At 62.5% G+C, this 442,959-nt stretch carries 444 protein-coding genes, 3 tRNA genes, 2 pseudogenes and 2 riboswitches (1 of these 451 only partly in view); of the genes and pseudogenes, 256 read left to right on the plus strand and 193 right to left on the minus strand.

Annotation, left to right across the window (positions count from 1 at the left end):
- Positions 1-87, minus strand: partial view of an argininosuccinate synthase gene (locus ACR0DA_RS10880; protein ID WP_093963907.1) — the 5' portion only. It extends 1,140 nt beyond the left edge of the window; the window shows 87 of its 1,227 coding nt (coding positions 1-87); it begins with the start codon at positions 85-87; its stop codon lies beyond the left edge, outside the window.
- A gap of 134 nt (positions 88-221) precedes the next feature.
- On the opposite strand from ACR0DA_RS10880, the gene ACR0DA_RS10885 reads away from it, so the two are divergent.
- On the plus strand, positions 222-989 hold the full coding sequence (locus ACR0DA_RS10885; protein ID WP_170433564.1) for a hypothetical protein: 768 nt from the start codon (positions 222-224) through the stop codon (positions 987-989).
- A gap of 59 nt (positions 990-1,048) precedes the next feature.
- Positions 1,049-2,275 carry a threonine ammonia-lyase IlvA gene (gene ilvA, locus ACR0DA_RS10890; protein ID WP_480753981.1) on the plus strand — a complete coding sequence of 409 codons (1,227 nt, stop codon included), beginning with the start codon at positions 1,049-1,051 and terminating at the stop codon, positions 2,273-2,275.
- Positions 2,276-2,279: 4 nt separating this feature from the next.
- On the opposite strand, the gene ACR0DA_RS10895 is transcribed toward ilvA, so the two are convergent.
- Positions 2,280-2,606 (minus strand): Hpt domain-containing protein, encoded by a 327-nt coding sequence (locus ACR0DA_RS10895; RefSeq protein ID WP_170361128.1) that lies wholly within the window; start codon positions 2,604-2,606, stop codon positions 2,280-2,282.
- 157 nt (positions 2,607-2,763) lie between these two features.
- Between ACR0DA_RS10895 and ACR0DA_RS10900 the strand changes: the two genes are divergently transcribed.
- Positions 2,764-4,029, plus strand: a complete 1,266-nt coding sequence (locus ACR0DA_RS10900) for a PP2C family protein-serine/threonine phosphatase (protein WP_480753983.1) — start codon at positions 2,764-2,766, stop codon at positions 4,027-4,029.
- Here the strand turns inward: ACR0DA_RS10900 and ACR0DA_RS10905 are convergent.
- Positions 4,026-4,469, minus strand: coding sequence for an NUDIX hydrolase (locus tag ACR0DA_RS10905; RefSeq protein ID WP_170340705.1), 444 nt, complete (start codon positions 4,467-4,469; stop codon positions 4,026-4,028). The two genes, ACR0DA_RS10900 and ACR0DA_RS10905, sit on opposite strands and share 4 nt — an antisense overlap.
- 76 nt (positions 4,470-4,545) lie before the next feature.
- Between ACR0DA_RS10905 and hslO the strand changes: the two genes are divergently transcribed.
- The 8 genes from hslO (at position 4,546) to ACR0DA_RS10945 (ending at position 13,793) form a co-directional block, all read left to right on the plus strand.
- The gene (gene hslO / locus ACR0DA_RS10910; RefSeq protein WP_170373157.1) at positions 4,546-5,532 is read left to right on the plus strand and encodes an Hsp33 family molecular chaperone HslO; all 987 of its coding nucleotides are present in this window, start codon (positions 4,546-4,548) and stop codon (positions 5,530-5,532) included.
- Positions 5,522-6,121, plus strand: coding sequence for a CoA pyrophosphatase (locus ACR0DA_RS10915; protein ID WP_170510634.1), 600 nt, complete (start codon positions 5,522-5,524; stop codon positions 6,119-6,121). Before hslO ends, ACR0DA_RS10915 begins: the two co-directional genes overlap by 11 nt.
- Entirely contained in the window at positions 6,118-7,272 is a 1,155-nt protein-coding gene (locus tag ACR0DA_RS10920; RefSeq protein ID WP_170510630.1) for a CCA tRNA nucleotidyltransferase, read from the plus strand. The genes ACR0DA_RS10915 and ACR0DA_RS10920 overlap by 4 nt, the downstream gene beginning before the upstream one ends.
- A 191-nt stretch (positions 7,273-7,463) precedes the next feature.
- On the plus strand, positions 7,464-9,314 hold the full coding sequence (locus ACR0DA_RS10925) for an ABC transporter ATP-binding protein (RefSeq protein ID WP_480753985.1): 1,851 nt from the start codon (positions 7,464-7,466) through the stop codon (positions 9,312-9,314).
- Positions 9,311-11,143 carry an ABC transporter ATP-binding protein gene (locus ACR0DA_RS10930; RefSeq protein ID WP_480753987.1) on the plus strand — a complete coding sequence of 611 codons (1,833 nt, stop codon included), beginning with the start codon at positions 9,311-9,313 and terminating at the stop codon, positions 11,141-11,143. Before ACR0DA_RS10925 ends, ACR0DA_RS10930 begins: the two co-directional genes overlap by 4 nt.
- 39 nt (positions 11,144-11,182) lie before the next feature.
- Positions 11,183-12,412 (plus strand): class I SAM-dependent RNA methyltransferase, encoded by a 1,230-nt coding sequence (locus ACR0DA_RS10935; RefSeq protein WP_480753988.1) that lies wholly within the window; start codon positions 11,183-11,185, stop codon positions 12,410-12,412.
- A gap of 20 nt (positions 12,413-12,432) precedes the next feature.
- Positions 12,433-13,218, plus strand: coding sequence for an ion transporter (locus ACR0DA_RS10940; RefSeq protein WP_170364389.1), 786 nt, complete (start codon positions 12,433-12,435; stop codon positions 13,216-13,218).
- A 56-nt stretch (positions 13,219-13,274) separates the two neighbouring features.
- The gene (locus ACR0DA_RS10945) at positions 13,275-13,793 is read left to right on the plus strand and encodes a L,D-transpeptidase family protein (protein ID WP_480753990.1); all 519 of its coding nucleotides are present in this window, start codon (positions 13,275-13,277) and stop codon (positions 13,791-13,793) included.
- On the opposite strand, the gene ACR0DA_RS10950 is transcribed toward ACR0DA_RS10945, so the two are convergent.
- From ACR0DA_RS10950 to cysQ, 7 genes are all read right to left on the minus strand, one after another.
- Positions 13,777-15,213 carry a nodulation protein NodH gene (locus ACR0DA_RS10950; protein WP_480753992.1) on the minus strand — a complete coding sequence of 479 codons (1,437 nt, stop codon included), beginning with the start codon at positions 15,211-15,213 and terminating at the stop codon, positions 13,777-13,779. The two genes, ACR0DA_RS10945 and ACR0DA_RS10950, sit on opposite strands and share 17 nt — an antisense overlap.
- 6 nt (positions 15,214-15,219) lie before the next feature.
- Complete coding sequence (locus tag ACR0DA_RS10955) at positions 15,220-16,923, minus strand: DUF5927 domain-containing protein (RefSeq protein ID WP_170600807.1); 1,704 nt, start codon at positions 16,921-16,923, stop codon at positions 15,220-15,222.
- On the minus strand, positions 16,920-17,906 hold the full coding sequence (locus ACR0DA_RS10960) for a glycosyltransferase family 2 protein (RefSeq protein ID WP_093963921.1): 987 nt from the start codon (positions 17,904-17,906) through the stop codon (positions 16,920-16,922). Before ACR0DA_RS10960 ends, ACR0DA_RS10955 begins: the two co-directional genes overlap by 4 nt.
- 185 nt (positions 17,907-18,091) lie before the next feature.
- Positions 18,092-19,135 (minus strand): glycosyltransferase family 2 protein, encoded by a 1,044-nt coding sequence (locus tag ACR0DA_RS10965; protein WP_480753994.1) that lies wholly within the window; start codon positions 19,133-19,135, stop codon positions 18,092-18,094.
- 7 nt (positions 19,136-19,142) lie between these two features.
- The gene (gene galE, locus ACR0DA_RS10970; protein ID WP_480753996.1) at positions 19,143-20,126 is read right to left on the minus strand and encodes a UDP-glucose 4-epimerase GalE; all 984 of its coding nucleotides are present in this window, start codon (positions 20,124-20,126) and stop codon (positions 19,143-19,145) included.
- 73 nt (positions 20,127-20,199) lie between these two features.
- Positions 20,200-21,000, minus strand: a complete 801-nt coding sequence (locus ACR0DA_RS10975; protein WP_480753998.1) for a 3-deoxy-manno-octulosonate cytidylyltransferase family protein — start codon at positions 20,998-21,000, stop codon at positions 20,200-20,202.
- Positions 21,000-21,797, minus strand: a complete 798-nt coding sequence (cysQ, locus tag ACR0DA_RS10980) for a 3'(2'),5'-bisphosphate nucleotidase CysQ (protein WP_170361150.1) — start codon at positions 21,795-21,797, stop codon at positions 21,000-21,002. Before cysQ ends, ACR0DA_RS10975 begins: the two co-directional genes overlap by 1 nt.
- Before the next feature lie 122 nt (positions 21,798-21,919).
- On the opposite strand from cysQ, the gene ACR0DA_RS10985 reads away from it, so the two are divergent.
- Positions 21,920-22,741 carry an ABC transporter permease gene (locus ACR0DA_RS10985; protein WP_480754000.1) on the plus strand — a complete coding sequence of 274 codons (822 nt, stop codon included), beginning with the start codon at positions 21,920-21,922 and terminating at the stop codon, positions 22,739-22,741.
- On the opposite strand, the gene ACR0DA_RS10990 is transcribed toward ACR0DA_RS10985, so the two are convergent.
- Complete coding sequence (locus ACR0DA_RS10990) at positions 22,738-23,340, minus strand: alpha-ketoglutarate-dependent dioxygenase AlkB family protein (protein WP_480754002.1); 603 nt, start codon at positions 23,338-23,340, stop codon at positions 22,738-22,740. The two genes, ACR0DA_RS10985 and ACR0DA_RS10990, sit on opposite strands and share 4 nt — an antisense overlap.
- Before the next feature lie 213 nt (positions 23,341-23,553).
- Between ACR0DA_RS10990 and dnaK the strand changes: the two genes are divergently transcribed.
- The 13 genes from dnaK to radC all read left to right on the plus strand — a co-directional run bounded on the left by dnaK (position 23,554) and on the right by radC (position 35,109).
- Positions 23,554-25,461, plus strand: a complete 1,908-nt coding sequence (dnaK, locus tag ACR0DA_RS10995) for a molecular chaperone DnaK (RefSeq protein ID WP_170342692.1) — start codon at positions 23,554-23,556, stop codon at positions 25,459-25,461.
- Positions 25,462-25,535: 74 nt separating this feature from the next.
- Positions 25,536-26,678, plus strand: a complete 1,143-nt coding sequence (gene dnaJ / locus ACR0DA_RS11000; protein WP_170361153.1) for a molecular chaperone DnaJ — start codon at positions 25,536-25,538, stop codon at positions 26,676-26,678.
- Positions 26,679-26,804: 126 nt separating this feature from the next.
- A riboswitch (TPP riboswitch) is annotated at positions 26,805-26,907 on the plus strand.
- A gap of 46 nt (positions 26,908-26,953) precedes the next feature.
- Positions 26,954-27,757, plus strand: a complete 804-nt coding sequence (thiD, locus tag ACR0DA_RS11005) for a bifunctional hydroxymethylpyrimidine kinase/phosphomethylpyrimidine kinase (RefSeq protein WP_480754004.1) — start codon at positions 26,954-26,956, stop codon at positions 27,755-27,757.
- Complete coding sequence (locus ACR0DA_RS11010; protein WP_480754006.1) at positions 27,754-28,731, plus strand: FAD-dependent oxidoreductase; 978 nt, start codon at positions 27,754-27,756, stop codon at positions 28,729-28,731. The genes thiD and ACR0DA_RS11010 overlap by 4 nt, the downstream gene beginning before the upstream one ends.
- Positions 28,715-28,909: a sulfur carrier protein ThiS gene (gene thiS, locus ACR0DA_RS11015; protein WP_480754008.1), complete on the plus strand. Its 195-nt coding sequence runs from the start codon at positions 28,715-28,717 to the stop codon at positions 28,907-28,909. The genes ACR0DA_RS11010 and thiS overlap by 17 nt, the downstream gene beginning before the upstream one ends.
- Before the next feature lie 2 nt (positions 28,910-28,911).
- Positions 28,912-29,682 (plus strand): thiazole synthase, encoded by a 771-nt coding sequence (locus tag ACR0DA_RS11020; protein ID WP_480754010.1) that lies wholly within the window; start codon positions 28,912-28,914, stop codon positions 29,680-29,682.
- Positions 29,679-30,275, plus strand: coding sequence for a thiamine phosphate synthase (locus ACR0DA_RS11025; RefSeq protein WP_170457044.1), 597 nt, complete (start codon positions 29,679-29,681; stop codon positions 30,273-30,275). Before ACR0DA_RS11020 ends, ACR0DA_RS11025 begins: the two co-directional genes overlap by 4 nt.
- Positions 30,272-31,234: a HesA/MoeB/ThiF family protein gene (locus ACR0DA_RS11030; protein ID WP_480754012.1), complete on the plus strand. Its 963-nt coding sequence runs from the start codon at positions 30,272-30,274 to the stop codon at positions 31,232-31,234. The genes ACR0DA_RS11025 and ACR0DA_RS11030 overlap by 4 nt, the downstream gene beginning before the upstream one ends.
- 20 nt (positions 31,235-31,254) lie before the next feature.
- The gene (locus tag ACR0DA_RS11035) at positions 31,255-32,190 is read left to right on the plus strand and encodes an ABC transporter substrate-binding protein (protein WP_480754014.1); all 936 of its coding nucleotides are present in this window, start codon (positions 31,255-31,257) and stop codon (positions 32,188-32,190) included.
- Positions 32,187-32,861 carry a thiaminase II gene (gene tenA, locus ACR0DA_RS11040; protein ID WP_480754015.1) on the plus strand — a complete coding sequence of 225 codons (675 nt, stop codon included), beginning with the start codon at positions 32,187-32,189 and terminating at the stop codon, positions 32,859-32,861. Before ACR0DA_RS11035 ends, tenA begins: the two co-directional genes overlap by 4 nt.
- The gene (locus ACR0DA_RS11045; protein ID WP_480754017.1) at positions 32,858-33,586 is read left to right on the plus strand and encodes an ABC transporter ATP-binding protein; all 729 of its coding nucleotides are present in this window, start codon (positions 32,858-32,860) and stop codon (positions 33,584-33,586) included. The genes tenA and ACR0DA_RS11045 overlap by 4 nt, the downstream gene beginning before the upstream one ends.
- Positions 33,583-34,317 (plus strand): ABC transporter permease, encoded by a 735-nt coding sequence (locus ACR0DA_RS11050; RefSeq protein WP_170363994.1) that lies wholly within the window; start codon positions 33,583-33,585, stop codon positions 34,315-34,317. Before ACR0DA_RS11045 ends, ACR0DA_RS11050 begins: the two co-directional genes overlap by 4 nt.
- Positions 34,318-34,353: 36 nt before the next feature.
- Complete coding sequence (radC, locus tag ACR0DA_RS11055) at positions 34,354-35,109, plus strand: RadC family protein (RefSeq protein ID WP_170405652.1); 756 nt, start codon at positions 34,354-34,356, stop codon at positions 35,107-35,109.
- A gap of 3 nt (positions 35,110-35,112) precedes the next feature.
- On the opposite strand, the gene ACR0DA_RS11060 is transcribed toward radC, so the two are convergent.
- The 3 genes from ACR0DA_RS11060 to secA all read right to left on the minus strand — a co-directional run bounded on the left by ACR0DA_RS11060 (position 35,113) and on the right by secA (position 40,417).
- Positions 35,113-36,669, minus strand: a complete 1,557-nt coding sequence (locus tag ACR0DA_RS11060; protein ID WP_480754019.1) for a phosphate ABC transporter substrate-binding/OmpA family protein — start codon at positions 36,667-36,669, stop codon at positions 35,113-35,115.
- A 24-nt stretch (positions 36,670-36,693) separates the two neighbouring features.
- Positions 36,694-37,611 carry a hypothetical protein gene (locus ACR0DA_RS11065; protein WP_480754021.1) on the minus strand — a complete coding sequence of 306 codons (918 nt, stop codon included), beginning with the start codon at positions 37,609-37,611 and terminating at the stop codon, positions 36,694-36,696.
- 100 nt (positions 37,612-37,711) lie between these two features.
- Positions 37,712-40,417 (minus strand): preprotein translocase subunit SecA, encoded by a 2,706-nt coding sequence (secA, locus tag ACR0DA_RS11070; RefSeq protein ID WP_480754022.1) that lies wholly within the window; start codon positions 40,415-40,417, stop codon positions 37,712-37,714.
- 176 nt (positions 40,418-40,593) lie between these two features.
- Between secA and ACR0DA_RS11075 the strand changes: the two genes are divergently transcribed.
- The 3 genes from ACR0DA_RS11075 to mutT are packed head-to-tail and all read left to right on the plus strand — an operon-like array spanning position 40,594 to position 43,129.
- The gene (locus ACR0DA_RS11075; RefSeq protein ID WP_170447277.1) at positions 40,594-41,442 is read left to right on the plus strand and encodes a peptidylprolyl isomerase; all 849 of its coding nucleotides are present in this window, start codon (positions 40,594-40,596) and stop codon (positions 41,440-41,442) included.
- Between the two features lie 6 nt (positions 41,443-41,448).
- Complete coding sequence (argJ, locus tag ACR0DA_RS11080; protein WP_480754024.1) at positions 41,449-42,675, plus strand: bifunctional glutamate N-acetyltransferase/amino-acid acetyltransferase ArgJ; 1,227 nt, start codon at positions 41,449-41,451, stop codon at positions 42,673-42,675.
- A gap of 55 nt (positions 42,676-42,730) precedes the next feature.
- On the plus strand, positions 42,731-43,129 hold the full coding sequence (mutT, locus tag ACR0DA_RS11085; protein ID WP_005979926.1) for an 8-oxo-dGTP diphosphatase MutT: 399 nt from the start codon (positions 42,731-42,733) through the stop codon (positions 43,127-43,129).
- 150 nt (positions 43,130-43,279) lie between these two features.
- On the opposite strand, the gene ACR0DA_RS11090 is transcribed toward mutT, so the two are convergent.
- Positions 43,280-44,098, minus strand: coding sequence for a bestrophin-like domain (locus ACR0DA_RS11090; RefSeq protein ID WP_170342728.1), 819 nt, complete (start codon positions 44,096-44,098; stop codon positions 43,280-43,282).
- A gap of 409 nt (positions 44,099-44,507) precedes the next feature.
- On the opposite strand from ACR0DA_RS11090, the gene ACR0DA_RS11095 reads away from it, so the two are divergent.
- The 10 genes from ACR0DA_RS11095 to ACR0DA_RS11140 all read left to right on the plus strand — a co-directional run bounded on the left by ACR0DA_RS11095 (position 44,508) and on the right by ACR0DA_RS11140 (position 55,422).
- Positions 44,508-46,451, plus strand: a complete 1,944-nt coding sequence (locus tag ACR0DA_RS11095) for an AMP-binding protein (RefSeq protein WP_480754401.1) — start codon at positions 44,508-44,510, stop codon at positions 46,449-46,451.
- Positions 46,452-46,528: 77 nt separating this feature from the next.
- Positions 46,529-47,350, plus strand: coding sequence for an ABC transporter ATP-binding protein (locus ACR0DA_RS11100; protein WP_093963943.1), 822 nt, complete (start codon positions 46,529-46,531; stop codon positions 47,348-47,350).
- Positions 47,351-47,379: 29 nt separating this feature from the next.
- The gene (locus tag ACR0DA_RS11105) at positions 47,380-48,366 is read left to right on the plus strand and encodes a branched-chain amino acid ABC transporter permease (protein WP_170340766.1); all 987 of its coding nucleotides are present in this window, start codon (positions 47,380-47,382) and stop codon (positions 48,364-48,366) included.
- A 3-nt stretch (positions 48,367-48,369) separates the two neighbouring features.
- Positions 48,370-48,627, plus strand: a complete 258-nt coding sequence (locus ACR0DA_RS11110; protein WP_170340767.1) for a hypothetical protein — start codon at positions 48,370-48,372, stop codon at positions 48,625-48,627.
- Between the two features lie 3 nt (positions 48,628-48,630).
- Complete coding sequence (locus ACR0DA_RS11115; RefSeq protein ID WP_170342734.1) at positions 48,631-49,707, plus strand: branched-chain amino acid ABC transporter permease; 1,077 nt, start codon at positions 48,631-48,633, stop codon at positions 49,705-49,707.
- Between the two features lie 71 nt (positions 49,708-49,778).
- Positions 49,779-51,062 carry an ABC transporter substrate-binding protein gene (locus ACR0DA_RS11120; RefSeq protein WP_170361184.1) on the plus strand — a complete coding sequence of 428 codons (1,284 nt, stop codon included), beginning with the start codon at positions 49,779-49,781 and terminating at the stop codon, positions 51,060-51,062.
- 83 nt (positions 51,063-51,145) lie between these two features.
- Positions 51,146-51,979 carry an ABC transporter ATP-binding protein gene (locus ACR0DA_RS11125; protein ID WP_170342738.1) on the plus strand — a complete coding sequence of 278 codons (834 nt, stop codon included), beginning with the start codon at positions 51,146-51,148 and terminating at the stop codon, positions 51,977-51,979.
- 19 nt (positions 51,980-51,998) lie between these two features.
- Entirely contained in the window at positions 51,999-53,216 is a 1,218-nt protein-coding gene (locus ACR0DA_RS11130; RefSeq protein WP_170361186.1) for a phenylacetate--CoA ligase family protein, read from the plus strand.
- Positions 53,217-53,330: 114 nt separating this feature from the next.
- Entirely contained in the window at positions 53,331-54,998 is a 1,668-nt protein-coding gene (locus tag ACR0DA_RS11135) for an ABC transporter permease (RefSeq protein ID WP_170361188.1), read from the plus strand.
- Positions 54,999-55,071: 73 nt separating this feature from the next.
- Positions 55,072-55,422 carry a DUF2794 domain-containing protein gene (locus ACR0DA_RS11140; RefSeq protein ID WP_170342743.1) on the plus strand — a complete coding sequence of 117 codons (351 nt, stop codon included), beginning with the start codon at positions 55,072-55,074 and terminating at the stop codon, positions 55,420-55,422.
- Here ACR0DA_RS11140 and ACR0DA_RS11145 read toward each other — a convergent pair.
- From ACR0DA_RS11145 to ACR0DA_RS11155, 3 genes are all read right to left on the minus strand, one after another.
- Positions 55,419-56,156 (minus strand): C40 family peptidase, encoded by a 738-nt coding sequence (locus ACR0DA_RS11145; protein ID WP_480754027.1) that lies wholly within the window; start codon positions 56,154-56,156, stop codon positions 55,419-55,421. The genes ACR0DA_RS11140 and ACR0DA_RS11145 overlap by 4 nt on opposite strands.
- Complete coding sequence (locus ACR0DA_RS11150; protein WP_480754028.1) at positions 56,153-57,535, minus strand: leucyl aminopeptidase family protein; 1,383 nt, start codon at positions 57,533-57,535, stop codon at positions 56,153-56,155. Before ACR0DA_RS11150 ends, ACR0DA_RS11145 begins: the two co-directional genes overlap by 4 nt.
- A 61-nt stretch (positions 57,536-57,596) precedes the next feature.
- Positions 57,597-57,986, minus strand: a complete 390-nt coding sequence (locus ACR0DA_RS11155; RefSeq protein WP_170340773.1) for a hypothetical protein — start codon at positions 57,984-57,986, stop codon at positions 57,597-57,599.
- 142 nt (positions 57,987-58,128) lie between these two features.
- Here ACR0DA_RS11155 and ACR0DA_RS11160 point away from each other — a divergent pair, with 142 nt between their 5' ends.
- The 5 genes from ACR0DA_RS11160 (at position 58,129) to ACR0DA_RS11180 (ending at position 64,463) form a co-directional block, all read left to right on the plus strand.
- Positions 58,129-58,779, plus strand: coding sequence for a carbonic anhydrase (locus ACR0DA_RS11160; protein WP_093963954.1), 651 nt, complete (start codon positions 58,129-58,131; stop codon positions 58,777-58,779).
- 61 nt (positions 58,780-58,840) lie between these two features.
- Positions 58,841-59,818, plus strand: coding sequence for a sodium-dependent bicarbonate transport family permease (locus ACR0DA_RS11165; protein ID WP_480754030.1), 978 nt, complete (start codon positions 58,841-58,843; stop codon positions 59,816-59,818).
- 4 nt (positions 59,819-59,822) lie between these two features.
- On the plus strand, positions 59,823-60,134 hold the full coding sequence (locus ACR0DA_RS11170; protein WP_093963956.1) for a P-II family nitrogen regulator: 312 nt from the start codon (positions 59,823-59,825) through the stop codon (positions 60,132-60,134).
- Between the two features lie 198 nt (positions 60,135-60,332).
- A complete protein-coding gene (locus ACR0DA_RS11175) occupies positions 60,333-62,381 on the plus strand; it encodes an acyltransferase family protein (protein WP_480754032.1) in 2,049 nt (682 codons plus the stop codon).
- A gap of 162 nt (positions 62,382-62,543) precedes the next feature.
- Complete coding sequence (locus ACR0DA_RS11180; protein ID WP_170593207.1) at positions 62,544-64,463, plus strand: DUF3604 domain-containing protein; 1,920 nt, start codon at positions 62,544-62,546, stop codon at positions 64,461-64,463.
- A 52-nt stretch (positions 64,464-64,515) separates the two neighbouring features.
- Here ACR0DA_RS11180 and ACR0DA_RS11185 read toward each other — a convergent pair whose 3' ends face one another.
- From ACR0DA_RS11185 to ACR0DA_RS11200, 4 genes are all read right to left on the minus strand, one after another.
- Entirely contained in the window at positions 64,516-64,938 is a 423-nt protein-coding gene (locus ACR0DA_RS11185; protein WP_170600849.1) for a hypothetical protein, read from the minus strand.
- A gap of 487 nt (positions 64,939-65,425) precedes the next feature.
- Positions 65,426-66,448 carry an aspartate-semialdehyde dehydrogenase gene (locus ACR0DA_RS11190; RefSeq protein ID WP_170340798.1) on the minus strand — a complete coding sequence of 341 codons (1,023 nt, stop codon included), beginning with the start codon at positions 66,446-66,448 and terminating at the stop codon, positions 65,426-65,428.
- A gap of 103 nt (positions 66,449-66,551) precedes the next feature.
- On the minus strand, positions 66,552-67,583 hold the full coding sequence (locus ACR0DA_RS11195) for a glycosyltransferase family 4 protein (protein WP_222457777.1): 1,032 nt from the start codon (positions 67,581-67,583) through the stop codon (positions 66,552-66,554).
- Between the two features lie 20 nt (positions 67,584-67,603).
- Complete coding sequence (locus ACR0DA_RS11200; protein WP_480754403.1) at positions 67,604-68,776, minus strand: MFS transporter; 1,173 nt, start codon at positions 68,774-68,776, stop codon at positions 67,604-67,606.
- Positions 68,777-68,912: 136 nt separating this feature from the next.
- On the opposite strand from ACR0DA_RS11200, the gene ACR0DA_RS11205 reads away from it, so the two are divergent.
- Entirely contained in the window at positions 68,913-70,055 is a 1,143-nt protein-coding gene (locus tag ACR0DA_RS11205) for a DUF3095 domain-containing protein (protein ID WP_480754034.1), read from the plus strand.
- Between the two features lie 7 nt (positions 70,056-70,062).
- Here the strand turns inward: ACR0DA_RS11205 and ACR0DA_RS11210 are convergent, their stop codons facing one another.
- Positions 70,063-70,830, minus strand: coding sequence for an HpcH/HpaI aldolase family protein (locus ACR0DA_RS11210; protein ID WP_170529542.1), 768 nt, complete (start codon positions 70,828-70,830; stop codon positions 70,063-70,065).
- Positions 70,830-72,263 carry a pyridoxal phosphate-dependent decarboxylase family protein gene (locus ACR0DA_RS11215; protein WP_480754036.1) on the minus strand — a complete coding sequence of 478 codons (1,434 nt, stop codon included), beginning with the start codon at positions 72,261-72,263 and terminating at the stop codon, positions 70,830-70,832. Before ACR0DA_RS11215 ends, ACR0DA_RS11210 begins: the two co-directional genes overlap by 1 nt.
- Positions 72,264-73,039: 776 nt before the next feature.
- Between ACR0DA_RS11215 and ACR0DA_RS11220 the strand changes: the two genes are divergently transcribed.
- Positions 73,040-73,738, plus strand: coding sequence for a fumarylacetoacetate hydrolase family protein (locus ACR0DA_RS11220; protein ID WP_480754038.1), 699 nt, complete (start codon positions 73,040-73,042; stop codon positions 73,736-73,738).
- Positions 73,739-73,764: 26 nt separating this feature from the next.
- Here the strand turns inward: ACR0DA_RS11220 and ACR0DA_RS11225 are convergent, their stop codons facing one another.
- Together ACR0DA_RS11225 and ACR0DA_RS11230 are read right to left on the minus strand one after the other, a co-directional pair.
- Entirely contained in the window at positions 73,765-75,009 is a 1,245-nt protein-coding gene (locus tag ACR0DA_RS11225) for a winged helix-turn-helix domain-containing protein (RefSeq protein WP_480754040.1), read from the minus strand.
- Positions 74,984-76,009, minus strand: coding sequence for a LacI family DNA-binding transcriptional regulator (locus ACR0DA_RS11230; RefSeq protein WP_170342776.1), 1,026 nt, complete (start codon positions 76,007-76,009; stop codon positions 74,984-74,986). The genes ACR0DA_RS11225 and ACR0DA_RS11230 overlap by 26 nt, the downstream gene beginning before the upstream one ends.
- A 114-nt stretch (positions 76,010-76,123) precedes the next feature.
- Here ACR0DA_RS11230 and ACR0DA_RS11235 point away from each other — a divergent pair.
- Positions 76,124-76,200, plus strand: a tRNA-Arg gene (locus ACR0DA_RS11235).
- 586 nt (positions 76,201-76,786) lie between these two features.
- Here the strand turns inward: ACR0DA_RS11235 and ACR0DA_RS11240 are convergent.
- A complete protein-coding gene (locus ACR0DA_RS11240; protein WP_480754043.1) occupies positions 76,787-78,172 on the minus strand; it encodes a peptidase M16 family protein in 1,386 nt (461 codons plus the stop codon).
- 1 nt (position 78,173) lies between these two features.
- Complete coding sequence (locus ACR0DA_RS11245) at positions 78,174-79,463, minus strand: M16 family metallopeptidase (protein ID WP_480754044.1); 1,290 nt, start codon at positions 79,461-79,463, stop codon at positions 78,174-78,176.
- Between the two features lie 317 nt (positions 79,464-79,780).
- Between ACR0DA_RS11245 and ACR0DA_RS11250 the strand changes: the two genes are divergently transcribed.
- Together ACR0DA_RS11250 and ACR0DA_RS11255 are read left to right on the plus strand one after the other, a co-directional pair.
- A complete protein-coding gene (locus tag ACR0DA_RS11250; RefSeq protein ID WP_480754045.1) occupies positions 79,781-81,106 on the plus strand; it encodes a sensor histidine kinase in 1,326 nt (441 codons plus the stop codon).
- Complete coding sequence (locus tag ACR0DA_RS11255; RefSeq protein WP_093963999.1) at positions 81,103-81,759, plus strand: response regulator; 657 nt, start codon at positions 81,103-81,105, stop codon at positions 81,757-81,759. Before ACR0DA_RS11250 ends, ACR0DA_RS11255 begins: the two co-directional genes overlap by 4 nt.
- A gap of 61 nt (positions 81,760-81,820) precedes the next feature.
- Here the strand turns inward: ACR0DA_RS11255 and ACR0DA_RS11260 are convergent, their stop codons facing one another.
- From ACR0DA_RS11260 to ACR0DA_RS11270, 3 genes are all read right to left on the minus strand, one after another.
- Positions 81,821-82,549 carry a hypothetical protein gene (locus ACR0DA_RS11260; protein WP_480754047.1) on the minus strand — a complete coding sequence of 243 codons (729 nt, stop codon included), beginning with the start codon at positions 82,547-82,549 and terminating at the stop codon, positions 81,821-81,823.
- A gap of 201 nt (positions 82,550-82,750) precedes the next feature.
- Positions 82,751-83,659 carry a c-type cytochrome gene (locus ACR0DA_RS11265; RefSeq protein WP_480754049.1) on the minus strand — a complete coding sequence of 303 codons (909 nt, stop codon included), beginning with the start codon at positions 83,657-83,659 and terminating at the stop codon, positions 82,751-82,753.
- 13 nt (positions 83,660-83,672) lie between these two features.
- Positions 83,673-84,140, minus strand: a complete 468-nt coding sequence (locus tag ACR0DA_RS11270) for a c-type cytochrome (protein WP_480754050.1) — start codon at positions 84,138-84,140, stop codon at positions 83,673-83,675.
- Positions 84,141-84,226: 86 nt separating this feature from the next.
- Between ACR0DA_RS11270 and ACR0DA_RS11275 the strand changes: the two genes are divergently transcribed.
- Positions 84,227-85,072: a LysR family transcriptional regulator gene (locus ACR0DA_RS11275; protein ID WP_480696061.1), complete on the plus strand. Its 846-nt coding sequence runs from the start codon at positions 84,227-84,229 to the stop codon at positions 85,070-85,072.
- Positions 85,073-85,074: 2 nt separating this feature from the next.
- Here ACR0DA_RS11275 and urtE read toward each other — a convergent pair whose 3' ends face one another.
- The 6 genes from urtE to ACR0DA_RS11305 all read right to left on the minus strand — a co-directional run bounded on the left by urtE (position 85,075) and on the right by ACR0DA_RS11305 (position 91,666).
- Positions 85,075-85,782, minus strand: coding sequence for an urea ABC transporter ATP-binding subunit UrtE (gene urtE, locus ACR0DA_RS11280; RefSeq protein WP_170340825.1), 708 nt, complete (start codon positions 85,780-85,782; stop codon positions 85,075-85,077).
- Complete coding sequence (urtD, locus tag ACR0DA_RS11285; RefSeq protein ID WP_480696063.1) at positions 85,772-86,512, minus strand: urea ABC transporter ATP-binding protein UrtD; 741 nt, start codon at positions 86,510-86,512, stop codon at positions 85,772-85,774. Before urtD ends, urtE begins: the two co-directional genes overlap by 11 nt.
- Entirely contained in the window at positions 86,509-87,762 is a 1,254-nt protein-coding gene (gene urtC, locus ACR0DA_RS11290) for an urea ABC transporter permease subunit UrtC (RefSeq protein WP_480754405.1), read from the minus strand. The genes urtD and urtC overlap by 4 nt, the downstream gene beginning before the upstream one ends.
- Positions 87,763-87,772: 10 nt before the next feature.
- Positions 87,773-89,728: an urea ABC transporter permease subunit UrtB gene (gene urtB, locus ACR0DA_RS11295; protein WP_170596708.1), complete on the minus strand. Its 1,956-nt coding sequence runs from the start codon at positions 89,726-89,728 to the stop codon at positions 87,773-87,775.
- Between the two features lie 67 nt (positions 89,729-89,795).
- Entirely contained in the window at positions 89,796-91,070 is a 1,275-nt protein-coding gene (gene urtA, locus ACR0DA_RS11300; protein ID WP_170342811.1) for an urea ABC transporter substrate-binding protein, read from the minus strand.
- Between the two features lie 287 nt (positions 91,071-91,357).
- Complete coding sequence (locus ACR0DA_RS11305; RefSeq protein ID WP_170340832.1) at positions 91,358-91,666, minus strand: hypothetical protein; 309 nt, start codon at positions 91,664-91,666, stop codon at positions 91,358-91,360.
- 289 nt (positions 91,667-91,955) lie between these two features.
- Between ACR0DA_RS11305 and ACR0DA_RS11310 the strand changes: the two genes are divergently transcribed.
- The gene (locus ACR0DA_RS11310) at positions 91,956-93,467 is read left to right on the plus strand and encodes an FAD-binding domain-containing protein (RefSeq protein WP_480754053.1); all 1,512 of its coding nucleotides are present in this window, start codon (positions 91,956-91,958) and stop codon (positions 93,465-93,467) included.
- Positions 93,468-93,473: 6 nt separating this feature from the next.
- Positions 93,474-93,626, plus strand: a complete 153-nt coding sequence (locus tag ACR0DA_RS11315; RefSeq protein ID WP_217353607.1) for a DUF2256 domain-containing protein — start codon at positions 93,474-93,476, stop codon at positions 93,624-93,626.
- Here the strand turns inward: ACR0DA_RS11315 and ACR0DA_RS11320 are convergent.
- The 8 genes from ACR0DA_RS11320 to ACR0DA_RS11355 form a co-directional block, all read right to left on the minus strand.
- The gene (locus ACR0DA_RS11320; protein WP_480754054.1) at positions 93,623-95,167 is read right to left on the minus strand and encodes a cryptochrome/photolyase family protein; all 1,545 of its coding nucleotides are present in this window, start codon (positions 95,165-95,167) and stop codon (positions 93,623-93,625) included. The two genes, ACR0DA_RS11315 and ACR0DA_RS11320, sit on opposite strands and share 4 nt — an antisense overlap.
- Positions 95,168-95,302: 135 nt before the next feature.
- Positions 95,303-95,378, minus strand: a tRNA-Thr gene (locus ACR0DA_RS11325).
- Between the two features lie 196 nt (positions 95,379-95,574).
- Positions 95,575-97,503: a 1-deoxy-D-xylulose-5-phosphate synthase gene (gene dxs, locus ACR0DA_RS11330; protein WP_480754056.1), complete on the minus strand. Its 1,929-nt coding sequence runs from the start codon at positions 97,501-97,503 to the stop codon at positions 95,575-95,577.
- A 15-nt stretch (positions 97,504-97,518) separates the two neighbouring features.
- Positions 97,519-98,385 carry a polyprenyl synthetase family protein gene (locus ACR0DA_RS11335; RefSeq protein ID WP_480754058.1) on the minus strand — a complete coding sequence of 289 codons (867 nt, stop codon included), beginning with the start codon at positions 98,383-98,385 and terminating at the stop codon, positions 97,519-97,521.
- On the minus strand, positions 98,385-98,627 hold the full coding sequence (locus ACR0DA_RS11340) for an exodeoxyribonuclease VII small subunit (protein ID WP_170342825.1): 243 nt from the start codon (positions 98,625-98,627) through the stop codon (positions 98,385-98,387). The genes ACR0DA_RS11335 and ACR0DA_RS11340 overlap by 1 nt, the downstream gene beginning before the upstream one ends.
- Positions 98,624-99,550, minus strand: a complete 927-nt coding sequence (locus ACR0DA_RS11345; protein WP_170370334.1) for a histone deacetylase family protein — start codon at positions 99,548-99,550, stop codon at positions 98,624-98,626. The genes ACR0DA_RS11340 and ACR0DA_RS11345 overlap by 4 nt, the downstream gene beginning before the upstream one ends.
- A gap of 71 nt (positions 99,551-99,621) precedes the next feature.
- Complete coding sequence (locus ACR0DA_RS11350) at positions 99,622-100,323, minus strand: response regulator (RefSeq protein WP_093964013.1); 702 nt, start codon at positions 100,321-100,323, stop codon at positions 99,622-99,624.
- Complete coding sequence (locus tag ACR0DA_RS11355; protein WP_170342830.1) at positions 100,320-100,832, minus strand: MarR family winged helix-turn-helix transcriptional regulator; 513 nt, start codon at positions 100,830-100,832, stop codon at positions 100,320-100,322. The genes ACR0DA_RS11350 and ACR0DA_RS11355 overlap by 4 nt, the downstream gene beginning before the upstream one ends.
- Before the next feature lie 158 nt (positions 100,833-100,990).
- Here ACR0DA_RS11355 and ACR0DA_RS11360 point away from each other — a divergent pair, with 158 nt between their 5' ends.
- From ACR0DA_RS11360 to ACR0DA_RS11375, 4 genes are all read left to right on the plus strand, one after another.
- Complete coding sequence (locus tag ACR0DA_RS11360) at positions 100,991-101,857, plus strand: branched-chain amino acid aminotransferase (protein WP_093964015.1); 867 nt, start codon at positions 100,991-100,993, stop codon at positions 101,855-101,857.
- A 108-nt stretch (positions 101,858-101,965) separates the two neighbouring features.
- Entirely contained in the window at positions 101,966-102,916 is a 951-nt protein-coding gene (locus ACR0DA_RS11365; protein WP_170364029.1) for an AraC family transcriptional regulator, read from the plus strand.
- Positions 102,917-103,025: 109 nt separating this feature from the next.
- Positions 103,026-103,391 (plus strand): hypothetical protein, encoded by a 366-nt coding sequence (locus tag ACR0DA_RS11370; protein WP_480754061.1) that lies wholly within the window; start codon positions 103,026-103,028, stop codon positions 103,389-103,391.
- Positions 103,392-103,577: 186 nt separating this feature from the next.
- Positions 103,578-103,784 carry a hypothetical protein gene (locus ACR0DA_RS11375; RefSeq protein WP_170342839.1) on the plus strand — a complete coding sequence of 69 codons (207 nt, stop codon included), beginning with the start codon at positions 103,578-103,580 and terminating at the stop codon, positions 103,782-103,784.
- Between the two features lie 4 nt (positions 103,785-103,788).
- Here ACR0DA_RS11375 and cobO read toward each other — a convergent pair whose 3' ends face one another.
- From cobO to ACR0DA_RS11400, 5 genes are all read right to left on the minus strand, one after another.
- Positions 103,789-104,388: a cob(I)yrinic acid a,c-diamide adenosyltransferase gene (cobO, locus tag ACR0DA_RS11380; protein WP_170510530.1), complete on the minus strand. Its 600-nt coding sequence runs from the start codon at positions 104,386-104,388 to the stop codon at positions 103,789-103,791.
- Between the two features lie 56 nt (positions 104,389-104,444).
- Positions 104,445-105,380, minus strand: a complete 936-nt coding sequence (locus ACR0DA_RS11385) for a DMT family transporter (RefSeq protein ID WP_149774168.1) — start codon at positions 105,378-105,380, stop codon at positions 104,445-104,447.
- Between the two features lie 32 nt (positions 105,381-105,412).
- Positions 105,413-106,087: an HD domain-containing protein gene (locus ACR0DA_RS11390; RefSeq protein ID WP_149774169.1), complete on the minus strand. Its 675-nt coding sequence runs from the start codon at positions 106,085-106,087 to the stop codon at positions 105,413-105,415.
- Positions 106,071-107,171: a chorismate synthase gene (gene aroC / locus ACR0DA_RS11395; protein WP_480754063.1), complete on the minus strand. Its 1,101-nt coding sequence runs from the start codon at positions 107,169-107,171 to the stop codon at positions 106,071-106,073. The genes ACR0DA_RS11390 and aroC overlap by 17 nt, the downstream gene beginning before the upstream one ends.
- A gap of 94 nt (positions 107,172-107,265) precedes the next feature.
- Positions 107,266-107,706 (minus strand): 6,7-dimethyl-8-ribityllumazine synthase, encoded by a 441-nt coding sequence (locus ACR0DA_RS11400; RefSeq protein WP_480754065.1) that lies wholly within the window; start codon positions 107,704-107,706, stop codon positions 107,266-107,268.
- A 117-nt stretch (positions 107,707-107,823) separates the two neighbouring features.
- Positions 107,824-107,978: riboswitch (FMN riboswitch) on the minus strand.
- A gap of 54 nt (positions 107,979-108,032) precedes the next feature.
- On the opposite strand from ACR0DA_RS11400, the gene ACR0DA_RS11405 reads away from it, so the two are divergent.
- Positions 108,033-108,647, plus strand: coding sequence for an FMN-binding negative transcriptional regulator (locus ACR0DA_RS11405; protein WP_170391320.1), 615 nt, complete (start codon positions 108,033-108,035; stop codon positions 108,645-108,647).
- A 17-nt stretch (positions 108,648-108,664) separates the two neighbouring features.
- Here the strand turns inward: ACR0DA_RS11405 and ACR0DA_RS11410 are convergent, their stop codons facing one another.
- Positions 108,665-109,108 carry a c-type cytochrome gene (locus ACR0DA_RS11410; protein WP_170364034.1) on the minus strand — a complete coding sequence of 148 codons (444 nt, stop codon included), beginning with the start codon at positions 109,106-109,108 and terminating at the stop codon, positions 108,665-108,667.
- 473 nt (positions 109,109-109,581) lie between these two features.
- On the opposite strand from ACR0DA_RS11410, the gene petA reads away from it, so the two are divergent.
- The 6 genes from petA (at position 109,582) to ACR0DA_RS11440 (ending at position 113,849) form a co-directional block, all read left to right on the plus strand.
- Entirely contained in the window at positions 109,582-110,142 is a 561-nt protein-coding gene (gene petA, locus ACR0DA_RS11415; protein WP_093964025.1) for a ubiquinol-cytochrome c reductase iron-sulfur subunit, read from the plus strand.
- Positions 110,143-110,154: 12 nt separating this feature from the next.
- Positions 110,155-111,486: a cytochrome b gene (gene petB / locus ACR0DA_RS11420; protein ID WP_093964026.1), complete on the plus strand. Its 1,332-nt coding sequence runs from the start codon at positions 110,155-110,157 to the stop codon at positions 111,484-111,486.
- An 18-nt stretch (positions 111,487-111,504) separates the two neighbouring features.
- Positions 111,505-112,290, plus strand: a complete 786-nt coding sequence (locus tag ACR0DA_RS11425) for a cytochrome c1 (protein ID WP_170459606.1) — start codon at positions 111,505-111,507, stop codon at positions 112,288-112,290.
- A gap of 207 nt (positions 112,291-112,497) precedes the next feature.
- The gene (locus ACR0DA_RS11430; RefSeq protein WP_170364537.1) at positions 112,498-112,749 is read left to right on the plus strand and encodes a PepSY domain-containing protein; all 252 of its coding nucleotides are present in this window, start codon (positions 112,498-112,500) and stop codon (positions 112,747-112,749) included.
- 6 nt (positions 112,750-112,755) lie between these two features.
- The gene (locus tag ACR0DA_RS11435; RefSeq protein WP_480754068.1) at positions 112,756-113,331 is read left to right on the plus strand and encodes a cytochrome b/b6 domain-containing protein; all 576 of its coding nucleotides are present in this window, start codon (positions 112,756-112,758) and stop codon (positions 113,329-113,331) included.
- The gene (locus ACR0DA_RS11440; RefSeq protein ID WP_480754070.1) at positions 113,328-113,849 is read left to right on the plus strand and encodes a helix-turn-helix transcriptional regulator; all 522 of its coding nucleotides are present in this window, start codon (positions 113,328-113,330) and stop codon (positions 113,847-113,849) included. Before ACR0DA_RS11435 ends, ACR0DA_RS11440 begins: the two co-directional genes overlap by 4 nt.
- Positions 113,850-113,855: 6 nt before the next feature.
- Here the strand turns inward: ACR0DA_RS11440 and mtaB are convergent, their stop codons facing one another.
- Positions 113,856-115,112: a tRNA (N(6)-L-threonylcarbamoyladenosine(37)-C(2))-methylthiotransferase MtaB gene (gene mtaB, locus ACR0DA_RS11445; RefSeq protein WP_170600896.1), complete on the minus strand. Its 1,257-nt coding sequence runs from the start codon at positions 115,110-115,112 to the stop codon at positions 113,856-113,858.
- Complete coding sequence (dapF, locus tag ACR0DA_RS11450) at positions 115,109-115,951, minus strand: diaminopimelate epimerase (protein WP_480754071.1); 843 nt, start codon at positions 115,949-115,951, stop codon at positions 115,109-115,111. The genes mtaB and dapF overlap by 4 nt, the downstream gene beginning before the upstream one ends.
- A gap of 211 nt (positions 115,952-116,162) precedes the next feature.
- Here dapF and ACR0DA_RS11455 point away from each other — a divergent pair.
- From ACR0DA_RS11455 to ACR0DA_RS11495, 9 genes are all read left to right on the plus strand, one after another.
- Positions 116,163-116,238: transfer RNA gene (locus ACR0DA_RS11455), tRNA-Lys, on the plus strand.
- Between the two features lie 342 nt (positions 116,239-116,580).
- Positions 116,581-117,810 carry a tyrosine-type recombinase/integrase gene (locus ACR0DA_RS11460; RefSeq protein ID WP_217359940.1) on the plus strand — a complete coding sequence of 410 codons (1,230 nt, stop codon included), beginning with the start codon at positions 116,581-116,583 and terminating at the stop codon, positions 117,808-117,810.
- On the plus strand, positions 117,807-118,241 hold the full coding sequence (locus ACR0DA_RS11465; RefSeq protein ID WP_170600901.1) for a hypothetical protein: 435 nt from the start codon (positions 117,807-117,809) through the stop codon (positions 118,239-118,241). The genes ACR0DA_RS11460 and ACR0DA_RS11465 overlap by 4 nt, the downstream gene beginning before the upstream one ends.
- 130 nt (positions 118,242-118,371) lie before the next feature.
- Entirely contained in the window at positions 118,372-118,575 is a 204-nt protein-coding gene (locus ACR0DA_RS11470; RefSeq protein WP_170600903.1) for a helix-turn-helix domain-containing protein, read from the plus strand.
- Positions 118,572-119,192, plus strand: a complete 621-nt coding sequence (locus ACR0DA_RS11475; protein ID WP_170600905.1) for a hypothetical protein — start codon at positions 118,572-118,574, stop codon at positions 119,190-119,192. Before ACR0DA_RS11470 ends, ACR0DA_RS11475 begins: the two co-directional genes overlap by 4 nt.
- Entirely contained in the window at positions 119,189-119,761 is a 573-nt protein-coding gene (locus ACR0DA_RS11480) for a hypothetical protein (RefSeq protein WP_480754073.1), read from the plus strand. The genes ACR0DA_RS11475 and ACR0DA_RS11480 overlap by 4 nt, the downstream gene beginning before the upstream one ends.
- The gene (locus ACR0DA_RS11485; protein ID WP_480754075.1) at positions 119,758-120,129 is read left to right on the plus strand and encodes a hypothetical protein; all 372 of its coding nucleotides are present in this window, start codon (positions 119,758-119,760) and stop codon (positions 120,127-120,129) included. Before ACR0DA_RS11480 ends, ACR0DA_RS11485 begins: the two co-directional genes overlap by 4 nt.
- A 108-nt stretch (positions 120,130-120,237) precedes the next feature.
- A complete protein-coding gene (locus ACR0DA_RS11490; RefSeq protein ID WP_480754076.1) occupies positions 120,238-121,173 on the plus strand; it encodes a bifunctional DNA primase/polymerase in 936 nt (311 codons plus the stop codon).
- A gap of 301 nt (positions 121,174-121,474) precedes the next feature.
- Entirely contained in the window at positions 121,475-122,602 is a 1,128-nt protein-coding gene (locus tag ACR0DA_RS11495; RefSeq protein WP_480754078.1) for a DUF5906 domain-containing protein, read from the plus strand.
- Between the two features lie 1,333 nt (positions 122,603-123,935).
- On the opposite strand, the gene ACR0DA_RS11500 is transcribed toward ACR0DA_RS11495, so the two are convergent.
- From ACR0DA_RS11500 to ACR0DA_RS11510, 3 genes are all read right to left on the minus strand, one after another.
- Positions 123,936-124,472 carry a hypothetical protein gene (locus ACR0DA_RS11500; protein WP_170600915.1) on the minus strand — a complete coding sequence of 179 codons (537 nt, stop codon included), beginning with the start codon at positions 124,470-124,472 and terminating at the stop codon, positions 123,936-123,938.
- The gene (locus ACR0DA_RS11505) at positions 124,456-125,226 is read right to left on the minus strand and encodes a hypothetical protein (RefSeq protein ID WP_480754080.1); all 771 of its coding nucleotides are present in this window, start codon (positions 125,224-125,226) and stop codon (positions 124,456-124,458) included. The genes ACR0DA_RS11500 and ACR0DA_RS11505 overlap by 17 nt, the downstream gene beginning before the upstream one ends.
- Before the next feature lie 73 nt (positions 125,227-125,299).
- On the minus strand, positions 125,300-125,815 hold the full coding sequence (locus ACR0DA_RS11510) for a DUF805 domain-containing protein (RefSeq protein WP_170357387.1): 516 nt from the start codon (positions 125,813-125,815) through the stop codon (positions 125,300-125,302).
- Between the two features lie 381 nt (positions 125,816-126,196).
- Between ACR0DA_RS11510 and ACR0DA_RS11515 the strand changes: the two genes are divergently transcribed.
- From ACR0DA_RS11515 to ACR0DA_RS11535, 5 genes are all read left to right on the plus strand, one after another.
- Positions 126,197-126,496 carry a hypothetical protein gene (locus ACR0DA_RS11515; RefSeq protein ID WP_170343556.1) on the plus strand — a complete coding sequence of 100 codons (300 nt, stop codon included), beginning with the start codon at positions 126,197-126,199 and terminating at the stop codon, positions 126,494-126,496.
- A 124-nt stretch (positions 126,497-126,620) separates the two neighbouring features.
- Positions 126,621-128,159, plus strand: a complete 1,539-nt coding sequence (locus ACR0DA_RS11520) for a ShlB/FhaC/HecB family hemolysin secretion/activation protein (protein ID WP_480754082.1) — start codon at positions 126,621-126,623, stop codon at positions 128,157-128,159.
- Between the two features lie 1,465 nt (positions 128,160-129,624).
- Positions 129,625-129,999: a DUF4345 domain-containing protein gene (locus ACR0DA_RS11525; RefSeq protein WP_170600920.1), complete on the plus strand. Its 375-nt coding sequence runs from the start codon at positions 129,625-129,627 to the stop codon at positions 129,997-129,999.
- A gap of 16 nt (positions 130,000-130,015) precedes the next feature.
- Positions 130,016-130,873 carry a DUF302 domain-containing protein gene (locus ACR0DA_RS11530; protein ID WP_480754083.1) on the plus strand — a complete coding sequence of 286 codons (858 nt, stop codon included), beginning with the start codon at positions 130,016-130,018 and terminating at the stop codon, positions 130,871-130,873.
- A 280-nt stretch (positions 130,874-131,153) separates the two neighbouring features.
- Positions 131,154-132,701, plus strand: a complete 1,548-nt coding sequence (locus tag ACR0DA_RS11535; protein WP_480754085.1) for an amidohydrolase family protein — start codon at positions 131,154-131,156, stop codon at positions 132,699-132,701.
- A 331-nt stretch (positions 132,702-133,032) separates the two neighbouring features.
- Here ACR0DA_RS11535 and ACR0DA_RS11540 read toward each other — a convergent pair whose 3' ends face one another.
- Genes ACR0DA_RS11540 through ACR0DA_RS11560 form a run of 5 tightly spaced genes read right to left on the minus strand, consistent with a single transcriptional unit; the run spans position 133,033 to position 137,221 of the window.
- Complete coding sequence (locus ACR0DA_RS11540; protein WP_170364402.1) at positions 133,033-133,554, minus strand: DUF3833 family protein; 522 nt, start codon at positions 133,552-133,554, stop codon at positions 133,033-133,035.
- Positions 133,555-133,562: 8 nt separating this feature from the next.
- Positions 133,563-134,180 (minus strand): DUF3833 domain-containing protein, encoded by a 618-nt coding sequence (locus tag ACR0DA_RS11545; protein WP_170360381.1) that lies wholly within the window; start codon positions 134,178-134,180, stop codon positions 133,563-133,565.
- A complete protein-coding gene (locus ACR0DA_RS11550) occupies positions 134,177-135,400 on the minus strand; it encodes an MFS transporter (protein WP_480754087.1) in 1,224 nt (407 codons plus the stop codon). Before ACR0DA_RS11550 ends, ACR0DA_RS11545 begins: the two co-directional genes overlap by 4 nt.
- Complete coding sequence (locus ACR0DA_RS11555) at positions 135,400-135,936, minus strand: hypothetical protein (protein ID WP_170440030.1); 537 nt, start codon at positions 135,934-135,936, stop codon at positions 135,400-135,402. The genes ACR0DA_RS11550 and ACR0DA_RS11555 overlap by 1 nt, the downstream gene beginning before the upstream one ends.
- The gene (locus ACR0DA_RS11560; protein WP_480754089.1) at positions 135,887-137,221 is read right to left on the minus strand and encodes an NAD(P)/FAD-dependent oxidoreductase; all 1,335 of its coding nucleotides are present in this window, start codon (positions 137,219-137,221) and stop codon (positions 135,887-135,889) included. Before ACR0DA_RS11560 ends, ACR0DA_RS11555 begins: the two co-directional genes overlap by 50 nt.
- Positions 137,222-137,459: 238 nt before the next feature.
- Between ACR0DA_RS11560 and ACR0DA_RS11565 the strand changes: the two genes are divergently transcribed.
- Positions 137,460-138,185: an SDR family NAD(P)-dependent oxidoreductase gene (locus ACR0DA_RS11565; protein WP_480754091.1), complete on the plus strand. Its 726-nt coding sequence runs from the start codon at positions 137,460-137,462 to the stop codon at positions 138,183-138,185.
- A 3-nt stretch (positions 138,186-138,188) separates the two neighbouring features.
- Here the strand turns inward: ACR0DA_RS11565 and ACR0DA_RS11570 are convergent, their stop codons facing one another.
- A complete protein-coding gene (locus ACR0DA_RS11570; protein WP_480754093.1) occupies positions 138,189-139,841 on the minus strand; it encodes a Y-family DNA polymerase in 1,653 nt (550 codons plus the stop codon).
- A gap of 66 nt (positions 139,842-139,907) precedes the next feature.
- On the minus strand, positions 139,908-140,195 hold the full coding sequence (locus tag ACR0DA_RS11575) for an I78 family peptidase inhibitor (protein ID WP_170341819.1): 288 nt from the start codon (positions 140,193-140,195) through the stop codon (positions 139,908-139,910).
- A 130-nt stretch (positions 140,196-140,325) separates the two neighbouring features.
- On the opposite strand from ACR0DA_RS11575, the gene ACR0DA_RS11580 reads away from it, so the two are divergent.
- Together ACR0DA_RS11580 and ACR0DA_RS11585 are read left to right on the plus strand one after the other, a co-directional pair.
- Entirely contained in the window at positions 140,326-141,438 is a 1,113-nt protein-coding gene (locus ACR0DA_RS11580; protein WP_170364051.1) for an S-(hydroxymethyl)glutathione dehydrogenase/class III alcohol dehydrogenase, read from the plus strand.
- Positions 141,439-141,527: 89 nt separating this feature from the next.
- Complete coding sequence (locus ACR0DA_RS11585) at positions 141,528-142,256, plus strand: NYN domain-containing protein (RefSeq protein WP_480754095.1); 729 nt, start codon at positions 141,528-141,530, stop codon at positions 142,254-142,256.
- Between the two features lie 22 nt (positions 142,257-142,278).
- Here ACR0DA_RS11585 and ACR0DA_RS11590 read toward each other — a convergent pair whose 3' ends face one another.
- From ACR0DA_RS11590 to ACR0DA_RS11600, 3 genes are all read right to left on the minus strand, one after another.
- A complete protein-coding gene (locus ACR0DA_RS11590; protein WP_170340936.1) occupies positions 142,279-143,217 on the minus strand; it encodes a DMT family transporter in 939 nt (312 codons plus the stop codon).
- A gap of 115 nt (positions 143,218-143,332) precedes the next feature.
- A complete protein-coding gene (locus ACR0DA_RS11595) occupies positions 143,333-143,734 on the minus strand; it encodes a group III truncated hemoglobin (RefSeq protein WP_480754097.1) in 402 nt (133 codons plus the stop codon).
- Between the two features lie 28 nt (positions 143,735-143,762).
- Positions 143,763-146,717: an error-prone DNA polymerase gene (locus tag ACR0DA_RS11600; protein WP_480754098.1), complete on the minus strand. Its 2,955-nt coding sequence runs from the start codon at positions 146,715-146,717 to the stop codon at positions 143,763-143,765.
- A 122-nt stretch (positions 146,718-146,839) separates the two neighbouring features.
- On the opposite strand from ACR0DA_RS11600, the gene ACR0DA_RS11605 reads away from it, so the two are divergent.
- Entirely contained in the window at positions 146,840-147,310 is a 471-nt protein-coding gene (locus ACR0DA_RS11605) for a DUF1203 domain-containing protein (protein ID WP_480754100.1), read from the plus strand.
- On the opposite strand, the gene ACR0DA_RS11610 is transcribed toward ACR0DA_RS11605, so the two are convergent.
- Complete coding sequence (locus ACR0DA_RS11610; protein WP_170440023.1) at positions 147,300-148,292, minus strand: ABC transporter ATP-binding protein; 993 nt, start codon at positions 148,290-148,292, stop codon at positions 147,300-147,302. The genes ACR0DA_RS11605 and ACR0DA_RS11610 overlap by 11 nt on opposite strands.
- Before the next feature lie 89 nt (positions 148,293-148,381).
- On the opposite strand from ACR0DA_RS11610, the gene ACR0DA_RS11615 reads away from it, so the two are divergent.
- The 3 genes from ACR0DA_RS11615 to polA all read left to right on the plus strand — a co-directional run bounded on the left by ACR0DA_RS11615 (position 148,382) and on the right by polA (position 151,979).
- Complete coding sequence (locus ACR0DA_RS11615) at positions 148,382-148,558, plus strand: zinc-finger domain-containing protein (RefSeq protein WP_170440022.1); 177 nt, start codon at positions 148,382-148,384, stop codon at positions 148,556-148,558.
- Positions 148,559-148,639: 81 nt separating this feature from the next.
- Positions 148,640-149,110: a hypothetical protein gene (locus ACR0DA_RS11620; protein WP_170341830.1), complete on the plus strand. Its 471-nt coding sequence runs from the start codon at positions 148,640-148,642 to the stop codon at positions 149,108-149,110.
- A gap of 70 nt (positions 149,111-149,180) precedes the next feature.
- Positions 149,181-151,979 (plus strand): DNA polymerase I, encoded by a 2,799-nt coding sequence (gene polA, locus ACR0DA_RS11625; RefSeq protein WP_480754102.1) that lies wholly within the window; start codon positions 149,181-149,183, stop codon positions 151,977-151,979.
- 49 nt (positions 151,980-152,028) lie between these two features.
- Here the strand turns inward: polA and ACR0DA_RS11630 are convergent, their stop codons facing one another.
- Together ACR0DA_RS11630 and ACR0DA_RS11635 are read right to left on the minus strand one after the other, a co-directional pair.
- A complete protein-coding gene (locus ACR0DA_RS11630; RefSeq protein ID WP_170340948.1) occupies positions 152,029-152,259 on the minus strand; it encodes a DUF2798 domain-containing protein in 231 nt (76 codons plus the stop codon).
- A 76-nt stretch (positions 152,260-152,335) separates the two neighbouring features.
- Entirely contained in the window at positions 152,336-153,088 is a 753-nt protein-coding gene (locus ACR0DA_RS11635) for a hydroxypyruvate isomerase family protein (RefSeq protein ID WP_480754104.1), read from the minus strand.
- A 174-nt stretch (positions 153,089-153,262) separates the two neighbouring features.
- Here ACR0DA_RS11635 and ACR0DA_RS11640 point away from each other — a divergent pair, with 174 nt between their 5' ends.
- Positions 153,263-154,207, plus strand: coding sequence for a DMT family transporter (locus ACR0DA_RS11640; protein ID WP_170341836.1), 945 nt, complete (start codon positions 153,263-153,265; stop codon positions 154,205-154,207).
- Here ACR0DA_RS11640 and ACR0DA_RS11645 read toward each other — a convergent pair.
- Positions 154,204-154,779: a DUF1285 domain-containing protein gene (locus tag ACR0DA_RS11645; RefSeq protein WP_480754106.1), complete on the minus strand. Its 576-nt coding sequence runs from the start codon at positions 154,777-154,779 to the stop codon at positions 154,204-154,206. The two genes, ACR0DA_RS11640 and ACR0DA_RS11645, sit on opposite strands and share 4 nt — an antisense overlap.
- Positions 154,780-154,844: 65 nt before the next feature.
- Between ACR0DA_RS11645 and ACR0DA_RS11650 the strand changes: the two genes are divergently transcribed.
- The 6 genes from ACR0DA_RS11650 to ACR0DA_RS11675 all read left to right on the plus strand — a co-directional run bounded on the left by ACR0DA_RS11650 (position 154,845) and on the right by ACR0DA_RS11675 (position 164,279).
- On the plus strand, positions 154,845-155,852 hold the full coding sequence (locus ACR0DA_RS11650) for an AAA family ATPase (protein WP_170341840.1): 1,008 nt from the start codon (positions 154,845-154,847) through the stop codon (positions 155,850-155,852).
- The gene (locus ACR0DA_RS11655; protein ID WP_480754108.1) at positions 155,849-156,724 is read left to right on the plus strand and encodes a DUF58 domain-containing protein; all 876 of its coding nucleotides are present in this window, start codon (positions 155,849-155,851) and stop codon (positions 156,722-156,724) included. Before ACR0DA_RS11650 ends, ACR0DA_RS11655 begins: the two co-directional genes overlap by 4 nt.
- Entirely contained in the window at positions 156,721-159,483 is a 2,763-nt protein-coding gene (locus ACR0DA_RS11660; RefSeq protein ID WP_480754109.1) for a DUF4159 domain-containing protein, read from the plus strand. Before ACR0DA_RS11655 ends, ACR0DA_RS11660 begins: the two co-directional genes overlap by 4 nt.
- The gene (locus tag ACR0DA_RS11665) at positions 159,480-161,522 is read left to right on the plus strand and encodes a hypothetical protein (protein ID WP_480754110.1); all 2,043 of its coding nucleotides are present in this window, start codon (positions 159,480-159,482) and stop codon (positions 161,520-161,522) included. Before ACR0DA_RS11660 ends, ACR0DA_RS11665 begins: the two co-directional genes overlap by 4 nt.
- 72 nt (positions 161,523-161,594) lie before the next feature.
- Positions 161,595-163,808 (plus strand): response regulator, encoded by a 2,214-nt coding sequence (locus ACR0DA_RS11670; RefSeq protein WP_480754111.1) that lies wholly within the window; start codon positions 161,595-161,597, stop codon positions 163,806-163,808.
- A gap of 9 nt (positions 163,809-163,817) precedes the next feature.
- Positions 163,818-164,279 (plus strand): VOC family protein, encoded by a 462-nt coding sequence (locus ACR0DA_RS11675; RefSeq protein ID WP_480754113.1) that lies wholly within the window; start codon positions 163,818-163,820, stop codon positions 164,277-164,279.
- Here ACR0DA_RS11675 and yaaA read toward each other — a convergent pair.
- From yaaA to ACR0DA_RS11690, 3 genes are all read right to left on the minus strand, one after another.
- Positions 164,270-165,040 carry a peroxide stress protein YaaA gene (yaaA, locus tag ACR0DA_RS11680; protein WP_480754114.1) on the minus strand — a complete coding sequence of 257 codons (771 nt, stop codon included), beginning with the start codon at positions 165,038-165,040 and terminating at the stop codon, positions 164,270-164,272. The two genes, ACR0DA_RS11675 and yaaA, sit on opposite strands and share 10 nt — an antisense overlap.
- A gap of 34 nt (positions 165,041-165,074) precedes the next feature.
- Positions 165,075-167,114 carry a DNA helicase RecQ gene (gene recQ / locus ACR0DA_RS11685; protein ID WP_480754116.1) on the minus strand — a complete coding sequence of 680 codons (2,040 nt, stop codon included), beginning with the start codon at positions 167,112-167,114 and terminating at the stop codon, positions 165,075-165,077.
- A 76-nt stretch (positions 167,115-167,190) separates the two neighbouring features.
- Positions 167,191-167,478, minus strand: coding sequence for a YggT family protein (locus tag ACR0DA_RS11690; protein ID WP_005980077.1), 288 nt, complete (start codon positions 167,476-167,478; stop codon positions 167,191-167,193).
- A gap of 131 nt (positions 167,479-167,609) precedes the next feature.
- Here ACR0DA_RS11690 and ACR0DA_RS11695 point away from each other — a divergent pair, with 131 nt between their 5' ends.
- The 10 genes from ACR0DA_RS11695 (at position 167,610) to smpB (ending at position 175,807) form a co-directional block, all read left to right on the plus strand.
- Positions 167,610-168,977 carry an MFS transporter gene (locus ACR0DA_RS11695; RefSeq protein WP_480754118.1) on the plus strand — a complete coding sequence of 456 codons (1,368 nt, stop codon included), beginning with the start codon at positions 167,610-167,612 and terminating at the stop codon, positions 168,975-168,977.
- A complete protein-coding gene (mepA, locus tag ACR0DA_RS11700; protein ID WP_170439045.1) occupies positions 168,974-169,837 on the plus strand; it encodes a penicillin-insensitive murein endopeptidase in 864 nt (287 codons plus the stop codon). The genes ACR0DA_RS11695 and mepA overlap by 4 nt, the downstream gene beginning before the upstream one ends.
- Positions 169,810-170,694, plus strand: a complete 885-nt coding sequence (locus tag ACR0DA_RS11705) for an esterase-like activity of phytase family protein (protein ID WP_480754120.1) — start codon at positions 169,810-169,812, stop codon at positions 170,692-170,694. The genes mepA and ACR0DA_RS11705 overlap by 28 nt, the downstream gene beginning before the upstream one ends.
- 91 nt (positions 170,695-170,785) lie before the next feature.
- Entirely contained in the window at positions 170,786-171,433 is a 648-nt protein-coding gene (locus tag ACR0DA_RS11710) for a queuosine precursor transporter (protein WP_480754121.1), read from the plus strand.
- A 264-nt stretch (positions 171,434-171,697) separates the two neighbouring features.
- Entirely contained in the window at positions 171,698-172,117 is a 420-nt protein-coding gene (gene arfB / locus ACR0DA_RS11715; RefSeq protein ID WP_005980088.1) for an alternative ribosome rescue aminoacyl-tRNA hydrolase ArfB, read from the plus strand.
- 60 nt (positions 172,118-172,177) lie between these two features.
- A complete protein-coding gene (locus tag ACR0DA_RS11720; protein WP_480754123.1) occupies positions 172,178-172,924 on the plus strand; it encodes an SDR family oxidoreductase in 747 nt (248 codons plus the stop codon).
- 82 nt (positions 172,925-173,006) lie between these two features.
- Positions 173,007-174,020, plus strand: a complete 1,014-nt coding sequence (locus ACR0DA_RS11725; protein WP_480754124.1) for a P1 family peptidase — start codon at positions 173,007-173,009, stop codon at positions 174,018-174,020.
- Positions 174,021-174,132: 112 nt separating this feature from the next.
- Positions 174,133-174,546 carry a c-type cytochrome gene (locus tag ACR0DA_RS11730; RefSeq protein ID WP_480754126.1) on the plus strand — a complete coding sequence of 138 codons (414 nt, stop codon included), beginning with the start codon at positions 174,133-174,135 and terminating at the stop codon, positions 174,544-174,546.
- A 188-nt stretch (positions 174,547-174,734) separates the two neighbouring features.
- Positions 174,735-175,277 carry an isopentenyl-diphosphate Delta-isomerase gene (idi, locus tag ACR0DA_RS11735; RefSeq protein WP_170600346.1) on the plus strand — a complete coding sequence of 181 codons (543 nt, stop codon included), beginning with the start codon at positions 174,735-174,737 and terminating at the stop codon, positions 175,275-175,277.
- Between the two features lie 47 nt (positions 175,278-175,324).
- Complete coding sequence (smpB, locus tag ACR0DA_RS11740) at positions 175,325-175,807, plus strand: SsrA-binding protein SmpB (protein ID WP_170600344.1); 483 nt, start codon at positions 175,325-175,327, stop codon at positions 175,805-175,807.
- Between the two features lie 28 nt (positions 175,808-175,835).
- Here the strand turns inward: smpB and glpK are convergent, their stop codons facing one another.
- From glpK to panB, 3 genes are all read right to left on the minus strand, one after another.
- The gene (gene glpK / locus ACR0DA_RS11745; RefSeq protein WP_170600342.1) at positions 175,836-177,314 is read right to left on the minus strand and encodes a glycerol kinase GlpK; all 1,479 of its coding nucleotides are present in this window, start codon (positions 177,312-177,314) and stop codon (positions 175,836-175,838) included.
- Positions 177,315-177,387: 73 nt separating this feature from the next.
- Entirely contained in the window at positions 177,388-178,239 is an 852-nt protein-coding gene (panC, locus tag ACR0DA_RS11750; RefSeq protein WP_480754128.1) for a pantoate--beta-alanine ligase, read from the minus strand.
- Positions 178,236-179,075 carry a 3-methyl-2-oxobutanoate hydroxymethyltransferase gene (panB, locus tag ACR0DA_RS11755; protein WP_480754130.1) on the minus strand — a complete coding sequence of 280 codons (840 nt, stop codon included), beginning with the start codon at positions 179,073-179,075 and terminating at the stop codon, positions 178,236-178,238. Before panB ends, panC begins: the two co-directional genes overlap by 4 nt.
- Positions 179,076-179,246: 171 nt before the next feature.
- Here panB and ACR0DA_RS11760 point away from each other — a divergent pair, with 171 nt between their 5' ends.
- Genes ACR0DA_RS11760 through ACR0DA_RS11785 form a run of 6 tightly spaced genes read left to right on the plus strand, consistent with a single transcriptional unit; the run spans position 179,247 to position 186,734 of the window.
- Positions 179,247-180,734 (plus strand): ABC transporter substrate-binding protein, encoded by a 1,488-nt coding sequence (locus tag ACR0DA_RS11760; protein WP_480754132.1) that lies wholly within the window; start codon positions 179,247-179,249, stop codon positions 180,732-180,734.
- A gap of 53 nt (positions 180,735-180,787) precedes the next feature.
- Positions 180,788-181,849, plus strand: a complete 1,062-nt coding sequence (locus tag ACR0DA_RS11765) for a ligand-gated ion channel (protein WP_170444018.1) — start codon at positions 180,788-180,790, stop codon at positions 181,847-181,849.
- Positions 181,850-181,898: 49 nt separating this feature from the next.
- Entirely contained in the window at positions 181,899-182,846 is a 948-nt protein-coding gene (locus ACR0DA_RS11770) for an ABC transporter permease (protein ID WP_170341882.1), read from the plus strand.
- Positions 182,843-183,658 carry an ABC transporter permease gene (locus ACR0DA_RS11775; RefSeq protein WP_480754134.1) on the plus strand — a complete coding sequence of 272 codons (816 nt, stop codon included), beginning with the start codon at positions 182,843-182,845 and terminating at the stop codon, positions 183,656-183,658. The genes ACR0DA_RS11770 and ACR0DA_RS11775 overlap by 4 nt, the downstream gene beginning before the upstream one ends.
- Positions 183,655-185,253, plus strand: coding sequence for an ABC transporter ATP-binding protein (locus ACR0DA_RS11780; RefSeq protein WP_480754136.1), 1,599 nt, complete (start codon positions 183,655-183,657; stop codon positions 185,251-185,253). Before ACR0DA_RS11775 ends, ACR0DA_RS11780 begins: the two co-directional genes overlap by 4 nt.
- 35 nt (positions 185,254-185,288) lie before the next feature.
- Positions 185,289-186,734: an aldehyde dehydrogenase family protein gene (locus ACR0DA_RS11785; RefSeq protein ID WP_480754138.1), complete on the plus strand. Its 1,446-nt coding sequence runs from the start codon at positions 185,289-185,291 to the stop codon at positions 186,732-186,734.
- Positions 186,735-186,740: 6 nt separating this feature from the next.
- Here ACR0DA_RS11785 and pncB read toward each other — a convergent pair whose 3' ends face one another.
- Positions 186,741-188,033 carry a nicotinate phosphoribosyltransferase gene (gene pncB, locus ACR0DA_RS11790; protein WP_480754140.1) on the minus strand — a complete coding sequence of 431 codons (1,293 nt, stop codon included), beginning with the start codon at positions 188,031-188,033 and terminating at the stop codon, positions 186,741-186,743.
- Between the two features lie 166 nt (positions 188,034-188,199).
- On the opposite strand from pncB, the gene ACR0DA_RS11795 reads away from it, so the two are divergent.
- Entirely contained in the window at positions 188,200-188,733 is a 534-nt protein-coding gene (locus ACR0DA_RS11795) for a hypothetical protein (RefSeq protein WP_480754141.1), read from the plus strand.
- A gap of 4 nt (positions 188,734-188,737) precedes the next feature.
- On the opposite strand, the gene pncA is transcribed toward ACR0DA_RS11795, so the two are convergent.
- Complete coding sequence (pncA, locus tag ACR0DA_RS11800; RefSeq protein WP_480754142.1) at positions 188,738-189,331, minus strand: bifunctional nicotinamidase/pyrazinamidase; 594 nt, start codon at positions 189,329-189,331, stop codon at positions 188,738-188,740.
- 96 nt (positions 189,332-189,427) lie between these two features.
- Here pncA and trhO point away from each other — a divergent pair, with 96 nt between their 5' ends.
- Complete coding sequence (trhO, locus tag ACR0DA_RS11805) at positions 189,428-190,333, plus strand: oxygen-dependent tRNA uridine(34) hydroxylase TrhO (protein ID WP_480754144.1); 906 nt, start codon at positions 189,428-189,430, stop codon at positions 190,331-190,333.
- A gap of 79 nt (positions 190,334-190,412) precedes the next feature.
- Entirely contained in the window at positions 190,413-190,931 is a 519-nt protein-coding gene (locus ACR0DA_RS11810) for a potassium channel family protein (RefSeq protein ID WP_170360476.1), read from the plus strand.
- 19 nt (positions 190,932-190,950) lie between these two features.
- On the opposite strand, the gene ACR0DA_RS11815 is transcribed toward ACR0DA_RS11810, so the two are convergent.
- Entirely contained in the window at positions 190,951-191,280 is a 330-nt protein-coding gene (locus ACR0DA_RS11815; RefSeq protein WP_170360478.1) for a hypothetical protein, read from the minus strand.
- Between the two features lie 187 nt (positions 191,281-191,467).
- Here ACR0DA_RS11815 and betB point away from each other — a divergent pair, with 187 nt between their 5' ends.
- From betB to ACR0DA_RS11830, 3 genes are all read left to right on the plus strand, one after another.
- Positions 191,468-192,922 carry a betaine-aldehyde dehydrogenase gene (betB, locus tag ACR0DA_RS11820; RefSeq protein ID WP_480754146.1) on the plus strand — a complete coding sequence of 485 codons (1,455 nt, stop codon included), beginning with the start codon at positions 191,468-191,470 and terminating at the stop codon, positions 192,920-192,922.
- A gap of 141 nt (positions 192,923-193,063) precedes the next feature.
- Positions 193,064-195,508: a GcvT family protein gene (locus tag ACR0DA_RS11825; RefSeq protein ID WP_480754148.1), complete on the plus strand. Its 2,445-nt coding sequence runs from the start codon at positions 193,064-193,066 to the stop codon at positions 195,506-195,508.
- Positions 195,505-196,863, plus strand: coding sequence for an MmgE/PrpD family protein (locus ACR0DA_RS11830; RefSeq protein WP_480754150.1), 1,359 nt, complete (start codon positions 195,505-195,507; stop codon positions 196,861-196,863). Before ACR0DA_RS11825 ends, ACR0DA_RS11830 begins: the two co-directional genes overlap by 4 nt.
- On the opposite strand, the gene thpR is transcribed toward ACR0DA_RS11830, so the two are convergent.
- The 6 genes from thpR to ACR0DA_RS11860 all read right to left on the minus strand — a co-directional run bounded on the left by thpR (position 196,836) and on the right by ACR0DA_RS11860 (position 202,222).
- Positions 196,836-197,399 (minus strand): RNA 2',3'-cyclic phosphodiesterase, encoded by a 564-nt coding sequence (gene thpR / locus ACR0DA_RS11835; RefSeq protein ID WP_480754151.1) that lies wholly within the window; start codon positions 197,397-197,399, stop codon positions 196,836-196,838. The two genes, ACR0DA_RS11830 and thpR, sit on opposite strands and share 28 nt — an antisense overlap.
- Before the next feature lie 123 nt (positions 197,400-197,522).
- Positions 197,523-199,667, minus strand: coding sequence for a hypothetical protein (locus ACR0DA_RS11840; RefSeq protein WP_480754152.1), 2,145 nt, complete (start codon positions 199,665-199,667; stop codon positions 197,523-197,525).
- A complete protein-coding gene (motA, locus tag ACR0DA_RS11845) occupies positions 199,664-200,533 on the minus strand; it encodes a flagellar motor stator protein MotA (RefSeq protein WP_480728155.1) in 870 nt (289 codons plus the stop codon). The genes ACR0DA_RS11840 and motA overlap by 4 nt, the downstream gene beginning before the upstream one ends.
- Positions 200,534-200,579: 46 nt before the next feature.
- Positions 200,580-201,161, minus strand: a complete 582-nt coding sequence (locus tag ACR0DA_RS11850; RefSeq protein ID WP_480754154.1) for a MotE family protein — start codon at positions 201,159-201,161, stop codon at positions 200,580-200,582.
- On the minus strand, positions 201,161-201,715 hold the full coding sequence (locus ACR0DA_RS11855; RefSeq protein WP_480754156.1) for a hypothetical protein: 555 nt from the start codon (positions 201,713-201,715) through the stop codon (positions 201,161-201,163). The genes ACR0DA_RS11850 and ACR0DA_RS11855 overlap by 1 nt, the downstream gene beginning before the upstream one ends.
- A gap of 9 nt (positions 201,716-201,724) precedes the next feature.
- Complete coding sequence (locus ACR0DA_RS11860) at positions 201,725-202,222, minus strand: flagellar basal body-associated FliL family protein (RefSeq protein WP_480754158.1); 498 nt, start codon at positions 202,220-202,222, stop codon at positions 201,725-201,727.
- A 119-nt stretch (positions 202,223-202,341) separates the two neighbouring features.
- Here ACR0DA_RS11860 and fliF point away from each other — a divergent pair, with 119 nt between their 5' ends.
- The 4 genes from fliF to fliP are packed head-to-tail and all read left to right on the plus strand — an operon-like array spanning position 202,342 to position 205,541.
- Positions 202,342-203,937, plus strand: a complete 1,596-nt coding sequence (gene fliF, locus ACR0DA_RS11865; RefSeq protein WP_480754159.1) for a flagellar basal-body MS-ring/collar protein FliF — start codon at positions 202,342-202,344, stop codon at positions 203,935-203,937.
- Positions 203,937-204,533, plus strand: a complete 597-nt coding sequence (locus ACR0DA_RS11870) for a FliH/SctL family protein (protein WP_170510048.1) — start codon at positions 203,937-203,939, stop codon at positions 204,531-204,533. The genes fliF and ACR0DA_RS11870 overlap by 1 nt, the downstream gene beginning before the upstream one ends.
- Positions 204,526-204,813: a FliM/FliN family flagellar motor switch protein gene (locus tag ACR0DA_RS11875; RefSeq protein WP_480754161.1), complete on the plus strand. Its 288-nt coding sequence runs from the start codon at positions 204,526-204,528 to the stop codon at positions 204,811-204,813. The genes ACR0DA_RS11870 and ACR0DA_RS11875 overlap by 8 nt, the downstream gene beginning before the upstream one ends.
- On the plus strand, positions 204,813-205,541 hold the full coding sequence (fliP, locus tag ACR0DA_RS11880; protein WP_437342671.1) for a flagellar type III secretion system pore protein FliP: 729 nt from the start codon (positions 204,813-204,815) through the stop codon (positions 205,539-205,541). Before ACR0DA_RS11875 ends, fliP begins: the two co-directional genes overlap by 1 nt.
- Positions 205,542-205,558: 17 nt before the next feature.
- On the opposite strand, the gene ACR0DA_RS11885 is transcribed toward fliP, so the two are convergent.
- Positions 205,559-206,998: a sensor histidine kinase gene (locus ACR0DA_RS11885; protein ID WP_170600307.1), complete on the minus strand. Its 1,440-nt coding sequence runs from the start codon at positions 206,996-206,998 to the stop codon at positions 205,559-205,561.
- A complete protein-coding gene (locus ACR0DA_RS11890; RefSeq protein ID WP_170360520.1) occupies positions 206,995-207,732 on the minus strand; it encodes a response regulator transcription factor in 738 nt (245 codons plus the stop codon). Before ACR0DA_RS11890 ends, ACR0DA_RS11885 begins: the two co-directional genes overlap by 4 nt.
- Before the next feature lie 218 nt (positions 207,733-207,950).
- On the opposite strand from ACR0DA_RS11890, the gene ACR0DA_RS11895 reads away from it, so the two are divergent.
- Genes ACR0DA_RS11895 through ACR0DA_RS11910 form a run of 4 tightly spaced genes read left to right on the plus strand, consistent with a single transcriptional unit; the run spans position 207,951 to position 212,118 of the window.
- A complete protein-coding gene (locus ACR0DA_RS11895) occupies positions 207,951-209,195 on the plus strand; it encodes an ABC transporter substrate-binding protein (RefSeq protein ID WP_480754163.1) in 1,245 nt (414 codons plus the stop codon).
- Between the two features lie 57 nt (positions 209,196-209,252).
- The gene (locus ACR0DA_RS11900) at positions 209,253-210,125 is read left to right on the plus strand and encodes a carbohydrate ABC transporter permease (protein WP_170600304.1); all 873 of its coding nucleotides are present in this window, start codon (positions 209,253-209,255) and stop codon (positions 210,123-210,125) included.
- A complete protein-coding gene (locus tag ACR0DA_RS11905) occupies positions 210,118-211,017 on the plus strand; it encodes a carbohydrate ABC transporter permease (RefSeq protein WP_093964103.1) in 900 nt (299 codons plus the stop codon). Before ACR0DA_RS11900 ends, ACR0DA_RS11905 begins: the two co-directional genes overlap by 8 nt.
- 3 nt (positions 211,018-211,020) lie before the next feature.
- Positions 211,021-212,118, plus strand: coding sequence for an ABC transporter ATP-binding protein (locus ACR0DA_RS11910; protein WP_170600303.1), 1,098 nt, complete (start codon positions 211,021-211,023; stop codon positions 212,116-212,118).
- Between the two features lie 60 nt (positions 212,119-212,178).
- On the opposite strand, the gene ACR0DA_RS11915 is transcribed toward ACR0DA_RS11910, so the two are convergent.
- Positions 212,179-212,787 carry an MlaC/ttg2D family ABC transporter substrate-binding protein gene (locus ACR0DA_RS11915; RefSeq protein WP_170433778.1) on the minus strand — a complete coding sequence of 203 codons (609 nt, stop codon included), beginning with the start codon at positions 212,785-212,787 and terminating at the stop codon, positions 212,179-212,181.
- Positions 212,777-213,604 (minus strand): MlaA family lipoprotein, encoded by an 828-nt coding sequence (locus ACR0DA_RS11920; RefSeq protein ID WP_170341043.1) that lies wholly within the window; start codon positions 213,602-213,604, stop codon positions 212,777-212,779. Before ACR0DA_RS11920 ends, ACR0DA_RS11915 begins: the two co-directional genes overlap by 11 nt.
- A 296-nt stretch (positions 213,605-213,900) precedes the next feature.
- On the opposite strand from ACR0DA_RS11920, the gene ACR0DA_RS11925 reads away from it, so the two are divergent.
- From ACR0DA_RS11925 to ACR0DA_RS11940, 4 genes are read left to right on the plus strand one after another with little or no spacing between them, the layout of a single operon-like run.
- On the plus strand, positions 213,901-214,356 hold the full coding sequence (locus ACR0DA_RS11925; protein WP_005980179.1) for a RidA family protein: 456 nt from the start codon (positions 213,901-213,903) through the stop codon (positions 214,354-214,356).
- Positions 214,353-215,120 (plus strand): glycerophosphodiester phosphodiesterase family protein, encoded by a 768-nt coding sequence (locus tag ACR0DA_RS11930; RefSeq protein ID WP_170341937.1) that lies wholly within the window; start codon positions 214,353-214,355, stop codon positions 215,118-215,120. Before ACR0DA_RS11925 ends, ACR0DA_RS11930 begins: the two co-directional genes overlap by 4 nt.
- A 47-nt stretch (positions 215,121-215,167) precedes the next feature.
- On the plus strand, positions 215,168-216,355 hold the full coding sequence (locus ACR0DA_RS11935; RefSeq protein WP_480754165.1) for a GNAT family N-acetyltransferase: 1,188 nt from the start codon (positions 215,168-215,170) through the stop codon (positions 216,353-216,355).
- Positions 216,352-216,645, plus strand: a complete 294-nt coding sequence (locus tag ACR0DA_RS11940; RefSeq protein ID WP_170341049.1) for a 4a-hydroxytetrahydrobiopterin dehydratase — start codon at positions 216,352-216,354, stop codon at positions 216,643-216,645. Before ACR0DA_RS11935 ends, ACR0DA_RS11940 begins: the two co-directional genes overlap by 4 nt.
- On the opposite strand, the gene ACR0DA_RS11945 is transcribed toward ACR0DA_RS11940, so the two are convergent.
- The 4 genes from ACR0DA_RS11945 to ACR0DA_RS11960 form a co-directional block, all read right to left on the minus strand.
- The gene (locus tag ACR0DA_RS11945) at positions 216,642-216,953 is read right to left on the minus strand and encodes a hypothetical protein (RefSeq protein ID WP_170360533.1); all 312 of its coding nucleotides are present in this window, start codon (positions 216,951-216,953) and stop codon (positions 216,642-216,644) included. The genes ACR0DA_RS11940 and ACR0DA_RS11945 overlap by 4 nt on opposite strands.
- Before the next feature lie 49 nt (positions 216,954-217,002).
- On the minus strand, positions 217,003-217,350 hold the full coding sequence (locus ACR0DA_RS11950) for an EF-hand domain-containing protein (RefSeq protein WP_170360535.1): 348 nt from the start codon (positions 217,348-217,350) through the stop codon (positions 217,003-217,005).
- Between the two features lie 11 nt (positions 217,351-217,361).
- Complete coding sequence (locus tag ACR0DA_RS11955; RefSeq protein ID WP_093964393.1) at positions 217,362-217,607, minus strand: glycine zipper 2TM domain-containing protein; 246 nt, start codon at positions 217,605-217,607, stop codon at positions 217,362-217,364.
- A 121-nt stretch (positions 217,608-217,728) separates the two neighbouring features.
- Positions 217,729-218,214, minus strand: coding sequence for a peroxiredoxin (locus tag ACR0DA_RS11960; RefSeq protein WP_170360950.1), 486 nt, complete (start codon positions 218,212-218,214; stop codon positions 217,729-217,731).
- A gap of 99 nt (positions 218,215-218,313) precedes the next feature.
- Between ACR0DA_RS11960 and ACR0DA_RS11965 the strand changes: the two genes are divergently transcribed.
- From ACR0DA_RS11965 to ACR0DA_RS11980, 4 genes are read left to right on the plus strand one after another with little or no spacing between them, the layout of a single operon-like run.
- Complete coding sequence (locus ACR0DA_RS11965; RefSeq protein ID WP_480754167.1) at positions 218,314-219,525, plus strand: NAD(P)/FAD-dependent oxidoreductase; 1,212 nt, start codon at positions 218,314-218,316, stop codon at positions 219,523-219,525.
- On the plus strand, positions 219,522-220,085 hold the full coding sequence (rsmD, locus tag ACR0DA_RS11970; protein WP_480754169.1) for a 16S rRNA (guanine(966)-N(2))-methyltransferase RsmD: 564 nt from the start codon (positions 219,522-219,524) through the stop codon (positions 220,083-220,085). The genes ACR0DA_RS11965 and rsmD overlap by 4 nt, the downstream gene beginning before the upstream one ends.
- Positions 220,078-220,713, plus strand: a complete 636-nt coding sequence (locus ACR0DA_RS11975; RefSeq protein ID WP_170600296.1) for an HAD family hydrolase — start codon at positions 220,078-220,080, stop codon at positions 220,711-220,713. Before rsmD ends, ACR0DA_RS11975 begins: the two co-directional genes overlap by 8 nt.
- 23 nt (positions 220,714-220,736) lie before the next feature.
- On the plus strand, positions 220,737-220,916 hold the full coding sequence (locus ACR0DA_RS11980) for a hypothetical protein (protein ID WP_170360546.1): 180 nt from the start codon (positions 220,737-220,739) through the stop codon (positions 220,914-220,916).
- Here the strand turns inward: ACR0DA_RS11980 and map are convergent.
- On the minus strand, positions 220,904-221,716 hold the full coding sequence (gene map / locus ACR0DA_RS11985; protein ID WP_480754170.1) for a type I methionyl aminopeptidase: 813 nt from the start codon (positions 221,714-221,716) through the stop codon (positions 220,904-220,906). The two genes, ACR0DA_RS11980 and map, sit on opposite strands and share 13 nt — an antisense overlap.
- 251 nt (positions 221,717-221,967) lie before the next feature.
- Here map and ACR0DA_RS11990 point away from each other — a divergent pair, with 251 nt between their 5' ends.
- Positions 221,968-222,363, plus strand: a complete 396-nt coding sequence (locus ACR0DA_RS11990; RefSeq protein ID WP_170364684.1) for a RidA family protein — start codon at positions 221,968-221,970, stop codon at positions 222,361-222,363.
- Positions 222,364-222,392: 29 nt separating this feature from the next.
- Here the strand turns inward: ACR0DA_RS11990 and sfsA are convergent, their stop codons facing one another.
- Positions 222,393-223,100: a DNA/RNA nuclease SfsA gene (gene sfsA / locus ACR0DA_RS11995; protein WP_170447477.1), complete on the minus strand. Its 708-nt coding sequence runs from the start codon at positions 223,098-223,100 to the stop codon at positions 222,393-222,395.
- 50 nt (positions 223,101-223,150) lie between these two features.
- Here sfsA and ACR0DA_RS12000 point away from each other — a divergent pair, with 50 nt between their 5' ends.
- Genes ACR0DA_RS12000 through ACR0DA_RS12015 form a run of 4 tightly spaced genes read left to right on the plus strand, consistent with a single transcriptional unit; the run spans position 223,151 to position 226,061 of the window.
- Positions 223,151-223,873: a competence/damage-inducible protein A gene (locus ACR0DA_RS12000; RefSeq protein WP_170372881.1), complete on the plus strand. Its 723-nt coding sequence runs from the start codon at positions 223,151-223,153 to the stop codon at positions 223,871-223,873.
- Positions 223,870-224,580 (plus strand): GNAT family N-acetyltransferase, encoded by a 711-nt coding sequence (locus ACR0DA_RS12005; RefSeq protein WP_170600295.1) that lies wholly within the window; start codon positions 223,870-223,872, stop codon positions 224,578-224,580. The genes ACR0DA_RS12000 and ACR0DA_RS12005 overlap by 4 nt, the downstream gene beginning before the upstream one ends.
- 12 nt (positions 224,581-224,592) lie before the next feature.
- Positions 224,593-225,165 carry a peroxidase-related enzyme gene (locus tag ACR0DA_RS12010; protein WP_170360556.1) on the plus strand — a complete coding sequence of 191 codons (573 nt, stop codon included), beginning with the start codon at positions 224,593-224,595 and terminating at the stop codon, positions 225,163-225,165.
- Entirely contained in the window at positions 225,162-226,061 is a 900-nt protein-coding gene (locus ACR0DA_RS12015) for an OmpA family protein (RefSeq protein ID WP_170600293.1), read from the plus strand. The genes ACR0DA_RS12010 and ACR0DA_RS12015 overlap by 4 nt, the downstream gene beginning before the upstream one ends.
- Before the next feature lie 56 nt (positions 226,062-226,117).
- Here ACR0DA_RS12015 and ACR0DA_RS12020 read toward each other — a convergent pair whose 3' ends face one another.
- Positions 226,118-227,023: a LysR family transcriptional regulator gene (locus ACR0DA_RS12020; RefSeq protein ID WP_093964122.1), complete on the minus strand. Its 906-nt coding sequence runs from the start codon at positions 227,021-227,023 to the stop codon at positions 226,118-226,120.
- A 229-nt stretch (positions 227,024-227,252) separates the two neighbouring features.
- Between ACR0DA_RS12020 and ACR0DA_RS12025 the strand changes: the two genes are divergently transcribed.
- Positions 227,253-227,690 (plus strand): DUF4399 domain-containing protein, encoded by a 438-nt coding sequence (locus tag ACR0DA_RS12025; protein ID WP_170600291.1) that lies wholly within the window; start codon positions 227,253-227,255, stop codon positions 227,688-227,690.
- A gap of 125 nt (positions 227,691-227,815) precedes the next feature.
- Positions 227,816-228,748 carry a glycosyltransferase family 8 protein gene (locus ACR0DA_RS12030; protein ID WP_170600290.1) on the plus strand — a complete coding sequence of 311 codons (933 nt, stop codon included), beginning with the start codon at positions 227,816-227,818 and terminating at the stop codon, positions 228,746-228,748.
- A 107-nt stretch (positions 228,749-228,855) separates the two neighbouring features.
- On the opposite strand, the gene ACR0DA_RS12035 is transcribed toward ACR0DA_RS12030, so the two are convergent.
- A complete protein-coding gene (locus ACR0DA_RS12035) occupies positions 228,856-230,883 on the minus strand; it encodes an FAD-dependent oxidoreductase (RefSeq protein WP_480754174.1) in 2,028 nt (675 codons plus the stop codon).
- 135 nt (positions 230,884-231,018) lie between these two features.
- Here ACR0DA_RS12035 and ACR0DA_RS12040 point away from each other — a divergent pair, with 135 nt between their 5' ends.
- On the plus strand, positions 231,019-231,504 hold the full coding sequence (locus ACR0DA_RS12040; RefSeq protein WP_480754175.1) for an RNA pyrophosphohydrolase: 486 nt from the start codon (positions 231,019-231,021) through the stop codon (positions 231,502-231,504).
- Positions 231,505-231,539: 35 nt separating this feature from the next.
- Here ACR0DA_RS12040 and ACR0DA_RS12045 read toward each other — a convergent pair whose 3' ends face one another.
- The gene (locus tag ACR0DA_RS12045; protein ID WP_480754177.1) at positions 231,540-232,238 is read right to left on the minus strand and encodes a glutathione S-transferase family protein; all 699 of its coding nucleotides are present in this window, start codon (positions 232,236-232,238) and stop codon (positions 231,540-231,542) included.
- A 247-nt stretch (positions 232,239-232,485) separates the two neighbouring features.
- Between ACR0DA_RS12045 and ACR0DA_RS12050 the strand changes: the two genes are divergently transcribed.
- Positions 232,486-233,751 carry a SulP family inorganic anion transporter gene (locus ACR0DA_RS12050; RefSeq protein ID WP_480754179.1) on the plus strand — a complete coding sequence of 422 codons (1,266 nt, stop codon included), beginning with the start codon at positions 232,486-232,488 and terminating at the stop codon, positions 233,749-233,751.
- A 224-nt stretch (positions 233,752-233,975) separates the two neighbouring features.
- On the opposite strand, the gene ACR0DA_RS12055 is transcribed toward ACR0DA_RS12050, so the two are convergent.
- Both ACR0DA_RS12055 and nth read right to left on the minus strand, forming a co-directional pair.
- A complete protein-coding gene (locus ACR0DA_RS12055; protein ID WP_480754181.1) occupies positions 233,976-234,965 on the minus strand; it encodes an adenosine kinase in 990 nt (329 codons plus the stop codon).
- A complete protein-coding gene (nth, locus tag ACR0DA_RS12060) occupies positions 234,962-235,606 on the minus strand; it encodes an endonuclease III (protein WP_040633580.1) in 645 nt (214 codons plus the stop codon). Before nth ends, ACR0DA_RS12055 begins: the two co-directional genes overlap by 4 nt.
- Positions 235,607-235,738: 132 nt before the next feature.
- Between nth and ACR0DA_RS12065 the strand changes: the two genes are divergently transcribed.
- Entirely contained in the window at positions 235,739-236,590 is an 852-nt protein-coding gene (locus ACR0DA_RS12065) for a bifunctional helix-turn-helix domain-containing protein/methylated-DNA--[protein]-cysteine S-methyltransferase (protein ID WP_170459761.1), read from the plus strand.
- 177 nt (positions 236,591-236,767) lie between these two features.
- Complete coding sequence (locus ACR0DA_RS12070; protein WP_170341087.1) at positions 236,768-237,202, plus strand: glyoxalase superfamily protein; 435 nt, start codon at positions 236,768-236,770, stop codon at positions 237,200-237,202.
- 63 nt (positions 237,203-237,265) lie between these two features.
- On the opposite strand, the gene ACR0DA_RS12075 is transcribed toward ACR0DA_RS12070, so the two are convergent.
- Positions 237,266-238,705: an aldehyde dehydrogenase family protein gene (locus tag ACR0DA_RS12075; RefSeq protein ID WP_480754183.1), complete on the minus strand. Its 1,440-nt coding sequence runs from the start codon at positions 238,703-238,705 to the stop codon at positions 237,266-237,268.
- A gap of 217 nt (positions 238,706-238,922) precedes the next feature.
- On the opposite strand from ACR0DA_RS12075, the gene ACR0DA_RS12080 reads away from it, so the two are divergent.
- Positions 238,923-239,573, plus strand: a complete 651-nt coding sequence (locus tag ACR0DA_RS12080) for a peroxiredoxin (RefSeq protein ID WP_093964131.1) — start codon at positions 238,923-238,925, stop codon at positions 239,571-239,573.
- Positions 239,574-239,626: 53 nt separating this feature from the next.
- On the opposite strand, the gene ACR0DA_RS12085 is transcribed toward ACR0DA_RS12080, so the two are convergent.
- A complete protein-coding gene (locus tag ACR0DA_RS12085; protein ID WP_170439133.1) occupies positions 239,627-240,322 on the minus strand; it encodes a type 1 glutamine amidotransferase domain-containing protein in 696 nt (231 codons plus the stop codon).
- Positions 240,323-240,454: 132 nt separating this feature from the next.
- Here ACR0DA_RS12085 and ACR0DA_RS12090 point away from each other — a divergent pair, with 132 nt between their 5' ends.
- The gene (locus tag ACR0DA_RS12090; RefSeq protein WP_170433823.1) at positions 240,455-241,342 is read left to right on the plus strand and encodes a LysR family transcriptional regulator; all 888 of its coding nucleotides are present in this window, start codon (positions 240,455-240,457) and stop codon (positions 241,340-241,342) included.
- Here the strand turns inward: ACR0DA_RS12090 and ACR0DA_RS12095 are convergent.
- Complete coding sequence (locus ACR0DA_RS12095) at positions 241,339-242,070, minus strand: glycosyltransferase family 25 protein (protein ID WP_254437585.1); 732 nt, start codon at positions 242,068-242,070, stop codon at positions 241,339-241,341. The genes ACR0DA_RS12090 and ACR0DA_RS12095 overlap by 4 nt on opposite strands.
- Before the next feature lie 92 nt (positions 242,071-242,162).
- Complete coding sequence (gene pnp / locus ACR0DA_RS12100) at positions 242,163-244,313, minus strand: polyribonucleotide nucleotidyltransferase (RefSeq protein WP_480754185.1); 2,151 nt, start codon at positions 244,311-244,313, stop codon at positions 242,163-242,165.
- Positions 244,314-244,924: 611 nt separating this feature from the next.
- On the opposite strand from pnp, the gene ACR0DA_RS12105 reads away from it, so the two are divergent.
- A complete protein-coding gene (locus ACR0DA_RS12105) occupies positions 244,925-246,526 on the plus strand; it encodes a BCCT family transporter (protein WP_170341096.1) in 1,602 nt (533 codons plus the stop codon).
- 103 nt (positions 246,527-246,629) lie between these two features.
- On the opposite strand, the gene ACR0DA_RS12110 is transcribed toward ACR0DA_RS12105, so the two are convergent.
- The gene (locus tag ACR0DA_RS12110) at positions 246,630-246,953 is read right to left on the minus strand and encodes a potassium channel family protein (protein WP_170341097.1); all 324 of its coding nucleotides are present in this window, start codon (positions 246,951-246,953) and stop codon (positions 246,630-246,632) included.
- A 117-nt stretch (positions 246,954-247,070) separates the two neighbouring features.
- Between ACR0DA_RS12110 and ACR0DA_RS12115 the strand changes: the two genes are divergently transcribed.
- Positions 247,071-248,393, plus strand: a complete 1,323-nt coding sequence (locus ACR0DA_RS12115; RefSeq protein WP_480633708.1) for a metal-dependent hydrolase family protein — start codon at positions 247,071-247,073, stop codon at positions 248,391-248,393.
- A gap of 74 nt (positions 248,394-248,467) precedes the next feature.
- Here the strand turns inward: ACR0DA_RS12115 and rpsO are convergent, their stop codons facing one another.
- The 8 genes and pseudogenes from rpsO to rbfA all read right to left on the minus strand — a co-directional run bounded on the left by rpsO (position 248,468) and on the right by rbfA (position 252,624).
- Positions 248,468-248,737, minus strand: coding sequence for a 30S ribosomal protein S15 (gene rpsO / locus ACR0DA_RS12120; protein ID WP_005980247.1), 270 nt, complete (start codon positions 248,735-248,737; stop codon positions 248,468-248,470).
- 144 nt (positions 248,738-248,881) lie between these two features.
- Positions 248,882-249,262 carry a hypothetical protein gene (locus ACR0DA_RS12125; protein WP_480754407.1) on the minus strand — a complete coding sequence of 127 codons (381 nt, stop codon included), beginning with the start codon at positions 249,260-249,262 and terminating at the stop codon, positions 248,882-248,884.
- A pseudogene (locus tag ACR0DA_RS12130) lies at positions 249,248-249,370 on the minus strand (calcium-binding protein); the annotation flags it as partial. The gene ACR0DA_RS12125 and the pseudogene ACR0DA_RS12130, both read right to left, overlap by 15 nt.
- Before the next feature lie 12 nt (positions 249,371-249,382).
- Entirely contained in the window at positions 249,383-249,901 is a 519-nt protein-coding gene (locus ACR0DA_RS12135) for a calcium-binding protein (protein ID WP_480754187.1), read from the minus strand.
- Between the two features lie 95 nt (positions 249,902-249,996).
- Complete coding sequence (locus ACR0DA_RS12140) at positions 249,997-250,506, minus strand: DUF1643 domain-containing protein (protein WP_480754189.1); 510 nt, start codon at positions 250,504-250,506, stop codon at positions 249,997-249,999.
- Between the two features lie 22 nt (positions 250,507-250,528).
- Positions 250,529-251,434: a tRNA pseudouridine(55) synthase TruB gene (gene truB, locus ACR0DA_RS12145; protein ID WP_480754191.1), complete on the minus strand. Its 906-nt coding sequence runs from the start codon at positions 251,432-251,434 to the stop codon at positions 250,529-250,531.
- 54 nt (positions 251,435-251,488) lie between these two features.
- Complete coding sequence (locus ACR0DA_RS12150) at positions 251,489-252,232, minus strand: phosphodiester glycosidase family protein (protein WP_480754193.1); 744 nt, start codon at positions 252,230-252,232, stop codon at positions 251,489-251,491.
- Complete coding sequence (gene rbfA / locus ACR0DA_RS12155; protein WP_480754194.1) at positions 252,229-252,624, minus strand: 30S ribosome-binding factor RbfA; 396 nt, start codon at positions 252,622-252,624, stop codon at positions 252,229-252,231. The genes ACR0DA_RS12150 and rbfA overlap by 4 nt, the downstream gene beginning before the upstream one ends.
- A gap of 92 nt (positions 252,625-252,716) precedes the next feature.
- Between rbfA and dapB the strand changes: the two genes are divergently transcribed.
- Positions 252,717-253,526 carry a 4-hydroxy-tetrahydrodipicolinate reductase gene (gene dapB / locus ACR0DA_RS12160; RefSeq protein ID WP_170391249.1) on the plus strand — a complete coding sequence of 270 codons (810 nt, stop codon included), beginning with the start codon at positions 252,717-252,719 and terminating at the stop codon, positions 253,524-253,526.
- Here the strand turns inward: dapB and tmpB are convergent.
- Positions 253,523-254,113 (minus strand): (R)-1-hydroxy-2-trimethylaminoethylphosphonate oxygenase, encoded by a 591-nt coding sequence (gene tmpB / locus ACR0DA_RS12165; protein WP_480754196.1) that lies wholly within the window; start codon positions 254,111-254,113, stop codon positions 253,523-253,525. The genes dapB and tmpB overlap by 4 nt on opposite strands.
- Positions 254,110-255,246: a 2-trimethylaminoethylphosphonate dioxygenase gene (gene tmpA, locus ACR0DA_RS12170; protein ID WP_480754198.1), complete on the minus strand. Its 1,137-nt coding sequence runs from the start codon at positions 255,244-255,246 to the stop codon at positions 254,110-254,112. Before tmpA ends, tmpB begins: the two co-directional genes overlap by 4 nt.
- A 98-nt stretch (positions 255,247-255,344) precedes the next feature.
- Here tmpA and ACR0DA_RS12175 point away from each other — a divergent pair, with 98 nt between their 5' ends.
- On the plus strand, positions 255,345-256,205 hold the full coding sequence (locus ACR0DA_RS12175) for a LysR family transcriptional regulator (protein WP_170457301.1): 861 nt from the start codon (positions 255,345-255,347) through the stop codon (positions 256,203-256,205).
- A gap of 4 nt (positions 256,206-256,209) precedes the next feature.
- Here the strand turns inward: ACR0DA_RS12175 and ACR0DA_RS12180 are convergent, their stop codons facing one another.
- Positions 256,210-256,392 (minus strand): DUF1674 domain-containing protein, encoded by a 183-nt coding sequence (locus ACR0DA_RS12180; protein ID WP_170364414.1) that lies wholly within the window; start codon positions 256,390-256,392, stop codon positions 256,210-256,212.
- A gap of 88 nt (positions 256,393-256,480) precedes the next feature.
- Here ACR0DA_RS12180 and ACR0DA_RS12185 point away from each other — a divergent pair, with 88 nt between their 5' ends.
- The 9 genes and pseudogenes from ACR0DA_RS12185 to ACR0DA_RS12225 all read left to right on the plus strand — a co-directional run bounded on the left by ACR0DA_RS12185 (position 256,481) and on the right by ACR0DA_RS12225 (position 265,666).
- The gene (locus ACR0DA_RS12185; protein ID WP_480754200.1) at positions 256,481-257,740 is read left to right on the plus strand and encodes an RsmB/NOP family class I SAM-dependent RNA methyltransferase; all 1,260 of its coding nucleotides are present in this window, start codon (positions 256,481-256,483) and stop codon (positions 257,738-257,740) included.
- Positions 257,741-257,828: 88 nt separating this feature from the next.
- Positions 257,829-259,568 (plus strand): heparinase II/III family protein, encoded by a 1,740-nt coding sequence (locus ACR0DA_RS12190; RefSeq protein WP_480754202.1) that lies wholly within the window; start codon positions 257,829-257,831, stop codon positions 259,566-259,568.
- A 21-nt stretch (positions 259,569-259,589) separates the two neighbouring features.
- Positions 259,590-261,179, plus strand: a complete 1,590-nt coding sequence (gene purH, locus ACR0DA_RS12195; protein WP_480754204.1) for a bifunctional phosphoribosylaminoimidazolecarboxamide formyltransferase/IMP cyclohydrolase — start codon at positions 259,590-259,592, stop codon at positions 261,177-261,179.
- Complete coding sequence (gene lspA, locus ACR0DA_RS12200) at positions 261,179-261,655, plus strand: signal peptidase II (protein WP_480754206.1); 477 nt, start codon at positions 261,179-261,181, stop codon at positions 261,653-261,655. The genes purH and lspA overlap by 1 nt, the downstream gene beginning before the upstream one ends.
- A gap of 50 nt (positions 261,656-261,705) precedes the next feature.
- Positions 261,706-262,221, plus strand: a complete 516-nt coding sequence (locus tag ACR0DA_RS12205; protein ID WP_480754208.1) for a DUF3035 domain-containing protein — start codon at positions 261,706-261,708, stop codon at positions 262,219-262,221.
- A gap of 80 nt (positions 262,222-262,301) precedes the next feature.
- Positions 262,302-263,642, plus strand: a complete 1,341-nt coding sequence (locus tag ACR0DA_RS12210; RefSeq protein ID WP_480754209.1) for a M16 family metallopeptidase — start codon at positions 262,302-262,304, stop codon at positions 263,640-263,642.
- Entirely contained in the window at positions 263,639-264,949 is a 1,311-nt protein-coding gene (locus ACR0DA_RS12215; protein ID WP_480754211.1) for a M16 family metallopeptidase, read from the plus strand. Before ACR0DA_RS12210 ends, ACR0DA_RS12215 begins: the two co-directional genes overlap by 4 nt.
- A 252-nt stretch (positions 264,950-265,201) precedes the next feature.
- Positions 265,202-265,516 (plus strand): annotated as a pseudogene (locus ACR0DA_RS12220) (cupin domain-containing protein); the annotation flags it as partial.
- Positions 265,517-265,522: 6 nt separating this feature from the next.
- Positions 265,523-265,666: a hypothetical protein gene (locus ACR0DA_RS12225; RefSeq protein ID WP_244952302.1), complete on the plus strand. Its 144-nt coding sequence runs from the start codon at positions 265,523-265,525 to the stop codon at positions 265,664-265,666.
- A 42-nt stretch (positions 265,667-265,708) separates the two neighbouring features.
- Here ACR0DA_RS12225 and ACR0DA_RS12230 read toward each other — a convergent pair whose 3' ends face one another.
- The 4 genes from ACR0DA_RS12230 to ACR0DA_RS12245 all read right to left on the minus strand — a co-directional run bounded on the left by ACR0DA_RS12230 (position 265,709) and on the right by ACR0DA_RS12245 (position 269,288).
- On the minus strand, positions 265,709-266,725 hold the full coding sequence (locus tag ACR0DA_RS12230) for a DUF2955 domain-containing protein (protein WP_170391239.1): 1,017 nt from the start codon (positions 266,723-266,725) through the stop codon (positions 265,709-265,711).
- Positions 266,715-267,779 carry an HlyD family secretion protein gene (locus tag ACR0DA_RS12235; RefSeq protein WP_170364749.1) on the minus strand — a complete coding sequence of 355 codons (1,065 nt, stop codon included), beginning with the start codon at positions 267,777-267,779 and terminating at the stop codon, positions 266,715-266,717. Before ACR0DA_RS12235 ends, ACR0DA_RS12230 begins: the two co-directional genes overlap by 11 nt.
- Positions 267,776-268,855 (minus strand): AI-2E family transporter, encoded by a 1,080-nt coding sequence (locus ACR0DA_RS12240; protein WP_170341131.1) that lies wholly within the window; start codon positions 268,853-268,855, stop codon positions 267,776-267,778. Before ACR0DA_RS12240 ends, ACR0DA_RS12235 begins: the two co-directional genes overlap by 4 nt.
- A gap of 163 nt (positions 268,856-269,018) precedes the next feature.
- Entirely contained in the window at positions 269,019-269,288 is a 270-nt protein-coding gene (locus ACR0DA_RS12245) for a potassium channel family protein (protein WP_315901678.1), read from the minus strand.
- Positions 269,289-269,533: 245 nt separating this feature from the next.
- Here ACR0DA_RS12245 and ACR0DA_RS12250 point away from each other — a divergent pair, with 245 nt between their 5' ends.
- On the plus strand, positions 269,534-272,182 hold the full coding sequence (locus ACR0DA_RS12250) for an AsmA family protein (protein ID WP_480754214.1): 2,649 nt from the start codon (positions 269,534-269,536) through the stop codon (positions 272,180-272,182).
- A gap of 69 nt (positions 272,183-272,251) precedes the next feature.
- On the opposite strand, the gene ACR0DA_RS12255 is transcribed toward ACR0DA_RS12250, so the two are convergent.
- Genes ACR0DA_RS12255 through deoC form a run of 3 tightly spaced genes read right to left on the minus strand, consistent with a single transcriptional unit; the run spans position 272,252 to position 276,432 of the window.
- On the minus strand, positions 272,252-273,061 hold the full coding sequence (locus ACR0DA_RS12255) for an SDR family oxidoreductase (protein ID WP_480754216.1): 810 nt from the start codon (positions 273,059-273,061) through the stop codon (positions 272,252-272,254).
- 27 nt (positions 273,062-273,088) lie between these two features.
- A complete protein-coding gene (locus ACR0DA_RS12260) occupies positions 273,089-275,422 on the minus strand; it encodes an aldehyde dehydrogenase family protein (RefSeq protein ID WP_480754217.1) in 2,334 nt (777 codons plus the stop codon).
- Between the two features lie 11 nt (positions 275,423-275,433).
- Positions 275,434-276,432 carry a deoxyribose-phosphate aldolase gene (gene deoC, locus ACR0DA_RS12265; RefSeq protein WP_480754218.1) on the minus strand — a complete coding sequence of 333 codons (999 nt, stop codon included), beginning with the start codon at positions 276,430-276,432 and terminating at the stop codon, positions 275,434-275,436.
- A gap of 197 nt (positions 276,433-276,629) precedes the next feature.
- On the opposite strand from deoC, the gene ACR0DA_RS12270 reads away from it, so the two are divergent.
- The 6 genes from ACR0DA_RS12270 to ACR0DA_RS12295 all read left to right on the plus strand — a co-directional run bounded on the left by ACR0DA_RS12270 (position 276,630) and on the right by ACR0DA_RS12295 (position 283,959).
- Positions 276,630-277,583, plus strand: coding sequence for a metal ABC transporter solute-binding protein, Zn/Mn family (locus tag ACR0DA_RS12270; RefSeq protein ID WP_480754220.1), 954 nt, complete (start codon positions 276,630-276,632; stop codon positions 277,581-277,583).
- A 2-nt stretch (positions 277,584-277,585) separates the two neighbouring features.
- Complete coding sequence (locus ACR0DA_RS12275) at positions 277,586-278,389, plus strand: metal ABC transporter ATP-binding protein (RefSeq protein WP_170364156.1); 804 nt, start codon at positions 277,586-277,588, stop codon at positions 278,387-278,389.
- Between the two features lie 3 nt (positions 278,390-278,392).
- Positions 278,393-279,598, plus strand: coding sequence for a metal ABC transporter permease (locus ACR0DA_RS12280; protein ID WP_480754222.1), 1,206 nt, complete (start codon positions 278,393-278,395; stop codon positions 279,596-279,598).
- A complete protein-coding gene (locus ACR0DA_RS12285; RefSeq protein ID WP_170342049.1) occupies positions 279,595-280,524 on the plus strand; it encodes a metal ABC transporter permease in 930 nt (309 codons plus the stop codon). The genes ACR0DA_RS12280 and ACR0DA_RS12285 overlap by 4 nt, the downstream gene beginning before the upstream one ends.
- Before the next feature lie 282 nt (positions 280,525-280,806).
- Positions 280,807-282,663 carry a DNA mismatch repair endonuclease MutL gene (gene mutL, locus ACR0DA_RS12290; protein WP_480754224.1) on the plus strand — a complete coding sequence of 619 codons (1,857 nt, stop codon included), beginning with the start codon at positions 280,807-280,809 and terminating at the stop codon, positions 282,661-282,663.
- A 57-nt stretch (positions 282,664-282,720) separates the two neighbouring features.
- Entirely contained in the window at positions 282,721-283,959 is a 1,239-nt protein-coding gene (locus tag ACR0DA_RS12295; RefSeq protein ID WP_480754226.1) for a DNA recombination protein RmuC, read from the plus strand.
- Between the two features lie 3 nt (positions 283,960-283,962).
- On the opposite strand, the gene ACR0DA_RS12300 is transcribed toward ACR0DA_RS12295, so the two are convergent.
- From ACR0DA_RS12300 to ACR0DA_RS12310, 3 genes are read right to left on the minus strand one after another with little or no spacing between them, the layout of a single operon-like run.
- Positions 283,963-284,367: a hypothetical protein gene (locus ACR0DA_RS12300; RefSeq protein ID WP_480754228.1), complete on the minus strand. Its 405-nt coding sequence runs from the start codon at positions 284,365-284,367 to the stop codon at positions 283,963-283,965.
- 56 nt (positions 284,368-284,423) lie between these two features.
- Positions 284,424-285,074, minus strand: coding sequence for a ChrR family anti-sigma-E factor (locus ACR0DA_RS12305; protein WP_480754230.1), 651 nt, complete (start codon positions 285,072-285,074; stop codon positions 284,424-284,426).
- A gap of 10 nt (positions 285,075-285,084) precedes the next feature.
- Positions 285,085-285,741, minus strand: coding sequence for a sigma-70 family RNA polymerase sigma factor (locus tag ACR0DA_RS12310; protein ID WP_170439402.1), 657 nt, complete (start codon positions 285,739-285,741; stop codon positions 285,085-285,087).
- Positions 285,742-285,891: 150 nt separating this feature from the next.
- Here ACR0DA_RS12310 and ACR0DA_RS12315 point away from each other — a divergent pair, with 150 nt between their 5' ends.
- The 5 genes from ACR0DA_RS12315 to ACR0DA_RS12335 all read left to right on the plus strand — a co-directional run bounded on the left by ACR0DA_RS12315 (position 285,892) and on the right by ACR0DA_RS12335 (position 288,835).
- Positions 285,892-286,662 (plus strand): DUF1365 domain-containing protein, encoded by a 771-nt coding sequence (locus ACR0DA_RS12315; RefSeq protein WP_480754231.1) that lies wholly within the window; start codon positions 285,892-285,894, stop codon positions 286,660-286,662.
- A gap of 87 nt (positions 286,663-286,749) precedes the next feature.
- Entirely contained in the window at positions 286,750-287,067 is a 318-nt protein-coding gene (locus ACR0DA_RS12320; RefSeq protein WP_093964170.1) for a DUF3775 domain-containing protein, read from the plus strand.
- 91 nt (positions 287,068-287,158) lie between these two features.
- Complete coding sequence (locus tag ACR0DA_RS12325; RefSeq protein ID WP_480754233.1) at positions 287,159-288,232, plus strand: hypothetical protein; 1,074 nt, start codon at positions 287,159-287,161, stop codon at positions 288,230-288,232.
- Between the two features lie 121 nt (positions 288,233-288,353).
- Positions 288,354-288,581: a DUF1127 domain-containing protein gene (locus ACR0DA_RS12330; RefSeq protein WP_480754235.1), complete on the plus strand. Its 228-nt coding sequence runs from the start codon at positions 288,354-288,356 to the stop codon at positions 288,579-288,581.
- Positions 288,582-288,631: 50 nt separating this feature from the next.
- Entirely contained in the window at positions 288,632-288,835 is a 204-nt protein-coding gene (locus ACR0DA_RS12335) for a DUF1127 domain-containing protein (RefSeq protein ID WP_093964173.1), read from the plus strand.
- 81 nt (positions 288,836-288,916) lie between these two features.
- Here ACR0DA_RS12335 and ACR0DA_RS12340 read toward each other — a convergent pair whose 3' ends face one another.
- From ACR0DA_RS12340 to ACR0DA_RS12355, 4 genes are read right to left on the minus strand one after another with little or no spacing between them, the layout of a single operon-like run.
- Positions 288,917-290,059, minus strand: a complete 1,143-nt coding sequence (locus ACR0DA_RS12340) for a saccharopine dehydrogenase family protein (protein WP_480754237.1) — start codon at positions 290,057-290,059, stop codon at positions 288,917-288,919.
- Positions 290,060-290,062: 3 nt separating this feature from the next.
- Positions 290,063-291,118 carry a saccharopine dehydrogenase gene (locus ACR0DA_RS12345; RefSeq protein ID WP_480754239.1) on the minus strand — a complete coding sequence of 352 codons (1,056 nt, stop codon included), beginning with the start codon at positions 291,116-291,118 and terminating at the stop codon, positions 290,063-290,065.
- A 14-nt stretch (positions 291,119-291,132) separates the two neighbouring features.
- The gene (locus tag ACR0DA_RS12350) at positions 291,133-291,747 is read right to left on the minus strand and encodes a glutathione S-transferase family protein (protein ID WP_480754241.1); all 615 of its coding nucleotides are present in this window, start codon (positions 291,745-291,747) and stop codon (positions 291,133-291,135) included.
- Positions 291,748-291,765: 18 nt separating this feature from the next.
- The gene (locus ACR0DA_RS12355; RefSeq protein WP_170342072.1) at positions 291,766-292,416 is read right to left on the minus strand and encodes a histidine phosphatase family protein; all 651 of its coding nucleotides are present in this window, start codon (positions 292,414-292,416) and stop codon (positions 291,766-291,768) included.
- A 158-nt stretch (positions 292,417-292,574) separates the two neighbouring features.
- Here ACR0DA_RS12355 and ACR0DA_RS12360 point away from each other — a divergent pair, with 158 nt between their 5' ends.
- The 4 genes from ACR0DA_RS12360 (at position 292,575) to gcvP (ending at position 298,579) form a co-directional block, all read left to right on the plus strand.
- Positions 292,575-293,756, plus strand: a complete 1,182-nt coding sequence (locus ACR0DA_RS12360; protein WP_480754243.1) for a hydantoinase/carbamoylase family amidase — start codon at positions 292,575-292,577, stop codon at positions 293,754-293,756.
- A 316-nt stretch (positions 293,757-294,072) separates the two neighbouring features.
- On the plus strand, positions 294,073-295,167 hold the full coding sequence (gene gcvT, locus ACR0DA_RS12365; protein WP_480754245.1) for a glycine cleavage system aminomethyltransferase GcvT: 1,095 nt from the start codon (positions 294,073-294,075) through the stop codon (positions 295,165-295,167).
- Between the two features lie 18 nt (positions 295,168-295,185).
- A complete protein-coding gene (gene gcvH, locus ACR0DA_RS12370) occupies positions 295,186-295,551 on the plus strand; it encodes a glycine cleavage system protein GcvH (protein ID WP_170360662.1) in 366 nt (121 codons plus the stop codon).
- 172 nt (positions 295,552-295,723) lie between these two features.
- Positions 295,724-298,579: an aminomethyl-transferring glycine dehydrogenase gene (gene gcvP, locus ACR0DA_RS12375; protein ID WP_480754247.1), complete on the plus strand. Its 2,856-nt coding sequence runs from the start codon at positions 295,724-295,726 to the stop codon at positions 298,577-298,579.
- 39 nt (positions 298,580-298,618) lie between these two features.
- Here gcvP and ACR0DA_RS12380 read toward each other — a convergent pair whose 3' ends face one another.
- Positions 298,619-299,860, minus strand: coding sequence for a cytochrome-c peroxidase (locus ACR0DA_RS12380; RefSeq protein ID WP_480754408.1), 1,242 nt, complete (start codon positions 299,858-299,860; stop codon positions 298,619-298,621).
- Between the two features lie 45 nt (positions 299,861-299,905).
- Between ACR0DA_RS12380 and ACR0DA_RS12385 the strand changes: the two genes are divergently transcribed.
- Positions 299,906-300,376 (plus strand): tetratricopeptide repeat protein, encoded by a 471-nt coding sequence (locus ACR0DA_RS12385; protein ID WP_005980315.1) that lies wholly within the window; start codon positions 299,906-299,908, stop codon positions 300,374-300,376.
- A 40-nt stretch (positions 300,377-300,416) separates the two neighbouring features.
- On the opposite strand, the gene ACR0DA_RS12390 is transcribed toward ACR0DA_RS12385, so the two are convergent.
- Genes ACR0DA_RS12390 through ACR0DA_RS12415 form a run of 6 tightly spaced genes read right to left on the minus strand, consistent with a single transcriptional unit; the run spans position 300,417 to position 305,993 of the window.
- Positions 300,417-301,478, minus strand: coding sequence for a TRAP transporter substrate-binding protein (locus ACR0DA_RS12390; RefSeq protein WP_170341179.1), 1,062 nt, complete (start codon positions 301,476-301,478; stop codon positions 300,417-300,419).
- A 25-nt stretch (positions 301,479-301,503) separates the two neighbouring features.
- The gene (locus ACR0DA_RS12395) at positions 301,504-302,793 is read right to left on the minus strand and encodes a TRAP transporter large permease (RefSeq protein WP_480754248.1); all 1,290 of its coding nucleotides are present in this window, start codon (positions 302,791-302,793) and stop codon (positions 301,504-301,506) included.
- On the minus strand, positions 302,794-303,381 hold the full coding sequence (locus tag ACR0DA_RS12400) for a TRAP transporter small permease (RefSeq protein WP_480754250.1): 588 nt from the start codon (positions 303,379-303,381) through the stop codon (positions 302,794-302,796). It abuts the gene before it with no gap.
- 52 nt (positions 303,382-303,433) lie between these two features.
- Entirely contained in the window at positions 303,434-303,952 is a 519-nt protein-coding gene (locus tag ACR0DA_RS12405; RefSeq protein ID WP_480754252.1) for a flavin reductase family protein, read from the minus strand.
- Positions 303,949-304,839 carry an aldo/keto reductase gene (locus tag ACR0DA_RS12410; protein ID WP_480754253.1) on the minus strand — a complete coding sequence of 297 codons (891 nt, stop codon included), beginning with the start codon at positions 304,837-304,839 and terminating at the stop codon, positions 303,949-303,951. Before ACR0DA_RS12410 ends, ACR0DA_RS12405 begins: the two co-directional genes overlap by 4 nt.
- Entirely contained in the window at positions 304,839-305,993 is a 1,155-nt protein-coding gene (locus ACR0DA_RS12415; protein WP_480754255.1) for an LLM class flavin-dependent oxidoreductase, read from the minus strand. Before ACR0DA_RS12415 ends, ACR0DA_RS12410 begins: the two co-directional genes overlap by 1 nt.
- Positions 305,994-306,097: 104 nt before the next feature.
- Here ACR0DA_RS12415 and ACR0DA_RS12420 point away from each other — a divergent pair, with 104 nt between their 5' ends.
- The 5 genes from ACR0DA_RS12420 (at position 306,098) to ACR0DA_RS12440 (ending at position 311,759) form a co-directional block, all read left to right on the plus strand.
- Positions 306,098-306,808, plus strand: coding sequence for a GntR family transcriptional regulator (locus ACR0DA_RS12420; protein ID WP_170600223.1), 711 nt, complete (start codon positions 306,098-306,100; stop codon positions 306,806-306,808).
- A gap of 13 nt (positions 306,809-306,821) precedes the next feature.
- On the plus strand, positions 306,822-307,922 hold the full coding sequence (locus ACR0DA_RS12425; RefSeq protein WP_170370179.1) for a Gfo/Idh/MocA family protein: 1,101 nt from the start codon (positions 306,822-306,824) through the stop codon (positions 307,920-307,922).
- 182 nt (positions 307,923-308,104) lie between these two features.
- The gene (locus ACR0DA_RS12430; RefSeq protein ID WP_480754257.1) at positions 308,105-309,259 is read left to right on the plus strand and encodes a phosphoserine transaminase; all 1,155 of its coding nucleotides are present in this window, start codon (positions 308,105-308,107) and stop codon (positions 309,257-309,259) included.
- A gap of 68 nt (positions 309,260-309,327) precedes the next feature.
- The gene (serA, locus tag ACR0DA_RS12435; RefSeq protein ID WP_170600219.1) at positions 309,328-310,923 is read left to right on the plus strand and encodes a phosphoglycerate dehydrogenase; all 1,596 of its coding nucleotides are present in this window, start codon (positions 309,328-309,330) and stop codon (positions 310,921-310,923) included.
- A gap of 107 nt (positions 310,924-311,030) precedes the next feature.
- Positions 311,031-311,759 carry a metallophosphoesterase gene (locus tag ACR0DA_RS12440; protein ID WP_480754259.1) on the plus strand — a complete coding sequence of 243 codons (729 nt, stop codon included), beginning with the start codon at positions 311,031-311,033 and terminating at the stop codon, positions 311,757-311,759.
- On the opposite strand, the gene ACR0DA_RS12445 is transcribed toward ACR0DA_RS12440, so the two are convergent.
- The 3 genes from ACR0DA_RS12445 to ACR0DA_RS12455 form a co-directional block, all read right to left on the minus strand.
- The gene (locus tag ACR0DA_RS12445; RefSeq protein ID WP_480754261.1) at positions 311,760-313,277 is read right to left on the minus strand and encodes a malonate--CoA ligase; all 1,518 of its coding nucleotides are present in this window, start codon (positions 313,275-313,277) and stop codon (positions 311,760-311,762) included.
- 77 nt (positions 313,278-313,354) lie between these two features.
- On the minus strand, positions 313,355-314,059 hold the full coding sequence (locus tag ACR0DA_RS12450; RefSeq protein ID WP_480754262.1) for a GntR family transcriptional regulator: 705 nt from the start codon (positions 314,057-314,059) through the stop codon (positions 313,355-313,357).
- 28 nt (positions 314,060-314,087) lie between these two features.
- Entirely contained in the window at positions 314,088-315,449 is a 1,362-nt protein-coding gene (locus tag ACR0DA_RS12455; RefSeq protein WP_480754264.1) for a formimidoylglutamate deiminase, read from the minus strand.
- Positions 315,450-315,530: 81 nt separating this feature from the next.
- On the opposite strand from ACR0DA_RS12455, the gene hutI reads away from it, so the two are divergent.
- The 8 genes from hutI (at position 315,531) to ACR0DA_RS12495 (ending at position 322,861) form a co-directional block, all read left to right on the plus strand.
- Positions 315,531-316,739 carry an imidazolonepropionase gene (gene hutI / locus ACR0DA_RS12460; protein WP_480754266.1) on the plus strand — a complete coding sequence of 403 codons (1,209 nt, stop codon included), beginning with the start codon at positions 315,531-315,533 and terminating at the stop codon, positions 316,737-316,739.
- Positions 316,736-318,274, plus strand: a complete 1,539-nt coding sequence (hutH, locus tag ACR0DA_RS12465) for a histidine ammonia-lyase (protein WP_480754268.1) — start codon at positions 316,736-316,738, stop codon at positions 318,272-318,274. Before hutI ends, hutH begins: the two co-directional genes overlap by 4 nt.
- Positions 318,271-319,068, plus strand: a complete 798-nt coding sequence (hutG, locus tag ACR0DA_RS12470; protein WP_480754270.1) for an N-formylglutamate deformylase — start codon at positions 318,271-318,273, stop codon at positions 319,066-319,068. Before hutH ends, hutG begins: the two co-directional genes overlap by 4 nt.
- A 14-nt stretch (positions 319,069-319,082) precedes the next feature.
- Complete coding sequence (hutU, locus tag ACR0DA_RS12475; protein WP_480754272.1) at positions 319,083-320,765, plus strand: urocanate hydratase; 1,683 nt, start codon at positions 319,083-319,085, stop codon at positions 320,763-320,765.
- Between the two features lie 72 nt (positions 320,766-320,837).
- A complete protein-coding gene (gene serB, locus ACR0DA_RS12480; RefSeq protein WP_170370156.1) occupies positions 320,838-321,716 on the plus strand; it encodes a phosphoserine phosphatase SerB in 879 nt (292 codons plus the stop codon).
- 50 nt (positions 321,717-321,766) lie between these two features.
- Positions 321,767-322,096, plus strand: a complete 330-nt coding sequence (locus ACR0DA_RS12485; RefSeq protein ID WP_170342435.1) for an ArsR/SmtB family transcription factor — start codon at positions 321,767-321,769, stop codon at positions 322,094-322,096.
- Positions 322,084-322,521, plus strand: a complete 438-nt coding sequence (locus ACR0DA_RS12490; RefSeq protein WP_480754274.1) for an SRPBCC family protein — start codon at positions 322,084-322,086, stop codon at positions 322,519-322,521. The genes ACR0DA_RS12485 and ACR0DA_RS12490 overlap by 13 nt, the downstream gene beginning before the upstream one ends.
- A gap of 19 nt (positions 322,522-322,540) precedes the next feature.
- Positions 322,541-322,861: a YciI family protein gene (locus tag ACR0DA_RS12495; RefSeq protein ID WP_480754275.1), complete on the plus strand. Its 321-nt coding sequence runs from the start codon at positions 322,541-322,543 to the stop codon at positions 322,859-322,861.
- A 3-nt stretch (positions 322,862-322,864) separates the two neighbouring features.
- On the opposite strand, the gene ACR0DA_RS12500 is transcribed toward ACR0DA_RS12495, so the two are convergent.
- Positions 322,865-323,863 carry an asparaginase gene (locus ACR0DA_RS12500; protein ID WP_480754277.1) on the minus strand — a complete coding sequence of 333 codons (999 nt, stop codon included), beginning with the start codon at positions 323,861-323,863 and terminating at the stop codon, positions 322,865-322,867.
- 179 nt (positions 323,864-324,042) lie between these two features.
- On the opposite strand from ACR0DA_RS12500, the gene ACR0DA_RS12505 reads away from it, so the two are divergent.
- From ACR0DA_RS12505 to ACR0DA_RS12525, 5 genes are all read left to right on the plus strand, one after another.
- Positions 324,043-324,576, plus strand: coding sequence for an invasion associated locus B family protein (locus ACR0DA_RS12505; RefSeq protein ID WP_170342134.1), 534 nt, complete (start codon positions 324,043-324,045; stop codon positions 324,574-324,576).
- Between the two features lie 161 nt (positions 324,577-324,737).
- A complete protein-coding gene (locus tag ACR0DA_RS12510) occupies positions 324,738-324,905 on the plus strand; it encodes a hypothetical protein (protein ID WP_170342136.1) in 168 nt (55 codons plus the stop codon).
- Between the two features lie 87 nt (positions 324,906-324,992).
- Positions 324,993-325,370 carry a lysozyme inhibitor LprI family protein gene (locus ACR0DA_RS12515; protein WP_170360710.1) on the plus strand — a complete coding sequence of 126 codons (378 nt, stop codon included), beginning with the start codon at positions 324,993-324,995 and terminating at the stop codon, positions 325,368-325,370.
- A gap of 89 nt (positions 325,371-325,459) precedes the next feature.
- Positions 325,460-326,647, plus strand: coding sequence for a dual-specificity RNA methyltransferase RlmN (gene rlmN, locus ACR0DA_RS12520; RefSeq protein ID WP_170439228.1), 1,188 nt, complete (start codon positions 325,460-325,462; stop codon positions 326,645-326,647).
- A gap of 216 nt (positions 326,648-326,863) precedes the next feature.
- Positions 326,864-327,484: a cytochrome P460 family protein gene (locus ACR0DA_RS12525; protein ID WP_480754279.1), complete on the plus strand. Its 621-nt coding sequence runs from the start codon at positions 326,864-326,866 to the stop codon at positions 327,482-327,484.
- On the opposite strand, the gene ACR0DA_RS12530 is transcribed toward ACR0DA_RS12525, so the two are convergent.
- The 3 genes from ACR0DA_RS12530 to ACR0DA_RS12540 form a co-directional block, all read right to left on the minus strand.
- Positions 327,466-329,145 (minus strand): U32 family peptidase, encoded by a 1,680-nt coding sequence (locus ACR0DA_RS12530; RefSeq protein WP_480754281.1) that lies wholly within the window; start codon positions 329,143-329,145, stop codon positions 327,466-327,468. The two genes, ACR0DA_RS12525 and ACR0DA_RS12530, sit on opposite strands and share 19 nt — an antisense overlap.
- Before the next feature lie 84 nt (positions 329,146-329,229).
- Positions 329,230-329,574: a hypothetical protein gene (locus ACR0DA_RS12535; RefSeq protein ID WP_093964205.1), complete on the minus strand. Its 345-nt coding sequence runs from the start codon at positions 329,572-329,574 to the stop codon at positions 329,230-329,232.
- Positions 329,571-330,500, minus strand: coding sequence for a DnaJ C-terminal domain-containing protein (locus ACR0DA_RS12540; protein WP_480754282.1), 930 nt, complete (start codon positions 330,498-330,500; stop codon positions 329,571-329,573). Before ACR0DA_RS12540 ends, ACR0DA_RS12535 begins: the two co-directional genes overlap by 4 nt.
- A gap of 179 nt (positions 330,501-330,679) precedes the next feature.
- Here ACR0DA_RS12540 and ACR0DA_RS12545 point away from each other — a divergent pair, with 179 nt between their 5' ends.
- Positions 330,680-331,063 (plus strand): hypothetical protein, encoded by a 384-nt coding sequence (locus ACR0DA_RS12545; protein WP_170600194.1) that lies wholly within the window; start codon positions 330,680-330,682, stop codon positions 331,061-331,063.
- 3 nt (positions 331,064-331,066) lie between these two features.
- Here ACR0DA_RS12545 and ACR0DA_RS12550 read toward each other — a convergent pair whose 3' ends face one another.
- Together ACR0DA_RS12550 and ACR0DA_RS12555 are read right to left on the minus strand one after the other, a co-directional pair.
- Complete coding sequence (locus ACR0DA_RS12550; RefSeq protein WP_480754284.1) at positions 331,067-332,173, minus strand: cystathionine gamma-lyase; 1,107 nt, start codon at positions 332,171-332,173, stop codon at positions 331,067-331,069.
- Positions 332,174-332,176: 3 nt separating this feature from the next.
- Complete coding sequence (locus ACR0DA_RS12555) at positions 332,177-333,019, minus strand: LOG family protein (RefSeq protein WP_093964208.1); 843 nt, start codon at positions 333,017-333,019, stop codon at positions 332,177-332,179.
- Between the two features lie 79 nt (positions 333,020-333,098).
- Here ACR0DA_RS12555 and ACR0DA_RS12560 point away from each other — a divergent pair, with 79 nt between their 5' ends.
- From ACR0DA_RS12560 to dapD, 3 genes are all read left to right on the plus strand, one after another.
- Positions 333,099-334,016, plus strand: coding sequence for a threonine/serine dehydratase (locus ACR0DA_RS12560; RefSeq protein WP_480754286.1), 918 nt, complete (start codon positions 333,099-333,101; stop codon positions 334,014-334,016).
- A gap of 45 nt (positions 334,017-334,061) precedes the next feature.
- Positions 334,062-334,661, plus strand: coding sequence for a GntR family transcriptional regulator (locus ACR0DA_RS12565; RefSeq protein WP_093964210.1), 600 nt, complete (start codon positions 334,062-334,064; stop codon positions 334,659-334,661).
- A gap of 119 nt (positions 334,662-334,780) precedes the next feature.
- On the plus strand, positions 334,781-335,608 hold the full coding sequence (dapD, locus tag ACR0DA_RS12570; protein WP_149775516.1) for a 2,3,4,5-tetrahydropyridine-2,6-dicarboxylate N-succinyltransferase: 828 nt from the start codon (positions 334,781-334,783) through the stop codon (positions 335,606-335,608).
- A 72-nt stretch (positions 335,609-335,680) separates the two neighbouring features.
- Here dapD and ACR0DA_RS12575 read toward each other — a convergent pair whose 3' ends face one another.
- A complete protein-coding gene (locus ACR0DA_RS12575) occupies positions 335,681-336,112 on the minus strand; it encodes a GFA family protein (RefSeq protein ID WP_480754288.1) in 432 nt (143 codons plus the stop codon).
- Between the two features lie 136 nt (positions 336,113-336,248).
- Between ACR0DA_RS12575 and ACR0DA_RS12580 the strand changes: the two genes are divergently transcribed.
- Complete coding sequence (locus ACR0DA_RS12580) at positions 336,249-336,596, plus strand: hypothetical protein (protein WP_170370135.1); 348 nt, start codon at positions 336,249-336,251, stop codon at positions 336,594-336,596.
- Here the strand turns inward: ACR0DA_RS12580 and ACR0DA_RS12585 are convergent.
- Positions 336,593-337,651: a transporter substrate-binding domain-containing protein gene (locus ACR0DA_RS12585; protein ID WP_170370133.1), complete on the minus strand. Its 1,059-nt coding sequence runs from the start codon at positions 337,649-337,651 to the stop codon at positions 336,593-336,595. The two genes, ACR0DA_RS12580 and ACR0DA_RS12585, sit on opposite strands and share 4 nt — an antisense overlap.
- A 200-nt stretch (positions 337,652-337,851) precedes the next feature.
- Between ACR0DA_RS12585 and dapE the strand changes: the two genes are divergently transcribed.
- Both dapE and rnr read left to right on the plus strand, forming a co-directional pair.
- Positions 337,852-338,991, plus strand: a complete 1,140-nt coding sequence (gene dapE, locus ACR0DA_RS12590) for a succinyl-diaminopimelate desuccinylase (protein ID WP_170600186.1) — start codon at positions 337,852-337,854, stop codon at positions 338,989-338,991.
- Positions 338,992-339,056: 65 nt separating this feature from the next.
- Positions 339,057-341,321, plus strand: a complete 2,265-nt coding sequence (gene rnr, locus ACR0DA_RS12595) for a ribonuclease R (protein ID WP_480754290.1) — start codon at positions 339,057-339,059, stop codon at positions 341,319-341,321.
- Here the strand turns inward: rnr and ACR0DA_RS12600 are convergent.
- Together ACR0DA_RS12600 and ACR0DA_RS12605 are read right to left on the minus strand one after the other, a co-directional pair.
- Positions 341,312-341,698, minus strand: a complete 387-nt coding sequence (locus ACR0DA_RS12600; RefSeq protein ID WP_170372949.1) for a DUF1801 domain-containing protein — start codon at positions 341,696-341,698, stop codon at positions 341,312-341,314. The genes rnr and ACR0DA_RS12600 overlap by 10 nt on opposite strands.
- The gene (locus ACR0DA_RS12605; RefSeq protein WP_093964218.1) at positions 341,695-342,393 is read right to left on the minus strand and encodes a glutathione S-transferase family protein; all 699 of its coding nucleotides are present in this window, start codon (positions 342,391-342,393) and stop codon (positions 341,695-341,697) included. Before ACR0DA_RS12605 ends, ACR0DA_RS12600 begins: the two co-directional genes overlap by 4 nt.
- Positions 342,394-342,475: 82 nt before the next feature.
- Between ACR0DA_RS12605 and ACR0DA_RS12610 the strand changes: the two genes are divergently transcribed.
- Both ACR0DA_RS12610 and ACR0DA_RS12615 read left to right on the plus strand, forming a co-directional pair.
- Positions 342,476-343,189: a helix-turn-helix transcriptional regulator gene (locus tag ACR0DA_RS12610; RefSeq protein ID WP_170600180.1), complete on the plus strand. Its 714-nt coding sequence runs from the start codon at positions 342,476-342,478 to the stop codon at positions 343,187-343,189.
- A gap of 65 nt (positions 343,190-343,254) precedes the next feature.
- Positions 343,255-344,568 carry a lytic murein transglycosylase gene (locus ACR0DA_RS12615; protein WP_480754292.1) on the plus strand — a complete coding sequence of 438 codons (1,314 nt, stop codon included), beginning with the start codon at positions 343,255-343,257 and terminating at the stop codon, positions 344,566-344,568.
- Between the two features lie 51 nt (positions 344,569-344,619).
- Here the strand turns inward: ACR0DA_RS12615 and ACR0DA_RS12620 are convergent, their stop codons facing one another.
- The gene (locus ACR0DA_RS12620; RefSeq protein ID WP_170364214.1) at positions 344,620-346,017 is read right to left on the minus strand and encodes an aspartate aminotransferase family protein; all 1,398 of its coding nucleotides are present in this window, start codon (positions 346,015-346,017) and stop codon (positions 344,620-344,622) included.
- A 75-nt stretch (positions 346,018-346,092) separates the two neighbouring features.
- Positions 346,093-346,776 carry a GntR family transcriptional regulator gene (locus tag ACR0DA_RS12625; RefSeq protein ID WP_093964408.1) on the minus strand — a complete coding sequence of 228 codons (684 nt, stop codon included), beginning with the start codon at positions 346,774-346,776 and terminating at the stop codon, positions 346,093-346,095.
- A gap of 140 nt (positions 346,777-346,916) precedes the next feature.
- Here ACR0DA_RS12625 and ACR0DA_RS12630 point away from each other — a divergent pair, with 140 nt between their 5' ends.
- The 5 genes from ACR0DA_RS12630 (at position 346,917) to ACR0DA_RS12650 (ending at position 352,207) form a co-directional block, all read left to right on the plus strand.
- The gene (locus ACR0DA_RS12630; protein WP_170341249.1) at positions 346,917-348,002 is read left to right on the plus strand and encodes a polyamine ABC transporter substrate-binding protein; all 1,086 of its coding nucleotides are present in this window, start codon (positions 346,917-346,919) and stop codon (positions 348,000-348,002) included.
- Positions 348,003-348,076: 74 nt separating this feature from the next.
- A complete protein-coding gene (locus ACR0DA_RS12635) occupies positions 348,077-349,204 on the plus strand; it encodes an ABC transporter ATP-binding protein (RefSeq protein ID WP_480754293.1) in 1,128 nt (375 codons plus the stop codon).
- Positions 349,204-350,094, plus strand: coding sequence for an ABC transporter permease subunit (locus tag ACR0DA_RS12640; protein WP_170364861.1), 891 nt, complete (start codon positions 349,204-349,206; stop codon positions 350,092-350,094). Before ACR0DA_RS12635 ends, ACR0DA_RS12640 begins: the two co-directional genes overlap by 1 nt.
- The gene (locus tag ACR0DA_RS12645; RefSeq protein WP_170360749.1) at positions 350,091-350,909 is read left to right on the plus strand and encodes an ABC transporter permease; all 819 of its coding nucleotides are present in this window, start codon (positions 350,091-350,093) and stop codon (positions 350,907-350,909) included. The genes ACR0DA_RS12640 and ACR0DA_RS12645 overlap by 4 nt, the downstream gene beginning before the upstream one ends.
- Positions 350,906-352,207 (plus strand): NAD(P)/FAD-dependent oxidoreductase, encoded by a 1,302-nt coding sequence (locus ACR0DA_RS12650; RefSeq protein ID WP_480754294.1) that lies wholly within the window; start codon positions 350,906-350,908, stop codon positions 352,205-352,207. The genes ACR0DA_RS12645 and ACR0DA_RS12650 overlap by 4 nt, the downstream gene beginning before the upstream one ends.
- Before the next feature lie 12 nt (positions 352,208-352,219).
- On the opposite strand, the gene ACR0DA_RS12655 is transcribed toward ACR0DA_RS12650, so the two are convergent.
- The 3 genes from ACR0DA_RS12655 to ACR0DA_RS12665 are packed head-to-tail and all read right to left on the minus strand — an operon-like array spanning position 352,220 to position 355,049.
- A complete protein-coding gene (locus tag ACR0DA_RS12655) occupies positions 352,220-353,113 on the minus strand; it encodes an aminoglycoside phosphotransferase family protein (protein WP_254441815.1) in 894 nt (297 codons plus the stop codon).
- Positions 353,114-353,138: 25 nt separating this feature from the next.
- Positions 353,139-353,804, minus strand: a complete 666-nt coding sequence (locus tag ACR0DA_RS12660; protein ID WP_170364865.1) for a flagellar hook capping FlgD N-terminal domain-containing protein — start codon at positions 353,802-353,804, stop codon at positions 353,139-353,141.
- Between the two features lie 3 nt (positions 353,805-353,807).
- Positions 353,808-355,049, minus strand: a complete 1,242-nt coding sequence (locus tag ACR0DA_RS12665) for a flagellar hook-length control protein FliK (RefSeq protein WP_480754296.1) — start codon at positions 355,047-355,049, stop codon at positions 353,808-353,810.
- A gap of 111 nt (positions 355,050-355,160) precedes the next feature.
- On the opposite strand from ACR0DA_RS12665, the gene ACR0DA_RS12670 reads away from it, so the two are divergent.
- From ACR0DA_RS12670 to ACR0DA_RS12695, 6 genes are all read left to right on the plus strand, one after another.
- Positions 355,161-355,436, plus strand: coding sequence for a rod-binding protein (locus tag ACR0DA_RS12670; protein WP_480754298.1), 276 nt, complete (start codon positions 355,161-355,163; stop codon positions 355,434-355,436).
- Complete coding sequence (locus tag ACR0DA_RS12675; protein ID WP_170360758.1) at positions 355,426-355,785, plus strand: flagellar biosynthesis protein FlgN; 360 nt, start codon at positions 355,426-355,428, stop codon at positions 355,783-355,785. Before ACR0DA_RS12670 ends, ACR0DA_RS12675 begins: the two co-directional genes overlap by 11 nt.
- A gap of 208 nt (positions 355,786-355,993) precedes the next feature.
- Positions 355,994-357,241 carry a flagellin gene (locus ACR0DA_RS12680; protein ID WP_170364222.1) on the plus strand — a complete coding sequence of 416 codons (1,248 nt, stop codon included), beginning with the start codon at positions 355,994-355,996 and terminating at the stop codon, positions 357,239-357,241.
- Between the two features lie 78 nt (positions 357,242-357,319).
- The gene (gene flaF / locus ACR0DA_RS12685; protein WP_480754300.1) at positions 357,320-357,694 is read left to right on the plus strand and encodes a flagellar biosynthesis regulator FlaF; all 375 of its coding nucleotides are present in this window, start codon (positions 357,320-357,322) and stop codon (positions 357,692-357,694) included.
- Positions 357,694-358,095, plus strand: a complete 402-nt coding sequence (gene flbT, locus ACR0DA_RS12690) for a flagellar biosynthesis repressor FlbT (RefSeq protein WP_480754302.1) — start codon at positions 357,694-357,696, stop codon at positions 358,093-358,095. Before flaF ends, flbT begins: the two co-directional genes overlap by 1 nt.
- Positions 358,096-358,127: 32 nt before the next feature.
- On the plus strand, positions 358,128-358,889 hold the full coding sequence (locus ACR0DA_RS12695; RefSeq protein ID WP_480754304.1) for a DUF1217 domain-containing protein: 762 nt from the start codon (positions 358,128-358,130) through the stop codon (positions 358,887-358,889).
- Between the two features lie 109 nt (positions 358,890-358,998).
- On the opposite strand, the gene ACR0DA_RS12700 is transcribed toward ACR0DA_RS12695, so the two are convergent.
- From ACR0DA_RS12700 to ACR0DA_RS12710, 3 genes are all read right to left on the minus strand, one after another.
- Positions 358,999-360,570, minus strand: a complete 1,572-nt coding sequence (locus ACR0DA_RS12700; protein ID WP_170360768.1) for a DUF427 domain-containing protein — start codon at positions 360,568-360,570, stop codon at positions 358,999-359,001.
- 103 nt (positions 360,571-360,673) lie between these two features.
- A complete protein-coding gene (locus ACR0DA_RS12705; protein ID WP_093964234.1) occupies positions 360,674-361,375 on the minus strand; it encodes a winged helix-turn-helix domain-containing protein in 702 nt (233 codons plus the stop codon).
- On the minus strand, positions 361,347-361,634 hold the full coding sequence (locus ACR0DA_RS12710; RefSeq protein ID WP_093964235.1) for a hypothetical protein: 288 nt from the start codon (positions 361,632-361,634) through the stop codon (positions 361,347-361,349). Before ACR0DA_RS12710 ends, ACR0DA_RS12705 begins: the two co-directional genes overlap by 29 nt.
- A 176-nt stretch (positions 361,635-361,810) precedes the next feature.
- Between ACR0DA_RS12710 and ACR0DA_RS12715 the strand changes: the two genes are divergently transcribed.
- The 4 genes from ACR0DA_RS12715 (at position 361,811) to ACR0DA_RS12730 (ending at position 365,745) form a co-directional block, all read left to right on the plus strand.
- The gene (locus ACR0DA_RS12715; RefSeq protein WP_093964236.1) at positions 361,811-362,275 is read left to right on the plus strand and encodes a hypothetical protein; all 465 of its coding nucleotides are present in this window, start codon (positions 361,811-361,813) and stop codon (positions 362,273-362,275) included.
- Between the two features lie 111 nt (positions 362,276-362,386).
- Positions 362,387-363,004, plus strand: a complete 618-nt coding sequence (locus ACR0DA_RS12720) for a ribonuclease HII (protein ID WP_170360772.1) — start codon at positions 362,387-362,389, stop codon at positions 363,002-363,004.
- 106 nt (positions 363,005-363,110) lie between these two features.
- On the plus strand, positions 363,111-364,214 hold the full coding sequence (locus ACR0DA_RS12725; protein WP_480754306.1) for a DNA methyltransferase: 1,104 nt from the start codon (positions 363,111-363,113) through the stop codon (positions 364,212-364,214).
- Between the two features lie 145 nt (positions 364,215-364,359).
- Positions 364,360-365,745: an adenylate/guanylate cyclase domain-containing protein gene (locus ACR0DA_RS12730; protein WP_170341274.1), complete on the plus strand. Its 1,386-nt coding sequence runs from the start codon at positions 364,360-364,362 to the stop codon at positions 365,743-365,745.
- Between the two features lie 6 nt (positions 365,746-365,751).
- Here ACR0DA_RS12730 and ACR0DA_RS12735 read toward each other — a convergent pair whose 3' ends face one another.
- Positions 365,752-366,888, minus strand: a complete 1,137-nt coding sequence (locus ACR0DA_RS12735; protein WP_480754308.1) for an alkane 1-monooxygenase — start codon at positions 366,886-366,888, stop codon at positions 365,752-365,754.
- Between the two features lie 23 nt (positions 366,889-366,911).
- Complete coding sequence (gene mutY, locus ACR0DA_RS12740) at positions 366,912-368,003, minus strand: A/G-specific adenine glycosylase (protein ID WP_480754309.1); 1,092 nt, start codon at positions 368,001-368,003, stop codon at positions 366,912-366,914.
- An 81-nt stretch (positions 368,004-368,084) separates the two neighbouring features.
- Between mutY and ACR0DA_RS12745 the strand changes: the two genes are divergently transcribed.
- The 3 genes from ACR0DA_RS12745 to ACR0DA_RS12755 are packed head-to-tail and all read left to right on the plus strand — an operon-like array spanning position 368,085 to position 370,383.
- Positions 368,085-368,603, plus strand: a complete 519-nt coding sequence (locus tag ACR0DA_RS12745; protein WP_480754311.1) for a DUF721 domain-containing protein — start codon at positions 368,085-368,087, stop codon at positions 368,601-368,603.
- Positions 368,604-368,605: 2 nt separating this feature from the next.
- Positions 368,606-369,271 carry a DsbA family protein gene (locus tag ACR0DA_RS12750; RefSeq protein WP_475145139.1) on the plus strand — a complete coding sequence of 222 codons (666 nt, stop codon included), beginning with the start codon at positions 368,606-368,608 and terminating at the stop codon, positions 369,269-369,271.
- Complete coding sequence (locus ACR0DA_RS12755) at positions 369,271-370,383, plus strand: CaiB/BaiF CoA transferase family protein (RefSeq protein ID WP_480754313.1); 1,113 nt, start codon at positions 369,271-369,273, stop codon at positions 370,381-370,383. The genes ACR0DA_RS12750 and ACR0DA_RS12755 overlap by 1 nt, the downstream gene beginning before the upstream one ends.
- On the opposite strand, the gene lpxK is transcribed toward ACR0DA_RS12755, so the two are convergent.
- From lpxK to ACR0DA_RS12775, 4 genes are read right to left on the minus strand one after another with little or no spacing between them, the layout of a single operon-like run.
- On the minus strand, positions 370,380-371,378 hold the full coding sequence (gene lpxK / locus ACR0DA_RS12760; protein WP_480754315.1) for a tetraacyldisaccharide 4'-kinase: 999 nt from the start codon (positions 371,376-371,378) through the stop codon (positions 370,380-370,382). The genes ACR0DA_RS12755 and lpxK overlap by 4 nt on opposite strands.
- Entirely contained in the window at positions 371,365-372,600 is a 1,236-nt protein-coding gene (locus ACR0DA_RS12765) for a 3-deoxy-D-manno-octulosonic acid transferase (protein ID WP_480754316.1), read from the minus strand. Before ACR0DA_RS12765 ends, lpxK begins: the two co-directional genes overlap by 14 nt.
- Positions 372,597-373,397 carry a 3'(2'),5'-bisphosphate nucleotidase CysQ gene (locus tag ACR0DA_RS12770; RefSeq protein ID WP_480754317.1) on the minus strand — a complete coding sequence of 267 codons (801 nt, stop codon included), beginning with the start codon at positions 373,395-373,397 and terminating at the stop codon, positions 372,597-372,599. Before ACR0DA_RS12770 ends, ACR0DA_RS12765 begins: the two co-directional genes overlap by 4 nt.
- Entirely contained in the window at positions 373,384-374,730 is a 1,347-nt protein-coding gene (locus tag ACR0DA_RS12775; protein WP_170364236.1) for a TldD/PmbA family protein, read from the minus strand. The genes ACR0DA_RS12770 and ACR0DA_RS12775 overlap by 14 nt, the downstream gene beginning before the upstream one ends.
- A 303-nt stretch (positions 374,731-375,033) precedes the next feature.
- Here ACR0DA_RS12775 and ACR0DA_RS12780 point away from each other — a divergent pair, with 303 nt between their 5' ends.
- Positions 375,034-375,867 carry a hypothetical protein gene (locus tag ACR0DA_RS12780; protein ID WP_480754319.1) on the plus strand — a complete coding sequence of 278 codons (834 nt, stop codon included), beginning with the start codon at positions 375,034-375,036 and terminating at the stop codon, positions 375,865-375,867.
- A 78-nt stretch (positions 375,868-375,945) separates the two neighbouring features.
- Here the strand turns inward: ACR0DA_RS12780 and ACR0DA_RS12785 are convergent, their stop codons facing one another.
- Entirely contained in the window at positions 375,946-377,469 is a 1,524-nt protein-coding gene (locus ACR0DA_RS12785; protein ID WP_480754321.1) for a DUF2125 domain-containing protein, read from the minus strand.
- A gap of 133 nt (positions 377,470-377,602) precedes the next feature.
- Here ACR0DA_RS12785 and ACR0DA_RS12790 point away from each other — a divergent pair, with 133 nt between their 5' ends.
- From ACR0DA_RS12790 to ACR0DA_RS12800, 3 genes are read left to right on the plus strand one after another with little or no spacing between them, the layout of a single operon-like run.
- Positions 377,603-378,352 (plus strand): SDR family oxidoreductase, encoded by a 750-nt coding sequence (locus ACR0DA_RS12790; protein WP_170588603.1) that lies wholly within the window; start codon positions 377,603-377,605, stop codon positions 378,350-378,352.
- Entirely contained in the window at positions 378,349-378,957 is a 609-nt protein-coding gene (locus tag ACR0DA_RS12795) for an enoyl-CoA hydratase/isomerase family protein (protein ID WP_480754322.1), read from the plus strand. The genes ACR0DA_RS12790 and ACR0DA_RS12795 overlap by 4 nt, the downstream gene beginning before the upstream one ends.
- Complete coding sequence (locus ACR0DA_RS12800; RefSeq protein ID WP_480754324.1) at positions 378,954-379,688, plus strand: VOC family protein; 735 nt, start codon at positions 378,954-378,956, stop codon at positions 379,686-379,688. The genes ACR0DA_RS12795 and ACR0DA_RS12800 overlap by 4 nt, the downstream gene beginning before the upstream one ends.
- Here ACR0DA_RS12800 and ACR0DA_RS12805 read toward each other — a convergent pair whose 3' ends face one another.
- Positions 379,689-379,985, minus strand: coding sequence for an HNH endonuclease (locus ACR0DA_RS12805; protein ID WP_170342229.1), 297 nt, complete (start codon positions 379,983-379,985; stop codon positions 379,689-379,691). It abuts the gene before it with no gap.
- A gap of 48 nt (positions 379,986-380,033) precedes the next feature.
- On the opposite strand from ACR0DA_RS12805, the gene ACR0DA_RS12810 reads away from it, so the two are divergent.
- Positions 380,034-381,224, plus strand: a complete 1,191-nt coding sequence (locus ACR0DA_RS12810; RefSeq protein WP_480754325.1) for a TIGR03862 family flavoprotein — start codon at positions 380,034-380,036, stop codon at positions 381,222-381,224.
- Here the strand turns inward: ACR0DA_RS12810 and ACR0DA_RS12815 are convergent.
- The 5 genes from ACR0DA_RS12815 to ACR0DA_RS12835 form a co-directional block, all read right to left on the minus strand.
- Positions 381,221-381,817 carry a glutathione S-transferase family protein gene (locus ACR0DA_RS12815; RefSeq protein WP_170459915.1) on the minus strand — a complete coding sequence of 199 codons (597 nt, stop codon included), beginning with the start codon at positions 381,815-381,817 and terminating at the stop codon, positions 381,221-381,223. The genes ACR0DA_RS12810 and ACR0DA_RS12815 overlap by 4 nt on opposite strands.
- A gap of 81 nt (positions 381,818-381,898) precedes the next feature.
- Entirely contained in the window at positions 381,899-382,927 is a 1,029-nt protein-coding gene (gene holA / locus ACR0DA_RS12820) for a DNA polymerase III subunit delta (protein WP_170364912.1), read from the minus strand.
- Positions 382,924-383,424 carry an LPS assembly lipoprotein LptE gene (gene lptE / locus ACR0DA_RS12825; protein ID WP_170342238.1) on the minus strand — a complete coding sequence of 167 codons (501 nt, stop codon included), beginning with the start codon at positions 383,422-383,424 and terminating at the stop codon, positions 382,924-382,926. Before lptE ends, holA begins: the two co-directional genes overlap by 4 nt.
- Positions 383,411-385,948 carry a leucine--tRNA ligase gene (gene leuS, locus ACR0DA_RS12830; protein WP_480754328.1) on the minus strand — a complete coding sequence of 846 codons (2,538 nt, stop codon included), beginning with the start codon at positions 385,946-385,948 and terminating at the stop codon, positions 383,411-383,413. Before leuS ends, lptE begins: the two co-directional genes overlap by 14 nt.
- 72 nt (positions 385,949-386,020) lie before the next feature.
- Positions 386,021-386,509 carry a DUF3576 domain-containing protein gene (locus ACR0DA_RS12835; protein WP_170341302.1) on the minus strand — a complete coding sequence of 163 codons (489 nt, stop codon included), beginning with the start codon at positions 386,507-386,509 and terminating at the stop codon, positions 386,021-386,023.
- A gap of 280 nt (positions 386,510-386,789) precedes the next feature.
- Here ACR0DA_RS12835 and ACR0DA_RS12840 point away from each other — a divergent pair, with 280 nt between their 5' ends.
- Positions 386,790-387,869 carry a porin gene (locus ACR0DA_RS12840; protein WP_480754410.1) on the plus strand — a complete coding sequence of 360 codons (1,080 nt, stop codon included), beginning with the start codon at positions 386,790-386,792 and terminating at the stop codon, positions 387,867-387,869.
- Between the two features lie 103 nt (positions 387,870-387,972).
- Positions 387,973-388,632 carry a YggS family pyridoxal phosphate-dependent enzyme gene (locus ACR0DA_RS12845; protein WP_480754330.1) on the plus strand — a complete coding sequence of 220 codons (660 nt, stop codon included), beginning with the start codon at positions 387,973-387,975 and terminating at the stop codon, positions 388,630-388,632.
- Here the strand turns inward: ACR0DA_RS12845 and ACR0DA_RS12850 are convergent.
- A complete protein-coding gene (locus tag ACR0DA_RS12850) occupies positions 388,616-389,116 on the minus strand; it encodes a L,D-transpeptidase family protein (RefSeq protein WP_480754332.1) in 501 nt (166 codons plus the stop codon). The two genes, ACR0DA_RS12845 and ACR0DA_RS12850, sit on opposite strands and share 17 nt — an antisense overlap.
- On the minus strand, positions 389,113-390,207 hold the full coding sequence (gene ribA / locus ACR0DA_RS12855; RefSeq protein ID WP_480754333.1) for a GTP cyclohydrolase II: 1,095 nt from the start codon (positions 390,205-390,207) through the stop codon (positions 389,113-389,115). The genes ACR0DA_RS12850 and ribA overlap by 4 nt, the downstream gene beginning before the upstream one ends.
- 162 nt (positions 390,208-390,369) lie before the next feature.
- Here ribA and ACR0DA_RS12860 point away from each other — a divergent pair, with 162 nt between their 5' ends.
- The 5 genes from ACR0DA_RS12860 to ACR0DA_RS12880 all read left to right on the plus strand — a co-directional run bounded on the left by ACR0DA_RS12860 (position 390,370) and on the right by ACR0DA_RS12880 (position 393,894).
- Positions 390,370-391,056, plus strand: coding sequence for a response regulator transcription factor (locus tag ACR0DA_RS12860; protein WP_093964262.1), 687 nt, complete (start codon positions 390,370-390,372; stop codon positions 391,054-391,056).
- Positions 391,057-391,248: 192 nt separating this feature from the next.
- Positions 391,249-392,037, plus strand: coding sequence for an exodeoxyribonuclease III (locus ACR0DA_RS12865; protein WP_170600136.1), 789 nt, complete (start codon positions 391,249-391,251; stop codon positions 392,035-392,037).
- A gap of 88 nt (positions 392,038-392,125) precedes the next feature.
- Positions 392,126-393,043, plus strand: a complete 918-nt coding sequence (locus ACR0DA_RS12870; RefSeq protein WP_170360825.1) for a thioredoxin family protein — start codon at positions 392,126-392,128, stop codon at positions 393,041-393,043.
- A 27-nt stretch (positions 393,044-393,070) separates the two neighbouring features.
- Entirely contained in the window at positions 393,071-393,712 is a 642-nt protein-coding gene (locus tag ACR0DA_RS12875) for an LON peptidase substrate-binding domain-containing protein (RefSeq protein ID WP_093964265.1), read from the plus strand.
- Entirely contained in the window at positions 393,709-393,894 is a 186-nt protein-coding gene (locus ACR0DA_RS12880; protein WP_093964266.1) for a Trm112 family protein, read from the plus strand. The genes ACR0DA_RS12875 and ACR0DA_RS12880 overlap by 4 nt, the downstream gene beginning before the upstream one ends.
- Here the strand turns inward: ACR0DA_RS12880 and ACR0DA_RS12885 are convergent.
- Complete coding sequence (locus tag ACR0DA_RS12885) at positions 393,891-395,153, minus strand: FAD-dependent monooxygenase (RefSeq protein WP_480754335.1); 1,263 nt, start codon at positions 395,151-395,153, stop codon at positions 393,891-393,893. The genes ACR0DA_RS12880 and ACR0DA_RS12885 overlap by 4 nt on opposite strands.
- Positions 395,154-395,210: 57 nt before the next feature.
- Between ACR0DA_RS12885 and ACR0DA_RS12890 the strand changes: the two genes are divergently transcribed.
- From ACR0DA_RS12890 to ACR0DA_RS12905, 4 genes are all read left to right on the plus strand, one after another.
- On the plus strand, positions 395,211-396,539 hold the full coding sequence (locus ACR0DA_RS12890; protein ID WP_480754337.1) for an amidase: 1,329 nt from the start codon (positions 395,211-395,213) through the stop codon (positions 396,537-396,539).
- A 109-nt stretch (positions 396,540-396,648) separates the two neighbouring features.
- Complete coding sequence (locus ACR0DA_RS12895; protein WP_480754339.1) at positions 396,649-397,830, plus strand: aminotransferase class I/II-fold pyridoxal phosphate-dependent enzyme; 1,182 nt, start codon at positions 396,649-396,651, stop codon at positions 397,828-397,830.
- A 13-nt stretch (positions 397,831-397,843) separates the two neighbouring features.
- Positions 397,844-400,747, plus strand: a complete 2,904-nt coding sequence (locus ACR0DA_RS12900) for a DNA translocase FtsK (protein WP_480754340.1) — start codon at positions 397,844-397,846, stop codon at positions 400,745-400,747.
- Positions 400,748-400,786: 39 nt separating this feature from the next.
- Complete coding sequence (locus ACR0DA_RS12905; protein ID WP_170342281.1) at positions 400,787-401,383, plus strand: LolA family protein; 597 nt, start codon at positions 400,787-400,789, stop codon at positions 401,381-401,383.
- A 12-nt stretch (positions 401,384-401,395) separates the two neighbouring features.
- On the opposite strand, the gene ACR0DA_RS12910 is transcribed toward ACR0DA_RS12905, so the two are convergent.
- Positions 401,396-401,977, minus strand: coding sequence for a transglycosylase SLT domain-containing protein (locus ACR0DA_RS12910; protein WP_093964271.1), 582 nt, complete (start codon positions 401,975-401,977; stop codon positions 401,396-401,398).
- A 187-nt stretch (positions 401,978-402,164) separates the two neighbouring features.
- Here ACR0DA_RS12910 and hspQ point away from each other — a divergent pair, with 187 nt between their 5' ends.
- Complete coding sequence (hspQ, locus tag ACR0DA_RS12915) at positions 402,165-402,491, plus strand: heat shock protein HspQ (protein ID WP_170341320.1); 327 nt, start codon at positions 402,165-402,167, stop codon at positions 402,489-402,491.
- Positions 402,492-402,515: 24 nt separating this feature from the next.
- Here the strand turns inward: hspQ and ACR0DA_RS12920 are convergent, their stop codons facing one another.
- The 3 genes from ACR0DA_RS12920 to ACR0DA_RS12930 form a co-directional block, all read right to left on the minus strand.
- Positions 402,516-404,093 carry a gamma-glutamyltransferase family protein gene (locus ACR0DA_RS12920; protein ID WP_480754341.1) on the minus strand — a complete coding sequence of 526 codons (1,578 nt, stop codon included), beginning with the start codon at positions 404,091-404,093 and terminating at the stop codon, positions 402,516-402,518.
- Between the two features lie 188 nt (positions 404,094-404,281).
- Positions 404,282-404,743, minus strand: coding sequence for an ATP-binding protein (locus ACR0DA_RS12925; RefSeq protein WP_170342288.1), 462 nt, complete (start codon positions 404,741-404,743; stop codon positions 404,282-404,284).
- A 20-nt stretch (positions 404,744-404,763) separates the two neighbouring features.
- Positions 404,764-405,102, minus strand: coding sequence for an STAS domain-containing protein (locus ACR0DA_RS12930; protein ID WP_170342291.1), 339 nt, complete (start codon positions 405,100-405,102; stop codon positions 404,764-404,766).
- Between the two features lie 100 nt (positions 405,103-405,202).
- Between ACR0DA_RS12930 and ACR0DA_RS12935 the strand changes: the two genes are divergently transcribed.
- Together ACR0DA_RS12935 and ACR0DA_RS12940 are read left to right on the plus strand one after the other, a co-directional pair.
- Entirely contained in the window at positions 405,203-406,375 is a 1,173-nt protein-coding gene (locus tag ACR0DA_RS12935; protein ID WP_480754343.1) for an acetyl-CoA C-acyltransferase, read from the plus strand.
- A 73-nt stretch (positions 406,376-406,448) separates the two neighbouring features.
- Positions 406,449-406,904 (plus strand): GAF domain-containing protein, encoded by a 456-nt coding sequence (locus tag ACR0DA_RS12940; protein WP_170447725.1) that lies wholly within the window; start codon positions 406,449-406,451, stop codon positions 406,902-406,904.
- A gap of 5 nt (positions 406,905-406,909) precedes the next feature.
- On the opposite strand, the gene ACR0DA_RS12945 is transcribed toward ACR0DA_RS12940, so the two are convergent.
- Positions 406,910-407,806, minus strand: coding sequence for a cation diffusion facilitator family transporter (locus tag ACR0DA_RS12945; RefSeq protein WP_170341329.1), 897 nt, complete (start codon positions 407,804-407,806; stop codon positions 406,910-406,912).
- 38 nt (positions 407,807-407,844) lie between these two features.
- Complete coding sequence (locus tag ACR0DA_RS12950) at positions 407,845-408,177, minus strand: DUF1294 domain-containing protein (protein ID WP_367647887.1); 333 nt, start codon at positions 408,175-408,177, stop codon at positions 407,845-407,847.
- Positions 408,178-408,231: 54 nt separating this feature from the next.
- Between ACR0DA_RS12950 and ACR0DA_RS12955 the strand changes: the two genes are divergently transcribed.
- The 10 genes from ACR0DA_RS12955 to rarD all read left to right on the plus strand — a co-directional run bounded on the left by ACR0DA_RS12955 (position 408,232) and on the right by rarD (position 419,419).
- Positions 408,232-408,801, plus strand: a complete 570-nt coding sequence (locus tag ACR0DA_RS12955; RefSeq protein ID WP_170451367.1) for a helix-turn-helix domain-containing protein — start codon at positions 408,232-408,234, stop codon at positions 408,799-408,801.
- Positions 408,801-409,424 (plus strand): LysE family translocator, encoded by a 624-nt coding sequence (locus ACR0DA_RS12960; protein WP_480754346.1) that lies wholly within the window; start codon positions 408,801-408,803, stop codon positions 409,422-409,424. Before ACR0DA_RS12955 ends, ACR0DA_RS12960 begins: the two co-directional genes overlap by 1 nt.
- Before the next feature lie 4 nt (positions 409,425-409,428).
- Positions 409,429-409,809, plus strand: a complete 381-nt coding sequence (locus ACR0DA_RS12965) for a GFA family protein (protein WP_170342302.1) — start codon at positions 409,429-409,431, stop codon at positions 409,807-409,809.
- Between the two features lie 15 nt (positions 409,810-409,824).
- Positions 409,825-412,272, plus strand: a complete 2,448-nt coding sequence (locus ACR0DA_RS12970; RefSeq protein ID WP_170372984.1) for a GcvT family protein — start codon at positions 409,825-409,827, stop codon at positions 412,270-412,272.
- Between the two features lie 15 nt (positions 412,273-412,287).
- Positions 412,288-412,764: a cupin domain-containing protein gene (locus ACR0DA_RS12975; protein ID WP_093964282.1), complete on the plus strand. Its 477-nt coding sequence runs from the start codon at positions 412,288-412,290 to the stop codon at positions 412,762-412,764.
- Between the two features lie 12 nt (positions 412,765-412,776).
- Complete coding sequence (locus ACR0DA_RS12980) at positions 412,777-413,829, plus strand: alcohol dehydrogenase family protein (protein ID WP_170510221.1); 1,053 nt, start codon at positions 412,777-412,779, stop codon at positions 413,827-413,829.
- A gap of 12 nt (positions 413,830-413,841) precedes the next feature.
- Positions 413,842-414,735 carry a homocysteine S-methyltransferase family protein gene (locus ACR0DA_RS12985; protein ID WP_480754348.1) on the plus strand — a complete coding sequence of 298 codons (894 nt, stop codon included), beginning with the start codon at positions 413,842-413,844 and terminating at the stop codon, positions 414,733-414,735.
- Positions 414,736-414,744: 9 nt separating this feature from the next.
- Entirely contained in the window at positions 414,745-415,728 is a 984-nt protein-coding gene (locus tag ACR0DA_RS12990) for a GlxA family transcriptional regulator (RefSeq protein WP_480754350.1), read from the plus strand.
- Positions 415,729-415,815: 87 nt separating this feature from the next.
- The gene (locus ACR0DA_RS12995) at positions 415,816-418,269 is read left to right on the plus strand and encodes a GcvT family protein (protein WP_480754351.1); all 2,454 of its coding nucleotides are present in this window, start codon (positions 415,816-415,818) and stop codon (positions 418,267-418,269) included.
- A gap of 244 nt (positions 418,270-418,513) precedes the next feature.
- Positions 418,514-419,419: an EamA family transporter RarD gene (gene rarD / locus ACR0DA_RS13000; RefSeq protein ID WP_170360854.1), complete on the plus strand. Its 906-nt coding sequence runs from the start codon at positions 418,514-418,516 to the stop codon at positions 419,417-419,419.
- Here rarD and ACR0DA_RS13005 read toward each other — a convergent pair.
- Complete coding sequence (locus ACR0DA_RS13005; protein WP_480754353.1) at positions 419,410-420,117, minus strand: SGNH/GDSL hydrolase family protein; 708 nt, start codon at positions 420,115-420,117, stop codon at positions 419,410-419,412. The genes rarD and ACR0DA_RS13005 overlap by 10 nt on opposite strands.
- 7 nt (positions 420,118-420,124) lie before the next feature.
- Entirely contained in the window at positions 420,125-420,535 is a 411-nt protein-coding gene (locus tag ACR0DA_RS13010; protein WP_480754354.1) for a nuclear transport factor 2 family protein, read from the minus strand.
- 94 nt (positions 420,536-420,629) lie between these two features.
- Here ACR0DA_RS13010 and ACR0DA_RS13015 point away from each other — a divergent pair, with 94 nt between their 5' ends.
- From ACR0DA_RS13015 to ACR0DA_RS13030, 4 genes are all read left to right on the plus strand, one after another.
- Positions 420,630-421,277: an RluA family pseudouridine synthase gene (locus ACR0DA_RS13015; RefSeq protein ID WP_170529722.1), complete on the plus strand. Its 648-nt coding sequence runs from the start codon at positions 420,630-420,632 to the stop codon at positions 421,275-421,277.
- Positions 421,278-421,406: 129 nt separating this feature from the next.
- Positions 421,407-422,078, plus strand: a complete 672-nt coding sequence (locus ACR0DA_RS13020) for a YiaD family glycine zipper/OmpA-like lipoprotein (RefSeq protein ID WP_093964290.1) — start codon at positions 421,407-421,409, stop codon at positions 422,076-422,078.
- Between the two features lie 137 nt (positions 422,079-422,215).
- Complete coding sequence (locus tag ACR0DA_RS13025) at positions 422,216-422,758, plus strand: NADPH-dependent FMN reductase (RefSeq protein ID WP_093964291.1); 543 nt, start codon at positions 422,216-422,218, stop codon at positions 422,756-422,758.
- A 38-nt stretch (positions 422,759-422,796) separates the two neighbouring features.
- Positions 422,797-423,609 (plus strand): HTD2 family dehydratase, encoded by an 813-nt coding sequence (locus ACR0DA_RS13030; protein ID WP_480754356.1) that lies wholly within the window; start codon positions 422,797-422,799, stop codon positions 423,607-423,609.
- Here ACR0DA_RS13030 and ACR0DA_RS13035 read toward each other — a convergent pair.
- Positions 423,601-424,635, minus strand: coding sequence for an NAD(P)/FAD-dependent oxidoreductase (locus ACR0DA_RS13035; protein ID WP_480754357.1), 1,035 nt, complete (start codon positions 424,633-424,635; stop codon positions 423,601-423,603). The genes ACR0DA_RS13030 and ACR0DA_RS13035 overlap by 9 nt on opposite strands.
- Positions 424,636-424,690: 55 nt before the next feature.
- Between ACR0DA_RS13035 and mnmC2 the strand changes: the two genes are divergently transcribed.
- Together mnmC2 and ACR0DA_RS13045 are read left to right on the plus strand one after the other, a co-directional pair.
- Complete coding sequence (gene mnmC2, locus ACR0DA_RS13040; RefSeq protein WP_170360866.1) at positions 424,691-425,356, plus strand: tRNA (5-methylaminomethyl-2-thiouridine)(34)-methyltransferase MnmC2; 666 nt, start codon at positions 424,691-424,693, stop codon at positions 425,354-425,356.
- Positions 425,353-426,222 (plus strand): DMT family transporter, encoded by an 870-nt coding sequence (locus tag ACR0DA_RS13045; RefSeq protein ID WP_170596568.1) that lies wholly within the window; start codon positions 425,353-425,355, stop codon positions 426,220-426,222. Before mnmC2 ends, ACR0DA_RS13045 begins: the two co-directional genes overlap by 4 nt.
- Here ACR0DA_RS13045 and ACR0DA_RS13050 read toward each other — a convergent pair.
- Complete coding sequence (locus ACR0DA_RS13050) at positions 426,196-428,169, minus strand: lytic transglycosylase domain-containing protein (protein ID WP_480754359.1); 1,974 nt, start codon at positions 428,167-428,169, stop codon at positions 426,196-426,198. The genes ACR0DA_RS13045 and ACR0DA_RS13050 overlap by 27 nt on opposite strands.
- A 133-nt stretch (positions 428,170-428,302) precedes the next feature.
- Here ACR0DA_RS13050 and dapA point away from each other — a divergent pair, with 133 nt between their 5' ends.
- The gene (gene dapA, locus ACR0DA_RS13055) at positions 428,303-429,175 is read left to right on the plus strand and encodes a 4-hydroxy-tetrahydrodipicolinate synthase (RefSeq protein WP_170360872.1); all 873 of its coding nucleotides are present in this window, start codon (positions 428,303-428,305) and stop codon (positions 429,173-429,175) included.
- A 74-nt stretch (positions 429,176-429,249) separates the two neighbouring features.
- Here the strand turns inward: dapA and ACR0DA_RS13060 are convergent, their stop codons facing one another.
- The 6 genes from ACR0DA_RS13060 to pdxR form a co-directional block, all read right to left on the minus strand.
- A complete protein-coding gene (locus tag ACR0DA_RS13060; RefSeq protein ID WP_170372994.1) occupies positions 429,250-430,122 on the minus strand; it encodes a dimethyl sulfoxide reductase anchor subunit family protein in 873 nt (290 codons plus the stop codon).
- Between the two features lies 1 nt (position 430,123).
- Positions 430,124-430,873, minus strand: coding sequence for a 4Fe-4S dicluster domain-containing protein (locus tag ACR0DA_RS13065; protein WP_480754362.1), 750 nt, complete (start codon positions 430,871-430,873; stop codon positions 430,124-430,126).
- 112 nt (positions 430,874-430,985) lie between these two features.
- Complete coding sequence (locus ACR0DA_RS13070) at positions 430,986-433,805, minus strand: molybdopterin oxidoreductase family protein (RefSeq protein WP_480754363.1); 2,820 nt, start codon at positions 433,803-433,805, stop codon at positions 430,986-430,988.
- Between the two features lie 90 nt (positions 433,806-433,895).
- Positions 433,896-434,903, minus strand: a complete 1,008-nt coding sequence (gene pta, locus ACR0DA_RS13075) for a phosphate acetyltransferase (RefSeq protein ID WP_480754365.1) — start codon at positions 434,901-434,903, stop codon at positions 433,896-433,898.
- Positions 434,904-434,924: 21 nt separating this feature from the next.
- A complete protein-coding gene (xsc, locus tag ACR0DA_RS13080; RefSeq protein ID WP_093964302.1) occupies positions 434,925-436,700 on the minus strand; it encodes a sulfoacetaldehyde acetyltransferase in 1,776 nt (591 codons plus the stop codon).
- Positions 436,701-436,825: 125 nt separating this feature from the next.
- Positions 436,826-438,286: a MocR-like pyridoxine biosynthesis transcription factor PdxR gene (gene pdxR / locus ACR0DA_RS13085; RefSeq protein WP_170439354.1), complete on the minus strand. Its 1,461-nt coding sequence runs from the start codon at positions 438,284-438,286 to the stop codon at positions 436,826-436,828.
- 134 nt (positions 438,287-438,420) lie between these two features.
- Between pdxR and ACR0DA_RS13090 the strand changes: the two genes are divergently transcribed.
- Together ACR0DA_RS13090 and ACR0DA_RS13095 are read left to right on the plus strand one after the other, a co-directional pair.
- Positions 438,421-438,729, plus strand: a complete 309-nt coding sequence (locus ACR0DA_RS13090) for an ArsR/SmtB family transcription factor (RefSeq protein WP_093964304.1) — start codon at positions 438,421-438,423, stop codon at positions 438,727-438,729.
- On the plus strand, positions 438,722-439,750 hold the full coding sequence (locus ACR0DA_RS13095; RefSeq protein ID WP_480754367.1) for a permease: 1,029 nt from the start codon (positions 438,722-438,724) through the stop codon (positions 439,748-439,750). The genes ACR0DA_RS13090 and ACR0DA_RS13095 overlap by 8 nt, the downstream gene beginning before the upstream one ends.
- A gap of 41 nt (positions 439,751-439,791) precedes the next feature.
- Here the strand turns inward: ACR0DA_RS13095 and ACR0DA_RS13100 are convergent, their stop codons facing one another.
- Positions 439,792-440,181: a hypothetical protein gene (locus ACR0DA_RS13100; RefSeq protein WP_170341377.1), complete on the minus strand. Its 390-nt coding sequence runs from the start codon at positions 440,179-440,181 to the stop codon at positions 439,792-439,794.
- Between the two features lie 50 nt (positions 440,182-440,231).
- Positions 440,232-440,993, minus strand: a complete 762-nt coding sequence (locus tag ACR0DA_RS13105; RefSeq protein WP_170342353.1) for a DUF1013 domain-containing protein — start codon at positions 440,991-440,993, stop codon at positions 440,232-440,234.
- Between the two features lie 130 nt (positions 440,994-441,123).
- Here ACR0DA_RS13105 and ACR0DA_RS13110 point away from each other — a divergent pair, with 130 nt between their 5' ends.
- Positions 441,124-441,765: a ribonuclease T2 family protein gene (locus ACR0DA_RS13110; RefSeq protein WP_170600098.1), complete on the plus strand. Its 642-nt coding sequence runs from the start codon at positions 441,124-441,126 to the stop codon at positions 441,763-441,765.
- On the opposite strand, the gene ACR0DA_RS13115 is transcribed toward ACR0DA_RS13110, so the two are convergent.
- Positions 441,762-442,250 (minus strand): hypothetical protein, encoded by a 489-nt coding sequence (locus tag ACR0DA_RS13115; RefSeq protein WP_170341383.1) that lies wholly within the window; start codon positions 442,248-442,250, stop codon positions 441,762-441,764. The genes ACR0DA_RS13110 and ACR0DA_RS13115 overlap by 4 nt on opposite strands.
- 196 nt (positions 442,251-442,446) lie before the next feature.
- Between ACR0DA_RS13115 and ACR0DA_RS13120 the strand changes: the two genes are divergently transcribed.
- Positions 442,447-442,944 (plus strand): lactoylglutathione lyase family protein, encoded by a 498-nt coding sequence (locus ACR0DA_RS13120; protein ID WP_093964418.1) that lies wholly within the window; start codon positions 442,447-442,449, stop codon positions 442,942-442,944.
- The last annotated feature ends 15 nt before the right edge of the window (positions 442,945-442,959 follow it).

Genomic DNA, 442,959 nt, shown 5'->3' on the forward strand with positions numbered 1-442,959 from the left:
GCCATACTCGGTCTGCAGCCATTTCAGGATGATCGAGGTATCAAGGCCACCGGAATAGGCCAGAACAACTTTCTTGGGCGCGGACATCTGACTTCCCCTTATGCGTAAGACGATTGGCCCCTAGCGGGTTTTCGACGTGGGGGCAAGAAGCTGTGGATTGACCGGGCGGCGGAATTGCAGTCAAACGGTATCAACCATGGATTGATTAAGGAAATTTCGGAATGCTCGGATGGAATATTTTTGCCCACTCGCTTCGGATGGTTTTTGGCAATCTCAAGCAGGTGGCGCAAATCGTTATCGGTCCGGCCGTAATTGGAACGGTTGCGATCATCGGCCTGTTCATGGTGTCCGGAATTCCACTCGAGGCATTCGATGACAATCCGAACGGGCTACCGCCGGGGGTGAATCCGGGGGCCCTTATTCTGTTCGCGTTTCTCCTATTCGTCGTGATGGTCCTCATCATGGGCTGGATCGCGGTGGCCTGGCACAGATACATTCTTCTGGAAGAGTATCCTTCCGGCGTGCTGCCCACCTTTCGGTTCGATCGCATTCTGGCCTATTTCGGACGCGGGCTGATGCTCGGGATCCTGATGGCAATTGCATTCCTGCCGATGGGGATCCTGACAGGCATGCTGGGCGAAGGACTGATCGCTGTTTCGATCATCCTGACGATCGGCTACCTGGTTTTCCTGGCTATTTGCTTCTATCGGCTGTCCATCATCCTGCCGGCTGCGGCAATCGGCCAGCCGATCACGTTGGCCGAGGCTTGGAACAACACTCTGGGTACCGGAGGTACAATCGTCGTTCTTATCGTCGTTTCGTTCCTGTTTCAGTTTCTGGTTCAGCTGGCGATCGGAGTTTTGTCGATCATTCCGGTACTGGGTGTATTGATCGCCCTGTTTTTCGGGATTCTGATCCTGCCGATGATCAACGTCAGCATCCTGACCACGATGTACGGCGTGTTCATCGAAAAGCGCGAACTGGGCTGATCGCCCGTACACCGATGTATTCCTTGCCCTTGTCGGCCTGATGGGGCAGGGAATGCGGCATGAGTGATTTCATGACCCGCGCCCGCGCCGCCGAACAGGCGATGCGCACCGTGTTTCCTGCAACGCCGTTGCAGCGCAATGCCCATCTGTCCGAGAAATACGATGCCGACATCTGGCTGAAACGCGAAGACCTCAGCCCGGTGCGGTCCTACAAGATCCGCGGCGCGTTCAACGCCATGCGCAAGCAGCAGGGACAGGACCTGTTCGTCTGCGCCAGCGCTGGCAACCACGCGCAGGGCGTGGCCTTTATGTGCAAGCACATGGGGGTCAAAGGCGTGATCTTCATGCCGGTGACGACACCTCAGCAAAAGATCCAGAAGACCCGAATCTTTGGTGGCGACAACGTCGAGATCCACCTGACTGGCGACTATTTCGACCACACGCTTGCCGCGGCTCAGGACTGGTGCGCGCAGCAGGGCGGGTATTTCCTGTCGCCCTTCGACGATGACGACGTGATCGAGGGGCAGGCCTCATTGGCCGTCGAAATCGAGGAACAGCTGGGCCGCCTTCCCGATCACGTGGTGCTGCCGGTGGGTGGTGGCGGCATGTCCTCGGGTGTGGCGACATGGTTCGGCGACCGCACCCATTGCCTGTTCGTCGAGCCCGCGGGCGGGGCCTGTCTGCGCGCGGCGCTGGCGGCGGGCCATCCGGTGGCGCTGGACAAGGTGGACAATTTCGTCGACGGCGCGGCGGTGGGCCGGATCGGGGACAAGCCGTTCCAGCTGTTGCGCGACCGGCACCTGTCGGACGTGATCGTTCTGTCCGAGGACCGCATCTGCACCACCATGATCGAGATGCTGAACGTGGAAGGCATCGTGCTAGAACCCGCCGGCGCCCTGGCGATCGAGGCGGTGAGCGACGTCCAAAGCTTTGTGCGCGGCAAGACGGTCGTCTGCGTCACCTCGGGCGGGAATTTCGATTTCGAGCGTCTTCCCGAGGTCAAAGAGCGGGCGCAGCGCTACTCGGGCGTCAAGAAGTACTTCATCCTGCGCCTGCCGCAGCGTCCCGGAGCACTGAAGGAATTTCTGAACATCCTCGGCCCTGAAGATGACATCGCCCGGTTTGAATACATGAAGAAATCAGCGCGCAATTTCGGTTCAGTCCTGATCGGGATCGAGACCAGCAAGCCGGACAATTTCCTGCGCCTGTTTGCGCATCTCGACGATGCCGGGTTCGTCTATACCGACATCACCGAGGACGAGACGCTGGCGCAGTTTGTGATCTGACCGATTACAGGTTGTCCTTTAAGCCGGACATGAATTCCGCGCGCGAGCGGTCGAAAGCCGCGATGACCGCGTCCAGATCGACTTCCGCCCCATGGCCCGCAGCGGCGCGCCGTTCGCCATCCTGACAGAGTTTGGACAGGCTCTCAAAACCAAGGCTCAATGCACTGCCCTTGAGGAAATGCAGGTTCTGCTCAAGCGCGGATCGGTCGGTGTCCGATGTCAAGCGGCCCATGACCTCACCGACTTCATCCAGAAAAATCCGGACGACCTCGTCGAACTCCTCGGACCCGACTTCATCACGCAGCTGGCGCACCCTTGGCCAGTGTATCATCACCGTCCTCCACCTTGACCGAAACCGTCTCTGAATACCGGTCCGGGGTAAAATCCGGGTTAAGCCACTGCGGTGAACAGCTTTCATCGGTTGTTAAGCCGAGCGCCGTAGCTTTGCCCCACCCCAGTTGGAAAATACGCAGAGGTTTCGCGTGCGAGTGTCCAGCCAAATTGAGGCCAAGGCTGACCTGGATTTTGGAGCCATCCGGACTGTGCTGGTGGTCGATGACAGCCGCCTGCAACGCCGTATTCTGGTGGCGTCGCTGAAGAAATGGGGATTCACGGTTGTCGAGGCCGACAGCGGTGAAGAAGCGATCGAGATCTGCAAACAGGACCTGCCCGATCTGGTGCTCAGTGACTGGGTGATGCCGGGCATGGGCGGGCTGGAATTCTGCCGCGCGTTTCGCGCGTTGGAGAACGACCAGTACACCTATTTCATCCTTCTGACCTCAAAAAGTGAAAAGCAGGAAGTCGCGCGCGGTCTGGATGCCGGTGCGGATGATTTCCTGATCAAACCGCTAGAAGCAGACGAGTTGCGGGCCCGCATTTCGGCAGGAGGCCGCATTCTCGATATGCAGCGCGAGCTTTCGGACAAGAACCGGTTGATCGAAACCGCTTTGGCCGAACTGCGCCTTGCGCATGACGCCATCGACAAGGATCTGATTCAGGCGCGCAAGATACAGGAATCACTGGTGCCGGAACTCTATCGGGAATTTGGCAGGTCCCGGGTCAGCCTGATGCTCAAACCCTGCGGCCACATCGGGGGTGACCTGGTGGGGATGTTTTCGCCGGGCGCGAACCGGATCGGGTTCTACAGCATCGATGTCTCCGGCCACGGTATCACGTCAGCAATGATGACGGCGCGGTTGGGCGGGTATCTGACCAGCCAGCATTTCGATCAGAACGTCGCAATGGAGAAGCGGTTCAACAAGTTCTACGCCTTGCTGCCACCCGAGCAGGTAGCCGCTATCCTGAATGCCCGCCTGATGGCCGACACGGGGATCGAGGAATATTTCACCATGGTCTACGCCATCGTGGATCTGCGCAACGGCCACCTGAGGATGGTTCAGGCTGGGCACCCCCATCCACTGCTGTTGCGCCGGACCGGCCGGGCAGAGTTCCTTGGGGATGGCGGCCTTCCCATCGGATTGCTGCCCGATGTGGCGTTCCAGCAGACCGAAACCTATCTGCAGCGCGGTGACAAGCTGCTGTTGTACTCGGACGGCTTCACCGAATGCCGTGTCAAACACGGTGATCTTCTGGATGAGGACGGGCTGCAACGGATGGCGCTGGAATGCCTAGGAGCGAACAGCGGGCCGGAGTTTCTGGACGACATGTTCTGGAGATTGACTCAGGGCATGCCGCCGGGTGCCGGGATGGAGGATGACGTTTCAGCCGTGTTTTTCGAGTACAACGGAAACTAAAGCCCGGATAGATGCAGCCGCGCGAAGTGCCGGTCGCCTGCATTGCCCAACATGTGAACCGCATCGCCGGTGTTCATCCAAACCGCCTCATGAAAGGGTTCGGTCGGTGGTCCTTTGCGTTGAACCGGGCGAGCCCGGTAGATCAGGCAGACTTTCTCGGCCCACAAATCATATTCGGGCATGTAGGTGAAACGCCGGAACGCACCAACCCGCCGCGGATCCGCGATCGACCAACCGGTTTCTTCGAACACCTCGCGATGCAGGGCGACTATTGGCGACTCGCCCGGGTCGATCCCGCCTCCGGGCAGCTGCAAGTCGGGTCCGGGTTCAGTCTGGCAGGTCAGCAGCAGGCTGGCCCCGCGCGGCAGCAGCGCATAGACGCCGACCCGGCGCGTGTATTTCCGTCCCGGTTCCGGGGTTTCGCCGAACCGTCTGATCATGTAAGGACCCTTTCAACCCCGAATGTACGACCTATATGGTGGCGATATGCCAACTTGCGGCGCTTAAGGAAACCCCATGTCTCTTGGAACGAAAATCGCGTGGGACGATACCGTCCTGCCCTTTCAACTTGATGTATCGGATATGCGTGGCCGCGTGGCCCGGCTGGACGGGGTGCTGGACGGCATCCTGAAGCAGCACAACTACCCCGCGCAGGTCGAGGCGCTGGTGGCCGAGATGGCCTTGCTGACCGCGCTGATCGGCCAGACCGTCGCGCTGCGCTGGAAGCTGTCGTTGCAGGTTCAGTCCAAGGGGCCGGTGCGGATGATCGCCACCGACTATTACGCCCCGCGCGAAGAGGGCCAGCCCGCGCAGATCAGGGCCTATGCCAGCTTTGACCGCGACCGTCTGACCGAAGGTGCTCCCTTTGATCAGGTGGGCGAGGGATACTTTGCGATCCTGATCGACCAGGGCAAGGGGACGCAACCCTATCAGGGGATCACGCCGCTGGCCGGAGGATCGCTCAGCGCCTGTGCCGAGGCGTATTTCGCGCAGTCCGAACAGCTGCCGACCCGCTTCTCGCTCAGCTTTGGCCGGTCGACCGAGCCGGGTGTGGGCGAACGCTGGCGCGCCGGCGGCATCATGCTGCAGCACATGCCAAAGGCGTCTCCGTTTGTCGCCAGCGGCGAGGGTACGGGCGAAGTTCTGACAGCCGCCGATCTGGTCGATGGTCAGGAAGAAGAGAATTGGGGCCGGGTCAACATCCTGCTGGACACGGTCGAGGATCTGGAAATGATCGGGCCGTCCGTGGCGCCGACCGACCTGCTGGTGCGCCTGTTCCACGAGGAACAGCCCCGCGTGTACGAGGCCCAGTCGGTGCAGTTCGGCTGCACCTGCTCCGAGGACCGCGTGCGTCAAAGCCTGTCGATCTACTCGGCCCAAGACATCGAGAAGATGACCACGGATGAAGGCACCGTCACCGCCGACTGCCAGTTCTGCGGCGCGCATTATGTGCTGGATCCGAAATCGGTCGGGTTCGAGGCCGAAGATCCGGATGGCGCCTGACCTGATCCCGCGTCTGAGCGCGGCGTTGACCCGTCCGGGCGATCGGTCCAGCGACTTCGACCTCAATCCCGACACGGTTCTGCCTGCGGGGCGCAAGCTGCGCCCGGCAGGTGTTCTGGTCGCCGTGGACCTGGCCCGCGGCGATCCGCGCCTGATCCTGACCAAGCGGTCCTCGGCCCTGAAACACCATCCGGGGCAGATCGCCTTTCCGGGCGGCAAGCAGGACGACACCGATGCGGATGTGACCGCCACCGCCCTGCGCGAGGCGCAGGAAGAGATCGGCCTGCCGCCGGACCTGCCAACCATTCTGGGTACGTTGCCGGTGCATGAAACGGTCACGTCATTCGCCGTGACACCGGTGGTTGCGGTTCTGGAGAGCGGCTTTGACCCGGTGGCCGAACCGGGCGAGGTGGACGAGGTGTTTTCGGTTCCGCTTGCGCATGTGCTGAACCCTGCGAATTATGTGGTTGAATCGCGCATCTGGCGCGGAACACGGCGGTATTACTTCGCGGTGCCCTATGGCCCCTACTACATCTGGGGCGCCACGGCCCGCATGTTGCGCGGGTTGGCGGCACGGATGAACGAATGATGCGGATCACCGAAGACTGGATCACGAACCCGGCTACGCAGAACGTGTGTGCGGCGCTGACCGAGGGCGGCGCGCAGGCGCTGTTCGTGGGGGGCTGCGTACGCAATGCGCTGCTGGGGGCATCGGTCTTGGATCTCGACATCGCCACCGACGCCCGCCCGCAACAGGTGATGGACCTGGCCGAACGGGCCGGGCTGAAGGCAATTCCGACGGGGATTGATCATGGTACTGTGACCGTGGTCAGCGACGGCATACCGCATGAAATCACGACATTTCGCCGCGACGTCGAAACCGATGGGCGACGCGCGGTCGTGGCCTTTTCCGACCAAGTGGAAGAGGACGCCGCCCGTCGCGATTTTACGATGAACGCGCTTTATGCCCGCCCCGACGGCACCATTCTGGACCCGCTGGGCGGCCTGCCTGACCTGCAGGCGCGGCGCGTGCGGTTCATCGGCACGGCCGGGGATCGCATCCGCGAGGACTATCTGCGCTCGTTGCGGTATTTCCGGTTCCACGCCTGGTATGGCAACGCGCAGGCCGGAATGGACCCGGATGCGCTGGCGGCGATTGCGGCGGATCTGGACGGGCTCGACCGGCTGTCGCGCGAACGGGTCGGGGCCGAGATGCTGAAACTTCTGGCCGCGCCCGATCCGGCCCCATCAGTGGCCGCCATGCGCAGCATCGGCGTTCTGGCGCATCTGCTGCCCGGCGCCGACGATCGGGCGCTGCCGATCCTGATCCATCTTGAATCGCAGGCCGGGCTTGCCCCCGACGCGCTGCGCCGTCTGGCAGCCATCGCGGGGCCCGAGGTTGCCGGGACTCTGCGCCTCAGCAAGGCGCAACTGGCCCGCCTGACCCGGATTCGGGACGGCGCGCAGGGCGGTTCCGGGGCGGCCGAATTGGGTTATCGGCTGGGTCGGCCAGACGGACAGGACGCGGCGCTGCTGCGCTGCGCCTTTCTGGAACAGCCTTGGACGGCTGAGACGGGCGCGGCCGTTGAAAAAGGGGCCGCGGTGTCATTCCCGGTCAAGGCCGCCGATCTGCTCGGGCGCTACTCCGGCCCTGCGCTGGGCGCGAAACTGGCCGAACTGGAAAGCCGCTGGATCGCCTCGGATTTCACGCTGGACCGGGACGCGCTGCTGCAAGTTTGACGGGAAGTCTCAAAAGGGGATGACAAGCCTGCAGGTGTTCGGCTAGGGTGCGCCTGTCACATGGATGGAGGACTGCGAATGTATTACGGGATCTGGTTCGGCTAAAGCCAGAACACCTGACCCGTACGGGTGGTGTTTTGGCGCCATCTGCTTTCGCATTTTCAATTTTCCTGCTCAATCGGAGCACCTCCATGTTTCGCTTTTTCGAAAACCTTGTAGACCCTTTTGTTGCCTATGAAGAGGTAAACAAGCCGCCGACGCGGCTGTGGCCCTTCATGCTGGATTATTCCCGCCCTTTTCGGCGCGTCTTCTTCTGGGCCGCGCTGATGTCGATCATCGTGGCCGCGGTCGAGATCGGGCTGATCTATTATATGGGCCGGGTCGTCGACCTGCTGGGCGGATCGCCGTCCGAGGTCTGGCAGGCCCAGGGGACCGAGCTGGTTCTGGTGGCGCTGTTCATCCTGTTCCTGCGCCCGATCCTGCATGTGCTGGACGTGCTGTTGCTGAACAATGCGATCCTGCCCAATTTCGGAACGCTGATCCGCTGGCGGGCGCACAAGCACGTTCTGCGCCAGTCGGTCGGTTGGTTCGAGAATGATTTTGCCGGGCGCATCGCCAACCGCATCATGCAGACCCCGCCCGCCGCGGGCGAGGTGGTGTTCCAGGTGTTCGATGCGATTTCGTTCTCGCTGGCCTATCTGATCGGCGCGGCGATCCTGCTGATGGCAGCCGATCCGCGCCTGCTGCTGCCGCTGCTGATCTGGTTCGCGCTCTATGCGCTGCTGGTGCGCTGGACGGTACAGAGGGTCGGGCCGGCGTCGCAGGCCGCGTCCGATGCGCGGTCCACGGTGACGGGCCGAGTGGTCGACAGCTATACCAACATCCACTCGGTGAAGATGTTCGCCCATGCCCAGCAGGAGCTCGACTATGCGCGCGAAGCAATCGAAGAGACCCGGCGCACCTTCCAGACCGAAATGCGCATCTTCACCATCATGGATGCCGTTCTGGTCGCGCTGAACGGCGTGCTGATCGTCGGAGTGGTCGGTTGGGCCATTTACCTGTGGATGCAGGGCAGCGCCTCGGTCGGGGTGGTGGCGGCGGCCACCGCGCTGACGCTGCGGCTGAACGCCATGACCGGCTGGATCATGTGGGCGCTGACCAGCTTCTTCCGCCAGCTGGGCGTCGTGGCCGAGGGGATGGAGACCATCGCCCAGCCCGTCGACCTGCTGGATGCGCCGGGCGCCAAGCCGCTGCAGCTCACCAAGGGCCGGATCGAGATCCGCGACCTGTCGCATCATTATGGCCGCGAGACCGGCGGGCTTGATCACGTCAATCTGACCATCCAGCCGGGCGAAAAGGTCGGGCTGATCGGGCGGTCCGGGGCCGGGAAATCGACCCTCGTCAAGCTGCTTCTGCGGTTCTACGACGTGGAAAGCGGTGCGATTCTGATCGACGGTCAGGACATCCGCACCGTCACCCAGGACAGCCTGCGCCGCAATATCGGCATGGTTCAGCAGGACAGCGCGCTGCTGCACCGATCGGTGCGCGACAACATCCTGTATGGCCGCCCCGATGCCACCGAAGAGCAGATGATCGCCGCCGCCAAACAGGCCGAGGCGCATGACTTCATCCTCGACCTTCGGGACCCGCAGGGCCGCACCGGCTATGACGCCCATGTGGGCGAGCGCGGCGTCAAGCTAAGCGGCGGGCAGCGGCAGCGGGTGACGCTGGCGCGGGTGATCCTGAAGGACGCGCCGATCTTGTTGTTGGACGAGGCAACATCCGCCCTAGATTCCGAGGTCGAAGCCGCTATTCAGGAGACGCTGTACGGCATGATGCAGGGCAAGACCGTGATCGCCATCGCGCACCGGCTCAGCACCATCGCCCAGATGGACCGCATCCTGGTGATGGACGGAGGCCGGATCGTCGAGGAAGGCACCCATGCCGATCTTCTGGAGCAGGGCGGTCTTTACGCCCAGTTCTGGGCGCGCCAATCTGGCGGCTTCATGAACCCCGAGGCCGCGGACGAGGCAGCAGAATGACGGTCGCAGACCTGATCAAACCGTTTGAACCCACCCAGACGCCCCCGCCGCAAAGGCTGGGGGCGTTCATTCGCTGGTGCCTGACAGGGGCCTGGCCCATGTTGTTCGCCGCTGCGCTGTTTTCGGCCCTTGCAGGCGCGATGGAGGCCGGAACCGCCTGGATTCTGGGCTGGGTGATCGACATGGCGACCGCCAGCGGCCCCGAGAACTTTCTGACCCCGCGAAACCTGTGGATGATCTTGGGCGCCGTGGCGTTCTTCATGCTGATCCGGCCGCTGCTGTTCGGGCTGTCCTCGGTGTCGAACAATTATATCGTCATGCCCAACATCCCGCCGCTGGTTCTGGCCAAGCTGAACCGCTGGACGCTGGGCCAGTCGGTCACCTATTTCGACGACGATTTTGCCGGCCGCATCGCCCAGAAACAGATGCAGACGGCCAATGCCCTGACCTCGGTCGTATCGGAAACCATCAGCGCCATCGTCTTTGCCTTGGCCTCGCTTGTGGGCTCTTTGCTTTTGTTGGGGTCTATTCATCCCCTCGTCATGCTGCCCTTCGTGGCTTGGCTGGCGGTGTATTTCCTGCTGGTGCGCTGGTACCTGCCGCGCATCCGCACACGCTCGGCCGCGCGCGCCGGAGCGCGGGCGATGGTGTCGGGACAGGTGGTGGACACGATCACCAACATCAAGACGGTCAAGCTGTTTGCCCATTCCGAGTTCGAGGATCAGGCCGCCCGCGACTCGATGGTTGCGCTGCGCGACAAGTCGCTGGCCTTTGGCAAACTGTCGGCCAGTTTCCGGTTCATTTTGATGACACTGGCGGGGCTTCTGCCGGTTCTGCTGTTGGGCGCGACGCTGTGGCTGTGGCAGGCCGGGTCGGCGACCACCGGGGATATCGTGGCGGCGGGCGCCATTTCGATCCGTATCGCTCAGATGACGGGCTGGGTCAGCTTCACCCTGATGGGGATCTACGCCCATGTGGGCGAGATCGAGAACGGCATGAAAACCCTGGCGCGGCCCGACCGCGTCGAGGATGCGCCGGACGCCTCCGAGCTGACGGTGCCCGAAGGCCGGATCGAGTTCCGCGATGTCAGCTTTGCCTATGGTCGCGACGTGGGCGGGGTCTCGGACCTGACGCTGACGGTGCAGCCGGGCGAAAAACTGGGGATCGTCGGTGCCTCGGGGGCGGGGAAATCCACCTTGGTTTCGCTTCTTCTCAGGCTCTATGACAGGGAAAATGGGCAAATTCTGATCGACGGGCAGGACATCGCCGGTGTCACGCAGGACAGCCTGCGCCGCCAGATCGGCATGGTCACGCAGGAAACCGCGATGTTCAACCGCTCGGCCCGCGACAACATCCTGTACGGCCGGCCCGATGCCAGCGAAGACCAGATGATCGCCGCCGCCAAAAAAGCCGAGGCGCATGATTTCATCCTCGATCTGCAGGACGGGCAGGGGCGCAAGGGCTATGACGCGCATCTGGGCGAGCGCGGCGTCAAGCTGAGCGGCGGCCAGCGTCAGCGCATTGCTTTGGCCCGCGCGATCCTGAAGGACGCGCCGATCCTCGTGCTGGACGAGGCGACCTCGGCGCTGGATTCCGAGGTCGAGGCCGCGATCCAGACCGCGCTGCACCGGGTGATGGAAGGCAAGACCGTTCTGGCCATCGCCCACCGCCTGTCCACCCTCAGCGAGATGGACAGGATCATCGTTCTGGATCACGGGCGCATCGTGGAAAGCGGGCCGCATGACACTCTGCTCGCGCAGGGCGGGTTGTATGCGCGGTTCTGGCACCGCCAGTCGGGCGGGTTCATCCAGACCGAGGCCGCCGAATAAGGGTTTTGTTGGCGCATCAGCCCGGCTATCAGGCAGGCCATGACGCAGGAATACACCATTCTCCGCCTCGGGCATCAGGGCGACGGCATCGCCGAGGGCCCGGTCTATGCCCCCCGAACGCTGCCCGGAGAGCGGGTCAGCGGCGCGTTGGACGGCTCGGTGCTGACCGATATCAAGGTGCTTACGCCGTCGGACGATCGGGTCAAGCCGCCCTGCCGCCACTACAAAAGCTGCGGCGGCTGCCAGTTGCAGCATGCCTCGGACGCCTTCGTGGCCGATTGGAAGGTCGAGGTGGTGCGTACCGCCTTGGCCGCTCAGGGGCTGCAGGCCGAGATGCGCCCGATCCTGACGTCGCCACCGCAGTCGCGTCGCCGCGCCACCATGGCTGTGCGCCGCACCAAGAAGGGCGCGCTGGCGGGGTTCCACGGGCGCGCCTCGGACGTGATCAACGAGATTCCTGATTGCCAGCTGCTGGACCCGGCTCTGACTGCCGCCATCCCCGTGGCCAAGACGCTGGCCGAACTGGGCGGCAGCCGCAAGGGAGTGTTGTCGGTCACCCTGACCCTGTCCGAAGCCGGACTGGACGTGGCGGTGCAGGGCGGCAAGCCGCTGGATGGCCCGCTGGAACTGGCGCTTGCGCAGGCGACTGAGCAGCACGGGCTGGCGCGGCTGGCCTGGGATGGCGAGGTGATCGCCATGCGCAACCCACCAAAACAGCGGTTCGGACCGGCCACAGTGGTCCCGCCGCCGGGGGCCTTCCTGCAGGCCACGAAAGATGGAGAACAGGCTCTGACACAGGCTGTTTTCGAGATTGTCGGCCCAGCCAAGCGGGTGGTTGATCTGTTCGCGGGCTGCGGCACGTTCTCGTTGCCGCTGGCGCAACGGGCCGAGGTTCATGCCGTTGAAGGCGCGGCCGACATGACCCGCGCGCTGGATAAGGGCTGGCGCAAGTCCACGGGATTGAAACAGGTCACGACCGAGGCGCGCGACCTGTTCCGCCGCCCCTTGATGCCGGACGAGCTGCGCCGCTTCGACGCCGTGGTTCTGGACCCTCCGCGCGCCGGCGCCGAGGCCCAGGTGGCCGAGCTGGCTCAGGCCCGCCGTCCGGTCATCGCCTATGTGTCCTGCAACCCTGTGACCTTCGCGCGTGATGCAAAAATTCTGGTTCAGGCGGGCTATGCCCTTGAATGGGTCCAAGTGGTTGACCAATTTCGATGGTCATCCCACAGCGAACTGGTGGGCAGCTTCAAACTGGCAGAGACCCCATGACCCGACAGGAGACCCTCCGCATGACGATCCGGCAGCGCCTGCAGGCCTTTGTCGAAAACCCACGGTTTTCGCAATTCATCACCGGCGTCATCTTGGTGAACGCGGTTCTGCTGGGCATGGAAACCTCGGACGGCCTGATGGCGAAATTCGGGCCGGTGATCGTGCTGCTCGACACCATCTGCCTGACCATCTTCGTGGCCGAGATCGCAATGAAACTGGTGGCCAACGGGCGCCGTTTCTTCCTCAATGGCTGGAACATCTTCGATTTCGTGATCGTCGGCATCGCCTTGGTGCCCGGCGGTGCGGGTCTTTCGGTGTTGCGTGCGCTGCGGATCCTGCGGGTGCTGCGGGTGATATCGGTTGCGCCACGTCTGCGCCGGGTGGTCGAGGGCTTCATTTCGGCCTTGCCGGGCATGGCAAGCGTGTTCCTGTTGATGGCGATCCTGTTCTATATTGGCGCGGTGATCTCGACCAAACTGTTCTCGGACAGCTTTCCGGAGTGGTTCGGTGATCTGGGTCTGTCGGCCTATACCCTGTTCCAGATCATGACGCTGGAAAGCTGGTCGATGGGCATCGTCCGCCCGGTGATGGAGGTGTATCCCTACGCCTGGCTGTTCTTCGTGCCCTTCATCATGGTCACGACCTTCGCGGTCGTGAACCTGCTGGTCGGTCTGATCGTGAATTCGATGCAGGATGCCCACCACGCCGAGGATGAAGTCAAGACGGATGCCTATCGGGACGAGGTGCTGGACCGGCTGGAGTCGATCGAACGCCGCCTGACCGAGCATATGAACAGCAAAAAGTGATTTCCGTTTCTGCCGGATTTTGGCATTATACGAAAAAACGAGCAGGCAGTGAAATCATGGATCGTCGAGCATTTGGATTGGGTGCACTGGCAACACTGAGCCTTTCGGCTTGTGGAAGTGCGGGCCCCCGGTTTCTGACCTACAACGGACCCGAGGTGACATCCATCGTGGTGAACAAGGGCGCGCGAAAGATGTACCTGCTGCATCACGAGCAGATCTTGCGCGAATATGATGTCGAGCTTGGGTTCGCTCCAAGCGGCACAAAGGTCAAGCGCGGAGACGGTCGCACACCCGAAGGCACCTACCTGATCGACCGCCGCAATCCTCGCAGCCGATATCACCTGTCGCTGGGGATCTCCTATCCCAACAGCCAGGATATCGCCAAGGCAAAGGCGATGGGCTTCGACCCGGGTGGAGACATTTTCATTCACGGCCAACCGAACCTGCGCAAGGAACTCAAGCGCGCGAAGAAGACGCCGGATTGGACCGCTGGCTGCATCGCCGTCAAGAACGAAGAGATCGAAGAGATCTATGCGATGGTGAACGAAGGTACGTTGATCACCGTGCGTCCCTGATAGGCCGCCATTTCCCGAATCCGAACTGCAGATAATCGCGCTGATAGGTTTCCTCGGCCAGCGCTTCGAGCTTGTCATCGTAGATCTGATCCAACGAATAGGGCTGGTCCGGCGCGGGCACGCCGGGCTTCGGCGGGGCATTGTGCCCCAGGCCGCAGGCCAGATCCGGTAGCGCGGTGGCCATCTCTTCCTCGCGCAGTATGAGGTCGGGCAAGGCAAAGCCCGCAATCCCCTCCAGCATGCGGGCCTGCGTGCACCACAGCCCGTCGACCCGGATTGGGGTCTGGCCAGAAAGATTCAGCTGCAGAAACTCAAGAAACGCCGAAAACGCCTGATAGTGCTGCTCGAGCGAATAGTTTCCATCGCGCACCTGTCCCGGGATCGGCAACTTGAACCCGTTGCGCAGCCGGTTGCGGATTCCGGCATATGCGCCGGGCCCGGTGCCCAGGATCCGTTCGCAAAACACCGAATGTGCCCGCGCCAACGGGTGTCGCAGGACCGTGAATTTCCGGTGACCCGGATGCGCCTTCATCCAGCGGCGCACCTGTTTCTGGTTTCGGTCGGTGATCAGCTCGCCGCCATCCAGTTCGGACATCCATTGAACCACGATCTGTTCCGGTCCACCACGGATCGGCAGATACATCAGCGGCGTTTCCGCGGCCGCGATATGACGCGAAACGGCAGGCCCCCGTCGTGGTTCGAAGTTCGGCGTTCGGTGCAGGTTGAACCGGTCCAGCGCCGCTAGGGCCGCATCCATGGCTTCGGGATTGGTCACCTTTGACAAAGCCGGTTCCGGGTTCTGAGGTTTGAGAGCCGGGGCCAGTTGATCCAGACGCGCCTCAACCCCCAGCCATGCCGCCAGTCCGTTCAGAACATCCAGTTGGGTCAGATCCTCGTAACCGATGTAAAATGCGGTCTGGCCCGTTTTTTGCAGCTGATTGACCAAACTCAGTTGAAACGCCTGCTGCTCCTCCACGTAGTCCCGAAACTCGTCCGCATCAAACGCAACCTTGGTGGCGCGCCTGCGTTTGACGTTGGTCAGCATCCACTGCTGGGTCTCCCGCGCAATCTTGAGCGAGATGTAGCTGTCCAACGGGTTGCGGTTGAGAATGATCTTTGCGCAGCGCGGATCGTTCAGCGCCATCGTCAGGGCCCGCGGGTCGTGCGAGTGAAAAAACCGGAACCCGTGCAGACCCTCCGGCGCGGAACGCATCGCTTCGATCAGTCGGTCCGGCGCAGCATCCCTGTCTTCCAGTGAATATCCCAGCACTTCGGTTGCTTTCGGGTATCCGATGAAGTGCGGATTGAACGCCTCGCCATGACACTGCACGCCGTCCAACGCATTCAGGTTTGCCTCCAGCAGGTTCGACCCGGTGCGCATTTCGGCAAGAATGATGAAATAGTCAAAGTCGGTCGGCATGCGGGGTCATTGCACCAGGTAGGGCTTGCGATACGGACGGGTCTGATTGCCGAATACATCGTCGGCAGGAAAGTCGCCCATCAGGTGAGGGTGCATTCCCTGGTTCTTGAGGTTTTGCAGGAACTTTCCAAACCCGGCCAGATCAACCATCGTCGGCGCCTCGATCAGATGGCTGGGCTGCGTCGCGCCCATCTCTTCAAGAACGGTTTGCAGGTGTTCCATCGGAGATTCGACGAATTCGGCCATTGACCAAACATGCACGCGCGCTTTGGTCCACACGGAATCCAGCACCTCAAGCTGTTCGGTCTCGATCTTTTGCAGGCGGGCCGCTTCGGCGCGGATGTCGGCGAAATTCATGTTCGACCGAAACAGCGGAACAGCCCAGGCACCGGTGACTACGCAGACCTGTGCGTTCTTGTCTCGCGCCAGAAACCAATTGATCTTCTGGGTGTCGGCGGGGCCGAATTGAAAACACTGGCGTTCGCCCCGGGTGTTCCAGATCAGGTTCGACAGAAAAGCCGTCGGATTGTAGTCGCGCAAAACGGCGTTGTCGCTGAGGGACCCGTTCAGGATGGTCTCTCCTTCGGCGAATTCGGCGCGCTTGGGGTTGAACAGATGCCCATGGACGCGGGCGCCTGACGCATTGCCCAGCCAGCTGTCAAAGCCCTCAAACAACTCGGAAAAACCCTGAAACACGGAGTAAGGAAACGCGGTCAGGCCATTTTCGCTGCCATGGCGGGGAAAACGGCTTTGCATGTACAGGCCGTCGCGGCCGCGGGTACGACGCTCGACCGCTTTGGAAAAAACGCGGTCAATCTTGCCGGGATTGGGCTCGGCGGGTTTTCCGGCGAGGGACTGATCGTTCAGAAACGCCTGATACAGCCGGTCGGCGCGCGGCCAGATCTTGCGGGCGACGAAACAATCGGATCGGCGCAGCAACTGCAGGTGATCGTCATAGAAGATGTGCGGGCGGCCCTGATAGTCGAACTTCGACAGGGTCAGCGATCGGCTTTCGATCTGGGTGGAATAGAGCCGCGCCAGCGTCTGGAAATAGCTTTCGTCGGGGATCCAGACATGCCGGAAATATCGATCATAGACCTCTCGCTTGGGATCCTGGAGGATCGCGGTCAGGGTCTGCCGGGTCAGGCACCACCACTGGCTGCCCATATGCGGGATCAGCCCGTTGGGGATTGTCCGTCGATATCCGACCGCGCGCTGAAGCTTGACGAAGCGGTCAAACAGCTTGCGGTGTTTGCGCCACGAGAAGGGAAACCTCAGGGTAAAGCGTTCAAGGTCCAGCCCGCCCACGGTCCAGCTGACATCGGCGGTGGTGGCACTTTCAATGAAATCCACGCGGGGCCGTTCGCTCAGGTAATCGATCAGATCCTGAACCGGGCGCAATGGCAGGCAAGAGCCGGATGACAGAAAGACATGGCGTATGTCGGGAAAGCGCTCCAGCATCAGCGTCGCGGCCGATTGCGAAGCGGCAACGATACCCCAGCCGCCCCACTCGCAGACCTGGCGGTCGCAGAACAGGATCAGCGGATCATCCCCGCAGGCCGCGACAAAGTCTTTGAGCACAGCCGGGTCGACCTTGCGGTCGACGTGGATGACCACCGGACAACCTGCCGCGGTCCAGTGCCGGGCAACCTGCTCAGCCCGGTCCAGCGCAGTGTGGACCAGCATCACGATGCCCAGAGTCCCGCTCATGCCCAGTTCCCTTTGGACATCAGACCCAGGATCTCAAGTTGGCGCCAGTTGATGTATTTCTCGGACCATTTGCACCAGAAAACCGGCTTGCTCTCCAACTGGTCGACATAGGCCCTGTATTCGCCGGACGCGCGGTAGTGCTCACCGCGCTGCAGTTCTTCGCGGGCTTTGTCACCCAGCGTGTTGATCAGCTTGGCATGCAGCAATGCGCCGCTGGTTTTCTCGCCGCCCCACTCGTCGTAGACTTGGTTCAGGCCGCGTGGCAGCAGCGCATGGGTCGAGCTGACATAGACATAGCGCCGATCCCATTTGACCAAAGGGATCTTGTTCAGCGCGGGCGCTTTCGCGGGCTTGTCCTGAAAGAAAACCCTTGCCCGTGGCCCCCCCTGAATCCACAGGTTTCCATAAGCCGGGTTCTTGGTGATCATGTAGTTGCCCGAGTCGAACCATGCGGCAATCTCGAACGGGTCCTGCCCCTCGTGATAGGTGGCGTCCTGAATCGGCCCCTCGGGATACATATCCAGCAGCATCGTCCCGAAACTGCGCACCCCGGTGCCGTCCAGCCAGTCGGTCAGCGCGTCGATGGGACGTGTGTCGCAGAACGGATAGATCAGGAACTCGTCCGGATCTACGGTCAGGACCCAGTGTCCATGGGCGTATTTCCGCAGCAAGTAGTTGGACCAGTCGATCCCGAATGTAGAACGGCGATAGCTGGCATTCGTATACCAGACCGAGACATCGGGCTGCGCCTTGAGATAGTCCAGCGTGCCATCCGTGCTGTCATTGTCGACGAACAGGAAATGCCGGACGCCCAGCTTGCGGTAATAGTCCAGAAAATAGGGCAGGCGGATCTTTTCGTTGCGCACGACGCTCATCAGCAGAACATCACCGGACCGGATCTGCCGGGTGTTGTTGCGGACGGTGCGCAGATCGCGTCTTCGGCGGATGCAGCGCACAAGACGGCGCTTGCGCCGCAGTCTCATCCGGTAAGAATCCAAAAGGCTCACGCGCTGCCCAACCTTCTTGTAATACGCGAGCATGTCCGGGGTCCGCATTTGGCCAGACGGGAGCCGGACACTAACGTTTTATGACATTTTCGCACCTTGCGAAGCAATGTATTTAAAAGCCGTTAGCCAAGCACGGGTTTTTGGGGCACAGGATTCCCCGTTCACGTCCACCCGCCCGCTGACAGCAGTCCAAGGCTCTGCAGATGCGCCCAGCCTGAATACCGTTCTGATTGTGGAGTCCAAAGGTCGGGCCCGGCAATGATGCCATCATAGTATGGCCCGAATTGGTCGGGATCATGAAAATGCTGGCGCCTTTGTTTTTCGATGCGCGACTTCTCAACGACTTGCGGCAGGAATTTCGTGTGCAACAGGACGCCCGAGGGGGTTTGCCCGGAAGGCCCGCCATAGGCAAAATTCAGGTGTCGGGGCAGGGCTGAATGACAGGAGTTCACGAAGGCATATCGGCGGTCCCACTTCACCAACGGAATCTTGTTCAGGGTCGGAGACCGGTCCGGGCAATCGGCAAAGAAGGCGCGTTCGCGAACGCCGCCTTGCACCCACAGGTTTCCCAGCGGCTCTTGCCGGCGCGCCCTGTAAGGGCCGGGATCGAACCAGTTCAAAGTTTCGGTCGGGTCGGTCTCGGGGTCACAGGGCGCCGTGCCCAACGGGCCTTTCAGGTATAGATCAAGCATCAACGCGCCAAAGGCCGGCTGTCCGGTTTGGTCCAGCCATCGGGTCAGGTCATGCAGGGTGCGGCTGTCATGATGGGCATAGATCAGCAGTTCGTCGGCATCCACCATCAGGGTCCAGTGGCCATGGCCATAGCGCATCTGCAACCAGGTCAGCCAGTCCAGCCCGAACCGCGCCTCGCGATAGCTGGCCTGCGTCTGCCACAGCGACACGTCCGGCTGGTTCAGCAGATAGGTGGTCGAACCGTCATCGCTGCCGTTGTCGACCATCAAGAAATGATCAACCCCCAGCCGGCGATAGTGGCGCAAGAACCAGGGCAGGCGCTCGATCTCGTTGCGCAGGGTGGTAAAGGCCAGAATGTTGGTGCGCGCGATCAGACGGGTCTTGTCCGAAACCGGCGTCAGCGCGTGGCGGCTGCGGAAGGACCGCCACAACAGGCGCTTGCGTTTCAGGCGCAGGCGGTATCTGCGCACCCAGCCCGGTGCGTTTTCGTCATGGTGGTGTGCGGCGGCCATGGCACGATCACTTTTCGTAGTGGCCATTCTGATGCCAGCGCCAGGCATCGGCGATCATCACTTCCAGCCGCGACCGTTTGGGCCGCCAACCCAGTTCGGCCTCGGCCCGGGTCGAGCCTGAAACCAGCTTGGTGCAGTCTCCCGCCCGGCGCGGGCCGACATTGAAGGGCACCTCGCGGTTGGTCACGCTGTGCGACTGCGCGATCACCTCTTTTACTGAAAACCCGGTGCCGGTGCCCAGGTTGAACACCCGGCTGCCCTTGCCCTGCTCCAGCCAGCGCAGGCCCAGCACATGCGCATCCACCAGGTCGCAGACATGGACATAGTCGCGGATGCAGGTGCCGTCGGGCGTGTCGTAGTCGGTGCCATAGACGGTCAGCGCGTCGCGCTTGCCGTCGATCGCGTCCAACAGCAGCGGAACCAAATGTGTCTCGGGGCGGTGAAACTCGCCCACGTCGCCGTTAGGGTCGGCGCCGGCCACGTTGAAATAGCGAAAGATCACGTGGTTTAGCCCGTGCGCCTGTTCGAAATCGCGCAGGATGTCCTCGATCGCGCGTTTCGAAGCGCCATAGGCGTTCAGCGGGTGTTGCGGCGTGGTTTCGTCCAGCACCACGTTGTCGTGGTCGCCATAGGTCGCGCAGGTGGACGAAAACACGAAATCCATGCAACCGGCGGCCACGGCCGCCTCGATCAGGTTCAGCGATCCGGTGACGTTGTTGCGCCAGTACCGGCCCGGCTCGCTCATGGCTTCGCCGACCTGGCTGAGCGCGGCAAAATGCATCACTGCCGCCGGTTGGTACTTGGCAAAGACCTGATCCAGCCGCGCGCGGTCCAGCAGATCGCCCTGTTCGAAGGGGCCGAATTTCACCGCATCCTGCCAGCCGGTGACAAGGTTGTCATAAGTCACGGGCACATAGCCCGCCTGCGCCAGCGCCTTGCAGGCATGAGATCCGATATATCCGGCGCCGCCGGTCACAAGTATGTTGGTCATCCGTGGTCCTGCCGAATGTCTGCCCGTCATGAGTTAGCTGCCAGGCTGCCCGCGCGGAACGGGGAATTTGCGCCTATTCCAACCCCATCGCAGCCATCATGCTTTCGATCTTGGCCACGTCCTGCGGATTGTTCAACTCCCAGAACTGACGGCCTTTGGCCTCGACCTCGACACACAGAACCTTGCGCCCGTTTTCCATGAACCGCAGTTGTTCCAGCCCCTCGAGCCGTTCCAGCGGTCCGACCGGCCAGCCGGGATAGGCGGCCAGCGCGTCGGGGCGGTAGGCGTAGACGCCCACATGGTGGAACACCGGCGTCGGATCCAACCCGGCATAGGTTTCGGCGGTGAAGGGGATCACTTCCTTCGAGAAATAGAGCGCGCTGTGATCGGACGCGAAGACGGCGGTGGTGCCGCCGACCCGGCCATGCCTGCGGTCGTTCAAAAGCCCGTTCAGCGCCTCGCCGTCGCACCGCAGCACCGGCGTGGCCACGCCGGCCTCGGGCGCGGCGCGCAGGCCATTGACCAGATCCTCGATGAACCAATGCGGGGTCAGGGGGGCGTCGCCCTGCAGGTTGACCACGATCTCGTAGCCGCCGCCCAGCCTGTCATGCGCCTCGGCGCAGCGTTCCGTGCCGTTGGCGCAGCTTTCCGAGGTCATCACCACCTCGGCGCCAAAGCCCTCGGCCGCGGCGCGGATGCGGTCGTCATCGGTGGCCACCACCACCCGGTCGACGTCTGAGACCGACATGGCCGCGCGCCAGGACCTTTCGATCAGGGTCATGGGCTTTCCCGTTGCGCCGGTCAGCGGCACCAGCGGTTTGCCCGGATAGCGGGTCGAGGCATAGCGGGCGGGGATCGCGATCAGAACCGACATCAGGCCTCCTTGAGTTCGACGCCGGGGGCATAGGCGATGAAGAACGGGTTGGCATAGCCCTCCTTGCCGTAGGTCAGCGGCGTGTGGTCGTCGAAACGCACCACATGGCCCCCGGCACCGGCCAGAACCGCGTGGCCTGCGGCAGTGTCCCACTCCATCGTGCGGCCGACACGCGGGTAGAGGTCGGCCTCGCCCGTGGCCACAAGGCAGAATTTCAGCGAGGAGCCCGCCGACTTGCTGTCTTTGACCTGGTATTTGTTGATGTAGTCATCCGTAGCCTGGTCGCGATGCGATTTCGAAGCCACCACCAAAAGCGCCGAATTGTCAGGATCAGAGACTGAAATCGGGGTCACTTCGCCCGGTTTGTCCTTGTCCAGGGCGCCAGTTTCCTCGGCCGAGCGGCCATCGGCCAGGGTATAGAACATGCGCCCGCGGGCCGGGGCATAGACCACGCCGCGGGTGGGCACGCCGTTTTCGACCAGCGCGATGTTCACGGTGAAATCGCCACGTCGGTTGATGAATTCCTTGGTGCCGTCCAGCGGATCGACGATCAGAAAGGTGTCGCCCTGCTTGCTGTGCGATGCGGCCTGTTCCTCGGTCACCAGCAGGATGTCGGGGAAGGCGGCGCGCAGCCCGGCTGAGATCAGCGCATCGGCGGCTTCGTCGGCTTCGGTCACGGGACTGGAATCGGATTTGACCTTAACGTCAAAATCATCGGCATCGTAGATCTCCATGATCTTGTCGCCCGCTTCCAGGGCCAGGCGTCTGATCACGGGGATGAGGTCGTCATAGGTCACAAAAATGCTCCGTTTCCATGGTTTGTTGATCCGAAAACCTGACGAACTTATGCTGTGCCGGATACGGAACGGCAAGGAATTCGTGCCACGCTGGCGGAACAAAACCGGGAAAGAGCGTTCGAGTGTTCTATTACAAGCGAAGCAGCAGCCTTGTGGGTGGGGCATTCAACCTTGCGGAACTGGTGTTTCATGCCGTGGTCCGCAACATCCGCTCGCAGCATTCCAACGCCGTAATCGCCATCATGATGAACATCGTCCAGGTCGTTTTGATGGCGACCGTGTTCTATTTCATCATGTCGTTTCTGGGCGGACGGGTTGCCAAGATACGGGGTGAGTTCATCCTGTACATCCTGTCCGGCATCTTTCTGTTCATGACGCACATCAAGTCCGTCGGTGCGATCGCGGGGCTTGGAGGCACCAACAACCCCATGATGCTGCATTCGCCGATGAACATGATTGTTCTGCTTTTGGCCGCCGCCTTCGGGACCTTGTACACGCAGGTCGTTTCAATCCTGGTGATCCTGTTCGTCTACAGTGTCGCGGTCAATCCGATCGAGATGCAGGACCCGGGCGGCGCGTTCGCGATGCTGATCCTTGCGTGGTACACCGGCTGCGCGGTCGGTCTGGTCTTCATGGCGCTCAAGCCGTGGATGCCGCAGACCTCCACCATTCTCAGCAATGTCTATCGCCGGATGAACATGATCTTCTCGGGCAAGATGTTCGTGGGCAATGCGCTGGGCGGGTGGATGCTGGCCATGTTCGCCTGGAACCCGTTGTTTCACGTGATCGATCAGTGCCGCGGTTTCGTGTTTCGCAACTATTTTCCGCGCAATTCCAGCTGGGAATATGCGCTTTGGGTCGGTATCGCCCTGATGATGATCGGGTTGCTGGGAGAGTTCTTTACCCGCAAGCACATCTCGAAAAGCTGGGATGCGCGCCGTTAGGTTGCCACGCGCAGCGTCAGGTTGATCCGGCCCCCTTTGGGCAGCAGGCGCGAAGAGCCGAAGCGGATCCGGTCGATACCGTGATAGGCCAACCGGGCGGGACCGCCCATGACGACCACGTCGCCGGAACTCAGCCAGACGGACTCGGTTTTGCCGCCGCGGGTCGTGTTGCCGATCCGGAACAAGGCGTCATCGCCCAACGAAACCGACAGGACCGGCCACGAGAAATCGGCCTCGTCCTTGTCCTGGTGCATTCCCATCTTTGCGCCTTCGCCGTAGTAGTTGATCAGACAGCAATCGGGATCTCGAGCGGTTCCGGCAAGGTCGCGCCAGATCGACAGGATTGGGTCCGGAATGGCAGGCCACGCCATGCCCTTGGGGTGCGCGTCCTGGTACCGGTATCCGGCCCCGTCCGACACCCAGCCCAACGTTCCGGCAGACGTCATGCGAACCGACATTTTGCGCCCTGAAGCGGTGCTGGGATGAAACAGCGGAGCGGCTTTCAGAATCGGCCGCAAAAGCTCGATGATCTGCTGCTGAGCAGCGCCGTCCAGATGGCCTTTTCGGATGTCGAACCCCCGTAAATTCATGCGCGTCATGACAGAAACCTCATTCCTTTCGAAATCCTTGCCAAAAAAGGCCCAAGATTCCCGAAAACCTGCATTTCACAACGCTTGCAGGCCTCAGGCCTCGCCCTTATATACGCCGGGACGCGCGATGGTGTAGACCTGTCGCGCCCAGCAGATCGGGGCAGGGATGCCGTAACGGGTTCCGGCCTCGGGACATCGCCTTGAAAAGAAAGGGATCGAAAAATGGGAAAAGTAATCGGGATTGACCTCGGGACCACCAACTCGTGCGTAGCCATCATGGACGGCGCACAGCCGAAGGTCATCGAAAACGCGGAAGGGGCGCGGACCACGCCCTCGATCGTCGCCTTCACCGAAGACGAGCGACTGGTCGGGCAGCCGGCGAAACGCCAGGCGGTCACCAACCCCGACAACACGATTTTTGGCGTCAAGCGCCTGATCGGGCGTCGTGTGGATGACGCAGAAGTCCAGAAGGACAAGAAAATGGTGCCCTACGCCATCGTCGATGGCGGCAACGGCGACGCTTGGGTCGAGGCCCGCGGGCAGAAATACTCCCCAAGCCAGATCTCGGCCTTCATCCTCGGCAAGATGAAAGAAACCGCCGAAAGCTATCTGGGTGAAGAAGTCACGCAGGCCGTGATCACCGTTCCGGCCTATTTCAACGACGCTCAGCGTCAGGCCACCAAGGACGCCGGCAAGATCGCCGGTCTGGAAGTGCTGCGGATCATCAACGAACCGACTGCCGCAGCGCTGGCCTATGGCCTGGACAAGCAGGACAGCCAGACCATCGCGGTCTATGACCTTGGCGGTGGTACCTTCGACGTGACCATCCTGGAAATCGACGACGGCCTGTTCGAGGTCAAATCGACCAATGGTGACACCTTCCTGGGTGGTGAAGACTTTGACATGCGCATCGTCAACTACCTGGCCGACGAGTTCAAAAAAGAACACGGCGTCGACCTGAGCCAGGACAAGATGGCGCTGCAGCGTCTGAAGGAAGCCGCAGAGAAGGCCAAGATCGAGCTCAGCTCGACCACCCAGACCGAGATCAACCAGCCGTTCATCTCGATGGGCGCGAACGGTCAGCCGCTGCACATGGTCATGAAGCTGACCCGTGCCAAGCTGGAATCGCTGGTCGGCGACCTGATCAAGAAGTCGCTGAAGCCCTGCCAGGCCGCTTTGAAAGACGCCGGCATCTCGGCCAGCGACGTGGATGAGGTTGTTCTGGTCGGTGGTATGACCCGGATGCCGAAAGTCATCGAAGAGGTGACCAAGTTCTTTGGCAAGGAGCCGCACAAAGGTGTGAACCCGGACGAAGTCGTGGCCATGGGTGCTGCGATCCAGGCCGGTGTTCTGCAAGGCGACGTCAAGGACGTGGTTCTGCTGGACGTGACCCCGCTGTCACTGGGCATCGAAACTCTGGGCGGCGTGTTCACCCGCCTGATCGACCGCAACACCACGATCCCGACCAAGAAGTCCCAGGTCTTCTCGACCGCCGAGGACAACCAGAACGCCGTGACCATCCGGGTGTTCCAGGGTGAACGTGAAATGGCTGCGGACAACAAGATCCTGGGCCAGTTCAACCTTGAAGACATCCCGCCGGCCCCGCGCGGCATGCCTCAGATCGAGGTGACCTTCGACATCGACGCCAACGGCATTGTCTCGGTTTCGGCCAAGGACAAAGGCACCGGCAAGGAACAGAAGATCACCATCCAGGCCTCGGGCGGTCTGTCGGAAGAAGACATCGAGAAGATGGTCAAGGACGCCGAGGAAAACGCCGAAGCCGACCGCAAACGCAAGGAGCTGGTCGAAGCCAAGAACCAGGCCGAAAGCCTGATCCACGCGACCGAGAAATCGATCGAGGAGCATGGCGACAAGGTCGATCCGTCGACCATCGAGGCCATCGAACTGGCGCTGGCGGCCCTCAAGGACGAGGTCGAGTCGGACAATGCCGACAAGATCAAGGCTGGCATCCAGAACGTGACCGAAGCGGCCATGAAACTGGGTGAGGCGATCTACAAGGCGCAGTCCGAAGAGGCCAGCGACGAACCGGCAGCCGCGGATGCGGGTCCCGGCGATGACGACATCGTCGATGCCGAGTTCGAAGACTTGGACGATGACAAGCGCAACTAACGGGTAACCGGGCCGATTCGGGCCGGTCCGGATGCCGGGCCGGCCCGTTTACGTTGAGGCAGAAGGAAATACCGATGTCAAAACGCGACTATTACGAAGTGCTCGGCGTGTCCAAGGGTGCTTCGGCGGATGAGATCAAGAAAGCTTTTCGCCGGAAGGCGAAAGAGCTGCACCCCGATCGCAATAAAGACAACCCGGACGCCGAGGCCCTGTTCAAAGAGGCCAACGAGGCCTATGACGTTCTGCGCGACGCTGACAAAAAGGCCGCGTATGACCGGTTCGGCCATGCTGCGTTCGAGAATGGCATGGGCGGCGGCCAGCGTGGTGGCGGCTTTGGATCGGGCGATTTCTCCAGCGCGTTTTCCGATGTGTTCGATGACCTGTTCGGCGATTTCATGGGTGGACAGCGTGGCGGCGGCGGACGCCGGGCTGCTCGCGGTTCGGACCTTCGCTACAACCTGAGGGTTTCGCTGGAAGAGGCCTATTCCGGCCTGCAGAAAACCATCAACGTCCCGACAGCCGTGGCCTGTTCGTCCTGCGAGGGCACCGGCGCCGAGGGCGGAGTTGAACCAACCACCTGCCCGACCTGTTCCGGCATGGGCAAGGTACGCGCACAACAGGGCTTTTTCACTGTCGAGCGCAGCTGCCCGACCTGTGCGGGCCTGGGGCAAATCATCAAAAACCCCTGCAAATCCTGCCACGGCTCGGGCCGGGTCGAGAAGGAACGCGCGCTGTCGGTCAACATTCCGGCAGGCGTCGAAACCGGCACCCGCATCCGTTTGGCGGGCGAAGGCGAGGCCGGGATGCGCGGCGGTCCTCCGGGCGATCTCTACATCTTTGTCGAGGTGACTCCGCACAAACTGTTCGAGCGGGATGGCCCGAACCTGTATTGCCGCGTGCCTGTCAGCATGGCGAAGGCGGCGCTGGGCGGTTCGATCGAGGTGCCCACCATCGACGGTGGCCGCGGCCGGGTGCAGATTCCGGCCGGCAGCCAGTCGGGCCGGCAGATGCGCCTGCGCGGCAAAGGTATGCCTGCGCTGCGGGGCGGCGGTATCGGTGACATGTTCATCGAGCTTGCGGTCGAGACTCCGGTCAACCTGACCGCGCGGCAAAAAGAGCTGCTGCAGGAGTTCGACGATTTGGGAGAGGACAACCACCCGGAATCGAAAAGCTTTTTCTCATCCGTCAAATCCTTCTGGGAGAGAATGCAAAGCTGATCCCAGCGTTCCAGAGACCGAAAGGCCGGCGTATCATCGCCGGCTTTTTTGTTTCCTAAGTCCAGTTTGGACCGAAACTGCGCGGAATTGGCCCTTGATTCTCGGCCTCAGCCTTGAGAATGTCCGCGCCAACCGTTGGGGTGCCCCGGAGCCGGGGCTGAGAGGCGCGAGCCAACCCATCGAACCTGATCCGGGCAATACCGGCGGAGGGAACGGTCTAAAACACTCAGACGTTTTCCATGCCCGCGTTGCCCCACATGTAAGAAGGGAGCGACATGGCGCATATCGCTTTGACCATCGCAGGATCCGACAGCGGCGGAGGGGCCGGTATTCAGGCCGATCTCAAAGCGATGTCGGCGCTGGGTGTGTTCGGTGCCAGTGTCATCACCGCGGTCACCGCCCAGAACACGCAGGCGGTCACCGCTGTGCATGGTATCCCGCTGGACGTGATTGCCGCGCAGATCGACGCGGTTCTGTCCGATCTGGACGTGCGCGCGGTCAAGATCGGCATGTTGGCCACGCCCGAGATCATCCAAACCGTCGCCGACGGCCTGTCCGGCTTTGCCGGGCCCATCGTGCTGGACCCGGTGATGATCGCCAAATCGGGCGATGCCCTGCTGGCGCGCGAGGCGGTGCAAACGTTGCGCGAGGTGCTGCTGCCCCGCGCCACCGTCCTGACCCCGAACCTGCCCGAGGCCGCCTGTCTGCTGGACCGGCTGGTCGCCGAAACGCCCGAGGAGATGGTCGCGCAGGGCCATGACCTGTGCACCCTGGGGGCTGGGGCCGTCCTGATGAAAGGCGGACACGGCAAGGGCGATACCTGCCATGATCTGCTGATCGATCAGAACGGCGTCATCGGTGAATTTACCGCGCCCCGTCAGGACACGCGCAACACCCACGGCACCGGATGCACCCTGTCCTCGGCCGTCGCGGCCGTTCTGGCCAAGGGGCTGCCTCTGGTCGATGCGGTGGCGCAGGCGCATGACTACCTGCAAGGCGCGATCACCCGCGCGGATGAGTTGCAGGTCGGCTCGGGCCACGGGCCGGTACATCACTTCCACCGTGTATGGCCGGCGTGACGGTCTGGTCGGTCATAGGTGCAGGCGTCGCCGGCTTGGCAGTGGCCTCGGAACTGGTGGCGCGGGGCGCGCGGGTGCAGGTGTTCGATCCGGGCGGGCCGCCCGGTCCGCATGGGTGTTCCTGGTGGGCCGGCGGCATGCTGGCGCCGTGGTGCGAATATGAAAATGCCGAGGAACCGGTGCTGAGGCTGGGGCAGCAGGCGATCGACTGGTGGGCGGCCCGCACCCGGGTCGCGCGGCAGGGAACGCTGGTCGTGGCCAACACGCGCGACCTGCCCGACCTGCGCCGCTTTGCCCGCCGGACCGAGGGGTTCACGCAGGTCGATCAAGCGAAAATCGCTGAATTAGAGCCTGATCTGCACGGGTTTTCCCAAGGCCTGTTCTTCGCCGACGAGGCCCATCTGGACCCTCGCCGCGCCCTGCAAGACCTTTATCGCGGTTTGCAGGACAAGGGCGTCGAATTCCTCCGCAAGCTGGCCCCGTCGCGGCTGGAAAACGCCATCGACTGCCGGGGCCTGCACGCGCGCGACATCCTGCACGACCTGCGCGGCGTGAAGGGTGAAATGCTGGTGATCCGCTGCCCCGACGTGACGCTGACCCGGCCCGTGCGGCTGTTGCATCCCCGGATGCCGCTCTATGTCGTACCGCGGGGCGAGGGCATCTACATGCTGGGCGCAACGATGATCGAAACCGAGGACAGCAGCCGCATCACCGCGCGCTCGATGCTGGAGCTGCTCAGTGCGGCCTATGCGCTGAACCCGGCCTTTGGCGAGGCCGAAGTGCTGGAGATCGGCGTCGATCTGCGCCCGGCCTTTCCCGACAACCTGCCGCGCATCCGCCGGCTGGGGCGGACGATCTATGCCAACGGGTTGTATCGCCACGGCTACCTGCTGGCCCCGGCGCTGGCCCGGGGCGTGGCCGATCTGGCGCTGGAAAACACACATTCGGAGATGGTCGATGAAGATTGTGCTTAATGGCGCGCCGCGCGAGGTCCGCGCCGAAACCCTTGGCGACTTGCTGGCGGAATGCGGCTTTTCCGGCCGAGTTGCCACCGCGGTGAACGAGGAATTCGTGCCTTCCAGCCTGCGCATCGCGCACAAACTGGCCGAGGGCGACCGGGTCGAGGTCGTCGCACCGATGCAGGGGGGCTGAAGATGAAGACGTTTTACGGCACCGAACTGCCCAACCCGCTGATGCTCGGCACCGCGCAATATCCCAGCCCGGCGATCCTGGAACAGGCCTTCCGGGGCAGCGGCGCGGGTGTCGCCACCGTCTCGCTGCGGCGCGAGGGCGCGGGCGGAGCCGGTCAGGCCTTCTGGTCGATGATCCGCGATCTGGGTGTGCTGATCCTGCCCAATACCGCCGGCTGTCACACCGTCAAAGAGGCCGTCACCACCGCCCACATGGCGCGCGAGGTGTTCGACACGCCGTGGATCAAGCTGGAACTGATCGGCCACACCGACAGCCTGCAACCCGACGTGTTCCAACTGGTCGAGGCCGCGCGCATTCTGACCGACGAGGGGTTCCAGGTGTTCCCTTACACCACCGAAGACCTGATCGTGGCCGAGCGCCTGCTGGCCGCCGGGTGTCAGGTGCTGATGCCCTGGGGCGCGCCGATCGGGTCGGGGCGGGGTTTGAACAACGAATACGCCCTCCGTGCGATGCGGGCTGAGTTTCCCGACGTGCCGCTGGTGGTGGATGCTGGCATCGGCCTGCCCAGCCACGCCGCCCACGCGATGGAGCTGGGCTATGACGCGGTTCTGCTGAACACCGCCGTCGCCCGTGCGGGCGATCCGGTGGCGATGGCGCAGGCCATGGCGCAGGCGGTGCAGGCCGGGCAATTGGCGCATCAGGCCGACCCGATCGAGCCGCGCGACATGGCCGAACCCTCGACCCCCGTGATCGGAAAGGCCTTTCTGTCATGACGCTCGACCGCTTCTACCCGATCTTCGATCATACCGATTGGCTTCGGCGGATGCTGCCCTTGGGCGTGAAGCTGGTGCAGCTGCGCATCAAGGATCAGCCCGACGAGGTGGTGCGCGCGGAAATCGCCACCGCGCAGGCCCTGTGCCGCGATCACGGCGCGGTGCTGGTGGTGAACGACTATTGGCAGGCCGCCATCGACGTGGGTTGTGACTGGATTCATCTGGGGCAGGAGGATCTGGACGGTGCTGATCTGCCCGCCATCCGCAAGGCCGGGCTGAAACTGGGCGTGTCCACCCATGACGATGACGAGCTTGAACGTGTGCTGTCGATGGACCCGGACTATGTGGCCTTGGGGCCGGTCTATCCGACCATCCTGAAAAAGATGAAATGGCACCAACAGGGCCTGCCGCGCGTGACCGAGTGGAAACGGCGCGTGGGCGACATCCCCCTGGTCGGCATCGGCGGCATGAGCGTCGAGCGTGCGCCGGGCGTGTTTCAGGCCGGGGCCGACATCGTCTCGGTCGTCACCGACATCACCCTGAACCCTGACCCCGAAGCGCGGGTGCGCCAGTGGATCGAGGTCACGCGATGAGCCGTTACGCCCGCCAGATGATCCTGCCCGAGGTCGGGGCCGAGGGGCAGAACCGCCTTGCCCGCGCGCGGGTTCTGGTGGTGGGCGCCGGGGGGCTGGCCGTGCCCGTGCTGCCGCTGTTGGCCGGGGCCGGGGTGGGGCATCTTACCATCGTCGATCCCGATACGGTGGACCTGTCGAACCTGCACCGCCAGACGCTGTTCACCGAATCCGATTGCGCCCGCCCCAAGGCCGAAGCCGCAGCCGAACGCTGCCGGGCGCTGAACAGTGAGATCACCGTTGAGGCCAACAAACAGGCTCTAACACCGGCAAATGCCGCCGATCTGGTGGGCGAGGCCGATTTGGTTCTGGACTGCGCCGACAGCTACGCGGCCAGCTATACGCTGTCGGATACCTGCCTGGCGCAGGGCACGCCGCTGATCAGCGCCTCGGTTCTGGGCCTGTCGGGGTATGTCGGCGGGTTCTGCGGCGGCGCGCCGTCTCTGCGCGCGGTGTTTCCCGACGCGCCCGACAGCGGCGCCAGCTGCGCCACCGCAGGCGTTCTGGGCCCGGTCGTGAGCATGGTCGGCGCGATGCAGGTGCAGATGGCGCTGGGCGTGATCCTGGGCCTCGATCCCTCGCCCCTGGGCCAGATAGTGCAGGTGGATGGCCGTACCTGCTCCAGCAGCGGATTCCGCTTTGACACCGCGCCGGAGCCCGACAGCCATTTCCCCTTTGTCGCGCCCGCGCAGCTGACCCCGGACGACCTGATCGTCGATCTGCGCAGCGTCGAGGAGGCGCCCAGGCCGATCCATCCTAACGCCCGCCGCCTGACGGTAGAGGCGCTGAAAACCGACCCTAACAAGGGCAAAACGCTGGCTCTCTGCTGTACCACCGGGCTGCGCGCCTGGCGCGCAGCCGAGGAACTCCACCCCCATTGGCCCGGCCGGATCGTTCTGGTCGCCGCCGCAACGTCGTGAAGCAAAAGGAAACGCAGACCATGAAGAAACTGATCACCGCCCTTGCCCTGCTGGCCGCCGCGCCCGCCTGGGCGCAGGACAAGATGACCGTCCTGCTGGACTGGTTCGTGAATCCCGACCACGGGCCGATCATCGTGGCGCAGGAAAACGGCTATTTCGCCGAACAGGGGCTTGAGGTCGAAATCGTCCCGCCCGCCGATCCGTCGGCCCCGCCGCGCCTTGTGGCCGCCGGTCAGGCCGATCTGGCCGTGTCGTACCAGCCGCAGCTGCACCTGCAGATCCACGAGGGCCTGCCGCTGAAACGGGTCGGGACGCTGGTCGCCACGCCCCTGAACTGCCTGCTGGTTCTCGAGGACGGCCCGATCAAATCGCTGGCCGACCTCAAGGGCAAGAAGATCGGTTTTTCGGTTGCCGGTGTCGAAGAGGCGATCCTGACCGCGATGCTGAATGCGCATGGCGTGTCGCTGGACGATATCGAGATGATCAACGTCAACTTCTCGCTGTCGCCGTCGCTGATGACGGGGCAGGTGGATGCCGTGATCGGCGCCTTCCGAAATTTCGAGCTGAACCAGATGGACATCGAAGGCGTTCCGGGCCGCTGCTTCTACATCGAGGAAGAAGGCGTGCCTCCCTATGACGAGCTGATCTATGTGGCCAACCCCGAAACGATGGACAAGGACATGATTGCCCGCTTCCTGGCCGCAACCGAGAAGGCCACGCAGTATATCGTGAACAACCCGGAAAAAAGCTGGGAGATCTTCGCCGCCACCTCGCCCGAGCTGCAGGACGAGCTGAACGCCCGCGCCTGGGTCGACACGCTGCCGCGTTTCGCGCTGCGCCCGGCGGGCTTTGATGCCGGCCGCTATGCCCGGTTCGAGGCCTTTCTGAAAGACTCCGGCATGATCGACAGCATCAACCCGGTCAGCGACATCACCATCGACGTGACCGTGCAATGAGCGACTATGGCAAAGCCTTCGCACTGATGCGCGATGCGGCGCAGGGGCCGTGGCGGGACTATACCCGCCACGCCTTTGTCGAGGGGCTGAAGGACGGCACCCTGCCGCGCGAGGCGTTTCTGCATTATTTGCGGCAGGATTACGTGTTCCTGATCCATTTCTCGCGCGCCTGGGCGCTGGCGGTGGTGAAATCGGAAACGCATGCCGAGATGCTGGCCGCGTCGCGCACGGTGAACGGTCTGATCAGCGAAGAGATGAAGTTGCATATCGGCATTTGCGAGGCCGAGGGCATCAGCCAGGACGAGCTGTTCGCCACGCCCGAACGCCCCGAGAACCTGGCCTATACACGCTATGTACTCGAGGCCGGCTACAGCGGTGATCTGCTGGATCTGCTGGCGGCGCTGGCGCCCTGCGTGATGGGATACGGGGAAATCGGCACACGGCTGGCGGCCGAGGCCGCCTCGGACACCTATCGCGACTGGATCAACGCTTATTCCAGCAGTGAATATCAGGAAGCCTGTCAGGCTGTGGGTGAACTGCTGGATTCGGCTCTATCAAGGCGACTTGGGGCGGATTTCCGTACCACACCGCGTTGGGATCGCCTGTGCCAGACCTTCCGCACCGCGACCGAGCTCGAGGTGAACTTCTGGCAGATGGGTCTGACCCCATGACCCCGCCCCCTGATCTGACCATCAGCGGACAGGCTAGTATCGACAGCGCGCCCTTGTTTGCGCCGCTGACCCTGTCGCTGAAGACCGGGCAGTGGACCTGCCTGCTGGGCGGATCGGGGGTCGGCAAGACCACGGTTCTGCGCCTGATCGCCGGGTTGGCGACCGGGGCCGAGTTCACCGGCGAGATCCGCGCCAGCGACAGGCTGCCGGTGGCCGAGCGCGTAGCCTACATGGCGCAGGACGATCTGCTGCTGCCCTGGGCCACGGTGGCGCAGAACGTGGCGCTGGGCGCCCGGCTGCGCGGCGAGCGGGTCGATCAGGACCGCCGCGCCCGGCTGATCGAACGGATGCGGCTGCAGGACCACATGACCAAGAAGCCCTCGGAACTTTCGGGCGGGCAGCGTCAGCGGGTGGCATTGGCCCGGACCCTGATGGAAGACAAGCCGATCATCCTGCTGGACGAGCCGTTCTCTGCGCTGGATGCGCGCACCCGTGCAGACATGCAGGATCTGGCTGCCGAGGCTTTGCAGGGACGGACCGTCCTGCTGGTTACCCATGACCCGGCCGAGGCCGCGCGTCTGGGCCAGTCGATCATGGTGATGACGCGACACGGCCTGACCCCATGCCAACCGCCTCACGCGCCGGTGCCGCGGAAGGTGGACGATCTGGAAACGCTGGAGACGCAGGGCGCGCTGCTGAAACTGCTGCGCGAGGAGGTGGCATGAAGACGCTCTCGGCCCTTGCCGCGACGCTGTTTGCGCTGGTCCTCTGGCAAGCGATCGTCACCCTGACCGGCCTGCCGAAATTCATCCTGCCCGGCCCGGCATTGGTGGCCGAGACCTGGTGGCAGAACCGCTGGCTGATCGCCGAACACACCTGGATCACCGCCATCGAGGTGCTGATCGGTTTGGCCTGCGGCACCGTGCTGGGCGTCGTCACCGCGCTGCAGCTAGCCAATTCCCGCGCTGCGCGAGTGCTGGTGCAGCCGATGCTGGTGTTCACCCAGGCGCTGCCGGTCTTTGCGTTGGCACCGTTGCTGACCCTGTGGCTGGGCTATGGGCTGTGGTCCAAGGTCGCGATGGCGGTGCTGATCATCTATTTCCCCATCACCTCGTCGTTTTTCGACGGGCTGATGCGCACGCCGTCCGGCTATCTGGACTTGGCCCGCACCATGCAGGCCAGCCCGCGCAGCGTGTTGTGGCATATCCGCATCCCGGCGGCGCTACCCTCGCTGGCTTCGGGGATGCGGCTGGCGGCGGTCTATGCCCCGATCGGGGCGGTGATCGGCGAATGGGTCGGCTCGTCGCAGGGGCTGGGATACCTGATGCTGCTGGCCAATGGTCGCGCCAAGACCGACCTGATGTTCGCTGCGATGCTGACGCTGGGGGTGTTCTCGATCCTGCTGCATCTGGCCGTGCGCCGCGCCACGGCCCGCATGGCCGGTGAGGCGCGTTAACCATTCGGAAACCGATTCTGGGGCAATCATGGGCGCATGACCAAGGACGCTTTTGCCGAAGCCCCATCGCTGTTCGAAACTGACGAAGCGCCGGTGACGCCGCTGCCCACGGGTCGGCTGCCCTCGTATATCAAGGACCACCGCAAGCGCCTGCGTGAACGGTTCATGTCGGGCGGCGCCGGGGCGATGCCGGATTACGAGTTGCTGGAACTGGTCCTGTTCCGCTCGATCCCCCGGCAGGACGTGAAACCGCTGGCGCGGCTGCTGCTGGATACATTCGGCGATTTCAACCGGGTGCTGACCGCCCCTGTGGAACGCCTGCGTCAGATCAAGGGCGTGGGCGATACGGTCATCACCGACCTCAAGATCCTCGAGGCTTGCGCCCATCGCATGGCCCGCGCCCGGGTGATGCAGCGGCACGTGATTTCCAGCTGGGACGCGTTGCTGGATTATTGCCACACCACCATGGCGCATCGCGAGATCGAGCAGTTCCGCGTGTTCTTCCTGGACCGCAAGAACGTGCTCATCGCGGATGAGGAGCAGGCCAAGGGCACCGTCGATCACGTACCCGTCTACCCGCGCGAGGTCGCCAAACGCGCGCTGGAACTAAACGCCTCGGCGCTGATCCTGGTGCACAATCATCCGTCGGGTGATCCAACCCCGTCGCAGTCGGATATCGACATGACCAACCGCATCAACGATGCCTGCGCCGCACTGGGGCTGACCTTGCACGACCACCTGATCATCGGCAAATCGACCGAGCTGAGCTTCCGCTCGGAAGGTTATCTCTGACCGCTAGCGCACCCAGACTTCGACACGACGGTTGGCCTTGCGGCCCCATTCCGTGTCGTCGCAGGCCATGGGCATGGCTTCACCGAAACCTTCGACGGCGATCTCGACGGTTTCGGGGACGGCGGTTTCGATCGCGGCAAGGATCGCGTTCCGCACTGTCTGTGCGCGCCGCAAGGCGATGCGGGCATTGGTTTCCGCAGCACCGTCTCCGTCACTGAATCCGACGAAGACCAGTTTGCGCCCGTCATACTGGCCCGATTCAAGCGCCTGCGCCATTTGCAGGATGTTCGATCGCGACTGCGCGTCTGGCCGCGACGATCCCGGCTCGAACCGGAAAGACACCGACAGGCGCGACAGCGGGCGCAGAGTTTCGATCATCCGTTGCAGTTCTTCCAGACCCACCTCGGACCCACCCGAGGTGATGGCGTTGGCCAACCGGTCGCCCTGAAGCCCAAGACGTACCAGTTCGTGGGACTGGTCGACGAAACCGGCTTGCCGGATGACCATCTGTGCCTCGGGGCTTTGGACATACGCCAGAAACTGGCGGGCGATCTTCGGGAGGCGCCGCTGTGGAAGATACAGGAACATCGGCAGGGTCAGCGGATAGTCCTCGGTCTTGATGGCGGCGCGCGTGGCGCGCAATGCGTGACCGCATCCGCCGGCCAGCGGCAGACTGCGCACGTTTTGCGGGTCAGCGTGGCTGACGATACCGAGTGCGAACGGATCGCGCGCAACCGCTGCTGCCAGTTCCGCGCTGCGGGTGTGGCGGATCACGTCCTCATGCGCCTGCACACCGGCTGGCTGCATCACCTGGTCTTGCACGGCCTGACCAACACCGGTTGTCACATCCGGCAGATGAATGGCGATGGGGGCATCCGGGCCACCGAGCTGTGCCCAGTTGGCGACCTCGCCATTTATGACCCGCGCCAGGTCCGAAACCGAGATCTGCTGGATCGGATTGTCCAATGAGACCACCGGCACCAGCGCGCCAAGAGCCACCACCCGCGACCGGCGCGGTCGGGACAGGTCGCCCAGACCGTTTTCCTGCGCCGCCGCGGCCTCCTGCGGGCGGATTTCGCGCATCGCCAAAGCGATGTCTGCCTGATCGGCGGTCAGATCGGCAAAACCGCGGTCGGTGTCCGAAACGCGCAGGAAAAACCGCGCCAAAGGGGCGGTTCGATCCGGCTGACTCAGGGCAAAGACAAGCTGCGCAGGGTCTGTGCCTTCGCTTAGCACGTTCAGGTTTTCTCGTTGCGCAAAGCCTTCGATCAACGCCGGAAGTAGGGATTCGGCCATCACCGATGCGCCTGAGAAGTGCACTTCGGCCACAAAGTCGATCAGGTTGGGGCAAGCCGGACCGTCGCAGGTAACGCCGGATCCATCCACCGTCAGCTCGCCGAACTGGGTGTCCACACGGTAGAACTCACCATCAAACCCCAACAGGTTCCCGGTGATCTCGACCTTGCCGTCATGCGAGGTCAGCGTGATGTCCTGAGCGAGGGCGCCTGAAGCGCCAGCCATCAACGACAACATCGTCATCGTCGCGCGAAGATACTTCATAAAGACCTGTTGACCTGCCTGCCGTTACTTTGCGGCGATTGTCAGGTCTTGGAACAGATTATTCAACACCAGAAAGTCCTGTCCGCTGTCGCAGGCCGGGAGGGTGATCGACAGCTCTCGCGACCGCAGCCCCTGATCGTCCAGCAACTCGAGCACTTGCAGATCCAGGTCCTGTCCACAATTCCGGGGAGTCACTTCGGCCTCGACGCTCAGGGCGACGGTGCCATTTGCGTCGGCCGCGTTGCGGGGGATCGAATAGATCTCGACACTGCGCGCGCCGGCAATGCCGAAGTGGACAACCTGCCCGGTGCCGGAACTGCTGGTGTTCGACCAGACATGCCCGGCTTCGCCATAGGATGCACCGAACTCCAACGCGTGCAGCTGCAATTCGGTGTCCCCCGTCCATTGCAGCGCAACGCGGTCATAATCTGAAAAATCAGGAATGTGAGTGGTGGCGACAGTGCCGCGCTGGTTTTGGAACGAGATCAGGAAAATGGCGTATTCCGACAGGGCGGGAATGGACAGGTCCAGACGACCGTCCTTGTCGGTTCGGGCGCTGAACGTCATGCCGCTGTGGTGCAGCTCGACGGTTTCATCGGGGTTGCAGGGGGCCTTCAGGGTCAAACGTGCTGTCGCATTGGGGGCCGCCATTGCGCGGGCCCGGAGATCGCAGTTGACCTGCGCCTGAGGAACGGCAGGCTCAGCCCGGGGCGGAACCTTGGCCGAGGGTTCGGGGGCCGTGGACGCGGTCGGCGTTGCCGAGGTCAGCACGATTCCTTCCAACCCGGCAATCACGGTGCCTTCACCAGACGGCTGGATCATCGCCTGACGTGTTTCCTGCACGTCCGGCTGCGAGGCCGGTCCGTTCTGCATCAGGTAGCCGATGGCCAAGGCGCATGCGACCGTGCCACCTGTGGTCACGTAGTTCCGAATTACAAACAAGACACCCTCCCCAGTTGAAGGAGCGAGTCGGAGAGTGCTTAACAATCGCGGCCAATATGTGGCCGCGACGCGGACTCATTATGTCGGGAATCTGACCGGATCAGGCAAGCCGACCATGGCAGTGCTTGAACTTCTTGCCGGACCCGCAGGGGCAGGGATCGTTGCGCGACGGATTACCCCAGGTTGACGGGTCGTCCTCGACAAAGCCGGGCCGCGCATCGCCCGAGGCCTGCGCCTCGGCCACCGCTTCGGCCTGTTCGGCGGCTTTCTTGATCTGGGCCTGCTGCGCCTGCATCTGTGCCAGCATCTCGCGCTGCTCTTCTTCGGTCAGCGGGCGGACGCGGGCCAGTTGCTGGGTAACCGTTTCGCGCAGGCTGTCGAGCATGTTCTCGAACAGCTGGAAGCTTTCGGTCTTGTATTCGTTCAGCGGATCGCGCTGGGCGTAGCCGCGGAAGCCCACGACCGAGCGCAGATGTTCCAGGGTCAGCAAGTGCTCGCGCCACTTGCTGTCGATGGTCTGCAGCAGCACCTGCTTTTCGATGTTGCGCATGTTCTCGGGGCCGAAGGCGGCGGCCTTCTGGGCCATCATCTCGTCGGTGGCCTTGATCAGGCGCTCGCGAACCACGTCGTCATCGACCCCATCCTCGGCTGCCCACTCCTGCACCGGAACATCAATGTTCAGCTTTTCCTTGAGGGCCGCGTGCAGCCCGTCGGTGTCCCACTGGTCGGCGTAGGTTTTGGGCGGCATGTACTGGTCGATCAGATCGTCGATGACCTGTTCGCGCATGTCCGAAACGATTTCGGACAGATCGTCGGTCGACATGATTTCGCGTCGCTGGTTGAAGATCACCTTGCGCTGATCGTTCATCACGTCGTCGAACTTGAGAACGTTCTTGCGCATGTCGAAGTTGCGGCCTTCGACCTTGGCCTGCGCGCGCTCCAGCGATTTGTTCACCCAAGGGTGGACGATCGCTTCGCCTTCTTTCATGCCCAGGGTGGTCAGAACCTTGTCCAGCCGTTCCGAGCCGAAGATGCGCATCAGGTCGTCTTCCAGGCTGAGGAAGAACACGGTGCGGCCCGGGTCGCCCTGACGGCCCGAGCGGCCGCGCAGCTGGTTGTCGATGCGGCGGCTTTCGTGGCGTTCCGAGGCCAGAACGAACAGACCGCCGGCCTCCAGCACCTTTTGCTTTTCTTCGGCATGACGCGCCTCTTCCCGGGCGCGCAGTTCGGCTGGGTCGGCCTCGGGGTTCTCGGCCAGCGCCTGCATGACGCTCATTTCAACGTTGCCGCCCAGCTGGATGTCGGTGCCGCGGCCGGCCATGTTGGTGGCGATGGTTACCGCGCCCAGACGTCCGGCCTCGGCCACAATCTGGGCCTCCTGCTCGTGCTGGCGGGCGTTCAGGACATTGTGCTTGATGCCTTCCTGGGTCAGCATCTCGCTGAGCATCTCGGACTTCTCGATCGAGGTCGTGCCCACCAGAACCGGCTGGCCCTTGGCGTTGGCCTTCTTGATCTCTTCGATCATGGCCGCGTATTTCTCGGCCGCGGTGCGATAGACCTGATCATCCTCGTCGACACGGGCGATCGGCTTGTTGGTCGGCACTTCAACCACGCCCAGGCCATAGATTTCGGCGAATTCCTCGGCCTCGGTCAGGGCGGTACCGGTCATGCCGGCCAGCTTGTCATAGAGGCGGAAATAGTTCTGGAAAGTCACGCTGGCCAAAGTCACGTTTTCGGGCTGGATGGGCGCGCCTTCCTTGGCTTCGATCGCTTGGTGCAGGCCTTCGGACAGACGGCGGCCCGGCATCATCCGGCCCGTGAACTCGTCAATCAAAACCACGTTGCCGTCGCGCACGATGTAGTCCTTGTCCCGCTGGAACAGTTTGTGCGCGCGCAGGCCCTGGTTGACGTGGTGCACCACCGTGGTGCTTTCAGGGTCGTACAGCGACTGGCCCTCGGGCAGCAGGCCACTGGCGTGCAGCTGCTCTTCAAGGAACTCGTTGCCTTCATCGGTGAAGGTCACGCTGCGGGACTTCTCGTCGATCGTATAGTGATCGTCCTGCAGGGACGGGATCAGACCGTCAATGGCCGTGTACAGATCGGACCGGTCCTGGGATGGACCCGAGATGATCAGCGGCGTGCGCGCCTCGTCGATCAGAATCGAGTCGACCTCGTCCACGATCGCGAAATTGTGGTGCTTCTGGTAGACCTCGTTCAGATCCGCCTTCATGTTGTCGCGCAGATAGTCGAAGCCCAGCTCGTTGTTGGTGGCATAGGTGATGTCACATGCATAGGCCGCTTTTTTCTCGGCATCGGGCTGGCCCGACCAGATCACGCCGGTGGTCATACCCAACGCGCCGAATACGTTGCTCATCCATTCGGCGTCACGCTTTGCCAGATATTCGTTGACCGTGACGACATGCACGCCCTTTCCGGTCAGTGCGTTCAGATAGGCGGGAAAGGTGGCGACCAGGGTCTTGCCTTCGCCGGTTTTCATCTCGGCGATATTGCCCTGATGCAGGAAGATGCCGCCCATGAGCTGCACGTCAAAGGCCCGCAGACCCAGCGCGCGCTTGGCGCCCTCACGAACGTTGGCGAAAGCCTCGGGCAGCAGGTCATCTAGGCTCTCGCCCTCGTTGGCCCGCTTGCGCAGCTCTTCGGTCTTGGCTTTCAGATCGTCATCCGAGAGTTTTTCGAACTCCGGCTCCAGCGCGTTGATCTTTTCGACCAGCGGGCGGGTTGCCTTGATCTTGCGGTCGTTCGGTGTTCCGAACACCTTTTTGGCAAGCGTACCGAGTCCCAGCATGTTCACTCCAGCGGATCTTTTCTTGTCTTGGTTGCGACAGGCTTGCCCACCTTGCGCGCAACCCATAGATAGCTGGGAGGAAAAGATGGTCCTGTCAAAGGCTGCAAGCGATGTAAGCGGCAGGTTCCAGAGTGTCAACGCCACGCCCTGTCGCGGCCAGAATATAGGATGAATTCATGCCCAAAGGTCTCACTTTTCTGCCATCGCTGGCTCTTGCGGCCATGATGGCCCTGCCTGTCGCCGCTGAAACCGAACCCTCTGCCGATACGGTTGTGGCGCGCGTCAACGGCGACGAGATCACTTTGGGTCACGTGATTGCCACCGCGGCTGGCCTGCCGCCGCAATATCAGCAGTTGGAAGACGAGGTCCTGTACCAGTTCATCGTCGAGCAGCTGATCCAGCAACAATTGCTCAGCCAGGAGCAGGACGAGCTGACCCGCCTGAACGCTCTGATGCTGACCAACGAAGAGCGCTCGCTGAAGGCGGTGCAGACGGTGAACCAGATCACCGATGCCCAGGTGACCGACGACGCGATCCAGGCCGCCTATGACGCGCAGTTCGCGGACTTCCAAGGCGAGGACGAGTTCAACGCCAGCCACATCCTTGTTGCGACCGAGGACGAGGCCAAAGAGATCAAGGCGCAACTGGATGACGGGGCCGATTTTGCCGAGCTGGCCAAGGAGAAATCCACCGGCCCGTCCGGTCCCAATGGCGGCGCGCTGGGCTGGTTCGGCAAGGGGCAGATGGTGCCCGAATTCGAACAGGCCGTGATCGGGCTGGAAAAAGGTCAGGTCTCGGACCCGGTGCAGACCCAGTTCGGGTGGCATGTCGTGGTCCTGAACGACAAACGCAAATCCGAAGCGCCCGAGTTTGCGGCGGTGCGGGATGAACTGGCCCAGTCCGTTCGTCAGGAGGCCATTCAGGCCAAGATCGACGAACTGACCCAAGCCGGCAACGTCGAGCGCCCCGAGGTCGAGGGCCTGACCCCGGACGTGGTCCGCAAGCTGGACCTGGTTCAGGAGTAACCCGGCGTGGCCAAGATCACCAAGGTGTCTCCGCTGGCCCCCGCGGCCTTTCCTGATCTGCCGGTCATCGACGGTGTGCGGTTCGCCACCGTCGCCGCCGGGGTGCGGTATCAGGGCCGCACCGACGTGATGCTGGCGGTGCTCGATCCGGGTACCGCGGTGGCTGGTGTGTTCACCCGCTCGGCTACCCGTGCGGCGCCGGTGCTGGATTGCCAAGACAAGATCGGTGGGCCCAGCGACGGGCCGGCGGCGATCCTGGTGAACTCGGGCAACGCCAATGCCTTTACAGGGCAGTACGGGCAGGCATCGGTCGAGCAGATCACCGCAGCCGTGGCGCAGGCGACCGGTGTGGCGGAGAACCGCGTGTTCACCTCGTCCACCGGGGTGATCGGCGAGCCGCTGCCGCATGACCGGATCGTGGCCCGGCTGGACGAACTGACCGCCGGCCTGCGCGCCGACGCGTTGGAACAGGCCGCGCGGGCAATCATGACCACCGACACCTTCCCCAAAGGCGCCAGTGCGCAGGTCGAGATTGACGGAAAAACAGTCTCTATTGCGGGGATTGTCAAAGGGTCGGGTATGATCGCACCCGACATGGCGACGATGCTGGTCTATATCTTCACCGATGCGAAGATCGACCAATCGGCGTTGCAACGGATGCTGTCCGAGCAGACCGACCGGACTTTCAACTGCATCACCGTGGACAGCGACACCTCGACCTCGGACAGCCTGCTGCTGTGCGCGACCGGCGCGTCGGGCGTGGAGGCCACCGGCAGTGCCGAGTTCGCGCGGGCGTTGGAATCGGTGATGCTGGATCTGGCGCATCAGGTGGTGAAGGACGGCGAAGGCGCCACCAAATTCGTCGAGATCCGCGTGACCGGCGCCGCCTCGGACGCCGATGCCAAGGTGCACGGCATGGCCATCGCCAATTCACCGCTAGTCAAGACCGCCATCGCGGGCGAGGACCCGAACTGGGGCCGCGTCGTCATGGCGATCGGCAAATCCGGCGCGGCAGCTGACCGCGACACGCTCAGCATTTCCTTCGGCGATATTCTCGTGGCCGAAAATGGCTGGGTCAGCCCGACCTACCGCGAGGAAGACGCCGCCGCCTACATGAAGGGCCAGGAACTGGTGATCGCCGTCGATCTGGGGCTGGGCGAGGGTAAGGCCACCGTCTGGACCTGCGATCTGACCCACGGGTATATCGAGATCAACGCGGATTACCGGTCGTGAAATCTGAGCAATTCCAGCAAAAGTGGAGCCCGGTTTTGCGTCCGGGATTGAGACCATGAAAACGGTTCTCGTCTCTGCCGTCGCCTTGATCGACGTGGATGGGCGGGTGTTGCTGGCGCAGCGCCCGGAGGGCAAGGCCATGGCTGGGCTGTGGGAATTTCCCGGCGGCAAGATCGAGCCGGGCGAAACCCCCGAGGCCGCCCTGATCCGCGAATTGCACGAGGAACTTGGCATCGACACCTGGGCCTCGTGCCTGGCGCCGCTGACCTTTGCCAGCCACAGCTATGACGATTTCCATCTGCTGATGCCGCTGTTTGCCTGTCGCAAATGGCAGGGCATTCCGCAGTCGAAAGAAGGTCAGGCGCTGAAATGGGTGCGCGCGAACGATCTGCGCAACTATCCGATGCCGGCGGCAGATGTTCCACTGATCCCGATTTTGCGGGATTGGTTGTAGGGCGCAAAGCCAAGGACGTTCGAGTTGATAGGTCTGGATGTCTTGTATGCGGGACGAACTCGACATTCGCGGCAAGCGGCTTGAGCCGCCCAAAAACAACAAACGAAACCGCCCTACGCGGTTATCTAAGCTGTGTGTTCAGGCTAACCCTCAAAATGATCTTTCGATCACCTTTTCAAGTGAAACTGGTGTGACTTTAACAATCCGCTCGAATGGATTCCCCATAACGACGATTCCAAAAAGCACTGCTCCGTTCAATGCCGCAAACATCGCCATCACCGCCGTAGAAGCACTACTCAAGGGGTATGCTAGCAAACAAATCGCAGTAAAAACAAAACCGACTGAAGCGATCGTCCAGAATAGCCGGGTTGGGCCAGACAGGACATTCAAACTGAGAGTGGCACGGGTCTCTTGCACAACCAGATGACTGGTAAGAAGGTCTTCTGCAATCGGTTCGTTTGCGTTTGACCGCAGATGTATCAAGCCAGTACCGATCTCACGCATTAGCGCGTCTGCTGCCAACGAAAGCTCGCCTTTCCTGAGAAGGGGCCATTCCTCATTGACTAAGACGTTTGCCAGTTCCGCCACTTTGGCTCTTATGATCGCAGCTTCCGGGTCGCTCGACCAACCCAAGCCTTTATAAATTCGCTCTATTTCTATGGCCTGCTGGTTGGCAACAGATCTCAATTCGGTGAAGTCGTCTCGAGTTACGCTAAAGCCAAGTGTCAGCAACAGCGAGTGTATCACTGATATTCTGAATGCGCCCCAATCAAGAATCTTGATGTGTTCGTCGGCAATTCGGTTGTGTATCACGGCGTACATCAGGCGGTACAGCAAAGTTGTGACGAGGGTGAAGCATGCGACACACAGCAAGAATACGGGTATCAGATCATTAGAAAAGGCCAAGGTCCGTACCTTTCGATCACTTTTTCGCCGCTCAACACCCACTTTTGAATGAGCATCCAGCAACTTTATATTGGAAACGTACGATCGCAAACACTGCTACTTTGGGTCGCCGAGGACAAACGTCAGCTTCGAGCTCGAAGCTGCCATTTATCACGCTCTGCATATACGACCGTTATCATATTCTCTTTAGCGTTTCGGCGTAGAAGCAGAATGCAAACCCACGCCGCTCTTTTTTGAAGCGTGATGTTCCGATTTGTACAAGACGTACAAATCGGAACATCACCCCGGCATCCCTGTTACAATTCGTAAGAATTGAGAAAACATCACGAAAAAGTTGACGCTGATCGTCCTCCTTGTCCTTAATCGGGGCAGCGGCGCGCGGGTCTGACCCGGCGACGTCGTTCCGGCCCAACCCGGGGCCGGATGGGGAGGAGAGATAGAATTGGCTCAGACGCAGTCGGGCGCCGAGGGGATGCACTCCCTTCCGGCGCTGCTACACCGCAATACGACGCAGTTCGGGGATGCCCCGGCCTACCGCGAAAAGGAATTCGGGATCTGGCAGTGCTGGACCTGGGCGGAAACGGCCGCCGAGATCCGCGCGCTGGCGCTGGGGTTCCTGGAGCTTGGCGTTGAAAAGGGCGACCATATCGCCGTGATCGGGCGCAACCGTCCGGCGCATTACTGGTCGATGGTCGCGGCCCAGATGGTGGGCGCGGTGCCGGTGCCGCTGTATCAGGACTCGGTCGCAGAAGAGATGGCCTATGTGCTGGAACACTGCGGCGCGAAATACGTGGTCTGCGGCGACCAGGAGCAGGTCGACAAGGTTATCGAGATCCAGCAGGACATGCACCAGGTCAAGCACATCCTGTACACCGACAAGCGCGGCATGCGGAAATACGACCACAGCCAGATGAACGCGCTGAGCGACATCATGGCCGAGGGGCGCGCCGGGCATCACCGGTTCGATGCCGAGCTGGACCGCCGCATCGCCGAGATCACCTATGACGACACCTGCGTGATGCTCTATACCTCGGGCACAACGGGCAAGCCCAAGGGCGTGGTTCTGTCGAACCGCAACGTGATCGAAAGCGCAAAGAACTCGGCCGAGTTCGACCACCTGACCCGCAGCGAGGATATCCTGTCCTATCTGCCGATGGCCTGGGTGGGCGATTTCATCTTTTCGGTCGGTCAGGCCTATTGGTGCGGGTTCTGCGTGAACTGTCCCGAAAGCGCCGACACGATGATGACCGACCTGCGCGAGATCGGCCCGACCTACTTCTTCGCGCCGCCGCGCGTGTTTGAGACCCAGCTGACCAACGTGATGATCCGGATGGAGGATGCCAGCCCGATGAAGCAGCGGATGTTCCGCTATTTCATGGATCACGCCAAAAAGGTCGGCGGGCGCATCCTGGACGGCCACCCGGTCGGTTTCATGGATCGCCTGAAATACGCGATCGGAAATGTGCTGGTTTACGGACCGCTCAAAGACACGCTGGGCTATGGCCGTTTCCGTGTCGGATACACCGCGGGCGAGGCGATCGGGCCCGAAATTTTCGATTTCTACCGCTCGCTGGGGATCAACCTGAAGCAGCTTTATGGTCAGACCGAGGCGACGGTGTTTATCACCGTCCAGCCCGACGGCGAGGTGCGCGCCGATACCGTCGGTGTGCCTGCGCCCGATGTCGAGCTGAAGATCGCCGAGAATGGCGAGATCTTCTATCGCTCGCCCGGCGTGTTCGTTGAATACTTCAAGAACCCCGAATCCACCGCCTCGACCAAGGACCCCGAGGGCTGGGTAGCCACGGGCGACGCGGGGTTCATCGAGGAAAGCAGCGGCCATCTGCGGATCATCGACCGCGCCAAGGACGTGGGCAAGATGGCTGACGGCTCGATGTTCGCGCCGAAATATGTCGAGAACAAGCTGAAGTTCTATCCCGACATCCTGGAGGCGGTGCTGTTCGGCAATGGACGCGACCGCTGCGTGGCCTTCATCAACATCGACCTGACGGCGGTGGGCAACTGGGCCGAGCGCAACAACATCGCCTATGCCTCGTACCAGGAACTCGCGGGCCATCCGCGGGTGCTGGAGACGATCCGCAGCCATGTGGAAGAGGTCAACAAATCGGTTGCCGCCGACGAGATGCTGTCGGGCTGCCAGGTGCACCGGTTCGTGGTGCTGCACAAAGAACTGGACCCCGACGATGGCGAGATCACCCGCACCCGAAAGGTGCGCCGCAAGTTCGTCGAGGACAAATACGCCGACATCATCGCCGCGCTCTATGACGGGTCCGAGACGGTCTCGACCACGACCGAGGTGACCTATGAAGACGGGCGCAAGGGGTCGATCAGCGCCACGCTGCAGATCGTCGACGTGCCGGTCGTGCCGGTGTCGCATCAGAAGGTGGCCGCGGAATGAGGCCGGTCGTGCGCCGCTCGGCCTGCGGCCATCGCCCCGCCCGCCGTCCCGTTCACCCGCAGTTTGAGGAGTAGACGATGCTGGATGCATCCGACGACGGATATGTCACCGAGGATGGCCGCAAGATCGGCGGCGTGGTGATGGAGATGAAAAACATCACCCTGCGATTCGGCGGCGTGGTGGCGATCAAGGACATCTCGTTCGACATCCGCCAGGGCGAGATCCGCGCGATCATCGGTCCGAACGGCGCGGGCAAGTCCTCGATGCTGAACGTGATTTCCGGCTTCTACATTCCGCAGGAAGGCGAGGTCTGGTTCCATGGGGCGAAACGCCCGCAGATGAAACCCTATGAAGTGGCCCGCCAGGGTATCGCCCGGACCTTTCAGAACATCGCCCTGTTCGAAGGCATGAGCGTTCTGGACAACGTGATGACCGGCCGCCTGAACTTCATGAAGACAAACATTCTGCAGCAGGCGATCTGGCGCGGCAAGGCCGAAGCGGAAGAGGTGGAAAACCGCGAGGCGGTCGAGAAGATCATCGACTTTCTGGAAATCCAGCACATCCGCAAGACGCCGGTGGCGCGCCTGCCCTATGGCCTGAAGAAACGCGTCGAACTGGCCCGCGCGCTGGCCGCCGAACCCAAGCTGCTGCTGCTGGACGAGCCGATGGCCGGCATGAACGTCGAGGAAAAAGAGGACATGAGCCGCTTTATCCTGGATGTGAACGACGAATTCGGCACGACCATCGCCCTGATCGAGCATGACATGGGCGTGGTGATGGACCTGAGCGACCGCGTGGTCGTGATGGATTACGGCAAGAAGATCGGGGACGGCACGCCCGACGAGGTGCGCAACAACCAGGAAGTCATCGACGCCTATCTGGGGGTCAGCCATGACTGAGCACCGCACAGAATTGAGGGGAGGCGCAGATGCCTGATCAGTTGATTTTCGCGATGGAGGTCTTTCTGAACGGCCTCATGGCCGGGGTGCTGTATGCGCTGGTCGCGCTGGGCTTTGTGCTGATCTACAAGGCGTCGGGGATTTTCAATTATGCCCAAGGGGTTATGGCCCTGTTCGCCGCGATGACGCTGGTGGGGATCATGAACGGGCAAGTTCCGTTCTCTCATCTGATCAACGCGATCTTCGGTACGCATATTCATTACTTCGGCTGGAACGTGCCGGCGCTGCTGGCCATTCTGCTGACGATGGGCGTAATGGTCCTGCTGGCCTGGGCAGTGCAGCGCTTTGTCATGCGCCACCTCGTGGGGCAGGAACCCATCATCCTGTTCATGGCCACCATCGGTCTGGCCTACTTCCTGGAAGGCGTGGCCGATTTGATGTGGGGATCCGAGATCAAGACGCTGGACGTGGGTCTGCCGCAGGGCATCAACCTGTGGATCGACGAGACCACCTACAACATCTTCGGCTACGGCTTCTTCATCGACAACCTGGACATCGTGGCGACGGTCATCGCGGCGCTTCTGGTGGCGGCACTGGTCGCGTTCAGCCAATACACCAAACAGGGCCGCGCAATGCGGGCCGTGGCCGACGACCACCAGGCCGCGCTGTCGGTCGGTATCTCGCTGAACTTCATCTGGATCATGGTCTGGTCGGTGGCCGGGTTCGTGGCGCTGGTCGCGGGCATCATGTGGGGCACCAAATCGGGCGTGCAGTTCTCGCTGTCGCTGATCGCGCTCAAGGCGCTGCCGGTGCTGATGCTGGGCGGGTTTACCTCGATCCCCGGTGCCATCGTCGGCGGGCTGATCATCGGCGTGGGCGAGAAGCTGTTCGAGTTCGCCGTGGGCCCGCTGGTGGGTGGCGCGACCGAGAACTGGTTTGCCTATGTTCTGGCGCTGATCTTCCTTGTGTTCCGGCCGCAGGGCCTGTTCGGCGAGAAGATCATCGAGAGGGTGTAGGCCATGACCAAGCTGATCGCCATCATCAACGTGATCGCGTGGGCGGGGTTCTGGGCCTTTGGGTACATCGCCCTGACCTCGAACGATCTGACCGCCAATCAGCTGACCGTGGCCGCGCTATTGGCCTTTGCCGGGCTGGTGATGGGTGTTCTGGCCTACATGAAACTGGTGCGCGCCTCAGAGGCGAGCGGATATGCCAAACGGTCCAACCAACTGGACGCCGAAGCCCGCAACCGGGCGCAGGAACAATGGGGAAAGTAAGACATGTTCTATCGTGAGGCCGGAGACTTCAAGACCTCCTACAGGGACGACAACCAGACTTTCCCGATCAAGTTCGACCGGTATCGGTATTATGTGGTGCTGGTGGTGGCGTTCGGGATCATCCCGTTCATCATCAACGACTATTGGGCCAACGCGCTGCTGCTGCCCTTCCTGATCTATGCGATCGCGGCGATCGGGCTGAACATCCTGGTGGGGTATTGCGGGCAGGTTTCGCTGGGTACCGGGGGATTCATGGCCGTGGGCGCCTATGCCTGCTACAAGCTGATGACCGCCTTTCCCGACGTGTCGATGTTCATCCATGTGATCCTTGCCGGCGGCATCACCGCCATCGTGGGCGTGCTGTTCGGCCTGCCCAGCCTGCGGATCAAGGGGTTCTACCTGGCGGTGGCGACGCTGGCGGCGCAGTTCTTCCTGGTGTGGCTGTTCAACCGGGTGCCGTGGTTCTACAACTATTCGGCCTCGGGGCAGATCAACGCGCCCGAGCGCGACGTGTTCGGCATCATCATCACCGGCCCCAACGCGCCGGCCTGGGCGACCTATCTGTTCTGCCTGATCTTCCTGACCGCCTGCGCGATCATCGCCCGCAACCTGACCCGCGGCACCACCGGGCGCACCTGGATGGCGATCCGCGACATGGATATCGCCGCGGAAATCATCGGTGTGAACCCGCTGCGCGCCAAGCTCAGCGCCTTTGCCGTCAGCTCGTTCTTCGTGGGCGTGTCGGGGGCGCTGTTCTTCGCCATCTACCTCGGCGCGGTCGAAGTGGGCGAGGCCTTCGGCATCCAGAAATCCTTCCTGGTGCTGTTCATGGTCATCATCGGCGGGTTGGGCTCGATCTTCGGATCCTTTGCCGGCGCGGCCTTCCTGGTCCTGTTGCCGGTTGTGCTCAAGGTCGTGGGCGCGGACATGCTGGGCTGGCCCACCGATATCGTCGCGCATCTGCAGCTGGTGATCGTGGGCGGGCTGATCATCCTGTTCCTGATCCTAGAACCGCACGGCCTGGCGCAGCTGTGGCGCGTCGCCAAGGAGAAACTTAGACTCTGGCCTTTCCCGCACTAGGGACCGGCCCAATCAAGAAAGGGGCGCAAAGCCCGAACCAACATCGGACAAACCAAGGGAGGAGACACCCGATGAACAAGAAACTGGCAACAATGGCGCTGGGTGCGCTGATGGCCGCAGGTCCGGCAATGGCCGACCTCGTGTTCCCGTCGCTCAGCTACCGCACCGGGCCTTACGCCGCGGGCGGCATCCCCTTCGCGGATGGCTACGCGGACTATTTCACTCTGCTCAACGAGCGGGACGGCGGCATCGGTGGTGTTCCGGCCAAAGTCATCGAGTGCGAAACCGGCTACAACACCGAGAAGGGTGTGGAATGCTATGAATCGACCAAAGGCGAAGGTGCGCTTGTGTATCAGCCGCTGTCGACCGGCATCACCTATCAGCTGATCCCGAAAACCACCGCTGACGACATCCCGATGCACACCATGGGATATGGCCGCACCTCGGCCAAGAACGGCAAGGTGTTCAGCCACACGTTCAACTACCCGGCCAACTACTGGGACGGTGCCTCGGGTGCGATCAACTATCTGCTAGAGGAAAACGGCGGTGATCTGAGCGGCAAGAAGATCGCGCTGGTCTATCACAACTCGGCCTATGGCAAGGAGCCGATCCGCACGCTGGAAGAGCTGTCCAAGAAGCATGGCTTCGAGCTGGTGGCCCTGCCGGTTGATCACCCTGGCCAGGAGCAGAAATCGCAGTGGCTGCAGATCCGCCGCGATCGTCCCGACTATGTCCTGATGTGGGGCTGGGGCGTGATGAACCAGGTGGCCATCCAGGAAGCCGCGAACATCCGGTTCCCGATGGAGAACTTCATCGGCATCTGGTGGTCGGGCGCTGAACATGACGTGATGCCCGCCGGTGCGGCCGCGAATGGCTACAAGGCGCTGACCTTCCACAACGTCGGCTCGGACTATCCGCTGTATGACGACCTGCAGAAATACGTCATCGACGCGGGCAAGGCCGCCGGCGCCGGCGATCAGGTTGGTACCGTCCTGTACAACCGTGGTCTCTATGCTGCGATGCTGGCCGCCGAAGCCGCCAAGAAGGCACAGGAAATCTCGGGCAAGGCTGACATCACCTCGGGCGACATGCGCGACGGTATGGAAGCACTTGAGATGACCGAAGCGAAGATGGCCGAACTGGGCCTGCCGAACTTTGGTCCGACCTTCTCGGTCAGCTGTGAAAACCACGGCGGGGATGCCCTTGTGGGCGTGACCCAGTGGGATGCAGACAGCAAGACCTGGACTCTGATTTCGGAGTTCAAGGCTACCGATACGGACGTGATCGGCCCGCTGATCGAGGAAGACTCGAGCGCATACGCGGCTGAGAACAACATCGAACCGGGCTGCAACTAAGCGGCACGAACACCGGGGCGGCGGCTGACCGCCGTCCCGAACCGGACAAGCCCCGAATGGGGCAGGCATGAGGACACGCGCTGATGCTGGATGCGGCACAAACCACTGACGTGCAGGCGGAAACCCTGCTTGAGGTCAACAATATCGAGGTGATCTACAACCACGTGATCCTCGTGCTGAAGGGCGTCAGCCTGACCGTGCCCAAGGGCGGGATCACCGCGCTGCTGGGCGGCAACGGGGCCGGCAAGACGACGACGCTCAAGGCGGTGTCGAACCTGCTGCATTCCGAACGCGGCGAGGTCACCAAGGGCTCGATCAAGTATCGCGGCCAGAACGTGCACGAGAGCGATCCGGCCGACCTGGTGCAGAAGGGCGTCATCCAGGTGATGGAAGGCCGCCACTGTTTCGAACATCTGACCGTCGAGGAAAACCTGCTGACCGGGGCCTATACCCGCAAGGACGGCAAGGCCGCCATCCAGCAGGACCTTGAACTGGTCTACAACTATTTCCCCCGCTTGAAAGAGCGCCGCCGAAGCCAGGCAGGCTATACCTCGGGCGGGGAACAGCAGATGGTCGCCATGGGCCGCGCGCTGATGAGCCGCCCCGAGACGATCCTGCTGGACGAGCCCTCGATGGGCCTTGCGCCGCAGCTGGTCGAGGAGATCTTCACCATCGTGAAGGACCTGAACGAACAGGAAGGCGTGTCCTTCCTGCTGGCCGAGCAGAACACCAACGTGGCGCTGCGCTTTGCCCATTACGGATATATCCTGGAATCTGGGCGCGTGGTGATGGACGGCCCTGCCGCCGAACTGCGCGAAAACCCGGACGTCAAGGAATTCTACCTCGGCATGTCCGACGAAGGCCGCAAGAGCTTCCGCGACGTGCGGTCATATCGTCGCCGCAAAAGGTGGCTGTGAGCGGATGGAGGATCTGGCGATGACATTCTACGACGCTCTGGAAACCCGTTCGGCCGATCAGCGCGCCGCCGAGCACTCGGCCGGTCTGCGCGAACAGCTGGCGCGGGCGAAATCCGCGCCCGGTTTCGCGGCCCATTTCGCCGATGTCGATCTGGATGCGGTCCAGACCATCGCGGATCTGCCCGGGCTGCCGGTTCTGCGCAAGTCCGACCTGACCAAGGCGCAGGGACAGCACCCGCCCTTTGGTGGCTTTACCGTCAAACCTGCGCATGGCTTTGCCCATGTGTTCCAGTCGCCGGGGCCTATCTATGAGCCCGGCGGAGTCGATCACGACTGGTGGCGCATGGGCCGGTTCCTGCATGCGGCGGGCGTGGGGCAGGGCGATATCGTGCAGAACTGCTTTGGCTATCACCTGACACCCGCGGGCATGATCTTTGAAAACGGCGCGCGTGCCGTGGGCGCCGCCGTGCTTCCCGCGGGGACCGGCCAGACCGAACTTCAGGTGACCGCCGCGCGCGACGTGGGCTGCACTGCCTATGCCGGCACGCCCGATTACCTGAAGGTGATCCTGGACAAGGCCGACGAGATGGGCGTCGCTTTGAACTTCTCGAAGGCGGTCGTGGGCGGCGGGGCATTGTTCCCCAGCCTGCGCCAGGCCTATGCCGATCGGGGCATTTCCTGCCTGCAATGCTATGCCACGGCCGATCTGGGCAACATCGCCTATGAAAGCGCCGCAATGGAGGGCATGATCATCGACGAGCATGTCATCGTGGAAATCGTGACCCCCGGCACCGGAACACCGGTGGCGGAAGGCGAGGTCGGCGAGGTCGTGGTGACCTCCCTCAACCCCGACTATCCGCTGATCCGCTTTGCCACCGGTGATCTTTCTGCAGTGCTGCCCGGGCAGTCGCCCTGCGGCCGCACCAACCTGCGCATCAAGGGCTGGATGGGGCGCGCCGACCAGACCACCAAGATCAAGGGCATGTTCGTGCGCCCCGAACAGGTGGCCGCGCTGGTCGCCAAGCATGACGAGATCGTCAAGGCCCGCGTCATCGCTGCCCGGCAGGGCGAGATGGACACGATGACCGTGCAGATCGAAAGCCCCGGCGGCGATGATGGCACCTATGCCAAGTCCGTAGTCGAGGTGCTCAAGCTGAAGGGCACGGTTCAGGTGGTGCCGCCCGGTTCGCTGCCCAAGGACGGGCTGGTGATCGAGGATCAGCGCGTCTACGACTGATCCGGCCCGGGGTTCTGCGGCCAAATGCGCCGCAGAATCCTGCGCCTGCCCACTGGCGTTTCCGAGTTTTTTGGTCGATTAAAGGGGAACCGCAACCTTTGCCGACCCGAGGCCATGGCCCAGATCGAATTCTCAGAACATGGATCGCGCAACCGAGGGGCCCTTGGCACCCGGTTCGTCGGGGCCTTGGCCTATCTGGTGGCGGCGGCCTGCCTGTTGCCGATGGTCGCCGTGGTGCTGGCGGCCGTCACCGGCGGCACTGACACGATCCGGCATCTGCTGGACACGGTCCTGCCCGGCTATGCGGCCACCACGCTGATCCTGGTCTCATTGGTTTCGGTGGGAACATTCGCCATCGGGGTCGGAGCCGCGTGGCTGGTCACCATGACCCGTTTTCCCGGCGTACGCCTGTTCGAGGTGGCATTGGTGCTGCCGCTGGCCTTTCCAGCCTATGTGCTGGCCTATGCCTATACCTTCATCCTCGATCATCCCGGCATCGTTCAGACCACGCTGCGCCAGGTGACCGGCTGGGGTCCGCGCGACTATTGGTTCCCCGAGATCCGCTCGACCGAGGGCGCGGCGGTGATGCTGATCCTGGTGTTGTACCCCTATGTCTATCTGTTGGCGCGCGCCGCCTTTCTGCAGCAAAGTGCCACCGCCTTTCTGGCGGCGCGGGCGCTGGGCAGCAGCCCGTGGTCGGCCTTTTGGCGGGTCTCGCTGCCGATGGCGCGGCCCGCGATTGCCGGTGGCGTGCTGCTGGCAGTGATGGAGACCATCGCTGATTTCGGCACCGTAGCCTATTTCGGGGTTCAGACCTTTGCCACCGGCATCTACACAAGCTGGTTTTCGATGGCCGACCGCGCGGCGGCGGCGCAGCTGGCGCTGTGCCTTCTGGCCTTTGCGCTGGTCATGGCCGTGACCGAGCGCACCCAGCGTGGCAAGGCCAAATACTACCAACCCGGCAAACGCCACGCGGCATTGCCCGCTGCACAGCTGAGCGGTTGGCAGGCTGTGGCGGCATGGATTTTGTGCGCCATTCCGGTTTTGTTCGGCTTTCTGCTGCCGGTGATCGTGCTGACTCAGATGGGATTGGAGTCCGAGCAGAACCTGCTTTCGGTCCGCTATCTCGGGTTCATTCGGAACTCTCTGACGCTGGCTGGAACGGCGGCGGTGATCACCGTCTGCGCCGCGGTCTGCGTCGGTTTCTTCCAACGGCTGAGACCCGGGCGCGGTTCGGCCATGGCGGCTTATGTGGCGCGGTTGGGCTATGCCGTGCCGGGCGGCGTGATCGCGGTGGGGTTGATCGTGCCCTTTGCCGGGTTCGACAACGCGCTGGATGCCTGGATGCGGCAGACCTTCGGCGTGTCGACCGGGTTGCTGGTCACCGGCTCAATCTGGCTGTTGGTGGCGGCCTATATGGTGCGCTTTTTGGCCGCCGCGCTGAGTGCCTATGAAAGTGGGCAGAGCACGGTGCATGCCAACATGGATGCCGCTGCCCGCTCGCTGGGGCAGACGCCATTGGGCACGTTGCGGCGGGTGCATCTGCCGATCCTCACGCCCTCGCTGCTGACGGCGCTGCTGATCGTGTTCGTGGACGTGATGAAGGAACTGCCGGCCACGCTGATCATGCGGCCCTTCAACTTTGACACGCTCGCGGTTCAGGCCTATCGGCTGGCCTCGGACGAACGGTTGGAGGGCGCGGCCGTTCCGTCTCTGGTGATCCTGGCCGTGGGGCTGCTGCCGGTCATCCTGATCTGCCGCCAGGTCGGGCGCCGTCCCTGACGGGCGGTTCAAAAATACCACACCATGTCGTGACAGGCTTGATCTGATCGCATTTTCCGGCAAGGCTGAAGACATGAACATGCAGCCTCCCAGCCGGAACCCTGCAAGTCCGGTCCAGATGCCGGTGGCCTTCAACCGGCAAGAGATGTCACAGATTCTCTCCGTCTATGGACGGATGGTCGCCGCCGGAGAATGGCGTGACTACGGAATATCAAATCTGCGCGACGTTGCCATATTCTCGATCTTCCGGCGGACCGCCGAGCACCCGATCTATCGTGTTGAAAAACACCCCCGGCTGCGTTCAAAGCAGGGGATGTATTCGGTGATGGGTATGGACGGGCGCATCCTGAAACGCGGGCACGACCTGCGCGCCGTCCTGCGGGTGCTGGAGCGCAAGCTGATCCGCTCGGTCGACCCGGATTAGAGCCGCTTGTGCGCCGTGACCGGCCCGTCGCCTTGGGCTTCGATCCGGGCAATGGCCTGATCCATCGGTTCAAATACCACCGCCATGTGATGGGCATTGGCATGCAGCAGCATGTTGTCGCCGGACACCCAGGCCACATGGCCTTTCCAGAACAACAGATCGCCACGCTGCGCCAGGGTGCATTCGGGCAGTGCGGTGCCAAGCTCCCGCTCCTGGTCGCCGCTGTCGCCAGGGCAGGCAACGCCGCAGGCCAGCAGCCCGGCCTGAATCAGGCCTGAACAATCCAGCCCCCACCGGCTGTTTCCACCCCAAAGATAGGGTGTGCCCAGAAACAGCTCGGCCACCGCGACCGGGTCGTTCAGCAGGGTTCCGACCGGTTTGACATGCACTGCGGGGATGAACCCAAGCTCGGTCTCGACAAAGCGGTCCTGCTGCGACAGCACCACGATCCTGCTGCCAAAGCTCAGGCTGACCCGGTCCGGGCTTTTGATGTCGGGTTCCGAATAGGCATGGGTCGCCGGGGCCCAGATCCAATGCGTGGCCGGGGCGTCGGGGCCCAACTGGTCCGCGCGCAGCCAGCCTTGATACCCATCCTTGTCGGAATCCACCCGGCACCAGCCGCCGGACTGTTCGGTGACGTCCAGGCCGTCGCCATACAGCAGCTGCCGGTCGCGCGGGCCCTTGGGGTTGCGCAGCAGGTCCACGACGGGGCGGATGACGCGCGCGCGGTTCACAGGCCCAACATCCCGGGCAGGGCGGTCAGCAGGGCGCGCGGCCCTTGTCCCAACCCGCCTTTGCTGCGGCCGGGCTCTTTGGCCTTTTGCCATGAATAGATGTCGAAATGCATGTACCGGCTGTTTTCCACGAACCGCCGCAGGAACAACGCTGCGGTGATCGACCCGGCAAACCCGCCCGCCGGCGCGTTGTCGAGATCGGCGATTCCCGGCTCGATCAACGTCTCATAGGGCGTGTGGAACGGCATCCGCCAGACCGGGTCAGCCGCCTGAACGGCGGCCTGCGACAAGGCCTGCGCGGCGGCATCGTCATCGGTATAGAACGGGGCCAGATCCGCCCCCACCGCCACCCGCGCCGCGCCGGTCAGCGTCGCCATCGAGATCACCAGATCCGACGCACCCTCATCCGCCAGCGCCAGCGCGTCGGCCAGAACCAGCCGCCCCTCGGCATCGGTGTTGTTGATCTCGACCGTCAGGCCCTTGCGTGAGGTCAGGATGTCGCCGGGCCGGAACGCGTTGCCCGCCACCGCGTTTTCCACAGCCGGAATCAGCACCCGCAACTGCAGCGGCAGATCCAGCGCCATGATCATGCGCGCCAGTCCCAGCACGTTCGCCGCGCCGCCCATGTCCTTTTTCATCAACCCCATCGAGGCACCGGGCTTCAGGTTCAACCCGCCGGTGTCAAAGCAGACGCCCTTGCCGACCAAGGTCAGCTTCGGACCGCTTGTGCCCCAGGTCATCTCAATCAGGCGCGGAGCCTGTTCAGCGGCCCGACCCACCGCGTGGATCATGGGAAAGTTCTGTTCCAGCAAGCTGTCGCCAATGGTGACGGCACAACGAGCCCCGTACTCCTGCGCCAGCGTTTCAACGGCGTCTTGCAGGGCCTGAGGTCCCATGTCGGCCGTCGGAGTGTTGACCAGGTCACGGGTGAGAGCTTCGGCATTGGCCATGATCTCAATCTGCGGAGCATTCACACCGTCCGGCGCGACCAATCGGGCCTTTGCGCCGGACTGTTCGGCATATCGGTCGAAACTGTACCCGGTCAGCAACCAGCCCAAGGCTTCGATTTCGGCTCTGTCTGTCGGCAAACCGGATGCAATCCGGTAAGTGCCTTCGGGCAGAACCTCGGCGGCGGCGGCAAGCGGAAAGCGTACCCGAGCGCGCCGGGTGTCGGTTCCATAGCCTGCCAGCGCGAATTGCGGCGCGCCCGTCGGTCCGGGAACCAGCAGAACCTGCCCGATTGCGCCGGTGAATCCGTTCGCGGCTACCCAAGCCCGTGTCTCATCGGGCTGAGACTTCAGCCATGGCTCGAGCCCGTCCTGCGCAAGAACATGCAGATCAATGGCAGGGGCATCGGAAGGTGCAAAAGACAGGGACATGGGCGCCTCGGACTGTTCTGGTGACGCCTACACTAGCCGCCTGTTGTTCGCCCGCAACCCGTCATATCGAAAGATCCTGTTGATCCCATACAGCGGTCAGCGACCGCTCGCCCACCCGGATCAGTCGGCTGAGCGTAGCTCCGGTCGCCACCGCATCGCCGGCATCTACCGTCCGGGCCACGTCGCCGGCGACCCGGGCCAACGCCGTCATGCCGACCTGTTCGGATATTGCGACCAGAGACTTGGCGCATTTGCGCAGCCCCGCCCAGTCGCGTTGACGCCAGAGCCGTTCACAATTCGACAGGCGTACTGCCAGTTCCTCGACCGTTCGGCATAGAACGTCGACCGCGTTCGTGTCACCCAATTGCCGATACAATCCGTTCAGCCGGTCCGGATCCAGACGCACGGACTCCTTCTGTTCAAGCGTGACGATCTTGTCCACCTCATTCACCCCAATCTTTCTGCCCCCACGGCATCTGCGAACCTGTCACAAAAGACCTTTGCAATTCCTTTCGGCCAATCGGGATAATGTCTCGAATTTTGCTCGAACTTGCGTTAGATCGGCGGTCGAACTGCAAATTTGGGAAAACGCGATGCACCACGCCAAACCTCTGCCGAGCTATCTGGTCAAACGGTACCACGGTTGGAAAGCCACATCCTATTCCGAGAACCAGGCCTGGTACCGCCGGCTGGCGACCGAGGGTCAGCGTCCGCGGGCGATGGTGATTTCCTGCTGTGACAGCCGGGTCCATGTCACCTCGATTTTCGGGGCCGACCAGGGCGAGTTTTTTATCCACCGCAATATTGCCAACCTGGTGCCGCCCTACGAACCGGACGGCGAGCGCCACGGCACCAGTGCAACCATCGAATATGCAGTGACGGCATTGAAAGTGGCGCATCTGATCGTACTGGGACATTCGCAATGCGGCGGGGTGCAGGGCTGTATCGACATGTGCAAGGGCGAAGCGCCGCAACTGGAAGCCAAAGAGAGCTTTGTCGGACGCTGGATGGACATCCTCAAGCCGAAATTCGATCTGGTCTCCGATGTCGAGGACCCCGCCGAACAGGCGCGCCAGTTCGAGCGTCAGGCGGTTGTCGCGTCGCTCGAAAACCTGATGACCTTCCCGTTCGTGGCCGAGGCCGTACAGAACGGCTCGATATCGCTGCACGGCTTGTGGACCGACATCGGCGAAGGCGGTCTGGAGTATTATGATCCGTCAGGAAAAAAATTCCTGCCGGTTTAGTCTTTAAATCGGAAAAACGCACCCTAATTGAACGTTAGTTCAATTAGGGTGCGGTGACTGTATGGAAAACCTGTTGTCTTTGGCGGCCGACAATCTGGTCTCGCCGATCATTCTCAGTTTTGTGCTTGGTCTGTCAGCCGCATTGGCCCGATCTGACCTGACCATTCCCGAGGCCATCGCCAAGGCGATGTCGATCTATCTGCTGTTTGCGATCGGCTTCAAGGGTGGTGTCAGTGTTGCCGCACACGGGATCGACGCCACGCTTGGCTTGTCCCTCATTGCAGGTGTCATTCTGTCCGCATTGCTGCCCCTGGTGGCGTTCGGCCTGTTGCGCGTGCTGACCAACCTTGACCATGTCAACGCAGGCGCGGTTGCAGCGCATTACGGCTCAATCTCGATCGTCACATTCGTGGCCGGTACGTCGGTTCTGGAAAGTCAGGGCCTGGCGTACGAGGGCTACATGGTGGCCGTTGCGGCGGCGATGGAAGCGCCGGCGATCCTGTCCGCTCTGTGGCTGATCTCCCGCGGCGGCGGAGCCCGCCGGATGGACTCGGATCTCTGGCGCGAGATTGCCCTCAATGGTTCGATCGTTCTGCTGGTCGGGTCGTTTGCAATCGGCTGGATCACGGGCGAGGACGGTCTGGCCGAGATCAGCAGCTTCGTGGTCGCACCGTTCAAGGGGGTTCTGTGCCTGTTCCTGCTGGACATGGGTATAGTCGCCGGGCGCGGATTGCGTGCCGGGCGCGGGCTGATCACGATGGGTCTGCTTGGCTTTGGCGTGCTGATGCCCCTGATCGGGGCCGGTGCCGGGTTGGTGGCCGCGCTCCTGTTGGGTCTGTCCACCGGTGGAGCGGTGTTGCTGATGGTATTGGGCGCCTCCGCCTCGTACATCGCGGTTCCTGCGGCGATGCGCGTGGCCGTGCCCGAGGCGAACCCGTCCATCTATCTGACCCTGTCTTTGGGCGTCACATTCCCATTCAACCTGGCGCTGGGCCTGCCGATCTACGTCTCGGTCGCCCGGGCCGTTACCGGAGGATAAGACGATGCAGACACATGATGCCAAACGGGTCGAGATCACCATCGAAGCCATCGTGAAATCCCGTCTGACGGATGCTCTGGTCGATCAAGGTGTGACCGGGTTCACGATCCTGCCGGTGCTCGGCGGATCGGGACGATCGGGTGAATGGAGCCGTTCTGGCCAGGTCAGCCGCGCCAGCGGGATGGTCCAGGTCATCTGCATCATTCGCCCCGATCGCTTGGACGGGCTGCTGAGCGCGATCCTTCCCGTACTTGATCGCCATATCGGGGTTGTAAGCGTCACCGATTGCCAGGTTCTGCGGGCCGAGCGTTTCTGACCCGGAGATCTTGGGATCGGATGCGCGCCTAACTACCGGATTCATGGCGTGGACCCATGCACGATGTGCGGAGCGAACAGGCAAACCCCTGTTTGCAAAACCACACATTTTCCTTAAGAGCGGGCTGACTGACAAACATCGTTGATGGCAACCGGGACGGGCGCTAGCATTTCAGCCAGCATCTTGAGGTTGGCCGTATTGAGCATCGCCTACAGAAGGGAAATTGACGGCCTTCGGGCAATTGCCGTGTTGCCAGTGGTCTTCTACCACGCCGGATTGTCATGGCTGTCCGGTGGGTTTCTGGGTGTTGATGTCTTCTTCGTCATCAGCGGCTACTTGATCACGTCGCTTCTGATCGGGGATATTCAACGCGGACGGTTGTCCATCGTTGATTTCTACGAAAGGCGAGCCAGGCGGATTCTTCCGGCCCTTTTTGTGGTTCTGGCCGTGACGACCTGCCTGGCGTGGATCTGGATGCTGCCGGCCGATCTCAGGGTCTATTCGCGAAGCCTGTCATCCGTCGCGGTTTTCCTGTCGAACGTCTTCTTCTTCCGGAACAAGGACTATTTCGCGGATGAATTCGACATGCATCCGCTCCTCCACACCTGGAGCCTTGCGGTGGAAGAACAGTTCTACCTGCTGTTTCCGCTACTGCTGCTGTTTCTGTTTCGACGAGGGACCCGGACCTGCATCATTGGCCTGACGGTGTTGCTTTTGGCTAGTCTGTTGCTGGCGCAGTGGACATCGGAAAACGAACCGAGGGCAGGGTTCTACCTCATCTATACCCGCGCGTGGGAGCTTTTGGCCGGCGCGATATGCGCCTTCGTTCCGCGGCAGGACAAGGGGCGTTTCTCGACTGTGCTGCCCCTGCTGGGCATGGCCGGGCTGCTGGTGTCTTACGTGATGTTCGACCGGTACACGCCGCACCCGTCAATCCTTACGGCCGTGCCTGTTCTGGGAACCGTTCTGGTCATCCTTTTCGCCAGCCAACGGGACCCGGTGGGGGCGCTGTTGTCGTCTCGGATCATGGTCTGGATCGGCCTGATCAGCTACAGCCTTTATCTGTGGCACTACCCTTTGTTGGTCTTTGCCAAGATCCGGAGTGTTCCGGCCCCAACGCCGCTGACCATCGCCAGCCTTGTTGTGCTGGCCTTTGTGCTCTCCGCCTTGACATGGCGCTTCGTCGAGCAACCCTTTCGCCGTCGCAGGGAAGGTCTGTTCAGCCGCCGGGGGATCTTCATCGGAAGCGCCGCGATATCGGCTTTGGTGTTCTCGGTCGGGGTGTTGATCTTCGCAACCGATGGCGCGCCCGATCGCAAGGCGCTGCGCGATCTCGATCTGCCAAGGCTGACCGAAAGCCTGGCTCCGAACCGCGGTTTGAGCAATGAATGCAACGGTCGGATGCCGGTGCCGGACAGCTGTGCGACTTCCGAGTCTCCCAAGGTTGCGGTTTGGGGGGACAGTTTCGCCATGCATCTGGTGGTCGGCCTGACCGCGGCCTATCCCGAGCTTGGGGTCGTCCAGCTGACCAAGTCGCTCTGCGCGCCGATCGCCGGTATCGCCTTTGCCGATCGCGGCCGGACCGGAGAATCCCCGCAAGCCTGTCTGGATTTCAGCGACCAGGTGCTGGATTATGTCACTTCGACCGACAGCATTGACTATGTCATCGTCTCATCGCCGTTCTACTACCTGTTCGAGCCCGGCGGACTCGCCGCCGTTGACGGTGCAATGGACCCCGAAGGCCCGCAGAGCACGGTTCTGCGGAACCTGGAAAAAACGCTCGAACGGCTTGTGTCTGCCGGTAAAACCCCGATCGTTGTGTCTCCGCCCCCCTCGAATGGCCAAAACCTGGGCTATTGCGCGGTGAATGCAGAACTCCGAGGCGCTGACCCGGATCTGTGCGACTATTCGTTCGCGGACATACAGCCGGAGCTTCTTGAGGTTGCTGAGATGCTGCACCAGCTCGAGGGCCGCCACAAAGTCGTCTGGCTGGATCGGATACTCTGCGATGCTGACGGCATGTGCCGCGCCAGCGACGGCACGACGGCATACTATCGGGATGGTCGCCATCTCTCGAAAGAAGGTTCGCGCGAACTTGGGTGCCGCACCGGTGGATGGTTCCTGTTCGGGGACGAACCTAGTGGGCCAGCCGGCTCTGGCTCAGCGGCGGTCCCTGCGAATGACCGTACCTGCAGCCAACTTCAACAGAACGCCGACCTGGCCCAGAGAGACTCGAACGGAGAGTGATTCCTCAGCCCTGCATTGGTCTGCCGCCCGCGCGCTGAACCACTGCAGCGCGAGGTCCGGGTTGTGCCGATAGTAAATTTTATTCGAATATCCAAATCCGTGATAGGCTGCCGTCATTTCCGGAACCAACCGAATGGAAATGACACACCTGGGAGGGATTTTATGACCAAGTCTTTCGCAATCGTTTCACAACGTCCCTTGTGGACATTGGCCTGTCTGGCCGCGCTGACCGCCACATCCGTGTCCGCGCAGGAATTCCAGACCGAGCAGGACAGCACGGACGTCGTATTGGCGCCTGATGATTTCTCTCCCTATGCGGGGCGGAACTTTCCCCAACGGCCGCTGTGGGGAGACTCGCATCTGCATACTTCGGTTTCGGTTGACGCCGGCACGATGACCCGGCTGACCCAGGAACAGGCGTTTCGCTTTGCCCGCGGCGAAGAGGTCACGACAACCCACGGCCTTCGGGCCAAGCTGTCCCGTCCGCTTGATTGGCTGGTCGTCTCGGACCATGCCGAGATGTACGGGCTGATGCCGCAACTGCTGGCCGGAGACGCCGAGGTTCTGGCGACACCCCAGGGCAAGGCCTGGTACGAGGCGCTGACGGCGGGTGACAGCCAGCTTGCGTTTGACACGGCAATGGAGATCGTCGCCTCGTTGTCGGATGACGTCCCGCCCATCGACAACCCGAAGGCCATCAAGCATGCGTGGGAGGCGTACACGGCCCTTGCGGACAGCTTCAACGAGCCGGGAGTCTTTTCAGCCATCATCGGTTATGAATACACAACCGAGGGCGCCAACAACCTGCACCGGAACGTGCTGTTCCGCGATGGGCGCGACCGGGCCAACCAGACCCGCCCGTTCTCGCAATACGACAGCAAGAACCCCGAGGACCTGTGGGCCTTTCTGGCCGAATATGAGGAAAGGACAGGCGGCGAGGTCCTCGCCATCGCGCACAACGGCAACCTGTCGAACGGGCGGATGTTCTCTCTGAACGCCTACGATGGATCCGCACTGACCCAGGAGATCGCAAGCCTGCGCGCCCGGTTCGAGCCGCTGTACGAACCGACGCAGATCAAGGGCGACGGTGAGGCGCATCCGTTCCTCAGCCCCGATGACGAGTTCGCAGATTTCGACACATGGGACGCGGCCAATCTGAACGGAACCGAGTTGAAGCAACCCGAGATGCTGGCCGGTGAATACGCGCGCGAGGCTTTGAAGCGCGGGCTCAAGATCGAACAGGAGCTGGGTGTTAACCCGTTCAAGTTCGGGATGGTCGGCGCGACGGATTCGCATACCGGTATGGCAACGGCGCAGGAAGACAACTTTTTCGGCAAACATTCCGGGGTCGAGCCCGGGCCGAACCGTTGGGAACACCTAGTAATCGAAGCACCCGACCCAGAGCTGTCGATCTATGGCTGGAAACAGGCCGCTGGTGGACTGGGTGCGGTCTGGGCGACGGAAAACACCCGCGAGGCGATCTTTGACGCGATGCAGCGCAGGGAGACCTACGCGACCACGGGGTCGCGTATGGGGGTTCGGTTTTTCGGCGGTTATGACTTCACCGATGAGGATGCCGCAAGCCGTGTTCCTGCGGACGCCGGCTATAAAAAAGGCGTACCGATGGGGGGCAACCTGCAGGCGTCTCCCGATGGGCTGGCTCCGAACTTCCTTGTTTTTGCATTGAAGGACCCGATTTCCGGCAACCTGGATCGCATCCAGATCGTCAAGGGCTGGGTCGATGCTGACGGGGCCTTGCAGGAGAAAGTCTACAACGTCGTCTGGGCCGGCGATCGCCAGCTGGACGAGAACGGCAAACTGCCCGAAGTCGGCAACACCGTCGATGTCGAAAACGCCACTTGGACCAACACGATCGGGGCAAGTGAGTTGATCACCACGTGGCAGGATCCGGATTTCGACCCCAACCTGTCTGCGTTCTACTACGCCCGTGTGATCGAGATCCCGACCCCCCGCTGGACCGCCTACGAGGCCAAACGGTTCGGGATCGAGATGCCGGACTATGTTCCGATGATCACGACCGAACGGGCCTATACGTCGCCGATCTGGTATACCCCCGGATAAACGGTCGTTCCGTTGAACGAAGCCCCGCCTCGCGCAGGCGGGGCGGTCTTGTTCATTCGGCTGGGTTGGGGTTGCCGGCCACCGGCCTGCGGTTGTCCGCGTCTATCGCTCCGAAACCGTGACGCAGCAGGATGAACACGAACAGGACCATGGTCAGAACAGCCAGAAGCGATCCGATCTGGGCAAGGGTTTCGCCCCTTTCGGTAATTGCCAGCACGATCCCGGGAACGAGCACCAGCACCGTTGCCACGGACAGCCCATAGTGGAGTTTCGCCAGACCGCTGCGCGCCGCCTCGGGGGTCAGAGCGTAGTAGAATCCGAACACTGCCAGCGCAACGAACCCGATCAGGTTCAGGTGGCCATGTGCCGGGGACAGCGTGTGATCATGGCTGGCGGACATCTGGATTCCCCACAACATGCCCAAAACGGCAAATATGGCTGCGGTGGTCAGAAAAATGATGGGCAATCTGGTCATAACGGTCTCCTTTGAATACTCGATGAGCCGCACGGGGCGTTGAAAACTGGGTTTGCCAAAAATAGGTGTGTTCTGACGCGGGCATCCGAACCACGCTGCCCAACCCGGCCCGAACCGTCTGGCAGTGCGGCGTCGAGCACTAAAGGTCAGAAAAACATCGGCCTAGTCAGCGGTTCCAGAGCACGTGGGATCGCGCGGTGTCGAACCCCGGTTCCTGCGACAGGTCAGGTTCTGTTTGGTCAATCATGGCTCGTTTCCCCTCGGCTGAGATTGAAACGAAGGCGCCTTCAATGGGCAAAAAAATACCAGCAGCTGTGAAATATGAAAAATTGATTATGTGAATAATAGCTATTCACCTGGCGAATTTACTTTTGCCTGGGCAGAACCTGCGGTGATACCCGGCGCGCCTTCCTTCTCGCATTGCCAAAAAATGAAAAACCCCGCAGCCCATGCCGCGGGGTTTTCAGATTTCAGTCTGGTCCGGCTATCAGCCCTTCTTCAGGACCTCGCGGCCCAGCAGCTCGGCGATTTGCACTGCATTCAGGGCCGCGCCTTTGCGCAGGTTGTCCGAGACACACCACAGGTTCAGGCCGTTTTCTACGGTTGAGTCCTGACGGATCCGGCTGATGAAGGTGGCGAAATCGCCGACGCATTCAACCGGCGTGACATAGCCACCGGCCTCGCGCTTGTCGATCACCATCACGCCCGGAGCTTCGCGCAGGATGTCGCGGGCCTCGTCCTCGTCCAGGAATTCCTCGAACTCGATGTTCACCGACTCCGAATGTCCGACAAAAACCGGCACCCGCACACAGGTCGCGGTGACCTTGATCGACGGGTCGACGATCTTCTTGGTCTCGACGACCATCTTCCACTCTTCCTTGGTCGATCCGTCTTCCATGAAGACGTCGATATGCGGAATGACGTTGAAGGCGATCTGCTTCTGGAACTTCTTCGGGGCGACCTCGTTGATCGGGTTGTAGACGGCCTTGGTCTGATCCCAAAGCTCATCCATACCCTCTTTGCCTGCGCCCGACACCGACTGATAGGTCGAGACCACGACGCGCTTGATCTTGGCGCGGTCATGCAGCGGCTTCAGCGCCACCACCATCTGCGCGGTCGAGCAGTTGGGGTTGGCGATGATATTTTTGTTCTTGTAGTCGTGGATCGCCTGCGGGTTGCACTCTGGCACGATCAGCGGGATCTCGGGGTCGTAGCGATAGAGCGACGAGTTGTCGATCACCACGCAGCCGGCCGCTGCCGCTTTGGGGGCGTAATCCTTGGTCGCGGCGGACCCCACGGCGAACAGCGCCATGTCCCAGCCGGTGAAATCGAAAGTGTCCAGATCCTGGGTCTTGAGTGTCTTGTCGCCAAAGCTGACTTCGGTGCCCAGCGAACGACGGCTTGCCAGAACGGCAATTTCGTCCACTGGGAACTGGCGTTCAGCCAGGATGTTCAGCATTTCGCGGCCCACGTTACCCGTGGCGCCGACGACAACGACGCGATAGCCCATGTCTAGTCTCCTGAATTAAGGACGCGCGTTCATAGCCGCGTTGCAGAAAATAAAAAAGGGCCTTCGCGGCGGAATTGACCGAATGACGCAGTTTTGCGGCGACTCAGGCCTTCAGCAGCAGCTGATAGAGCGCAACGAGCGCCTGCGCCTCGCCGTTGATGTCGAAATTCCGTTCCACATGGGCGCGGGCGGCCTGGCCTGCGCGGGTCAGGGAATCACGGTCCGCCAGCATCTCGGCCGCGGCCGCGGCCAGCGCCGGAATGTCGCCCGGTGGCACCACCCGACCCAGCGTCGGGTCGGTCACGATCTCGGAGAATGCGCCCACATCGGTGGCCACCACCGGCACACCGCAGGCCATCGCTTCGAGGGGGGTCAGTCCGAACCCCTCCCAGCGTTGGGGGGCGATGAACAGATCCAGCACCTGGTACCATTGGGCAATCTTGTCCACGGTGACCTCGGGCTTGAACAGGATGCGGTCGAACAGGCCGGCTTGGGCCACCTTGTCCTTCAGTTCGGTCAGGAAAGCGCTGTGTTTCTCGGTCGCGCGGCCCATGACGATGCCATGTACGTCGGGGACCTGCCCGCACAGGTCGATCATCGCATCGACGAAGGCGTCGGTGCCTTTCTGGTGGCGGATGCGGCCATAGCAGCCCAGCAGCAGCCCGTCGGGCAGGCCCATTTGCGTCCGCAGCCCCGCCTTGTCGGCGGGTGGCGTGAAGTCCTGCAGGTTGATCCCGTGCATGATCACCTGCGCGTCGCGCTCGAGGTATCCGGCCGTCTTGCGCGAGGTGGCCACCACCGCGTCCATCTTGCCGATCAGCCACTTGGTATAGCCCGTATGCGCCCGCTGCGAGGCGCTGGTGAACAGCAGTTTCAGCCGCAGCCGCAGCAGGTCGCGCAGGATCAGGCCCAGCAGCATCTCGGTGTTGCGGCGGGCGTGCCAGACCCGCAGCGTCTTGCGCGACAGAAAGGGCAGGCGGCCCAGCGGGATGTGCGGGATGTCCGAAGGCAGACCCGGACCGGTGGCTGCGATGTCGATCCACTGTGCCTGCAACGGCACCAGCCGCGCGATCGTGGCGGTCACGCCGGACAGGCGGCGTTTGAGGTTTGGGGCAATAACAACGGGGTCGTTCACGGCGCGCGCTCCTGCGGGTCTCACTCCATGCTGTCACGGCTGAACAGGTAGATCACGCAGCCGATCGTCAGCGTGACGGCAAAGAAGGCGAATATCGCTGTGTAGGGTGCGGTTGGCCCCATGTCCACCGTCGCCGCATGGATGCGGCCGGTGGCGAATTGCGCCAGCCCCACGCCGCCGATCCCAAACAGGTTCAGCAGGGTCACGCCGCGCCCCACCAGATGCGCCGGGATGAAGGCGCGCCCATGCGCCATGATCACCGGGAAGGATGCCCCCAGAAACCCGATCAGCGCCATCAGTAGAACCGACAGCCAGACGGCCTCGGCGACCCACAGCCACAGCAGCCCCAGCGCCAGCACCGCCAGCGCGTTGCCGCCGAAGATCACCCATTTTCGGGTGTTCAGCAGCCGGTCCAGCGGCCCATAGGCAAAGGTGCCCGCGATCATCGCGGCGCCCATGACCAGCGTGGCCTGCCCGATCTGGGTAGCGCTCAGCCCGAACACGTCCAGCAGATAGGGGCCGGCCCACAACCCCCGCAGCGCGGCCGAGGGTGCATAGGCCACCAGCATCAACGGCAAAATCGCCCACAGCGCAGGTTCGCGCAGCAGGTCCAGAACCGACCCTTTCTGCTCGGACACCACCCGCGCGGGGTCTTTGACCGTGACCCAGATGCCCACTGCCACGGCGCCTGAGATCGCGGCCAGCCCCGCCAGAGTCGCGCGCCAGCCCATCAACTCGACCGCCAGCGCCGTGGGGTACGAGGCCACGAGGTTGCCGACCGACCCCACGCCCAGCATAACAGCGGCCAGGGTAGCGAACTTCGCGGGCGGGTATTCGCGGGCAAAGATGAAATACGAGGCCATCAGAACCGGCGAACATCCGACCCCGATCAACGCCATCGCCACCGCCACATGCAGGGGCGTCGCGGCCAGCGCGAACACCGCGGCCCCACCCGCGCCGCCGATCAGTAGCAGAACCGCCGCCGTCTGCCGGGGGCCAACCCGGTCCAGCGCCCAGCCCACCGGGATCTGCATCGCCGCAAAGACCAGAAACCACAGACCCGAGGCCCAGGCCAGATCTTCGGGCGTGGCGCCGATGTCTCGCGCCAGATCGGCAGTCAGAACCGCAAGGAACGCGCGGAAGAACTGGCTGAGGACATAGGCCAGACACAAGATCACCAAACCTGCCTGCATGTCGGTCTCCTTGCCGTCCGCCTTGGTGGGATGCTTGGCACGTCCCGATGCCATGCACAAGCGCGTGTGATATGTTGCAGTATCGGGAAACGCCCCCGCACTACGCTATCATTGCGGCAAGCAAACGGGAGGGACAATGAAGACCGCCGATATCGGATTCTATGACCGCGTACCCATTACACGCGACTTTCTTGCGCTGTCGGATCCGGAACAATTCACCCCGGTCCCGGATGACTGGATCGTGGGCGTCGCCGATATCGTGGACTCGACCGGCGAAATCGCGCGTGGTCGCTACAAGACGGTGAACATGGTGGGCGCGGCGGTGATCTCAGGCATGATCAACGCGCTGAGCGGGCGAGTTTTTCCCTATGTATTTGGTGGCGACGGCGCCGGATTTGCCATCCCGAAGGACGATGCCGACATGGCGCGCGACACCTTGGCCGCGCTGCGCAGTTGGGCGGAAACCGAGTTCGGCATCGCGCTGCGTGCGGCTTTAGTTCCTGTGTCCGACCTGCGCGCGGAGGGGCTCGACTTGCGGGTGGCGCGCTATGCGCCGTCCTCGGGGGTGGATTACGCCATGTTCACCGGTGGCGGACTGGCCTGGGCCGAGGCGCAGATGAAGGCTGGCCGGTACGAGGTTCCGCCCGCCGGGTCCGACGCAAAGCCTGACCTGACGGGACTGTCCTGCCGCTGGTCCAACAGCCCTGCGCGGCATGGGCAGATCGTTTCACTTGTCATCCAGCCCACTGCGCAGGCGACAGAACGCGACTTTGCTGATCTGGCGCAATCAGTTCTGTCCGCATCCGAGGCTCTGGAGCGCGCGGGTCATCCCGTGCCGGCCGGCGGCCCTCCGATCAAGTGGCCACCTCCGGGGCTTGCACTGGATGCCCATGTTTCGCGCGCTGGGCGCAATCTGGCCGTGCGCAAGGCCGCGCTGCTTGTGCAGAACCTGCTGATCTGGCTGCTGTTCAAATCGGGCAAGCGACTGGGCGACTTCGAGCCGGGCCACTACAAGAACATGGTCAGCCGAAATGCGGATTTCCGCAAATTTGATGACGGGTTGAAGATGACGCTGGATTGCGACGACGAGACCCTGTCGCGCATCGCCCGGACCCTTGAGGATGCGCGCGGACGCGGCAAAATCAGATATGGCATCCATTCCCAGCAAGAGGCGATGATGACCTGCTTCGTGCCCGCCGCCACGCGCGACGATCACGTACATTTCGTCGATGGTGCATCGGGCGGCTATGCGCAGGCCGCCGCCGCAATGCAGGGGTGAGCCGCCCTCAGGAACGCCATTTCGCGGCCAGCCCGCGGGCGGCCTGAGCCAGCAGCATGACGTCGATACCGACCGCCAGGAACTGCGCGCCCATGTCCCGATACGCTTGAACCGCTTCATCATTGGTGCCCAGAATACCCGGCGCCTTGCCTGCCGCCCGGATCCGCTTCAAAGCATCGGCGATGGCGGTGCGCACCTCCGGCACCGTGCTGTCGCCTTTGTAACCCATGTCGGTGGACAGATCGGCCGGGCCGATGAAAACGCCATCCACGCCCTCGACCTGAAGGATGTCGTCCAGCGCGGCCATGCCCGCAAGGTTTTCCACCTGAACCAGCAAACAGATTTCGGGGTCGGCCGTGGCCACGTAATCGGGGATGGTGCCGTACATTGTCGCCCGTGTTGCGGCGGCCCCGACACCCCGCACACCTTTGGGCGGGTACTGGCAGGCCCGAACCAGCTCGCGCGCCTGATCCGCGCTTTCGACCATCGGTACCAGAATGGTCTGGGCGCCGGCGTCCAGCACGGTCTTGATCATCCAGGTCTCGCCGATGGGCAGCCGCACCACCGGGTGCGAGGGGCTGTTGGCCAGCGCAATCAGCTGATCGCGGATCGAACGGATGTCATTCGGCGCATGTTCGCCATCGATCACCAGCCAGTCGAAACCGGCGGTTCCCATGATTTCCGCGGTGATGGCTTCGGCAAAGCTCATCCAGCAGCCGATCTGCATTTCGCCCTGTATCAGAGCCTGTTTGAAGAGGTTTTTGGGGGCGGGCATCAGCGATCCTCCTGCGGGGGTGTGGGCAAGGTACGGGCGATTTGGGTGATCACGTCAAAGGCCATCCGGACATCCTCCTCGGTGGTTTCGAACTGGCCAGCCTGAAAGCGGATGACGATGTCGCCATCGACTCGGGTCTGGGTCAGATAGATGCGCCCGTCATCGTTGATGGCGTTCACCAGCCGCAGATTCAGGTCGTCCAGATCCGCGGCGCCGGGTGGCTCATATCGGAAGGTCCACAGGGACCACATGGGCGGGGTGGCGATCCGGAAATCCGGCTCGGCCGCCAGCCGGTCATGCAGGTCGCGCGACCAGTTGACGTGGTTGCGCAGCCGCGCGCGCAAGCCTTCCAGCCCGTAGGCGCGGATCACGAACCACAGTTTCAGCGCCCGGAACCGACGGCCCAGCGGCACCGACCATTCCGAGTAGTTGATGATCCCGTCCTTGCCGTGGGTTTTGAGGAATTCGGGGCTGATCGCCAGCGTCTGTACCAGATCGTCGGGGTCTTTCAGGAAATGCGCGCAGCAGTCGAACTGAACCCCCAGCCATTTGTGCGGGTTGAAAACGATGCTGTCGGCCTGGCCGATCCCCGGCCAATAGTGGCGGTATTCGGGGCAGATCATCGCCGACCCGGCCCAGGCCGCATCCACATGCGTGTACAGCCCATATTTCTGCGCGACGTTCAGACACGCATCCACCGGATCAGTCGCGCCGGTTCCGGTGCCGCCGACGCACAGGATTACCCCCGCAGGGTGAAGGCCGGCATCCAGATCGGCCCGGATCGCGGCCTCGAGCGCCACGGGGTCCATGCCGCGCCAGTCACCCTTGATCGGGACGCGCACCAGGTTGTCCTGCCCGATCCCGGCCACCCAGATGGCGCGGTCGATTGATGTGTGCACCTCGGACGAGCAATAGACGCGCAAGGGTGTCTGCCCAAACAGGCCCTGACGGTTGCCCTGCCAGTTCAGCGCCTTTTCCCGCATGGTCAGAACGGCGGCCAGCGTGGCCGACGAGGCTGAATCCTGGATCACCCCTGCAAAGCCTTCGGGCAGGTCCAGCGCCTGCCGCAGCCAGTCCATCATCCGGGTTTCCATCTCGGTCGCCGCGGGCGAGGTCTGCCACAGCATGCATTGCGGCGCGATCGCGCTGGCCAGAAACTCGGCCAGCACCGACGGCGCCGAGGCGTTCGAGTTGAAATAGGCGAAGAAGCGCGGGTGCTGCCAATGGGTGATGCTGGGCATCACGATCCGCTCGAAGTCTTGAAAAATCCCTTCTATCGGTTCGCCTTGCTCCGGCGCCGTCGCGGGAAGCGCGTTCAGCACCTCGCCGGGCTCGGTCCGGGCGCGCACCGGGTACTGGCCGACGGTTTGGTGATAATGCTGCGTCCACTCGGAAATGCGTTTGCCCCATTCCGAGAATTCATCCCATCTCATCTGCCTTGCCTTCCGCCTTCGCATCTTTCGCGGGCAAGTGATGGCGATGCAGGCGGGCAGGTCAATCAAATTCCGGATGACGATGGCGCTGTGAGGTGGGACCGTGGCGGCCGTTCGGGCCAAACTCAGGCTCTAATAAAGAAAATCGCACCGGCTGTGCGGATTGGAGAACCCCGCCGGAGAAACTAGGGGTCGACTCCGGCGGGGTGGCCAGACGGTGTCTGAAGTTATTTGCCTGGCCCGGGGCCGAAGAATCCCTGTGTTGAAGGGCTCCGGCCCTGAATCGGAGAATGTGAGGTGCCCAAATTGCACCCCGACAGCGCAGTCCAAGCACCCAGGGGGATGAGGCCAGAGCGGCGGTTCTCCGAAACCGTAATATTTCCTTGGTATTCGCGACGGTGGCACGCTGATGCACCACGTTTGGTTGGCTGTGCGCGCCGACCGTCTGATCGAAGATCTAGCGCACCTGACCGCGAAACCAAGTCGCAATAAGGTGACGCGGCCCGTAGGTCTGTTGCGCTGCCTTCGAATATCTGCCCGATATGTCCGTTCATGATGCGCGGCCTGTGCGGTTTATTAGACAGGGCGGTCCCAAGTTTCCCTAGAATAAAGACGGATAGTCTGTGCGGATGAAACTGGTTTGCGCCCGGGTCCGCAGCCTTGGCAACTTCGCGCCGAAACGTCCAGATGGGCCGGCAATAATCGGCGTGTTTGCCGGGTTGAACGGCGGTGTGTCTCGTTTAGTCTGCGCGGCAATGTGAAGGAAAGGATGCAACATGGCCAAATCTCTGTTTTCCCTGCCGGATGTGGTGCAGATACCAGTAGTTGGAGAGGCCAACACCTATCCGGTGGGGCGCATCTTCTGCGTGGGTCGGAACTATGCCGCCCATGCGGCCGAGATGGGAAATGAGGTCGACCGCGAGGCGCCGTTCTATTTCACCAAGTCCCCGCAGAACGCCATTCTGACCGGGCAGACCGTGCCTTACCCGCCGGGCACCGAGAATTATCACCACGAAATGGAACTGGCCTTGGCCATCGGTCGCCCGGTGTTCCAGGCGACGTCGCAGCAGGCTTGGGATGCCGTGTTCGGATATTGCTGCGCATTGGACATGACCCGGCGCGACCTGCAGATCCGCGAGCGCAACAAGCAGCGCCCCTGGGATCTGGGCAAGGATGTGGAAAATGGCGCGGTGTTCGCGCCGCTGACCCGCGCCGCCGATTGGGCGCCGACCGATGACATCCGCATCCATCTGAGCGTGAACGGTGAGGTCCGGCAGGACGCCACCCTGTCCGAACTGATCTGGAAGATCGACGAGATCGTCATGCACCTGTCCCGGTTCTATCACCTGCGGCCCGGCGACCTGATCCTGACCGGAACGCCCGCCGGTGTCGGCCCGGTTTTGGCCGGCGATGTGCTGACCGGCGGCATCGACGGGTTGGCGCCCATCCGCCTGACCTTCGGACCGGCGGAATAGACCCTAGATGGGGATTTTTTGGCCACTCAGACCGGCGCGCGCAGCCAGTCTGCGTCAAAGGCGACCCGATCCAGCCCGGCAAAACGGCGTACCCGGTCCAACTCGGCCTCGAGCCGCCGCGTGCGGGCGTCCGACCATCTGACCCCGCGCTCGGGCCAGAGGGCGCGGACCCGCAAGATGCCTTCGTCGCGATGGGCCTTCATGTCGATCCGTCCGATCAGACGGTCTTTTTCGAGCAGCGGAAAGACGTAATAGCCATAGGTCCGCTTGGCCTCGGGCACGAAGACCTCGATCCGATAGTGGAAGCCGAACAGGCGCTGGGCGCGGTTGCGGTCGCGCAGCATAGGGTCGAACGGGCTGAGCACACGGATCCGCCCCGGCGCGGGGGCAGGGTCGGCAGCCTGGTCCGCCAGTCCGGGTCGCGCAAACACGCGACGCAATCGACCATCGGCACATTCTACCTCGATTTCCTGCAGATCACCCTGTGTCAGAGCCTGTTTGCACCACTCTTTCGCCTCGGCGGCGGTGACCGTGTCCCAAAAGGCGGCCAGTTCGCCCGAGGTGGCAAAGCCCAGCCGGTCGATCGCCGCGTTGCACAGCCAGTCCACCGTCGCCTGATGGTCGCACTCCATCACGCCGGGGCACAGATGGGTATCGATCACGCGCTCGGTCAGGTCGTATTGCTTTTGAAACCCTCGGCGCCCTACCACCGTCAGCGCGCCCGAGCGCCAAAGGTATTCCAGTGCCGTTTTCGAGGGATGCCAATCCCACCACCCGCCCGAGCCCTTTTTCTCATCCTGCCCCAGATCGGCCGAGCACACCGGGCCGTGGTCGCGGATGTGCCGCAGCACGGTTTCGAACTGCTGTTCGAACCCGTCGCGCCGCCAGTTGCGCCAGCGGGCCCGCAGCATCTCGGCGTCGCGCTGGAAGCGCAGATGCCAATGCGGGTAGAACGCCATCGGGATCACCGCGGCGTCGTGGGTCCAGTGTTCGAACAGGCCGCGGTCGCGCTCGTACAGGCGTTTGAGGTCGTTCGGCCGATAGGACGGGCGGCGCGAGAACAGGATCATGTCATGGGCGCGCGCCACGGTGTTGATGCTGTCGAGCTGCACGAAACCCAGCCGGTGGATCAGATGCAGCAGATCGGGCCCTTTGGCCGGACCTGCGGGCTGTTCCGCCAGCGCGTGACGGTCCATGAACAACGCACGGGCGGTTCGATTGTCGAGTTGTTGCAGCTTGCCCCGTTCAGCGCCGCTTGAGCGTGTCGCCATAGCTGATCTTGGGGGTCAAGGTTATGCGTGTTTCGATCTCGGTATTCGGGTCGGCCAGTTGGGCGGCGATGATTTCCGCCGCCTTGCGACCGATTTCAAGCCGGCAGGCGTCCATGGTGGCCAGCTTGCGCGGCAGACCCTGCAGCAGTTCGACGTTGTTGAATCCCGCAAGGCCGATCTGTCCGGGCACGTCGATACCCTGCTCAAGCAGGTACAGCAGCCCGCCCGCGCCGATCATGTCGTTGGAATAATACAGGAAATCCAACTCTGGGGAGCGTTCTAGCATGGCTTTGGTCATCTCGCGCCCCTTGGCCAGGGCCGAACCGCCGGAATAGAACTCTCGGTCCTCGATCTCGATCCCGTGCTTGCCTAAAACTTCGGTGAAGCCCTCGAACCGTTTGCGCGCGCGGTGGTCCAGCGGCATCTTGGTGCCCATGAAGCCGATATGCTGATACCCGGCCTTCAGGATTGCTTGCGCCATCTCGCGCCCGGCCCGGCGGTGCGAAATGCCCACCATCGCGTCCACAGGCTTGCCGTCCGTATCCATTATCTCGACCACCGGAATGCCCGCCGAATCCAGCATGGCCCGCGCGGCCTCGGTGTGTTCCAGCCCGGCGATGATCACGCCGGAAGGCCGCCACGACAGCATCTCGTACAGGACCTTTTCCTCTTTTTCCGGCAGATAGTCGGTGACGCCGACCACGGGCTGCAGCTCGGTATCCTCAAGCACCTGGTTGATGCCGGTCAGCACCTCGGGGAAGACCATGTTCGACAGCGACGGGATGATCACAGCCACCAGGTTAACCCGGCTTGAGGCCAGTGCCCCAGCGATCTTGTTGGGCACGTATCCCAGCTCTTTCGCGGCGGCCAGAACCCGGGTGCGGGTCGCGTCCGACACATCGCCCCGATTGCGCAGGACCCGGCTGACCGTCATTTCCGACACACCGGACGCTTCTGAGACATCACGGAGGGTAAGCGGGCGTTTCGTTTCTGTTGTCACCGGGGATACCTGCATTGTTGTTTCCCTGATGCTAGCGCGAACAGGGCAATCTGTTCAACTGTTGTGCAAAGGTCATGACAAGCTGAAAAAACCCAGCTACAGAAGGCGCCGCGCGGCCCCGTGGCTCAACTGGATAGAGCAGCCCCCTCCTAAGGGGCAGGTTGCAGGTTCGAATCCTGCCGGGGTCGCCAGCAACTCAGCGCTGGTCGGGTTTCGGGTTCGGTTTCACCGCTCAACCGCGATAGCGCGCTTACTTCGTACAAGCAGTTCTGGCGATCCTGTTTGCCGTGCATACACTTCTTTTGGTGCAGTCGCCCTGAGAGTTTCTGCCTCTCTCAAATCTGCATTCTGGTGCGGTTTTGAACCAGCCTCGGCTCGTCGTACACTTGGTCTTCCCCGTGCATTGCGCGCCACCGCAGGTTTTCGGCTGCCATTTTCGGTAGGAATCGTATGAGCGCCACCCCTCTGGGCATGCTCCGCCCGCGAACGCGCAAGCGGTCTTTCCCTTGATCGTGACTGTTTTTCCTCCCGCGCTATTGCACTCTGCTGCCGTTGGGGCCGCACTTCCGGGAAGTGGCGATACCAACACCAAACACAGGCCAACCAAAGATAGTATCTCAAGAACACGCATTGCGTTCTCCTTGCTGCGCGACGGGCAAGTCCAAGCTTACGTGACCGGCAGACAATCCCAAAGGGTCAATCCCGCGGTACCTTCGAGACGATGTATCGCGGGGATCATCTGGTCTTTGAAGCACCGCAGCAATGGCCCGCGGACAGTCAGTATTCCGCGTTTGACAGCTTGTTAAGGCAATCCCTGATCGGTGCGCCTTTGGGCAGGGCACAGTACCCGTCCGACCGCATGTCGGCCGACGGGGAAACACCTCCTCCGATCAAGATCACGAGGAACTCTTCAATCGGGGGCAACAGCGTATCGGCGTTCTCAATCGTCTCTTCGGTCGAGACTGTCCGGAATGCCTCAAACAGTGGAAGGGTGATTTCGCCTTCTACGCCGTCGGGATGTTCGTCCAGAAACTGGCGCGCGCCCCAGTCAGGGTCTGTGAAGAATCTGTGATAGTAGGTGCGGTCCAACCGATCCTTCTGGATTTCCAGACTTTCCGGGACAACGCCCCCGTCGCGGACGCCCTGATAGATTTCCATGATCTTGCCGTGGACCTCGGGCCATGCGCTGGCTTCGACGGTCGCGCTCAGCGCGATCACGGCCTTGTTCTTGCCCACGACCACAAAGTCCGAACGTGGATCGTAAGATGCACGCATGGACTGGCGGATGACCCGAAACATCTCCGAGCCCTGATTGGCGCCGATGTAGTCAACAAGAAGGTTCGAGCCAAGCTGGTCCTGTGCGTTCGAAAACGCCTTTGCATTGGCAAGCAGGATCAACATTTCGGATGCGTCGGGGTCGGCGAGATGCACGATACCTTTGGGCAGGGCAAAGGGCGCCCCGTTCGCGCCCCTCCACCCTTCGGCCCATTTGCTCAGGGCGCGCCCCAGCCGGAACCGCGCGCCCGGCAGCGAATTGATCAATCGGACGGTTCGGCGCATTACCTCTTCGTCCTTTGACCTGAGGACGACCTGATCTGGTCGCCCGAACTGAAAGTCGGGCTCAAGTGCTTCTTCGTCCGTGGCGGCAGGGTCGAATTCCAGAAAATTGGTAATCTCGTTCAACACATCCGACGGCTGTCTGGTTCTGGTCGAGATAACTGGGCGAAACGCCTCAAGCTCTCGTGCGTACCAGTCTGGTGTGTATCGGGGTTCGAGCAATACGTTCTCGAAGTGCACCAGGACTTCCGGGAAGACGTCGCTTGGCGCCGAGACGGTGAGCGTCAGATTCTTGCCGCTTCTGCCGATTTTCTGTTCGACACCTTTCAGCTTCAGGAACGAACTGACTTCGTAGGATGAGCGGGTCGAGGTCCCGCCTGTCACAACGCTAGCAATGGCGGCGGACATGGCGGCAGTGCGGTCCAGCGTCGGGTGGTCAATCGTCCACACCAGGGTCAGTGCGGACGTGCCGTTCTCAAGCGGAGAGAGCTCGACCAGTTTCGTTTCGCCTGCAGTCGCAATCAATTCTGCCTGTGCCCGCTCACCTTGCAGCAAGGTAAGCGCAACAAAGAGAACTGTGAGAAGCCGGCCCTTGATAACGCTCATGTCAGTCAGCTTTCTCCGCAAGAACGAAAGATGTCGCGGAGGGCTGCAAGACTTTTTCCGCAAAATCGATAACTTCCTGATCTGTGGTGTTGCTCAGTGTTTCGGCAAAGACCGACGGGCTGATGGGCGGGAATCCGTCCGCGGCGACGTTCTGCAGAAACCACAGAAAGGCCGAAGGACGGCGGGCCATGTTCTGGGACCAGACCACCTCCTTTTGACGGAGCTCATGAATTTCGTATTTGCTGATCGGCTCGTCCAGCAAGCCAGCCAAGGTTTCGGTCAGCCGATCCTTGGCTTCATCCACGCTGAAGCCGGGCATGAGTTGCAGGTCGATCACCAGTTCAACATCGGCATTCTTCGCAAAATACCAGTTGACGCCATGGTTGAGTATCCGCGTGTCCTTGTGGCGTAGAACCTTGGCGATCCGTTCGTTCAGGATCCCGCTTGCGATGAAGAACGCGCCTTGCATGTCGATGCTCGTGGAGCGGTCTTCGAATTCCACGAATTTTGCGAACAGCACGGTGTCGCGTTGCAACCGATCCGACTGCAGGCGCACGACGGACTGTTTCTCGGGATCCGGCTTTTGATCCAACCACGGTTTTTTCGGAGCGTCAGATGGTTCGGTATCGCCAAACACCCGCGCCACCAGTTCTTCGGCCCGGGCTGGTTCAATGTTTCCGGAGACAATCAACGTCACGTTGGACGGCACATAGTGTTCCTTGTGAAACTGATAGGCCTTCTCGAGGCTCAGCTTGGGCAGATCCTCGACGGTGTTGTCTGCCCGGCCGCGCAAGGTGCCGTAGAGGTTTTGAAGTGCCATTCGGCTGAGCCAGCGAAACGGATATTGCCGTTCACGCAGCAAGGTTTCCCGCTGGACGATAGCGACTTCGCTCTCCGCAAATTGCCTGGATACGGATGGCGTGTCCAGAACGGCCCGGGAAAGCCGCAACAACATCTCCGCCTCGGATGGCAGCCCGGAATTCGTGTACACGGTCGCGACATTGTGCGTGGTGGCGTAGATGTCGCGTTCACGCGGTTTTCTGAGAATGGTGGCGTCGGCCGAGAACGCGGCGAGATGCTCGGTCAGATGGGCTGTGCCGGACGGGTCCGGGTCGTCATACGACCCCGAAAGAACAATCAACTGAACATCCACGCGGTCGAAGTCGTCCACTGGAACCACATATGCCGCGTGCAGCCCGCCCTTCTGGGCAAGTGGAATGATGCTCTGAGCCTGAGCGGATCCGGAAAAAACCAAAAAGACGATCGACAAGAAAAATACGGCGGCGCGCATCAAAAACCTTTGAACTATTAGATTTTCGCTGAAACGTCGGTCGGTCGACGCTCAACCATAGGGGTAACGGTTGTGTCAATGCTTGCGGGGCGCGGGGTGTTTTTCAAGTCGAAAAAGGCATTGCAAATCGGGGTGTGTTTCTGAGGCTGCGGGCGGGGCTTGCTGAGGCAAACATCTGGATCACGTCAGACCAAGGTCTGTGGTGCGATTTTTGATTGTGGGTCATAGTCGGGGCCAAGATGAGGACGAAAGTTGCTGAGCTGACGATTGGGAATTGGTCGTTGTCGCGAGTTTTTCTTGCGGCAAGCATCCTTGTGATGGGATCTGCAACCGCGATCGTCGGTGTATGGGTTTCAAATCGAATCCAGAACGCGGTTGTGCAGAACTCGGCCAATTCGGCGGCGCTGTATATGGAAAGCATCGTCTCACCTCTCAGCCAGGAACTGGCTTTGGGTGACCGCCTGTCCGAACAGGCGAGGCGGGCGCTGGACGAGATATTCATGACCCAGCCGATGCGCGATCGTATCGTATCATACAAGTTCTGGAAGCAGGGTGGTGTGGTCGTACACGCCTCGGACACAAGCATCATCGGTAACCGTTTCGAGCCGACGGGTGACCTTCAGCGCGCCTGGATCGGCGAAATCTCGGGCTCGTTCGAGGAACTGGATCACGATGAAAGCGCTGCCGAAGCGGCCTTGGGGATACCGCTGCTCGAGGTCTACAGCCCCATTCGTGAACTGTGGTCCGGTGAAATCATTGCCGTGGCCGAGTTCTATGAAAGGGCCGATCAATTGGAGATGGATCTGGCAAAAGCCAGGCGCACAAGCTGGTTGGTGGTCGGTTCCGCCTTTCTGGCAAGCACGGTTGTCCTTTTTTGCATCGTTGTGATCGGGGACAACACCATCCGGCGGCAGGCGAGGCTATTGAAGAAACGGCTGGCGGAAAGCGAAAGGATGGCGGCGCAGAATGCGATGCTGCGGTCGCGGGTGGTCGAGGCCTCGGGGCGGTATGCCGCGCAGACGGACCGGTTTCTGAAGAAACTCGGCGCCGAACTTCATGACGGCCCGGCGCAGTACCTTTCACTTGCCGCCCTTCGGTTGGAGGCCGCGTTTTCGGACAAATCCCCAAAACCGAAGGAGGCCGAGGAAATCCAGCAGTCGCTGCAGAAGTCCTTGACCGAAATCCGCGCGCTGTCCCGGGGGCTGTCCGCACCCGATATCGACAACCTGACCTTGATTGATGTCGTGAAAAGAGCGGTCGAGGACCACGCGGAGCACAGCCCGTTGCGGCCTGAAATCTCGTTTCATGGCAGTGACATGCCGAATTTGTCGGTGTCTGACAAACTGTGCGTTTTCCGCTTTCTTCAGGAAACACTCTCGAATACCGCGCGATATGCCCCGCAGTCCCGCTGCAGCGTCACCTGCCATGTTCGCGACGATTGCATTGTCATTCAAGTCAAGGACGATGGACCCGGCTTTGATCCTTTGGACGGTACTGTTCTGCGCGATGATGGCGGCCAGGGGCTGCTGGGGCTGCGCGATCGGGTCGAAAGCATCGGCGGCAGGTTTCAGGTCTCGTCCAGTCCCGGTCAGGGCACCACCGTCGAAATGACCCTGTTTCCCAACAAAACGAGCTCACCATGACCAAGACACTTGTCATAGCAGATGATCATCCGATTTTCCGGGATGGGCTGCGGCGGACCTTGGATGAGGCAGAAGGGTTCGAAGTTCTCGCGGCCGGATCCAGCGCCGACGAAGCGGTTGCGCTTGTCGCTCAGCACCAGCCCGACATCGCAATTCTCGATCTCTCGATGCCCGGCGGTGGGATCAACGCGACACGCCGGATCGCCGCAATGGAAAAACCGCCCTGCATCGCGATTCTGACGGTTTCGGAGAACAGCAGCGATGTTGCCGATGCACTAGAGGCCGGAGCGATTGGGTATATTGTCAAAGGCGTAACCGCGAGCGAACTGACCGCCTCCCTGCGCAGCATCGCCGCGGGGGAGGGGTTCGTTTCGCCGGGGCTGGCTTCGCGGGTACTGCTTCAGATCAACAACGACGCAAGCCCTGCGAACAGCAGCGATGTCCTGGATGATCTCACGCATCGCGAAGAGGAGATACTCAGGCGCGTGGCCAAGGGTTTGAGCAATCGCGAGATCGCCGTGGAACTGGATCTTCAGGAAAAGACCGTGAAACACTATATGACGGCGATCCTGTCCAAGCTGCACGCGCGGAACCGGGTCGAGGCCGCGCTTATCGCGCACGACGCGTGGGGCAAGAAAAACAAGCCCGCATAGCCCGTGAACGCCGAAACGGCCTCTCTGACCGAGAGGCCGTCCGGCAAAATGGCGCTGTTCGTTAGTTCGCGACCGATTGCAGCCTCCGGATGTCCGCGGCCGTGGCGGTTCTTTCCACAACGGTCCGGTTGAAGGGGTCTTTCAGCTCGTAGCGCCCGAACTCGATCTCTTCTTTCCAGCCGTTGGCGTAGTTGACTTCGATGTTGTTGCCCTGACGTTCGATCTTCGTGGGGCGGCTTCCGGCCGTACCACCTTGCCCGGATGCGCTTACATTCTTGATCGAAATACCGTTCGCCAGAGAACGAAGCCTCGAGATATCGGCTCCTGTGGCTGGCCGTTCCTCAACGGTCCGATTCTGAGCATTCTTTCTCTTGTATCTGCCGTTTTCGATTTCTTCCTTCGTTCCGTCGGCATAGCGAACTTCGATCCCGTTTGCAGTTGTCTCGACCTTGGTTATGCCGGCCGACCCGGTCGCGGTGCTTCCGGATTGCGAAGATCCCTTTTTGCTGCCGCTGCGACTTGACCGATCGTCGTCATCGTCGTCTTCATCATCCCGATCATCATCGTCGTCGTCATCCCGGTCGTCGTCATCATCGTCCCGATCGTCATCGTCATCATCGTCGTCCCGACCGCTGCCACTTTTGCCTTTGCCGCTTTTGGCAAACGCGTAAGCGGGCTCAAGCTGTAAGCCGCCCTCGGTGCTGAACTTGGGAGTGTATGGCGCCGCCGAAATCAACGTCGCCAGTGCCACAGTGCTGAGAAGTTGTCCCAGTTTCCGGTTCGCAATCATTTCAGCCTCCTTTGCTGTTCGACAAATGTCTGGTTGTCGAAGGCAGGCTAAAGCGGGTTGGATCCGTCCACATCGGGCTTAGGTCTGACGAATTTCCAACCAAACGTCCGAAGGGGGAAGCGAAAAGGCACAAGGTGCCAAGATCACGTCGACTGGCGAACCGCCAAGGCTCGTAGGTTGCCGGGGGATGTGGGCGTCGGCTCAGTCTGTTGTCGCGTCGTTGGCCGGTACCGGAACAACCTTGAGATATGCGGCAATCGCCAACCGGTCCTCATCGGACAGACGGGAAGTGTTCTCGATGACCTCGGCCATCTCTCCGCCGGCACTGTCGTAGTCCGGAGTGAAACCGGACTTCAGGTATTCGGCGATGTCGGCTTCGGACCAATCCAGGTGGTTGGTGGTCAGGCCGGGAATGCGCCCTTTTCCGCTGGGATTTGGCGCACCCGCCAGCCATTGATCCCGGTTCATGCCGCCAAGACCATCTCTGGGTGTGTGGCACTCGGCGCAATGGCCCAAGGCTTCGACCAGGTAGCGCCCGCGCTGCTGCTGCGCATCGAGATCACCGTCAACCACCCACCCTGGTTCAAGGTAGAGAAGCTTCCAGCCGCCCAAGCTTCGCCGGATGTTGAAGGGGAAACCGATCTCGTGCGCTCTGCTTTCCTGCGAGGCGGCCGGCAGGGTGCCGAGGAATGCGCGCAGCGACACGACATCCTCCGGCGTCATGTTCGTATAGGTCGTGTAAGGGAAGGCCGGGTAATAGTGTTGCCCGTCCGGCCCGGTTCCGTAGATCAGGGCATCTGCCAGTTCCAGCGCCGACCATGACCCAATCCCGGCTTCTGGGTCGCTGGATATGTTCGGAGCTATGAACGTACCAAAATCTGTCTCGAACCGGCGTCCGCCCGCCAGCACCAGCTTTTCCTCACCCTCGGAGTTCGGCGCTGAATGGCACGAGGCGCATCCGGCCGCAAAGAACACGGTCTCGCCCCTGACAAGATCAGGGGCAATACCGTCCAACTCGGCCGGATCGACGTGTTGCGGTCGGGTCAGAACCAGACCGGTCAGCCCGGCCACGACCGCGACGCCCGCGGCAATCGACAGAAGCCGCCGCACCGTCAGGGCCTTGTCAGTTCTTTGGGGCTCTGTAAGCCTTGTGACATGCCGAACAGGCTCCACCCAATGGTCCCATCGCTGCTTTCAGCGCTTCGACATCTTGCCCGGCGGCGGCCTGCATCGCAACCGCGGCTTCAGCCATTGCCTTGCCCTTGGCGCTGACATCCGGGAAGTTCTCCCAGATCGCCGGAAGCGCACGAGAAGATGGGTCGGAGACATTGTCGGACCCGGCTGGCCACATGGCCGACTGATCGATCTGCGTCACGGCAACCAGGTTGTTGGCCGCGCGCGTTGCGGCCTCGGTGTTGTATTCCACTTCGCCTTTGGCCATGCCGCCAAGCGTGCCCAGATTGAACGCATACAGCTGCATGACGGCCTTCCGCGCCTTGACGGCCGGGTTTTCGCTTTCCTGGGCTACGGCCGTGCCAATAACGGCCACAGAAATCAAACTCGCCGCAAGGATTGAGAATTTCTTGATCATGGTATCTCTCCCACATGAATGTGCCGAATGGTAGCTTGATCGAAATTTCTTGTAATTGTTTATTTCTCTGCGTTTCTTGTTAACTTATGAACAATCAAAACTGGGATGACATCCGATACGCCCTCGCCGTCAGCCGGCACGGCTCGTTGAACGCAGCGGCCACAGCGCTGGGCGTGACCCATGCAACGGTGCTGCGCAGGGTGGCCGCGTTTGAACGACGCCATGGGTGCGTGATCTTCCAAAAGAACCCGTCGGGCTACAGCGCGCTGCCCGAGGCCCGGGCCATTCTTTCGGCCATGGAAAATGTCGAGGACGCGGTGCTTTCGGTCGAACGGGCAATCGTGGGCGCGGACCGTTCGCCGACCGGGCGGGTGCGGATTGCCTCGACCGACAGCCTTTGCCAGCTTGTACTGCCCGGGATACTGAACCGCATTTCTGCCCTTTATCCGGGTCTGGAGCTGAGTCTGCTGAGCGGGAACAATCACCATGACCTGTCGCGGCTGACCGCGGACATTGCCGTGCGTCCATCAATCCGCCTGGGCGAAGACTTGGTGGGCGAGCGCGCTGGCGCGTTGGCCTTCGGGGTCTACGACGATGGGTCCTCCTACCGAAAATGGATGCGTTTGGATGGGGCGCTGAGCGGTTCGGTCCCGGCCAGATGGATGGCCGAACATGTGCGGGATGAAGACACCACCATCGGCGCGGACAGTTTCCTTGTGCTCCAGCAGATGGCTGCGACAGGCGTCGGCAAGGCGTTTCTGCCGACGTTCATCGGTGATGCGGACCCGCGGTTGCGGCGGGCGCCGGACATGGATCCGGAAATCGAGGTTCCTCTGTGGGTAGCCACGCTTGAAGAGATTGCGCGGACGCCGCGGTTTGCCGTCGTGCAGCGGGCCTTGGTGGAATACCTGCCCGAAGCACTGGGCCGGTAAGGTCAAACCGAAACGGCCGCCCTGAGCTGCTGCTGGCCAAGTTCGGATTTTGACCCTTTGAGGAATGGCGACCCGCGTTCCAGCACCAGAAAACTGTCGCCCAGGGAATACGCGAAATCAAAATACTGCTCGACCAGGACAATCGCCATCTCACCTTGATCGCGCAGCAGGCGGATGACTTCGCCGATCTGCTTGATGATGTTGGGCTGGATGCCCTCGGTTGGTTCATCCAGCAAAAGCAGCCTGGGTTTCGTGATCAAGGCCCGCGCAATTGCGAGCTGCTGCTGCTGACCGCCTGACAGATCACCACCGCGCCGCGACAGGAACTCTTTGAGAATCGGGAACAGTTCGAAGATGTAGTCAGGTATCCTGTGTTCGCTGCGGGGCAGGCAGGCAAAACCGGTTTCCAGGTTCTCGCGGACCGTCAGAAACGGAAAGATTTCTCGTCCTTGCGGAACATAGGCCACACCTTTTCGAGCCAGCTCATAGGATGTGGCCTTGCCGATCTGCTCGCCGCCAAGCCGGTATTCACCGCCGCTGCGGGGGTGCGTTCCGGAGATGGCTTTCAACAGGCTGGTCTTGCCGACGCCGTTGGTGCCCATCACGCAGGTGACCTGACCCTGACGCGCGGTGATGTCGATCCCGCTCAGGATCTGGCTGCCGCCGTAGTGCAGGGACAGGTCCGAGATTTCCAGAAGCTCAGCGGCCAAGATACACCTCAATCACTTTGTCATTATTGGTGACGTGGTCCAGCGACCCTTCGGCCAGAACCGACCCCTCGTGAAGCACCGTGACCTTGCAGTTCAGGCGGCGGACGAACTCCATGTCATGTTCAACCACCACCACGGCGCGGGATTTTGCGGCCGCGACAAGAATGTCAGTCGTGTGCTCGCGCTCGGCGGGGGTCATTCCGGCGGCCGGCTCATCGACCAGCAGCAACTGCGGATCCTGCGCCAGCAGCATGCCGATCTCAAGCCACTGCTTCTGGCCGTGGCTCAACTCACCCGCCTTGCGGTTCAAGGCATTCTGCAGTCCGATTTCCTCGGCCAGGTCAGCGACCTTCTGATGATCCGACTGTCCGGCCCGAAACCGCAGGACCGCCAGCGGGCCGCGTTTGTTCCTGAGGGCCAGCATCAGGTTCTCGCGAACGCTCTGGTCCTCGAAGACGGTGGGGCGCTGGAACTTTCGGCCGATGCCGGCCTGGGCAATCTGGCTTTCGCTCATCGACAGGAGCGACACGGATTTGTCACCCCACAGGACATGGCCGTCATCCGGTTTGGTCTTGCCGGTAATGATGTCCATGAACGTCGTCTTGCCCGCCCCGTTCGGGCCGATGACCGCGCGCATTTCGGCTGGGCCAATCTGGAATGTCAGGTTGTTGATGGCTTTGAATCCGTCGAAGGTTACGGACACGCCGGAGACTTCAAGCAACGTGCTCATTCGTCGGCCTCCTTTTCGCGCAGCGACCCAAGGTCCGGCCCCAGATCGGCGCCGTGGCGATCCGGGGCGCGCCGCTCGGCAAACCTGTCGATCAGGCCGCCGATGCCCCGAGGCGCAAACAATGTGACCGCGACAAATGACAGCCCAAGCAGGATGGTCCACCAGTCGACCCATTGAATCGTGTAGAACCCCAGCGAGATGTCGGGGGCCTGACCACCCGTGAACCATGTGGACAGCAGAGAAACGAATGCCGCGCCGATCACCGCTCCGTACAGACGCCCCCGTCCGCCGATCGCCACCCAGACGGCCAGGTAGATTGATGCAATGGGCGCGATCTCGGCTGGATTGATGATGCCGGCTTGGGGGTAATACAGGGCACCCGCGATGCCGCAGATCACGGCGGTGAAGGTGAAGATGAACAGCTTGTAGGCTTCGACCGAATACCCAAGGAACCGAACCCGGCTTTCGTCGTCCCGGATGGCGCGAATGACCGATCCGAACTTGCCGGACACCATCCAGGCGCAGACCAGATAGCCCAGCCCCAGCGCCAGGGCCGACGCCCAGAAGAACAGGATCGAAACCGTTGATTGCGGCACCGAATCCAGACCCGGCAGATTCTGCAGACCCGACAGGCCGTTGTTCCCGCGCAGCCCGCTGTCGTTCTGAAACAGGTACAGAGACAGCGCCAGCGTCATCGCCTGTGTCAGGATCGACAGGTAGACCCCGGTCACGCGACTGCGGAAGGCCAGCCACCCGAACAAAAGGGCCAGCAAGCCGGGCACCAGTACGACCGCAGCCAGTTGCAAGGGCAGCGAATGCGCAACAGCCCAGATCGGTGGGAACTCGGATGCGCCGACGACTCCGAAGATCTGGGTGGCGATGCCGTCGGAGACTTCCTGGGCCGTTGGTGGCAGGGCCGAGGACGCGAGGCTTTCGATCACGATGATCTCGGTCCGCGCATACATCAGCCACATGCCGATGGCGTATCCGCCGATACCGAAGAAGGCCATATGCCCCAGGGACAGGATGCCCGTGTAGCCCCACACCAGGTCCATCGCCAGGGCCGCAAGGCACAGGCAGAGGGTCTTGCCCAATGTCTTGACGAAGCTGGTGGATATCAGGCCGATCCCGAACCCTTCGCCCAGCACTGTTATGGTCGCCGTGAACAGGGCCAGAATGATCAAGAAGATCGCGACCGAGGGATAGCGCAGCACAAATGGCTTTCGCATCGGGCTGGCTGTGGATGTCATGTCAACCATATCACGCTTCCGCCGCCCGACCCTTGAGCGCGATGATGCCGCGCGGCCGGAATTGAATGAACAGGATGATGAACAGGATCATGTAGGTCTGTGCCGCCAGGGTATTTGACGGGTTGAACCATTCGATCCCCTTCTGCAGCGTGCCGACCATCGTCGCCCCCAGCAGCGTCCCCCAGATGTTGCCCACACCGCCCACGACCACTGTCATGAAGCTTTGCACGATATAGTCCGAACCCATCTCGGACGTGACCTTGGCGTAAAGTCCGATCGCCACGCCGGCAATGCCCGCGATGCCCGAGCCAAAGCCGAAGGTCAGCATGTTGATCCGGTCGGGATTGATACCCATCGAGGACGCCATGCGCGGGTTCTGCGTCACGGCGCGTACCTCAAGCCCCAGTCGGGTCCGGTTCATGACAATGAGGAAAAGCGCGAGGAACAGCAGCGCCAGAACAAAGATCGCGATGCGGATATAACTGATGGAGACGATATCGTTCAGCACCATCGAACCGTCCAGCCACGCCGGAGCGGTCAGGGGGCGGGCCTGGGTTCCAAAGATATTCTTGGCCAGTTGCTGCAGCGCGATGGAAACCCCGAAGGTCGCAAGCAGCGTCTCCAGCGGACGGTGATACAGCCAGCGAATGACCAGACGTTCCAGCAGAACACCGGCGCCGAAGGTCACCAGGAATGCGCAGGGAATGGCGACGATGATCGACAGCGTTAGGTCCGGAATGAACAGTTGAACCACATATCCGGTATAGGCGCCCATCATGATGAACTCACCATGCGCCATGTTGATGACGCCCATGACGCCGAAAGTGATGGCAAGGCCGATGGCGGCAAGGAAATAGATCGAGGCGAGAGACAGCGCATCCAGAACCAGATCCGCCGTCTGGTTGAGAGCGACTTGCGTCTCGATATTGTCCAGCACGGCCTGCGCCGCCAGCGCCACGGGCAACGGTGCCGAGGTGTAGACTCGGTAGAACTTGTACTGTTGCACAGCCTCTGCGATGTCGTCCTGCGTCACTAGCGGAGCGGCGAGCCCCTGATCGGCCAGCAGCTGGTATGCCGCTTGTCGTGCCGCATCTTCGTCCAGACTTGCCACCTGTACGCCTGCGACCCTGTCACCGTCGATATTCGAAATCAGGGTCTCTTTGATGGTGCCGTCGTCCACCAGGGCCGGTGCCAACCCGTTCTCAACCAACAGGTCATAGGCCTGTTTCTGTGTCAGTTCGTCCGACCCGGCCTCGATGGTCACAGCGCCATCCGGAGCCGTGTCGGACACCTTGATTTCAGATGCAACAAGGGGATTGAGCGTTGCGCGCACGTCAACGCCCAGATCGCCGGCGAAGCTGTCGATTGCAGCCAGCCTTGCGACCGCGTCATCATCAAACCGGATCGTCAACAGACGCTCGAGCCGGTCCTTGCGGGCCCGCAGATCCGCGTCCTGCTCTCCGGCAATGGCGCCGCGCAGGGCGGATAGGTGCGAGGGTTCCGCGTCCCGCTCGATCGCCGTCAGCGCTGCGCTTCGGTTCAGCGGGTCGGGGTCGTTCAATTGAAACTGCACCAGCGCCGAAGCGATCAACCCGCGAATGCCCGAGTTCGGCTTGAGTTGTTTGTAGTTCTTCTTGTCGACGACACCGATCTCGGCCCCATCCGAGATGTCAAAAACCCGCAAACCGCCATCGGCTTTGGACGCAAAAACGAAAAGGCCCGTATCCCGGTTGAACCACATGTCCTTGGCCTGCCACCGCTCCAGGACGGTTTGTGCCTCGGGCAATCCACTCTGCGCCAGGGCGTCAATCGCAGGGCCGATCGTCTTGCGAGAGGATTTTTGAATGACCTCCGCATGGGCCTGCAAAAGCTTCTGGACCGGCGCGTCGGAGGATTGGGCTTGCAAAAGACCAGGGGCCACGAACAGCAGCAGGGCAAGCAAAGCCCGGCAAATCGAAAGCGTCATTTGGGGAGACCTCGGCATTGGGCCCCGGGGCACATGTGATGCGCCCCGAGGTATTCCGGTTCAGATCTTAGTAGTTCGATTTGATCTGTACGCAGCTTTTCGTTTCGGTGTTGTACATACCGCAACCCAGCTCTTTCCAATCCGAGATCAGAACCGCGGATTCGGGCAGGTAGTCCGTCCAGGCATCGCCCGGAACCTCTTCGGTCTGGCTGATGATGTCGAACTGACCGTCTTCCTGGATTTCGCCGATCAGAACCGGCTTGGCGAGGTGGTGGTTCGGCAGCATGACGGCCGTGCCGCCCGTCAGGTTCGGGAATTCCTGGCCGTACATGGCTGCGCGCACGGCATCGACATCCGTCGAGCCCGCCTCAGTTGCGGCGTTCACCCACATGTTGAAGCCGATGTAATGCGCTTCCATCGGATCGTTGGTCACCCGATCTTCGCCCATGCGGGCTTTCCAGGCGGCAACCCAGGCCTCGTTCGCTTCGCTCTCTGCCGACTGGAAGTAGTTCCACGCCGCCAGATGCCCGACAAGGTTGGTTGTGTCCAGGCCGGCCAATTCTTCCTCGCCGACCGAGAAGGCAACAACCGGAATGTCATCGGCCGAGATACCTGCGGCGGCCAGTTCCTTGTAGAAGCCCACATTCGCGTCGCCGTTGATGGTCGAGATGACGCCGACTTTCTTGCCGTCCGCGCCCAGCGCAACGACATCCGCCACGATCTTGGACCAGTCGGAATGGCCAAAGGGCGTGTAGTTCACGAAGATGTCCTCTTCGGCGATGCCTTTCTGCTGCAGATAGCTTTCGAGGATGTTGTTCGTCGTGCGCGGATACACGTAGTCGGTGCCCAACAGGGCGAATTTCTCGACCCCCAGTTCCTCAAGGAAGTAGTCCGTTGCCGGGATCGCCTGCTGGTTCGGTGCGGCACCGGTGTAGAAGACGTTCTTCGAGCTTTCTTCGCCTTCGTACTGAACCGGATAGAACAGCAAACCGTTGAGCTCTTCGATGACCGGCAACACGGATTTGCGGGAGACCGATGTCCAGTTGCCAAAGATCACGTCAACTTCATGAACGGTGAGCAGTTCGCGCGCTTTCTCGGCAAACAGCGGCCAGTCCGAGGCGGGGTCGACAACTACGGCTTCCAGCTCGCAGCCCAGCAGGCCACCAGCTTCGTTCTGCTGTTCGACCAGCATCTCCATCGTGTCTTTCAGCGTGGTCTCGGAGATGGCCATCGTACCGGACAATGAGTGCAGAACGCCCACTTTGATCGGGCAATCGGCCAGTGCGGGCAGGGCGGTTGCGAACAATACAGCAGCAGTAGTGTTGAGTAGTTTGGAGTGCATCAGCGTTTCCTTTTGTGCGATGCGCAGCAGGCTTGTCCGGAACGCCGAAACATCCCATATACCCCCCACGCTTAATTGCGGTGTGCGAGGGCGTCATCAGGTTCCTAGGCCGGGCACCTTCGCACATTTTCCAAGCCGTCTTTCGGCGCACCACATTGCTAGGTCAGCTTTTGCCGAGGCTCAGAGTCCGGTGGTGCGAGTTTTTGGATTGATTCAGCGTGTTGCCCAAATTTGCGGCGGTGCCGCATGGTTCGCCCAAAAATGCGGCACTGCAGCGAAGGGTGGTCTCAGACGCCGCCCAGTATCAGCAGGCTGCACTGATCCAGAAGGTCGCTGGCCGTTTGCCGCGCGGCGCTGGCCGCCGTGATGTCCGAGCCAAAGGTCGCCGTATGGAGCAATCGCGCATGAGCGTGTTTTGAGTTCACCCGGTGGCTCAGGACCAGTTCGGCCTCCTCTGCCGTCACGGTCGCCTCAAGCAAGGACACGAAACCGCCGCGAAGCAACTCATAGTCCTGCGCCTTGGGGTCGTTCAGAAGCCAGGCATGCTCCATCTCGGCCGAAAAACGCCCGGCGCAGCCGGCAAACGATTTGACCATGTCGGTTTCAGCATGAAGCAATCCGATGGATGAGAAAGTGCATAGTGCTGAAACGAAAATAGTTTTCAAAGCGCCCATGTATTGATCATTGCAACCGAAAAAGCGCCCGTCAAGGCAGCGCTTTGTAAACTGGCCTGCCCATTTCCCGACAGGCTTCGGTCGCAACGGGTCATGACGGAACCGGTTCCGCGCGCTATTTGCGTCCTGGTCCTACCGGGGCGCATTGAACCCGGTTGAGGGCTGGCCGGACCAGACTAGCTATTGCCCAGATTTGGTTCGGAGAACGGTTTTGCAGATCGTTTGGTTCAAGCGGGATCTCAGGGTGCAGGACAATCGTGCCCTGGCTCATGCGGCACAGCGGGGGGCGCTGGTGCCGCTTTACGTGGTTGAACCCGATCTTTGGCGTCAACCCGACATGTCCGCTCGCCAATGGGCGTTCATCCGCGAAACCCTGGTCGAGCTGCGCAGTCAGCTTGCGGAATTGGGCCAGCCCCTGATTGTACGGACAGGCGAGATGCTGTCGGTCCTGGACGATTTTGCGCACAGGTTCGACCTCACGGCCCTGTGGTCGCATGAAGAAACGGGAAACGACTGGACCTTTCAGCGGGACAAACGCGTGGCGTCCTGGTGCCGAACCCGGGGCATTCCCTGGCACCAGCCGCGCAATCACGGGGTTCGCCGCCGTCTGGCGTCGCGCGATGGCTGGGCCAAAGAGTGGGATCGCTTCATGAGCGAACCGATCACGCCCGCACCCATATTGCGGCCCATCCCGATGGACCCGGGTGGGATCCCGTCCAACAGGGAACTGGGATTGCGCCCGGACCCATGTCCACGGCGCCAATCGGGCGGCCACACGGCGGCGTCGGACCGGTTGACCACATTCCTGAGCACGCGCGGCCGGACCTATCGCAGCGCGATGTCCTCACCTAAGCTGGGGGAACACGCGTGTTCGCGCCTGTCCCCGCATCTGGCATGGGGAACGCTGTCGATGCGCGAGGTGATGCAGGCCACATGGGCGCGGCAAAAAGCGCTGAGCCACACCCCTGACAAACAGTGGCGGGGGGCGATGTCCTCGTTCGAAGGCCGGCTGCATTGGCACTGCCATTTTATCCAGAAACTGGAGGATGACCCCCGGATCGAGTTCCAGAACGTGCATCGCGCCTATGACGGGATCCGCCCCTCGGCCCCGGATTCGCATCGGCTGGAGGCCTGGGCCAGCGGTGAGACCGGCCTGCCATTTGTTGACGCATGCATGCGGTACTTGCGGGCAACGGGGTGGCTCAACTTTCGAATGCGCGCGATGGTGATGGCGACGGCCAGCTATCACCTGTGGCTTGACTGGCGCGCGCCCGGTGAGGTTCTCGCCCGCCTGTTCACCGATTACGAACCGGGCATCCACTGGAGCCAGGTGCAGATGCAGGCCGGCACCACGGGTATCAACGCGCTGCGGATCTACAACCCGGTGAAGCAGGGCCATGATCAGGACCCGACCGGGACTTTTACCCGCCGTTGGTTGCCGGAATTGGCGGATATCCCGGATCGCCATCTGCAAGAGCCGTGGAAGGCCGAGAACGCAGGTGCCGTGCTGGGCAAACGCTACCCGATGCCCATCGTCGATCACGTCGCGGCGGCCCGGTTCGCCCGGGATCGGATTTGGGCGGTGCGGCGCGGGGACGGATTCCGGGACGAGGCTGCGAAGGTCTTGGCCCGGCATGGCAGCCGCAAAGGGCGCTTGCGGAAAGGAAACAGCCGTGCGACCACCTGCAACCCGGCGCAATTGTCATTGGATCTGGGGGACTAGATGCGGATGCGGAAAAAGTCGGATCTTCCGACGAAAACCTGCGCCACATGCGGGCGTCCTTTCACCTGGCGGCGAAAATGGGCCAAGGTCTGGGACGAGGTCCGCCACTGCTCGCAGCGTTGCCGCCGAGCCCGATCATCTTCGACCGGCCAACGCTAGAGGCTCTCGAGTATCTCGCGCGCGCTGTCGCGGTATTGGGCCTGTTTTTCGGGGTCCATCCGGTCCCAGGTTCGGTAGGCATGGCCCAATCTGGGATTGCCACGCAGCTTGTCGGCGTTGCGTGCGAGGAAATCCCAATACAGTGGATTGAATGGGCAGGCATTCGCACCGAACTTGCGTTTCACGTCATAGCGGCAATGCGAACAGTGATCCGACATCTTGTTGATGTAGTTTCCGCTTGCTGCGTAGGGTTTTGACCCAAGCAATCCGCCATCGGCGAATTGGCTCATTCCGATCACGTTGGGGGCCTCGACCCATTCATACGCATCGGCGTAAACCGCCAGATACCACTCGTGTACTTCGTGCGGATCGACCCCGGCCAGCATTGCGAAGTTGCCAGTCACCATCAGACGCTGGATATGGTGGGCATAGGCGTGGTCGCGCGTCTGCCCGATAGCGGCCGCCATGCAGGCCATTTCCGTTTTGGCCGTCCAGTAAAAATCCGGCAGCGGGCGGGTTGCCCCGAAGTGGTTGCGTTCCGTGTACCCGGGCATGTTCAGCCAATAGAGGCCCCGAACATATTCTCGCCAGCCGATGATCTGACGGATAAAGCCCTCGACCGCATTCAAAGGCGCGCGGCCTTCATAGTAGGCACGCTCGACCTGCCGGCAGATCTCCATCGGCCCCAGCAGACCCGCGTTCAGGTAATGCGACAGGACCGAGTGATAGAGGAACGGTTCTGCCTGTAGCATTGCGTCCTGATGGTCCCCGAACAGAGGCAGAGCGTGTCCCACGAAATGGTCCAGCGCCTCGAGCGCGCCGGCGCGGGTCACCGCGAACCAGAACGGGCGCAGCTGTCCGAAGTTGTCGCCAAACTGGGTTTCGACAAGGCTCAGAACCTCGGTGGTGATGTCATCCGGGTCGGATCGGGGCGGTCGGGGCATGAACAGATCGGCAGTGGCGGGCTTGCGGTTTTCCGCATCAAAGTTCCAGCGCCCGCCTTCGGGTTGGTCGCCGTTCATCAACAGCCCCGTTTTGCGCCGCATCTCGCGATAGAAATACTCCATCCGCAACTGCTTGCGTCCGTCCGCCCATTTGCGGAACTCCTCATGCGTGGCGACAAACCGGTCATCTTCCAGCATATGTAGATCGGTTTGGCTTTGGTCCGCCCATTCCAGCAAGGCGGTTTTCAGCCGGTACTCGCCGGGCTCGGTCACCCGAACGCTCTCAATAGACAGATCCGCGGTGGCCCGCGCGATCTCGCCTGTGATGGAGCCGGTATTGTCAGGGTCATCCCGCCTGACATAGCGAACCTGCCACCCCGCCGCACCGAGTTCTTGTGCGAAATGGCGCATCGCCGAAAAGACAAAAGCGATCTTCTTTTTGTGATGCGGAACATATCCCGCCTCGTCCGCGACTTCGGCCATCAAAACCGTGTCGCGCGCCTTCTCCGCCTGGCTCAAGGCACTCAAATTTAGGCTCAGTTGGTCGCCCAGCACCAAGATCAGTCGGCTGTGGGAGCGTTCGTTTGACTGCGTCATTTCCGTCGAGTTAGGGCCGCCACGCGCATGAGCAACCCAAATTTCCGGAAAGGGTGCACGGCAGATAAATTGAGGAACTGAGGCGGCAGACGGGAAAAATGGCGGCAAACCACCGAAGTTTGTTCCGAGAAGCTTTGGTGCCGCTGAAGGGACTCGAACCCCCGACCCCATCATTACGAATGACGTGCTCTACCAGCTGAGCTACAGCGGCCCATTTTTCGACGCGCACCCGTGCCGGTGGGGGCGCGGTATGCGGTGCGAAGGATCGTTTAAACCGTCCAACGGGCGTAGGCAAGACCGGTTATTGACCCCGATGTGAGGTTTTGCTGGTGGGCGACTGGCCTTGTTCACCCGTCGTTCGACCCGAATGCCGCTCTGGCTGAGGGCAACCGACGATCCGGTCGGATTCAGGCGCGCTTTTCTCCGATTGATGCGATGCCCAGAACGGCAAGCACCTTGGCTTCGATCTGTTCGGCGTTCATACCCGCGACCGCGTACATGTCGGCGGGGCTGGCCTGGTCGATGAAAATGTCCGGCAGCACCATCGAGCGGTATTTCAGGCCGCGATCGAAAACGCCCTCATCCGCCAGCAGTTGTGCCACGTGGCTGCCGAACCCGCCGATGGCGCCTTCCTCGATGGTGATCAGCGCTTCGTGGTTGGCGGCCAGGTCCAGGATCAGGTCGCGGTCCAGCGGCTTGGCGAACCTGGCGTCGGCGATGGTCGGGGTGATGCCGCGTGCGGTCAGCGATTCGGCGGCCTTCTGCACCTCGGCCAGGCGCGTGCCAAAGGACAGGAGCGCCACCCGCGCCCCCGACTGGATCAGGCGGCCCTTGCCGATTTCCAGAACCTGCCCGCGTTCGGGCAGATCGACGCCCACGCCTTCGCCCCGCGGATAGCGGAACGCGATGGGGCCGTCGTCATGGGCGGCCGCGGTGGCGACCATGTGCACCAGTTCGGCCTCGTCGGCGGCGGCCATCACAACCATGCCCGGCAGGTTGGACAGGTAGGCGATGTCGAACGACCCGGCATGGGTCGCGCCATCAGCACCCACCAGCCCCGCGCGGTCGATGGCAAAGCGCACCGGCAGGCGCTGGATCGCCACGTCGTGCACCACCTGGTCATAGCCGCGCTGCAAAAACGTGGAATACATCGCGCAGAACGGCTTCATCCCACCCGCCGCCAGCGCGGCCGAGAAAGTGACCCCGTGCTGCTCGGCAATCGCCACGTCGAAACAGCGCGACGGGTAGCGTTCGGCGAACAGGTTCAGCCCGGTGCCGTCGGGCATCGCCGCGGTCACCGCCACGATCTTGTCGTCGCGGCTGGCCTCGTCCACCAGGGTCTTGCCGAAGACCGAGGTGTAGGATGGCGCGTTCGACGGCGCCTTCTGCTGCTTGCCGGTAACCACGTCGAATTTGGCGGTGGCATGGCCCTTGTCGCGGGCCTGTTCGGCCGGGGCATAGCCCTTGCCCTTTTTGGTCAGCGCGTGGATCAGGATCGGCCCGGTCGCCCGCGCTTTGACCGTGCGCAGCACCGGCAGCAATTGGTCCAGGTCATGCCCGTCGATCGGGCCGACATAGGAGAATCCCAGCTCTTCGAACAGCGTGCCGCCCACCGCCATGCCCTTGAGCATCTCCTTGGCGCGCTTGGCGCCTTCGCGGAACGGTTCGGGCAGCAACGACACCGCACCCTTGGCGGCGGCTTTCAGATCGTGGAACGGCTCTTCGGCATAGATGCGCGACAGGTAGTTCGACAGAGCGCCCACGGGCGGGGCGATGCTCATCTCGTTGTCGTTCAGGATCACGATCAGGCGTTTCTTCAGGTGGCCGGCGTTGTTCATCGCCTCGAAAGCCATGCCGGCCGACATCGACCCGTCGCCGATCACCGCGATCGCGTCGCCCAGCCCCTCGGGCGTGACCCCGCCCAGGTCGCGCGCCACGGCAAAGCCCAGCGCCGCGCTGATCGAGGTCGAACTGTGCGCCGCGCCGAACGGGTCATAGGGGCTTTCGCTGCGCTTGGTGAACCCGCTGAGGCCGCCTTTCTGGCGCAGGGTGCGGATGCGGTCGCGCCGCTCGGTCAGGATCTTGTGCGGATAGCACTGGTGCCCGACATCCCAGATGATCTTGTCGCGCGGCGTGTCGAACACCGCGTGCAGGGCCACGGTCAGCTCGACCACGCCCAGCCCCGCGCCCAGATGCCCGCCGGTCACCGAGACGGCCGAAATCGTCTCGGCCCGCAACTCGTGTGCCAGCTGATGCAGCTGCGCGTCCGAAAACTGCTTGAGATCCGCCGGGCGGTTCACAAGGTCCAGAAGCGGGGTGTTCGGACGGTCTGACATGGCATCCCTTACGGTTCAGCTTTCACGCGCAATAACGAAGCGGGCGGCGTCCTTCAAGGTTTCGGCCCGTGCTCCGTACCTATCCAACGCGGCGCAGGCCTGATCAATCAGCTCGATCGCGCGGGCCTTGGCGGCGTCGAGGCCCAGCAGGGACACGAATGTCGCCTTTCCCGCCTGTGCATCCTTCTGCAACCGTTTGCCCGCCTTTTCGCTGTCACCTTCCACATCAAGGATGTCGTCGGCGATCTGAAAGGCAAGACCCAGCGCACGGGCATATTGGCGCAATGGGGTCGGATCAGCCTCCGACAGAACAGCACCGGCGCACGCCGACCATTCGATCAGCGCCCCGGTCTTGCCGGCCTGAAGATGCGTGATTTCCGGCAGGGTCAAAGGCTGTTTGGCAGTTTCGGCGGCGATGTCCAACGCCTGACCCAGAACCATGCCTTGCGCGCCGCTGGCCCGGGCGAGGCTCAGCGCCAGTTCCGCCCGAACGTCTGAAGATCCGACCTCGGGCCGGGCGCAAAGCTCGAACGCCAGCGCCTGCAAAGCGTCGCCAGCCAGAACCGCGATGCCGTCGTTCCATTGCTTGTGCACGGTCGGACGACCGCGCCGCAGATCGTCATCGTCCATGCAGGGCAGGTCGTCGTGTACCAGGCTGTAGGCGTGCAGCGCCTCGATCCCGGTCGCTGGCCAGATCGCGCAGGTCTCGTCCATCCCGTGCAGCCGGGCGCTTTCCAGCACCAGAAATCCGCGCAGCCGCTTGCCGCCCTGCGTGGCATAGGCCATCGCGCGGGTCACATCGACATCGTCCAGCGCGCCCAGAACCAGATCGAACTGCGCCTGGATCAGCGCAGCATCCTGCACCAGCCTTGCGGAAAACATTACAGACCTTCGACAGGGGTCGTCCCGGTGGGCTGCCCATCGGCATCCAGCGTGATGGCGGCCACTTTCTCCTCGGCGCGCTTCAGCTCGTCCTCGCAGCGTTTCTTCAGCTTGGCGCCGCGCTCGTACAGGGCGATCGACTGGTCCAGCGCTACGTCGCCGCGCTCCAGCTGGCCGACCACGGCCTCCAGCTCTTTCATCGCCTGTTCGAATGTCATCTCTTCAACGGGGGTCTCGGTCATCGGGCTGCCTTCATTAGTTCTTCAACATGGGCGCGTGTGGCCTTGGCCAATGCGTTCAGATCATACCCGCCTTCCAGAGTCGAGACGATACGGCCCCCACACAGCTCATCGGCGATCCGGCACAGCTGTTCGGTGATCCAGGCGAAGTCGTCGGTGGACCAATTCAGATTGGCCAGCGGATCGTCCTGATGTGCGTCGAATCCGGCCGAGATGATGATCAGCTCGGGCTGGAACGCGCGCAGCCGGGGAAAGGCCTGCGCCTCGTAGGCCGCGCGCATCTCGGCTCCGCCGGTGCCGGGGGTCAGCGGGATGTTTACGATGGTGTCATGCGCCCCGGTTTCATCCGGCCGTCCCGAACCCGGCCACAGTGGCATCTGCTGGCTGGTGATCACCAGCGCACGGGCCTCGTCCCACAGCAGATCCTGCGTGCCATTGCCGTGATGCACGTCGAAATCCACCACCGCGACCCGATCCAGCCCGTGATGATCCAGCGCATGTTTCGCCGCCAGAGCGGCATTGCCGAACAGGCAGAACCCCATGGCGGTTTCCCGTTCGGCATGATGGCCCGGCGGCCGAATGGCGCAGAACGCATTCGGCGCCTCACCGCCCAGCACCATGTCCACCGCCCGCACCACGGCCCCCGCCGCCCGATAGGCCGCATCGACCGAGCCGGGCGACATGAACGTATCCCCGTCGATCTGGCGGAACCCTTCGGTCGGGCGGCTGTCACGGATTTCGCGGATGTAACTCTCGGGATGAATCCGTAGCAGATCATCATCCGCCGCCAGCGGCGCGGTCACCCGCTGCAGGTCCAGCGGCTCCAGCGCATGCAGGATATGTTCCAGCCGGGCCACCCGCTCGGGGTGCCCCTCGGGGGTGACATGACCCAGGCAGTCGGCATGCGTCAAAACAGCGGTCTTCATGAAACTCCCCCAACTTCATCTGGCCAAAAATATCCTCGCCGAAGGCAAGAAAACGCCGCGCGGCGGCAAAATCAATCCGGCGCCAGCATATATCCTGCGCCCCGAACCGTTTGCAGATAGCGCGGCTGCTTCGGGTCCTGTTCGATCTTGCGGCGCAGGCGCGTGATCTGCACGTCCACCGCACGTTCCTGCGCCTGCCCCTTGTCGCGCCCCAGATCCTCGACCAGCTTCGACCGGCTGATCGGCTCGCCCGGCTGAGCCGAGAAGATCTTCATCAACTGGCTTTCGGTGGCGGTCAGCCGCACCGGCTCTTCGCCCTGCCACATCTCGCCGCGTTCGATGTCATAGCGGATCGGCCCCAGATGCAGGATCTTGGCGGCGGTGTCCTGCGCCGTGGTTTCCGGCATCCGCCGCAGGATGGCGTTGATCCGCAGCAGCAGTTCCTTGGGCTCGAACGGCTTGGCCAGGTAATCATCGGCCCCGGCTTCCAACCCGGCGATCCGGTGCTCGGTCTCGCCGCGTGCGGTCAGCAGCAGGATCGGCGTGTCATGCGTCTCGCGCAGGGCCCGGGTCAGGCTGACGCCATCCTCGCCCGGCATCATCACATCCATCACGATCAGGTCGAAATCCAGCCCCGACAGGACCCGCCGCGCATGGGCGGCATCACGCGCCGCCGTCACCAGAAATCCGCTGCGCATCAAGAATTTCTTAAGCAGATCGCGGATGCGTTCATCGTCATCGACGATCAGAAGGTGGGCGTCCACATCGCTCATGAAGTTGAATCCCGCAGTTTCGTGTAAGCCCGACGCATATCAGCATCCATCATCGCTTCAAGAACTTTGCGGAATCCGGCAACCGCCTCGGGGCCGGCATCCTTGTAGGCCGCGCGCATCCGGGCGCGCTGGGCGTCCGACAGCTGCGACTCGAGCGCTTTGCCCTTTTCGGTCAGGTACAGGTGGCGTTCGCGCTTGTCGACGGTGCCGACCCGGCTCTCGACGAGGCCGTCGTCGATCAGCGTGCGCAGCACCCGGTTCAGCGACTGCTTGGTCACCCCCAGAATCGCCAGCAGGTTGTTCACCGTGGTGCCCGGCGCACGGTTGATGAAATGGATCGCCCGGTGATGCGCCCGGCCATAGGCCATTTCGCTTAAGATGCGGTCGGGGTCGGCGGTAAAGCCGCGATAGGCGAAGAACATCGCCTCGATCCCCTGGCGAAGCTGTTCATCCGTCAGAAACAACAGGCTTTCTCCGCCAAAGACCGGGGCGGGGCGGATCTCGGACATATCGGGCCTCATTCGTTACACGCCCCGACTTTAAGTCAGCGTTATTGACATTCCAAGGGCGGACAGGTATCGAATCGCAGTTTTTGCGCAATTTTGTGTCCGGGTCGGACCTAAGTAGCGCAACAATCGGAAATGTGGCCCGAGTCAGGAGGTTTCGGATGGCGGGATATGACGATCGTGACGGTGTCATCTGGATGGATGGCGAATTTGTGCCCTGGCGCGACGCCAAGGTGCATGTCCTGACCCATGCGATGCACTATGCCAGCTCGGTCTTCGAGGGCGAGCGTGCCTATAACGGCAAGATTTTCAAAAGCCGCGAACATTCCGAGCGGTTGATCAAGTCGGCCGAGGCGCTGGACATGCCGATGCCCTACACGGTCGATCAGATCGAGGCGGCCAAGGCCGAAACGCTCGAGAAAAGCGGCCTCAAGGACGCATATGTGCGCGCGCTGGTCTGGCGCGGTTCGGGCGAGGACATGGGCGTGGCCTCGGCGCGCAACCCGGTGCGCATGGCCATCGCGGTCTGGCCCTGGGGCGCCTATTACGGCGACGCCAAGATGCAGGGCGCCAAGCTGGACATCGCTGAATGGAAGCGGCCCAGCCCGGAAACCATCCCGGTCCATGCCAAGGCGGCGGGGCTGTACATGATCTGCACCATCTCCAAGCACAAGGCCGAGGCCAAAGGCTGTTCGGATGCCTTGTTTATGGATTACCGCGGCTATGTGGCCGAGGCGACCGGTGCCAACGTATTCTTCGTGAAGGATGGCGAAGTGCATACACCGCTGGCCGACTGCTTCCTGAACGGGATTACCCGCCAGACGGTGATCCAGATGCTGAAAGACAAAGGCATCACCGTACACGAACGCCACATCCTGCCCGAGGAGATGGCCGAATTCGAACAGTGCTGGCTGACCGGCACCGCGGCCGAGGTCACGCCGGTGGGCCAGATCGGTGAGTATACCTTCGAGGTCGGCGACCTGACCCGTGAGATCGCCAACGATTACGAACAGCTGGTTCGCAGCTGATCCGACATCCGCTCGGGCGGTGGCCGACCGGCCTTGCCGCCCGTCCGGGGTTTGTTGCAGATCGTCCGCTGCGCTGGACGATCGGGTGCGAATCCGTATCCTTGGCGCATGTTGGACCTGCTCAGCGATATCCTGACGCGCCTGTCTTTGCGGGGCACCCTGTATTTCCGGACCTCGTTCACGCCGCCCTTCGGCGTGCAGGTGCCTGCATTCGAAAACGTCGCCCGGTTTCACTTCGTCCAGCGCGGAGAGCTGAAGGTGCATGTGTCCACCACCGGCGAGACCCTGCGGTTGCGGCAGGGGGATCTGATCCTGATCCCGCACGGGGCCGCACATGCGCTGCTGTGCAACGAGGTCCGGCCCGTGGATGCTCTGCCGCTGGAGCAGGTTCTGGACCGGGCCGGCTACAAAGGTGACGGTGTGCTGGTCTATGGCGGAGCCGAGCAGGACCGTGACACCCAACTGATCTGCGGGCATTTCTCGTTTGCCGGTCCGGCCGGGCGGCGCGGCACAGGGCATATGCTGATCGACCGTCTGCCGCCCTATATCCTGATCGAGAATTACGGCGAATCCGCTGGGGCCTGGATCGAGGCGACGCTGCGGATGATCGAATCCGAGGTTGCGGGTGCCCGGATCGGCGGGGACCTGATCGCGCTGAAACTGTCTGAGGTTCTGTTCGCCCAGGCGATCCGCGCCTATCTGGAACATCAAAGCCCCACCGATGCGGCCCTGTCGGGCTTCGCCGATCCACGTATATCACGCGCGCTGGGCGCCTTTCACCGCGACCCGGCCCGCGAGTGGAGCGTGGCATCGCTGGCGCGTGAAGCCGGCATGTCGCGCACGACCTTCGCACAGCTGTTCACCCAGAAGATGGGCGCCACGCCCATGCAATACCTGACCGACTGGCGTATGCAGATTGCCTGCCACGGACTGATCGAAAGCCGCTGGAACGTGGCCGACGCGGCGGCTCAGGTCGGCTATGCCTCCGAGGCGGCGTTTTCGCGGGTGTTCAAGAAGCAGATCGGCCTGTCTCCAGCCGCTTACAGGGCGATGCACTGATCCGGCAAACTGGCGGACGATCTGCAAGGTATTCCAAACGATCTGGGCTGCTACGTTCGGGCTGGCGAACATATCCTTGATCCGTCCTCAATCAAGGAAAGGAAACATCATGTCTCTGCGTTTCGTTACCCGCACCATTCATGCCAATTTGGACTACCCGGTTGCCCTGGCCCTGATGGGGTTGCCATTTCTTCTGGGACTGGGCGCGTCGAACCCGATTGCGCTGTGGCTGTCGGTGGCCACCGGCGTGGCGGCTTTCGTGCTGACGGTGCTGACGGATCATCACCTGGGCGTCTGGCGCGTGCTGCCCTACAGGTTTCACCTGGCCGTCGATCTGCTGGTGGGGCTCACCTTCCTGTTCGCGCCCAGCCTGTTCGGCTTCACCGGTCTGGATGCGGTCTACTACTGGCTGAATGGCGCCGCCGTGGTGGCCGTAATCTCGCTCAGCGCGCCTGACCAGACAGCCACCGCCTGATCCCTTGCTCCGGCCATCTGGCCGGGGCGAATTTTGGTCTTGAAAAGTCCGACAGAAATTGTCAGTTTTGGCCCAACGCCAGATACCCCGGTATCAAGCCTTTGATTCCGAGACGGCCTGCACGCCAAGCCGTACACCCGCGAGGGCGCGCCACCGTCTCGGAAACGATTTCGGAAAGGCCACGCGATGCGCGACCCGATACTTGAACTTCTGTCCAGTTCAGACCTGCCCCTTGGCAGCGGGTGCTGCGCCGATGGCGACCTGGTGGCCTACCTGGACTGCAAATGCCAGGACGGATGCTGTGACCGGGCGGCCGGTGTCGCGGACGCCCGGATCGCCACTGTCCCCCAGAGCACGCCGGCGGCACCGGCAAGTGGTGCCGTCCCGCGTTGACCGATCAGAAATCGACGCCGCGCTGGGCCTTGATGCCGGCCTGAAACGGGTGCTTTTCCTCGGTCATTTCGGTGACCAGATCGGCATAATCGCGCAGCGCCTGTGGCGCGTCGCGCCCGGTCAGGAACACGCTGGTCCGGTCCGAGCGGGCTTTCAGCCCTTCGATCACCGCGTCCACCGAAAGGTATTCATAGCGCAGGGCGATGTTGATCTCGTCCAGCACCACAAGGTCATAGTCGCCGCTGGCCATCAGGTCGCGCGCCTTGTCGAAGGCGGCGGTGGCGGCGGCGATGTCGCGGTCGCGGTCCTGGGTGTCCCAGGTGAAGCCTTCGCCCATCGTTTGCCAGGTGACCAGATCGCGCTCTTCGAAGAACCGCCGCTCGCCAGTCTTCCATTTGCCCTTGATGAACTGCACCACGGCTACTTTCTGGCCCCAGCCCAGTGCGCGGATCACCACGCCGAACGCGGCCGAGGATTTGCCCTTGCCCTTGCCGGTGTTGATCAGCACCAGACCGCGGCCGGGATCCACGGCCTCGGACACTTTCTTGCGGTGCTGGGCCTGCACCTGTTGCATCTTCTGTTTGTGGTCCTGTGCGTCGCTCATGGCAAAACCTCGTTGATTGTTTGCGCCAACCTAGGCGATGGGCGCAAAAGGTAAAGTCAGGGTTTGTGATCGGTCAGCGACCGCGCCTTGCCGCGTTCCAGACCCAGCTGGTGTTCGCGCCAGATCACCACCGCATTGCCGGCAATCACCAGCGCCGCCCCCAGCAGGATCGCCAGGGTCGGCAGTTCGTCGAACCAGACATAGCCGATGAAGATGGCAAACAGCATCGACGTATAGTCATAGGGCGCCAGCATCGAGGCCTGCCCGAACCGGTAGGACGAGGTCACCAGAATCTGCGCGACGCCGCCGATCAGCCCCATCGTAATCAGGATCAGCAGCTGGTTCAGGGTCGGCATGGTCCAGCCCCAGAACACGGTCAGCGCCGACAGCAGCGTGGCGGTCATCGAGAAATAAAAGACGATCGCGGCGGGGTGATCGACTTGCACCAGTTGCCGGATGTGGATCTGCACGAAGCCACGGGCCACGGTCGCGCCCAGCACGCACAGCGCGCCGATCGTGGCGCCGGTGCCCAGATCGGCCGAGCCCAGCCGCGGCCAGATCATTATCAGCACGCCCAAAAGCCCGATCGCCACCGCGCCGATGCGGATCAGGCGGATGCGCTCGCCCAGCAGCAGCGCCGCCAGGATCAGGGTGAAGATCGGCGTGGCATAGCCGATGGCCGTAACCTCGGGCAGCGGCAGCAGGCTGAGCCCGGTGAAGGTCAGGCCCATGGCGGTGGTGCCCAGCACCCCGCGCCAGAAATGGCCCATGGGTTTCCTGACGACAAAGCCCTGCGCCAGTTCCCCGCGCGAGATCAGCCAGGCCACGATCACCGGCACCGCGAAAAGCGAACGGAAAAACACCATCTGGCCTGGCGGGAAATCCGCCGACAGCGCCTTGACCAGCGCCGACATTGCAGTGAACAGGAACAGCGCGCTGAGTTTCAGCGTCACGGCCAGCACGGGGCGATGAGAGGTCAGGGATTGGGCCATCGGCGCGACCCTGCGCCTTTGCGCGGCAAAGATCAACGGGTCGGATTTGGGCGTGTCCAGCTGTCGGGCAGAGGGCTGCCGATCTCTTCGGCGAATTCGGTCAGAAACCGGATCATGCGCCGGACCCGTTGCTGCGCGATCTGCCGTCCGGCTTGTGTCAGCATGTCGTCGGGCAGGGCCAACAGCTTCACCTTCCAGTGGTCGATCGAATAGTGCAGATCGTCCAGCGGCCGGTGCGAAGCGAACGGATCGGCCGGATCATAGAGCGTCCGCCCCAAAGCGCCGGACACCGAGAAATTCCGCGCGATCCCGATGGCGCCCAGCGCATCCAACCGGTCGGCATCGCGCAGGATGCGCGCCTCGGGCGTCTCGGGCGGGATGTTGGCGGAAAAACTGTGCGCTTCGATCGCGTGGCGGGTGGCGGCGATCTGGGCATCGCTCAGGCCCAGTTCTCGCAGAACAGGCTCGGACTCCTCGGCCGACCGGCGCGAGGCCAGGTGCCGGTCGGGGTCGTTCTTGGGCAGGTTGACCAGATCGTGCAGATAGCAGGCCGCCAGCAGCACGGTCCTGTCGGTCTGCGCGTCGGCGATGGCGCGGGCATTGACCCAGACACGGTCCAGATGGGCCAGGTCATGGGCCGGGTCGGTGATCATCCGCTGTGCGACGACCGCGCGCAGGCGGTCGCGCAGCTCAGCCAATCCGTCCACGGTTTTTACCGATCTGGCCGCGATGCAGCAGCAGGTGGTCCAGGATCACGCAGGCCATCATCGCCTCGCCCACTGGGACGGCGCGGATGCCGACGCAGGGGTCGTGGCGGCCCTTGGTGATGATCTCGGTCTCTTCGCCCGATTTGGTGATGGTCTTGCGCGTGGTCAGGATCGACGAGGTGGGCTTGACCGCGAAACGCACCACGATGTCCTGCCCGGTCGAGATACCGCCCAGAATGCCGCCTGCATGGTTCGAGCTGTATTGCGGGCCGTTCTGGCCCATGAAAATCTCGTCGGCATTGGCCTCGCCGGTCAGTTCGGCGGCGGCCATGCCTTCGCCGATCTCGACGCCCTTGACCGCGTTGATCGACATCATCGCCGCCGCCAGATCGGTGTCGAGCTTGCCATAGACCGGCGCGCCGAGGCCTGCGGGAACGCCACGCGCCACCACTTCGACCACCGCGCCGACCGAGTTGCCGGATTTGCGCAGGTCATCGAGATAGGCCGCCCAGTCCTCGGCGGCTTGTGCATCCGGGGTCCAGAACGGGTTCTGTTCGATCTGCGCCCAGTCAAAGTTGGTGCGGTCGATCCGGTGCGGGCCGATCTGGGTCATGTAGCCGGTGATCTGGACATTGGGCGCGATCTGCTTGATCGCCTCGCGCGCCAGCGCGCCCGCGGCCACCCGCGCCGCCGTTTCGCGGGCCGAGCTGCGCCCGCCGCCGCGATAGTCGCGGATGCCGTATTTCTGCCAATAGGTAATGTCGGCATGGCCGGGGCGGAACTTGTCCATGATGTCCCCGTAGTCCTTCGAGCGTTGATCGGTGTTCTCGATCATCAGCTGGACCGGGGTGCCGGTTGTCTGGCCCTCGAACACGCCTGACAGGATCTCCACCTGATCGGGCTCGCGCCGCTGGGTGGTGAACTTGTTCTGGCCCGGTTTGCGCTTGTCCAGCCAGTGCTGGATCATACCCTCGTCGATCGGGACGCCGGGCGGGCAGCCATCCACCGTGGCGCCCAGCGCGGGGCCGTGGCTTTCACCCCAGGTGGTGACGCGGAAAAGGTGTCCAAAGCTGTTCATCGACATGGGGCGTGCTCCTTTGAGGGTCGTGATTAACGGCGAGAGCCTGCCGCCTCAAGCTGATTTGCGGTTGGGGCATCGCTGCCCCAACCCGGTGTGCCTAGGCCGCACGGGTCAGTGCGGCGCGAGTTTCGACGATTTTCAGCGCCGCCCGAGCTGCCTCGCGCCCCTTTTCCACGAAATGCGCGCGGTAGATGGCGTTGTGATGGTCGGTTTCCTGGAACTGGTGCGGCGTCAGCGACACCGACAAGACCGGCACGCCGGTTTCCAGCCCCGCGCGCATCAGCCCGTCAACCACGGCCTGCGCCACGAAATCGTGCCGGTAGATACCGCCATCGACGACAAAGGCCGCGCAGGCCACGGCGGCATAGCGGCCCGTCCGGGCCAGGTCGCGGGCCAGCAGGGGCATTTCAAACGCGCCCGGCACGTCGAACACATCGACCTGATCGGCGGGGATCAGCTCCAGAAAACCGTCCAGCGCGCGGTCGACGATATCGGCATGCCAGTTGGCTTTGACGAAAGCATAGCGGGTGTGTGTCATCGTGATCTCCTTTCAGCTTGGTGGCCTGCTGGCGGGTGCGAACGGTTTCGCTGCCAGCGCGGCATGACACGTCACCCAAGGCGATCACGGACAGACGCGCCCTTGGCGGGGCGCGCTGCTCGTTCTCTTTCATCCGGACTTTAACCGTCGGCTCTGGCCTCTCACCAGATCTGCTGACACTCTGCCGGTTGGATGACAGAGCCGCTCGCGGGCTGGCGGGCCTGGGCCCGCATACCGCCGGTGGGGAATTCCGCCCCGCCCTGAGAACGGCGCGACCTTGCCAAGCGTGCGCGCGATCTGCAAGACCTGTCTGCAGGAGGACGGTCATGCACCCCAACCCAGCCTTTCGCGCCGAGGACCGCGCGCGCCATGTGGAGTTTGCCCGCAGCCGGGGATTCGGCGTACTGGCGCTGTCGGTCGACGGCCCGCCATTGATCAGCCATGTGCCCTTTCTGCTGTCCGAGGATGGCGCGGTGGCCGAACTGCATCTGGTGCGTTCGAACCCGATCGTGCGGGCGCTGGCCAACCCGCAGGAGGCGCGGATCGCGGTTCAGGGGCCCGACGGCTATGTCTCGCCCGATTGGTACGGGGTCGCGGATCAGGTGCCCACATGGAACTATGTGGCGGTCCACCTGACAGGCCGGCTGGAATTGCAGCCCCAGGACCGGCTGCGCGATCTTCTGGATCGGCAATCGGCCTTTTTTGAGCAGCGGCTGCAACCCAAACCGCCCTGGCGCGCCGACAAGATGGACCCGGCGGCGCTGGAGCGGATGATGCGCATGATCGTGCCCTGCCGCATGCAGATCACCCAGATCGACGGCACCTGGAAACTGAACCAGAACAAGCCCGAGGCGGCGCGGCTGGCCGCCGCCGAGAATGTCGAGCAGTCCGGGATCGGCACCGAGCTTGGTCAACTGGCCGCCCTGATGCGGGACAGTTGACCGGCGCCGGGTTGGGTTCAGTCGGTGAACGTGGCCAGATAGGCGGCGATATCCTCGGCACCTGTCTTCAGCTTGACGCTCATGTTCGGGCGGGCGGTCTCGTCCTTCAGGAAGTCCTGGATGAACCCGATCGGGTCGCGGGCGTAGGCGGCAATATTCTCTTGCGTCCAGACCAGGCCGTTTTCACCGGCGCGGATCATGTCATCGGTGAACATGCCGATGGGCAGCCGTTCGCTGCCGTTCAGATAGTCGTTTTCGGTTCCGGCGGCCCTGCCGACCACACCATAGAGATTCGGGCCGGTGATGCCGCCTTTGATCAGAACCTCGCCATCCTTGATGATGGCGTGACAGGACGAGCAGCGGTTGTAGAGTTTCTCGCCGCGCGCGGCGTCGCCTTCGGCGGCGGCGTGGTGTGCGGCGGTGAACGCGAGCAGCAGAATGGAATTTTTAAACAAAGTCATTTGGGTCCTCATTCAGGTCGGTCGCGCGCCCGCCGCCTTTGCTTGAAAAACCCCGGGGTCGCAACCGGGAAATTTATCGCGACGCAACTAAAAAAATGATTTCAAAATAGATGTTTACATGGGTTTCGTGGTTCCGGAACCGCGCGGTCAGGTTGCTGTCGTATATGCCGCGTGCCGGGTACCCGAGTGAACAGGTGCTCGGCCGGGCCAAGGCCGATAGTCGTGGCGAAGGGTTAGAGAATCACCTGCGAAGTGATTCGCGCCTTCGAACGGCGATTTTCGCAACATCCGAGGAAGTTCTTGAAAAATGACCCCTTCATTGTGACATGAATGCCCAGATGCGGCGTAGTGCGCGCCTATGACCGCTGGACGAACCGATTTCCGCCAGCTAGATACCCGCGATGAGACGCCGCTTTGATGCGGTGCTGATGCATGTTTGCCCGTAGCCGGGCGCTGGAATCGGAGAAAACCTCGTGTCCCACGCAGAAGACCACGAAGGCACCCGCAGAGATTTCCTCTACTACGCCGCCGGCGGCGCAGGTGTCGTTGCAACGGGAGCCGCCGTGTGGCCCCTGGTCAACCAAATGAACCCCTCGGCAGACGTTCAGGCGCTGTCCTCGATCCGCGTGGACGTCAGCGGCGTCGAGATTGGCACCCAGATCACGGTCAAGTGGCTGGGCAAGCCCGTCTTCATTCGTCGCCGTACCGAAGAAGAGATCAACTGGGGCCGCGAAGTGCCGCTGGAGGATCTGCCGGATCAGAACGACCGGAACGAAAACAAGCCGAACCTGCCCGCGACCGATGAAAACCGGACGCTGGACGAAGCCGGCGAATGGCTGGTGATGATGGGCGTCTGCACCCATCTGGGCTGCGTTCCTCTGGGCGACGGCGCTGGTGATTTTCACGGGTGGTTCTGCCCGTGCCACGGATCGCACTACGATACGGCGGGCCGTATCCGCAAAGGTCCCGCTCCGGAAAACCTGCATATCCCGGTCGCCGAGTTCCTCGACGAAACCACCATCAAGCTGGGTTAAGGAGACGCGCTCATGTCCGGTATCCCGCACGATCACTATGAACCGAAGACCAACGGCGAGAAGTGGCTGAACAGCCGTCTGCCCATCGTCGGCCTTCTATACGACACTTTGATGATCCCCACCCCGAAGAACCTGAACTGGATGTGGATCTGGGGCATCGTCCTGACCTTCTGCCTGGCGTTGCAGATCGTCACCGGCATCGTTCTAGTGATGCACTATACCCCGCATGTCGATCTGGCCTTTGCCAGCGTCGAGCACATCATGCGCAACGTAAACGGCGGCTACATGCTGCGGTACCTGCACATGAACGGCGCGTCGCTGTTCTTCGTGGCGGTCTATATCCACATCTTCCGCGGCCTGTTCTACGGTTCGTACAAGGCGCCGCGCGAAGTGACCTGGATCATCGGCATGCTGATCTACCTGATGATGATGGGCACCGCCTTCATGGGTTATGTTCTGCCTTGGGGTCAGATGTCCTTCTGGGGCGCCACCGTGATCACCGGCCTGTTCGGCGCGATCCCCTTCGTGGGCGAAGCGATCCAGACCTGGCTGCTGGGCGGACCGGCCGTCGACAACGCGACGCTGAACCGCTTCTTCTCGCTGCACTATCTGCTGCCCTTCATCATCGCAGGGCTGGTCATCGTGCATATCTGGGCCTTCCACACCACCGGCAACAACAACCCCACGGGTGTTGAAGTTCGCCGCACGTCGAAAGCCGAGGCCGAGAAAGACACGCTGCCATTCTGGCCCTATTTCGTGATCAAGGACCTGTTCGCGCTGGCCGTCATCCTGGTCGTGTTCTGGGCAATCGTCGGCTTCATGCCGAACTACCTGGGCCACCCGGACAACTACATCGAAGCCAACCCGCTGGTCACGCCCGCGCACATCGTGCCCGAATGGTACTTCCTGCCGTTCTACGCGATCCTGCGTGCCTTCACTAGCGAAGTCTGGGTCGTGCAGTTCGCCAGCTTCATTACCGGTGGCATCATCGACGCCAAGTTCTTTGGTGTTCTGGCGATGTTCGGTGCAATCCTGGCAATGGCGCTGGCGCCGTGGCTGGACACTTCGACCGTGCGTTCGGGCAAGTACCGCCCGATGTTCAAATGGTGGTTCTACCTTCTGGTCATCGACTTCTTTGCCCTGATGTGGCTGGGTGCGATGCCGGCGGAAGAGCCCTATGCGACCTTCTCGCTGATCGCGTCCGCCTACTGGTTCGCCTATTTCTTCGTGATCCTGCCGATCCTGGGTGTCATCGAAAAGCCCGATGCCCAGCCGGAAACCATCGAAGAAGACTTCAACGCGCATTATGGCAAGGCTGACGCCGACGCCACGCCGGCCGAGTAAGAAGAGGGACCGGAAACCATGTTCAAGAAACTTGCAATCGGTGCCGCGTTTGCCATCGCCCTTGCTCCTGCTGCGGTATCCGCAGCCGGAGGCGGCGAGCAGCATATCGAGGACTTCGACTTCTCGTTCGAAGGGCCTTTTGGCGCTTACGATCAGAACCAGCTTCAGCGCGGCCTGCAGATCTATACCGAGGTTTGCGCGGCCTGCCACGGTCTGAAGTACGTACCGCTGCGCGACCTCACGGCGCTGGGCTACTCGGAAGAAGAAGTCATCGCTTATGCCGCCGGCTCGTTCGAGGTGTTCGATCCCGAGCTGGACGATTTCCGCCCCGCGAAGCCGACCGATCACTTCCCGGCCAACGATGCCGTGGGCGCACCTGACCTGAGCCTGATGGCCAAGGCACGTGCAGGCTTCCACGGCCCCTACGGTCTGGGGATCAACCAGCTGGTCAAAGGCATGGGTGGCGCTGAATACATCGCCTCGCTGCTGGACGGCTATACCGGCAAGGAAAAAGAAGAGGCCGGCACGATCCTGTACGAAAACACCGCCTTCCCGGGCGGCTGGATTTCGATGGGTCCGCCGTTGTCTGACGAACAGGTCGAGTTTGCCGACGGACACGAAAACACCGTCGAGGCCATGTCCCAGGACGTCGCAGCGTTCCTGATGTGGGCCGCCGAACCGAAAATGATGGATCGCAAGGCCTCGGGCTTTGTTGGGGTTCTGTTTCTGACCATCATGTCGGTGCTTCTCTACTTGGTGAACAAGCGCCTGTGGGCGCCGGTCAAAGGCAAAAAGTCGGTTTGACCTGAAGGTCACCTGCAAAAGCAAGACAACCCCGCGCATGGCGCGGGGTTGTTTCTTTTTGCGGTCGGAAACCCGCCGAACCGGGCATCAGCGCGGGCTTATTCGCAGCTTTTAAGCGGAATGCGCATGGCACCGGCGGGGTCGGCTGCTCAGGTTTTCGACAGCGTCAGGCGGTCTGACGCAGGATCGAAACCGAGGAGACCCGATGTGAAACTACCCATACTTGCAGCCGCTTTGCTTGTGGCCACTCCGGTTCTGGCTCTGGACCTGGTGCCGGATACGGAACTGGGCAAGACAGAGACCGAGGTGCGCACCGCACTGACCGAGCTTGGCTATGACGTGCGCAAGATCGAAATGGAGGACGGTGAAATCGAGGCCTATGTCGTGAAAGACGGACAGATGGCCGAGGTCTATGTGGACCCCGCGTCCGGCAAGATCCAAAAGATCGAGGACAAGTGACCGGCAATGTCCGAGTCCATCCAGCACCAGAGCGGGCGCGAGGGCGCCCGCACCATCCGGGTCTGGGACCCGCTGGTCCGCCTGATCCACTGGTTGGTGGTTCTGGGCATTCTGCTCAACGCCGCTGTGACCGACCCCGAGGGGCTGCCGCATGAATACGTCGGCTATGCCGTACTCGGGCTGGTTCTGCTGCGCCTGGCCTGGGGCGTCCTTGGGCCGGCACCGGCCAGGTTCTCGGCATTTCCGTTCAGCCCGAATGCTGCGGTCCGACATGTGCGTGACACCGTCCGGGGCGACCGGTCGGTTCACCTGTCGCACAATCCTCTGGGCGCGCTGATGGTCTACAACATCTGGATGACGTTGGGCGCCATCTGCGCCACAGGCATCATGATGGGCACCACGGCCGTCTTCGGGGTGGGTTGGGTCGAGGATGCGCACGAGCTGGCGTTCAACTGGCTGATGCTCAGCGTTGTTCTGCACGTGCTTGGCGTGCTTTTGGACCAACGTCGAACCGGTGTCGCTCTGGTCAAAGCCATGGTATCAGGAGACAAGAATATCCCTGATGGCTGGTCGACCAAATGATCAAATGGATCACCGAAAACCTGCGGTCCGGCGATGCGGATGCACGCCGGGCCGTTCTGATGGCGGCGATGATCGTGGTTCAGGGTCTATGTGCCGCATTCTACATGGGCGACGCCATTCTGGACCTCGATGGCAGCGAGCCTCTGTCACATCTCGTATTGGAATCTCTGGTCGCAACCGTCCTTTGCCTTGGTGTCCTGTTGTTCATGCTCGAGCTGCGCAGATTGCTGGCGCGAATGGACCAGGCAAAACAAGGCCTGCGCGCGGCGCAGGGCGAAATGAGCGCCGTGATCGACACTTTCTTTACCCGCTGGGGCCTGACCAGCGCCGAGCGCGAAGTGGGCCTGTTGATCCTCAAGGGCGTCGACAATGAGAATATCGCCCGGATCCGAGGCCGTGCCGTGGGCACCGTTCGCGCGCAGTCGGCTTCGATCTATGGAAAAGCCGGCGTGGATGGACGCGCCCAACTGATCAGTGTTTTCATGGAAGAACTTCTGGCAACCGACGGGCCTGCCTGAGAGACGTCAGGCCACCAGCTGCTGATCGCGAACCCCGGTGATGGCAGCAGTGACGATCTGCCCTTCGGGTTGCGCGTTCGCAAATGTCACTTCGGTGAACTGCTCGGTCCGGCCCATGTGGGGATTTTCCATCAGGATGTGATGGGTCTTGCCCAGTTGGGCCGCCAGGTGTCTGGCTACCTGCGCATCACCCGCCTCACGCAGCCTGGCCGCACGTTCCTTTATGACCTTGCCGTTGACCTGCTGCGGAATGCGCGCCGCCGGCGTGCCTTCTCGCTTGGAATAGGGAAAGACGTGCAGCCAGGTCAGGTCGCAGTCGGTCACCAGTTTCAGCGAGTTCTCGAAATGGGCCTCGGTTTCCGTCGGAAAGCCGGCAATGATATCGGCGCCAAAGGTGATCTCGGGGCGCAGTCTGCGGGCCTCTTCGGTGAAGCGGATGGCGTCGTCGCGCAGGTGGCGGCGCTTCATTCGTTTCAGAATCAGATCGTCACCATGCTGCAGCGACAGGTGCAGATGCGGCATCAGGCGCGGTTCGGTCGCGATGGCCTGCATCAGGTTCTCGTCCACCTCGATCGAATCGATCGAGCTGATGCGCAGGCGCGGCAGGTCGGGCACCAGTTTCAGGATGCGCATGACCAGATCGCCCAGCTTGGGGCTTGCTGGCAGGTCGGCGCCCCAGGACGTCAGGTCGACCCCGGTCAGCACGACCTCGTTGTAGCCCCGGTCCACCAGCCGCTTGATCTGGTCCACCACCACGCCCGCCGGGACGCTGCGCGAGTTGCCGCGGCCATAGGGGATGATGCAGAAGGTGCAGCGATGATCACAGCCGTTCTGGACCTGCACATAGGCGCGCGAGCGGGTGCCGAATCCGTCGATCAGGTGGCCGGCGGTTTCGGTGACCGACATGATGTCATCGACCTGAACCGTCTCGGTCTCGCCGATGAAATCGGCGGCCATGCTTTTCCAGGTCTCGGGGCGCATCTTTTCCGTATTGCCGATCACCGCATCGACCTCGGCCATCTCGGCAAAGGTCTGAGGTTCGGTCTGGGCCGCGCAGCCGGTGACGATCAGCCGGGCGTTGGGGTTCTCGCGGCGCAGCTTGCGGATCTCCTGCCGGGCCTTGCGCACTGCTTCGGCGGTGACGGCGCAGGTGTTCACGATCACCGCATCCGTCAGCCCGGCCTGCTGCGACAGCTCTTTCATCGCCTCGGTCTCGTAGGCGTTCAGTCGGCAGCCCAGCGTGGTGAATTTCGGCGGGTTCATCCCAGCGACTCCAGGAATTCGGGCGTCAGCGTGCCCGAGAAGACAAGGCAGGTGGGGCCGGTCATCCAGACTCCGTCCTCGCGCCAGTCGATCCAGATGGTGCCGCCGTCCAGCTCGATCTGCACCTTGCGCCCGGTCAGACCGCGCCGCGCCGCGGCCACGGCAGTGGCGCAGGACGACGAGCCCGAGGCCAGCGTGATGCCCACGCCGCGCTCCCACACCCGCATGCGGATGTGATCCGGCCCGATGATCTGGGCGACCTGCACATTGGTGCGCTGCGGATAGAGCGGGTGATGCTCATAGCGCGCGCCGAATTCCTCCAGCGGAATCGCCTCGGCGTCTTCGACGAAGAAGGTGCAATGCGGGTTGCCCATGCCGGTTGCCACTGGTCCGCCTTCGATCGGCAGTTCCAGCGTATCCACCTCTTCGGCCAATGGAATGTCGACCCAGTCCAGCTGCGGATGCCCCATGTTGACCGAAGTCAGCCCGTCGCCCGCGTCCCGCGCCTTCAGCGTGCCGTGGCTGGTGGTCAGCGTCAGTTCGGATTTGCCGCTTTCCTGCATCAGGAACCGGGCGATGCAGCGGGTGGCGTTGCCGCAGGTGGCCGAGATCGACCCATCAGCATTGTAGAACACCAGATGCGCATCCGATTCGCCGTTTTCGATGACGGCCAGCTGGTCGAATCCGACCCCGAACTGCCGGTGTCCGATCCCGCGCGCCAGCGCCGGCGTGATCTGCACCGGATGCGCGCGCGCGTCCACAATGACGAAGTCATTGCCAAGCCCGTGCATCTTCATGAAGGGCAAACCGGTGTCGGATCGTTGCTGCATGGCGGGCATATAGCCTTGCCGCAGACATGAATCCAGCCCGGCGCGAAGATTCCTGAAAAAAGGGGTTGACCCCCCGCCGCCTCAACCCTAATTAGGCCGCCTATCGGGACGCCGGGAACACAATGATTTCAGGCGGAACGCGGTGCGAAAAAGGGCTTGTACCCGGTCGGGAAAATGCCTTAGACAGCGCCACGGATCGCAACGATCCGATGAAAAGAGTGGGCCGTTAGCTCAGTTGGTAGAGCAACTGACTTTTAATCAGTGGGTCGCAGGTTCGAATCCTGCACGGCTCACCACTCCAAACCTCAATAAAATATGACTTAATCCGCTGAAATACTGAGGTTGCCCGGGGCTATTTGTATTGCGCGCGCAGTGCGTGTTTGCGCGTGTTTGGGCACGACAATGCAGCCAAATCTGGAAAAAACCTGGAAGAAACCTTAGGTTCTTAGTGGGATCAGCCACTGCAACGGCTGGCCCCGACATCGCCGAACTATTTAGGAAGCCCGGCAATGCGTGAAAAGAACCTATCAGCACGCGAACGTGCTTCAAATCACATCTAAGCCGCGTTGGACACGGGTGTCCGAGGCGAATTGCGCGAGCTCCTTAGAAAGGCAGCTGCATTGGCAGCAGGTGAACGCGTGACTGATGTGTCTGATTTGGAGTACCGCCAACTGACGATTGGCGGCAAACTCGTCGACAAGGATAGACCCGGTCTGCTGATGCGTCACGGCAAGCGCACAGGGAAAGTCTGGATCTACCGGTTCGAGCATCCTGACACCAAGAAACAGATTGAATTTCAGTTTGGCCGCTACCCCGCTATGTCCACGGCCGACGCGCGAGAGACGTGGCGGGGGCTGAGAGCTCAGCGGCTTGAAGGTAATGTGCCAACTGTCGCCACATCTAAATCTCCTAGTGCCCTGACCATGGGCGATTTGATCAAGCGTTACATCGCGGATTATGCGCGAGTGACCAAAGCCGCTTCGTCGTCTAAGGAGGATGAACGCCTCTTGGGCAAGTTTGTTCTGCCGTACTATGAGGATCTTCCTGCGGTGGAGTTCGACCACGAAGTAGCGAAGGCGGTCCTATCCAACATCGTCAACGCTGGCGCCTTGCGCGAAGCGGAGAAAGTCCGCTCGGTGCTCTCTACCATGTTCAACGTGGCCAGTGGGCGTACGCGAAAGATATCCACCCTTGACGGCACCCGGCTGCCTCCGGATCATCCCAATCCCGTTGGGGCAGTGACGCTACCCAAGAGGAACCCGCGTCAGCATACCCCAGGAACGCGCGAACTCCGCAATTACGTCCGTGGTCTCGATCAACTGGGGCAGCACGGCGAGATCCTTCGAATCCAGTTGGAGACCTTTGCAAGGATCGGCGAGGTCTCGTCCATGGAATGGGATGAAGTCGATTTCGATACTGGAACCTGGACACTGCCCGCCGTCAGGTCGAAGAATGGGAAAGCGCATGTCGTGATGCTCGCCCGACAGACCGTAGAGCGGCTTCGGGGCCGCGCTGAAACAGGCGTGCCGCACTTGGTCTTCCCGTCAGCCCAAGATTCCAACCGCGCGACCGACAAGCATTTGGTCATCCGTACCCTCGCTCGAAAACGGCAAGTGATCGGTATATCAGAAGAGTTCACTTCGCACGCAACCCGGAGAGCGGCACTGACTTGGGTTGCTGAGAATGGTGGGGGTCGCGACATTCGTGACCGATTGTCAAACCACACACCACCCTCGGACGGCGCAGATCACATCTATGTTTCTGCAGAACACAACGAAGCTGCTCGTCGGTTTACACAAGCTTGGGTCGACTACCTGAACGGTTTGGAGGCCGATAATGTTACGCCGATCGGCGAGGTGCGGGCATGACCCAAGTGTATGAGCTTAATGGGATCTGCCTACAGATCAATGATGACGGTTCGTGCGACATCGTCGAAGCAGACGACACAAATGCGCTGCCATTTGACTTTAGCGACAAACGCGCGATGCGGGCTGCTCTGGAAACGCTGGCAGGATTTGCAGCCAAACACTTCGACTTAGTCGAAATGTATCATCTGTATCGACGTGACGCACAACGCAATGCGGGACAGAGCAAGACAACAGTTTCTACCCAGGCAAAGGCTGAAGCGACTAGGAAGAAAGCACAAGCGTTATTCAATGAGGCAAAACTCGAAACGCTCGGAAATACCAACGAGGCGGTAAAGATAGCCCTAAAACGACTTGCGGATGTGGCGGCCAAGGATCCGATGATTCGAGCTTGGTCGGAAGGAACACTTAGAAACAATGTTAAGCTCTCGTAATGCTATACGAAGACGAATGGCACCATTCGTTTTCACGAATGGTGCCATTTGTTCTTTGCTGTTGAGAAATAAACCTCTTCCGACCTGACTGCTCCTTAACCCGCACTGTTGCGGGTCGAAAGGAGCACGCATGATCACTAATACACGCGAGCCGGATCTGCGGATCAAGGAAGCAGCGGCCGAAATTGGCGTGTCACCTCGAACCATCTGGGACCTGATCCGAGAAGGCGAACTACGCTCTTACAAGGTCGGCCCGCGCGGTAGGCGCGTCACTCGTGAGAGCCTTAATGAGTTCCGAGAACGTCGCATGGTTCGCCCAGGAGACGCGGCATGAGCGAGGTGTTTTCCTACTGTTGGCATCGCGAGGGCGGAGATAGTGGAATCTGCCTCTGCACCTTGCCCGAGGGGCTATGCTCAACCTCCTATTTTCAGGGGCGCGTAGACGAGGCTGCCAACGCAGATCTCTTGCTGAGCGGCTTTACGGCCTGTCCCGACGTTCAGCATTTCCGGGTGCGGTACACCGTGCGTTGGGCCGAAGACGGCCGATCACGCAACGCACATGGTCTTTCTATTATACCAACCGTGCGGCCTGCGACGCTGATTGGCAGTCCAAAGTGGACAATCCTGAGAATGCTGTCGTCAGCTTTGAGGTTCTCGGTGACTGAGCGCAGGTCAGGAACTCTACGCCTGAAGTCGGCAGGAGATACCTACGAGAACCGTGTAGCAAAACTCGTCAACGGCTTGCCGCACTTGCCTGTACTTTCCCGACCGGACCGTCGCTGTGTGCATTGCCGATTTTTCGTGAAGAAAAAGAAGCGCGACACAGCACTAGGGTGCTGCGATGAAGCTCGTGTTGTCGAGCACCGCAGGAGAAACCGGGTGTGGAGAGTAGAGTATGATGGCGGCCGCGCTATCGGCTTTAGTCTCTATGAAGAAGGTGGCAAACGATGATACACAATTCGACTTTCGACCGCCGCGAGAGCGACTACTACCCGACCCTCGATGCGCCGCTTGTCGTCCCACTACTCCTCGATCTGATCGATTTGGAGAAAATCTGGGAACCCAGTAGCGGGCGCGGCCATCTCGCGGTTGAATTGAAGAAACGGGACAAGCTGCTCCAAGCCTCCGATCTTTATGATCATCATGACAAGCTTTGTTCGATTTCAGTAGGCGTCGATTTCTTGAAGCAAGATGTTGGGCCGCTTGGTTTCAGAGATATTGTCATGAACCCGCCGTATTCAGAAGCTGACGCGCACGTAAGCCATGGCTTGGCTCCTCTGCCGAAAGGAGGATACCTGGTGGCGCTGCTGCGGTCTGACTGGAGCTACGCCCGCCGTCGGCAGATACTCGTGACGGACAAGCGGTTCTTTTTGGAGATCAAGCTGACGTGGCGGCTCCGGTGGATTGAGAATACCACCATGAGCGGGAAGCATAACTATAGCCTCTACGTTTGGCGCAATGGTGAGCCTATCGTCCCGACCGTCGCTTTCGGATACAAGCCCGAAAAGGTGGCGGCATGAGTGAGAGCCGCCTCCTGGAAAGCTCGCCCTACGAGGTCGATGAGGGGCAGCTGATCGGCCGCGATCCGCGCGAGATCTCTTCTGATGCATGGGACGGCATCCCATACTTGATCGGCATGAAGGCTATCCGAGCAAAGTGCCTAGATTGCTGCAATGATAGCGCCGCTGAAGTTCGAAAATGCGTCTGCACGACCTGTCCGCTTTGGCCGCTGCGCATGGGTTCCGTTACAAAGGACTTTCGTATCCATGGAAAGCAACAAAACCCGCATCATGAGACCTCCGCAGCCGCAATTCGCTCTCCCATGGGGGAGACCACCGGAGACGAAAAATTGGGCCTGAAAAGTAGCTCAGGAGGGTACGATGAATGATCGGTGCAGTGTTTGCGGCAAGCGCGTCGACCACGCGCTGATCGCCCTCTGCGAAGTCGAGGATTTCCTCGGCGCTATGCTCCAGGGCTGAGTGATGGATCGACGCTCATGATTGATGTCAGAAGATTTGTCTTTGCAACAGGGCTGCCGACCTTCCCGATCCGGATCTACTGGGATAACAGTAAACATGGTGGCAAGGGCGGTTGGAACAAAACGCCGCTCAAAGGCACGCGAGGGCATAAGGATGCTCAATGGCCCGAGTTTATTGATCGCCTAGACTGGAGCGGTGCCAATGGCTTCGGCATCCCGATGGGACAAAAAACCGGCCTCTATATGCTAGATGCTGACGACTACAAGAATGGCGGCGCAGCTGACCTATGGATGTCGGAGCGCAACTTGCCATCAACCCGCACCCATAAGACCGTCAGTGGTGGTCGGCACATAATCTATGCGCTCCCCGCGCGGTTCAAGACCCTGCGGAGCCGCAGCGATATCGTTCCTGGGCTCGACAGCCGTGGCGAAGGTGGATGGGCAGCGTTCGGTCCAGGCCACGAGGTCATCGACAATAGAATGCCTGTTATCCTGCCGTCTGAAGTTTGCTGGGAGTTGGATGACGGCCACAGCGAAGCAAAACACCTCATCGATGCCCGCGAGTATACCCCGCCCAGCAACCTATCAGACATTGACCTCAAGCTGGCGCGGATGCTGAAGGTTCAACCCGCGCTGGCTCGGCGCTGGGCGGGTGATAGCAGCGGGTTAGTGTCCGGCCGGTCGAGCCTTGATCTGGCGGTAGCGCAAATCCTGTCGATGGTTGGGTTGGGCTTCGATGAAATAGTCTGGCTGCTCATGCATAGGTTTGAGTACGGGCAGGCTCGGCATCTGGCCGTCGGTGGAGAGCGCGCGGCCCGGCGTTGTGCGCAGCGCGCTATAGACGCCCGTGAGCAAGAGCGCGCCACCGCTCGCGCGATACTGAAACGTCAGCAAACGCCGATGACCGAGGAGCAGAGAATCAAGATGCGCGCCCTTGTGCGGGGGGCTCTGTGATGACTGATGAGGAGTTTCACGAAGAGGCGGAACGCATTGCAGGGCTCCCAGACATCGACCATCCGGGACCGATTTATGATCTTTGGCAGGCGATCAAACCGAGGCGGACCAAGAAGCAGGTCGAGGACGCCGTGAGAGCCTACGCCCGCGCGGCGCGCGAGACGCAGATGGCCATATCGTTGATAAGATCAACGAGGAGTGGTTCGTCCTTACGCCCGGCGGGAAAATCAGAATCGGCAGATTTCGCGATGGACGGCTGCAGTTGTCTCCGCGCGCGGACTTCGTAGCAATCGTCGGGAACATGACGGAACACGAGACGGGTGCTTACAGCGCGGGGGAAAGGTGGCTACGATCACCCGATAGGCAGGAGTTCGACGGAGTTGTTTGTGATCCTCGATATCCGCCGGGGACTGCGGTCGGGAGCAAAATTAACATCTGGCAAGGGCTGGGCGTCGAGCCCAAAGAGGGCGATCCCGAGCCATTTCTGAAAGTTGTTCGGTCGATCCTGCCAGACCCAGCTGTAGCTGAGTATTACTTGAATTGGGCGGCATGGACGGTCCAAAACCCCACCAAACCCACCGGCACTGTGATCCTGCTCACTGGTCCCCCCGGTACAGGCAAGACGACGCTCTTCCGCGTGCTGCGAATGATATTCGGCACAGTGCACGGAAACGTTTGTTATGACAGCAACCAACTCTACCAAAAGCACACCGAGTGGCAGGAAAGGTCAATGTTTGTGCAAGCGGATGAAGTCACATTTCGCCATGCCCGAGGCGGCGCGGCGGTTCTCAAGGCAAAGATCAATGGCGACAGGCTGCATATCGAACCGAAAGGTGTAGACGGGTACGAGGTGGACAACATGCTCACCTTTGGCATGACGTCAAACGAGGACCACGCGGTGCCCATCGACCCTTCAGATCGTCGCTACGTAATTGAGGATACGACCTTAGCATCGGTGATGGATGCCGAATATTGGGACGCATTCAATGCGTGGGTCGATGATGTAGGTCTCGCAATTGTCTACCAGTACCTTCTAAACCGCGACGTTTCAAAGTGGAACGCTCAAGGGGATCGCCCGTTGACTGAGGCTTATCTCCGGCACCGCCAACAAAGCCTAGTCGGCGTCTATCGCTGGTGGAGGGAGTGCATAGAAAGCGAGAAGATCCTCTACGGCCAAAAGCTCGAAGACCAGCCGACCCCAGACATGAAAGGGACATACGATAAGCTAGAAGTCTTCCGCGCCTATTGCGGATGGCAGGGTCATATGAGCCGAGTTGAAGCGGCGACTGATCAGACACGGTTCTGGATGAATATGCGCGAAATGGGAGCTGTGCGGAAAGACTATCGTCCCAGTGGTGAAGGACGTCGGGTGGAACTCGTCGATTGGGCTGAGGCTCGGGAGAGCTTACGTGCCGCTTTGGGGTTCTAAGGTTTGGATTCGAAGGCTTCGATCCAACCAAACCGCCCAAAATGATCATATTATTCACTAACACACCGCTCTCTCTGTCCCAAAAAAGAGCCCACCACACGAAAATGATTGGCCCAGTTTGGTTGGATTGGTTGGATCGGCAGGAAAGACGAACCATGCTAAAGGTGGCTGTCGAAGACTGATTGAGCCCGGCTGCCGGGGTGCGAGAGACCAACGGATCGGCCATGGCCAAGCTCTCCTTCGTCGCCACCGACCCGAACATCGTCAGCGAGGATCAAAGCCCAGAGGCACGTGGCGTGAAAAAGCACAGAAACAGACCGCCCTTTGTGGAATTGTTCGAATAAATCGCATGCAATCGCAGAAGCCAATGGTCGCTACCGATCCCAAGATACAGGCCAGACAACTTGCCAACTTGCGTCCGGTCAGCCGTGATCCTGCACTGGCCCGCGAGATGGCCCGCAAGCATGGTTTCGGGAGCGGCAAACACAAGCGATGCAATGCAACAAAGAAGGATGGTTCCCCATGCCGCGGTTGGGCAATGTTTGGGACAGTCAAATGCATTAAGCACGGAGCCCGCCAATTCGCTGGGACGCCCCCAAGCCCCAATCGCGATGTTCGCCAAGCCAGAGACTGGCTTTCTGCAAATCCACCTCCATTGGAATTGACGCGAACGCCGGAGTGGCGCGCGACTGAAACGTTGGGGGTACGTCATGGGTTATTGCGAAAGGCTAATCTGGCTGCTGCATGGACTGCGGCGCAGAACGGCAATTGGAAGGCTTGGCGCATGCTGACAAGTGTATAAGAAGCTAGAAACTGTTTGCTTAGCCGCGCTCACTTGGTGTCGCCAGAAACTCGATATCTTGGGTACATGAGTTCCGTGCCCGAAGAACATCATCTTTGAGAGATCGCATAGAAGTTAGACTGTCAAAATTTATCCTATTGCAATTAAAGGATAAGAAACGGATTCATACTCAGTTGCGCAAGAATTTGTCTGTCGGAGGAGCGCAATCGAGCCCTATCCCCGTAACGGATTGTCACTTGCAGGCTTTGCTTCAAGTGAGGCTCAGCGGTGTTGACCCACCCCCTGGCACCCCTTCAGCCAGTCTCTTACATGCTTGTGAGGCGCCCGCATTATCTGGGGCATCTTTTCAAAGATTGCCCTGACTAAGAAGGATTGCATTCCATTCCCTACGAACCCTCGAATTGCGATCTCCTTAGGAGATACCGTTTCCGCCTACAGCGGAGATTGTTTGAAGACAGAACTGCGTCCGGTGTGCATAGAATCGCGCGGAATGGAAAGTTCGTGAGTTCTCATGCACACACCGAAGCAAGTCTACTCCCAATCGCCAGCAGACGAGCGCCACGTCTTAGCGTCCGCATCCCAAACACTGGCGGTGACGCAAGGCGTTGGGTTTATTCCGTCGCAATTGGATCCATGAATATCTGCAATGACAATGCGTTGACGCCCAAAATCAACGACTGTCCAGCCTTGGTTGAGCAAGGAGTGCACCTCTTCGCTTACCCAAAAGTGCGACATGCATCCGCCAGTTCCGCAGTAAAGAGATGCGGCGCTCGAACACGCAAAACCAGCCTCATTCAAAACCCAGTCGCGTTGTAGATCTCCGTCGAGATCGACCCTTTCAACCGCGCCCCAGGCTATGTCAAATTGACCGTCGTTGAACTCCGCACAGGCTCGTGCCGCCAGACCAACCTTCGCCTGCAAACCGGGCGGAAGTTGCGATACATCAGCCGCGACAGCTGGTGAGGTCCAGACAAGGCCCGAAGCAAGCAAAACCCCGGCGAGCAAACATTTCATCTGACGCGCTATTTGGGAAGCTGGTTGGAAGGAGGTATCAATTGCACTGATCATACCTGTAGTCCCCATATTCCAGCCAGTTTGCCGAGCCTTCGCTAAAAATCAGAAACTCGGACCTGTCCTCCCCAAGTAGGGCGACGACAAACCCGGCGGGCGGCACAGAGTTTCCGAAGTAACTGTAGGCCGTCATGGCTCTGATCGACTCGCCGTTGACCGTTACTCGCGCGTCCCACTCCCCCTCAGGATTGTCGAGAATTACATATTCGATTTGGCGTTTTATCGCTCCGCCACCACAATAGACAATGCCTTCGGGTGCTTCGTAGGAGGCCCCTTGGCTAGCACCTGAATCGCAGGCGGAACGAAGGGACCGAATTGCCGCGCTGGAACCCTTCAAGTCAAAGATTCCGTAGCTGACATCTTGATCAATCTTCGACAGATTAACGGATGCATTGGCCGCAAGCTGGTCCAGTACAAAACCATAGTCCTCTTGACTATTGAAACTGACCTCGACCGAATAGTTGTCGACGATCTGCACGGCAGCGTTTTCTGCGCCAACCTGAAATGCCCCAACCTCGGTGGTGCCGTTCTTCAAAAAACGAATGGAAAGCCCTTGCTTCTGCACGATGTCCTGGCTGTCCTCGTATCCAGCCGGAGCAAAGCGAATACGGTCACACTGAAGTTCCAGCGTCATGTTTCCTGTCTGAATAAACGCATTGGAGTTGGGCCCGGAGCTGAACGACCACTCCGCTGATGCTGTGGTCGCTCCTGCCATCAGTAGCATTCCAATGGAAATGGTTTTGCAGCTCATTTTTTCTCTCCATTGAGTTACGGTTCGCACTGCTATTCAGCAGAGAGTCCGGCCCGTTGCCCGGACAACCAGGTCAGGAAACAGGTTCGCCGTATTCGTTTGCGCCTTCTTCCGAAGGGCGCGTCAACCACCAGATCATCAGAATGGACAGAACCAATTGAAGAATTGAGACAACAACAATACCGGTTACGCCCAGGACTGCCGCAGGTCCTCGCAATGCGTCAGGGTTTTCGGTCCCTTGCTCCAATACCGAAAAGAACGCCACCCCACCCAGCATAACAAAGAGCGTTGTAATGCTGAGCGCCATCGGCAGCAGCAAATACCAGCCAGGTCGTCCTGTATCATGCAGCCTTCGCCAACCGGCGGCCAGCATAGGTATGAGAACAGCCAGTTGGAAAACAGAGGACAGGACCCGAGATCCCTGGCCTGTTTCGGGGTTGGTCCCGAATATGATCGTATCCAGCACAGCTAAAGCGGCACTCACGAGAACCACAAACAAGAAGAACCACCAGTATTCTGAGCGTATAGCCCGACCGGAGAACTGGAAGTATTTCGAGAAACACGTCTTAACGGCTTCACCAAATCCCATCTTTCGATCCCTTCATTGTTTTTGTGCGGCCTCAAATCGCTTCGCCGCTCAGGGGAACACACTCGTAGCTCCCAGTTACTTTTTTGTTTGAACGCAGAGGCCTATCGTACGAGAGCGTAGAGAAATTTAGGCGCGGAAAAAATATTGATTTATTAAAAATTAGATTCAAACATGCGAATTCGACACAACTTTATTTTACCTCCGTTGTTGTCGGCCCCGGCAATCAACTCGATATCGTTCCCCCGACCAATCCGTTGGCGACAAATCTTTGAGATAGGTAAGCACCGGATCGAGCTGTGCTCAATTGGCTGAGTAGAAGCGGACGCTTCAAAAAGGAGCATCCAATTTCACTAGATTCGATGGACCCTGATGGAGAAGAAAATGACCAAAAAGACAGTGATGATTGCAGGCACAACTTTGTTTGCATTGCTTGCGGCATGTGACGAAACGAGTACGTCTAGCGCGTCCGCCGAACTCACACCCGCTCAGCAGGCGTGTTTGCGAGATGTAGCCAAAACAACGAACAATTCGCAAGTCGTTGTGCTCTCATCCGCGTTTAGCGAAGCTGGAACACAAGTCACTGTCGGTGTTGGTGAGGACCGTGCTCCTTGGAATTGCATTGCTTACAGTGATGGCGCGACAGCTGGTATCGAGTTCCTGGGCGACGAAGGCGCACTGTAATCTGGTCGCTGTGTATCTCGAAAGCACCAGTCGTGATCAAATTTGAGTACCGGTAAGCTCAGACATTCAAACCTCGTAATAGGATTGGGTTTTAACATGCTCAATCATGCTAAGGTTGTAGAAAATGCCCGTAACCAACTCGGTTGTAATTGCGATCATTTGCACTTTTTTGGCTATTGTATCAGTCCCAAAATACAGCATGGCCCAAACTTGGGACATCGCATCCCAGCACTCTGTCAGTGGCGTAACGGTGTATGATACCGATGAGCTGTTAACGTTTGCCGGTCAGTTGGCCTTTGACCGGTCGGGGCGCATCACAGCGGCGGATGTCGCATCAACGATTACGCAGATCTACCGAGAAGACGGTTACTTCTTGGCTGAGGCCTGGCCTGGACCCGATGGGCAGAGCATAGTTGTGGATGAAGGACGCATTCAAACCATCGAAATTGAAGGGGTAGATACGCGCACGTTCCAAACCTTGGAAAAGATCTTTCGCCCACTCACCACCGCATACCCGATAACTCTCAAACAATTTGAGCGGGCAGTTATGCTCGCCGAGGACATACCCGACTTGGACGTGTCGACCGAACTTGATTACCCGGATCAGGCTGGTGCTCGGCTGAGAGTATTGGGAGAGCCTCTGCGCAAACAAGCCGGTAGTGCGACACTCGACAACCCCCCGCGTGAGCTGGGAGAAGCGCTCAGCTTCTATGTTGTACAAGAGTTTTATTCGACGCTGACCGTCGGGGATTTGCTGCGATTTGAGGGGTCTGGCAACTACAACTGGGACAAAGACGACGAACACTCTTTGTGGGGCGCTGTTACCTATCGCACGCCGCTGAACAGCGATGGTCTGTACGGTGAGGTTTTCTACGGAAACATAAATGCAAAACGTGACCTCTCGGGGGAGTTTGCAAGAACAGATGTTGATGGCGAGAACTTCACCGTCGCGTTGGGCTACCCCGTGATCCGCGATGTGGCCCGTTATGGATATCTTCTACTGGATTATCGCCTTTCCGAGGCGGACTCAGTCAGTGGCGGCGTGCCATTATCCAGTGACGCAGGTGTCGTCGGCCTAACGTATCTCTATGGGCAGAACTATTCAAAAGGGCAAACTTTGGAGGCGGGATTAACCTTATCGTTTGGCAACAATAATACGACGGACGCGAATTTTGACGACGGCGACTCCTCATTCTGGCATCTACGGGGCGGCATTGGATACGAAAGCCCGCTTACGGGCATATCGCCCAACACAGCTTGGCGCACTGAGATCTGGGGCCAGTTCACAACCGACCGGCTGCCCTCGGTAGAGGAGTACTTCCTTGGTGATCGTTATGCTTTGCGCGGATATCGTTTTGACGAGGTAGATGGTGATTCCGGGATCTCCGCGATTTTCGAAGTGTCTCATTCCTACTTCCCCAGGTCCCAGAGCATACATCGCTTAACACCCTTTGCTTTTATCGACGTGGGGTACATCTCGAACAATGACCCTGCGAGTTTTGAAGTTGAAAGTGCTACACTGGCATCGACAGGTCTGGGTTTGGACATTGAGTTTAAGCAAAACCTATTCTTGTCCGGATATGTCGGTGTTCCTTTGAGGGACGGTCCTTTGACCGACTCTGGCGATCCTGGCGCGTATCTTGCTCTGACAACAAGTTGGTGAGGATGTTATGAAACGGAACCGCATTGCTTTACTTTCCGCAGCTTGTTTGATTGCTGGACTGGCCGCTACGCAGGTCTTTGCCCGCGGAAACCAATACGGTTGGTGCCGAGGTGTAGGGAACCCACACCAGTCCGGCCAAGGATGCGGGCAGACCGGCGGGCAAGGGCCAGGCAATCAAATAACCGGCCCAACGCAGCCGGTGGCAAATCAGTTGCCACCTCGAGGAACGCCGCAAACGCCCACGTCCGTTACAGTGCCGGTCCTTGCACCGGGCGCGGTCCCGAACGCAATTCCCGGTCGGGTTCCTATCGCGACACCAGTAGCGGTACCCGGTCAGGTGCCAACGCCGATCGTAGCGCCGACACTAGCTCCGCCATTAGTGCCAAACCCGACACCAAACCGGGTTCCGACAGCCGTTCCCAATCAGGTTCCGCCGTTAGCTACCGGACCGACTGCCGTGCCGCCGCAAGTTCCGACTGCGACTCCCAATCAAGTTCCGATAGCTGTCCCAGGCCAGGTTCCGCCTCAACCAACCGGCCCAACAGCGGTGCCGCCACTTGTGCCCACCGCAACACCAAACCAAATACCGGTCGCAGTTCCTGGTCAGGTCCCACCTCAGCCCACCGGTCAAACTGCTGTGCCACCGCTCGTCCCGACTGCAACACCAACCCAGATTCCGGTCGCAGTGCCCGGCCGTGTTCCGCAACCCAGCGGCACTACAGCGACACCACCGCTTGTCCCAACCGCAACCCCCAATCAGGTTCCCACGGCGGTTCCTGGTCAGGTTCCACAGTTGACACCAAAACCTACGGCAACTCACGTGGCAGTCCCAGGGCATCCGAAACCACAAGGCGTCGTGACAATCATTCGCCCTAAGCCGAGGCCGACAACCGGTACTGTCCAGCAACCTGGCACAACACAAGTGACCCACCATTTAACCCACCAAAGCAATGCGAAGAAACACGATCACGTCGCAGCAACACCTGGGCGGCATGATCCGCACGACCTACCAAGGTTCCGCAACGAGGCGGCCAAGCAAGACTGGGAATGCGTTGCCAGCGGATTTGGACAGCGCCGTTATGATGCTGGGCGAGGCGTGTTGCTGAACAACGGAGCGTTGCGTCACCTCGGAAACGTGGACGCAATGGCACGCGATGTACCGGCACGACATCCAAAACACTCTGGCTGCATTATTTCGGTCAAACGAAAGCAGCAGTAGCGCCAGTCTGGTAAAGGCACATCTTGAAACCTTAGAGGAATTCTTCCGAGTGGGAAGCTGGTTTCCAACCAAGGTTAGGTTGAAGAATAGACATCAACCGAAGGCGTCATGTCTCAGAAGGTTAATGAGGCGTACAATATACCTTTCTGAGTGCTGTTTGGGCATCCGGCTCGGATCATCGGATGCCCCAAAAAACCGACTAGGAATTTCGCAAAAAAGCGAAACCACTACGAGAAGGAGTCCTCCATGAGTTCTAGATTGGTCCTTCTGCTTGCTACCGTCGGCCTCCTGCCAATTGCGTTATCTTACGGTCTGATGCCCGGCAGTTCGATCCCAGTTTTGCTGGGATTTCCGGTGGAAGGGACGAACCAAACCCACGTGTTCCGAGCGATTATGGGTCTTTACCTGGCAAACGCGTTGTTTTGGTTGGCGGCCGCTTCGAAACCAGAATTACATCGCCCTGCGCTTTGGGTTCTGTTTTTGTTTATGTCGGGACTGGCCGTTGGACGCATGCTAAGCATTCTTATCGATGGAGTTCCAAACGGGCTACTTCTATTTTATCTTGCGGCCGAGATAGCTTTTGCAGCTCTGGCGGCGGTTTCCCTGAGAAAAGTACAATGAAACAGAAAGTTTTAAAGTGCTGAGGTTTTTCTTTGTTCTCTCGATGATTACAACAGCGTCGGTTTCGACATCCTGTCTGGCACAATCGTCATCTGTCCAGACTGCGGTGGACAAAAACTTTTTAGAGCTTGAGACTGCCGTTGTCGAAGTGGGAGCTACTCCAATCGCATCAATAGATCACGCGCGCTTGGCCAAAGCTGAAGGCGTAGAAATGCCAGCATCACGTGTACTCATTTTCTCTGATCCAGAGATAAACACGCCCATTCTGGAAGAGAACGTACGAGCAGGTCTGGACCTTCCTTTTCGCGTTCTCTCATTCGATCAGGATGGTCGCCCGCAGATCGTCTACACAGACTCTCAGTTTATCAAAGTTCGGCATGATCTGAATAACACCCAGGCGTTGAATTCGTTTCAGAGCAAGTTGCTCGAAGTTCTTAAGGACTTAGATGCAGCACCAGCGCCGACCAACGGATTGAATACTAACTACGGCATCATCGAACTGCGATCTCAGCTCAGCGTTACAGAGGCAGTGAAACGTCTCAGGGCGACTGTGATACTGCAGGACGATACTGTCTGGTTTGGGGAAATCGATTTTGCGGCCGAAGCGTCCCACCTGGGGGTGGAACTGCCGGATGCAGTACTCTTACTGTTTGGCGGACCAGCACCCGGTGGCGTGGCAATGACGGGCTTTCCGGCAATTGGTTTGGATGCCTTTTGCCAAAAACTACTGGTTTATGCGAATGAAGAGGGCGGCTCCGTAGTCATTTTCAATGACATCGCTGCCTTGGCAGAGTTGCACTACGGTTCCTCAGCCGAGCCTCATCACGGTTTGAACAAACGACTTACCTCAACATTTCAAACCGCAATTGAGTAGCCGCTGTTTGGAAACCGCAATAGAAACCCGATACCGATTGGCCATCTTTTCATCGTGCGCTTTGTGCTCGATGAGCAAAATGACGATGTACGCTTTGGACGGCGAGTTGCCGGATGCAAGTGCAGCATGCCTATAACTTTGCATTGTAGGTCTGGAATCGATGCAGAGGTTCACCAAATTGTTGCGAACATCCGCAATGCGGACAAAACAGACCTGGGCAAAAATATTGAATTGATCTGATACTTCATCGCCTTACGCTGGGGACACGGAGGATCAGGTCATGTACCGCACATTCGTTTCTTCAATTCTTGTGGTTATAGCCACGACCTGCTCAGCGCAGGCCTACGATATAATAATAACGAACGGTCGGGTCATCGATCCTGAGACAGGTTTGGACGCCATCCGAAATCTAGGAATAAACGACGGGGAAATAGCCGCCATTTCTGAGTTTGCCATGGCAGGTTCGGTGGAGATCGATGCAACTGATCTTGTTGTAGCGCCAGGGTTCATCGATTTGCATGCACACGGCATGAATTTGGGCGACATGCGTATGCAGGCGATGCAAGGCGTAACAACCGTTCTGGAGTTAGAGTCCGGTATCCTCCCTATTGCAGATTGGTATGCTGAAATGAAACGGCAGCAGACACCACTGAACTATGGGGCATCTGCGGCTTGGACGTTTGGCCGAATAGCTGCGTTCACAGGTGAAGGGCCTGTTGCCGAACTATCCTATTTTCAAGATGCGCAGAGGTTCGACGATTGGAAAACACAAATCGCCGATCCGCTTCACATGGTGGAGTTGTTGGACTTAGTCGAGCAAGGGTTGAAAGAGGGGGCGTTGGGTATCGGCGTTAATGCAGGATACGCGCCTGGATACGGACAAAAAGAGTACTTTGCGTTGGCCAATATGGCTGCTGACTATGGCGTGGCCACGTTTACGCACGTGCGTTACGCATCGAATTTGGAGCCGCAGGGGTCTTTTGAGGCAATAAAAGAATTGATTGCGAACGCTGCGCTTACAGGCGCACACATGCACATCTGTCATATCAACAGTTCATCATTAGAGGACATCCACGCCACCCTTGATTTGGTGGAACGAGCACAAGCTCAAGGCATTAAGGTCACAGTAGAGGCCTATCCTTATGGTGCCGCGAACACCGTTGTAGGAGCCGCGATGTTCTCAGGTGACGGATGGCGAGAACGCATGAGCTCAACGGCTCAGAACTTTCAATTGGGCGCAGATCGCATGACAGAAGAGGAGCTCACCGATTACCAGAACAACGAGCCTGGCACTTTTGTCACATGGCATTTTCTAGACGAGAACGATCCGGAAGCGCTCGCGCTATTGGATGCATCCGTTACCCACCCAGCAGTCATGATTGCGTCGGATGCAGTATTCTGGTCCTACTTCGGCGAAAGCGGGGCTGTTCTGAACTATGAAGGTAGTGATTGGCCACTTCCCGACAATGTATTCAGTCACCCGCGGTCGGCTGGAGCGTTTACCAAAATCCTTCGATCTTATGTGCGCGAACGGGGTTTGCTGTCGCTCGAGGCAGCAATTGGCAAGATGTCCTTGATGCCAGCTCAAACGCTTGAGGAATTCGTTCCACAAATGAGAAAGAAAGGGCGCCTGCAAGTTGGAATGGATGCCGACATTGTCGTCTTTGACCCCAAGACAGTGGCGGACCTAGCCACCTACGAAAACGCGAACCAATCCGCTGTCGGGGTACAAACCGTTCTCGTAAACGGCACGTTAGTTGTTGATGATGGTGTCCTCGTCTTAGACGCTAACTCAGGCCAAGCAATTCGCCGCGAGGTTCAAAGATAATGTGACCGCTTTGGGCTCGAAGCGGTCATCTGAACCTTTCTAAAAATTTTGGCTGAGCAACGTAAACTAGCCCTTCAGAAGCGGCCTGCGCGAGCGTAACGCCCGCTTTCACGCCTCAACGACCGCGGTTGGAGGAATCGGATATTGGGTTGAGGCGAGGCTGTTGCATGCAGGGTATCTCACTTTAGCATTGGGCTAGCCTGGAAAAATTTCTACTAAGCCACTGATACAATGATATCATTAACAGTCTTTTAATCAGTGGGTCGCAGGTTCGAATCCTGCACGGCTCACCACTTTTTCCAAAGACTGACCAGGACGCCGCGCCGCGCGGTTACTTCTTTTCGAAGAACAGCACGACTTCGCCCAGCCGGATGCCAAAGCGCGAGACATAGGCGCGGTTCAGCAGGCGGTCATCGTCCAGCAGCCACATCCAGTCGTCGAAATCGACGCGCATCGTGCCGTCTTTCACCGGCAGGTCGATGCGGTATTTCCAGTTGAACGTGTCGCCGCGCTCGGTTCCCGACGCGGTGCCTAGAACGCCGGGTGCGGTGCCGGTCCAGGTATCCTCGCCGGTTTTGGTCAGGGTCCAGATGCGCTGTTCGGTGGCGCCGTCGTCATAGACGAAGTCTTCGACCAGGGTCAGCGTCTGACCGTCCCATGTTCCGTTGATGTCGACCGTGAACCGCCGCGGGATATTGCCCAGAACGTCCTGGAACTGCCCATAGGCCACGGTGTGGCCCTCAAAGAACTCTTCGAGGTTCAGCTGGCGGTCCGACAGGAAAGTGGTCGGGACTTTCGGTTTGAAGGCACAGGCCGCCGTTAGCAGCAGGCACGCGAAGGCCAGTCGTTTCATGAGTCGGGTCATTGCAGAGCCCTCGGGTCGGCGGTCCGGTCATGGCCGTTTGCGCCGGGCACATGCGCCGTCTTTTCCGGCGGGGCGGGGCGCATCGTGGCGACCAGCTCGGCCACCTTCAGCCCGAACTTGCGCATTTCCGAGCGGTTCATGATCGCCCCGCTCTCGGTCAGGTACATCCAGTCGGTGACGTCCAGGGTGTGGCCTCCGGCGTCTTCGGGCAGAACGATGCGATAGGTCAGCTTGACCGTCGCGCCCGAGATCACACCGCGGCCTTCGCCGACGATGTCGTCGGCGGTTGCGGTAAAGCTGTTGCCTGTGCCCATGGTCAGGTACCATTTGCGGGTCATCTGCTTGCCGTTCGAATAGGTGAAATACTCGGTCAGGGTGCCGGAATTGCCGTTCCATTCCCCGATCATCCGCGCCACAAAGCTGTTCGACATCTTGCCGGTCGGGCCATAAATGAGGCCTTCGGACAGGATTTCCCCGTTCAGATTGTCCTTCAGCGAGAAATCGGGGCCGGTTCCGGCATAGTCCGACGGCGATTGCGCACGAAAGCTGAGAAGGCGGGTTTTGACCGCGATCAGGGCCAATACGGCCAGTGCGGCAATCAGAAGGAATGTCATTTTGCGGGTACCTCTGTAGGCAGCGTCAGGACCATTCCGAACGCGCCGAGTTTCAGGATGCAGGGCAGCACGGCATAGGCCAGGCTGAGCGTTTCCAACGCCTGCGCCGAATTCGTCTGACCGGGCACGAAGCCGCTGCGTTCCAGCAGCGGAAGAGTGAAGAATGCGGCCAATGCCAGCCCCAGTTTGCCGGCGAAAGACCAGATGCCGAAGGCGGCCGAGGCATTCAGCCCCGCGCGTGTCAGCACCACCGAGAACATGGCCGGCAGAACCACCATGTCCGCCCCCAGCGCAGCCCCCGACGCCAGGCAGATAACCGCAAACCCGGCCAGGTTGCCGGGCGCCAGCATGGCCGCGCCGACAAAGCCCAGAATGGCCAGTGGCATCGCGATGATCAGAGTCTGTTTCGGGCCGATCCGGTTGCTGAGCCGCGCCCAGAGCGGCACTGTGGCCCCGGCGCTGAGGAAGAACAGGATCAGCAGCGGCCCGGCCTTGCCCGGCAATTGTAGCCGGTCCTCGACGAAGAACAGGAACAGGGTCGAGGTGATCGCAACCGGCAGGCTGTTGACCAGCGCCAGCGCCAGCAGACGCAGGGCCCCGGCCTGACCCAGCCCGTCGAAGGACAGGCCCTGCCCGGTGACGGGCGCGCGCCGCCAGATCGGCAATGTCAGCATCATGGTGACCAGCGCCAACGCGCCCAGAAACAGCCCGAAGGCCGGATAGCCCTGCGCGCCCGCGCCCAAAGCCACGAACAGCGCCGGTGCGCTAGCGGCCAGAACCACGCCGGCCAATTGCCCGCCCTCACGAAAGGCGGCGAGGGTCATCAACTCGCGCGGGGTGGCCTGTTTCGCCAGCGTCGCGCTGCGGCCATAAAGCAGGATCGTGCCCAGGCTGTAGGCGGAAAACAGCAGGATCAGGATCGCCACAAGAGCGCCGACGCTCGCCCCCTGCGGCAGTGAGAACAACAGCGGAAAACCGATCGCTAGGCCTCCGGCGGCCAAGACGGCAAAACCCATCTGCGCGCCGGGCCAGCGGTCAATCGCCCAGCCGATCAGCGGGTCTTGTACCAAATCCACCAGCCGGATCAGCAACAGAACTGTGCCGATCACGCCCAGGCCGATCCCGAGGTTCACCGCCGCAAAGCGCGGCAGGTGGATGTAGAGCGGGATACCCGCCGCAGCAAGCATCAGCGCATAGAGGCTGACACGCGGATACAGCATCACTGACCCCGCAGCTGACGCGTGAAAGCAGCGGACCGGGTGTTGTTGCCCAGAAAGATCGACATGAAGCTGCGCTTGATCCCCGGATAGGAGAGGGTGCAGGTCTTGCGCCCGTTGCGCCAGAACTCGATCGCGTCGGGGCCTTTGGTGACGGCCAGATAGCTGTCACCGGCGCCGACCGCCTGATAGCAGGTTTTCAACTGCGCCTCGATCGGGGCGCTGTTGCCCTGCCGGGCCATCTCGTCCAGCGTGGATTCGATCAGCGCCTTCTGCTTCAGCGATTTCCGATAGGTCAGCTTCAGCCCGAAATCCTGCGACCAGCTGAGCGGGCCGCCGCCTTTGGTGAACAGCTGCGCGTCGTAGATCGGCAGACCGAGGAACCGGAAGGTGGCAGTGCCACGCAGCTCGGCATCGGGCAGCACGTTGGTGACGGGCGTGGCCGCCAGCCCGGCAGGGGCCAGCAGAACCAGGCTCAGGATCGCGGCGTTACGGGCTGGCCGTAACCGGGACAGCGACGCTTGGATCAGGTATCGCATCTTCAGCTCCGATGGTTTGCGGATCGCCGTTCAACAGCCCGACAACATGCATCGCGCTGGCGATTCCGTCTTCGTGGAACCCGTGCCGGTTGTAGGCGCCGGCGAACCAGGTCCGGTTGCGGCCCTGCATTTCCCGGATCTGGCCCTGCGCTTTCAGCGCGGCCTTGTCGAACACCGGATGGGCAAATTCCACCTCGTCATAGATCTTGTCGGGCGCGATGTCGGAGGACGGGTTCAGGGTGACGAACAGGGGGTCGCTTTCGGGGATGTTCTGCAACCGGTTCATCCAGTAGGTCACGCCCACGTTGCCCGCCTGCGAGCGGTAGGTCCAGCTGGACCAGCAGGCGCGGCGGCGCGGCATCTGGCTGGGGTCGCAGTGCAGAACCGCGCGGTTCGGCTGATAGCGGATCGCGCCCAGGGCCGCGGCCTCGTCGGCGGTGGCGTTCTGGCCCAGAATGGCCAGCGACTGGTCGGAATGGGTGGCCAGGATGATCTCGTCATATTGATCCGAGCGCCCCTGCGCCTGAACGGTCACGCCCAAGGCGTCGCGTTCGACGCTCGAGACCGGTGCGCCCAGGCGGATGTCGCAACCCCGGCCGCGCAGAGCGGATTCGATCCGGCGGACATATTCGATGCTGCCACCCTTTACGGTCCACCACTGGTGCTGGGCGCCGCGTTTGCTGGACAGCAAGGCGTGGTTGCGGAAGAACTGCACCAGCGACCGTGCCGGGAACTGATCAACGAACTCTACCGGCGTGGACCAGATCGCGCCGCACATCGGCATCAGGTAATTGTTGCGGAACCAGTGGCCCAGACGCATCTGGTCAACCAGTTCACCAATCGTGGTGTCATCATCCCGAGCGGCCTCGGGCGCTTCTTTGCCAAAGCGCAGGATGTCGGCGATCATCTTGTAGTAGGAGGGCCGCACGAGGTTGCGCTTCTGCGCGGTGATCGTGCGCAGGTTGTTCAGGCCATATTCAATTCGACCATTGTCGATGGTGGCGCCAAAGCTCATCTCGCTTTTGATGACCGGCACGTCCAACTCACCGAACAGCTTGGTCAGATAGGGATAGGTGGCATAGTTGAAGACGATGAATCCGGTATCGACCGGTTGGTCGCCGTTGCGCCCGGACATCACCGTGCGCGCATGTCCGCCCAGACGGGGCTCGGCCTCGTACAGGGTGACGTCGTGGCTCTCTGACAGGTAATAAGCCGCTGATAATCCTGAGATGCCTGCGCCTACAATTGCGATTTTTTTCCGTACGCCCCGGGTTTCGTCGAACATGCCATCCTCTTTATGCGACATTTTACAATAGGATACGCAGGGTAGGCCGGACCGGATCAAATCCGGGCCATGTTTTTCCCTGTTTCCGCTGATCTGCGGGCAGTGCGTCAGGATTGCATCAATCGCGGCTGCTGGTGATCCGAGACCAGCCCGTCCGCGTAATGAAAGGTGTTATGATCGAGACAACCCAACCCAAGACCGCGGCTGTTCACGCTTCGGCATATGCGAACCGCCCGGCATGAGCAGTTTTGACGGAAAAACCTACTGGATCATCGGTGCCAGCGAAGGTCTGGGCCGGGCGCTGGCCGAAGGCTTGAGCGGTCAGGGCGCGCACCTTGTGCTGTCCGCGCGCAATGCCGAGCGGCTGGAGCAGATCTGCGCCGCGCTGCCTCATGCCCGTGCGGTGCCGCTGGACGTGACCGATCTGGCGCAGGTGCGCCGCGCCGTGGCCGAGATCGGCCCGGTCGATGGTCTGGTCTACAACGCCGGGGCCTATGAGCCGATGCGCGCGCAGGACTGGAAGACCGAAGCCGCGCTGGCCATCAGCGACGTGAACTATTCAGGCGCGCTGCGGGTTCTGGGGGAAACCGTGCCGGCCATGGTGAAGGCAGGGCGTGGCGACATTACACTGATCGGGTCGCTGGCGGGCTATCACGGACTGCCTGCGGCGATCGGGTACGGGTCCAGCAAGGCGGCGCTGATCTCGTTGGCCGAAACGATGCGGCATGACGTGGCCGGAACCGGGGTGACGGTGCGCATCGTCAATCCGGGGTTCATCAAGACCCGGCTGACCGACAAGAACAGCTTCAAGATGCCGATGCTGATGGAGCCCGAAGACGCCGCGCAGCGCGTACTGCGCGCAATGGCGCACCGGCGCTTCCGGACCGACTTTCCGGCGCCGTTCTCGTGGGTCATCCGGCTGATCGATTACCTTCCGGATATTCTGGTCTATCGTGGAAAATAGACTCTAACCAAGGCGCCCTTGGCAGAACCAGCCCGCCGACATGGTGCCGCCATGGCCGTAGAACAGCCACAGCCGCTCGCCCTGTTCAGTCACCACCACCCAGTAATCGCGCACGCCGCTGCGCCAGTTGGGGTCGTCCAGCCACCATTCCGGGGCGATCCGCTCCGGGCCGGTGGCCTGCGCCAGGTGCCAGTCGCGCCCGCGCCAGCGGAAATTGGCGGGCACATCGGGACGGTCGGGGGCCATCACCGGCTCGGGCCGCCACATCAGCAGGGGGCGCGGGCGCGGCGGGGCGGGCCAGTCGCGCGCCGGTTCCGACCAGGCCGCCGCCAGCGTCTGTGCGGTTTTCTCGGGGATGTGCGAGGCCGCCGGGTGCTGCCGCGTGATCGCCTCGAGCCCCACCCGCGCGCCCAGCTTTCCGATCAGATCGTCCAGCGCCGTGTTCCCTTCCAGCCGGTTGCGCACGGCGCGGCTGGCCTCGGCATGGCCGGTCAGGGTGCGGGCATGAACCGGCTCGGTCTGCACCGCCGCAAGGCGCAGCATGTCGATGCCATAGCCTGCGTCGATCTGGTCGATTTTCATCTCTAACAAAGGGCGAATACGGTGTTTGTCATGGCTCGGGCGGGCCAGCCCGATCTCGATGATCTCGGCCGCCTGATCGGTGCGATGCGCCTCGAGCCGCAGGGTCCGCGCCCCGCGCGCCTTTTCTTCCAGCCGTGCGCACAGGGTCGGCAGCATCCGGTCGATGGCGGCCATCACATCCTCGGTCAGGCCGATCGGGTTGGGCAGGGTCATCCGCACCGCAAAGTGATGCGGGGGGCGGGCGGGCGAGACCGGCTCGGGCGCGCTGCCCATCGCCTGATCCAGCCGCAGAACCAGACCGCGCCCGAACCGGCGGGCCAAACTGGCACGCGGCTGGCCCAACAGGTCGCCGATCCGCCGGAGGCCCAGCCGGTTCAGCTGCGCCACGGTCTGGTCGTCCAGCCGCAGCGCCGCGATGGGCAGGGGGCTGAGCGCGCCATAGGCCTGCCCCGGCGGCGCAATCCGGGCCCCGCCGCCCACGGCCATCACCTGCGGCGCGGCGCCGCCCTTGGTCCAGTGCCGCCGTTTGCCGGCGCGAGCGCGGGTGGCGCGGGCCTCTTGGGAAATGGCGTCGCCATTGCGGTCGGACGTGGCCTCTTGCCCGGCATAACGCGCCAGCGCCCAGGCCGCGCCCAGCGTGTCTGCGATGCCCATCTGCACGCTCAACCCCATGTCGGCGCAGTCGGTTTCGATCACGTCCAGCAGCGCCTCTTCCCCGCCGAACAGATGGGCGCAGCCCGACAGATCGACGATCAGGCCATCGGGCGCCTCTTCGGCGACCCAGGGGCTGAACTTGCCCGCCCAGCGGCGCAGCGCGGTCAGAAAAGCAGCCTCGGCCGGGGCGTTGCGGGGGCGGGTGACAAGGGCCGCGCACATGGCATGGGCATCGCGCACCGGCTGGCCCACGCGCAGACCGGCGGCCTGTGCATCAGTGTTCAGCGAGGTGATGACCTGCATGTTCGACTGTTCGGCCACCACCGCCAGCGGGCCTGTATGCAGGCCCCGCGCGGCGCGGATCAGCCGTTCGGCCCCCAGACGGGGGAACCACAGCGAGAGTATTCGGCGTTTGGGCATCGGGCAGACATCAAAGTGTTCTCATTTTGTTCTTATCTGAGAATCATGCCCCGAGTCGAGTCCGCCTTATCCGCAGGTCAGCCGCTGAATGACCCCGGCTCCGTTCACATAGACGTTTAGCCGGTCGATGCGGTAATCCTGCGTGGCGATGTCATCGGGGCCCAGAACGCGGCTCCGTTCCGGCAGGCTGGCCTGAATGGTCGAGACCGGTTGCCCCACGGACTGGGCAAAGGGTTCGCCCTTGCAGAAGGCCAGATCCACCGGGGCGGCATCCACCTCGGCAGAGCCCGGTTCGGGCAGGTCGGTTTCGGCGCAGGCGGCCAGGACGATCAGGATCGGGATGAACCGGTACATTGGCGCTCCTCTTTTCGGCAATGTCGTTTCTGAAATATCAAAAGCTTACAGAGACTGCCATGAAAGCGCAGTTGAAAACACCCTGTATTTGACGCAGGGTCGGGTCAAACAAGACAGGGAGACAAGCAACATGCGAACCCGTGCCGCCGTCGCCGTTCAGGCGGGCAAGCCCTTGGAAGTGATGGACGTGAACCTCGAAGGCCCCAAGGCGGGCGAGGTTCTGGTCGAGATCAAGGCCACCGGCATCTGCCATACCGACGAATTCACCCTGTCGGGCGCCGACCCCGAGGGCCTGTTTCCGGCCATTCTGGGCCACGAGGGTGCCGGCGTCGTGGTCGAGGTCGGCCCGGGCGTGACCAGCCTGAAGCCGGGCGATCACGTGATCCCGCTCTACACTCCCGAATGTCGCGAGTGCGAATACTGCCTGCACCCCAAGACCAACCTGTGCCAGGCGATCCGCGAGACGCAGGGCAAGGGTTTGATGCCCGACGGCACCTCGCGTTTCTCGACGCTGGATGGGGATCCGATCCTGCATTACATGGGCTGCTCGACCTTTTCGAACCACACGGTTCTGCCTGAAATCGCGTTGGCCAAGGTGCGCGAGGACGCGCCGTTCGACAAGATCTGCTATATCGGCTGTGGCGTGACCACCGGCATCGGCGCCGTGATCAACACCGCCAAAGTCGAGATCGGCAGCCGTGCCATCGTGTTCGGCTTGGGCGGCATCGGACTGAACGTGATTCAGGGCCTGCGTCTGGCCGGGGCCGATCAGATCGTCGGCGTTGACCTGAACCCCGCCAAGGTCGAGATGGCCAAAAAATTCGGCATGACCGATTTCGTCAACCCGTCCGAGGTCGAGGGCGATCTTGTCCCCTATCTGGTGAACCTGACCAAGGGCGGCGCGGATTACACCTTTGACGCCACCGGCAACGTGCAGGTGATGCGCGCGGCGCTGGAATCGGCGCACAAGGGCTGGGGCGAATCCATCATCATCGGCGTGGCGCCCGCGGGGGCCGAGATCTCAACCCGTCCGTTCCAGCTGGTCACCGGCCGATCGTGGCGCGGCACCGCATTCGGCGGCGCACGTGGGCGCACGGACGTGCCCAAGATCGTCGACTGGTACATGGAAGGAAAGATCGAGATCGACCCGATGATCACCCACACCATGGGCCTAGACGACATCAACACCGGCTTCGACCTGATGCACAAGGGCGAAAGCATCCGGTCGGTGGTGGTTTACTGACAATCGGAATTTGCAAGGGCGGGGTTTAACCCGCCCTTTTTGTCTCTTATCTTCAGAGCATTGATAAATACCTGAATAGAGAGACTAAATTGACCACTGATGCAACGGAACGCCTGGCCGTTCTGATCGACGCCGAAAACGTACCGGCAAAGCATGTTGCCGAGATTTTCGAAGAAGTTGCCACATTGGGTGAGGCCGGTCTGCGCCGGATCTACGGTGACTTCTCGGGTGGCACGCCGCAGGGTTGGAGCGCCGAGAAACTGGCGGAATACGCCATCGTACCGCACCAGCAATTCGCCAATACCACCGGCAAGAACGCCGGGGATATCGCCCTAGTGATTGATGCCATGGATATACTGCATTCTGGCCGATTTGGCGGCTTCGTGCTGGTGTCGTCAGACAGCGATTTTACGCGGTTGGCCAGCCGAATCCGCGAGCAAGGGTTGAGCGTGTTCGGGATCGGCGAACGCAAAACGCCCAAAGCCTTTGTCGCAGCTTGCAACCGGTTCATCTACATTGAGAATATCAAAAAGGAGGAGATGCAGGCGAACGAATCTCCGGAGAAATCCAAGAAGCCGTCTGCCAAACAAGAGCTGAACCATGCTTATCAGTTGATCCGGAATGTCGTCCTGAAATCGGATGACCCGGAAGGGTGGGCTGCACTTAGCGGCGTTGGGAGTCAGCTCAGCAAGAACTATCCCGATTTCGACACACGTACCTATGGGTTCAAAAGGTTGAGCGATCTGGTGCGCGCGACAGGCAAGTTTGACGAGGCCAGTGCAAACGGGGGCCTTAAAATCAGGCCAAAAGATAGATAATACTTTAATCCGTTCCGCCGCGTTATGATCCCGGCCGTGCTGAGGCCCCGGTGTCAGAGCGCGGCGAGCGGACGCGCAGAACCGGCTTGTTCGGCGATACATTCGCCCGGCTTTCGCGCCAGACGACGAAGATGCCCGATGCGATGATGATCGCGGCCCCCACGGCCACCCATTTGTCGGGCTTTTCCCCAAAGAACACCGCGCCGAAAATCGTGGCCCAGATGATCTGGCTGTACTGGCTGGGTGCAACCACGCCGGCGGGCGCCGCGCGATAGGCCAGGATGATCAGGTGCTGGGCGATCACCGAGAACACGCCGACCAAAGCCATCATCGCCAGATGGATCAGCGAAGGCGGCTGATAGACCGCTGGTTGCGCAAGGCTCATAACCGCGATCGCCAGCAGCATCGGATACAGGATCAGCACCGCCGAGCGTTCCTCGTTTCCGATCTTGCGCACCAGCACGGATGCGAAGGCGCTGCAGAACGCGGCCGTCAGGGCGGCAAGGTGGCCCAGGGTGATCTCGGTCGCGCCGGGGCGCAGGACGATCAGCACTCCGATCAGGCCCACGCCCACCGCGGCCCAGCGTTGGGCGCGCACGACCTCGCCCAGAATCGGGATCGATAGGACGGTGACGATCAGCGGAAAGGAAAACAGCAGCGAATAGACCTCGGCCAGGGGCAGGACCGAAAAGGCGTAGAACGCACAGGACATACCCGTGACCATCAGCCCCGAGCGCAGCATGACCAACCAAGGATGGCGGGGCAGGAAGTTTCCAGTGGCCTTGTCCGCAAGAATCGTGACCGCCATCGGCACAAAGGAGAACAGCGTGGCGAAAAAGATGATCTGCAGCACGGAATAGGTGCCGCCCAGCGTCTTGATCAGCGCGTCATGGGTGGCAAAGACGGCAAACCCGAGAAAGGCAAATCCAAGTCCCTGCAGGGTCGAGTTCTGTGTGCTCATCTGGCTGGTCCCGGGCGATTGGATGCTTTGGCAGGTGTCTGAGGCCTGATTAAACCCAATCGGCAGAGTCGGATAGTCCAAACTTTACCGCTAACATGTCTGCGGGGCCGGCCGTTCAGCGCAGGATCGGCGGAGCCCCGGCCGGTTGGCGGGCGACCGCGACACCGGCCTGCATCCCCGCGCCGATGCGGCGGGCCAGCGCCACCCAGGGCGTGGCCGTTTCCGGGGGCAGGGTGCCGTGGGCGACCTCTTCGAACAGGTCCAGCCAATGGGCAAACATTTCGGGTTTCACGTCCGGACGCTCGATATGCACGCGCTGCGGATTGCCGCTGTAGACGCGCTCGTACAGGATGGCGTTGCGCCAGAAGGCGGCGATCCGGTCCTCATGCGCGGCCCAGTCGGTGACGTGGCGGTTGAAGATCGGGCCCAGCAGGGCGTCCTGCCGGACGCGGGCGTAGAATGCGGTGACCTGCGCTTGGATCTGGTCGGGCGTGGCGGGAAAACGTGGGGGTAGCACGGGCCGGGTCATGGTCGGGGCTTTCGATTCAGGCTCTGTTCCGGGCAGATACCGCGTTTTCCGGCCCGGATGCAGGGGCGGAATTGTCGCGCTGCCCCGGCGTCAGCAGGTGCCGCAGCAGGGCCACGGGATGCGCGCGCAGGCTCAGGCGGGTGGCGACGTAATCCTCGACCATCTGCTCGCCCAGCGACATCTGCGGCAGATGGGCGGCGGGTTCGTCCAGCGCCTCGCCTTCCAGATCCTGCGCGAACAGGGGCAGGGGTTTGGCGGTGGCGATCGCCTTGGCCTGCCACAGCGCCTCGCGCCGGGTCAGGCCGCAGGCGGCAAAGGCATCGGCCTCGGCCAGACGCTCGATCACCGAGGGGCCAAGGCCCGCGCGGCGCCAGACATCCTCAACCTGATGGTAGCCATTGCCGCGCGCGGCGGTCAGCCAGCTGGCGTCTTCTTCGCTGAGGCCCTTGATCTGGCGAAAACCCAGCCGCAGGGCCAGCCCGCCATGGCCGTCGGGCTCCATCACGTTGTCCCAGAAGCTGGCATTGATGCAGACCGGGCGCACCTGGACGCCATGTTCGCGCGCATCACGCACGATCTGGGCGGGGGCATAGAACCCCATCGGCTGCGAATTCAGCAGCGCGCAGGCAAAAATCCCCGGATGGTGGCACTTGATCCAGGCGCTGGCATAGACCAGCAGCGCAAAGCTGGCCGCGTGGCTTTCGGGGAAGCCGTAGGAGCCGAACCCCTCGATCTGCGAGAAACAGCGCTCGGCAAATTCGGCGTCATAGCCGTTGCGCTGCATCCCGCGCAGGAACAGGGTGCGAAATTCGCTGACATTGCCGTGCTTCTTGAAGGTCGCCAGCGACCGCCGCAGCCGGTCGGCCTGTTCCGGGGTGAAACCCGCGCCGACGATGGCGATCTGCATCGCCTGTTCCTGAAACAGCGGCACGCCCAGCGTCTTGCCTAGCACCTCGCCCAGCGCGTCCGAGGGGAAGCTGACCTCCTCCTCGCCGTTCCGACGCCGGATATAGGGATGCACCATGTCGCCCTGGATGGGGCCGGGGCGAATGATGGCGACCTCGATCACCAGATCATAGAAATTGCGCGGCCGCATCCGGGGCAGGAAGTTCATCTGAGCACGTGATTCCACCTGGAACACGCCCACCGAATCCGCGCGACACAGCATGTCATAGACCGCCGGGTCCTCGGGCGGCAGGGTGGCGAGCGTGTAACTCGTCTGATGGTGCTGGGCGATCAGGTCGAAGGCCTTGCGGATGCAGGTCAGCATGCCAAGGCTCAGGACATCGACCTTGAGGATGCCCAGACTGTCGATGTCGTCCTTGTCCCAGCAGATGACGGTGCGGTCCTCCATCGTGGCGTTCTCGATGGGCACCAGCTCGTCCAGACGGCCCTCGGTGATGATGAACCCGCCCACATGCTGGGACAGGTGGCGGGGGAAGCCGTTGATCTGATGCACCAGTGTCAGAGTCTGTTTCAGGCGGCGGTCCTCGGGGTCGAGGCCGATTTCGCGCATCCGTTCCGCCTCAAGCCCTGCGGTCGAGAAGAACCCCCACAGCTGCGAGGACAGGGCGGAAATCGTGTCCTCGGTCAGGCCCATGGCGCGGCCCACCTCGCGGATGGCGCGCTTGCCGCGATAGTGGATCACCGTGGCGCACAGCCCCGCGCGGTGGCGGCCATAGCGTTCATAGATGTGCTGGATCACCTCTTCGCGGCGTTCATGTTCGAAATCCACGTCGATGTCGGGCGGCTCGTCCCGCGCCTCGGAGACGAAGCGTTCGAACACCATGGTGCCCATCTCGGGGCTGACCGAGGTGACGCCCAGGCAGTAGCAGACCACCGAATTGGCCGCCGAGCCGCGCCCCTGGCACAGGATCCCGCGACCGCGGGCGAAGTGCACGATGTCGCGGACGGTCAGGAAATAGGGCTCGTATTTCAGCTTGCCGATCAGGGTCAGCTCATGCGCCAGCATCGCCTTGACCTTTTCGGGCGCGCCGGCGGGATAGCGCCAGGCCAGCCCCTCATGCGCCAGACGGTGCAGGCGCTGGGCGGGGGTTTCGGTGCCGCTGACCTCGCTTGGGTATTCATAGCGTAGCTCGTCCAACGAGAAGGTGAGTTCCTGGCTGAGCGCATAAGCGCGGGCCACGGCGCCTTCATGCCCCTTGAAGATGCGCAGCATCTCGGGTTCCGAGCGCAGGCGCTGTTCGCCATTGGCCAGCGCGTGACGGCCCAGATCGTCCACCTTGCGGCGCAGCCGGATCGCGGTCAGCACATCGGCCAGCCGGCGGCGCGAGCCGTGATGCATCATCGGCGCGGCGCTGGCGATGGTGAGCAGGCCCAGATGGCGCGATTCAGTCTCTAACAAATGGAAAAACATCGAATCCGCCCCGTCATAGCGCGGATGCATCAGCAAATGCATGCGCCCGGCAAAGCGGCGCGTCAGCTGTTGCGCCTGTGTCCGCCATCCGCTCGCGCCGCCGGTCGGACGGCCCGCCTGTGGCCAGAGCAGCAGGTGGAGGCCGTCGGAAAACTCCAGCAGGTCGGACAGGTGCAGGATGCAGTCGCCCTTGGCCGCGCGCAGCCGTCCGGTGGACAGAAGGCGGCACAGGCTGGCCCAGCCCTGCCGGTTGAGGGGCAGGGCGGTGACGGGCGGGGCGTCGGTAAAGATCAGCCGCGCCGCCGGGATCAGGCGCGGCACCGCATGCACCGGGAACGAGGGCGGTTTCGGGATGTGATCGGGGCGGGGCGGGCCGATGGGCGTGTTCTGTTCTTCCCACGCGCGGCGCTCGTGCACCTTGCGGGCGATCTCGCGCGCCTGGGTATGGGCGCGGACGATGCCGGCCACCGAGTTGTCATCGGCGATGGCGATGGCGGGCAGGCCCAGGGTGACGGCGCGCTCCATGTACTCCTCGGGGTGCGAGGCCCCGGTGAGGAAGGTGAAGTTCGACGTGATCGACAGCTCGGCATACATGGCGATTCCACATTATATTCACGTTTTGTTCTTTTTCGAGTCCCTGTCTGCATTGCGCAGGAAACGGGTCGTCTGCCCGCGTGTGGCAGGCGCATTGTCAGGGCAACAAAAGGAGACTCGAGATGTTCAAGATCACCGCCCTGCCCACCGACGAAGTACGCGCCTTTCAGGCAGGCGCGCCCGATGCCTACGGACACGCGCCTGAACGCGCGGTATCAACCGGAACCGGAAATCCGTGCCGCTATTGCTTGCAGCACATTCCCGAAGGTGCAGAAATGCTGATTCTGGCCCATCGGCCTTTTGCAGAGACACATCCTTATGCCGAAACGGGGCCGATCTTCCTGTGTGCAAGCCCTTGTGAACGGTATGAAGGGACTGATCTGCCAGAGGTTCTTACCTCATCGCCCGATTATCTGATCAAGGGCTATGGCCGCGATGACCGGATTGTCTACGGTACCGGCGTCGTGACACCCACCGGACGGATCAGCGCGGCGGTGGATGCAATACTTGCCCGCCCCGAGGTGGCCTATATCCATGTACGCTCGGCCCGGAACAACTGCTATCAGGCGCGGATCGACCGGGTCACAGCTTGACCCGGTGCAGACCCCGGCGCGGCTGGTCCTGATCGTCGGCTGGGGCATCGTCGGTGCGCGAGGAGGTCAGGGCAAGGAACACGTCCTCGAGATCGGCCTCTTCGGTGCGCACGTCGCGGATGCGGATGCCGGCCTGGCGGACCGCCTCGAGCACCTGCTCGGCGCTGGTTTCCGGGCTGCGGTAGTGCAGCGCCAGGCTGCCGTCGTCGCGCAGGCTGGCCTGAACGCCGGGGGCGGCGGGCAGGGCGGTTACCGGGGCCTCGGGGGTGATGACCATGGTGCGTCCGTCCATGCGGCCCAGCAGGTTGGCGGTGCTGTCCTGCGCCACCTTCTCGCCGTGGTTGATGATGGCGATCTCGTCGCACATCTCCTGCGCCTCTTCCAGGTAGTGGGTGGTCAGGATGATGGTCATGCCCTGCTGGTTCAGCTTGCGCACATTGGCCCACAGCATCTGGCGCAGTTCGATGTCCACGCCGGCGGTGGGTTCGTCCAGAACCAGGATTTTGGGGTGGTGCACCAGTGCCTTGGCCAGCAGCAGGCGCCGCCGCATCCCGCCCGACAGCGTGCGGGCATAGGCCTCGGCCTTGTCGCTGAGGCCCACCAGTTCGAGGATCTCGTCGCTGCGCCGCTGCGATTTGGGGACGCCATAGAGCCCCGCCTGCACCTCGAGCGCGCCGCGCGGGGTGAAGAACGGGTCGAGGTTCAACTCCTGCGGCATCACGCCGATGGCGGCGCGGGCCTGGCGCGGGTTGCGGTCCTGGTTAAAGCCCCAGATCGTCACCTGGCCGGCGGTCTTGATCACCAGCCCCGCCAGAATGTTGATCAGGGTCGATTTGCCCGCCCCGTTCGGCCCCAGCAGGCCGAAGACCGAGCCGCGCGGGATATCCAGATCGATACCCTTCAGTGCGTGTTTCTCGGGCTGGCCCTTGCCGCCGCGATAGGTTTTGCGCAGGCCGCGAAGGCTGATCGCTGCATCGGTCATTGCTGGCTCTTGCCCCCGGTTTCCTGATCCCTCATAAACGCACCTAATGCATGCCCGCGAGGCCGACAACCAGTGAAGGATCGCACGCCGTGACAATCGAAGCTCCGGAAACCAAGATCGTCGAGACAAGCCGTGTCGCCTGTGATGGCGGTGAGGGCGCGCTGGGCCATCCGCGCGTCTGGTTGCAGGTCCCCGAGGATCAGGGCTGGGTCGAGTGCCCCTATTGCGATTGCAAGTATGTTCTGAAGGACGCACAGCAACACTGATTGCCTGCCCAACCGCGGTCCGCCCAAATCTCGCCGCGATTTTCACCTAGTGCGTTGGTGTGACCAACGTAGGTGCGAATGATGACCGATATGACTGCTGCTGATACCGGCAACCCGGTTTTTGGTTGGGCCGGGTTTATGCTTGCGGTACTGGCCCTGTTCGCAGCCTTGTTCGTGTTCTGGGCAGGGCCGTTCGCACCGCAGCAATCCACCGGCGTGACGCTGGGCGAATTGGCCGCCGAGTTGGGTAAATCGACCCTGCGGGCCGCCGCGGGGATGGAGCAGCCTGCGCCGGTCGCGCCCACCCGCGATCTGGATGACTTTCTGCAGATCGGCGTCGCCATGCTGGGCGGGTTGGCGATCGTCGTCTCGGTCATCGGCATCCTGCGGCACGAAAAACGCCGCCCGGCCATCGCCGGTTTGGTCATCGGAACGGGCGCGATCCTGTTCCAGTTCTTCGCGATGGCGTTTTTCGCGTTCCTCGGTGCGCTGGTCATCATGGCGCTGCTGAACAGTTTCTCGGATGTTTTCAGCGGTCTGTTTGGCGGCTAAGGCGCGTTCCTGACTGGTCACCCGGCTGCCCCTGTGGCAGAACCGTCCCTGACCGACAGGGAGAGCGCGCATGAGCAAATTCGGAAAAGGCTGCCATCTGCATCTGATCGACGGATCGGCCTTCATCTTTCGCGCCTATCACGCCCTTCCGCCGCTGACGCGGAAATCGGACGGGATGCCGATTGGCGCCGTTTCGGGCTTTTGCAACATGCTGCAGCGTTACGTGGATGGCGACCACGGCCCTGACGCGCCGACCCATCTGGCAGTGATCTTCGACAAGGGCTCGCACACCTTCCGCAATGACATGTACGACCTCTACAAGGCCAACCGCGAGGCGATGCCCGAGGACCTGCGTCCGCAGATCCCGCTGACCCGGCAGGCGACCGAGGCCTTCAACATCGCCTGCAAAGAGCTGGAGGGGTACGAGGCCGACGACATCATCGCCACGCTGGCCTGCCAGGCGCGCCAGGCCGGGGGGCGGGTGACCATCGTCAGCTCGGACAAGGACCTGATGCAGCTGGTGGGCGACGGTGTCGAGATGCTGGATGCCATGAAGAACAAGCGCATCGACCGCGAGGGGGTGTTCGAGAAATTCGGCGTCTACCCCGAGCGCGTCGTCGATGTGCAGGCGCTGGCCGGTGACAGCGTCGACAACGTGCCGGGTGCGCCGGGGATCGGGATCAAGACGGCGGCGCTGCTGATCAACGAGTTCGGCGATCTGGAGACGCTGCTGGACCGCGCCGAGGAGATCAAGCAACCCAAGCGCCGCGAAACTCTGATCGAGAAACGAGATCAGATCGAGCTGTCGAAGAGGCTGGTGCAGCTGGATTGCGAAACACCGCTGGACTTCACGCTGGATGATCTGGAGCTGCGCGATCCCGATCCGGACAAGCTGATGGAGTTCCTGGCCGAGATGGAGTTCCGCACTCTGACCAAGCGGATCGCCGACAAGCTGGGCGTCGAACCGCCGGTGATCGCGGATACTCCGGCGCCGGCGGCAGATGAGCCGCAGGCCGAGGACATTCCGTTCGATGCCAGAAAATACGAATGCGTGCGCGATGCGGCCGCGCTGCGGAAATGGATCGATCAGGCCTATGAGCGCGGCTGGCTGGCCGTGGACACCGAGACCACGGGCCTGAACGAAATGATCGCCGATCTGGTCGGCATCTCGCTGTGTATCGAGCCCGGCGAGGCCTGCTATATCCCGCTGACCCACCGCGACGGGGCCAGCGACGACCTGTTCGGCTCGGACGCGCTGGCCGAGGGGCAGATGCCGCTGGACGAGGCGCTGGAGATGCTCAAGCCGGTGCTGGAGGACCCGTCGATCCTGAAGGTCGGGCAGAACATGAAATATGACGCCAAGATATTTGCGCGTTACGGCGTGGGTGTGGCTCCGATCGACGACACGATGCTGATGTCCTATGCCATGCATGCGGGCGAGCATGGGCATGGCATGGACACCCTGTCCGAACGCTATCTGGGCCACACACCGATCCCGATCAAGCCGCTGCTGGGCTCGGGCAAATCGGCGATCACCTTCGACAAGGTGCCGATCGACGAGGCCACCGCCTATGCCGCCGAGGATGCCGACATCACCCTGCGTCTGTGGAAGCTGTTCAAGCCGCAGCTGCACCGGGTTAAGGTGACCACCGTCTATGAAACGCTCGAGCGCCCCCTTGTGCCGGTTCTGGCCGAGATGGAGATGCATGGCATCAAGGTCGACCGCGACGTGCTGAGCCGTATGTCGAACGCGTTTGCCCAGAAAATGGCTGGTTTAGAGGCTGAAATCCACGAGCTGGCCGGAGAAACCTTCAACGTCGGCTCGCCCGCGCAGTTGGGCGAGATCCTGTTCGACAAGATGGGTCTGGAAGGCGGCAAGAAGGGCAAGACCGGCAAGTATTCGACCGGCGCCGACGTGCTGGAAGATCTGGCGACCGAGCATGAACTGCCGCGCCGGGTTCTGGACTGGCGGCAACTGTCCAAGCTGAAATCGACCTATACCGACGCGCTGCAGACCCATATCAACCCCGACACGGGGCGGGTGCATACATCCTATGCCATCACCGGGGCGAACACGGGGCGTCTGGCTTCGACCGACCCCAACCTGCAGAACATCCCGGTGCGCACCGAAGAAGGCCGCCGCATTCGCGAGGCTTTCATCGCCGAGCCGGGCAATGTGCTGGTGTCGCTCGATTATTCACAGATCGAGCTGCGCATCCTGGCGCATATCGCCGACATTCCGGCCTTGAAACAGGCCTTTGCCGACGGGCTGGACATTCACGCCATGACCGCGTCGGAAATGTTCGACGTGCCGCTGGACGAGATGACGCCCGAGATCCGCCGCAAGGCCAAGGCGATCAATTTCGGCGTGATCTATGGCATTTCGGGCTTTGGTCTGGCGCGCAACCTGCGCATTCCGCGGGCCGAGGCGCAGGGCTTCATCGACCGATATTTCGAACGCTTCCCGGGCATCCGGCGCTACATGGATGAAACCATCGCGTTTGCCAAAGAGCATGGCTATGTGCAGACCCTGTTCGGGCGCAAGATCCACACGACAGAAATCAATGCCAAGGGGCCGCATGCGGGGTTTGCCCGCCGGGCGGCGATCAACGCGCCGATCCAGGGCACAGCGGCGGACGTGATCCGCCGGGCGATGGTGCGGATGCCCGAGGCGATCGACGGGCTGCCGGCCAAGATGCTGCTGCAAGTGCACGACGAACTGCTGTTCGAAGTGGCCGAGGACACGGTGGACAAGACCATCGAGATCGCGCGCGACGTGATGGAGAACGCGCCCGATCCGGCGGTGAAGCTGGACGTGAAACTGACGGTGGATGCGGGCAAAGGCGCCAACTGGGCCGAGGCGCATTAGGCAAGCGCCGTGCCGCTCATCAGGCCCGGCGGGCCATCTTCGCGGCAGGTCAGGCCTCGGGCCTGACCAACAGCGCGACCAGCCGCCGGGTCAGCGGGGCCATGACCAGAACCACCGCAAACGCCACCGGCCAGCTGATGCTCCACGCGCCCATCCAGCTGGCAAAGGTCTCGGGGCCAAGCCCGATCTCTTTGACCGTTGCGATGCAGGTCACGATGCAGGACATCAGCCCCGACAGGATCAATCCGAACAGGACGGGGGCAAAGCGGGCGGGGATCATGCGGCTGTTCCTCTACTGAATTGCCGCTTCGTATGCGATATCCAAGATGTGATTTCCAGTGCGCAGGTGCACAGGCCTATCGCATCCAGTGCAGAGAGGCGTCGGTGCGCCGCGTCGAGGGCGTGTATTCGGCGCTGACCCAGCCGTCATAGCCGCTGTCGTCGATCGCTGCGAACAGGGCGGGGAAATCGGTCTCGTCCCGGTCGGGTTCCGAGCGGTCGGGGGCCGATCCGATCTGAACATGTACGATCCGGCCGCGGAATCTGTCCCAGACGGCCTGCGCATCGCCATGGATCATCCGCGCATGAAAGCTGTCGAACTGCAGGCCCACATTCGGACGGTCGATCCGGTCCAGGCACGCGGCGGCCAGATCATAGTCGTTGAGGAAGTATCCGGGCTGCGAGACCGGGTTCAGCGGTTCGATCGTGAACCGTTGATGCGGCGCAAAATCCGCAGCCCATTGCAGATTGCGCACAAAACAGTCCCGTGCGTCCGCCCCCGAGGCATAGCCCGCCATCACGTGGATCAAACCGGGCTTCAGCGCCTCGGCATAGCGCAGGACGCGGCGGATGTCGGACTGGAACCGCCCTTCGCCCCCCGGAACAGCCGCATAGCCCGGCTGGCCGCCGGTATAGTTGGGCGGCGGCGCGTTGATCAGCACAAGGTCCAGACCGTTGGTCATCAATGCGCGACGGGTTTCCTTGGCCGCCAGGTCATAGGGAAACAGGATCTCAACTGCCTTGAACCCGGCATCCGCGGCCGCCTTGAATCGGTCGAGATAGGGCAGCTCGGCAAAGAGCAGCGAGATATTGGCGGCAAATCGGGGCATTGTCCTCTCGGTCCGATGGCGTGCTGACCTTAGTCGCGGGCGGTGCGCAGAGAAAGGGTTTGAAAACGACAATATGTCGAAAATCGGCCAGACCGGCGTGGGCCGAATGTGAAGGGTCGGGGTATTGCAGCGAATCATTTTCGTAGCGCTGCACCAACAAAAGGATTGAAACCGATGGCCATGAGTCCGGACCCCGTTCGCGGGCCCAGTTTCGCTGTGCCCGGTGCGCGGCAATCCGCCTTGTCCGGAAACGGGTTGGCGGTGGCGTCGATGCTGACCTGGGCGGCCGGATTCCCGGCGGCCGAAATCCTGCTGCAGACCTGGCCGCCGGTTGCCTTGCTGGCCGCGCGGCTGATGCTGGCGGTGGCCGTGATGATTCCGATCTGGCTGTGGATCGATGGCGCGGATGCGGTGCTGCGGGCGCGCTGGGCCCATGCGATGAGAGTGGGCGGGTTTGGACTTGGCTTGGGCATGTTCCTGATCATCCTGGCGCAGAAACTGACCGATCCCGTAACCGTTGCCATCATCGCCTCCTGCGCGCCTTTGATTGCGACACTGCTCGAGCTGGCTGCGGGAACGCGCAGATTGCGGTGGAACTTCGCGCTGGGGGTTGCCGTTTCGATCATAGGCGGCCTGATCGCAACCAGCGCGGTGGCGCCGGCCCAGCTGGGACTGGGGGCGCTTTGCGCAATCGCCTCGACCGCGCTGTTCTGCTGGGCCAGCATGGCGACCGCGCGGGACTTCCCGGACCTCAGCCAGACCGGACGTACCACGATCACGCTGATCGGCGGCACGTTCATGGCCGGCGCGCTGTTCTATCTGTCGAGCGTCCTCGGGTTCGAAGTCTGGCCATCGTCGCCGATCGACCCGCAGCAGGCAGGAATGCTGGCGATCTACGCCGTGATCTCTCTCGGCCTCAGCCAGGTCCTGTTCATCGCTTCGATCGGCCGGCTGGGCGTTGCTCTGGCGTCATTCCACATCAATGTGGCCCCGTTCTACGTGATGCTCATCATGGTGGTTCTGGGTTCGGAGTGGAACTGGACCCGGGCGCTGGGCGCCGGAGTCGTGGCGCTGGCGGTTGTCCTTGCACAAGACCGTCCCGCACGACGGGTTGCCTAAGGCGTTTCCTCGGCGCGACCCAAGACAAAGAACTGCCCGCCGGACCAGACCCCGACCTGCCCGGCGCGTTCCGTCGCAATGTCCACAAGGCGGTAGAAACTCTTGCGGTCGATCCGCGCCTCGAGGTTCGATCGCACCAATATATAGGGTCTGGGCTCGTTTGTTTTCGGGTCGATGGCCACCCGTATCGGGTGATCCGGACCCGCCGACACCGTATCGCCGACATGGGTGGTAAAGGTCAGAACCTGATCCTCGTCCGCGCCGGTCCGGTCGAAATCGACCGCCACAAACGGCGCGTCTTCGACCCTGATGCCGACCTTTTCGACCGGGGTGACCAGAAAATAGGCGTCCCCTTCTTTCTTAAGAATTGAGGAAAAAAGCTTCACAAGCTCGAACCGGGTGATGGGCGACCCTAGGTAATACCAGGTGCCATCGCGCGCGATGCGCATGTCCAGATCGCCGCAGAACGGAGGATTCCAGCTTTCGACAGGGGGCAGACCCCGCGGTTTGGCCGCCTTGACCGAGGCCGCCAGACCCTCAGGGGACGGTTTCACAGGATTTTGTCCGCTCATTGTTTTTGCCATTTCCTCTCAGCGCGATACACTTCAACCATAATAAGTCCACGGAAGGGAAAGTCATGACCGAACCTGCCGACCTCGTCTCCGAGATCGAAGCGCTGGAAGAGAAACTGCAACAGGCCAAATCCTCGATCACCCGCCGCTTCATCGGGCAGGAGAGGGTCGTCGACCTGACGCTGACGGCGCTGCTGTGTGGCGGTCATGCCCTGCTGATCGGGCTGCCGGGCCTGGGCAAGACGCGGCTGGTGGAAACCCTGTCCACCGTCATGGGCCTGCATGGCAACCGCATCCAGTTCACGCCCGACCTGATGCCGGCCGACATTCTGGGGTCCGAGGTTCTGGATACCGCCGAGGATGGCAGCCGCCATTTCCGATTCATTCCCGGCCCGATCTTCTGTGAACTCTTGATGGCGGACGAGATCAACCGCGCCAGCCCGCGCACCCAGTCGGCGTTGCTGCAGGCGATGCAGGAACGCACGGTGACCGTCGCAGGCGAAGACCGCACGCTGGGCGTGCCGTTCCATGTGCTTGCCACGCAGAACCCCATCGAACAGGAGGGCACTTATCCGCTGCCCGAGGCCCAGCTTGACCGTTTCCTGGTGCAGATCGACGTGAACTATCCCGACCGCCAGACTGAGCGTGACATCCTGCTGGCCACCACCGGCGCGGCCGAGGAGGAGGCGCACCAGATCTTCACCAAGGAAGAATTGCTGGCCGCGCAGGTTCTGCTGCGCCGGATGCCGGTGGGCGAGTCGGTGGTCGAACTGATCCTCGATCTGGTGCGCGCGTTCCGCCCCGAAGAACCCGGCGTGTCCGAGCGCGTGTCCGAGACGGTCGCCTGGGGCCCCGGTCCGCGCGCGGCGCAGGCGCTGATGATGACGGTGCGGGCGCGGGCGATGCTGCAGGGCCGGCTGGCCCCCAACGCCGAAGACGTGCTGGACATGGCGCGCCCGGTGCTCAGCCACCGGATGGCGCTGAACTTCGCCGCGCGGGCGCGCGGTGACAGCCTGGCCGACCTGATCGAAACCACCGCGGCCGGGCTTGTCCGGGCCGAGGCGGCGGCGTGAACGCGGCCCGCACCCTTCGCGAAAGATCCGAGGCCGAGGCGTCCCGGCTGCCGCCCTTGTTGGCGCGGGCCGAACACCTGGCCGGAACCGTGCTGCTGGGCGATCACGGCCGGCGGCGTTCGGGGCTGGGCGATGATTTCTGGCAATACCGGCCGGCCCAGATCGGCGACAGCCGGCGGATGATCGACCACCGGCGCTCGGCCCGCGGCGATCAGCAATATGTGCGCGAACGCGAATGGCAGATTGCGCAGTCGATCATGCTGTGGGTCGATCAGGGCGCCTCGATGCGCTTTGCGTCCGACAAATCTCTGCCCACCAAGGCCGACCGGGCCCGCCTTCTGGGGTTGGCCACGGCGATTCTTCTGGTGCGCGGGGGCGAGCGTGTGGGCCTGACCGGAACCACCCTGCCGCCCCGGCGCGGCAACGCCCAGATCATCCGGCTGGCGCAGGCCCTGTCCGAAGATACCGAGGCCGATTATGCCCCGCCCGAGCACCGCGCCATGATCCCCCATGCCCGCGCCGTGTTCATCTCTGACTTCCTCGGCCCACTGGACGAGGTCGAACTGGCCCTGACCAAGGCCGCCGACCGCGGCGTGCGCGGTGTGCTGCTGCAGGTTCTGGACCCGGGTGAGGAGAACTTCCCCTATCGCGGGCGCACCATCTTCGAAAGCGTCGGCGGCACGGTCCGGCACGAGACCCTCAAGGCCGGCGACCTGCGCGAGCGCTATCTGGCGCGGCTGGCGCGGCGCAAGGATGACCTGACCCGCCTGTGCCGGGTGACCGGCTGGCAGCTGGGCCTGCACCATACGGGCGACAGCGCGCAGGCGGCCCTGTTGTGGCTCTATCGTGCGCTGGACGGAGGGGCGCAATGACGGTTCTGGCGGGCATCGGCTTTACCGCGCCATGGGTGTTGCTGGGTCTGCTGACCCTGCCGATCCTGTGGCTGATCCTGCGCGCCGTGCCGCCCGCGCCGATCCGCCGGCTGTTCCCCGCGGTGACCCTGTTGCTGGGCTTGAAGGACGACGAGAGCGTATCTGACCGCACCCCGTGGTGGCTGTTGCTGCTGCGGATGCTGGCGGCGGCGGCGATCATCATTGGGCTGGCCGGCCCGGTTCTGAACCCGGCGCGCGATGAGTCCGGATCGGGGCCGCTGCTGCTGGTACTGGATGCAAGCTGGGCCGGGGCCACGCGCTGGCCGGCCACGCTGGATCAGATCGACGCGCAGCTGACCGAAGCCGGACGGGCCGGGCGCCCGGTCTCGATCCTGCGTCTGACCGAGCCGGAACCGCCCGTCTTCCAGGCCGCCGAGGCCTGGCGCAACCGCCTGCCCGGGCTGGTTCCTCAGCCGTGGCAGCCGGACGCGGCGCAGATCGAACAGGCGCTGGCCGACCTGTCGGAGGTCGAGGGCGGGTTCGATACGCACTGGTTCACCGACAAGCTGGACTATCCGGGCCGGGAAACCCTGCTGTCCGCGCTGCAGGCGCGGGGCGCGGTCACGGTCTATCGCGCGGCGGCGCCGATCCTGGCGCTGCTGCCGGCCACCTATCAGGATGGGGCGATCCGACTCACCGCGGTGCGCGCCACACCCGGTCCGGCGCAGACCGTCACCATCAATGCGCAGGGGCGCGACCCGGCGGGCGTGATGCGCCTGCTGCAATCGGTCGAGGTCAGCTTCGAGAGCGGCGCGACCCAGGCGCAGGCCGATCTGGCGTTGCCGTCCGAACTGCGGGCCCGCATCACTCGGTTCGAGCTGCAGGGCCAGCGGTCGGCCGGGGCGGTGTCGCTGACCGATGACAGCCTGCGCCGGCGCGAGGTTGCCCTGATCGCCGGAACCGTCAACCGCGAGGGGCTGGAGCTGCTGTCGCCGCTTCACTATCTGACGCAGGTGCTGATCCCCACCGCCGATTTCGTCGAGGGCGGGCTGGCCGAGGTTCTGCCCGCCAACCCGGATGTGATCGTGCTGGCCGATGTGGCCAAGCTGACCCCCGCCGAACAGGCCGGATTGGTCGAATGGGTCGAGCAGGGCGGGCTGTTGCTGCGCTTTGCCGGTCCGCACATGGCGGCCAGCGATCTGGGCCGCGATGCCGAAGACGCCCTTTTGCCGGTGCGGCTGCGCAGCGGTGGCCGCTCGGTCGGCGGCGCGATGAGCTGGGGCGAGGCCAAGGGTCTGGCGCCTTTCCAGGAAGGTTCGCCCTTCTACGGGTTGCGCATCCCCGACGATGTGACCGTCAGCACCCAGGTGATGGCGCAGCCCGACCCGAACCTGGCCGACCGGGTGATCGCCGCGCTGTCGGATGGCACCCCGCTGGTGACGCGCAAGCCGCTGGGCCTGGGTCAGGTGGTGCTGTTCCATGTCACCGCCGATGCCGAATGGTCGACCCTGCCGCTGTCGGGCCTGTTCGTCGAAATGCTCGACCGGCTGGCCGTGGCCTCGGCGGCCAAGACGCGGCAGGTCGAACAGCTGCAAGGCACCACGTGGGAGCCGATTCAGGTGATGGACGGGTTCGGAACCCTGTCTGATGCGGGCAATCTGGCCGGTGTCGATGGCCCGGCGCTGGTGTCCGGCGCCCTGGGGCCCGACCTGCGCCCGGGTCTGTATGAAAGCGGCAAGCAGAAGCTGGCCCTGAACGTGTTGAACGAGGATAGCACGCTGCGCCCGATCAGCTGGCCTGCGGATGTTCCCATCAAGGGGCAGGAGGTCAGCGCCGAAACTCCTATCGGGGGCCTGCTGCTGAGCCTGGCCCTGATCCTGCTGACGGTTGACGTCGTGGCCTCGCTGGCGCTGTCGGGGCGTCTGGGGCTGGCGCGGGCGGCGGCGGTCGCACTGGGCGCGCTTCTGATCGCACCGCAAGCGCAGGCGCAGACGCCCGAGGAGACCGAATTCGCGCTGCAGGCAACCAAGGAATTGGTGCTGGCCCATGTACTGACCGGCAATGCCCAGATTGACGACGTCGCCCATGCCGGGCTGCGCGGCCTGTCGCAAACCCTGTTTTACCGCACGTCCGTCGAACCGGCCGAGCCCATGGGCGTGGACCTCGAACGTGACGAACTGGCCTTCTTCCCGCTGCTCTACTGGCCGATCACGCCGGATCAGCCCCAGCCTTCGGCCGAAGCTTATGCCAAGCTGAATGGCTATCTGCGGTCGGGCGGGATGATCCTGTTTGACACGCGGGACGCCAACATCGCTGGGTTTGGCGCCTCGAGCCCCAATGGCCGCAAGTTGCAGCAACTGGCTGCTCCGCTGAATATCCCTGCGTTGGAGCCTGTTCCGCGCGATCACGTCCTGACCCGCGCGTTCTACCTGTTGCAGGATTTCCCCGGCCGCTTTGCCGGAACCGAGGTCTGGGTCGAGGCCGCGCCCCTGGACGCCGAACAGATCGAAGGCATGCCCTTCCGCAACCTCAACGACAATGTCACCCCGGTGGTGATCGGTGGCAACGACTGGGCCGGGGCCTGGGCAATCGACCGGAACGGGCAGGCGCTGCTGCCGGTCGGGCGCGGCTATGCCGGAGAACGCCAGCGCGAGCTGGCCAACCGGTTCGGCGTCAACCTGGTCATGCACGTGCTGACCGGGAACTACAAATCCGATCAGGTGCACGTGCCTGCTCTGCTTGACAGGTTGGGCCAATGACCGGTTCCGTCATCTTTGACCCGCTGATCCCGTGGCCCGTTCTGGTGGTCATCGGTTCGATCGCTTTGGCCGCGACGGTTCTGGCGCTGTGGCGCGGGCTGTCGGGTTGGGCGTTGCGCGGACTGGCGGCGCTGGTGCTGTTGGCGGCTTTGTCCGGCCCGGTCTACCAGATCGAGGACCGCGCCCCGCTGACCGACATCGTGTTGATGATCGAGGATGAAAGCGCCAGCCAAACCCTGTCGGACCGCGCCGAACAGACCGCGCAGACCGCCGAGGCCCTGGCCGCCGAGATCGAGGCCCGCGACAACACCGAACTGCGCCGCATCACCGTGGGCGACGGCGACGGAGACGAAGGTACCCAGGTGATGGCGGCGCTGAATGCCGCGCTGGCCGAGGAACCGCGCGCCCGGATCGCCGGAATTCTGGTCCTGTCGGACGGCCTCGTGCATGACGTCGATCAGGCCCCCGACCTGCCCGCGCCGATGCACCTGTTGCAGACCGGTCGCGCGCAGGACTGGGACCGCCGCCTGATCGTGCGTAATGCGCCGGCCTTTGCCATCATCGACGAGCCCGTCACTCTGACCTTGCGGGTCGAAGACAGTGGCGCGGTGCCCGCCGGTCCGGCGTCCGCCCCGCTCGAGATTGCGGTGGACGGGGGCGAGCCGCAGCAATTCAGTATCCCGATCGGTGTGGATGTCGAGCTGCCGGTGACCCTGCCCCATGGCGGGCGCAACGTCATCCAGTTCACGGTTCCGCAGGCCGACGGCGAACTGACCGACCGCAACAACACCGCCTTGATCCAGATGAACGGCGTGCGCGACCGGCTTCGGGTTCTGTTGGTCTCGGGCGAGCCGCATCCGGGCGGGCGAACCTGGCGCAATCTGCTGAAATCCGACAGCTCGGTCGATCTGGTGCATTTCACCATCTTGCGCCCACCCGAGAAACAGGACGGGGTTCCGGTGGACGAACTGTCGCTGATCGCATTCCCCACGCGCGAGTTGTTTCTGGAGAAGATCAACGATTTCGACCTGATCATCTTTGACCGCTACAAGCGGCGCGGCATCCTGCCCGCGATCTATCTGGACAACGTGACCAACTACATCAATGACGGCGGTGCGGTGCTGATTGCGGCCGGGCCTGACTTTGCCACCGCCGACAGCATCTTCCGCTCTCCCCTGTCTGCGATCCTGCCGGCGCAACCCTCGGCCCGGGTCATCGAAGAACGCTACGTGCCCACGGTGACAGATCTGGGCCAGCGTCATCCGGTGACCTCCGATCTGGGTGAGACGGGCGACTGGGGCGCATGGCTGAGGCAGATCGACGTGAAACAGCGCTCGGGTGAATTGCTGATGACCGGCGTCGACGACCGTCCGCTGTTGGTGCTGGACCGGGTGGGGGAAGGGCGCGTGGCGCTGCTGGCCTCGGACCACGCCTGGCTGTGGAGCCGTGGCTACGAGGGCGGTGGCCCGCAGTTGGAACTGCTGCGCCGCCTTGCCCACTGGATGATGAAAGAGCCCGAGCTTGAAGAAGAGGCGCTGTGGGCAGAGGCCAACGGGCAGTCAATGCGCATCATCCGCCAGACCCTGAACGAAGAGGTGGGCCCCGTCACGGTCACCCGACCCAATGGCGACACGCTTGAAGTGCCCTTGCGCGAATTGTCCCCCGGTCGGTTCGAGGCGCAGTATTTCGGCCCTGAAATTGGGCTTTATCGCCTGCAGGAAGGTGAGCTGTCCTCGGTCATCGGCCTTGGCCCTGCGGCGCCGCGGGAATTCGAACGCACCATCGCAACAGCCGAAATCCTTGAACCGGTCATGGCCGGGATGCGCGGCGGGGTGATCCGGGTCGAGGACGGGCTGCCGGCAATCCGCAACGTGCGCGCCGGGCGTCCTGCGGCCGGGCGTGGCTGGATCGGTCTGACCCCGCGCGAGGCATATGAAACCCGTGACGTGACCCAGGCCGGACTGTTGCCTCCCTGGCTGGTGTTGCTGCTGGCGGGTGGCTTCCTGCTGGCGGGCTGGCTGCGCGAAGGACGGCGCTGACCGGCCTTTGGCCTTAAACAGATTTTCACGGTCTGCGGGAATGCTGATCCCGAACCGACCGGGAAGATGACCATGAGTCTTGCAGAGAAACTGGCACAGGAACGGCGGGCGCGTCTGGCCGCCGAACGCTTGCTTGCACTCAAGCAGAGTGAACTGTCCGAGGCCAATCGCAAGCTGGGCGAATATGCGATGACCCTGACCAAACGTATCGGCGAGACCGAGGCCGAGGTCGAATCCGTGCGTGGCGAGAATGAAAAGGTCAAATCGGACCTGACCGTTGCAAATGCCAAGATCGAAGTGGCCGAACGCCGCCTCTGGCACTCGATCCAAACGATCCAGGACGGTTTCGCCTTCTTCGACGGCAGTGATCGGTTGATCAGCGCAAATACGGCCTATCTGAGCGTGTTCGAAGGACTGGACGAGGTCGCGCCCGGGATTTCCTATACCCGCATTCTTGATCTGCTGACCACCGAGGGCATCATCGATATCGGGTCGGAACCGACCGAGGCGTGGAAAACCCGCATGATGCGCCGCTGGACCCGGATCAACCCGCCGCCCGAAGTGATCCAGCTGTGGAATGGGCAATATATCAAGCTGATCGACCAGCGCGGGCAGGGCGGCGATGTGGTCAGTCTGGCCCTGAACATCACGGCCTCGGTCCAGCATGAGGCGCAACTGCAGGCCGCGCGCGAAAAGGCCGAGGCCGCCAACCGGGCCAAGTCGGCTTTCCTTGCCAATATGAGCCATGAGATCCGGACCCCGATGAACGGCATCGTCGGGATGACCGACCTGCTGTCGGAAACCCCTCTGAATGAGGAGCAGAGGCTTTATGTCGAGACGATCCGCAATTCGGGGGACGCGCTGCTGGTCATCATCAATGACGTTCTGGACTATTCCAAGATCGAAGCGGACAAGCTTGTGCTGCATCCGGAGGATTTCGATCTTGAGCGTTGCATCCTCGAAATTGCGATGCTGCTGCAGCCCACGGTGCGCGACAAGGGGCTGACCTTGCTGGTCGACTATGACCTGTTCCTGCCGACGCTGTTCGTGGGCGATCCGGGCCGGGTGCGTCAGGTGCTGACCAATCTGGTGGGCAACGCGGTCAAATTCACCGCCCAAGGCCATGTTCTGATCCGGGTCACCGGAGTACCGCATGCCGATCAGAAGACCTGCGACATCCACATTGCGATCGAAGACACCGGAATCGGCATCGATGCGGACAAGATCGAGCACATATTTGGCGAGTTCAATCAGGTTGAAAACGAAAAGACCCGCGCCTTTGACGGCACTGGCCTTGGTCTGGCCATCACCAAACGCCTGATTACCTTGATGGGTGGCGCGATCTGGGTCGAGAGCGAGGCCAGCAAGGGGTCGTGCTTTGGGTTCCGGATCACGCTGCCCACCGCCGAAGGCCCTCAACCGGCTCCGCCTGCCTTGGTGGACAGGCTGAAACATGTCCTCGTGGTCGAGGATCTGGCGGTCAATCGGGCCATTCTGAACAAGCAGCTGCGGCGTTTGGGGGCCGAGGTGACGGTTTGCGCCACAGGCACCGAAGCGCTGAGGGCGGTGGAAGCGTCGATCGACCTGATCCTTTGCGATCACGATCTGCCTGACATGGACGGGCTGGATTTGGCGGAAACTCTGCGCAAGCGAGGCTGGTCCGACGTTCCGATTGTGCTGATGTCCGCAAACCCGGCCATGGTGCACGCCGATCCGAACCATCGGCTGATACAAGGGGTGGTTCAGAAACCGATCCCACGGGCCGAGCTGTTCTCGCGGCTTCAGGCGCTGGGCGCCGCTGTGTTGCCTGCGCCTGTTTCCCCGCCCTGCCGCGCGGAGCCGGCCCAATCGTCCGGCGGAAACACGAAGCTGCGCAAGATGCGGGTTCTGGCGGCCGAGGACAATCGCACCAACCAGTTGATCCTGAGCAAGATGACCAAGGATCTGAACATAGACCTCAAGCTGGTGGCCAACGGGCTTGAGGCTGTCGAAGCCTTTGCGGAATGCGCGCCGGACCTGATTCTTATGGACATCTCGATGCCCAAGATGGACGGAAAGCAGGCCACGGGTGAGATCCGTAGACGCGAAATCGGCACAGGGCAGCATGTGCCGATCGTGGCGCTGACCGCTCATGCCTTGGCGGGTGACGAGCACAGCATCCTAGCGGCCGGGCTGGATCACTACCTGACGAAACCGCTTCAGAAGAAGTTGATTTGCGAGATGATCCAGTCCAACTGCCCGACGGATGCGCAACCCGTCATTGTCGCGCCGGCCGGTGCGGTCTAGGCTGGCGCTATGTCACAGGAACGAGGTTTTCGCCCCCGCGCTTTGGGTGAAATAGCAATACGCTGCGCCGACATGGCAGCCATGGTTGATTTCTATGAAAACGTCATCGGGCTGACCCGCCTGCATGGCGGCCATGACAGCGCCATCACATTCTTTCAGATTGCGGAAGGGTTCGAAGGACACACACAAGTTCTGGCGCTGTTTCACCATGGGGCGGCGGCGCGGCCGGGTTTGCACCCCACCGGCGCCGACAGACCCATGACCGGGGCGCAATCGTCGTTGCACCATATCGCCTTGTCTCTTCCTTTTGCGGAACAAGAGGCCGTCATGCGCTGGTATGATCAAATCGGCCAGCCCTATCGCGTCGAACGGTTCGGCTGGATCGGTTGGCGCGGCGTATTCACCACGGACCCCGAGGGCAACACGGTCGAACTGGTGGCGTATGATGCCTCGATGCTGGATCAGGCCTGATAGGGGCGCACGAATACCGGTTTGTCCGGTTCCGACAAATCAGACCGGTATACATAGCCGCCGGTGTCGAAATCCCGCAGGCCCGCAGGGTCGGTCTGCCGGTGCTGGATGATGTACCGCGCCATTGAGCCGCGGGCCTTTTTGGCAAAGAAGCTGACAATCTTTGGCGTGCCGTCCTTGTCCTCCATGAAGACAGGGGTGATGACCCGCAGTTTCAGCGCCTTGGGGGCCACCGCGCCGAAATACTCCTGGCTGGCGCAGTTCACCAGCGTCTCGGTGCCGATCTCCTCGGCCTGCGCATTCAGCGCCTTGCTCAGCTGGTCGCGCCAATAGTCGTACAAGGACGTGCCGCGTCGGGTCTTCAGCCGGCTGCCCATTTCCAGCCGATAGGGCTGAATGGCGTCCAAGGGGCGCAGCAGGCCGTAAAGCCCCGACAGGATGCGCAGATGGTCCTGCGCCCAGGCCAGTTCCTCGGCGTCCAGCGACGCCGCCTCGAGCCCCTGATAGGTGTCGCCGGCAAAGGCCAGCGCGGCCGGACGGGTGGCTTCGGGCGGCGGGGTATCGGCAAAGGCGCGGAAACGGTCGCGGTTCAGCCGGGCCAGATCGTCGCTGAGGCTCATAAGCCTTTTCAGCTCCCCCAGCGTCAGGTTGCGCGCGGTTTTCGCCAGCCGGATCGCATCGTCCTGAAAATCGGGCTGGGTCGGTGCCACGTCCCGCTCTGCCCAGTCCAGCCGTTTGGCCGGAGAGATCACCACCAGCATGTCTGCCCCCTTGTTCGTGCCTGCCCGCCGATACCTAGCCCGCTGCGCGCAGCACGTCCAGAAAGGCGGCCGCGAAACGTTCGGCGCGGCGGTCGCCCAGCACCTGTTCCAGAGTGCGCGCGTCGTCCGGGCGCATCTGCGCCACCTTGGCCAGTTGCGAAGCCGAGCAGCTGAGTGGTTTGTCGATCCCGTCCGGGCCTCGGGCCAACTGCGCCTGCACCTCGAGCAGACGGTCATAGATATTTCCCTGCTCACGCCCGGCCAGCTTGCGGCGCGCCGGGTGGACCGCCTGCGCCTCGCCCGCGACCACTTCAAGGAAGGTGTCGCCGTAGCGGTCCAGCTTTTTCGCGCCAACACCGCCGATCCGGGCCATCTCGTCCAGGGTCATGGGGCGTTGTTCCGCCATCTCGATCAGCGTGCGGTCGGGGAAGATGACATAGGCGGGCACGCGGGCGGCCTCGGCCAGCGCGCGGCGCTTGGCCTTGAGCGCCGACAGCAGGGGCGCGTCTTCTTCCGAGACCATCATCTTGACCGCGGGCCGCCGGGTGGCCTTGCGCAGCGTGTCCTTGCGCAGGGTGATCTGCGCCTCGCCCTTCAGGATCGGCTTGGCGGCCTCGGTCATGCGCAGGGCACCGTGGCGTTCGGGGTCGGGGCGGACAAGGTCGTGGCCCATCATCTGCCGAAAGATCGCCTGCCATTGCGGGCGCGACCAGTCCTTGCCGATGCCGTAGGTGGGCAGCGCGTCATGCCGCCGCGCGCGGATCTTGTCGGTTTCGTTGCCCATGAGGATGTCGATCAGGTGGCCCGAGCCGAACCATTCCTCGGTGCGCAGGATCGCCGACAGAGCCATGCGCACGGGCGTGGTGCCGTCGAACAGCTCGGGCGGGCTGTCGCACAGATCGCATTTGCCGCAGGGCTCGGCCTGTTCCCCGAAATAGCCCAGCAGAGTCTGGCGGCGGCAATGCAGCGCCTCGGCCAGACCCAGCAGCGCGTTCAGGCGGGCGTGGTCGGCGGCGCGGCGTTCGGGCGGGGCGAGCCCCTCGTCGATCTGGCTGCGGCGCAGGCGGATGTCGTCGGGGCCGAACAGGGTCAGGGTCTCGGCCGGCCCACCGTCGCGTCCGGCGCGGCCGATTTCCTGGTAATAGGCCTCGATCGATTTCGGCAGGTCCGCATGGGCGACCCAGCGGATGTCAGGCTTGTCGATGCCCATGCCGAAGGCCACGGTGGCCACCACGATCAGCCCGTCCTCGCGCGCGAAACGGGTTTCGACGATGCGGCGGTCCTCGGCCTCCATCCCGCCGTGGTAGTGGCAGGCGCTGTGACCCTGTTCGCGCAGGGCCTGCGCCAGCACTTCGGTCTTGTTGCGGGTGCCGCAATAGACGATGCCCGACTGGCCCCGGCGGGCGTCGGCGAAATCCAGGATCTGCTTGCGCGGGCTGTCCTTGGCGGCAAAGGCCAGGTGGATGTTCGGGCGATCAAAGCCGCGCAGGAACTTGCGCGGGGGCGTGCCGTCGAACAGTTTCTCGACGATCTCGTCCTGGGTTTCCGCATCCGCCGTGGCGGTGAAGGCGGCCAAGGGCACGTTCAGCGCGCGCCGCAGCTCTCCGATCCGCAGATAGTCGGGGCGGAAATCATGGCCCCACTGGCTGACGCAATGCGCCTCGTCCACGGCGATCAGGCTGACATTGATCCGCCGCAGCATCCCCAGCGCCGACCCGGCGGCCAGCCGCTCGGGCGCCATATACAGCAGTTTCAGCCGCCCGGCTTCGAGCGCCTCCCACACGGCGTCGGTTTCCTCGGGCGTGTTGCCCGAGGTCAGCGCACCGGCCTCGACCCCGGCCTCTTGCAACCCCCGCACCTGGTCGCGCATCAGGGCGATCAGCGGCGAAATCACCACCGTGACCCCGTCGCGCAGCAGGGCAGGCAGTTGGAAACACAGGGATTTGCCGCCCCCGGTGGGCATGATGGCCAGCACGTTCTCGCCGGCGGTCACGGCATCGACGATCTCTTCCTGCCCGGGGCGGAAGTCATCGAATCCAAAGACATCTCGCAGCAGAGGCGCGGCGTCGAACATGTGCGGGGGTGCCCTGTTTCAAGATTTGACTGCTCTTGAACGGACAATCACACAGTCGGAATCGGGGAACAAGAGGTCAGTAGAAATAGACCGCGTTGTTGATAAGGATGATCCGCAGCGCATAGACCCCGATCAGCACCACCAGAGGCGTCAGGTCCAGACCGCCCATGTTGGGCAGAATGCGGCGGATCGGGCCGTATATCGGCTCGAGCAGGCGGTTCAGGCCGTACCAGATCTGGGCGACCAGCTGTTGATGCAGGTTCAGGACCTGGAAGTTGATCAGCCAGCTCATGATCACATGGGCCAGGATGATGAACCAGACGATGTCCAGGATCAGCAGCAGGATTTGGATCAGCGACAGCATGGGCACCTCGTTTTCCGTACGGCCTGAGACCTAAGTGCCCAAGCGGCAATAGGCAAGCCCGCAGTCACAGAACGCTTGCGAAATGGCCCAAAGGCCCGTCTTATGAAATCAAAAGCAGGCAAGGGGCAGAGATGGCAGAGATTTCCAAGCGCAGGCGCATCTGGGGCTGGTGGTTTTTCGACTGGGCCAGCCAGCCGTATCACACCCTGTTGGTGACCTTTGTCTTTGGCCCGTATTTCGCCGGTGTTGCGGCTGAATATTACGCAACCGCCGGGATGGATGCCGAAGCTGCCGCCGCGCAGGCGCAGACGGTCTGGGCCAACTGCCTGACGATCACCGGTCTGATCATCGCTTTCGGCGCGCCGCTCTTGGGGGCGATGGCCGATGTCTCGGGGCGGCGCATCCCGTGGATCTTTGCCTTTTCGGTGATGTATGCCGTGGGCTCCGCGGCGCTGTGGTTCACGCTGCCGGACGGGTCGAACATGTGGCTGATGCTGTCGGCCTTCGGTCTGGGCTTCGTGGGGGCCGAATACGCGCTGATCTTCATCAACTCGCAACTGCCCGATCTCGGCGATGACAACGAAGTGGGCGAGATCTCGGGCTCGGGCTTTGCCTTCGGCTATTTCGGCGGGCTGATTTCCCTGGCGATCATGCTGGCGCTGTTCGTCGAGCAGCCCAACGGCAAGACGCTGATCGGGATGGAGCCGCTGTTCGGGCTGGACGCCGGCGCGCGGGAAGGCACGCGTTTCGTGGGGCCGTTCACCGCCGGGTGGTTCATCCTGTTCATGGCCCCGTATTTCCTGTGGGTGCGCGACGATCCCGCAGCCGACAAGAAAGGCAGCGTATCCGAGGCGCTACGCCTGCTGGGCAAATCCGTGGCCGCCTTGCGGCACCGGGTCAGTCTTGCCAGCTATCTGGGGTCATCGATGTTCTACCGGGATGCGCTGAATGGGCTGTACAGTTTCGGCGGCGTCTATGCGCGGCTGGTGCTGGAATGGGACCTGATCAAGATCGGCGTCTTCGGCATCATCAGCGTGCTGGCTTCGGCGGTCTTCGCCTGGATCGGCGGCAAGCTGGACCGGAAATTCGGCCCCAAGCCAGTGATCCTGACTGCGATCTGGGTTTTGATCCTGGTCTGCACCACCATCGTGTCGATGGACCGGACGCAGATCTTCGGCATCGCCCTGCCCCAAGGCTCGGGCCTGCCGGACATTGTATTCTTTGGCTGCGGCATCCTGATCGGCGGGATGGGCGGCATCCTGCAATCGGCCAGCCGGTCGTTGATGGTGCGCCACACCGATCCGGCCGCCCCGGTCGAGAGCTTTGGCCTCTATGGTCTGTCGGGCCGCGCCACCGCTTTTGCGGCGCCTTTGATGATCGGAATTGCAACAACCGCGACCGGCAGCGCGCGGTTGGGGGTGTCTCCGATCGTCGGGTTGTTTATTCTGGGATTGTTCCTAATGCGCTGGGTCAAACCGGAAGGGGATCAGAGCAGATGATTTCATTACGTTTTTTGGTGTTTTTGGCAGGAATTGCGCTTGCCGGGGCGGCTGGGGCCCAACCGCTGGCCAAGCAGTTGTTCGGGGCTCAGAAGGACAGTTCGCAACAAAAGCCGGCCGCTTTCGGCAGTTATTCGCGCGGATGCGCCGCCGGATCGGTGCAACTGCCCGAGACCGGACCCACCTGGCAGGCGATGCGTCTGTCGCGCAACCGCAACTGGGGCCATCCGCAAGCCATCGACTTCGTTCAAGACCTCAGCCGTTTTGCGGCAAAGCAACCGGGATGGAACGGGCTTTACATCGGGGATATCAGCCAGCCGCGGGGCGGGCCTATGACCTCGGGCCACCGCAGCCACCAGTTGGGCCTGGACATCGACATCTGGATGCTGCCCGGTGACAACATGCGCCTGTCGCGCAAGGCGCGCGAGAACATCTCGTCCATCTCCTTGCGGCGCGCGAACGGCGCCTATGTGAACGGCAACTGGACGAAACAGCACCACGCCATCCTGCGCGAGGCGGCAAAGGACAAACGCGTGGCCCGCATCTTCGTGTTTCCGGGCGCCAAGGTGCAGATGTGCAAGGAAGAGAAGGGCAACCGTGCCTATCTGCGCAAGATCCGGCCCTGGTGGGGGCATCATTATCACTTCCACGTCCGGCTGAACTGCCCGCGCGGCTCGCGCGGGTGCGTTAATCAGGATCCGCCGCCCAAGGGTGACGGCTGCGCCGAGGCCGAACAGTGGGTGCGCAACATCCTGAACCCGCCGCCGCCCGACCCCAACGCGCCGCCTCCGAAGAAACGGCGCGAATATGTTCTGGCGGATCTGCCCCAGCAATGCGCCGCCGTCTTGCAGTCCAACTGATCGCGAGCCTGTTTCTGGCCGGCTCCGCCTGGGCGGTCGAAGTCAAATCGGCCGAATATCTGGGCGGCTTTGCATGGCGCGCCGGCCATGACTGGTTCGGCGGGTTTTCCGCCATCCATGTCTCGGATGACGGGCGGCGCGCATGGGTGCTGAGCGACCGCTCCACCCTGGCATCGGTCCGCATCGACCGGGATGGCGATGAGATTGTCGGCATCCGTATTGTTGGCCACTGGCCGGTTCTGTCCAGCCGGGGACGGATCATGCCCGGCAGCTCGGGTGACTCCGAGGGGCTGGCGCTGGCGCCGGATGGCAGCTTCTTCATTTCGTTCGAAGGCGTGCATCGCGTGGCCCGTTATGCCGCGCCCGGTGCCCATGCGCAGGTGCTGCCGCGCCCCAAGGCCTTTGACGCGCTCGACCAGAATGGTTCGTTCGAGGGGCTGGCCATCGACGCGCAGGGCCGCCTGTACACTTTGCCCGAGAAAAGCCGCACGGCAAATGGCGACATTCCGGTCTATCGCTGGAACGGGCGCGCCTGGTCCACGCCCTTCGTCCTGGCGCAGTGGGACGGTTTTCTGCCCGTAGCGGCCGATTTCGGCCCGGACGGGCGGTTCTACATGCTGGAACGCGCGGTCTCGCTGACCGGGTTCCGGTCGCGTCTGCGTCGGTGGCAGATCGAGGGTGATACTCCTGCGGCCGAGGAAATCCTGTTCCAGACCGGAACCGGAACCCATGACAACCTCGAGGGGCTGTCGGTCTGGCGCGACGGGCAGGGGCGGTTGCGGGCCACGATGATCTCGGACGACAACTTTCTGGCGCTGCAGCGTACCGAACTGGTCGAGTATCTGCTGCCGGATTGACACGGGCCGATACCGGGTCTAGAAGCGCGGCTTGCCTTGGGACGGTCCCTTGGCCAAGTCGCCGCTACCTTGTCAAAACGGGCATCAGAACATGCAACGCAACTTTATCCCCGGCATTCTTGCCATGGCCGCCATCGTCGTGGTCTCGAACATCCTGGTCCAGTTCCTGATCTTTGATGGGCTGTTGACCTGGGGTGCCTTCACCTACCCGCTGGCCTTTCTGGTCACCGACATCATGAACCGCGTCTATGGCGTGGGCCCGGCCCGCAAGGTCGTCTTCGCGGGCTTCGTCACCGGCGTGATCTGCTCGCTGATCGGCAGCCAGATCATGCTGCAGGGCGACGGCTTCACCTACGCCGCCGTGCCGCTGCGCATCGCCGTGGCTTCGGGAACGGCGTTCCTGATCGCGCAGCTGACCGACGTCACCGTGTTCAACGTCATGCGTGAAGGCCGCTGGTGGCGCGCGCCGCTGGTATCCACCCTGGTCGGATCGGCGCTGGATACCGCGATCTTCTTCACCATCGCCTTCTCGGCCTCGGTGACCTTCTTCGGCGCCGGTGCGGATGCGGCCATCAACTGGGCGTGGGAGCCTGTGCCCTTCATGCTGTCGGGCCCCGAGGCGCCCCTGTGGGTGACGCTGGCCTTTGCCGACTGGCTGGTGAAGCTGTCGCTGGCCTTGGTCGCACTGATCCCCTTCAAGGTGATCGTTGCGCGATTGACCGCTGCACAGCCTGCGTAAAAAAAGTGCTTTGAGAATGGCGCATCTTGTGTCACGCTTCTTTTCAACCGCAACAGATAGAAAAGGAGGTGATCCAGTGTCGAGAAAGAGATTGGAGAGAGGTGTCGGAACAACCGGGGGGACCGCCTGCTAGGGCAGCCCTTGGCGGAGCGCGCGCTCCGGCTGGTCGATTGATCTAACCGACCCGACCTCCTGAACTTTCGAAGGGCCGTCCCGCCGGGGCGGCCCTTTCTGTTTCCGGGTGGCGCCTGTAAGGTCGCGCCCATGTTGCGCATCACCGACGATATCACCCTGCACGATTGGGAAATGACCGAGAGCTTCATCCGCGCTTCGGGTCCCGGCGGGCAGAACGTGAACAAGGTCTCGACCGCGGTCGAGCTGCGCTTCGAGGCGGCGCGCTCGCCCTCGCTGCCCGATCCGGTCAAGGCGCGGCTGAAACGGCTGGCCGGGCGGCGCTGGACCAAGGATGGTGCAATCATCATCCAATGCGACGAAACCCGCAGCCAGGCCCGTAACCGCGAGATCGCCCGCGCCCGTCTGGCCGAGCTGATCGGCAAGGCGCTGGTCAAACCCAAGCGGCGGATCGCGACGAAACCCACCTATGGCTCGGTCAAGCGCCGGCTGGCGGCGAAAAAGGCCCGGTCCGACGTCAAGGCGCTGCGCGGCAAGGTGGCGGAAGATTGATCTGGCATCTTTCCCTGCCGTTGCTAGTCTGACCGCGACAGGCGGCAGGGAGGCAAGGCTATGAGGCTGGAGGGAAAAACCGCAATCGTGACCGGTGGCGCATCCGGGTTCGGGACCGGGATCGTACAGAAATTCCTGTCCGAGGGCGCACGGGTGATGATCGCCGACATCAACGGGGATGCCGCGCGTCACATGGCGGCGACGCTGGGCCCTCTGGCCGACCACTGCCAGGTGGATGTCTCCGACGGCGACTCGGTCCAGGCGATGGCGGATGCGGCGCTGAGACTTTACGGCCATCTGGACATTTTGGTGAACAATGCCGGTGTGACCCACCTGCCGACGCCGCTGGAGGAGGTCAGCGAAGAAGACTTCGACCGCGTCTATCGCGTGAACATGAAGTCGGTCTTTCTGACTGCGCGGGCGCTGGTGCCACATATGAAATCGCGCGGGGCGGGGGCGATCCTGAACGTCGCCTCGACCGCCGGATTGTCGCCGCGCCCGAATCTGAACTGGTACAACGCCTCCAAGGGCTGGATGATCACCGCGACCAAGACGATGGCGGTCGAACTGGCCCCCTCCGGTGTCCGCGTGAACGCGATCTGCCCGGTAGCGGGGGAAACGCCCCTGCTGAAATCCTTCATGGGCGAGGACACGCCCGAAATTCGCGCCAAATTCCTGTCGACCATCCCGTTGGGCCGGTTCTCGACCCCGCAGGACATGGGCAACGCCGCCTGTTTCCTATGCTCGGACGAGGCCAGCATGATCACCGGTGCCGCGCTTGAGGTGGACGGGGGCCGCTGTATCTGAACACCCCTTCATCTGGCCCGAAATATCCCCGCCGGAGGCAGCGCGCACCAGCGCGCTTTCCCGCAGTAAAGGACAAATCCGCATGACCCCCGGACCCAGAAACCTGATCACCGACGTACCCGGCCTGCTGGTGGGCAACGCTCAGGGCGCGGCTCTGAAATCCGGTGTCACCGTCCTGACCGGAGATCAGCCCCTGCGGGCCTCGGTACATGTGATGGGGGGCGCCCCGGGCACGCGTGAGACCGATCTGCTGGCCGCCGACAAAACCGTCGACCGGGTGGATGCGATCGTGCTTTCAGGTGGTTCGGCATTCGGGCTGGATGCCTGTTCGGGCGTGATGGACGCGCTGCATGCACAGGGACGCGGGTTTCAGGTGGGGTCAGCCGTGGTGCCGATCGTACCCGGGGCGATTCTGTTCGACCTGCTGAACGGCGGCGACAAGGCGTGGGGTGAAAACCCGTACCGCGCCTTGGGCCGGGCCGCATTCGACGCCGCGGCGGAGACGTTCGATCTGGGCAGCGCCGGGGCCGGAACCGGCGCGCTGACGGCCATGTGCAAGGGTGGGCTGGGCTCCGCCTCGGCGGTGTTGCCGGGCGGCGTGACAGTGGGTGCGCTGGTTGCGGCCAACCCGCTGGGCAGCGTCACCACCCCGGGCGACCGGCATTTCTGGGCCGCCCCGTTCGAGATCGGAGCCGAGATCGGCGGGCTGGGGCCGGATGCGGCGTCCGGACTGGGGGACCCCGTGCCCAGCCGCAAGGCCCGGGCGATGGGCCACCCCCCGCCCGACAAGGCCAACACGACCATCGCCATCGTCGCCACCGATGCCGCCCTGACCAAACCGCAATGCCAGCGCATGGCGGTGGCCGCCCATGACGGGATCGCCCGCGCCGTCCTGCCTGCCCACACGCCGGGTGATGGTGACCTGGTGTTCGGCGTCAGCACGGGGCGGATCCCTTCGGCCGAGGCCGATCTGGTCCTGCTGGGCCACGCCGCGGCTCTGTGCCTGACCCGTGCCATCGCACGCGCGGTCTACCATGCGAAACCGGCGCCGGGCGACCTGTTGCCGTGCTGGTCAGATCTGCAAAATACGCCTTGAAAATATAACTTTTCGGCTGCGTCAGGTCGCCGCCGCGCGTCAAATTGCGCATTGACTCTGCGCGCGTTTGATACTGGTTAAGGGGCAGCCAATTCATATCGGAGCAACGCCAATGAAACGTATCATCGCGACTGCCATCGTCGGCCTGCTGGCTGTGCCGGCCCTGGCCGAAGGCGACGCCGAAGCCGGTGCCAAGACCTTCAACAAGTGCAAGTCCTGCCACATGATTGCAACGCCCGACGGCGAAGCCATCGTCAAGGGCGGCAAAACCGGGCCGAACCTCTACGGCATTGCAGGACGTACCGCCGGCACCGAGGAAGGCTTCAAGTATGGTGACAGCCTGGCTGCGGCCGGCGAAAAAGGTCTGGTCTGGGACGAAGAAAGCTTTGTCGCCTATGTTCAGGACCCCAAGGCGTTCCTGAAAGACTACCTGGGTGAAACCTCTGCCAAGTCGAAGATGACCTTCAAGCTGAAGAAGGGTGGCGAGGACGTCTTTGCCTATCTGCAGAGCGTTTCGGCCGAATAAGCCGCACTTGCCAAAAAATCGGAACAAGTACAAAAGGCCGCAGCCCTGCGGCCTTTCGTGCGCTTGATTGAAGCGTCGATCATCGCCAGTTTTGTCGCAGACCAAAAAACACTGCGCCCAACCCGCCAGCGCATCGCGCCCAGTCGCCGATGCCGCCAGATCGACGCAGTCACATCAGGAGAGGACAGATGGGAATCATGATCCCGGCTTGGGTTCATGGCGAGCTGACACCCGTGGACAAGCTGGAAGCCCACGAAAAGGGGCTCAAGCACAAGGCGGTCTCGGTCTTCGTCGTGCGGGGCACCGAGATTCTGATGCAGCGCCGCGCGCTGGGCAAATATCACACGCCCGGCCTGTGGGCGAATACCTGCTGCACCCATCCCGACTGGGACGAAAACTCCTCGGACTGCGCCGTGCGCCGCCTGCGCGAGGAGTTGGGCATCACCGGGCTGTATCCTGAATACCGGCACCGGCTGGAATATCATGCGGATGTCGGCAACGGGATGGTCGAGAACGAGGTCGTGGACGTGTTCCTGGCGCACGTACGCGGCCCCCTGAAGATCGAACCCAACCCGGACGAGGTGATGGAGATCCGCTGGATCGACTACCACGATCTGCTGGCCGAAGTGCACCGCCACCCCGAACGGTTCACCCCGTGGCTGAAGATCTACCTGCACAACCACGCCGACACGATCTTTGGCCCCGACCTGATCATCTCGGCCAAATCCTGACGCGCCCATCTTGCAAGGGCTGACGAAGCCGCATACATCACGGCGTCATGGCCAAGCAGAAGCAGAAGACAGACCCCAACTACAAGGTGATCGCCGAAAATCGGCGGGCCCGCTTCGATTACGCGATCGAAGAGGATCTCGAGTGCGGCATCGTGCTGGAAGGGTCCGAGGTCAAGTCTCTGCGCGCGGGCGGGGCGAACATCGCCGAAAGCTATGCCGCGGTCGAGGATGGCGAACTGTGGCTGATCAACAGCTACATCGCGCCCTACGAGCAGGCCAAGGCGTTCAAGCACGAAGAGCGCCGCCGGCGCAAGCTGCTGGTGTCCCGCAAAGAGCTGTCGAACCTGTGGAACGCCACGCAGCGCAAGGGCATGACACTGGTGCCTTTGGTTCTGTATTTCAACCACAAGGGTCGGGCCAAGCTGAAGATCGGCATCGCCAAGGGCAAGAAAATCCACGACAAGCGCGAAACCCAGGCCAAGCGCGACTGGTCGCGCCAGAAACAACGCCTGCTGAAGGATCACAGCTGACCCGGGCAGCACCGCGGGTCAGACTGAATCAGAACGCCATGGTGGCCTGCACCGCCCGTTTCCAGCGCTCATAGGCCGCCTCGCGGTCAGCCTCGGGCAGGATCGGTTCGAACCGTTGGTCCAGCGCCCAGGTGTCGGCAAATCCGGCCTGATCGGGATAGACCCCGGCCTTCATCCCCGCCAGCCAGGCCGCGCCCAGCGCCGTGGTTTCCTGCATCACCGGCCGGTCGACCGGCGCGCCCAGAATGTCCGACAGACCCTGCATCGCCCAGTCGGACGCGCTCATCCCGCCATCGACCCGCAGAATTACGTCCGCGTCGGCGCCCCAGTCGCCCTGCATCGCGTGCCACAGGTCGCGGGTCTGGAAGGCGATGCTTTCCAACGTGGCCCGCGCGATCTCGGCCCGGCCCGAGTTGCGGGTCAGACCGAACATGGCGCCGCGGCAGTCGGGCTTCCAATAGGGCGCGCCCAGCCCGGTGAAGGCGGGCACCAGCACCACATGCTGGTTGGGGTCGGCCTGCGCCGCCAGTTCGCCGCTTTGAGGGGCCGAGTCGATGATCTTGAGCGCGTCGCGCAGCCACTGCACCGCCGCGCCCGCGATGAAGATCGAGCCTTCCAGCGCATAGGTCCGCTGACCGTCCAACTGATATGCGATGGTGGTCAGCAGGCGGTTTTTCGACTCCACCGGCTGCGTGCCGGTGTTCAACAGTGCGAAGCAGCCCGTGCCATAGGTGGATTTCATCATGCCCGGCTGGAAACAGGCCTGCCCGATCGTGGCGGCCTGCTGGTCGCCGGCCACGCCCAGAATCGGGATCATCCCGCCGAACAGGCCGGTCTGGCCGAAATCGGCCGCGCAGTCGCGCACCTCGGGCAGCATCGACAGCGGCACGTCCAGCAGATCGCAGATCTCGGCGCTCCAGTTGCCCCTGTGGATGTCGAACAGCAGGGTGCGCGCGGCGTTGGTGGCGTCGGTGGCGTGGACACGGCCCTCGGTCAGGCGCCAGATCAGGAAACTGTCGATGGTGCCGAACAGCAGCTCGCCCGCCTCGGCCCGGTCGCGCGCGCCGGGTACGGTGTCCAGTATCCACTTGACCTTGGTACCCGAGAAATACGGGTCGAGCAGCAGGCCGGTCTGGGCGGTCACGTCATCCTCGCAGCCCGCGTCGCGGAACCGCTGGCAGATTTCGGCGGTGCGGCGGTCCTGCCAGACGATCGCGTTGTGGATGGCCTTGCCGGTCGTCTTGTCCCAGACCACGGTGGTTTCGCGCTGGTTGGTGATGCCGATCCCGGCGATCTGGTCGGGCGAGGCACCGACCTCGTTTATCACCTGCCGGCAGACGTTCAGGACGCTGTCCCAGATTTCCTCGGGGTCGTGCTCGACCCAGCCTTCCTGTGGGAAATACTGGGTGAATTCCTGCTGTGCGGTGCCCACGCGCTGCATCTGCGCGTCGAACAGGATCGCGCGCGAGGACGTGGTGCCCTGATCGATTGCCAGAATAAAGGTCATGCCCGTGTTCCCCCCCGGTCGTCATTTTCAGGGGACATTAGGCGATTGGTCGGGGCCGTTCCAGACCCCAGTTTCAGGCCACAGGCACGTCGATATTGTCGATCAGGCGCACGCCTTCCAGCCAGGCGGTGGCGAACAGGCGCGCGGGGCGGGTGGCGGCGGTCAGCGGCGCAAGCGTTTCGGCGCAGCGCAGGTCGATATATTCCACTTCGGAAAAGCCCGCCGCCAGCAGCGTGTCGCGGGCCGGCCCCACCAGATCCGCGAATGCGGCCCCCTGCGCCAGTTGCCCGGCCATGTTCTGCATCACCGCTTGCATCCGAGCCCCGGTCGCCAGCCCCTGGTCCGACAGACGCAGATTGCGCGAGGACATCGCCAGCCCCGAGGGCTCGCGCACGGTGGGGCAGCCGATCACCTCTATCGGGATGTCCAAATCACGGGCCATGCGGTGGACGACCATCAACTGCTGATAGTCCTTTTCGCCGAAATAGGCTCTGTCTGCCTGGGTCTGCAGGAACAGTTTCGCCACGACGGTCGCCACGCCGTCGAAATGTCCGGGGCGGAATTCGCCCTCCATCACGTCGGTCAGGCCGGCGACGGACACGGTGGTGGCGAACCCGTCCGGATAGATCTGGTCCCGGTCGGGGACATAGATCGCATCAACCCCCAGCGGTGCCAGCTTGGCCGCGTCGTCCTGCTCGGTGCGGGGGTACTTGGCCAGGTCCTCGGGGTTGTTGAACTGCTTGGGATTGACGAAGATTGTCACGATCACCCGGTCGCATTCGGCCCGCGCCGCCTGTGCCAGCGACAGGTGCCCTTGATGCAGCGCGCCCATGGTAGGCACCACGCCGATGGTCTGGCCCGCCCGACGCCAGGCCTGGGTCTTGGCGCGCAGATCAGACAGGGAGCGCAGGATGGGCGCGGTCATGCCTTGCCCCCCTTGGCAGGGGCCTGGTCGGCAAACACATGCTCGGCCGCGGGGAAGGTGCGGGCGCGCACCTCGGCGGCGTATTCGGCGATGGCGGCCTCGGCCAGCGGGCCCAGATCGGCATAGCGTTTGACGAATTTCGGTTTGAAGGCGGTGAAAAAGCCCAGCATGTCATCGACCACCAGGATCTGACCGTCACAGCCCGCCGAGGCGCCGATGCCGATGGTGGGGATGGGCACCTCGGCGGTGATCCGGTCGGCCAGACCCTGCGGAACCTTCTCGAGCACGACCGAAAACGCCCCGGCCTCGGCCACGGCGCGGGCGTCGGCCAGCACCGCATCGGCCTGTTCGTCGCGGCCCTGCACCTTATAGCCGCCCAGCGTGTTGATCGATTGCGGCGTCAGACCCACATGCGCCATCACCGGGATGCCGCGCTTGACCAGAAAGCGGATCGTCTCGGCCATCTCGACCCCGCCCTCCAGCTTGACCGCGCCGGCGCCGGTCTCGGCCATCAGCCGGGCCGCGTTGCGGAAGGCCTGCGCGGGGCTTTCCTCATAGCTGGCAAAGGGCATGTCGATGACCATCATCGCCGTCTCCAGCCCGCGCGCCACGGCCTGCCCGTGCAAGATCATCATCTCCATCGTCACGCCCAGGGTCGAGCTCAGCCCATGCAGCACCATGCCGACACTGTCGCCCACCAGGACGAAGTCGCAATGGGGGTCCATCAGCCGGGCCATCGGCGTTGTATAGGCGGTCAGGCTGACCAGCGGATCGCCCCCTTTGCGGGCGCGGATATCCTCGGCATTCGGGGCTTTCTTGCGGGCGGTGGCGCTCATGCTCGCTCCTCGCGGGGTTCATGTTGCAGCGCGGCATAGCAGATCGGCAGGGGCCAGAGAAACCCCGGTTGCGCGAACATTTCCTTGAATGACCCAAGGTTTGCAGGGACATTGTTTCCGTCAGGGCCGCGTCAGCCGCCGCCCATCCGCACATTCTGGGAGGGAATTTACATGACCAAGCCGTTCTTTCGCACCTTTGCCGGCGCCATGGCGCTGGGCGTGGGGCTGATCGCCTCGCAGGCCATGGCCCGGTCGGACATCACCATCGCCATGCAGCTGGAACCGCCGCATCTGGACCCGACCAGCGCCGCCGCGCAAGCCATCGATTCGGTCGTCTACACCAACGTGTTCGAAGGGCTGACCCGGTTCATGGGCGATGGCTCGGTCGTGCCCGGGCTGGCCGAAAGCTGGGAGATTTCCGAGGACGGCACCGTCTATACCTTTACGTTGCACGATGGCGTCACGTTCCACGATGGCACCACGATGGATGCCGAGGACGTGAAGTTCAGCCTCGACCGCGCCACCGCCGAGGACAGCGCCAATGCGCAGAAGGCCCTGTTCGCCGGGATCGAAACCGTCGAGGTCGTGGACCCGCTGACCGTCAGAATCACTCTGGCGGAACCCAACGGCAATTTCCTGTTCAACCTGGCCTGGGGCGACGCGGTGATCGTGGCACCCGAAAGCATCGAGGGCATCAAGACCAACCCGGTCGGCACCGGCGCCTACATGTTCGCCGAATGGGTCCAGGGCGACCGCATCACGTTGGAGCGCAACCCCGATTACTGGGGCGATCAACCCGCGCTGGAGAAGGCCACGTTCAAGTTCATCTCGGACCCCACCGCCGCCTTTGCCGCGATGATGGCCGAGGATGTGGACGTGTTCGACAATTTCCCCGCCCCCGAGAACCTGCCGCAATTCGAGGCCGACCCGCGGTTCCAGGTGCTTGTCGGCTCGACCGAGGGCGAGACCATTCTGGCGACCAACAACAAGAAGCCGCCCTTCGACGATGTGCGGGTGCGGCAGGCGCTGGCCCATGCGATCGACCGCCAGGCGATCATCGACGGCGCGATGTTCGGTTATGGCACGCCGATCGGCACGCATTTCGCGCCGCACAACCCGGCCTATGTCGATCTGACCGGCCAGTCCGCGCATGACCCGGACAAGGCCCGCGCCCTGCTGGCCGAGGCCGGGTTTGCTGACGGGTTCGAAACCACGCTGCACCTGCCGCCGCCCTCCTACGCCCGCCGCGGGGGCGAGATCGTGGCCGCGCAGCTGGCCGAGGTCGGGATCAAGGCCGAGATCATCAACGTGGAATGGGCGCAGTGGCTGGAAACCGTGTTCAAGGGCAAGGATTTCGCCCTGACCATCGTCAGCCATACCGAGCCGATGGACATCGGCATCTATGGCCGGCCGGATTACTACTTCCAATATGACAACCCGGACTTCCAGGCCCTGATGGCGACGCTGAACGCGACCACCGACCCCGATGAACGCACCCGCCTTATGGGTGAGGCGCAGCGCATGATCGCCGAGGATTACGTCAACGCCTATCTGTTCCAACTTGCCAAGCTGGGCGTGGCCAAGGCCGGGGTTCAGGGCCTGTGGGAAAACGCGCCCACGGCGGCCATCGACCTGACCGCGATCAGCTGGGCGGAATGAGCCTTACGGGTCCGCCCGGCGGGCCTGTTTCCCCATATTAGGGTCTGTTTCAGATGACACGTTGCCTGGTTTCGGTGTTTTTCTTCATGGTCGCCCTGACCCTGTCGGGGCCTTTGGGTGCGCAAGGGTTGTTTCAGGATGGCCACAGCGCGCTGTTGGGCACCCCGGAGAACCCGGTCGAGGTCGGCGTCGGCATCAAGATCGACCAGATCACCTCGGTCGATCAGAAGGCCGAGAACTATGGCGCCGTGGTCGTGCTGCGGTTTGAATGGAGCGATCCGGCCCTGGCGTTCGATCCGGATGAGCTGGGCCGCGATTTCCGCGTGTTCGATCCGCCGGCCTTCGTGCGGCATGCAGCCACACGGGATGCGGTGGTTCCGGCCTTCGTCATCCACAACCAGCAATCCAACCGCTGGGTGCACGAATCCGCGGCCGCCCTGCGCTATGATGGGCATGTGACGTTTGTCGAGAAATCCTCGCTGACGCTGCAGGCGCCGCATTTCAACTTCCTCAGGTTCCCCTTCGACACGCAGGAGTTCCACTTCGAGGTCGTCTCGGTCTTTCCGTCCGACTTCGTGCACTACTACGCGCTGGACCAGTTCTCGGGGTTGGGCGACACGCTGGGCGAAGAGGAGTGGATTCTGGGCAACGCCCGCATGCTGGCCTCGACCACGACCGGCCTGTCGGGCAATGAAAGCGATCAGGTGTCGCTGGTCTTTCAGGGCAAGCGCCACCTGACCTACTATGTCATCCGGGTGTTCCTGCCGATGCTGGTGCTGGTTCTGGTCGGCTGGGCGCTGTTCTTCCTGGACGAATACCGCAAGCGGATCGACATCGCCGGGGCCAACCTACTGGTCTTTGTCGCCTTCAACTGGGCAATCTCGGCCGATCTGCCCAAGCTGGGCTATCTGACCTTTCTGGATTTCATCCTGCAATGCATGTTCCTGATGACCGGGGCGCTGGTGGTGTTCAACGTTATGCTGCGGCGGCTCAAGGTTTCGGGGCGCGAGGACACGGCGCGCAAGCTGGACAACTATGCGATCAAGTGGATCTATCCGCTGGGCTATGCCGCGATCGTGGGCTACGCGGTCTGGGCGTTTCTGATGCAGTCCTGACGCGCTGTGCCGCTGGACCGGCGGCCAATCCCGGCCTAACGTGGCGGCAATGCTCCGATATGCGCTCAAACGTCTGATTTCGCTGGCACTCAGCCTGGCCGTCGCTTCGGTGGTCATCTTCGCGGTGATCGAGGTGGCACCGGGGGATCCGGCCTCGTTCATGCTGGGGGTGAACGCCCAGCCCGAAACGCTGGCCGCCCTGCGCGCCGAGCTGGGCTTGGACGTGTCGCGGCCGCAGCGCTATCTGAATTGGGTCAGCGGCATGCTGGCCGGAGATTTCGGCACCTCGTACACCTATCGCACGCCGGTGGCGCAGATGGTGACCGACCGGCTGTGGGTGTCGCTGCCGCTGGCGCTCTATGCGCTGACACTGTCGACGCTGATCGCCTTTCCGGTCGGTATCTATGCCGCCGCGCGCCGGGGGAAACCGGGCGATCTGGCGGTGATGGGGGCCACGCAGCTGGGCATCGCGGTGCCGAATTTCTGGTTCGCGATGATGCTGGTGCTGATCTTCGCCATCAATCTGCGCTGGTTCAACGCGGGCGGGTTCGCGGGGTGGGACAAGGGCCTGTGGGCCGGGCTGCATTCGCTGACCCTGCCGGCCATCGCGCTGGCCCTGCCGCAGGCGGCGATATTGGCGCGGGTCATGCGCTCGGCGCTGCTGGACATTCTGGGTGAGGATTTCATGCGGACCGCCCGCGCCAAGGGCCTGTCGCGCCGTCAGGCGCTGTGGCGGCACGGGGTGCGCAACGCGCTGATCCCGGTGCTGACCATCATCGGGCTGCAGTTCTCGTTCCTGCTGGCTGGGTCGATCATCATCGAGCAGGTCTTCTACCTGCCCGGGCTGGGGCGGCTGGTGTTCCAGGCGATCTCGGCGCGGGATCTGATCGTGGTGGAGTCGGTGGTGATGCTGCTGGTCTTTGCGGTCATCACGGTGAACTTCCTGGTCGACCTGGCCTATGCCGCGGTCGATCCCCGGTTGCGGAGCCGCACATGAGCCGGTCTTTGATCCTGGGGGCGGCGCTGTCCTCGGTGGTGGTGCTGATGGCCCTTCTGTCCTTCGTCTGGACACCCTATGACCACGCCGCCCTGAACATCCCAGACAAGCTGCAACCGCCCAACGTGCAGCACTGGTTCGGTACCGATCATTTCGGGCGCGACATGTTCTCGATGATCATGGTGGGTGCGCGCACCTCGATCGCCGTTGCGTTGGTGGCTGTGGGCATCGGCATGGGGTTCGGCGTGCCGCTGGGGCTGACGGCCGCGGCGCGCAAGGGGTCGTGGCTGGATGAGCTGATCATGCGCGGCAACGATCTGGTGTTTGCCTTCCCCTCGCTGGTCATAGCCATCCTGATCACCGCCGTCTTCGGGCCCGGTGCGGTGAACGCGATCATCGCCATCGGCATCTTCAACATCCCCGTCTTCGCCCGCATCACCCGCGGCGCGGCCCTGTCCCTGTGGGAGCGCGAGTTCATCCTGGCCGCCCGCGTCGCGGGCAAGGGCGCGGCGCGGATCTCGGCCGAGCACATCCTGCCCAACGTCGCCAACCTGCTGATCGTGCAGGGCACCATCCAGTTCAGCCTGGGCATTCTGGCCGAGGCGGGGCTGTCCTATGTCGGCCTCGGTGCGCAGCCACCGACGCCCAGCTGGGGCCGGATGCTGGCCGATGCGCAGACGATGGTCAGTTTCGCCCCGCATTTGGCTCTGATCCCGGGGCTGGCGATCATCGTCACGGTGCTGGGGCTGAACCTGATGGGCGACGGGCTGCGCGATTGGCTGGACCCCCGCATCCGGGTGGCCCGCGCATGAGCCTGCTGGAAATTCATAACCTGTCGCTGTCGATCCACGGGGTCCCCGTTCTGGACCAGGTCAGCCTGTCCATCGACCCCGGTCAGATCGTGGCCGTCACCGGTGAAAGCGGTTCGGGCAAGTCGATGACCGCGCTGGCGGTGATGCAGTTGCTGCCCGCAGGGGCCGAGGCAGGCGGCTCGGTCCGCCTGGACGGGCACGAGGTTCTGAACAGCCCCGAGGACGAGATGTGCCGCCTGCGTGGCGCTGCCGTCGGGATGGTGTTTCAGGAGCCGATGACGGCGCTCAATCCGGTGAAGACCATCGGTGATCAGGTGATGGAGACCATCCTGATCCACAAGACCATGCCCCCCGACGCCGCCCGCGCGCGCGCCCAAGAGGTTCTGACCCGCGTCGGCCTGCCGCCCGACCGCTTTCCCCTGTCGCGCTATCCGCACGAACTGTCGGGCGGGCAGCGGCAGCGGGTGGTGATCGCCATGGCCATCGCCCTGCGCCCCAGGCTGCTGATCGCGGACGAGCCGACAACCGCGCTGGACGTGACCACGCAGGCGCAGATCCTCGACCTGCTGCGGGGGCTGGTCACCGAATACGGCATGGGCCTGCTGATGATCACCCACGATCTGGCGGTGGTGGCCGACATGGCCGACCGGATCGTGGTGATGCAGAAGGGGCGGGTGGTCGAAACCGGGGCCACCGACCATCTGCTGCGCCACATGCAGCATCCCTATACGCGGATGCTGTTTCAGGCCTCGGGCCATCGGGTCGCATTGCCTGCGCCGCCCGCGCCCGCGCCGCTGCTCGAGGTCCGCAACGTGGTGCGGGACTATCGCCTGCCGCGCACGCGGTTGTTTGAAAAGCCCGGCCATCACCGGGCCGTGGACCACGTCAGTTTCACGATGAACCGGGGCGAGCGCCTTGGACTTGTGGGCGAGTCCGGCTGCGGAAAATCGACCCTGACACGGACTGTTTTGGGGCTTGAGGAGGTTCAGGGCGGGCAGATCCTGCTGGGCGGCCTGCCAGTGTTCACCGGTCGCAAACCCAATCTGGCCGTGCGCCGCAAGATGCAGGTGGTGTTCCAGGACCCGTTCGGCAGCTTCAACCCCCGCCACCGTGTCGCCCGCCTGATCACCGAGCCTTTTCACCTGCTGGGAACGCCGCCCACCGGGTCCGAACGGCAGCATCGGATCGCCGAGATGCTGACCGCCGTAGGCCTCTCGCCGGACGATGCGGGGAAATACATCCACGAATTCTCGGGCGGGCAGCGCCAGCGCATCGCCATCGCCCGCGCCCTGATCATCCGGCCCGAGCTGATCCTGTTCGACGAAGCCGTCTCGGCACTCGACGTGTCCGTGCGGGCGCAGATCCTCGACCTGCTGGCCGAGCTGTGTGCGGCCTATGACCTGACCTACCTGTTCGTCAGCCATGACCTGAGCGTGGTGCGCACCATCACCGACCGGGTGATGGTGATGCAAGCAGGCCGGATCGTCGAGCAGGGCGAGACCGAGCGCGTGTTCGCGGACCCGCAGCACCCATATACGCAATCCCTGATCCAAGCCGTGCCGAAATTGCCCGAGATCGGGCAGGGCGCAGCATGAAATCCCATTGTTAAAGCCTGTTTTTGGAGGCAGATATGCTAAATCCCATCTGGTTTGACCCCACCCTGTGCCTGATCGGCGGCGATTGGGTCGCAACCGACGACACGCTTGAACTGACCAACCCGTCCGACGGCACGCCACTGTGCCGGATTGCGCGCGGTGGGGCGCCGCAGATCGATGCCGCCGTGCAGGCCGCGCAGGCGGCGCTGGACGGTGACTGGGGCAGGACGACCGCGCTGGAGCGGGGCCGCATCCTGACCCGGCTGGGGCAGTTGGTGCGGGACAGGACCGAAGAGCTTGCGCTGCTCGAAGCGTTGGACGTTGGCAAACCGCTGGCCCAGGCGCGCGCCGACGCACTGGCGCTGGCGCGGTATTGCGAATTCTACGGCGGTGCGGCGGACAAGGTGATGGGTCAGACCATCCCCTATCTGGACGGCTACACCGTCTATACCCTGCGCGAGCCGCATGGGGTGACCGGCCATATCGTGCCGTGGAACTACCCGATGCAGATCATCGGCCGCTCGGTCGGGGCGGCGCTGGCCATGGGCAATGCCTGCGTTCTGAAACCGGCCGAAGAGGCCTGTCTGACAGCACTGGCCTTTGCCCATCTGGCCACCGAGGCCGGCCTGCCGCCGGGGGCGCTGAACGTGGTGTCCGGCATCGGGTCCGAGGCGGGCGCGGCCCTGTCGGCGCATCCGGGTGTGCATCATATCTCGTTCACCGGGTCCGTGGCGACGGGTGCGCTGGTGCAGCAGGCGGCCGGGGCCAACGTGGTGCCGGTGACGCTGGAACTGGGCGGGAAATCTCCGCAACTGGTGTTCGATGATGCCGATCTGGAGGCCGCGTTGCCGTTTCTGGTGAATGCGGGCATCCAGAACGCGGGTCAGACCTGCTCGGCCGGGTCGCGCGTTCTTGTGCAGCGCGGGGTCTATGCCAAGGTCAAGGCGCGCATGGCCGCCGCCTATGCCGACCTGACCGTCGGACCTGCGACCGAGGATCTGCGCGTCGGGCCGCTGATCTCGGACCGGCAGAAGCGGATCGTAACCGGCTTTCTGGCGCAGGGGGCTGATCTTGAGATCGCAGCACAGGGCCGGATCGTGGATCACGCGCCGACGGGCGGGGCCTATGTGCGCCCGACGCTGTTTGGGGACGTGCCGCCCGATCATCCGCTGGCGCAGAAGGAAATCTTTGGCCCCGTCCAGGTTTTGATCCCCTTCGACACCGAGGAACAGGCCATTCAAATCGCCAACGGCACCGATTACGGGCTGGTGGCCGGGGTCTGGACGCGGGACGGCGCGCGGCAGATGCGGCTGGCCAAACGGTTGCGCGCGGGGCAGGTGTTCATCAACAACTACGGCGCGGGCGGCGGGGTCGAGCTGCCGTTCGGCGGGGTCGGAAAATCGGGCCATGGCCGCGAAAAGGGGTTCGAGGCGCTGTACGGTTTTTCCCAGTTGAAAACCGTGGCTGCCCATCACGGCTGAGCCGGGCTAGACGATCACTTCGATCGCTTCTTGTTCCCCTACGCCAAAGACGCGCTTGTAGCGCTTGATCTCGTCTTTCGGCCCCATCGCCTTTTCGGGGTTGTCCGAAAGTTTCACCGTCGGACGCCCATTGGCCGAGACCGCCTTGCACACCAGCGAGAACGGCGCCAGCGCATCCCCCGGCACCAGCCCGCGGAAATCGTTGGTCAGCAACGTGCCCCACCCGAACGAGACCTTCACCCGGCCCGCGAATTGGCCATGCAATTCGCGGATCTTGTCCACGTCTAGCCCGTCCGAGAAAATGATCCGCTTCTGGCTGGGATCCTCGCCGCGCGATTTCCACCAGTCGATGGCGATCTCGGCGCCCTTGGCCGGATCGCCGCTGTCGATGCGGATACCGGTCCAGCCGGCCAGCCAGTCGGGCGCTCGGTCCAGAAACCCCTTGGTGCCATAGGTGTCGGGCAGGATGATCCGCAGGTTGCCGTCATGTTCGTCATGCCAGTCGCTCAGCACGTCATAGGGCGCGCGGGCCAGTTCATCGTCGGTTTCGGCCAGCGCCGAATAGACCATCGGCAGTTCATGTGCATTGGTGCCGATCGCCTCGACCTCGCGCCGCATGGCGATCAGGCAGTTCGACGTTCCCGTGAAGGCCGGGCCCAGCCCTTCGATCATCGCCTGCACGCACCAGTCCTGCCACAGGAAGGAATGCCGCCGCCGGGTTCCGAAATCTGCGATGCCCAAACCGGGAATGCCGCGCAGCGTTTCGATCTTTTCCCAGACACGGGTCATGGCGCGGGCATAGAGAACCTGAAGTTCGAACCGGCGCATGTCGTTCAAAACCGCGCGCGAGCGCAGCTCCATCAGCACCGCCAGCGCCGGGATTTCCCACAGCATGACCTCGTGCCATTTGCCTTCGAATGTCAGCTCGTACTGATCGCCGCGGCGTTCGAGGTGATAGGGCGGCAGGCGCAGATTCTCGAACCATTCCATGAAATCGGGGCGGAACATCTGGCGTTTGCCGTAGAATGTATTGCCTCGCAGCCAGGTGCTTTCACCCCGGCTGAGGCTGAGCGAGCGGATGTGATCCAGCTGTTCGCGCAACTCGCCCTCGTCGATCAGATTGGCCAGGGGGACGTGATTCGACCGGTTGATCAAGGAAAACTCGACCGTTGTTTGAGGTCGGTTTCGAAACACTGACTGGCACATCAGCAATTTGTAGAAGTCTGTGTCGATCAAAGACCGGACAATCGGGTCGATCTTCCATTTGTGATTGTAGACACGGGTCGCGATGTCGACCATGGGGAACTCCTGCCATTTCCGTTGTTAGATCAATCGGGGCGGTGAATGGCAAGAGTCGCGGATTTGGTAACAATGCCAAGGACAGGCCATAATGCGGGCATAATGTCTGTTCTTTTCGCGGTCTAGTTAAACGGTGGGATGGTAAGAGAAGGTAGTAGTTGGTTGAATGGGTCTGGCTTACGACTTTGATATTGTAACGATTGCAAAAGATGGGGGCGATTGCGGTTCGTCGGCTAAGACCGAGCCGAAAGCCGCAACGGTCTGTGCGCGTTTTCGCGACGTTAAGACGGCCGATGCTCTGAGGGGGGCGTCACCGAAGCTGCGTCAGGTGTTCGTGGATGCCGGATATATTCTGGACAGCCACGGCAGTGGTGAATCGCGTGGTTTCTATCCGCCCGAAGACGCCGCGGCTCGCGAAAAGATCCTGCGCCAGCTGTTTACAAATATTCGGGCCACGGGATTGCGCGGCCAGTATTGCGGTGAATTCGATCTGCGCGACTTTCTGCGCCATGTTCGCAGCGCGCAGCCTGGGATCGGCATCAAACGCCGCGATCCGGTGCGCCGCCCGCAACCGGCCACACCTTCGCCCGCAAAACCTGACCGAAGAACCGTGCCGGGGCGCATTGGCTTCGCCCTTGGCCTTGCGGTGATCGTGTTCGTCCTGCTGAAATACTTGGCTGCGGCGGGAGCGACGCCCTGAACCGCTAGACCAGCGTAACACCCGTGTCGCGCATGGCCTGTTTCGCCGCTGCGAGCGATCCATCCAGATCGATTGCGCGGCAAGCGCCGGTTCTGACGGTCACGTCAAAGCCCAGCCGGGCCGCATCCACAGCTGAATAATGCACGCAGAAATCGGTCGCCAAGCCTACCAGCGTCAGCCGGTCGATCCCGCGCGTGCGCAGATAGCCTTCCAGCCCGGTGGGCGTGGTGCGGTCGTTTTCGAAGAAGGCCGAATAGCTGTCGATCGCGCTGCGGAAGCCCTTGCGCAGGATCAGGTCGGCATCGGTGCGCAGGTCGGGGTGGAATTCGGCGCCGGGCGTGCCCTGAACGCAATGGTCGGGCCACAGGACCTGCGGGCCATAGGGCATCTCAACCAGATCGTAGGGCGCCTTGCCCGGATGGGAGAACGCGAACGAAGAATGGCCCGCCGGGTGCCAGTCCTGCGTCAGGACCACCGCGTCGAAATCGGGCATCATGGCATTGATCGGGGCGACGATCTCATCCCCGTTGGGAACCGCCAGCGCACCGCCGGGGCAGAAGTCGTTCTGGACGTCGATCACGATCAGGGCATGGGTCATGGCGGCCTCCTTTGCGTGTCCTATCGGTAGGCGGGCGGGCGGGGGTCGTCAATGCGGTGTCTTGCGTTGCGGGGGGCCGCGCATTAGATCGCGGCCATGTACACGATCGCCGCACTGTATCACTTCACCCGTTTTGCCGACCCGGACGCCCTGCGCGCGCCGCTGCGGGAGCTGTGCCGCGCGCAGTCGGTCAAGGGCACACTGCTGCTGGCGCATGAGGGCATCAACGGCACCATCGCCGGCCCACGCGCCGGGATCGACGCGGCTCTGGCGCATATCCGGGCGCTGCCGGGCTGCGCCGATCTGGAATGGAAAGAGGCCACCGCCAGCCAGCCGCCTTTTGGAAAGATGAAGGTGCGCCTGAAGAAAGAGATCGTGACCATGGGCCAGCCGGATGTCGATCCGCGCGCCCGCACCGGCCACTATGTCGAGCCGCAGGACTGGAACGATCTGATCCGTTCGGATGATGTGGTGGTGATCGATACGCGCAATGATTATGAGGTGTCGATCGGCACGTTCGACGGCGCAATCGACCCTAAAACGGCCAGTTTCCGCGATTTTCCTACCTGGTGGGAGCATAACAAGGGCCGGTTCCACAACAAGCGCGTCGCCATGTTCTGCACAGGCGGCATCCGCTGCGAGAAATCCACCAACTACCTGCTGGGGCAGGGGATCGAGGATGTCTATCACCTGAAGGGCGGCATCCTGCGCTATCTCGAGGAGGTCCCGCCCGAGGACAGCACCTGGAAGGGCGAGTGCTTCGTGTTCGACAATCGCGTTTCCGTAGGGCACGGGTTGGCCGAGGGACCGCACCAGCTGTGTCATGGCTGCCGCCGCCCGATCCTGCCCCAGGACATGGAGCGCCCCGAATACGAGCACGGCGTGTCCTGCCACCAATGCATCCACGAGACGTCCGAGGCCGACAAGGCCCGGTTCCGCGAACGGCAGAAACAGATCATGCTGGCAAGGGCGCGGGGCGAAGAGCATATCGGCGGCCAATAGCTTCGAATCCCGCAAAAAAGCTTGCGATGATGCGCCCGGCGTTAAAAAATGGCCGGTACCCGTGCTTGGGAGGGGGACGATGGCGCATGATCCAACCACATTGCAGGATTGGAAGCCCACGCTGATCGCAGCGATGGGCCTTGTCATACTCAGTGGTCTGGCTTGGTACATCCTTTCACACCTGACCGAATCCGCCGCCGGCGACACGATCGGAGCTGCAGCCACCATCGGGTTGGCGATTTGGCTGTTCTCGCAAACCTGGTACTACATTGCGCTTGTGCGCTCGCCCAAGCGGCAGTTGCTGCTGATGGGGATTTCCTTCATTCAGGTCGTGCCGTTTCTGTTCGCTGCAGTCTACGGGTCATACGGGTACTACGATCTGTGCGTTGAAGGCGCCCGCGGTCCGGCGGATGTCCTGTACTTCTCGTATGTTACCTTCACGACGGTTGGTTTTGGTGACTTGCGGCCGGTTGGCGTGTGCCGCGCGCTTGCCGTGGCTGAGGCGATTACCGGCTATATTCTACTGGGCCTGTTCGTGGCAGCGGCCGTAGGGCTGTATGGTCGGTCGCATCGCCATCGCCATGACAAAGACGCCTGAGCCCGCCGGCCACATTTCTTCACTTGTTCCGCTCAATCCATTGCGACATCGCACGTTTGTCGCGGAAGCACTCGCTGGGGATCGGGCGGCGTTTGGTGCGCGAGATCCGCTCGGCAAAGGCCACCTGTTTGCCCGTCGGGTAGTCGGCAAAGGGGGAGGGATCGTGCGGCTTGTGCGCCGAGATCCAATCGGACATGGATCGCCGATCGCGCTGCGCCTCAACCGGGATCTCCAGCGCGGACTGCTGGGCGATCGCGCGCGCATAGCGCATCTGACGGTCCGTGACGGGCAGAATGTGGTAGTCGTTGGTCGGCCCCATCGGGGCGGTTTTGCGCAAAGACTGTTCCATCTGGTGATCCTCCGATCATGTAGAACAGAAATGGAACATTAACCATTTTTTTCAAGAGGGCCCCTTTTTTTGTTGGCAAGAATTCGCCCAAAGCAGTGCTTTATTGACTGATCAATCAATAATCATTACCTGCGGATGAAACCGACCGGCACCGGTTCCCCGGGGCCAGAGTAAAAAAGGATCCGCGATGAAAGTTCAGCCCAAGGCCAGCCACTTTATTGATGGCGAATATGTCGAAGACACCGCAGGCACCCCGATCGACGTGATCTATCCGGCCACGGGCGAGGTCATCGCCCGCCTGCATTCGGCCACGCCGCAGATCATCGAACAGGCTCTAACCAGCGCAAAACGGGCACAAAAGGCCTGGGCAGCGATGACCGGAACCGAACGCGGCCGCGTCCTGCGCCGCGCCGCCGACATCATGCGCGAGCGCAACCGCGAGCTGTCGATCCTCGAAACCCATGACACCGGCAAGCCGTTGCAGGAAACGCTGGTGGCCGATGCGACCTCGGGCGCGGATGCGTTGGAATATTTCGGCGGGCTGGCCGGGTCCCTGACCGGTGAGCACATCCCGCTGGGTGGCGGCGATTTCGTTAATACCATCCGCGAGGCGCTGGGCGTCTGCGTCGGTATCGGCGCGTGGAACTATCCGACCCAGATCGCCTGCTGGAAGGGCGCCCCGGCGCTGGCCTGCGGCAATGCGATGGTGTTCAAACCCTCGGAGACCACGCCCCTGTCGGCGTTGAAAGTGGCCGAGATCCTGATCGAGGCCGGCGCCCCCAAGGGTATCTACAACGTGGTTCAGGGCTATGGCGAAGTGGGCGCCGCGCTGGTCACCGACCCGCGTGTGGCCAAGGTATCGCTGACCGGCTCGGTGCCCACGGGCCGCAAGGTCTATGCCGCCGCGGCCGAGGGCATGAAACACGTCACGATGGAACTGGGCGGCAAGTCGCCCCTGATCGTGTTCGACGATGCCGACATCGAAAACGCCGTCTCGGGCGCGATCCTGGGCAATTTCTATTCCTCGGGCCAAGTTTGTTCCAACGGCACGCGGGTCTTCGTGCAGAAGGGCATCAAAGAGGCCTTCCTGGCCCGTCTGACCGAACGCCTTGCCAACGTTAAGATCGGCGACCCGATGGATGAGGCCGTGAATTTCGGCCCGATGGTCAGCGAAAACCAGATGAACATCGTTCTGGGCTATATCAAAAAGGGCAAGACCGAGGGCGCACGGCTGGTCCATGGCGGCACGCGGCTGGATCGCCCGGGCTTCTACATTCAGCCCACGGTCTTTGCCGACGTGACCGACGACATGACCATCGCCCGCGAGGAGATCTTCGGCCCCGTCATGTCGGTGCTGGATTTCGAAACCGAAGACGAGGTGATGGCCCGTGCCAACGCCACCGAGTTCGGCCTGGCCGCCGGCGTGTTCACCAACGACCTGACCCGCGCCCATCGCGTGGTGGCCGGGTTCGAGGCAGGCACCTGCTACATCAACACCTACAACCTGGCCCCGGTCGAGGCCCCGTTCGGCGGGTCGAAAATGTCAGGCGTCGGGCGCGAGAATTCGAAGCTGGCGATCAACCACTATTCGGAAATGAAAACCGTCTATGTCTCGATGAACGACGTCGAGGCACCCTACTAGACGTTCCCAAACCGGGAATCCGGTCCAACTTGCCCTGTTCCCGACATTTGGGGTCGGGAACAGAGCATACGGTGTCCGCACACTGTGGCTGACTTCTGAGGCAGAGGGGTGACGCGCCCCCGCCAGTCAGGAGAAAGCCCAATGAGAACCCATGCACAGGCCGTCGTGATCGGGGGGGGCCTTGTCGGTTGTTCGATCCTTTACCACCTTGCCAAGCTGGGCTGGACCGACGTGATCCTGCTGGAGCGGGACGAACTGACCAGCGGTTCAACGTGGCACGCGGCGGCCAACATCCACGGGCTGCACGACAACAACAACGTCACCCGCATCCAGCACTACACGATGAACCTGTACAAGCAGCTGGAGCAGGAAACCGGGCAGGGCTGCGGCGTGTTCCAGCCGGGATCGCTGTATCTCGCCCAGACCGAGGCGCGCGAGCACCAGCTGCGCCTGCAAGAGGCCAAGGCGCGGTTCTACGGCCTGAATTTCCATGAGATCAGCCGCGAACAGGCGATGGAGCTGCACCCGCTGGCGCAGTTCGATGACATCCGCTGCATCATGTATGAACCCGACGGCGGCAACGTGGACCCCTCGGGCGTGACCCACGCCTATGCGGCCGGCGCGCGCGCGCTGGGGGCCGAGATTCAGCGGTTTTGCCCCGTAATAGGGACTGAACAGAAGCCTGACGGCTCGTGGATCGTGCGCACGGAAAAGGGCGACATCCACACGCAATGGGTGGTCAACGCCGCCGGGTTGTGGGGACGCGAGGTGGCCGCGCTGGCGGGGCTGGAATTGCCGCTGCAACCGACCGAGCACCAGTATTTCGTGACCGAAGCGATTGAAGAGGTCGCCGCCCTTGGCCGTCGCCTGCCCTCGATCGCCGACCGCGATGGCGAGTATTATTTCCGGCAGGAAGGCAACGGGTTGCTGATCGGCGCCTACGAGAAAGACATGCGGTTCTGGGCCGAGGACGGCACGCCGCTGGATTTCGCCCATGACCTCTTCCCTGACGATCTGGACCGGATCATGGAAAACGTGATCCGCGCGACCGAGCGTGTGCCGGTGGCCGCGACCGCAGGCGTGAAACGGGTGATCAACGGCCCGATGATCTGGTCGCCGGATTCCAACGCCATCTGGGGGCCGGTGCCCGAGCTGCGCAACTATTTCTGCTGCACCGGCATCATCCCCGGATTCTCGCAATCGGGCGGGCTGGGGCTGTTGGCTGCGCAATGGATGATCGAGGGCGAGCCGCAATACGACATGTTTGCCTGGGATCTGGCGCGGTTCGGCGACTGGGCCGACAAGAAATTCACCAAGGCGCGGGTGGCCGATCAGTATTCCCACCGCTTCGCCATCCATTTCCCGAACGAGGAACGCAGCGCCGGCCGCCCCGCCCGCGTGCGCCCTGCCTACGAGATGCAGAAACAGATGGGCGCGGTCTTCGGCCTCAACTGCGGCTGGGAACACCCGCTGTGGTTCGCCGACCGCCCCGGAACGGACGAGACCACCGGCTTCACCCGCCAAAACTGGTTCGAACCGGCGGGGCAAGAGGCCCGGATGCTGCGCGAGAGCGTGGGCGTGATCGACATCTCGAACTTTGCCAACTACGTCATCAAGGGGCCGGGCGCGCATGACCGGCTCGACCAGCTGGTGGCCAACCGGGTGCCGACCGAGGTTGGACGTTCATGCCTGACCCCGCTGATTTCCGTACGCGGCGGCGTGGCGGGCGATTTCACCATCACCAAGACGGCCCAAGACGAATACATGATGATCGGCTCGGGCATGGCCGAACGCTATCACCAGAGGTTCTTCAACATGGTGGACCTGCCCGAGGGCACCACCTTCGACGTTGCCACCAACCGCATCGCGGGCTTCAACATCGCCGGCCCGAAATCGCGCGAGGCCTTGCAACGGCTGACCAACGCCGACCTCTCGAATGAGGCGTTCCGCTTCATGCGCTCGGCCACGATCGAGGTTGCCGGGGTCACCTGCCTTGCCATCCGCGTCAGCTTCACCGGCGATCTGGGGTGGGAGCTGCACTGCGCCGAAGAGGACCAGATCAGACTCTATACAGCGCTTCTGGATGCTGCCCGCGCCTGCGGTGGTGGACCTGTCGGCAGCCGGGCTCTGGGCGCGTTGCGGATCGAAAAAGGCTATGGCTCATGGGGGCGCGAGTATTCGCAGGAGTACTGGCCGCACGAGGTCGGTCTGGATGGGTTGATCAAGCCAGACAAGGATTTTCTGCACAAGGCGGCCTGGCTGGCGATCAAGGACAATCCCGTGCGCGAGGTGCTGTCGATTTTCGAGGTCGATGTCACCCACGATGCCGATGCCAGCGGGGGCGAGCCGATCTTTACCCCAGATGGTACGCCCGTGGGGCGCGTCACTTCGGGCGCCTATGGCTATACGGTCGGCAAGTCGCTGGCCATCGGATACGCCAACCCAGCCGTGGCCCAGCCGGGTGACGAGGTGCATGTCTTTATCCTGGGCAAGCCGCACAGGGCGCGGATCCTGCATGCGCCTCCGTTCGACCCAAAGGGCCTGCGCCTGCGAGATCAGAAACCGGCGATGGAGGGCGCCAGGTGACCGAAACCTTCGCCCGCGTTGCCGAGTTTGTTCTGAACCGCCCGGCGGACCAGATGCCCGACAGCGCGCGCGAAGCGGCAGCCCTGATGCTGCTGGATACTTTGGGCATCGTGATCGCCTCGACCCCGATGGAGGCCGGCGTGATCGCCCGCGATACTGCCGCATTGCTGTACGGATCGACCGATCCTGCGTTCTCGGCGCGGATGCTGTGCGATGGACGCCGGGTCAGTCCGGCAGGCGCGGCCTACGCGGCGGCGACTCAGACCGATAATCTCGACGGGCACGACGGCTACAACCCGACCAAGGGGCATATCGGCGTGGTGGTCGTGCCCGCGCTGTGCGCATTGGCCGAACACTGCCTTGACCTGTCCGGACCCGATGCGCTGGCTGCCGTCATCACCGGGTACGAAATTGCGGGCCGCGCCGGGATCGCGCTGCACGCCACCGTCAGCGACTATCACACCTCGGGGGCGTGGAACGCACTGGGCGTGGTTGCCATGGCGGCCCGCTTGCGGGGCCATTCACCGGACCAGTTACGCCAAGGACTTGGTATTGCCGAATATCACGGCCCTCGCAGCCAGATGATGCGCGAGATTGCCAACCCCACCATGCTGCATGACGGCTCGGGCTGGGGCGCGCTGGTGGGCATGTCCGCGGCAATTCTGGCCGAGCGCGGCTTTACCGGCGCCCCCGCGATCACCATCGAGGAAGCCCGCGCGGCACCCTATTGGCAGGACCTCGGAACGTTTTGGCAGATGGAACATCAATATGTGAAACCCTATCCGATCTGCCGCTGGGCCCATGCCGCCATAGACGGGCTGCGCATGGTGATGAACTCGCACGGTCTGACCCATCACCAGATCGCCCGTGTCGAGATCCACAGTTTTCACGAAGCGGTTCAACTGTATTCGGGGATGCCCGAGACGACGTCGCAGGCGCAATACTCGCTGCCATTTGCTGTCTCGACTTTTGCGGTACACGGGCGGATCGGGGTCGAGCACATCGGCGGCGATGGATTGTCCGATCCGATGGTCGCCGATTTCCTGAGCCGCATCACCGTATCCGAGTCGGACCGCCATAATTCCCGCTTTCCCGCTGGGCGCTGGGCCGACGTTCAGGTAACGACGCAAGACGGTCGCGTTTTCCGCTCGGGCGACATCCATGCCCGGGGCGGGCCTGAGTCTCCGATGTCGCGACAGGACGTCATCGACAAGTTTGTCGAGTTTTCTTCTCCGGAAATCGGAGGGTCTGCTGCCAAGAATCTGAGCAGGGCGGTTTTGAACCTTACCGATCCCAGCACCCGGTTTAGTGACATGGTGCAGCCTCTCTACCGGTCGGCGAAGTCGTCAGCCTGACGCGACCAGCCTTGCAGTTGCAAAGGATAGGTCGACAGCGTTTCATATCGTGCCCCGTCCGGCCGAAGTGTCGAAGAGTTGAGGTTGAACTGGGTCACCACCATGGTGGTTTGGGGAACTGGGATATGCAAAATGGCCTTGTTTAGAGCCGATTCAATACCCCGAACTATGGTGATATGCGGTCGAAAGCGGCGGCGTTGCAGCGTCAGCCCGGCCCGCCCAATGCACTGCAGGACGCTTTCATGCAGGTGCAGGAGTCCAGGATCGGGCTCTACCACCATGTGCAGCGAGTTTCCGAAACTGCCCAGCCCGGACAGTCTGACGGAAATGGCCGGGCGCCTCAGCACTTCGAAGTGATCATTCAATTCGATCAAGGCGTTTCGGGTCTGGTCGCCCAGGAAAGCCAGCGTCAGATGAAGGTTTTCAGCAGGCAAACTTCGACCGCAATTTGCTGCGCGAGCGACGTCGGCGCATATCTGGGCGATTTCGGAAGATATGGGAATGGCGACAAAACATCGAATGAGCGCTCCGGACATCCGTTGCCCCTGATCTGGATAAGTTTGAATTTGCCGGGCAGTCTGCCGGTGCTTGCTCTTTCTGACAAGCGCACGCTCTCAATGCGAGGCGCACAAGCCGACTGTTCGTCGCGCGGATCCTGGCTATTCCAGTTCAGTTGTCACGTTCAGCAATTCGGCTATCTTCTGCCGCGTGTCGGCGCTGGCCTCAAGCAGCTGTTCAGCGTCTGAAATCGGCTTGTCCGGTTCTCGCTGCACTGGCGCACGCAGGGCCGAGCTCAGATCTATGACCTGCCCCAGCGCGGTGTCCTTCGCCCCAACTTCTTCCAAGTTGAACCCCGCCCACCATGACAGGCGCGCCGCGGAATCCTCATCCCCTATGTCCCGCCAAGCCTCAACGGCGGCCGCGTAATTGCCCATATCGGTCAGGGCTTGGGCCCGCACCCTTTCAGCGTCATCGGAGCGATCCTCGGCCAATTCGCGCAGGGCCAGATCCGGTCGGTTTTCCAGCAGCGCGGCCCGCGCCCGAAGGATGGCGCGTTCGCGCCTGCGTGTCCCATCCGAACCTGCACCCGTCAAGTCTCGGGCTTGCTTGGCAAAGCCGAGGTCCGCAAAACGCTTGGCGAGCAACAGCGAAGTCTCGGTCGAAATAGACTCTAAATGATGTGGTTTCAGGGTACTTGTATACAGCAGAAAGGTCAGGTCATCCGCGCGCTCTGCTGCCAGATGCAAAATACGATTGCGCGTGCCGGTCCAGGTCTCGTCTCCGCGATGGGCATCAAGGATATTGAAGGCCGCAGAAAACTCGCTGCCAAGGGCAAGCGCCAGGGCGTGACCGCGGGCCATGACCGGGCCCAATTCAGAATTGCGCAGTTCGATCGCGTAGCCCGAGATCAGATCGATTTGGCGTCGCGAAACGGCCCCACCCTCTGCCCACTTCTTTTCAACGAGCCGGGCCAGGGCAAGCGGGGCTTCCAAATCCGAGCTTGGGTTGTCGATGACGTCGTTCAACAAATTGTCGCGGGTGTCCGCATCTCCCTCAGCGGCAGCAACAGTTGCCTGCGCGAGTGTCACCTCGGGGTGTTGCAGAGTTTGGACGCGATCCACCGAACGAAGTACCCGCCGGGCGGCTTCAAGCTGGCCGGAGGTGACGAATATCTCGGCCAGCCGGGGGCCGAGGATCCGGCGTAGATGCTCAGGAAGCCTCAGGTACGCCTGTTCCATCCGTTCCTGCTGCGCATCTTCCTGCAACTGGCCATCCGCCATCGCGGCCCACATGGCAACCGCGCCGTCGCAGCGTTGCAACCCACGCAGTTGGTCAGGCTCTGATACAGGCTGATCATCAATTATTTGCGCGACCGCTCGAACCCATTCCTGTTCCGGCGATGCATCTTCGATCAACTGCAGAACCTGTATGGCCTCTGAACCGAAACCCCAGTGTGCCAACAGCTTTGCGAGCTTGAGCGCGATGGATCTGTCGACCCTGTCGAACTCCAGGAACAAGCCCGCTCGCAGCTCAGCCACCTGATGCGCAAAAGGCCGACCGTCAGACCAGGTGTCGAACCCCAATTCGGCATCCGAAATACAGGCTGGCAGCAACTCCAGAGGTTGCAGAGGTGGCTCTCCCAGTTTGCCCAACTCGTCAAGGATCGAGCTTACCTGGATATGAGCAGGCAGATCCTGCGCGATGTCCGGAAGCGCTTCCGGCACCGAGGCACGCGGACCCGGAGGTGTGACGTTCAGGTCGACAAGCTCGCGATCCGAGCCTTGCAACAGACGGGTCGAAAGGCGCTGCTGCAGGCCATCGCGATCCAGTTGCGGAAGTGGGGCAACGATTTCAATTGATGGCGCTTCGGCCTGTGGACGACGCTTGGAAGTCTGTTCTGGGATCACAATCGATGGAATGTCCAGACTTGGCGGAGGCAAGGCTTTTTGCGCCGCTATGTCCACAACGATCATCGTATCCTTGTACAAAAAAGCGGTCGCGGCGCAGTCACAGCCGAAGTCCAACTCAAGCGGCGCGCCGGAATCGGCCTGCGATATGGCCTCAAGCCGGCCTGCGGACAATCGTGCAAAGACCGATCCGGTCTTGAATTCCACGTCGTCCAATTCGACCGCCAGGCGCGCACCGTTTTTCCGGTGGGCGAGGCTCCAGTTGGTGCCCGCAGGAACGCTGAGAACAAGCCGCGTGAAGCCGTCATGTTCGCCGGACCGCACCGGAACATCCTTTGCCAGCACTCCAGTTGCCGATGCGCTCAGGCCAAGGGTCAGGAGCAAAACCCGGATCATGCTGCCGCCTGCTTGATCTCTTTCAAGGCTTCTTCCAATTCGGTGAAGCCGGGGCGATTGTGGGTCGGCGTGTTCTGGCGACCAACCTCGATACACATTGCAGGGTTGTGATTGTGCAGGTTGGCAACCAGAACTTCCCGGATCAGTTGATAGAAGTGATTGTCTTCCTCCACGACCGCTTTCAGCTTTCCGGCGAAGGGGCCGACCAGCCCGTAGGCCAGAAAGACGCCCAAGAAAGTCCCGACAAGGGCACCTCCGATCAACTTGCCCAAGACCTCGGGCGGTTGGTCGATCGAGCCCATGGTCTTGATCACGCCCAGAACGGCCGCGACGATCCCCAGTGCCGGCAACCCGTCCGCCACGGTTTGCAGGGCGTGGCTGGAATGCATGGCGTGGTGGAAATTGGCATCCATCCGCTTTTCCAGAACTTCTTCAACCTGATGGGGATCGTCATAGTTCATCGCCGCCGACCGCATGGTGTCGCAAATCAGGTCCACGGCCTCTTTGTCCGCCTGTATCTTGGGGAAGGCCGCGAAAATGGCCGAGTTTTCAGGGTCTTCTATGTGCTGCTCGAGTTCGACCGGATTTGAACGGGCAAGCCGGATCAGTGAGAACAGAAGGCACAGCAGATCGCGGTAGTCTTCGGGCTTCCATTTCGGGCCTTTGAAAACCTTGCCCAGATCCTTGATCGTGTGTTTGACCGCCGACAGGTCATTGCTGATCAGAAAGGCGCCGATGGCGGCCCCGCCGATCATCATCATCTCGAACGGCAGAGATTTGAGGATGATCGCCATCTTGCCGCCGGCGGCGAGGTAGCCGCCGAACACCATTACGAAAATAAAGACGATTCCAAGAATTCCGATCATGTGGTCTCTCCGGCAGAGCGGTCTTTGTGGGTGGGGCTCATGGCGGCTACTCAGTGGGGGCGTTGGCGTTGCGTCCGGCCATTACGACACTGATGGTATAGGCGGCCTCGGGGCTGAGACCGGCCATCACACCCGCAGCAGCCTCAGGCGGCATACGCGACAGGAAACCGGCCGCAAAAACCGGATCCATCGTTTCGAACAGCGCCGCGGCGTCCTTGGGCTTCATGTTCTGATAGACATCGGTCAGACGGGCAAGGTCGGTTTCAGCCGCCTTGTCCGCCACGGCCAATGTCTCGCGCAGCGATGCCTCGGTCTCTTGCAAATCAGAGAGGCGCGTCGCAATGGCCTCGTTTGCAATCTCCAGGGCACGCTCCCTGTCGCGCAGCGCGCTCTCACGCTGTTTGACGGCTGCTTCCCGACGCAGCAATTCGGTCAGCAAGGCTTGCATGTCCGGTTTTTCGTCCGATTCGGTGCTGTGTGCCGAGACTTCCGAGGGGTCAGAACCCCTTGCCAAAGCCGGCCCAGCCTCCAGCCCCAGCCGTATGATGGCGGAACTGATCATCAAGGCTGAAATGAGGGTCAGAACGCCACCACGTGGTCGACGCTGGACAGGTTGCAGGCTGCGCATCAGGATCGGGCCTCGCTACCTTGCGCCTTGTGCCTGAAGAACAATACGCCTTTGGGAATCGGGCCGGGATCCTCTGCGGGGTCGTTGGTGATTTTGACCTCGGCTTCCGGCTTGGATGGCTTTGGTTCCACCGCCTCAGGCTCGGCGGGTTGCTCGGGTGCTTGAGGCCCGGATTCCTCTTTCAGCGAGACCGGTTCCGCTTCGAGAGGTGACGGCTTTTTGGTTTCGGCCGAGGAATTTGCAGGCTCTTCAGCCGCGGGTTTGTCCTCGGGGATCACGTCGTGCATCGACGCCATGATCAACTCAAGCCGCTGTGCGACTGACTCGGCGCGCACGGTCAGATCCTGCAGTTTGTGCCCGGCCTGGTCAGATGCAGCACGCGCGGCATCCAGGGATTTTTTCAGTTCTTCCGCCTGTGCGGACAGCACGGAAACCGCGCCACCGACGCCCCGCTCCAGGTCCGTGAACCGCCTGAGGCGTCGGGACAGAACAAAACAGTACAATCCGGCCCCCAAGGCGCCGGCGACCAGCAGAATGTCCGAGATCAGTTCCAATTTCGCCTCCTAGTTCAATACGAATTCCGTGACCAGAACGTCACGTACCCGACCTTCGCCAACGACGATGCCGATGCGCCGCAGCAGGTGCCCGCGGATGCGAACCAGGGCCAGCGAGTCCTCGAGGTCAGACAGGTTGATGGCCCGGAGATAGCCGTTCATCACGTCCATGATGCGGGGAATCATCTTTTCCAACTCGGCCTCGTGACCGGCGGCCACCTCAAGTTGCGCGTGGAATTTCAGATGGCGCGAATCGCCGGAATTCACGGACACGATCACGGGCGGCAGGTCGACGAACCCGAAGTCCGGCAACGCATCGATCGCATGTCCGGCGTCCGCGTTTTCCGCTGTTTCTCCTTCGGCCTCTGGGGCTTTGCCCAAAAGCCCGGACGCGGTCACATAGTACCCGCCCGCAGCACCCAGCAGCGCCAGAACCACGCCAATCATCAGTCCCTTTTTACCCGACTTCTTCGGGCCTTCTGCCTCATCCACGGTCGCGTCTGTCATGGCGTCCTCATTCTTGCGTTCGGCACCCGTCATAACCCCGCAGGGACTAACCGATTGTTAAGGGCAATCGTTCAAACAGGGCACGAGCCGCACAGAATGTCGACGAGTCGGAGGTGAGCGTGCAGCAGATTGGAACTGTCTGGGCAAGTTTGGGCAGGCGCAAACAAATCATCGTGGCGGGGGCGGCTATCGTCGTGTTCCTGAGTGTCCTGGCGATGTCGCGGTTGGTGACATCTCCGTCCATGACACTCCTCTATTCGGGGCTGGAAAGCGGGGCGGCGGGGGATATCGTCCGCGCCCTGGATCAACGCGGTGTCACCTACGAGATTCGTGGCGGCTCAATCTATGTTCCGGGCTCGCAACGCGACGAGTTGCGCATGACCCTGGCAAGCGAGGGTCTGCCTGCAAATGGCAACCGGGGTTATGAACTGCTGGATACCCTGAGTGGGTTCGGTACGACCTCGCAGATGTTCGACGCTGCCTATCGGCGCGCCAAGGAGGGTGAACTGGCGCGAACCATCGTCAGCAGCCCTCATGTGGGGCAGGCGCGGGTTCACATTGCCAGCGGGTCCACAAGCCCGTTCCAGCCCAGCGTTTCGCCAACCGCTTCGGTCTATCTGGTGCCATCCGGGGCCAAGATCACGGTTGAGCAGGCCAAGGCGATCCGTTTTTTGGTGGCCTCCGCCGTGACCGGCCTCGCGCCCGAGGATGTTGCGGTGATCGATTCCAACGGTGCGGTGATCGGCCCGCAAGAGACGGCGGTTGCCGCCGACACTGCCGATGACAAGGCCAAGGTCTTGCGCGACCGCGTCCTGCGGCTGGTCGAGGCACGCGTCGGACCCGGCAATGCGGTGGTCGAAGTCAGCGTCGACACGGTCACCGAGACCGAATCCATAAGAGAGCGGCGGTTTGACCCCAAGGGCCGCGTCGCAATCAGCACCGATGTCGAGGAACGGTCGGATACCTCCCGCAATCAGTCGTCTGATGTGACGGTCGCGTCCAACCTGCCGGACGGGGACGGCAATGGCAGCGATGAATCGAATTCTTCAGCCACGCAAACCCGCGAGCGGATCAACTATGAGGTTTCAGAGACCGAGCTTGAAGTTCTGCGGGTGCCGGGCGCCATCAAACGCCTGACGGTTGCCGTGCTCGTCAACGGAATCCGCACAACGGACGCCACCGGTGCCGAGGTTTTTGAACCGATGGCACAGCCGGAACTGGACGCTCTGGAAGAGCTTGTCGCCTCGGCCGTGGGCTTCGATGCGGATCGCGGGGATGTCATCACGCTGAAATCCCTGGAACTGCCCAATGTCGAACCGCAGGGAACATTGGCGACCGCTTCGGTCTGGCAAAGCATCCATCTGGATACGATGTCGCTGATACAGATGGCAGTGTTGGCCATCGTATCGCTGGTCATGGGGCTGTTCGTGATCCGGCCGATCCTGACCGGTTCGGCCGCAGTGCCAGCCTTGCCGCCTGCCGCAGCCTCCGCCGAGGGCGGCGCGCCATATCTTGTCGGTGAAATCTCAGATGCTGATGGACAGGAATTCAGCGCTCTCACCGGCCAGGGTGAAAACGGAGGCTCTGTGCCTGCGATTGGGTCCACGGCAAGCGAAGATGCGGTCGGCCGTCTGCGCGCCATGATCGGGGACAAACAGGAAGAGACGGTCGAAATTCTGCGGAACTGGCTGGAAGAAAACGAGGAGAAGGTGTGATGTCGATCGCCCACCTGCTCGAGGATTTCACGGCTCAGGCCGACGGCGCGGATCTGCGATTGCTGGACGAAGAAGCTTTGGAGGAAGAGCGGCTCGCCGCTTTCGAACGCGGATATGGTGCCGGGTGGGAGGATGCGCTGCAGGCCCAAGCCCAAGATCGCGCTGCGCTGACCGAGGATATGCGGGCAGCCTTCTCCGACATGTCCTTCACCTACCAGGAAGCTCTGACCCGGATGACCTTGTCGCTTGAACCGATGTTCAGCGCTCTGGTTCAGACCGTTCTTCCCCAGGCGTTGGATCGGGGGCTTGCCGCCCGCGTGATCGAGCAGTTGAGCGAAATGGCCAATGCGCAGGTTGCAGAACCGATCCTTCTGTTGGTTCCACCCGGTGTTGAAGGGGATGTCGAGGCGTTGTTGCCCGTCGACATCACGCCCCTCCCCAAGGTCGTCGCGGACCCCGAGTTGCTGCCAGGTCAGGCGCGGTTGCAGGTCGGCACCGCCCGGTCCGAGGTTGATTGCACCGCGCTGCTGGACGCGATCGCCGCCGCTTTCGACGCATATGTTTTTGAGGCAAAAGAGGCTTTGTCAAATGAGTGACGCACCTGCATCCAAACCTGAAAGACCCAACCCGTTCGAAGCCGTTCCCATCGAGGTGACGGCTTCCGTCGGTCGGGCGCGCCCCTTGATACGCGACTTGTTGACCATGGGTGAGAACGCCGTTCTGACCTTGGACAAACGGGTTGAAGATCCGGTGGATCTGTATGTCGGCGACCAATTGGTCGCCCGTGGTCTGCTCGAGGAAATGGAGGGGGACAACGCCGGTCAATTGGCGGTGCGTCTGACCGAGATTTCGGATTTCCAGAACGGACTTGGATGATGCGTCGGGCGGCCTGGTGTGCATCGGCGATCCTTGTGCTGACACCAGCACTGGCATCGGCACAGGAGCTGTCGCTGTCATTGGGCGACGGCGGATCCATATCGGCGCGAACCATTCAGTTGATCCTGCTGATCACGGTGCTCAGCCTGGCACCCGGCCTTGCGATCATGGTGACCTGCTTCCCCTTTCTGGTCACGGTACTGGGTATTCTGCGGCAGGGGATCGGATTGCAACAGTCCCCGCCCAACATGCTGATCGTCAGCCTGGCGCTGTTTCTGACCTACTTCATCATGGAGCCAGTCTTTACCCAGGCTTGGGATACCGGGATCCGACCAATGGTCGAAGAAACGCTCGCGGTAGAGCCTGCATTGGAACGTGCCATGGTGCCGTTCCGCGAGTTCATGGTGGCGCGGCTGGATGGTGACACGTTTCGGGCCATGGCGGCCTTGCGCCCCGACACCGCGTCGATGGAGCTGTCGCCGGAGGCGCCTCTTTCGGTTCTCATGCCGTCCTTCATGCTGTCCGAGGTTGCCCGCGCGTTCCAGATCGGATTCCTGATATTTCTACCGTTTCTGATCATCGATCTTGTAGTGGCCGCGGTACTCATGTCGATGGGGATGATGATGGTGCCGCCCGCCACGGTTTCGCTGCCGTTCAAACTGGCGTTTTTCGTGATTGCGGATGGGTGGTCCCTGATCGCCAGTGCCTTGGTGCGAAGCTATTCCTAGCCTGCGTGTGGACGGTCTCAGCGCCGGATTTGCAGCCGTGCCCGTAGACCCTGATCACCCGCTTCAAAGCGCAGCGAGCCACCATGTTGCTCTGCCACGGTTGCAACGATTGTCAGGCCCAGTCCGAACCCGTCGGACGACCCGATGTTCGAACCGCGCCGGAACGGGGCCATCAGCGCTTCGATATCCGAGACGGACAAGTTGGTTCCCTTGTCTTCGACGACAATCGTGGCGGTTTCCGCGTCGGTTTCTAGTTCAACCGTTGCGTGGCGCCCGTATTTCAGCGCGTTGTCGATCAGGTTCGTCAGCGCCCGTTTCAATGAGATCGGTCGCGCCATGACAAGGATGCGACGGGTCTCTGGAAGCGAGCCATGCCCGCGCCGCGACATGAAAAGCGACGCCGCGCCCTCCACCTCGACCGGGGCGACCTGTTTCAGGGTCACAGGCAGATCCATATCCTGGTAGTCGGCAACCAGCGACTCGACCAGTGAGGTGAGAGAGATCTGGCGCGGGTCCTCGATGCTCAGTTCCGAGCGGGTGTAGGTCAACACGCTTTCGATCATGCCGGTCATCTGGTCGACATCGGACTCCAGCTTCTCTCGCAACCCGGCGTCCGGAATCAGCGCCGCGCGCAGACGCACGCGGGCCGCTGGCGTCCCAAGGTCGTGGCTGACGCCGGACAGGACCGTGGCACGCTTTTCCAGCTGTGCGCGTTCGTCCTCAAGATGCGTATTGACCGCCGATACGATGTCGCGCAGTTCGGCCGGCCCGGACATGTCGTAGCTGTCCGGACCCCCGCTGCGCCGGCGGTCACGCAGCGACTGGGAGAACCGCGAAAAGCTGTCTGTCACATTGCCAACTGATGTCAGAATGATCGCAAGTGCCACGACCGCCAAAAAGATCGCAGGCAGACGCAGGTCGGCCGGGGCCGCATCGCACCCCCAGACCTGCGTACCGTCGATCTTCTGCCACGCGCCCTGTCCGAACCGGGCCACCAGAATGGGTTCGCTGCAATAGGTGGCCAGCAGGCGTGTCAGGTTGCCCATCTTCTGCGGCCCGGTCTGATCGCTGCCTGACACGATGTCGGATACCGGATAGACCAGCCGGTCGGACAAGACCGCAAGCGTCAGGTTCCGTCCGCTGAGCGGTGCCGAACTGTCGGTCAGAATGGACAGGTTGGTCAGAAACCGGCGTCCTGCAAGGTCGGGCAACTGCTCGAATTCACCCGCATCGGCCAGACTTGCCGCCTCGGGCGGCAGTGGCGTGATCAACACGTCGGGATGCGAGGCGCGACCTGTGCGCAGATCTTCGTAGACCGAGAACCCGGCAACATAGGCCCGGGTCAGATAGGCGTCCCAGTTGCGAACGGATGAAAACCACAGTCCTGCCGCCAACAGCCCGGCAGCAAACGCACCCAGGCTCCAGGCCCAGCCCAGATCCCGCAGGCGCAGGGTCATGCCTCCTGTTCCACGGTGACCTCGCAGGCGAAGACATAGCCGACACCGCGGGCCGTGCGCAGCATCTGCGGATCTTTGGGGTTGGCCTCGATCTTGGACCGAAGCCGCCCCACCAGAACGTCGATGGCCCGACCCTGCGCTTCGGGCTTGTCACCGGTGCCCGTGACGTCCAGCGCGGCGGCGATCTCGTCACGGGTCAGCGGAATGTGCGGGTTGGCCAGCAGCACCTTGAGCAGCGCGGTTTCGCGCTGCGACAGCGACACCTGGTACCCGTCCGGGGCATGCACCTCGTCGCGCTTTCCGTCATAGACCCATCCGCCAAAGCGGAACGTGCGGATCCGCCGGCGATAGGCCAGCGATGGCGTGCGCCGCGCGCGCTGCATCACCGCGCGCACGCGCGCCAGCAGCAGTTGCGGGTTGAACGGCTTGGCGATGTAGTCGTCAGCGCCCACCTCGTACCCGGCCATGCGTTGGTGATCGGCAGACAGGGCCGACACGAAGATGATCGGCACGTCCTGTTCGCGGCGCAGCCGGGCGCAGATCTCAACACCGTTTTCATCACCCAGCATCACGTCCAGAAGGATCAGGTCTATGCGGCCTGATTTCAGGTGTGCCTGCACCTCGCGCTCGGTTGCTGCTGGCAGGGCAATGAACCCGTTCTGGTGAAAGAACTGGGTCAACATCGACCGGATTTCCGGATCGTCATCCACAACCAGCAGACGTGGAATGCTCACGCTGTTCCTCCCCGATTTCCCCCTCGACGCTGCCCTCAATTGTAACGGACTGCAACAGATTCAAGGTCAACGTAACACGCTGTAACAAAAGGCGGGAAAATTTGCAGCCCGTGCCGGATACATGGGAAATTTGCCATTGCCAGACGGCAAGCGGCTGCCGGTAATGTCCCGCATCGCTGCCCCGCGGCAGCAAACAAGGATCTGGGAGGATACCAAACATGAAACGTTTCGCACTCGCCACGGCGTCGTCGCTGGCCGTTCTGGCTGGCACGTCGGTGATGGCCGAACCGCAGGCCGAAGTTCTGCACTGGTGGACGTCGGGCGGCGAGGCCAAGTCGGTCGCCGTTTTGCAGGAAGAGTTTGCGGCCAATGGCGGCACCTGGACGGATATGCCCGTTGCAGGCGGCGGCGGAGACGCGGCGATGACCGCGCTGCGCGCCCGCGTTCTGGCCGGCAACGCGCCGACCGCCGTTCAGCTGAAAGGCCCGGCGATCCAGGAATGGTATGAAGAGGGTGTTCTGGCGGACATCTCGAACGTTGCCGAGGCCGAGGGCTGGGCCGAAGTCCTGCCCGCCTCGATCGCGGCGCACATGCAGTGCGAAGGCACTTGGTGTGCCGCACCGGTCAACGTGCACCGTATCGACTGGATCTGGGCAAATGCCGACATCCTGGCTGCCAATGACATTGAGATGCCGACCACCTGGGACGAGTTCAACGCCGCTGCCGAGAAGCTGCAGGCCGCAGGCGTCATCCCGTTGGCCCACGGTGGTCAGGCCTGGCAAGACGCAACCGTCTTCGAAGCAGTTGCGCTGGGCATCGGCGGACCCGAGTTCTTCAAGAAGGCCTTTGTCGATCTGGACCCTGAGACTCTGACCTCGGACACGATGGTTCAGATTTTTGACCAGATGCGCACCCTGCGCGGGTTCGTTGATGAGAACTTCTCGGGCCGCGACTGGAACTTGGCCACGGCGATGGTCATGAACGGTGAGGCCGCCTTCCAAATCATGGGTGACTGGGCCAAGGGTGAATTCCTTGCCGCGGGCAAGGTCCCCGGCGAAGACTTCCTGTGCGCCTCGACCCCTGGTGACGGCTACCTGTACAACGTCGACAGCTTTGCCATGTTCGACGTGGACGGCGACGACAAGCGCGCCGGTCAGGAACTGCTGGCCAAGCTGATCGTGGCCCCCAAGTTCCAGGAAGTGTTCAACCTGAACAAGGGTTCGATTCCGGCGCGGACCGACGTCGCACTGGACAAGTTCGACATCTGCGCCAAGATCTCGGCCGAAGACATGGGCGCTTCGTCCGCCAATGGCTCGCTGCTGCCGTCCTACGCACATGGCATGGCGCTGCGCGGTGCGCAGGCTGGTGCGATCACCGACGTCGTGACCGCACATTTCAACTCGGATATGTCCTCGGCTGACGCGGTTCAGCAACTGGCGGACGCGGTGGCAAACAGCTACTGATCCAACACGCTCTGCCCCCTATACTGCGGGGCAGAGCATCTTTCCCCGGAGGAAAAAATGTCCGAATGGCTGGAAAACCACCTTCCCAAGGTGGTGCTGGCACCGTCGTTCATCGCCGTATTGATCTTTGTCTACGGATTTATCGGATGGACCGCCTGGGTGTCGCTGACCCGATCGAAACTGCTGCCGAAATACGAGATCAAGGGCTTCATCCAATATGACCGCCTGTTTGACTCGCCCCGCTGGGACACGGCGATCAACAACCTTTACGTCTTTGGCGCGCTGTTCATCGTGATCGCGATGGTTCTGGGCCTGCTGCTGGCGATCCTGCTGGATCAGAAGATCCGCGTCGAAGGCGCGATCCGTACGATCTACCTGTACCCGATGGCGCTGTCGATGATCGTGACCGGCACCGCGTGGAAGTGGATCCTGAACCCGGGTCTGGGTATCGAGGCCATGGTCCAGGGCTGGGGCTTTACGAATTTCAAGTTCGACTGGCTGGTGAACCCGGACTACGCGATCTACACGATCGTCATCGCCGCGATCTGGCAGAGCTCGGGTTTTGTCATGGCTCTGTTCCTGGCCGGACTGCGCTCGGTGGATGGTGAGATCATCAAGGCCGCGCAGGTCGATGGCATCCCCACCTGGCGGATCTATACGGCAATCATCATTCCGTCGATGGCTCCGATCTTCCTGTCGGCCTTCATCGTGTTGGCCCACCTTGCGATCAAGAGCTTTGACCTTGTCATCGCCCTGACAGGCGGCGGTCCGGGTTACGCGACCGATCTGCCCGCAACCTACATGTACGCCATGGCGTTTTCGCGCGGCGATATCGGCCAGGCGGCGGCGTCCGCGATGATCATGATGCTGGTCGTCTTTGCCATCGTGGTTCCTTACCTCTACTCAGAACTGAGGGCGAAAAATGACTGATCTGTCGATGCCCCAAACCCGAACTCGCAGCCAGAGTGCCACGGGCAAGATTGCCCTGCGTTGGTTGCTGTATGTCCTGCTTGGTCTTTTTGCGCTCTACTACCTGATGCCGCTTTTCGTGATGTTGACCACATCGCTCAAAAGCCTCGAGGAAATTCGCACGGGATCGCTGATCTCGCTGCCGCGCGAGGTCAGTCTGGATGCCTGGAAAACCGCTTGGTCGGGCGCCTGCACCGGTATCCAGTGCGAAGGCCTGCGGCCCTATTTCTGGAACTCGGTCCTGATTGCGGTCCCTGCCGTGGCAATCTCAACCCTTCTGGGGGCGTTGAACGGATTTGTCGTCGCACAGTGGCGTTTCAAAGGGGCCAACATCATCTTTTCCCTGATGCTGTTCGGTTGCTTCATCCCATTCCAGGTGGTCCTGCTGCCGATGGCGCGTCTGTTGGGCCTGATGGGGATTGCCGGAACCATTCCGGGCCTGATCTTCGTCCACGTGATCTATGGGCTGGGCTTCACCACGCTGTTCTTCCGCAACTACTACGTCACCATCCCGGCCGAGCTGACCAAAGCGGCGCGGGTGGATGGTGCCGGGTTCTTTCGGATCTTCTGGTCGATCTTCCTGCCGCTGTCGCTGCCCATCATCGTGGTGACCGTGATTTGGCAGTTCACCCAGATCTGGAATGACTTTCTGTTCGGCGTTTCGTTCAGCCAGGCGGGCACACAGCCCGTGACCGTGGCGCTCAACAACATCGTCAACTCAACCACCGGCGTCAAAGAGTACAACGTCGACATGGCCGCCGCGATCATCGCGGGGCTGCCGACGCTGCTCGTCTATGTCGTTGCCGGTAAGTATTTCATCCGCGGCCTGACCGCCGGTTCCGTGAAGGGATAACCCATGGCTCCCATCCTCGATATCAAAAACCTGTACAAGAATTACGGCGCAACCGAGATTCTGAAGGACATCAACATCTCGATCGAACCGGGCGACTTCCTGGTGCTGGTCGGCCCTTCGGGCTGTGGCAAGTCGACCCTGCTGAACTGCATCGCCGGGCTCGAGCCGATCTCGGGCGGGACGCTGTCGATCGGAGGCAAGGACATGACCCATGTCAGCCCCAAAGACCGCGACATCGCGATGGTGTTCCAGTCCTACGCCCTGTACCCGACCATGTCGGTGGCCAAGAACATCACCTTTGGCATGAAGGTGCGCGGGGTCGATCAGGCGACACAGGACGCCAAGCTGAAAGAGGTCGCCGCGCTTCTGCAGATCGAGCCGTTGCTGAACCGCCGCCCCAGCCAATTGTCGGGTGGCCAGCGTCAGCGTGTGGCAATGGGCCGGGCGCTGGTGCGCGACCCCAAGCTGTTCCTGTTCGACGAGCCGCTGTCGAACCTGGATGCCAAGCTGCGGGTCGAGATGCGGACCGAGATCAAAAAGCTGCATCAGACGCTGGATGCCTCGATCGTCTATGTGACCCATGACCAGATCGAAGCGATGACCCTGGCCACCAAGATCGTGGTGCTGAAGGGCGGCGTGGTGCAGCAGATCGGCACCCCGGCCGAGATCTACAATCGCCCCGCCAACCTGTTCGTGGCCGATTTCATGGGCTCGCCGGCGATGAACCTGATCCCGGCGCGGGTCCAGCGCAACGGGACCGGCACGCAGGTTGCCATTGCGCGGGATGGGGCTGACCCGATCGTGCTGACGGATACGCGCGATCTGGACCTGCCCGAAGAGGTGATCCTGGGCCTGCGCCCCGAGGACATCGCTGAATCCGGGTTCCGCGCTGGTGCCGGTGTGCAAGAGGCCGCCTGCCTGGTCGATATGGTCGAACCGGCCGGTGCCGATACCTACGTCGTGTCGGAACTGGGCGGCAAACAGGTCACCGCGCGCCTGCATGCCGAGACCAGCGCCAGGGCCGGTCAGATGCTGAACCTGGCCTTTGATATGAGCAAAGTGTCCTATTTTGCGAAAGCGACAGGCGAACGCCTGAACTGAGCCACGAAAAACGCCGCGCAGGGATCCTGCGCGGCGTCATCACTACTCTGACCGGTTGGTTCAGCCGGTCTTTTTCAGGTCATTGATCAACTGATCCAGGTTGCCCTTGCGCGCATCCAGCATGGCGCCGATCTCGGTCCGCTCTGTCAGCAGCAGGTTCACGCCTTCGATGAACATGTTGTAGAACTTGTCGCGACCCGACTTGTCCGACACCAGGAAGGTCACCTCGAACGGCGCTTCGCCGCGCAGCTTGACGCTGCTGCGAACCTCGTAGCCGGCCTTGATCTTGCGGGCATTCTTCACGGTGACCTCACCCCCGATAAACTCGCGGAAGCGTCGACCATATTTGCGCGAGATGTACCCTTGGAAAGCCTTGGTGAATTCGCGCATCTGCGCATTGCTGGCGCTGCGGGCGTCGGCGCCCAACGCATAGCGCGCCATGATCGGAACGTCGGCATACTGCACGAAGATCTTTTCGAAATCGCGCAGCATGGCGCTTTCGGATTTGCCCGAGTCGATCACGCGCGTGATTTCGGCAACGACGCTGTTGACCAGTTGCGTGGCGCTGGCCTCGGTCAACGCCAAGGTCTGCTGCGGAAGGCCAGCCACGGCCAGCCCGGCCAGGGCGGTGGCGGCAAAGGTACGGCGGTTCATGGCGTTATTCAGCATAGGGGTCCTCATATGGGTCCTCGTAAGGGTCAAGGTATGGGTCCCTGACCGGGTCGGTGCCGGTATCGGCGTAGGGATCGGAGTACAGACCCAGATAGGCATCCTCATCGTCCCTTGCCAGTTCGAACCGGCGGTTTTGCAAATAGATCAGGCGGGCCTGAGCGTAACTGTCTGCGCTTTCATAGAGAATCGAGTCGACCGTGTCCGAGAACCTGCCCCGATCGCCCATCCGCCGCACCACCTCGGCATAGACGCCCAGGTTGTCGGCCGGTCGCGTCGGCGAGAAGTTGATCGGGTTCGAGAACAGGTTGACCACAACGCCGACCGCATCCCGGGTCGTCGAGGGGCCGTAGAACGGCAGTTCGACATAAGCACCTTCGCCGAAGCCCCAGACATGAAGCGTTTCGCCGAAATCGGTATCAACCGGCGGCAGGTTCAACTCATCCGCCGGTTTGGACAGACCGAACCCGCCCACTGTTGAGTTGATCACGAACCGCAGCAGGGCGTTGCCCGATTGTTTCAGATTGCCCTGCAGCAGATAGTCGACGGCCTGTCCGGGCAACGAGATGTTTTCAGCGAAGTTATTGAAGCTGGTGACCATCGGGTCGGGTACGATTTTCACATAGCCCTTCGAGGCCGGGCGGAACAGGAACCGGTCGACGCCCAGGTTGAACTTGTGAATGCCGCGATTTGCGTTTTCGTAGGGGTCGAAGACCTCGCCGCGGGCCGCTGCGTCCTGGGGTTGCGACGCGCAGGCCGACAGAACCGCGAACAGCGACACTGCGACGATGTGCTTGAAACGGATCCGGTTGGACACGGTCTTGGTTACTCCCGATCGTCCGGATGTAATCCAGCCGGACACTCAATCAATATGTTTTCTCGTTGGCACAACGGACCAATTCAACGGCACATAGTCGTTTCGCACCCGAAAGGAAACTCCTAGCGTTTAACTCGCGCGCCGGACCCGGGTAAAGTGGCCTGCATTCAACACATCCGCATGAGTGGAGACCTGCCCAAATCGAGGGCAAATGCGAAACTGCCGGTTTCCGGCTTTCCGTGGGCGGTGTTCCCGGTTAGCGTCCGCCCGAGTCACATGAAATTGAGGACAATCACATGAGCATCGCAGCCAAACTGGAATCCCTGGGCGTGACCTTGCCGGACGCCCCCGCACCGGCAGCCAACTACGTCCCGTTCGTGCGGGTGGGCAACATCGTCTATGTGTCGGGTCAGATCTCGAAGGACGATGCGTTGATCACCGGCAAGCTGGGCGCCGATATGGATGTCGCTGCCGGTGCGGCGGCGGCGCGGGTCTGTGCCATCAACCTGCTGGCCCAGGTCAAGGCGGCCTGTGGTGGTGACATCGACAAGCTGGTGCGGGTGATCAAGCTGACCGGATTCGTGAACTCGACCGCCGATTTCACCGACCAGCCGCAGGTGATCAACGGCGCATCGGACTTCCTGGTCGAGGCGCTGGGCGATGCGGGCCGCCATTCGCGCTCGGCCGTCAGCGCCGCGTCGCTGCCGTTGGGCGTGGCCGTCGAGATCGAAGGGATTTTCGAGATCCAATGACACCGTCTCTGCCTCGTGTGTTCATGGGCGCGCCGATCGCGCATCGGGCGCTGCATGACATTCGCCAGAACCGCCCGGAAAACAGCCGGGCGGCCATCCGGGCCGCCATTGCTGCGGGCTACGGGATCGAGATTGACCTGCAGTTGACGTCGGACGGCCATGCCATGGTGTTCCACGACTATGATCTGACGCGCCTGACCGGGCGGCCGGGCGCCATTCAGCAGATCACCCGGGCCGAGGCCGCGGACCTTCCGCTGCTGCACGGGGACGAGGGTATCCCCTCGCTTGAGGAAGTTCTGCAACTGGTGGCGGGCCGCGTGCCGTTGCTGATCGAGTTCAAGGATCAGCACGGTGCGATGGGGCCTGTGGACGGGCGGCTGGAACGGGATGCGGTCGCGCTGCTGAAGTCCTATGACGGTCCGGTCGCGCTGATGTCGTTCAACCCCAACTCCGTGGCCGAGCTGGCCCGGCTGGCGCCGGAGATTCCGCGTGGGCTGACGACCTGTTCCTACAAGCCCGAAGTCGAGCATCTGCCGGCCGAGGTCTGCGACCACCTGCGCGACATCCCCGATTTCAACCGGGTTGGCGCCAGCTTCATCAGCCACGAGGTGCAGGACCTGGCCCGCCCCCGCGTGGCCGAGTTGAAGGCGCAAGGCGTGCCGATCCTGTGCTGGACGGTGCGCTCGGCCGAACAGGAGGCCGAGGCGCGAAAGGTGGCCGACAACGTGACCTTCGAGAACTATCTGGCCGCCATTCCGGGTTGAACCCGGCTGCTGGCGTCACAGATAGTTCAGGGGACGCAGGAGGGCACATGGACCAGTCACAGATCGAGATACGGGTTCTGTCGGCGCTGGATCAGATCCCGGCGGCCGAATGGGACAGTTGCGCCTGCCCCGAGGCCGCCGACGGCACCCGCCCGCTGGACCCGTTCACCACGCATCGGTTCCTGCGCGCGCTGGAAGACAGCGGCTCGGTCGGGCGGGGCACCGGCTGGCAGCCGCAATACCTGACCGCCTATCTGGACGGCCTGCTGATCGGGGCCGCGCCGATGTTTGCCAAGTCGCACAGCCAGGGCGAATACATCTTCGATCACAGCTGGGCCCATGCCTATGAAAACGCGGGCGGGCGGTATTACCCCAAATTGCAGATCGCTGTGCCCTTCACCCCGGCGACCGGGCGGCGGTTCCTGACACGGCCCGGCTATGACGGGATCGCCATGTCGGCGCTGGTGCAGGGGGCGGTGCAACTGGCCGCCGACAACCGCCTGTCGTCGCTTCACGTTACCTTCTGCACCCAGGACGAGGCGCTGGCCGGGCAGCGGATGGGCCTGCTGGCGCGCGACTCGCAGCAGTTTCACTGGCTGAACGACGGCTATGCCGATTTCGACGATTTCCTCGCCGCCCTGTCTTCGCGCAAGCGCAAGAACATCCGCAAGGAACGGGCGCAGGCCAATGCCTTTGACGGCGGAATCCGCACCCTGACCGGCGCCGATCTGCGGCCCGAATACTGGGACGCGTTCTGGGAGTTCTATCAGGACACCGGCGCACGCAAGTGGGGCTCGCCCTATCTGACGCGGCAATTCTTTGACATCGTTCACGAAACCATGGCCGATGACGTGGCGCTGGTGCTGGCCGAGCGGGGCGGATACCCGATCGCGGGGGCGCTGAACTTCATCGGGCGCAAGACCTTGTTCGGGCGCTATTGGGGCTGCAACGAACATCACCCCTGCCTGCATTTCGAACTGTGCTACTATAGGGCGATCGACTTTGCCATCGCGCATGGTCTTGACCGCGTCGAAGCCGGCGCGCAGGGAGAACACAAGCTGGCGCGGGGTTATCTGCCCACGCGCACGCACAGCCTGCACTGGATCGCCGATCCCGGCTTTGCGGACGCCGTCGCGCGGTATCTCGAGGCCGAGGCCCGCGCGGTAGGGGAAGAGATCGAAATTCTGACGGATTACGGCCCGTTCAGAAAAGCCAACCCGGAGGAACAGCAATGAGCGAACTTCTGTCGACCGAGACCCGTGGCCCGCTGCTGGATCCGCTGTTCAAGAACGGCTGGACCATGGTCAAGGATCGTGACGCGATCACCAAGACCTTTATCTTCGACGATTTTGTCGATGCCTTCGGCTGGATGACCAAAGTGTCGATCTTTGCGGAAAAATGGAACCATCATCCCGAATGGTCCAACGTCTACCGCACGGTCGAGGTGGTGCTGACCACTCATGACGTGGGCGGCCTGTCGTCTCAGGACGCCAAGCTTGCGCGCAAGATGGACAGCCTGCTTTAGCCGCGGTCGCCCCGCGACCCCATGCCCCCAGCCAACATCGCTACCTCGCCCAGACGACGGAACTCGGCCGGGGTCACGGTACCGTCGCTCACGTCGATGTCGCGCGGGATTCCGGCGGTGCGATTGCCCATCATCCGTACGCTACGCGCCGCCGGATTGATGTCCAGACAGCGCGTCTGATAGCAGGTCAGACCTGCCGTATTGATCTGAATGTGCGCTTGCCCGTCCGGCCCGGTCACGACCGGCGCCTGCGGGACGTCGCACGCTGCCAGCAGAACGACCGCGCCAAGCCAATAAAATACTCTCATGCCTGCGCTCCTATTGGTCACAGGGTCAGCCGTGCCGGGGCGCCGGGCCTCAATCCAACTGACCGTTCCGGTCTTTGTCCGCAGACAGGAAATCGTCATTCATCTGCGAGTCATACTCTGACCGAGAGATAGAGTTGTCGCGATTGCGGTCAATCTTCTGGAACATCTTGATATCCATGAACGGCTTGGCCTCGTCCAGACCGAGCGTGCCATTCTTGTCATCGTCCATTTCCTGATAGGCGTAATCCGAAAAGGCATCGAATTCGTCGCGCGACAGGAAACCGTCGTTGTTGGCGTCGATCGCGTTCAATTCGCGCTCATTCAGTTCGGCCACGCTGTCTGCGGCGGCAGGTGCTGCCATCATCAGGGCCGTCATCAATAGAACCGAGTGTTTCATCCTGGCGCTCCTCAGCATGCGAATCTCTGGCCTTCGACCCCGCCGGCCACGGCGCCGGCTGCGGTCAGAATATCCTTGCCCGACCCACCGCCGAACTGGTTGCCGATGGCGCCGCCGATCAACGCGCCGCCCAGGGTGCCGCCAAGACAGGCGATTTCGTGCTGGCGCGCAGCCTGTTGCTGCGGCGTTGGCGCAGGCCCGCACGCGGTCAACAGCCCCGCGCCGCCCAAAGTAATGACTGCCAGAAATCTTTTCATGAATGAGCTCCCGGTTCCCATGCAGGAACACTGGCACATTCCGAGGGTGCGGGCCAAGTTAATTGGCCTTCATACAACGTGACCTGTGGCATGGCTCCGGTACGCACCGGGGCCGTTCGGGTCAGATCACTTCGAGCAGGCCTTCGCCAGCCGAAATCTCGCAGGCGCCGGGGCTTTCCTCGAGGTTCAGCGCCACGACCTTGCCGTCTTCGACCAGCATCGCATAGCGCTTGGAACGCGCGATCAGGCCAGCGGGCGGGGCGTCGAAATCCATGCCGATCGCCTTGGTGAATTCCGAGGCCGGATCGGCCAGCATGGTCAGCCCGGCCGCAGTTGCTCCCGTGGCCTCGCCCCAGGCCTTCATTACGAAGGGGTCGTTGACCGACACGCAGATGATCTCGTCCACGCCCTTGGCCGCAAACTGGTCCTTGGTGCGCATGAAGCTGGGCACATGGGCCGAGTGGCAGGTGGGGGTGAACGCGCCGGGCACGGCAAAGATCACCACCTTGCGGCCCTTGACCTTGCTGGAGACCCGCACCTCTTCCGGTCCGTCAGCGCCCATCTGGATCAGGGTTGCTTCGGGCAGGGTGTCGCCGGTTGAAATCATCTTCATGCTCCTGTCGATTGAAATTGCAAACTCGCTCCTTGCCGCAATATAGGTGGGCGGGTGGCACAAGCCACGGGAAATCGACAGGGGGCGGACCAGATGAGCCATATCGTCGTGATCGGAGCCGGGCAGGCGGGGTCATCCCTGGTGGCCGGGCTGCGCAAGGGCGGGTTTGAAGGGGCGATCACTCTGATCGGAGCGGAACCCGTGCTGCCCTATCAGCGTCCGCCGCTGTCCAAGGCCTATCTGCTGGGCGAGATGGAGCTTGAACGTCTGTTCCTGCGCCCCGAAAGTTTCTATGCCGAGAATGACATCACCCTTCGGCTGGGTCAGCAGGTGGACGCGATCGACCCGGCGGCCAAGACCGTGACCATCAGCGGTGAGGTGATCTCCTACGACCAGCTTGCCCTGACCACCGGTTCGCATCCGCGCCGCCTGCCTGCCGCCATCGGTGGAGACCTGGCGGGCGTGCATGTGGTGCGCACGCTGGCCGATGTTGACGCGATGGCCCCCGCCGTCACCCAAGGCGCGCGGGCGCTGATCGTGGGCGGCGGTTACATCGGGCTCGAGGCCGCGGCCGTCTGTGCCAAGCGCGGGGTGCAGGTGAAGCTGGTGGAAATGGCCGACCGTATCCTTCAGCGGGTCGCGGCCCGCGAGACCAGCGACTATTTCCGAGCACTACACAACGCGCATGGCGTGGACATCCGCGAGGGCGTCGGGTTGGAGCGGATCTCCGGCGAGAATGGCAAGGTCACCGGCGCAGTGCTGGGCGACGGGACGGAACTGGCGGTCCATTTCGTGGTCGTGGGCGTGGGCATCGCTCCGGCCACCGAACTGGCCGAGGCGGCCGGGCTTGCCATCGAAAACGGAATCAAAACCGACGCGCAGGGCCGCACCTCTGCCGCCCATATCTGGGCGGCGGGCGATTGCGCCTCGTTCCCCTACAAGGGCCGGCGCATCCGTCTGGAAAGCGTGCCCAACGCCATCGACCAGGCCGAGGTAGTGGCGCAGAACATGCTGGGCGCGGGCAAGGATTACGTGGCCACGCCCTGGTTCTGGTCGGACCAGTATGACGTGAAGCTGCAAATCGCCGGGCTGAACACGCGTTATGACCGGGTCGTAACCCGACCGGGCGAGGGGGCGACCACCTCGTTCTGGTATTACCAGGGCGATCAGTTGCTGGCGGTGGACGCGATGAACGACCCGCGCGCCTACATGGTCGGCAAGCGCCTGATCGACGCGGGCAAGACCGCCGATCCGGCGGTGGTGGCCAACCCCGCAGCGGATCTGAAGCCGCTGCTCAAGGCGTGAGGATTATTGCCGGAGATTTCCGGGGCCGGGCATTGGCCTCGGTCGGCAAGGGGGACGCGGGCGCGCATCTGCGCCCGACCACCGACCGGGTGCGCGAAAGCCTGTTCAACGTGCTGAACCACCTGATCGATTTCGACGGGCTGCGGGTGCTGGACCTATTTGCCGGCACCGGCGCGCTGGGGCTCGAGGCGCTTTCGCGCGGCGCGGCGCATGTCACCTTCGTCGATGACGGGCGGGTGGCGCAGGGGCTGATCCGCAAGAATATCGAGCTGACCCGCAGTGCCGACCGCACCGCCCTGATCCGCCGCGATGCGACGCGGCTGGGCGACAATCCCGAAGCGCCGTTCGACCTGATCTTTCTCGACCCGCCCTATGGCATGGGAATGGGGCAAAAGGCGCTGGTGGCGGCACTGAAGGGCGGCTGGCTGGCCGATGACGCGCTGGTGGTCTGGGAAGAGAACGCCCCGATGGCCCCGCCCGAAGGCTTTACGCTGCACGATGCGCGCAAATACGGCGACACCCATATCTCTCTGATGTGGCGGGACGGAACGCATGCATGATCTGGTAATTTTTGATTGCGACGGTGTCTTGGTCGACAGTGAAACGATCTCCAACCAAGTGATAGTCGACAACCTGGCCGGGTATGGGCTGAACCTGTCGCTGCAGGACTGCATGTCGATGTTCGTGGGCGGCACCATGTCGGGCGTCCGGGACTCGGCTCGCAAGATGGGTGCTGACCTGCCCGATGACTGGACCGAGCAGATCTATGCGCAGATCTATGATGTGCTGCGCGCGGGTGTTCCCGTGATTCCGGGAATCCCCGAGTTGCTGCGCCATCTGGACGAACAGCGCATTCCATTCTGTGTGGCCTCGAACGGGCGGCGCGAGAAGATGCAGATCACCTTGGGCCAGAACGGGCTGTGGGACAGGTTCCAGGGCGCGATCTTCTCGGCCCATGAGGTCGGCAGCGCCAAGCCCGAGCCGGGGTTGTTCCAGACCGCGGCCCGACATTTCGGTGCGAAGTCGCCCGTCGTCATCGAGGACAGTGCGAACGGTGTGACCGCCGCGATCCGGGCCCGGATGAGGTGCCTTGCCTATGCGCCGCACGATGACGGCGCGCGCCTGGCCGGGCTCGGGGCTGAAGTCATCCGTGACATGAAGGACGCGCCGCGGCTTTTGGGTCATTGACCGGCCTGTGCTAGACTGCGGTTATGGACCGCGCACTTTCACGCCCACTCTGGCCCGCCCGGTTCGAGGCGCAGGCCACCTCAGGACCCGAGCCACGGCCTCGGCCCGCACCCGTCTTCATTCAGGACGCGGTGACGTCATGGGGCCCGGACACCCTGCTGCTGAAGCTTCTGCGCGATCAGGCCGCCGATCAGGAGGAGTAGGTCGGGTGGAACTTGCCGCCCGGTGACAGGGTAAAGATCTCGACCCCGTCTGCGGTGACGCCCACCGAATGCTCGAACTGCGCCGACAGCGACTTGTCGCGGGTCACGGCGGTCCAGTCATCGGCCAGCGTCTTGGTCTCGGGGCGGCCCAAATTCACCATCGGCTCGATGGTGAAGAACATGCCTTCTTCCAGAACCGCGCCGGTGCCCGGGCGGCCATAGTGCAGCACGTTGGGCGGCGCGTGGAACACGCGGCCAAGCCCGTGCCCGCAGAAATCGCGCACCACGCTCATGCGGTGGGCTTCGACATAAGACTGGATCGCGTGGCCAATGTCACCGAAGGTGTTGCCCGGCTTGACCATCTCAATGCCTTTGAACAGGGCGTCGTGGGTCACCTGGATCAGCCGCTCGGCCTTGCGCGGCAGCTTTCCGGCCACATACATGCGCGACGTGTCGCCGAACCAACCGCCGACGATCACGGTCACGTCGATATTCAGGATGTCGCCATCCTTGAGCTTCTTGTCCCCGGGAATCCCGTGGCAGACCACGTGGTTCACGCTGATGCAGCTGGCGTGCTGATAGCCTTTGTAACCGATGGTGGCCGATTTCGCGCCGGCGTCCTCGACCATCTGGGTGATGATCCGGTCGATCTCGCCAGTGGTCTGGCCGGGAAAGACATGCTCGGCAATATCATCCAGGATGCGCGCCGCCAGAGCCCCTGCCGCGTGCATGCCGGCAAAGTCAGCCTGTTCGTAGATGCGGATACCGTCCTTCGTCAGACGGCCACGATGCTCTTTCATTCGTGCGGGGCTCCAAAAAATTCTGCGCAGCATCCTTTCTACGCTGCTTGTGCAGAAAGTACCAGAGGGCGCAGGGTCGCGGGTGCCCGCCCTGATCTGAATTTGGATGCGGGGGGCGAAACGTCAAGGGACGCTGCCGCGTTTTGCGCGGGTGGTCCGGCCCGGCGTCAAAAGGCCTCGACCGATGCCCGGATTTGGGGCCAAATGAATCTACAGAGACTCATTTGGTCGGGAAGAGAGGAGCCGGATGAATGTCGCAGAAACGGGAACTGATATCGAATGGAAACCCCATGGAGGCGGTCGTCGGCTTCAGCCGCGCCGTTCGGGTGGGGAATTTCATCGCGGTCGGGGGGACTGCCCCGGTCGATGCGCAAGGCAAGACAGTCGGGGTCGGGGACGTCTATTTGCAGACCAAACAATGCTTTGAGATCATCAAGGATGCGCTGGAGCGTGCCGGATCGGGTTTGCAGGACATCGTCCGAACCCGCGTGATCCTGACCGATATCGACAATTGGAAGCAGGCGATCGAGGCCCGCAAGCTGTACTGTCTGGACGCGCGACCCGTGGACACGATCATGGCGATCAACCGGTTCGTAAATCCCGAATGGTTGGTTGAAATCGAGGTCGACGCCGTCGTCCCCGATTGAATCGCCACGCGGCGGAAATCGACCGGCCTTCAGTCGCTGGAAATCGTCGCCTGCGGCTGAACCCAGACGCCATCCGGTGAAATGCGCGTACCACAGACCAAGTGTTCAACCCCATTGGCCCGGGCAGTCGAAAACGCTGCCGCATAGGCCGGGTCGATATCGGCGGCCAATGCGAAATTGCGGCAATCTGTGCGCTGAACCAGGTAGAGCAGGATGGCCCGGTGCCCTTGCGCGGCCATTTCGGCCAGCTCCCCCAGATGTTTGGTGCCCCGAGCGGTGACGCTGTCGGGGAATTCGGCCAGCCCCGGTTCGCGCGACAGGGTCACGCTTTTGACCTCGACATAGGCGTCAGGCAGCCCGGGTTGCGTCAGCAAAAAGTCGATGCGGCTGTTCTGGCCGTATCTGACCTCGGGCCGCACGGTTTCATAGGCGGCCAATGCGGGGATCTCCCGGGCTTGGAGCGCAGCGCGCAAGGCCCGGTTGGGGACCGAAGTATCAACGCCGGTAAAATGGCCGTTTTCATGATCGACCAGCCGCCAGCCGAATTTGAGCTTTTTCTTCGGGTCTTCATTAGGCTCAAGCCAGATCTTTTCGCCCGGTTCGGCCAGACCCATCATCGAACCCGGATTGGCGCAATGGGCCGTCACCTCGCGCCCGTCCTCAAGCCTGCAGTCGGCCAGAAAGCGTTTATAGCGGCGGATCAGGCGGGCGGGCACAAGAGGGGTTTGAAAGCGCATGGTTCCGGGCCTATACCTGCCGCAAAGGTCGATCAAGAGGAGAGCGTGCCATGCCCAACCCAACCGCTGCAATGCTGGTGATCGGGGATGAAATCCTGTCCGGCCGAACCCGCGACGCCAACATGCATTATCTGGCGCAGGAGCTGACCAAACACGGCATCGATCTGAAAGAGGTCCGCATCGTCAGCGACGAGGCACCGGCGATCGAGGCCGCCGTCACGGCGCTGTCGCAGGGCTATGACCATGTGTTCACCAGCGGGGGCATCGGCCCCACCCATGACGACATCACCGCCGATTGCATCGCCCGCGCGTTCGGGGCGCAAATCGATGTGCGAGACGATGCCCGCGCCCTGCTGCAGGCGCACTACGACCAATCGGGGCTGGAGCTGAACGAAGCGCGCCTGCGCATGGCGCGCATCCCTGACGGGGCAACGCTGATCGACAACCCGGTTTCCACCGCGCCAGGGTTCACACTGGGTAATGTCCATGTGATGGCCGGCGTCCCATTGGTGTTCCAGGCGATGGTGGCCAGTGTGCTGCCCACCCTGACCGGAGGAAAACCGCTGTTGTCGCAGACCTTGCGGGTCAACCGGGGAGAAGGCGACATCGCGGCGACCCTGGCCGCCGTGGCCGAGGAATTCAGCGACGTGTCGATCGGGTGTTACCCGTTCCAGATCAACGGCGTCTTCGGGGCCAACGTGGTTGTTCGGGGCACTGACGGGTCGCGTATCGATGCGGTCACGACGCGACTGGCCAAGGAGCTTGGCCTGTGACGGTAGACTGGGCGGCAGTGGTCGATGGCACCTGGCCCGCCGCACGGTATGAGCAATTGGGTCCGTTTCTGCTGCGCGAAGGGCAGGGCGGTGGATCACGCGTATCGGCGGCCAGCCGTACCGGCCCGGTCACAGCGACCGACATCGAGGCGGCCGAGGCGGTCATGCTTGCGATGGGCCAAAAGCGCATCTTCTGCCTGCGCCCCCACGACGCGGACCTGGACGAAATACTGGCGCAACGCGGATACGAGGTCCTGGATCCGGTCAACATCTATGCCTGCCCGGTCTCACAGCTGACGGACCAGCCGGTCCCGCCGGTCACGGTGTTCTGCCTGTGGGAGCCGTTGGCAATCATGCGCGAAATCTGGGCCCAAGGTGGCATCGGGCCTGCCCGGCTGGCCGTGATGGAACGGGCAACAGGTCCGAAAACCGGACTGTTGCTGCGTCACCGCGATCAACCGGCCGGCACCGCTTATGTCGCCATACATGATGGTATCGCCATGCTGCACGCGCTTGAGATCGTACCCGCCCACCGACGGCAGAGGCTGGGCCAATGGGCAATGCGCGCCGCGGCCTTTTGGGCGCTGGACAATGGCGCGCATACCCTTAGCGTGATCTGCACCAAGGCCAATACCGGCGCCAACGCGCTCTACCACTCTCTCGGGATGGAACACGTCGGAGAGTATCACTATCGCCAGCTGGTCTGAGAGGAGACAGACGTGACCGATCGAGACATGCCCACCGCGCTTGACCTGCCAATGGTGGATCCGCTGCCGCCCGAGACTCAGAAATACTTCGATATCTGCGTCGAGAAGCTGGGCATGGTCCCGAACGTACTGAAGGCAAACGCCTTTGACATCGACAAGCTGAACGCGTTCACCGGCATGTACAATGACCTGATGCTGGCGGACAGCGGGCTCAGCAAGTTGGAACGTGAGATGATCGCGGTCGTGGTCTCGTCGATCAATCGGTGCTTCTATTGCCTGGTGGCCCATGGTGCCGCCGTGCGTCAGCTGTCAGGTGATCCCAAGCTGGGTGAAATGCTGGTGATGAACTACCGTGTGGCGCCGCTGGATGCCCGCCAGCGCGCGATGTTGGACTTCGCCGCAAAGATGACCACCGCCAGCGCCGAGATCGAGGAACCGGACCGCCAGCGCCTGCGCGATGCGGGGTTCACTGACCGCGATATCTGGGACATCGCAAACGTTGCGGGCTTCTTCAACATGTCCAACCGGGTCGCCAGTGCCACGGCGATGGTGCCCAATGACGAGTATCACGCGCAGTTTCGATGACCCGATTTGCTGTCCTTCTTTTCTGTCTGATCGCGGGTCCTGTGGCGGCGCAGGACCTGTCGCTGCCGGCGAGTGCGCGACAAATCAGCCAGCGCGTCAGCCCCTTGGACAGCTACCAATTGCCGACCGGCCCGTTTGCAGACAACGCCGTTCCCGCGCGCACGGTCGAAGGCCGGATCGAGCGCACCACATGGCGGTTGCAGGCCGGTTCCAGCACGACGCTGCAGATCCTCGACCCGCTGCGGGATCAGCTCAAGGCGCAGGGTTTCGAGATCACTTTTGAATGTGAGGCCCGCACTTGCGGTGGGTTCGACTTCCGCTTTGGAACCGAGGTGGTGCCGACGCCCGACATGTATGTGGCAATCAATGACTATCGATTTCTGTCAGCCACTCGTGGAGCCGAAGCCCTGACCTTGCTGATCAGCCGAAACCAGCCCGACGGGTATGTGCAGATGATCCGCGTCACTCCGAAGGGTAAGACCCCACCGCCGCTGGTGGTCGAGGAAACGGTGATTGGCGGCGACGGGCTGGTTGCCAGCCTTGTACGGGATGGACACGTGATACTCGGCGATCTCAGCTTTGAGACGGGCGAGGTCGCCTTGGGGGCCGGGCCATTCGAGTCGCTGGGCCTGCTGGCTGGCTACCTGGCCGAGACCCCCGGCGCGCGGCTGGCGCTGGTTGGGCACACCGACGACACCGGCGACCTGCGGGCCAATATCGAGGTCAGCACGCGCCGCGCTCAGGCTGTCCGTGCGCGATTGATCGAGGCACATGGAGTGGCCGAAGACCGCGTGCAGGCGCAGGGCGTCGGCTACCTCGCCCCGATCGTTTCCAACGCCACCCCGGAAGGGCGCGAACAGAACCGCCGGGTCGAGGCTGTTCTGCTGTTGAACTGACCAAGAAAAAAAGCCCGCGCAACTTGCGCGGGCCGGTCAGTCTTCACTGGGAGGTCTTACCAATCCATCGGACCTTTTTCGGCAAAGGACTCGACAAGGAAATCAATGAACGCCCGCACCTTGGGCTGGGTGAACCGGCCCGGCGGGTACACCGCATAGACGCCCTGAACCTCGTCCGGCAACGATGGCATCGCGTCGACCACCTGGCCGGATTTCAGCGCGTCCGCGTAAAGATAGCTGGGCAGATAAGCGATTCCGAGGCCCGAGATCGCCGCATTCAACAGGGATTGTCCGTCGTTCACGCTCAGCCAACCGGCCGTGCGCACCTGCCTCTTTTCGCCCGAGGGCGCAGTCAACTTCCAGACGTTGCCCGAGGACTGGCTGGAGTAATGCAGCAGCTTGTGTTCGTTGAGGTCATCGATCTTTGCCGGGCGCCCGAACTTCTCGATATAGCTGGGGGCCGCAACCATGCGTTTGACCGTTTCGGTCAGCTTGCGCGCGCGCAGGGTGCTGTCTTCCAGTTCGCCGATACGCACGGCCACGTCGAACCCTTCGGAAATCAGTTCGACATAGCGATTGTTCAAGACCATGTTCACGGTGATGTCGGGATAGGCCGCCAGGAAACCCGAAAGAACGGGTGACAGGTGGTTCACCCCGAAATCAGTGGCCACACTGATGCGCAGCAGACCCGAAGGCGCCGATTGCATCGACGTCACCAGCGCGTCGGCTTCGCCTGCATCATTCAGCACGCGGCGTGCGCGGTCGTAATAGGCCAGCCCGATCTCGGTCGGCGACACGCGGCGCGTCGTGCGGTTCAGCAAACGCGCGCCCAAGCGGGCCTCCAAGCTCGACACGTGCTTTGACACGGCTGATTTGGAAATGCCCATCTTTTTGGCCGCGTCGGTGAAACCACCTTGGTCCACCACGTTGGCGAAGGCCTCCATTTCTGTCAGTCGGTCCATTCTCGTTCCCCAGGTCGTCTGTTCGTTGACCGACCATCGCCTCCAATCTGGGCGGAAACTGGGCAGACATGGGATAATATCAGGGTTTTGAATCGGATCGTTTGCGCTTCGGAAACGCGGAAACAGTGGTTTCCCGCCTGCATCCGCCCCCTGTTTGCGTGTTCTTTTCTGGTAATTTCTCGCAACGTGCTAAAGTCAGAATGGCATTTTTGTGACCAGGGAGGAGATCATGAAAGCCATTCTAGCAACTATTTTTTGCCTGTTTGCCCCCTTGGCCTGGGCCGGAGGGGAGACGCCTTCGAACCCCGAAGCCGAGGTCTATTTCGTCAACCTGTCGGACGGCGACACGGTAACTTCGCCGGTGACAGTGGTTTTTGGCCTCCGCGGTATGGGCGTTGCGCCAGCCGGAACCGAAAAGGAAAACACCGGCCATCACCATTTGCTGATCGACCGTCCCCCATTGGGTCAGGGTGAGGACGGGGCCGACGAACTGGCCTATGGACTGCCGGCTGATGACAACCACATGCATTTCGGTGGTGGTCAGACCGAAGTCACGTTGGAGCTTGCACCCGGGACGCACACGTTGCAACTGGTCCTGGGCGATGCGGGTCATGTGCCTCACGCGACGCCGATCGTTTCCGAGGTGATAACGATCACCGTGGAGTAACCCGTACCGACCAACCGCAGCGCCGGGACCAACCCGCCGACAGCGGCGGGACGGTTTCGGTTTGATTGCATGTGCTTGCCTCGCCTATACACGATCCCGATCAGGGGCGGAGCCATGGTATTTGAATGAACGTTGTTTTTGGGGTCGACCGGAACTTTCTGTATCCCGCATTGTTGTCGGCCTATTCCGTGGTCAAGAACGCCAGCCGGCCTGTTGACGTTACCATTTTCGGTCAGGATTTCACCGCGCAGGACATCGCAGCCGTCGACCAGTTGAACCGTGCGGTCGACAACGGCACGGTCCGCTACCGGGAGTTCCAGTCCGAGACGCTCGGCCGATTTTCAGAGTTCAAGACGAAATACCCGAAAATCACGCTGCTGCCGTTGTTTCTGCCCGAATTCTTTTCGGGCCGGTGTCTGTTCATCGACGCCGACACTCTTGTGCTGGGCGATGTCTGCGAGTTGCAGGAGCTCGACATGAATGGCCACGGGATCGGGGCCTGTGTCGACATGGGATTGGTCACGTTGGGCGAAGGCCGCTTTCTGCGCCCATCCCTGCAGAGTGTTCTGAGGCCGGGCCACGAACACCAAAAGTCGGTGACGCGTGTATTGCGCAGCATCCGGTTGGGCTTTCTGCCCGGCGAGAACTACTTCAACGCGGGCATCCTTCTGATGGATTGTGAAGCGATCCGGAATTCACCCGCAGGCAAGGAGCTGGGCGATTTCGACAAGCTGATCCCGCATATCCACGACCTGCCCGAGCAGGATCGGATGAACCAGATTTTCGCGGGCCAGTGGCTCAGACTCCCTCAGCAATGGAACACGCGGCCGCAGATTTGGTACGACGCGCACAGTCCGAAATTCCGGCATACCTCTGCCGAATTTCGAAACCAACTGAAACAGGCAAGCCAGAACCCGAAGATGTGGCACTATATCGGAGGCAAGAAGCCCTGGCGCGCGAAGCCGGCGTCACAGATCCTGCTGCGCCGCGCCTTTCGGGATTACCAGGAATACCTGGCACGGTTCGAAGGCGAGACAGGTCTGACTTTTTCCGTATAGGGCACGGAACTGTCTCAACGCTCTAAGAAGCCACCCGGGCATCGCTCGGGTGGCTTTCTTTTGTATGTGTGTTCTCGCCTTGGGGAAGTGGACGGAACGGGTCTTCCCTAAAGTGCAGCGGCCAGCCGCGTGCCCTGGTTGATCGCCCGCTTGGCATCCAGTTCCGCGGCCACATCCGCGCCGCCGATCACATGCGGGGTGATCCCGCGTTCGATCAGCGCATCGGCCAGCGACCGCTCGGGCACCTGTCCGGCGCACAGAACGATCGTGTCCGCCTTGATGACGGTCGGGTCGGCGCGCTCTTCTCCGAACGAGACATGCAGCCCCTCGTCGTCGATGCGCTCATAGTTCACGCCGCCCACGAAGTTCACGTCCTTCATCTTCAGCGTCGCGCGGTGGATCCAGCCGGTGGTCTTGCCCAGCCCCTTGCCATGCGCCTGCTTCTTGCGCTGCAGCAGCGTGACCTGCCGCTTGGGCACCTCGGGCTGCGGGCCTTCGGGCGCGAGGCCTGAGCGGTGCTGTTCGGGGTCGGCGACGCCCCATTCCTTCATCCACAAGGGCAGGTCTGTGGTGGGCGAATGGCCCTCCTCCAGCAGGTATTCCGACACGTCGAAGCCGATGCCGCCCGCGCCGATCACCGCCACCGATTTGCCCACCGGGGCCTTGTCGCGCAGCACATCGACATAGTTCACGACATTGTCGCGGTCCTCGCCGGGGATCTGCGGGTCGCGCGGGTTGACGCCGGTGGCGATCACCACCTCGTCGAACCCGGCTAGATCGTCGGCGCCGACCTCGCGGCCCAGTTCGAGTTTTACGCCCAGATCGTCCAGCATGGTGCGATACCAGTCTACCAGCCCCCAGAACTCTTCCTTGCCCGGCACCTGCTTGGCCATGTTCAGCTGGCCGCCGATCTCGTCGGCCTTGTCGAACACGGTCACGTCATGGCCGCGCTGGGCCGCCGTCATCGCCGTGGATAGACCCGCCGGACCCGCGCCCACGATGGCCACGCGCTTGGGCGCGGCGGCCTTTTCGATCACCAGCTCGGTCTCGTGGCAGGCGCGCGGGTTTACCAGGCAGGAGGTCAACTTGCCGCTGAAGGTGTGATCCAGACAGGCTTGGTTGCAGGCGATGCAGGGCGCGATCTTGGCTGACTCGCCAGCCATCGCCTTGGCCACGAAATCCGCATCCGCCAGCATCGGCCGCGCCAGCGAGACCATGTCGGCGCAGCCGGTCGACAGCACTTCTTCGGCCACTTCGGGCGTGTTGATCCGGTTCGAGGTGATGACCGGAATCCCCACCTTGCCCATCAGTTTCTTCGTCACCCAGGCAAAGGCCGCGCGCGGGACGCTGGTGGCGATTGTGGGAATCCGAGCCTCGTGCCAGCCGATGCCAGTGTTGATGATCGTCGCCCCGGCCTTCTCGACCGCTTGCGCCAGCTGCACCACCTCTTCATGGGTCGAGCCGTTGGGCACAAGGTCGATCATCGACAGGCGGTAGATGATGATGAAATCGGTGCCCACCGCCTCGCGGGTGCGGCGCACGATTTCCAGCGGCAGGCGCATCCGGTTCTCATACGACCCGCCCCAGCGGTCGGTGCGCTTGTTGGTATGGGTCACCAGGAACTGGTTGATGAAATATCCCTCGGACCCCATGATCTCGACCCCGTCATAGCCCGCCTTCTGGGCCAGCACGGCGGCGTTCACAATGTCGCTGATCTGCTTCTCGATGCCCTCTTCGTCCAACTCGTTGGGGGGGAAGGGCGAGATCGGCGATTTCACCGGGCTGGGCGCCACGCATTTCGGCCCATAGGCATAGCGGCCCGCATGCAGGATCTGCATGGCGATCTTGCCGCCCGCCTGATGCACCCGGTCGGTGACGACGGAATGATTGGCCACATCCTTGTCGCTGACCATCATCGCAGCCCCCGGCAGGACCGAGCCTTCTAGGTTCGGCCCGATGCCACCCGTCACCATCAGCGCCACGCCACCACGTGCGCGCGAGGCATAGAATTCGGCCACCCGGTTCCAGTCGCCGGTTTCCTCCAGCCCGGTATGCATCGAGCCCATCAGGACCCGGTTCTTCAACGTGGTAAAGCCCAGATCCAGCGGGGCCAGCAGGTTCGGGTACGCAGTCATCGTGAAACTCTCCCTCAATTCGGGGCCGACAATCGCGCCGCACCGCGCCGGTGTCACGCGAAACCTGACGTCACCCCCTTTGCCGCCGCTTTGCCAGTTGCTACAGCTTGGCCAACCACATCACGAGGCCCGCCCATGACCCCAGAACTGATCGCCAAACTGCCCTACCGCCCCTGCGTGGGCCTGATGCTGATGAACGATCAGGGCCAGATCTTCGTCGGCCAGCGCAACGACCGCTTCGAGGACGCCTGGCAGATGCCCCAGGGCGGCGTGGACGAGGGTGAATCTCCGCGCGCGGCGGCCCTGCGCGAATTGCAGGAGGAAATCGGCGTCACCCCCGACCTCGTGGAAATCGTGGCCGAGACCGACGGCTGGCTGCCCTACGACCTGCCGCATGACATCGTGCCCAAGATCTGGAAGGGCCGCTTTCGCGGGCAGCAGCAGAAATGGTTCCTGATGCGCTTTCTGGGGACCGACGACCAGATCGACATCGAGACCGACCACCCCGAGTTCACCCGCTGGAAATGGCAGGACCCCGAGCGCCTGATCGCCGAGATCGTGCCCTTCAAGCGCGAGGTCTACGAGCGCGTCATGGAGGCTTTTCGTGGGTATCTGCGCTAAATCGGGCCGCCGCAACTCCGTTCCGGCGTCCCGGCTCAGGCATTCTGTTTTGCATAGACAGGCGTACCGTCTGGCTCATAACCGATGACCCCCGGCTCCCACCACCAGATCGGGTTCGCCTTGAAACTGTCGCGCGCATCCAGCCGGTCGAGCAGCGCCGAAACCTTGCCGTAACGGTCCAGTTCCAGATCCACCCCAAGCGGCCGGGCCTGCACGAAACGCACATGGGCGGCGAGAAAGATGTCCTGCATCGACAGGTAGCCCGGCACGAATCCGTCCTCGCCGGTCAGCCGGTCCTCCAGCCATCCCAGGATGTGGCTCAGCTTCTCGGCCGACCGCTGCAGATGCGCGTTCTGGTCCACGCCCACCCCGGACCATTTCATTTGCGAGATGGTCGTGGCTGCGTTGCCGAAGGTCTGGATGGTCGAGAACACCAGCTTGTCCTGCCACTGCGCGTCTCCGGGCCGATAGGCAAAGGGCGCCAGCTTGGGCGCAGCCTCCGGCCTGTCCGGATAGGTCGCCAGCAGGTATTCGACGATGGTGCCGCTTTCCCACAGCACGAGATCGCCGTCCCAGAATGTCGGCACCTGCAATGTCGGAGTCGCCTGCGCGCGTTGCTGGGCGCTGGGCGTGGTGATCTCCTCTCGCCTTTCGATATCCAGCGAAAGTTCGTCCAGAACGATCCTGACCGCCCGTGCAAATGGCGATCCCGTCGTGAACAGCAGCGCTCTCATGACAGCCTCCCATTTTTTGGTGCCGAAAGCATAGCGACGTTCGGGCCAAGCCCGCCAGAAAAATCGGTGGGCCGCCTGCCTGAACGCCACAGTCAACAAACACACTGTTTCGCGGGTGGTTCCCGGGTGGACCGCGCGCATCGACTGCGCACACTTGCCACACTTGACCCGGTGCATAAATCGGCGCAAATCTGGCGCGTTTCCCGGGCCGCGCAGCAGTAGCGGCCTTTTGCGGATGGTGGATTTCATGCGCCAGCCAAAGATTCTGACGACGCTCAAAACCTATGACATGGCTCAGTTCACGGCGGATCTGATCGCCGGGATCTCGGTTGCCATGGTGGCTCTGCCGCTGAGCCTGGCCATTGCCATCGCCTCGGGCGCGGACCCGGCGCAAGGGTTGGTCACGGCCATCGTCGCCGGGTTCGTCATTTCGGCGCTGGGGGGCAGCCGGGTCCAGATCGGTGGGCCGACCGGCGCCTTCATCGTGGTGGTTTTTGGCGTGATTGCCGAACACGGATATTACGGGTTGGTCATGGCCACCTTCATGGCAGGGTTCATCCTGCTGATCGCGGGCCATTTCCGGGCCGGGCGATTGATCTCATTCGTGCCCGAGGCCGTCGTCAACGGCTTTACCATCGGCATCGCCGTTATCATCGCCACCAGCCAGATCAAGGATTTCTTCGGCCTGTCGATTCAAAACCTGCCCGCCGAATTTCTTGAGAAAGTACCTGCGCTATGGGACGCGCGCGATACGCTGAACCTGCCGGCCACGGGAACCGCCCTGCTGGCGGCCGTTCTGATCGTTGCCCTGCGCCGGATCGCGCCGCGTTTTCCGGGGCTGATCATCGCGGTCGGCGTTGCCTCGGCGCTGGTCGCGCTGATGGGGCTGGGGGTCGACACGATCCATTCGCGGTTCGGTGATCTGCCCTCGACCCTGCCTGCGCCCCAGCTGCCCGACCTGTCGCTGTCGCGCTTTGTCGAGCTGTTCCCTTCGGCGGTCGTGATCGCCTTTCTGGCCGGAGTGGAATCGCTGCTGTCGGCCATGGTCGCCGACCGGATGATCGGCGGGCAGCACAGGCCCAACGCGGAATTGACGGCCCAGGGCGCGGCCAACATCGCCTCGGCCCTGTTCGGAGGGCTGCCGGCCACCGGGGCAATCGCGCGCACGGCGACGAACATCAAGGCGGGCGGCAAGACGCCGGTTGCGGGCATCATCCACGCGCTGACGATCCTGCTGATCATGCTGGTTGCGGCCCCGGCGGCGGGCTATCTGGCCATGCCGGCATTGGCCGCGCTGCTGATGATCACCGCCTGGAACATGAGTGAGCCGCACAAATGGGGTGAATATGCCCGCGCGCGCCCCAGCGATCGGGCGCTGCTGGTTCTGACCATGCTGCTGACCGTCTTCATCGACCTGACCGTGGCCATCGGTGTCGGCGTGGCCATCGGGCTTGCCCTGCGGCTTAGCCGGCGCGAGTCGGTCCAGACGGACTGGACCCCGCCAGATCGGTGAGGAACTCACGCGCCCTCAACTGAACAGGTTGAACTGGCTGGCGTCCACCGGCGCTATATGGCCGGTTGCTGAATTTTGGTGTGCAAAGCACAGCGAACCTGTGCGTGGTGCCGGAGAACACCCAAACTACGCCCAAGCTCATCCGCTGGATTCGGCGGGACCCCGACGGCTTGATTGCCGAGATCCTGCCCTTTAGGCGGTAGCCTTTGAGCGGGTGCCCCCGCTCAAACCAACCCTTCGTCCCGCAGCAGTTCCAGCATGTTCGCCTCGGGGCGCGGGCCGATATGGCTGATTACTTCTCTGGCGCAGACGTTGCCGATGCGGGCGCAGGTCTCCATGTCGCGGCACGTCGCCATGCCGAACAGGAATCCGGCGGCGAACTGGTCGCCCGCGCCGGTAGCGTCCACCGGCACAACCTTCTCGACCGGCACGTCGATGCGAATGCCGTCATGCAGAACCGTCACCCCGTCGCCCGAGCGGGTGCAGACCACCAGCGGGCAGATCGCAGCCGTGCGCCGCAGCGCCTCTTCCAGGTCGTCGGTCTCGAACAGCGATTTGATCTCGGCCTCGTTGCCGATCACGAAATCCAGCTCGTGTTCGATCAGCAGCAGGAAATCGGTGCGGTGACGCTCGACGCAGAACGGGTCGGAGATAGCGATGCCGGTCTTGCCGCCGCCGTTGCGACAGTCGCGCGCGGCCTCCAGGAAGGCGGTCTTGCCCTTCTCCTTGTCGAACAGATACCCCTCGAGGAACATGATCTGGCTGTTGCCCGCCACCTCGGCCGGCACGTCGGCCGAGGACAGTTCCGAGGAAATCCCCAGATAGGTGTTCATCGACCGTTCGCCATCGGGCGAGACGAAGATCATCGAGCGCGAGGTCGGCAGTTCGCCCCCCGGCACGGGCGGGTTTACGAAATCCACGCCGTCCTCGTTCATCGCATCGGCATAGAACCGGCCCAGTGCATCATCATGCACCCGCCCGATGAAGGCCGCGTCCAGACCCAGCGCTCCTGCGCCCGCGATGGTGTTGGCCACCGACCCGCCCGGCGTCTGCACCCGGTTTTCCATGGCCGCATACAGCACCTCGCCGCGTTCCCGTTCGATCAGCTGCATGATGCCCTTCTCGATCCCCATCATCTCGAGAAAGCTGTCGTCGGCCTGAGAGATGACGTCCACAACGGCGTTGCCGATGCCGGTCAGGTGATAGGTTTTCATAGGGTCTTGTCCTCGAATTGGCACAGGTCGCGGATCAGGCAGGTGCCGCATTGCGGCTTGCGCGCCTTGCAGTGGTACCGGCCGTGCAGGATCAGCCAGTGATGGGCGTGAAGCTGAAAGTCCACGGGAATATTGTCTTCGATGGCGCGTTCCACGGCGTCCACGTCCTTGCCGGGGCAGATGCCAGTGCGGTTGCCGACGCGAAAGATATGGGTGTCCACCGCCTGCGCCGGGTATCGCCACCACATGTTCAGCACCACGTTCGCGGTCTTGCGCCCGACGCCCGGCAGCGACTGCAGTGCGGCGCGCGAGTTGGGCACCTCGCCGCCGTATTCCTCGACCAGGATGCGCGACATCTTGATGACGTTCTTGGCCTTCTGGCGGAACAGGCCGATGGTCTTGATGTGTTCGATCAGCCCCTCTTCGCCGAGGTCGAGCATCTTCTGCGGCGTGTCCGCGATCTTGAACAGCGCGCGGGTGGCCTTGTTGACGCCCGCATCGGTCGCCTGCGCCGACAGCGCCACGGCGACGACAAGCGTGTACACGTTCACGTGCTCAAGCTCGCCCTTGGGTTCGGGGTCGGCCTGCTGGAACCGGGTAAAGATCTCGCGGATCGTGTGATAATCAAGCTGCTTTGCCATCCGGGCCTTAATGCCGCCCGCGGTGCCGGGTGACAAGCCCAAAGCCCGCTGCACCGCCAATGCGCAAGTTTCGGGTCGCACGGTCGGGCCCGGCGCGGCTAGGATGGGACAAGCCACAGCAAGGTGAATGCCATGAACGTCCAGACATCCGAATCCGGGTACCACTACAACGTGATGCGGCGCGCGATCGATCTGATCGACCAGGGCGGTGAGTCGCTGTCGCTGGAAGAACTGGCCCGCCAGATGGACATGAGCCCCGCCCATTTCCAGCGCCTGTTCTCGCGCTGGACGGGCGTGTCGCCGAAACGCTACCAGCAATATTTGACGCTCGGCCATGCCAAGGCGCTGCTGCGCGAGCGGTTCACCACGCTGGAGACCGCGCACAGCGTCGGTCTGTCCGGCAGCGGTCGCCTGCACGACCTGTTCCTGAAATGGGAGGCGATGAGCCCCGGCGAATATGCCCGCAAGGGGGCCGGGCTGACCATCTATTGGGGCTGGTTCGAAAGCCCCTTTGGCCCGGCGCTGGTGATGGGCACGGCCAAGGGCATCTGCGGCATGGCCTTTGCCGCCGAGACCGGCGAAGAGGTCGCGATGCAGGACATGCTGTCGCGCTGGCCCCTGGCGGAATACGTCGAGGATCCGATGCGCCTGCGCCCGTGGGTCCTGTCGGCATTTGGCGCGGCCAGCGACCGGCTGGAGCCTACGCCGTTGTACCTGATCGGCTCACCCTTGCAGATCAAGGTGTGGGAGGCGCTGATGCAGATCCCCTCGGGCCAGGTGACGACCTATTCCCAGATCGCGCAGGCCGTGGGCACGCCGCAGGCGGTGCGGGCAGTGGGCACGGCGGTGGGCCGCAACCCGGTCAGTTGGCTGATCCCCTGCCACCGCGCGCTGCGCAAATCGGGGGGCCTGGGCGGCTATCACTGGGGGTTGCCCGTCAAACGCGCCATGCTGGCCTACGAGGCGGCGCAGGCCGATGCCTGATTGACTTGGGGTCTCGCGCCTGCCAAAAGGCGCGCAGGTTCGGGTCTCCTGCCGCTCGCGGCCCTTTGGCTTTGGTGAAACCCGGTTCAAACCACATCTGTTGCCCTTTCCCGGCGCGCGGATGGCAAGGCGAGCCCCGTCCAATACTCGCGCCCGTTTCTGGAAACGAGGCAAGACATGACACAGATCCGAACCATCGCCCCCGTGGGCGAGCTGAAAGTGCAGGCCAAACGCCTGCGCGAGAAACTGCGTGGCGCCGGCGTGGCCCTGAGCCATGCGCAATCGCTTGAGATGATCGCCCATCAGCACGGCGCGCGCGACTGGAACACGTTGCACGCGATGGCCGGAAACCGGCTGCACCTGAAGGTCGGAGACCGCGTGCGGGGCACCTATCTGGGCCAGCCCTTCACCGGGGAAATCCGCGGCCTGACGATGCTGGGCGACGGCGCGCAGCGGCGGATCACGCTGCAGTTCGACACCCCGGTCGACGTGGTGACCTTTGACAGCTTCTCGGCCTTTCGCCAGCGCGTCAGCGGTCAGATCGGCTGGGACGGTCGGTCAGCTCGCCATACGTCGAACGGCGAGCCACAACTGGTGGTGCGTCCGGCCTGACGCAAACGGGGCAAGGTGCCTGTCCGCGCCTTGCCCCACATTTTGTGCGTTCCCGTGCGGGGGTTATTCCGGGGTCCAGCCGCTGACGGCCTTGACCTCCAAAAAGTCCTCCAGCCCCCAGACACCGCCTTCACGCCCGTTGCCGGACTGTTTCATGCCGCCAAAGGGCGAACCGGCAGCGCGCGATTGGCCGTTCATCTCGACCATGCCCGACCGCAGGCGCCGCGCCATGCGGTTGGCGCGGGCGCCGTCCTGCGTCTGAACATAGTTGGTCAGGCCATATGGCGTGTCATTGGCGATCTCGATGGCCTCTTCCTCGGTATCGAAGGGGATCATCGTCAGGACCGGGCCAAAGATCTCCTCGCGCGCGATGGTCATCTGGTTGTTGGCGTCGGCAAACACGGTGGGGCGCACGAAATAGCCTTTGTTGAACCCTTCGGGGCGACCGGGACCGCCGGCGACCAGGCGCGCACCCTCGTCGATGCCTTTCTGGATCAGGGCCTGGATCTTGGTCCATTGCAGCTCGTTCACGACGGGGCCGATATGGCGGCCTTCCTGCATCGCCGGGCCCACGGTGACCTTGCCCGCCACCTCGGCCGCGGTTTCCACGGCTTGATCATAGATCGGGCGCTGCACCAGCATCCGGCTGGGCGCGTTGCAGCTCTGGCCGGTGTTGTTCATCATGTGCAATACGCCACGCTTGACAGCCTTGTCATCGGCATCGGCAAAGATCACGTTGGCGCCTTTGCCGCCCAGTTCCAGATGCACCTTCTTGAGCGTGTCGGCGGCGTTCTTGGAAATCGCCGTGCCCGCACGGGTCGAGCCGGTGAAGCTGACCATGTCGACGTCCGGATGCCCCGACAGTTGCGAGCCCACGCCCACGCCGTCGCCGTTCACCAGGTTGAAGACACCCGGCGGGAAGCCCGCCTCGTGCATCATCTCGGCAAAGATCATCGCGTTCAGCGGGCTCTGCTCGGACGGTTTCAGAATCATGGTGCAGCCCGCGATGGCCGCCGCGCCCACCTTGAGCGTGATCTGGTTCATCGGCCAGTTCCACGGGGTGATCAGCGCGGCAACGCCGACCGCCTCGTAGATGATCCGATCATTGGGGGCGTGGTCGCCCAGGGGGCGCTCGAACTGGAAATTCTTGGCTGCTCGAATGAAATTCTTCAGGTGCCATATCCCGGCGCCCACCTGCTGGGTGCGCGACATGTCGATCGGTGCGCCCATCTCCATCGACATCGCCTGCGCGAGGTCTTCGGCACGGGTGGGGTAAGTCTCGATCAGCTTTTCCACCAGCGCGATGCGCTCTTCGACCGGCGTGGCCATCCAGCCCGGCAGCGCCGCCTTGGCCGCCGCCACGGCCGCGTCGGTATCGGCCTGACCGCCCAGAGAAATCACCGTGCAGGGCTCCTCGGTCGAGGGGTCGATCACATGGAAATCATTGGCTTGGCTGGGGGCGACCCACTGGCCGTTGATGTAAAAGTCGCGTTTCTCGATCATGGCGTGTCCTCTTGATCCGCATTCATTCGACCGCGCGGTCGGTTTTCCCGGGCACTCTGTCACTGCGGCCCCCTTGGGGCAAGGCAATTCTGGAAATTTGATCAAATTATTGATCGCACGTTTTTTACCCCTGTGCCACATCAATGGTTTAACCTGAGGGCAAAGTGATTAGGTTTGCACCAACCGACTCGGGTTTTCACAGGAAAGGAGATGCATCATGGGTTTGCGCATCAACGATACCGTCCCCAATTTCACCGCTGAAACGGACCAGGGCACCATCCAGTTCCACGACTGGATCGGCGACAGCTGGGCGATCCTCTTCTCGCACCCCAAGGATTTCACTCCGGTCTGCACCACCGAGTTTTCGGCCGTGGCGCAGTTGAACGACGAATGGGCCAAGCGCAACACCAAGGTGATCGGTGTTTCGGTCGATGGGGTCGAGGACCACAAGAAGTGGAAGAAAGACATCGAGGCCTATGGCAAGGCCAACCCCGGCTTTCCGATCATCGCCGATGACGGACTGGCAGTGTCCAAGGCCTTCGACATGCTGCCCGCCGAGGCATATCTGCCCGACGGCCGAACCCCGGCGGACAGCGCCACGGTGCGCTCGGTCTTCATCATCGGGCCGGACAAGCAGTTGAAACTGTCGATGACCTATCCGATGACCGTGGGCCGGAATTTCGCCGAAATTCTGCGCGCGCTGGACGGCCTGCAGATGAGCGCCAAGGGCGTGGCCACTCCGGCCAACTGGGTGCCGGGCGAAGACGTGATCATCCCGCCGTCGGTTTCGAATGACGAAGCCAAGGAGAAGTTCGGCGAGTTCGAGACGATCTTCCCCTATCTGCGCAAGACCAAGGCGCCGAGCTGACATCAAAAGGGGCGGGGCACATCATGTCCCGCCCCGTACCGCATTGAACGTCCTCAGGCCTCAAGCGCCTCAAGCACTTTCCTTGCAACCGCAGCGGACGACGCCGGGTTCTGCCCGGTAATCAGTTTGCCGTCCTGCACGGCATGCGGTTGGAACGGCTCCACCTTGCTGAACTGCGCACCCCTGTCTTTCATCGTATCCTCGACCAGCAAGGGCACGATTTCGGTCAGGCCGACGGCGTCTTCTTCTTCATTCGTGAAGCCGGTGACGGTACGACCCTTGACCAAGGGCGACCCGTCCGCGGCCTTGGCGTTCGCCAGAACGATCGGGGCGTGACACACGGCGCTGACCGGTTTCCCCGCTGACCAGAACGTCTCGATCAGATCAATCGATTTCTCATCCGACACAAGGTCCCACAGCGGCCCGTGCCCACCGGGATAGAAGATCGCGTCATAGTCGTGGGCGTTCACCTCGGACAGTTTGACCGTGTTGGCCAATGCCGCCATCGCTTCGGGGTCGGCCTCGAACCGGCGGGTGTCGTCGGTCTGGCTGTCGGGTGCGCTGCTTTTGGGGTCCAGCGGCGGCTGGCCACCTTTGGGCGAGGCCATTGTCAATTCGGCCCCGGCATCCTTGAACACGTAATACGGAGCGGCCAGCTCCTCGAGCCAGAACCCGGTCTTTTCTCCGGTGTCGCCCAGCTGGTCATGCGATGTCAGGACGACCAGAATTTTCTTTGCAGTCGAAGCCATGTGTTTTCTCCTAGTTCGGCCGGTTCACCCGGCCCGTGTCTTGTGTGACGGGATATATGGCTGTTGCCGCTTGTTGATTAGTGCCGGATTTGGCAAAGCATTATTGCTGACAGGTAATAATGAGGCTGCGAGATGGCGCTGTGGGACGGGCTGGAAGAATTCCTGATGGTGGTCGAGGCGGGGGGCTTCACTGCTGCGGCCCGGCGGCTTGGGGTTTCGGCCAGTCATGTCTCGCGTCAGGTCGCCCGGCTTGAGGATCGTTTGGGCGTCAAGCTTTTGGCGCGTTCGACCCGCGTGGTGCGCCTGACCGACGCCGGACGCGACTATCACGCGCGGGTGGCCGGGCTTGTGGCGGGTCTGGAAGAGGCGAACCAGTCGGCGGCAGGGGATCGGGCCCAGATCGCAGGGCGCATTCGCGTTTCGGCCGCCGGGCCGTTTGCTGAACAGTTCGTGGCGCCCGCTTTGGCGCGGTTCGCAAGCCTGCACCCAAAGCTCTCGGTCACCATCGACTTCAATTCGCGCCTTCTGAACCTGACCGAGGAAGGCTTCGACTTTGCCATCCGCTATGGCACGCTGACCGAAAGCGGGCTGATCGCGCGACGTCTGGCAACCCGACGGATGGTCTGCGTGGCCGCGCGCGGCTATCTCGACCGGCACGGAAGGCCGACCCATCCGGCCGACCTGCGGCATCATCAGTGCCTGGTCACCAACAATGACCGGTGGGTGTTCCGCGACCCCGGCTCGGGCGATCCGATCGAGGTTCGGGTGCATGGCCGGTGGCAGGCAAACAACCCGCACGCCATCCTTTCAGCCGCGCGGCAGGGTCTGGGGGTCATGTACGCGCCCGAGATTTTTCTGGGCGCGAAGCGCCCCCCTGAGCTGGAGCCGATACTGCAGGGGTACGAAGATCCAAGCCGCGCGAGTTGGATCGTCTATCCTGAACGGCGTCATCTGCCGCTGCGGGTGCGCCGGGCGATGGATTTCTTGGTCGAGGAACTGGGCGATGCGGTGCCCGACTAGGCGGGGCGCTGCGGATGCAGGTGCAGTTGCGCGCGATAGGCGGCGCGCTTGAACTCGCGGGTCAGCTTATCGGTCAACGGCGGTTTCGTCTGGATCGTCGAGCCGCCGATTTCACCGGCCACTTCCTGGTTGCCGCTGCCCAACAGCGCGTGGACGGACTGGCCCGTGATCCAGTGCATCTGCAGAAAGGTGTCCACCGGGCGGTCAATGCGGTCGGTGGCCGCCAGCAGACGTTCCGCCGCCTTCCGGCCCACCACCTGGCAGACGCATTGCAGTCCGATGACCTTGGGCAGGATCAGACGAAGGCCGTCATGCTCAGCGAGGGTCTGGGCTGCGGTTTCGCGCTGCTTGACCGGGATGCGGATATAGTGGTCAGGGGTCGCGATCGGGCGTAGCAGATCCAGCGCCGCCGACATCCGGTCAGGATCGACGCGCAGGTCATCCTCGGCGGTGATTGCCAGGTCGATCCCTTCGTCGACCATCTTGCGCCAGATCCGGCGGTGGCTTTCGAAGACGCCGATCTCGGCCGGGCGCAGAGTGAACGGGTAGCGTGGGCGATGCAGGTTGCCCGGGTGCAGCGTGACCCCAGCAATCTGCGCCGGATCGCGCCCGTTGACCGCTTCGATCAGTTCGGCATTGGGCAGGTCGGCGCAGAGCTGCTCGGCATTGGGTCGGCGCGCGGTGCTGGAGGACATATGGATGACGAAGGATCGCATGGTGTCGTGCATAGAACAGGGGCGCCGCCCGGGAAAGGCCTCGGTAAAACAAAAAAGACCCCGGCCGGAACCGGGGTCTTGGATCAAGCAAGGGGCAGGGTGGATTATTCCGCGCCTTCCTCTTTCTTTTCTTTCTTCTCGGGCACGATCTCTTCGCCGGTTTCCTGATCGACGCATTTCATCGACAGGCGGACCTTGCCGCGATCGTCGAAGCCCAGAAGTTTGACCTTCACTTCCTGGCCTTCCTTCAGAACGTCCGAAGGGTGGTTCAGGCGACGGTTTTCGATCTGAGACACGTGGACCAGACCGTCACGCTTGCCGAAGAAGTTCACGAAGGCGCCGAAATCGACGATTTTCACGACCTTGCCGGTATAGATCTGACCTTCTTCCGGCTCAGCCACGATCGAGTGGATCATCTCGTAGGCTTTCTTGATCGACTCACCATCGGGCGATGCGATCTTGATGATGCCGTCATCGTTGATGTCGACCTTGGCGCCGCTGGTTTCCACGATCTCGCGGATCACCTTGCCGCCCGAGCCGATCACTTCGCGGATCTTGTCGGTCGGGATCTGCATGGTCTCGATGCGCGGTGCGTGGATCGAGAACTCGGCAGTCTCGCTCAGCGCCTTGCTCATCTCGTTCAGGATGTGCAGACGGCCGTCCTTGGCCTGAGCCAGGGCTTTCTCCATGATCTCGGGCGTGATGCCCGCGACCTTGATGTCCATCTGCAGCGAGGTGATGCCGTTTTCGGTACCCGCAACCTTGAAGTCCATGTCGCCCAGGTGGTCTTCGTCACCCAGGATGTCGGTCAGAACGGCATAGTCGCCGTCGTCTTCCAGGATCAGACCCATGGCCACACCGGCCACCGGAGCCTTGAGCGGAACGCCCGCATCCATCATCGACAGCGAACCGCCGCAGACCGATGCCATCGAGGACGAGCCGTTCGACTCGGTGATCTCGGACACCACGCGGATGGTGTAGGGGAAATCGGTCGGAGCCGGCAGAACCGCCTGCAGGGCGCGCCATGCCAGTTTGCCGTGGCCGATTTCGCGGCGACCGGGCGAACCAACGCGGCCCACTTCGCCGACCGAGTAGGGCGGGAAGTTATAGTGCAGCAGGAAGTTCGATTTGAAGTTGCCGTGCAGCGCGTCGATGAACTGCTCGTCGTCACCGGTGCCCAGCGTGGTCACGGCCAGCGCCTGGGTTTCACCCCGGGTGAACAGGGCCGAACCATGGGTCCGCGGCAGCAGGCCGGTTTCGGCCACGATCGGGCGCACGTCGGTGGTCGAACGACCGTCGATCCGCTTGCCGCCCTTCACCACGTCGCCGCGCAGGATGCTGGCTTCGAGCTTTTTCATCGCCGAACCCAGGTTCGAGTCCTCAAGCTGCTCTTCGGTCAGAGCGGCCTTGATGGCCTCGCGCGCGGCAGCGACGGCTGCGGTGCGCTCTTGCTTGTCGGTGATTGCGAATGCGGCACGCATCTGCTCTTCACCGGCAGCTTTCACGGCAGCGTACAGCTCCGAGTAGTCAGGGGCTTCGAAGGCAAAGGGCTCTTTCGCGGCGTCTTCGGCCAGCGAGATGATCAGGTCGATCACCGGCTGGATCTGTTCGTGCGCGAAGGTCACGGCGCCCAGCATCTCGGCTTCGGTCAGCTCGTAGGCTTCCGACTCCACCATCATCACGGCGTCTTTGGTGCCGGCCACAACCAGATCCAGACGCTGTTCAGAGTTCAGGCGCAGGTCCTGCATGTCGTCCACGGTCGGGTTCAGGACGTACTCGCCATCCACGAAACCAACGCGGGCACCGGCGATCGGGCCGCGGAAGGGCGCGCCCGAGATGGTCAGGGCCGCCGATGCGGCGATCATCGCCACGATGTCGGGGTCGTTGACCAGATCGTGGCTCAGTACGGTGCACATCACCAGAACTTCGTTCTTGAACCCGTCAACGAACAGCGGACGGATCGGACGGTCGATCAGGCGCGCGGTCAGCGTCTCTTTCTCGGTCGGACGGGCCTCGCGCTTGAAGAAGCCACCCGGCACCTTGCCGGCGGCATAGTATTTTTCCTGATAGTGCACGGTCAGCGGGAAAAAGTCCTGACCGGGCTTCTGTTCCCGGGCAAAGGTCACGTTGGCCATGACGCTGGTCTCGCCCAGCGTGGCAATCACGCTGCCGTCAGCCTGACGGGCAACCTTGCCGGTTTCCAGTGTGAGCGTTTCCTCGCCCCACTGCATCGATTTCTTCGTTACATCAAACATATGCGTATCCTAGATGGGAGCACTCCCGCCCCTGCGGGTCTCCCGTTTTGCGTGGCGGCCCCATTGCCGCCGACCCCAATTTATCTTCCATTCGAGTGCCGGGGTCAGGGCACAACGTCTCAGATACCGCGCGCATACATGAGATTGCGTCGGATTGAAAGGGATAAGGCCGCAGAAGGCACACGGTCCTGCATCTGCCGTGGTTCGCCTTTGCGTCAGCCGACACCGCGAACGTTCCGATGCGTAAGCCCGCATAGCATCTGGCGTGCACCCGCTCGCAAACAGGACCATCGCTCGTCATCGAGGATATGCAGATCGGAAATCGGCGCGGCAGAGGCTGGAGAGAAACTCCGGGCTGCGACGGTGGTAGGAAAGCCGCGAAACTAATGCGACCCCGTCCTCTCGACCTCGGTCAGGCCATCGCTGGCCATGCGCAGACATATTCCCGTAGGCGAATGCATTTTGTGAAAAAGTGATTGCAGTGTAGCCTCTTACCACGGAACCCGCGGTCCAGACGACGAAAAGGCGCCAAGGGGGTAAGACTACTCACTGTCGTCCGACGGCCGAATACCTTGGCGTTTGCAATTCGCGCGAACGAAAGGGACGGCCACATGTCTCAGACCAAGAAAATGCTGGATCCGGATCCGCGGATCTATGATTTCGAAACGGAATACGAGCTGGGGCAGGACAATGTTCGCCCATTCGGGCTGGATATTCACAACCCGGTTTTTCTTATCTCAAGCATCCTGATCTTTGCCTTCGTGCTGATCGCTCTCGCCAATCAAGAGGCCGCAGCAACGTTCTTCGGTTGGCTGCGGCCGTGGCTGACCAGCACCTTCGACTGGTTCCTCGTCCTGTCCGTGGATGCAATCACGCTGTTCTGCCTGGCCTTGATCGTTCTGCCGGTGGGCAAGGTGCGCATCGGCGGCAAAGACGCCAAGCCCGATTACTCCTACGCCGGCTGGATTGCGATGATGTTCGCGGCCGGGATCGGCATCGGATTGCTGTTTTTTGGCGTGTTAGAGCCGGTCTACTACAATTTCGCCGAGGATGGCGGCGCCCGTCCTTTGGGCATCGACATCGCGGTGCCGGGCAATGAATACATTGGTGTTGTCGGTACCATCCACCACTGGGGGCTGGAGGGCTGGGCGGTCTACGCCGCCGTGGGCCTGAGCCTTGCGATCTTCAGCTACAATCTCGGCCTGCCGCTGACCCTGCGCTCGGCCTTCTACCCGTTGCTGGGTGAGCGTGTCTGGGGCTGGTGGGGCCATGCGATCGACACGCTGGCGGTGTTTGCCACCCTGTTCGGTCTGACCACATCGCTGGGGTTGGGCGCGCAGCAGGTTGCCGCCGGTCTCTACGAGGTGTTCGGCATCGAACCCAGCCCCACCGTCGTCGTCTTGCTGATCATCGGTATCACGATGATCGCGCTGGGCTCGGTGCTGATGGGAATGGACGCGGGTGTGAAGCGGCTCAGCGAGATCAACATGATCATGGCCGTGGGCCTGTTCTTGTTCGTGATTGCAGTGACCGGGATCGGCACGGCGATCTCGCGCTATTTCAGCGTGATGACCGATTACGTCAGGCTGCTGCCGGCTTTGTCGAACCCGTTCGGGCGCGAAGACACCAGCTTCTTCCACGGTTGGACAACCTTCTACTGGGCCTGGTGGATCGCGTGGTCGCCTTTCGTGGGCATGTTCATCGCCCGCATCTCCAAGGGGCGCACGGTGCGTGAATTCGTGATCTGCGCGTTGCTGGCACCTACGGCGGTCTGTGCGCTGTGGATGTCGACCTTCGGTGGCGCGGCCATCGACATGCTGAACGTCGGCGGCGCCGAGGGCGTCAAGGCCACGGTGATCGACAGCTATGCCCCCGAAGGCGCGCTGTTCGGCTTCCTGAAAGAGCTTCCGCTGTACGGCATCGTGGCTCCGATCGCGCTGATTTTGATCGTGGTCTTCTTTGTCACCTCGTCGGACTCGGGGTCGCTGGTGATCGATACGATCACCGCCGGCGGCAAAATGGACGCCCCGGTGGTGCAGCGTGTGTTCTGGTGCACGCTGGAAGGCTTGGTCGCGATCGCGCTGCTGCTGGGTGGCGGCCTTGCCGCGCTGCAAGGTGCGGCGGTGTCAACTGGCATCCCGTTCACGCTTGTGGTGCTGATCATGTGCTACTGTCTGTGGCTGGCGCTGAAGTCTGAGCGCGCCAAGATCTGAGCCGCCCTCGACGGCCTATGAACGCCCGCCAATTGGCGGGTGTTTTTTCGCTTTAACCGGACCCAGCTGTAAGTTCCGAAGGTTTGACCCGGGTCGGAAGTCTCTATTCAGGATCTCGCAACAAAGCCTTCGCAAATTGAATGAACATTGCGATGAACACGCCGACCCCGACGAAAATGTAGATCACGGTGAAGACCTTGCCGATCTTGGTCGCCGGGGACAGATCGCCGAACCCGACCGTCGATAATGTGGTCGCGCTGAAATACAGCGCGTCAACCCAATGCCAGCCCTCGACGCTGCTGTAGAACAGCGTCCCGGACAGAAGAATAAGAATACATAGCAGCAAACCGCCCCGAAAATGCGGATCATCCCACGATCGGACGATCGCCTTGAGCAGACGGTAGGCATTTAGGATCAGAGCTATCATTCTTTACGCCTTTCGGCTGTTTCGAGGGTACGTTCATGATGCATGTTTTTGCGCGAATTTCCGCATGTACAAATCGGATTATTTGCTAAGATGGCGGTGTTTGACAGGAGATACTTTATGCGTATTCATCTTTTAGTGGCGCTGCTTGCCGCCACCTCGGTTTCCGCGCAGCAAGACCCGGCTCAGACCCTGATCACCAATGTGCATGTATTTGATGGCGTCAACGACGGGCGCATCGAGAACGCGAATGTTCTGATCGAGGGCAACCTGATTGCAGCTGTGTCGACAGACCCGATCTCGGCCGAAGGTGCAACGGTGATCGATGGCGGTGGGCGCACCCTGATCCCGGGTCTGATCGATGTGCACTGGCACACGACATATGCGTATACCCCAGCAACCGTCTTGATCTTCAATCAAGGCGATATGTCGGAAGTGGCCATTCGTTCGATGACAGGGGCAAAGGAAACCCTGATGCGCGGCTTCACAACAGTGCGCGATCCCGGCGGCAATCCATTTGCAATCAAGAGACTGATCGATTCCGGCGAATACCCCGGGCACCGCATTCTGCCTTCGGGGCCGTTCATGAGCCAAACATCGGGTCATGCCGATTTCCACAGTTTGTTGGAAAACCCAAGAAACTCGACTTCCGAGTTGAGTTATTGGGAAAAGAACATGATGGCGATGGTGGCCGATGGGGTCCCCGAGGTTCGCAAAAGGACCCGCGAGATTCTCAAGTACGGTGCCTCCCAAGTCAAAATAACCACGGGCGGTGGCGTATCCTCACAGTATGATCCGCTGGATGTGAGCGAATACTCTGTTGATGAGATCGAAGCGGTCGTCGAAGAAGCTGCGAACTTCAATACTTACGTACTGGCCCATGTAATGACGGACCGCGGGATTCGCACCTCAGTCGAAGCCGGCGTCATGAGCATCGAGCATGGTTTCTTCGCGTCTCGTGAAACGCTTGAGCTCATGAAAGAAAAAGGGGCATGGCTAAGCCCCCAGACCATGAAAGAAGAGGACATGGTCTGGGACAGCCCGGTCAGCGCGGCAAAATACAAGCAGGTCACAGATGCCGTTGCGAACCTGTACCCGATGGCCAAAGAGGTGGGGGTGAACCTGGCCTTTGGGACCGACCAGCTTCTGGACGCCTCCAAGGCGTATCAACAAAGCCTTTATCTGGTGCGATTGGGCGAATGGTTCACCCCGTATGAAGTGTTGAAAATCGCCACTTCTGAAAACGCCCGGTTGCTGGAACTGAGCGGCCCCCGGCACCCGTATCAAGACGGCCCGCTAGGGGTCATCAAAGAGGGTGCCTATGCCGACCTGATCCTCGTCGACGGCAATCCGCTTGAAAACCTTGAGTTGGTTGGGAATCCGGGCGAAAACTTCGACCTGATCATGAAAGACGGTGTGGTCTACAAGAACGCGCTGGATTGAACACCGCGCTCCTCTGACAAAAAACGCCCGCCATATGGCGGGCGTCTCGAACTTGAAAGCGGTGTAGTCCGCGCTTAGCGGCGGATGCCCAGCTTTTTGATCAGGTCCTGGTAGCGCGCTTCTTCCTTGCCCTTCAGGTAGTCCAGCAGCTTGCGGCGCTGGGCGACCATCTTCAGAAGACCACGGCGGCCGTGGTTGTCTTTCTTGTGGGTCTTGAAGTGCTCGGTCAGGGTGTTGATGCGCGAGGTCAGGATGGCAACCTGGACTTCCGGCGAACCGGTGTCGCCGTCCTTGGTCGCGAATTCTTTCATGACGCGTGCTTTTTCTTCAGCAGTGATCGACATCGGGGTCTCCTTCGAAGGTTAGAGTTGATGGCGCAGGCCGGGATGTCGTCCAGCACAGGCCCATGGAGAAAACCGCACCGATTCCGATGCGGATGGGCGCGTATAGGCGCAATCGGAATAAATGGCAAAGGGATTCTGCGTATCTCAGCCCATGGGGCTGGTCAGGGTCGGGTCCAGACCCGGAGTCAGTTGGATATCCTCGGGCCCAAGACCTTGGGCGCCGAACAGATAGGCCACCTCACGCCCGTTGACCAGAACGCGCGTCAGATCGGCGTTGTCCGCGTCTTGTTCGATCCCGATTTCGGGCGCGTCAGGGCCGTTCCATTCGATCAGCAGCTTGTCTTCTCCGGGAGTGAAATCCACGATGCTGACTTCCTTCCCGGTGCCCGTTCCATCGATGGCGATCTGGTCCGCTCCCTGACCGCCGGTGACGACATCTCCGGCATCGGCCAGGATCGTGTCGTCCCCCGCGCCGCCGTTCAGAAAATCGCTGGCGGGCGTGTCGCCATCGTCCCGGCCGGTCAGAGTGTCGTCGCCATCACCGCCGAACAGCGTGTCTGCCCCTGCGCCGCCGGCGAGCATGTCTTCGCCGTCGCCGCCTTGCAGCGCGTCTTCGCCCTCACCCCCGGCAAGGTCATCGTTGCCCTAACCGCCGTACAGATCGTCATCGCCTACGCCACCAACCAACTGGTCTTCGCCAGCATGGCCGTACAATATGTCGTCACCAGCATTCCCCGAGAGGTCATCGTGACCGTTGCCACCGTGCAGAGCATCATTGCCAGTGTTTCCGTTTAGCGTGTCATCCCCGTCCGCCCCGAACAACGTATCATTTCCGGCGCCACCATCGATAATGTCACCGCCGTCATAGCCGTTGATCTGATCGTTGCCTTCGGCCCCGCTCAGAACATCCACGCCCGGTCCGCCGGCGATGACCAGGTTTCCGTCTACGTCCGAAAGTATGGTTCCGGTGGACGCATCCTCGGCCTCGGCCGGGTCTTCGAAAGAATCGTCAATCTCAAGCAGATTTCCTTCGGGAATGTCTTCGACGGCATCTTCTTCGATGACATCGTCGTTGTCCTCGTCCTCATCCCCCGAGAATACGTCGCTGATCGCGTATGCTGCGCCGCCCATCGCGGCCAGGCCGAACAATCCGAGCAGAAACATGGGAACCCTCCGAAAGCGTGCCACCCCGAGTGTGAAATATCCCATGCTGCCAAAGGGTTGGTCAAAGCCAACCTGAGTCTGTGGTTAACCCTTTGTCACCGGTTCCACGGTTCAGGTTGCTGAGTATACGCGATGTAGAGCGGATGCTTGGGGTGGCCTGCCTTGCTGAGCCCCAGGTGGAACAGCGGCTGGCCGGTGCCGCGCAGCAGACGCTCGACCGTCGGGCCGCGATCCAGATGCGCGCCATGCGTGCCCCAGGCGGCGATCACCTGATCGGCCCAGTCCACGCCGGCCAGGATGGAGGCGTCGTTTTCCGGCCCCACCGGATCGGCCGCGGCGCGCATCTTGCGCGGGTCGGTGTCGCGCCAGGCAAAGATGTTGGTCACCTGGAACGCCCCGAACCCCAAGGCCCGCGCGCGCCGCTCGCAACGCTCGACGGTCGGGTCATTCTGCACTTCGGTCGCGGTCGAGGGGTTCAGCATCACGAACAGCGCCCGGCGCCCTGCCGGATCCCAGATGCGGGTCAGGCTGTAGCGATAGCGTTCGCAGTCGGAATAAACGGCTGTCGAGGGCGCGTCGCCCTTGGTGTGGGACCGGGTGATCATGCGCCTTCGCTTAGCACGAGACCTAGCCGGCGAACACCCGGCTGGGGTGCAGTTCACCGGATTTGTAGACCCCCACCGCCACGGCCTTGCCGTCGACCGAGGCCCAGGCCTCGTCGCCGTATTCCACGTCGCTGGCCAGAACCATGCCGGGGTTGCCGTTGCGCAGGCGGGTCGCGCCTTCGGGGGTGCATTTCAGCTCGGGCAGGTCGGCCAGCCCTTCCTCCAGCGGGCGCAGGTAGTCATCCAGCGCCGGGGTTTTCGCCATCGCGTCGATCTGCTCGATGCTCAGGCCGTCCTCGGCCTCGAACGGGCCGGACCAGATCCGGCGCAGCTCCTTGACGTGGCCATGGCAGTCCAGCGCCGCACCCAGGTCGCGCGCGATCGAGCGGACATAGCCACCCTTGCCGCAGGTCATTTCCAGCACGACATGGTCGGGGTCGGGCCGGTCGACCAGCACCAGTTCCTCGACCCACAGGGGCCGGGCGGCCAGTTCGACATTCTCGCCTTCGCGGGCCAGCTTGTAGGCGCGCTGACCGTCGATCTTGACCGCCGAGAACTTGGGCGGCACCTGCATGATCTCGCCCACGAAGGGCAGCAGAGCTTGCTTGATCTCGTCATCGGTGGGGCGCAGGTCGCTTTCCGCGATAACTTCGCCCTCGGCATCGTCGGTATTGGTGGCCTGACCCAGCCGCACGGTAAAGGTATAGGCCTTGAGCGCATCGGTGATGTAGGGAACGGTCTTGGTGGCCTCGCCCAAAGCGACGGCCAGAACGCCGGTGGCTTCGGGGTCGAGCGTGCCGGCATGGCCCGCCTTTTTGGCGTCCAGCGCCCAGCGGACCTTGTTGACCACGGCGGTCGAGGTCATGCCCGCGGGCTTGTCGACCACCAGCCAACCGGAAATGTCACGACCCTTGCGTTTGCGTCCCATGATGCACCTAGAATTCTGCTGAGGCGCGCGACCTAGCGGATCGGTCCGGCGCTGTCAATTTGCCGGGATGTCCTCGACCACGCCGACGATCGGCCCCAGCGAGAATCCCACGTCCGATCGGTTCGCCGCCCGATCATACATGCGCGAGATGTTGCCGTCGAAAAATAGCGCGTTGGGCGTGTTCAGAACGTCGCGGAACAGGCGGCCGAACTCGTGGAAGGTGACGTAATCTTCGGAAATCACGAATACCGCACGGCTGCCATCGGCGCTGGTGCCCACCCCGTTGCGCACATAGCGCGAGGTCGAATCCTTTAGAAACCGCGGATGCAATTCGCCGTCGATCACCAGCATCGGGCCGGATTGGGTGGCAAAGCGGCAGTCGGGCTTGCGATCTAGATAGTCCAGCGTCTCGAACACGTCGGCACGGCCTTCGCGGATGCAGAACACCCCGTTGGGCAGCAGGCCGAAATTGCCGGGGCCGGGGTTGGGAATCACGCGCATGAGTTCCTGCCCGTCTTCGACATAGTGGCCCACGGGCGAGCGGTCCTCGTGATACATGCCGGCATTCATCGCAAAGCTCAGGCGTTGGCCCGCATCGGCCAGTTCCTCATTCACCGACGAGAAATGGCCCAGCACCCGGCCCGCGTCGTCATACAGGAACAGGCGCAGGTCCTCGGTGGTGGCGTCAACCTCGCAAACGGTATAGCGCCGGTCTTCGTGGGCCACGCGCTCGCACGTCACCGCGCCGGCCTGTCCGGCCCAGAGCAATGCGACCAAAGCGGCGGTCCTGCGGATCACTCGTCCAGGTCCCGGCGCACGGCGTCCTGTTCGAACATCCGGCGTGTGTCGTCCATGCGGTCGAACGTTTCGTCCAGCCGGAAGCGCAGGTCGGGGGCGAACTTCAGGCCGACCTTCTTGCCGACCATGCGGCGCAGCTCGCCTTTGTTGCGGGCCAGCAGCTCGATCACGGTCTCCTGTCCCTTGCCGCCCAGCGGCAGCACATAGGCCGTGGCGATCTTGAGATCGGGCGAGGTGCGCACTTCGCCCACGGTGATCGACAGGCGGTTCAGGTCGGGGTCGTGCACGTCGCCGCGCGCCAGCACCTCGGACAGGGTGCGGCGGATCAGTTCGCCGACGCGAAGCTGCCGTTGCGAGGGGCCGGGGCCGTCGTGGAATTTGTTCTTAGCCATGTCCCCGATCTAAGCGCAAAGCGGGGCTTTGCCAAGCGGCCCCGAACCGGGTAGGAGGCTTTGAGCCGAATTTCAGAAGAAGGACCAGCGCAATGACGCATATTCCGGGAATCGTCGTGACCGGGGCTTCGGGCCGGATGGGGCAGATGCTGATCAAGACCATCACCGACAGCGAACAGGCGCGGCTGGTCGGTGCGGTCGAGCGCACGGGCCATGACTGGATCGGCGAGGACGTGGGCACCGCGATGGGTGGTCAGCCGCTGGGCGTGACCGTCACCGACGATCCGCTCGAGGCCTTTGCCCAGGCCCAGGCGGTGATCGACTTCACCGCGCCCGAGGCGACGCTGGAGTTCGCCGCGCTGGCGGCGCAGGCGCGCTGCGTGCATGTGATCGGCACCACCGGCATGAGCGACGAACAGATCGCCGCGCTGGAACCCGCCGCGCGTCATGCGGTGATCGTGCGGGCGGGCAACATGAGTCTGGGCGTGAACCTGCTGGTGCAACTGACCAAGAAGGTCGCCGCCGCGCTGGACGAGGATTTCGACATCGAGGTGATCGAGGCGCATCACCATCACAAGGTCGATGCGCCCTCGGGGACGGCCCTGATGCTGGGCGAGGCCGCGGCCGAGGGGCGCGGCGTGAACCTTGCCGATGTCGCCGACCGGGGCCGCGACGGGATCACCGGCGCCCGGCAGCGGGGCCATATCGGATTCCACGCCATCCGCGGTGGCGACATCGTTGGCGAACACGACGTGCTGTTCGCCGCACCGGGCGAGCGGATCGTGCTGCGCCACGTGGCGACCGACCGGGCGATCTTTGCCCGAGGCGCGCTGAAGGCGGCGCTGTGGGGGCAGGGCAAGGCCCCCGGCCAATATGACATGGTGGATGTGCTGGGGCTTTAACCCTCGCCCAGATGCCGGTCGACCATGCGCTGAACCATCGGCGCGAAATGGTTGAAGCCGGGGGTGTCCATGTCGGGCCGTTTGCCTGCCTCGTCCAGATACCGGACCTGGATGATTTCCTTCAGGTTCGGGTTGGCCTCGAATGCGGCGACTTCCTCGGCGCTCATCGGGCCGCCCTGCAATTCCAGCGTATGGACCGAGGCCGCCGACAGGCGGTTGAAATACTCGGGCCTGGTTGCACACAGGTACCGTTTGGCCGCGACATGATAGCGGCAGCAATCGGTGATGACCGAGGGAAAGAACCGCTCCAGCACCTCGGCGCCGGCATCCTCGTGGTAGCGGTCCTCGGTGTCGTCGGGGTGGTAGGTGCCGAATTCCGAGGTGAAATGCCCGATATCGTGCAGCAGAGCGCCCACGATGATCTCTTCGGGCATGCCGTTCTGCTCGGCGATGGTGGCGCCCTGCAGCATGTGCTGAGCCATGGTGACCGGCTCGCCCAGGTATTCCTCGCCTCCGCGCCGGTCGAAGATATCGGCGATGAAGGCTACGATGTTGTCGCGGGTCAGGGTCTGGAAATCGGATTTCATTCCGCCGCCTCCGGTTGCGCCATCCGCATCGCGGCCAGAGTCGATAGCAGCCCGTCCTTGTCGGCATAACATCCCTGCAACCAGCGCGACCCGGCACCCGAATAGCCCAGACGCGCGTGCAGGACGCGGGTGTTGTCGACGATGAAGCTCTCGCCCGGCTCCAGCTTGAACGCCACGCCCATGGCCGGGTCGTCGATGATCTCGCCTAAACGGCGGTAGGCGGCGTAATAGGCCTCCATCCGGTCGAAGGGCACATCAACGAACGGGGCCGAGGACCGGTTGTTGAAGCGGATGCCGATCAATTCGCCATCGGGCGACAGCTCGATCATCGGGCGGCGCGCGCGCAGGCAGACCCCGTCCGAACCGCGGTATTCGAACCGCGCGGGATAGCCGGCCAGCAGGGCAAAGCCCTCGGGGTTTTCTTCGCGCAGGCGCTGGGCCGCGCGAAAGCCGTCGACCACGATCGACTCCCCGCCCTCGGCGCTGTTTTCCAGGCAATAGAGGATCTGCAGCGTGGGCACCGGATCGCGATAGGGGTTGTCGGTATGCGCCTGCAGGCCAAGGCCGGTATAGGCCAGGTTGGTCGGGTTCACCTCGGTCCGCACCTCGAAATAGGGGCCATAGTTGGTCTCGCGCACATAGCCGAACAGGTCGGCGACCTTCAGCAGCGAAGCAGGTTCCGTCGGGCCGCCGGTCAGCTTGGCAAAGCCGTATTCGGCGACCGCCGCCAGCCAGCCGCGCTTGGCGGCGGGGTTTTCATGCACCTGCGTCCAGTCGCCAGCCGGGGCCGCGAAACCGCCGTCCCAGGTGGTGATGCCGGGCGACAGCCAGCCCATCTGGCGGGGCTGGTCCCGGTCATAGACATGCGCGGCCAACCAGTTTGCGGGGAAGGTGACCGTCTTGTCTTCGGGGGCGAAGGTCACCTGCAGGTCACCGCCCGCCACGCCGGCCGCCTGAATCGCGATCCCCGCCGGAATGTCGCCGATCGTGATCAGGCGCTGGCCGTTGCCAGGGTCGCGCGTCTTCGGGTCCAGCGCATTGTCACGCAGCCAGATGGCGTGGAAACGGGCGCGGGTTCCGTCTTCGAATTCAACCGAAACGACCGCCGGGTCATGGGTGGCGTGGCGCAGCATGGGGCTCTCCTGTTCAGCGCGGGCTTTGATTGAGGAGATACGCGGGATATGGCATTACGACAATTAAGGCTTGTTTCCACTGAGGGTTGGAAAATCTAATGAGCAAGAAAAAGGTCGGCCTGCCCCCTCTGGACTGGCTGCGCGTGTTCGAGGCGGCCGGGCGGCTGGGCGGGTTCTCGGCTGCGGCACGCGAGTTCGGCCTGACCCAGGCGGCGGTCAGCCAACGCATCGCCAATCTGGAATCCTGGCTGGGCCGGTCCCTGTTCGTGCGCGAGGCGCGCGGCGTGTCGCTGACGGTCGAGGGTGAAAGCTATCTGCCGCTGGTGCAGGACAGTCTGCGCGCGTTGGAACGCAACACCGAGGATCTGTTCGGCACCGCCCCGCGCGCGTTGCGGGTGGCCGGGCTGTCCTCGCATATCCAGGCGCTGGTGCTGCCCAGCCTGGGGGCATTTCGCGCCCTGCGGCCCGAGGTGCAGGTCACCACGGATTCGGTGGCTCGGCGGTCCTCGCTGGAGGACGAGCGGACCTGGCTTCAGATCCGCTATGGGCGCGGCAGCTGGCCGGGGCGCGTCGCCGAGCTGATCGCGCCCGAGGTTCTGACCCCGATGGCGGCGCCGGGCGTCAGCTGGGGCGCGCCGGTGATCGAGCTGCGCGGCGAACGGCCCGGCTGGCAGGACTGGATGCAGAAGACGGGCGACACGGATCTGCCACGCGCCGGTCTGAGCTTTGATTCGATGGAACATGCCCTGGGCGCGGCGCGGCAGGGGCTGGGGGTCGCCTTGGGGTCGGTCGCCCTGGCCTCGGCGGATCTGGCCTCGGGCCGTCTGATCCGGCTGGGGCGTCCCGATCTGGAAACCCGCGACGGATACTGGCTGACCTGGCCGCAGGACCGGGCGCAGTCGAAAAAGCAGCAGGCCCTAATCGGCGATTTCCTGCAGGCCCTGCGCGCGGCGGTCTGAGCGGTCAGAAATCGATCGCGATGCCCTTCTTCTCCCAATCGCCATAGCGCGCGGGATCGAGGCCGTCGCGCCCGCCCAGCTCCTTGGGCAGGGGTTTGGCCTCGGCTTCGGCCTTGCGCCGGCGCTCTTCGGCCTCGGCCAAGGCGCGCTGGGCGGCGGGCGGCAGGTCAGTGCGGTCGTCGCTCATGACATCGGGTTCCTTTCCGTGCATGGCCTTGATATACGCCCTCGTCCGCTGATGGCAATGCGGGCGCAAACCTTGCAAAGGCGGTTTCATGTCCAACACCCCGACGGCGGCGCGGCGCAGCGCCATCTATCTGCTGGATCAGATCCTGGGCGAGCGGCGCTTGCTGTCCGAATGCCTGGCGGCCGGGGCGCTGGATCGCCTTGCCCCCGAAGACCGCGCGCGGGCGCAGCGGCTGACGCTGGAGACCCTGCGCGGGCTTGAACGCGCAGACCGCCTGCTGGAGGGGCATCTGCGGCGCGCACCGGCGCTGACCGTCCAAAACGCGCTGCGTCTGGGAACGGTCGAACTGTGCCAGGGCGAGGCTGCGCATGGCGTCGTGAACGCGATGGTCGAGATCGTCGGCCGCTCGCGCAAGCACGGGCGGCTCAAGGGGCTGGTCAACGCGGTTCTGCGCAAGATCGCCGCCGAAGGCCCCGACGCTTGGCCGAAGATGCGGGTGCCGCGCCTGCCGGACTGGCTGCGCGAGCCGCTGATCGCAGCTTGGGGCGCGGAGGCGGTCAAGGGCATGGAGCAGGCCCATTTCGCCGGCGCGCCGCTGGACCTGACGCCAAAACCCGGCGCAACGATCCCCATGGGCACCGAACTGCCGACCGGCTCGGTGCGGGTTGCTGACGCGGGGCAGGTCTCGGCCCTGCCGGGCTATGCGGCCGGAGACTGGTGGGTGCAGGATGCCGCCGCCGCCCTGCCGGCGCGGATTCTGGCGCCCCGGCCCGGCGAGCGGGTTCTGGACATGTGCGCCGCGCCCGGCGGCAAGACGCTGCAACTGGCGGCGGAGGGGGCTGAGGTCACCGCGCTGGACATTTCCGAAGGCCGGCTGGCGCGGGTTCGGGAAAACCTTGAACGGACCGGTCTGTCGGCCCGGGTGGTCGCCGGTGACGCGCTGGACCACCAGGGCCAGTACGACGCGATCCTGCTGGACGCTCCCTGTTCGGCGACCGGCACCATCCGGCGTCACCCGGATCTGCCCTTTGCCAAGGACGGCTCCGAGTTCGACGGGTTGATCGAGTTGCAGGCCCGGATGCTGGCCCATGCCTGGACCCTGCTGAAACCCGGCGGGCGGCTGGTCTATTGCACCTGCTCGCTGCTGCCCGACGAAGGCGAAGTGCAGATCGAAGAGGCTCTGCCGCAACATCCCGACATGCAGGTGGACCGCGCCGCGCTGCAGGTGCCCGGCGTTCAGTCCGACTGGCTGACCGAGGAAGGCGGGTTGCGTCTGCGTCCCGATTTTTGGCCTGATCTGGGCGGTATGGACGGGTTCTACATCGCCTGCCTGAACAAATCGGCCTGACCGGTCGCTTTTCGATGACTTGACGAACCGGCCCGGCTATCGTTGGTTCAAACGCCAGCAGAGCGGCAGGGGCAGAGCAACACACGTCATGTCGAATTCGGACACCATGGCCAACCGATGGGTGCGGTTTCAGAACCGTCTCTACGCGCGCCTCAGCCAGCGCCGCAAACCCGTCGGTGGATTTGTCGGTCAGCCCGAGCCGCGCACCGTCGGTTCATTTGCGCGCGGGCGGCAACTGGTGGCGGGAAATCTCTTGTTTGCGGGTTACCTTGTCGAAGCCCCGGACACGGGCTTGTGGGAGGTCGTGGCCCCCAACGCCGCATTCGATGCTGAACGCCACGGGTTTGCCTGGCTGGACGATCTGGCCGCGGTGGGTGATGCCGCGGCACGGGAAAAGGCGCAACGCTGGGTCTGGGGCTGGATCGAGACCCACGGCAAGGGGCAGGGTCCGGGCTGGGCCCCGGACCTGACCGGACGCCGCCTGATCCGCTGGATCAACCACGCGCTGTTCCTGCTGCGCGGCATGGACGAGGCCCACAGCCGCCTGTTTTTTCGCTCGCTGTCACAGCAGACCTGGTTCCTGTCCAAACGCTGGCACGCGGCGACACCGGGGCTGCCCCGTTTCGAGGCGCTGGCCGGCCTGGTTCAGGCCGGTTTGGCGCTGGAGGGAATGGAAGACATCTCGGACCCGGCTGTTCGGGCTTTGGCGCGGGAATGCGAGGCTCAGATCGACGCCCAAGGCGGCATTCCCACGCGGAATCCGGAGGAACTGCTCGAGGTCTTTACCCTACTGGCCTGGACATCCGCCGCGCTCAGCGAAGTGGGGCGCGGTACGCCCGCCGCTCAGACGGCAGCAATCAAACGGATTGCCCCGACCCTGCGCAGCCTGCGTCATGCAGACGGCGGGTTGGCCCGGTTTCACGGCGGTGGCCGCGGTATAGAAGGCCGGTTGGAACAGGCGCTGGCCCAAAGCGGGGTCAAGCCCAAACCCGTCAAAGGTCTGACCATGGGCTATGCCCGTCTGGCCGCCGCCCGCACCACGGTGATCATCGACGCAGCACCCCCGGCCAAAGGGGCGGCCTCGTACATGGCGCACGCCTCGACGCTGGCTTTCGAGTTGACCTCGGGGCGACGGCCATTAATCGTCAACTGCGGTTCGGGCGAAAGCTTTGGGTTGGAGTGGCGCCGGGCCGGGCGGGCCACGCCTTCGCACTCGACCCTATGCCTGGATGGATACTCCAGCGCCCGGTTGGCCGCTCCGGCCAAGGGAACCGCGAACGAAGCAATGGTGGACGCCCCGAGCGAGGTGCCGGTGGAGTTCGAGGATTCGTTCGAAGGCGCGCGCGTGATGGCGGGACATGATGGGTACGCCAAGGTGTTCGGACTTACCCATGCCCGTACGATCGAGCTGCGCTTTGACGGGCGCGAGGTAACCGGTGAAGACATCCTTCTGACGGCCACCGACAAGGCAAAACGCCAGTTTGACCGGGCGGTTGACGCATCCAAGCTGTCAGGGATCGGTTTTGACATCCGGTTTCACCTGCATCCGGACGTGGACGCAGCGCTGGATCTGGGGGGGTCTGCGGTGTCGATGGCGCTCAAAAGCGGCGAGATCTGGGTTTTTCGCCATGACGGCGCCGGAAAATTGTCTCTTGAGCCAAGCGTTTACCTGGAAAAAGGCCGTCTGAAGCCCCGCGCGACAAAACAGATCGTTCTATCCGGCCGCGCAATCGAGTATGCGACGCGCATCCGGTGGACGCTGAGCAAGGCGCAGGATACAGCCTATGCCGTGCGCGACGTGCACCGGGACGAGCCCGATTTCGACTGAGCCAAAAGGATCTTTGGACCCATGACCGACCTTCACCCCGTGCGCCGCGCGTTGCTTTCCGTTTCCGACAAGACCGGATTGATCGATCTGGGCAAGGCCCTGGCCGACCGCGGGGTCGAGCTGCTGTCGACCGGCGGCACCGCCAAGGCGCTGCGTGATGCGGGGCTTGCGGTCAAGGATGTCAGCGAGGTCACGGGGTTCCCCGAGATGATGGATGGCCGGGTCAAGACGCTGCACCCGATGGTGCATGGTGGCCTGCTGGCGCTGCGCGACAATGACGCCCATGTGGCGGCGATGCAGGAGCATGGCATCGGCCCGATCGACCTGCTGGTGGTCAACCTCTACCCGTTCGAGGAAACGGTGGCCAAGGGCGCGGGCTATGACGAATGCATCGAAAACATCGACATCGGCGGCCCCGCGATGATCCGCGCCGCGGCCAAGAACCACACCTTCGTCAACGTGGTGGTGGATGTCGAAGACTACTCGGCCCTGCTGGATCAGCTCGAGGAAAACTACGGCAAGACGTCGCTGGGCTTCCGCCAGTGGCTGGCGCAGAAGGCTTATGCCCGCACCGGAGCCTATGACGCGGCCGTGTCCAGCTGGCTGGCCGATGCACTGCAAATCGACACCCCCAAGCGCCGCGTGTTCGCAGGCGAGCTGAAACAACCCCTGCGCTATGGCGAGAACAGCCACCAGCAGGCGGCGTTCTATGTCGATGGCTCGGGCCGTCCCGGTGTCGCCACAGCCGTTCAGCATCAGGGCAAGGAGCTGAGCTACAACAACATCAACGACACCGACGCCGCCTTTGAACTGGTGGCCGAGTTCGACCCGCGTGACAGCGCCGCCTGCGCTATCATCAAGCACGCGAATCCCTGCGGCGTTGCAACGGGCGCCACGTTGCTCGAGGCATACAAGGCGGCGTTCGACTGCGACCGGACCTCGGCCTTTGGCGGGATCGTGGCGCTGAACCGGCCGCTGGACGCGGAAACCGCGCGCGAAATCACCGGCATCTTCACCGAGGTCGTGATCGCCCCCGGCGCCACCGACGAGGCCAAGGCGATCTTTGCCGCCAAAAAGAACCTGCGCCTGCTGACCACCGAAGCGCTGCCCGACGTGCGCGCCGGCGGCAAGACCGTGCGCCAGGTGGCCGGCGGGCTGCTGGTGCAGGACAAAGACAACGGGCATATCGAGATGGATGACCTCAAGGTCGTAACCAAGCTGGCCCCCACGCCTGAGCAGATGCGCGATCTGCTGTTTGCCTGGAAAGTGGCCAAGCACGTCAAGTCGAACGCCATCGTCTACGTCAAGAACGAGGCCACGGTGGGCGTCGGCGCCGGTCAGATGAGTCGAGTGGACTCCGCCCTGATCGCCGCCAAAAAGGCCGAGCGTATGGCTGAAAGTCTGGGCCTGCCCGAGCCGCTGACCATCGGGTCGGCCGTAGCCTCGGACGCGTTCTTTCCCTTCCCCGACGGGCTGATGGAGGCCGCCGCCGCAGGCGCGACCTGCGTGATCCAGCCGGGCGGGTCGATGCGCGATGACGAGGTGATCGCCGCCGCCAACGAGGCCGGCCTGGCCATGGTGTTCACCGGCATGCGGCATTTCCGTCACTGATGCGGACCCGGGTTCTGCTCTGGGCCGGGCTGGCCGCATTTGTGATCGACCAGCTCAGCAAGTACCTGGTGGTCCACGTGTTGCGCGTGGCCGACCGGCCCGGTGGCATCGACGTGCTGCCGCCGCTGCTGACCTTTCGGTACGGCGAGAACCGCGGCATCAATTTTGGCCTGTTTCAGGGCAATTCCGAAGCCGCGCGCTGGTTTCTCATCGCTATTTCGCTGGCCATCAGCATCGGCGTTTTCGTCTGGCTCTGGCGCACGGCCGCATCAAGGCGGATGCTGGTTTTCGGCGGATTGCTGATCGGCGGAGCGTTGGGGAACGTGGTTGACCGGGTGTTGTATGGATACGTTCTGGATTTCCTGAACATGTCCTGCTGTGGCATCAACAACCCGTTCGTCTTCAACCTCGCCGACGTGTTCATTTTCGCGGGTGCCCTCGGGTTGGTGCTGTTCGAAGGCAAAAAGCCCTCGTGACGCGCCGGATGTTATGCGATAAAAGCGCCTGAAACAGGCTGGAGACCAAGATGCGGATGCCGCGCGCCATTATTGCTCTGACACTTGCTGCTGCGGTCGCAGGATGTTCCAATATCGGCTTGCGCCATCTCGAAGCGCCAGGGCCCGGGCCGGACGAGTTTTCGGTCATGCCGGTCAAGCCACTGACCCAGCCCAAAGATTATGCGTTCCTGCCCGCGCCGACGCCGGGTGGCGCGAACCTGACCGACCCGAACCCGAATGCCGATGCCGTGGCTGCCTTGGGTGGCAATCCCGGGGCGCTGAACCCCGGCACAGGGATTCCGTCGTCGGACGGGGCGCTGGTGACGGCTTCCAGCCGCTATGGCGTTTCCCCGAACACCCGCCAGGTTCTGGCGCAGGAAGATGCGGATTTCCGCAAGCGTCAAAGCCGTTGGACGCGGTTGCGCCTGTTCAAGGTGGACCGCTATTCGCAGGTCTACAAGCGCAATTCCATCGATCCCCAGGTGCAGACCGAAGCTTTGCGCAGACAGGGCGTGGAAACACCCTCGTCGCCGCCGGATGAATAATTCTTAACTTTCCGTCATCGCTCTTGAACCCGTTCGGCGTCACCGTAGTTTGAACACCGTAACGAAACGGAGGATGCCCCATGGCTCGGGCCTTGGCGTTTTGCGCCGCTTTGATGACCGCAACCCCGGTTTTGGCCGAAACCGGGCACGAGGCCGTCACCACATTTACCCTGGACAACGGCATGGATGTCGTCGTGGTGGAAGATCACCGCGCGCCCGTGGTTCAGCACATGGTCTGGTATCGGGCCGGATCGGCGGACGAGCCGATCGGGTCGTCAGGTGTGGCGCATTTCCTCGAGCATCTTCTGTTCAAGGCCACCGATACAATGGCGGCGGGCGAGCTTTCGGCGACCGTTGCGGCCAATGGGGGCAACGACAACGCCTTCACCTCGTATGACTACACGGCCTATTTCCAGCGCGTCGCGGCCGACCGGCTGGAGTTGATGATGAAGATGGAGGCCGACCGGATGCGCAACATCCGGCTGACCGAGAGCGACATCGCCACCGAGCGCGACGTGATTCTGGAAGAGCGCAACCAGCGTACCGAGAACAACCCCCGTGCCCTGTTCGGCGAACAGATGAGCGCGGCGCAGTATCTCAACCACCGCTACGGGGTTCCGGTGATCGGCTGGAAGCACGAGATGGAGACCTTGGACATGGAGGACGCGCTGTCCTTCTACCAGACCTATTACGCGCCCAACAATGCGATCCTGGTGGTGACCGGCGATGTGGATCCGGCTGAGGTCAAAGCCTTGGCCGACACCTATTATGGCGTGATCCCCGCCAACCCGGACCTGCCTGAACGGGTCCGATCGCAGGAACCGCCGCAGACCGCCGAGCGGCGTCTGACCTTCAAGGATGCGCGGGTGTCGCAACCATATGTTCAGCGCAGCTACCTCGCGCCCGAGCGTGATGCCGGTGCGCAGGAGAAGGCTGCGGCGTTGTTCATGCTGGCCGAGCTGCTGGGCGGCAGCACCACGTCCTACCTGAACGAGAAACTGCAGCTTGAGCAGCAACTGGCTGTATATGCCGGGGCGTTTTATCGTGGGGTGTCGTTGGATGACACGACCTTTGATCTGATCGTTGTTCCGGCTGAAGGCGTGTCGCTGCAAGAGGCCGAGGATGCGATGGATCAGGCGGTGGTCGATTTCATCGCAGAAGGCGTCAACCCGGATGATCTGGACCGGATCAAGATGCAGCTGCGCGCCGCACAGGTCTATGCCCGAGACAATGTCGATGGAATCGGCAACCGCTATGGTCGGGCGCTGACCAGCGGCCTGACGGTCGAGGACGTGCAGGCCTGGCCCGACATCCTGCAGGCCGTCACCGGCGAAGAAATCATCGCCGCCGCGCGCGAGGTGCTTCAGCCCGAAGCGTCGGTCACCGGCTGGCTGATGCGTGATGACGAGGTGACCCAATGATCCGTTTCCTTGCCCCCTTGATCGCCCTGCTGATCGCTCTGCCTGCCTGGGCCGAGATCAAGATTCAGGAGGTCACCTCGCCCGGCGGCATCCGGGCCTGGCTGGTCGAGGATCACTCGATCCCGTTCACTGCGCTGGAACTGCGGTTCCGCGGGGGCACGTCACTGGACGATCCCGACAAACGCGGCGCGGTCTATCTGATGAGCGGCCTTCTCGAAGAAGGCGCGGGCGACATGGATTCCCGCACCTATGCGCGAGCGCTGGAATCCCTGGCGGCGTCGATCGGATACAGGGCCACAGATGACAGCGTTGCGATCTCGGCCCAGTTCCTGACTGAAAACCGGGACGACGCCGTTGAGCTGCTGCGCACCACCATCCAGCAACCGCGCTTTGATCAGGACGCGATCGACCGGGTTCGGGCGCAGGTCCTGTCCGGGCTGCGCTCGGAACAGACCGACCCCAATGACATCGCGGGTGAGGCATTCGCCAAAATGGCCTATGGCGATCATCCGTATGGATCCAACGGCAAAGGCTCGATCGACAGCGTATCGGCCCTGACCCGTGACGATATCATCGACGCATACAAAGGCGTCTTCGCCAAGGACCGTCTGTATGTGGGCGCAGTGGGCGACATCACACCCCAAGAGTTGGGTGCGTTGCTGGACAATCTGTTGTCGGACCTTCCCGAAACGGGCAAACCGATTCCCGGGAATGCCGAGGTAACGATCCCCGGTGGCGTCACGGTGGTCGAGTTCGACACGCCGCAATCAGTGGCGCTGTTCGGCCAGAAGGGCATCGACCGCGACGATCCGGATTTCTTTGCAGCCTACATCCTGAACCACATCCTCGGCGGCGGCGGCTTTGAAAGCCGCCTGATGCAGGAAGTGCGCGAAAAACGCGGCCTGACCTATGGCGTCGGGACCTATCTGGTGCCCAAGGATCTGGCCTCGGTCTATCTGGGGTCGGTATCCTCGGCCAATGACCGGATCGGGCAGGCTATCGAGGTAATTCGCGACGAATGGCGGCGCGCGGCGACCGAAGGCGTAACCCAGAAAGAGCTGGACGACGCCAAGACCTATCTGACCGGCGCTTATCCGTTGCGCTTTGACGGCAATGCCCAGATCGCGGGCATCATGGTGGGCATGCAGATGGAAGGTCTTCCGATCGACTACATCGCGACCCGAAACGACAAGGTGAACGCGGTTACGCTGGACGAGGTGAACCGCGTCGCGGCCGAGCTGCTGAACCCGGACGGGCTGCATTTCGTGGTGGTGGGCAAACCCGAGGGGCTAGAGACCACGAACTGACGCGAAGGGCCGGCAGTCGGCAGGCCTTTTGCAGAATTCCCGACGAGCGGCCATTCAGCGCCGCTCGCCCCGGGCCCCCGTGATCCGGAAGCGTGCGCAATCTCTGGATCGTCAGCGTATCCGCCACCCGTTCCGTGAAACCGGCACGGCGTTCACGGTCATGCGGGTCCGCCGTCGGGCTTGTTTCACTTGATGGACAGATGTCATCATGAAGCGGAACGATTTTCGCGGGTAAGGAAGGAGGGGTCCTTGATGCCCTACCAGTTCTGGCATTCGAAGTTGACCGACCCTCCCATCCACGTCCCGGCGATCGGACTGCAGTTGTTTGTCCGGATACCGCACGACACCACCGACGAGAATATATCGGTCATAGAGACAATAAATGAACCGGGGTTTGGCCCGCCCCTGCACCGTCACCCACAAACTGAGATCTTTCGCGTTTTGGACGGGCGGTATCTCTATGAGTGCGATGGAAAGCGTTTTGTTGCAGAGACAGGGGACGTCGTCACGATCCCCGGGGGCGCCGCGCATGCGTTTCGCAATCTTTCCGACGGGCCAGCGCGGCAACTGGTCATGATACTGCCATCCTTCGACACGGTCGCCTTCTTCAACGGGCTGGGAGACATCATGGCAGACGGAGTTCCCGACCGGGACGTGCTGAATGCATTCTCCGAGAAATGGCAGATCGAGTTTCTGGGGCCGCCCCTGCAACTTTGACGTCAGTCCAATTTGCCTCGGGCGCCAAAGTTGGCGGCTGCGTCATGCATTCACCGGGTTTTCGCGTTTCTTTTCCGGCCAGAACTCATCCACGACCACGTAGGCTATGATGACGAACAGGGCCGCGCTTGCGACTTGCAGAACGCGAGTGATGCTTTTGACATCGGCCTCGTCCGAAAACGGTGAAATCGACCCGCCGTAGACAATCAGGACCGTCGTCAGGGCCGATCCGGCGGCGGCGGCCAGCGGGATCTGGGATTTGCCGAGCGCGCCCAGCGTCACACAGGCGAAAAAGCACAGCAGGATCGGCGTGAGAATGACCGGCGCGATGACGTTGACTTCGTAGCAGATGATGGACGCGGCTGCGCCGAGCAGGTTTGCCGTCAGCATCGCCTTGGCCACGGCTTTGCCGGCGGCAGGCATCGCAGCGAGCTGCTGGCTGAGAAGAGCCACAAAGAACAGAACCAGCAGGGCAGACGCTCCAGACACAAAGAATGCCAGGGCAAAAGGAACCGTGACAAGAGACATTCTGACGATGCGTCGATGCTTGTCAAAGTCAGCGGCGGATGCGGCTTTGGCCTGCGTGGCGTTCTGGGGGGCGGCCGGAATAAGCGTGAACATCAACGTCGATACGAAACCGGCAAACAACAGGTTCAGCGGGATCCAGAATACAAGCACCAGCGCCAGATCCGGAGATTGCAGAACGAGGTTGGGGATCATCAGCGCCCCCATCAGGGCGATGACGCCCGGCAGGACACCGGCGCCTGACACGGACCATATGAAGGACAGGATTATCCCGATCGCCACCAGTATCAGAAACACGACCGGATAGGGCGCGAAAACCGATGAGAGCAGGAAAGAAACGAACATCAACGCAATCGAGAAGATGAACAGTTTCGCAAACGCGGCCAGGGGCAACGCGGTAGGTGCCTGAAGGAAGAGCGCGGTGAACACCGCGCCAACAACCGCCAATGGCCACCCAAGGAAAAGCCCCAGAGAAAAGACGCCGGTCACACCCAGTGCAAGTCTGTAAACGGCGTGTCTGTCCTCAGTACGCATAAGAAAAGATCGAAACCAAACGAATGTATGTCCGACCGACCGCGTTCAGTATCCCGTTGTCGCTGAGGTACATGATGACATCCGCCTGACCGTTCAACTGAAACCTGAGGTCGTCTTCCGCGCTTCCGGCCTCGTAGCCCGGCAGTATGATGCGCACGGGAAACCGTTCAGGTTCGCGCAGAAAGCCTTTGGTGCTCGGCGGGCTTGCCAATTGTCCGGGTGTGTCGCCGCCACTCAGCGAGACCGCCGCGCTGAAGCTTTCGATTTTGCCCGGGATGATCTGACCGGGGTGCATATCCAGCACGACATCCACCGGAGACCCGACGGTGGCGCGCCCCAGATTGTTCTCGGTGAAATACGCCTCGATCCACACGTCCGTCGCATCAAGAAACGTCAGCAGATCCTGGCCGGACCGGGCGTATGTGCCGGGTGCAATCAACAAGTTGGATATGACGCCCGTAGCCGGCGCGCGCAGTTCGGTCCATTCCAGATTGAGCTCGGCATCGGCCAAAGCCGCCAAGGCGCGTTGGATTTTGGGATTCTCATTCCCTTCGTCCCCAAGCCTTTGCTTGGCCTTCTCCAGATCTGCTTTGGCGTTTTCATAGTTCGCCTCGGACTCGGCCAGCTGGCCTCGGGCATCGTCGGCTTTCGAGATGGCAATCAGCCCTTTCTTCTCGAGCGCGAAGACCCGCTCCGTCTGAATGCGCATCGTATCCAGATCGCTCTGCGCGCGGGCCAACTTGGCTTGCGCCGCACTTACCTCGGCCGAGGATGCGCCGACCTCCTGAGTGGCCGCCTCAAGGTCGGCCTGGGCTCTGTCGCGATCAATCTCGTAGGGTCTCGGGTCGATCCGAACCAGCAGATCGCCGGCCGAGACGACCTGCCCGTTTTCTACCAATACCTCGATCACGGTTCCCGTGACCTGCGGAACGATTTGGGTCGCCACGGCCTTTACCCGTGCGTTCCCGGTGAACGGCGTCTTGCGGTCGGCAACCAGATACCAGATGAGGAAGATGAGAATGACGGCCAGTGTCGTCCAGATCGTCTTCCTCATTTTGCGGCTCCCTCGGCGGTGTCATCGGTCGCTGGTGAGGCGTCGATCCAGACCTTGAACAACTCGTAGAAGACGGCGAACAAGACCGGACCCATGAAGATGCCGATCAGGCCATAGGCCATCATCCCGCCCAGCACCCCGATGAGGATCACGAGCATCGGGGTCTCCAGGCCTTTTGAAATGAAAACCGGCCGCAGGAAGCTGTCCATTATGCTGACGGGAATGGCCAGAACGGTGAAGATCAGCGCCGCACCGCCGGACATGGAACTCCATGCATAGATGACCAGCGGCAGAAGGACGAGGCCGGGGCCGATCTGGATGATCGAGAGGATCAGGCAGATGAACGCCAGCGTCGCGGCCGAGGATATCCCGAACAGCGCCAACAGGACCCAGACAACGACGGCCTGAATGGCGGCAACCCCGATTACTCCCTTGGTGACGTTCCGGATCGTGGCCCCAGCCAGAGTGACGAATTCGCCGCCGCGTGGCGCAAAGACTCGGTTGGCAAAGCGCTGAAGGCCCTGCACCAGATCCGGTCCGGGGCTGAACAGGGCGCCCATGATCAACACCGACAGCGCAAGGCCGAGAAGCCCGATTCCGATCCCCAGGACTTTGCCAAAGAGCGATTTGGTGATCTCGAGGATTTGCGCGCCGTATTTTGCAAGCGCACCATCGAGGTTCCGTTCGAACATGCCCCAGGCATCGGCAAGCTTGGCGCCGACCAGAGGCAGATCCTTCAGGCCTTCCGGCGCCGGAGGTATCTTCAACTCGCCCTTGTCAGCCTGCTCGGCAAACTCGGACCCCAGTTCCGCAGCCCCTGACACCGCCGTTGCGACCGGCCCCAATGTGAGAACCAGACCCAGCAAAACCAGGATCGTCGTTGCCAGCTTCTTTCGTCCTCCCAGCTTGGACTGAAGCCAATCGAAGGCCGGATAAAGCGCAACGCAAAGAATTGTGGCCCAGATGACCACGCTTGCAAGCGGGGCGACCATGACCAAGGCGCTGTAGAGAAACAGCCCGAGAAACAGCAACCTTATCGCGAGGTCGACAATCTTTGCGTCCTGAGTCTTTTCCATTCCATCCCCCTGGTATGTTTTTCCGTATGTTACACTCAAAAAAGCAAATATGTATATTTTTTGAGCTTTTAGGGGATGCCCAGCAGTGCGATGGTTGACTCAGCCCCAAATTTGCAAGCGGATCGTGGGGCGCAAAGCACGCAGTGGCTCACCTTGCCAGAGCCTATTTTTTCGGGGTCTCATCCTCCTGGGACAGGATCGTGTCGGCCACGGTCGTCGCGGCGGTGACGAAGATACCCAGACCGACGATTATGTACGCCATCGTAAAGATCTTGCCCGCAGCGGTTTCGGGAGAAAAGTCGCCAAAACCCACGGTCGAGATCGTCACTACGGAAAAATAGACGGAGTCCAACCAGCTCCACCCCTCGACAAAATGGTAGAACACGGACGCCCAAAGGATCATTCCGACGGTGAAGGCGAGTATGCCTTTCACTCTGCCGTCCTTGAAAGCGACACCTATCCCACGCGTTATTCTGGTCAGTGAATTCATCATGCCCTCATTCGCAAAAGAATTCACGTATAGCAGTAATTGGATGATTGTGTGAATCCAAAGGGTGAGTTGGCCGGGGCAAAGGCGATCTCGTGGCCTCGGAAGGCGCGCGAAACATGTATTCCATTAACATGATGGATAAATGCTCTAGGGTAATCACATGCTGAATCGGGACACTGAGGGATAACTTGCGAATAATTGTCAAAGGTGTCTTGATCTGTTGCGCGGTCGCGCTTGTGGTTTTTGCCGCGGCGTGGCTGTTTCTGTCGTCCGCTTTGTTTTCGTCGGTGCGGACCAGTTTCGTTGAGAACCTGATCTCAAAGAAGCTGGGTCAGCCGGTCTTGATTGAGGATGAGGTGCGTTTGGGCCTTGGCCGTCAGTTGCAGGTATCAGCAGCGGGACTGGTCCTTCCTGCAACGCCCAAGGCCGAGGCGGATCTGGCAGCGATCGATCAGATCGAGTTCGACGTATCTGCACGGGACCTGTGGAACAGCAAGCTGTCGGTGAGCAATCTTTCAGTGTCTGGGGTTCATCTGAACCTGATCACAGACGAAGAAGGCGTGACCAACTGGCAGTCCTTTTCGCGCACCGGGGCCGAAACCGACACGGCTTCGGAACGTCCGATCCAGCCTTTGGCCGGTATCCTGACGGATCGCACGATCGACCTGAAGGATGTCACGGTACTTTATCAGAACGACCTGAACGGCATTGGGCTGGACTTGCAGCTTCCAGAACTGGTTTTGCAGCGCGATGCCGAAACCGATGTTGCCTCGGCGGTCGGAACGGGGTCGCTCAACGGTCAGAGTTTTGACTTGAAGGGCACGTTCCCGCCTCAGGACCCGTTCCAAGTGGCATTGAACTTTGATCAGATTTCGGTTGAAGCCCAACAGATTCCTGTGGAGACCGGCCTTCAGGTCAAGGCGACCTTTGAGGTCGATCAATTGGGTCAACTGCTCGATGTCTTGAAACTCAACCGCGTGTTGGAGGGTTCGGGCAATGTTGGTGCAACATTCAAGCTGGCAGACGGCGTCGCACGGGTTGATGACCTGTCTGTTCTGGCCGAGCTGGATGGTGGCCAAAGCCTTTCCGTCACCGGACAAATCGGAGAATTGGGCAATCCGGAAGATGTTTCTCTGACGACTCGCATTCGCCTGTATCCAGAGGATGCCGAGCCGGCTCCGGCTGCCTCGCGGTATGACCTCAAGCTTATTGCCGTGGATATGGTCATCGACAGTGTCCCGGGACAGGTCCCGCAACGGCAGATGGTCATCAAGACGAACGGTTTCACGCTGGACACCTCTGGTGAGGGCCCGCCGCCGATCAAATTCTCCGAGCTTGCCAGAACGCCCGAAGGCGCCCTGAGCGTGGGCAACATCAATTTGAGGATCGGAAACCCCGCCGATCCTTTTATCATTCTGACCGGTTCGGTCGAGGATGCGTTGCAGTTGCAGGGCGTATCCGCCGAAGGTTTGATCGATATTCCGGCAAGCAGTCTGATCTCGCCCGAACTGCTAGGCCCCGATGACCAGCTGGGCAGGTTTTCGGGAAACTTTCATTTGAACGGAAACATCGAACAGCTTGCTTTGACCAATCTGGATGGTCAGACAAGCGAAACCGAGGTCTGGAGCCTGGAGGTGCACGGGTCCGTAGAAAATGTCCTCAAGTTCGAGAATCTGGATCTGGCAATCGACGTGGATGTTCCGTCGGGCGCAGATCTTCTGAAGGCCTTGTCGCTGGAGCCGGTGGACACCGGTCGAGCCCATCTTGAAATCGACCTGGTAAGTGAAGGCACCGATTGGAATGCCAAAGCCAATGTCGAGGTTTCCGAGTCGGTCTTGAAAATCGCGGCGGATCTTGATGACGCAACAAGCGATCCCGTGCTGCAGGGGTCGATCGAGAGCGATCTGATAAAAATCGACCAAATCCGGACCATCGTTCAGGCGGCCGCCCAACTGCGCAAGATAGGTGGTTCACCGCCGGAGCAGGAAGATGCCGAGCAAGGCGACGGTGACACAGGTCCGTTGAGGGATGTGACCCTCAAACCCATCGGGCGGGCCATTTTGCTGTCGGGTGTGAATGTAGATGTCGACATAGACCTGCGTCACATTGAGGGTGCAAAGGGCATCAGCAGCCTGCAGAGCGAACTGACTCTGGACGAAAACGAGCTACGGGCCGGACCTCTGAAGTTTGAATACGGAGGTGGTCATTTCGACGTCAGCGGGCAAATGGATCTTTCGAATGAGGCACATCTGCTGACCCTGACCGGAAAGGCGGGCGGATGGCAGTTGGATGACCTTCTGCAAAACCTGAACTTCAAGAAAGGCGCCAGCGGTACGGTGTACGCAGATTTCTCGGTTACGGGGGGCACGGACACCGTCAAGCAATTCGTTGGCAGCATGAGTGGCAATGCTACGGTTTCCATGCGTGACGGTTCGATCGAAACCCAGCTTCTGGATCTGGCCGGGCTGGGTATTCTTCCCTGGGTATTTACCAAGGAAAAACAGAAAGTGGCGCCAATCGTGTGCCTGCGCGCTCCGATCAGCATTTCCAACGGAAGAATCGAGACGAAACAGACGACGCTGGAAACAGATCATGTTCAGGTCGTTGTCTTTGGCGCTGTCGACCTGACGGACAAGGTGTTGGACCTGAACATCCAGCCAAGAAAGATTGGCGAGCCACTTGCGCGCAGCCCGTGGCCAGTGACCCTGAGGGGCGCGCTCGCTGAGCCCAAGGTCAAAGTCAAGGACGGCCCGAAAAGGCTGAAGCGGTCGGATGGTGCAAACCAGATGCCGGCACAAAGAAAGCTCTGCATCCCGGATATCCTGCAGTTGCAGTAGGGGCGGTTTGCCAAGCGGCCACGGCCCTGCCTGTGTTCGACAAGGTCGGCCGAGCCTGTCGGACGCGGATCACCCCTTTTTCATGCTGCGCAGCATCTGCCCCATCATCTGGCCGAACTGACCCGAGCCGCGCTGATACAGCGCCCCGTCCACGGCCAAAACCGTACCGCTGACATAGCTGGCCATGTCCGAGGCCAGGAACAGACAGGCATTGGCCACGTCCTGAGGCGTGCCCCAGCGCCCCAGCGGCACGTCTCGGCGCAGCTGCTCGCCCGCGTCGGGGGTGGGGGCCAGACGCTTGGCGCCCTCGGTGCCCTCGATGAAACCCGGCACCACCGAGTTCACCCGGATGCCTTCCACGCCCCATTCCATCGACAGGGTGCGGGTGATCTGATCGACCCCCGCCTTGGCCGCGCAGACATGGGCCTGGCCCTCGTAGGGCAGATAGGATTGCGGGGCCGAGATGTTGATGATGTTGCCGCCGGGCCGTTTCAGATAGGGATAGGCGCCTTTCAGAACATGCACGGTGCCCATCAGGTCGATCTCGACCACGGTGCGGAAGGCGTTGACCGACATTTCCGCCATCAGCGCCGGGAAGTTGCCCGCCGCCCCCGAAACCAGCACGTCGAAATCACCGAGAGCAGCGTGGAATTGTTGCAGCCCTGCCGCGACCGCCTCGGTATCACGCACGTCGAAGGCCGCGCCGATGGCCTCGGCCGCGCCGGCTGCCTTCAGCGCGGCGATGGTGTCGTCCACCTTCTCTTGCGAGCGGCTGGCCACGGCCAGTTTGGCGCCCGATGCCGCGAAGGCCTCGGCGATGCCCCGATTGATACCGCTGGTCCCGCCGATGACGACGACCGTCTTTCCTGCAAAGTCCATGTAAAGCCTCCCGCTTTGGAAGGGGCCCTACTCGCCGTAGGGCACCCAGATGTTCTTGATCTCGGTCGCAGCCTGCAGGAAGCGGCGGGTGTGGTCCATGCCCCAATCGAATGCCGTCGCGTTATTGACCCAGGTCCGCTTCAGGTTCCCGGCCGAGACGACCTCGATCTGCGCTGACAGGTCCGACGACGAGAAGGACCACACCGCATCCACGTTCAGATGCGAGGCCAGCGGTTTGGCCAACTCCTCATGGCTGCCCGTCAGGATGTTGACCACGCCGGCGGGCACGTCCGAGGTGTCCAGCACCTGATAGAAATCGGTGGCCGCCAGCGGATAGGGCTCGGACGCCACCAGAACCACCCGGTTGCCCATCGCGATCGCCGGGGCCATGGCCGAGACCAGACCCAGCAGCGGCGCCCCGTCGGCACAAAGCGCGCCGATCACGCCCACCGGTTCCTTCATGGCAATCGCCACGCCCCGGATCGGAACGCCATGCACTTGGCCGTCATACTTGTCGGCCCAGGCGGCTGCGGTGAACAGGCGCTGGATTGCGGCGTCGACCTCTTTCGCGCCGTCCTTGCGGCCGGTCATCGCGTCGATGCGATGCGCGAACTCGTCGGCGCGGGCTGAGAGGTTCTCGCCGATGTAATACAGAATCTGTGCCCGCAGATGGCCGGTGGTTCTCGACCAGCTCGTAGCGCCTGCTGCGGCCTCGACCGCGTTGCGCACATCCTTGCGGTTGGCCAGACCCACATGGCCCAGCAGCCCCGCCTTGCCCCAGACCGCGCGGGAATAGCCGCCATCAGGCCGGGCCTGCTTGCCGCCGATATAGAGCTTGGCCGTGCGGTCGACCGGATCGACCGAGCCGCCTTCGCCCACGATAGGTTCGATCTTGGCCACCGGCTTGGCTTTGCCCTTGGGCTTGGTATAGGCGCTCAGCCCTTCCCAGCCACCTTCCCGGCCAAAGCCGCTTTCGCGCACGCCGCCAAAGCCCGCGGCCGCGTCGAACAGGTTGGTGGCATTGACCCAGACCACGCCCGCGACCAACTTGGGCGCGATGTCCAGCGCAAGGTTGACGTTCTCGGTCCAGACCGTTGCGGCCAGCCCGTAGCGGGTGTTGTTGGCCAGCTCGACCGCCTCGGCCGGGGTGCGGAAGGTCGACGAGACCAGAACCGGGCCGAATATCTCCTCCTGCATCAGCGGGTCCGAGGTTTCGAGGCCGGTGATCAGCGTCGGCGGGTAGTAGCTGCCGTTGGCGGGCAACTCACAAGCGGGTTGGTAAACTTGGCCCACCGCGTTGCCCTCGACCATCGATTTGATGGTCTGCAGCTGCACCGGGTCCACCACGGCACCCACGTCGATACATTTGTCCAGCGGGTTGCCGATGCGCAGCGTGTCCATACGCGCGCGCAGCTTGGCGTAGAACCGCTCGGCGATGCCCTCCTGCACCAGCAAGCGCGAGCCCGCACAGCAGACCTGGCCCTGGTTGAACCAGATCGCATCGACCAGCCCCTCGATGGCGCTGTCGATGTCGGCGTCGTCAAAGACGATATAGGGCGACTTGCCGCCCAGCTCGAGCGTCAGGGCCTTGCCAGACCCGGCGGTGGCCTCGCGGATGCGGCGGCCCACGATCGTCGAACCGGTAAAGGCGATCTTGTCCACGTCTGCATTCACGATCATCTCGCCTACCGCGCCGTCGCCGGTGACGATGTTGACGACGCCCTTGGGCAGTCCGGCCTGCATGCAGATATCGGCAAACAGCAGCGCCGTCAGCGAGGTGTATTCGGCCGGTTTCAGAACAACCGAGTTGCCCATGGCCAGTGCCGGGGCCACCTTCCACGCCAGCATCAGCAGCGGGAAGTTCCACGGGATGATCTGGCCGCAAACCCCCAGCGCCTGCGCGTCGGGAAGCTCGGTTTCCATCAGCTGGGCCATGCCCGCGTGATAGTAGAAATGCCGCTGCACCAGCGGAATGTCGATGTCGCGCGATTCCCGGATCGGCTTGCCGTTGTCCAGCGTCTCGAGCACCGCGAACAGGCGGGCATGCTTCTGGATCAGTCGCGCGATGGCATAGAGGTAACGGGCGCGGGCCGGGCCGCCCAGCTTTTCCCATTTGGGTTGCGCCTTGCGGGCGGCGGCCACGGCGGCGTCCACATCGGCCTGCGTGGCCTGGGTCAGCTTGGCCAGAACCTCGCCCGTGGCCGGGTTGCGGCTTTCAAACCCTTTGCCGGGCTTGGTGAAGGCGCCGTCGATGAAATGGCCGAACTTGTCGCCCTGATCGACCAGCCATGCCAGGGCCTCGGCGGCACTTTCCGGGGCGGGTCCGTATTCCATGGTCTCGAAAATCTCTTTGACTGTCATTGTTCCTGTCCTCAGCCCATCGGGTGCCGGTAACCGGCCGAGTATGCCCCGGTGACGAAATGTTCCAACTGCCGCTCGATATCGCCCAGCAGGGACGACGCGCCGAACCGGAACAGGTCGGGTTGCAGCCAGCGGTCGCCCAGCTCGTCCTTGATCAGCGACAGGTAGACCAGCGCATCCTTGGCCTTGGAAATCCCGCCGGCGGGCTTGTAGCCCACGCGATAGCCGGTGCGGTCATAGTAGTCACGGATCGCGCGGATCATGACCAGCGACACGGGCAGGGTGGCGTTGACGCTTTCCTTGCCGGTCGAGGTTTTGATGAAATCGGCCCCCGCCATCATGCAGATCAGCGAGGCACGCGCCACGTTGCGCAGGCTGCCCAGCTCGCCGGTGGCGAGGATGGCCTTTACATGCGCCTCGCCGCAGGCTGCGCGGAACGCCTTCATCTCGTCATACAGCGCCTGCCAGTTGTCCTGCAGCACATGGCGGCGCGAGATCACGATGTCGATCTCCTCGGCCCCGGCCTTCACGCTCTCCTCAATCTCGGCCACGCGCAGGTGAAAGGGCGACAGGCCCGCCGGAAACCCGGTGGATACGGCCGCGACCGGAATGCCGGTGCCTGTCAGCGCATCCACCGCCGTTTTGATCATGTCGTGATAGACGCAGACCGCGCCGGTGGTAATCGGCGGCATGTCAAGCGCCCTCAGCAGGGCAGGTGACACGGGCTGGCGGGCCTTAGCGCACAGGCGGCGCACGCGGCCCTCGGTGTCATCGCCCGACAGGGTGGTCAGGTCGATCATGGTGATCGCCTTCAGCAGCCAGGCGGCCTGATGCTCTTTCTTGACCGACCGGCGTCCGGGCAGGGTCGCGGCGCGGCGCTCGATGGCCGAGGTGTTGGCCTGCACGGCGCGCACCCAGTCGAGGTCCAGATCCATGCCGGGGTTTCGGGGCTCGGTCACTTGCGGCAGATGCGCGGTGCGCACGGGGCTTTCTGAGCTCTGCGTATCCATTGTCACGTCCTTTGGGAGGTTTGCGCCAAAATCGCACGGGAAACGGCCAAAGGAAAGGCAAACCGGGCGCCTTTGGCCACTTTTTTGACCAAATGGACAAATCCGGCTTTTTCTTGCGAGTAATTCGCAACACGGTTGACTTAGTTGCGAATGGTTCGCATATTCATTCTCAACTGGTACTCGGAACGAGGTCACATATGATTCGCCGCAGTTTTCTTTTTGCCCTTGCTCTTGGTGCCGCGCTGCCCTTGGCGGCGTGGGCCGAGGCGCCGCTGAAGGTCGTGGCGACGACCGGAATGATTGCGGACGCCGTGCAGCAGGTCGGCGGTGATCAGGTCGAAGTCAAAGGGCTGATGGGTCCCGGAGTCGACCCGCACGGCTATCGCCAGACCCGCAGCGATATCGTTGCCGCGACAAGGGCCGACCTGGTCTTGTGGCACGGCTTGTATCTTGAGGCGCAGATGGAAGACTTCTTCCACGACCTCGGGCGCAAACGCAAAGTCGTTGCCGTGGCGGATGCCATCGACAAGTCTAAACTGCGTGCACATGCCGACTATGCCGACAAATACGATCCGCATGTGTGGATGAGCCCGGTCTTGTGGAAAGACGTCGTGGTCGAGGTGCAAAAGGCGCTGACCGACGTGCGGCCGGACTCCGCCGCTTATTTCGCCGCCAACGCCCAGCGTTTTCTGGCTGAAATCGACCAGTTGGACGCTTATGGGAAAAAGGTGCTGGCCCAGGTGCCCGAAGACAACCGTGTTTTGGTCACCGCCCATGACGCCTTTGCCTATTTCGGCGAGGAATTCGGGTTCGAAGTGTTGGGGATACAGGGTATCTCGACCCAGTCCGAGGCGGGGCTGAACCGGATCGGAGAATTGGTCAACACTTTGGTCGAGCGCAACCTGACCGCCGTCTTCGTTGAAAGCTCGGTCTCGGATCGGTCGATGCGGGCGTTGATCGAGGGTGCGGCGGCGAAGGGTCATACCGTCTCGGTCGGGGGCGAGTTGTATTCGGACGCCATGGGCGAGCCGGGCACCTATGAGGGCACCTATATCGGGATGCTGGATCACAACATCACGGTCATTGCACGGGGCCTGGGTGCGGATGTGCCTGAACGCGGCATGTCCGGCAAGCTGTCGGCGGGGCTCTGACCATGTTGGAACTTGCGGCTGGCAAATCGTCATCAAACGGGGACCTGACGGTGCAGGACAGCCCGCTCGTGATCCGGGGGATGACGGTATCCTACGGTCAGAAACCGGCCATTTTCTCGGTAGACATGACGGTGCAACCCGGGGCCATGACGGCCATCATCGGACCGAACGGCGCTGGCAAATCGACGCTGCTCAAGGCGGCGCTGGGTATCGTCAAGCCGCTGTCGGGCCAGGTGCTGGTGTTCGGCAAGGCGTTGGACCGGCAGCGGGCCCGTATCGCCTATGTTCCGCAACGCGCCAGCGTAGATTGGGACTTCCCGACGCGGGTCATCGACGTGGTCCTGATGGGCCTGTCACGGGAACTGGGCTTGCTGGGCCGGGTCCGGATGCGACACATGGCCCACGCGATGGAGTGCCTGCATCGGGTCGGGATGCATGAGTTTGCGGACCGCCAGATCGGCCAGCTTTCGGGTGGTCAGCAGCAACGGGTGTTCCTCGCGCGCGCACTTGCTCAGGATGCCGATCTGTACCTGCTGGATGAACCGTTTGCCGGGGTCGATGCCGCCACCGAAAAAGCCATCATCTCGGTCCTCAAATCCCTTAAGGAAGCCGGCAAGACGGTGGTCGTGGTCCACCATGACCTTGCCACGGTCACGGATTATTTCGACCACGTGTTCCTGATCAATACCCGCAAGGTCGCTGAGGGCCCGGTCGAGCAGGCCTTTACCGCCGAGACTCTTCAGGCCGCGTACGGGGGGCGGCTTGCCACCGCCCAGATCGACCAGATCTCGGGCACTGCGGGCTGACACATGCTGTGGGACGCACTGACCCTGCAATTGGGGTACAACGCCACCTTGGTTGCCATCGGCGCCACGCTGCTTGGGTTTTCGGCCGGCGTGACGGGCACCTTCCTGTTTCTGCGCAAGCGGGCGCTGGTCAGTGACGCCATCAGCCACGCGACCCTTCCGGGCGTCTGCATCGCCTTTATGGTTTTGGTGGCGCTGGGCGGAACCGGGCGAAACCTGATCGGATTGCTGTCCGGCTCCGCGATTTCGGCCGCCGTGGGTCTGTTGTGCATGAACTGGCTGATCCGCCGCACCCGTCTGGCCGAGGACGCGGCGATCGGGGCGGTCCTGTCGGTCTTCTTCGGCTTTGGTATCGTTCTGCTGACAATCATCCAGACCATGGGGGTGGGCCGACAGGCCGGGCTTGAGGGGTTCTTGCTGGGCTCGACGGCCGGGATGCTGTGGTCCGACGCTCTGATCATCGCGATCGGCGGCGCTGCAACGCTGCTGCTCGTCATGATCATCCGCCGCCCCATGATGATGGTGGCGTTCGATTCCGAATATGCGGCCGCCTTGGGGCTGCCAGTGCATCGCATCGACCTTGCGATGATGGGGCTTGTCATGGCGGTCACGGTTGTCGGGCTGAAGATCGTCGGATTGATCCTGATCGTGGCTTTGCTGATCATACCCGCCGTCACGGCGCGGTTCTGGTCGGACCGGTCCGACCATGTGGTGCTGTTGTCGGGGGTCATTGGTGGGTTGTCGGGCTATCTGGGTGCGGCGGTGTCCGCCTCGGCGCCCAACTTGCCGACCGGACCGATCATCGTCCTGTTCAGCTTTGGCTTTTTTGTCCTATCGCTGTTTCTGGCTCCGGTGCGCGGCGTATTGGCCGCGATCGTGCGGCATCTACGGTTCCAGCGGCGGGTTCACATCCGACAGGGGTTGCTGGCGCTTGCTCAAGGCCAGAACATCTATGAACCCTACACATTGCGCCTGCTGCGTCAGGCCGGACTTGCCCGGCCCGACGGGGTGGCTACGGATGCCGGCAGAGCGCAGGCGGCCAAGGCGCTGCGCGACGAGAAACGCTGGGAAATCGTACGCGCCGACAATGCGCACGAGGCAGCCGCCGCCCTGTATGACGGGTTGCGCGACATCGAAACGGTTCTGACCCGTGACCAGATCGACGACATCGACCGCCGCATTGGCGGACCACGGGAGGTTAGCTCATGAGCGGTGAAGAGTTTGTTCCGCTGTCCTTGACGCCGCTGCTGATCGGGACTTTCGCGGCCATCGCCTGCGCCTTGCCCGGAAACTTCCTTGTGCTCCGAAAACAGGCACTGATCGGCGACGCCATCAGCCATGTGGTTCTGCCCGGAATCGTCGTGGCCTTTCTTGTCACCGGCGCGATCTCGACCTGGCCGATGATGCTGGGCGCCGCGGGCGCGGCGGTTGTCGCCGTTGTGCTGATCGAGACCATCCGGAGGCTGGGCCAAATCGAACCGGGCGCCGCAATGGGCGTCGTGTTCACCACCATGTTCGCCGGAGGGGTGCTGCTGTTGGAGCAGACCGACACCTCGAGCGTTCATCTGGATGTCGAACACGCACTCTATGGCAGCCTAGAAAGCCTGATCTGGCTTGACGCGACTGGCTGGTCCTCGCTGCTGGATCCGGTTGCGCTGGCCGGTCTGCCACCCGAGCTTGCTCGGATCGCCCTGACATTGGTGGGTGTCAGCCTGTTCGTCTGGCTGTTCTGGCGGCCGCTCAAGATCTCGACCTTCGACGAAGGCTTTGCCCGGACGATCGGAATTCGAACCGGGGCGCTGGGAATGGCGCTGGTGATTGCGGCGGCGATTGCAGCCGTGGCCGCGTTTGATGCCGTCGGCTCGATCATCGTGATCGCAATGTTCATCTGCCCGCCGGCCGCCGCCCGGATGATGACCGACCGGCTTGAGACCCAGATTGCCTGGAGTGTTGTCTTCGCAATCCTGTCCGCCGTGTCCGGCTATATCCTGGCTGGATATGGCCCGCTGTGGTTGGGCGGATCGGACGCCGTCAGTGCGGCCGGGATGATTGCCACCATGTCCGGCCTGATTCTGGCTGTCGCGGCCGTGTTTGGCCCCTGCCGGATGCGCGCAGCGGCGCCGGGTCCGGGCTGATCCGGCGTGTTCCCGCCACCCGGTCCGGTCGGTGATCGGCCAAACTTTGCCCACCAAATGGGGCAAGCGAACCTTAAGCAGATTTGTCCAACGCACCGTGTTAGACACCGCGCCATTACACAGTTAATGACCACCACTCACCACGGATCGTCCGGGCAATCGTGAAACTTTTGGCAACCAATTCGGGTTGCGCATCTCGATTGGCCGGGCGATCCGACCCCCTAGACCAAAGCAGCGTAAACCGGTGGCAGAATCGCGTGCGATTGTGCTAGGTCTAGCGGTATGGCGCAGGCAAACCCCAATATCAGCGAAAATCGCCCGGTAATCCGGCAACTCGACGAGGCCGCGATCAACCGCATCGCCGCCGGTGAAGTCGTCGAACGCCCGGCCTCGGCCGTCAAGGAACTGGTTGAAAACACGATTGACGCAGGCGCGACCCGGATCGGCATCGACATCGCCGACGGCGGCAAAACCTTGATTCGCGTCACCGACGACGGATGCGGCATCGCGCCCGAGGATCTGCCGCTGGCCCTGTCGCGCCACGCGACCTCCAAGATCGACGGGTCCGATCTGCTCAACATTCACACCTTCGGGTTCCGGGGCGAGGCGCTGCCCTCGCTGGGCGCGGTGGGGCGCCTGACCATCACCAGCCGCGCGACGGGGACCGAGGCGGCCCAGATCCGCGTGGCCGGCGGCAAGATGGAACCGGTGAAGCCCGCCGCCCTGCGCGCCGGCACCGTAGTCGAGCTGCGCGACCTGTTCTATGCCACGCCCGCGCGGCTGAAATTCATGCGCACCGACCGGGCCGAGGCTCAGGCGATCTCGGACACGGTCAAGCGGCTGGCCATGGCGGAACCCTCCATCACCTTCACCCTGCGCGATGTCTCGGGCGGGGGCGAGGGGCGCGTGGTGTTCCGCGCCGACCGCGAGAACGGAGACCTGTTCGACGCGCTGCACGCCCGTCTGGCCCGCATTCTGGGGCGCGAGTTCGCCGAGAATGCCTTGCGGATCGACGCCACCCGCGAGGGGATCAGGCTGTACGGATATGCCGCGTTGCCGACCTATTCGCGCGGGGCCGCAGTGGCGCAGTTCCTGTTCGTCAACGGCCGACCGGTGCGCGACAAGATGCTGACCGGCGCCCTGCGCGCGGCCTATTTCGATTTCCTCAGCCGCGACCGGCACCCGGCGGCGGCGCTGTTCATCGACTGCGAGCCCACCTTGGTGGACGTGAACGTGCACCCCGCGAAATCCGAGGTGCGGTTTCGCGATCCCGGCGTGGCGCGCGGGCTGATCGTCTCGAGCCTGCGGCACGCGCTGGCCGAGGCGGGGCACCGCGCCTCGACCACCGTGGCCAACGCAACGCTGGGTGCGATGCGGCCCGAGCCGGCCCCCGCGGTACCCGCGCGGGTCTATCAGATGGACCGGCCCTCGCCCGCGGCGCGGGCGAGGGCCTATCAGGCGCAGGCGCCCGGCTTTGCCGATCTGGCCAATGCCTACAGCGGCAGCGTGGTCGAGCCCGTGGCCGAAGCCGAGCAGCCCGACCAGACCCCGCCCGAGCACCTACCCCTGGGGGCCGCGCGCGGGCAGGTGCATGAAAACTACATCATCGCCCAGACCGCCGACGGCATGGTGATCGTGGACCAGCACGCCGCGCATGAACGGCTGGTCTATGAGAAACTCAAGACACAGATGGCCGAGAACGGCGTGGCCGCGCAGGCGCTGCTGATCCCCGAGATCGTCGAACTGTCCGAGGGCGACTGCGCCCGCCTGCTCGCGGTGGCCGACGACCTGTCGCGCCTGGGCCTGACCATCGAGCCCTTCGGCGGGGGCGCGGTGGCGGTGCGCGAGACCCCAGCCATTCTGGGCGAGGTCAGCGCGCGGGCGATGATCCTCGACATTCTGGACGAGCTGGCCGATCAGGGCGAAAGCCAGACGGTGCAGGCGCGGATCGAGGCGATTCTCAGCCGGGTGGCCTGCCACGGCTCGGTCCGCTCGGGCCGCCGGATGCGCGCCGAAGAGATGAACGCCCTGCTGCGCGAGATGGAGGCCACGCCCCATTCCGGCCAGTGCAACCACGGGCGGCCGACTTACGTTGAGCTGAAGCTGAGCGATATCGAACGGTTGTTCGGCCGCAGTTGATCCGGCCGCCGATCGGCGGTAGAAAAGAAGAAACAAAACAAGAACGCACAGGTTGAGATGATCGAGATTGCAGGCACCCGATATTCGCTGGAAGACCCCATGGTGATGGCCGCCCTGATCGGGGCGGGCGTGGTTCTGTTGATCCTCGTCCTGCTGTTTCTGGCCCTGCGCGCGGCCAACCGCTCGGCCCGGATGGCCGAGCCGCTGGCGCAGCAGCTGGCCTATCTGGGCCAGCATGTGCAGCAGTTGGGGCAGGGGCAGGAGCAATTGCGCGGCGGGTTGCAGCATGTCTCGGACACGCAGGCCAATGCGCAGGTGCAGGTGATCCAGACGGTCGAGGCGCGGCTGTCGGCGGTGCAGCAGCACATGAACGACCGGCTGGCCGACAACGCCATGAAATCCGCCCGCGCGCTGGCCGAAATGCAGGAGCGGATGAAGGAAACCCTTCATGGGTCGTCGAAACAGACAGCGACCTCGCTGACGCAGTTGCAAGAGCGTCTGGCCGCCATCGACAAGGCGCAGGACAACATCACCAAGCTGTCTGGCGACGTGTTGTCGCTGCAGGACATCCTGTCGAACAAGCAGACCCGCGGCGCTTTCGGCGAGATCCAGCTGAACGACATCGTGTCCAAGGCGCTGCCCTCGGACAGCTATGTGCTGCAGGCGACGCTGTCGAACGGCAAACGCGCCGACTGTCTGATCCGCCTGCCCAACCCGCCGGGGCCCATCGTGATCGACAGCAAGTTCCCGCTGGAAGCCTATGAGGCGCTGGTGGGCGCGGGCAGTGACATGGAGTTGAAGGCGGCGGTGCAGATGTTTCGCAGCACGGTGCGCAAGCACATCACAGACATCTCGACGAAATACATCCTGGACGGTGAAACCGCTGACGGGGCGCTGATGTTCCTGCCCTCCGAGGCGGTCTATGCCGAACTGCACGCCAAGTTCCCAGAACTGGTGCAGGAGAGTTTCTCGAAACGGGTCTGGATCGTCTCGCCGACCACCTGCATGGCCACGCTGAACACGATGCGGGCCATCCTCAAGGACGCGCGGATGCGCGAACAGGCGGGCGCGATCCGCAAGGAACTGGGCCTGCTGCACAAGGATGTGGAGCGTCTGGGTGACCGGGTGGCCAATCTCGACCGGCATTTCGGGCAGGCGGCCAAGGATATCTCGGAAATCAAGATCAGCGCCGAAAAGGCCGGCAGGCGGGCGCAGCGGCTGGACAATTTCGATTTCGAGGAACTGGCCCCCGAGGACCGCGCCAACGTGGTGCCGTTGGGCAAGTCCGAGGGCTGAGGTCTACTGGATGGACAGGTCCAGATTGTAGCCGGCGATCTTGCCGGTATCCCGGTCATTGCCCATCAAGTAGACGCGGATGGTATAATCCCCGTCCTCGGGCAGGGTGATGCGGGCTGTGTTGCCGTCGATCGAGCCGTTGTAGATCGCGACCCCGTCGCTGCCCGGCGGCAGGATGTTGAAATAGACTACGCCGCTGCCGTTGGTATCGCTGACCTGAAGCTCGGCAAACAATTCCTGCCCGCCTTTCGCGCCCAGCACGTAATCGAAATATTCATTACCCGTGATGGTGCCGTTAACCATGGTGCCGAAGTTTCCAGCTTGGAACTTCACCTCGGCCGTCCTTTGGGCCAAGGCCGGCACGGCCACAACGGCAATGAACAGAGCTGCCAGGGCTTGTTTCAACATTCTGCATATCCTCACGGTGATTCCCGGCTCCAAGCCTAGCACACCCGAGGGACTGTTCAGATTCGCAGGAAGGGCTGCACCAACCGTGGGATCAGGCTGTTGAACTTCAACGGAGCGTCGGTCACCGCCAGGCAGATGCAATCCTCGGACATGTCGGCCACGGGCGTGTGTTCCAGGTCCTCATCTGCAATCTCGACATCGCCGCGGGCGAAATGATCCACCTCGTCGGAAAATGCGCCTTGCAGAACCATGGTCAGTTCCATGCCCTTGTGGCCGTGGTCCGGTACTGCGGCACCGGCCGGAATGAACAACAGGCGCGCCGTGGCATCGCGCGAGGTTGGCAGAATGGCCTGCTTGACGCCCATGCCAATCGGCTTCCAGCGGATGCTGTTCACGTCACCGCCGACGTAATCCTGCAACGGAGTCGGCAGCACGTCGCATTTCGCGCGCGCGGGCTTTGGGGTCGGCGCACCCTGCGCGATCAGAGCCATTGTCGATGACAGGGCATCTGCGGACAAAGGCGCGGCTTCGACCTGGTCCTCAAGCATGTGTCCGCCCACCGCGTCGTAACTCTCGGCGCGGGCGCGACAATGGTCGCACAGGGACAGGTGGGTCGCGACCATCAGGTCGAACGCTTCGGGCAGTGTGCCCGAGGCGTAGGCCATCAGCAGGTCGTCCGTCAGGTGATGTTTGATCTCGTTGCTCATCTTTATCATCTCAGTTCATCGCGTGGCGCAAGCGGTCCAGCGCCAGCCGTATTCTCGATTTGATGGTGCCCAACGGAAGCCCGGTCTGCGAGGCGATCTCGCGATGGCTCAGGTCACCAAAATATGCCTTCTCTATCAGTTCCCGCTGTGCCTCGGGCAATTGCAGCAGGGCCGTCTTCAGTTGCGCCGTTTCCTGTTGCAGCGCGATTACGTCTTCCTGTTCGGGTTCTGCTTCGGGACCCCATGTCAGTTCTTCCGGTTCAGGACGCCGCTGTTTGCGAATGGCGTCGATGCGTTTGTTCCGCGCGATCGTAAAGACCCATGTCGCCACGGTAGCCCGAGACGGATCAAACAGATGCGCCTTGTGCCACAACGTGGCCATGACTTCCTGCGCGCACTCCTCGGCCAACGTCGCGTCTGATCCCGACCGGATCAGAAACGCTTTGACCCGAGGGGCAAAGTGCTGGAACAGCTCGGCAAACGCCGCCTGATCCTGCGACTGCCGGATGCGTTGGACGTGGGACACCCACTCGCATCTTGCCGCGCCATTGTTCTTCGTGCCGTTCACCGACGATCCCTTGGTTCGTTTCGTGCCGCGCCCAGCCTGCCGCGCCGCCGGGGCGGTCGCGACATCGTCCTGAACAACGGTGTCCATCTCGGTAAACATAACTGTATTACGCTGCCGCACCCAAGTCGGATCACGCCTGCCCGAGATTTTTGATCCGGTCGCGCGTTTTTTTCGTATCATGACCATGGATGTTCGCTGAAAAACCCAGCCGATCCAGAATGTTGACCGCTAGAAAAGATCAGTCCGACCATGCCAGAAATCGACTTCGTTCCGGCCCATACCTTTCACGGAAGGAAAGGTGCGATCGAGAACGCCTTTCGCTACTCGGTCGACTACATCCTGCTGGATCCCGAACAAGTGGCGGAAACGCCCGCGTTGTTTTCGTTAGATAAACCCAACCTCACCGGCTGGCGGACCCGGGATCATGGAGGGGAGCCTGGCGATGGTCGAGGTGCCCCGTGGCTCCGCGACGGTCTGCGGGCGATGCAAATCCCCCAACCCGCGCAGGTCCTGTTGCTGACCCAACCCCGGGTGCTGGGCCACGTATTCAACCCGGTCAGTTTCTGGTTTTGCCTGAATGACGCAGGCGCACTGTTTGCCGTGGTGGCCGAGGTCACCAACACTCATGGAACGCGGCACAGCTATGTCTGCCACAAGCCGGGGTTTGACGTGATCGCTCCTTCTGACCGGATTTCCGCGACCAAAGTGATGCATGTCTCGCCGTTTCAAAAGATCGAGGGCACTTACACTTTCCGGTTCGACCTGCGCCCGGACCGGGTCGGGGTTTGGATCGACTACGGCCGCGACGGGGGCGGTTTGATTGCTACGCTCACGGGCGTCCGGCAACCTCTCACCAATGGCGCGATCCTTCGTTCGCTGCTGCGACGCCCGTTTGGCGCGCGGCGGGCGGTTGCATTGATCCACTGGCAGGCGCTGAAACTGTGGATCAAGAAGGCCACTTTCCGACCGTTCCGCACCGCGCCGGTGCCATCTCACCCCGTCTCGCGCCCACGCGAGTGACGATCTGCAGTTTGCGCAAGATCAAGGACGCAGGCGCGATGCAATGGTTGAGATGGACTCCAATTGCGGACAGAGGAGTTGAAACCAATGCTGGAAATCTCGCCAACCAAAGTCGCCCAGGTCGCCATGATGGGCCGCGAGCTGGATCGCGCCGAGGGCGAGCTGCGGGCTTTTATCGATCGCATGGACGAGGACGAGCAAGCCGAGTTGGTCGCGATCATGTGGATTGGACGTGAAAGCTTTTTCCCGGACGACCTCAGCGAGGCGATCGCTACGGCCAAGGCCGAGGCCTCGACGCCATGTGCCGATTACCTGATCGGCACGCCGCATCTGTCGGATCACCTTGAGAACGGGTTGGACGCGCTGGGCATCTCGGCCGAAGATGTCGAGAACGACCTGATGTAGACTTGGTCGCCCGCACGGTGTTTCTGCGCTATGCTCCGGGGCAGAGGGCGCCGTGTATTGCACAGCGCCCGGTCCACAGCAGGGGCGCCAGATGCCGCGTATGTTGAAGACGATATTGGTGTTGGCCCTTATGGCCGTTCCGGCGTGGCCGCAGCGACCGGCGCTGGCCTGCACCGTTTGTCTGGCACTTCCCGAAAACTCTCTGGCCGACCGGTTGTTGTCTGCTTCGGTCATCGTTCTGGCCGCGCCCGCGCCCGACGACCCGTTCCGCTATGCACCCGTCGGGTTGCTGAAAGGCAGTTGGGACGAGGTTGCAGACCTCCCCCAGATACCGTTTCTGGTGGACAGCAGCACCCGGAATGCCTTGCGCGCCGATCCTGACCGGGTGGTCTTGATGATCTATGGCCCAGGCCGCCGGGACAAGGCCGGGCGCGCCTTTGATCAGTCCTGGACCAAGGGATTTCTGATGACGCCGCAGCGGGCCGATTTTGTTGCCGAGGTACAGGCGCAAGGCCAAGGCTGGCGGTTGGACGGATCCCGATCCGCCGAGCGCGCCGCGTTTTTCGCGGCCTATCTGAATTCCGGAGACCGGTTGTTGCGGAACACCGCTCTCATTGAACTCCACCGGGCACCCTATGCGTCTGTGCGCGGCCTGCGCGACGCTGCTGCAACCCCGGATCTTCTGCGCGATTTGCGGAGCCTGAATCGCGTAGCCTATGCCCCGGCAACGATCCGGCTGCTGGGCCTGCAATCTGATCCGGCCGCGGCAGAGGCGGTGCGCACGGTCTATCCAAAGGCGGTCGCCACCGGAGGGTTCAACCTGCGCGAATGGGCGCTTGCCGGTATCGAAATCGACGGCGACCAAGCCCTGAATACGATCCAGGAGGCTCTGACCGCCAGCCCGCTTTCTCCAAAGGATCGCCAGGCGATCATCGCGGCGCTGATCGACGGCGGCGATGCGATGCCGGAACACCGCGGGAAGATCCTGGATATCTTTGCCGGCGAGATTGCGCACGACCAAAACACGGCCGGGCAGATTGCCCTGGCCACGCGCGATTGGGGGGATGATACGCTTGCACCTGCGCTGCGGGCGCTTCTGGCTGACCCGCAGATCGACCCCGCCACCGCCTTCGTCATCCGGGTGGCCCTGCCATCCGGTCAGTGACCCCGCCCACCCTTACGTTAGGTTAACAAAGCTTAATCCGTTGGTCCGGAACCGTTAACGCGGCGTCCTTTTATCTGATGACAGTACTGCGATGCAGTTCGGATTTCAGGAGGACAAACCAATGGCAACCGCACAAACCACACCGTCGAACCACAGCCTGTTTCATGACCTTTTTGCAAAATACGCCGAGGCCAAGACCGAACGGTTTCGGAAGCAGATCTTTGCGAAGACGGTCCGTGACCTCGAACGCCTGAGCGACCAGCAGCTGCACGATATCGGCATCACCCGCTCAGACATCCCCCAAACGGCCTATCAGAGCGTCTATCAGCGCGCCGCGTTGACGCAGTAACCGGGGCCGCGCCCCACCAGGACACCGGCCAAACAGGGAGGAAACAGCCGATGCTCGACACAATGCAACCGACTCAACAACCCTGCCCATCCGCCAGCGCGCTGCTTCTGTTCGACCGCGCCATGCGCATCCGGGCGGTCAAGGATGACATCGTACGCGCGGCGCAACATCTGAGCGGTCTGGATGACCGGCAGTTGTCAGAGCTTGGCATCAACCGCAGCGATCTTGAGGAAACGATCGAGCGCTACATCTGAACCACAAGCGCCAATCCAAAGATTGGTGAAAACACCAGTAAAAAGCCATTCCGGTGCGTCCGGAATGGCTTTTTGGTTGGGTCAGGCCAGGTGGTCGACCACCTGCAGGTGCTGTGCCAGCTTGTCGATCTCGGCCATCCAGCTCTGAACCAGTTTCGGATCGCTGGGCGCGGCATGGACGCCGGCGGGGATGGCGCGGTTCAGCACCGCCTCGACCGCAAGCGAGACCGGGATCGACACCAGACGCGCCATCGCGCTGCCGCGTGCGTCGCCCCAGGCGTCCATCACATAGGTCTTGTGCCAGACCGGAACGCCGTCCTTCTCGGCCTTCAGGCCGACGCAGAGCACGACGCGGTCGGGCTCGCCCTCCTCATAGGCGTTCTCGGCCCAGAACTGGTCGGACATTTCCTTGAGCCTGGCATCGCCCTCGGGGCCTTCCAGCGTTTCGATTTCGCGGAACACGTCCGACCACGCATCCGACCAGCCGTTCAGCCGCAGAGTGCCGCGGACGAATTCCTTGACCGGCCAGTGCTCCTCGAAATGGTACTGCTGCATGAAGGGGATCGAGTCGCGGTTGGGATAGACCTCGAAGCTTTCGGGCGTGGGCAGCGGCGCAACATAGGTGCTGATCGCGTCCCAGGGCCGGGCCACGTCCAGCGGGGCATAATCGCGGATCGACCGCGAGGGCGAGCGCAGCGCCTTGAGCACGCCCAGGGGCGACCAGCTGAACTTGTAGCGGAACGGGTTGGGGTTCTTGGGGATGCCGCCGCAATAGGAAATGAAGTTGAGGTGGTTTTCCGGGTCGAAGGCGTCGGACGCGCGGTAGTCATCGACCAGCGCATGGGCCATCAGGTGGTCGATGCCGGGGTCCAGCCCGACCTCGTTGACCAGCGCGACGCCGGCTTCGCGGGCCTTGTCGTCCAGCGCGCGCATCTCGGGCGCGATATACGAGGACGAGACGAAATTCGCGCCCTTCTCGATCGCCAGTTCCGCCAGCGGCACGTGCCAGTCGCCCGGCAGCATCGAGACGATCACGTCGCCCTTTTCCAGCACCGCGCTCAGAGCATCAATGTCGAAGGCCCGGATGTCGTCGGTCAGGTCGCCGACCTCGGCGCGGGCCTTGTCGACGGTCCGGTTCCAGACCGTGACCTTGTGGCCGGCCTCGATCAGGCGGCGCAGGCCGGGGATGGCCGACAGGCCGGTGCCACACCAGTGAATCGTCATGGCTCAGATCCTTTCGATATGGGATTTGAAGGTGTCCTCGGCCCGCGCCCAAACGCCCGAGGTCAGGTCTGTCAGGGTCAGCAACGAGGGCAGAAGTTGCGCGGCGTAGTCTTCCGAGCTTTCGACCGGCAGCATTGAGGGCAGGTTGTCGATGGCCATCACGTCCAGCACCGGGTCGGTGGCCACGCGCAGGGCGGGTTCTTCCCAGGTTGTGGCGCGGTCATAGACCGGCACCGGGTTGTAGTCGCTGTCGGGGTCGCAGGCCACGTCGCCGATAGCGGTCAGCTTGCGCGGGGCATTCAGCGCCTCGCGCGGGACGAAGACCGGGGTGCCGGGGCGCGCGAAGATGCAGTTGAGGAAGATGTCGTTTTCGAGGATCTCCGGGAACGGCCCGCCATCGGCGGTTTCGGCCATGTCCCACTTGGTCACGTCGACCCCCATCGCCTCGCACAGGTCGGACGCGCCGGTGCCGACCCTTCCCAGCGCGCCGATGACGATGGCGCGGGGGCGGGGCGCTCCGGTGGCGTTCAGCTCGGCCAGCAACTCGGCGTTCAGTGCGTCCTTGCCGGGATAGACGCCGACGGGGCCGCAAATCTCGCCGCGCTGCTGCGCCGCCCAAGTCTTGAGCGTCACCGCCGCGCCCGCGTAGCCCGCCCAATAGCCGAAGGCCGCGACCCGCCGCCCGTTTTCATCGACCAGGTATTCCAGATCATACAGCGTGCCGCCGCCGGCCTTGAACCGTTCCAGCAGCTTGCGGCCCGAATGCTGGCCCTTGAAAGCATGGCCGAACATGATGTGGCGATGCGGCAGCGGCGTGCCGTCCTCGGGCAGTTCCTTGAGGCCGAAGATGATCGCATCCAGCGGCGCATCCGGCCACGAGTTCTCCGGCGCGAATTCGCAGCCCGCCGCGCGGTAGCCGTCGATCGGGATGGCGCGGACATGGCTTTCCTCGACCGTCACGCGGATGCCGGCCGCGATCAGTTGCGCCGCGCCCTCGGGCGTCAGGCCCACCCGTTCCTCGTTCGGGCGTTGTTCAGCCCGGACCCAGAGATGTGTCATGCGATGTCCTTTTGTCAGAGCATTCCGGCGGCCCGTACCGCCTGAACCGAGGGTCGGGCCTCCATCGCCGCGCGGAAGGCCTGGATCTTGGGAAAGGCCGTGACATCGACCCCGTCACCTTCCAACCAGCTGCAAACCACGTAGAGATAGACGTCGGCCAGCGATAATGCCTTGCCCAAAACAAACGGGCCGCGCAGCCCGTTTGACGAGATGTAAGCGCAGGACTCGGTCATCGTTTGGGCCACCTTGCCTTTCATGTCCTGCCAGCTGGACTCCTGATCCGCCCAACGATGACCGCGCATCTTGTGCGCATGGTTCACATGCATGGTCGAGGCCAGGTAGTACATCACCTCGCGCATCCGCGCGGCCAGGACCGGATTGTCCGGAACAAGCCCGGCCTTCGGGGCCTTGGCTGCGATGTATTCAAGCAGAGCGCCGGTTTCCGTCAGAATGCCACCATCGACCACCAGAGCGGGAACGCGGCCCTTGGGGTTGATCTGCTTGTAGGCCGCCGTCGTCTGCTCGCCTGCTGCGAAGTCGAGCCTGATCGCCTCATAGTCCAGACCGGCTTCCTCAAGCGCGATGACGACGGCGATCGAGATAGTGCGGGGTGCGTAGTAGATCTGCATCTGGGACCTCCGATCCGGTTACAGGTGGGTCTGGGCGAAATGCCGGTCCGGCGCTTCCAGATGCGGAACCGCGTTGAACAGAACCGGGCTCAGGTCCGCTCCGATCGGGTGCAGACGATGCAATGAGGTGTTCATGATGGCAAGGGCCACGCGCGCCATCGCCGGGATGTCCAGCCCCATCGCCTGCCGCACCACCATCGAGATTAACCCACCCGAGGTCACCACGATGGCCGGCCCGTCGCCGTCATGGATTTCGCGCAGAGCGTCCGAGACGCGGGTTTCAAACTGCTCGAAGGTTTCGGGCGCGTTCCGAATGTCGCCGTTGGCCCAGGCCTTGAAGGTCAGCGGCAGGTGCTGAACGAAGCCTTCGCGGTCCGTCGGGATCGTCACGCCGTGCTGTTCCTCGAACAGTTGCGCAAGGGTGAAATACTCGATTTCATTCAGACGTGCATCGCGGACGGGTTCCGGCAGACCCATGCTTGCCGCCGTTTCCACATGCCGGGTCAGGGTGCCGCAAAACACCCGTGGATAATGGGCTTTGGTCTCGCGCAGATGGGCCCCAAGCCAGCGCGCCTGCTGATGCCCAAGCTCGCTGAGCTTGTCATAACTGTCTTCGTCTCGTGCGGTGGTGTTGGCCTGCCCGTGGCGTACCAATGTGATGTATGACATGTCGGTCCCTCTTGGCCCGAAGTCTTAGGGCAGCTTGCCCGCAGGGGCCAGAGGTGTTCGGCCGGTTGCCGTCAAAAAACCGGGACAGCCTGCAACCGGGCTTGCGGGCGGGCGGCCCGGCGATAGAGTTGCGGCAAGCGACAAGAAAGGACAGCGCAATGGCCGTGAATGCGCAGAGGTTTCTGGATGATCTGCACAAGCTGCGGGAATTCGGAGCTGCGGGGGTGGGTAAGGGCGTCGTGCGCCCGGCATATTCAGACGCGGACATTGCGGCGCGGCGATGGCTGGCCGACCGGTTTCAGGAGGCCGGGCTGCGACCGCATTTTGATCCGGTCGGAAACCTGTTCGGTCTGGCGTCCGCGCCGTCGCTATTGATGGGGTCACATTCAGACAGTCAGCCCGAGGGCGGTTGGCTGGATGGCGCGCTGGGCGTAATCGCGGCGTTGGAGCTGGCTCGCTCCAGCCAGCGCCCGATCTCGGTGGTCAGCTTTCAGGATGAGGAAGGCCGGTTCGGCGTCACGACCGGATCAGCCATCTGGTCCGGCAAGTTGCCCCTTGCGCAGGCAGACGACCTGACCGACCACGCGGGTATACGGTTCGGCGACGCGCGCGCTCGGATGCAAAGTCTGACACAGGATTTTGTGAACCCCGCCCGATTCACCGGGTTCATCGAAATGCATATCGAGCAGGGTCCGATTCTGGATGCCAACGCCGAGGCCATCGGTGTGGTCTCGGACATCGTGGGCATTCGCGACATGGTCATCGAGTTTTCCGGCCAGCAGAACCACGCCGGCACGACGCCGATGCACTTGCGCCGAGACGCGTTCCAGGCTCTGACGATCTTCAATGGCCTGATCAACGAGCGGTTCCGCAACGTGGTGACCCCGCAGACGGTCTGGACGATCGGACACGTCGAACTGTCTCCGAATGCCTCGTCGACCGTTCCTGGCCGGGTCCGTTTCTCGATGCAGTGGCGCGATCAGGACACGGATCGTCTGGCCCGAATGGAAAGCATTATTCGTACGACCGCCCAAGAGGTCAGTGAATCCATCGGGGGCGAAGCGCAGTTCGGGCCAATGCTGGGCATCGAACCGGTTGAAATGGATCCAACCCTCCGGCGGTCGCTGGAACACGGAGCTCAGACCGTCGCGCCCGGCAACTGGCGGGTCATGCCATCCGGGGCCTTGCACGATGCGTCGAACGTGTCAGCCTTGATGCCGGTCGGAATGCTGTTCGTTCCATCCATCAACGGTATAAGTCATGACTTCGCGGAGGATACCGCCGAGGCCGATCTGGTGACGGGGCTGAAGGCCTTGGAGGCGGCACTTGCCGATCACTGAGGTATGTGGCCGCCGACCGCGAATACTGCAATTTCAGCTGTTGCGTAACGGAAAAAAGTTTCCTATACGACACAAAGCTGCAGCATGCAGATGTATACTCCTTGTCCATGAGCGATTTAGGCCGTGATGAATACCTGCGATCTGAAGTCGGACGGAACACCGCCAGCCGTGAAGTTGCCGGTACAGGAAAATGCATGTCGACCAGCCAGAATTCCTCTGACTCGATCCGGAAAGGCTGCCGTGGCATGGTATTCCCAGCCATGTGCTTTTGGATCCGGTCCATCGCGCCACTTTTGCCAAGAGAAAGAACACTGACATGCCTGGAATGAAGCGCACGCCGTTGTATGACCTTCATGTTGAGTTGGGAGGCAAGCTGGTTGATTTTGCGGGCTGGGAGATGCCCGTTCAGTATCCTTTGGGAATCATGGGCGAGCACAAGCAATGCCGCGAGAAGGCGGCGCTGTTCGATGTGAGCCACATGGGTCAGGTGATCCTGCGGGGAGAGAATGTGGGCGAGAAGCTCGAGGCGCTGTGCCCGCAGGCCTTTGCGACGCTGCCCGAGGGCAAGGCGCGCTACGGGTTTTTCACCAACGCGGACGGCGGGATCATGGATGACCTGATCGTGTCAAACGCGGGGGATCATTTCTTCGTGGTGGTGAACGCGGCGCTGCGCGATCAGGACATTCCGCACATGCGCGCGCATCTGGACGGGGTCGAGGTGACCGAGATCTTCGACCGCGCGCTGGTGGCGGTTCAGGGCCCGAAAGCCGAGGACGTGGTGGGCGCACTGTGCCCGGCGGCCCGCGATCTGAAGTTCATGGAAACCACCGTTGCCCCGATCGACGGAGTCGAATGCCGGATCTCGCGACTGGGTTACACGGGCGAGGACGGCTATGAGATCTCGATCCCCGAGGACAAGGCGATCGAGGTCACCCGCGCCCTGCTGGCGCATGAGGATTGCGAGCCGGCGGGCCTGGGCGCGCGCGACAGCCTGCGGCTGGAGGCGGGTTTGTGCCTCTACGGCAATGACATCGACCAGAGCACTTCGCCGATCGAGGCCAACCTGGCCTGGGCGATCCAGAAGCGGCGCAAGGAAGAGGGCGGCTTTCCCGGCGCGGATCGCATCCAGCGCGAACTGGCCGAAGGCCCGGCGCGCAAGCTGGTGGGGATCAAGCCCGACGGCCGCGCCCCGGCGCGACAGGGGGTCGAGGTGCAGGATCTTCAGGGCAACACGATCGGTCAGATCACCTCGGGCGGGTTCGGGCCAACGGTCGGCGGCCCGGTTGCGATGGGGTATGTCGCGGCCGGTCATACCGAGCCGGGCGAACAGGTGAATCTGATCATCCGGGGCAAGGCGCAGCCGGCGCAGATCGTGGCGCTGCCCTTCGTCAAACAGAATTACAAGCGTTGAAGTCAGGAGAGAGACAGCATGGCAACCTATTATTCCGAAGAACATGAATGGCTGACGGTCGAGGGCGACACGGCCACGCTGGGCATCACCAAGCATGCGGCCGAGCAGCTGGGCGAGGTGGTGTTCGTCGAGCAGCAGGACGTGGGTGAAGAGTTTGCGAAGGACGGCGAGATCGGGGTGATCGAATCCGTCAAGGCGGCCTCCGAGATCTATGCCCCGGTCGATGGCGAGATCCTCGAGGTGAACGAGGCGCTGGCCGACAATCCGGGCGCGCTGAACGAGGATCCCGAGGGCGAGGCGTGGATCTACAAGATCAAGATCACCGATGCCGCGCAGTTGGAAGATCTGATGGACGAGGCCGGCTACAAGGCGTTCATCGGCTAAACCCACGGAGTCCCGGCCTGGGGCTCCATCGTTTTGACTTGTGCCGCCGAATTTGGGCTCCGCCCGTTCGGGCCTGAAACTGTCCACCGGACAGTTCCCGGGACGGCCCCTACTCCCCGCCGGAGGCTTCCTCAGTCTCCGCCGGGCCTGACCTATCCATGGGAGCGCTGCAATGGCCTTCAAACTGACCGACTACGAAGCCTATGACTTTGCCAACCGCCGCCATATCGGTCCCAGCCCGACCGAGATGCGCGACATGCTCAAGGTGATCGGCTTCAAGACGCTGGACGATCTGATCGACGCCACCGTCCCCCCGGCGATCCGGCAGAAAGACCCGCTGGACTGGGGCCCGGCGATGACGGAACGCGACGCGCTCTATCACATGAAAAAAGTGGCGGGGAAGAACAAGGTTCTGACCTCGTTGATCGGTCAGGGCTATTACGGCACCACCACCCCGGCGCCGATCCTGCGCAACATCCTGGAAAACCCGGCCTGGTACACCGCCTACACGCCCTATCAGCCCGAGATCAGCCAGGGCCGGCTCGAGGCGCTGCTGAACTTCCAGACCATGGTCAGCGACCTGACCGGGCTGGACGTGGCCAACGCCTCGCTGCTGGACGAGGCGACCGCAGCGGCCGAGGCGATGGCGATGGCCAAGCGCGGTGGCCGGTCCAAGGCCAACAACGCGGCCTTCTTCGTGGACCGCAACTGCCACCCGCAGACCATCGCGGTGATCAAGACCCGGGCCGAGCCTTTGGGCATCGACGTCAAGGTCGCCGACCCTGACGAGCTGGACGCGGGCGCGGTGTTCGGCGCGATCTTCCAGTATCCGGGCACCTATGGCCATGTGCGTGACTTCACCAAGGAAATCGCGGCGCTGCATGAACACAACGCCATCGCCATCGTGGCGGCCGACATCCTGTCGCTGGCGCTGCTGAAGTCGCCCGGCGAGATGGGCGCCGACATCGCCGTGGGCTCGACCCAGCGCTTCGGCGTACCGATGGGCTATGGCGGGCCGCACGCCGCCTACATGGCCACCACCGACAAGCTGAAACGGGCGATGCCGGGCCGGATCATCGGCGTCAGTATCGACAGCCGCGGCAACAAGGCCTACCGCCTGGCGCTGCAGACCCGCGAACAGCACATCCGCCGCGAGAAGGCCAACTCGAACGTCTGCACCGCGCAGGCGCTGCTGGCGGTGATCGCCTCGATGTATGCCGTGTACCACGGTCCCGACGGCATCAAGGCGATCGCCCAATCGGTGCACCGCAAGACCTCGCGCCTGGCCGCGGGCCTGGAAGAACACGGCTTCAAGGTCGAACCCGAGGTGTTCTTTGACACGATCACGGTCGAGGTCGGCCCGCTGCAGAAGACCGTCATGGAGGCGGCGGTGGCGCGCGGCGTCAACCTGCGCAAGGTGGGCGAGACCCGCGTCGGCATCAGCCTGGATGAACAGACCCGCGCCGAGACGATCGAGGCGGTCTGGGGCGCCTTCGGCATCGACAAGAAGGACGACAGCTCGAACAAGCAGTACCGCCTGCCGGACTATGCGCTGCGCGAGACGCCCTATCTGACCCACCCGATCTTCCACAAGAACCGGGCCGAGGCCGAGATGACCCGCTACATGCGCCGTCTGGCCGACCGCGACCTGGCGCTCGATCGGGCGATGATCCCGCTGGGCAGTTGCACCATGAAGCTGAACGCGACGATCGAGATGATCCCGGTCACTTGGCCCGAGTTCGCCAACATGCACCCGTTCGTGCCGGAAGATCAGGCGCAGGGCTATCACGAGATGATCGCCGACCTGAATGACAAGCTGTGCCAGATCACCGGCTATGACGCGATCAGCCAGCAGCCCAACTCGGGCGCGCAGGGCGAATATGCGGGCCTGCTGACGATCCGCAACTATCACATCGCCAACGGGCAGGGGCACCGCAACGTCTGCCTGATCCCGACCTCGGCGCATGGCACCAACCCGGCCTCGGCGCAGATGGTCGGATGGCAGGTGGTGCCGGTGAAGGCCGACGCGAAGGGCAACATCGATCTGACCGACTTCCGCGAGAAGGCCGAGAAGCATTCGGACAACCTGGCCGGCTGCATGATCACTTACCCCTCGACCCACGGCGTTTTCGAGGAAACCGTGCAGGAGGTCTGCCAGATCACCCATGACCACGGCGGTCAGGTCTATATCGACGGGGCCAACATGAACGCCATGGTGGGCCTGTCGCGCCCCGGCGACATCGGCGGCGACGTCAGCCACCTGAACCTGCACAAGACCTTCTGCATCCCGCATGGCGGCGGCGGCCCTGGCATGGGTCCGATCGGCGTCAAGGCGCATCTGGTGCCCTACCTGCCGGGCCACCCGGAATACGGCACCGCCGTGGGTCCGGTCTCGGCGGCGCCTTTCGGGTCTCCGTCGATCCTGCCGGTCAGCTGGGCCTATGTGCTGCTGATGGGCGGCGCGGGTCTGACCCAGGCGACCAAGGTGGCGATCCTGAACGCCAACTACATCGCCGCGCGCCTGCAGGAGGCCTATCCGATCCTCTACACCTCCGAGTCCGGCCGGGTGGCGCATGAATGCATCCTCGACACTCGTCCGCTGGCCGAGGCCGGCAACATCACCGTTGACGACGTGGCCAAGCGGCTGATCGACAGCGGCTTCCACGCGCCGACCATGTCCTGGCCAGTGGCCGGCACGCTGATGGTCGAGCCGACGGAATCGGAACCCAAGGACGAGCTGGACCGGTTCTGCGACGCGATGCTGTCGATCCGCGCCGAGGCGCAGGATGTCATCGACGGCAAGATCGACCCCGAGAACAACCCGCTGAAAAATGCCCCCCACACGGTGCGCGACCTGGTGGGCGAGTGGGACCGGCCCTACACCCGCGAACAGGCCTGCTTCCCGCCGGGATCGATGGGCGTCGACAAATACTGGTCGCCTGTCAACCGTGTCGACAACGCGTACGGAGACCGAAACCTCGTCTGCACATGCCCGCCGATGGAGGCTTACGAGGAAGCCGCCGAATAAATACACCGAAACCCCCGCCCGATCCGGCGGGGGTTTTTCTCAGGGCTTGAAGTCCGCGGGCACGCCAAAGGGCGGCGTCTCCACGCTCGTTCCGGTCAGGGCGTGCAGGAACGCCACCAACTGCGCGATTTCACCGTCGCTCAGGTCAACTGGCGTAATGTCGAACTTGGCGCGTTGGCGCGCCATTTCGAACCGGTCCTGCCAGACGATGAAATCGGCCTGTTCCAGCCAGGGCACCTTGGGCAGCGCGGCCTGATCGGTCGTCCAGCGTGACAGGCTGGTTGCCGGGTTCAGGTGGTGACGGATGATCCCTTCGAGGTCGGGAAAGGCGCCGTTGTGGCCGTAGGGCGCGGTCAGCGCCACGTTGCGCAGCATGGGCGTGCGGAACCGGTAGGCGTCCTCCAGCCGGTCGCTTTCGCCCATGCGGCCCACGTCGCGGGCATAGGCGTCCCATTGCCGGGTGCGGCCCGGGCCGAAAGGCGGTAGGGCCAGCGCGTGAAATTTCTGATCCGACAGCAGCGGCCCCGAATGGCAGGTGGCGCACCGCGCCTTGCCGTAGAACAGCCGCATCCCTGCCTTCTGATCGGGGGTCAGGGCGGTCTTGTCTCCGGCCAGGTACTGGTCGAACGGGCTGTCTGTGCTGCGCCATTCGATGGCCATGAAAGCGGCCAGAGCGTTGGCGACATTGGTGATGGTGATGTCCTCGGTGCTATCCACGTCGTCAAAGGCGGCCACCATCGCCGGGCCGTATTTCGGGTCGGTCCGCACCCGTTTGGCGATGATCGGCCAGCCCTTGTCGATCCGGTCATGCACGGCGCCGGTGACCTGGTTCTCGGCCACGTTCCCGGCCATTTCGAACTGCGCGGTCAGCGGAAACAGCGCCTGCGCGGCCAGCAGCGAGTCCAGCCCTTCGGGCAGCCATTCCTGCGCGGGCGAGTTGAACCCGTTGCCATAGACGTCCGACAGGCTGAGCCGCCCGTCATGGAACATCGTGTGGATGTCGCGCGCGCCCAGGTTCCACAGGCCCGGCGCGTTGCGCGGGATGCGCTTGCGGATGCGGTCCGCCCCGGTGCCGGGCGTGCGCTCGGGGCCAAGACCCTGGCCGCCCTCGCCGATGCCCAGCGACAGGCCGTCGGAGGTGCCGAAATCGGGGTGGTGGCAATGGGCGCAGCTGATGTTGCGGTTGCCCGACAGGATCGGGTCATAAAATAGCTGGTGACCGATCGCGGCCTGTTCCCTATCAAAGAACAGAAAGTCGTCATTGGTCAGCGGCGCGGGCAGCTCCTGCGCCCAGGCCGCCCCGCAAAACAGGAGACCCGCCGCCCCATGCGCCAGCTTGTGCTTGCCCTTTGTCTTGCCGCCACGCCCGTCTGGGCCGAACTGGAACAGGCCCGCGATCTGATGGAGGCGGGCGAGTTTGCCGCCGCGCGCGAACAGCTTCTGCCCGCGGCCCGGTCGGGCAACGCCGAGGCCGAGGAGCTGATCGGCGTGATGTACGGCCTTGGCCTTGGGGTCGAGCAGGACTATGAGCGCGCGTTCGAATGGTATCTGCGTGCCTCGATGAAGGGGCATCCGGGCGCGCAATCGGGTGTCGGGTGGTATTACGAGCTGGGCCTGGGACTGCCCGCGCCCGATCTGGTTCGGGCCTACATGTGGTACACGCTCAGCGCCATCGGCGGCGACCCCGATGCGGCGATCAGCCTGGAAGAGGTGGTCAAGAAGATGACGCCCGAACAGATCGAAAAGGCCCATGTGTTGGTCAATGACTACAAGGGGTGGATGTACCCCTTTCGGTAAAGGCGGGCCGGGATGACGCGACACCCCGGCCCGAACCGTATCAGTTCAGGTCGGCGGCGCGTTCCGCGTTGATCTCGGCCTCGGCCTCGGCCACGGCCGCGGTCAGAGCGCCATAGATCTCGTCCCCGCGCGCGACGTTCTGCTGGAACCAGTCATAGACCGGGGTCGCGGCCTGCTTGAACGCCTCTTTTTCCTCGGGGGTCGGCACGTACAGGTCGCCGCCACCGGCCACGAAATCCTCGTAGGCCTGGATCGACTTGCGCTTGGGCGAGGCAAAGGTGGCCTGCTGCAGCGCATAGAACCCATCGACGACGACACGGCGCAGATCTTCGGGCATTTCCTGGAACTTGGCGTTGTTCATCCACCACAGAGCGCCCATATAGGCGTGCCCGTCCAGCGTGACGTATTGAAGGCCGGCATCGGGGAATTTCATGCCCATGATGTCGGTGATACCGTTCTTCGAGCCGTCGACCACGCCGGTCTGGAAGCTTGTGAACAGTTCCGGCCACGGGATCGGGGTGGGCGAGGCGCCCAGGGCCTTGACCAGTTCCTGCGGCAGGTCTGCGACCACGGTGCGGATCTTCAGCCCGTCCATGTCGGACGGCTGGGTCACGCGGCGCTTGGTGTTGGCGAAGTTGCGCCAGCCGCCGGTGTTGCCGATGGTCATCAGACGGATCGCGCCGCCCGAATCTTCCAGCGCCATTTCGCGCATCTTGCGGGTGAAATCACCCGACAGGACCCGCTCGGCGATGCGGTCGTCGGCCATCAGATAGGGCAGGTCCAGAACCTGTACGTAAGGGAAGATGCCCGAGGCCCCGCCCGAGGTCGAGATGTAGATGTCGATGGTGCCGTCGGCCACGCCCTGCAGGCATTCGGCCCCGTTCGAGCACAGCTGCGTGCCGATGAACAGCTCGACCTCGATCGCGCCGTTCGAGGCGTTCTCGACGAAGTTCTTGAACACGACCAGGCCGTCATAGTCCTCGTCGTTTTCGTTCGAGTTGGCGGTGGCGCGCAGCGTATAGTCGGCCGCCGAGGCCGCCAGCGCCGAGGCCGCCACCAGCGACGTGGCCAGTGCTGCGGTTTTGAAGAATGTTCTGAGCATGCGTTTCCTCCCTGTGGTACTCAGTCTAGTTTGCAAATCCCGTCAGTCTCGGGATCGTCATGGATATTGCGGGGACATAAGTGATCAGGAAGATCACCGCGATTTCGACGGCCAGGAACGGCAGGATCGCCTTGGCGATGGTTTCCACCCGTTCGCGTGACACGGCGGCGGCCACGAACAGCACCAGCCCCATGGGCGGCGTGGCCAGGCCAACGGTCAGGTTTACGCTCATGATGATGGCGAAGTGGATCGGGTCGACCCCCAGGCTGGTGAAGATCGGGCCCAGGATCGGCCCCAGGATGATGATTGCCGGGCCCGCATCCAGGAACATGCCCACGACGAACAGCAGCAGGTTGATCAGGAACAGCAGGATCAGCGGGTTTTCCGACAGTCCGAGGATCAGCGCGGCCAGCTGCTCGGGCGCATGGCTGAGGCTGACCACGGTCTTGAACGCCATCGCGGCCCCCACCAGCAGCAGCACCACGGCCGAGGTCATGCCCGCATTGCTGAGGACTTCGGGCACCTCTTTCAAGGTCAGCGTGCGCAGCACGAAAAACCCGATGAGGAAGGCATAACCGACGGCGACGGCGGCGGCCTCGGTCGGGGTGAAGATGCCGCCCAGAATGCCGCCCAGGATGATCACCGGCGTCATCAGCGGGAAAAACGCCTTTAGGCTGGCTTGACCGCGCTCGGGCCAGGTGTATTTGCGGCTGGCCACCGGGAAATCATACCGGTCGGCCATGACCTTGATCATCAGCATCAGGCCGATGCCCACCATGACACCCGGCACGATGCCGGCCAGGAACAGGGCCGCGACGCTTTCGCCCATGACATATGCATAGATGATCATGATCCCCGAGGGCGGGATGATCGGCCCGATGACTGAGCTGGCGGCGGTGATCGCGGCGGCGAACTTGCGGGTATAGCCCTGCTTCTCCATCGCCGGGATCAGCATCGAGCCCAGCGCCGAGGTATCGGCCACCGCAGAGCCCGACAGCCCCGCGAACAGGATCGAGCTGAGCACATTCACATGCGCCAGCCCGCCGCGCAAGTGCCCCATCAGCGCCTGGCTGAACTCGACCAGGCGGATCGTGATGCCGCCGCGGTTCATCAGCTCTCCGGCCAGCATGAAGAAGGGGATGGCCATCAGCGGAAAGCTGTCCATCCCGTTGTAGACATTGCGGTACAGCAGAGTGATGTCGTTGGTCTGACCATTCAGCCACAGCAGCAGGCCGGGCGCCGCCAGCAATGCGAAAAAGACCGGCAGGCCGATCAGCAGAAACACCAGAAAGACGGGCAGGAACCAGACCAGCATCTATTCGGCCCCCACGGCGGCTTCGGGGATCTCGGGCAGCAGGTCACCGCCGCCCAGCATGGTGATGATCGAGCGCAGGATCAGTTCGATGTTGACCGACAGCAGCAGGATCACACCCACCAGCAGGGAAGCCATCATCCAGCTGCGCGGGATCCGGTACCATTCATCAAAGCCCAGCGAGGTGGGCAGGTACAGCGCTGCGGTGGCGAAACGCCCGCCAAAGCCCGTGACCTCGGACCAGCCAATGCGCACGGCGACCACCAGAACCGTCAGACTGAGCAGCAGCAGAAACAGGTTCAGCAACTGGCCGGGTACGCGCGGCAGAAAGCGGACCAGCATGTCGATGGCCACGAACCCGCCGCGCCGGAATGCGGTGGGCGCCATCAGGCCGGTCATCCACAACATGCAGAACCGAGCGGCCTCGTCGGGCCAGGGCAGGGCGTTGCCCAGTACGTATCGGAAGAACACCTGAACCAGGATCGCGATCACCATGAGGGCGATCGCAACGACACCAACCGCGCGGCCCAGACGCAGCGCGGTTTCGTTCACGAATGCAATCGGCGCAAGCACCGATGTCAATCCGCCCATGCGGATCCTCCCTGTTCAGGCCGCGGGTTTTGCCCGCGACCGTGTCCCGCGCTTATTGGTGCGCGAATTGGCCGAGCTTGCCGGCGTAAAAGGTCAGCGCGTCTCCGTCCGCCATGCTGGCCCGCAAGACCTTGCCCACCACGATAACGTGATCGCCCGCATCGTGATACGCATGTTGTTCACATTCGAACCGCGCCAGGCATCCGCGCAGCAGCGGCGTGCCGTTTTCGCAGCGGTCGTGGTCGACGTCGCGCAGGGCAAAGGCGTCTTTCGAGCAGCCAAAGCACAGCTCGGCCTGGTCGGCCGACAGAACATGAACACTGAAATGCCGCGCCGCGCGGAAATAGGGGAACCGGCGCGAGTTCCGGTCGCCGGCCCACATCACCAAGGGCGGGTCCAGCGACAGCGAGGAAAAGCTGTTGGCCGTGATGCAGACCGGCCCGTCGGGGCTGTCGCACGTCACCACGGTAACGCCGGTGGCGAACCGGCCGAAAGCGTCCCGCAGGGTGCGAGTGTCGTCCTTGTGCGGAATGAAGGTGCGCGCCATGTCGTTCGAAAATGCGTTCATCATGGTACCTCATGCCCCAGCGCCGCCTCGTAGAGGCGGAACCAGGCTTCACGATCCAGATTGACTTCCAAGGCGTCCGAAATGCGCTTGATGCGGTCCAGGCTGTTGGTGCCCAGAACCGGCAGGATGCCGGCCGGATGGGCCAGCAGGAAGGCCACGGCCACCGCGGCCCGGTCGACGCCGAACTGCGCGCCGATCTCATCCGCGACCACGCCCACCGGAGGATTGCCGGCCATCAGCGCCCCGCCGCCCAGCGGCGACCACGCCATCACCGGGTGTCCGTGCTGCTGGTGAAAGGCCAGATCGCCATTGGTGAACGGGGCGATCGCGCCCAGAGAAATCTCGATCTGGTTGGTCACCAGCGGGGTCTTCATGGCCGATTGCAGAAGTTGCCAGTCCCAGGGGCGGAAATTCGACACACCCACCGCGCGGACCTTGCCGCTGGCCACGACCTCGTCCAGCGTGGCGCCGGTTTCATGGTGGTCCATGAAGGGGTCGGGGCGGTGGATCAGCAGCAGGTCGATATGGTCGATCGCCATTTCCCGCAGCGAGGTTTCGACCGATTTCAGGATATGCGCGCGCGAGGTGTCATAGTATTTCACCTTGGCATCCGCATAGCGCCCGCAGGGGGCGACGATGTCGCATTTGGTGACAATCTCCATCCGGTCGCGCAGGCCGGGATTGGCGCGCAGGGCGTTGCCCAGAATCGCCTCGGCGCCATAGTCGCCATAGATGTCGGCCTGATCGAAGCTGGTGATGCCCTGATCCAGACAGGCGTGGATTTTGGCCGCCACATGCGCGGCCGAGGTGTCGCTGTCATCGCCCAGCCGCCACATGCCATAGACAAGGCGGCTCAGTTCCAGGGTGTCGGAAAGCTTGATACGTTGCATCAACGACGAACTCCGTTGCCCAGCGGCGTCGCCGGGGTGTCAGCAGGAACCCTTCCATAGGCTTCGGGAAGGGAACAGGTTTTCAGATGCGGCATCACGCGGGTGCCGAAATGGCGGGCCTCGTCCATATGCGGATAGCCCGAGAAGATGAAGGCGCGGATGCCCATCTTCTGATACTCTTCGATCTTCGACAGCACCTGGTCGGTCGACCCCACCAGCGCCGCGCCGCAGCCTGACCGCGCCCGGCCGACGCCCGTCCACAGGCCCGGCTCGACATAGCCGTACTTGTCGGCCAGCTCGCGGTTCCTGGCCTGATGCGAAACACCGAGCGAGGTGGCGTCCAGCGCCCGTTCGCGGATCGCGCGGCCGTATTCGTCATCCAGTTTCGACACGATGTAGTCGGCGTATTCCTTGGCCTCGGCCTCGGTATCGCGCACGATCATGTGCACCCGCAGGCCATAATCCAGCGTGCGGCCGTACTCGTCGGCCACCGCGTGCACGGCGTTCATCCGCTCGGCCAGTTGGTCCTTGGTTTCGGGCCACATCAGATAGACGTCGCAATGCTGGCCGCACAGCTTCAGCGCATCGGGCGAATAGCCCCCGAAATACAGCAGCGGCCCGCCGGTCTGATAGGGTTTGGCCGGATCAGTCGTCAGACCCGAGAAATTGTAGACCTGACCCTGGTAATTGATCTCATCCTGTGTCCAGCCCTGTTTCAGAATCTCGACCACCTCGCGCGAGCGCTGGTAGCGATAGCCGCTCTCGGCCTTTTCCCCCGGAAAATCCGACGAGATGATGTTGACCGTCAGCCGCCCCTTCAGCATGTGATCCAGCGTCGCGATGGTGCGCGCCAGCATGATCGGCTGCATCTCGCCGCAGCGCACGGCGGCCAGCAGGTTGATCTTTTCTGTGATCGGCGCGCAGCCGGCCACGAAACTCAGCGTGTCCTGCCCCACCTGATACGAGGACGGGCACAGGATGTTGCGAAAGCCCTGCGCCTCGGCCTCTTTCACGATGCCCGAGCAATGTTCCCAGCTGGAGCGAAGATCGCCGTCGGGCACACCGAGAAACTGATAATCGTCCGAGCACAGCGCCGCGAACCAGGAAACCTCGGCCGCGTCCAGATCGGGGGATGTGATGGGGACGATCGTCATCTGATTCTCTCTCCTGCCGGGCTCAACTTTTCTCTTGCGTAGCAATCACATTGATGTAGATCAATAGTGTATCAATTTTTTCTGCGACCAAGTGAAGCGCCCGCGTGCCCCCATCCACCAGAAACCCCAACGCCCTGCCGATCTATGTGCAGATCGCCGAGCTGCTGATCCGCGACATCGCCGCCGGCCGGCTGATCGACGGCGAGCGTCTGCCGCCCGAGCGGGACATGGCGGCGCAGTTGAACGTCTCGGTCGGGACACTGCGGAAATCGCTCGCCGAGCTGGAAAAAAAGGGGATGCTCGAGCGGATCCAGGGCTCGGGCAACTATGTGCGCGAGACCGGGACCCAGAACAGCGTCTATGCCATGTTCCGGCTGGAACTGCCCGAGGGCGGCGGCCTGCCGCGCGCCGACATCCTGTCGGTCGATCACCTGGACAAACCCGCCGACCTGCCCGATTTCGGCACCTCGCAGCGCGGGTCGCGCGTGCGGCGGATGCGCTATCTGAATGACACAATCATCGCGGTCGAGGAGATCTGGCTGGACGAATCAGCCGGTCTGATCGATCGGCGGCTGCTGTCGGACTCGCTCTATCGCTATTACCAGCAGCAGCTTGGGTTCTGGATCACCCGCGCCGAGGATCGGGTTGCGGTCGGTCGGCTGCCCGACTGGACCCCCGCGCACTTCACCCGGCCGGCGGGCGAGACCGTCGGTCACATCGAGCGGTTCAGCTGGTCGGAACGGCCTGAACCCGTAGAGTTTTCGAAAACCTGGTTCGACCCGGACCGGGCAACTTACGTCCAACGACTGAAATGACGAGGAAACGCGCATGACCCGGACCATCAATTACGGGCTGATCGGATGTGGCATGATGGGGCAGGAACACCTGCACAACATCGCCCTGCTGGAGGGCACGCAAGTGGCCGCCATTTTCGAGCCCGACCCCGAGATGGCGAGCGCCGCGCAGGCGATTGCGCCGGGGGCCAGGATGGTGCCGTCGCTGCAGGACCTGCTGGCGGTCGAGGAGTTGGACTGCCTGGTCATCGCCAGCCCCAACCATCTGCATGTGGATCAGATCGCCCAGATCGCCGAAACGCGTCCCTTGCCGCTGTTGGTGGAAAAGCCGCTGTTCACCAACCCCGGCGATGCGGCCCGTTTGGCCGAGATCGAGCGCAGCTATCCCTGTCCGATCTGGGTGGCGATGGAATATCGCTACATGCCGCCCATCGCCGCCCTGATCACCGAGGCGCAGGACACCAGCGGCGGGGTCAAGATGCTGAGCATCCGCGAACACCGCTTTCCGTTCCTGGAAAAGGTCGGCAACTGGAACCGGTTCAACCGCAACACGGGCGGCACCTTCGTCGAGAAATGCTGTCATTTCTTCGACCTGATGCGCCTGATCCTGCAATCCGATCCTGTACGCGTCAGCGCCAGCGGCGGGCAGGCCGTGAACCATCTGGACGAAACCTATGACGGCGAGACGCCCGACATCCTCGACCACGGCTATGTCATCGTCGATTTCGCCTCGGGCGCGCGGGCGATGCTGGAGCTGTGCATGTTCGCCGAAGGTGCGCAGTATCAGGAGGAAATCTCGGTCGTCGGCCCCAAGGCCAAGATCGAGGCGCTGGTCCCCGGGCCGGGCCGGTTCTGGCCCGAACATCTGGGCGCGCCGCCGGTGCCGCAGCTGATCGTCAGCCCGCGCGACCCCAAGGGCCCTGTCGCCCGCGACATTCCCGTCGACCCGCGCCTGCTGGCGGCGGGCGACCACAACGGCTCGACCTTCTATCAGCACCAGGGCTTTCTGGCGCTGGTGCGCGGTGAGCGCGACGCCCCGGATGTCAGCCTGACCGACGGCATGTGGGCAGTACGCATGGGTCTGGCGGCGCAGCAATCGCTGGCCACGGGCGAAACCGTCCGGCTGGATCGCTGAGGTCTTTCTGCGGGTGCAAAATGCGCCGATCGGAAACCTGTGTTCCGATTTGGCGTCACCGCCCGTGTCGTTTTTGATATTCAAAGCGTCTTTTCCGCTTGCCCGCCCAACCGCGGCCCCCTAGGTCTGGCCGCGGGACACCCCTCCCCAACGAGGGGCGTATATCTGGAAGGGTAACACCAATGACCATCGAACGACCGGCAGCGCGGCCGGCCAATCCGCGTTTTTCCTCGGGCCCCTGCGCCAAACCCCCTACATTCGAGCTCAACAAGCTGGCTGGTGCCGCGCTGGGCCGATCGCACCGCGCCGCCGTCGGCAAGGACAAGCTGAAGGCCGCCATCGAAGGCACGCGCGAGCTGCTGGGCATTCCGGTCGACTATCGCATCGGGATCGTTCCGGCCTCGGATACCGGCGCGGTGGAAATGGCGCTGTGGTCGCTTCTGGGCGAACGCAAGGTCGAGATGCTGGCCTGGGAAAGCTTTGGCGCGGGTTGGGTTACCGACGTGGTCAAACAGCTGAAGATCGACGCCGAGGTGAAAACCGCCGATTACGGGCAGATCGTCGATCTGGCGTCCATCGATTTCAACAATGACGTGGTCTTTACCTGGAACGGGACCACCTCGGGCGTGCGGGTTCCGAATGGCGACTGGATCGACGATGACCGCGCCGGCCTGACCATCTGCGACGCCACCAGCGCCGCTTTCGCGATGGACCTGCCCTGGGACAAGCTGGATGTCACCACCTTCAGCTGGCAGAAGGTTCTGGGTGGCGAGGCCGCGCATGGCATGCTGATCCTCAGCCCCCGCGCGGTCGAGCGGCTGGAAAGCTATACCCCCGCATGGCCGCTGCCGAAGATCTTCCGCCTGACCAAGGGCGGAAAGCTGATCGAGGGCATCTTCCAGGGCGCCACCATCAACACGCCGTCGATGCTGGCGGTCGAGGATTACCTGTTCGCGCTGGACTGGGCGCGCTCGGTCGGCGGGCTGCAGGGCCTGATCGCCCGCGCTGATGCCAACGCACAGGCGATTTTCGAGTTCTGCGACCAGAACGACTGGATCGACAATCTGGCTGAAGACCCGGCCACCCGGTCGAACACCAGCGTCTGCCTGAAATTCACCGATCCGCGCATTCGCGACGGCGCCAGCTTTGCCAAGGCGGTCGCCCAACGGCTGGAGGCCGAGAACGTGGCGCTGGACATCGGCGCGTATCGCGATGCGCCGGCCGGGCTGCGCATCTGGTGCGGCGGCACGGTCGAGACGTCCGACATCCAGGCGATGCTGCCCTGGCTGAAATGGGCGTTCGAGGCCGAGATCGCCGCACAGGCCGAAGCCGCCTGACTCCTTTCCCCGACAAGATCCGGGCCGCGTCCGGCCCGGAGTCATCATCCCATTCAAGGACCACGCACATGGCCCCCAAAGTACTCGTATCCGACAAGCTCAGCGAAACCGCGGTTCAGATCTTCCGCGACCGCGGCATCGACGTGGATTTCTTGCCCGACGTGGGCAAGGACAAGGAAAAGCTGGCCGAGATCATCGGCAACTATGACGGCTTGGCCATCCGCTCGGCCACCAAGGTCACCGAGAAGATTCTGGAAAAGGCCGACAAGCTGAAAGTGATCGGCCGCGCCGGTATCGGCACTGACAACATCGACAAGGACGCGGCCTCGAAAAAGGGCGTGATCGTGATGAACACGCCCTTCGGCAACATGATCACCACTGCCGAGCATGCCATCGCGATGATGTTCGCCGTGGCGCGTCAGATCCCCGAGGCCAATGCCAGCACCCATGCAGGCAAGTGGGAAAAGTCCAAGTTCATGGGGGTCGAGCTGACCAACAAGACGTTGGGCGTGATCGGTGCCGGCAATATCGGCGGCATCGTCTGCGACCGGGCGCACGGGTTGAAGATGAAGGTCATCGCCTATGACCCCTATCTGGGCCAGGAGAAGGCCGACAAGATGGGCGTGGAAAAGGTCGAGCTGGACGAGCTGCTGGCACGGGCCGATTTCATCACCCTGCACGTGCCGCTGACCGACCAGACCCGCAACATCCTCAGCCGCGAGAATCTGGCCAAGACCAAGAAGGGCGTGCGCATCATCAACTGCGCCCGCGGCGGTCTGGTCGACGAAGAGGCGCTGGCCGAACTGATCAAATCCGGCCATGTCGCTGGGGCCGCCTTCGACGTGTTCAGCGAGGAACCGGCCAAGGAGAACCCGCTGTTCGGCCTGCCCAACGTGGTCTGCACCCCGCATCTGGGCGCCGCGACCACAGAAGCGCAGGAAAACGTGGCGCTGCAGGTGGCCGAGCAGATCTCGAACTATCTGCTGACCGGGGCGGTCGAGAATGCACTGAACATGCCCAGCGTCACCGCCGAAGAGGCCAAGGTCATGGGACCGTGGATCAAGCTGGCCGGCCATCTGGGCAGCTTCATCGGCCAGATGACCGACGAGCCGATCAAGGCGATCAACATCCTGTATGACGGCGTGGCGGCGCAGATGAACCTGGCCGCGCTGAACTGCGCGGTGGTGGCGGGGATCATGAAACGCTCGAACCCTGAGGTGAATATGGTCTCGGCTCCGGTCGTGGCCAAAGAGCGCGGCGTCAAGATCTCGACCACCAACCAGGACAAGTCGGGCGCCTTCGAGGGCTATATCAAGGTGACCGTGGTGACCGACAAGCGCGAACGCTCGATCGGGGGCACCGTGTTCAGCGACGGCAAGCCGCGCTTCATCCAGATCAAGGGCATCAACATCGATGCCGAAGTCGGTGCGCACATGCTGTACACCACCAACGAGGACGTGCCGGGCATCATCGGCACCCTGGGCAAGACCATGGGCGAGCATGGCGTGAACATCGCCAACTTTACCCTGGGCCGCGCCCAGGCGGGGGGCGAGGCGATCGCGCTGCTGTATGTTGACGAGCCGGTTCCGGCAGAAGCCCGCGCCAAGCTGGCCGAAACCGGGCTGTTCACCCAGATCAAGCCGCTGGAGTTCGACGTGGTTTGATCCGGCAAGACCCGGATGAAAGCGATTGACGCCTGCACCCGCCCGGTGCAGGCGTTGTCGTTGCAAAGGCCCGCAAATCCAACCCCGCCTGGAACGGAGACATGGACATGACCGCGCCCACCTACGCCATCGGTGATCTGCACGGCCAGACGGCCGAGTTCGACCGCGCCCTGTCCCTGATCGAACAGGATGGCGGGCGCGATGCGCGGATCGTGTTTCTGGGCGACTACGTCGATCGCGGCCCCGACAGCAAGGGCCTGCTGGACCGGCTGATTGCCGGGCGCGACGCCGGGCGGAACTGGGTCACGCTGCTGGGCAACCATGACCGGATGTTCGCGTGGTTCCTGCAGGATGAGCCGCGCCATGATCCGCATCTTCTGGTCGGCTACCACTGGCTGCACGAGCGGCTGGGCGGCACCGAAACCCTGCGCAGCTATGGCGTCGAGTTCGAAGACCGCACCCGGCTGCAGGATGTGCATCGCGCGGCCGTTGCGGCAGTGCCGGTCGCGCACAGGGCTTTTCTGCGCGACCTGGTGCGGATGCATCAGACCCCCGAGATTGCCTTTGTCCACGCCGGCATCCGGCCGGGCGTGCCGCTGGGCGCGCAGGCCGAGGACGATCTGGTCTGGATCCGTCAGCGTTTTCACGCCTGCGAAACCCCGCACCCCAAGCTGATCGTGCATGGCCACACGGTGGTGGACCGCCCCACCCATTACGGGAACCGCATCAACCTGGACAGCGGCGCGGGCTATGGCCGCCAAACCGGGGTTGCCGTGTTCGAGGGGCGCGACTGCTGGCTGCTGACCGAAGCCGGACGCGTGCCGCTGCGCCCCTGATCAGCCGCCCGCGAACATGTTCTTGTAGGCCTCGCGGAGGGCGTTTTTCTGCACCTTGCCCATCGTATTGCGCGGCAGTTCGTCCAGCAGGATCAGCCTGCGGGGATTTTTGAAACGGGCAAGGCTTTGGCTCACCGCCTCCATGATCGCATCCAGATCCGGCGCCGCGCCGGCCTCGGGCACCAGGATGCCCAGCACGGTCTCCCCGAAATCCGGGTGCGGTACGCCGATCACCGCGCTTTCCAGCACGCCGGGCTGGTCATCCAGAACCAGCTCGACTTCCTTGGGATAGATGTTGTAGCCGCCCGAGATGATCAGGTCTTTGCCGCGCCCAACGATATGCACATAGCCGTCCGCGTCGATGCGGCCCAGATCACCGGTGATGAAGAACCCGTCCTCGCGCAGTTCGGCGGCGGTTTTCTCGGGCATCTGCCAATAACCCTTGAACACGTTCGGGCCGCGCACCTCGATCATGCCGATCTCGCCCTGCGGCAGCGGATCGCCCGTTTCGGGGTCGGTGATCTTCAACTCGACCCCCGGCAGCGAAAAGCCCACGGTTCCGGCCCGACGTTCGCCGTCATAGGGGTTCGAGGTGTTCATGTTGGTCTCGGTCATGCCATAGCGTTCAAGGATGCGGTGTCTGGTGCGTCGCTCGAACCGCGTGTGGGTTTCGGCCAGCAGCGGCGCCGAGCCGGAAATGAACAGCCGCATGTGCCGGGTCAGATCTCCGGTGAACCGGTCGTCGTCCAGAAGCCGGGTGTAGAAGGTCGGCACCCCCATCATCGAGGTGGCCTTGGGCATCAGGCGCAGGATGTCGTCCAGATCGAAGCCCGGTAGAAAGATCATCGATCCACCGGCCGACAGCATGACATTGGTGGCCACGAACAGGCCGTGGGTGTGAAAGATCGGCAGCGCGTGCAGCAACACGTCGTCCGCGGTGAAGCGCCACTCCTGCACCAGCGTTTCGGCATTCGACAGCAGGTTCGCCTGCGTCAGCATTGCACCCTTGGACCGCCCGGTGGTGCCCGATGTGTAAAGGAAAGCTGCGAGGTCATCCTCGGTCCTATGCGCGGGTTCGAAGGCTGGCAACATCCCAAGTGCGCGCCGCATCAGGCTGCCGGAACCGTCCGCGTTCAGGGTTTCGAGCATTGCATTCTGCGCTTGGGCAATCGGCTCGATATCGGCTTGTGAATTGGCATCCGCGACAACCATCCGAGCACCGCTGTTTTCGATGAAATACCGCAGCTCGTCTGTCGTGTAGGCGGTGTTCAGCGGCAGAAATATCAGCCCGGCCTGAACGCAGGCTGCATAAAGCGCCAGCGCCTCGGGCGATTTCGCGACCTGCACCGCAACGCGGTCATCCGGTTCCAGTCCGCAGGCCGTCAAAGCGTTGGCGATCCGGGCCGCCATGTCCAGGAAATCGGCATGTGAGAGAACGCGTCCGTCCGGCAGATGCAGGAACGGCGTTGTCTTACCCGCGTGAATGCCGAAAAGTCGATCGTATAGCGGGTTGCTCATCCCGTTCTCCGTGTTGCCGTTGCTCGGTCAAGGCGAACCTGTACCGGAATCGGGCCGCGGTAAAGGCCCGGACAGCCTCAGAACCGGGTGGTCATCCGGTAACCGGCCGCGAAATACATCTTGGCGAAGGTAACTGGGCTGCCTTGCAACCAGGTGATACGTTCCGCGGTAAAGACCGGCTCGCCAACCGTTACGTCCAGAAATCCGGCCAGTTCGGCATCGGCGCGGCTTGCCAGAAAAGACAGCTCGACATTGGTGAAGGGGACCGTCTGAATCAGCCATTCATTGGGTCCCAGCGCCGAGAAATCAGCCTGTTCGACAGCCGGAACGCTGGCCGTAACGATCCAGCGATCCTCGAACTGAAACGGGGTGTTGTCCGAAAAATGCATGCACCGAACATGCATCACCCGCCGATCCGATCCCAGCGCCAGCCGCGCGGCCAGCCAGTCGGGCGCCTGTTCGGCTTGGGCTGAGACAAGTGCATAGCGGTAGGTGCCGCTCAGAGCCTCGACCTCTTCCCGGACCAGCGGGATTGTGAACCGGGCCTGTCTCTGCGGCGCGCTCAGCACCCGGGTACCGGCCTTGCGGCGGCGTTCCAGAAATCCTTCCTCGGCCAGTTCGCGCAGCGCCCGATTGACCGTTGTACGCGTGCAGGAAAACTCGACCGCAAGGTCCTGCTCGTTGGGCAGCAACATGTCCGGCAGCCACTGGCCCGAGCGGATGCGGTCAAGCACAGTCTGCTTGATTTCCTTGTAGCCGGTCGTGTCAGCGGTCTGGGTCATCTTGATCTCAACTCAGTTCTTTGCCGGTTCAGACGTCGGTCAACAGGTCTGCAATCGCGGCTTTGTAGTCTCTGATTATCGTCTCGCGCGCAATATGCCTGCCATCCCGCACCATATGACGGCCTGCCGACCACAGATCCGTTACCAGACCATCGGGTGCGGCAAAGCACAAGCCGTCCAGAAGCTGATGATCCGCCAGCGCGCAAAGCGTCGGGTGCGACCGGTCGAGCGCTACCAGGTCGGCCAGTTTGCCGACCGCGATCTCTCCGGCATTGCGGCCCAGAGCCTGCGCCCCGCCTTGTGCCGCGCCGGTGTACAACGCATGTCCCACGGAACCGTTGGCCGCTGCCAGAACCGCGCGGGATCGGTCGCGAAGGCGCTGCGAATATTCCAGACTGCGCAACTCTTCTGACAGAGAAACCCGCACGTTAGAGTCTGATCCGACACCGAACCGTCCTCCAGCGTCAAGGTAGGGCACTCCGTTGAAGATCCCATCGCCGAGGTTGGCTTCTGTGATCGGACACAGGCCGGCCACGGCTCCGGAACGCGCCAAAGCGCGTGTTTCGGCGTCGTTCATCTGGGTAGCATGGATCAGACACCAGCGTGAATCGACCTGGGCATTGTCCAGAAGCCAGGCGACCGGGCGTTGGCCCAAAGCGGATTGCACGTCCTCGACCTCTTTCACCTGTTCGGCGATATGGATGTGAACCGGACCCTCCGGAACCTGCGCCAGCAGCAGGGCCAAGTCCTTGGGTGAGGTGGCGCGCAACGAGTGCGGCGCGATGCCGACCACCGTGTCCGCGGCAAGATCTGCGGCAGCCGACCGGCACTCGTGATACAGGTCCATGAACCGGTCCACGTCATTGCCGAACCGCAGCTGGCCGCCAGAAAGGGGATCTTGGCGGACGCCGCCGTAGGAATAGAGAACCGGCAAATGGGTCAGACCGATTCCCGTCCGCAAAGCTGCTGCGAAGATACGCTGGCTCAGCTCGGAAAGCTGGTCGTAGGGCGCTCCGCCGGGCTGGTGATGCACATAGTGGAATTCCCCGACTGCGGCATATCCGGCCTCCTGCATCTCAAGGAACACCAGCGCGGCGATGGCCTCCATCTGCTCGGGCGTCAACCTGTCCAGAAAGCGGTACATCAGATTTCGCCAGGACCAGAAGCTTTCCCGCCCGGCTGCGCGAAACTCGGTCATACCTGCCATAGCGCGCTGAAACGCGTGGCTGTGCAGGTTCGACAAGGCTGGCAGCAGGACATCAACGCAGGTGTCGGCCGACTGCGGACGCGCACCGGTCTCCAATCCGGTGATGACGCCATTCGCAGTTTCGACCCGCAGGTCTGAAACCCAGTCAGAGCCTAACAAGGCGGTTTTGGCGTGGATCTGCATCGGCGTCTCTTTTTGTGTAGACTTTAATTTTTTACACGTATACGAAAAATTGAAACCCGAGGGGAGTCCAAAAGAATCGCGATGACCAGAAATTCGGTGATTTGTTGTCGGCGGATCGCAACCATGGCGGATGGGGTTGCGTCCTATGGCTTGGTCGAAGACGCGGCGATTGCTGTTTCGTCGGGCCGGATCCAATGGGTCGGACCGCACCGAGATCTGCCGCCGGATCACGCCGACTGGCCGGTCGTCGATTTTGCGGATCGGTTGATCACTCCGGGCCTGATCGATCCGCACACGCATGCGGTTTTCGGGGGCAACCGGGCGGTTGAGTTCGAAATGCGGCTGAACGGGGCAACCTACGAGGAGATCGCGCGCGCCGGCGGTGGAATTCTGTCCACGGTCACCGCCACACGCGCCGCCAGTATGCAGGACCTGATCCGAGAGGCTCTGCCTCGCATAGACGCGCTGTTGGCCGAGGGTGTGACCTGCATTGAAATCAAGTCCGGTTACGGACTTGATCAGGACACCGAGCAGCGCATGTTGCGCGCGGCTCGGGAAATTGCGAAGCAGCGCCCGGTTCGGGTGGTGACCAGCTTTCTGGGCGCGCATGCGATCCCGCCCGAATTCACCGGGCGCGCGGATTCCTATATCGACACGGTCTGCATCCCGACCCTACGCGCGGCCCATGCCGAGGGGCTGGTCGATGCCGTTGACGGGTTCTGCGAGGGAATCGCCTTCGATACGGCTCAGATCGCGCGGGTGTTCGACGCCGCGCGTGATTTGGGGCTGCCGGTCAAGCTGCATGCCGAGCAATTGTCGAACCTGGGCGGGGCCCGGCTGGCGGCGTCCTACGGCGCCCTGTCGGTCGATCATCTCGAATATGTGGACGCCGCCGGCGTGGCTGCCATGGCCGAGGCCGGAACGACCGCGGTTCTGCTGCCCGGCGCATTCTACACTTTGCGGGAAACGCAGGTCCCGCCGGTCGATCTGTTCCGCAAGGCCGGGGTGCCGATGGCCCTGGCCACCGATTGCAACCCGGGGTCCTCGCCACTGACGTCGCTGCTGTTGACGATGAACATGGGCTGCACCCTGTTTGGCATGATCCCGGCCGAGGCGCTGGCCGGGGTCACCCGCAATGCCGCCCGCGCGCTTGGGCTGGCCGATGCCGGAACGATCGCGCCGGGGCAGCGGGCGGATCTGGCCGTGTGGGACGTCTCTCACCCGGCCGAGCTGGCCTATCGAATCGGGTTCAACCCGCTGCACGCGCGCATTTTCGGAGGGGAGGCATGAGCGCTTTGACCTTGGTTCCGGGGCTGGTCTCGCTGGCCCAACTGGCGGAGATCTACTGGAACGAAACGCCGGTGGTTCTGGATCAGGGCTGTCGCCCGGCTTTCGAGGCCGCCGCCGCCCGCATCGCCGAGGCCGCCGCCGGTGACCAGCCCGTCTATGGCGTGAATACCGGTTTCGGCAAGCTGGCCAGCCTCAAGATCGCGGCCAAGGACACCTCGGCGCTGCAGCGCAACCTGATCCTCAGCCATTGCTGCGGGGTCGGCCCGGCGGTGCCGCGGCGGTTGGCGCGCCTGATGATGGCGCTCAAGCTGTTGTCCTTCGGGCGCGGCGCATCTGGGGTGCGGTGGGTGCTGGTGGACCTGCTGCAGCAGATGCTGGCCCGTGGCGTGACACCGGTGATCCCGGCGCAGGGCTCGGTGGGGGCCTCGGGTGATCTGGCGCCGCTGGCCCACATGACGGCGGTGATCATCGGCGAAGGCGAAGCCGAGCTGAACGGTACGGTCATGCCAGGCGCACAAGCCTTGAAAAAGGCCGGATTAGAGCCTGTTCAGCTGGGGCCGAAAGAGGGGCTGGCCTTCATCAACGGCACCCAGTTCTCGACGGCCTACGCCTTGGCGGGCCTGTTCGAAGGCTGGCGCGCGGCGCAGAACGCGCTGGTCGTTTCGGCCGTATCGACCGATGCCATCATGGGCTCCACCGCGCCGCTGCAACCCGAGATCCATGCCCTGCGCGGTCATCGCGGCCAGATCGAGGCCGCCAGCGCCATGCGCGCCGTGCTGCAGGGTTCGGAAATCCGCGAAAGCCATCGCGAGGGCGACAGCCGCGTGCAGGACCCGTATTGCATCCGCTGCCAGCCGCAGGTCACCGGTGCAGCGATGGACGTGATCCGGCAGGCCGCCGCGACCTTGCAGACCGAGGCCAACGCGGCCACTGACAATCCGCTGGTGCTGTCCGATCCCGACATGATCGTCTCGGGCGGCAATTTTCACGCCGAACCGGTGGGATTTGCCGCCGACATGATCGCGCTGGCCCTGTCCGAGATCGGCGCCATCGCCCAGCGCCGGATCGCGCTGATGGTGGATCCGACGCTCAGCTTCGACCTGCCGCCATTCCTGACCCCCGACCCGGGTCTGAATTCGGGCTTCATGATCGCCGAGGTCACGACCGCCGCGCTGATGAGCGAAAACAAGCATCTGGCCAATCCGTGCGTCACCGACAGCACGCCCACCTCGGCCAACCAGGAAGATCACGTCTCGATGGCCGCCCATGGGGCGCGGCGTCTGACGCGCATGGTGAAAAACCTGAACCATATTCTGGGGATCGAGCTGCTCTGCGCCGCCCAGGGCGTCGAATTCCGCGCGCCGCTGGTCACCAGCGCGCCCCTGCAGCGGGTGATTGCGCGGCTGCGCGCCGATATCCCGCCTTTGGCCGAGGACCGGTACCTAGCCCCGGAGCTGGAGCAGGCCAACGATCTTGTGGCCAGCGGCGCGATCCTCGAGGCGCTGGGCGTACCGCTGCCGGAGGTGACCGCATGACCGTGGTCGAGGTGCAGCGGGGGCAGGGCCCGATCGTGCTGGGCCAACCGCATGGCGGAACCGTCGTGCCCGAGGAGATCCATGCGCGCCTGAACCAGACTGGCCGGGCGTTGGCCGATACGGATTGGCACATAAATAGGCTCTATAAGCGGCTATTGGGCGATGCGACGGTGGTTCAGTCCCGCGTGCACCGCTATGTGATCGACGCCAATCGCGATCCGGCGGACGTGTCGCTCTATCCGGGGCAGAACACGACGACCCTGGTGCCTCTGACCGATTTCGACGGGCGCCCCATATGGCTGGAAGGTCAGGAGCCGTCGGAAGATGAGATCGAGGAGAGGCGCGAAAAGTTCCACGCCCCTTACCACGCCGCGTTGCAGGAAGAATTGGAGCGGGTGCGGGCCAGGCATGGCGTGGCGATCCTGTTCGACTGCCATTCGATCCGGTCGCGGATCCCGTTCCTGTTCGACGGAGAACTGCCGGTGTTCAACACGGGCACCAATGACGGAACCACCTGCGCACCCGAGGTCGCGCAGGCGGTGGATGCCGTGGCCCGGGCGTCGGGCTGTACCGCAGTGCTGAACGGCCGGTTCAAGGGTGGCTGGACCACCCGGCACTATGGCCGTCCGGACACGGGCATACATGCGATCCAGATGGAGATCGCGCAACGCGCCTATATGGACGAGACGCCGCCCTGGACATGGCGAGCGGACCGGGCCGAACGCCTGCGCCCACACCTGCAAGAGATGCTTGACCGCCTGCGTGCCCTGGCCCTGTCGGGCGCGCTGGCCTAAATAGGAGTCCCGAAATGAGTGACCCGCGCAAGAACACCCGTGACGTCTTTCCGCCGACCGGGCCGGACCTGAATGCCAAAAGCTGGCTGACCGAGGCCCCGTTGCGGATGCTGATGAACAATCTGCACCCCGACGTGGCCGAAAATCCGCACGAACTGGTGGTCTATGGCGGCATCGGCCGTGCGGCTCGAACCTGGAAGGATTTCGACACTATTGTGGCCAGTTTGAAGGATCTCGAGTCCGACGAGACCCTGATCGTGCAGTCCGGCAAGCCGGTGGCGATCATCCGCACTCACAAGGACGCGCCGCGGGTGCTGATCGCCAATTCCAACCTCGTGCCGCATTGGGCGACCTGGGATCATTTCAACGAATTGGATCGGAAGGGCCTGATGATGTACGGCCAGATGACGGCCGGGTCGTGGATCTACATCGGCACGCAGGGCATCGTTCAGGGCACCTATGAAACCTTCGCCGAGGCCGGGCGCCAGCACTATGGTGGTGACCTGACCGGGCGATGGATCCTGACCGGTGGGCTGGGCGGCATGGGCGGAGCTCAGCCCCTCGCGGCAGTCTTCGCCGGGGCCTGCTGTCTGGCGGTGGAATGCAATCCTGACAGCATCGATTTTCGCCTGCGCACCAAATACCTGGATGAAAAGGCCGAAACGCTGGACGAGGCGCTCGCCATGATCGACCGCTGGACCAAGGCGGGCGAGGCGAAGTCCGTGGGTCTGCTGGGCAATGCGGCCGAGATCTTTCCCGAGATCTACCGCCGCATGGCCGCCGGTGGGATGCGCCCCGACATCGTAACCGACCAGACCAGCGCCCATGATCCGATCAACGGGTATCTGCCCTTGGGCTGGACCTTGGCGCAATGGCGCGAAAAGCGGGAAACAGACCCTAAAGCAGTGGAAAAGGCCGCACGCGCCTCGATGAAGCAGCATGTCGCGGCGATGGTCGATTTCTGGAACGCGGGCGTGCCGACGCTGGACTATGGCAACAACATACGGCAGGTGGCGCAGGACGAGGGGCTTAAGAACGCCTTTGCCTTTCCCGGTTTCGTCCCGGCCTATATCCGCCCGCTGTTCTGCCGTGGCATCGGCCCGTTCCGCTGGTGCGCGCTGTCGGGCGACCCCGAAGATATCTACAAGACCGACGCCAAGATGAAGGAGTTGTTCCCCGAGAACGAGCATCTTCATCGCTGGCTGGACATGGCCCGTGACCGGATCGCGTTTCAGGGCCTGCCCGCGCGGATCTGCTGGATCGGGCTGGGCGACCGGCACCGCGCCGGGCTGGCCTTCAACGAGATGGTCGCGAAGGGAGAACTGAGCGCTCCGGTCGTCATCGGACGGGATCATCTGGACAGCGGCTCGGTCGCCAGCCCCAACCGCGAGACCGAGGCGATGCTGGATGGGTCCGACGCCGTGTCGGACTGGCCGCTGCTGAACGCGTTGATCAACACCGCCAGCGGCGCGACCTGGGTGTCGTTGCATCACGGCGGCGGGGTCGGCATGGGCTTCAGCCAGCATGCGGGCGTGGTGATCTGCGCCGACGGCACCGAGGACGCCGCGCGGCGGCTGGAGCGGGTGTTGTGGAACGACCCGGCCTCGGGCGTGTGGCGTCATGCGGATGCAGGGTATGACATCGCCAAGGACTGCGCCCGCGAACACGGGCTGCGCCTGCCGGGCATTCTGGGGTAGCGGCGCGGAATTGGCCTCTGGCGGAAATGCTGCGCCTGCGATATGCGCAGGGCAGGCTGCCGGAGGATCAAGATGTACGTTGCCACCCTGTTGACCAACCCCAAGACGCCATCGCTGGACGGGGCGTTGATCGACTCGCTGCGCAATGCCTGGGGCGGGGGCGACATCCAGTGGCTGAGCCCCGATGAGGCGGCCGAATTTGCCCTGCCGGCGGTTCCGGCCAACCGTTGGGATGTCTGGGCCGACCTGCAGAAATTGGGCGTCGATCTGGTGGTGCAGCCGGCCGAGGGCCGCCGCAAGAAGATGCTGCTGGCCGATATGGACAGCACGATGATCCAGCAGGAATGCATCGACGAACTGGCCGACGAGGCCGGGGTAGGCGAGCGGGTCAAGGACATCACCGCCCGCGCCATGAATGGCGAGCTGGATTTCGAAGGCGCGCTGACCGAGCGGGTGGGCCTGCTGAAGGGGCTGGACGTGTCGGTGATCGACCGGGTGCTGAACCAGCGCATCACCCTGATGCCGGGCGGCCGCGAACTGGTGGCGACGATGCGGGCCAATGGTGGCTATGCCGCGCTGGTCTCGGGCGGGTTCACGGCGTTCACGGCCCGCGTGGCCGAGCTGCTGGGTTTTGACGAGAACCGCGCCAACACGCTACTGGCGGAGGACGGCAAGCTGACCGGTGACGTGCAGCGCCCGATCCTGGGCCGTCAGGCCAAGGTCGAGGCGCTGGAGCAGATATCGGCCCGGCTGGGTATTTCCGAGGCCGAAGTGATCGCCGTGGGCGACGGGGCGAATGACCTGGGCATGCTGGAGCGCGCCGGAACAGGCGTGGCCCTGCACGCCAAGCCCTCGGTCGCCGCGCAATGCGACGTGCGCATCAACCATGGCGACCTGACCGCGCTGCTGTACCTGCAGGGATATGCCCGATCGGACTTTGCGCGGGGCTGATCCGACGGTTTCGGGTTCCCATTGTTTAACATTCGTGTTAATCAATAGCTATGAACACGCTGCTCGAAGCCTTTTCGGCCCTGTCCGACCCGACCCGATTCACGATCGTTGAACAACTGATGGATCACGGCGAACTGCCTGCCGGAGACCTAGCCCAGGGCAAGGGCATGTCCGGCGCGGCCATTTCCCGGCACCTGAAGGTGCTGCGGCAGGCCGGGCTGGTGAACCAGCGCGTGAACGGCACCCAGCGCATCTATTCGATCCGCCCCGAGGGGCTGCGGGCGATTGCCGAATGGACCATCTCGAAACGCCAGTTCTGGGAGGCCAGCCTGAACCGCCTGGGCGACATTCTGCAGGAGGACTCCTCATGGCCGACCTGAAGCTGGTGCGTGACTTTCCGGTCAGCGCCGAAACCCTGTTCGCCTGGATCAGCGACGGAACCAGATTGTTGCAGTGGTGGGGGCCCGAAGGGGTCGAGGTGCCGGAGCACGATCTGGATTTCTCGCGCCTAGGTCCGTGGTATTCGGTCATGGTCAATCGCGAGGGGCAGCGTTTCAAGGTGTCCGGGCATGTGACCCATGTGGACCCACCGAACTCGGTCGGGTTCACCTGGGGCTGGCATGACGACCAGGACCAGCGCGGCGCCGAGAGCCACGTGACGCTGGTGGTCGAGCCTACTGATACCGGAGCTCGCCTGATCCTCGACCACCGCGATCTGGGCGATGACGACGTCTCGGCCAATCATGAAAGCGGCTGGACCTCGTCGCTGCGCAAGCTGGAAGCCCGGCTTGCCAACCCCGTCTGACCAAAAGGGAGACCAGAAAATGCCTCAGTACCTGTTTGTCTATCACGGCGGCACCACGCCGACCGACCCGACCGAGATCGAAGCCACCATGGCCGCCTGGGGCGCGTGGTTCCAGAACATGGGTTCGGCGCTGGAAATACCCGGCAACCCGGTGGGCCAGTCCCATACCGTCAGCGCCGATGGCGTGGCCGACAATGGCGGGCCGAACCCGGCCTCGGGCTTTACCGTGGTCAAGGCCGACAGCATCGAAGCCGCCACCGAGATGGCCAAGGGCTGCCCCATGGTGGTCAACGGCTCGGGCTCGGTCGAGGTGGCCGAGATCCACGAGATCGAGATGTGACCCTCAGCCGGGGAAACCCGGCGCGGGGCGGATCACGCCGCATTCCAGCCCGCGGCGGCTGTATTGCGTGGCGTTCATGAATTTGCGCGTGGCCGGGTGATCGGCCTCGAGCACGCCGAGGCTGACGAGAATGGCGGCGATGGCGCATTCGCTGGCGCGGGTGGCGCCATCAGTGATCTTCAGCGCCACGCCCATCTTCTTTTCCGGGATGATGGCCACGAATACGGCCTCGGCCCCGGTCTTGATCGCGGCACGGCCGTTCATCGCGCGCATCAGTTCGGTGCAGGCGCGGGTTTCGCCGGCCACGAGCTCGGGGTGGGAGACCATCGCCCGGGTCAATTGCAGGGCCGCGTCGCTGGCCCGGTCCGACCGGTCGCCGGCCGAGGCAAACCACGCCATCGACCGCGCCAGCCCCACCAGCGAAGTGGCGAAATTGGGCGCCGAGCAACCGTCGATCCCGTAACAGGGGCTGTCCTCGCCCGTGGTCTCTTCGAAGGCCGACAAGCAGGCCTGCTGCACGGGGTGGTCGATTTCGATATATTCGGGGCCTGCGCCCATGTGCCGGGCCAGGGTCAGGAACCCGCAATGCTTGCCCGAGCAGTTGTTGTGGATCTGGCAGGGGGTGTCGTCGGCCAGGATCAGGCCGTCGCGCGCGGCCATGTCGGCCGGCTCCTGCGGGCCGCAGCGCAAATCGGGCTCGGACAGGCCCAGGTGATCCAGCCAGGCGGTCACGCGCTCGGTATGGATCGCCGCGCCGTTGTGCGAGGCGCAGGCCAGCGCCAGATGCTCGGAGCCCAGCCCGTATTTGGCCGCCGCGCCCGAGGTGATCAGCGGCAGCGCCTGGATCATCTTGGCTGACGACCGCGGATAGATCACCGCGTTCGGATCGCCCCAGCTGCGCACGATCTGGCCGCTGTCGTCGCAGATCACCGCATGGCCTAGATGAAGGCTCTCCAACAGCGGTCCGCGCCACAGTTCGGTCATCGGTACTGGCTGCGTCATGTCGTCCCTCCGGAATGTGCGCAAAATTCTGCCAATCGCCCTTTCGCCTGTGGCGAAACCTGCGTTAGTGTGTGTATGTCGGCAATCATCCGGATGCGCAACTGCAACAGACGGACCGTCAGGGTTCGCGGCCTTCCGGGATGGAGTTGAGGTGTGGGTCGAGCCAGGAGGCTGAACGAATGAAAACAATGCTCGCCCGCGTATGCGCGGGCCTTTGTGTGGCAGGGATGGCCACGACAGCGATCGCCCAGCAGGCGACCAGTACGAACCGTGTGTCCGCTCAGACTGATTGGAGCGTGTTCGTCGAAGACGATCCGACCGAGTGCTGGAGCGTATCCGCCCCCAAGGAGACCGTGAATACCCGCGGTGGCCGTGTGGTATCGGTGCGTCGCAGCGACATTTTGCTGTTCGTGTTCTATCGCCCCAACGCCGAGGTCAAAGGTCAGGTGACATTCACCGGAGGCTACCCATTCGCCCCCGGGTCCACGGTGAACCTGGAAATCGACGGGTCCGAGTTCGAACTGTTCACCGAGGGCGAGTGGGCGTGGCCCGCCAGCGCCGCGGATGATGCCAAGATCGTCACGGCGATGAAGCGCGGGACCGAGGCCGTGTTGACCGCACGGTCCGAACGCGGCACCCAGACCAAGGACACGTTCTCCTTGCTGGGCTTTACCGCAGCCATCGAAGACGCCGAGAAGCGCTGCACCAAATAACTGCCCAACCCGTCCAGATCTAATGCCCCGCCAAAATGGCGGGGTTTTGCGTTTTTGCGCATCCGTTTACGCAACGTCGGCACCAAAACTTGATCCGCATCAAGGCTGACGGATTCGATTTCTGAACCAATCGGTTCAGACAACAAAGAAGGAGTCCAGACATGTCGACCAAACCCCTTATTGCGGTTCTGATTGTTGCAGCGGCAACTCTGAGCGCGTGCGAGAAATCCACCGAAACCTATCCGGTCACGGGCGAGCAATGCGGCCCGAATGATCCGGTCAAGACACTGGATGCCGAGGACTGCTACATCCCGCCAGCCGGGGTGTGATCGCTCGCTGCACCTAAAACGTGCCCAAGCCTGACCACTGTGCTAAGCTCTGTCTGAAACCATGGGTAGACAGGCGAGGAGACGGACATGCGTTGGGTTTGGGCAGCAATTCTTCTTCCGGTATCGGCATTTGCAGACCCGGCGCTGGAATGTACCGATGCCGGATCTCAGGTCGAGATCGGGACATGCGTCGGTCGGGCCGAGACCAATGTCGAGGCCGCTTTGGTCGCGGCGTTTGGGTTCGCAGTCGATGCGGCGAAGGAACTGGACGAAGTGACGGGTCGGGCTGTTGCTTTGCCAGCCCTTGAAACTTCTCAAGAGGCTTGGAAGACTTTTCGCGATGCGCAGTGCGAAGCAGTTGGCGCGTCTTTTGGTGGTGGATCCGGAACGGGCATTGCGATCACCTCGTGCCGGGTCGAGTTGGGGCGGGCCCGTGTCACCGAACTGTTGCGGTTCCTCGACTGACGTCCGGACAGGTTCTCACGAATCCTTTTGATCTTTGCCGGCGTTCCTATATAGAGGCGCATCCCAAGCCAGAACGCCCGAGAACCGCCATGTCCGCCAAAGCGCCGATCACCCAGGATGTCATGACCATTCCCCGCAAATTGCCCGAGGGAAAGATCAACCTTGTCGGTCTGACCCGCGACCGGCTGCGCGAGGTTCTGATCGAACATGGAACGCCTGAAAAGCAGGCCAAAATGCGGGTGAACCAGATCTGGCAGTGGATCTATCAATGGGGCGTGCGCGATTTTGACCAGATGACCAATCTGGCCAAGGCCTATCGCGCGCAACTGGCCGAGAATTTCGTGATCGAAATCCCCGAGGTGGTTACCCGCCAGGTGTCGGAGGATGGTACCCGCAAGTACCTGGTGCGCATCGCCGGTGGGCACGAGGTCGAGGTCGTCTACATCCCCGAAGAGGATCGCGGCACGCTGTGCATCTCGTCGCAGGTGGGCTGCACGTTGACCTGTTCGTTCTGCCACACCGGAACGCAGAAGCTGGTGCGCAACCTGACTGCGGCCGAGATCATCGGTCAGGTGATGATGGCACGTGACGATCTGGACGAATGGCCCACCCCAGGCGCGCCCAAGAACGAGACGCGCCTGCTGTCCAACATCGTGCTGATGGGCATGGGCGAGCCGCTCTATAATTTCGAAAACGTCCGCGACGCCATGAAGATCGCGATGGACCCCGAGGGCATTTCCCTGTCGCGCCGGCGGATCACCTTGTCGACCTCGGGTGTGGTGCCCGAGATCGCCCGCACGGCGGAAGAGATCGGCTGCCTGCTGGCGATCTCGTTCCACGCCACCACCGACGAGGTGCGCGACGTTCTGGTGCCGATCAACAAGCGTTGGAACATCGAGGAACTGCTGCAGGCGCTGGCCAGCTATCCCAACGCGTCGAATTCCGAGCGGATCACCTTTGAATACGTGATGCTGGACGGCGTGAACGACAGCGACGAGGACGCGCATCGCCTGATCGACCACATCAAGCGCCACGACATTCCGGCCAAGATCAACCTGATCCCGTTCAACGAGTGGCCCGGCGCGCCCTACAAGCGCAGCTCGAACAACCGGATCCGGGCCTTTGCCAACATCATCTATCAGGCCGGGTACGCCTCGCCCATCCGCAAGACGCGGGGCGAGGACATCATGGCCGCCTGCGGTCAGTTGAAATCGGCCACCGAGCGCGCCCGCAAGTCGCGCCGCCAGATCGAGGCCGAGGCCGGGCTGAAAGGTTGATCCGATGCCCGCGGGTTCGCGGGCAAATGGTCTGTAATTCTACGGCTGAATTTGGTAGTCTTGAGCCATGAGAGGTGCGCGGTTGCGCGCACGTAAAATCTGCGCACAAGACGGTGAGTTGGACAGTCCGGTTCTGGTGCGTTTCGTCCAGTCCGCTCATATTTGTCGGGGAAATCTGCGGAATTCAGGCAAGCCTTGAACAGGGTGGGCCAATACATGAACGCACTGACGAAACTGTCCACGATCTGCATGACCGCCGCGTTGGTGGCATCGGGCGTCGCCATTGCATGGGCGCAATCCAACGAGACCGAGGCGCATCTGGCGATCGAGAATCCGGCGGACCTGAGCAAAGAGGACGCGCAGCAGCATTATCGCGCCCTCAGGAAACAGATGGATCGCGGCTATGCCACCGCGCATCTGGATCAACTGATGAACTATCAGAACTGGCCATTGTTCAACGACGCGCCGTACCTGTCGGCCACGCATGGGCAACGCTACGTCAACAGCTATGCCAACCGGATGGCCCACAATTACGGCACGTTGCAACCGTGGGATAAGCTGCCCGTGGGCTCGGTCTTGGCCAAGGACAGCATGACCGTCACGGATGAGGGCAGGGTACATCCCGGCGCTCTTTTCGTGATGGAGAAATTGCCCGAAGACACCAGCCCTGACACCGCCGACTGGCGCTATGTCATGGTGATGCCCGACGGGTCGCTGTTTGGCGACACGATGGGGGATCGCGCGGGGGCGGTTGCCTATTGCCATGACTGCCACGAAGCGGTGGCCGACCGCGACTATACGTTCTTCGTGCCCGAGGATTACCGCGTCGGCAACTGATCGCGGGCCGCGTCACCGGGTAGTTTCAGGGAGGCGGCCTCGCGCCGGCTGAGCTGTTCCCCCTGCTTGCGTTTCGACAGAACCTCGCGCGCCAGGGCGTATTTGTCATCCTGCCAGAAGATCAGGCAGCCGTTGCACCCCTTGCCGCAACAGCCCTCGGTGCCCACGCGGTTGGTCTTGAACCGGCGCTCGGTGCCGTCTTGGCCGATCTTCTCCACCAGCTCGTCCCGGCGGCGGGCATAGGCGGCTGGATTGTCGCGCCCCGAGGTTTCCAAGCCCTGCACCAGCTTGTCAAAACGGATGCGGCTCCAATGTTCGTCGGTCAGGGCGCGCTCCTTGCGCAGGACCGAATATACCGGGAAACGGGCGCGCAGGTCGTCGGGGTCTTCGTGATCGAACAGGGCAAACGGCAGGCGGATCACGGTTTTCGTGCTGCCATGCACCACGTCCAGCTTGGCGCCGTCACTGGCGCGTTCAAATTCGTAGACGCGCAGCAGGACCGTCTCGCGCGAGATGGGCGAGACGAAATCCAGCACGTCGCCGGGTTCAAGCTTGTTCTTCACTTCGACCAGGAAGGCATCCTCGGTCACGTCGGTCACCAGTCCGGCATATTCCCATTGGGCGATGGTCGCGGTGTGTTCGTAATCATGCGCGTAATTGGTCAGCCGCCCCTCGTGAAAGGCCAGCGTGTAGCCGCGGTTTCCCACGGCCTCCAACTCGCGCATGTACGGCTTCGGGTCCCAGTTCTCGGGGTCGGCATAGTAATCGTCGATGGCCATGCGATAGGCGCGCGCGACGATGGCGGCGTAGTATTCCGACTTGCCGCGCCCCTCGACCTTGAGGCTGTCGACGCCGATCTTCAGATATTCGTCCAGCTTGGGCATGATGCACAGATCGCGCGAATTGAGGATGTACGAGCCGCGACCGTCCTCTTCGATCGGCATCAGTTCACCCGGGCGGCAGCCTTCTTCCAGCAGGAATTCGAACAGGTCGGCGTTTTCTTCGGTGATCCGAAGTTCCTGATGGGTGCCGTCCTTCAGGCGCAGCTTCAGCGCATAGTTCCAGCGGCAGGAATTGGCGCAGTTGCCCTGGTTGGCGCCGCGTTCCGCCATGAAGTTCGACAGCAGGCAGCGGCCCGAATAGGTCATGCACATGGCGCCGTGCACGAAAGCCTCAAGTCGGATGTCGGGGCATTTCTCGCGGATTTCCACCAGTTCGGGGTAGGAAACCTCGCGCGCCAGCACCACCAGCTCCGCCCCCTGATCCTGCCAGAACTTCACCGACAGCCACGAACAGATATTCGCCTGGGTCGAGATATGCAGCGGCAGTTCGGGCGCGCGGTCGCGCACGTACTGGAACACGCCGGGGTCGGCGATGATCAACCCGTCGGGCCGTACCTTGCGCACGGTGTCGATGTATTCATCCAGCTTGGGGATGTCCTTGTTGTGCGAGAAAAGGTTCAGCGTCAGATAGGCGCGCCGGCCATGCGCGTGGCAGAACTTGACCCCTTCGATCACCTCGTCCAGCGAAAACTCGGACTTGGTGCGCAGGGACATGTCGGGCGTGCCCAGATACACCGCATCCGCGCCGTACAGGATGGCCAGTTTCAGCTTGCGCAGATTGCCCGCAGGCATCAGCAATTCCGATTTGGTCCGTGTCATCGCAGCACCCGGTTCTGAATCGATGGCGCCTTCTAAGGCAAAACCACCGAGTCCAGAAGGGCAAACCGGCTTTGCACGCAGGCCCTAGCTGCGGCGGAACCGCGCTGTTCCGATCCGTTCGACCAGCTGGCTGCGCACCGGGTCGGGTTGGGCGTCGATGGCGCGCAGCACCTCGCGCAGTTCGGCCCGCAGGCCGTGCATCTGGTCGATCAGCGACAGCACCATCGACAGGGCGTCGGGCTCCATCTCGTACTGGTCGTCCAGCTCGCAGGCCAGTTGCAGGCGCGCCATGTCCAGCCGCTCGTAGACCAGCCCCTGGTCGGACTGGCGCGGGATCACGATCCGGGCGGACAGGAACCGGGACAACCGCTCGGACGTCAGGTTCTGGACGGCTTCGATCAGTTCGGCTTCGGTCAGAGAACGGGTCATGCCGGCATTCCTTTCCGCGGGTCATAGCTGTGCGACTTGCGCCAGTTCTGCATGAACTGCTTCAGCTCGTCATCGATCTTGTCGGGCATCACCACGCTCAGCTCGATCAGCTGGTCGCCCCGTTTGTCCGAGCCGCGTTTCCTGACGCCTTTGCCTCGCAGGCGCAAGGTCTTGCCGCTGCTGGTGCCCTCGGGCACGGTCACGTTCACGCGGCCGTCGATCGTGGGCGCGGGGACCTTGCCGCCCAGAACGGCCTCGTCGATGGTGATCGACAGGGTGATGCGGATGTCGTCGCCCTCGCGCTTGAACACCGGGTGTTCGGCCACGTGGATCGTGACCAGCGCGTCGCCCGGCGGCCCCTCGCCATAGCCCGGCGCGCCCTTGCCACGCAGGCGGATGGTCTGGCCGTCGGTGATGCCGGCGGGGATCTTCACCTCGATCCGGTCGCCATTGGGCAGGGTCAACTTTTGCGTGGCACCAAAGACCGCGTCCAGGAAGCTGATCTGCAGGCTGTAGTTCACATTGTGACCGGGCGCATGAAACTCGCGCGCACGCCCCCCGCTGAAGCCACCGTTGCCACGGTTGCCGAAGAACTGGGCAAAGATGTCGGACATGTCATCGTCCTCAACCCCGCCACCCGCGCGATAGGGGTTGCCCGCGGTTTCCGCGTATTCGCGGTAGTATTGCTGCTGCGGGCGTTCCTGACCCGAAGCGTCGATCTCGCCCCGGTCGAATTTTGCCCGGGTTTCGGGGTCCTTCAGCAGGTCATAGGCTGCGGCGGCGGCCTTGAACTTGGCCTCGGCCTTGGCGTCCCCGGGCTTGAGGTCCGGGTGGCAGTCCTTGGCGATGCGCCGGTAGGCTTTCTTGATTTCGGCGGCACTGGCGTCTTTCGAGACGCCCAACACCGAATATGGATTGTCGCTCATATATCTCTCGTTTCTGATGGGTTTCGCCAGTGGATGTTGTTGGCAGTTAACCTTTCAGATTGTGCCGTGTCATGGAATTTCAACAGGACCGAATACCGAGGAGATTGAATTTTCTCGAAAAATTCCGGCATCCTGATAGTATCCGCATGTTTCGAACTGTTGCGGATGGAGTCTAACGCATGTCACGCAGAATCAAGTCGGCCCTGGCCCTGTTGGCGGGCAATGCCATCGGTCTGTTGCTGGCCAGCCTGTTGCTGACCGGCTTTTCGATCAAGCCGGTATCGTTCATCGTGGTGGTGATCGTGTTCACCCTGGTTCAGGTCGTGGCCGAGCCATTGATCTTGAAGATCGGGGAAAAGAACGTGCCGGCGCTGAAGGGCGGCATCGCGCTGGTGGTCACCTTCGTGGGCCTGCTGATCACCGATCTTATCGCCGCAGGGCTGACCGTGGGCGGTGTCTCGAACCTGCTGGCGGCGACGCTACTGGTGTGGCTGGGCGCCCTGATCGCCGGGGTTCTGCTGCCGATCTACGTCTTCACCGAACTGCGCGAACCCAAGAAATAGGGCCTAGGACAGCGCACTAAGGCTGTCTTTAAGGGCCTGCCACAGCTCGTCCACCGGTTCGCACCCGACCGACAGGCGCACGAAGCCGGGATCGACCTGATCCCCCCAGCGCGCGCGCCGCTCGGCCGAGCTGTGCACGCCACCAAAGGACGTGGCAGGCCGCAACAGCGGGCAGCCATTGATGAACCGTTCGGCCTGGCCTTCCGAGGCCAGCGTGATCGTCAGCAGAAAACCGAACCGCGCAGTCTGTTTGCGAGCCAGATCGTGCGACGGGTCCGACGGCAGGCCGGGATAGCGGATCTGCGTGACCGCCGGATGATCGGCCAGCCGTTCGGCCAGAACCTGCGCCGAGTTGCACATGCGGTCGAACCGGACGTCCAGCGTCTCCAATCCGCGATGCAGCAACCAGGCTTCATGCGGGCCTGGGATCGCGCCCGAGACGCGGCGCCATTCCTCGACCCGTTCCATGATCTGGGCATCGCGGCTGGCCACGTGGCCCATCAGCAGGTCGGAGTGTCCGGCCATCGCCTTGGTGTCCGAGGCGACGAGGATGTCGATGCCCAGGTCCAGCGGGCGCTGTCCCAGCGGGGTCAGCGTCGTGTTGTCGGCGATGGTGATGCCACCCGCGGCGCGCACGTCGCGGGCCACCTGCGCCAGGTCGATCATGTCGAGCCCGGGGTTGGACGGGCTTTCGACGAAGACAACATCGAACCCGTCGAACCCGCCCTGCGCAAATGCGGTCGTGGGGCGCTCTTCGACCGACACGCCAAGTGGGGCGAGGAACCGGTCGGCCAGCAGGCGGGTGACATAATACCCATCCGACGGGATCAGGATGCGCGACCCCGCCCGCACGGTGGCGAACAGTGCAGCCGAAATTGCACCCATGCCGGACGGAAAAGTCAGGCAGGGTGCGTCTTCGAGATGCGCCAGCACATGCTCGACCTGTGTCCAGGTCGGGTTGTCCACCCGGCCATAGGTCGGGTGACCGTCCGGCGCGCCGGGCAGGTGGAACATGCTGCTTTGGGTCAGCGGCAAGGCCACCGGTTCGCCTTTGCTCAGGGCATTGCCGCGCAGATGCAGCATCTCACCGGTCTTGGGTGGGGTCGCCATCGCTCAACGTCCCGGAATGTCGTCACGCGGCGGGGCGGGTTCCCAGCGCTCGATGATGTCGACCGCCTCCTGCGCGGTATCGACAAAGCGGAACAGGTCCAGATCCTCTTCGGAAATGGTCCCGGCATCGGCCAGCGCTTCCCAATTGATCACCCGCTCCCAGAACTCGCGCCCGAACAGCAGGAACGGCACGCGCTCCATCCGGCCGGTCTGGATCAGGGTGAGGGACTCAAACAACTCATCCATCGTGCCGAATCCGCCGGGGAAGATGGTGATCGCACGGGCGCGCATCAGGAAATGCATCTTGCGTATGGCGAAATAGTGGAAATTGAAGCTCAGCTCAGGGGTGACATAGGCATTGGGCGCCTGCTCGTGCGGCAGCACGATGTTCAGCCCGATCGAGCAGCCACCGGCATCCTTGGCGCCGCGATTTCCGGCCTCCATCACGCCGGGGCCACCGCCGGTGACGATGACGTTCTCGCGGCACCCGCTTTGCTTGGATTTCTCGGTCATCAGCCGGGCGAATTCGCGCGCCTCGTCATAGTATTGCGACAGACCGGCCAGCGTGGCCGTCCGGGCGCTGTCCTTTTTGGCTGGTTCCGGGATTCGCGCGCCGCCGAACATCACGATGGTCGACGTGATCTGGCGTTCGGCCATGATCATTTCGGGCTTCAGCAGTTCCAGTTGCAGACGAACGGGCCGCAGTTCCTCGCGGCAGAGGAAATCGTCATCGGCAAAGGCCAGCCGGTACGAGGGCGAGCGTGTCTGCGGCGTGTCGGGGACTTCGCTTGCGGTCGAGCGGTCGGTATGCGCATCGCGGAAAGGGCTGAGGCGGTCTTCTCTCATTGCTGGGGGTTCCCTGCTTGCGTGTTTTTCAAACAGCTATAGGGTTCGCGGGCAGAGTGCCAGTCACGGAAAGACGAGAATGGATTGGAAGACGGAAATTTCGGCCGCAGCCGAACGCATCAATGGCCACGCGCAGGTGACACCGGTCATGACAAGCGACGCGCTGGGACTGGCGCAGCCGGTCGAGATGAAGCTGGAGCATTTCCAGCACACCGGCAGTTTCAAGGCGCGCGGGGCGTTCAACACGTTGCTCAGCCTCGATGTGCCGGCGGCAGGGGTCGTGGCGGCATCGGGTGGGAACCACGGTGCGGCTGCGGCCTATGCCGCGCAGGCGCTGGGCCATCCGGCCAAGATCTTCGTGCCCGAAATGGCCGGCCCGTCCAAAATTGCTCTGATCGAACGGATCGGCGCGGATCTGAGCGTGGTGCCGGGTGAATACGCAAACGCCCTGGCGCTGGCGCGTGAACACGAAGATCGAACAGGTGCGATGCAGATCCATGCCTATGATGCGCCGGCCACCGTGGCCGGGCAGGGCACCTGTTTTGCCGAATGGGACAGCCAGGGCCTGCAGGCCGATACCGTATTGGTGGCAGTGGGCGGCGGCGGGCTGATCGCGGGCGCGTTGGCCTGGTTTCAGGGCGCGCGCAAGGTCGTTGCGGTCGAGCCGGAAACCTCATGTGCCTTGAACGCGGCGTTGCAGGCCGGAGCGCCCGTGGATGTGTCCGTTTCCGGCATAGCCGCCAACGCGCTGGGTGCGCGGCGGATCGGCGACATCTGTTTCGGGCTGGCGCAGGGGATGACGTCGGTGCTGGTCAGCGATGACGCGATCGCCGAGGCGCAACAGCGCCTGTGGCAGGCGCATCGCATTCTGGTCGAGCCGGCGGGCGCGACGGCCCTGGCGGCCTTGACCTCGGGCGTCTACACGCCGGAACCGGGCGAACGGGTCGCGGTTCTGGTCTGCGGGGGCAATATCGCACCTGACCCTCTGACCGCCTGAATTTGCGCCTTGAGGCCCGAGCCTTGGGATTATAGATAAAATCCCATGACCGCCACGATCGCAGATTCCATCTATGACCGGCTCAGCCAGCGCATCATCACGGGCGAGCTGCCCGCGGGTGAGAAACTGCGGCAGGACCATATCGCGCGGGCGTTCGACACCAGCCATGTCCCGGTGCGCGAGGCGCTGTTGCGGCTTCAGGCGCATGGCCTGGCCCACAGCGAACCACGGCGCGGCATGCGCGTCACCGCGTTGGACCCGGCCGAGGTGCGCGAGGTGATCGAGATGCGCGTGGCCCTGGAATCGCTGGCCCTGCAACATGCGATCCAGAATTTGACACCGGCGGATCTCAAGGCGGCCGACAAGGCCCGCATCGCCTGCGACGAGGCGCAGGACATGCCCACATGGGAAACCCGGAACCGCGCCTTTCATCGGGCGATTCTGACACCCTGCGCGCGGCCGCGCCTGCTGCATACGATCGACGATCTGCATATCGCCAGCGCCCGCCATCTGTTCGCCCATTGGCGTCACCGCTGGGTCCAGCGGAAAGACACCGACCACGCCGCCATCGTGCAGGCGATGAAGCGCCGGGATACCGCCACGGCCACAGCGATTCTGGTGCGCCATATCCGCCGCGCCAGCTGAGACCGACGGGTTTTCGCGCCGGGTGGCCGCAAACGGCTCCGCCAACGTCGCATTGCGCATTGGCCCCGGCTTTCATATAGGCAACACCAACCAAACGAGAGTCAGCACGGAGTTACCCCATGTCCAACGCCCAACTGGAAACCGCCATCGAGGCCGCATGGGAGGCCCGCGACACGATCACGCCCGCCACCACCGGTGAACAGCGCGAAGCGATCGAGGACACGCTGAACGCGCTGGACAGCGGCACGCTGCGGGTCGCCGAGAAGCAGGCCGATGGCAGCTGGCATGTGAACCAGTGGGCCAAGAAGGCGGTTCTGCTGGGCTTTCGCATCAAGGACATGGAAATTCAGTCCGGCGGCCCGCAGGGCGGCGGCTGGTGGGACAAGGTCGACAGCAAATTCGCCGGCTGGGGTGAAAACCAGTGGCGCGCGGCCGGTTTCCGCGCGGTGCCCAACTGCGTGGTTCGGAAGTCGGCCTATATCGCGCCGGGCGTGGTGCTGATGCCGTCTTTCGTGAACCTCGGCGCCTATGTGGACGAAGGCACGATGGTCGATACCTGGGCCACCGTCGGGTCCTGCGCGCAGATCGGCAAGAACGTGCACCTGTCGGGCGGCGTCGGCATCGGCGGCGTGCTGGAACCCATGCAGGCCGGCCCGACCATCATCGAGGACAACTGCTTCATCGGCGCGCGCTCCGAGGTGGTCGAGGGCTGCATCATCCGCGAGGGCTCGGTTCTGGGCATGGGCGTCTATATCGGCCAGTCCACCAAGATCGTCGACCGCGAGTCGGGCGAGGTGTTCTATGGCGAGGTGCCGCCCTATTCGGTGGTGGTGTCCGGTTCGATGCCGTCAAAGAACGGGATCAACCTGTACTGTGCGGTGATCGTGAAGCGGGTGGATGAAAAGACCCGCTCGAAGACCGGGATCAACGAGCTGCTGCGCGATTGATCGCAGGCATTGTTCAAAGTTCCAAAGGTCGCGGCTCTGGTCCGCGGCCTTTTTTGTTCGGCAGGGTCGGACCTATCCCGTCGTGTAGTCGGCGAGATCCTCGGGCGCGTGCAGCAGGGTGCCGTCGTATTTCGGCAAGTCATCGCGCAGATCCAGCCAGGGCAGCTTGCTTTGATAGTTGACGTGAAAGGTTGGCGCAAAGTCCGAAGGGTCTTCCAACGAGGCCGCGTACAGGTGCATCCCGCCCTCATAGTGGTCGGCCTCGAACCCCATCGGAGAGCCACAGGTTGCGCAGAAATGTCGCTGAACGCCTTTCGAACTGGCGAAAATACGGGGAGTTGCGGCGGTCCATCGGAAATTGCGCAACGGTACGCCCAACCACGCGACCACGGGCGCGGCGCAGTTGCGGCGGCAATCGTCACAATGGCAATAGCAGCTCCAGCTCTCGGCGCCCACAAACTCCCAGCGGGTTTCGCCGCACAGGCAGCGGCCGCGTTTGGTCATGATGTCCTCCGTCGTTTTGCGGAACCAGTCTGACCGGATGGTGGGCCTGAGCGCGTCAAAAAACGACACGGCATCCGGGAACCGCGTCCAGCTGCCATGCTTGACCATCGACCGGCCCCCGGCTAAGGCCCACGGCATGGAAAAGCAAAAGAAACCCTCGCGCCAGCAGGTCTATACTCTGTTGGTTCAGATTGGCCGCAAGGATGGCGACGGCCTGCCCGAAGGCGCCACCGGCGCGGCGCTTATGTGCTATGCCAGCGGAGTGGACGAGGCCGAGGCCGTGCGCGAAACCGTGGCCATTCTGAAACAGGCCGATACGGCTCCACTGGACGTAACCGGCTATGGCACCCTGGCCGAGCGCGAGGCGCAGGGGCACGAGATCGACCCCGACGAACGCGCTCTGATGCAGAGGGCGCTTGAGGAAAACGCGGTTATTGTTGCGCAGATGACGCCCTTCTTCGGCGACAAGCCCGAAAGCGCCTAGCGGCGCGTGCCGAACCACTTGCGATAGATCTGGTCATAGGTGCCATCTTCCCGGAGGCCCAGAAGCGCCTGGTTCACATCCTCGACCAGAGGTGACCCGGTCGGGAAGACGATACCGTAATTCTCGCGCAGGAAGACGCCGCCGGTCATTGCCGCAATCTTGCGGCCTTCATGTGCGGCGAAATACGACAGGATCGGCGCGTCGAACACGACGGCATCCAGGTCCCCATCCTTGAACGCGGTCAACATGCTGTCCAGGTCTTCGTACCCGGTGAATTCGACCTCGCGCCGGTTCAGAAAACTGGCGGCGGTCGAACCCGAGATTGTCCCGACCTGCTTGCCGTACAGATCATTGACCGAGTTGATGTTGCTGGTGATCGCATCCACCGTCATGACCGAGGTGATCCTTGCGGTGAAAACCGACACGATGAACAGCGAGGATACGACCAGGATCACACCCAGAATTCGCCCGAATGGGGTCCGGGGCATCCGCTCTTCAAAGCCGCCATTGACCACCAGGTTCAACGCCCACCAGAAGGACGGGAACCAGGCCTCGTTCAAGTCGCGGTCGAAATAGGGTTGGGATCGGCGTTCGAACCCCCACATCAGCATGCCGCCACCCAGCAGGATGGCAAAGGCCAGCCCGATGGCGATGAACAGCTCGCGTGACAGCAGCGCCTGCATCAAGGACGGGCTGCGCGCCGCGTCTGATGGTACCATGATCTGAAGGCCCGCTTCGAAAATCGGTTGGCTAAAATCCATCCGGGCTTCTCGGCCTGCGGTGATCGAAATATTCGCGATCGCCATGTCGGCTTCGCGGTTTTCGACCGCCGACAGCATGTCCCCGAACGCATCGACACGAACGACCGTGTATTCCCAATCCAGTTCTTCAGCCAGCGCGGCCAGCAGGTCCATTGAGAAGCCGGTGTCCTCGCCCTCATCCACATACGAGAACGGAGGACGCTCCACCGTCGTGACCGTCAGAGTTTCGGCTTGGCTGTGTTGTGCAAAGACCGCGAAGGTCAGGCAGATCAATGCGAAAAGGGCGCGCGTCATGGCTGGTTCACCTGTTTCGCGGCGCTCTAGCGCAATTTGCCATGGCGCGGCAAGGTCGTCGCGAGGTCATCGACCGGGATTTCTTTTTGCCGTTTTTTCGGGCTGGGCGACCGGAAAACCGCCGATCGGGGTTGGCATTGCGGCCAATTCGTTGAATCTGTGCGTGAACCCACATCCTGCCGACCCTGCGAGGCCCCTGAATGTCCGACCCTGTCCAGTTGACCGCAGACCTGATCCGTTGCCCCTCGGTCACACCCGAGGAGGGCGGGGCGCTGGTTCTGCTGGAAGATATCCTGACGCAGGCCGGTTTCACCTGCGCGCGGGTGGACCGCGGCGGCGTCTGCAACCTGTTCGCCCGGTGGGGCGACAAGGGGCATGCGCGCAGTTTCGGGTTCAACGGGCATACCGACGTGGTGCCGGTGGGCGACGAGGCCGCATGGACCCGCCCGCCGTTCGGCGCGGAAATACATGATGGCATTCTGTACGGTCGGGGCGCGACCGACATGAAATCGGGGGTGGCGGCCTTTGTCGCGGCCGCGGTGGATTTCGTGCGCGACACCCCGCCCGACGGGGCGATCATCCTGACCATCACGGGGGACGAGGAAGGCGATGCGGTGGACGGCACCACCGCGCTGCTGGACTACATGCAGGCTCAGGACGAGCGGATGTCGGTCTGTCTGGTGGGCGAGCCGACCTGCCCCAACGAGATGGGCGAGATGATGAAGATCGGCCGCCGCGGGTCGATGACCGCGTGGTTCGAAGTGACGGGCGTGCAGGGCCATTCGGCCTATCCGCATCGCGCCAGAAACCCGCTGCCCGCGCTGGCGCGGCTGATGGATCGGCTGGCCAGTCACGAGCTGGATCGGGGGACGGACCATTTCGACGCCTCGACCCTGGCCGTGGTCACGATGGACACCGGCAACGCGGCCACCAACGTCATTCCGGCCCAGTGCCGTGGGGCGGTGAACATCCGGTTCAACGACCTGCATACAGGCACCAGCCTCAGCGACTGGTTGAAGGCGCAGGCGACCGACGTGGCGGCCGAGTTCGGCGTTCAGATCGACACGCGGATCAAGGTCTCGGGCGAAAGCTTTCTGACCCCTCCTGGGCCGCTGTCGGATCTGGTCGCCGGCGCGGTCGAAGCCGAGGCCGGCCGCCGGCCCGAGCTGTCCACCACCGGTGGCACCTCGGACGCGCGGTTCATCAAGGATCATTGCCCGGTGGTCGAGTTCGGCCTGGTCGGGCGCACCATGCATCAGGTGGACGAATCCGTCCCGGTCGAGCAGATCCGGCAGCTCAAGGCGATCTATGCCCGGATCCTGGCCGATTATTTCGCCTGAGCGATTGATGCGCCCGGCCACTTTTTGGTCATGACGCGGTCGTATCGGCGTGCTAGGCGGAAATCATGAAACGCATACCGACCAAGCAGGAGATCCTCGACTGGATCTCGGCGAACCCCACGCTCACCTCGAAACGCGACATTGCCAAGGCCTTTGGCATCAAGGGCGCGGACCGGATCGACCTGAAACGGATCCTCAAGGAGCTTGAGGCCGAGGGCCATCTGGAAAAGCGCAAGCGCAGCTATCGCGACCCGGACCGCCTGCCGCCGGTCAGCGTGCTGCAGGTCAAGGCGCCGAACGCCGACGGCGACCTGTTCGCGCGGCCGCTGGAATGGCATGGCGAAGGGGTCGAGCCGATCGTGCTGATCATTTCCCGCGCCAGCGACCCGGCGCTGGGCGAGGGTGACCGGATCTTGGCCCGGCTGACCCAGGTGCATGCAGAGGACCACAATTACGAGGCCCGCCTGATCCGCCGCATCGGCGCCAATCCGCGCCGGGTCGTGGGGATTTTCCGCAAGGGCGCCGAGGGCGGGCGCATCGTGCCCATCGACAAGGCCGGATCGACCGAATGGCTGGTGGCTGAAGACGCGGCGCTGGGCGCCAGGGATGGCGAACTGGTCGAGGCCGAGCAGGCGGGGCCGAAAAATCGTATGGGGCTGCCGCGTGCGCGTATCGTGGAACGTTTGGGCGATCCGTCCGCGCCCAAGGCGGTGTCGCTGATCGCGATCCACCAGCATGGCATCCCGGATGATTTTCCCGATGACGTGATCGCCGAGGCCGACCGGGCCAAGCCCGTCGGGCTGAAAGGGCGCGAGGATCTGCGGGACATCCCTCTGCTGACGATCGACCCATCGGACGCGCGCGACCATGACGACGCCTGCTATGCCCATACCGATGATGATCCGAAAAACCCGGGCGGCCACGTGATCTGGGTCGCCATTGCCGATGTGGCCGCCTATGTGCGCCCCGGCAGCGCGCTGGACCGCGAGGCGCGCAAGCGGGGCAATTCAACCTATTTCCCCGACCGCGTCGTGCCGATGCTGCCCGACCGTCTGTCGGGCGATCTGTGTTCGCTGCACGAAGGCGTGCCGCGCGCCTGTATCGCGGTGCGGATGCGGATCGATGCAAACGGCAACAAGATCGACCACCGCTTTGTGCGGGGGCTAATGCGCTCGGCCGCGTCTCTGCATTATGCCGAGGTGCAGGAGGCTATCGACGGCACCCCCAATGACCGAACCGGGCCGCTGCTGGAGAGCGTCCTGAAACCGCTCTATGCAGCCTACGGCGCGCTGAAGACGGCCCGCAACGAACGCCAGCCGCTGGATCTGGACCTGCCGGAACGCAAGATCGTGCTGAACGACAACGGCGAGGTCGAAAGCGTGGCCTTCCGCGAACGGCTGGATGCGCACCGTCTGATCGAGGAGTTCATGATCCTGGCCAACGTGGCCGCGGCCGAGACGCTGATCGCCAAGCGCAGCCCGCTGTTGTTCCGGGTGCACGAAGAACCCGCGCCCGAAAAGCTGGAAAGCCTGCGCGAGACGGCGCAGGCCGCTGGGCTGAACCTGGCCAAGGGACAGGTGCTGCAGACCCGTCACCTGAACGCGCTGTTGAATGCCGCCGCCGGCACCGAGGATGCCGAGCTGATCAATCTCAGCACCTTGCGGTCGATGGCGCAGGCCTATTACAGCCCCGAAAACTTTGGCCATTTCGGGCTGGCCCTGCGCAACTATGCGCATTTCACCTCGCCCATCCGCCGCTATGCCGACCTTATCGTGCACCGGGCGCTGATCTCGGCCCATGGCTGGGGCAAGGACGGGCTGACCGCCGACGAGATCGAGCGTCTGGAGGAGATCGCCACCCAAATTTCGGACACCGAGCGCCGCTCGATGATGGCCGAGCGCGACACGACCGACCGCTATCTGGCGGCCTATCTGAGCGAGCGCGTCGGCAACGAGTTCACCGGCCGCATCAGCGGCATCGCCCGGTTCGGGGCCTTCGTGAAGCTGGACGAAACCGGGGCCGACGGGCTGGTGCCGGTGCGGTCGCTGGGGCGCGAGTTTTTCCACTTCGACGCCGAGGCTGGCACCCTGATGGGAGCGGATACCGGCCTGACCATCGCCATCGGCCAGCGCGTCACCGTGCGCCTGACCGAGGCCACGCCGGTAACTGGCGGGCTGGAGTTGGAGCTGCTGTCAATCGAAGATCAGGCCATGCCGCGCGGCGGCGGTCGTGGCAAGTCGAGTCGTCCGACACGGCGCAAGGCGGTCAGCACCAAGCGCAAGAAGGACAAGATCAAACGCAAGGTCGAGCGCAAGCGCCGTCAGCGGTGATAGGTCAACGCCCGGGCGATCAGCCATTCATGCCTGACGGGGTCGATCTGTTCGATCCCGTCGAACAGGATGGCGCGATTGCCTTCAATCCTGTCAGCGTCAGGAAAGGCCGAGGTAAACTCACCGATAAGCCGGGTCTGGCAGTGGACAAACAGGGCAAACCGGGCAGAGGTGTGTCCACCCAGCCTGATGGTTGTTCCCTTGGGACTCAGATAGGCCGGTTGGCCCCATCGCAGAGCCTCGGTCACCAAAACCGCCGGTTGAAGTTCCTGCGCGGTGGCGAAGACCAGATCGCGCAGAGCCAGAGCGCCGCTTTTGGTGTCCGTGGCGAATGCCTCGTAGGCAGACGCCACCTTGGGGTCATCGAAAGGCCTCATGGCAGGGGGATCGCCTGTTCCATCCGGTCAACATAACTGTTCAGCAGCGTATCCTGTTTGATGCGCCGGGTCAGCCGGGTATCGGCCGGAGTGGCCCGCATCGCAGCCAGCATCGGGCCGACGCTGAGGTCGGCCGAAGTGGGGTGATCGCCCAAAAGATACGGGGCCTGCCACAGATAAGCTGAGATCGCCTCGAGGTCGCGTTCGACCCGTGCCATCCGTTCGGCCTCGGAGAAGCGCCCGATCCCTTGGGACCGAAGGCCTTTCAAGACCGATTTCCGGACCGAGTTCGAGATCGGGCGTCGGACGATTCGGGGAATCTCATAGAAGAAAGTGTCGCGCAGAACTGGCCAAACCTCGTCGTTGGCCCAGCGGTCCATGACAATCTGGAAGTACAAATGTTCCTCGGCCATGCGGATCAACGCACGGGACTGGCCCTTTTGCACATCGCTCAGGCCACGGTCGAATTCGGCGCCCTGCGCTTCCAACCAGTCGCGAATCTGGTCGCTGTCCGGCACCAGACGTTCGGGTGTGCGCAAAACCGGCAACTTGCTGTGCGGCATCTGACGCGGATCGACCATGTCCGAGCGGCGCCAATGCAGCCCGGCCAGCTGCAGCATATAGGCGGTTTTGACGCAAAAGGGGCTGGCGCTGAAAAGTCCGAAAGCGGAAGGGTAGGTAAGAAGGGTCAACATAATAGGCTCCGAAATTGGGGTGCCGCCGGTCTAACGCGGGCTAATGACAGTTTCTGTCATTAGGTTTAGATTGAATGACATCATGTCCCGCACCGCCCGACTGTTCCAATTGATGCAGGCCTTGCGGTCTGGCCCGTCGCCCAAGACCTCGGCGCAGTTGGCGCAGGATCTGGGGGTTTCTGCACGCACCGTGCATCGCGACATCGACGCTCTGCGTGGCCTCGGTGCAGTCATTGATGGCGAGGCCGGGTTCGGGTTCACCCTGATCGAAGACGCGACACTGCCGCCGCTGGGATTCACCGATGACGAGTTGGAGGCGCTGGTTCTTGGCCTGCGCGAAGTGCAACTGATCGGAGACCCGGCTCTGTCGGACGGGGCCGGTGCGGCGCTGCGCAAACTGCAGGGCCGGCTGCCCCACCGCCAGTCCCACCGCCTGAGCCACGCAGTGCTGACCGCCACCCGGTTCGACCGTCCTGCCGCGCCCGGCATCGAAGTTGCCGACCTGCGGCAGGCGGCGTGGGACGAGCGTGTGGTCGAGTTCGACTATACCGATGCGAAAGGTGACGACACCCAGCGCCGCGTGAGCCCACTGAGCATCGTGTACATGGATCATGCCAGCGTACTGCTCAGCTGGTGCCATCTGAGGCGGGATTTTCGCGTGTTTCGGTTGGACCGGATGCGCGCGATGTCCGTCACCCAGGACAGTTTCCGCCCCAACCGCGTGCCTTTGCTGCGAGAGGCGCTGGCCAAGATCCGGGCCGAGCGCGAAGCAAAAGATCAAGAGAGACAGTCCTGAGCGCTTTGTGATTTGCGCAATCTGGGGTACCCTGTCTGCGAGCAGTAATCAGGAAAACCTGAATCATGAAATATGTGTGTGGCTTTGTGGCCGCCGCATTTTGGGCATCCATCTTGCAGGCGGAGACTTCGAATACAACCAAACGACCACAGATCAGACCGGCGCTGGATTCGATCCAGTTGGCGTCGGCCGATCTGACGGTTTCGATCCGGCCGGTGCCAAGGCCGACCACCGGCATGCACCGGGTGGTCGTCGAAGGCAACACCAGCTTCGAGACTTGGTTGATCGCCTTCCGGCACCGGGCAGTTGCGGCAGGTATCCGGCCGCAGGTCCTGGACCGGTCATTGTCAGGCCTGACCTACGACAACGACGCCATCAAGCGCGATCGCAGTCAGGCCGAGTTCTCGAAACCGATCTGGGAGTATCTGGATTCGGCCGTGTCAGACCTGCGCATCGCGAATGGGCGCAAGGCGCTGGTGCGGTACAAGGATACGCTGGACCGGATCGAAGCCCGGTACGGGGTCGAAAAAGAGGTGGTGGTCGCGGTCTGGGGGCTGGAAACATCCTTCGGCACGTATCGGGGCAGCAGCCAGACAATCCGGTCGCTTGCAACGCTTGCCCATGACGGGCGGCGCGCGCAGTTTTTTGAAACACAGTTGCTCGCGGCATTGCAAATCGTGCAGGCCGGCGACATCACCTCGGACCGAATGACGGGCAGTTGGGCGGGTGCCATGGGGCACACGCAATTCATGCCGACCTCATACCTCGAGCACGCGGTTGACTTCGACGGCGACGGACGCCGCGACATCTGGTCGGACGATCCTACGGATGCGCTTGCGTCTGCTGCCGCCTACCTTGCCAAGTTCGGGTGGACCAAAGGCCAGCCCTGGGCGGTCGAGGTGCGTTTGCCGAAGGGGTTCGACTATGCCAGCGCCAGTCGGGACGTTAGTTTGCTGCCTTCGGAATGGGCCGCACGCGGCGTCCGCGCCGCGAACGGCGGTGGCATCGCAGATTTCGGGCCCGCCTCGATCCTGCTGCCGGCCGGCAGCGGTGGCGTGGCCCTGATGATCTTTGACAATTTCAGCGTGATCGAGCGTTACAACGGCGCCGATGCCTATGTGATCGGCATCGGCCACCTGTCAGACCGGCTGGCCGGGCAGGGTCCGTTCCGCGCAAGCTGGCCGCGCGGCGACCGGGTGCTGAGTTTTACCGAACGCAAGGAGTTGCAGCTGCGCCTGACCCTGGCCGGGTTCGACACGCAGGCCATCGACGGGCGGATCGGTCCGAACACCATCAATGCGCTGCGGGCCTACCAAATGGCGCGAGGTCTTTTGCCGGATGGGTATGCCACCGTGCAATTGCTGGAACGGATGCGCTGAACGAAAAAGGGCGGCCCTACCGGACCGCCCGTTTGCGATTTTTTCCTGAGATCAGGAGGCCGCTTTCATCAGGCCCTGGGCGATGATCTCAGCCTGCGCCTCGTCCAGCGACTTGTAAATGCGCACGAACATCTCGTCGATATCTGCCGGGGTCAGGATCAGCGGCGGCGAGATGATCATCCGGTCGCCCACATGGCGCATGATAAGGTTGTTGGCAAAGCAGCGATCGCGGCAGATGTACCCGACCGTGCCCGGATCGGAGGCGAACTTGGCCCGGCTGGCCTTGTCCGGCGTCAGCGCGATCGAGGCCATCATGCCCACAATCTTGGCTTCGCCCACCAGCGGGTGCTCGACCAGCGCCTCCCATTTCTGTTTCAGATAGGGGGCCGCGACATCGCGCACATGCTCGACGATCTTTTCTTCTTCCAGAATGCGCAGGTTTTCCAGCGCGACGGCCGCCGCGACGGGGTGGCCCGAATAGGTATAGCCGTGGTTGAACTCTGTCCCGCCGATCACCTCGGCAATCTCGTCATTGACGATCGAGCCGCCGATGGGCGCATAGCCCGAGCTGAGCCCTTTGGCGATGGTCATGATATGCGGGCGGATGTTCATGGTCTGCGAGCCGAACCAGTTGCCGGTTCGACCAAAGCCGCAGATCACCTCGTCGGCGATCAGCAGGATGTCGTACTTGTCGCAGATGCGCTGGATTTCCGGCCAGTAGGTGTCGGGCGCGACGATCACGCCGCCCGCACCCTGGACCGGCTCGGCGATGAAGGCGGCAACGCGGTCTTCGCCCAGTTCCAAGATCGCCTCTTCCAGCTCGCGTGCGCGGGCCAGACCGAACTCTTCGGGCGTCATGTCGCCGCCCTCGGCCCACCAGTTGGGCTGGTTGATGTGGTGGACGTTCGGGATCGGGATGCCGCCCTGCGCGTGCATGCCGGCCATGCCGCCCAGCGAGGCCGACCCGACGGTCGACCCGTGATAGGCGTTGTGGCGGCTGATGATGATGCTCTTGTTGGGGTGACCCTTTTCCGCCCAATAAGTGCGGACCAGACGGATGTTGGTGTCATTGGCCTCGGACCCGCCGGCGGCGAAGAAGACATGATTCAGGTCACCCGGTGCCAGTTCGGCCAGCTTGGCCGCCAGCGCGATCGCCGGGACATGGGTCGTTTTGAAGAAGGTGTTGTAGTAGGGCAGTTCGCGCATCTGGCGCGCCGCCACTTCGGCCAGTTCGTCGCGGCCATAGCCGACGTTCACGCACCACAGGCCGGCCATGGCATCCAGGATCTCTTCGCCCTCGCTGTCGGTCAGATAGACGCCCTTGGCTCGGGTGATGACGCGCGCGCCTTCCTTGCCCAGTGCGCCGTTGGCCGAAAACGGGTGAAGGTGATGCGCCGCATCCAGGGCCTGCAATTCGGCGGTCGGCATGTGGTTGGTGATGGTCGACATCGGTCTCTACTCCTGCAACAGCGGTTGCCGTCACAATATGATCAAATTTTTTTCTGTCAATCGAATCGCGCTGACCTATTCGGTCGCCAGCGCCTCGGCCATCAGTTCCATGCCCTGTTCGATATCCTGGGTCGTTGCTTTTGCGACTTTTTCAGCGTCGCTGGCGCGCAAGGCATCGATGATGTCCTTGTGCCGGTCTGGAAGGCTCTGGGTGCCGAAGCGCCCGCAGACGACGCGCAAGGACGGCCCGAATCGCAGCCACAGGCGCTCGGCCAAATCCTTTAGAATCGGCGCGCCGGCATGGTCATAGAGTTTTTCGTGGAATGCATGGTTCAGGCGAAGATAGCCGCCAACGTCCCCGTCGGCGATCGTGCGATCCAGCTGTTCGTCGATCTTTTCAAGCTGGTCGATATCCGCCGTGGTCATGTTGACTGCTGCGCGCCGGGAAAGCTCTGATTCTACGGCATTTCTGGCGAAAATCATCTGTTCGACATCTGTTGCGGTCAGAAGGGGAACGCTGACCCGCCGGTTGCCCTGAAAGATCAGCGCACCGTCCGAGATCAGGCGCCGGATAGCCTCGCGCACCGGGGTCATGCCCACGCCCAGCGAATCGGTCAAGCCTTGGATCGTGACCGGTTGCCCCGGCACCAGATCGCCGAACATGATCTGCGACTTCAGTGTCTGGTACACCTGTTCATGTGCTGGTCGTTTTTCGGTCTGGGTCACTGCAGCAGATGCCTTATTTTTGATCAAATCCAATTGGTTCACCCCGATCCCAATGCTCCCGGCTTGTCAGGTTTCTTGCCCCGTGAAACCATACGACGTATCGAGGGAAAACGCAAAACTTGATCAAATCCAAAAAAACGGGAAAATGCCCGTACACTTGCAGGGAGAAGAAAATGAAAATCAAAACGCTGACGATGACGGCAATTGTCGCATTGGGGACGTCGGCCGCTGTTGCGGAAGAGGTGCGCGTATACAACTGGTCGGACTACATCGACGAGGAGTTGCTGAGCAAATTCCAGGAAGAGACGGGTCTGACCCTGATCTACGACGTGTTCGACAGCAACGAGGTTCTGGAAACCAAGATGCTGGCCGGAGGATCCGGTTACGATGTGGTGGTGCCGTCGGGCACCTTCCTTCAGCGCCAGATCCAGGCTGGAGCCTTCCAGAAACTGGACATGTCCAAGCTGCCCAATGCAGTTAACCTCTGGGACGTGATCCAGGAACGCACGGCCGGCTATGACCCGGACAACGCCTATTCGATCAACTACATGTGGGGCACCACGGGGCTGGGCGTGAATGTCGACAAGGTCAAGGAAGTTCTGGGCGACGATGCGCCCTTGAACAGCATGGACCTGGTGCTGAAGCCCGAGAACATGGAAAAGCTGGCCTCATGCGGCGTCCATTTCCTGGACGCGCCGTCCGAGATCATTCCCATGGTACTCCAGTACATTGGCGAAGATCCGGACAGCCATGACACCGACGTGATCGCCAAGACCGAAGAAGTGCTGATGGGCGTGCGTCCCTACATCCAGAAGTTCCACAGCTCGGAATACATCAATGCGCTGGCCAATGGCGACATCTGCGTGGCCGTGGGCTGGTCGGGCGACATTCTGCAGGCCCGCGATCGGGCGGATGAGGCCGACAACGGTGTGACCATCGAATACCATCCGTTTGCCGAAGGCTCGCTGATGTGGTTCGACCAGATGGCCATTCCGGTGGATGCACCCAACCCGGACGGCGCGCATAAATTCCTGAACTTCATCCTGGATGCCAACAACATGGCGGCGGCGTCGAACTACGTCTACTACGCCAACGGCAACAAGGCGTCGCAGGAGTTTCTGGAAGAAGACGTGATCGGCGATCCGGCGATTTATCCGGATGATGCCACGATGCAGAACCTCTACATCACCACGCCTTACCCGGCCAAAACGCAGCGGGTCGTGACCCGCCTGTGGACCAAGATCAAATCGGGCACCTGATCCGAAATGATTGTGCAAGGCAGAATGGTTCTGCCTTGCGCACAACCTGTACAGGCTGACTTACGGGGGCCGATTTGAACTCTACCGTCTTTGCGCCGTGGGAAGATCCGCAGGCGAAACCCTTGATCCAGTTCAAAAATGTGACCAAGCGATTCGGGGATTTTACTGCCATCGACAATCTGTCGCTGGACATCTTCGAGCGGGAATTCTTTGCTTTGCTGGGGCCGTCGGGTTGCGGCAAGACGACGATGATGCGGATGCTGGCGGGGTTCGAGAAACCCACCGAAGGCCACATCATGCTGAGTGGTCAGGACATCGACCCGGTGCCGCCGAACAAGCGGGCGGTCAACATGATGTTCCAGTCCTACGCGCTGTTTCCCCATCTGAACGTCTGGGACAACATCGCCTTTGGCCTGCGCCGGGACAACATGCCCAAGCATGATCTAGAAGACCGGGTCGAGGAGATGCTGCGCCTGACCCGTCTTGAGAAATTCTCCCGCCGCAAACCGCACCAGATTTCCGGTGGTCAGCGTCAGCGCGTGGCACTGGCCCGGTCGCTGGCCAAGGCGCCCAAACTGCTGCTGCTGGACGAACCTCTTGGTGCACTGGATAAAAAGTTGCGCCAGGACACCCAGTTCGAACTGATGGACATTCAGGAAAAGACCGGCACCACCTTCGTGATCGTGACCCACGACCAGGAAGAGGCGATGACGGTGGCCAGCCGTGTTGCGGTGATGGATCAGGGCAAGCTGATGCAGGTCGCAACGCCCGACCGCATTTATGAAAACCCCAATTCCGTCTATGTCGCCGATTTCATCGGGGACGTGAACATTATCGAAGGTCGTGCAACCGCAGCCGGTGAGGGCACGTACAGTATCGAATGGGCCGAGGGCCAGCCGCCTCTGACCGCCACGTCCGCGGCAAGCTTCGGAAACGGGCAGGCCTGTCACCTGGCCATCCGGCCGGAAAAGGTAACGATCTCGGCCGAGCGTCCCGCCGATGCCGTCAACGCCGTGCAGGGCAAGGTGCATGACATTGCCTATCTGGGCAACCTGTCGACCTACCATGTCGAATTGCCAAACGGGACGATCATCAAGGCGCAAACGGCCAATACCCGCCGCATCTCGCGCCGGTCCTTCACATGGGAAGACCCTGTCTGGCTGTCCTGGACAGCCACGGCGGCGGTTCTGCTGGCAGACTGATGCGCCGCGCGGTCCTGATCGCCATCCCCTATGTCTGGCTGCTGGCCCTGTTTCTGGTGCCGTTCTTCATCGTGTTGAAGATCTCGCTGTCGGACATCGCGCTTGCGATCCCGCCCTACACCCCGACCCTTGATTTGTCGCAGGGCTGGGCCGGGATCAAGGAGTTCTTCAGCCAGCTGGATTTCGAGAATTTCGTCTGGCTGACCGAGGACGACCTGTACTGGAAAGCCTACCTGTCCAGCGTCAAGATCGCGCTGATCGCGACCGCGCTGACCCTGGTGGTGGGCTATCCGATCGCCTATGGCATGGCCCGCGCGCCCGAGGAATGGCGCCCGACGCTGATGATGCTGGTGATCCTGCCGTTCTGGACCTCGTTCCTGATCCGCGTCTATGCGTGGATGGGGATCCTGTCGAACGAAGGCTACCTGAACCAGTTCCTGCTGTGGACGGGCATCATCTCGACCCCGCTGACCATCCTGAACACGCAGACGGCTGTCTATATCGGCATCGTCTACACCTATCTGCCCTTCATGATCCTGCCGATCTACGCCGCGCTCGATCGGTTGGACGGCTCGCTGATCGAGGCGGCTGAGGATCTGGGCTGTTCGCGCACGCAGGCCTTCTGGCTGGTGACCATCCCACTGTCGCGCCCAGGCATCATCGCGGGATGCTTCCTGGTGATGATTCCGGTGATCGGTGAATTCGTGATCCCCTCGCTGCTGGGCGGGTCGGGCACGCTGATGATCGGCAAGGTCTTGTGGGAGGAGTTCTTCTCGAACCGCGACTGGCCGGTGGCCAGCGCCGTGGCGGTGATCCTGCTGCTGATCCTGGTGATCCCGATCGTGCTGTTCCAGCGCAACCAGCAGAAACAGGCGGAGGCAGAGCAATGAACAGGCTGAGCTGGTTCAACACGGTCTCGCTGACGCTGGGCTTTGCGTTTTTGTACATCCCGATGGTGATCCTGATCATCTTCAGCTTCAACGAAAGCAAGCTGGTCACGGTCTGGGCTGGGTTCTCGACCAAATGGTATGGCGAACTGATGCAGAACCAGGCGTTTCTGGATGCGGCCTGGGTCACCGTTCGCGTTGCCGTGTTCTCGTCGACGCTGGCGACCATTCTGGGCACCATGGCCGCCTATGTCATGGTGCGGGGCGGGCGGTTCTTTGGCCGCACGCTGTTTTCCGGGATGATCTACGCGCCGCTGGTGATGCCCGAGGTGATCACCGGCCTGTCGCTGTTGCTGTTGTTCATCGGGATCGGGCTGGACCGAGGCATCCTGACCATCGTGCTGGCGCATACGACCTTTTCGATGTGCTACGTGTCGGTCGTGGTGTCTTCGCGGCTGGTGACGTTCGATCAGTCGCTGGAAGAGGCGGCGTTGGATCTGGGCTGCTCGCCGGCGCAGGCCTTTCGGTTGGTGACGCTCCCGATCATCGCGCCGGCGGTGATCTCGGGGTGGTTGCTGGCCTTCACCCTCTCGCTGGATGACCTGGTGATCGCGTCCTTTACGTCCGGCCCCTCGGCCACGACCCTGCCGATCAAGATCTTCTCGGCCGTACGTCTGGGGGTCAGCCCGGAAATCAACGCGCTTTCGACCATCATGATCGCCGTGGTCACCGTGGGCGTGATCACCGCCTCGCTGGTGTCGAAACGCGCGATGGTCCGGCAGCGGCAAGAGGAACAAGCCGCCGCGCGCACCGAATGAGGCGGATCTTTCCGGCTTATACCTATGGCCCCGGCCCCCGTGAGGGGTGTTGGTGGGATGAAACCACTACGGCGCCTGACTGGCCCGTTCATTCGGGTGATTTGTCGACCGACGTTGCGATTGTCGGCGGCGGGTTCACCGGACTGTCTGCGGCCCTGCACCTCGCTGAACGCGGTGTTTCTGTCGCCGTGTTCGAAGCCGAAACTCCGGGCTGGGGCGCTTCGGGGCGCAATGGTGGATTTTGCTGCCAAGGAGGGTCCAAGCTTGGTTCGGCGACACTTGCGCGGCGCTATGGGATTTCGGCGGCACAGGATTATGCGCAGGCCGAAACCGACGCGGTCGCCTTGGTTGCGGATCTTTTGCAGCGCTTTCGGATCGACGCAGACGTTCATTCCGAAGGAGAGACGCAGTTGGCGCACAGCCCGCGCGCGATGGAGCGGCTGCGGCGTCGCGCGGAAAGCGGTGGGGTTCTGCATGAGCCGTCGGATTTGGAACGCCTCGGTATGGGGGGCCGTTTCTTTGGCGGATATACCGATCCAGTCGGCTTTGGGCTGAACCCGCAGAAATACCTGTTCGGGTTGGCCCGGGCCGCGCAGGCGCAAGGTGCCGCAGTATTCTCGAAAAGCCCGGTTCAGGACATCAGAAAAGCCGGGTCCGGGCACAAGATGACCACCCCCGCGGGCCGTATCCAGGCCAAGACGGTGTTGATCTGCACCAACGGTTATTCCAGCGACGATCTGCCCGACTGGTTGGACGCCCGTTACATGCCCGCCCAGTCTACGGTCATGGTGACACGTCCGCTGACCGAAGCTGAATTGCAGGAACAGGGTTGGACTTCGCGCCAGATGGCGTACGACACGCGCAACCTGCTGCACTATTTCCGTCTGATGCCGGACAACCGGTTCCTTTTCGGAATGCGAGGAGGCCTAATGTCCTCGCCGCGCGCTGAGGCTGCGATCCGTCGCAAAGTACGCCGTGACTTTGATCGCATGTTCCCGGGTTGGGCCGAGGTTGAGGCAACTCATATGTGGTCAGGTATGGTTTGCCTGACCCGTGACCTGCTGCCCTTTGTCGGGGAGGTTCCGGGCCACCCGGGCTTGTTTGCCGGTCTGGCCTATCACGGGAACGGCGTGGCGATGGGCAGCTATTGCGGGCGGGCATTGGCCCGCTTGGTTTTGGGTGAGCCCGCAAATATTCCGGACGTCATCGCCAAACCGCCGTCAAAGTTCCCATTCGGGCGCTGGCGGCGACTGCTGATGCCACCGGCTTATGCGGCCATGGCTCTTGCCGATTTGTGATACGGCCCACTGTCAGAGGGCCGCAACCTCAAGGTCAAACCCGGCCCTATAGGCTGGCGCACCATTCTCGGCCCGCCACAGGCAGTAGGCAGCCATACGCCAATTGTACCAGGGCTTTAGCTCGAGGTATCGGCGCACTGTCGGCCGGCTGTCATAGGCCGACAGAAACGTAGCCTCTTCCTCGGGGGTCAGCGCCTTGCCGCGATAGAGATGCTGCATGGCGGGTGACAGGAACAGGGCAAGATCCTCGCATGGGTCACCCATCGCCGGGCATTGCCAGTCGATCAGTGTCAGCCCCGCAGAGGAGACGAGGATGTTGCCGGCCACCGGGTCGCCATGGATCAGGCATACTCGGGGGGTCGGCGGCACCCGGACCCTGGGTTTGCGTTCGGCCAGAACGGCGCTGATTCCCGAGCGGCAACCGTTCAAAATACGGGTGCCGTGATGATCGAGATCAACGCTTCCATTGCATCCCTTAGGGACCTCTAGCACGATTTCTCGGGCGTGCAGATTATGCAGCAGTTTCGCCACCTGCGCGGTCCCTTCTCGCCACGGAGTGCCAGCCGCATGGTCATAGAAAACCCAGCGATCCGGGCCAAAGCTGCCCGAGGCGCGAAGCCGCGGAACAAACCCCGTCGCAGCAAGTGCGTGCAGACAGGCTGCTTCGAGTTGGGCGTCGTTGCGAAACAGCGGGTTTTGAAGGGAAGACCGATAGAACTTCAAAACCCGGTCCGGCTCGGCGTCCAATACCTTCCACACCTGGTTCGTGCGTCCGCCATACAGCGTTTCGAACTGGGCGTCTTTTGCGATCAACCCGCTTTCGACAAGTTGGTCTGCAAGGCCGGGTGGAGGAGCGGTTGGAACGGACAGTTGAGACACCGGAGCGTTGCGAATCTGGACGGCCAATCCTTGGCCCGCAGCGCCCCCGAGTTCAAGCGCCGGTACGAACGGCAACGACGTCGGTTGCCGGAATCACGACGCCGCTGTCCAAGGTCAACATGACGACACCGGCCCCGACTTGGGCTTCGACGACGCGGCTGTAGGTGGCCGCAGGCCGCGCCGAGAGCAGTTCATCCCCCAAAAAGCTTTCCAGCGTTGCGGAATAGGTGCCGTTGGGCAGCGGATTGCCCGATGCATCCACTCCAGCCCAAAGAAACTCGGTCTCGGAGACCGGAACAGAGACCCGGTCGATTTCGGTTCCGTCAGAATCCTTGATGACCAGCACAGACGCATCCGCGCCCAGGTCGGGCTGAGTGAATATGGTCTGCGGCTGGCCATCAAACCGGAAGGAGGCTGCCCCCTGAACATCGACCCCAATCCAGTTGGACAGCTCATCCAGATTGACGCTGCTCAGGGTGGCGGTGAGGTTTGCCAGAAGGTCGTTGGTCTGCACCTGCTGCTCGACCATCGAAAACTGGGCGAGTTGCGACGCATATTCCGACGAATCCAGTGGCTCCAGAGGATCCTGGTTGCGCGCCTGCGCCGTCAACATCATCAGAAACGTCTCAAAGTCCGAGGTCAGCCCTGTCGCTGTCGAAGTTCTCGTTGGCTGCGCTGTTGAGGGTGTATGTGTCGCGGATGCCGCTGTGGTGATCATGGGTCAAAGCCTCAGGTCCAACGCCCGGTCCACCTGAGTTGGGCGGGCCAGAGCGGGTGTTTCGGTTGCAGGGTCAAGCTCCCCTGTGGTGATGAATGTGCTTCGTTCAGTTGGCTCAGCGTCCTGTTCTGGGTTCGCCGAGGTGCCCAGATCAAAGGAAAGATCGCCCAGCCCCATCTCTTTGAATTCGGCTGACAGGATCGAGATATGCCGGCGCATGAGGTCCATGGTTTCAGGCCGGTCGGCGACGATCATCATGTGCAACCCGTCTTCGCGCCCGGTCACCTTGATCGAAACTTTGCCCAGCTCTTCCGGAGTCAGTGCGATTTCCACGCTTCCGCTTCCCGGCTTTGCGACGATGCTGGCCGCCATTTGCCCGGCGACCGCCCGAGCAATTTCCGCCCGGCCCGAGAGCGGGACGCCGTTGGTCGGGCCTGCATCCCTTTGCGCTGGGGTCGTACCCAAGTCCTGCGTTGGCATCCGGTCGTGCAGACTGTCCTCTGGCATCGGGTCCTTCAGTGCTGCGCGTTCCGATGTACCGACGATCTGCGCCCGGATGATGGATTCCGTTCCCTGGCCAGCAGGTTTGGCCGGCCGTTGATCCACCCCCCACGATCCGGTGGCCTGCTCGTCGCGCCTGGCTTCTTTACCGGTTGCAGTGCGCAATTCGTCCTTTCGGTTCTGCAGCCCTCCACTCATTCCAGGTTCGGTGGCGTTCAACTGCTCTTTTGCGGCTGACGCAGGTTGGGGCGCTGTGCTCGCGGCACGCTCGGGCGCTTCGGCTCCCTTGCCCGTGTCGCCCGCGAGCGATCGGCGATCGGGATCAGAGGTTACTGCGCGCATGGCCGCGGCGGCAGTTGACTGGCGTCCCTCCGCCGGAGGGCTGGCCTCGAGAGTGGCGTGCGCCGTCGCCTCGCGCTTTGGAAGTTCACCGGGCGTTGCCATGGGCAGAGGCGTGTCTTTCTGTCGAGCGTCCTGTTGTGATCCCTGCAATTCCAGCGGTTCAGCCAAATCGGGTTCGACCTGCGGGACGTCAGGGTCGGTGTTTTCATCGCCATCCACGATTTTCGGACCCGCGCGGCTGTCCGGATGAGGTTTCGCCTCGGCCTCTAGGTTCGGCATCTCATCTTCGGCCATGAGCTCCGCGAAATCAGAGTCGCCTTTTGTTGGGGGCTCGGACTTTGCGGCCCAATCCGGCTTTCCGCCGGAAATCACATTGGTCATCATGGTCAGGGCGTTGGGCATTTTGCTCCGGCTCCGGTTGTTTGGCCCAAACCTGCCCTCAAGGTAGTTACGTATATTTTAACCGCTCTTCGCTTTGATCGACAAAGATCGAAACAATTTTCGGAGAGGGCGATGGAAATCCCAAACTTCGCGCCGGTACCGCGCAGCAATATGACCGAACAAAGACTCAAGGCCGCAGCGGTCGAGCTTGAGGCAACTTTTCTAGCCGAAATGCTGAAGGCCGCAGGCCTGGGCAAGGCGCGGCTAGCTTTCGGAGGTGGCGCGGGCGAAGACCAGTTCGCGTCTTTCCTGTTGCAGGAGCAGGCTAGGCAATTGGCCCGATCCGGCGGGATCGGACTGTCGGAAACCCTTTTCAATGCAATGATGGAGAAGACCCATGCCGACTGAGCACAAGCAGGGACTGATTAAGGCTCTCGAGGAGGTTCTCGATCTCGAGCGCAGGGCTTTGGTCGAAGGGGACCTGGATCGGCTGGGCCAGATGATGCCGCAGAAGGAAAAACTGATCGGCGCACTCAACGAGATGCAGGTGCACGACAGTGACGACTTGATTCGACTGCACAAGAAGGTCGAGCGCAATCAGGGCCTGCTGACCAGCGCGGCCGAAGGGATTCGGGCGGTCATGAACCGGATGGCTGAACTCAGAAAAATCCGGCAGGAATTCACGACCTATGACGCGGCCGGGCAACGCAATGGCTTCGCCGTCCGTCAGGATCCCAAGCTGGAAAAACGTGCCTAGCGGTGGGTTTGATTCAAATCCGTCTTTTTTCGGTCGGACCGCCTTAGCACTCCGTTAGGAGATCAGGCTCAAAAGTGGTCCCGCACCTCGAAAGAAGGTGGCGCGAACACCGATCGGTAGCTCGCACAGGTCAGAACGACAACACGCCCGCCAATGATGGTCGGGCGTCACTGGGCGAAGAAGGCCCGAATGGAAAAGGATGAAAAACATGTCCAGCATTCTGACAAACAACGGCGCGATGGTTGCGCTGCAGACCCTGAAATCGGTCAACAAGAACCTTGCAGCAACCCAGAACGCGATTTCGACAGGTAAGGATGTCGCAACGGCCAAGGACAACTCGGCCGTATGGGCGATTTCCAAAGTGATGGAATCCGACGTCAACGGTTTCAATGCGATCAAGGATAGTCTGGCACTGGGTGAATCGACTGTCGCCGTGGCCCGGAACGCTTCGGAAACCGTGACCGACCTGCTGACCCAGATGAAGAACAAGATCGTCGCCGCACAGGAGGACAACGTCGACCGCGGCAAGATCAATGATGACGTAACTGCCCTGCGGGACCAGATCGCATCGGTTGTCGGTGCCGCACAGTTCAACGGCCTCAATCTTGTGGACGGGTCAGCGGGCACCGCATCGATCCTGTCGTCGCTGGATCGCGACAGCGCAGGCAACGTGACCGCGTCGTCGATTTCGGTGGCCAGCCAGGACCTGTCGACCGGTGGATATGCCAGCAAGGGCGTTCTGGCCGGCTCGGACAACGCGACCACTGACAATGATGCTGCCGGGTTCACAATGGACAAGTCCGGCGGGTCCGGTGACATCGTGATCGACAGTTCGACCGACAACTTCGCCGTCGGCGACAAAGTGTCGATCACCATCGGGGACAAAGTTGCATCATACACCGTGCAGGCCAGCGATCTGGACCCTTCGGGAACCTATGACTCTGCCTACACAGATGCCATCGTGGCAGTGGGGCTGAAGAACCAGATCGACGCGCTTGGGATCACCGGTGTAGCGATCGACTATGACTCCAGCGCGCCGGGCACCCTGTCCTTCGTGACCGGGACCGCAACCGCTGGTGCTGACGCAGATCGCGACGTAACCGTTTCGGCCCAGTTCACCAATGCCGGTTCTGGCGGTCTTGGCGCGCTGTCGTCGATTGACGTTTCGACCAGTGCCGGCGCTGCCGCAGCACTGGGCACGATCGAAACCTTGATCGACACGGCGATTGACGCGTCGGCCGCGTTCGGTTCGGCGCAAGGGCGGATCGAGACCCAGAAGGAGTTCATCTCGAACCTGACTGACTCTTTCAAATCCGGCATCGGTTCGCTGGTGGACGCCGATATGGAAGAGACCTCGGCCCGTCTGCAGGCCCTGCAGGTCCAGCAGCAATTGGCGACACAATCGCTGTCGATCGCCAACCAGGCTCCGCAGTCGATCCTGTCGCTGTTCCGCTAAGGCGGAAACTTGGTCGGGGCGTGACCAACGCGCCCCGACTATGACTGCAAATACGACGGCCTTTTGAAAGGATTTCAAGTGACCCCGCAAACGCTTGCCCAACGGGCATATGCTCAGTCCGCCGCTCCGACGCGAACCCCGCGTGATACCGAGTATGAGGCGATTTCAAAGATCACGCATCGGCTCAAGGCAGCGGCTGCGCGCAAAGCCTCGGATTTCGCGGGCTTTGTTCAGGCGCTGCATGAAAACCGCCGCTTGTGGTCCGTTCTGGCCAACGGCGTCGTGGACCCGGACAATGCACTGCCGAATGAGCTGCGCGCGCGGATCTTCTATCTGGCCGAGTTCACCGAGCAGCACACGGGCCAGGTTCTGGCCAGCAAGGCCGGGGTCGAGCCGCTGCTTGAAATCAATCTGGCGGTTTTGCGCGGGCTGCGTCAGCGGGGGACCGCGTGATGGGCGGGCTGGTTCTGAAGCTGGCGCCGAAAGAGCGGGTTTTGATCAATGGCGTAGTGATTGAGAACGGCGATCGGCGGACCCGCTTTTCAATCATGACGCCCGAGGCAAATGTCCTTCGGTTGCGCGACGCGATACATCCCGACGAAGTGACAACCCCGGTCCGGCGCGTGTGTTACGCGGCCCAGCTGGTCCTGTCCGGAGATCTGGAAGCTGGAGACGCAAAACAACAGCTGCTGCGACGGATCGAGGAACTGAGCCAGGTCTTCACGGATGTCGACAGTCGCCGGGTCCTGGCACAGGCGACCGAAGCCCTGGTGGCCGAGCAGTACTACAGATGCCTGAAGGCGCTTCGATCTTTGCTGCCGCGCGAAGAGCGTCTGATGGCCTATCGGCAATGACATTCCTGCCGGTCATTCCAACTGGGGGTATCGTGGGGTGGCGTTTTTTGCAGCGCACCTATGACGCCCAGTTGCAGGCCTTTTCCACCTCGGCGGTCAATGACCGGGACACGCAGTATTTTGTGGAAAACATCCGAAACGTCCGATCGGCAGAAGATCTGGTCTCTGACCGGCGACTGCTGCAGGTCGCGTTGGGCGCGTTCGGATTGGAAGGTGACCTGGACAATCGGTACTTCATTCAAAAGGTCTTGTCAGACGGTACGAGTTCGGATGACGCCCTTGCGAACCGGCTTGCTGACAGCAGATATCGGGAGTTTTCCGAAGCATTCGGCTTGGGTCCGGGCGAAGTTCGGAAAACCGCACTGATCACTGACATGGACAAGATCGCTCAGAAGAATGTCGTCGCCGGGTTCGAAAGCTCGGTCGGAGAAACCGACGACTCGATGCGGATCGCACTTTTTGCCCAGCACGCTTTGAAAGACCTTGCCGGGCAGTCCGGAAGCGAGACCAAGAAGTGGTACGATCTGATGAGCCTGCCGCCGTTGCGCAGCATGATGGAAACAGCGTTGGGCCTGCCGTCAAGCTTTGGCCAGCTGGATATCGACAAGCAGCTGGACGTATTTCGGGACAAGCTGAGCAGAGTGACCGGTTCGCCGAACCTTTCGCAGTTCGTCGATGCCGATGCAATTGACGAACTGACGGATACTTATCTCGCCCGAACTCAGATCGCACAGATGCAGAGTTCGATTTCTCCCGCGCAAACTGCGTTGATTTTGCTGGGCGCCGCAAGTTGAACCGTTCGGGCTAAGGTCAGTACCTCGCGCCAGGATCAGAAAGCGCACCAGTGCCGTGCGCAGCTATGAATGGCTATTTGGGATCGGGGGGGGCAAGGGTGCCGGATGCTCAGGCATCCAGAACCGTGTCAGCGGATGTCTGCAAGGCAAAAGACATCACCGGATGCGAAACGTTGTGCAAGTCGACCGGCCCCAATGGAACGGCCCGGGAACAGGCCGGCTCGATATCTTCGGAAACGACGATCCGATGGCCATTGAGCTTGCCGAACTCGCCCAACCGCGCCGCGACATTGGCTGCATGTCCGATCACCGTGAAATCAAGCCGCTCGCGCGAACCGACATTTCCGTACGTAACACGCCCGAACGATACGCCGATCGAGCAATCGCATTGCCGGTTCTTGTCGGAGCGACGCAGTTCGGCCAATTTCTCGACGATTTCAACGGCACTGCGCTGAGCGTCTGACCGTGCCTTGCCGGGGTCCTCACCTGCCGGGAAAACCGCAAGAACGGCGTCGCCGATGAATTTTAGAACCTCACCGTCGTTGTCGTGGACGATGCCGGACACCGTTTCGAAGAATTCGTTCAACAGGTTGATGTATTCCGTGCGGCCCAGATCCTCTTCCAGGCTGGTCGAGTTGCGCAGGTCACAGAACATGATGGCCGCGTCGATGTCATCGCCGTCGCCGCGACGAATGTCGCCGCCCAAAACGCGGGCCCCGGTTCGTTTGCCCACATAGGTCTCGAGAAGGGCCTGAGAATTCTCGCGCTGCATGAACACCTCATAGTAGCGGGCGATGACGGCCGAGCACTCAAAGACAAGCCCCAGGTTTTCCGTGGTAAAGCCGTTGGGGTGGTCGCAGGTCAACGTCAGGACATTGATACGCCCGTCGGAAAACGGCAGAGGCATTGCCACGTAATCGGTGCCCCCCTTGGCGCGCAGGTCCTCCATGATGGGGAAACTGTTGTGGGGGTTGTCGACGTTCAGCCGTTGCCGAACGCCGCCCAACCCGTTCGAGACATGCCGCAAGGGGCTGTTGATGAACGCGGGGTGGTCGTGAATCTCGTAGGTTGGAATATTGGTCGAAATCTCCTCGGCACCCTTTTCCCAGATGTAGTGCTTGCCTGCGATCAGGGGATGCAGCGACCAGACAAGGATGCTGAGGCGCTGAATGGCGATGCCGTGTTCCAGCATTTTTTCGGCCAGGGTCTTGGTGAAATCTTCCGGTGTTGAGATCGACCCCGCGCCACGCATCAACCAATCGATCAACGGGCCGCTGATGTTGCCGTCTCGCGGTTGGCGCAATTGATTGTCGCCCAGATCGATATGAGTGTAGGCCGCAGGCATGAAGCCGATGTGACCTTGGATGGCTTTGCTTTCAGGCAGGGAATCCTCGTAGGCCCAAACCGAGTTTGCCAACCGTTCGTCGCCAATCAGGACATCGTGATAGGTTGCCGTGCCCTTGAACGGGCAGAAGGTCTGCAACTCGGTCTCGCCGCTCAGATCAACGCGCACGTCTTCGCGCGGAACATAAATCGCAGGCGGCAGCCGGGTTTCATACATGACCTTGGCATTCGTGCTTTCAGCCAGAAGGATGTCATCGCGGTAGATGGCAACCCTGCCGTCAAGCGTTTCGATCGAAATTCCGTAGCCGTTCGTATTCCGTGTGGCGTGGACATTCATCGGCCGTCTCCCTTGCCCGGGTCCCTAGAGGATGGGCTTTTGCAGCCCGATTTCCAAGGGGCGCAACACAGAATTTACCGATCGCGATCCACGGCCGAGGTGGTCAGACCATCTGGATCACGTCTTTTTCGATCGCCAGCATATAGCCCTTTTTGGCGATGTTTTTGACCAACAGCTCGCTGACCATCTGATTGCCCAGCGCGTCGCGCAACCGTTTGATGCGCGTGGCCCCGGCAGCTTCGTCACAGTCCGATATGTCTCGGCCAGAGATCATGGCTTCGATCTGAACCCCCGACAGCACTTCGTCGTCAAGGCGGGACTCGGCCAGGACGGCCAGCGTTTCCATCGCTGCGGGCGTCAGTTTGAAATCCATGTTGTTCAGGTAGACGGTGTTCTCTTCGCGACTGATCAGCAGCGACGTGACCTGGATTCCCGTGCGCTCGATCTGGGCCATTCGACGGTTTAACGTCACCAGCATCACCAGAAAGACCAAGGCGGCCAACAGCATGGCCGTGGCAAAGATCAGCAGCACGAAGATCACCATCCTGTAGCTGGCCAGCGTGTCGGCAAATGCGGTTCCGGATTGCGCAAGGATCTCCAGCAATCGGATTTCAGCCTGGGTGGTCAGATCGCTTTCGACGAACAGCCGCTCGACCCGGGCGTTGAAAGCATTGGCATCGGGCAGGGTCCAGAACAAGAAGGCTGCGGCCGTAATCAGGATCACGACAATTGCGGCGATGCCTGCTCCAACCAGCCGGGTGCCAGACCGCCGCGCCTCAGAAACGGAGATAGAATTTTCCGGCATTGGCCTTCCTTTGATCCAACCCTTCCGGTCCAAAAACGCTGATCACGTTGAGCAACGTCCAACCCGAGGATTTCAGCCTTTTGGCCACCTCTTGCTTGGCTTGCCCCTTTTTGCAGGCGGACACCTGCATCACGCCATAGTGCAGGCGCAGCGGGTTGTCCTGTTTGGCCTTGTAATCGGCATAGCATTCGGCCGCCGAAACGGTGGTGCTCAGCGATATCAACGTCGCAACGACCAGAAAAGAGAGGATCTGTTTCATAGGCTGCATCCTGCGCATGGCTTGGCACGATATTCAATATCTCAAAGGGTTTGCGGCGATGATATCGGATAACACCGGGCCGTTATTGCTTGTCTGTCGGCGGGTGGCCGAAAGCTGTTGCATCAGTTTCGCGGTTAGCCAGTGGCGCCGCGTCCAGCTTTGAAAGGACACTTGTCATGCACCGGAAGTTCATCGCCCTCGTCGTCGCCACCGCAGTCGCCATCACCGGCGTTTCCGCATCCCAGGCCAAGGCGGCCGACGCCCATGACATTCTGGGCGGGTTGGCGGCCATTGCCATCATCGGCGCGGCCGTCAATCACTATAACAAGGAAAAGCGCAAAGAGCGTGTCACCCGGCAGAACAACTATGTCCACCAGCCGCAAAACGTTCGGCCGGATCATATCCGCCCTCTGCCCCGGCGTGTCGCCCGCTATGACCTGCCGCAGCGTTGCCTGAAGACCTACAACGGCTATTCGAAAAAACGTCCTTTGCTGGGGCCGAATTGCCTCGAGAAACACTACAAACATGCCAATAGCCTGCCACAACAGTGCAAAGTAGGGTTCTGGGACGGCAAGAAGGTGAAGCGGGCCTACGAACCCGCCTGCCTGCGCCAGAAAGGATACCGCGTGGTTTACCAGTAATCGGTTTCGAGCAGGAGCAGCGCCGCAGAAGCGCTGTGCGGGAAGGGGGCGGCCTGGGTCGCCTCCTTCTTTTTTGTTGCGGTTCGGACCAAAAAGCGGTTTGCCGAGGGGATGACGACTCCGACGTTTGAATTGGAACAGGCGCTGATTGCGCAGGGCTACCCCCGAATAGCCGGTGTAGACGAGGTGGGCCGCGGCCCGTTGGCCGGTCCGGTCGTGGCGGCCGCGGTCATTCTGAATCCGCAAGACATCCCCGACGGTTTGAATGACTCCAAGAAGCTGACGGCGCGAAGGCGGCGCACCCTTGACGAAGATCTGCGCGCCCGGGCCGAGTTTGCCATTGCCGAGGCGTCGGTTGAGGAAATTGATGACCTCAATATCTTGTATGCCTCTCATCTGGCGATGGAGCGCGCCGTCGCCGCCCTGCATCCTGCGCCGGACTACCTGTTGATCGACGGCAATCTGATCCCCAAAGGGCTGACCTTGCCGGCGCAGGCTGTGGTCAAAGGGGATGCGAAGTCAGTCTCGATTGCGGCGGCGTCGATCCTTGCAAAGAATTGGCGCGATCAACTGATGGTGGATTTGGCGCAACAGCATCCGGGCTACGGCTGGGAAACCAATGCGGGCTATCCGTCCAAACAACACCGCGAGGCGCTGCAAAATCTTGGGGTAACCCCACACCATAGACGTTCATTCAAGCCCGTCCACAATATATTGTATCAAGAGTAAATCGTAACCCTCTGATTCAAAAAAGAATTTGACGGCGAATCCGGTTTGACTCATCCTAGTCTCAACCAAATGAGCGCAAAAGCGCCGTGGAACTTGAGGCAGAGACATGACAACTACCGAGACAAAGGGCGCATCCGCGCTCCCTTTAAACACGATTCTATCTGGCGACTGCATCGAGGTGATGAACAGTCTGCCCGAGGCGTCGGTCGACCTGATTTTTGCGGATCCGCCGTATAATTTGCAGCTGAAAGGACAGTTGCACCGCCCGGACAACAGCCAGGTGGATGCCGTCGATGATCATTGGGACCAGTTCTCGAGCTTTGCCGCCTATGACCAGTTTACCCGCGAGTGGCTGAAGGCCGCGCATCGCCTGCTCAAGCCCAACGGGGCGATCTGGGTGATCGGCTCGTATCACAACATCTTCCGTGTGGGCTCGGCCCTGCAGGATGCGGGCTATTGGATTCTGAACGACGTGATCTGGCGCAAGTCGAACCCGATGCCGAATTTCCGGGGCAAGCGGTTCACCAACGCGCATGAAACGATGATCTGGGCCAGCAAGCGGGAAGGGGCGAAATACACCTTCAACTATGAGGCGCTGAAAGCCTTGAATGAAGGCGTGCAGATGCGCAGCGACTGGGTGCTGCCGATCTGCACGGGCCACGAGCGCCTGAAAGATGAAAATGGTGACAAGGCGCACCCTACGCAAAAGCCCGAGTCGCTGTTGCACAGGGTTCTGGTTGGTTCGACCAATCCGGGTGACGTGGTGCTTGACCCGTTCTTCGGCACCGGAACCACCGGCGCGGTGGCCAAGATGCTGGGCCGCGAGTTCATCGGGATCGAGCGTGAGGACAGCTATCGCAAGGTGGCCGAAAAGCGCATCGCCAAGGTGCGCAAGTTTGACCGTGACGCGCTCGAGGTCAGCGCCAGCAAACGCGCCGAGCCGCGCGTGCCCTTCGGCCAGCTGGTCGAACGCGGCATGCTGCGCCCGGGCGAAGAGCTGTATTCGATGAACCGGCGGCACAAGGCCAAGGTGCGGGCCGACGGCACGCTGGTGGGCGACAACATCAAGGGCTCGATCCATCAGGTGGGCGCGCATCTGGAAAACGCGCCGTCCTGCAATGGCTGGACATACTGGTGCTTCAAGCGCGACGGAAAAACCGTTCCGATCGACGTGCTGCGCCAGCAGATCCGGGCCGAACTGCACAACTGATCACACCAATACCGCCGGTGCCTGTGGCCTGACACATGGTACCAAGCCTTGCCCCGCCGAACCCGGCGGGGTCTTTTGTTTTTGGCCCCGTGATGTTTGGATGGTTCGACCCCATATCCCGCTACATAGCGAGGGAGCATCAGAAATGTCTGATACCACGGCCAGCCAATCCCGGTTTCAGCGGTTTTTCGTGACCACGCCGGACAAATTCAATTTGGACAACAAATACACCGAAGCCGCGCTGGAACGGCACAAGCGCGAGGGGCTGGAACTGGCCGTCCGCGCCCGCTGGATCGCCATGGCGTTGACCGGTGTCCTGCTGGTGTTTCTGAATCCGAACTGGGATGTGATGTGGTATCATTTTATCCTGCTGCTGCTCTGCGGCAACGGCTGGCTGATCCGGCGCGCTGGCCGTGTGGGCCAATCCCGGATCGAGCTTCTGCTGATTTTCGCCGATCTGCTGATCATGACGCTGGGCATGGTCGTTCCCAACCCGTTCAGCGACGATGTGCGCCCGCTGGCGATGCAGTACCGGTTCGACAATTTCCAGTATTTCTTCATCATCCTGGCCGCAGGTACGCTGGCCTATTCCTGGCGCACGGTGATCGCCATGGGCAGCTGGACGGCCCTGATGTGGACGGCGGGCTGGATCGTCGCCTGGTGGGTGGCCACGCCCATCTCTGGCCTCAGCGAAAAGGTTGCCACCGCGTTGCAGGGCTATCCGGCCGTGGCCGAACTGTTGGACCCCAACAGCTTCATGGTTCCGATGCGCGTGCAAGAGGTGATCGTGTTCATGATGGTCGCGGTTACGCTGGGCGTGTCGATGCGGCGGCTCAATCGCCTGTTGATCTCAAATGCCGGACTGGAGCGGGAACGCGCCAACCTGTCGCGATACTTCTCGCCCAATGTCGTCGAGGAACTGAGCCAGAACGACGAGCCGCTCAAGCAGGTGCGCAAGGAAAACATCGCGGTTCTGTTCATCGACATCGTGGGCTTCACGAAATTCGCTGCCGGCCGCGACCCGTATGAGGTGATCGAGGTGCTGCGGGGCTTCCATGCGCGAATGGAGGCCGAGGTGTTCCATCACCACGGAACCTTGGACAAGTATCTGGGCGACGGGCTGATGGCCACGTTCGGCACGCCGGTTCCAACCCCGCTGGACGCGGTCAACGCCCTGTCCTGCGCGCGGTCAATGGCTGACATCATCGACCGTTGGAATCTGGAACGCCGACGGGCAGGCGAGCAGGAGATTCAGGTTGGCATCGGTGTTCACTACGGTCCGGTCGTTCTGGGCGACATCGGGGCCAACCGGCTGGAATTCGCGGTGATCGGAGACGCGGTCAATCTGGCTGCCAAGCTTGAAGCAATGACGCGAAAGATGGGTGCGCGGATTGTCATCAGCGACGCGCTGCGCGAAAAGGCCCTAAGCGAAGCGTCGACGGCTGCCGATCTGATGAACGGGTTCCAGCGCCACGATGCACAGGCGGTTGGCGGCGTCGAGCGGCCGGTCGATATCTGGGCGCTGCGTTGACCGCTCTCAGGACCGTGGCATCGGAAGCATTGCCTTGTTGTACGGCTTCCAGTCCGTGATCTCGGGGTAGTACTGTCGCCGCCAAGCCCGCACCCGCGGGTTCATCACACGCCGCCACAGCGGCGGGACCATCGCCGCGATCGTCATCACCGGATAGCCATAGGGCAGTTGCGGGGCCGCTTCGGCAGGGTGGTTCTGCAGCAGCGGAAACCGCCGGTTGGGCTTGTAATGGTGGTCCGAGTGGCGTTGCAGATTGATCAGCAGCCAGTTCGAGGCCTTGTGCGCGGCGTTCCACGAATGGCGCGGCCGGACATGTTCGTATTTGCCGTCGCCCAGGTATTTGCGCGTCAGCCCGTAATGCTCGACATAGTTGACCAGCTCCAGCTGCCAGATCGCGGTGCCCGCCTGAACCAGGAACAGCCCCAGCCCTGGCCACCCGCCGAGCAGCAGCGCCAGCGCCAGCATCAGCCCCTGCAGCGCCCAATACCGCCAGAACGGGTTTGCCCGGTCCGTCCAGTTCAGCCCCTTGCGCGCCAGCTTGGCCTTTTCGGCCTGAAACGCGGACACCAGGCACTGGCGCAGGACGCGCGGATAAAAGCGGTGGAACCCTTCGTTGTAGCGCGCGGTCACCGGGTCGCGGGGCGTGCCGACATAGCGGTGGTGCACCAGCAGGTGTTCGGACCGGAAATGCGAATACAGAACCATCGCCAGCAGGATGTCGCCCAGCCACCGCTCCAGCCGGCCCTTCTGGTGCATCAGTTCGTGGCTGTAGTTGATGCCGATCGTGCCCGAGATCACGCCCATCCCGAAGAACAGCCCGATCTTTTCCAGTGATGACAGATGTTCGGCGCGGGTGGCGTACCAGATCAGGCCATAGAGCGTGAAAAACTGGACCGGAACCCAGGCCTTGGTCAGCAGGACGTACCAGCGCAGCGCGTCCTCGGGCGTTTCGGGGTCGGCGTTTTCAAGGTTCAGCCCGGTGAGGCCGTCCAGCGCTGCGAACAACCACCAGGTGGACAGCGGCACCAGTAATACCCACCAGCCGCCGGCGAAAGCGGTGAACCAAAGGATCGGGATCAATAGGAACGAAACCCAGAAAGGAAGGGCTGTTTGCCAACGCGACAGGGTATCAGTCGAGATCATGGTCAGGCTCCGAAACTCTGCCGTCAGGATAATCCCGCCCGATTCATTTTCCCAGATGCAGAACTGCCGCGCCACAGATCATGCGCCTTGCGCATCACGGTCGGAAGATCGCCGGGGCGAAAGGCATGTATGGGCGTCACGACCAAGCCCACGGGGTCCACCTCTGCGGGAACGGCGGCGGTCCAGACGCGCAGGATCAGGTGGAAATGGGTAAAGGTGTGTCGCACTTCAGCGGGCAGTAGGGTCCAATCGGCCGGAAAGGGCGGCGCCTCGGCCGTGTTCTCGGCCCAGTCCGAGCCCGGAAAGCCCAGCATCCCGCCCAACAGCCCGGTTTCCGGGCGGCGCTCCAACAGGATTGCGCCATCGGCGCGCTGTGCAATGTAGACGTGGCCAAGCCGGGTGGGCTTCGGCGCCTTGGGCGTCTTGCGCGGCAGGTCGGCCTGTGTTCCGGCGGCGCGGGCCTGGCACGGATCTCGCAGGGGGCAAATGCCACAGGCCGGAGACTTCGGCGTACAGATCGTGGCGCCCAGATCCATCACCGCCTGGGCATAATCGCCGGGGCGTTCCTCCGGGGTCAGCGCGGCGGCCTTCGCCTTCAGCAGAGGTTTCGATTTCGGCAGCGGGTCGTGGATGTCGTGCAGCCGGGCCATGACCCGCTCGACATTTCCGTCCAGCACGGTTTCGGGCCGGTCAAAGGCGATGGCCGCGATGGCGGCGGCGGTGTAAGGGCCGATGCCGGGCAGCTTCATCAGCGCATCATGGCTGTCGGGAAAGTGCCCGTCGTGCTGGTCCACCACCGCGCGGGCGCATTTCAGCAGGTTGCGGGCGCGGGCGTAATAACCCAGCCCGGCCCATTCCGCCATCACCTGGTCATCGGGCGCGGCGGCCAGCGCCCGGACATCCGGCCAACGCGCGGTGAAGCGCAGGAAATAACCCTGCACGGCGGCCACCGTGGTCTGCTGCAGCATCACCTCGGACAGCCACACGCGATAGGGGTCGGGCTGCACGCCCGCGGCCCTGTCGGCGGGGCTGACCCGCCACGGCAGGTCGCGGGCATGGCGGTCGTACCAGGCAAGCAGGCTGCGGCTCAGGTCGAAGGTGGCGGTGTCACGCAAGTTTTATCCATTTCTCTGTAGGGTTTCGCTGGCGCCCGGATGCACGCCCATTACAATAGCGGCGCAGGAGTTGGAAACCAGATGCAACCAAGACGGTCCACCACCCGAGGGTTCAAACGCACCGCGTCATTGCTGAGCGATCGGATCCGCAAAGCCGGCGAAAGCCGCGGCTTTGCCGTATCGCGGCTGTTGACCCATTGGGCCGACATCGTGGGCCCCGACATTGCCGCCATCGCACGGCCGGTCAAGGTGGGCTATGGCAAGGGCGGTTTCGGCGCCACGCTGACCGTGCTGACCACCGGACCGCAGGCCCCGATGCTCGAGATGCAGAAGGACCGTCTGCGCGACAAGGTGAATGCCGTCTATGGCTACAACGCCATCAGCCGCATCCGCATCACCCAGACCGCTCCCACAGGATTTGCCGAGGGGCAGGCCAGTTTCGAACACCGTCCGAAACAGGCGAAACCCACCATCGCACCGGAAGTCGTTGCCGAGGCGGACAAAGTGACGCGCGAAGTTCAAGACCAAGACTTGCGCGCGGCCCTTGAACGGCTGGGCCGGAACGTTCTATCCAAACAAAAAACGCTGAGAAAGGGCTGAGTATGAGCCGTATTGCAACCGTAATCTGCGCGGCCGTGGCGCTGGCCGCAGGCGGCTATTGGCTGACCCAATCGCCAAGCACCGTGCCTGTGCCACAACTGGTCGGCAGCGCCGAAGCGCAAAACGCCGATCTGGACACCTCGACCATCGTCGAGATGGTGCAGGGATCCGAGGATGCACCGGTCGAAATCATCGAATACGCGTCCTATACCTGCCCGCACTGCGCGAACTTCCATCAGGGGCCGTACAAGCAGCTCAAGAAGGAATACATCGACACCGGCAAGGTCAAATTCATCTACCGCGAGGTCTATTTCGACCGCTACGGTATCTGGGCGTCGATGGTGGCGCGCTGCGGTGGCCCCGAAAAGTTCTTTGGCATCACCGACCTGATCTATCAGGGCCAGTCCGAATGGACACGCGCCGGCGGCCCGGCCGAGATCGTGGAAGAACTGCGCAAGATCGGCCGTCTGGCCGGGCTGAGCAACGATCAGCTGGAAGCCTGCCTGCAGGACGGCACCAAGGCGCAGACCCTCGTCGCCTGGTATCAGAAAAACGCCGAGAAAGACGGGATCCAGGCCACCCCGTCCTTTGTCGTCAACGGCAAGAAGGTCGACAACCAGTCCTATGACGAGTTCAAGGCTCTGATCGAAAAGGAACTGGGCAACTGATGACCGGGCCTCTGGCCGGTCTGAAGGTTGTCGAACTGGCGCGCATTCTGGCTGGCCCCTGGGCCGGCCAGACCTTTGCCGATCTGGGCGCCGAGGTCATCAAGGTGGAATCCCCGGCCGGCGACGACACCCGCGCCTGGGGTCCGCCCTTCGTGACCCGCGATCAGGATGTCTCGGCGGCCTATTACCATTCGACCAATCGCGGCAAGGCGTCGGTGATCGCCGATTTCTCGACCCCCGAAGGGCAGCAGAAGGTGCGCGCGCTGGTCGCTGACGCCGACGTGGTGATCGAGAATTTCAAGGTCGGCGGGCTGAAGAAATACGGGCTGGACTATGACAGCCTCAGCCAGTTGAACCCGCGCCTCGTCTTTTGCTCGATCACCGGGTTCGGGCAGACCGGGCCTTATGCGCACCGGGCCGGGTATGATTTCATCATCCAGGGCATGTCGGGTCTGATGTCCGTGACCGGAGAGCCCGACGGCCAGCCGCAGAAGGCAGGCGTGGCGATCACCGACGTGTTCACCGGCATTTATGCGGTGGCCGGGGTTCTGGCCGCCCTGCACCAGCGCCAGCGCACCGGGCGCGGGCAGCATGTGGACATGGCCTTGCTGGACGTGGCCGTGGCGGTCACGGCAAACCAGGCGCTGAACTATCTGACGACCGGTCAGGTGCCGCAGCGCATGGGCAACGCGCATGTGAACCTGGCGCCCTACCAGGTGTTCGACTGTGCCGACGGACACATCATCATCGCCACCGGTAATGACCGGCAATATCAGCGCCTGTGCCGGGTGTTGAACCTGCCCGACATGGCCGAGGCGCCCGAATACCTGCACAACAAGGACCGGCTGGCCAATCGCCGCACCCTGATTGCACGGCTGAACGGGGCCACGGCGACCTGGGCCAAAGCCGACCTGCTGGCCGCCTGCGAGGCGCAGGGCATCCCCGCCGGGCCGATCAATACGCTGGACGAGGTCATGGCCGATCCGCAGGTAATCGCACGCGGCATGCAGATCGACCTGGACGGGGTGCCGGGGATTCGCGCGCCATTCGTCTTTTCGGATGCCGATCTGAACCTTTCGCGCCCCGCCCCGAAACTGGGCGAAGACGACTAGGGCGGCGGCGCGGCCGTCAGCAACCGCTGACGCACGTCGTCGGCTTGATACACCTGCAGGCGCACCGGCAGGGTGATGACCTTGCTGCGGAAGGCGGGCGGCAGGCGAACGGCGTCTTTTTCGGTGGTGACCATCTGCGCGCCCAGCAGCCGCGCCTCGTTTTCCAGCCGGGTCATCAGGGCCGGCGTCAACGGCTGGTGATCGTCCAGCGCCTCGGCCCGCAGCAGCCGCGCGCCCTGTTGGCGCAAGGTTTGAAAGAACTTCTCGGGGTGGCCGATACCGGCAAAGGCCAGAACCGGAGTTTCGCTCCAGTCCATCCCGGTTTGCAGCGCCGTGACCTGACCGGTGGCGTGCGGAACGCCCAGCTTGTCGCCCCATTGCTGCGCGAACTGTGCCTGCGCGGCCAAGTCACCCAGCGACAGTACCAGATCGGCCCGTTGCAGCCCCACGTCGACCGGTTCGCGCAGCGGTCCGGCCGGCAGGCACAAGCCGTTGCCAAAGCCGCGGGCCGCGTCCACCACGACGATCGAGAATGTCTTGGCCACCGAGGGGTTCTGGAACCCGTCGTCCAGCACGATCACGGTTGCGCCGTTCTCGGCGGCGGCGCGGGCGCCGGCGGCACGGTCCTTGGCGACCCAGACCTCGGCGAATGCCGCCAGCAACAATGGCTCGTCACCAACCTGCGCCGCCGTGTGTCGGATCGGGTCCACCCGAACCGGCCCCTCAAGCGATCCGCCATGGCCGCGGGTGACCACATGCGGCGTGTGATACGCGTCGCGCAGCTGTTCAAGAACCCAGATCGCCGTCGGCGTTTTTCCGGTGCCGCCAGCATTCAGGTTGCCGACGCAGATCACGGGTACACCCGGATCAACCCCGGGCCCCGACGCCACCCGCCGGGCCGTAGCCCGCGCATAGACGCGGCCCAGCGGCGCCAGCAGCCTTGCGCGCAGGCCGGGGTGATCCGGCGCGTTGTTCCAGAATTCAGGCGCCCTCATGTTCCGCTCCGTGCTGGTCCAGATGTTCCTGTACCATGTCGATCAGGGTATCCACCTGGGGCGCGCTCTCAGTCACCAGTTGCCAGCCGGCAAGGGCCATGTTCGCGGCCAAGTCCGGGGCCAGCAGTTCAACGACAGTGTCGCCCAATTCGGTGGCGGTGCGAATCTCTCGAGCGGCTCCTACACCATCAAGCGCGTCATACAGGGCCTTGTGGCCGCTCACGTCTGGTCCATGGATCAGGGCCGAGCCCAAGGCTGCGGCCGCGATCGGGTCATGCCCGCCTATTCCCGACTCGAGCGTGCTGCCCATGAACGTCACCGGAGAGACGCGATACCAAAGGCCAAGGGCCTCGGGGTCCGACGCAAGGATGACCTGGGTCATGTCTTCGATCATGTCCCCATCTTCCCAGTTGGCACAGCGCAGGTCCATCGTTTCCAGCCTTTTGCGCAGGGGCGCCGCCTCGGACATGTCCGCGACATGCAGGATCAGGGCCAGCCTCGGCAGCATCCGCATGGCCTGCCGATGTGCGCTGAGAACCGAGATGAATTCCTTGGCGTCAACCCACGCCGCCAGCCAAACCGGCCGCCCTGCCAACGCATGGTTCGTCTCGATCAGCTCGTCCTCGGGCCAGGGGCGAAGGGTGGGGCTGATACTGAGCGGCGGAAACAGTGCCACCTTCGAAGCCGGGACGCCCAGACGTCGGATTTGCCGGGCTGCATCCTCGGACGTGACGTGGATCGCACGGAAGCAGTCAAAGGTATAGCGGTTGATGTCCGGCAGCCATTTCCCGACAAAGGCAACACGAACGTCGTTCTCGCCCTCAAGCAGGACCATGGGTATACCGCGTTCGGCCGCGCGGGTGATCACGTTGGGCATCAGGCCGCCGCCGACCCACAGCCCCATGTCGGGCTGCCAGTGCTCCAGGAATCCACGCGCCGCGCCGGTTTTTTCGTCAGGCAGCGGAACCAATTCCATGTCGCAGCCTGCCCAGCGTGTCCGGTCAGCGTCAGGCGGGACGGTCAACAGGATCGACAGCCCTGGCCGGGACTGCTGCAGCCGCTTGCAAAAGTCGTTCACCGCGCGCAGGCGCTGAGCGTTGGCAACATGAATCCAAAGCAACTCACCCGCGGGGCGAGGCGGTGTGTTGTGTCCGGGGGGCTTGGGTACACCCCAGGAAAACGCGCGATAGGCCGCCAGGCTGAGGGATCGAGGTTTGCTCATGCCCGATTCCCCTGAATTGGCTGATCCAGTCGGCCCATCAGCACCTTATGCAATTCAGACCCGGCGCCAACAACACCGTTCAGCCGTGGGTTGGGGTTGTTGAACCGCAACGGGCGCCCGGTACGGTCAGTACAGGTGCCGCCTGCTTCGCGCAGGATCAGGTCTCCGGCCGCGATGTCCCATTCCCAGCTTGGGCGCAAGGTCAGCATCCCGTCGAACCTGCCCTGTGCGACCAGCGCCATACGATAGGCCAGCGACGGGCGGTAGGCCCGACGGAAGATCGGCGCGACCCCGCTCTGCCAATGATCCGCTTTCAGGTTCGGTTTTGCGGCCAGAACCTCGGCTTCGGCCTCTGTGGCCGCCGCGGTCACCCGGATCGGCTGACCGTTCAGGGTTGCCCCCTGTCCCCGCGCGGCAGCAAACAGCATGTCGCGCATCGGCAGGTAGATCACGCCGGCGATGACCTGTCCGCGATCGGCGATCGCCAAGGAATGCGCCCAGGTCCGCGACCCTTCGGCAAAGCTGCGGGTGCCGTCGATCGGGTCGATGATGAACACCCGGTCACGGGTCAACCGATCCTGATTGTCCTCGGTCTCCTCGCTCAGCCAGCCATATCCGGGCCGCGCGCTGGGCAGGCGTTGTTCCAACATCGCGTTGACGGCCAGATCAGCCTCGGTCACCGGCCCGGCGCCCTTGGGTTTGTCCCAGCTCTGCATCTCGCGGCCCGCATAGGCGACGGCAATCCGGCCGGCCTCGCGTGCAGCGTCGATCAGCAGGGACAGGTCAGTTTCCGGCAAGTGTCATCCCTTCGATCAGAAGCGAGGGCACGACCCGGGACAGATAGGTGCGCGCGTCGTTGGCCGGGATGATCCGCATCAGCATGTCCCGCAGGTTTCCGGCAATGGTGCATTCGTTGACCGGGTGCGAGATCTCTCCGTTTTCGACCCAGAAACCCGACGCACCGCGTGAGTAATCGCCGGTATTGGGGTTGATGGTGGACCCTATCATCGAGGTCACCAGCAATCCCGTTCCCATGTCGCGCAGCAGGTCGTCCCGGCTGGACTCGCCCTGGGTCAGGCTCAGGTTCCAGTTGCTGGGAGATGGAGGGCCGGACACGCCACGGGCGGCGTTCCCGGTGGAATTCATGCCCAGTTTGCGCGCGCTTGAAAGATCCAGGGTCCATCCGGTCAGCACGCCGTTTTTGACGATCATCCGGCGCGCGGTCGGCAATCCTTCGGCATCAAACGGGCGCGATCCCGCAATCCTCGGGCGATGGGGGTCCTCGATCAGCGACAGATGTGCAGGCAGCACCTGCTGGCCCAGGCTGTCCTTGAGCCAGGAGGCACCGCGGGCCACCGCCGCGCCGTTGCTGGCCGCCAGAAGATGCCCGATCAAAGAGGACGAGATCCGCTCGTCGAACAATACCGGGAAGCGCCCTGTTTCCGGCTTTCGGGCACCCACTCGCTGCACGGCACGCTCGCCGGCGATCCGGCCGATCTCGTCGGGGCTGCGCAGGTCGGACTGAAAGCTGCGGCTGTCTCCGTCATAGTCGCGTTCCATCCCGGTGCCTTCGCCCGAGATCGCCACGCATGAAACCGAGCGGCTGCTGCGCGCATAGCCACCGGAAAATCCATTTGTCGCGGACAAATGAACCCGGTGGGTGCCATAGGATGCCGCCGCATCAGACACCTGGGTAACGCCTTCCACCGCTAGGGCCGCAGCCTCGGCGGTCAGCGCGTCCTGCATCAGTGCGTCTGCTGAAGGTTCGGGCGTGGGGTCAAAAAGCTCCAAGGAGTCCACGGAAAAACCGCTGGCCAGTTGTTCCGGATCTGCCAGACCGGCGAACGGATCCTCGGGCGCTTCGCGCGCCATGGCCACGGCCCGTTCGGCCATGGCTGCAAGCGTTTCGGGACGACTGTCTGAACCTGATACAATGGCCTGCTGCTTGCCGATGAAAACACGCAACCCAACGTCGGTGCTTTCGGCGCGTTCGGCGTGCTCCAAAGCGCCTCCACGCACCTCGACCGAGACCGAGGATCCGTCGATCACGATCGTGTCGGCCGCTTCGGCTCCGGCCTTGCGGGCCAGGTCCAGCATTTCGTGGCTGATTGCTTCGGGTGATCGGGTCATGGTGCCTCCAATTGATTGTATTGGACCTAGCCTTGGTCAACCCGCCTCGCAAGCCCTTGGGTGTATCCAATGCGTCACGGATGGTGTTGGCACGTTGGGAAATCGGGGTCTACGGAAATAGATCCCGCTGGGAAGGGCCGCAGCTGCAGGGTAAGCTGACTGCAGAGAATGACCGGTCGCCCGGCGGCACTGAAATTTGAGGTATGAGGTTTGGCGCGCTTCTTTGTGGTTGAGTTTGACGAGCCCGGCGTCCTGGCCAAGGGCAAAGGGTCCCGCAACATCATCGTGCGCCTGACTCGGGTGATGGGTAAGCTGGGCGTTCCCTCCGAGGTTTTGCCCTTCGCCGAATTGATGGCACGCGGTGGGATCGACGACCCGCAGAGTTACGTTCTGCTTCACTACAACGAGCTGTTTGTCGTTCAGAACGAAAAAGTTGACTGGCTGCGTGCGCGGGAATCTGAAATCGAGGCACTGGGCCACAGGATTTTGCACTCGGTCGAACATGGCCGCGTCGTCGGGCACAAGATCCGTCAGAACAAGGTTCTGACAGCGGCAGGGGTTCCAATGCCCCGGCTTATCGAGACTGGGTCTTCGTTTCAAACTGCGTTCTCGAACGAAGTTTCGAACGCTCATGTTCCGGTTCAGCTTGTCGGGAATGCTGCAGAGTTGGACCCGGATCGTTACAACACCGAGTATGTCGATTGTCGTCACGAGTATGAAGGTGAGATGTGGCACGTCTGCATTCGTGCGCAAGCGGTGGGCGAACAGGTTCTGTTTTCTTGGGTTAGAGCGGGACGCGAAGCCAGCGTCCATACCCGTGATACACCCGTAAACCCTCAGATGATAAGGTATTTTCACAGGTTGCTGATCACGCCCAACATTGGCCGGATCAACGCGATTGCGAGGGGTGTAAAGGCGGCTTTGGATGTCGGGCTTTATGCCCACGATATCCTTCCCTGTGCCAAGACCGGTCAAATGTTCTTGTGCGAAACAAACTTCAAGTTCTACGATGGAAACCACCGATTTCATATGGCGAGCATCGCGGCTGAGCATCCCGTACCAGCACTGTTCGACGGGCGCAAAGTCACACGGCGGATGGCGCGGGCTTTAGTGCAAGAACTTGATTTGAAGACCTGAAAAGCCCGAGATTGTATCGGACCAAAGAAAAAGGGCGCGGAACACCGCGCCCTTGGTCGAAGGTCAGGCCAAGCGAGCTTACTTGATCCGTTGACCATTGGCCAAAATCTGGCCGTCCTTGGTGAACTCGATCTTGGAGTTCAGCGTGTCGGGCTGGTCGCCGGGAACAGCCATCATCCCCATCATCATGCGCGCGCCCATGGCGTCGTTCTCGGACATGAACCCCATTCCGATCAGTTTGTCGATCAGGGCGTTGGCACCTACCAACCGGAGGTTTGCCTCACCCGCCGGCGCCGGAACGCCACCGAACTCTTCGGTTTTGGAGTTGTCGAAGGTGAAATCACCGGTGCCGGTCAGCTTGGCACCGACCATCGAGACCAGCAGTTCATTGATTTTGAGCGAATGCAGTTCGGCCGGAACCTCGTCCGAGCCGTCCAATGCTTCGGCAACTTCCGGGTCCAGGAAGTTCAGGAGAACCTTTGCGGTGCCCGTCGCATCCAGCGCGATCGTGGCTGGATCGCGCGGCAAGGCGCCTGCGGGGTCGAACATGCTCCACAGAATGTCGGACATGGTGAAGTCTGTCAGGTTCATCGCAAAGCCGAACGGCTCAACCTCTTCGGACGCTTGGATAGGTGCCTCGAGTTTCAAACCGGCCTTCGCCATTGCAATCTCGATGGGAAACGGCAGGTCTGCCGTGGTTACTTCGAGCTTTGCATTGTTCTGTTCGACGTCATACGCCAGACGCTCGGCGTCGATACTGGCACCGAAGCGGCCACCGTCCGAACTGCTGGCCATCGAGAAAGCCTCGCCCTCGCTGGTGCCTGCGATGCTGGTTTGGCCAGCGCCGTAGGTGAAGATCCCGTCAAAGGCAAAACCAGCCTCATATGCGCCTTCCACGTCCGCCAGGCTGAAGCCTTCGGGGATTACGTTCCTGCCTTCAAACTCCAGCTGGTCGAGCTTGCCGTTGATGCGGGCATCTTCGCCCGTTTCCGGGTCTTGGAAATTCAGGTCATAGGTCAGGTTTGCCGCGGTGAAATTCTGGTCGACCTTGCGGCCCTCTCCGATCTGCATCCGGGATGCACCGGCCAGGTTGATCATCTCAAAACCCAGATCCAGCGCGTCGTCGGGCATCGCTTCGCCATCGACCATGATGTTGTCGAGCGCCAGTGCCAGCTTGCTGGCAGAGTAGTCATAGGTCATGTCGTCGGGCGACCCCGAAACCAGCATTTTCAACCCGGTCTGCGAGTACAGGATATCCACCGAGAATTCCTCCTCCTCGGCCTGGCCGGATACCGTCATGGGGAAACTTTCGGGGAATTCGATGCTGACCGTTCCGTCGCCGTTTTCCGTCAGGGTCATTTCCGGAACGACCATGTCGAACGAGCCTTCTCCCTCGGGAAGGTCCATCTTCATGGTCAAGTTCGTGATGGTGGTGACGTCGCCAGAGGTGTTCTGCTCGCCGGTGATGGTGTACCCCATGCTGCCCATGTAGGCCTGCCAATCCGACCAGACATCGTTGGCGGACAGATCGGCAAAAGCGCCTTGGGTTGCAACGGCATAGGCCAGCGCGGCACCGCAGCTGCGGCGGAAGAAAACGGACATAAGGGAACCCTTCTCGGTAAAAATTGCGCGCATGGTCGTGGTTGTCGCGGCTGCCGTCAAGGGGCAAGGGCTGGACGATTTCCCCGTTTGCGCGGTACCACTTTACCCGATTTCAATCCAAAAGGATTACAGGATGCATATGAAGGGCAAAACAGTACTGATCACCGGAGCCAGCCGCGGCATCGGCGCCGAAGCAGGGCGCGTATTTGCCGCAGCCGGCGCCAATGTCGCGCTGGTAGCGCGCAGCCATGATCAGATCGATGCATTGGCTGCGGCATTAGGTGGGAACGCCATCGCGCTGTCTTGCGACGTCAGCGATTTTGCGCAGGTAGAACAGGCGGTTGCGGATTGCGCCGACCGCTTTGGCCGCGTGGACGTGCTGATCGGCAATGCGGGTGTGATCGATCCGATCTTTCACCTGTCAAATGCCGATCCAGCAGCCTGGAGCAAGGCCATCGATATCAACCTCAAAGGTGTGTTCCACGGGATGCGCGCGGTTCTGCCGCTGATGCGGGCGGCGGGCGGCGGGACGGTCCTGACCGTTTCCTCCGGGGCCGCCTCGAACCCGGTCGAGGCCTGGAGCCACTACTGCGCGTCCAAGGCCGGGGCGAAAATGCTGACCGAATGTCTTCACTTGGAAGAGGCGCATCATGGCATACGTGCCATGGGTCTGTCCCCGGGCACGGTGGCGACCGACATGCAGCGGGTCATCAAGGCCAGCGGCATCAACCCGGTCAGCCAGTTGGACTGGGACGATCACATCCCGGCCGACTGGCCGGCGCGGGCGCTGCTGTGGATGTGCTCGGAAGATGCGAACGAGTTTCTGGGAACCGAGATTTCGCTGCGCCGTGACGACATTCGCCAGAGGATCGGCCTGACGTGATCGACCTGACCCAGCAGGACGGTCTGTGGACGGTCACGATCAACAACCCCGGCAAGGCCAATGCCCTGACCGGGGCCATGTTGTCGGACCTGTTGCAGATCGCCGAAGCCGCCCAAGAGGCGCGCGCCCTGATCCTGACCGGAGCGGGCAGGGTTTTCAGTGCCGGCGCCGATCTGGACGAGGCGCGGGCAGGTCTTGCGACCTCGGACCTGTGGGAGCGTTTGTCCGGAGCCATCGCGGCGCTGCCCTGCCTGACCGTCGCTGCGTTGAACGGCACCATGGCGGGCGGGGCCAACGGTATGGCATTGGCCTGTGACCTGCGCATCGCGGTACCCACGGCCAAGGTCTTCTACCCGGTCATGCGGTTGGGGTTTCTGCCGCAGCCATCGGACGTGAAACGCATGCGGGCTCTGATCGGCCCCGCTCGGACCAAGTTGATCCTGATGGCAGGCCAGAAGGTCACGTCGGACGAAGCGCTTGCCATTGGCCTGGTGGACCGGGTGGTCGCTCCGGAAGATCTGATGCAGACCGCGCGGGACCTGGTTGCTGACAGCCTGGCCGCTGATCCGCAGACGGCGGCCGGCATCGCCGGGATGTGCGGATGAGGATCGCTGCCCTTCGCCTGCGTGTGGCTGATCCCGCACGGCTGGCCGATTTCTACAGGGTAAACTTCGGCATGGTCGTTCGTGCCGAGGGAGATGCGCGGCGAGTGGGCTATCCGGGGCCCAGCGCCGACCTTCTGCTGTTGCCCGGAGGCGGCAGATACGCCCACGACCGGGGTCAGAGGTACTGGAAGATCGGCATCACCCTGCCGGATCTCGACCATGCTGCGGAATGGCTCCGACGCGCTGGCATCAACGTCAGCCGTCCGGCCCAGTTTCGAGATATCGGTTACATGTGCCACCTCTCGGACCCCGAAGGCTTCTCGATCGAGCTTCTTCAGCATGATTTCGAGGGGAACCGACCCGAAAAGCAGACGGATGAGAACCCGTTCGGACAAGCCGCCGTGGGCCAGATCACTCTGCGGACCGGCGACATTTCGGCAGAGGATGCGTTTTGCAGGGATTTGGGCCTGCGCCTGCTTTCCATGCAGGACGTGGCCTCGCACGGGTTTGATCTGCATTTCTATGCCTTCACGACCGAGGTGCCGCCGGACCCTGATCTCTGGGCGGTCGCAAATCGCGAATGGCTGTGGAAACGTCCCTATACCACCTTGGAATACCAGCATATTCCCGATGCGCGAATCGTTCCCGCGCCAGACTTTCTGGGCATCGAGGTCGAGGGCTTGGCTGCAACGGAAACAGACCCGATGGGTGACCCGTTCTTGCCAGCCTGATCAACGGCCGCGGCGTCGGCCCGGGACTTTGGATTGAAATCCCGGCGGACGTTTGCGTACCCAGTCCAGAAACCGGTTCAGCCGGGGATGCGTGCGCAGGCTTTCGACAGTGTTGAAGTCTCGCGCAAGCTCGGCTTCGGTCAGGGTGGCGTGCACCTCCTTGTGGCAGATCTTGTGCAGCAGAACCGTGGGACCGCCCTTGCCACCTTTGAGTTTTGGGATCAGATGGTGCAGGCTGCCGGTCCCGTTCGGGATCGGGCGGTTGCAGAGCGGGCAGATCGGATCGCTGTTCGTCATCACCGGAACACAGTCGCGGCTGAACGCAAGTGAGGCAAGAGGGCAGATATGGCACAGGCAGTGGTGATCGGGGCAGGCCCCGCCGGGCTGATGGCCGCCCAAGAGCTTGCCGGGGCCGGGCACAATGTGCTGGTTGCCGAGGCCAAACCCTCGGTGGCCCGCAAATTCCTGATGGCGGGGAAGTCCGGTCTGAACCTGACAAAGGACGAGCCGTTTGACCGCCTGATTTCGGCGTACGGCGATGCGGCGGACTGGTTGCACCCAATGATTGCCGCCTTCGATGCGCAGAGCGTGCAAAGCTGGGCGCGGGACTTGGGCCAAGATCTGTTCACGGGGTCCACAGGGCGGGTATTTCCCAAATCAAAAAAAGCTTCGCCATTGCTGCGCGCCTGGCTGGCGCGGCTGGAAGAGATGCGGGTCGAGATCCGTACCCGTTGGCGCTGGTTGGGTTGGGACGGCCCCGCGCTGGTCTTTGATACGCCGGCAGGTCGGCAGAAAGTGGTTGCTGACGTCACGGTTCTGGCGCTTGGCGGTTCCAGCTGGGCGCGTCTGGGGTCGGATGGCGCCTGGGCGCCGGCTCTGGCCGATGCCGGGGTTCCGCTGGTCCCTTTTGCACCATCGAACGCCGCACTGTCCGTCGAATGGAGCCCCCATATGGCCGCGTATTTCGGTCAGGCGCTGAAATCTGTTCGGTGGCGCGCGGGCGACCTTGCCAGCCGTGGCGAGGCGGTCATTTCAGCCAAAGGCCTGGAAGGGGGCGGTCTTTACCCGCTGACACCCGCGCTTCGGCAGGGTGCTGATCTGTATGTGGACCTCGCGCCGGACCGCACGATTCAGGATCTGTCCGGGCGTCTGTCAAAAGCTGGCCCGAAAACCACTTTGACCCGTTGGTTGAAGAACGGCATGCGACTGCCGCCGCCAAAGATCGCCTTGTTCCACGAAATGACACATGGGCAGAATCAGCGGCGCGATGATTGGGCCAAGACTTTGAAGGCTTTGCCTGTTCGCAACGCAGGCTTGCGCCCGCTGGACGAAGCCATTTCGACCGCAGGCGGGGTTGCGAAAAGCGGGCTGGACTCGGGGCTGATGCTGAAAGCCAAGCCCGGCGTGTTCTGCACAGGCGAGATGCTGGATTGGGAAGCCCCGACCGGCGGCTATCTGTTGACCGCATGCCTGGCGACAGGTCGTTGGGCGGGGCGCTCGGCCGCAGAATGGGCCGGGCTGTCCCAAGCGGATTAGGCGGATTTGGCCATTTCACCCAGTTTCTTGTAGGCCGGACGCTCGCGAACGCGCTTGCCGTAGGCTTTCAGGCTGTCTGAATTCATCGGGAATCCAGCCGACTTTGCCCAGCTCATGCAGTGAATGCACAGGATGTCCGCGATCGTCATCTGCTCGCCCTGGAGGAATGGCCCTTTGAATCGCTGCCCCATGCGTTGAAAGCTGCGGTCAAACTCCCACTGGGCGGTTTCGACGACCTGTGGAACGCGTTTGTCCTTGGGCAGGATGAACATATGGCGGGCGGCCAGCCACAGCGGAGCATCGAATTCTTCCAACAGCGCGTGCAACAACGAATCCTGTTCGGCCCGTTCCGGGGTGCCGGCGGGGTAGGTGAAGGCCCCGTGCTTGTCCGCCAGATAGGTCATGATCGCCGCGCTGTCCGAAATGACTGCATCGCCATCTTGCAGAACAGGGATCTTGCCCGTGCCGTTCAGGTCCAGAACGCGCGGGTCGTGCGGGCCCGCATCGATCCACTCATAGTCCTGCCCCAGTTCCTCCAATAGCCAGATCACCCGAGAGGCACGACTCTGGATGCGCCCGTAGATCTTGTACATGTCATGCTCCTGCGTGGTTGCACTGGCGACAGGGTGGGGGACTGCGCCGCCGCGTCAAGTCGGACGCGCCTTCAGTTCAATTCAGCGTGACCGCGCCAGCATGGCCAGCCGGATCAGAGCGCGCTCGACCAGGGCCATGGCCGGGGCAGTCTGCCCTGCCGACCGGAGAGACAGATCCGTATCCGTCAGCACGGTCAAAGCCGTCTGCAGCTTGTGCGCGCCCCAATTCTGCGCCTGCCGGAGGATCCGGTCACGCCGTTTGCCATAGACCGGCGGCCGGAGTTTGCCGATCCCTTGCGCTGCGCCACCGGGGTCCGAGGCGCAGGCATAGAGCGTGCGAAAATGGCGGGTCGCGCCGATGCACAGGGACACCGCATTGGTGCCCTGCGCCTGCAACCGCCGGATCAGGGGCCCGATTTCACCGGATCGGCCTTCGGCAACGACGTTGAGAACGTCATCCAGGGCCGCCTCATTGGATTGCGGCGCGCAGGCCTCGATGTCTTCGACGGCAACGTCTGAGGCATCACCGCGTTTGTACAGAGACAGCTTTTCAACGGTTTGCGCAAAGTCGCCCGGGCTGAGTTCGGTGGCCAGATCGCTGAGCACGGACATCGCGTCACGGGGAACGCTCGCAAGTCCGGCTTGGGCCAGAACACGCTCGATCTCCGCGCGCGACGGTGGATCGTCATAGATCCCGACCGCATAGGCGGCCCGATGGCCTTCGAACGCTTTGCGCAGCTTCGAGCTGGCCTTGAGCTGCCCGGCGGTCACAATGATCTGAGCGTCGCCTGGCGCCCAATCCTCGAGCGCGGCGGTGATCGCCGGGGTTGCGGCGTCGGTTGCATCCTCGACGAATACGGCGCGCGCGCCGGGAAAGAACCCGACAGCCTTCACGGCATCCAGCAGAAGGGCAGGATCCGCCCGCAGATCCGAGGCCGGAAGACGGGTCAGGCGCATTTCCTCTTCGGCACCTGGGCCCAACAGCGCGGCCAATACCTGCTGGCGCTTGAGCGCGACGCGCATCGCGTCGGCGCCGTAGATCAACAATCCCGTCTTGTCGGGGTCAGGTTTGGCGAAATACCCCTCGGCGTCGCGCGGGGACAGCTTCATGAAGCCAGGCCCGGTGCGGAATACAGGCGCGTGACGATCTGATCGGACAGGATGACCATCAGCCTCTCTTTGGCATCCCGTTCATCAGCGAGCGTGGAAACGGTGGACCCCGCGGCGGAGTAGCCTACGAAATCGGCCACAGTGCCGGACACAAGGATCTGGCCCGTTTCATTGGATCTCAGCGTATAGCTGGCGCGCCCGTCAATCGAATACCGGTTGGTCTCGTTCGAGGTCGTGATGGCGGCCCCGCGGGTCACCGTAGAGACCTGCACATTCAGGCTGTAATCCTTGGCTGAACTGACGCTGCGCCCGAGGGACTGCTCCAGATTCTGCACCAGAAGGTAGCTTTCGACCGAATCTGGCGCTGACACGGCGACCTTGCCGTATAATTCGCTGCCAGCGCCGCCCGGGGCATAAACCGGCTGGAACCCACAAGCGGGCGCCACGGTCAACGCCGCCAACGAAAGCAGCAGGTTTCTGCGGTCAAACAACGACATTCACGATCCGGCCCGGAACAACGATCACCTTTTTCGGAGCAGCGCCATCCAGCGCCTTCTGCACAGCTTCGGTGCTGAGCGCGATTCTTTCAACCTGCGTCTTGTCCAGATCCTTGGCCACGCTGATTTCGGCACGGCGCTTGCCGTTGATCTGGATGGGCAGGGTGACGGTTTCATCGACCAGCATCGACTCGTCCGCCACCGGCCAGGGCGCCAGCGCCACCAGCCCTTCGCCGCCCAGCATCTGCCACAGCTCTTCGGACAGGTGCGGCGTCATCGGCGACATCAGCTGCGCCAGCGTCATGGCCGCCTGCCGCTTGGCCTGCGCGCCCGCCTTGGATTTGGCCAGCGTGTTGGTAAAGGCATAGAGCTTGGCGATCGAGGCGTTGAAGCCAAAGGATTCGACCCCGCCGGTCACGTCATGGATGGTCTTGTGCATCTCGCGCAGCAGCGCTTCGTCCTCGGCATTGGCCGGGGCGTCGGATGCGGCGATCTCGGACACGATGCGGTGCACGCGGCTGAGGTGCTTGTGCGCGGCCTCGGCGCCGGCGGCGGTCCATTCCACGTCACGCTCGGGCGGCGAATCGGACAGAACGAACCAGCGCGCGGTATCCGCCCCGAAGGCCGAGATGATGCTGACCGGGTCCACCACGTTCTTCTTCGATTTCGACATCTTGGCCGAGGGGATGATCTCGACCGGCTCGCCCGTCGCCTTCAGCTTGCCGTCCTCGACCTCTTCCGGCAGGTGATAGACCGGGCGGCCCTTGTCGTCGCGGGTCTGATAGATTTCATGGGTGACCATGCCCTGGGTGAACAGCGCGTCGAACGGCTCGATCGCCTTTTTCGGCAGATGCCCGGTGATGTGCATGGCGCGGGCGAAGAACCGCGAATACAGCAGGTGCAGGATCGCGTGTTCGATGCCGCCGATATACTGGTCCACGTTCATCCAGTACTCGGCTTCGGCCAGATCGGTCGGCGTTTCCGCCCGCGGGGCGGTGAAACGGGCGAAATACCACGACGAATCGACGAAAGTGTCCATCGTGTCGGTTTCGCGCTTGGCCGGTTTGCCGCAGGACGGGCAGGCACAGTCGCGCCAGGTCGGGTGACGATCCAGCGGGTTGCCCGGTTTGTCGAAGGTGACATCGTCGGGCAGGCGAATCGGCAGGTTTTCCTTTTTCTCCGGCACCACGCCGCAATCGTCGCAATGTACCACCGGGATCGGACAGCCCCAGTAGCGCTGGCGCGACAGGCCCCAATCGCGCAGGCGGTACTTGGTCACGCCTTTGCCCCAGCCGGCCTTCTCGGCAAAGTCGATAGTCGCGTCGATGGCTTCCTGTCCGGTGGCCTCGGTCAGACCGGCGAAATGGTTGACCCAGTGCACCTTCTGCTCTTTCGGCGGGACGAAGGCGATCTTGTCCACCGGCGTGTCGTCATCCAGGGCAAAGAAGGTGTCGATTACCGGCAGGTCGTATTTGCGGCAGAAATCCAGGTCGCGCTGGTCATGCGCGGGGCAGGCAAAGATCGCGCCGGTGCCGTAATCCATAAGGATGAAATTCGCGATCCAGACCGGCAGTTCCCAGTTCGGGTCCAGCGGGTGTTTGACGCGGATGCCGGTGTCGAAACCCAGCTTCTCGCCGGTCTCAATAGCCTCTTCCGTGGTGCCACCCTTGCGGCATTCCGCAACGAATTCAGCGACTTCGGGGTTCTCGGCCTCAATCTGCTTGGCTATCGGGTGATCGGGCGAGATACCCACGAAAGACGCCCCCAACAGCGTGTCCGGCCGCGTGGTATAGACGGTGATGGGCGCGCCGCCGTCGGTGCGCTCGAAGGAAAACTCGAGCCCGCGTGACTTGCCGATCCAGTTCTCCTGCATCAGCCGCACCTTGGCGGGCCAGTTGTCGAGCGTATCCAGCGCATCAAGCAACTCTTCCGAGAACTCGGAGATCTTGAAGAACCACTGGGTCAGCTCGCGCCGCTCGACCAATGCGCCCGAGCGCCAGCCGCGGCCGCTTTCCACCTGTTCGTTCGCCAGCACGGTCATGTCCACCGGGTCCCAGTTGACCACGGCGTTCTTGCGATAGACCAGGCCCGCATCCAGCATGTCGAGGAACAGCGCCTGCTGCTGGCCGTAATATTCCGGGTCACAGGTCGCGAATTCGCGCGACCAGTCGATCGACAGGCCCAGCGGCTTCATCTGCGCGCGCATATCGGCGATGTTGCCATAGGTCCAGTCCTTGGGGTGGCCGCCGATGGCCATGGCCGCGTTTTCCGCCGGCATCCCGAAAGCGTCCCAGCCCATCGGGTGCAGAACGTTGTGCCCGGTGCTCAGCTTGTGGCGCGCGATCACGTCACCCATGGTGTAGTTGCGCACATGCCCCATGTGGATGCGCCCCGAAGGATAGGGGAACATTTCCAGCACATAGTATTTCGGCTTGTCCGCCGTCCGTTTGGCGGTGAAGATCCCGGCCTTGTCCCAGGCCTCTTGCCATTTTGCTTCGATTTCGTTGGCCGAGTAACGCGACATCATGCGGTCCTTCGTGAATGAAAACGCCGGGCAGGGGCCCGGCGTGGTAATATTGTGATTTTCTGCGGGTTGCTAGAGCTTGTTGTCCGCGATCCGCAGCTGACGCGCCCGCGAAAGAATCGCATCTTCGACCGCACGCGTGGTCGCCGCGCTGACCGGAGCGCCTCCGCTGGTCTGCAGCGCCACCGACAGGGACCGCGCCGCCAGGGCCGGATCACTGATGTGCACCGTCGCCCGATAGGACCGCCCGCCGCCCGGCGGTTTGCCGTAACCCGTTATGATAACGCCGGTAAACGGATCCACCTCCTGTACTGGCAGGAAGCTGAGCACATCCAGCGACGCCGCCCACAGGTACCGGTTGACCTGGGTGACCTGTTCCGAGTTGTTGGGGCCGAACACATCCCAGATGGTCGAACGATTCGGATCGTTGAGCTCGCGGGCCTCGGACGAGCTGCCGTCGGCGGATAGAACATTGGGGTTGGGCGACGTGCTCCGATTCTGTCCGCACGCAGAAACGGAGGCAGTCAAAACGGTCAAACCCAAAATCGTCAGCAGGCGCATCGTCGGCAGGTCCTGTTTTCACATGTTTTGCTTTGCTAGGAGATACTCCTAGACAACGTACTGTGCTGCAACAACCCCATTCTTGGCTTACGTACCGGTGCCGCTGAAATATCGGGGTGAATTCGACTGTGGCATCCTTGCACCAATTTGGGGCCAAAGAACCGAAGCTGTCCAAGGCATGCTTGCGCAACAGGGGCAAAAAGAGCGAAACGGTCTGCGTGCTGAGACATATGCAGCAGGTATGTGTCGAGTAGAAATTATTGAAACCGAGGGAAACAAGATGAAAAAAGTTCTCTTCGCATCGACCGCACTGATCGCAACCGCATCGGTTGCCGCGGCCGAAGTTAAGTTCAGCGGTTATGGCCGCTTTGGTATTGGTTACCTGGAAGACCGTACCGGCGTTGTGACCAACTTCAACACCGGCGTGACTCTGACCGGTCAAACCACCACCACGGCCAGCGGCGCAACCAACACTGGTGTGACTCTGACCGACCAGACCACCACCAACACCACGACCGTTTCGACCGACGAAACCATCCTGGTCTCGCGCTTCCGCCTGAACATCGACGGCATCGCGGAAACCGACGGTGGCGTCCGCTTTGAAGCACGTGTTCGTCTGCAGGCTGACGAAAACGCCAACACCGGCGAAGCAAACGCAGCCGGCCTGAACGGCGCTCGCTTCTCGGTCATCTACGGTGGTCTGCGTGTTGACGCCGGCAACGTTGCTGGTTCGTTCGACAACTTGGCAAACTACTACGGTAACGAGCCGGGCCTGGAAAACTTCATCGGTCAGTACTCGGGCGTCGACTACAGCTTCCTGGGCTACTCGTCGACCGGTGCAGGTTCGAACGCTGTGTTCTTCCAGTACGCAGTTGGTGATTTCGCCTTCGGCGCATCGTATGACCAGGCAACCTTTGGCCTGAACGGTGTTGCAGACAGCGCAGACCGCTGGGACATCAGCTTCACCTACAGCTTCAACAACTTCACCGCAGCTGTTGCTTATGGTGAAACCAGCGCCATCGGCGACGTTGTTGAGAAGCAGAGCCTGGCAGTTCTGACCCTGGGTGCTGAATTCGGCGACTTCTCGGGCACCATCTTCGTCGCAGACGATGACGTTGCAGACGACTCGCTGAACGGCACTGCATACGGTCTGTCGGCAGCCTACAACGTTGGCGCTGCAACCACCCTGACCTTCGCTTACGGCGACGGTTCGGCTGACAACGACACCCAGCAGTACGGCATTGGCGCCATCTACGACCTGGGCGGCGGTGCATCGCTGCGCGGTGGTATCGGCCAGTCGAAAGCCGGTGACGGCGACAGCCGCCTGCGCGCTGACTTCGGTGCTCAGTTCAACTTCTAAGTTGAACTGAACCGCAAGGTTTGAGGGCGGGTCTTCGGACCCGCCCTTTTCTTTTGTACCGACATGGTGTTTTTCTGCGGACAAATGGAAACAGAGGGAATCCATGTCGCTGCAAGAAATCACCGCCCGCATCGCCAAGGCCGAAGCCGCAGCCGGCCGCCCCAAGGGCTCGGTCCGGCTGATTGCCGTATCCAAGGTGCAGCCCAACGACCGGGTCGAGGCCGTGTTGAAGCAGGGTCACCGGTGTTTTGGTGAAAACCGGGTGCAGGAGGCTGCCGGCAAGTGGCCCGCCTTCCGTGAAAGCTATCCCGATATTGATCTGCATCTGATTGGTCCGCTGCAAACCAACAAGGCGCGGCAGGCGATGGAACTGTGCAACGCGATCCACTCGGTCGACCGTCCCAAACTGGCCAAAACCCTTGCGCGGCTGGCGCAAGAGGTGGGGCAGTGTCCTGATCTATTCATTCAGGTAAATACCGGCGAAGAGGCCCAGAAAGCCGGGGTTATGCCCGCCGAGGCCGATGAATTTGTCGCCGAATGTCGATCACTTGACCTGCCGGTGCGTGGGTTGATGTGCATTCCGCCCGTCGACGAGGAGCCCGCGCTGCATTTTGCTTTGCTGGCCAAGATCGCGGGCAGGAACGGGCTGGATGGCCTGTCCATGGGGATGAGCAGCGATTTTGAAACCGCGATCGCGCTGGGTGCAACTCATGTCCGGGTGGGGTCGGCCATCTTTGGTGACCGGGTCAAACCCGCGGAATGATGATCCGGGTTCCGGGTGCGACGCGCCGCGCGATCCAGTGCAGATCGTCGCGCCGGAACGCCACGCAGCCTTCGGTCGGATAGCCCGGTCTGCGCCACTGATGCAGAAAGATCGCTGATCCGCTGCCCGGTGTGGCGACGGGCCAATTCCAATCGGTAATCAGCACCAGATCGTACAGCGGGTCTGCCCGACGCAGGCGTTCGTGACTGCATGGATAGGGCGCGCGAACGTGTTGGTTGTAGTCCTGATCCCTATCGTCATCCGACCACAGATCGCCCGGCCCGATGGGCAAAGCCCACGGGGCGGGAGGCGCAATCCGATCCGGGCGGTACAGCATTCCGACAATGTGGTGGTGCCCTGTGGGGGTGGCCCCGTCGCCCTCGCGCTTGTGGTTGCTCAGGCCACCTTTGCCGATGGTGCAGGGAAACCTGCGGCCGAAGAACCGCACTCCGGTCGGCGTTACCACCAGATCAAGAGGGCTCACAGCAGGTGGCCCGATTTCGAGGCCTTGGTCGCCAGATAGGCCCGGTTGTGGGCGGTTTCCCCGACCTTCAGCGGCACACGCTCGGTAACGGCAATCCCGGTCCGTTCCATCATTGCGATCTTGGCGGGGTTGTTGGTCAGCAACCGGACCGAACTGAACCCGAGCGATTTCAGGATGTCCGATCCAAGGCGGAAGTCGCGCTCGTCATCTTCAAATCCAAGCCGGTGGTTGGCTTCGACGGTGTCGAAGCCCTGATCCTGCAGGAAATAGGCGCGCATTTTGTTGGCCAGGCCGATCCCGCGACCTTCCTGGTTGAGATACAGCAGAATCCCATGCCCCTCGGCCCCCATCTGGGCCAGGGCACCGCGCAGTTGCGGGCCGCAGTCGCATTTCAGGCTGCCCATCAGGTCACCGGTAAAACAGGCCGAATGCAACCGTGCCAGAACAGGTTTCGAGCGATCCGGGCGGCCGATTTCGATGGCATAGTGCTCCTCGCCACCGTCCTCTGGGCGGAAGACGTGCAGACGACCGGCCTCGGACACTTCCATCGGCAGGCGCGCGGCGACCACCTCGTGCAAGGGGCTGCGATCGGCCAGATGCGGCGCAGCGCGTGTGTGGTCGATGCAGGTCAGACCGTGTGTCGCCGAAAAGGCCTGGCCGTTTTCGACTGCAACCACCACCGCGGCGGGCAGCAGGCGGGCGGATTTGGTCAGTGCGATTGCGATGCGATGCAGGTGTGCATTGCCCTGGCGCTGAGTCATTAGGGGTCCCTTCATCGGGGCATTCAGGTCATCGGACGGGTCTGCAACCGCCTGCACCCACCCCAGATCAGCCTCGGCCGGGATCACGACCCGAGCAAGATCACCGTCATAGGCGCGGGCTTTGAGCGTTTCGGCCCGTCGTCCGGTGATGGCAACCACAGGCGTGCCGCCCAGCCCCCTCAGGTCCGCCAGACGCTGCGGGTTGAGTGTCTCTGCGGCGACGGCGACAACGCTGAAATCCCCGTCATCCGTCAGCACGACCGGAACGCCCATCCGAAGGTCGGCACGCGCCCGGGCCAGCAACTCGGTGATGTCTGGAATGAGACTCATTGATGTTATCCTGTAACGTTCGACCCTCGTCCTAGCCCGTTCGAAAGGAAATGTGAAACATTTCCGGCCCAACAGACACGAGGGCGTGAGAGCATTGCAGCAAAACTTGTTGATTGCATCTTCCACGCTCAAGTGTTGCAAAAGGTTTAGGAGGACCGGGACATGGCGCAACTCAAGAAAATCCTGCTGGTCGATGACGATGAAGACCTGCGCGAGGCGCTCAGCGAGCAGTTGGTGATGACCGAGGACTTTGATGTATTCGAAGCCTCCGACGGCCAATCCGCGATGGAGCGGGCGCGCGAAGCCATCTATGACCTTGTGATCCTGGATGTGGGTTTGCCCGACACGGATGGGCGCGAGCTGTGCCGCCTGATGCGCAAGCAGGGGGTCAAAAGCCCGATCCTGATGCTGACCGGCCATGACAGCGATGCCGATACGATTTTGGGGTTGGATGCGGGCGCCAACGACTATGTTTCAAAGCCGTTCAAGTTCCCGGTGCTTCTGGCCCGGATCCGTGCGCAGCTGCGCCAGCACGAACAGTCTGAAGATGCCGTTTTTGTCCTGGGGCCCTATACTTTCAAACCCGCGATGAAGATGTTGATCACCGAGGACGACCGCAAGATTCGGCTGACGGAGAAGGAAACCAACATTCTCAAGTTCCTGTATCGCTCGACCGACGGCGTGGTGGCGCGCGATGTGCTGCTGCATGAGGTCTGGGGCTACAACGCCGGTGTGACCACACATACGCTGGAAACGCACATCTACCGCCTGCGTCAGAAAATCGAGCCCGATCCCTCCAATGCGCGCCTTTTGGTCACAGAATCTGGTGGATATCGACTGGTGTCGTAACCATAGGTGGATTGATGTGGATCAAAGTGATACTCTGCAAGCATCTTTAGGATAATCCCATCCCGTGCATGTCCGGGTCATGACATGTACCTCCCTGTTGGACTGCCGGGCCTTTGGCCCGGCTTTTTTTCGGATGGCACCCCGGCACCTGCCGCGCTAGTTTGCCCGAGTCGCGACAAGGGAACCCCGATCATGCCTTTCACTCTGGCCACCTGGAACATCAATTCCGTTCGCCTGCGCGAGCCGATCGTGCTGAAGCTGCTGCAGGAAGAGGCGCCGGACGTGCTGTGCCTGCAAGAATGCAAATCGCCGGTCGACAAGATCCCGACAGAGGGCTTCGCGGAACTGGGCTACACCCATATGATCGCCCGCGGTCAGAAGGGCTATAACGGCGTGGCCATCCTGTCGCGCTTGCCGATCACGGATCTGGGCGATCAGGACTTTGCCGGGCTGGGCCATGCCCGGCATGTGGCGGGGCAACTGGAAAACGGGGTGATCATCCACAATTTCTACGTCCCGGCAGGCGGCGACGTTCCCGATCGCGAGGTGAACGAGAAATTTGGCCAGAAGCTGGATTACCTGACCGACATGCGCGACTGGTTCCACGCCGAAAAGCCGCAGAAATCCATTCTGGTCGGCGACCTGAACATCGCCCCGCGCGAGGACGACGTGTGGTCGCACAAGCAACTGCTAAAGGTCGTGTCGCACACTCCAATTGAGGTCGCGCAACTGGCCGAGACGCAGGATGCGGGCGGCTGGGTCGATATCACCCGGCAGGACATCCCCGATGGACAGCTCTACAGCTGGTGGTCCTATCGCGCCCGCGACTGGGATGCGGCTGACAAGGGGCGGCGCCTGGATCACGTCTGGGCGACGCCTGATATCTCGAACGCCGGCCATTCCAGCCGCGTCCTGCGCGACGCGCGCGGCTGGGAGAAGCCCAGCGACCACGCGCCCGTCTTTGCCAGTTTCGATCTTTGATCGGTGCGGGATTCCGCAACTCGGCCCTTGGTTTCCCGGTCGGCTGGTTGCATATAAGGCGCAAGACTGAATCCGGAGAGTGAATGCCATGGAACTTCTGAACGGCGCAGGCAGCCCCGCAGCCACCGATCTGATCAAAGACGGAACCGAGGCCACTTTCATGGCCGATGTCGTCGAGGCATCGCAGGAATTGCCCATTATCGTCGACTTCTGGGCGCCCTGGTGCGGTCCCTGCAAGACCTTGGGTCCGGCCTTGGAAGAGGCCGTGACCGCGGCCAAGGGCGCGGTCAAGATGGTGAAAATCAACGTGGACGAGGCGCAGATGATCGCCTCGCAATTGCGTATCCAGTCGATTCCGACCGTCTATGCCTTCTTCAAGGGGCAGCCGGTTGACGGATTCCAAGGCGCTTTGCCAGGATCGGAGATCAAGGCCTTTATCGACCGTGTGATCGAGGCCGCCGGTGGCCAGAGCCCGGGCGGGCAGCTGGACGAGGCCGTGGAGGCCGCCGAAGAGATGCTGAATGATGGCGCGGCAGTGGATGCGGCCCAGACCTTTGCCGCCATTCTTGGCGAAGACCCAAAACATGCCGCGGCCTATGGCGGCCTGGTGCGGGCGCATATCGCGATGGGTGACCTTGATCAGGCCGAGGCGATCCTGAACGGCGCTCCGGCCGAGATTTCAACGACGGCCGAGTTGGAAGCTGCCCACGCGCAGCTGGAACTGGCCAAGCAGGCCGCAAATGCCGGGCCGGTGGCCGAGTTGACGGCAGCGGTCGAAGCAGATCCCGACAACCATCAGGTCCGGTTCGACCTGGCGCAGGCGCTCTATGCCAACGGCAAGGCCGCCGAGGCGGTTGACCAGCTTCTGGAGCTGTTCCGCCGCGATCGGGAATGGAATGATGGCGCAGCCAAGGCGCAGCTGTTCACCATCTTCGATGCGCTCAAGGCCAATGACCCGATCGTTTTGAACGGTCGCCGCAAACTCAGCTCGATGATATTTGCCTAACCGCGCATCAGAGCTAGAATCGGAAACATGATGCATCCCGCCGATCTGCCGGACACGGTGTCCGTGTTTCCTCTGCCCGGGGCGCTGTTGCTGCCCCGGTCACGCCTGCCGCTGCATATTTTCGAGCCCCGCTACCTGCAAATGCTGGATGACGCCTTGAAAACCAAAGAGCGGTTGATCGGCATGGTCCAGCCGAACCCTTGTCAGAACGACGACACCAAATTGCATCGGATCGGATGCGCCGGACGTGTCACGCAGTTTTCCGAGACCGAAGACGGGCGCTATCTGATCACTCTGTCCGGTGTGTCCCGGTTTCGCATCCAATCCGAATTGGATGGTTTCACGCCGTATCGTCGCTGCGCCGTCACCTGGGACGGGTTCGACCGCGATCTGGGCAAAGGGGAAATAGACGATACGTTCGACCGGTCCGGCTTCCTGCGTTTGCTGGGGCGTTACTTTTCCGCCCGCCAACTGTCGACCGATTGGGAGTCGCTGAACGAGGCGGATGACGAATTGTTGGTCAATTCCCTGTCTATGCTTCTGGATTTCGACCCCGAGGACAAGCAGGCCCTGCTTGAGGCGCCCTGTCTGCGCACCCGGCGCGAAACGCTTGTCACACTGATCGAATTCTCGCTGCGCGGGGGTTCAAACGAGGAACAACTGCAATGACTGAAACGGAACCGGGGTTCGACCGCCACATGCTCGAGGCGCTGATCTGCCCCCAGACCCACACCACGCTGGAATATGACGCCGAGCGGCAGGAGTTGGTCTCGAAAGCCGCTGGTCTGGCTTTTCCCATCCGCAACGGGATTCCGGTGATGCTGGTGGATGAGGCGCGCAAGCTCGACTAGATCGGGCGGCCCTGCAGCAGCTTGGGCAGGTCGCCCGTCAAACCGGCGGCCTCGCGCACGAAGCCGCGGCGCAGGCTGGGCAGGGAGCCCACGATGCCCATTCCGATGTCGCGCCCCAGCCGCAGTATCGGATTGTCGTTCGAAAACAGCTTGTTGAACACATCCGTCGCCATTGCCAGGGCCGCCGTGTCAAAGCGGCGCCATTCCTGATAGCGCTCCAGAACCAGCACCGAGCCGATGTCCTCGCCGCGCCGCCCGGCCAGCGTCAGAACCTCGGCCAGCGCGCCGACGTCGCGCAGCCCGGCGTTCAGCCCCTGACCGGCGATCGGGTGCATGCCATGGGCCGCATCACCCACCAGCGCCAGCCGCTCGGCGATGAAGGAATTGGCGATGGTCAGGTTCAGCGGATAGGTGAACCGGTCGCCCTGCAGGCGGATGTTACCCAGAAAATCGCCGAATCTGGGCCGCAGAACTTGAAGGTACTCGGTCTCGTCCAGCGCGTTGATGCGCTGCGCGGTGTCAGAGCGTTCGCTCCAGACGATCGAGCTGCGATTGCCGGTCAGCGGCAGGATCGCCAGCGGGCCGGGGGGCATGAAGAACTGATGTGCGATGCCGTGATGCGGCAGGTCGTGTTCGATGGCGCAGACCAGCGCGGTCTGGCCGTAGTCCCATCCGGTCCGCTTGATCCCGGCGCGGGCGGCGGTGCCGCTGCGGCGGCCGTCACACCCCACCAGAAGCCGACCGGACAGCGCCGATCCGTCATCCAGCGTCACGGTCACGCCACCAGGCCCGGTTTCCTGCGCAACCACGGTTTTCCCATCCACCCGGGTGATCGCCGGTTCTGCCTCCATCGCCGCAAGAAACGCGCGCCGCAGGTGACGGTCCTCGACCATATAGCCCATCGGGCCTTCCTCGATCTCGGCATGGTCGAAATGCATGAAAAACGGCGACGGGCCTGCGCCCGCATGGCCATCGGTGACCTTGATCTCCAACATCGGCTGGGCGTATTCCGCGACCCGCTCCCAGACTCCGATCGCGGCCAGCAACCGTTGCGAGGCCAGCGCCAGCGCATAGGCACGCCCGTCGAACGCCGCGGTCTTGCGCACCTTCTCGGCCAGCGCGTCGATCACGGTGACGCTGTGCCCGGTCTGCGCCAGCGCCAGCGCCAGGGCGGGGCCGTTCAGCCCGCCGCCCACGATCAAGATATCGGAAACCTGTGTCATGCGGTGCAATATGCGCGCCCTTTCGGGATTGTCCATGTGCAGTCCTGTCGCTACCGTCGCCGAAACACGAATTTTTCCGACAAGGGGGCAAAGATGCAGGACTGGCTGACCATGACGGCATGTGACCTGGGCCGGGGGATCGGCATGGGGCAGATCGATCCCGAGGAACTGACCGAGGTCTATCTGGCGGCCATCGACGCCCATCCGCACCGCGACCGCATCTATGCCCGCGTCACGCATGACCGCGCCCGCGCGGAAGCCCGCGCAGCCAAGGAACGGGCGGCCCAGGGTCTGCGCCGTTCATTGCTGGATGGGGTGCCGATCAGCTGGAAGGATCTGTTCGACACCGCCGGGATCGGAACCGAGGCCGGATCGGCCCTGCTGCGCGGCCGGGTTCCCGACCATGACGCAACCGTTCTGCGCAACGCGACGGCCATGGGCGCGGTCTGTCTGGGCAAGACGCATATGAGCGAGCTGGCCTTCTCGGGCCTTGGCCTGAACCCCGTCACCGCGACGCCGCCCTGCGTGAATGACGAAAAGGCGGTTCCGGGCGGGTCGTCCTCGGGTGCGGCGGCGTCGGTGGCCTTTGGTCTGGCGGCCTGCGGAATCGGCTCGGATACGGGCGGATCGGTGCGCATTCCGGCCGCGTGGAACGACTTGGTGGGGCTGAAAACCACGTCGGGGCGGTTGAGCCTCGAGGGCGTGGTGCCCCTGTGCCTGCGGTTCGACACGGTCGGCCCGCTGGCGCGGTCGGTCGAGGATGCGGCGCAGATGCTGGCGCTGCTGGAAGGCGGAACGCCGGCCGATCTGCGGGGCGCCAGCCTGAAGGGGCGGCGGTTTGCCGATCTGCAGACCATCGCGCAGGACGATCTGCGCGACGCGCCACGCCAGGCCTATGCCGAGGCGCTGGACCGCTTGCGTGATGCAGGGGCCGAAATCGTGCCGCTGGAGGTGCCGGAACTGGTCGAGGCGATGGGCCTGTCCGGTGTTCTCTACACCACCGAAGCCTATGGCCTGTGGCGTGACGTGATCGAGGCCAACCCTGAGGCGATGTATCCCGAAATCCTTGAACGGTTCCGCGCGGGCAAGGGGCATTCCGGCCCGGATTACGTGGCCGCGTGGTCGCGGCTGAAAGCCTGCCGGTCGGCCTGGGACGCGGCCACCGCCGGCTTTGACGCGGTTCTGGCCCCCACCGCGCCGATCCTGCCGCCGGATCTGGACCGACTGATGAACGACCATGACTACTACGTCACCGAGAACCTTCTGGCCCTGCGCAACACCCGGATCGGCAACCTGATGGGGCTGGCGGCGCTGTCGCTGCCCACCACGATACCGTCCTGCGGGCTGATGATGTTGGGCTATCCGGGCTCGGAAGAGGCGCTTTTGCGGCTGGGCGCGGCGGCCGAGGCGGTTCTGACCTGAATGCCACAATCCCCTGATTCGGAACCTCTTTGTCTGGACGCGCGGGGGTTCGGCCTGTAATCTGCTGGAAAACCGGGGCGCCAATGATCCCGGTATCGAGGCAGCAGTCATGAATTTCCCCGAGCGGTTTTCGAACCTACCGGCCTATGCTTTTCCGCGTCTACGCGCCCTGCTCGACCATCACGCGCCGGGCGGCGATGTCGTGCATATGACGATTGGCGAGCCCAAGCATGACTTTCCGCCCTGGGTGACCGATGTCATCGTGGAAAATGCCGCCGGATTTCAGAAATACCCGCCGAACGAGGGGTCCGACGCGCTGCGCGGGGCCATCGCCGACTGGATCGACCGTCGCTATGGCGTGCGGATGGACGCCGAGACCAACATCATGGCACTGAACGGCACGCGCGAGGGGTTGTATAACGCCGCCATGGCGCTCTGCCCCGAGCAGAAGAACGGCCAGCAGCCGATCGTTTTGTGCCCCAACCCGTTCTATCAAGTCTACATGGTGGCCTCGATCTCGGTCGGGGCGCAGCCGTATTTCGTGCCGGCCACCGCGGCCACCGGGCATCTACCAGACTATGCCGGCCTGCCAGAGGATGTGCTGAACCGCACCGCCGTCGCCTATATCTGTTCGCCCGCCAACCCGCAGGGTGCCGTCGCCTCGCGCGACTACTGGGCCGAGCTGATCCGGCTGGCCGAGCGGTACGATTTCCGCATCTTCGCCGACGAGTGCTATTCCGAGATCTACCGCGATACGCCGCCCACCGGCATCCTGACCGTCGCGCAGGAGCTGGGCGCCGATCCCGAGCGGATCACGCTGTTCAACTCGCTGTCGAAACGGTCGAACCTGGCGGGGCTTCGGTCGGGGCTGATCGCGGGCGGGCCGGAAAGCATCAAGCGGGTCAAGCAGTTGCGCGCCTATGCCGGGGCGCCCTTGCCGCTGCCGTTGCAGGCCGCGGCGGCCAGGGTCTGGGCCGACGAGGCGCATGTTCAGGAAAACCGCGCGCTGTATCAGGAAAAATATGCCATCGCCGATCAGGTGTTTGCGGGCGTTCAGGGCTATATGCCGCCCGAGGCGGGGTTCTTTCTTTGGCTGCCCGTCGAGGATGGCGAGCAGGCCGCATTGAAGCTGTGGCGGGAAACCGGGGTTCGGGTCCTGCCGGGCGCATATCTTTCACAAGGGGATCCGGGGCAGAACCCGGGCAAAGGCTTTATCAGGGTCGCGATGGTGGCCCCAAAAACAGAGATGCAGCGCGGGCTGATCACGCTCCGCGACTGCATCTATTCGTGAGGTACGAGGGCACATGGCATCTTACAACGCGCGCAACCGCGACCCATTGTTGGACAGCACCACCCAGGCCGCGATCGAGCGGCGCAGCAAGGAACTGATCGGGATCGCCTTGATCTTGGCCGGCCTGGCCGCCGCGGCGATGATCTGGTCCTACACGCCGGATGATCCGAATTGGATGGTCTCGACCGACGCGCCGGTGCAGAACTGGCTGGGCCGGTTCGGCGCTTCGATCGCCGCGCCGTTGTTCATGATCGTGGGCTGGGGCAGCTTTGGCATCGCGCTGGTGCTGGTCGGCTGGGGCGTGCGCTTTGCCGGCCATTTCGGCGAGGATCGCGCCGTGGCCCGCCTGATTTTCGCGCCGATCTGGATCGCCGTCCTCTCGGTCTATGCCGCAACGCTGGTGCCCGGCGCCGAATGGCGCGCGACGCACAGCTTTGGTCTGGGCGGTCTGTTCGGCGACACGGTGATGGGCGCGCTGCTGACGCTGTTGCCGATCTCGTCGCATTTCATGGTCAAGCTGATGTCGCTGGCCATGGCGGCCGGCATGCTGGCATTGGGCGTCTTTGTGCTGGGTTTCACCAAATCGGACGTCCGGCACGGGTTCCGGGCTTTCCTGCTGGGTCTGGTGATGGCCTATGACATGCTGATGACCGCGCTGGGGCAGGGGGCCTCGGCCACGGCCCGTGCCGCGCAGGCGCGCCGGGAAAAGTGGCAGGAACGCAAGGCAACCCAGGCCGCCGGTGCCGAATTCGAGGATGAACTGGCCTATGCCGATCCGGTCTTTGAAGAGCCCGAGATCGCAGCCCCCGAGCCCGTCAAAACGGGCCTGCTTGCGCGCATGCCTGGCCTGATCCGCCGCCCCGAGCCGATGCCCGAACCCGAACTGGTCGATCCGGAACCCGTTACCGGATATGACGAGATGCCGGGCGAGGACCGGATCCGCTCGAAGATCTCCGCGGTGATCCAGAACCGCAAGGTCGCTACCGGTGAAATCGCGCCCGAGCCCGATCCGAACCGCCCACTGACCAAGGGGCGCGGCCGTGGTCCCGACCCGCTGATCCTGAATGCGCCGCGTGCGGGCAACCTTCCGCCCGAACCTCCGCTGACTGCTGCCGGGCTGCCGCCCGAGCCGCCGTTGACCGGTCAGCCGCCGCAGCCGTCTGCGGAAATGGAGACGTTCGCGGAAGACCCGGTCTCGGCCTATGCGCCTGAGGATATCGACGACGATCAGGTGTTCGAGGATGCAGAGGACCCAATCGCCGAGGCGCGCCCGGCCATGAAGATCCCGGTTGCCGAACCGCGCAAGCCGGTTGTCGCGCAGCCAGTCCGGCGCAACGTCCTGCCGTCGCGACGGGCTCAGGCCGAAGCGCAGCCCAGCCTGTCTTTCGAAGAGCGGCACACGGATTTCGAACTGCCGCCGCTCAGCCTGTTGACGAACCCGTCGGGCATTCAGCGTCATCACCTCAGTGACGAAGCGCTGGAGGAAAACGCGCGGATGCTGGAGAACGTGCTGGATGATTATGGGGTCAAAGGCGAGATCGTCAGTGTCCGCCCCGGCCCTGTCGTCACGATGTACGAGTTGGAACCCGCACCGGGCCTGAAAGCCAGCCGCGTGATCGGGCTGGCCGATGATATCGCCCGGTCTATGTCGGCGCTGTCGGCGCGTGTCTCGACCCTGCCCGGACGTTCGGTCATCGGCATCGAATTGCCCAACGAGAACCGCGAGATGGTGGTCCTGCGCGAAATCCTGGCAAGCCGCGATTTCGGCGACGGCACCCATGCGCTACCGCTGGCGCTGGGCAAGGATATCGGCGGAGACTCGGTCGTGGCCAACCTGGCCAAGATGCCTCACCTGCTGATCGCCGGGACGACCGGTTCGGGCAAGTCGGTGGCGATCAACACGATGATCCTGTCGCTGCTCTACAAACTGACGCCGGACGAATGCCGCCTGATCATGATCGACCCCAAGATGCTGGAGCTTTCCGTCTATGACGGCATCCCGCATCTGCTGTCGCCGGTCGTGACCGACCCGAAAAAGGCGGTGGTTGCCCTGAAATGGGTCGTCGGCGAAATGGAGGACCGCTATCGCAAGATGTCCAAAATGGGCGTGCGCAACATCGCCGGCTACAACGGCCGGGTGAAGGACGCGCTGTCCAAGGGCGAATTGTTCAGCCGCACGGTCCAGACCGGGTTCGATGACGAAACCGGAGAGCCGATCTTTGAGACCGAGGAATTCGAACCCAAGGCCATGCCCTATATCGTCGTTATCGTCGACGAGATGGCCGACCTGATGATGGTGGCCGGCAAGGAGATCGAAGCCTGCATCCAACGCCTGGCGCAGATGGCGCGGGCTTCGGGCATCCACCTGATCATGGCCACGCAGCGGCCCTCGGTGGACGTCATCACCGGTACGATCAAGGCCAACTTCCCGACCCGGATCTCGTTCCAGGTGACGTCGAAAGTCGACAGCCGGACCATCCTGGGCGAGATGGGGGCCGAACAGCTGCTGGGGCAGGGCGACATGCTGTACATGGCTGGCGGCGCCAAGATCACTCGCTGCCACGGGCCGTTCGTGTCGGATGAAGAGGTCGAGGAGGTCGTGAACCACCTCAAGCAGTATGGCCCGCCCGACTATGTCGGCAGCGTGCTGGACGGCCCGTCCGAGGACAAGGCCGACAATATCGACGCGGTTCTGGGCCTGAACACCGGCGGCAACACCAATGGTGAGGATGCGCTGTACGATCAGGCGGTTGCCATCGTGATCAAGGATCGCAAGTGTTCAACCTCGTACATCCAGCGGAAACTTGCCATCGGCTACAACAAGGCTGCACGGCTGGTCGAGCAGATGGAGGACGAAGGCGTTGTTTCGGCAGCAAATCACGTGGGCAAACGCGAAATCCTCGTCCCGGAACAGTAGGATATTTAATAACAAGGGCAGAGCGCATATCTGTGTGTCATGAAACAGATTGCCTTTGCCCTTGCCCTTGCTTTGACTGCCCCCGCAGCCTGGGCCGCCGACAAGCTGCCCTTGTCGCAGATCTCGAACTATCTGAACGGATTGAAGGCCGTTCAGACGACGTTTACCCAAGTCAACGATGACGGATCGCTCAGTACCGGCAAGCTGTGGCTGCAGCGCCCTGGAAAGATGCGGTTCGAATACGATCCGCCCAACAGCGCGGTCGTGTTGGCCAATGCCGGCACGGTGATGGTGTTCGACCCCAAATCGAACCAGCCGCCCGAGCAGTACCCGTTGAAGCGCACACCGCTGTCGCTGGTTCTGGCGCGCAACGTGAACCTGTCGCAGGCCAACATGGTAGTCGGCCACACATTTGATGGCACAGCAACGGTCGTCACCGCGCAGGACCCGAAAAACCCCGAGTCCGGTCGGATCGAGCTGATGTTCACGGCAAATCCGATCGAGTTGCGGAAATGGGTCATCTACGACAACGCCGGGGGTCAAACCACGGTGCTGCTGGGCCCGCTCAACGAAGATGTCAGAATCGACAGCGGCCTGTTTTCGAACAAGGCGCGGCGCGGGTCAGAGAATCGCTGACCCGCGGCTCTTTCAGTAGCGGCAGCTGGACAGCTGCGCCTGGTACATCTGCGCACGTGCGTCCACGTCATTGGCCACGTTCAATAGCCAGGTCTTGCCGTAATGGCTGCCGCGTGCGTAACCCGCGCGACCTTCGTGATACGCCAGATACTGGTTCCGCGTGTCGCTGGTCGAGATGCCGATCTTCTGACTGCTTTTGTTCATGTACCATCCGACGAAATCTGACGCGTCACGAATGCGGTCACGCTTGGCGCGCCGCTTCCCGGTTTCGCGCTGATATTCTTCCCAGGTTCCGTCCAGGGCCTGGCTGAAGCCATAGGCGCTGCTCTGACGGCCCATCGGAATAACCCCAAGAACATATTTGTGGGGCGTCCGCGCGTCGTGACGATAGCGGCTTTCTTGGTAGATGGTTGCCATCTGGACATGGACCGGAACACCCCATTTGCGTTCGGTGCTCTTGAACGCCTTGATCATGTCCGGCCGCTCGCGCGCGATGGCGCAAGCGTCATTGAGGTTGCTGGGCGGACGCTGCGCGCCGCCCCCACAGGATGCCAAAAACAGCACCCCGAAGAGTACGAGAAGTTTTCTGCTCATGTGCCTCGTGCCTTTTTTCTTTATTCTAGCGCAGATTGCAGGCCGAGGAAATCACAATCGTATAAGAAACCCTGCAGCAGGCCGACGACTGTCAGGCATAGGTTCACAGACTGTTTCCGCGAATTTCAGATCAATGATTGGCAATTGCCGGCGGAAAGGTTTAGTAAGTGCCTTGGGGGCTGAAACAATGCTGAAGACACATGCAAAGTACCGCCTGGGCCAGGTGGTTCGTCACAAGAAACATCCCTTCCGAGGGGTGATTTTTGACGTGGATCCGGAATTTGCAAATACCGAGGAATGGTACGAGGCAATTCCCGAAGACAGCCGCCCGATCAAGGATCAGCCGTTCTACCATTTGCTGGCCGAGAACGATCAATCCTTCTATGTGGCTTATGTATCAGAGCAAAATCTGATTGCCGACCAGTCAGGCGAACCTGTTGATCATCCTGATATTCCCAACATGTTCGGGCCGTTTCAGGATGGCAGCTATCCGCTGCACTTCCAGCTGAACTGAAACGGTGCTGACGCCGTTGCGGCGTCAGTAACCCAAAGCGCAACCGTCCTTTCGGGGGTCGCTGGCGCCCTCCAATACTCCGCTTTGATGGATTCGGATCGCCTGCGCACCGCCCAGCGGCGTTTCCGTTTCGACGACATTGTGCCCCATTTCCGACAATTGTTGTGCGATCCTGCGATCGTAGCCGGGTTCGATCTTCAAGATCGAACCGTCGGCAAAAACGCGGGGTGCGTCGGCGGCGTGCTGCAGCCCCAAGTCGAAATCCAGAAGGTTGGAAACTAGGCGAGCGTGGCCTGTCGGCTGATAGGCCCCGCCCATCACGCCGAACGGCATGGCTATCTGGCCGTTTTGCTTCAGCATCGCGGGAATGATCGTGTGCATCGGGCGCTTGCCGCCGCCCAGTTCGTTCGGATGTCCCGGTTCAAGGTTGAAACCACATCCGCGGTTCTGCAGGAGAATGCCAAACTTTTCCGAGGCGATGCCCGATCCGAAGCTGTGGAAGATGGAGTAGATCAGAGAAACAGCCATACGATCCCGGTCGACGACCGTGACATAAACCGTGTCCTTGTGCACCGCTTCGGTCAGCGGGGCGGCGGCGGTCATGGCGCGCCGGGGATCAATCAGCTCTGCCAGCTTTGCCGCCGTTTCCGGCGCCAGAAAATGTTCCATGCGCGACGACTGATCCGGGTCGGCGATGAACCGGTTGCGTGCATCGTAGGCCAGCTTGGTCGCCTCGGCTTCGATATGCGCCCGTTCGGCGCCCCACGGGTCCATGCCTGCAATGTCGAAATGCTTGAGGATGTTGAGAAGCAGGATCGCAGTCGCGCCTTGTCCGTTCGGCGGATGTTCCAGCAGTTCAGCGTTGCGGTAGTCACCTCCGACCGGTGAGGCTTCGATGAACTTTGTGTCGTGAAAGTCCGTGGCCGAATGAACACCGCCTCGGGAATTCAACGCGGCCAGCATGTCATCGGCGATTTCGCCCTCGTAAAAGGCGTCACGCCCCCTTCGGGCCACGCGACGCAGGACTTCTGCCTGACCCGGAGCGCGAAACACCTGACCTGTCGTTGGGGCGCGGCCGTCGATCAGATAGTGATCCCGGGCTGCGCCCTGCAGCGTTTCGGCCCCGATCGACCAGTCATGCGCAACGCGAGGTGCAACCGGAACGCCCGTTTCGGCATAGTGAATTGCAGGTTGAAGAACGGCCTCGATCCCCAATCGACCCTCGGCCTCTGACAGGTGGCAGAATGCGTCAACAGCCCCGGGGATCGTCACCGCTTCGGGGCCGTCAAGTGGCACCGCAGCCAACCCACGGGCCCGCAGATCTTCGGCCGAGGCGCCAGCGGGCGCCCGCCCGGATCCGTTCAGCGCGCGCACCTTCGTTTCGCCAGCGCGATTGTAAAGAACGAAACAGTCGCCACCCAGACCTGTCATCTGCGGTTCGCAGATGCCCAGAAGTACGCCCGCGGCAATGGCGGCGTCCATTGCGTTTCCGCCGCGGCCCAGAATATCCAGCGCCACCTTTGCAGCCAGCGGATGCGAGGTTGCGCACATCCCTTCGGTCGATAAAACCTCGGAACGGCCGGGGGCGTGGAAATCGCGCATGGAATGGGTCTCCTCCTGAACGCGTCGACACTAGGGTGCCGTTGGCTGATGTCCAGTCATTTCAAGGAGAAGGTCCTCGGCGCCGTTCACTGGGTGGGGGCTGTGACACATGGCGCCGAGGGAAGCTATCTGAGCTACCCCTTGTTTCTGCCGGTCGTTTGCGGCGCGACAATGGTCCGATCTGGGCGTTATTGTGGCCGATCCGCTTTTTTTGTGCGCTCAAACCGCAAGAATAGCAGGTTTTGGCCGTTTCTGCGGTCATACCGCACCTCGTCGGCCAATGTGCGGATCAGGAACCAACCGAATCCACCTTCGGGCAGGTTTGAAGTATCGGTTTCCACACTGGCAGGAATGCCATCTGGCATCTTCAGGCCGGGCAAGGGGTGCCCGGTGTCAGTGATCTGGACCTCCAGGTAATCTTTGGAGTCCAGCACGGAAACCCGAACCATTCCGGGCGCGCGCTCAGCATAGGCGTGTTCGACAACATTGTTGATCGCCTCGGCCAACACGATCTTGATGTCCGCAGTCTTTTGCCCCGGCAAGCCGAGATTCGACAGCCCCGCGTGCAGCGAAGCGATGGCGCGGCTGGCCTCGGCTTCGACGGCAGGGAACGCCACTTCGAGTCGGCCGTCTTCGCAGTTGACTGTCACGCCATTTGCCCCCTGGCGCTTCACTCCAACTCGGAGGCCAGCGCGTCATCCAAGTTGGGATGCAGTTTGAAAACCGTATCCATACGCGTCAGCCGAAAAACCTTGGCCACGACAGGCTGCAATCCCGCCAGTTCCAGCCTGCGCCCATTTCCAAGTTGCTTCATGGACGCCACGATCGCGCCCAATCCACTGGAGTCTATGAACTCGACCGCAGACAGGTCCAGGATGATCCGACCGGCGCCATCTGCGGTTTGGGTCCGCATGTCTTCCTTGAACTGTATCGCCATGGCGGCGTCGATGCGGGCGGCGTCGACTGTGATGATCTGCGTTTCGCCTGTCGTTTTGCTGCTCAGTGCCACGTGACTCCCCTCGGATTCCGTCGATCGATCGTAGAAATACGCTAGACGGCATTTCTTACCATTCGGTATCCAAGCACACGACAAAAGGAGGAGTCGTCACATGAAAGAGGTTGTGATCGCTGGTGCGGCCCGGACGCCGATGGGCGGGTTTCAAGGAATGTTCGACGGCGTGCCTGCGGCAGAACTGGGTGGCGTCGCCATTCGTGCGGCGCTTAAAAACGCCAAGACGCAGACGGTCGACGAGGTTTTGATGGGCTGCGTTCTGCCCGCCGGTCAGGGGCAGGCTCCGGCGCGTCAGGCAGGGTTTGCGGCAGGTCTGGGAGAAGAGGTACCTGCGACCACGCTGAACAAGATGTGCGGGTCGGGCATGAAGGCGGCGATGATGGCGTTCGATCAGATCGCGCTTGGCCATGCAGACTCGATGGTTGCGGGTGGGATGGAAAGCATGACGAATGCGCCCTACTTGCTGCCCAAGATGCGCGGCGGGGCTCGTATCGGTCACGGCCAGGTGGTGGATCACATGTTCCTGGACGGGTTGGAAGATGCCTATAACAAGGGCCGCCTGATGGGCACTTTTGCCGAAGACTGCGCCGAGGCTTATCAATTCACCCGAGAGGCGCAAGACGAATACGCGTTGAAATCGCTGTCGAATGCGCTCGAAGCGCAGGCCAGCGGGGCCTTCTCGGACGAGATCGCAGCCGTCACGGTCCGAAGCCGCAAAGGTGAAATCATTCAGGATTCGGACGAGCAGCCCAAATCGGCGCGGCCGGAAAAGATACCGACGCTGAAGCCGGCATTCCGCAAGGATGGCACGGTGACGGCGGCCAATTCCTCGTCAATCTCGGATGGCGCAGCGGCGCTGGTTCTTGCTGCGGCTGACACGGCCGAGGCGCGCGGCGTGAATGTACGTGCCCGCATCCTGGGCCACGCGAGCCACGCCCAGGCGCCCGGCCTTTTCACGACGGCTCCGGTCCCGGCCGCGCAGAAGCTGCTGGAACAGATCGGTTGGAGCAAGGACGACGTGGACCTGTGGGAAGTGAACGAGGCGTTTGCCGTTGTTCCGATGGCCTTCATGCACGAAATGGGCCTGCCGCGCGACAAGGTCAACGTCAACGGTGGCGCCTGTGCCCTTGGTCATCCGATCGGTGCCTCAGGTGCACGCATCATGGTGACGCTTCTAAATGCACTCGAGAAGCGTGGCCTGAAGCGCGGAGTGGCCGCGATCTGCATCGGAGGCGGCGAAGGCACCGCAATCGCGATCGAGCGGGTTTGACGCTTTGGCATTTTGCCATTAGCTGAACCGGGCCGCAGAGGTTGCGGCCCGGTTGCACATTGGAAATGACCCCATGAAAGCTGACTACGCGCTCTTGTCCAAAACCATCGAAGCCCTGACGGAAGGTGAAACTGACCAGGTCGCTCTGATGGCCACCGTCGCCTGCGAGGTGCATCACAGCGACGACCGCTTTGACTGGACAGGGTTTTACCGTGTGACCGAGCCGGAGTTGTTGAAGATCGGACCCTATCAGGGCGGGCACGGCTGTTTGGTCATCCCGTTCTCGCGCGGGGTCTGCGGGGCAGCGGCGCGCACCGGAGAGGTTCAGCTGGTCCCGGATGTGGATGCGTTTGAGGGGCACATTGCCTGTGCCTCGTCGACCCGGTCCGAATTGGTTCTGCCGGTGCGGGATTCTGCGGGGCAGGTCATCGGGGTCTTTGATATCGACAGCGATCAGCCCGATGCGTTCGAGCAGGCCGATGCCGATGGGCTGTCGCGTATCCTCGCGCAGGTTTTCGGGTGTCTGTAGAACCTTTATTCCGGTTCGATCCCCGAGGCTTTGAGCTGAGAGTCCGGCTCCACGTGAATGATGGTCCGGGCCTCGGGCAGCTTTTCCGCGATTGCATCTTCGATCGCGTCACAGATGTCGTGGGCGTCACCAACCGTCATGTTGCGATCGACGACCAGATGAAATTCGATGAACACGGCTTTGCCGGCCCGTCGGGTGCGCAGATCGTGGATCTGCAAGGCACCCTGAGACGAGTTCCGAACGGCGGCCTCGATGATGTCCGTGTCCTCGGTGTGGGCCGCTGAATCCATCAGATCTCCGGCCGAATGGAAAATGACCTTCCAACCTTCGCGCAGAATATTTGCAGCCACCAGAATAGCCAGCAACGGGTCAAGAACGGCCCAGCCTGTGAGCAATACCAGGATCAGTCCCAACAAGACCCCGGCCGAGGTCCAGACGTCGGTCATCAGGTGGCGCCCATTGGCGGTCATGGCCGGCGAGCGCCGTTTCTGACCCGCCGAGATCAAGACGCGGGCCCAGACTAGGTTCAGGACCATGGCCGCTGCGTTCACGGCCAGTCCGATCGGTCCGAGCTGGTCCAGGTGAGGCGCGAACAAGGCGCCCCAGGCTTCCTGAATGATCAGGATTGCGGCGAGAACGATCAGGGTCCCCTCGGCGATGGCCGAGAAGTTCTCGGCCTTGTGATGTCCGAAAGGGTGATTGCTGTCGGCAGGACGCTCTGCCATCCGAATGGCAAACCACGCCAGCAGCGCGCCGACCACGTTGACCAAAGACTCCATTGCGTCGGAATACAGAGCGACCGACCCGGTCAAATGCCATGCCAGGACCTTGAGCAGCAGCACCAGCAGGGACACCGCCACTGACCCGATGGCCAGCGCCTGGGACGAAGTTCTGTCAATCATGTGCAACCATTGCCCGATCGCACTGCCAAATGCCAGTTTCAAACAGAACTGTAGGTGAGGAACAGGTAGATCGCGCCCGCCTGCAGAGCCGCAATGGCATACAGCACAGTCGTCAGCCGCTTTTTCCGGGTCTTGTGCCCGAATATCCAGCGACCCAACAAAGCTGCGGGGCTGCCGCCCAACAGCGCCAGTCGCAAAAGCCACTTCTCCGGGACACGCCGCCTGCGTCGGATCGCCCGCAGCTTGTCCCAGCCGAACACCAGCAAAGTCAACGCGTTGATGGCCCAGAAATACAGAATGACGATCCACATTCCGCAGCCATAGCGTGGAAGGATCAGGATCGGTAGTGAAAAATCTCTTGGAATTTTCACCGATTCGGGACATCGTGAAAAAAATGACGTAAATTTCATGAATCGGGGGGTAGCGTGAACGACCAGGCCCATATCGCTGCGACGCTGGGGGCGGACATTCGCGCGCTGCGCAAGGCGCGCGGGTTGACGCTGACCGATATCGCTTCGCGGTTGGACCGGTCGGTGGGCTGGCTCAGCCAGGTCGAGCGCGATTTGTCTGCTCCGTCGATCTCGGATCTGCGCCTGATCGTGGAATGCCTGGGTGTGCCGATGTCGATGCTGTTCGCCCATACCGGCGTTCTGGCCGAGGAACAGGGCTATGTGGTGCGCGCCGGTTCGCGCCGGCCGATGGGGTCGGGCGAGGAAGGGCTGATCGAGGAATTGCTGTCGCCTGACCTGACCGATGATTTCGAGATGGTGCATTCCACCTTTGAGCCCCACTCCCGGATGCAGACCCCGGCCAACCGTCCGACGCAGGAGGTTGGATACATGATCTCGGGCCGTCTCGACCTTACGATCGGAGGCCGAAATTTCACCGTCGGCGTCGGGGACAGCTTTCGGATCAAGCACGAACCCTATCAATGGGCGAACCCTTACGACGAACCCGCCGTGGCCGTCTGGGTGATCGCTCCGCCGGTGTACTGATGAGCTTTGAGGCCTGGACCATATTCGCGCTGTTCTGGGTGGTGTTCGTGACCACGCCGGGTCCGAATGCGGTGAATTGTATCTCGAACGGGCTGAGCCTGCCATTTCCCAAGGCAATGCTTGGGGTTCTGGCGATCCTGACCCAGGCCAGCGCCTTTCTGATCCTGTCGGCTCTGGGGGTGACAGCCCTCATCGCGGCCTCGCCAACCGGGTTTTTCGTGGCTAAACTGATCGGGGCGGGGTTCCTGATCTGGATGGGACTCCGGGGGTGGATGAACGCCGCGCGTCCCGCGCCGGCCAGCCAGCGCCCGGCCCGCCATGTCTATCTCCATGCCTTGGCCGTCGCCACGATCAATCCAAAGAGTGTCGCAGGTTACCTGGCCGCGTTTTCCCAGTTCGTGCAGCCTGATGTGCCGATCTGGCAGCAAATGGCGATCATCATGCCGACGGCGCTGATCATCACGACGCTCAGCTACACCGGGTTCACACTGTTGGGTGCGGTGATGGGGCGGGCGGCGCTGGGCGCCGTGTTCAACGTCTGGGTGCGCCGCGTCATGGCCACCTGTTTCATCATTTATGGCGTCCTGCTGGGAACCAGCGCGGCACCTGCAGGAAAGGGATAGAACCATGCAAAAAGGATCGTGCCTTTGCGGTTCGGTGGCCTTCACGATCAACGGAGAGCTGTCACCGCCCTCGGCCTGCCACTGCGGGCAATGCCGTCGGCAGTCTGGGCATTATTGGGCCTCGACCGCGACCCACCAGGACAACCTGACCCTGAACAGCAGCGATACTCTGGGATGGTTTCAGGCTTCGGACACGGCCCGGCGTGGTTTCTGCAAGGCATGCGGAAGCTTTCTGTTCTGGCAGCACAAGGACGAAGACACGATTTCAGTTTCGATGGGGGCTCTGGACCAGCCCACTCAGTTGAAACTGGCCCGCCACATCTTCGTGGCGGACAAGGGCGACTACTACGACATCACGGATGAACTGCCCCAAAGGGCACAATGACAGGGATCTAGAAACATGAGCGATTTTCCGACCAAGGCCCGCGTGGTCATCATCGGCGGCGGCGTCGTAGGGGCGTCCTCGCTGTACCATTTGGCCAAAAAGGGCTGGACCGACTGCGTTCTGCTGGAAAAGAACGAGCTGACCGCAGGGTCGACCTGGCACGCGGCGGGCAACGTGCCGACCTTCTCGACCTCGTGGGCGATCATGAACATGCAGCGCTATTCGACCGAACTGTATTCGCGCCTTGGCGAAGAGGTCGACTACCCGATGAACTACCACGTGTCCGGCTCGATCCGTCTGGCGCACAGCAAAGAGCGGATGCAGGAGTTCCAGCGGGCCATGTCGATGGGCCGCTACCAGGGAATCCCGATGGAAATGTGGACGCCGGAGCAGGCCAAGGAACGCTACCCGTTCCTGGAAACTCATGATCTTGAGGGCGTTCTGTATGACCCGACCGATGGGGACATCGACCCTGCGCAGCTGACCCAGGCGCTGGCCAAGGGCGCACGCGACATGGGGCAGAAGATCATCCGGTTCTGCCCGGCCACCGGCGTAACCCAGCATGACGACGGCACCTGGACCGTCCACACCGAAAAGGGCGACATCGACTGCGACTGTGTCGTCAACGCGGCCGGCTACTACGCGCAGCGTGTGGGCGAATGGTTCAAACCCTTTGGCGGCCGCACCGTACCCGCGATGGTCATGAGCCACCAGTATCTGCTGACTGATGAGATCCCCGAGGTCGAAGCCTGGTCCAAGGAAAACGGCGGCAAGCTGCCGCTGCTGCGCGACGTGGATATCTCCTACTACCTGCGGCAGGAAAAGCACGGCTTCAATCTCGGCCCCTACGAGCCCAACTGCAAGGGCCACTGGATGACCGAGGACGACCCGATGCCTGAGGATTTCAGCTTTCAGCTGTGGAACGATGATCTGGACCGGATCGAGGACATCGTCACCGACGCGATGGAGCGGGTGCCGCTGATGGCGACCTCGGGCGTGGGCCGCGTGATCAACGGGCCGATCCCTTATGCGCCGGATGGCCTGCCCCTGATTGGCCCGATGCCGGGGGTCAAGAACGCCTTCGAGGCGCATACCTTCACCTTCGGCATCGCCCAAGGCGGCGGTGCAGGCAAAGTTCTGGCCGAATGGATCGTGGATGGCGCCACCGAATGGGATATGTGGGCCGTCGATCCGCGCCGCTACACCGATTACACCGATCAGGATTACTGCAACCAGAAGGGAATGGAGGTCTACGGCAACGAATACGCCATGCACTTCCCCCATCACGAATGGCCCGCCGCGCGCGACAAGAAGCTGTCGCCGGTTCACGCCAAGGTCAAGGAACTGGGCGGCGTCATGGGCGTCTACAACGGCTGGGAACGCGCCAACTGGTTCGCGCAGCCGGGGGATGACACTTCCGAGGAAAGCACCCACACCTGGGGCCGCTCGGGTCCGTGGGAGCAGCGGATCAAGGAAGAATGCGAGGCCGTGCGCGACCATTGCGGCGTGCTCGACCTGCCGGGTTTCTCGCGCTTTGTCGTCAAGGGCGAAGGCGCGGCCGAGGCGTTGCGCGGGCTGGTCACCGGCGGCCTGCCCAAGGTGGGGCGGATCAACCTCGTCTACATCGCCGACGATCGCGGCCGCATCCTGACCGAGATGTCCTGCATGCGTCTGGGCGAGGATGACTTCGTGATGATCACCGCCGCCACCGCGCAATGGCACGACCGCGACATCCTTGTGAACGCGATGCCCTCGGGTGTCACGGTCGAGGACGTGACCACCACCCGCGATACGCTGATCGTGACCGGTCCGAAATCGCGTGAGATCCTGTCGGGCCTGACCGATGCCGACCTCTCGCTGGGCTGGCTGACCCATCAGGCGGCCACCGTGGCCGGACAGCCCGCCCACCTGATCCGCGTATCCTTTGCCGGCGAGTTGGGTTGGGAGGTGCATGCGTTAAACGAGCACATGCCCGCGATCTATGACGCGATCCTCGCCGCCGGGGCCAAGCCGTTTGGCATGTATGCGCTGAACTCACTGCGTATCGAGAAGGGCTATCGCGCATGGAAGGGCGATCTCAGCACCGACTACTCGCTGCTCGAAGGCGGGCTGGAGCGCTTCATCAAGTTCGACAAGCCGCAGGATTTCCCGGGCAAGGCCGCGTTGCTGGCGGAAAAGCAGCGTGGAGCGAAGAAGTCTTTCGTTACTCTGGTCGTCGAGGCCGGTGACTGCGATGCGCCTTACATGTCCTGCATCTGGCAGGGCGACCAGATCGTGGGCGAGACCACATCGGGCGCCTGGGGCTATCGTGTCGGCAAGTCCGTCGCGCTGGGTATGATCAAGGCCGATCTGGCCAACCCGGGCACCGAGCTTGAGGTGGAAATCTACGGCGAAAAGTGTCGCGCCGTGGTACAGGAGGATCAGCCGCTGTGGGATCCCGCAAACGAGCGGCTGCGCGCCTGAAACAAGGAGGCCCATATGCGCCCGCGATATTCCAAGCAGGGACCCGGTGAGGGTCCCAACTATGACTGGGAGAATGACCATACCTTCGTGAAGGTTTCCGGTCAGGACACGGGCGGGGCCTACACCCTGATGGAAGACAACTTGAAGGCCAGCTTCGCGCTTGGCCTTCATCGCCACGACAGCCACGCCGAGACTTTCTATTTCCTCGAGGGCGCCGTGGATTTCTACGTCGACGGAGATTGGCACCTGTGCACGCCGGGCACCACCATGCATGTTCCGCCGGGTGTGCCGCATGCCTGCCGCGTCGCCGACAACAAACCGGCACGAATGCTCATGATCTTTCAACCCTCCGGGTTTGACGGTTTCCTTGCGGAACTGGCAACCATGACCCAGGCAGATTTTGAGGACGAGGCCAAGATGGCCGATCTGAATGCCCGCTACGACATCGTGCCGATGGGGCCGGTGCCGCCCCATCCCGACGACCAGACCTGAGAAGCCAGCGAAATGAATGCTCCAAAGACGATGTGCGGTGTCTATCTGACAGGTCACGGTGGTCCAGAAGTTCTGGAATGGCGCGAGGATATTCCGGTTCCAGAACCCGGGTCCGGGCAGGTTCTGGTCCGCGTGGTCGCGGCAGGCGTCAACAACACCGACATCAACACGCGGATCGGATGGTATTCCTCGGACGTCACCGGCGCGACGGACGCGGTTGACCAAGAGGTCGAAGCCGGCGGGTGGGGCGGCGCGCTGTCCTTTCCCCGCATTCAAGGCGGAGATCTTTGCGGCATAGTCGAGCAGATCGGGCCGGGTGCCGGCTTCAAACCGGGGCAACGCGTGACCTGCCCGATCAACCTGCCGCGCCCGCGCCCGGGTAACCCGACAGGCTTCATCGCGCTTGGGTCCGAGATCGACGGGGCTTTTGCGCAATACTGCCTGCTCGAGGCGGATGACCTCTATGACGTGACCGCCTCACCGCTGTCGGATGTGGAAATCGCCGCCATCCCCTGTGCGTTTGGCACGGCCGAGAACCTGTTGACCCGCGCCTGCGTGACGGCCGGGCACAAGGTGCTGATCACCGGCGCCTCGGGCGGCGTCGGGCTGGCGGCCGTGCAATTGGCAGCCTTGCGGGGAGCAACCGTCTGGGCGGTGACCAGTGCGGCCAAGGCCGAAGTGGTGCGGGCGCAGGGTGCGGCTGGGACGTTCGACCGCGACACGCCGCTGCCGCCGGACAGCTTTGACGTGGTGATCGACGTAGTCGGCGGCCCGGCCTTTCCCGGACTGATCCGGACGCTGAAGCCGGGCGGCCAATATGCCGTGTCCGGGGCCATCGCCGGCCCGATCGTGCAGGCCGACCTGCGCGAGATCTACCTGCGTGACATCACGATCCACGGCTGCACCCATCAGGCTTTCGAGGTCTTCGGCCGGTTGGTCGAGTTGATGAACGCGGGTCGGATCAAGCCGTTGATTTCCAAGACTTACCCGCTGCGTGAGATCGTGCAGGCGCAGACGGCCTTTCAATCAAAGACCCTGCCCGGAAAGCTGGTTCTCATACCGTAAGGAGGCACCGAGATGGCAGACATCACGCTGTTGGATGGTTCGATCGGTCAAGAGCTGGTCAAACGTCGTGGCGAACAGCCAACCGCCTTGTGGTCAACCCGCGTAATGATCGACGAGCCGGGGTTGGTCGGAGAGATCCATCGGGATTATTTCGACCGCGGGGCAACCGTCGCGACGACAAACACCTACGCCGTGCACCGCTCTCGCCTCGTACGAGCGGGGATCGAGGATCAGCTGGAGCAACTCATCGATGCGGCTCTGACACAGGCCGAACTGGCGCGCGATGGGCGGGCGGGGCGTATCGCCGGCGCGCTGGGTCCCTTGCTGGCCACCTATCGCCCCGATCTGAACCCCGATCCCGACGAGGCCGCGCAGAAATTCGCGGAACTGGTGCGACTGATGCAGAACCGGGTGGACCTGTTCCTGATCGAAACCGTCTCGTCCGTGACCGAGGCCGAGGGCGCCCTGCGTGGAACCGAAGGCTGTGGCAAGCCGGTCTGGCTGGCCCTGTCGGTCATGGACGAGGACGGTACGCGGCTGAGGTCGGGCGAACCGCTGGGCGCGATCGCGCCACTGGTTGAACGCTTCGATCCCCAGGCGGTTCTGATCAATTGCACCCGGCCCGAGGCGGTGCCCGCAGCGCTTGAGATCCTTGCGACACTTCAAAGACCTTACGGTGCCTACGCGAATGGTTTCACCCGGATTTCTGACGGCTTCCTGAAAGACGCTCCGACAGTCGACGCGCTGGAGGCGCGCCACGATCTGGACCCGTCGGCCTATGCCGTACACGCGATGAGTTGGGTTGACCAAGGGGCCACGATCATCGGTGGATGCTGCGAAGTGGGCCCTGAGCACATCGAAGCTTTGGCCAACGCCCTGCGCTCGGCCGGGCACAGGATCGTGTGAGTGGCGGGGATGGCGGAGAAACCGGACCTTGGAAAACCCGACGGCGTCAAGGCGCAGTGGCATTTTGACGTCATCACCGCGCCGGGCTTCGTTCTGCTAGAACTGGCGTCGGTGGTGGATGTGCTGCGTCTCGCCAATCGGGTTTGTCCGCACCCGCCGTTCACTTATGCCTATCGGTCGCTCAAGGGGGGGACCATCGTCAGCAGCAGCGGCGCCAGCATTCCGACCCAGCCCGTTACGCGCCAACCGGACGCCGACTATTTGTTCGTGATCGGCAACACCGACCCGGACCAGCCCGAGCTGTCGCTGGGCCGGGTTGTGTCCGACTATACCTATCGCGGTGCGCAGGTCTTTTTGCTGGCCGAGGCCGCCAGCCGATATATCGACGAACACGGCACGCCCGATATGGCAACACATTGGGAAAACGCGTCGATCTTCCGCGAACGCGGTGCCCGGTTCGAGGCTAAGCTTTCGATCGCGACCGAGCAGGGCCCGGTCGTGACCTGCGCGGGAATGGGGGCCACGGCCGATATTGCTTTGGCGGTGATCGGGCGTCACATCTCGGGGCCGGCCAAGATGACGGTGGCTGACATCATGCTGCACGAACACATCCGCGACTTTTCGTCGTTGCAGCCGTTTTCGGGCGCCAAGACGACAACGACCGGGGACGCCCGGCTGGATCAGTGCATCAAGTTGATGCAGGCCAATATCGAAGATCCGTTACCCATCAATCAACTGGTCGAAGAGCTTGGAATGTCGAACCGCTCGCTGGAGCGCAAATTCAAAACGTTTTTTGGCACCACACCGAATGGGTTCTACCGGGAGATGCGGTTGGCCAAGGCCAACAACCTGCTTTTGAATACCACTATGAGCGTGCGCGAAATCGGCCTCGCCTGCGGCTTTCCCAACGGGTTCTCATCCGTCTACAAAAGCTTTTTCGGGATCACGCCATTCGCTCTGCGCCGCCAGAAACGCCAATCGGCGCTGCGGTGATTTTTGTGCCGCAGTTGACGTTTTTGCTGCATTTTTTGTCGCCTGTTCGTGGCACTCTGACGCCGACTCGAGATTGGAGACTTCGGAATGGTTGATCTTCCCAGCAAGGCCCGCGTGGTGATCATCGGTGGCGGTGTGATCGGATGCTCGGTGGCCTATCACCTGACCAAGAAAGGCTGGAGCGACGTTGTTCTGCTGGAGCGCAAGCAGCTGACCAGCGGCACGACCTGGCACGCGGCGGGCCTGATCGCCCAACTGCGCGCCACCGCGAACATGACCAAACTGGCGAAATACAGCCAGGAACTCTATGGCGCGCTCGAGGAGGAAACCGGCGTCGCCACGGGCTTCAAACGCTGTGGCTCGATCACCGTGGCGCTGACGGATGAGCGCAAGGAAGAGATCTACCGCCAGGCCGCCATGGCCCGCGCCTTCGGGGTCGAGGTCGAGGAGATCTCGAACGAGCGGGTGGCCGAGCTTTATCCGCATCTGAATCTGGATGGGGTCAAGGGCGCCGTCTATCTGCCGCTGGACGGCCAGGGCGACCCGGCCAATATCGCGCTGGCGCTGGCCAAGGGTGCCCGTCAGCGCGGCGCCGTCGTCAAGGAACGGGTCAAGGTCACCGAGATCGCAAAGCAGGGCCGCAAAGTTACCGGCGTCGACTGGGTGGCGGATGATGGCAGCGCCTCGGGCCATATCGAGTGTGACATGGTGGTCAACTGCGCCGGCATGTGGGGGCATCAGGTGGGGCGCATGGCGGGCGTGAACGTTCCGCTGCATGCCTGCGAGCATTTCTACATCGTGACAGAGGGCATCGACGGCCTGACCCAGCTTCCGGTTCTGCGGGTGCCGGACGAATGCGCCTATTACAAGGAGGACGCCGGGAAAATCCTGCTGGGCGCCTTCGAGCCCAACGCCAAGCCCTGGGCGATGGACGGCATCCCCGACAGTTTCGAGTTCGACCAACTGCCCGAGGATTTCGACCATTTCGAACCGATCCTCGAGGCCGCCTGCAACCGCATGCCGATGCTGGCCGAGGCGGGCATCCATACCTTCTTCAACGGGCCGGAATCCTTCACTCCCGACGACGCCTATCACCTTGGCCTTGCGCCCGAAATGGACAATGTCTGGGTCGCCGCCGGGTTCAACTCGATCGGGATCCAATCTGCGGGCGGCGCGGGAATGGCGCTGGCGGAATGGATGGACTCGGGTGAAAAACCCTTTGACCTGGGCGACGTGGACATCAGCCGGATGCAGCCATTCCAGGGCAACAAGCAGTATCTATTCGAGCGGTCCAAGGAAACGCTGGGCCTGCTCTATGCCGACCACTACCCCTATCGGCAAAAGGCCACGGCGCGCGGCGTGCGCCGGACGCCGTTCCACCACCACCTGAAAGAAAACGGGGCCGTCTTTGGCGAGCTGGCCGGCTGGGAGCGCGCGAACTGGTTTGCCAATGAGGGGCAGGAACGCGAATACCGCTACAGCTGGAAGCGCCAGAACTGGTTCGAGAACTGGGCCGCCGAACACCGCGCAGTGCGCGAGAACGTGGGCATGTATGACATGTCCTCGTTCGGAAAAATTCGGGTCGAAGGCCCCGATGCCCAGGCTTTCATGAACTATATCGGTGGCGGCGACTACGCGGTTCCAAACGGCAAAATCGTCTACACCCAATTCTTGAACCGGCATGGCGGGATCGAGGCAGACGTGACCGTGACCCGCCTTTCCGAGACCGCCTATCTGGTCGTGACCCCGGCGGCGACGCGACTGGCCGACCAGACGTGGATGATGCGTCATTCGGGCAATTTCAATGTGGTCATCACCGATGTCACGGCCGGCGAAGGCGTTCTGGCGGTGATGGGCCCCAACGCGCGGACCTTGCTTGAAAAAGTTTCGCCCAACGACTTCTCGAACACGGCAAACCCATTCGGCACCGCGCAGGAAATCGAGATCGGAATGGGCCTGGCACGCGTTCACCGCGTGACCTATGTGGGCGAACTTGGGTGGGAGGTCTACGTGTCGTCGGATATGGCCGGCCACGTTTTCGAAACGCTGCACGAGGCTGGGCAGGACATGGGCCTGAAGCTGTGCGGCATGCACATGATGGACAGCTGCCGGATCGAAAAGGGCTTCCGTCACTTCGGCCATGACATCACCTGCGAAGATCACGTTGTGGACGCCGGTCTCGGCTTTGCCGTCAAGGTGGACAAGGGATGTGATTTCATTGGCCGAGATGCGGTGATTGCCCGCAAGGACAGCGGCCCCCACAGCCGGCTGTTGCAATTCAAGCTGACCGACCCTGAACCTCTGCTGTTCCACAACGAACCGATTATCCGAGATGGCGAATATGTGGGCTACATCAGCTCAGGAAACTATGGCCACACTTTGGGTGGCGCGATCGGCATGGGTTATGTCCCCTGCAAGGGCGAAAGCGCGGCCGACGTGCTGTCCTCGACATACGAGATTGACGTCTGCGGAGTAAAGGTCCGCGCCGAGGCGTCGCTCAAACCCATGTACGATCCGAAATCCGAACGTGTGAAGGTCTGATGGCGGGTTGGGGGCGTTGCTCCTATGCAATTGTATAGCGCCGGATGGAGGTTCTTGACGAGGCCTCCATCTGGCCAAGACTTTACCGGAAAACAAGCATAGCCGAACATGGTTCTGCCGGTCGCACACCGGACGATAGGGCCGCCGACCCATCACAATTCGTTATGGGCGTCTTCAAGCTTTTCTGAGTTTCAATGGCAAAGGACTTTGCCTAAAGACGGGGGGTATCAGCTGGAGACCATTCATGGCCGAGCGCCCGACCCAAGCCCAGAACACGGATTCGCCAAAAGGCCTTGCGCTGGCTGTTACGGCGTATGTCCTTTGGGGTTTTCTGCCGCTCTACATGAAGGCAATGGCGCATATCGGTCCCGTCGAAATCGTGGCGCATCGCATCATCTGGTCGGTGCCGGTGGCCGGGCTGTTGCTGGTCGCGCTGGGGCGAACCGGTGATCTGAAGGCGGCGCTGCGCGATCCGCGCATGTTGGGAATGGCATGCCTGACGGCGGCCCTGATTTCGGTGAACTGGGCTATCTACGTCTGGGCGATCGCCAGTGGCAACGCTCTGGACGCGGCGCTGGGATATTATATCAACCCGCTGTTCAGCATAGCGCTGGGAGCGATCCTGCTACGCGAGTCCCTGACCCGAACACAGTTGATTGCCGTGGGGCTTGCCGCCTTGGGCGTTCTGGTTCTGGTGGTCGAGGCCGGCCGTCTGCCATGGGCGGCGCTGGGGTTGATGGTCAGCTGGGGATTTTATGCGTTCTTCAAGCGCTCGTTGCCCATCGGACCAAACCAGGGATTCCTGCTTGAGGTTCTGATTTTGCTGGTTCCCGCGCTGGCTTATGTGACCTGGTTGGGCGCGGAGGGTACCGGACATTTTGGAGGCGCCGCAACAGATACCATGCTGTTGGCCGGGGCAGGTATCGTGACCGCCGTTCCGCTTCTGGTCTATGCCAACGGGGCCAAGCTGGTGCGGCTTTCGACCATGGGTATCCTGCAGTACATCGCGCCGACCATGATATTCATCACGGCGATCACGCTGTTTGGTGAGCAGATCGACCGCGGGCGCATGATTGCCTTTCCGTTGATCTGGGCCGCACTGGTAGTCTATTCAGTGCCCATGATCCGTCAGGTGCGCGGTCAGACCTGATCGAGGATCATTCGCGCGGCCTGCTCTGCCCAAAGCCGATAGGCTTTGGGGCTTGGGTGATAGCCGTCCACAGCCGCCAGGGCCGGATCGTCGGGCAGGTGCAGCGCCAGATGCCGGGCCTTGGGGAAGCTCTCGATCACCTCTCTCAGCCCTTCGTCAAGGCGCGCGGATTGGCGTCCCAAAATCCATGCCAAGGGCTGTGGTAGCGCCGGGAACCGATCCATCTGCGGGACGCCCGTCACGATCACAGTCCGCACGCCCAGATCGACGGAAAGCAAGCGCATCAACTCGGCCTGTTGACGTTTGAACCGGTTGCAGGTCACGGCTCGGGTGACGTCGTTGACGCCCAAGGCCGTAACAGCCGCGTCAAACTGGCCTTCGATCCTGCGCAGGTCTTCGATCGCGTTACCGGTCGTGTGGCCGGTCGTTGCGACAAGGCGCCACTCAACGCTGAACTGGCGGCTGAGCAGTTTCACCAACTGGCCCGACAGCGCCTGTTCCTGAGTGCCTGCCCCAACACCTGCGGCTGAACTGTCGCCGGCGATCAGCAGGCGCAGTCTCGGCCCGCGGCCTTGCCGGCCCTCACGCGCACCGGAAGGTTCGGGCAGCTGCACGGCCCTTCGTCGCACCAGCAGAGCCTGTGCCGCCAGCACCGGCAGCAGCGGAACTCTCAGAAGCTGATCGGCGGCAATGGGCACGGGTGGCTCAGCTCAAAGCGTTCCGAAATTCCAGGAACCGGGGGTCTTTCATAACGCGCGCCATCATGGCCTCGCGCAGGGCGCCAACGGTCTTGTAGGGACGCATGGCGACTTCGAATGTCTGAATCAGCCCGTCATCGTTGAGCTTGATCAGGTCAACGCCAACAGCGTCCAGTTCACCCACCTTGCATTGAAACTCCAATGCCCAGTCTTTGCCATCGCCCATGATCCGGCGGTAGCGAAACTCGGAAAAAACCTGTCCAACATGACCCAATACCGCCGCCACCGGGGCGCGGCCTGTCCAGGTGCTGTAGTAGGTCGGCGGAAGGAACTGCACGTCTTCGGCCAGCAATTCATGGATCAGGCCCTCGTCGCCCTTGGCGACCACTTCCTGCATTCGTTCGATCGTCGGGTGCATGTCATCTCCTCTGCCTGGCGCGAGAGTTGCCGAGAAGCCTTCTCATCGCAAGGACGACGTTGCGAGAGGCAGCGCCCTGCGATAGGCAGCCCGCATGAGCGATACCTATGATCCCCCCAAAACGCCGCTGGACGTGCTGCACGAGGATGCGCAGGTTATCGTGGTGAACAAGCCGGCGGGCCTGCTGTCGGTTCCCGGCCGCGGAGAGCACCTGGCCGATTGTTTGCTGGTCCGTGTGCAGACCGCATTTCCGCAGGCCTTGCTGGTCCACCGGTTGGATCGGGACACTTCCGGCGTCATGATCTTTGCCCAGACCCCGCACGCCCAACGATATCTGGGACAGCAATTCGAAAACCGGCAGACACGAAAAACCTACGTCGCCCGTGTATGGGGCCGGGTGGAACCAAAGACCGGCACGGTGGACTTGCCGTTGATCGTGGATTGGCCCAACAGGCCGCGCCAGATGGTGTGCCACGAAACCGGCAAGCCGGCAGTCACGGATTGGCGGGTCGTCCGGTACGACGGGGACACGACCCGCGTTCGCCTGTTTCCAAAAACCGGCCGCTCGCACCAGTTGCGGGTCCATATGCAGGCACTGGGCCATCCGATCCTGGGCGACCCGTTCTATGCCGAAGGACCGGCGCGCGACTTCCCCAGGCTGATGCTTCATTCCGAGGAGTTGCGCGTCAAACACCCCGAGGATGGCATATCTATGAAATTTCGCGCGTTGCCGGATTTCTGAGCGCCTTGAGGGCGGCGGGTATTCGCCGATCTCACGTTTTTGTCGCTTGAGCCTGTTTGTGTCAGGCGTGCTATAATCACGTCAAACACGTAACCCGGAAAAACGGGTGCAAGAGCAGAAGGTGAACCCATGAAAATTTCCAGATTTTTGCTGCCGGTCGGGCTGAGCGCCGCATTTGTGCTGGGGGCCTGTACCGACCCCGGTACATTGCGGGTTCAGGACGACCCGAACCAGAGCGCCAAGCAGGGAGCGTTGCTGGGCGGTCTGATTGGCGCCGGTGTTGGCGCCATCGCCAATGACTCGAACCCTGGGCTGGGTGCCGTTGCCGGTGCGGCCATCGGTGCTGCCGGTGGCGGGTTGATCGGCAACCAGTTGGACCGGCAGGCAGCCGAACTGCGTCAGCAACTGGCCAATGACGGTATCACCATCGTCAACGCCGGAGACCGGCTGATCGTCACGGTTCCGAATGACATCACCTTCGACACCGACAGCGCCACGGTCCGACCTGCGCTGAGGGCGGATCTGGTCCGCGTGGGGCAGAACCTCGTGAACTATCCCAACTCGAACGTACAGATCATCGGGCATACCGACAGCGATGGTGAAGCCGGCTACAATCAGATCCTGTCCGAACGCCGCGCCAATGCGGTGGCGGATGTCCTGCAGGCCAATGGCGTCAGCTATGCGCGCATCGCCACGATCGGCCGCGGTGAAAACCAACCGATCGCCTCGAACCTGACGCCCGAGGGCAAGGCGCAGAACCGCCGGGTCGAGATCGTGATCGTGCCCAGCGGCAACGCCTGAGCCGATCAACTGCCAACCGCTGGGGGCCGCCGCAAGCGGCCCCTTTCTTTTTTGCACATTGACTGCGCGTCAGGCAGGCTATGGTTTGCGGTCGGGATGACTAAACTGCAGCCGAAACACATGACGGAGATATCCTGATGTCCGAACCGATCCTTCTGGGCCTGTCCGGCTCGTTGCGGCAGAACGCCACCAATCGACGCCTGATCCGTGAAGCGGCGCGCCTGTTCGGCGCGGGAACGTTCATCGAAGCTGATCTGAATCTGCCACTCTATGATGGAGATGCTGAGGAGGCCGACGGGATCCCGGCCGAAGTTCAGATCCTGGCGGACCAGATCGCCGGTGCCCATGCGGTGGTCATTTCCACTCCGGAATACAACAAGGGGCCGTCAGGCGTTCTGAAAAACGCGCTGGACTGGGTCAGCCGAACCAAGGGCAATCCCTGGGCCGACAAACCGGTTGCGGTGATGTCCGCGGCGGCGGGCCGGGCCGGCGGCGAACGGGCGCAGATGATCCTGCGGTCTTTCATGGTGCCGTTTCAGCCGCGCATCCTGCAGGGCCCCGAAATTCATCTGGCCGACAGCTCGAACGAGTTCGACGATGCAGGTCGGCTGCGCAGCGACCGGTACGAACGGACGCTGGGCCAGTTGATGGAGAAGCTGCGGGCCGAAGCAGGTTTCTGAGCCTTGTCGGGCTGGCCGAGCCTGCTTAGGGTGCGGCCATGACGGATCAAGTTTCCTCGGAAATTCAGCACGACGTGATGGACCCTGCCCGGGCGGCGGCGTTTCAGGTGGCGTTGGGGCAGGCACCTTCGATCGGCATGGGCACGTCGCTGCCACTTTTTTTTCACCAGTTGTATTTCTGGTCACCGCGCCCGCCCGAGGGCTTGGGGCGCGACGGCCATCCCGCGGTGGGCGGAGGGCTGGTCCCCGACTTCGGTCTTCCGCGTCGGATGTGGGCCGGTGGTCGACTGCGGTTCGCCGCTCCGCTGATCGCTGGCACACCGGCCGAACGCCGCTCGACCTTGAGCAATGTAAGCACCAAGACCGGACGGACTGGGCCCTTGGGGTTTGTGACCCTCAAGCACGAAATCTGGCAGGACGACACGCTGTGCCTGACAGAATGGCAGGACCTTGTCTATCGCGAGGATCCGTCGGCCGATGCACCAAAACCAGCGGCCCCGGTTGCCCGGACGGACGAAACAGACCTGCGCCAGATCGCGTTCGACACCACGCTGCTGTTTCGGTACTCGGCGCTGACTTTCAATGGCCACCGCATCCACTATGACCTTGACTATGCCCGCGATGTCGAAGGCTATGCCGGGCTGGTGGTTCATGGACCGCTTCTGGCGCAGCACCTGATGCTGCTCGCCACTGATCTCATGGGGCCGCTGGCCGAGTTTTCCTTTCGCGCGTCCTCTCCGCTGATGCATTTCGAGCTTGCCACGCTGTGCCGAAACGGGAACGATTTTTGGGTCCGCGGTCCGGACGGGCGGCAGTGCATGCAGGCCGTGGCCCTTCCACGGTCACAGTGACGCCTCGGGGCGGAAGCCTTCGGGTATCGAATCCTTTCCTTCCAGCACCAGGTCTGCCATGACCGCGGCCACCATGGGGGCCATGCCGAACCCGATTTTGAAGCCGCCATTGGCAATGAACTGACCCTTGTGCAGCGGGTGTGCGCCCAGCATCGGCGCTCGGCTCTTGCTGCGGGGGCGGACTCCGGCCCAACGCTCGATCACCTCCGCGCCGTGTAGAACAGGAACCGCCTGCAACGCGCGCTGGATCACATCGTCAAGCGCAGCATCGGTGCCGGTCGGGTCGTCATAGTCCCGCTCGGACGTCGAGCCGATGGCCAGTGTCCCGTCGGCGTGGGGCACGAAATGGATCGACTCCGCAAACAGCTGCGGCACCTGGCCCGCGTCGAACCGCAGCAGTGCCGCCTGTCCCTTGACCCCGTTTCCGACCGCCTTGCCGAAAGCATCGGATAGCTCCAACAGGCCGGACACCCCGGTCGCATGAATGACTGCCCCAGTGTCCGGGGCCTCGGGCACGACCTCAACCCCCATCACGGCCAGCGCGGCCACCAGCGCGGCGCAGGCCCGGCGTGGATGCATGCGTGCACTCAACGTATCGTGGATGACGAATCCCGTTGCGCTGGGCGGGCACCATGATCCGACCGAGCGCGCCTCGACCACGGTCCATTCAGCCCGACCCTGCCAAAGGTCGCGGGCCGAGGCCGCACGCTGATGCGCCAGGTCGAGGCTCTTTGGGTCGTTGATGGGCTGGATCCGCCCCAGACGCGCATAGCCGGGCGAAACGCCGCCGGTGGCCTCCACCTGTCGCCAAAACGGTTCGGCCATCAGCAGGCTTTCGAATTGGAATGCTTTCTTGTCGTTCCAGTTTTCCGGAACGTGCGGGGCAAGGGCACCCACCAGCCCGCCGCTGGACCCTGAACCCGCGCCGTAGGGATCGACGACCCGGACCCTGGCGCCACGTCGCGCACAAGTCCAGGCGATGGACAGGCCAAATATACCAGCCCCGCGGATCGTCACATCGACCATTGCCAATCCCCTTTTCCTTGTTCAGTGTCGCGCCGCTTAGCTACAGGAATTCCCGATGGCAGACCAGCGCGCCAAATTGTCGTGGAGGGATGAGACAGTCCCTGTTTCTGATCGTTTCGACGACCCCTATTTCAGCCTTCAGAACGGACTGGAGGAGACCCGTCATGTCTTTTTGCAAGGCAACGATCTGCCCGCTCGCTTTGCCCCCGGTTTTCACATCGCCGAGCTGGGGTTCGGAACCGGACTGAACATGCTGACCGCTTGGTCGGAATGGGAGAAGTCCGGACAATCGGGTCCGCTGACGTTCACCAGTTTCGAAGCCTTTCCGATGGCCCCTGCCGATATGAAGCGCGCGCTTGCGGCCTTTCCCGAGCTGGCGCCCTGGGCCGACCGGTTCCTTGACCGATGGCAGGGTGGCGGCTGTGATTTGGACACGCTGCGTCTGACCGTGATCGAAGGTGATGCCCGCCAGACCCTGCCTGTTTGGGACGGGCTCGCCGATGCCTGGTTCCTGGATGGGTTCTCGCCCGCCAAGAACCCTGAGCTGTGGCAGCCGGAACTGATACGGCAAGTGGCGGCCCATACAGCGCCCGAAGGGACGGCCGCCACCTATACCGCAGCCGGGTTCGTGCGGCGTGGGTTGCAGGAAGCCGGGTTTTCGGTATCCCGCGCGCCGGGATACGGCCGCAAACGGCACATGACGCGGGCGACCAAGGCATGACCCAGACAAACAATGTGCGGGCGGGTATTGCGCTGATGATCGCGGCCACGATCGTGTTTGCGTTGCAGGACGGCATCTCGCGCCATCTGGCCGGCACGTACAACACCTACATGGTGGTCATGCTGCGATACTGGTTCTTTGCGGCTTTCGTGATTGCCTTGGCGGCGCGTGCACCCGGTGGTCTGGCGGCCGTCGCCCGGACGCGGCAACCGGGCCTGCAGATCCTGCGCGGCCTGCTGCTTGCCGGCGAGATCTGCGTCGCCGTCTACGGCTTTACCATTCTCGGCCTGATCGAGAGCCAGGCGGTGTTCATCTGTTATCCGCTTCTGGTCGCCGCGCTCAGCGGGCCGGTGCTGGGCGAGAAGGTCGGCTGGCGGCGCTGGTCGGCCATCGGGGTCGGATGCGTTGGCGTGCTGATCATTCTGCAGCCCGGCATGGGCGTTTTCAATCCGTGGGCAGTGATCCCCTTGATCTCGGCGCTGATGTTTGCGTTCTACGGTCTGCTGACCCGCTATGCTGCACGTCAGGACAGCACCGCAACCAGTTTCTTCTGGACCGGGATCGTCGGTGCATTGATCATGACCTGCATTGGCCTGTGGTTCTGGGAGCCGATGGTGCCGCGGGATTGGTTCTGGATGGGGCTGCTGTGCATTACCGGCGTTTTGGGGCATTGGCTGCTGATCAAGTGCTACGAGATGGCAGAGGCCAGCGCCGTACAGCCCTTTGCCTATTTCCACCTGATGTGGAGCGCAATCCTGGGCATCACGATCTTTGACGAGACCCTGCGCCCCGCGGTGGTCGCGGGGGCGGGGCTGGTGGTGGCGGCGGGTCTGTTCACCCTATGGCGCGAACGCCGACAGGGTTGATCCGACCAACTCCTGCGAGAACGGGATCGGCAGCGCGGGTTTGCCCAGCCTTGCGCGGTAGACAGGCAGGCTCTCGGTCACCCGCATCACATAGTTGCGGGTCTCGTTGAAGGGGATCGTCTCGATCCAGTCGACGATATCCACCGCGCCGGTTCGCGGGTCGCCGTAGCGGTCCATCCATGATTTCGGGCGATTGGGGCCGGCATTGTAACCTGCGGCCATCATCACGACGTTGCCGTTGAATTCGGCAGCCAGCCCGGCCAGATAGTTTGCCCCCAGTTTGGCGTTGTATCGCCAATCCGAGGTCAAACGTCCCGTCTGATGACCGCTGAGAATGCCCAGTTCCTGCGCGACCAGCTTGGCGGTCGCAGGCATCACCTGCATCAGGCCGCGCGCGCCGGCACCGCTGATCACGACCGGGTCGAATTCGCTTTCGCGGCGGGCGATGGCCAGGGTCATTTCCTTGGCCATTGGCAATCCGATATCCGCAACGGGATGGACCGGGTAATACGCTGCGGGCAATACGACTCCATTCGTCGCGGCCCGTTTGGCGATCATTACCGCCAGATGCGGCTCCTTCAACTCGACCGCCAGATCACCCAGCTGGCCGGCCTGCACCGGATCCAGGCTTTCGACCAGGTGCGTCAGGAACCGTTCGCCCAATTCCGGCTCACCAGCTCGTATCAGCAGCAGCCCCGCCTCAAGCACACTGGACTTGGCGAACTCGGCCTGTTTCCAATGGGGCGCCCGGCGCGGGTTGGCCAGGTCGCTGTCAAATGGCCGTCCGATCTGTTCTGCAGCCAACAGACCATAGAACGAGGTCTGATAGTCGGCGCCGATTGCATAAGCCTCGTAGGCTTTCTCGGCGTTTCCGGTTGCGGCGTAGGCCCGGCCCAACCAATACCCGCCCCGACCCATCGAGATCGGAGACTTCACAGCCCCCAGAAAGTTCTGGAAATGCCGAACGGCCGTGGCCGGGTCGTTCAGCTTGCGCAAAGCCAGGAAACCCGACAGCCACTCGAGGTCGGCATAACCATACCCCATCTCGGGTGTCATGTGGTGATTGGCGGCGATGGCATAGGCCCGGTTCGCATCACCCTGACGCATTTCCAGCCGAGCCAGCCTGCGTCGCCCTTCGGCCCACATGTCGGGTTCGCCCAGTGCCTGCGGGCTGGTCGAGCGCGCCAGCATCAGATCAATGGCGCTGTCGTCCAGCTCTTTGCGGTCCCGCCATACGAACCGGTCAAAGGCCAGCCCCGGATCATCGGCAAGCGCCTTCGGAACGGCGGCAACCTTGCCATCCACGCCGGGTTGGCGCTTTTGCAGGGCGATCCGCGCTTCGGCCAGTTTGCGGTAGTCTTCGCTGACCAGCGGCAGCATCTGGGCCGAGCTGATCAGATGACCATCCCACAGCATTCGGTCCAGACGAGCCTCGTGATGCGGTTTCAGCAGTGACCCGAAGTTCTGAACGTAGTCCTGCTGCAAGCCCGAGCCCATCGGCATCGTCCGCCAGGCAGTGACGATATCCGCCTCGGCCTCACCGGTTCGGCCTTTGGCCTTCAGTGCCACAGCATAGTTCAGAGCTCCTTCGGCAGTCTGTGGCGGGTTGTCCTTGTAGAACTTCAGCACCCGGTCCGGGTCCGCGCCGGTAAAGGACGGCTCGCTTTTGCGGCGCAGCCAGGCAAGGCCCGGCCAATCGGGCCGCCGTTCCAGAAAGACCAGAACATCGCCCGAGCTGCCGAAGCCTTGGCGCAGCCAGTGCCACACGATGATGTCGCGCGCGACCGAGCCGCGGGTGCCGGCCACGCGCAAGGCGGCGTTCCAGTCGCCTTTGCGCATTTCGGACATTGCGGCCCGAAGATCGGAAACCGCATCGGCCCGCACGACCTGAGTTTGAAGCGTCAAAGCTAGAATCATCGTCGCGATCAGCGACAGAATCCGTGTCATCCCTTGCATTTCCCGACCAACCGAGGATACAGCCATTCAGGATAAACCTTGCGCCGCCGGGATCAACTCAAGAAACCTAAATTCGTGTCGGCCCGCGGCGCACATCACACGATTGAACCTCAAGGAGCGTTCCATGTTCAAAGGCTCGATGCCAGCTCTCGTCACCCCGTTCCGCAACGGCGAGTTGGACTTGGATACGCTCAAACAATTGGTGGAATGGCAGATTGCCGAAGGGTCGACCGGTCTGGTGCCCGTCGGCACGACCGGCGAGAGCCCGACGCTGAGCCACGAGGAACACGAAACTGTAGTGGCCGAGGTGGTCAAGGCCGCCGCGGGGCGCGTGCCGGTCATCGCCGGGGCCGGGTCGAACAACACGGTCGAAGCCATCCGGTTCGTGCGATTCGCACAGAAAGTGGGTGCGGATGCGGCCCTGGTCGTCACGCCCTACTACAACAAGCCGACTCAGAAAGGTCTGTTGTCGCATTTTCGGGCGCTGCATGACTGTGCGGATATTCCGATCATCATCTACAACATCCCGGGCCGCTCGGTCATCGACATGAACCCGGACACCATGGGTGCGCTGGCGCAGCTGCCTCGGATCATCGGTGTCAAGGACGCCACGGGCGATCTCGCCCGCGTCAGCCAGCAGCGCGCTGCCTGCGGCAAAGACTTCTGCCAGCTTTCGGGTGAGGACGCGACGGCCCTGGGTTTCAACGCCCATGGTGGCGTTGGCTGTATCTCGGTCACCGCAAACGTGGCCCCAAAGCTGTGCGCCGAGTTCCAGCAGGCGACCCTGTCGGGCGACTATGCGACGGCGCTGGAGTATCAGGATCGGTTGATGCCGCTGCACGAGGCCATATTCATCGAACCGGGCCTGGTGGGTGCGAAATACGCGCTCAGCAAACTGGGACGCTGCACCGAAGAAGTGCGGTCGCCGCTGACGACGCTGGAAGACAGCACAAAGGCCGCGATTGATGCCGCGATGGAGCATGCGGGCCTGATCTGATCAGGCGTGTTCCAAAAGAAAAAGGGCGGTGTCCGGGAGAACCGGCACCGCCCTTTGCTTGCCTGCAGAGCGACTTAGCGCTTGCCATAGTACAGCCCGACCACATGTTCGGCCTGGGCAAAGAACAGCCAGCGAGAAGTCGCGATACCCGCCATATGAGACAGCACCGCCAGCGCTCCGACCAGGTGGTTGAACGGCAGGATCAACAGACCGACGGGAACCACGAAGGCCAAGGCAAAGGAAATGGCCCGCAGCTTGTCTGCGTGTTTGCGTCCGACAACGTGAACGAATTCGCGCAGCAGATAGTTGGTTCCTGTATGCGGCGGTTCAAACGCGCGGACAGAACCCCGGTCGCCAAGACCAGTTGCCGTACCAAGGTTGGTTCCCGAGTTGGCCAAGGCCTGATCGCCCGAACGCCAGTAAAGAATTTGAACCAGCGCGGCGATCAACAGCAGCGGGATCGCAAATGCGGTCTGCCCCGCCAGAAGCGCGCCACCGGCCACGCTGAAGCTCAGAAACATTACGGGCGTCAGTGTCAGGTTCCACCGTGGGATCGTCTTGAGTTGCGTGTAGATCATCGAGGTCGTGAATACGGTCGCCAATGAGAGCAGCGAACCGATCAGACCCAGACCGGACCAGCGTTGGTCCAGAAAGATCGCGCCGATCGCATAGAGCCCCATGACCAACAGGGCCAGAACTGCGCACCAGCCCTCGCGGCTGAGCCAGCTTGTCTTCCATTGGGTGAACGCCTTGAGCGCGCGCTCGGCGTGGCCGAGGTGAAAGGTCGAGGCCATGAGCCCTCCCACGGACAGCGCATAGGCGATGGCGAAGAACACGAAGGCCACCCAGCCCGAGACATTCGGAAAGCCGAGGCCCAGGAAAAACAGCAGGCCGAAGCCCAGCCCCGACAGTGTGGTGAACAGGATGACGGAAGGTGCGGGATGCATGTCAGAGCTTCTCCAATGCCTTGTCCAGCCAGCCAAGGAAACCCTTCGGCTCGTCGGCGACCGGCGCCAGCAGGGGCGCCAGGATGTCGATCTGCTCTTCGACCGTATCCTTGGGGCGGGGTGGCAGGTATTTGTTGACCGGTTTGGTGCCCATTTCGGGCATCAGATCCATTCCGCCGCGCTCGGCCACCAGTTGGCTGACCTCGCTGTCGGGGTCGCCCAAGTCACCGAAATGGCGGGCCCCCGCAGGGCAGGTCCGCACACAGGCGGGAACGCGGTCTTCTTCGGGCAGGTTGTCGTTGTAGATGCGATCGACGCACAGGGTGCATTTCTTCATGACGCCCTCTGCGGCGTCCAGTTCGCGCGCGCCATAGGGACAGGCCCAGGCGCACAGGCCGCAGCCGATGCAGTCGCTTTCGTTGACCAGCACGATCCCGTCCTCGACCCGCTTGTAACTGGCGCCGGTGGGGCAGACGGTGACGCAGGGCGCATCCTCGCAATGCAGGCAGGATTTCGGGAAATGGATCAGCTGGGCGGCACCTTCGGCCGGCTGCACCTCGTAGGAGTGGACCCGGTTCAGGAATGTGCCCGAGGGGTCCGCGCCATAGGCGTCGTGATCGGACAGGGGGGCGCCGTAGTTCTCGGTGTTCCAGCCTTTGCAGGAGATCACGCAGGCATGACAGCCGACGCAAGTATCCAGGTCAATGACCAGGCCCATTTTTCGCTCGGTGGATTGGGGAAGTTGGGTCATGGCGTCTGCTCTTTGTCGAGGGCCGGGGCCGAAAGGGGGGCAACCCCCTCCTGAGCCGCTCGGCTCAATTCATCCCCGGAGTATTGCGGGCCAAATGGAGTGCGGGGCAGGGTCATTTGCCAACCTTCCATGCGAGATCCTTGGGGCCGGTGCCGACCGGAGATTTGATTGGAGGGAATTCCGGTTGGGTTTGGGCGTCTGCCGGTGCTTTGGCTTTTTCGATCTTGACCTTGAGGTCAAACCACGCGGCCTGTCCGGTGATCGGGTCGGAATTGGCCCAGCGCAGACCGTCGCCCTTGGGTGGCAGCAGTTCGTGGATCAGGTGGTTGAGCAGGAAGCCCTTGGTTGCCTCGGGTGCGTCGGGCTGCAGCGCCCATGCCCCTTTGCGTTTGCCGATGGCGTTCCATGTCCAGACGGTGTTGTCGTTCAACGCCGCCATTTCCATCACCGGCACGGTGATTTCTCCGTGCGGAGAACTGACTTTGGCCCAGTCCCCGTCCTTCAGTCCGTGTTCGCGCATCAGCTTGGTGGGAACATACAGCGGGTTGCGCCCGTGCAGTTGCCGCAACCAGGCATTCTGGCTGCCCCAGCTGTGATACATCGCCATGGGGCGCTGGGTCAGGGCGTTGACGGTGAAGCCTTCGTTTCCGGTCTGGTCGGTCTCGTACCAGATCGGAAGCGGGTCCATGGTTTCTTTGATGCGGCCGCGCAGGTGGTCGGGCGGCTGGCGGTCGCCGTGGCCTTCGGCAGCCAGCTGGAACTTGCGCATCGGTTCGGAATAGAGCTGGAACAGGTAGGGTTGCGGGCTGTCATACAGGCCCATACTCACCGCCCAATCCTGATAGGCGGCGTTCCAGGGTTTGAAGAACAGGGCCTCGTCCGGGATGTGTTCCAGGTAGAAGCCGCCATTCTCGATATAGCGGTCCAGTTGGTTCGGGTTCACGTCGCCCCGACCCACCTGCGAGCCATCTGCGCCGCGGAATCCAGCCAGTGGGCCGATGCCTGGCTTGCGCTGATGGTTGACCATGTAGTCAGCGTAGTGCGTATACTTGGCCGAGCCGTCCTCATCGGTGAAACCCGGCAGACCCAGCTTGTTGGCCAGCTGGATCAGCACCGTCTGAAATCCGCGCACGTCGCGATCGGGTTCGATCACCGGCCAGCGGATCGCATCTGCGGCGCCGTCGGCCTCGCAGATCGGGCGGTCGAGGAGCGAGATGCAGTCATGGCGCTCCAGATAGGTCGTGTCGGGCAGGATCAGGTCGGCATAGGCCACCATTTCCGAGGAATAGGCGTCGGAGTAGATGATCCGCGGGATCACGTAGTCTCCGTTGTCATCCTTGTCCGTCAGCATCTCGATCACGCCCTTTGTATTCATGGTGGAGTTCCAGGACATGTTGGCCATGTACATGAACAGCGTGTCGATCTTGTAGGGATCGCCCGCGTGAGCGTTCGAGATCACCATGTGCATCAGCCCGTGGCTGGACATCGGGTTTTCCCAGGTGAAGGCCTTGTCGATGCGCGCCGGGCTGCCATCGGCCTTCAGGGCCAGATCTTCGGGGCCCCGCACGAAACCCAGATGCGGGCCGTCCAGGGGCGAGTTTGGCGTGACCTTGCAATGGGGGGTCGGGTGCGCCTCGACCGGCTTCGGATAGGGCGGCTTGAAGCGGAACCCACCCGGGACTTCGACCGTGCCAAGCAGGATCTGCAGCACGTGCAGCGCGCGGCAGGTCTGGAATCCGTTGGCATGGGCCGAAACGCCGCGCATCGCGTGCATGGCCACCGGCCGACCGATCATCTTGCTGTGTTTTTCACCCCTGAAGTCAGTCCATTCCTGGTTCAGCTCGAAGGCCTCGTCAAAGGCGACGCGCGCCAGTTCACCGGCAATGGCGCGGATCCGGCTGGCGGGTATGCCGCAATCCTCGGCCACCGCTTCGGGGGCGTATTCATCGCTGAGGTATTTTTCCGCCATCAGGTGAAAGACCGGCCGGTGGGTGATGCCGTCCATGTCATAGGTGGCGGTCAGGTCCGGCCGTACGCCCGGTTTGTCGAAGGCCGTCGGTTGCCCCGTGGCCCGGTCAATCACCAGCGGCTTGCCGTCCGCGTCCCGCAGAAACAGGCCCTTTTCAGGGCCTTCGGCGGCGTTTACCAGCACAGGGGCGTTGGTATAGCGGCTCAGGTAATCCAGGTCGATCTTGCCGGCCTTCATCAACACATGGATCAGCGACAGGATGAACAGCCCGTCGGTCCCGGGCGTGATGCCGACCCAGTCATCGGCAACTGCGTTGTAGCCGGTGCGGATCGGGTTCACCCCAATCACGCGGGCACCACGCGCCTTGATCTTTCCGATGCCCATCTTGATCGGGTTGCTGTCATGGTCCTCGGCCACGCCGAACAGCATGAACAGCTTGGTGCGGTCCCAATCGGGCTGGCCGAATTCCCAGAACGCGCCGCCCATCGTGTAGATGCCTCCGGCCGCCATGTTGACCGAGCAGAAACCGCCATGAGCGGCATAGTTGCAGGTGCCGAAATTCTGGGCCCAGAAGCTGGTAAAGGATTGCGACTGGTCGCGGCCGGTGAAAAAGGCCAGCTTTTCGGGGTTGTCCTCGCGCAGCGGCTTGAGCCAGCCGACCGCGATGTCCAACGCTTCGTCCCAGCTGATTTCCTCGAACTCACCCGACCCGCGCGGACCCACCCGCTTGAGCGGAGCGCGCAGGCGTGACGGGGCGTTGACCTGCATGATACCCGCGCTGCCTTTGGCGCATAGAACACCCTTGTTCACCGGGTGGTCACGGTTGCCCTCGATGTAAGCGACCTTGCCATCCTTCATGTGGACGTTGATCCCGCACCGGCAGGCACACATGTAGCAGGTTGTCTTGCGAACCTCGTCCGAGACCTTTGGGGATGTGTCGAGGATTGGCTGCTGATGGGTCATTTGCGGATCCAGTCGTTTGCGTCGGGACGAACTTGTCACTTTCAGCCCGGATTTAGAATACTGTTCTGACGATGGCGCCAGATTTGATGGTCATGTTCCCAGTGCCTGCAGCACGGTCACGGCGATCATCTGTTCGACATCCTCGGCGCTGCAGCCGCGGGACAGATCATTCGCCGGTCGGGCCAGACCCTGCAGCACCGGACCGATCGCCATGTATCCACCGATCCTCTGGGTGATCTTGTAGCTGATGTTTCCCGCGTCCAAATTGGGAAAGATCATGACGTTGGCCTTTCCGGCCACTGTCGATCCCGGAGCCTTTTTCTGGCCGACGGGGGGGTGAAAAGCCGCGTCGAATTGCAGCTCGCCGTCGACATGCAGCTCGGGATGCTGTTCGCGCAAAAGATGTGTTGCCTCGGTGACCTTGTCGACACCGGGATGTCTTGCGCTGCCTTTGGTCGAAAAGCTCAACATCGCCAGTGAGGGCTGTTCCCGCAGGATGGCCCGGGCCGACTGGGCCGAGGCCGCCGCGATATGGGCCAGCTCCGATGCGGTCGGATCAATCACGAGCCCGCAATCGGAAAACAGCATCGCGCGCGCATCAGGTCCGCCCGGGTCCGGCGGGTACATCAGGAAAAACGAGGACACCAATCCGGCATCCGGGGCTAGGCCGATCACCTGAATCGCCGTGCGAACTACATCACCGGTCGTGTGGACAGCGCCACCGACCGTTCCCGTGGCGCGCCCTGTCCGGACCAGCATGGCCGCGTAGACCAAGGGCGTTTCGGCGGCGGACCGGGCCGACACCGCATCCACGCCCTTGTGCCGGCGCAGATCGTGGTAGATGGCCGCGAACTCCTCGGTCAGCGGCGACTCGGTCGGGTCATGGATGGAAAGGTCATCGCCCGGTGCGGCGCCCTGCGCCAGCAACTCGGCTTCGATTTCTGCCCGCGGACCGACAAGGATGATGTCGGACAGCCCTGCGGACCGGGCGGCAAGCGCCCCCGCAACGATGCGGGGATCACTGCCTTCGCTCAGAGCAACGACTGGCCAGATTGCCGGAGCTTGCTGACGCAACAACTCGATGGGTGTCAGGGTCATCCGCTCCAGCTCCGTTCCCGCTCAGACCTGTTGCGGCACCATGTCGTCGGCGGAAATGCCGGCCACGGCCACAGGCTTTTTCATCGCGTCGCGGCGGAACGGTTCACCCAGTTCCTGGTTGATCAGGGCTTCGATCAGGGTGGTGATGCCATTCTTCTGGTCTTCGATGGCCTGATTCAGGGCGGCGGTCAGCTCGTCCATGGTGCGGGCGACGACACCCTTCAGGCCGCAGGCTTGGGCGATGCCGGCATAGGACACTTTGGTGTCCAGTTCGGTGCCCACGAAGTTGTCGTCGAACCACAGGGTCGAGTTGCGCTTTTCCGCGCCCCACTGGTAGTTGCGGAACACGATCTGCGTCACGGCAGGCCATTCCTCGCGGCCGATGGCGGTCAGCTCGTTCACCGCGATGCCGAAGGCGCCGTCACCGGCAAAGCCAACTACGGGCACGTCCGGGCAGCCGATCTTGGCGCCGACGATGGCGGGCAGGCCATATCCGCACGGTCCGAACAGGCCGGGGGCCAGATACTTGCGACCTTCCTCAAAGGACGGGTAGGCGTTGCCGATGGCGCAGTTGTTGCCGATGTCCGAGCTGATGATGGCTTCTTTCGGCAGCGCGGCCTGAATGGCGCGCCATGCCATGCGGGGGCTCATCCAGTCGGGTTTGGCCGCGCGCGCGCGCTCGTTCCAGCTGGTACCGGGATCGTCGTCCTCGTGGTCCATGCTGCTGAGCTGCTGGGCCCAACGCGACTTCTTCTCGGCAATCTTGGCCTTGCGCTCGGCGCGGCCTTCGTCTCCGGCCGTGTCGCTCAGCTGCGCCAGGATGCCATTTGCCACCTTGGCCGCGTCGCCGACGATACCGACCGAGACCTTCTTGGTCAGGCCGATCCGGTCGGGGTTGATGTCGACCTGGATGATCTTGGCGTCGGCCGGCCAGTATTCCATGCCATAGCCCGGCAGGGTCGAGAACGGGTTCAGGCGGGTGCCGAGGCACAGGACCACGTCGGCTTCCTTGATCAGTTCCATCGCCGCCTTGGACCCGTTGTAGCCCAGCGGTCCGGCAAACAGCGGATGGCTGCCGGGGAAGGCGTCGTTGTGCTGGTAGCCGACGCAAACCGGCGCATCCAGACGCTCGGCCAGGGCCTTCGAGGCCTCGATGCCGCCTTTGGCCAGCACCACGCCCGCTCCGTTCAGGATCACGGGATTCTTGGCGTTCGACAACAGTTCGGCGGCCTTTGCGACAGCGGTTTCACCGCCTGCGGGACGCTCGAAATCGACGACCGCGGGCAGTTCGACGTCAATGACCTGAGTCCACATGTCACGCGGGATGTTGATCTGAGCCGGGGCGCTGGCGCGCTTGGCCTTCATGATCACGCGGTTCAGAACCTCGGTGACGCGGGATGGATCGCGGACCTCTTCCTGATACGCCACCATGTCCTCGAACAGTTTCATCTGCTCGACTTCCTGAAAGCCGCCCTGTCCGATGGTCTTGTTCGCGGCCTGCGGTGTGACCAGCAGCAGCGGTGTGTGGTTCCAGTAGGCGGTTTTGACGGCAGTGACGAAGTTGGTGATGCCGGGGCCGTTCTGTGCGATCATCATGGACATCTTGCCGGTGGCGCGGGTGTAACCGTCGGCCATCATGCCGGCGCTGCCTTCATGAGCGCAGTCCCAGAACATGATCCCGGCCTTGGGGAACAGGTCCGAGATCGGCATCATGGCCGAGCCGATGATCCCGAACGCGTGTTCGATGCCGTGCATCTGCAGAACCTTAACAAAGGCCTCTTCTGTCGTCATTTTCATTTGGACGCTCTCCAAGCAATGGTGGAAACGGTCAGGCGATACGCCTTGGCTTGCCATTGGTTTTGGCGCAACGGGGGCATCTGGGTTAGGGCCAGACACGGCGCCGGAGTAGGTCCAGTGTGGCCTCAGCAGGCCCGGATTGCGGCCGCAACCCGCTCGATTCCCGCAGGTATCCGGTCAGCCGAGATCGAGGAATACCCCAGGCGGTAATAGTTCCTGGGCCGATCCGGCCCCGAGAAGAACGCAGCACCGGGCTCGATATGAACACTCTGATTCTGCAGCGTTTTCGCCAATTCCGCGGTGTCGACATGGTCCGGTGCCTTCATCCACATCGACGATCCACCAAAGACGCCGCGCCCGGCCACGGTCAACCCGTTCGCCTCGATCGCGTCCTCGATCGTCTTGCGCCGCTGCATCAGAGCCTTGGACATACGCCGTATCTGGGCGTCATAGTGCCCAAGCGACAGGAAATAGGCCGCCGTTCGCTGGATATGGCCGGGTGGGTGTCGGAAAACGAGCGACCGCAGCGCACGAGCCTCGCGGATGAACGGTTCGGATCCGACCATGTACCCCAGCCGCAATCCCGGGAACAAAGACTTGGAAAAGCTGCCCACGTAGACCACACGCCCGTCCTTGTCCAAGGACTTGAGCGCCGGAGACGGGGCACCCAGGAAGGCCATCTCGAACTCATAGTCATCTTCGACGATCATCGCGTCCAGTTCGCGGGCGCGTTTCAACAGGTCGTGACGCCGGGCGACAGGCATTGTCGCGGTTGTCGGGCATTGGTGGCTGGGCGTGGTGTAGATTACGTCGGTGCCGTCCGGGATAGACTCGGGCGGCAGCCCATCCTTGTCCACCCGCAATGGTGTCATCGAGGCATCCGAGCAGCGCATAAGCTCGTGCAGAGCGTAGTAGCTGGGATCCTCGATCGCAGCCTTGCGCCCATGGCCCAGAAGAATGCGCGAGGTCAGCCACAGTGCGTTCTGAGCGCCCAGCGTGATCAGGATTTCCTCGGGTCGAGCTGCGATACCGCGGCGGGGCAACGTGTGGCGGGCGATGAACTCGATCAGCAACGGATCGTCCTGATCCACGTAGTCGCCGGTCAGCGAGTCAAAATCCTTGTGGCCAAGGGCCCGAACGGCGCAGAGGCGCCAGTTCGCATGATCAAACAGGGTGCGGTCGGCCTGGCCGTAGATGAACGGATAGCTATATTCCCGCCAATCCGGTGGCTTGGCCAGAAAATCACCCTCGGAAAAGCGGCGGGCCAGTGCGGCGTCCCAGTTGACGGTTTCTTCGCTGCGCTGAACCGGTGTGTATTTCGGTGGCACCGGCGCGTTCTGTGACACGTAGTACCCGGACCGGCCTTTGGCCGTCAGATAGTCATTTGCCAGCAACTCGGTATAGGCCAGCGTCACCGTGATGCGGCTGACACCCAGATGCGCGGCCAGTTTGCGCGACGACGGCAGTTTCTCACCGACATGAAAGCGGCCTGACAGGATGCCCTCGGCAATCATCTGCTGGATCTGCGCCTGCAGAGTGCCCTGACCGCCCGGTTTCAGAAAGAAGGTATCGACCGAAATTCCCATGCCTCGTTATATGTTGGACTTAAATACAGGGCAATCTGGACTTATTCGGGATCAACGGAAATTTATCCATACGGTTGACTCGGGCTTTGCTCATCACTAAAAAACTAGAAAACTAGTTTAATGGATATAACCAAATGTGGGAAAAAGCTGCTGCAGGGTTTTCGGCGATGGGGTCCGAGGCGCGATTGCAGGTGCTCAAGACCCTTGTGCGGGCCGGACAGGCTGGTCTGACGGTCGGAGAGATCCAAAGTCGGACTGGGATGGCACCGTCCACCCTGGCTCATCACCTGCGATTCCTGGCGGCAGGCGGCGTGGTCGAGCAGGAGAAATCCGGGCGGACCACAATCAACCGTGCATGTTTCGATGAATTGAGGTCACTGGCGCAGTTCATCCTCAGCGAATGCTGCGCGGACGAATCCAGAAAGGTCGCAAACGATGGCTGAATTGACCCAATCCCCGAAGGCCGTTGGTCAAACCCTGTCCGGTCTGCTGAAGACACCCTGGGCCCTGATCGTGGCGATCCTTGTGCTTGTGGCCATTCTGGACCCAGGCAATTGGGTGAACGTCACGACTTTTGGAGCCAAGGCTTTGGTGCACACCGGTCAGTACATCCTGTTTGCAGTGCTGTTGCTGTCCTACCTCAAGGCCAGCGGGGCCGAGACTATGGTTGCCCGGGCCTTCGAGGGCCGCGAAACCCGGATGATCCTGCTGGCCGCGTTGTTCGGCGGGTTGGCTCCGTTCTGCTCCTGCGAGGTGATCCCGTTCATCGCAGGCCTGCTTGCATTGGGTGCGCCCTTGTCGGCGGTCATGGCCTTCTGGCTGAGCTCGCCGTTGATTGACCCGCCCACGCTTTTGATCACGGCGGGCGCTTTGGGCTGGCCGTTTGCGATCGGCAAAGCCGTTGCAGCCGTTGCACTGGGATTGTTCGGCGGGTTCGCGGTGCGTTTTCTCATGCGTCAGGGTGCCTTTGCCCAACCTTTGCGCCACTATGAACCGGCCGGATGCTGTGGCTGCGGTCCGAAGAAAGACAAGCTGCTTTGGCGCTTTTGGCAAGAGCACGAACGCCGCGTCCGGTTCCGTCGGGAATTCGTGCAGAACGGCCTGTTCCTGCTGAAGTGGCTCGCTCTGGCCTATGTGCTCGAGGCGCTGCTTGTCAGCTATGTTCCGGCTGATCTGATCGCGCGGCTGGTTGGTGGCGACGGTGCGGTGCCGATCGTGATCGCCGCCTTTGTCGGGATGCCGGCCTACCTGAACTCGTATGTCGCGCCGCCGCTTCTGGCCGGCCTGATGGAGCAGGGGATGAGCGCGGGCGCGGCGATGTCCTTCATGATCGCCGGGGCCGTCAGTTCCATTCCGGCCATGGCGGCTGTCTGGTCTCTGGTCAAACCCCGTGTGTTCGCAGCCTATATCGGGCTTGGGATCAGCGGAGCTATTGCAGCAGGGATTCTGTTCCAGCTTTTGTAAAAAGAAAACCGCCCGGAGTATTCTCCGGGCGGTTCTGCATATCAGCTTGCGCCGCAGTTGCTTGGCAATTTGAACCGATAGCGCGGTTCGCCGCTGTCCACGAAAACCCGTTTTTCCACACAGGCCGTGGTTCCGACACTGCGCGCGATCGGCGCCTCGGTCGCGGTGATTGAAGTTGCCGATCCGTCCGGCAATCGAACCGACGCGATGACCCCGTTCTTGAGATCACCATTGATTGGCGTAGCCGACAGTACAGGAACGGTCATATACGCTTCGTGTTCGTGTTTCCCATCGCCGCTGAACAGCAGCAGACCGGCAGCTACGGCGATAACGGCCACGCCGCCCAGAATGGCCAGTCCCTTGGTTTTTGCGAAAGCGTAAATCGAAACCGCCCGGTGCGGCCCGAAGATAGACGATAGAATGTTCAGCATGGTCCAGTTCCAAAAAGGCCCCGGTCCATCGGACCGGGGCCAGCACAGTGTCAGTTGCGCAGATCGTCCTCGTCGTCTTCTTCGGCACCGCCCTTGGGCAGGTTGAAGAAGCTGTCGGCATCCACCACTGCTTCGTCTTCTTTTTCCTCGTCGCCGTCATCGGACAGCGAGAAGGTTTCCAGCCCCTCGATCGCCGTGGGGATCTTGGGAGCGGCATCCATTTCCAGCGACTGTTCGGTCGAGACCAGCTTGCGGCGCTCGTCATCGCTCATGACGCCACCTTCGGCAGCCTTCTTGGCGGCGGCTTTCTGGACGGCGGCATCCAGTTCGGACTGTTTGCACAGGCCCAGCGCGACCGGGTCGATCGGCTGCATGTTGGCGATGTTCCAGTGGGTGCGCTCGCGGATCGACTGGATCGTGGGCTTGGTGGTGCCAACCAGTTTGGCGATCTGGCCATCGCTCAGCTCCGGGTGGAACTTGACCAGCCACAGGATCGAGTTCGGGCGGTCCTGGCGCTTGGACAGCGGCGTGTAGCGCGGACCGCGGCGCTTTTCCTCGCCGGCGGCGGCCGGGTTGAACTTGAGCTTCAGCTTGTGCAGCGGATCTTTCTCGGCCTTGTCGATCTCTTCCTGAGTCAGCTGGTTGTTGGCGATCGGGTCGAACCCCTTGACGCCTGCCGCCACATCGCCATCAGCGATGCCTTGCACTTCCAACTCGTGCATGCCCACGAAATCCGCGATCTGCTTGAAGCTGATCGTGGTATTGTCCACCAGCCAAACGGCGGTTGCCTTGGCCATCAGGGGTTTTGCCATCAGCCCGTCTCCTTTGAATACATCTGTCCCGTCGCCGGAATTCGGCGGCCCCGTGGTCTTGGGGCAGGTTTCCGTTGTCGGGGAACTTGGCCCGTATATAGTCGTGCAGATGCAAGAAGGGAAGAGGCGAATGCGCTGGGCGTTATTGGGGCTGCTGGTGTGGATTTTCGGCGCGATGGCCGCGCTGGCCGATGGCGAGAAGTCCGGCGAGTTCGACTATTACGTCCTGTCGCTGAGCTGGTCGCCCAACTGGTGTGCCCGCGAAGGCGACGCGCGCGGATCCGACCAATGCGATGCGCGCCACGATCACGGCTGGATCCTGCACGGGTTGTGGCCGCAATATCACCAAGGCTGGCCGTCCTATTGCCCAACAGCCAAGGCTCCGCCGTCCCGTGCAATGACCCGACAGATGGAAGATATTCAAGGCAGTTCGGGTCTGGCCTGGCACCAGTGGAAGAAACACGGCACATGTTCGGGCCTGTCCGCAGCGGACTACTACGCGTTGTCCCGGCAAGCCTATGACCGCATCACCCGACCGCCGGTGTTTCGCAAGTTGGACAAAGCCGTGAAACTACCGGCGCACGTGGTCGAGGATGCCTTCCTCGACGCCAATCCAGGGCTCGAGCCGGACATGATCACCGTCACTTGCAAGCACGGATACATCGAAGAAGTGCGCGTCTGTCTGTCACGTGATCTGGACCCGGTGCCCTGTGGGCGGGACGTGATCCGGGACTGCACCGCTTCGGATGCGTTGTTCGATCCGATTCGCTAGAGCTTCTTGTTCTGGCAGTCCCGCGCATAGTCCAATGCCTTGGCGGTGCCCTTCAGATCGATCGCCAAAACCCGCTCGCCTGCGGGGTTGTAGATCGTCATCGTCTTGTTCTGGGCGATGGCCGCAACAAAGTTCCGGTCGGTGAAGAACACGGTCGCACCGGGCACCCGATCCTGCTTGAACCCGATGGCTGTGGCGTCAAAGCTCTTGCCGTCCAGCTCGAACCGGATCGGATAGGATTTGCCGGGCTCGATGTTGCCCCACCCCTTGTGGAAAACGGTGAAATAGCCCCGATTGTCCAGCGCATCGTAGCCCAGGCGCACCACGGACAGGTCCTGATACACCGTCTGGATCAGACAGCCGTTGCCCAGATTGGGGTCCATCATGATGTTCCAGCCTTCGACGAACCCCTTGTCGACCAGTTGCTGTGACCACGCGGAAGTGGCGGTGAAGGCGGCAAAGGTCAGGGCGAGAAGGCGTTTCATGGCGGGTTCCGATATCAAATGGGTCAGGCTAGGGCATAGTACACGGTGCGGGGTCGACGGAAAGATCATTCTAGGCCTCGGCAGCAGTGCATGATGATCTATGTGCATGGAACAACACGGCTTTGCCTTGTGGGGCGGGCGCTTGAAACCAGGACGTCGCAAAATACGTCTTGCCCAACAAACCAAGGAGCAAGCTATGCCTCAACATCCAAGAACATTCTCTCACATCGGGTTGTCCGTCCCGAACGTGGACGAAGCCGTGAAATTCTATTCCGAGGTTTTGGGGTTTTACGTGATCATGCCGCCAACCGATGTGGTTGAGGATGACACGGACATCGGCGTGATGTGCACGGACGTGTTTGGCCCGAATTGGAAAAAACTGCGTATCGCGCATCTGGCGACCGCCGATCGTATCGGGATCGAGCTTTTTGAATTTGATGGGAACTACGCGCCGGAAAACAACATCGACTTTCGCAGGAACGGGACGTTCCATTTCTGCGTCCAGGATCCTGATGTCGAAGGCTTGGTGGAAAAAATCGTGGCGGCCGGCGGGAAACAACGCATGCCTATCCGATACTACTACCCCGGCGAGAAACCCTACCGCATGGTCTATGTCGAGGATCCGTTCGGGATAGTCTTCGAGATCTACAGCCATTCCTATGAATTGACCTACTCTTCGGGTGCCTACACCTGACCGATGGGTCAAGTG

This window comes from Ruegeria sp. CI8, from assembly GCF_056536865.1.

Excerpts from the sequence above, each read along its gene's own strand:
- ACR0DA_RS10885 (WP_170433564.1), top strand. The coding sequence starts at position 222 with ATGCTCGGATGGAATATTTTTGCCCACTCGCTTCGGATGGTTTTTGGC.
- ilvA (WP_480753981.1), top strand. The coding sequence starts at position 1,049 with ATGAGTGATTTCATGACCCGCGCCCGCGCCGCCGAACAGGCGATGCGC.
- ACR0DA_RS10895 (WP_170361128.1), bottom strand. The coding sequence starts at position 2,606 with ATGATACACTGGCCAAGGGTGCGCCAGCTGCGTGATGAAGTCGGGTCC.
- ACR0DA_RS10905 (WP_170340705.1), bottom strand. The coding sequence starts at position 4,469 with ATGATCAGACGGTTCGGCGAAACCCCGGAACCGGGACGGAAATACACG.
- hslO (WP_170373157.1), top strand. The coding sequence starts at position 4,546 with ATGTCTCTTGGAACGAAAATCGCGTGGGACGATACCGTCCTGCCCTTT.
- ACR0DA_RS10915 (WP_170510634.1), top strand. The coding sequence starts at position 5,522 with ATGGCGCCTGACCTGATCCCGCGTCTGAGCGCGGCGTTGACCCGTCCG.
- ACR0DA_RS10920 (WP_170510630.1), top strand. The coding sequence starts at position 6,118 with ATGATGCGGATCACCGAAGACTGGATCACGAACCCGGCTACGCAGAAC.
- ACR0DA_RS10925 (WP_480753985.1), top strand. The coding sequence starts at position 7,464 with ATGTTTCGCTTTTTCGAAAACCTTGTAGACCCTTTTGTTGCCTATGAA.
- ACR0DA_RS10930 (WP_480753987.1), top strand. The coding sequence starts at position 9,311 with ATGACGGTCGCAGACCTGATCAAACCGTTTGAACCCACCCAGACGCCC.
- ACR0DA_RS10935 (WP_480753988.1), top strand. The coding sequence starts at position 11,183 with ATGACGCAGGAATACACCATTCTCCGCCTCGGGCATCAGGGCGACGGC.
- ACR0DA_RS10940 (WP_170364389.1), top strand. The coding sequence starts at position 12,433 with ATGACGATCCGGCAGCGCCTGCAGGCCTTTGTCGAAAACCCACGGTTT.
- ACR0DA_RS10945 (WP_480753990.1), top strand. The coding sequence starts at position 13,275 with ATGGATCGTCGAGCATTTGGATTGGGTGCACTGGCAACACTGAGCCTT.
- ACR0DA_RS10950 (WP_480753992.1), bottom strand. The coding sequence starts at position 15,213 with ATGCCGACCGACTTTGACTATTTCATCATTCTTGCCGAAATGCGCACC.
- ACR0DA_RS10955 (WP_170600807.1), bottom strand. The coding sequence starts at position 16,923 with ATGAGCGGGACTCTGGGCATCGTGATGCTGGTCCACACTGCGCTGGAC.
- ACR0DA_RS10960 (WP_093963921.1), bottom strand. The coding sequence starts at position 17,906 with ATGAGACTGCGGCGCAAGCGCCGTCTTGTGCGCTGCATCCGCCGAAGA.
- ACR0DA_RS10965 (WP_480753994.1), bottom strand. The coding sequence starts at position 19,135 with ATGGCCGCCGCACACCACCATGACGAAAACGCACCGGGCTGGGTGCGC.
- galE (WP_480753996.1), bottom strand. The coding sequence starts at position 20,126 with ATGACCAACATACTTGTGACCGGCGGCGCCGGATATATCGGATCTCAT.
- ACR0DA_RS10975 (WP_480753998.1), bottom strand. The coding sequence starts at position 21,000 with ATGTCGGTTCTGATCGCGATCCCCGCCCGCTATGCCTCGACCCGCTAT.
- ACR0DA_RS10990 (WP_480754002.1), bottom strand. The coding sequence starts at position 23,340 with ATGACGCGCATGAATTTACGGGGGTTCGACATCCGAAAAGGCCATCTG.
- dnaK (WP_170342692.1), top strand. The coding sequence starts at position 23,554 with ATGGGAAAAGTAATCGGGATTGACCTCGGGACCACCAACTCGTGCGTA.
- dnaJ (WP_170361153.1), top strand. The coding sequence starts at position 25,536 with ATGTCAAAACGCGACTATTACGAAGTGCTCGGCGTGTCCAAGGGTGCT.
- thiD (WP_480754004.1), top strand. The coding sequence starts at position 26,954 with ATGGCGCATATCGCTTTGACCATCGCAGGATCCGACAGCGGCGGAGGG.
- thiS (WP_480754008.1), top strand. The coding sequence starts at position 28,715 with ATGAAGATTGTGCTTAATGGCGCGCCGCGCGAGGTCCGCGCCGAAACC.
- ACR0DA_RS11020 (WP_480754010.1), top strand. The coding sequence starts at position 28,912 with ATGAAGACGTTTTACGGCACCGAACTGCCCAACCCGCTGATGCTCGGC.
- ACR0DA_RS11025 (WP_170457044.1), top strand. The coding sequence starts at position 29,679 with ATGACGCTCGACCGCTTCTACCCGATCTTCGATCATACCGATTGGCTT.
- ACR0DA_RS11030 (WP_480754012.1), top strand. The coding sequence starts at position 30,272 with ATGAGCCGTTACGCCCGCCAGATGATCCTGCCCGAGGTCGGGGCCGAG.
- ACR0DA_RS11035 (WP_480754014.1), top strand. The coding sequence starts at position 31,255 with ATGAAGAAACTGATCACCGCCCTTGCCCTGCTGGCCGCCGCGCCCGCC.
- tenA (WP_480754015.1), top strand. The coding sequence starts at position 32,187 with ATGAGCGACTATGGCAAAGCCTTCGCACTGATGCGCGATGCGGCGCAG.
- ACR0DA_RS11045 (WP_480754017.1), top strand. The coding sequence starts at position 32,858 with ATGACCCCGCCCCCTGATCTGACCATCAGCGGACAGGCTAGTATCGAC.
- ACR0DA_RS11050 (WP_170363994.1), top strand. The coding sequence starts at position 33,583 with ATGAAGACGCTCTCGGCCCTTGCCGCGACGCTGTTTGCGCTGGTCCTC.
- radC (WP_170405652.1), top strand. The coding sequence starts at position 34,354 with ATGACCAAGGACGCTTTTGCCGAAGCCCCATCGCTGTTCGAAACTGAC.
- ACR0DA_RS11060 (WP_480754019.1), bottom strand. The coding sequence starts at position 36,669 with ATGAAGTATCTTCGCGCGACGATGACGATGTTGTCGTTGATGGCTGGC.
- secA (WP_480754022.1), bottom strand. The coding sequence starts at position 40,417 with ATGCTGGGACTCGGTACGCTTGCCAAAAAGGTGTTCGGAACACCGAAC.
- ACR0DA_RS11075 (WP_170447277.1), top strand. The coding sequence starts at position 40,594 with ATGCCCAAAGGTCTCACTTTTCTGCCATCGCTGGCTCTTGCGGCCATG.
- mutT (WP_005979926.1), top strand. The coding sequence starts at position 42,731 with ATGAAAACGGTTCTCGTCTCTGCCGTCGCCTTGATCGACGTGGATGGG.
- ACR0DA_RS11095 (WP_480754401.1), top strand. The coding sequence starts at position 44,508 with ATGCACTCCCTTCCGGCGCTGCTACACCGCAATACGACGCAGTTCGGG.
- ACR0DA_RS11100 (WP_093963943.1), top strand. The coding sequence starts at position 46,529 with ATGCTGGATGCATCCGACGACGGATATGTCACCGAGGATGGCCGCAAG.
- ACR0DA_RS11105 (WP_170340766.1), top strand. The coding sequence starts at position 47,380 with ATGCCTGATCAGTTGATTTTCGCGATGGAGGTCTTTCTGAACGGCCTC.
- ACR0DA_RS11110 (WP_170340767.1), top strand. The coding sequence starts at position 48,370 with ATGACCAAGCTGATCGCCATCATCAACGTGATCGCGTGGGCGGGGTTC.
- ACR0DA_RS11115 (WP_170342734.1), top strand. The coding sequence starts at position 48,631 with ATGTTCTATCGTGAGGCCGGAGACTTCAAGACCTCCTACAGGGACGAC.
- ACR0DA_RS11120 (WP_170361184.1), top strand. The coding sequence starts at position 49,779 with ATGAACAAGAAACTGGCAACAATGGCGCTGGGTGCGCTGATGGCCGCA.
- ACR0DA_RS11125 (WP_170342738.1), top strand. The coding sequence starts at position 51,146 with ATGCTGGATGCGGCACAAACCACTGACGTGCAGGCGGAAACCCTGCTT.
- ACR0DA_RS11130 (WP_170361186.1), top strand. The coding sequence starts at position 51,999 with ATGACATTCTACGACGCTCTGGAAACCCGTTCGGCCGATCAGCGCGCC.
- ACR0DA_RS11135 (WP_170361188.1), top strand. The coding sequence starts at position 53,331 with ATGGCCCAGATCGAATTCTCAGAACATGGATCGCGCAACCGAGGGGCC.
- ACR0DA_RS11140 (WP_170342743.1), top strand. The coding sequence starts at position 55,072 with ATGAACATGCAGCCTCCCAGCCGGAACCCTGCAAGTCCGGTCCAGATG.
- ACR0DA_RS11150 (WP_480754028.1), bottom strand. The coding sequence starts at position 57,535 with ATGTCCCTGTCTTTTGCACCTTCCGATGCCCCTGCCATTGATCTGCAT.
- ACR0DA_RS11160 (WP_093963954.1), top strand. The coding sequence starts at position 58,129 with ATGCACCACGCCAAACCTCTGCCGAGCTATCTGGTCAAACGGTACCAC.
- ACR0DA_RS11165 (WP_480754030.1), top strand. The coding sequence starts at position 58,841 with ATGGAAAACCTGTTGTCTTTGGCGGCCGACAATCTGGTCTCGCCGATC.
- ACR0DA_RS11170 (WP_093963956.1), top strand. The coding sequence starts at position 59,823 with ATGCAGACACATGATGCCAAACGGGTCGAGATCACCATCGAAGCCATC.
- ACR0DA_RS11180 (WP_170593207.1), top strand. The coding sequence starts at position 62,544 with ATGACCAAGTCTTTCGCAATCGTTTCACAACGTCCCTTGTGGACATTG.
- ACR0DA_RS11185 (WP_170600849.1), bottom strand. The coding sequence starts at position 64,938 with ATGACCAGATTGCCCATCATTTTTCTGACCACCGCAGCCATATTTGCC.
- ACR0DA_RS11190 (WP_170340798.1), bottom strand. The coding sequence starts at position 66,448 with ATGGGCTATCGCGTCGTTGTCGTCGGCGCCACGGGTAACGTGGGCCGC.
- ACR0DA_RS11200 (WP_480754403.1), bottom strand. The coding sequence starts at position 68,776 with ATGCAGGCAGGTTTGGTGATCTTGTGTCTGGCCTATGTCCTCAGCCAG.
- ACR0DA_RS11205 (WP_480754034.1), top strand. The coding sequence starts at position 68,913 with ATGAAGACCGCCGATATCGGATTCTATGACCGCGTACCCATTACACGC.
- ACR0DA_RS11210 (WP_170529542.1), bottom strand. The coding sequence starts at position 70,830 with ATGCCCGCCCCCAAAAACCTCTTCAAACAGGCTCTGATACAGGGCGAA.
- ACR0DA_RS11215 (WP_480754036.1), bottom strand. The coding sequence starts at position 72,263 with ATGAGATGGGATGAATTCTCGGAATGGGGCAAACGCATTTCCGAGTGG.
- ACR0DA_RS11220 (WP_480754038.1), top strand. The coding sequence starts at position 73,040 with ATGGCCAAATCTCTGTTTTCCCTGCCGGATGTGGTGCAGATACCAGTA.
- ACR0DA_RS11225 (WP_480754040.1), bottom strand. The coding sequence starts at position 75,009 with ATGGCGACACGCTCAAGCGGCGCTGAACGGGGCAAGCTGCAACAACTC.
- ACR0DA_RS11240 (WP_480754043.1), bottom strand. The coding sequence starts at position 78,172 with ATGAGCGTTATCAAGGGCCGGCTTCTCACAGTTCTCTTTGTTGCGCTT.
- ACR0DA_RS11245 (WP_480754044.1), bottom strand. The coding sequence starts at position 79,463 with ATGCGCGCCGCCGTATTTTTCTTGTCGATCGTCTTTTTGGTTTTTTCC.
- ACR0DA_RS11250 (WP_480754045.1), top strand. The coding sequence starts at position 79,781 with ATGGGATCTGCAACCGCGATCGTCGGTGTATGGGTTTCAAATCGAATC.
- ACR0DA_RS11255 (WP_093963999.1), top strand. The coding sequence starts at position 81,103 with ATGACCAAGACACTTGTCATAGCAGATGATCATCCGATTTTCCGGGAT.
- ACR0DA_RS11260 (WP_480754047.1), bottom strand. The coding sequence starts at position 82,549 with ATGATTGCGAACCGGAAACTGGGACAACTTCTCAGCACTGTGGCACTG.
- ACR0DA_RS11270 (WP_480754050.1), bottom strand. The coding sequence starts at position 84,140 with ATGATCAAGAAATTCTCAATCCTTGCGGCGAGTTTGATTTCTGTGGCC.
- ACR0DA_RS11275 (WP_480696061.1), top strand. The coding sequence starts at position 84,227 with ATGAACAATCAAAACTGGGATGACATCCGATACGCCCTCGCCGTCAGC.
- urtD (WP_480696063.1), bottom strand. The coding sequence starts at position 86,512 with ATGAGCACGTTGCTTGAAGTCTCCGGCGTGTCCGTAACCTTCGACGGA.
- urtC (WP_480754405.1), bottom strand. The coding sequence starts at position 87,762 with ATGACATCCACAGCCAGCCCGATGCGAAAGCCATTTGTGCTGCGCTAT.
- urtB (WP_170596708.1), bottom strand. The coding sequence starts at position 89,728 with ATGACGCTTTCGATTTGCCGGGCTTTGCTTGCCCTGCTGCTGTTCGTG.
- urtA (WP_170342811.1), bottom strand. The coding sequence starts at position 91,070 with ATGCACTCCAAACTACTCAACACTACTGCTGCTGTATTGTTCGCAACC.
- ACR0DA_RS11305 (WP_170340832.1), bottom strand. The coding sequence starts at position 91,666 with ATGGTCAAATCGTTTGCCGGCTGCGCCGGGCGTTTTTCGGCCGAGATG.
- ACR0DA_RS11315 (WP_217353607.1), top strand. The coding sequence starts at position 93,474 with ATGCGGAAAAAGTCGGATCTTCCGACGAAAACCTGCGCCACATGCGGG.
- ACR0DA_RS11320 (WP_480754054.1), bottom strand. The coding sequence starts at position 95,167 with ATGACGCAGTCAAACGAACGCTCCCACAGCCGACTGATCTTGGTGCTG.
- dxs (WP_480754056.1), bottom strand. The coding sequence starts at position 97,503 with ATGTCAGACCGTCCGAACACCCCGCTTCTGGACCTTGTGAACCGCCCG.
- ACR0DA_RS11335 (WP_480754058.1), bottom strand. The coding sequence starts at position 98,385 with ATGTTTTCCGCAAGGCTGGTGCAGGATGCTGCGCTGATCCAGGCGCAG.
- ACR0DA_RS11340 (WP_170342825.1), bottom strand. The coding sequence starts at position 98,627 with ATGACCGAGACCCCCGTTGAAGAGATGACATTCGAACAGGCGATGAAA.
- ACR0DA_RS11345 (WP_170370334.1), bottom strand. The coding sequence starts at position 99,550 with ATGAAGACCGCTGTTTTGACGCATGCCGACTGCCTGGGTCATGTCACC.
- ACR0DA_RS11350 (WP_093964013.1), bottom strand. The coding sequence starts at position 100,323 with ATGAGCGATGTGGACGCCCACCTTCTGATCGTCGATGACGATGAACGC.
- ACR0DA_RS11355 (WP_170342830.1), bottom strand. The coding sequence starts at position 100,832 with ATGTCCGAGATCCGCCCCGCCCCGGTCTTTGGCGGAGAAAGCCTGTTG.
- ACR0DA_RS11360 (WP_093964015.1), top strand. The coding sequence starts at position 100,991 with ATGGCGGGATATGACGATCGTGACGGTGTCATCTGGATGGATGGCGAA.
- ACR0DA_RS11365 (WP_170364029.1), top strand. The coding sequence starts at position 101,966 with ATGTTGGACCTGCTCAGCGATATCCTGACGCGCCTGTCTTTGCGGGGC.
- ACR0DA_RS11370 (WP_480754061.1), top strand. The coding sequence starts at position 103,026 with ATGTCTCTGCGTTTCGTTACCCGCACCATTCATGCCAATTTGGACTAC.
- ACR0DA_RS11375 (WP_170342839.1), top strand. The coding sequence starts at position 103,578 with ATGCGCGACCCGATACTTGAACTTCTGTCCAGTTCAGACCTGCCCCTT.
- cobO (WP_170510530.1), bottom strand. The coding sequence starts at position 104,388 with ATGAGCGACGCACAGGACCACAAACAGAAGATGCAACAGGTGCAGGCC.
- ACR0DA_RS11385 (WP_149774168.1), bottom strand. The coding sequence starts at position 105,380 with ATGGCCCAATCCCTGACCTCTCATCGCCCCGTGCTGGCCGTGACGCTG.
- aroC (WP_480754063.1), bottom strand. The coding sequence starts at position 107,171 with ATGTCGATGAACAGCTTTGGACACCTTTTCCGCGTCACCACCTGGGGT.
- ACR0DA_RS11400 (WP_480754065.1), bottom strand. The coding sequence starts at position 107,706 with ATGACACACACCCGCTATGCTTTCGTCAAAGCCAACTGGCATGCCGAT.
- ACR0DA_RS11405 (WP_170391320.1), top strand. The coding sequence starts at position 108,033 with ATGCACCCCAACCCAGCCTTTCGCGCCGAGGACCGCGCGCGCCATGTG.
- ACR0DA_RS11410 (WP_170364034.1), bottom strand. The coding sequence starts at position 109,108 with ATGACTTTGTTTAAAAATTCCATTCTGCTGCTCGCGTTCACCGCCGCA.
- petB (WP_093964026.1), top strand. The coding sequence starts at position 110,155 with ATGTCCGGTATCCCGCACGATCACTATGAACCGAAGACCAACGGCGAG.
- ACR0DA_RS11425 (WP_170459606.1), top strand. The coding sequence starts at position 111,505 with ATGTTCAAGAAACTTGCAATCGGTGCCGCGTTTGCCATCGCCCTTGCT.
- ACR0DA_RS11435 (WP_480754068.1), top strand. The coding sequence starts at position 112,756 with ATGTCCGAGTCCATCCAGCACCAGAGCGGGCGCGAGGGCGCCCGCACC.
- ACR0DA_RS11440 (WP_480754070.1), top strand. The coding sequence starts at position 113,328 with ATGATCAAATGGATCACCGAAAACCTGCGGTCCGGCGATGCGGATGCA.
- mtaB (WP_170600896.1), bottom strand. The coding sequence starts at position 115,112 with ATGAACCCGCCGAAATTCACCACGCTGGGCTGCCGACTGAACGCCTAC.
- dapF (WP_480754071.1), bottom strand. The coding sequence starts at position 115,951 with ATGCCCGCCATGCAGCAACGATCCGACACCGGTTTGCCCTTCATGAAG.
- ACR0DA_RS11465 (WP_170600901.1), top strand. The coding sequence starts at position 117,807 with ATGACCCAAGTGTATGAGCTTAATGGGATCTGCCTACAGATCAATGAT.
- ACR0DA_RS11470 (WP_170600903.1), top strand. The coding sequence starts at position 118,372 with ATGATCACTAATACACGCGAGCCGGATCTGCGGATCAAGGAAGCAGCG.
- ACR0DA_RS11475 (WP_170600905.1), top strand. The coding sequence starts at position 118,572 with ATGAGCGAGGTGTTTTCCTACTGTTGGCATCGCGAGGGCGGAGATAGT.
- ACR0DA_RS11480 (WP_480754073.1), top strand. The coding sequence starts at position 119,189 with ATGATACACAATTCGACTTTCGACCGCCGCGAGAGCGACTACTACCCG.
- ACR0DA_RS11485 (WP_480754075.1), top strand. The coding sequence starts at position 119,758 with ATGAGTGAGAGCCGCCTCCTGGAAAGCTCGCCCTACGAGGTCGATGAG.
- ACR0DA_RS11490 (WP_480754076.1), top strand. The coding sequence starts at position 120,238 with ATGATTGATGTCAGAAGATTTGTCTTTGCAACAGGGCTGCCGACCTTC.
- ACR0DA_RS11495 (WP_480754078.1), top strand. The coding sequence starts at position 121,475 with ATGACGGAACACGAGACGGGTGCTTACAGCGCGGGGGAAAGGTGGCTA.
- ACR0DA_RS11500 (WP_170600915.1), bottom strand. The coding sequence starts at position 124,472 with ATGATCAGTGCAATTGATACCTCCTTCCAACCAGCTTCCCAAATAGCG.
- ACR0DA_RS11505 (WP_480754080.1), bottom strand. The coding sequence starts at position 125,226 with ATGAGCTGCAAAACCATTTCCATTGGAATGCTACTGATGGCAGGAGCG.
- ACR0DA_RS11510 (WP_170357387.1), bottom strand. The coding sequence starts at position 125,815 with ATGGGATTTGGTGAAGCCGTTAAGACGTGTTTCTCGAAATACTTCCAG.
- ACR0DA_RS11515 (WP_170343556.1), top strand. The coding sequence starts at position 126,197 with ATGACCAAAAAGACAGTGATGATTGCAGGCACAACTTTGTTTGCATTG.
- ACR0DA_RS11520 (WP_480754082.1), top strand. The coding sequence starts at position 126,621 with ATGCCCGTAACCAACTCGGTTGTAATTGCGATCATTTGCACTTTTTTG.
- ACR0DA_RS11525 (WP_170600920.1), top strand. The coding sequence starts at position 129,625 with ATGAGTTCTAGATTGGTCCTTCTGCTTGCTACCGTCGGCCTCCTGCCA.
- ACR0DA_RS11535 (WP_480754085.1), top strand. The coding sequence starts at position 131,154 with ATGTACCGCACATTCGTTTCTTCAATTCTTGTGGTTATAGCCACGACC.
- ACR0DA_RS11540 (WP_170364402.1), bottom strand. The coding sequence starts at position 133,554 with ATGAAACGACTGGCCTTCGCGTGCCTGCTGCTAACGGCGGCCTGTGCC.
- ACR0DA_RS11545 (WP_170360381.1), bottom strand. The coding sequence starts at position 134,180 with ATGACATTCCTTCTGATTGCCGCACTGGCCGTATTGGCCCTGATCGCG.
- ACR0DA_RS11550 (WP_480754087.1), bottom strand. The coding sequence starts at position 135,400 with ATGCTGTATCCGCGTGTCAGCCTCTATGCGCTGATGCTTGCTGCGGCG.
- ACR0DA_RS11555 (WP_170440030.1), bottom strand. The coding sequence starts at position 135,936 with ATGCGATACCTGATCCAAGCGTCGCTGTCCCGGTTACGGCCAGCCCGT.
- ACR0DA_RS11560 (WP_480754089.1), bottom strand. The coding sequence starts at position 137,221 with ATGTTCGACGAAACCCGGGGCGTACGGAAAAAAATCGCAATTGTAGGC.
- ACR0DA_RS11565 (WP_480754091.1), top strand. The coding sequence starts at position 137,460 with ATGAGCAGTTTTGACGGAAAAACCTACTGGATCATCGGTGCCAGCGAA.
- ACR0DA_RS11570 (WP_480754093.1), bottom strand. The coding sequence starts at position 139,841 with ATGCCCAAACGCCGAATACTCTCGCTGTGGTTCCCCCGTCTGGGGGCC.
- ACR0DA_RS11575 (WP_170341819.1), bottom strand. The coding sequence starts at position 140,195 with ATGTACCGGTTCATCCCGATCCTGATCGTCCTGGCCGCCTGCGCCGAA.
- ACR0DA_RS11580 (WP_170364051.1), top strand. The coding sequence starts at position 140,326 with ATGCGAACCCGTGCCGCCGTCGCCGTTCAGGCGGGCAAGCCCTTGGAA.
- ACR0DA_RS11590 (WP_170340936.1), bottom strand. The coding sequence starts at position 143,217 with ATGAGCACACAGAACTCGACCCTGCAGGGACTTGGATTTGCCTTTCTC.
- ACR0DA_RS11600 (WP_480754098.1), bottom strand. The coding sequence starts at position 146,717 with ATGTATGCCGAGCTGTCGATCACGTCGAACTTCACCTTCCTCACCGGG.
- ACR0DA_RS11605 (WP_480754100.1), top strand. The coding sequence starts at position 146,840 with ATGTTCAAGATCACCGCCCTGCCCACCGACGAAGTACGCGCCTTTCAG.
- ACR0DA_RS11610 (WP_170440023.1), bottom strand. The coding sequence starts at position 148,292 with ATGACCGATGCAGCGATCAGCCTTCGCGGCCTGCGCAAAACCTATCGC.
- ACR0DA_RS11620 (WP_170341830.1), top strand. The coding sequence starts at position 148,640 with ATGACCGATATGACTGCTGCTGATACCGGCAACCCGGTTTTTGGTTGG.
- polA (WP_480754102.1), top strand. The coding sequence starts at position 149,181 with ATGAGCAAATTCGGAAAAGGCTGCCATCTGCATCTGATCGACGGATCG.
- ACR0DA_RS11630 (WP_170340948.1), bottom strand. The coding sequence starts at position 152,259 with ATGATCCCCGCCCGCTTTGCCCCCGTCCTGTTCGGATTGATCCTGTCG.
- ACR0DA_RS11635 (WP_480754104.1), bottom strand. The coding sequence starts at position 153,088 with ATGCCCCGATTTGCCGCCAATATCTCGCTGCTCTTTGCCGAGCTGCCC.
- ACR0DA_RS11640 (WP_170341836.1), top strand. The coding sequence starts at position 153,263 with ATGGCCATGAGTCCGGACCCCGTTCGCGGGCCCAGTTTCGCTGTGCCC.
- ACR0DA_RS11645 (WP_480754106.1), bottom strand. The coding sequence starts at position 154,779 with ATGAGCGGACAAAATCCTGTGAAACCGTCCCCTGAGGGTCTGGCGGCC.
- ACR0DA_RS11650 (WP_170341840.1), top strand. The coding sequence starts at position 154,845 with ATGACCGAACCTGCCGACCTCGTCTCCGAGATCGAAGCGCTGGAAGAG.
- ACR0DA_RS11660 (WP_480754109.1), top strand. The coding sequence starts at position 156,721 with ATGACGGTTCTGGCGGGCATCGGCTTTACCGCGCCATGGGTGTTGCTG.
- ACR0DA_RS11665 (WP_480754110.1), top strand. The coding sequence starts at position 159,480 with ATGACCGGTTCCGTCATCTTTGACCCGCTGATCCCGTGGCCCGTTCTG.
- ACR0DA_RS11670 (WP_480754111.1), top strand. The coding sequence starts at position 161,595 with ATGAGTCTTGCAGAGAAACTGGCACAGGAACGGCGGGCGCGTCTGGCC.
- ACR0DA_RS11675 (WP_480754113.1), top strand. The coding sequence starts at position 163,818 with ATGTCACAGGAACGAGGTTTTCGCCCCCGCGCTTTGGGTGAAATAGCA.
- yaaA (WP_480754114.1), bottom strand. The coding sequence starts at position 165,040 with ATGCTGGTGGTGATCTCTCCGGCCAAACGGCTGGACTGGGCAGAGCGG.
- recQ (WP_480754116.1), bottom strand. The coding sequence starts at position 167,114 with ATGTTCGACGCCGCGCCTCTGCTGCGAGATGTCTTTGGATTCGATGAC.
- ACR0DA_RS11690 (WP_005980077.1), bottom strand. The coding sequence starts at position 167,478 with ATGCTGTCGCTGATCCAAATCCTGCTGCTGATCCTGGACATCGTCTGG.
- ACR0DA_RS11695 (WP_480754118.1), top strand. The coding sequence starts at position 167,610 with ATGGCAGAGATTTCCAAGCGCAGGCGCATCTGGGGCTGGTGGTTTTTC.
- mepA (WP_170439045.1), top strand. The coding sequence starts at position 168,974 with ATGATTTCATTACGTTTTTTGGTGTTTTTGGCAGGAATTGCGCTTGCC.
- ACR0DA_RS11705 (WP_480754120.1), top strand. The coding sequence starts at position 169,810 with ATGCGCCGCCGTCTTGCAGTCCAACTGATCGCGAGCCTGTTTCTGGCC.
- ACR0DA_RS11710 (WP_480754121.1), top strand. The coding sequence starts at position 170,786 with ATGCAACGCAACTTTATCCCCGGCATTCTTGCCATGGCCGCCATCGTC.
- arfB (WP_005980088.1), top strand. The coding sequence starts at position 171,698 with ATGTTGCGCATCACCGACGATATCACCCTGCACGATTGGGAAATGACC.
- ACR0DA_RS11720 (WP_480754123.1), top strand. The coding sequence starts at position 172,178 with ATGAGGCTGGAGGGAAAAACCGCAATCGTGACCGGTGGCGCATCCGGG.
- ACR0DA_RS11725 (WP_480754124.1), top strand. The coding sequence starts at position 173,007 with ATGACCCCCGGACCCAGAAACCTGATCACCGACGTACCCGGCCTGCTG.
- ACR0DA_RS11730 (WP_480754126.1), top strand. The coding sequence starts at position 174,133 with ATGAAACGTATCATCGCGACTGCCATCGTCGGCCTGCTGGCTGTGCCG.
- idi (WP_170600346.1), top strand. The coding sequence starts at position 174,735 with ATGGGAATCATGATCCCGGCTTGGGTTCATGGCGAGCTGACACCCGTG.
- smpB (WP_170600344.1), top strand. The coding sequence starts at position 175,325 with ATGGCCAAGCAGAAGCAGAAGACAGACCCCAACTACAAGGTGATCGCC.
- glpK (WP_170600342.1), bottom strand. The coding sequence starts at position 177,314 with ATGACCTTTATTCTGGCAATCGATCAGGGCACCACGTCCTCGCGCGCG.
- panC (WP_480754128.1), bottom strand. The coding sequence starts at position 178,239 with ATGACCGCGCCCATCCTGCGCTCCCTGTCTGATCTGCGCGCCAAGACC.
- panB (WP_480754130.1), bottom strand. The coding sequence starts at position 179,075 with ATGAGCGCCACCGCCCGCAAGAAAGCCCCGAATGCCGAGGATATCCGC.
- ACR0DA_RS11760 (WP_480754132.1), top strand. The coding sequence starts at position 179,247 with ATGACCAAGCCGTTCTTTCGCACCTTTGCCGGCGCCATGGCGCTGGGC.
- ACR0DA_RS11765 (WP_170444018.1), top strand. The coding sequence starts at position 180,788 with ATGACACGTTGCCTGGTTTCGGTGTTTTTCTTCATGGTCGCCCTGACC.
- ACR0DA_RS11770 (WP_170341882.1), top strand. The coding sequence starts at position 181,899 with ATGCTCCGATATGCGCTCAAACGTCTGATTTCGCTGGCACTCAGCCTG.
- ACR0DA_RS11775 (WP_480754134.1), top strand. The coding sequence starts at position 182,843 with ATGAGCCGGTCTTTGATCCTGGGGGCGGCGCTGTCCTCGGTGGTGGTG.
- ACR0DA_RS11780 (WP_480754136.1), top strand. The coding sequence starts at position 183,655 with ATGAGCCTGCTGGAAATTCATAACCTGTCGCTGTCGATCCACGGGGTC.
- ACR0DA_RS11785 (WP_480754138.1), top strand. The coding sequence starts at position 185,289 with ATGCTAAATCCCATCTGGTTTGACCCCACCCTGTGCCTGATCGGCGGC.
- pncB (WP_480754140.1), bottom strand. The coding sequence starts at position 188,033 with ATGGTCGACATCGCGACCCGTGTCTACAATCACAAATGGAAGATCGAC.
- ACR0DA_RS11795 (WP_480754141.1), top strand. The coding sequence starts at position 188,200 with ATGGGTCTGGCTTACGACTTTGATATTGTAACGATTGCAAAAGATGGG.
- pncA (WP_480754142.1), bottom strand. The coding sequence starts at position 189,331 with ATGACCCATGCCCTGATCGTGATCGACGTCCAGAACGACTTCTGCCCC.
- trhO (WP_480754144.1), top strand. The coding sequence starts at position 189,428 with ATGTACACGATCGCCGCACTGTATCACTTCACCCGTTTTGCCGACCCG.
- ACR0DA_RS11810 (WP_170360476.1), top strand. The coding sequence starts at position 190,413 with ATGGCGCATGATCCAACCACATTGCAGGATTGGAAGCCCACGCTGATC.
- ACR0DA_RS11815 (WP_170360478.1), bottom strand. The coding sequence starts at position 191,280 with ATGGAACAGTCTTTGCGCAAAACCGCCCCGATGGGGCCGACCAACGAC.
- betB (WP_480754146.1), top strand. The coding sequence starts at position 191,468 with ATGAAAGTTCAGCCCAAGGCCAGCCACTTTATTGATGGCGAATATGTC.
- ACR0DA_RS11825 (WP_480754148.1), top strand. The coding sequence starts at position 193,064 with ATGAGAACCCATGCACAGGCCGTCGTGATCGGGGGGGGCCTTGTCGGT.
- thpR (WP_480754151.1), bottom strand. The coding sequence starts at position 197,399 with ATGTCCGGAGCGCTCATTCGATGTTTTGTCGCCATTCCCATATCTTCC.
- ACR0DA_RS11840 (WP_480754152.1), bottom strand. The coding sequence starts at position 199,667 with ATGATCCGGGTTTTGCTCCTGACCCTTGGCCTGAGCGCATCGGCAACT.
- motA (WP_480728155.1), bottom strand. The coding sequence starts at position 200,533 with ATGATCGGAATTCTTGGAATCGTCTTTATTTTCGTAATGGTGTTCGGC.
- ACR0DA_RS11850 (WP_480754154.1), bottom strand. The coding sequence starts at position 201,161 with ATGCGCAGCCTGCAACCTGTCCAGCGTCGACCACGTGGTGGCGTTCTG.
- ACR0DA_RS11860 (WP_480754158.1), bottom strand. The coding sequence starts at position 202,222 with ATGACAGACGCGACCGTGGATGAGGCAGAAGGCCCGAAGAAGTCGGGT.
- ACR0DA_RS11870 (WP_170510048.1), top strand. The coding sequence starts at position 203,937 with ATGTCGATCGCCCACCTGCTCGAGGATTTCACGGCTCAGGCCGACGGC.
- ACR0DA_RS11875 (WP_480754161.1), top strand. The coding sequence starts at position 204,526 with ATGAGTGACGCACCTGCATCCAAACCTGAAAGACCCAACCCGTTCGAA.
- fliP (WP_437342671.1), top strand. The coding sequence starts at position 204,813 with ATGCGTCGGGCGGCCTGGTGTGCATCGGCGATCCTTGTGCTGACACCA.
- ACR0DA_RS11885 (WP_170600307.1), bottom strand. The coding sequence starts at position 206,998 with ATGACCCTGCGCCTGCGGGATCTGGGCTGGGCCTGGAGCCTGGGTGCG.
- ACR0DA_RS11895 (WP_480754163.1), top strand. The coding sequence starts at position 207,951 with ATGAAACGTTTCGCACTCGCCACGGCGTCGTCGCTGGCCGTTCTGGCT.
- ACR0DA_RS11900 (WP_170600304.1), top strand. The coding sequence starts at position 209,253 with ATGTCCGAATGGCTGGAAAACCACCTTCCCAAGGTGGTGCTGGCACCG.
- ACR0DA_RS11905 (WP_093964103.1), top strand. The coding sequence starts at position 210,118 with ATGACTGATCTGTCGATGCCCCAAACCCGAACTCGCAGCCAGAGTGCC.
- ACR0DA_RS11910 (WP_170600303.1), top strand. The coding sequence starts at position 211,021 with ATGGCTCCCATCCTCGATATCAAAAACCTGTACAAGAATTACGGCGCA.
- ACR0DA_RS11915 (WP_170433778.1), bottom strand. The coding sequence starts at position 212,787 with ATGCTGAATAACGCCATGAACCGCCGTACCTTTGCCGCCACCGCCCTG.
- ACR0DA_RS11925 (WP_005980179.1), top strand. The coding sequence starts at position 213,901 with ATGAGCATCGCAGCCAAACTGGAATCCCTGGGCGTGACCTTGCCGGAC.
- ACR0DA_RS11930 (WP_170341937.1), top strand. The coding sequence starts at position 214,353 with ATGACACCGTCTCTGCCTCGTGTGTTCATGGGCGCGCCGATCGCGCAT.
- ACR0DA_RS11935 (WP_480754165.1), top strand. The coding sequence starts at position 215,168 with ATGGACCAGTCACAGATCGAGATACGGGTTCTGTCGGCGCTGGATCAG.
- ACR0DA_RS11940 (WP_170341049.1), top strand. The coding sequence starts at position 216,352 with ATGAGCGAACTTCTGTCGACCGAGACCCGTGGCCCGCTGCTGGATCCG.
- ACR0DA_RS11945 (WP_170360533.1), bottom strand. The coding sequence starts at position 216,953 with ATGAGAGTATTTTATTGGCTTGGCGCGGTCGTTCTGCTGGCAGCGTGC.
- ACR0DA_RS11950 (WP_170360535.1), bottom strand. The coding sequence starts at position 217,350 with ATGAAACACTCGGTTCTATTGATGACGGCCCTGATGATGGCAGCACCT.
- ACR0DA_RS11955 (WP_093964393.1), bottom strand. The coding sequence starts at position 217,607 with ATGAAAAGATTTCTGGCAGTCATTACTTTGGGCGGCGCGGGGCTGTTG.
- ACR0DA_RS11960 (WP_170360950.1), bottom strand. The coding sequence starts at position 218,214 with ATGATTTCAACCGGCGACACCCTGCCCGAAGCAACCCTGATCCAGATG.
- ACR0DA_RS11965 (WP_480754167.1), top strand. The coding sequence starts at position 218,314 with ATGAGCCATATCGTCGTGATCGGAGCCGGGCAGGCGGGGTCATCCCTG.
- ACR0DA_RS11975 (WP_170600296.1), top strand. The coding sequence starts at position 220,078 with ATGCATGATCTGGTAATTTTTGATTGCGACGGTGTCTTGGTCGACAGT.
- ACR0DA_RS11980 (WP_170360546.1), top strand. The coding sequence starts at position 220,737 with ATGGACCGCGCACTTTCACGCCCACTCTGGCCCGCCCGGTTCGAGGCG.
- map (WP_480754170.1), bottom strand. The coding sequence starts at position 221,716 with ATGAAAGAGCATCGTGGCCGTCTGACGAAGGACGGTATCCGCATCTAC.
- ACR0DA_RS11990 (WP_170364684.1), top strand. The coding sequence starts at position 221,968 with ATGTCGCAGAAACGGGAACTGATATCGAATGGAAACCCCATGGAGGCG.
- sfsA (WP_170447477.1), bottom strand. The coding sequence starts at position 223,100 with ATGCGCTTTCAAACCCCTCTTGTGCCCGCCCGCCTGATCCGCCGCTAT.
- ACR0DA_RS12000 (WP_170372881.1), top strand. The coding sequence starts at position 223,151 with ATGCCCAACCCAACCGCTGCAATGCTGGTGATCGGGGATGAAATCCTG.
- ACR0DA_RS12015 (WP_170600293.1), top strand. The coding sequence starts at position 225,162 with ATGACCCGATTTGCTGTCCTTCTTTTCTGTCTGATCGCGGGTCCTGTG.
- ACR0DA_RS12020 (WP_093964122.1), bottom strand. The coding sequence starts at position 227,023 with ATGGACCGACTGACAGAAATGGAGGCCTTCGCCAACGTGGTGGACCAA.
- ACR0DA_RS12025 (WP_170600291.1), top strand. The coding sequence starts at position 227,253 with ATGAAAGCCATTCTAGCAACTATTTTTTGCCTGTTTGCCCCCTTGGCC.
- ACR0DA_RS12030 (WP_170600290.1), top strand. The coding sequence starts at position 227,816 with ATGAACGTTGTTTTTGGGGTCGACCGGAACTTTCTGTATCCCGCATTG.
- ACR0DA_RS12035 (WP_480754174.1), bottom strand. The coding sequence starts at position 230,883 with ATGACTGCGTACCCGAACCTGCTGGCCCCGCTGGATCTGGGCTTTACC.
- ACR0DA_RS12040 (WP_480754175.1), top strand. The coding sequence starts at position 231,019 with ATGACCCCAGAACTGATCGCCAAACTGCCCTACCGCCCCTGCGTGGGC.
- ACR0DA_RS12045 (WP_480754177.1), bottom strand. The coding sequence starts at position 232,238 with ATGAGAGCGCTGCTGTTCACGACGGGATCGCCATTTGCACGGGCGGTC.
- ACR0DA_RS12050 (WP_480754179.1), top strand. The coding sequence starts at position 232,486 with ATGCGCCAGCCAAAGATTCTGACGACGCTCAAAACCTATGACATGGCT.
- ACR0DA_RS12055 (WP_480754181.1), bottom strand. The coding sequence starts at position 234,965 with ATGAAAACCTATCACCTGACCGGCATCGGCAACGCCGTTGTGGACGTC.
- nth (WP_040633580.1), bottom strand. The coding sequence starts at position 235,606 with ATGGCAAAGCAGCTTGATTATCACACGATCCGCGAGATCTTTACCCGG.
- ACR0DA_RS12065 (WP_170459761.1), top strand. The coding sequence starts at position 235,739 with ATGAACGTCCAGACATCCGAATCCGGGTACCACTACAACGTGATGCGG.
- ACR0DA_RS12070 (WP_170341087.1), top strand. The coding sequence starts at position 236,768 with ATGACACAGATCCGAACCATCGCCCCCGTGGGCGAGCTGAAAGTGCAG.
- ACR0DA_RS12075 (WP_480754183.1), bottom strand. The coding sequence starts at position 238,705 with ATGATCGAGAAACGCGACTTTTACATCAACGGCCAGTGGGTCGCCCCC.
- ACR0DA_RS12080 (WP_093964131.1), top strand. The coding sequence starts at position 238,923 with ATGGGTTTGCGCATCAACGATACCGTCCCCAATTTCACCGCTGAAACG.
- ACR0DA_RS12085 (WP_170439133.1), bottom strand. The coding sequence starts at position 240,322 with ATGGCTTCGACTGCAAAGAAAATTCTGGTCGTCCTGACATCGCATGAC.
- ACR0DA_RS12090 (WP_170433823.1), top strand. The coding sequence starts at position 240,455 with ATGGCGCTGTGGGACGGGCTGGAAGAATTCCTGATGGTGGTCGAGGCG.
- ACR0DA_RS12095 (WP_254437585.1), bottom strand. The coding sequence starts at position 242,070 with ATGCACGACACCATGCGATCCTTCGTCATCCATATGTCCTCCAGCACC.
- pnp (WP_480754185.1), bottom strand. The coding sequence starts at position 244,313 with ATGTTTGATGTAACGAAGAAATCGATGCAGTGGGGCGAGGAAACGCTC.
- ACR0DA_RS12105 (WP_170341096.1), top strand. The coding sequence starts at position 244,925 with ATGTCTCAGACCAAGAAAATGCTGGATCCGGATCCGCGGATCTATGAT.
- ACR0DA_RS12110 (WP_170341097.1), bottom strand. The coding sequence starts at position 246,953 with ATGATAGCTCTGATCCTAAATGCCTACCGTCTGCTCAAGGCGATCGTC.
- ACR0DA_RS12115 (WP_480633708.1), top strand. The coding sequence starts at position 247,071 with ATGCGTATTCATCTTTTAGTGGCGCTGCTTGCCGCCACCTCGGTTTCC.
- rpsO (WP_005980247.1), bottom strand. The coding sequence starts at position 248,737 with ATGTCGATCACTGCTGAAGAAAAAGCACGCGTCATGAAAGAATTCGCG.
- ACR0DA_RS12135 (WP_480754187.1), bottom strand. The coding sequence starts at position 249,901 with ATGTTTCTGCTCGGATTGTTCGGCCTGGCCGCGATGGGCGGCGCAGCA.
- ACR0DA_RS12140 (WP_480754189.1), bottom strand. The coding sequence starts at position 250,506 with ATGATCACCCGGTCCCACACCAAGGGCGACGCGCCCTCGACAGCCGTT.
- truB (WP_480754191.1), bottom strand. The coding sequence starts at position 251,434 with ATGGGACGCAAACGCAAGGGTCGTGACATTTCCGGTTGGCTGGTGGTC.
- rbfA (WP_480754194.1), bottom strand. The coding sequence starts at position 252,624 with ATGGCTAAGAACAAATTCCACGACGGCCCCGGCCCCTCGCAACGGCAG.
- dapB (WP_170391249.1), top strand. The coding sequence starts at position 252,717 with ATGACGCATATTCCGGGAATCGTCGTGACCGGGGCTTCGGGCCGGATG.
- tmpB (WP_480754196.1), bottom strand. The coding sequence starts at position 254,113 with ATGAAATCCGATTTCCAGACCCTGACCCGCGACAACATCGTAGCCTTC.
- tmpA (WP_480754198.1), bottom strand. The coding sequence starts at position 255,246 with ATGCTGCGCCACGCCACCCATGACCCGGCGGTCGTTTCGGTTGAATTC.
- ACR0DA_RS12175 (WP_170457301.1), top strand. The coding sequence starts at position 255,345 with ATGAGCAAGAAAAAGGTCGGCCTGCCCCCTCTGGACTGGCTGCGCGTG.
- ACR0DA_RS12180 (WP_170364414.1), bottom strand. The coding sequence starts at position 256,392 with ATGAGCGACGACCGCACTGACCTGCCGCCCGCCGCCCAGCGCGCCTTG.
- ACR0DA_RS12185 (WP_480754200.1), top strand. The coding sequence starts at position 256,481 with ATGTCCAACACCCCGACGGCGGCGCGGCGCAGCGCCATCTATCTGCTG.
- ACR0DA_RS12190 (WP_480754202.1), top strand. The coding sequence starts at position 257,829 with ATGTCGAATTCGGACACCATGGCCAACCGATGGGTGCGGTTTCAGAAC.
- purH (WP_480754204.1), top strand. The coding sequence starts at position 259,590 with ATGACCGACCTTCACCCCGTGCGCCGCGCGTTGCTTTCCGTTTCCGAC.
- lspA (WP_480754206.1), top strand. The coding sequence starts at position 261,179 with ATGCGGACCCGGGTTCTGCTCTGGGCCGGGCTGGCCGCATTTGTGATC.
- ACR0DA_RS12205 (WP_480754208.1), top strand. The coding sequence starts at position 261,706 with ATGCGGATGCCGCGCGCCATTATTGCTCTGACACTTGCTGCTGCGGTC.
- ACR0DA_RS12210 (WP_480754209.1), top strand. The coding sequence starts at position 262,302 with ATGGCTCGGGCCTTGGCGTTTTGCGCCGCTTTGATGACCGCAACCCCG.
- ACR0DA_RS12215 (WP_480754211.1), top strand. The coding sequence starts at position 263,639 with ATGATCCGTTTCCTTGCCCCCTTGATCGCCCTGCTGATCGCTCTGCCT.
- ACR0DA_RS12225 (WP_244952302.1), top strand. The coding sequence starts at position 265,523 with ATGATACTGCCATCCTTCGACACGGTCGCCTTCTTCAACGGGCTGGGA.
- ACR0DA_RS12230 (WP_170391239.1), bottom strand. The coding sequence starts at position 266,725 with ATGCGTACTGAGGACAGACACGCCGTTTACAGACTTGCACTGGGTGTG.
- ACR0DA_RS12235 (WP_170364749.1), bottom strand. The coding sequence starts at position 267,779 with ATGAGGAAGACGATCTGGACGACACTGGCCGTCATTCTCATCTTCCTC.
- ACR0DA_RS12240 (WP_170341131.1), bottom strand. The coding sequence starts at position 268,855 with ATGGAAAAGACTCAGGACGCAAAGATTGTCGACCTCGCGATAAGGTTG.
- ACR0DA_RS12255 (WP_480754216.1), bottom strand. The coding sequence starts at position 273,061 with ATGGACTTTGCAGGAAAGACGGTCGTCGTCATCGGCGGGACCAGCGGT.
- ACR0DA_RS12260 (WP_480754217.1), bottom strand. The coding sequence starts at position 275,422 with ATGACAGTCAAAGAGATTTTCGAGACCATGGAATACGGACCCGCCCCG.
- deoC (WP_480754218.1), bottom strand. The coding sequence starts at position 276,432 with ATGGATACGCAGAGCTCAGAAAGCCCCGTGCGCACCGCGCATCTGCCG.
- ACR0DA_RS12270 (WP_480754220.1), top strand. The coding sequence starts at position 276,630 with ATGATTCGCCGCAGTTTTCTTTTTGCCCTTGCTCTTGGTGCCGCGCTG.
- ACR0DA_RS12275 (WP_170364156.1), top strand. The coding sequence starts at position 277,586 with ATGTTGGAACTTGCGGCTGGCAAATCGTCATCAAACGGGGACCTGACG.
- ACR0DA_RS12280 (WP_480754222.1), top strand. The coding sequence starts at position 278,393 with ATGCTGTGGGACGCACTGACCCTGCAATTGGGGTACAACGCCACCTTG.
- ACR0DA_RS12285 (WP_170342049.1), top strand. The coding sequence starts at position 279,595 with ATGAGCGGTGAAGAGTTTGTTCCGCTGTCCTTGACGCCGCTGCTGATC.
- mutL (WP_480754224.1), top strand. The coding sequence starts at position 280,807 with ATGGCGCAGGCAAACCCCAATATCAGCGAAAATCGCCCGGTAATCCGG.
- ACR0DA_RS12295 (WP_480754226.1), top strand. The coding sequence starts at position 282,721 with ATGATCGAGATTGCAGGCACCCGATATTCGCTGGAAGACCCCATGGTG.
- ACR0DA_RS12300 (WP_480754228.1), bottom strand. The coding sequence starts at position 284,367 with ATGTTGAAACAAGCCCTGGCAGCTCTGTTCATTGCCGTTGTGGCCGTG.
- ACR0DA_RS12305 (WP_480754230.1), bottom strand. The coding sequence starts at position 285,074 with ATGAGCAACGAGATCAAACATCACCTGACGGACGACCTGCTGATGGCC.
- ACR0DA_RS12310 (WP_170439402.1), bottom strand. The coding sequence starts at position 285,741 with ATGTTTACCGAGATGGACACCGTTGTTCAGGACGATGTCGCGACCGCC.
- ACR0DA_RS12315 (WP_480754231.1), top strand. The coding sequence starts at position 285,892 with ATGCCAGAAATCGACTTCGTTCCGGCCCATACCTTTCACGGAAGGAAA.
- ACR0DA_RS12320 (WP_093964170.1), top strand. The coding sequence starts at position 286,750 with ATGCTGGAAATCTCGCCAACCAAAGTCGCCCAGGTCGCCATGATGGGC.
- ACR0DA_RS12325 (WP_480754233.1), top strand. The coding sequence starts at position 287,159 with ATGCCGCGTATGTTGAAGACGATATTGGTGTTGGCCCTTATGGCCGTT.
- ACR0DA_RS12330 (WP_480754235.1), top strand. The coding sequence starts at position 288,354 with ATGGCAACCGCACAAACCACACCGTCGAACCACAGCCTGTTTCATGAC.
- ACR0DA_RS12335 (WP_093964173.1), top strand. The coding sequence starts at position 288,632 with ATGCTCGACACAATGCAACCGACTCAACAACCCTGCCCATCCGCCAGC.
- ACR0DA_RS12340 (WP_480754237.1), bottom strand. The coding sequence starts at position 290,059 with ATGACGATTCACTGGTGTGGCACCGGCCTGTCGGCCATCCCCGGCCTG.
- ACR0DA_RS12345 (WP_480754239.1), bottom strand. The coding sequence starts at position 291,118 with ATGACACATCTCTGGGTCCGGGCTGAACAACGCCCGAACGAGGAACGG.
- ACR0DA_RS12350 (WP_480754241.1), bottom strand. The coding sequence starts at position 291,747 with ATGCAGATCTACTACGCACCCCGCACTATCTCGATCGCCGTCGTCATC.
- ACR0DA_RS12355 (WP_170342072.1), bottom strand. The coding sequence starts at position 292,416 with ATGTCATACATCACATTGGTACGCCACGGGCAGGCCAACACCACCGCA.
- ACR0DA_RS12360 (WP_480754243.1), top strand. The coding sequence starts at position 292,575 with ATGGCCGTGAATGCGCAGAGGTTTCTGGATGATCTGCACAAGCTGCGG.
- gcvT (WP_480754245.1), top strand. The coding sequence starts at position 294,073 with ATGCCTGGAATGAAGCGCACGCCGTTGTATGACCTTCATGTTGAGTTG.
- gcvH (WP_170360662.1), top strand. The coding sequence starts at position 295,186 with ATGGCAACCTATTATTCCGAAGAACATGAATGGCTGACGGTCGAGGGC.
- gcvP (WP_480754247.1), top strand. The coding sequence starts at position 295,724 with ATGGCCTTCAAACTGACCGACTACGAAGCCTATGACTTTGCCAACCGC.
- ACR0DA_RS12385 (WP_005980315.1), top strand. The coding sequence starts at position 299,906 with ATGCGCCAGCTTGTGCTTGCCCTTTGTCTTGCCGCCACGCCCGTCTGG.
- ACR0DA_RS12390 (WP_170341179.1), bottom strand. The coding sequence starts at position 301,478 with ATGCTCAGAACATTCTTCAAAACCGCAGCACTGGCCACGTCGCTGGTG.
- ACR0DA_RS12395 (WP_480754248.1), bottom strand. The coding sequence starts at position 302,793 with ATGCTGGTCTGGTTCCTGCCCGTCTTTCTGGTGTTTCTGCTGATCGGC.
- ACR0DA_RS12400 (WP_480754250.1), bottom strand. The coding sequence starts at position 303,381 with ATGGGCGGATTGACATCGGTGCTTGCGCCGATTGCATTCGTGAACGAA.
- ACR0DA_RS12405 (WP_480754252.1), bottom strand. The coding sequence starts at position 303,952 with ATGATGAACGCATTTTCGAACGACATGGCGCGCACCTTCATTCCGCAC.
- ACR0DA_RS12410 (WP_480754253.1), bottom strand. The coding sequence starts at position 304,839 with ATGCAACGTATCAAGCTTTCCGACACCCTGGAACTGAGCCGCCTTGTC.
- ACR0DA_RS12415 (WP_480754255.1), bottom strand. The coding sequence starts at position 305,993 with ATGACGATCGTCCCCATCACATCCCCCGATCTGGACGCGGCCGAGGTT.
- ACR0DA_RS12425 (WP_170370179.1), top strand. The coding sequence starts at position 306,822 with ATGACCCGGACCATCAATTACGGGCTGATCGGATGTGGCATGATGGGG.
- ACR0DA_RS12430 (WP_480754257.1), top strand. The coding sequence starts at position 308,105 with ATGACCATCGAACGACCGGCAGCGCGGCCGGCCAATCCGCGTTTTTCC.
- serA (WP_170600219.1), top strand. The coding sequence starts at position 309,328 with ATGGCCCCCAAAGTACTCGTATCCGACAAGCTCAGCGAAACCGCGGTT.
- ACR0DA_RS12440 (WP_480754259.1), top strand. The coding sequence starts at position 311,031 with ATGACCGCGCCCACCTACGCCATCGGTGATCTGCACGGCCAGACGGCC.
- ACR0DA_RS12445 (WP_480754261.1), bottom strand. The coding sequence starts at position 313,277 with ATGAGCAACCCGCTATACGATCGACTTTTCGGCATTCACGCGGGTAAG.
- ACR0DA_RS12450 (WP_480754262.1), bottom strand. The coding sequence starts at position 314,059 with ATGACCCAGACCGCTGACACGACCGGCTACAAGGAAATCAAGCAGACT.
- ACR0DA_RS12455 (WP_480754264.1), bottom strand. The coding sequence starts at position 315,449 with ATGCAGATCCACGCCAAAACCGCCTTGTTAGGCTCTGACTGGGTTTCA.
- hutI (WP_480754266.1), top strand. The coding sequence starts at position 315,531 with ATGACCAGAAATTCGGTGATTTGTTGTCGGCGGATCGCAACCATGGCG.
- hutH (WP_480754268.1), top strand. The coding sequence starts at position 316,736 with ATGAGCGCTTTGACCTTGGTTCCGGGGCTGGTCTCGCTGGCCCAACTG.
- hutG (WP_480754270.1), top strand. The coding sequence starts at position 318,271 with ATGACCGTGGTCGAGGTGCAGCGGGGGCAGGGCCCGATCGTGCTGGGC.
- hutU (WP_480754272.1), top strand. The coding sequence starts at position 319,083 with ATGAGTGACCCGCGCAAGAACACCCGTGACGTCTTTCCGCCGACCGGG.
- serB (WP_170370156.1), top strand. The coding sequence starts at position 320,838 with ATGTACGTTGCCACCCTGTTGACCAACCCCAAGACGCCATCGCTGGAC.
- ACR0DA_RS12485 (WP_170342435.1), top strand. The coding sequence starts at position 321,767 with ATGAACACGCTGCTCGAAGCCTTTTCGGCCCTGTCCGACCCGACCCGA.
- ACR0DA_RS12490 (WP_480754274.1), top strand. The coding sequence starts at position 322,084 with ATGGCCGACCTGAAGCTGGTGCGTGACTTTCCGGTCAGCGCCGAAACC.
- ACR0DA_RS12495 (WP_480754275.1), top strand. The coding sequence starts at position 322,541 with ATGCCTCAGTACCTGTTTGTCTATCACGGCGGCACCACGCCGACCGAC.
- ACR0DA_RS12500 (WP_480754277.1), bottom strand. The coding sequence starts at position 323,863 with ATGACGCAGCCAGTACCGATGACCGAACTGTGGCGCGGACCGCTGTTG.
- ACR0DA_RS12505 (WP_170342134.1), top strand. The coding sequence starts at position 324,043 with ATGAAAACAATGCTCGCCCGCGTATGCGCGGGCCTTTGTGTGGCAGGG.
- ACR0DA_RS12510 (WP_170342136.1), top strand. The coding sequence starts at position 324,738 with ATGTCGACCAAACCCCTTATTGCGGTTCTGATTGTTGCAGCGGCAACT.
- ACR0DA_RS12515 (WP_170360710.1), top strand. The coding sequence starts at position 324,993 with ATGCGTTGGGTTTGGGCAGCAATTCTTCTTCCGGTATCGGCATTTGCA.
- rlmN (WP_170439228.1), top strand. The coding sequence starts at position 325,460 with ATGTCCGCCAAAGCGCCGATCACCCAGGATGTCATGACCATTCCCCGC.
- ACR0DA_RS12525 (WP_480754279.1), top strand. The coding sequence starts at position 326,864 with ATGAACGCACTGACGAAACTGTCCACGATCTGCATGACCGCCGCGTTG.
- ACR0DA_RS12530 (WP_480754281.1), bottom strand. The coding sequence starts at position 329,145 with ATGACACGGACCAAATCGGAATTGCTGATGCCTGCGGGCAATCTGCGC.
- ACR0DA_RS12535 (WP_093964205.1), bottom strand. The coding sequence starts at position 329,574 with ATGACCCGTTCTCTGACCGAAGCCGAACTGATCGAAGCCGTCCAGAAC.
- ACR0DA_RS12540 (WP_480754282.1), bottom strand. The coding sequence starts at position 330,500 with ATGAGCGACAATCCATATTCGGTGTTGGGCGTCTCGAAAGACGCCAGT.
- ACR0DA_RS12545 (WP_170600194.1), top strand. The coding sequence starts at position 330,680 with ATGTCACGCAGAATCAAGTCGGCCCTGGCCCTGTTGGCGGGCAATGCC.
- ACR0DA_RS12550 (WP_480754284.1), bottom strand. The coding sequence starts at position 332,173 with ATGGCGACCCCACCCAAGACCGGTGAGATGCTGCATCTGCGCGGCAAT.
- ACR0DA_RS12555 (WP_093964208.1), bottom strand. The coding sequence starts at position 333,019 with ATGAGAGAAGACCGCCTCAGCCCTTTCCGCGATGCGCATACCGACCGC.
- ACR0DA_RS12560 (WP_480754286.1), top strand. The coding sequence starts at position 333,099 with ATGGATTGGAAGACGGAAATTTCGGCCGCAGCCGAACGCATCAATGGC.
- ACR0DA_RS12565 (WP_093964210.1), top strand. The coding sequence starts at position 334,062 with ATGACCGCCACGATCGCAGATTCCATCTATGACCGGCTCAGCCAGCGC.
- dapD (WP_149775516.1), top strand. The coding sequence starts at position 334,781 with ATGTCCAACGCCCAACTGGAAACCGCCATCGAGGCCGCATGGGAGGCC.
- ACR0DA_RS12575 (WP_480754288.1), bottom strand. The coding sequence starts at position 336,112 with ATGACCAAACGCGGCCGCTGCCTGTGCGGCGAAACCCGCTGGGAGTTT.
- ACR0DA_RS12580 (WP_170370135.1), top strand. The coding sequence starts at position 336,249 with ATGGAAAAGCAAAAGAAACCCTCGCGCCAGCAGGTCTATACTCTGTTG.
- ACR0DA_RS12585 (WP_170370133.1), bottom strand. The coding sequence starts at position 337,651 with ATGACGCGCGCCCTTTTCGCATTGATCTGCCTGACCTTCGCGGTCTTT.
- dapE (WP_170600186.1), top strand. The coding sequence starts at position 337,852 with ATGTCCGACCCTGTCCAGTTGACCGCAGACCTGATCCGTTGCCCCTCG.
- rnr (WP_480754290.1), top strand. The coding sequence starts at position 339,057 with ATGAAACGCATACCGACCAAGCAGGAGATCCTCGACTGGATCTCGGCG.
- ACR0DA_RS12600 (WP_170372949.1), bottom strand. The coding sequence starts at position 341,698 with ATGAGGCCTTTCGATGACCCCAAGGTGGCGTCTGCCTACGAGGCATTC.
- ACR0DA_RS12605 (WP_093964218.1), bottom strand. The coding sequence starts at position 342,393 with ATGTTGACCCTTCTTACCTACCCTTCCGCTTTCGGACTTTTCAGCGCC.
- ACR0DA_RS12610 (WP_170600180.1), top strand. The coding sequence starts at position 342,476 with ATGTCCCGCACCGCCCGACTGTTCCAATTGATGCAGGCCTTGCGGTCT.
- ACR0DA_RS12615 (WP_480754292.1), top strand. The coding sequence starts at position 343,255 with ATGAAATATGTGTGTGGCTTTGTGGCCGCCGCATTTTGGGCATCCATC.
- ACR0DA_RS12620 (WP_170364214.1), bottom strand. The coding sequence starts at position 346,017 with ATGTCGACCATCACCAACCACATGCCGACCGCCGAATTGCAGGCCCTG.
- ACR0DA_RS12630 (WP_170341249.1), top strand. The coding sequence starts at position 346,917 with ATGAAAATCAAAACGCTGACGATGACGGCAATTGTCGCATTGGGGACG.
- ACR0DA_RS12640 (WP_170364861.1), top strand. The coding sequence starts at position 349,204 with ATGCGCCGCGCGGTCCTGATCGCCATCCCCTATGTCTGGCTGCTGGCC.
- ACR0DA_RS12645 (WP_170360749.1), top strand. The coding sequence starts at position 350,091 with ATGAACAGGCTGAGCTGGTTCAACACGGTCTCGCTGACGCTGGGCTTT.
- ACR0DA_RS12650 (WP_480754294.1), top strand. The coding sequence starts at position 350,906 with ATGAGGCGGATCTTTCCGGCTTATACCTATGGCCCCGGCCCCCGTGAG.
- ACR0DA_RS12660 (WP_170364865.1), bottom strand. The coding sequence starts at position 353,804 with ATGATCACCACAGCGGCATCCGCGACACATACACCCTCAACAGCGCAG.
- ACR0DA_RS12665 (WP_480754296.1), bottom strand. The coding sequence starts at position 355,049 with ATGCCCAACGCCCTGACCATGATGACCAATGTGATTTCCGGCGGAAAG.
- ACR0DA_RS12670 (WP_480754298.1), top strand. The coding sequence starts at position 355,161 with ATGGAAATCCCAAACTTCGCGCCGGTACCGCGCAGCAATATGACCGAA.
- ACR0DA_RS12675 (WP_170360758.1), top strand. The coding sequence starts at position 355,426 with ATGCCGACTGAGCACAAGCAGGGACTGATTAAGGCTCTCGAGGAGGTT.
- ACR0DA_RS12680 (WP_170364222.1), top strand. The coding sequence starts at position 355,994 with ATGTCCAGCATTCTGACAAACAACGGCGCGATGGTTGCGCTGCAGACC.
- flbT (WP_480754302.1), top strand. The coding sequence starts at position 357,694 with ATGGGCGGGCTGGTTCTGAAGCTGGCGCCGAAAGAGCGGGTTTTGATC.
- ACR0DA_RS12700 (WP_170360768.1), bottom strand. The coding sequence starts at position 360,570 with ATGAATGTCCACGCCACACGGAATACGAACGGCTACGGAATTTCGATC.
- ACR0DA_RS12705 (WP_093964234.1), bottom strand. The coding sequence starts at position 361,375 with ATGCCGGAAAATTCTATCTCCGTTTCTGAGGCGCGGCGGTCTGGCACC.
- ACR0DA_RS12710 (WP_093964235.1), bottom strand. The coding sequence starts at position 361,634 with ATGAAACAGATCCTCTCTTTTCTGGTCGTTGCGACGTTGATATCGCTG.
- ACR0DA_RS12715 (WP_093964236.1), top strand. The coding sequence starts at position 361,811 with ATGCACCGGAAGTTCATCGCCCTCGTCGTCGCCACCGCAGTCGCCATC.
- ACR0DA_RS12720 (WP_170360772.1), top strand. The coding sequence starts at position 362,387 with ATGACGACTCCGACGTTTGAATTGGAACAGGCGCTGATTGCGCAGGGC.
- ACR0DA_RS12725 (WP_480754306.1), top strand. The coding sequence starts at position 363,111 with ATGACAACTACCGAGACAAAGGGCGCATCCGCGCTCCCTTTAAACACG.
- ACR0DA_RS12730 (WP_170341274.1), top strand. The coding sequence starts at position 364,360 with ATGTCTGATACCACGGCCAGCCAATCCCGGTTTCAGCGGTTTTTCGTG.
- ACR0DA_RS12735 (WP_480754308.1), bottom strand. The coding sequence starts at position 366,888 with ATGATCTCGACTGATACCCTGTCGCGTTGGCAAACAGCCCTTCCTTTC.
- ACR0DA_RS12745 (WP_480754311.1), top strand. The coding sequence starts at position 368,085 with ATGCAACCAAGACGGTCCACCACCCGAGGGTTCAAACGCACCGCGTCA.
- ACR0DA_RS12750 (WP_475145139.1), top strand. The coding sequence starts at position 368,606 with ATGAGCCGTATTGCAACCGTAATCTGCGCGGCCGTGGCGCTGGCCGCA.
- ACR0DA_RS12755 (WP_480754313.1), top strand. The coding sequence starts at position 369,271 with ATGACCGGGCCTCTGGCCGGTCTGAAGGTTGTCGAACTGGCGCGCATT.
- lpxK (WP_480754315.1), bottom strand. The coding sequence starts at position 371,378 with ATGAGGGCGCCTGAATTCTGGAACAACGCGCCGGATCACCCCGGCCTG.
- ACR0DA_RS12765 (WP_480754316.1), bottom strand. The coding sequence starts at position 372,600 with ATGAGCAAACCTCGATCCCTCAGCCTGGCGGCCTATCGCGCGTTTTCC.
- ACR0DA_RS12775 (WP_170364236.1), bottom strand. The coding sequence starts at position 374,730 with ATGACCCGATCACCCGAAGCAATCAGCCACGAAATGCTGGACCTGGCC.
- ACR0DA_RS12780 (WP_480754319.1), top strand. The coding sequence starts at position 375,034 with ATGGGTAAGCTGGGCGTTCCCTCCGAGGTTTTGCCCTTCGCCGAATTG.
- ACR0DA_RS12785 (WP_480754321.1), bottom strand. The coding sequence starts at position 377,469 with ATGTCCGTTTTCTTCCGCCGCAGCTGCGGTGCCGCGCTGGCCTATGCC.
- ACR0DA_RS12790 (WP_170588603.1), top strand. The coding sequence starts at position 377,603 with ATGCATATGAAGGGCAAAACAGTACTGATCACCGGAGCCAGCCGCGGC.
- ACR0DA_RS12800 (WP_480754324.1), top strand. The coding sequence starts at position 378,954 with ATGAGGATCGCTGCCCTTCGCCTGCGTGTGGCTGATCCCGCACGGCTG.
- ACR0DA_RS12805 (WP_170342229.1), bottom strand. The coding sequence starts at position 379,985 with ATGACGAACAGCGATCCGATCTGCCCGCTCTGCAACCGCCCGATCCCG.
- ACR0DA_RS12810 (WP_480754325.1), top strand. The coding sequence starts at position 380,034 with ATGGCACAGGCAGTGGTGATCGGGGCAGGCCCCGCCGGGCTGATGGCC.
- ACR0DA_RS12815 (WP_170459915.1), bottom strand. The coding sequence starts at position 381,817 with ATGTACAAGATCTACGGGCGCATCCAGAGTCGTGCCTCTCGGGTGATC.
- holA (WP_170364912.1), bottom strand. The coding sequence starts at position 382,927 with ATGAAGCTGTCCCCGCGCGACGCCGAGGGGTATTTCGCCAAACCTGAC.
- lptE (WP_170342238.1), bottom strand. The coding sequence starts at position 383,424 with ATGTCGTTGTTTGACCGCAGAAACCTGCTGCTTTCGTTGGCGGCGTTG.
- leuS (WP_480754328.1), bottom strand. The coding sequence starts at position 385,948 with ATGTCGCGTTACTCGGCCAACGAAATCGAAGCAAAATGGCAAGAGGCC.
- ACR0DA_RS12835 (WP_170341302.1), bottom strand. The coding sequence starts at position 386,509 with ATGCGCCTGCTGACGATTTTGGGTTTGACCGTTTTGACTGCCTCCGTT.
- ACR0DA_RS12840 (WP_480754410.1), top strand. The coding sequence starts at position 386,790 with ATGAAAAAAGTTCTCTTCGCATCGACCGCACTGATCGCAACCGCATCG.
- ACR0DA_RS12845 (WP_480754330.1), top strand. The coding sequence starts at position 387,973 with ATGTCGCTGCAAGAAATCACCGCCCGCATCGCCAAGGCCGAAGCCGCA.
- ribA (WP_480754333.1), bottom strand. The coding sequence starts at position 390,207 with ATGAGTCTCATTCCAGACATCACCGAGTTGCTGGCCCGGGCGCGTGCC.
- ACR0DA_RS12860 (WP_093964262.1), top strand. The coding sequence starts at position 390,370 with ATGGCGCAACTCAAGAAAATCCTGCTGGTCGATGACGATGAAGACCTG.
- ACR0DA_RS12865 (WP_170600136.1), top strand. The coding sequence starts at position 391,249 with ATGCCTTTCACTCTGGCCACCTGGAACATCAATTCCGTTCGCCTGCGC.
- ACR0DA_RS12870 (WP_170360825.1), top strand. The coding sequence starts at position 392,126 with ATGGAACTTCTGAACGGCGCAGGCAGCCCCGCAGCCACCGATCTGATC.
- ACR0DA_RS12875 (WP_093964265.1), top strand. The coding sequence starts at position 393,071 with ATGATGCATCCCGCCGATCTGCCGGACACGGTGTCCGTGTTTCCTCTG.
- ACR0DA_RS12880 (WP_093964266.1), top strand. The coding sequence starts at position 393,709 with ATGACTGAAACGGAACCGGGGTTCGACCGCCACATGCTCGAGGCGCTG.
- ACR0DA_RS12885 (WP_480754335.1), bottom strand. The coding sequence starts at position 395,153 with ATGGACAATCCCGAAAGGGCGCGCATATTGCACCGCATGACACAGGTT.
- ACR0DA_RS12890 (WP_480754337.1), top strand. The coding sequence starts at position 395,211 with ATGCAGGACTGGCTGACCATGACGGCATGTGACCTGGGCCGGGGGATC.
- ACR0DA_RS12895 (WP_480754339.1), top strand. The coding sequence starts at position 396,649 with ATGAATTTCCCCGAGCGGTTTTCGAACCTACCGGCCTATGCTTTTCCG.
- ACR0DA_RS12900 (WP_480754340.1), top strand. The coding sequence starts at position 397,844 with ATGGCATCTTACAACGCGCGCAACCGCGACCCATTGTTGGACAGCACC.
- ACR0DA_RS12905 (WP_170342281.1), top strand. The coding sequence starts at position 400,787 with ATGAAACAGATTGCCTTTGCCCTTGCCCTTGCTTTGACTGCCCCCGCA.
- ACR0DA_RS12910 (WP_093964271.1), bottom strand. The coding sequence starts at position 401,977 with ATGAGCAGAAAACTTCTCGTACTCTTCGGGGTGCTGTTTTTGGCATCC.
- hspQ (WP_170341320.1), top strand. The coding sequence starts at position 402,165 with ATGCTGAAGACACATGCAAAGTACCGCCTGGGCCAGGTGGTTCGTCAC.
- ACR0DA_RS12920 (WP_480754341.1), bottom strand. The coding sequence starts at position 404,093 with ATGCGCGATTTCCACGCCCCCGGCCGTTCCGAGGTTTTATCGACCGAA.
- ACR0DA_RS12935 (WP_480754343.1), top strand. The coding sequence starts at position 405,203 with ATGAAAGAGGTTGTGATCGCTGGTGCGGCCCGGACGCCGATGGGCGGG.
- ACR0DA_RS12940 (WP_170447725.1), top strand. The coding sequence starts at position 406,449 with ATGAAAGCTGACTACGCGCTCTTGTCCAAAACCATCGAAGCCCTGACG.
- ACR0DA_RS12945 (WP_170341329.1), bottom strand. The coding sequence starts at position 407,806 with ATGATTGACAGAACTTCGTCCCAGGCGCTGGCCATCGGGTCAGTGGCG.
- ACR0DA_RS12960 (WP_480754346.1), top strand. The coding sequence starts at position 408,801 with ATGAGCTTTGAGGCCTGGACCATATTCGCGCTGTTCTGGGTGGTGTTC.
- ACR0DA_RS12965 (WP_170342302.1), top strand. The coding sequence starts at position 409,429 with ATGCAAAAAGGATCGTGCCTTTGCGGTTCGGTGGCCTTCACGATCAAC.
- ACR0DA_RS12970 (WP_170372984.1), top strand. The coding sequence starts at position 409,825 with ATGAGCGATTTTCCGACCAAGGCCCGCGTGGTCATCATCGGCGGCGGC.
- ACR0DA_RS12975 (WP_093964282.1), top strand. The coding sequence starts at position 412,288 with ATGCGCCCGCGATATTCCAAGCAGGGACCCGGTGAGGGTCCCAACTAT.
- ACR0DA_RS12980 (WP_170510221.1), top strand. The coding sequence starts at position 412,777 with ATGAATGCTCCAAAGACGATGTGCGGTGTCTATCTGACAGGTCACGGT.
- ACR0DA_RS12985 (WP_480754348.1), top strand. The coding sequence starts at position 413,842 with ATGGCAGACATCACGCTGTTGGATGGTTCGATCGGTCAAGAGCTGGTC.
- ACR0DA_RS12990 (WP_480754350.1), top strand. The coding sequence starts at position 414,745 with ATGGCGGAGAAACCGGACCTTGGAAAACCCGACGGCGTCAAGGCGCAG.
- ACR0DA_RS12995 (WP_480754351.1), top strand. The coding sequence starts at position 415,816 with ATGGTTGATCTTCCCAGCAAGGCCCGCGTGGTGATCATCGGTGGCGGT.
- rarD (WP_170360854.1), top strand. The coding sequence starts at position 418,514 with ATGGCCGAGCGCCCGACCCAAGCCCAGAACACGGATTCGCCAAAAGGC.
- ACR0DA_RS13010 (WP_480754354.1), bottom strand. The coding sequence starts at position 420,535 with ATGCACCCGACGATCGAACGAATGCAGGAAGTGGTCGCCAAGGGCGAC.
- ACR0DA_RS13015 (WP_170529722.1), top strand. The coding sequence starts at position 420,630 with ATGAGCGATACCTATGATCCCCCCAAAACGCCGCTGGACGTGCTGCAC.
- ACR0DA_RS13020 (WP_093964290.1), top strand. The coding sequence starts at position 421,407 with ATGAAAATTTCCAGATTTTTGCTGCCGGTCGGGCTGAGCGCCGCATTT.
- ACR0DA_RS13025 (WP_093964291.1), top strand. The coding sequence starts at position 422,216 with ATGTCCGAACCGATCCTTCTGGGCCTGTCCGGCTCGTTGCGGCAGAAC.
- ACR0DA_RS13030 (WP_480754356.1), top strand. The coding sequence starts at position 422,797 with ATGACGGATCAAGTTTCCTCGGAAATTCAGCACGACGTGATGGACCCT.
- ACR0DA_RS13035 (WP_480754357.1), bottom strand. The coding sequence starts at position 424,635 with ATGGTCGATGTGACGATCCGCGGGGCTGGTATATTTGGCCTGTCCATC.
- mnmC2 (WP_170360866.1), top strand. The coding sequence starts at position 424,691 with ATGGCAGACCAGCGCGCCAAATTGTCGTGGAGGGATGAGACAGTCCCT.
- ACR0DA_RS13045 (WP_170596568.1), top strand. The coding sequence starts at position 425,353 with ATGACCCAGACAAACAATGTGCGGGCGGGTATTGCGCTGATGATCGCG.
- ACR0DA_RS13050 (WP_480754359.1), bottom strand. The coding sequence starts at position 428,169 with ATGACACGGATTCTGTCGCTGATCGCGACGATGATTCTAGCTTTGACG.
- dapA (WP_170360872.1), top strand. The coding sequence starts at position 428,303 with ATGTTCAAAGGCTCGATGCCAGCTCTCGTCACCCCGTTCCGCAACGGC.
- ACR0DA_RS13060 (WP_170372994.1), bottom strand. The coding sequence starts at position 430,122 with ATGCATCCCGCACCTTCCGTCATCCTGTTCACCACACTGTCGGGGCTG.
- ACR0DA_RS13065 (WP_480754362.1), bottom strand. The coding sequence starts at position 430,873 with ATGACCCAACTTCCCCAATCCACCGAGCGAAAAATGGGCCTGGTCATT.
- ACR0DA_RS13070 (WP_480754363.1), bottom strand. The coding sequence starts at position 433,805 with ATGACCCATCAGCAGCCAATCCTCGACACATCCCCAAAGGTCTCGGAC.
- pta (WP_480754365.1), bottom strand. The coding sequence starts at position 434,903 with ATGACCCTGACACCCATCGAGTTGTTGCGTCAGCAAGCTCCGGCAATC.
- xsc (WP_093964302.1), bottom strand. The coding sequence starts at position 436,700 with ATGAAAATGACGACAGAAGAGGCCTTTGTTAAGGTTCTGCAGATGCAC.
- pdxR (WP_170439354.1), bottom strand. The coding sequence starts at position 438,286 with ATGGGAATTTCGGTCGATACCTTCTTTCTGAAACCGGGCGGTCAGGGC.
- ACR0DA_RS13090 (WP_093964304.1), top strand. The coding sequence starts at position 438,421 with ATGTGGGAAAAAGCTGCTGCAGGGTTTTCGGCGATGGGGTCCGAGGCG.
- ACR0DA_RS13095 (WP_480754367.1), top strand. The coding sequence starts at position 438,722 with ATGGCTGAATTGACCCAATCCCCGAAGGCCGTTGGTCAAACCCTGTCC.
- ACR0DA_RS13100 (WP_170341377.1), bottom strand. The coding sequence starts at position 440,181 with ATGCTGAACATTCTATCGTCTATCTTCGGGCCGCACCGGGCGGTTTCG.
- ACR0DA_RS13105 (WP_170342353.1), bottom strand. The coding sequence starts at position 440,993 with ATGGCAAAACCCCTGATGGCCAAGGCAACCGCCGTTTGGCTGGTGGAC.
- ACR0DA_RS13110 (WP_170600098.1), top strand. The coding sequence starts at position 441,124 with ATGCGCTGGGCGTTATTGGGGCTGCTGGTGTGGATTTTCGGCGCGATG.
- ACR0DA_RS13115 (WP_170341383.1), bottom strand. The coding sequence starts at position 442,250 with ATGAAACGCCTTCTCGCCCTGACCTTTGCCGCCTTCACCGCCACTTCC.
- ACR0DA_RS13120 (WP_093964418.1), top strand. The coding sequence starts at position 442,447 with ATGCCTCAACATCCAAGAACATTCTCTCACATCGGGTTGTCCGTCCCG.